Origin of the sequence: Streptomyces sp. NPDC085596, assembly GCF_044541565.1 — a bacterium.
Lineage (GTDB): Bacteria > Actinomycetota > Actinomycetes > Streptomycetales > Streptomycetaceae > Streptomyces.
This window is the reverse complement of record NZ_JBITTC010000002.1, coordinates 676,436-1,004,996: the sequence shown is the minus strand read 5'-3', so window position 1 is coordinate 1,004,996 and position 328,561 is coordinate 676,436. Positions and strand designations below refer to the sequence as shown.

259 protein-coding genes, 3 tRNA genes, 1 rRNA gene, 5 pseudogenes, 2 CRISPR repeat arrays and 1 riboswitch (1 of these 271 only partly in view) are annotated in these 328,561 nt (G+C 71.3%); of the genes and pseudogenes, 179 read left to right on the top strand and 89 right to left on the bottom strand.

All coding sequences use genetic code 11. The features are described from left to right. The 3 genes from rrf to ACIGA3_RS09975 all read left to right on the top strand — a co-directional run. Positions 1–88, top strand: a 5S ribosomal RNA gene (rrf, locus tag ACIGA3_RS09985); the annotation flags it as partial. Positions 89–205: 117 nt separating this feature from the next. Further along, positions 206–871: a DegT/DnrJ/EryC1/StrS family aminotransferase gene (locus ACIGA3_RS09980; protein ID WP_399712543.1), complete on the top strand. Its 666-nt coding sequence runs from the start codon at positions 206–208 to the stop codon at positions 869–871. A gap of 85 nt (positions 872–956) precedes the next feature. Beyond that, a tRNA-Thr gene (locus ACIGA3_RS09975) sits at positions 957–1,029 on the top strand. Positions 1,030–1,122: 93 nt separating this feature from the next. Here the strand turns inward: ACIGA3_RS09975 and ACIGA3_RS09970 are convergent. Further along, complete coding sequence (locus tag ACIGA3_RS09970; protein ID WP_399712415.1) at positions 1,123–3,879, bottom strand: SpoIIE family protein phosphatase; 2,757 nt, start codon at positions 3,877–3,879, stop codon at positions 1,123–1,125. A 342-nt stretch (positions 3,880–4,221) separates the two neighbouring features. Here ACIGA3_RS09970 and ACIGA3_RS09965 point away from each other — a divergent pair, with 342 nt between their 5' ends. The 9 genes from ACIGA3_RS09965 (at position 4,222) to ACIGA3_RS09925 (ending at position 18,586) form a co-directional block, all read left to right on the top strand. After that, positions 4,222–9,681, top strand: coding sequence for a HAMP domain-containing protein (locus ACIGA3_RS09965; protein ID WP_399712412.1), 5,460 nt, complete (start codon positions 4,222–4,224; stop codon positions 9,679–9,681). 241 nt (positions 9,682–9,922) lie between these two features. Continuing rightward, the gene (locus ACIGA3_RS09960; RefSeq protein ID WP_399712409.1) at positions 9,923–10,600 is read left to right on the top strand and encodes a two-component system response regulator; all 678 of its coding nucleotides are present in this window, start codon (positions 9,923–9,925) and stop codon (positions 10,598–10,600) included. A gap of 125 nt (positions 10,601–10,725) precedes the next feature. Next, entirely contained in the window at positions 10,726–13,446 is a 2,721-nt protein-coding gene (locus ACIGA3_RS09955) for a DNA translocase FtsK (protein WP_399712407.1), read from the top strand. A gap of 282 nt (positions 13,447–13,728) precedes the next feature. Next, entirely contained in the window at positions 13,729–14,574 is an 846-nt protein-coding gene (locus ACIGA3_RS09950) for a helix-turn-helix domain-containing protein (protein WP_399712404.1), read from the top strand. A 103-nt stretch (positions 14,575–14,677) separates the two neighbouring features. After that, on the top strand, positions 14,678–16,150 hold the full coding sequence (rimO, locus tag ACIGA3_RS09945) for a 30S ribosomal protein S12 methylthiotransferase RimO (RefSeq protein ID WP_399712401.1): 1,473 nt from the start codon (positions 14,678–14,680) through the stop codon (positions 16,148–16,150). After that, on the top strand, positions 16,147–16,890 hold the full coding sequence (pgsA, locus tag ACIGA3_RS09940; protein ID WP_399712398.1) for a CDP-diacylglycerol--glycerol-3-phosphate 3-phosphatidyltransferase: 744 nt from the start codon (positions 16,147–16,149) through the stop codon (positions 16,888–16,890). Before rimO ends, pgsA begins: the two co-directional genes overlap by 4 nt. Further along, a complete protein-coding gene (locus ACIGA3_RS09935; protein WP_399712394.1) occupies positions 16,887–17,432 on the top strand; it encodes a CinA family protein in 546 nt (181 codons plus the stop codon). The genes pgsA and ACIGA3_RS09935 overlap by 4 nt, the downstream gene beginning before the upstream one ends. Before the next feature lie 109 nt (positions 17,433–17,541). Continuing rightward, positions 17,542–17,916, top strand: a complete 375-nt coding sequence (locus tag ACIGA3_RS09930; protein WP_399712391.1) for a helix-turn-helix domain-containing protein — start codon at positions 17,542–17,544, stop codon at positions 17,914–17,916. A 199-nt stretch (positions 17,917–18,115) separates the two neighbouring features. Further along, positions 18,116–18,586 carry a Dps family protein gene (locus ACIGA3_RS09925; RefSeq protein ID WP_399712388.1) on the top strand — a complete coding sequence of 157 codons (471 nt, stop codon included), beginning with the start codon at positions 18,116–18,118 and terminating at the stop codon, positions 18,584–18,586. Positions 18,587–19,073: 487 nt separating this feature from the next. Here ACIGA3_RS09925 and ACIGA3_RS09920 read toward each other — a convergent pair whose 3' ends face one another. After that, entirely contained in the window at positions 19,074–19,919 is an 846-nt protein-coding gene (locus tag ACIGA3_RS09920) for an Fpg/Nei family DNA glycosylase (protein ID WP_399712385.1), read from the bottom strand. 61 nt (positions 19,920–19,980) lie between these two features. Further along, the gene (locus tag ACIGA3_RS09915) at positions 19,981–24,927 is read right to left on the bottom strand and encodes an ATP-dependent helicase (RefSeq protein WP_399712382.1); all 4,947 of its coding nucleotides are present in this window, start codon (positions 24,925–24,927) and stop codon (positions 19,981–19,983) included. A gap of 100 nt (positions 24,928–25,027) precedes the next feature. Here ACIGA3_RS09915 and ACIGA3_RS09910 point away from each other — a divergent pair, with 100 nt between their 5' ends. Genes ACIGA3_RS09910 through ACIGA3_RS09900 form a run of 3 tightly spaced genes read left to right on the top strand, consistent with a single transcriptional unit; the run spans position 25,028 to position 26,975 of the window. Continuing rightward, on the top strand, positions 25,028–26,020 hold the full coding sequence (locus tag ACIGA3_RS09910; RefSeq protein WP_399712379.1) for an AraC family transcriptional regulator: 993 nt from the start codon (positions 25,028–25,030) through the stop codon (positions 26,018–26,020). Next, positions 25,918–26,670 (top strand): AzlC family ABC transporter permease, encoded by a 753-nt coding sequence (locus ACIGA3_RS09905; RefSeq protein WP_399712376.1) that lies wholly within the window; start codon positions 25,918–25,920, stop codon positions 26,668–26,670. The genes ACIGA3_RS09910 and ACIGA3_RS09905 overlap by 103 nt, the downstream gene beginning before the upstream one ends. Beyond that, the gene (locus tag ACIGA3_RS09900; protein ID WP_399712373.1) at positions 26,667–26,975 is read left to right on the top strand and encodes an AzlD domain-containing protein; all 309 of its coding nucleotides are present in this window, start codon (positions 26,667–26,669) and stop codon (positions 26,973–26,975) included. Before ACIGA3_RS09905 ends, ACIGA3_RS09900 begins: the two co-directional genes overlap by 4 nt. Before the next feature lie 8 nt (positions 26,976–26,983). On the opposite strand, the gene ACIGA3_RS09895 is transcribed toward ACIGA3_RS09900, so the two are convergent. After that, positions 26,984–27,928, bottom strand: a complete 945-nt coding sequence (locus tag ACIGA3_RS09895) for a hypothetical protein (RefSeq protein ID WP_399712370.1) — start codon at positions 27,926–27,928, stop codon at positions 26,984–26,986. A 593-nt stretch (positions 27,929–28,521) separates the two neighbouring features. Between ACIGA3_RS09895 and ACIGA3_RS09890 the strand changes: the two genes are divergently transcribed. From ACIGA3_RS09890 to ACIGA3_RS09860, 7 genes and pseudogenes are all read left to right on the top strand, one after another. Continuing rightward, entirely contained in the window at positions 28,522–28,683 is a 162-nt protein-coding gene (locus ACIGA3_RS09890; RefSeq protein ID WP_399712367.1) for a hypothetical protein, read from the top strand. 490 nt (positions 28,684–29,173) lie between these two features. Continuing rightward, positions 29,174–29,416, top strand: a complete 243-nt coding sequence (locus ACIGA3_RS09885; protein WP_399712364.1) for a hypothetical protein — start codon at positions 29,174–29,176, stop codon at positions 29,414–29,416. A 297-nt stretch (positions 29,417–29,713) separates the two neighbouring features. Then, positions 29,714–30,253, top strand: coding sequence for a winged helix-turn-helix domain-containing protein (locus tag ACIGA3_RS09880; protein WP_399712361.1), 540 nt, complete (start codon positions 29,714–29,716; stop codon positions 30,251–30,253). A 46-nt stretch (positions 30,254–30,299) separates the two neighbouring features. Beyond that, complete coding sequence (locus ACIGA3_RS09875) at positions 30,300–30,863, top strand: transposase (protein ID WP_399712358.1); 564 nt, start codon at positions 30,300–30,302, stop codon at positions 30,861–30,863. A 5-nt stretch (positions 30,864–30,868) separates the two neighbouring features. Then, a complete protein-coding gene (locus tag ACIGA3_RS09870; RefSeq protein WP_399712355.1) occupies positions 30,869–31,129 on the top strand; it encodes a hypothetical protein in 261 nt (86 codons plus the stop codon). Between the two features lie 106 nt (positions 31,130–31,235). Further along, positions 31,236–31,406 carry a DUF6233 domain-containing protein gene (locus tag ACIGA3_RS09865; RefSeq protein WP_399712540.1) on the top strand — a complete coding sequence of 57 codons (171 nt, stop codon included), beginning with the start codon at positions 31,236–31,238 and terminating at the stop codon, positions 31,404–31,406. 198 nt (positions 31,407–31,604) lie between these two features. Further along, a pseudogene (locus tag ACIGA3_RS09860) lies at positions 31,605–32,104 on the top strand (ATP-binding protein); the annotation flags it as partial. A 19-nt stretch (positions 32,105–32,123) separates the two neighbouring features. Here ACIGA3_RS09860 and ACIGA3_RS09855 read toward each other — a convergent pair. After that, the gene (locus ACIGA3_RS09855; protein WP_399712351.1) at positions 32,124–32,609 is read right to left on the bottom strand and encodes a 2'-5' RNA ligase family protein; all 486 of its coding nucleotides are present in this window, start codon (positions 32,607–32,609) and stop codon (positions 32,124–32,126) included. A 414-nt stretch (positions 32,610–33,023) separates the two neighbouring features. After that, a CRISPR array of direct repeats spans positions 33,024–36,895; the repeat unit is 29 nt; unit sequence CGGTTCACCCCCGCTCGCGCGGGGACCAC. 257 nt (positions 36,896–37,152) lie between these two features. On the opposite strand from ACIGA3_RS09855, the gene cas3 reads away from it, so the two are divergent. The 11 genes and pseudogenes from cas3 to ACIGA3_RS09800 all read left to right on the top strand — a co-directional run bounded on the left by cas3 (position 37,153) and on the right by ACIGA3_RS09800 (position 54,690). Next, the gene (cas3, locus tag ACIGA3_RS09850; protein ID WP_399712348.1) at positions 37,153–40,095 is read left to right on the top strand and encodes a CRISPR-associated helicase Cas3'; all 2,943 of its coding nucleotides are present in this window, start codon (positions 37,153–37,155) and stop codon (positions 40,093–40,095) included. A gap of 298 nt (positions 40,096–40,393) precedes the next feature. Further along, positions 40,394–41,983 (top strand): type I-E CRISPR-associated protein Cse1/CasA, encoded by a 1,590-nt coding sequence (gene casA, locus ACIGA3_RS09845; RefSeq protein WP_399712345.1) that lies wholly within the window; start codon positions 40,394–40,396, stop codon positions 41,981–41,983. Next, entirely contained in the window at positions 41,886–42,812 is a 927-nt protein-coding gene (gene casB, locus ACIGA3_RS09840) for a type I-E CRISPR-associated protein Cse2/CasB (RefSeq protein ID WP_399712342.1), read from the top strand. The genes casA and casB overlap by 98 nt, the downstream gene beginning before the upstream one ends. A gap of 69 nt (positions 42,813–42,881) precedes the next feature. Then, on the top strand, positions 42,882–44,045 hold the full coding sequence (gene cas7e, locus ACIGA3_RS09835) for a type I-E CRISPR-associated protein Cas7/Cse4/CasC (RefSeq protein ID WP_399712339.1): 1,164 nt from the start codon (positions 42,882–42,884) through the stop codon (positions 44,043–44,045). A gap of 11 nt (positions 44,046–44,056) precedes the next feature. Then, positions 44,057–44,884, top strand: coding sequence for a type I-E CRISPR-associated protein Cas5/CasD (gene cas5e, locus ACIGA3_RS09830; protein WP_399712538.1), 828 nt, complete (start codon positions 44,057–44,059; stop codon positions 44,882–44,884). Then, positions 44,881–45,621, top strand: coding sequence for a type I-E CRISPR-associated protein Cas6/Cse3/CasE (cas6e, locus tag ACIGA3_RS09825; RefSeq protein ID WP_399712336.1), 741 nt, complete (start codon positions 44,881–44,883; stop codon positions 45,619–45,621). Before cas5e ends, cas6e begins: the two co-directional genes overlap by 4 nt. Positions 45,622–45,633: 12 nt before the next feature. Beyond that, positions 45,634–46,674 carry a type I-E CRISPR-associated endonuclease Cas1e gene (gene cas1e / locus ACIGA3_RS09820; protein WP_399712333.1) on the top strand — a complete coding sequence of 347 codons (1,041 nt, stop codon included), beginning with the start codon at positions 45,634–45,636 and terminating at the stop codon, positions 46,672–46,674. 32 nt (positions 46,675–46,706) lie between these two features. Then, the gene (gene cas2e / locus ACIGA3_RS09815; RefSeq protein ID WP_399712330.1) at positions 46,707–47,078 is read left to right on the top strand and encodes a type I-E CRISPR-associated endoribonuclease Cas2e; all 372 of its coding nucleotides are present in this window, start codon (positions 46,707–46,709) and stop codon (positions 47,076–47,078) included. Positions 47,079–47,202: 124 nt separating this feature from the next. Further along, positions 47,203–51,201: a CRISPR direct-repeat array (repeat unit 29 nt; unit sequence CGGTTCACCCCCGCTCGCGCGGGGACCAC). Between the two features lie 122 nt (positions 51,202–51,323). Continuing rightward, a pseudogene (locus ACIGA3_RS09810) lies at positions 51,324–51,847 on the top strand (IS5 family transposase); the annotation flags it as partial. A gap of 1,204 nt (positions 51,848–53,051) precedes the next feature. After that, the gene (locus ACIGA3_RS09805) at positions 53,052–53,246 is read left to right on the top strand and encodes a DUF3046 domain-containing protein (RefSeq protein ID WP_399712327.1); all 195 of its coding nucleotides are present in this window, start codon (positions 53,052–53,054) and stop codon (positions 53,244–53,246) included. A 301-nt stretch (positions 53,247–53,547) separates the two neighbouring features. Further along, complete coding sequence (locus ACIGA3_RS09800) at positions 53,548–54,690, top strand: AI-2E family transporter (RefSeq protein ID WP_399712535.1); 1,143 nt, start codon at positions 53,548–53,550, stop codon at positions 54,688–54,690. Here the strand turns inward: ACIGA3_RS09800 and ACIGA3_RS09795 are convergent. Beyond that, a complete protein-coding gene (locus ACIGA3_RS09795; protein ID WP_399712324.1) occupies positions 54,687–55,274 on the bottom strand; it encodes a CGNR zinc finger domain-containing protein in 588 nt (195 codons plus the stop codon). The two genes, ACIGA3_RS09800 and ACIGA3_RS09795, sit on opposite strands and share 4 nt — an antisense overlap. Positions 55,275–55,312: 38 nt before the next feature. Between ACIGA3_RS09795 and ACIGA3_RS09790 the strand changes: the two genes are divergently transcribed. Then, positions 55,313–56,500 carry an MFS transporter gene (locus ACIGA3_RS09790; RefSeq protein ID WP_399712321.1) on the top strand — a complete coding sequence of 396 codons (1,188 nt, stop codon included), beginning with the start codon at positions 55,313–55,315 and terminating at the stop codon, positions 56,498–56,500. Here ACIGA3_RS09790 and ACIGA3_RS09785 read toward each other — a convergent pair. Next, on the bottom strand, positions 56,436–58,568 hold the full coding sequence (locus ACIGA3_RS09785; RefSeq protein WP_399712318.1) for a hypothetical protein: 2,133 nt from the start codon (positions 58,566–58,568) through the stop codon (positions 56,436–56,438). The two genes, ACIGA3_RS09790 and ACIGA3_RS09785, sit on opposite strands and share 65 nt — an antisense overlap. A 281-nt stretch (positions 58,569–58,849) precedes the next feature. Here ACIGA3_RS09785 and recA point away from each other — a divergent pair, with 281 nt between their 5' ends. Further along, positions 58,850–59,986, top strand: a complete 1,137-nt coding sequence (gene recA, locus ACIGA3_RS09780; RefSeq protein ID WP_399712315.1) for a recombinase RecA — start codon at positions 58,850–58,852, stop codon at positions 59,984–59,986. Positions 59,987–59,989: 3 nt separating this feature from the next. Continuing rightward, positions 59,990–60,790, top strand: a complete 801-nt coding sequence (gene recX, locus ACIGA3_RS09775; RefSeq protein ID WP_399712312.1) for a recombination regulator RecX — start codon at positions 59,990–59,992, stop codon at positions 60,788–60,790. 53 nt (positions 60,791–60,843) lie between these two features. On the opposite strand, the gene ACIGA3_RS09770 is transcribed toward recX, so the two are convergent. From ACIGA3_RS09770 to ACIGA3_RS09735, 8 genes are all read right to left on the bottom strand, one after another. Beyond that, complete coding sequence (locus ACIGA3_RS09770; protein WP_399712308.1) at positions 60,844–61,251, bottom strand: rhodanese-like domain-containing protein; 408 nt, start codon at positions 61,249–61,251, stop codon at positions 60,844–60,846. Then, positions 61,248–61,778, bottom strand: a complete 531-nt coding sequence (locus tag ACIGA3_RS09765; protein ID WP_399712305.1) for a cysteine dioxygenase — start codon at positions 61,776–61,778, stop codon at positions 61,248–61,250. Before ACIGA3_RS09765 ends, ACIGA3_RS09770 begins: the two co-directional genes overlap by 4 nt. A 67-nt stretch (positions 61,779–61,845) precedes the next feature. Then, positions 61,846–61,932: a putative leader peptide gene (locus ACIGA3_RS09760; protein ID WP_343235428.1), complete on the bottom strand. Its 87-nt coding sequence runs from the start codon at positions 61,930–61,932 to the stop codon at positions 61,846–61,848. A gap of 77 nt (positions 61,933–62,009) precedes the next feature. Beyond that, positions 62,010–63,629, bottom strand: a complete 1,620-nt coding sequence (locus tag ACIGA3_RS09755; protein ID WP_399712531.1) for an FAD-dependent monooxygenase — start codon at positions 63,627–63,629, stop codon at positions 62,010–62,012. A gap of 234 nt (positions 63,630–63,863) precedes the next feature. Next, positions 63,864–64,766: an amino acid ABC transporter permease gene (locus tag ACIGA3_RS09750; RefSeq protein WP_399712302.1), complete on the bottom strand. Its 903-nt coding sequence runs from the start codon at positions 64,764–64,766 to the stop codon at positions 63,864–63,866. Further along, positions 64,763–65,428 (bottom strand): amino acid ABC transporter permease, encoded by a 666-nt coding sequence (locus ACIGA3_RS09745; protein ID WP_399712299.1) that lies wholly within the window; start codon positions 65,426–65,428, stop codon positions 64,763–64,765. Before ACIGA3_RS09745 ends, ACIGA3_RS09750 begins: the two co-directional genes overlap by 4 nt. Before the next feature lie 130 nt (positions 65,429–65,558). Then, complete coding sequence (locus ACIGA3_RS09740; RefSeq protein WP_399712295.1) at positions 65,559–66,392, bottom strand: glutamate ABC transporter substrate-binding protein; 834 nt, start codon at positions 66,390–66,392, stop codon at positions 65,559–65,561. Positions 66,393–66,539: 147 nt separating this feature from the next. Further along, positions 66,540–67,316, bottom strand: coding sequence for an amino acid ABC transporter ATP-binding protein (locus ACIGA3_RS09735; protein WP_399712292.1), 777 nt, complete (start codon positions 67,314–67,316; stop codon positions 66,540–66,542). A gap of 292 nt (positions 67,317–67,608) precedes the next feature. Between ACIGA3_RS09735 and ACIGA3_RS09730 the strand changes: the two genes are divergently transcribed. Continuing rightward, positions 67,609–68,298, top strand: a complete 690-nt coding sequence (locus tag ACIGA3_RS09730; protein ID WP_399712289.1) for a response regulator transcription factor — start codon at positions 67,609–67,611, stop codon at positions 68,296–68,298. A 9-nt stretch (positions 68,299–68,307) separates the two neighbouring features. Further along, positions 68,308–69,741, top strand: coding sequence for an ATP-binding protein (locus tag ACIGA3_RS09725; protein ID WP_399712286.1), 1,434 nt, complete (start codon positions 68,308–68,310; stop codon positions 69,739–69,741). Here ACIGA3_RS09725 and ACIGA3_RS09720 read toward each other — a convergent pair. Beyond that, positions 69,720–70,736, bottom strand: coding sequence for a TAXI family TRAP transporter solute-binding subunit (locus ACIGA3_RS09720; RefSeq protein ID WP_399712283.1), 1,017 nt, complete (start codon positions 70,734–70,736; stop codon positions 69,720–69,722). The genes ACIGA3_RS09725 and ACIGA3_RS09720 overlap by 22 nt on opposite strands. Positions 70,737–70,857: 121 nt before the next feature. Here ACIGA3_RS09720 and ACIGA3_RS09715 point away from each other — a divergent pair, with 121 nt between their 5' ends. From ACIGA3_RS09715 to ACIGA3_RS09705, 3 genes are all read left to right on the top strand, one after another. After that, positions 70,858–71,262, top strand: a complete 405-nt coding sequence (locus ACIGA3_RS09715) for a MazG nucleotide pyrophosphohydrolase domain-containing protein (RefSeq protein ID WP_399712280.1) — start codon at positions 70,858–70,860, stop codon at positions 71,260–71,262. A gap of 77 nt (positions 71,263–71,339) precedes the next feature. Continuing rightward, entirely contained in the window at positions 71,340–72,866 is a 1,527-nt protein-coding gene (miaB, locus tag ACIGA3_RS09710) for a tRNA (N6-isopentenyl adenosine(37)-C2)-methylthiotransferase MiaB (protein ID WP_399712276.1), read from the top strand. Between the two features lie 70 nt (positions 72,867–72,936). Further along, positions 72,937–73,638 (top strand): class III extradiol dioxygenase subunit B-like domain-containing protein, encoded by a 702-nt coding sequence (locus tag ACIGA3_RS09705; RefSeq protein ID WP_399712273.1) that lies wholly within the window; start codon positions 72,937–72,939, stop codon positions 73,636–73,638. On the opposite strand, the gene ACIGA3_RS09700 is transcribed toward ACIGA3_RS09705, so the two are convergent. Continuing rightward, complete coding sequence (locus tag ACIGA3_RS09700) at positions 73,635–73,901, bottom strand: antitoxin (protein WP_399712270.1); 267 nt, start codon at positions 73,899–73,901, stop codon at positions 73,635–73,637. The genes ACIGA3_RS09705 and ACIGA3_RS09700 overlap by 4 nt on opposite strands. Positions 73,902–74,083: 182 nt before the next feature. On the opposite strand from ACIGA3_RS09700, the gene miaA reads away from it, so the two are divergent. From miaA to hflX, 6 genes are all read left to right on the top strand, one after another. Further along, positions 74,084–75,022 (top strand): tRNA (adenosine(37)-N6)-dimethylallyltransferase MiaA, encoded by a 939-nt coding sequence (gene miaA / locus ACIGA3_RS09695; RefSeq protein WP_399712266.1) that lies wholly within the window; start codon positions 74,084–74,086, stop codon positions 75,020–75,022. 107 nt (positions 75,023–75,129) lie between these two features. After that, positions 75,130–75,627 carry a hypothetical protein gene (locus ACIGA3_RS09690; RefSeq protein ID WP_399712264.1) on the top strand — a complete coding sequence of 166 codons (498 nt, stop codon included), beginning with the start codon at positions 75,130–75,132 and terminating at the stop codon, positions 75,625–75,627. 53 nt (positions 75,628–75,680) lie between these two features. After that, positions 75,681–76,571: a diaminopimelate epimerase gene (gene dapF / locus ACIGA3_RS09685; RefSeq protein ID WP_399712261.1), complete on the top strand. Its 891-nt coding sequence runs from the start codon at positions 75,681–75,683 to the stop codon at positions 76,569–76,571. 284 nt (positions 76,572–76,855) lie between these two features. Further along, on the top strand, positions 76,856–78,982 hold the full coding sequence (locus ACIGA3_RS09680) for a RelA/SpoT family protein (RefSeq protein ID WP_399712258.1): 2,127 nt from the start codon (positions 76,856–76,858) through the stop codon (positions 78,980–78,982). 105 nt (positions 78,983–79,087) lie between these two features. Then, positions 79,088–80,599 carry a M1 family metallopeptidase gene (locus ACIGA3_RS09675; protein ID WP_399712256.1) on the top strand — a complete coding sequence of 504 codons (1,512 nt, stop codon included), beginning with the start codon at positions 79,088–79,090 and terminating at the stop codon, positions 80,597–80,599. Positions 80,600–80,820: 221 nt separating this feature from the next. Further along, on the top strand, positions 80,821–82,314 hold the full coding sequence (gene hflX, locus ACIGA3_RS09670) for a GTPase HflX (RefSeq protein WP_399712254.1): 1,494 nt from the start codon (positions 80,821–80,823) through the stop codon (positions 82,312–82,314). An 82-nt stretch (positions 82,315–82,396) separates the two neighbouring features. Here hflX and ACIGA3_RS09665 read toward each other — a convergent pair whose 3' ends face one another. Beyond that, on the bottom strand, positions 82,397–83,620 hold the full coding sequence (locus tag ACIGA3_RS09665; protein WP_399712252.1) for a trypsin-like serine peptidase: 1,224 nt from the start codon (positions 83,618–83,620) through the stop codon (positions 82,397–82,399). A 286-nt stretch (positions 83,621–83,906) separates the two neighbouring features. Here ACIGA3_RS09665 and ACIGA3_RS09660 point away from each other — a divergent pair, with 286 nt between their 5' ends. The 4 genes from ACIGA3_RS09660 (at position 83,907) to ACIGA3_RS09645 (ending at position 90,521) form a co-directional block, all read left to right on the top strand. Further along, a complete protein-coding gene (locus ACIGA3_RS09660; protein WP_399712250.1) occupies positions 83,907–85,328 on the top strand; it encodes a diaminobutyrate--2-oxoglutarate transaminase family protein in 1,422 nt (473 codons plus the stop codon). Positions 85,329–85,627: 299 nt separating this feature from the next. Continuing rightward, complete coding sequence (locus ACIGA3_RS09655; RefSeq protein ID WP_399712248.1) at positions 85,628–87,565, top strand: IucA/IucC family protein; 1,938 nt, start codon at positions 85,628–85,630, stop codon at positions 87,563–87,565. A 35-nt stretch (positions 87,566–87,600) separates the two neighbouring features. Beyond that, positions 87,601–88,383, top strand: coding sequence for a GNAT family N-acetyltransferase (locus ACIGA3_RS09650; RefSeq protein ID WP_399712246.1), 783 nt, complete (start codon positions 87,601–87,603; stop codon positions 88,381–88,383). Between the two features lie 161 nt (positions 88,384–88,544). Beyond that, positions 88,545–90,521 (top strand): ATP-dependent DNA helicase, encoded by a 1,977-nt coding sequence (locus ACIGA3_RS09645; protein ID WP_399712243.1) that lies wholly within the window; start codon positions 88,545–88,547, stop codon positions 90,519–90,521. A 133-nt stretch (positions 90,522–90,654) separates the two neighbouring features. Here ACIGA3_RS09645 and lexA read toward each other — a convergent pair whose 3' ends face one another. Then, positions 90,655–91,431 carry a transcriptional repressor LexA gene (gene lexA, locus ACIGA3_RS09640; RefSeq protein ID WP_399712241.1) on the bottom strand — a complete coding sequence of 259 codons (777 nt, stop codon included), beginning with the start codon at positions 91,429–91,431 and terminating at the stop codon, positions 90,655–90,657. A 583-nt stretch (positions 91,432–92,014) separates the two neighbouring features. Here lexA and nrdR point away from each other — a divergent pair. After that, on the top strand, positions 92,015–92,584 hold the full coding sequence (gene nrdR, locus ACIGA3_RS09635) for a transcriptional regulator NrdR (RefSeq protein ID WP_399712238.1): 570 nt from the start codon (positions 92,015–92,017) through the stop codon (positions 92,582–92,584). 165 nt (positions 92,585–92,749) lie between these two features. Next, on the top strand, positions 92,750–95,650 hold the full coding sequence (locus ACIGA3_RS09630) for a vitamin B12-dependent ribonucleotide reductase (RefSeq protein WP_399712235.1): 2,901 nt from the start codon (positions 92,750–92,752) through the stop codon (positions 95,648–95,650). A gap of 131 nt (positions 95,651–95,781) precedes the next feature. Here ACIGA3_RS09630 and ACIGA3_RS09625 read toward each other — a convergent pair whose 3' ends face one another. After that, positions 95,782–96,135, bottom strand: a complete 354-nt coding sequence (locus ACIGA3_RS09625) for a MerR family transcriptional regulator (RefSeq protein WP_399712232.1) — start codon at positions 96,133–96,135, stop codon at positions 95,782–95,784. A gap of 95 nt (positions 96,136–96,230) precedes the next feature. Here ACIGA3_RS09625 and ACIGA3_RS09620 point away from each other — a divergent pair, with 95 nt between their 5' ends. Continuing rightward, on the top strand, positions 96,231–97,016 hold the full coding sequence (locus ACIGA3_RS09620; protein ID WP_399712229.1) for an amidohydrolase family protein: 786 nt from the start codon (positions 96,231–96,233) through the stop codon (positions 97,014–97,016). 27 nt (positions 97,017–97,043) lie between these two features. On the opposite strand, the gene ACIGA3_RS09615 is transcribed toward ACIGA3_RS09620, so the two are convergent. Then, a complete protein-coding gene (locus ACIGA3_RS09615; protein ID WP_399712226.1) occupies positions 97,044–97,559 on the bottom strand; it encodes a hypothetical protein in 516 nt (171 codons plus the stop codon). Positions 97,560–97,781: 222 nt separating this feature from the next. Beyond that, positions 97,782–98,315, bottom strand: coding sequence for a TerD family protein (locus ACIGA3_RS09610; protein ID WP_399712223.1), 534 nt, complete (start codon positions 98,313–98,315; stop codon positions 97,782–97,784). A gap of 151 nt (positions 98,316–98,466) precedes the next feature. Between ACIGA3_RS09610 and ACIGA3_RS09605 the strand changes: the two genes are divergently transcribed. The 5 genes from ACIGA3_RS09605 to ACIGA3_RS09585 all read left to right on the top strand — a co-directional run bounded on the left by ACIGA3_RS09605 (position 98,467) and on the right by ACIGA3_RS09585 (position 102,224). Next, a complete protein-coding gene (locus tag ACIGA3_RS09605) occupies positions 98,467–99,072 on the top strand; it encodes a YdbC family protein (protein ID WP_399712220.1) in 606 nt (201 codons plus the stop codon). 81 nt (positions 99,073–99,153) lie between these two features. Further along, positions 99,154–99,813, top strand: coding sequence for a histidine phosphatase family protein (locus ACIGA3_RS09600; RefSeq protein ID WP_399712218.1), 660 nt, complete (start codon positions 99,154–99,156; stop codon positions 99,811–99,813). Between the two features lie 12 nt (positions 99,814–99,825). After that, on the top strand, positions 99,826–100,737 hold the full coding sequence (locus ACIGA3_RS09595; RefSeq protein WP_399712216.1) for an ADP-ribosylglycohydrolase family protein: 912 nt from the start codon (positions 99,826–99,828) through the stop codon (positions 100,735–100,737). Between the two features lie 84 nt (positions 100,738–100,821). Then, complete coding sequence (locus ACIGA3_RS09590; protein ID WP_399712213.1) at positions 100,822–101,523, top strand: ribonuclease HII; 702 nt, start codon at positions 100,822–100,824, stop codon at positions 101,521–101,523. A 68-nt stretch (positions 101,524–101,591) separates the two neighbouring features. Continuing rightward, positions 101,592–102,224, top strand: coding sequence for a hypothetical protein (locus tag ACIGA3_RS09585; protein WP_399712210.1), 633 nt, complete (start codon positions 101,592–101,594; stop codon positions 102,222–102,224). A 172-nt stretch (positions 102,225–102,396) separates the two neighbouring features. On the opposite strand, the gene ACIGA3_RS09580 is transcribed toward ACIGA3_RS09585, so the two are convergent. Next, positions 102,397–103,017, bottom strand: coding sequence for a hypothetical protein (locus ACIGA3_RS09580; RefSeq protein ID WP_399712208.1), 621 nt, complete (start codon positions 103,015–103,017; stop codon positions 102,397–102,399). Between the two features lie 249 nt (positions 103,018–103,266). Then, positions 103,267–103,971, bottom strand: a complete 705-nt coding sequence (locus tag ACIGA3_RS09575) for a ScbR family autoregulator-binding transcription factor (RefSeq protein WP_399712206.1) — start codon at positions 103,969–103,971, stop codon at positions 103,267–103,269. Positions 103,972–104,161: 190 nt separating this feature from the next. Here ACIGA3_RS09575 and ACIGA3_RS09570 point away from each other — a divergent pair, with 190 nt between their 5' ends. From ACIGA3_RS09570 to ACIGA3_RS09525, 10 genes are all read left to right on the top strand, one after another. After that, on the top strand, positions 104,162–105,148 hold the full coding sequence (locus ACIGA3_RS09570) for a ScbA/BarX family gamma-butyrolactone biosynthesis protein (RefSeq protein ID WP_399712203.1): 987 nt from the start codon (positions 104,162–104,164) through the stop codon (positions 105,146–105,148). Further along, a complete protein-coding gene (locus ACIGA3_RS09565; protein WP_399712200.1) occupies positions 105,145–106,131 on the top strand; it encodes an NAD-dependent epimerase/dehydratase family protein in 987 nt (328 codons plus the stop codon). Before ACIGA3_RS09570 ends, ACIGA3_RS09565 begins: the two co-directional genes overlap by 4 nt. A 105-nt stretch (positions 106,132–106,236) precedes the next feature. Then, entirely contained in the window at positions 106,237–107,511 is a 1,275-nt protein-coding gene (locus tag ACIGA3_RS09560; protein WP_399712199.1) for an MFS transporter, read from the top strand. A 51-nt stretch (positions 107,512–107,562) separates the two neighbouring features. Then, the gene (locus ACIGA3_RS09555) at positions 107,563–109,725 is read left to right on the top strand and encodes a RecQ family ATP-dependent DNA helicase (RefSeq protein ID WP_399712196.1); all 2,163 of its coding nucleotides are present in this window, start codon (positions 107,563–107,565) and stop codon (positions 109,723–109,725) included. Between the two features lie 129 nt (positions 109,726–109,854). After that, entirely contained in the window at positions 109,855–111,315 is a 1,461-nt protein-coding gene (locus tag ACIGA3_RS09550; protein ID WP_399712194.1) for a DUF4192 domain-containing protein, read from the top strand. A 105-nt stretch (positions 111,316–111,420) separates the two neighbouring features. After that, on the top strand, positions 111,421–112,179 hold the full coding sequence (locus ACIGA3_RS09545) for an NUDIX domain-containing protein (RefSeq protein ID WP_393911921.1): 759 nt from the start codon (positions 111,421–111,423) through the stop codon (positions 112,177–112,179). A 160-nt stretch (positions 112,180–112,339) separates the two neighbouring features. Continuing rightward, on the top strand, positions 112,340–114,124 hold the full coding sequence (locus ACIGA3_RS09540; RefSeq protein ID WP_399712191.1) for an ATP-binding cassette domain-containing protein: 1,785 nt from the start codon (positions 112,340–112,342) through the stop codon (positions 114,122–114,124). A gap of 162 nt (positions 114,125–114,286) precedes the next feature. Then, on the top strand, positions 114,287–115,174 hold the full coding sequence (locus tag ACIGA3_RS09535) for a FadR/GntR family transcriptional regulator (protein WP_399712189.1): 888 nt from the start codon (positions 114,287–114,289) through the stop codon (positions 115,172–115,174). Between the two features lie 436 nt (positions 115,175–115,610). Further along, positions 115,611–117,137 (top strand): RNA polymerase sigma factor, encoded by a 1,527-nt coding sequence (locus ACIGA3_RS09530; RefSeq protein ID WP_399712186.1) that lies wholly within the window; start codon positions 115,611–115,613, stop codon positions 117,135–117,137. Between the two features lie 122 nt (positions 117,138–117,259). Further along, positions 117,260–118,120 carry a serine protease gene (locus tag ACIGA3_RS09525; protein ID WP_399712183.1) on the top strand — a complete coding sequence of 287 codons (861 nt, stop codon included), beginning with the start codon at positions 117,260–117,262 and terminating at the stop codon, positions 118,118–118,120. 112 nt (positions 118,121–118,232) lie between these two features. On the opposite strand, the gene ACIGA3_RS09520 is transcribed toward ACIGA3_RS09525, so the two are convergent. Continuing rightward, positions 118,233–118,463 (bottom strand): hypothetical protein, encoded by a 231-nt coding sequence (locus tag ACIGA3_RS09520; RefSeq protein WP_399712180.1) that lies wholly within the window; start codon positions 118,461–118,463, stop codon positions 118,233–118,235. Between the two features lie 440 nt (positions 118,464–118,903). Between ACIGA3_RS09520 and ACIGA3_RS09515 the strand changes: the two genes are divergently transcribed. The 6 genes from ACIGA3_RS09515 to ACIGA3_RS09490 all read left to right on the top strand — a co-directional run bounded on the left by ACIGA3_RS09515 (position 118,904) and on the right by ACIGA3_RS09490 (position 125,994). After that, positions 118,904–121,027, top strand: coding sequence for a type IIA DNA topoisomerase subunit B (locus tag ACIGA3_RS09515; protein WP_399712177.1), 2,124 nt, complete (start codon positions 118,904–118,906; stop codon positions 121,025–121,027). A 383-nt stretch (positions 121,028–121,410) separates the two neighbouring features. Further along, entirely contained in the window at positions 121,411–121,950 is a 540-nt protein-coding gene (locus ACIGA3_RS09510) for a DUF1453 domain-containing protein (RefSeq protein WP_399712174.1), read from the top strand. After that, positions 121,947–123,098, top strand: coding sequence for a sensor histidine kinase (locus ACIGA3_RS09505; RefSeq protein ID WP_399712171.1), 1,152 nt, complete (start codon positions 121,947–121,949; stop codon positions 123,096–123,098). Before ACIGA3_RS09510 ends, ACIGA3_RS09505 begins: the two co-directional genes overlap by 4 nt. Further along, positions 123,095–123,781: a response regulator gene (locus ACIGA3_RS09500; protein ID WP_399712168.1), complete on the top strand. Its 687-nt coding sequence runs from the start codon at positions 123,095–123,097 to the stop codon at positions 123,779–123,781. Before ACIGA3_RS09505 ends, ACIGA3_RS09500 begins: the two co-directional genes overlap by 4 nt. 69 nt (positions 123,782–123,850) lie before the next feature. Further along, on the top strand, positions 123,851–124,405 hold the full coding sequence (locus ACIGA3_RS09495) for a DUF485 domain-containing protein (protein ID WP_399712165.1): 555 nt from the start codon (positions 123,851–123,853) through the stop codon (positions 124,403–124,405). Beyond that, positions 124,402–125,994 carry a cation acetate symporter gene (locus ACIGA3_RS09490; RefSeq protein ID WP_399712162.1) on the top strand — a complete coding sequence of 531 codons (1,593 nt, stop codon included), beginning with the start codon at positions 124,402–124,404 and terminating at the stop codon, positions 125,992–125,994. The genes ACIGA3_RS09495 and ACIGA3_RS09490 overlap by 4 nt, the downstream gene beginning before the upstream one ends. Before the next feature lie 40 nt (positions 125,995–126,034). Here ACIGA3_RS09490 and ACIGA3_RS09485 read toward each other — a convergent pair whose 3' ends face one another. Then, positions 126,035–126,727, bottom strand: a complete 693-nt coding sequence (locus ACIGA3_RS09485; protein ID WP_399712159.1) for a response regulator — start codon at positions 126,725–126,727, stop codon at positions 126,035–126,037. Between the two features lie 157 nt (positions 126,728–126,884). Here ACIGA3_RS09485 and ACIGA3_RS09480 point away from each other — a divergent pair, with 157 nt between their 5' ends. Genes ACIGA3_RS09480 through ACIGA3_RS09470 form a run of 3 tightly spaced genes read left to right on the top strand, consistent with a single transcriptional unit; the run spans position 126,885 to position 129,662 of the window. Beyond that, positions 126,885–127,700, top strand: a complete 816-nt coding sequence (locus ACIGA3_RS09480; protein WP_399712157.1) for an ABC transporter ATP-binding protein — start codon at positions 126,885–126,887, stop codon at positions 127,698–127,700. After that, on the top strand, positions 127,690–128,553 hold the full coding sequence (locus ACIGA3_RS09475) for an ABC transporter permease (protein WP_399712155.1): 864 nt from the start codon (positions 127,690–127,692) through the stop codon (positions 128,551–128,553). The genes ACIGA3_RS09480 and ACIGA3_RS09475 overlap by 11 nt, the downstream gene beginning before the upstream one ends. A 59-nt stretch (positions 128,554–128,612) precedes the next feature. Beyond that, a complete protein-coding gene (locus tag ACIGA3_RS09470; protein ID WP_399712152.1) occupies positions 128,613–129,662 on the top strand; it encodes an ABC transporter substrate-binding protein in 1,050 nt (349 codons plus the stop codon). A gap of 21 nt (positions 129,663–129,683) precedes the next feature. Here ACIGA3_RS09470 and ACIGA3_RS09465 read toward each other — a convergent pair whose 3' ends face one another. The 3 genes from ACIGA3_RS09465 to ACIGA3_RS09455 all read right to left on the bottom strand — a co-directional run bounded on the left by ACIGA3_RS09465 (position 129,684) and on the right by ACIGA3_RS09455 (position 133,654). Continuing rightward, the gene (locus ACIGA3_RS09465) at positions 129,684–131,330 is read right to left on the bottom strand and encodes an ATP-binding protein (protein ID WP_399712150.1); all 1,647 of its coding nucleotides are present in this window, start codon (positions 131,328–131,330) and stop codon (positions 129,684–129,686) included. Positions 131,331–131,376: 46 nt separating this feature from the next. Then, positions 131,377–132,318 (bottom strand): sucrase ferredoxin, encoded by a 942-nt coding sequence (locus ACIGA3_RS09460; RefSeq protein ID WP_399712147.1) that lies wholly within the window; start codon positions 132,316–132,318, stop codon positions 131,377–131,379. Between the two features lie 76 nt (positions 132,319–132,394). Next, complete coding sequence (locus tag ACIGA3_RS09455) at positions 132,395–133,654, bottom strand: citrate synthase (RefSeq protein WP_399712144.1); 1,260 nt, start codon at positions 133,652–133,654, stop codon at positions 132,395–132,397. Between the two features lie 112 nt (positions 133,655–133,766). On the opposite strand from ACIGA3_RS09455, the gene ACIGA3_RS09450 reads away from it, so the two are divergent. Beyond that, positions 133,767–134,942, top strand: a complete 1,176-nt coding sequence (locus ACIGA3_RS09450) for a citrate synthase (protein WP_399712142.1) — start codon at positions 133,767–133,769, stop codon at positions 134,940–134,942. A 129-nt stretch (positions 134,943–135,071) separates the two neighbouring features. Beyond that, the gene (locus ACIGA3_RS09445) at positions 135,072–136,151 is read left to right on the top strand and encodes a CobW family GTP-binding protein (RefSeq protein WP_399712139.1); all 1,080 of its coding nucleotides are present in this window, start codon (positions 135,072–135,074) and stop codon (positions 136,149–136,151) included. Between the two features lie 7 nt (positions 136,152–136,158). Here ACIGA3_RS09445 and ACIGA3_RS09440 read toward each other — a convergent pair whose 3' ends face one another. After that, the gene (locus ACIGA3_RS09440; RefSeq protein ID WP_399712136.1) at positions 136,159–138,612 is read right to left on the bottom strand and encodes a DNA topoisomerase (ATP-hydrolyzing) subunit A; all 2,454 of its coding nucleotides are present in this window, start codon (positions 138,610–138,612) and stop codon (positions 136,159–136,161) included. A gap of 312 nt (positions 138,613–138,924) precedes the next feature. Here ACIGA3_RS09440 and ACIGA3_RS09435 point away from each other — a divergent pair, with 312 nt between their 5' ends. From ACIGA3_RS09435 to ACIGA3_RS09420, 4 genes are all read left to right on the top strand, one after another. Continuing rightward, positions 138,925–140,319 carry a M16 family metallopeptidase gene (locus ACIGA3_RS09435; RefSeq protein WP_399712134.1) on the top strand — a complete coding sequence of 465 codons (1,395 nt, stop codon included), beginning with the start codon at positions 138,925–138,927 and terminating at the stop codon, positions 140,317–140,319. Then, entirely contained in the window at positions 140,316–141,704 is a 1,389-nt protein-coding gene (locus ACIGA3_RS09430; RefSeq protein WP_399712132.1) for a M16 family metallopeptidase, read from the top strand. The genes ACIGA3_RS09435 and ACIGA3_RS09430 overlap by 4 nt, the downstream gene beginning before the upstream one ends. Before the next feature lie 231 nt (positions 141,705–141,935). Beyond that, a riboswitch (cyclic di-AMP (ydaO/yuaA leader) is annotated at positions 141,936–142,089 on the top strand. Positions 142,090–142,101: 12 nt separating this feature from the next. Beyond that, entirely contained in the window at positions 142,102–142,845 is a 744-nt protein-coding gene (locus ACIGA3_RS09425; protein ID WP_399712130.1) for a M23 family metallopeptidase, read from the top strand. Positions 142,846–143,035: 190 nt separating this feature from the next. Beyond that, on the top strand, positions 143,036–143,716 hold the full coding sequence (locus ACIGA3_RS09420; protein ID WP_399712128.1) for a GntR family transcriptional regulator: 681 nt from the start codon (positions 143,036–143,038) through the stop codon (positions 143,714–143,716). Positions 143,717–143,908: 192 nt separating this feature from the next. Here ACIGA3_RS09420 and ACIGA3_RS09415 read toward each other — a convergent pair whose 3' ends face one another. After that, positions 143,909–144,190, bottom strand: a complete 282-nt coding sequence (locus tag ACIGA3_RS09415; RefSeq protein WP_389006204.1) for an HPr family phosphocarrier protein — start codon at positions 144,188–144,190, stop codon at positions 143,909–143,911. Positions 144,191–144,377: 187 nt separating this feature from the next. Between ACIGA3_RS09415 and ACIGA3_RS09410 the strand changes: the two genes are divergently transcribed. The 4 genes from ACIGA3_RS09410 to ACIGA3_RS09395 all read left to right on the top strand — a co-directional run bounded on the left by ACIGA3_RS09410 (position 144,378) and on the right by ACIGA3_RS09395 (position 149,819). Further along, a complete protein-coding gene (locus ACIGA3_RS09410; RefSeq protein WP_399712126.1) occupies positions 144,378–147,179 on the top strand; it encodes a GNAT family N-acetyltransferase in 2,802 nt (933 codons plus the stop codon). A 157-nt stretch (positions 147,180–147,336) separates the two neighbouring features. Beyond that, positions 147,337–147,933, top strand: coding sequence for a DUF5998 family protein (locus ACIGA3_RS09405; protein WP_399712123.1), 597 nt, complete (start codon positions 147,337–147,339; stop codon positions 147,931–147,933). Continuing rightward, positions 147,933–149,123, top strand: coding sequence for an alkaline phosphatase family protein (locus ACIGA3_RS09400; protein WP_399712120.1), 1,191 nt, complete (start codon positions 147,933–147,935; stop codon positions 149,121–149,123). The genes ACIGA3_RS09405 and ACIGA3_RS09400 overlap by 1 nt, the downstream gene beginning before the upstream one ends. A 45-nt stretch (positions 149,124–149,168) precedes the next feature. Next, complete coding sequence (locus ACIGA3_RS09395; RefSeq protein ID WP_399712117.1) at positions 149,169–149,819, top strand: thymidine kinase; 651 nt, start codon at positions 149,169–149,171, stop codon at positions 149,817–149,819. Between the two features lie 27 nt (positions 149,820–149,846). On the opposite strand, the gene ACIGA3_RS09390 is transcribed toward ACIGA3_RS09395, so the two are convergent. After that, on the bottom strand, positions 149,847–150,647 hold the full coding sequence (locus ACIGA3_RS09390) for a VOC family protein (protein WP_399712115.1): 801 nt from the start codon (positions 150,645–150,647) through the stop codon (positions 149,847–149,849). A gap of 286 nt (positions 150,648–150,933) precedes the next feature. Here ACIGA3_RS09390 and ACIGA3_RS09385 point away from each other — a divergent pair, with 286 nt between their 5' ends. After that, the gene (locus ACIGA3_RS09385) at positions 150,934–151,776 is read left to right on the top strand and encodes a sulfurtransferase (protein ID WP_399712113.1); all 843 of its coding nucleotides are present in this window, start codon (positions 150,934–150,936) and stop codon (positions 151,774–151,776) included. 57 nt (positions 151,777–151,833) lie between these two features. On the opposite strand, the gene sepH is transcribed toward ACIGA3_RS09385, so the two are convergent. Next, entirely contained in the window at positions 151,834–152,874 is a 1,041-nt protein-coding gene (gene sepH / locus ACIGA3_RS09380; protein ID WP_399712110.1) for a septation protein SepH, read from the bottom strand. 481 nt (positions 152,875–153,355) lie between these two features. Here sepH and ACIGA3_RS09375 point away from each other — a divergent pair, with 481 nt between their 5' ends. Beyond that, a complete protein-coding gene (locus ACIGA3_RS09375) occupies positions 153,356–154,114 on the top strand; it encodes a hypothetical protein (RefSeq protein WP_399712107.1) in 759 nt (252 codons plus the stop codon). On the opposite strand, the gene ACIGA3_RS09370 is transcribed toward ACIGA3_RS09375, so the two are convergent. Beyond that, positions 154,038–155,357, bottom strand: a complete 1,320-nt coding sequence (locus ACIGA3_RS09370; protein ID WP_399712104.1) for a D-arabinono-1,4-lactone oxidase — start codon at positions 155,355–155,357, stop codon at positions 154,038–154,040. The genes ACIGA3_RS09375 and ACIGA3_RS09370 overlap by 77 nt on opposite strands. Beyond that, entirely contained in the window at positions 155,317–156,555 is a 1,239-nt protein-coding gene (locus tag ACIGA3_RS09365; RefSeq protein ID WP_399712102.1) for an MFS transporter, read from the bottom strand. Before ACIGA3_RS09365 ends, ACIGA3_RS09370 begins: the two co-directional genes overlap by 41 nt. Before the next feature lie 175 nt (positions 156,556–156,730). Between ACIGA3_RS09365 and ACIGA3_RS09360 the strand changes: the two genes are divergently transcribed. Together ACIGA3_RS09360 and ACIGA3_RS09355 are read left to right on the top strand one after the other, a co-directional pair. Continuing rightward, the gene (locus ACIGA3_RS09360; RefSeq protein ID WP_399712099.1) at positions 156,731–157,858 is read left to right on the top strand and encodes a ferrochelatase; all 1,128 of its coding nucleotides are present in this window, start codon (positions 156,731–156,733) and stop codon (positions 157,856–157,858) included. A gap of 8 nt (positions 157,859–157,866) precedes the next feature. Further along, complete coding sequence (locus ACIGA3_RS09355) at positions 157,867–158,682, top strand: inositol monophosphatase family protein (protein ID WP_399712097.1); 816 nt, start codon at positions 157,867–157,869, stop codon at positions 158,680–158,682. A 107-nt stretch (positions 158,683–158,789) separates the two neighbouring features. On the opposite strand, the gene ACIGA3_RS09350 is transcribed toward ACIGA3_RS09355, so the two are convergent. Further along, the gene (locus ACIGA3_RS09350) at positions 158,790–158,963 is read right to left on the bottom strand and encodes a hypothetical protein (RefSeq protein ID WP_389006231.1); all 174 of its coding nucleotides are present in this window, start codon (positions 158,961–158,963) and stop codon (positions 158,790–158,792) included. Positions 158,964–159,376: 413 nt separating this feature from the next. Here ACIGA3_RS09350 and ACIGA3_RS09345 point away from each other — a divergent pair, with 413 nt between their 5' ends. The 4 genes from ACIGA3_RS09345 (at position 159,377) to ACIGA3_RS09330 (ending at position 162,972) form a co-directional block, all read left to right on the top strand. Beyond that, positions 159,377–160,030 carry a response regulator transcription factor gene (locus ACIGA3_RS09345; RefSeq protein ID WP_007387794.1) on the top strand — a complete coding sequence of 218 codons (654 nt, stop codon included), beginning with the start codon at positions 159,377–159,379 and terminating at the stop codon, positions 160,028–160,030. Between the two features lie 6 nt (positions 160,031–160,036). Then, on the top strand, positions 160,037–161,326 hold the full coding sequence (locus ACIGA3_RS09340) for a sensor histidine kinase (protein WP_399712093.1): 1,290 nt from the start codon (positions 160,037–160,039) through the stop codon (positions 161,324–161,326). 406 nt (positions 161,327–161,732) lie between these two features. Further along, a complete protein-coding gene (locus ACIGA3_RS09335; RefSeq protein WP_005481602.1) occupies positions 161,733–162,029 on the top strand; it encodes a DUF4193 domain-containing protein in 297 nt (98 codons plus the stop codon). A 13-nt stretch (positions 162,030–162,042) separates the two neighbouring features. Then, positions 162,043–162,972, top strand: coding sequence for a hypothetical protein (locus ACIGA3_RS09330; RefSeq protein ID WP_399712091.1), 930 nt, complete (start codon positions 162,043–162,045; stop codon positions 162,970–162,972). Positions 162,973–162,995: 23 nt separating this feature from the next. Here the strand turns inward: ACIGA3_RS09330 and ACIGA3_RS09325 are convergent, their stop codons facing one another. Then, positions 162,996–163,454, bottom strand: coding sequence for a DUF3093 domain-containing protein (locus tag ACIGA3_RS09325; RefSeq protein WP_399712089.1), 459 nt, complete (start codon positions 163,452–163,454; stop codon positions 162,996–162,998). 90 nt (positions 163,455–163,544) lie between these two features. Between ACIGA3_RS09325 and ACIGA3_RS09320 the strand changes: the two genes are divergently transcribed. The 7 genes and pseudogenes from ACIGA3_RS09320 to ACIGA3_RS09290 all read left to right on the top strand — a co-directional run bounded on the left by ACIGA3_RS09320 (position 163,545) and on the right by ACIGA3_RS09290 (position 170,146). After that, complete coding sequence (locus tag ACIGA3_RS09320) at positions 163,545–164,123, top strand: PaaI family thioesterase (protein WP_399712087.1); 579 nt, start codon at positions 163,545–163,547, stop codon at positions 164,121–164,123. After that, a pseudogene (dut, locus tag ACIGA3_RS09315) lies at positions 164,120–164,668 on the top strand (dUTP diphosphatase). The gene ACIGA3_RS09320 and the pseudogene dut overlap by 4 nt, the downstream one beginning before the upstream one ends. Position 164,669: 1 nt before the next feature. After that, positions 164,670–165,422 carry a DUF3710 domain-containing protein gene (locus tag ACIGA3_RS09310; RefSeq protein ID WP_399712084.1) on the top strand — a complete coding sequence of 251 codons (753 nt, stop codon included), beginning with the start codon at positions 164,670–164,672 and terminating at the stop codon, positions 165,420–165,422. Between the two features lie 192 nt (positions 165,423–165,614). Further along, positions 165,615–168,170 (top strand): ATP-binding protein, encoded by a 2,556-nt coding sequence (locus ACIGA3_RS09305; RefSeq protein ID WP_399712082.1) that lies wholly within the window; start codon positions 165,615–165,617, stop codon positions 168,168–168,170. Beyond that, the gene (locus ACIGA3_RS09300) at positions 168,167–168,847 is read left to right on the top strand and encodes a response regulator (RefSeq protein WP_399712080.1); all 681 of its coding nucleotides are present in this window, start codon (positions 168,167–168,169) and stop codon (positions 168,845–168,847) included. Before ACIGA3_RS09305 ends, ACIGA3_RS09300 begins: the two co-directional genes overlap by 4 nt. A gap of 66 nt (positions 168,848–168,913) precedes the next feature. Beyond that, positions 168,914–169,312 carry an OB-fold nucleic acid binding domain-containing protein gene (locus tag ACIGA3_RS09295; RefSeq protein WP_161145734.1) on the top strand — a complete coding sequence of 133 codons (399 nt, stop codon included), beginning with the start codon at positions 168,914–168,916 and terminating at the stop codon, positions 169,310–169,312. A gap of 3 nt (positions 169,313–169,315) precedes the next feature. Further along, entirely contained in the window at positions 169,316–170,146 is an 831-nt protein-coding gene (locus ACIGA3_RS09290; protein WP_399712078.1) for a DUF3159 domain-containing protein, read from the top strand. 63 nt (positions 170,147–170,209) lie between these two features. Here the strand turns inward: ACIGA3_RS09290 and ACIGA3_RS09285 are convergent, their stop codons facing one another. The 3 genes from ACIGA3_RS09285 to ACIGA3_RS09275 form a co-directional block, all read right to left on the bottom strand. Next, a complete protein-coding gene (locus tag ACIGA3_RS09285; protein WP_399712076.1) occupies positions 170,210–170,881 on the bottom strand; it encodes a potassium channel family protein in 672 nt (223 codons plus the stop codon). Then, positions 170,881–171,552 carry a TrkA family potassium uptake protein gene (locus tag ACIGA3_RS09280; protein WP_217464924.1) on the bottom strand — a complete coding sequence of 224 codons (672 nt, stop codon included), beginning with the start codon at positions 171,550–171,552 and terminating at the stop codon, positions 170,881–170,883. Before ACIGA3_RS09280 ends, ACIGA3_RS09285 begins: the two co-directional genes overlap by 1 nt. A gap of 112 nt (positions 171,553–171,664) precedes the next feature. After that, complete coding sequence (locus ACIGA3_RS09275) at positions 171,665–171,799, bottom strand: hypothetical protein (RefSeq protein ID WP_399712074.1); 135 nt, start codon at positions 171,797–171,799, stop codon at positions 171,665–171,667. A gap of 160 nt (positions 171,800–171,959) precedes the next feature. On the opposite strand from ACIGA3_RS09275, the gene ACIGA3_RS09270 reads away from it, so the two are divergent. Next, positions 171,960–174,008 (top strand): APC family permease, encoded by a 2,049-nt coding sequence (locus tag ACIGA3_RS09270; protein ID WP_399712072.1) that lies wholly within the window; start codon positions 171,960–171,962, stop codon positions 174,006–174,008. Between the two features lie 101 nt (positions 174,009–174,109). Further along, positions 174,110–175,438 (top strand): class I SAM-dependent RNA methyltransferase, encoded by a 1,329-nt coding sequence (locus ACIGA3_RS09265; protein ID WP_399712070.1) that lies wholly within the window; start codon positions 174,110–174,112, stop codon positions 175,436–175,438. A gap of 391 nt (positions 175,439–175,829) precedes the next feature. Here ACIGA3_RS09265 and ACIGA3_RS09260 read toward each other — a convergent pair whose 3' ends face one another. The 5 genes from ACIGA3_RS09260 to ACIGA3_RS09240 all read right to left on the bottom strand — a co-directional run bounded on the left by ACIGA3_RS09260 (position 175,830) and on the right by ACIGA3_RS09240 (position 185,374). After that, the gene (locus tag ACIGA3_RS09260; protein ID WP_399712068.1) at positions 175,830–177,080 is read right to left on the bottom strand and encodes a hypothetical protein; all 1,251 of its coding nucleotides are present in this window, start codon (positions 177,078–177,080) and stop codon (positions 175,830–175,832) included. Positions 177,081–177,224: 144 nt separating this feature from the next. Beyond that, entirely contained in the window at positions 177,225–180,497 is a 3,273-nt protein-coding gene (locus tag ACIGA3_RS09255; RefSeq protein WP_399712066.1) for a type I restriction endonuclease subunit R, read from the bottom strand. Continuing rightward, positions 180,494–181,693 carry a restriction endonuclease subunit S gene (locus ACIGA3_RS09250; protein WP_237518020.1) on the bottom strand — a complete coding sequence of 400 codons (1,200 nt, stop codon included), beginning with the start codon at positions 181,691–181,693 and terminating at the stop codon, positions 180,494–180,496. The genes ACIGA3_RS09255 and ACIGA3_RS09250 overlap by 4 nt, the downstream gene beginning before the upstream one ends. Beyond that, positions 181,686–183,308 carry a type I restriction-modification system subunit M gene (locus ACIGA3_RS09245; RefSeq protein ID WP_399712064.1) on the bottom strand — a complete coding sequence of 541 codons (1,623 nt, stop codon included), beginning with the start codon at positions 183,306–183,308 and terminating at the stop codon, positions 181,686–181,688. Before ACIGA3_RS09245 ends, ACIGA3_RS09250 begins: the two co-directional genes overlap by 8 nt. Positions 183,309–183,325: 17 nt before the next feature. Further along, a complete protein-coding gene (locus tag ACIGA3_RS09240; RefSeq protein WP_399712062.1) occupies positions 183,326–185,374 on the bottom strand; it encodes a hypothetical protein in 2,049 nt (682 codons plus the stop codon). Between the two features lie 328 nt (positions 185,375–185,702). On the opposite strand from ACIGA3_RS09240, the gene ACIGA3_RS09235 reads away from it, so the two are divergent. The 5 genes from ACIGA3_RS09235 to ACIGA3_RS09215 all read left to right on the top strand — a co-directional run bounded on the left by ACIGA3_RS09235 (position 185,703) and on the right by ACIGA3_RS09215 (position 193,665). Then, positions 185,703–186,335 (top strand): hypothetical protein, encoded by a 633-nt coding sequence (locus ACIGA3_RS09235; protein WP_399712060.1) that lies wholly within the window; start codon positions 185,703–185,705, stop codon positions 186,333–186,335. 174 nt (positions 186,336–186,509) lie between these two features. Then, positions 186,510–187,139, top strand: a complete 630-nt coding sequence (locus tag ACIGA3_RS09230) for a hypothetical protein (protein WP_399712059.1) — start codon at positions 186,510–186,512, stop codon at positions 187,137–187,139. A 198-nt stretch (positions 187,140–187,337) separates the two neighbouring features. Beyond that, entirely contained in the window at positions 187,338–189,797 is a 2,460-nt protein-coding gene (locus ACIGA3_RS09225; RefSeq protein ID WP_399712057.1) for an AAA family ATPase, read from the top strand. Further along, on the top strand, positions 189,794–190,168 hold the full coding sequence (locus ACIGA3_RS09220; protein ID WP_399712055.1) for a hypothetical protein: 375 nt from the start codon (positions 189,794–189,796) through the stop codon (positions 190,166–190,168). The genes ACIGA3_RS09225 and ACIGA3_RS09220 overlap by 4 nt, the downstream gene beginning before the upstream one ends. Positions 190,169–190,275: 107 nt before the next feature. Continuing rightward, entirely contained in the window at positions 190,276–193,665 is a 3,390-nt protein-coding gene (locus tag ACIGA3_RS09215; protein WP_399712053.1) for a HelD family protein, read from the top strand. Positions 193,666–193,949: 284 nt separating this feature from the next. Here the strand turns inward: ACIGA3_RS09215 and ACIGA3_RS09210 are convergent, their stop codons facing one another. The 5 genes from ACIGA3_RS09210 to ACIGA3_RS09190 all read right to left on the bottom strand — a co-directional run bounded on the left by ACIGA3_RS09210 (position 193,950) and on the right by ACIGA3_RS09190 (position 201,387). After that, positions 193,950–197,432 carry a type ISP restriction/modification enzyme gene (locus ACIGA3_RS09210; protein ID WP_399712051.1) on the bottom strand — a complete coding sequence of 1,161 codons (3,483 nt, stop codon included), beginning with the start codon at positions 197,430–197,432 and terminating at the stop codon, positions 193,950–193,952. A gap of 1,016 nt (positions 197,433–198,448) precedes the next feature. Further along, positions 198,449–198,907: an alpha/beta fold hydrolase gene (locus tag ACIGA3_RS09205; RefSeq protein ID WP_399712049.1), complete on the bottom strand. Its 459-nt coding sequence runs from the start codon at positions 198,905–198,907 to the stop codon at positions 198,449–198,451. A gap of 124 nt (positions 198,908–199,031) precedes the next feature. Beyond that, a complete protein-coding gene (locus ACIGA3_RS09200; protein WP_399712047.1) occupies positions 199,032–200,036 on the bottom strand; it encodes an NADP-dependent oxidoreductase in 1,005 nt (334 codons plus the stop codon). A gap of 128 nt (positions 200,037–200,164) precedes the next feature. Further along, the gene (locus ACIGA3_RS09195; protein ID WP_399712045.1) at positions 200,165–200,671 is read right to left on the bottom strand and encodes an aldo/keto reductase; all 507 of its coding nucleotides are present in this window, start codon (positions 200,669–200,671) and stop codon (positions 200,165–200,167) included. A 23-nt stretch (positions 200,672–200,694) separates the two neighbouring features. Beyond that, positions 200,695–201,387: an SDR family oxidoreductase gene (locus tag ACIGA3_RS09190; protein ID WP_399712043.1), complete on the bottom strand. Its 693-nt coding sequence runs from the start codon at positions 201,385–201,387 to the stop codon at positions 200,695–200,697. A 117-nt stretch (positions 201,388–201,504) separates the two neighbouring features. Here ACIGA3_RS09190 and ACIGA3_RS09185 point away from each other — a divergent pair, with 117 nt between their 5' ends. Beyond that, a complete protein-coding gene (locus ACIGA3_RS09185; protein WP_244336626.1) occupies positions 201,505–202,065 on the top strand; it encodes a TetR/AcrR family transcriptional regulator in 561 nt (186 codons plus the stop codon). A 381-nt stretch (positions 202,066–202,446) separates the two neighbouring features. On the opposite strand, the gene ACIGA3_RS09180 is transcribed toward ACIGA3_RS09185, so the two are convergent. Next, the gene (locus ACIGA3_RS09180; protein ID WP_399712041.1) at positions 202,447–204,171 is read right to left on the bottom strand and encodes a styrene monooxygenase/indole monooxygenase family protein; all 1,725 of its coding nucleotides are present in this window, start codon (positions 204,169–204,171) and stop codon (positions 202,447–202,449) included. A gap of 71 nt (positions 204,172–204,242) precedes the next feature. Then, the gene (locus ACIGA3_RS09175; RefSeq protein ID WP_399712039.1) at positions 204,243–205,463 is read right to left on the bottom strand and encodes a styrene monooxygenase/indole monooxygenase family protein; all 1,221 of its coding nucleotides are present in this window, start codon (positions 205,461–205,463) and stop codon (positions 204,243–204,245) included. A gap of 322 nt (positions 205,464–205,785) precedes the next feature. Here ACIGA3_RS09175 and ACIGA3_RS09170 point away from each other — a divergent pair, with 322 nt between their 5' ends. Then, positions 205,786–206,766 carry an AraC family transcriptional regulator gene (locus tag ACIGA3_RS09170; RefSeq protein ID WP_399712037.1) on the top strand — a complete coding sequence of 327 codons (981 nt, stop codon included), beginning with the start codon at positions 205,786–205,788 and terminating at the stop codon, positions 206,764–206,766. A gap of 48 nt (positions 206,767–206,814) precedes the next feature. Here the strand turns inward: ACIGA3_RS09170 and ACIGA3_RS09165 are convergent, their stop codons facing one another. Beyond that, positions 206,815–207,546, bottom strand: a complete 732-nt coding sequence (locus ACIGA3_RS09165) for a spermidine synthase (protein ID WP_399712035.1) — start codon at positions 207,544–207,546, stop codon at positions 206,815–206,817. Positions 207,547–207,819: 273 nt separating this feature from the next. Between ACIGA3_RS09165 and ACIGA3_RS09160 the strand changes: the two genes are divergently transcribed. The 5 genes and pseudogenes from ACIGA3_RS09160 (at position 207,820) to ACIGA3_RS09140 (ending at position 211,871) form a co-directional block, all read left to right on the top strand. Further along, on the top strand, positions 207,820–208,080 hold the full coding sequence (locus ACIGA3_RS09160) for a CopG family transcriptional regulator (protein WP_244336619.1): 261 nt from the start codon (positions 207,820–207,822) through the stop codon (positions 208,078–208,080). Continuing rightward, complete coding sequence (locus ACIGA3_RS09155; protein WP_399712033.1) at positions 208,077–208,520, top strand: PIN domain-containing protein; 444 nt, start codon at positions 208,077–208,079, stop codon at positions 208,518–208,520. The genes ACIGA3_RS09160 and ACIGA3_RS09155 overlap by 4 nt, the downstream gene beginning before the upstream one ends. A gap of 211 nt (positions 208,521–208,731) precedes the next feature. Further along, positions 208,732–208,950: pseudogene (locus ACIGA3_RS09150) on the top strand (IS3 family transposase); the annotation flags it as partial. Positions 208,951–209,391: 441 nt separating this feature from the next. Then, positions 209,392–211,128, top strand: a complete 1,737-nt coding sequence (locus ACIGA3_RS09145; protein ID WP_399712031.1) for a fatty acyl-AMP ligase — start codon at positions 209,392–209,394, stop codon at positions 211,126–211,128. Between the two features lie 134 nt (positions 211,129–211,262). Further along, positions 211,263–211,871, top strand: coding sequence for a DNA-binding response regulator (locus tag ACIGA3_RS09140; RefSeq protein ID WP_399712030.1), 609 nt, complete (start codon positions 211,263–211,265; stop codon positions 211,869–211,871). 34 nt (positions 211,872–211,905) lie between these two features. On the opposite strand, the gene ACIGA3_RS09135 is transcribed toward ACIGA3_RS09140, so the two are convergent. After that, complete coding sequence (locus tag ACIGA3_RS09135; protein ID WP_399712028.1) at positions 211,906–213,363, bottom strand: sensor histidine kinase; 1,458 nt, start codon at positions 213,361–213,363, stop codon at positions 211,906–211,908. 403 nt (positions 213,364–213,766) lie between these two features. Here ACIGA3_RS09135 and ACIGA3_RS09130 point away from each other — a divergent pair, with 403 nt between their 5' ends. Beyond that, the gene (locus ACIGA3_RS09130; RefSeq protein ID WP_399712026.1) at positions 213,767–214,648 is read left to right on the top strand and encodes a BTAD domain-containing putative transcriptional regulator; all 882 of its coding nucleotides are present in this window, start codon (positions 213,767–213,769) and stop codon (positions 214,646–214,648) included. 66 nt (positions 214,649–214,714) lie between these two features. Here ACIGA3_RS09130 and ACIGA3_RS09125 read toward each other — a convergent pair whose 3' ends face one another. Beyond that, on the bottom strand, positions 214,715–214,885 hold the full coding sequence (locus ACIGA3_RS09125; protein WP_381273594.1) for a hypothetical protein: 171 nt from the start codon (positions 214,883–214,885) through the stop codon (positions 214,715–214,717). Positions 214,886–214,931: 46 nt separating this feature from the next. Beyond that, entirely contained in the window at positions 214,932–215,936 is a 1,005-nt protein-coding gene (locus ACIGA3_RS09120) for a bifunctional lysylphosphatidylglycerol flippase/synthetase MprF (protein WP_399712024.1), read from the bottom strand. A 175-nt stretch (positions 215,937–216,111) separates the two neighbouring features. Here ACIGA3_RS09120 and ACIGA3_RS09115 point away from each other — a divergent pair. The 7 genes from ACIGA3_RS09115 (at position 216,112) to ACIGA3_RS09085 (ending at position 226,219) form a co-directional block, all read left to right on the top strand. After that, positions 216,112–216,195 (top strand) — tRNA-Gln (locus tag ACIGA3_RS09115). Positions 216,196–216,205: 10 nt separating this feature from the next. Next, positions 216,206–216,289: transfer RNA gene (locus tag ACIGA3_RS09110), tRNA-Gln, on the top strand. 207 nt (positions 216,290–216,496) lie between these two features. After that, entirely contained in the window at positions 216,497–216,805 is a 309-nt protein-coding gene (locus ACIGA3_RS09105) for an acyl carrier protein (protein ID WP_381273597.1), read from the top strand. Between the two features lie 34 nt (positions 216,806–216,839). Beyond that, positions 216,840–223,208: an SDR family NAD(P)-dependent oxidoreductase gene (locus ACIGA3_RS09100; RefSeq protein ID WP_399712021.1), complete on the top strand. Its 6,369-nt coding sequence runs from the start codon at positions 216,840–216,842 to the stop codon at positions 223,206–223,208. 87 nt (positions 223,209–223,295) lie between these two features. Continuing rightward, the gene (locus ACIGA3_RS09095; protein ID WP_399712019.1) at positions 223,296–224,852 is read left to right on the top strand and encodes a long-chain-fatty-acid--CoA ligase; all 1,557 of its coding nucleotides are present in this window, start codon (positions 223,296–223,298) and stop codon (positions 224,850–224,852) included. Positions 224,853–224,960: 108 nt separating this feature from the next. Then, positions 224,961–225,743 carry a thioesterase II family protein gene (locus ACIGA3_RS09090; protein ID WP_399712018.1) on the top strand — a complete coding sequence of 261 codons (783 nt, stop codon included), beginning with the start codon at positions 224,961–224,963 and terminating at the stop codon, positions 225,741–225,743. 68 nt (positions 225,744–225,811) lie between these two features. Next, positions 225,812–226,219 (top strand): nuclear transport factor 2 family protein, encoded by a 408-nt coding sequence (locus ACIGA3_RS09085; RefSeq protein WP_399712016.1) that lies wholly within the window; start codon positions 225,812–225,814, stop codon positions 226,217–226,219. A 16-nt stretch (positions 226,220–226,235) separates the two neighbouring features. Here the strand turns inward: ACIGA3_RS09085 and ACIGA3_RS09080 are convergent, their stop codons facing one another. The 3 genes from ACIGA3_RS09080 to ACIGA3_RS09070 all read right to left on the bottom strand — a co-directional run bounded on the left by ACIGA3_RS09080 (position 226,236) and on the right by ACIGA3_RS09070 (position 229,414). Further along, entirely contained in the window at positions 226,236–227,054 is an 819-nt protein-coding gene (locus tag ACIGA3_RS09080) for a helix-turn-helix domain-containing protein (RefSeq protein ID WP_399712014.1), read from the bottom strand. Between the two features lie 115 nt (positions 227,055–227,169). After that, positions 227,170–227,868 (bottom strand): hypothetical protein, encoded by a 699-nt coding sequence (locus ACIGA3_RS09075; RefSeq protein ID WP_399712012.1) that lies wholly within the window; start codon positions 227,866–227,868, stop codon positions 227,170–227,172. An 82-nt stretch (positions 227,869–227,950) separates the two neighbouring features. Then, complete coding sequence (locus ACIGA3_RS09070; protein WP_399712010.1) at positions 227,951–229,414, bottom strand: MFS transporter; 1,464 nt, start codon at positions 229,412–229,414, stop codon at positions 227,951–227,953. A gap of 268 nt (positions 229,415–229,682) precedes the next feature. Here ACIGA3_RS09070 and ACIGA3_RS09065 point away from each other — a divergent pair, with 268 nt between their 5' ends. The 12 genes from ACIGA3_RS09065 to serS all read left to right on the top strand — a co-directional run bounded on the left by ACIGA3_RS09065 (position 229,683) and on the right by serS (position 242,045). Then, a complete protein-coding gene (locus ACIGA3_RS09065; protein WP_399712008.1) occupies positions 229,683–231,284 on the top strand; it encodes an aldehyde dehydrogenase family protein in 1,602 nt (533 codons plus the stop codon). A gap of 55 nt (positions 231,285–231,339) precedes the next feature. Beyond that, complete coding sequence (locus tag ACIGA3_RS09060) at positions 231,340–232,479, top strand: acyl-CoA dehydrogenase (protein WP_399712006.1); 1,140 nt, start codon at positions 231,340–231,342, stop codon at positions 232,477–232,479. Positions 232,480–232,532: 53 nt separating this feature from the next. Further along, the gene (locus ACIGA3_RS09055) at positions 232,533–233,816 is read left to right on the top strand and encodes an aspartate aminotransferase family protein (RefSeq protein ID WP_399712004.1); all 1,284 of its coding nucleotides are present in this window, start codon (positions 232,533–232,535) and stop codon (positions 233,814–233,816) included. A 2-nt stretch (positions 233,817–233,818) separates the two neighbouring features. Next, positions 233,819–234,307, top strand: coding sequence for a type II toxin-antitoxin system RatA family toxin (locus ACIGA3_RS09050; protein ID WP_399712002.1), 489 nt, complete (start codon positions 233,819–233,821; stop codon positions 234,305–234,307). A 68-nt stretch (positions 234,308–234,375) separates the two neighbouring features. Next, positions 234,376–234,930 (top strand): hypothetical protein, encoded by a 555-nt coding sequence (locus tag ACIGA3_RS09045; RefSeq protein ID WP_399712001.1) that lies wholly within the window; start codon positions 234,376–234,378, stop codon positions 234,928–234,930. Continuing rightward, complete coding sequence (locus ACIGA3_RS09040) at positions 234,927–235,535, top strand: flavin reductase family protein (protein WP_399711999.1); 609 nt, start codon at positions 234,927–234,929, stop codon at positions 235,533–235,535. The genes ACIGA3_RS09045 and ACIGA3_RS09040 overlap by 4 nt, the downstream gene beginning before the upstream one ends. Continuing rightward, positions 235,532–236,512, top strand: coding sequence for a VlmB-like protein (locus ACIGA3_RS09035; RefSeq protein WP_399711997.1), 981 nt, complete (start codon positions 235,532–235,534; stop codon positions 236,510–236,512). The genes ACIGA3_RS09040 and ACIGA3_RS09035 overlap by 4 nt, the downstream gene beginning before the upstream one ends. Next, a complete protein-coding gene (locus ACIGA3_RS09030; protein ID WP_399711995.1) occupies positions 236,509–237,603 on the top strand; it encodes a beta-ketoacyl-ACP synthase III in 1,095 nt (364 codons plus the stop codon). The genes ACIGA3_RS09035 and ACIGA3_RS09030 overlap by 4 nt, the downstream gene beginning before the upstream one ends. 29 nt (positions 237,604–237,632) lie before the next feature. Further along, positions 237,633–237,863: an acyl carrier protein gene (locus ACIGA3_RS09025; RefSeq protein ID WP_399711993.1), complete on the top strand. Its 231-nt coding sequence runs from the start codon at positions 237,633–237,635 to the stop codon at positions 237,861–237,863. After that, positions 237,863–239,080, top strand: a complete 1,218-nt coding sequence (locus ACIGA3_RS09020; protein ID WP_399711991.1) for a beta-ketoacyl-[acyl-carrier-protein] synthase family protein — start codon at positions 237,863–237,865, stop codon at positions 239,078–239,080. Before ACIGA3_RS09025 ends, ACIGA3_RS09020 begins: the two co-directional genes overlap by 1 nt. A 123-nt stretch (positions 239,081–239,203) precedes the next feature. Beyond that, positions 239,204–240,700, top strand: a complete 1,497-nt coding sequence (locus tag ACIGA3_RS09015) for an APC family permease (RefSeq protein WP_399711989.1) — start codon at positions 239,204–239,206, stop codon at positions 240,698–240,700. A 46-nt stretch (positions 240,701–240,746) separates the two neighbouring features. Next, positions 240,747–242,045 carry a serine--tRNA ligase gene (serS, locus tag ACIGA3_RS09010; RefSeq protein ID WP_399711987.1) on the top strand — a complete coding sequence of 433 codons (1,299 nt, stop codon included), beginning with the start codon at positions 240,747–240,749 and terminating at the stop codon, positions 242,043–242,045. A gap of 45 nt (positions 242,046–242,090) precedes the next feature. Here serS and ACIGA3_RS09005 read toward each other — a convergent pair whose 3' ends face one another. Beyond that, on the bottom strand, positions 242,091–242,858 hold the full coding sequence (locus ACIGA3_RS09005; RefSeq protein ID WP_399711986.1) for a BTAD domain-containing putative transcriptional regulator: 768 nt from the start codon (positions 242,856–242,858) through the stop codon (positions 242,091–242,093). Between the two features lie 1,160 nt (positions 242,859–244,018). On the opposite strand from ACIGA3_RS09005, the gene ACIGA3_RS09000 reads away from it, so the two are divergent. The 5 genes and pseudogenes from ACIGA3_RS09000 to ACIGA3_RS08980 all read left to right on the top strand — a co-directional run. Then, entirely contained in the window at positions 244,019–244,447 is a 429-nt protein-coding gene (locus ACIGA3_RS09000) for a hypothetical protein (protein WP_399711984.1), read from the top strand. Positions 244,448–244,467: 20 nt separating this feature from the next. Beyond that, positions 244,468–246,828 carry a hypothetical protein gene (locus tag ACIGA3_RS08995; protein WP_399711982.1) on the top strand — a complete coding sequence of 787 codons (2,361 nt, stop codon included), beginning with the start codon at positions 244,468–244,470 and terminating at the stop codon, positions 246,826–246,828. Between the two features lie 83 nt (positions 246,829–246,911). After that, positions 246,912–247,550 carry a hypothetical protein gene (locus ACIGA3_RS08990; RefSeq protein WP_399711980.1) on the top strand — a complete coding sequence of 213 codons (639 nt, stop codon included), beginning with the start codon at positions 246,912–246,914 and terminating at the stop codon, positions 247,548–247,550. A 155-nt stretch (positions 247,551–247,705) separates the two neighbouring features. Continuing rightward, complete coding sequence (locus ACIGA3_RS08985) at positions 247,706–248,341, top strand: hypothetical protein (RefSeq protein WP_399711978.1); 636 nt, start codon at positions 247,706–247,708, stop codon at positions 248,339–248,341. A gap of 59 nt (positions 248,342–248,400) precedes the next feature. Next, positions 248,401–248,858 (top strand): annotated as a pseudogene (locus ACIGA3_RS08980) (Tn3 family transposase); the annotation flags it as partial. Between the two features lie 19 nt (positions 248,859–248,877). On the opposite strand, the gene ACIGA3_RS08975 reads toward ACIGA3_RS08980, so the two are convergent. Then, a complete protein-coding gene (locus tag ACIGA3_RS08975) occupies positions 248,878–249,603 on the bottom strand; it encodes a dienelactone hydrolase family protein (protein ID WP_399711976.1) in 726 nt (241 codons plus the stop codon). Between the two features lie 295 nt (positions 249,604–249,898). After that, positions 249,899–250,966, bottom strand: a complete 1,068-nt coding sequence (locus ACIGA3_RS08970) for a hypothetical protein (protein WP_399711974.1) — start codon at positions 250,964–250,966, stop codon at positions 249,899–249,901. A 474-nt stretch (positions 250,967–251,440) separates the two neighbouring features. Here ACIGA3_RS08970 and ACIGA3_RS08965 point away from each other — a divergent pair, with 474 nt between their 5' ends. Together ACIGA3_RS08965 and ACIGA3_RS08960 are read left to right on the top strand one after the other, a co-directional pair. Further along, positions 251,441–251,722, top strand: a complete 282-nt coding sequence (locus tag ACIGA3_RS08965) for a DUF485 domain-containing protein (protein WP_399711972.1) — start codon at positions 251,441–251,443, stop codon at positions 251,720–251,722. Further along, positions 251,719–253,332, top strand: coding sequence for a cation acetate symporter (locus ACIGA3_RS08960; RefSeq protein WP_399711970.1), 1,614 nt, complete (start codon positions 251,719–251,721; stop codon positions 253,330–253,332). The genes ACIGA3_RS08965 and ACIGA3_RS08960 overlap by 4 nt, the downstream gene beginning before the upstream one ends. A 49-nt stretch (positions 253,333–253,381) precedes the next feature. Here ACIGA3_RS08960 and ACIGA3_RS08955 read toward each other — a convergent pair whose 3' ends face one another. From ACIGA3_RS08955 to ACIGA3_RS08945, 3 genes are all read right to left on the bottom strand, one after another. Then, on the bottom strand, positions 253,382–253,735 hold the full coding sequence (locus ACIGA3_RS08955; RefSeq protein ID WP_399711968.1) for a VOC family protein: 354 nt from the start codon (positions 253,733–253,735) through the stop codon (positions 253,382–253,384). Positions 253,736–253,794: 59 nt separating this feature from the next. Continuing rightward, positions 253,795–255,717, bottom strand: a complete 1,923-nt coding sequence (gene uvrB / locus ACIGA3_RS08950) for an excinuclease ABC subunit UvrB (RefSeq protein ID WP_399711967.1) — start codon at positions 255,715–255,717, stop codon at positions 253,795–253,797. Positions 255,718–255,848: 131 nt separating this feature from the next. Continuing rightward, complete coding sequence (locus tag ACIGA3_RS08945; RefSeq protein WP_399711965.1) at positions 255,849–256,427, bottom strand: TetR/AcrR family transcriptional regulator; 579 nt, start codon at positions 256,425–256,427, stop codon at positions 255,849–255,851. 90 nt (positions 256,428–256,517) lie between these two features. Between ACIGA3_RS08945 and ACIGA3_RS08940 the strand changes: the two genes are divergently transcribed. Continuing rightward, positions 256,518–256,964, top strand: a complete 447-nt coding sequence (locus tag ACIGA3_RS08940; RefSeq protein WP_399711963.1) for an anthrone oxygenase family protein — start codon at positions 256,518–256,520, stop codon at positions 256,962–256,964. 260 nt (positions 256,965–257,224) lie between these two features. Next, complete coding sequence (locus ACIGA3_RS08935) at positions 257,225–258,259, top strand: tetratricopeptide repeat protein (RefSeq protein ID WP_399711961.1); 1,035 nt, start codon at positions 257,225–257,227, stop codon at positions 258,257–258,259. Positions 258,260–258,300: 41 nt separating this feature from the next. On the opposite strand, the gene ACIGA3_RS08930 is transcribed toward ACIGA3_RS08935, so the two are convergent. Next, on the bottom strand, positions 258,301–259,194 hold the full coding sequence (locus ACIGA3_RS08930) for a LysR family transcriptional regulator (RefSeq protein WP_399711959.1): 894 nt from the start codon (positions 259,192–259,194) through the stop codon (positions 258,301–258,303). After that, the gene (locus tag ACIGA3_RS08925) at positions 259,191–259,748 is read right to left on the bottom strand and encodes a PadR family transcriptional regulator (RefSeq protein WP_399711957.1); all 558 of its coding nucleotides are present in this window, start codon (positions 259,746–259,748) and stop codon (positions 259,191–259,193) included. The genes ACIGA3_RS08930 and ACIGA3_RS08925 overlap by 4 nt, the downstream gene beginning before the upstream one ends. A 54-nt stretch (positions 259,749–259,802) precedes the next feature. Between ACIGA3_RS08925 and ACIGA3_RS08920 the strand changes: the two genes are divergently transcribed. Beyond that, positions 259,803–260,195 carry a nuclear transport factor 2 family protein gene (locus ACIGA3_RS08920; RefSeq protein ID WP_399711955.1) on the top strand — a complete coding sequence of 131 codons (393 nt, stop codon included), beginning with the start codon at positions 259,803–259,805 and terminating at the stop codon, positions 260,193–260,195. Between the two features lie 21 nt (positions 260,196–260,216). Here the strand turns inward: ACIGA3_RS08920 and ACIGA3_RS08915 are convergent, their stop codons facing one another. Together ACIGA3_RS08915 and ACIGA3_RS08910 are read right to left on the bottom strand one after the other, a co-directional pair. Then, complete coding sequence (locus ACIGA3_RS08915; RefSeq protein WP_399711953.1) at positions 260,217–260,912, bottom strand: type 1 glutamine amidotransferase domain-containing protein; 696 nt, start codon at positions 260,910–260,912, stop codon at positions 260,217–260,219. Positions 260,913–261,071: 159 nt separating this feature from the next. After that, positions 261,072–262,025, bottom strand: a complete 954-nt coding sequence (locus tag ACIGA3_RS08910) for a GlxA family transcriptional regulator (RefSeq protein ID WP_399711951.1) — start codon at positions 262,023–262,025, stop codon at positions 261,072–261,074. Positions 262,026–262,112: 87 nt separating this feature from the next. On the opposite strand from ACIGA3_RS08910, the gene ACIGA3_RS08905 reads away from it, so the two are divergent. Further along, a complete protein-coding gene (locus ACIGA3_RS08905) occupies positions 262,113–263,048 on the top strand; it encodes an NADP-dependent oxidoreductase (RefSeq protein WP_399712528.1) in 936 nt (311 codons plus the stop codon). Between the two features lie 77 nt (positions 263,049–263,125). Here the strand turns inward: ACIGA3_RS08905 and ACIGA3_RS08900 are convergent, their stop codons facing one another. Together ACIGA3_RS08900 and ACIGA3_RS08895 are read right to left on the bottom strand one after the other, a co-directional pair. Then, positions 263,126–263,371, bottom strand: coding sequence for a DUF397 domain-containing protein (locus ACIGA3_RS08900; RefSeq protein ID WP_399711949.1), 246 nt, complete (start codon positions 263,369–263,371; stop codon positions 263,126–263,128). Continuing rightward, the gene (locus tag ACIGA3_RS08895; protein WP_399711947.1) at positions 263,368–264,234 is read right to left on the bottom strand and encodes a helix-turn-helix domain-containing protein; all 867 of its coding nucleotides are present in this window, start codon (positions 264,232–264,234) and stop codon (positions 263,368–263,370) included. The genes ACIGA3_RS08900 and ACIGA3_RS08895 overlap by 4 nt, the downstream gene beginning before the upstream one ends. Before the next feature lie 148 nt (positions 264,235–264,382). Between ACIGA3_RS08895 and ACIGA3_RS08890 the strand changes: the two genes are divergently transcribed. The 3 genes from ACIGA3_RS08890 (at position 264,383) to ACIGA3_RS08880 (ending at position 267,604) form a co-directional block, all read left to right on the top strand. Continuing rightward, on the top strand, positions 264,383–264,853 hold the full coding sequence (locus ACIGA3_RS08890; RefSeq protein WP_399711946.1) for an ATP-binding protein: 471 nt from the start codon (positions 264,383–264,385) through the stop codon (positions 264,851–264,853). A 160-nt stretch (positions 264,854–265,013) separates the two neighbouring features. Further along, positions 265,014–266,036, top strand: coding sequence for an NAD-dependent epimerase/dehydratase family protein (locus ACIGA3_RS08885; protein WP_399711944.1), 1,023 nt, complete (start codon positions 265,014–265,016; stop codon positions 266,034–266,036). Continuing rightward, positions 266,033–267,604 (top strand): amino acid adenylation domain-containing protein, encoded by a 1,572-nt coding sequence (locus ACIGA3_RS08880; protein WP_399711942.1) that lies wholly within the window; start codon positions 266,033–266,035, stop codon positions 267,602–267,604. The genes ACIGA3_RS08885 and ACIGA3_RS08880 overlap by 4 nt, the downstream gene beginning before the upstream one ends. A 73-nt stretch (positions 267,605–267,677) precedes the next feature. Here the strand turns inward: ACIGA3_RS08880 and ACIGA3_RS08875 are convergent, their stop codons facing one another. Together ACIGA3_RS08875 and ACIGA3_RS08870 are read right to left on the bottom strand one after the other, a co-directional pair. Beyond that, positions 267,678–268,382, bottom strand: coding sequence for a thioesterase II family protein (locus ACIGA3_RS08875; RefSeq protein WP_399711940.1), 705 nt, complete (start codon positions 268,380–268,382; stop codon positions 267,678–267,680). A 43-nt stretch (positions 268,383–268,425) separates the two neighbouring features. After that, on the bottom strand, positions 268,426–271,572 hold the full coding sequence (locus ACIGA3_RS08870) for an amino acid adenylation domain-containing protein (RefSeq protein ID WP_399711938.1): 3,147 nt from the start codon (positions 271,570–271,572) through the stop codon (positions 268,426–268,428). 304 nt (positions 271,573–271,876) lie between these two features. On the opposite strand from ACIGA3_RS08870, the gene ACIGA3_RS08865 reads away from it, so the two are divergent. The 12 genes from ACIGA3_RS08865 to ACIGA3_RS08810 all read left to right on the top strand — a co-directional run bounded on the left by ACIGA3_RS08865 (position 271,877) and on the right by ACIGA3_RS08810 (position 291,141). Next, positions 271,877–272,188, top strand: a complete 312-nt coding sequence (locus ACIGA3_RS08865; protein WP_399711937.1) for a phosphopantetheine-binding protein — start codon at positions 271,877–271,879, stop codon at positions 272,186–272,188. Between the two features lie 10 nt (positions 272,189–272,198). Continuing rightward, entirely contained in the window at positions 272,199–275,309 is a 3,111-nt protein-coding gene (locus ACIGA3_RS08860; RefSeq protein ID WP_399711935.1) for an amino acid adenylation domain-containing protein, read from the top strand. Beyond that, the gene (locus tag ACIGA3_RS08855; protein WP_399711933.1) at positions 275,306–278,353 is read left to right on the top strand and encodes a type I polyketide synthase; all 3,048 of its coding nucleotides are present in this window, start codon (positions 275,306–275,308) and stop codon (positions 278,351–278,353) included. Before ACIGA3_RS08860 ends, ACIGA3_RS08855 begins: the two co-directional genes overlap by 4 nt. Beyond that, positions 278,346–279,467: a MupA/Atu3671 family FMN-dependent luciferase-like monooxygenase gene (locus ACIGA3_RS08850; RefSeq protein ID WP_399711932.1), complete on the top strand. Its 1,122-nt coding sequence runs from the start codon at positions 278,346–278,348 to the stop codon at positions 279,465–279,467. The genes ACIGA3_RS08855 and ACIGA3_RS08850 overlap by 8 nt, the downstream gene beginning before the upstream one ends. Beyond that, positions 279,464–282,577 (top strand): condensation domain-containing protein, encoded by a 3,114-nt coding sequence (locus ACIGA3_RS08845; protein ID WP_399711930.1) that lies wholly within the window; start codon positions 279,464–279,466, stop codon positions 282,575–282,577. Before ACIGA3_RS08850 ends, ACIGA3_RS08845 begins: the two co-directional genes overlap by 4 nt. Continuing rightward, the gene (locus tag ACIGA3_RS08840; protein ID WP_399711928.1) at positions 282,574–283,899 is read left to right on the top strand and encodes an MFS transporter; all 1,326 of its coding nucleotides are present in this window, start codon (positions 282,574–282,576) and stop codon (positions 283,897–283,899) included. Before ACIGA3_RS08845 ends, ACIGA3_RS08840 begins: the two co-directional genes overlap by 4 nt. Beyond that, positions 283,896–284,744, top strand: coding sequence for an SDR family oxidoreductase (locus ACIGA3_RS08835; RefSeq protein ID WP_399711926.1), 849 nt, complete (start codon positions 283,896–283,898; stop codon positions 284,742–284,744). The genes ACIGA3_RS08840 and ACIGA3_RS08835 overlap by 4 nt, the downstream gene beginning before the upstream one ends. 5 nt (positions 284,745–284,749) lie before the next feature. Then, a complete protein-coding gene (locus ACIGA3_RS08830) occupies positions 284,750–286,027 on the top strand; it encodes a condensation domain-containing protein (protein ID WP_399711924.1) in 1,278 nt (425 codons plus the stop codon). Next, on the top strand, positions 286,024–286,716 hold the full coding sequence (locus ACIGA3_RS08825) for a thioesterase II family protein (RefSeq protein WP_399711922.1): 693 nt from the start codon (positions 286,024–286,026) through the stop codon (positions 286,714–286,716). Before ACIGA3_RS08830 ends, ACIGA3_RS08825 begins: the two co-directional genes overlap by 4 nt. Then, positions 286,713–288,128, top strand: coding sequence for a serine hydroxymethyltransferase (glyA, locus tag ACIGA3_RS08820; protein WP_399711921.1), 1,416 nt, complete (start codon positions 286,713–286,715; stop codon positions 288,126–288,128). Before ACIGA3_RS08825 ends, glyA begins: the two co-directional genes overlap by 4 nt. Then, positions 288,125–290,554 carry an amino acid adenylation domain-containing protein gene (locus ACIGA3_RS08815; RefSeq protein ID WP_399711919.1) on the top strand — a complete coding sequence of 810 codons (2,430 nt, stop codon included), beginning with the start codon at positions 288,125–288,127 and terminating at the stop codon, positions 290,552–290,554. The genes glyA and ACIGA3_RS08815 overlap by 4 nt, the downstream gene beginning before the upstream one ends. Positions 290,555–290,634: 80 nt before the next feature. Next, positions 290,635–291,141 (top strand): flavin reductase family protein, encoded by a 507-nt coding sequence (locus ACIGA3_RS08810; protein WP_399711917.1) that lies wholly within the window; start codon positions 290,635–290,637, stop codon positions 291,139–291,141. A gap of 11 nt (positions 291,142–291,152) precedes the next feature. Here ACIGA3_RS08810 and ACIGA3_RS08805 read toward each other — a convergent pair whose 3' ends face one another. After that, positions 291,153–291,854, bottom strand: a complete 702-nt coding sequence (locus tag ACIGA3_RS08805; protein WP_399711915.1) for an SDR family NAD(P)-dependent oxidoreductase — start codon at positions 291,852–291,854, stop codon at positions 291,153–291,155. Between the two features lie 102 nt (positions 291,855–291,956). Between ACIGA3_RS08805 and ACIGA3_RS08800 the strand changes: the two genes are divergently transcribed. Together ACIGA3_RS08800 and ACIGA3_RS08795 are read left to right on the top strand one after the other, a co-directional pair. Then, positions 291,957–292,814: a helix-turn-helix transcriptional regulator gene (locus ACIGA3_RS08800; protein ID WP_399711913.1), complete on the top strand. Its 858-nt coding sequence runs from the start codon at positions 291,957–291,959 to the stop codon at positions 292,812–292,814. A 56-nt stretch (positions 292,815–292,870) separates the two neighbouring features. Further along, the gene (locus ACIGA3_RS08795; protein ID WP_399711911.1) at positions 292,871–293,014 is read left to right on the top strand and encodes a hypothetical protein; all 144 of its coding nucleotides are present in this window, start codon (positions 292,871–292,873) and stop codon (positions 293,012–293,014) included. On the opposite strand, the gene ACIGA3_RS08790 is transcribed toward ACIGA3_RS08795, so the two are convergent. The 5 genes from ACIGA3_RS08790 to ACIGA3_RS08770 form a co-directional block, all read right to left on the bottom strand. Beyond that, entirely contained in the window at positions 293,011–293,487 is a 477-nt protein-coding gene (locus ACIGA3_RS08790; RefSeq protein ID WP_399711909.1) for an NUDIX hydrolase, read from the bottom strand. The two genes, ACIGA3_RS08795 and ACIGA3_RS08790, sit on opposite strands and share 4 nt — an antisense overlap. 32 nt (positions 293,488–293,519) lie before the next feature. Further along, positions 293,520–294,497 carry a DUF4232 domain-containing protein gene (locus ACIGA3_RS08785; RefSeq protein WP_399711907.1) on the bottom strand — a complete coding sequence of 326 codons (978 nt, stop codon included), beginning with the start codon at positions 294,495–294,497 and terminating at the stop codon, positions 293,520–293,522. A 67-nt stretch (positions 294,498–294,564) separates the two neighbouring features. Then, positions 294,565–295,560, bottom strand: coding sequence for a methylmalonyl Co-A mutase-associated GTPase MeaB (gene meaB, locus ACIGA3_RS08780; protein ID WP_399711905.1), 996 nt, complete (start codon positions 295,558–295,560; stop codon positions 294,565–294,567). A 7-nt stretch (positions 295,561–295,567) separates the two neighbouring features. After that, positions 295,568–297,742: a methylmalonyl-CoA mutase gene (scpA, locus tag ACIGA3_RS08775; protein ID WP_399711904.1), complete on the bottom strand. Its 2,175-nt coding sequence runs from the start codon at positions 297,740–297,742 to the stop codon at positions 295,568–295,570. Further along, on the bottom strand, positions 297,742–299,547 hold the full coding sequence (locus tag ACIGA3_RS08770) for a methylmalonyl-CoA mutase family protein (RefSeq protein WP_399711902.1): 1,806 nt from the start codon (positions 299,545–299,547) through the stop codon (positions 297,742–297,744). Before ACIGA3_RS08770 ends, scpA begins: the two co-directional genes overlap by 1 nt. A 239-nt stretch (positions 299,548–299,786) precedes the next feature. Here ACIGA3_RS08770 and ACIGA3_RS08765 point away from each other — a divergent pair, with 239 nt between their 5' ends. The 7 genes from ACIGA3_RS08765 (at position 299,787) to ACIGA3_RS08735 (ending at position 307,612) form a co-directional block, all read left to right on the top strand. Beyond that, a complete protein-coding gene (locus ACIGA3_RS08765; RefSeq protein WP_399711900.1) occupies positions 299,787–300,170 on the top strand; it encodes a cell division protein SepF in 384 nt (127 codons plus the stop codon). A gap of 150 nt (positions 300,171–300,320) precedes the next feature. After that, positions 300,321–301,490 (top strand): ATP-binding protein, encoded by a 1,170-nt coding sequence (locus ACIGA3_RS08760; RefSeq protein WP_399711898.1) that lies wholly within the window; start codon positions 300,321–300,323, stop codon positions 301,488–301,490. Beyond that, complete coding sequence (locus tag ACIGA3_RS08755; protein WP_399711896.1) at positions 301,487–301,831, top strand: nucleotide pyrophosphohydrolase; 345 nt, start codon at positions 301,487–301,489, stop codon at positions 301,829–301,831. Before ACIGA3_RS08760 ends, ACIGA3_RS08755 begins: the two co-directional genes overlap by 4 nt. Before the next feature lie 174 nt (positions 301,832–302,005). Continuing rightward, positions 302,006–302,476 carry a DUF6099 family protein gene (locus ACIGA3_RS08750; RefSeq protein ID WP_399711894.1) on the top strand — a complete coding sequence of 157 codons (471 nt, stop codon included), beginning with the start codon at positions 302,006–302,008 and terminating at the stop codon, positions 302,474–302,476. A gap of 85 nt (positions 302,477–302,561) precedes the next feature. Further along, positions 302,562–303,485 carry an LLM class F420-dependent oxidoreductase gene (locus ACIGA3_RS08745; RefSeq protein ID WP_399711892.1) on the top strand — a complete coding sequence of 308 codons (924 nt, stop codon included), beginning with the start codon at positions 302,562–302,564 and terminating at the stop codon, positions 303,483–303,485. A 111-nt stretch (positions 303,486–303,596) separates the two neighbouring features. Further along, positions 303,597–305,072 (top strand): 3' terminal RNA ribose 2'-O-methyltransferase Hen1, encoded by a 1,476-nt coding sequence (locus ACIGA3_RS08740; protein ID WP_399711890.1) that lies wholly within the window; start codon positions 303,597–303,599, stop codon positions 305,070–305,072. Next, positions 305,069–307,612, top strand: a complete 2,544-nt coding sequence (locus ACIGA3_RS08735; RefSeq protein WP_399711888.1) for a polynucleotide kinase-phosphatase — start codon at positions 305,069–305,071, stop codon at positions 307,610–307,612. Before ACIGA3_RS08740 ends, ACIGA3_RS08735 begins: the two co-directional genes overlap by 4 nt. Positions 307,613–307,638: 26 nt before the next feature. Here the strand turns inward: ACIGA3_RS08735 and ACIGA3_RS08730 are convergent, their stop codons facing one another. Further along, a complete protein-coding gene (locus ACIGA3_RS08730; protein WP_399711886.1) occupies positions 307,639–309,006 on the bottom strand; it encodes an alkaline phosphatase PhoX in 1,368 nt (455 codons plus the stop codon). Between the two features lie 215 nt (positions 309,007–309,221). Between ACIGA3_RS08730 and ACIGA3_RS08725 the strand changes: the two genes are divergently transcribed. From ACIGA3_RS08725 to ACIGA3_RS08715, 3 genes are all read left to right on the top strand, one after another. Next, entirely contained in the window at positions 309,222–310,445 is a 1,224-nt protein-coding gene (locus ACIGA3_RS08725; protein WP_399711884.1) for an arginine deiminase, read from the top strand. Between the two features lie 110 nt (positions 310,446–310,555). Then, positions 310,556–311,584 (top strand): ornithine carbamoyltransferase, encoded by a 1,029-nt coding sequence (argF, locus tag ACIGA3_RS08720; protein WP_399711882.1) that lies wholly within the window; start codon positions 310,556–310,558, stop codon positions 311,582–311,584. 112 nt (positions 311,585–311,696) lie between these two features. Beyond that, the gene (locus ACIGA3_RS08715; RefSeq protein ID WP_399711881.1) at positions 311,697–313,142 is read left to right on the top strand and encodes an amino acid permease; all 1,446 of its coding nucleotides are present in this window, start codon (positions 311,697–311,699) and stop codon (positions 313,140–313,142) included. Here the strand turns inward: ACIGA3_RS08715 and ACIGA3_RS08710 are convergent. Both ACIGA3_RS08710 and ACIGA3_RS08705 read right to left on the bottom strand, forming a co-directional pair. Continuing rightward, positions 313,105–313,554, bottom strand: coding sequence for an ATP-binding protein (locus tag ACIGA3_RS08710; RefSeq protein ID WP_399711879.1), 450 nt, complete (start codon positions 313,552–313,554; stop codon positions 313,105–313,107). The genes ACIGA3_RS08715 and ACIGA3_RS08710 overlap by 38 nt on opposite strands. A gap of 298 nt (positions 313,555–313,852) precedes the next feature. Continuing rightward, entirely contained in the window at positions 313,853–314,665 is an 813-nt protein-coding gene (locus ACIGA3_RS08705) for a PaaX family transcriptional regulator C-terminal domain-containing protein (protein ID WP_399711877.1), read from the bottom strand. A gap of 176 nt (positions 314,666–314,841) precedes the next feature. On the opposite strand from ACIGA3_RS08705, the gene ACIGA3_RS08700 reads away from it, so the two are divergent. Next, positions 314,842–315,270: a DUF6299 family protein gene (locus ACIGA3_RS08700; protein WP_399711875.1), complete on the top strand. Its 429-nt coding sequence runs from the start codon at positions 314,842–314,844 to the stop codon at positions 315,268–315,270. Positions 315,271–315,307: 37 nt separating this feature from the next. On the opposite strand, the gene ACIGA3_RS08695 is transcribed toward ACIGA3_RS08700, so the two are convergent. Further along, entirely contained in the window at positions 315,308–316,090 is a 783-nt protein-coding gene (locus tag ACIGA3_RS08695; protein ID WP_399711873.1) for a hypothetical protein, read from the bottom strand. 163 nt (positions 316,091–316,253) lie between these two features. Continuing rightward, positions 316,254–317,225 carry an LLM class F420-dependent oxidoreductase gene (locus ACIGA3_RS08690; RefSeq protein WP_399711871.1) on the bottom strand — a complete coding sequence of 324 codons (972 nt, stop codon included), beginning with the start codon at positions 317,223–317,225 and terminating at the stop codon, positions 316,254–316,256. 244 nt (positions 317,226–317,469) lie between these two features. On the opposite strand from ACIGA3_RS08690, the gene ACIGA3_RS08685 reads away from it, so the two are divergent. After that, positions 317,470–318,219: a BTAD domain-containing putative transcriptional regulator gene (locus ACIGA3_RS08685; RefSeq protein WP_399711869.1), complete on the top strand. Its 750-nt coding sequence runs from the start codon at positions 317,470–317,472 to the stop codon at positions 318,217–318,219. A gap of 4 nt (positions 318,220–318,223) precedes the next feature. Here the strand turns inward: ACIGA3_RS08685 and ACIGA3_RS08680 are convergent, their stop codons facing one another. Beyond that, positions 318,224–319,435: an HTTM domain-containing protein gene (locus tag ACIGA3_RS08680; protein ID WP_399711868.1), complete on the bottom strand. Its 1,212-nt coding sequence runs from the start codon at positions 319,433–319,435 to the stop codon at positions 318,224–318,226. Further along, positions 319,432–320,142: a DUF5819 family protein gene (locus ACIGA3_RS08675; protein WP_399711866.1), complete on the bottom strand. Its 711-nt coding sequence runs from the start codon at positions 320,140–320,142 to the stop codon at positions 319,432–319,434. Before ACIGA3_RS08675 ends, ACIGA3_RS08680 begins: the two co-directional genes overlap by 4 nt. 243 nt (positions 320,143–320,385) lie before the next feature. Here ACIGA3_RS08675 and ACIGA3_RS08670 point away from each other — a divergent pair, with 243 nt between their 5' ends. Next, complete coding sequence (locus tag ACIGA3_RS08670; protein ID WP_399711864.1) at positions 320,386–321,192, top strand: hypothetical protein; 807 nt, start codon at positions 320,386–320,388, stop codon at positions 321,190–321,192. 105 nt (positions 321,193–321,297) lie between these two features. Here ACIGA3_RS08670 and ACIGA3_RS08665 read toward each other — a convergent pair whose 3' ends face one another. After that, positions 321,298–323,601 (bottom strand): tetratricopeptide repeat protein, encoded by a 2,304-nt coding sequence (locus ACIGA3_RS08665; RefSeq protein ID WP_399711862.1) that lies wholly within the window; start codon positions 323,599–323,601, stop codon positions 321,298–321,300. A 268-nt stretch (positions 323,602–323,869) separates the two neighbouring features. Here ACIGA3_RS08665 and lanKC point away from each other — a divergent pair, with 268 nt between their 5' ends. After that, a complete protein-coding gene (lanKC, locus tag ACIGA3_RS08660; protein ID WP_399711860.1) occupies positions 323,870–326,452 on the top strand; it encodes a class III lanthionine synthetase LanKC in 2,583 nt (860 codons plus the stop codon). A 326-nt stretch (positions 326,453–326,778) separates the two neighbouring features. Here lanKC and ACIGA3_RS08655 read toward each other — a convergent pair whose 3' ends face one another. Continuing rightward, on the bottom strand, positions 326,779–328,308 hold the full coding sequence (locus ACIGA3_RS08655) for a UDP-N-acetylglucosamine 1-carboxyvinyltransferase (protein ID WP_030802796.1): 1,530 nt from the start codon (positions 328,306–328,308) through the stop codon (positions 326,779–326,781). Positions 328,309–328,372: 64 nt separating this feature from the next. Beyond that, positions 328,373–328,561, bottom strand: the 3' portion of a protein-coding gene (locus ACIGA3_RS08650; RefSeq protein ID WP_030802793.1) for a DUF4236 domain-containing protein. The gene runs 9 nt beyond the window's last position; 189 of the gene's 198 nt are visible here — the last part of the coding sequence; the start codon falls outside the window, past its right edge; the stop codon is at positions 328,373–328,375.

Here is a 328,561-nt window from a genome sequence, read left to right as displayed (position 1 = left end):
CGGTTACATATCGAACCCGGAAGCTAAGCCTCACAGCGCCGATGGTACTGCAGGGGGGACCCTGTGGGAGAGTAGGACGCCGCCGAACAAATTTTGATAAAAGGGTTGGTCCCTGAACTTCGGTTCAGGGACCAACCCTTTTTTGTTTTCCGTAACTTGGCGTTCACGTCGCCCCCCGAGCATCTCCTTCATGGGTACCGCAGCAATGCTCAGGGCCGCCGGCGTGGGAGCCGGGGACGAAGTCGTCGTACCTGCCTTCGGCAATGCCGAAGTCGCCGAGGCGGCGGCCCTGGTGGGCGCGCTGCCGGTGTTCGCCGACATAGACCCGGCCACCTACTGCCTGGACGCGGCCTCCGTCGCGGCAGCCGTGACGCCCCGTACCGCGGCCGTCGTCGTGGTCCACCGGTTCGGCCGGCGGGCCGACGTCAGGCCGTTGCGTGAACTGGGGCACTGGCACGGTCTGTTGGTGCTGGAGCGGGGGGAAGCCGACGCCCCCGATGAGGAGTTGGTGCGGCGGCGCGAGCGGGCGGCCTATCTGGACGCCCGCCTCAAGGGAGTTCGGACGCCGGACAGCGGTGACGGACACACCTACCAGCAATACGTGGTCCGGGTACCGGGGAACGGACGGCCCGACCGGGACGCGTTCGCCCGCGCCCTGCGGGCCAGGGGAGTTGCCTGCCGGATTCCCGTGCAGACACCCGCCCACCGGCTGCCCCGGTTCCGGCACCTCGCCTGGACGCTGCCGGAGACGGAACGGGCCGCGGACGAGACGCTCGCTCTCCCCGTCGATCCCGCTCTGACGAAGCGGGAGATGCAGCGGATCGTCTCCGCCTGCAATGCCCTTGGCGGGCTGCTCCAGCCCGCCTTCTGAACGGGCGGCGAACGGATTTGGGAAGCCGAGCCCGTTCGGGGTACGATCTTCTTGTTGCCGCGAGGGAAACCTCGAAAGCGACAAGGCCCCCATAGCTCAGTCGGCAGAGCGTCTCCATGGTAAGGAGAAGGTCAACGGTTCGATTCCGTTTGGGGGCTCAGCAATAAAGGCCCCACCCATATCGGGTGGGGCCTTTTGCATGCCCGCACGCAGGTCCGCGCGCATGCCCGCCCGGCGGCGGGCCGGGGGCCTCAGTCCTGCTGAAGCCCCGGGACCCGCATCGCCAGGATCGCCATGTCGTCGGACGGGGCGTCGGAGGCGAACCGCTCCACCGCGCGCAGGACGCGCGCCGCGACCGCGCCCGCCGTGAGCCCCGTACAGGTCGTCAGGACGTCCGCGAGGCCGTCGTCGCCCAGCATGCGGGTGCCCTCGCGGCGTTCGGTGACGCCGTCCGTGACGCACAGCAGTACGTCGCCGGGGTCGAGGGTGACCGTCTCCTCGTACAGCTCCAGGTCCTCGATCACGCCGAGCAGGGGCTGCGGTTCGGCCGCCGCGGTGACCGTGCCGTCCTGACGCAGGCGCAGCGGGAGCGGGTGGCCGGCGCAGACCACCTTCAGCTCGGCGCCGCCGTTCTCCTGCGGGCGCAACTCGCCGTACAGCAGGGTCAGGAAGCGGCTGCGGTCGCCCTCGTCGAGGATCGCGGAGTTCAGCCGCTCCAGCACCGCCGGACCGCTGAGGCCCTCGCGGGCCAGCAGGCGCAGGGCGTGCCGGGCCAGACCGGTGACGGCGGCCGCGTTCGGGCCGGTGCCGCAGACATCGCCGATGGCGAAGCCGTACGCGCCGTCGCCGATGGGGAAGAGGTCGTAGAAGTCGCCGCCGACCTCGTTGCCCTCGCCCGCCGCGCGGTAGATGACATCGACCTCCACGCCGTCGATGGGCGGCAGGCCGGGGGGCAGGAGGCTGCGCTGGAGGGCCTGGCTGATGGCCGTGCGCTCCGAGTACAGGCGGGCGTTGTCCAGGGCCAGGGCGGCCCGGCGGGACAGGTCCTCGGCCAGCTCCAGGATCTCCTGGCGGAAATGGTCGTCGGTGGGCTTGCCGAGGATCAGCATGCCGATGACGCGGTTGCGGGCCACCAGCGGCAGCACGACCGTCTCGCCGCCGACCGCCGAGGCCGTCGCCAGGGTCGGGCCGATGCTGGAGGCGAGCTGCTGGGTGGGTCCGCCGGACAGACCCAGGCTGCGCATGGAGCTGCGCAGGGCGGCCTGGTGAGCGACCTCGCCGGGCAGCGACCAGACACGGGCGCCCGGCGTCAGTACCGGGTCGGGCGGCGGGATCTTCGACAGCAGCGACTTGATGCCGTCGATGAACTCCTCGTCCTCGTGCAGGACGTACGACAGATACGGGTCCGCGGACTGCTCGCTGATCGTGTAGACCGCGCACCAGGTGGCCAGGGTCGGCACCGTCATCTGTGCCATCAGGGCGAGGGTCTGGTCGCGGTCCAGGGTGCCGGCGAGCAGGTCGGACGCCTCGACCAGGAAGCTGAGCGAGCCCCGGCGCAGCCGCTCCAGCTCGCCGAGGCGGGCGGACTCCACGGCCAGGGCGATGCGGTCGGCGGCGAACTGGAGGCGCAGCGCCTCCTCGTTGGAGTACCGGCCCGGTGCCTCCGCGGCGACGCCGAGGGAGCCGGTGAGGCGGCCCTCGACCTTGAGGGGCACCGTGACCACCGAGCGCATGCCGGTGCCGGCCAGGAGAGGTACGGCGGCGCTGGGGATGACGCTCAGGTCCTCGTGGACGGCGGGCATGCGGGCCGAGCCGTAGCGGCCGGGGCCCGCCTCGACGGGGACGCGGGCGAAGCGCTGGCGGGTGGAGGGCAGGCCGGTGGAGGCGCGGACCTCGAGTTCCGTCTCGTCGTCGGTGGCCAGCAGCAGGAAGGCGGAGTCGCCGTCGAGCATGTCGCGGGCGCGCTCGACGGTGCGCTGGAGGAGTCCGTCGAGGTCGTCGGGGGCGGGGGAGCCGATGAAGACCTCGAAGGGGTCGGCGCTCTGGCCGTCGGAGCCGCCCTGGTCGCCCGCGGGGAGGCGGGAGGGGGTCTGGAGGACGGCGCGCTCGTGGTCACGGACCAGGAGGCAGACCGTGGAGGGCTCGCCGCCGGTGTCGCGGACCCGGAGGTGAGAGGCGTAGACGGAGGAGACGCGGCCGTCGGCGCCCCGGACGCCGTAGCTGCCCTCCCAGCGGGAGAGCTGGAGCGCCTCGGCGATGCCGGTGCCGGTGCCGGGGGTGTGCGGCCAGGCGGCGAGGTCGGTGAGGGGCTTGCCGATGACCTCGTTCGCCGGATAGCCGAAGAGTTCCTCGGCGTCCTCGTTCCAGGCGCTGATACAGCCCTTGCGGTCGATTTGGAGGACGGCCACGCGGACCCGGCTGTCGGCCAGGGGGAGGAGGTCGGGCGGCAGGACCGGTCCGGCGGCGCGGGTGCCGACCTGGCGCTCGGGCAGGTCGAGCTGGAACCAGACGTTCTTGTGCGTGGGGGTGTACTCGACGCCCCAGCGGGTGGCGAGGGCCGCGCAGAGTTGCAGGCCGCGGCCGCCCTCGCGGTCGGGGCTGCCCATGACGGCGTGCGCGCTCTGGAGCGGGACCTCGCGCTCGGGGTAGCGGTCGGAGACCTCGACGCGTGCGCCGTGCTCGGTGCGCAGGCACAGGACCTCCGCCTCGGTGCCCGCGTGGACCACGGCGTTGGTGACCAGCTCGCTGGTGAGCACCACGGCGTCGTCGACGATGTCGGCGAACCCCCAGCCCTGGAGGGTGTCGCGGACGAAGGCGCGGGCGGTCGCGACCGAACGCCCGACGGGCTCGAAGCTGGCGGCCGCGCGGGCGGTGATCACGGAACTCCTTGCTCTGTCGTCGACGTGCGGGGCCGGCGGGCCGGCCGGCTCGGACCGCTGCTGCGGGGTCCGCTCGCCCTTCGGGCGTGGCTCCGGGGGAGGTCCCCCCGAGATCAGTCCGGTGGTCATCCTCTGCGGCCCCTCCGATGCCCGTGTCCTTCTCGTGCCGCCGCCCAGGCCGGTCGGGCCGGTGCGGCTGGACAGCCGGATGCAAGGTTACTTACCTTCGCCGTCGCGGTGGATGCCGGTCGCCGGTGATTACCCCCCACGGTGTGCGAACCGTGTGCGAAGCTGCCGAACTGTTATGGCCTGGTTCGGCAGGGGTGAAACACTGGGCAGGATTTTGATGAAGGTCCGCTCGGGCTGCGTGTGTTCCGTGCACGACGGGCAGCAGCCCCTGGATGCCGCCGGATCACCGGTCCGACGCGGTCGGGCACGGCAGTGACGGTCTACCCCTCCGGGAGGGACACAGTGGAGTCTGGCGCAGCGACGCGGGGCAATAAGACGCGCGCGAAAGGCGGACCGTCCCCGCGCAGGAGCGGCGGAGTCACCGAGGTGGACACCGCTGCCCTGAACCGGTTGCTCGCCGCGCTGGAATCCATGCGCGACGGGAACTTCCGCAAGCGGCTCACGGTGTCCGGCGACGGCGTGATGTCGGAGATCGCGGCGGTCTTCAACGAGGTGGCCGACCGCAATCTGCATCTGACCGGTGAGCTTGCGCGGGTGCGGCGCACGGTCGGGCGCGAGGGGAAGCTCACGGAGCGGCTGGAGACGGGTGCCTGCGAGGGTTCCTGGGCGGCCGCCGTGGAGAACTCCAACGCGCTGGTCGACGATCTGGTGTGGCCGGTGTCCGAGGTCAGCCGGGTGCTGACGGCGGTCGCGGAGGGCGATCTGTCGCCACGCATGGACCTGCGTACCGAGGCGCCGGACGGGACCGGGCATCCGCTGCGGGGCGAGTTCCTGAAGGTCGGCCGGACCGTCAACAACCTGGTCGACCAGCTGTCCACGTTCACCGACGAGGTCACGCGCGTGGCCATCGAGGTCGGCACCGACGGCAAGCTCGGCGGGCAGGCGAAGGTGCGGGGCATGTCGGGTTCCTGGAAGGACCTGACGGAGTCCGTCAACACGATGGCGAACCGGCTGACCGCGCAGGTGCGGGACATCGCGCTGGTCACCACGGCGGTCGCCGGCGGTGATCTGTCGCGCAAGGTCACCGTGCAGGTGGCCGGCGAGATGCTGGAGCTGAAGAACACCGTCAACACGATGGTGGAGCAGCTGTCCTCGTTCTCGTCCGAGGTGACGCGTGTGGCCCGCGAGGTGGGCACCGAGGGCATCCTCGGCGGGCAGGCGCAGGTGCCGGGCGTGGCCGGGGTGTGGAAGGAGCTGACCGACTCCGTCAACACGATGGCCGGGAACCTGACCGCGCAGGTGCGCGGGATCTCCCAGGTGACGACTGCCGTGGCCAGTGGTGATCTGTCGCAGAAGGTGACCGTGCCCGCGCGGGGCGAGGTGGCGCAGCTCGCCGAGACGATCAACCAGATGACCGAGACGCTGCGGATCTTCGCGGACGAGGTCACGCGCGTGGCCAACGAGGTCGGTGCCGAGGGCCGGCTCGGCGGCCAGGCGAACGTGCCGGGTGCGGCGGGGACGTGGAAGGACCTGACGGACTCCGTGAACACGGTGTTCCGGAATCTCACCACCCAGGTGCGGGACATCGCCGCCGTGACGACCGCCGTGGCCAGCGGTGACCTGTCGCAGAAGGTCACCGTGGACGTGGCCGGCGAGATGCTGGAGCTGAAGAACACCGTCAACGGGATGGTGGACCAGCTGTCGGCGTTCGGTGCCGAGGTGACACGGGTCGCGCGGGAGATCGGTGTCGAGGGCGAGCTGGGCGGCCAGGCGCAGGTGTCGGGCGCGGCCGGTACCTGGAAGGACCTGACGGACTCCGTCAACACCGCCTTCCGCAACCTCACCGGCCAGGTGCGCAACATCGCCCAGGTGACGACGGCGGTGGCCAACGGCGACCTGTCGCAGAAGGTCACCGTGGACGTGTCCGGCGAGATGCTCCAGCTGAAGAACACCGTGAACACGATGGTGGACCAGCTCTCCAGCTTCGCCGACCAGGTGACGCGGATGGCCCGTGACGTGGGCACCGAGGGGCGCCTGGGCGGTCAGGCACGGGTGGACGGGGTGTCCGGCACCTGGAAGGAGCTGACGGACTCCGTCAACTTCATGGCCGGGAACCTCACCTCCCAGGTGCGCAACATCGCCCAGGTGACGACGGCGGTGGCCAACGGCGACCTGTCGCAGAAGATCGACGTGGACGCGCGCGGGGAGATCCTGGAGCTGAAGAACACCATCAACACGATGGTGGACCAGCTCTCCGCCTTCGCCGACCAGGTGACCCGCGTGGCCCGTGACGTGGGCACCGAGGGGCGCCTCGGCGGTCAGGCGCAGGTGCCGGGCGTGGCCGGTGTGTGGCGGGACCTCACCGATTCGGTGAACGGTATGGCGGGGAACCTCACCGCCCAGGTCCGCAACATCGCCCAGGTGGCCACCGCGGTCGCGCGAGGTGACCTCTCCCAGAAGATCACCGTGGACGCGCGCGGGGAGATCCTGGAGCTGAAGAACACCCTGAACACGATGGTGGACCAGCTGTCGTCGTTCGCCCAGGAGGTCACTCGGGTGGCCCGTGAGGTGGGTACGGAGGGCATGCTCGGCGGTCAGGCCGAGGTGCAGGGTGTCTCCGGCACCTGGAAGGACCTCACGCAGTCCGTGAACTTCATGGCGAACAACCTGACGATCCAGGTGCGCAACATCGCCGAGGTCACGACGGCCGTGGCCAAGGGTGACCTGTCGAAGAAGATCACCGTCGACGCCAAGGGCGAGATCCTCGAACTGGTCACCACGGTCAACACGATGGTCGACCAGCTGTCCAGCTTCGCCGAGCAGGTGACGCGGGTGGCGCGCGAGGTGGGCACCGAGGGCATCCTGGGCGGGCAGGCGCACGTACCGGGTGTCACGGGCATCTGGAAGGACCTGAGCAACAACGTCAACCTGATGGCCAACAACCTGACCATGCAGGTGCGGAACATCTCCCAGGTGGCCTCCGCGGTGGCCAACGGTGACCTGACGCGCCAGGTCACCATCGAGGCGCGCGGTGAGGTGGCGCAGCTCGCCGACACCATCAACACGATGGTGAAGACGCTGAGTTCGTTCGCCGACCAGGTCACCAAGGTGGCCCGCGAGGTGGGTACGGACGGCATCCTGGGCGGGCAGGCCCATGTGCCCGGTGTGGCGGGGACGTGGAAGGACCTCACCGAGTCGGTGAACGGGATGGCGTCCAACCTGACCGGCCAGGTGCGCAACATCGCCATGGTCACGACGGCGATCGCCAAGGGCGACCTGACCAAGAAGATCGACATCGACGCGCGGGGCGAGATCCTCGAGCTGAAGACGACGATCAACACGATGGTCGACCAGCTGTCCAGCTTCGCCGAGGAGGTCACCCGGGTCGCCCGCGAGGTGGGCACCGAGGGCCAGCTCGGCGGCCAGGCACGCGTGCTGGACGTGGACGGCACCTGGCGGGACCTGACCGAGTCGGTGAACGAGATGGCCGGGAACCTGACCCGGCAGGTGCGTGCCATCGCCAAGGTGGCGACCGCGGTGACCCGCGGTGACCTGAACCTGAAGATCGACGTGGACGCGTCCGGGGAGATCCAGGAACTCCAGGACTACATCAACAAGATGATCGCCAACCTGCGCGACACCACGATCGCCAACAAGGAGCAGGACTGGCTCAAGGGCAACCTCGCCCGTATCTCCGCCCTGATGCAGGGCCGCCGGGACCTGGCGGACGTGGCCTCGCTGATCATGAGCGAGCTGACCCCGGTGGTCTCCGCGCAGCACGGCGCGTTCTTCCTGACCATGCCGACGGTCGACGGCCAGGACCCCGCCGGGGACGGCGAGGAGCGCTACGAGCTGCGCATGCTCGGCTCCTACGGCTGTTCCACGGGCGCCATGCCGACCTCGTTCCGGCCCGGTGAGGGGCTGATCGGGACGGCCGCGCAGGAGAAGCGGACGATCCTGGTCAGGGACGTGCCCAGCGGCTACCTGAAGATCTCCTCCGGGCTCGGGGAGGCTCCGCCGGCCCAGGTCATCGTGCTGCCGGTGGTGTTCGAGGGCAATGTGCTCGGCGTGATCGAGCTGGCGTCGTTCACGCCGTTCACGCACATCCAGCGGGACTTCCTCAACCAGATCGCGGAGATGATCGCCACCAGCGTCAACACGATCTCGGTCAACACCAAGACCGAGCAACTGCTGAAGCAGTCCCAGGAGCTGACCGAGCAGCTCCGGGAGCGCTCGGAGGAGCTGGAGAACCGGCAGAAGGCGCTCCAGTCCTCCAACGCCGAACTGGAGGAGAAGGCCGAGCTGCTGGCCCGGCAGAACCGGGACATCGAGGTGAAGAACACCGAGATCGAGGAGGCCCGCCAGGTCCTGGAGGAGCGTGCCGAGCAGCTCGCGGTGTCGATGCGGTACAAGAGCGAGTTCCTCGCCAACATGTCGCACGAGCTGCGTACCCCGCTCAACTCGCTGCTGATCCTGGCCAAGCTGCTCGCCGACAACGCGGAGAGCAATCTGTCCCCGAAGCAGGTCGAGTTCGCCGAGACCATCCACGGCGCCGGGTCCGACCTGCTCCAGCTGATCAACGACATCCTGGACCTGTCGAAGGTCGAGGCCGGCAAGATGGACGTCTCCCCGACCCGGATCGCGCTGGTCCAGCTCGTGGACTACGTGGAGGCGACCTTCCGGCCGCTGACCGCCGAGAAGGGCCTGGATCTGTCGGTGCGGGTCTCCCCGGAGCTGCCCGCGACCCTGCACACCGACGAGCAGCGCCTGCTCCAGGTGCTGCGCAACCTGCTGTCCAACGCGGTGAAGTTCACCGACTCCGGCTCCGTGGAGCTGGTGATCCGGCCCGCCGGGACGGACGTTCCGCAGATCATCCGGGAGCAGTTGCTGGAGGCGGGTGCGCTCACCGACCCGGACGCCGCGCTGATCGCGTTCTCGGTGACCGACACCGGCATCGGTATCGCGGCCAGCAAGATGCGGGTGATCTTCGAGGCGTTCAAGCAGGCGGACGGCACGACCAGCCGCAAGTACGGCGGTACCGGCCTCGGTCTGTCGATCTCGCGGGAGATCGCCCAGCTGCTCGGCGGTGAGATCTACGCCCAGAGCGAGCCGGGCCGCGGCTCCACGTTCACGCTGTATCTGCCGCTGCACCCGAGTGAGCTGCCGCCGCAGGGCTACCAGCAGTCCGTGCCCCCGCTGGAGGCCGGAGAGCTGGTCGCCTCCGAGGCGCATCTGTCCGCCAGGCTGACGGCCCCCCAGGTCGAGACGCCGGCCGAGGTGAAGTCGTACCGGGAGACGCAGAACGGGCCCGCCGCGCTCTTCCGGCGCCGCCGCCGGAGCCTGACCTCGGCGGAGCAGCGGCCGGAGCAGTCGATCACCATCGAGCAGCCGGAGAACGCCGAGCGGCCGGTGCGCACGGTGCGGTTCGGCGGCGAGAAGGTGCTCATCGTCGACGACGACATCCGCAACGTGTTCGCGCTCACCAGCGTGCTGGAGCAGCAGGGGCTCTCGGTGCTGTACGCCGAGAACGGCCGCGAGGGCATCGAGGTGCTGGAGCAGCACGACGACGTGGCGGTGGTGCTGATGGACATCATGATGCCCGAGATGGACGGCTACGCGACCACGACCGCGATCCGCAGGATGCCGCAGTTCGCGGGCCTGCCGATCGTCGCCCTGACCGCGAAGGCGATGAAGGGCGACCGGGAGAAGGCGCTCCAGTCGGGCGCCTCCGACTACGTCACCAAGCCGGTCGACCCCGATCATCTGCTGGGTGTCATGCGACAGTGGATGCGGCCGGAGTGACGGCACGACAGGACCGGTCACGGGGGCGCGGTTCAGTACGCGGGCCAGGTGTGGGAACCTCGGATTCCGGGAACCTTCCAGGCTCTGCCCGCGTTTGAGCCGTGTGCACCGTGACATCGCGGTGACAGGGTGTGGCGACGGGCGGGGTGCGGCTACGATGACCGGCACAAGGACGGGCGGCGAAAGGGAGTCGTCCTCTGGGGCGGCGCCCGGTGTACCGCCGGGGCGAGGAGGGCGGGCCATGGTGCAGAAGGCCAAGATCCTCCTGGTCGATGACCGGCCGGAGAATCTGCTGGCGCTGGAGGCCATCCTCTCTGCGCTCGATCAGACGCTGGTGCGGGCATCGTCCGGGGAGGAAGCGCTCAAAGCACTGCTCACGGACGATTTCGCGGTCATCCTGCTGGATGTCCAGATGCCGGGCATGGACGGCTTCGAGACGGCCGCGCACATCAAGCGGCGGGAGCGGACGCGGGACATCCCGATCATCTTCCTCACCGCGATCAACCACGGCCCGCACCACACCTTCCGGGGTTATGCGGCGGGGGCGGTCGACTACATCTCCAAGCCGTTCGACCCGTGGGTGCTGCGCGCCAAGGTCTCGGTGTTCGTCGAGCTGTACATGAAGAACTGCCAGCTGCGCGAGCAGGCGGCGCTGCTGCGGCTCCAGTTGGAGGGCGGCGGCAAGGACACGGTCGACAGCAAGGAGCCCGCCGGGCTGCTCGCGGAGCTGTCCGCGCGGCTCGCGGCCGTCGAGGAGCAGGCCGAAGCGCTCTCCAAGCAGCTGGACGAAGAGTCCGCCGACGCCGCGGCGGTGGCCACGGCCGCACACCTGGAGCGCAAACTCACCGGGCTGCGCCGGGCGCTGGACGCCCTGGAGCCGGGTGCCGACGGCTCGGCCCCGCTGCCTCCGCAGAGTTGACGTCCCGCCGGGTGCCCGGCATCCCGTGAGCGGGCGTCAATTTCGCGTCCTGACAAGGGCGACACGAACGGGTGAAGCTGTGGGCACACGTGTCCGCTGTCGTCTCCCCCGGTAACCTCACACCCATGGCCTCACGTCCCTCCGCAGCCAAGAAGCCGCCCGCCAAGAAGGCGGCCGCTCCCGCGAAGGCTCCGGCGAGGAAGGCGGCCGCCAAGAAGGCCCCGGCCAAGAAGGCGCCGCCCCGCAAGGCTCCCGTGCGCAAGGTGCCGCCCAAGCCCGCGCCCAGCCCCACCGGGGGCGTGTACCGGCTCGTGCGCGCCCTCTGGCTGGGCCTGGCGCACGCGGTCGGCGCCGTCTTCCGGGGCATAGGGCAGGGCGCGAAGAACCTCGACCCGGCCCACCGCAAGGACGGCGTCGCGCTGCTGCTGTTCGCCGTCGCGCTGATCGTCGCCGCCGGAACCTGGGCCGACCTGAGCGGACCCGTCGGCGACCTGGTGGAGATCCTGGTCACCGGCGCCTTCGGCCGCCTCGACCTGCTGGTGCCGATCCTGGTCGCGGTCATCGCCGTACGGTTCATCCGGCACCCGGAGCAGCCGGAGGCCAACGGCCGGATCGTCATCGGTCTGTCCGCGCTCGTCATCGGGGTGCTCGGCCAGGTCCACATCGCCTGCGGCTCACCCGCGCGGGACGACGGCATGCGGGCCATAAGGGACGCCGGCGGCCTCATCGGCTGGGCCGCCGCCACCCCGCTGACGTACACGATGAGCGAGGTGCTCGCCGTACCGCTGCTGGTGCTGCTCACCGTGTTCGGGCTGCTCGTGGTCACCGCCACGCCGGTCAACCACATCCCGCGGCGCCTGCGCGCCCTCGGCATCCGCCTGGGCGTGCTGCACGACTACGCGGCCGACCTGGACGACGACGAGGGCTACGGCTACGGCTACGACGAGCAGTGGCGCGACGAGCCGCCCGCGCGCCCCCGAGGCGGCCGTGGCGCCCCCCAGGGCCACGACCCCGACGGCGCCGAGGACGAGGCGCTCACCCGGCGCCGCCGCCCCCGGCGGTCCGCCGTGCCGCAGCCCGACCCGCGCGGGATGGACGCGGTCGACGTGGCCTCGGCGGCCGCCGCCGCGCTCGACGGCGCCGTGCAGCACGGCATGCCGCCGTCCCCGGTCGTCGCCGACCTCACCCAGGGGGTGAGCGTGGGGGACCGCGAGGAGACCACTCCGGTCCCCGTGCCCTCCCCGGCACCGGCCGCGCGGCCCACACCGGGCAAGAAGGCCACGGACGGCAGCGTCCCCGACTTCACCAAGGCCGCCCCCGACGCACCCCGCGAGATGCCCGCCCGCGCGGAGCAGCTCCAGCTCTCCGGGGACATCACCTACTCGCTGCCCTCGCTGGACCTCCTGACCCGCGGCGGCCCCGGCAAGGTGCGCAGCGCGGCCAACGACGCCGTCGTGGCCTCCCTGCGCACGGTGTTCACCGAGTTCAAGGTGGACGCCGACGTCACCGGCTTCACCCGGGGCCCGACCGTCACCCGCTACGAGGTGCAGCTCGGCCCGGCCGTGAAGGTCGAGCGGATCACCGCGCTCACCAAGAACATCGCCTACGCGGTCGCCAGTCCGGACGTGCGGATCATCAGCCCCATCCCCGGCAAGTCGGCCGTCGGCATCGAGATCCCCAACACCGACCGGGAGATGGTCAATCTCGGCGACGTGCTGCGGCTCGCGGAGTCCGCCGAGGACGACGACCCGATGCTGGTCGCCTTCGGCAAGGACGTCGAGGGCGGCTATGTGATGCACTCGCTGGCGAAGATGCCGCACGTCCTGGTGGCCGGTGCCACCGGCTCCGGCAAGTCGTCCTGCATCAACTGCCTGATCACCTCGATCATGATGCGGGCGACCCCGGAGGACGTCCGGATGATCCTGGTCGACCCCAAGCGCGTCGAGCTGACCGCCTACGAGGGCATCCCGCACCTGATCACGCCGATCATCACCAACCCCAAGCGGGCCGCCGAGGCCCTCCAGTGGGTCGTGCGCGAGATGGACCTGCGCTACGACGACCTCGCCGCCTACGGCTTCCGGCACATCGACGACTTCAACCGGGCCGTGCGCGAGGGCAAGGTCACCCCTCCGCTCGGCAGCGAGCGCGAGCTCCAGCCCTATCCGTACCTGCTGGTGATCGTGGACGAGCTGGCCGACCTGATGATGGTCGCCCCGCGCGACGTCGAGGACTCGATCGTCCGCATCACCCAGCTCGCCCGCGCCGCCGGCATCCACCTGGTGCTGGCCACCCAGCGCCCCTCGGTGGACGTGGTCACCGGTCTCATCAAGGCCAACGTGCCCTCCCGGCTTGCCTTCGCCACCTCCTCGCTGGCCGACTCCCGCGTCATCCTCGACCAGCCCGGCGCCGAGAAGCTCATCGGCAAGGGCGACGGCCTGTTCCTGCCCATGGGCGCCAACAAGCCGACCCGTATGCAGGGCGCCTTCGTCACCGAGGCCGAGGTCGCGGTGGTCGTCCAGCACTGCAAGGACCAGATGGCGCCGGTCTTCCGGGACGACGTCACCGTGGGCACCAAGCAGAAGAAGGAGATCGACGAGGACATCGGCGACGACCTCGACCTGCTCTGCCAGGCCGCCGAGCTGGTGGTCTCCACCCAGTTCGGGTCGACGTCCATGCTCCAGCGCAAGCTGCGGGTCGGCTTCGCCAAGGCGGGCCGGCTGATGGACCTCATGGAGTCCCGGAACATCGTCGGACCCAGCGAGGGTTCCAAGGCTCGTGACGTTCTTGTGAAGCCTGACGAACTGGACGGCGTGCTCGCGGTGATTCGCGGGGAGTCTGACGGGTAGGGCTTCGGGCCACCCGGCGTGTCGGGACTGCGCCGGGTGGCGGCACCGCCGTGATCCACCCGTTAAACATCGGCGGGCAACCGTTTCCCTTCGCAGTACGTCAAGTTGAGCGAGAGCAGGGGTACAGGTACCGGCCTGGGCCTCCCGCTCCCGTCCCGCCGTCGGGCTGACCGGCCATTCCGATGGCGTACAAAGTCCGTTCGCCCGCTTGCCCCACCCTTTCGTACCCCGCCTAGACTGAACGCTCAGCACAGGTGGCTCATACGCTCGAAAGGCGCCCCCGTGTCCATCGGCAGCAACTCCCCCGAAGACGAGCCCCCGTTCCCCGACGTCCCCGAGCACGACGGCCCTTCCGTCGGCACCGCCCTGCGCCAGGCCCGCGTCGCGGCCGGGCTGAGCGCGGGTGACGTCAGCGACGCCACCCGTATCCGCCTCGCCATCGTGCACGCCATCGAGGAGGACGACTTCTCCTCCTGCGGCGGCGACGTGTACGCGCGCGGCCACATCCGCAACCTGGCCAAGGCCGTCCACCTCGACCCCGCCCCGCTCATCGCGCGGTTCGACGCCGAGCACGGCGGCCGGCCCGCGCCCACCCCGGCGGCCCCCCTGTTCGAGGCGGAGCGCATCCGCCCCGAGCGCCGGGGCCCCAACTGGACCGCGGCCATGGTCGCGGCGATCGTCGTCGTCATCGGCTTCGTCGGCTTCACCGCGATCAAGTCCGAGACCGGCGGCGACACGGACAACCAGGCCGTCGAGGGCAACGCCTCGCCGACCGCCACCAAGTCCGCCGCGCCCACGCCGAAGACGGAGCAGTCCGCCACGCCGAAGTCCGATCCGTCCGACAGCGCCATCGCGGCCGCCCCGCAGGACAAGGTGACCGTCCGGGTCACCGCGCCCGACGGGCGGAGCTGGATCTCGGCCAAGGACCACAACGGCCGCATGCTGTTCGACGGCCTGCTGAACAAGGGCGAGTCCAAGACCTTCCAGGACAGCACCAAGATCAACCTGATCCTCGGTGACGCCGGCGCGATCGAGCTGTACGTCAACGGCAAGAAGATCGACGACGACTTCCGGCCCGGCGCCGTGGAACGGCTCACGTACACCAAGGGCGACCCCGAGGTCGGGTGACGCCCTTCCGGGCGCCTGGAGCGAGCGGACTGTGACGGGGTTGGCCAAGAACGGCCAACCCCGTCGACATGGGGTGCGGGACAGACAAAGTAGTCTTGAGCCCATGCCTGAACGCCGTACCGTCGCACTAGTCACTCTCGGCTGCGCCCGTAACGAGGTGGACTCGGAGGAGCTCGCAGGCCGTTTGGAGGCGGACGGCTGGCAGCTTGTCGAGGACGCCGGGGACGCCGATGTCGCCGTCGTCAACACCTGTGGCTTCGTCGAAGCCGCCAAGAAGGACTCCGTCGACGCCCTCCTGGAGGCCAACGACCTCAAGGACCACGGCAGAACCCAGGCCGTCGTGGCGGTGGGCTGCATGGCCGAGCGGTACGGCAAGGAACTGGCCCAGGCGCTGCCCGAGGCCGACGGCGTGCTCGGCTTCGACGACTACGCCGACATCTCCGACCGCCTCCAGACCATCCTGTCCGGCGGCGTCCACGCCGCCCACACCCCCCGCGACCGCCGCAAGCTGCTGCCGATCAGCCCGGCCGAGCGCCAGGAGTCCGCAGCCGCCGTCGCCCTGCCCGGCCACGGCCCGACCGACCTCCCGGACGGCCTCGCGCCCGCCTCAGGACCGCGCTCGCCCCTGCGCCGCCGCCTGGACGGCTCCCCGGTCGCCTCGGTCAAGCTGGCCTCCGGCTGCGACCGGCGCTGCTCCTTCTGCGCCATCCCGTCCTTCCGCGGCTCCTTCATCTCCCGCCGCCCCAGCGATGTGCTCAACGAGACCCGCTGGCTGGCCGAGCAGGGTGTGAAGGAGGTCATGCTCGTCTCCGAGAACAACACCTCCTACGGCAAGGACCTGGGCGACATCCGCCTGCTGGAGTCCCTGCTGCCCGAGCTGGCCGAGGTCGACGGCATCGAGCGGGTGCGCGTCAGCTACCTCCAGCCGGCCGAGATGCGGCCCGGCCTGATCGACGTGCTGACCTCCACCCCGAAGGTCGTGCCCTACTTCGACCTGTCCTTCCAGCACTCCGCGCCGAACGTGCTGCGCGCCATGCGCCGCTTCGGTGACACCGACCGCTTCCTGGAGCTGCTGGACACCATCCGCGGCAAGGCCCCCGAGGCCGGCGTCCGCTCCAACTTCATCGTCGGCTTCCCCGGCGAGACCGAGGCCGACCTCGCCGAGCTGGAGCGCTTCCTGACCGGCGCCCGCCTGGACGCCATCGGTGTCTTCGGCTACTCCGACGAGGAGGGCACGGAGGCGGCCACCTACGACACCAAGCTCGACGAGGACGTGGTCGCCGAGCGCCTCGCCCACATCTCCCGGCTTGCCGAGGAACTCGTCTCGCAGCGCGCCGAGGAGCGCCTCGGGGAAACCGTGCGCGTCCTCGTGGAGTCCGTCGACGGCGAGGACGGGGTGTGCGGCCGCGCCGCGCACCAGGCCCCGGAGACGGACGGCCAGGTGCTGCTCACGAGCGGCGAGGGCCTGAGCGTGGGACGTATGGTCGAGGCCAAGGTGGTCGGCACCGAGGGGGTCGACCTGGTGGCCGAGCCGCTTCCGGGCTCGTCGGTGTGTAGCGAGGAGGCGGCCAGATGACCGGAGTCCCGGCATCCGCCTCGGGCAGCTCCTCCGGCGCGCGCAGCGCACCGGACCAGGCCGCCGACGGTGCTCCGGAAGTCTCCGGCTCGGCCGCCGCGCTGGAGGCGCGGCACCCGCGCGGTGGCAAGCTGGCCGCGGCGGCCGTCAACCAGGCCAGCGTCTGGAACGTCGCCAACCTGCTCACCATGCTCCGACTGGTCCTCGTGCCGGGCTTCGTGGCGTTGCTGCTGGCCGACGGCGGCTACGACCCGGCCTGGCGCGCGTTCGCCTGGGCGGCCTTCGCCGTCGCCATGATCACCGACCTGTTCGACGGGCATCTGGCGCGCACCTACAACCTGGTCACCGACTTCGGGAAGATCGCCGACCCGATAGCGGACAAGGCGATCATGGGCGCGGCGCTCATCTGCCTGTCCTCCCTGGGTGACCTGCCCTGGTGGGTGACGGTGGTCATCCTGGGCCGGGAACTCGGCATCACCCTGCTGCGTTTCGTGGTCATCCGCTACGGCGTGATCCCGGCCAGCCGGGGCGGCAAGCTGAAGACGCTCACCCAGGGTGTGGCGGTCGGCATGTACGTACTGGCGCTGACCGGCTGGCTGGCCACCTTGCGGTGGTGGGTGATGGCCGCGGCGGTCGTCCTCACGGTCGTCACCGGTCTCGACTATGTGAGACAGGCCATGGTGCTGCGCCGCCGGGGAATCGCGGAGCGGGCGGCGGCGTTGGAAGAGCGAGAAGCGTGAACCCCACGGCCACCGAGCTGGTGCGGCTACTGAAAGTGAACGGCGAGACCGTCGCCGTCGCCGAATCGCTCACCGGCGGTCTGGTCGCCGCCGAGATCACCTCGGTCCCCGGCGCCTCCCAGGTGTTCCGGGGTTCGGTCACCGCCTACGCCACCGAGCTGAAGCACCGGCTCCTCGGCGTCGACGCCGGGCTGCTGGCCCGGTCCGGCGCGGTGGACCCGCAGGTCGCGGCCCAGATGGCGGCCGGTGTCCGCGAGGCCCTCGGCGCCGACTGGGGCATTGCCACCACCGGGGTGGCCGGCCCCGATCCGCAGGACGGCCAGCCGGTCGGCACGGTCTACGTGGCCGTCGACGGACCCTTCCGGCAAGGCTCGCTTTCCGCCCCCGGCGGAAAAGTGGAGGCCCTGCGGTTGAACGGCGGCCGTGCGGAAATTCGTATGGAGAGTGTACGGAGCGTACTCGCACTGCTTCTGCGGGAGCTTGTGGGCGAACAGACCGGAAATGAGCGGGCACAGGATACGGAACGGAACGGGGGGTTTTGATGTTTGCAGCCCTGAGTGAACACGACATCGCTCCCCGCACGGCCGCGGCGCGAGGCGGTACGGTGGGGCGAGAAGGATGCGGCTACGCGGTCCGAGGAGGGAGCCACCGATGATTCTGCTCCGTCGCCTGCTGGGTGACGTGCTGCGTCGGCAGCGCCAGCGCCAGGGCCGTACTCTGCGCGAAGTCTCCTCGTCCGCCCGGGTCTCACTTGGCTATCTCTCCGAGGTGGAGCGGGGGCAGAAGGAGGCTTCCTCCGAACTGCTCTCCGCGATCTGCGACGCGCTGGACGTACGGATGTCGGTGCTCATGCGTGAGGTGAGTGACGAACTGGCACTCGCCGAGCTGGCCCAGTCCGCCGCGGCCAACGACGGCGTACCGGCGCCGGTCCGGCCGATGCTGGGTTCCGTGTCGGTGGCCGGTGTGCCACCGGAACGGGTGACCATCAAGGCACCCGCCGAAGCGGTGGACGTGGTCGCCGCGTGACCTGCGCGCACGCGGCCTAGCGCCCGATAGATGTGAGCCCCGGCCGGGCCTCCCTGGACTTTCCCTGGTGAGGCCCGGCCGGGGCTTTCTCATGCTCCGGGCCGGGTGCCGTCCGCCGGTTTGCTCCGTTTGCCGGGGTCGGGCGGGTCGGTCATGGTGGGAGGGACGTGAAGCCCCGCCGGAGCCCTAAGGACAGCGGATGTACGTGGTGAAGAGCTCTCTTCCCGAGGATGATCTGAAGACCGTCTCCGAGGCCCTGCAAGGGGCGCTCGTGGATCTGGTGGACCTCTCCCTGGTCGCCAAGCAGATCCACTGGAACGTCGTCGGGCCACGCTTCCGGTCCATTCACCTCCAGCTGGACGAGGTGGTCGCTTCCGCCCGCCTCCATTCCGACGCGGTGGCCGAGCGCGCATCGGCGTTGGGTGTTTCGCCGGACGGACGCGCGGCAACGGTCGCTTCCGGCACCGGCATCAAGGTCCCTCCGGCGGGCTGGATCAAGGACACGGACGCGGTCTCCGGGATGGTCGCCGCCCTCGGCGCGGTCATCGGCCGGATGCGGGAGCGGGTGAGCGCGACCGGCGACGCCGACCCGGTGTCCGAGGACCTGTTCATCCAGATCACGGGAGATCTCGAGAAGCACCATTGGATGTTTCAGGCCGAGAGCGCTTAGAAGAGGCGGGTTCCCGGAACCGGTGGTCGGGCTGTCTGCCCGGCGCTGCTCCGGTGAGCCCTTCGGTGCGCCTCCCGCAGGTGGCAGGCGGTGTTCTAGCTTCCGGCTGGAGGTGACGGTCCATAGTGGGGCGAATAGTGCGGTGGGGGGCAGGGCTCGGGCTCGGCGCGGTGTGGTGGTGGGCGGTGCTGCGGCTGACCCTGGGAGACGGCGCGGGGGTGCTGGAGGGGTCCGTGGTGCTCGGCGGGTGGGGACTGGGGGTGCTGCCGGTGCACTGTGTGGCCAAGGAACGGGCCGAGGGGGCCGTGCGGACGGGGCGGTGGCGCGAGGCTTGGCGGAGTACCGGGGCGGGTGGGGGTGCGGGAGCGGGGGCTGGGGTCCCTCGTTCGGGTGAGGCGGGGGCAGGGTGAGCGTGGGCTGCTTCGGGTGAGCCAAGGGCTTGGTTTTGCTTTCGCGGCTTTCGGCTTTCGGCTCTCGGCGTGCGGGGTCAGCGTGCGGGGCGCGGGTAGTGCTCCCGCCGGCGCTGGGCGGTGCCCGGCGCTGGGGCGGGGCCGCTCTGGCAGGTGGGGCACCAGTAGGTCGGGCGGTCCTGGGAGCCGTCGCCCTGGTCGGCCACGCGGACCGGGGTGCGGCAGCGCAGGCAGGGGCGGGCGGCGCGGCCGTAGACGTAGAGGTCGTTCCGGTGCAGTCCGGTGGTCTGGCGGACCGGGCGGGCCCGGTTGACCTCCAGTAGGCGCTGGGCGACGCCGGGGAGCTGGGCGGCGCGGTCGGGAGGGAGCGAGCCGACGGGGAGCCAGGGGGTCACACCGAGCAGGAAGCACAGCTCGCTCTTGTAGACGTTGCCGATCCCGGCGAGATTGCGCTGGTCGAGCAGGGCCTCGCCGAGGGGGCGGTCGGGGTCGGCGTGCAGGTTGGCGAGGGCGCGCTCCGGGTCCCAGTCCGGGCCGAGGAGATCGGGGCCCAGATGGCCCACGACGCGTTCCTCGTCCTCGGTGCGCAGCAGCTCCAGCACCGACAGGCGGTAGCCCACGGCCATGCGGTCGTCGGCGCCCAGGACGATGCGGATCTGGTGTCCGGCGCCGCCCCGCCAGCGTTCGCCCCTGCCGTACACCTTCCAGGCGCCCTCCATCCGCAGATGCGTGTGGAGGGTCAGTCCGCCCTCGAAACGGGTGAGCAGGTGTTTGCCGCGCGGGGCGGTGTTCAGCACGGTGCGGCCGGTCAGGTCGACCGTCGCGTACTGCGGCACTCGGAAGTCGCTGTGGGTCAGCACCCTGCCCGCGAGCGCGTCGTGCAGGCGCTTCGCGGCCTGCCACACCGTGTCACCTTCGGGCATGCGTCCAGGGTGCCACGGCGGGAGTCGGGACAGCCGGTCTCAGCGGCCCGGTGCGGCGGCCTCAGGCGCGCAGGCGCAGACCGCGCGGGGTCGCTATGAAGCCGGCGCCTTCCAGCAGCGTGCCCAGGGGGGAGGTCAGCGCCGCGGTGCCGTTGATCCGCTCGACGGTGACCGTGCCCAGGGAGCCCGCGCGGGCGGCCGCCGCCAGGGCCTCCGCGGCGGCGCGCAGGCGTGGGTCGTCGGTCGCGGTGCCGTCCGGGTCGGCGGGCCAGGCCAGCAGGGACTTGCCGCCGCGCTCCATGTAGAGGGTCAGCTCGCCCTCCACCAGGACGACCAGAGAGCCCGCCTTGCGGCCCGGCTTGTGTCCGGCGCCGGTGGGCGACTCCGGCCAGGGCAGGGCGGCGCCGTACGCGTTGGCGGGGTCAGCCGCGGCGAGGACCACCGCACGCGAGTCGGGGGCCGTGTCCCGCGCGCGGGGGCCGTAACCGCGGCTCGCGGGGGAGCCGTAGCCCGAGCCGCCGCGTGGGCCGCCCTGGCCGGGGGAGGCGTACGGGTCGGTGATGCCGGCCGGGCCCAAGGGGCGGGGGAGACCGCCGTCGTCCCGGTCCTGGGGCGGCCAGGCGAAGTCGCCGTCGAGGCTCGGGTGGCCGAAGCCGCCGGAGGACGGGTCGAACGCGTCGGACGCGGCGTGGCCGTCGCCGGGGAACGGCGGGAGGCTGCCGCCGCCGTCGCCTGCCGGGCTGGGCGCGGGCACCACGCGCTCGCCCCGGTCGCGGGCGTTGGACACCGCGCGGAGCCGGTCCACGGCGCCGTCCATGGCGAACTGCGCGGCGCCCAGCCCCTCGACCACATAGCCGCGCCGGGCCTGGCCGCTCTCCTCGAACACGGACAGCACCCGGTACACCGCCGAGAAGCCGCCCTCCACGCCCTCCGCGCCCACGGCGCCCCGGGTCACCACGCCGTGCCGGTCCAGTAGGGCGCGCGCCCGCGCGTGAGCGCGCACGGTGGCGTCCGGCTCGGGCGCCGGGAGGAGCGACCAGCGGCCGCCGACGGTCGGCGGGCCGGACCGGGACGCGGCGCGGGCGGCGGCGGTCAGGGAGCCGTAACGCCCGCGCGGGACATTGCGTTTGGCGCGATGGGCCGTCGCGCCGGCCGTACGGCCCGAACCCAGCAGGGCGCGCATCGGCGCCAGGGTGTCGTTGGTGAGCCGGCCCGACCAGGCCAGGTCCCACAGGGCGTCGGCCAAGTGCGCGTCGCTCGCCTCGGGGTGCGTGGTGGCGCGGACCTGGTCGGCGATCTGGCGGAAGAACAGGCCGTACCCGCCGGAGAGCGTGTCCAGGATCGACTGGTGGAGCGGGCTCAGCTCCAGGGGGTGCGGGGGCGGCAGGAGGAGCGGGGCCGTGTCCGCCAAGTACAGCGAGACCCAGCCGTCCTTGCCGGGCAGGGAGCCCGCCCCGGCCCATACGACCTCGCCCGCGGCGGTGAGTTCGTCCAGCATCGACGGCTTGTAGTCCGCCACGCGGGAGGGCAGGACCAGCTTCTCCAGCGCGGAGGCGGGCACCGACGCGCCCTGCAACTGCTCGATGGCGCGCACCAGTCCATCGGTGCCGCGCAACGCGTGACCCTTGCCGATGTGCTGCCACTGCGGCAGGAACTGCGCCAGCGCGGCGGGCGGCACCGGTTCCACCTCGTGCCGCAGCGCGGCGAGCGAACGGCGGCGCAGCCGGCGCAGCACCGTCGCGTCGCACCACTCCTGGCCGATGCCCGCTGGATGGAACTCGCCCTGCACGACCCGGCCGCTGCCGGCCAGCCGCTGAAGGGCGCCCTCGGTGACCGCCACGCCCAGACCGAAGCGGGCGGCGGCGGTCGTCGAGGTGAAGGGGCCGTGGGTGCGGGCGAAGCGCGCGAGGAGGTCGCCGAGCGGGTCCTTGACCGGTTCGGTGAACGCCTCGGGGACGCCCACCGGCAGCGCGGTGCCGAGCGCGTCGCGCAGGCGGCCCGCGTCCTCGATGGCCGCCCAGTGCTCCTCGCCCCCGACACGGACCTTGATGACGCGCCGGGCTGCCGCCAGCTCCCGCGCCCACTCCGGCTCGGCGCCCCGCTCGGCCAGCTCGGCGTCGGTCAGCGGGCCCAGCAGCCGGAGCAGGTCCGCGACGCTCTCCACGTCCTTGGCGCGGCGGTCCTCGGTGAGCCACTGGAGTTCGCGCTCCAGCTCGGTCAGCACCTCGGCGTCGAGCAGTTCCCGCAGCTCCGCCTGGCCCAGCAGCTCGGCCAGCAGCCGGGAGTCCAGGGAGAGCGCGGCGGCACGGCGCTCGGCGAGCGGGGAATCGCCCTCGTAGAGGAACTGGGCGACGTAACCGAACAGCAGGGAGCGGGCGAACGGGGAGGGTTCGGGTGTGGTGACCTCGACCAGGCGGACCTTGCGGGACTCGATGTCGCCCATCAGCTCGACCAGGCCGGGCACGTCGAACACGTCCTGGAGGCATTCACGGATCGCCTCCAGGACGATCGGGAACGACCCGAACTCGCTCGCCACCTCCAGCAGTTGCGCCGCGCGCTGGCGCTGCTGCCACAGCGGGGTGCGCTTGCCGGGGGTGCGGCGCGGCAGCAGGAGCGCGCGGGCGGCGCACTCCCGGAACCGCGCGGTGAACAGAGCGGAGCCGCCCACCTGGTCGGTGACGACCTGGTCGACATCGCCCTTGTCGAAGGCGACGTCGGCGGCGCCGACCGGGGCCTGTTCGCCGTCGTACTCCGCACCGGCCTTGGCGGGGCTCGGGTCCAGCAGGTCCAGGCCCATCAGATCGGCGTCGGGCAGGCGCAGCACGATGCCGTCGTCGGCGTGCATGACCTGCGCGTCCATGCCGTACCGCTCGGAGAGGCGGGCGCCGAGCGCGAGCGCCCACGGGGCGTGCACCTGGGCGCCGAAGGGGGAGTGGATCACGACCCGCCAGTCGCCCAGCTCGTCGCGGAAACGCTCCACGACGATGGTGCGGTCGTCCGGGACGTGCCCGCACGCCTCGCGCTGCTCGTCCAGGTAGGACAGGACGTTGTCCGCCGCCCACGCGTCCAGGCCCGCGGTGAGCAGGCGCAGCCGGGCGTCCTCCTTGGACAGCGAACCGACCTCGCGCAGGAACGCACCGACCGCGCGGCCCAGTTCGAGCGGGCGGCCCAGCTGGTCGCCCTTCCAGAACGGCAGCCGGCCCGGCACGCCCGGCGCGGGGGAGACCAGGACCCGGTCGCGGGTGATGTCCTCGATGCGCCAGGAACTCGTGCCCAGCGTGAAGACATCGCCCACGCGGGACTCGTACACCATCTCCTCGTCCAGCTCGCCGACCCGGCCGCCGCCCTTCTTCGGGTCGGACCCGGCGAGGAACACCCCGAACAGGCCCCGGTCGGGGATCGTGCCGCCGGAGGTGACGGCGAGCCGCTGGGCGCCCGGCCGGCCGCTGATGGTGCCGGCCACGCGGTCCCACACCACGCGGGGGCGCAGTTCCGCGAACGCGTCCGACGGGTAGCGGCCGGCCAGCATGTCCAGGGTGGCGGTGAACGCGGACTCGGGGAGCGAGGCGAAGGGCGCCGCGCGGCGCACCGTGGCCAGCAGGTCGTCGAACTGCCAGGTGTCCAGCGCCGTCATGGCGACGAGCTGCTGCGCCAGGACGTCCAGCGGGTTGGACGGCACCCGCAGCGACTCGATCCCGCCCGAGCGCATCCGCTCGGTGACCACGGCCGCCTGCACCAGGTCGCCCCGGTACTTGGGGAAGACCACACCGGTGGAGACGGCCCCCACCTGGTGTCCCGCACGGCCCACGCGCTGGAGGCCGGAGGCGACCGAGGGCGGGGACTCGACCTGGACGACCAGGTCGACGGCGCCCATGTCGATGCCCAGCTCCAGGCTGGAGGTGGCCACCACGGCGGGCAGCCGCCCGGCCTTCAGGTCCTCCTCGACCAGCGCGCGCTGCTCCTTGGAGACCGAGCCGTGGTGCGCGCGGGCGATCACCTGGGGGGCGCCCTGGGCCGCGCCCGAGCCGCCCATCAGCTGGGCCGGGGAGTGGTGCTCGTCCAGGGGCTCGCCGGTGGCGCGCTCGTAGGCGATCTCGTTGAGCCGGTTGCACAGCCGCTCCGCCAGGCGCCGGGAGTTGGCGAACACGATGGTCGAGCGGTGCGACTGGACCAGGTCGGCGATCTTCTCCTCGACATGCGGCCAGATCGAGGGCCGTTCCGCCTTGTCGTCGCCGTCCGCCGCCGGAGAGCCGCCCAGCTCGCCCATGTCCTCGACGGGCACGACCACCGACAGGTCGAACTCCTTGCCCGACTCCGGCTGGACGATCTCCACCTTGCCCCGGGGCGAGAGATAGCGGGCCACCTCGTCCACCGGCCGCACGGTCGCCGACAGGCCGATCCGGCGCGCGGGCTTCGGCAGCAGCTCGTCCAGCCGCTCCAGGGACAGCGCGAGATGCGCGCCGCGCTTGGTGCCCGCGACCGCGTGCACCTCGTCCAGGATCACGGTCTCGATGCCCGTGAGCGCGTCACGCGCGGACGAGGTCAGCATCAGGAACAGCGACTCGGGGGTGGTGATCAGGATGTCCGGCGGGCGCGTGACCAGCGCGCGCCGCTCGGCGGGCGGGGTGTCGCCGGAGCGGATGCCCACCTTCACCTCGGGCTCGGGCAGGCCCAGGCGCACCGACTCCTGGCGGATGCCGGTCAGCGGGCTGCGCAGATTGCGCTCGACATCGACCGCGAGCGCCTTCAGCGGGGACACGTACAGCACCCGGCAGCGCTTCTTCGGGTCGGCCGGAGGAGGGGTGGAGGCCAGCTGGTCCAGGGCGGCGAGGAAGGCGGCCAGCGTCTTGCCGGAACCGGTCGGCGCCACCACCAGCGCGTCCGAACCCTCGTTGATGGCCTGCCACGCGCCCGCCTGGGCCTCGGTGGGCGCGTGGAACGCCCCCGTGAACCATTCGCGGGTCGCGGGGGAGAAGCCTTCGAGGGCCGGGTGGGCGGGACTGACCATGTCTCCATCCTGCACCCGCCCACTGACAATCGGGCTGACCTGGGCAAACGGGACGGATCAGGGTGTGCGGCGGCCGGTGGGCGTGGCCGACAATGGGCGTATGGCGGGTTCAGGGGAGCGGGCACGGCACTGGCGGTACGCGGAACTGCCCGGAGTCGACCTGCTCCGCGCCCGCTACATCCGCAAGACCTTCGCCCGCCACACCCACGAGAACTTCGTGATAGCGGCCATAGCTGACGGCGTCGAGGTCTTCCACCACCAGGGCGCCGACGTGTCGGTGGGCGCGGGCGCCCTCGCGCTGGTCAACCCGGACACCCCGCACACCGGCCGCGCGGGCGTCCCCGAGGGCTGGCGGTACGGCGCGGTGTACCCCTCGCCCGAGGTGGTGGCCCGGATAGCGGCCGAGACCAGCACGATCCGGGGGACGCCCGGCTTCGCCGCCCCGACGGTGGACGACCCGTACACCGTCCGCCTCGTCCACCAGGTGCTGCGCGCCGCCGAGGAGGGCAACGCGCTGGCCGCCGACACCCTGCTGAGCGTCGCGGTGACCCGGCTGCTGCGGCTCAACGGCGGCACGCTGCCCGAGCGCCGGACCCGCTCGGCCGGCACCGGGATCGCCGCACGCGCGCGTGCCGTGCTGGAGGAGCGGATGGCGGCACCGCCCAGCCTGGAGCGCCTCGCCACCGACCTCGGCACCAGCCGCTTCGCCCTGCTGCGGGCCTTCCGGGACGCCTACGGCATGCCCCCGCACACCTGGCTCACCGACACGCGCGTGCGCCGCGCCCGGCTCCTGCTGGACGCGGGCACCTCGCCCGCGGAGGCCGCCGCCCTGGTCGGCTTCACCGACCAGCCCCACCTCAACCGTCACTTCACCCGGATCGTCGGCGTGCCTCCGGGGGCCTACCAGCGCGAACGCGAGAACCGCGAGAACGTGGCCGGGCGCAACAACGTACAAGACCCCGCCGGGCGGACGGCCGTAGCGTCCGGGGCGTGGCACATCGACAGACAGCACTCGCGGACAGGGCCGCCGAGGACGTGGGAAAGCCGGACAGCGCCGTCGTACGGGACGCCCTCGGGGTCGGCGTCGCCGTAGGGCTCTCCGGCTTCGCCTTCGGCGTCACCTCGGCCGGCAGCGGACTCGGACTCCTCCAGACCTGCGCGCTCAGTCTCCTGGTCTTCACGGGCGCCTCCCAGTTCGCTCTCGTAGGGGCGCTCGCGGCCGGCGGCAATCCGTTCACGGCCGCGGCGGGCGCGTTCTTCCTGGGCGTGCGCAACGCGTTCTACGGGCTGCGGCTCTCGCAGCTGCTCGCCCTCCCGCGCGCGTGGCGGCCGTTCGCCGCCCAATGGGTGATCGACGAGACCACCGCCGTCACCGTGGCCCAGCCGGACCGGCGCTCCGCGCGGCTCGGCTTCACCGTCACCGGGCTCAGCCTCTACGTGCTGTGGAACCTCACCACCCTGCTCGGCGCGCTCGGCGCGCAGGCCCTCGGGGACACCGACGCCTGGGGGCTGGACGCGGCCGGACCCGCCGTCTTCCTGGCGCTGCTCGCCCCCATGCTGACCACCTTCACCGAACGCGCGGTCGCGGCCCTCGCGGTCGTCCTGGGCCTCGGCCTGCTGCCGGTGCTGCCCGCCGGTGCGCCCGTACTGGTGGCGGCCCTGGCGGCGCCGCTCGCGTTGCTCGTACAAGGTCTGCGCGCCCGCGCCGCCCAGAAGCCGGACACCCCGGAGGAGGACCGATGAACACCTGGCTCGCCATCGGCGTCACCGCGCTCGGCTGCTACGCCGTCAAGCTCGCCGGACTCCTCGTCCCCGCGAGCGCCGTGGAGCGGCCCGTCGTCAAGAAGCTCGCCGCGCTGCTGCCGGTCGCCCTGCTGGCCGCGCTCACCGCCCAGCAGACCTTCGCCGACGGCCACGCCCTCGTCCTGGACGCGCGGGCCGCGGGCGTCGCCGCGGCGGCCGTCGCCCTTCTGCTGCGCGCGCCGTTCCTGCTGGTCGTCGCGGTGGCCGTGGTGGTGACGGCGGGGGTGCGCGCCCTCACCGGCTGAGCGCCGGGTCAGCCGATGTAGCGGCCGTACGCCCTGAGGGTGCGCAGCGCCTCGATGGTCACCCCGGCCCGCGCCTCCAGGGCCGGAGCCGGTGCCCACCGGCGCCAGCGGACCGGCCAGCCGCCGTCCTCCTCCTGCTCGGCGGCGAGGAAGTCCAGCGAGCGCTCCATCTCCTCGTCCGTGAACCACGCACGCGCCAGCGAGTCGGGGTTTCGGGCGAAGTCGTGCGCGAAGTGGTGTTCGCCGGGCGCGTAGCCGGGGGAGACCGGATACGCGTCGAGACGGTCCGGGTCCAGGGCCGCGAGCCGCCGCTCGCGCACCAGGCGGCCGAGCCGGTCGGCGGCCGCCTCCGCGCGGGCGCGGTCGGGGGCGGCGTCGAGGAATGCCACGGCGGCCTCGACCTCGTACGGATGCGACGACTCCAGGGCGTCCACGGCCTGCCAGCAGAAGTCGGTGGCCCGGAACAGCCACGCGTGCCACACCTCGTTGCGGTGCAGCAGGCCCACCACCGGTCCCGTCGCCAGCAGCTCGCTGGGCGGGTCGTCCACCACCGGCACGAAGGGCGCCAACGGATAGCCGCGCTGGCTCGGACAGACCGCGGGCAGGGCGCCGTCCACGGTGGACACCGAGGTCAGATAACGGCACACCCGCTCCACCCGCTGCCCGCCGCACCGCCCGACCGCGTCCAGCACGCGCAGCGCGCGAGCGGTGTGCAGCGGCTGGCTCACCGGACCGCGCAGATCGGGCTCCAGGGCGTGACCGTAGCCGCCGTCCTCGTTGCGGTAGGCGTCCAGGGCCCTCTCCACCGGGTCCGCGCCGCCGTTCAGGAAGTGGTGTGCGAAGAGCCGCTGCTCCAGCACGCGCGCGGTGAGCCAGACGAAGCGCTCCGCGCGGAAGAGGGGGGAGTGCGCCGGGGGCACGGAGGGGAGTGAGGGAGCACCTGATTCGGCCATGGACCAGACCGTAGGGCCACCGGCGGCCCCCGAGAACAGTCCCGGGCACTCCCGCCCCCCGAGGCGGGATACTTGAGGCATGCGGTTGACGGTCTTCTGGCAGCGGATGGCCCATCGACCTGCGCAGATTTCGTGAGCTAGGGCTATGACCAGCACTGTTGTGCGAAATCGGCAGTCCTCGCCGTCCCGGCCCGTCCCGCGTTGAGACTCCCTGGAAACCCCCTAGGGTGAGGGTGCGGCCGGGGAGTTTCGGGCTGCTGGTCTGACCAGGTGAGGACAACTCTCTGTGACTGTCTAGGTGGTTCACCGGCTGGTGCCAACTTGCGGATCGCATCAGCCGGAAGATCATTAGGCTGCCTGGCGGTGACCTTGCCTGGGAGGTATTTGGACATACCCGAGGTGGTCGTGGCTCACGTGGGCCGAGGTGGAAGCCTCGCAAGCCGAGGCGATCGTCGCGAGCATGAGTAACGTGCGACGCTTGAACAACCACTCCCGCAAGAATTAGATCTACAGGGTCTTCCGCGAGGTCGGCCGCGCCGTCCGGACGACCGTTCTGCTCCGCTACCGTCGATATGACCGGCACACCGCGTCAGATGGCTGCCCAGGGTTGGGAGCTGAGCCCCGACGACATCGCCGCGCTCAGCCCGCACCGTAGGGACAACGTGCTGCGCTTCGGCGACTACAACACCGCCAACCTCCACATCCCGGCCAGCCTGTATGACAGCGCGCTTCGCTTTCCCGCGGACGGCTTCTGACAGTGCTCCCCAGATCCATGGGAGTCGGTGAAGAACGCGCAGGTATTTAGCCACCGTCCGCTTTCCGAACGTGATCGTTTGGTTCTGACTGGGTGGGCATGAGTGCCGACTCGCGCCGGGAGAGATGGGCGTGTTCGTCCGCTCCCCTCGGTTGTGGAGATGGCTGGTGCCGTCGGCGATCGGTCTGTTGGATGCCCGAGAGAAGAAGGCCAAGGTTTTTTGAGGAGTCAGGAACTTCGCGCCGATGCCCCGGTCTCGTGGGCCGCCAGTGTCAGAGTGAGGGTCCCTCAGGTCCATTGGCCTCTTTTTCGGGCTCCACTTATTGCGTCGGCTGTTTTCTCCAGCGATGTCAACTTCGCGTAGGCGCTATCGATCGTGTGGCGTGTCACGGCATCTACCGCCTCCTTTAGTTTCCTGCAAGCGGATGGTCCGGGTGCCGGATGTGCCGTATATTGGATTGGTTCTCCGTCCGGGTGATCAGGGGGGTCCGATGTACGAGGCTACTTCCGAGGTGAATGGTGCCCTGTTGTGGCTCAGATTGGCAGGTTTCATCCTGTGCGGAATCGGGGGAATTGCTCTGGTTCTCGCTGCCGCATCCTTTTTTACCATTCGTGACCTCAAGCGAAAGGGTGATCTGGAGGATGTGTCGACACTCCGCCGGAATGGTATTATTTCAGGCATTCTCGGGTCTTTGCTGGTGGGCTCTTTCTTTGTCGTGATGATGATTCAATGACTTTGTCCAGCGATACCGTGTGGGAGCCCACGCCGCGCGGCGCCATGCCATTGCGTTTCGATGTACGGGATGCGGACGGGGTCGCCTCCCCGGGTCGCAGGTGAGGCCGAGGCTGTGCTCCATGCCGATCTCGGCGAGGCGGAGGTGTGGGTCGGCATCGTTCCCCGGCAGGCTCGGTTTCGCGCCTGCCGAGCAGAGTCGGCTCGGGGGGGCAGCCTGCGGTGCTACTGAACTTGATTGAGTGATGTCGGTGCCGTTCGCCTGACAGCTGGGTGTCGGTACCGGTAGCCCTGGGATGTGAGGTACGCGCAGGGCGGCGGGCTGACCGATGCCGAGAGGACCACGCGGGAGCGGTTACGGCTCCAGGCCGTGGGCTGCCTCGAGGGTGGGCAGAAGACCGCGGAGATTGCCGTTGCCCTGCGGATCAGCGTGCGGTCGGTCGAGCGGTGGCGCCGAGCCTGGCGCGAGAGTGGAGAAGTCGGGGTTCTGTCGAAGGGGTCGCCGGGAAGGCCTCGGCTCAGTGAGGCCCAGATCGCGAGGCTGGAGCGGGAGTTGGAGCGCGGTCCGCTGGCCCACGGGTGGGCGGACCAGCGGTGGACGCTGGGGCGGATCAAGACGTTGATCGGTCGGCTGTTCCATGTCTCCTACACGGTCGAGGACACCTGGCGGCTGCTGAAGCGGCACGGATGGAGCTGGCAGCAGCCCACCCGGCGGGCGATCGAGCGCGACGACGACGCGGTCGAGGTGTGGAAGAAGGAGACCTGGCCGCGGGTAAGACCGTCGCGGCGGAGCGCGGGGCCTGGATCGTCTTCGAGGACGAGGCCGGGCAGTCGGTGACTCCGCCGCGCGCCAGACCTGGGGCCGGATCGGCCAGACCCCGGTCGTGAAGGTGAGAGGCCGTGGCTCCGGGCGGGTGTCGATGGCGGGCATGGCCTGCTACAAGCCTGGCGAGCGGTCGCGGCTGATCTACGCGATCCGCGAGTATCGGGGGCGCAAGGACGAGCCGAAGGGCTTCGGTTGGCGGGACTTCCGCAACCTGGTCATCCGTGCCCGCCTCCCGCTCGGCGGTCCGATCGTGCTGGTCTGGGACAACGTCCGTCTGCACCTGACAGCGGGCATGCGGGAGTTCATCGACGCTAACGCCGAGTGGCTCACCGTGTTCCAACTGCCCACCTATGCCCCCGAGCTCAATCCGACCGAGGGGATCTGGTCGCTGGTCAAGCGCGACATCGGCAATCTTGCTGCGGCCGACCTCGGCCAGATCACCCGAACCGTGAAGCGCCGACTGAAGCAGATCCAATACCGGCCGCAGGTGGTCGACGGCTGCCTTGCTGGCACGGGTATGGCCCTCGGCATGGACGAACCGGAGAGCCTCTGCGAGCCGAAGCCCTGGCCTCCCGTCGATCCGCGCGCCACTGGTAGCGATCAGGTTGCTGCGCTTGTATAGGCGCAGTGAGCCGAGAACTCACCTTCGAAGATGTAGTCAATCCAACGCCTGAGGAGATGACCGCCTGGGCCTATGCGCCTGAAGCGCAACCCCCGGTCTCCCAGGACTGGGACATCATCGCCACACGCCCAGCCTTCGGCTCCCTGTTCCTGACCCTCACCGCGGACAGGAAGTGCCCCCACCGCCGTTTCTTCCTTTGCTGCCTCTACCTCCTGGCCGGCGACGCCGTGCGCACGCGCTTCCAGACCATGCCTGAGGCAAGCTGAACGGGCTGACCGACGAGGCGATGGCGACCGGAGAAGCGTGGGTCAGCACTTGGGCGGCACGCAGCGGCGGCGCAGCGAGCAGGCGCGGCCCGCGCCGCCCGACTGGATGGTGCAGCGGGGCGCGACCCCCGCCGTGCACTGCGGTGACTGCCCGATGGCGGTGAAGAACGCCCGGTGCCCCCCTGCATCGCGGGAGCAGGCCCTCGACGCCCTCCGGCAGGGGCCTCTGCCTGTCCGCATTGCCGCCCGGAGTCGCTTCTCGGCTTCCTTGAAGTAGGCAACCGCGCGCACGGGTGCGGCGAGGGCCGGGACGGGAAGTCGCCGGTCAGGCGGTGAGGGTGGCGTCTGCTGCGGGGTGAGGTCGTCACGCACCCGTACGAAGCGGACTGGGTGGCGGTAGCGGCCTGCGCTGATCGAGGTGTCGGCGATGAACTCGGCGACCAGGTCTGGCTGGACAGGGTGGTACTCCAGCTCGCCGCGGGCTCCCCAAACCCTGGCCTCGTGCGACTGGTCCGCAAAGGGCTGCCGCTGTGTCTGATCGGCGACAGCGGCACCGGCAAGTCACACCTGCTGATCGCGCTGGGCACCGAGGCCGCGATGGCCGGCTTCCGGGTCAAGTACGTCCTGGCCACCAAACTCGTCAACGAGCTCGTCGAGGCCGCCGACGAGAAGCTGCTGACCAAGACCATCGCCCGCTGCGGACGCGTCGATCTTCTCTGCATCGACGAGCTGGGCTATATGGAGCTGGACCGGCCCGGCGTCGAGCTGCTGTTCCAGGTTCTGACCGAGCGCGAGGAGAAGAACAGCATGGCCAGCGCCTCCAACGAGTCGTTCTCTTCGTGGACCAAGACGTTCACCGATCCCCGGCTCTGCGCGGCCATCGCGGACCGCCTCACCTTCGGCGGCAACATCATCGAAACCGGCAGCGACTCCTACCGTCTCACGCACGCCAAGGCCCAGCTGGGCGGCGGCTGACCGATGGCCAACAGAGGGATCACCGGAGCGCGAACGACGCTCGCTGCTGCCACCTTGTTCCGTCGTGGACCATCAGATCGACCGACGACACGCGGGCAGTGACGGGAAGCCGGCTGCGAAGGTCAGCCTCGGTCTCCTCCAGCACGGCATCGTTTTGCCCCTGGGCGATGGTCAGATGCGGGACGACCTCGTCGAATTGCCCGCCGAACGGCGGGGCCTCCGGCCACCGGTCCGCGATCGCCTCGGTGAGCCGGCGGAACGGGATGTCCGGTTCGGGGACGAGATGCAAGATCCCCGGGAATCGACCGCAGTGTTCGAACCGGGCCTCGAAGAGCCGGTGACGCCCGATCACTTCTCCGATGGCAGCGCAAGCACCGCTGTTAATGCGGCTCTCGTCGAGGAACGGGAAGAGGACGGTGACATGGGCCGGAACACCTGCACGGGCTGAGGGGTCCAGCCGCTCACGCCATGTTCGAACAGCAGGTTCTGCCTCGGGGACCCTCACGATGAGTCCCCGACTGCCCTGCCTGAAACTCACCGGAGTCGTCGCTTGCCATCGCACATATGTATCAGCGAGCCCAGAACGGCAGCGACCCGATTGCGAACGCGGGCGGTTGAACTCGCGGTCGACACCCAACGCGACCCTCACTCAGGTGGGGCCAATCAACTCGTTCACGACGAGCACCCAAGATCGCTAATCGGGGCCAGCGGACTCGTTCCCCTGAGGCCAATCGACTCGTTCGAAGCCAAGCCCCAGTTCGGCAGCGCCGAACATCTCTACCCGCTCGGCGGTCCCGGCTATGTCGAGGAAGTTGCGGCGAACGTCCAGCTGGTGTCCGTCCCCCGGGCAGGACTGGATGAGCACGTGCCCGGCGCGCAGGGACCACCACAGCGTCAGGCGCCGCGAGTACCGGGCCGCCGGATCACCCCCGCTCGCGCGGGGACCACGAAGAGAAGAAGCCCAAGAAGAAGTGGTCCACCGGATCATCCCCGCTCGCGCGGGGACCACACCTGCACAGTCCGGCCCTGCAAACCGTTGATCGGTTCACCCCCGCTCGCGCGGGGACCACGCCACCCTGCTGGGCGCGATCGTCTCCGGCCGCGGTTCACCCCCGCTCGCGCGGGGACCACCTGATCAAACCCCCGTCGGCACGAGTCGGTGACGGTTCACCCCCGCTCGCGCGGGGACCACGACCACGGGGGTGCGTAGCGAGTAGCGGAACCCGGTTCACCCCCGCTCGCGCGGGGACCACCGCCCGGGCAGGGCGGAGAACTGCGCAGTGTACGGTTCACCCCCGCTCGCGCGGGGACCACTCCGTCCTACGTGGTTCTCGTACATGCTCACGCGGTTCACCCCCGCTCGCGCGGGGACCACATGCAGCACTCGGAGTGAAACGAGGAATCAGACGGTTCACCCCCGCTCGCGCGGGGACCACGCAGCAACGGCAGTGGGGGCCGTGCTGATCGGCGGTTCACCCCCGCTCGCGCGGGGACCACGGACCAGGCGTACGTGCCGGGTGGCTACGGGACGGTTCACCCCCGCTCGCGCGGGGACCACGGGCTCGTCGGGGAGTCGGACGGGGCCTCGGTCGGTTCACCCCCGCTCGCGCGGGGACCACGACACCGCTGGCGGGCTCCCCGCCGTGATGTCCGGTTCACCCCCGCTCGCGCGGGGACCACGGCTGCATGGACGCAACGACTCTGTCCGCGAACGGTTCACCCCCGCTCGCGCGGGGACCACGCCCTCGCCCAGGACAATGCCAGCACGACCGTCGGTTCACCCCCGCTCGCGCGGGGACCACGACGACGCCGGCAACGTGACCAAGACGGGAGGCGGTTCACCCCCGCTCGCGCGGGGACCACGCGCCCAGAGCCCGCAGCCGATCGAGCGACCCGGTTCACCCCCGCTCGCGCGGGGACCACGGAGCAGTACCCGCTCCCCACCCGGACCGCCTTGGTTCACCCCCGCTCGCGCGGGGACCACGCCCCGGAGCACATCCGTGCCGGGCTGGCGAACGGTTCACCCCCGCTCGCGCGGGGACCACTATCCGTGGGCGATCGACCGGGTGGCGACGGACGGTTCACCCCCGCTCGCGCGGGGACCACCTGGTAGAGCTGGAGTGAGCCCGGTTGCGAGGCGGTTCACCCCCGCTCGCGCGGGGACCACAACGCCGCATGCAGGGCCTCGATGGCCAGCGTCGGTTCACCCCCGCTCGCGCGGGGACCACACCGGCCGTCTCCTGGACGCCGCCGACATCGCCGGTTCACCCCCGCTCGCGCGGGGACCACGTCACCGGAACCGGCTACAGCAACCTGACCAGCGGTTCACCCCCGCTCGCGCGGGGACCACGAGTCGCGTGGCAGCGGCCAACGCCACCAGCTCGGTTCACCCCCGCTCGCGCGGGGACCACCTTCCAGGTCAGCCGGTCGGCGTGGCCCGACTTCGGTTCACCCCCGCTCGCGCGGGGACCACTGCTGCCAGGTGAGCGAGCGGCCCAGCGCTTCCGGTTCACCCCCGCTCGCGCGGGGACCACTCAGCGCGCACGCTGGGCCGAGTACGCCGCCGCGGTTCACCCCCGCTCGCGCGGGGACCACGCGATGGCCCTGATCTCGAGCAAGGGCGGGAACGGTTCACCCCCGCTCGCGCGGGGACCACGCCGCCGGTCAGCGAGCCGGGAGGTCAGGCGGCGGTTCACCCCCGCTCGCGCGGGGACCACGCTCACGGCCGCTTTAGCCTCTGAGACTTTAGCGGTTCACCCCCGCTCGCGCGGGGACCACATCCCAGGATGAGTGGTGACACCCGCGCCTGGCGGTTCACCCCCGCTCGCGCGGGGACCACGTCATTGAGGACGCGCACAAGGGCGGCGGCCTCGGTTCACCCCCGCTCGCGCGGGGACCACCGTGGCGGTCGCCGGATCGGTGAGGCTGGTCTTGGTTCACCCCCGCTCGCGCGGGGACCACCCATACTTTCGGCGCAGAGCGCGGTCGCGCTGCGGTTCACCCCCGCTCGCGCGGGGACCACGTCGGTCACTTCGCGCCCTTGGCCGCCGGCTCCGGTTCACCCCCGCTCGCGCGGGGACCACGAACGCGGGGAGATCCCGGCGGCCTCGGCGGCCGGTTCACCCCCGCTCGCGCGGGGACCACTCGACGAGCATGCCCTTCAGGCCGCCCACCATCGGTTCACCCCCGCTCGCGCGGGGACCACATCGTCAGTGCAACTCCGGCTCCGCCCGCCATCGGTTCACCCCCGCTCGCGCGGGGACCACGAGCCGGCGGTCAGGGTGTAGACCCCGTTCCCCGGTTCACCCCCGCTCGCGCGGGGACCACGTGAGGCGGGTGTGGTCGGGCTGGTCGACTGCCGGTTCACCCCCGCTCGCGCGGGGACCACGTGGCTCCTCGGTCGGTGTCTGGCGGGAAGGGCGGTTCACCCCCGCTCGCGCGGGGACCACCGGACAGCGGTGGGGATCATCAGAGCGTTTCTCGGTTCACCCCCGCTCGCGCGGGGACCACTCTCCGGCGTGGCGTTCATGATCTGTGCCTCTCGGTTCACCCCCGCTCGCGCGGGGACCACTCCGCGAGCTGCTGCACCTCGCGCTGCTGCCACGGTTCACCCCCGCTCGCGCGGGGACCACTTCCCACCAACTCTGGTCGCACCATGACGCCCCGGTTCACCCCCGCTCGCGCGGGGACCACCACGCGGCTGACGCGGTGGCGGTATACGACCACGGTTCACCCCCGCTCGCGCGGGGACCACCAAGCAGGCCGGCCGCTGGATCATCGACCAGACGGTTCACCCCCGCTCGCGCGGGGACCACCGTCTGGGCGCGGGCGGCGTCCCAGGTTCCCCCGGTTCACCCCCGCTCGCGCGGGGACCACCGTCTCTGGGTGGATCACAAGGGCCGCCGCGTCGGTTCACCCCCGCTCGCGCGGGGACCACACCTCGGCGTCAGTGCCGGTGCAGCCCGCGGTCGGTTCACCCCCGCTCGCGCGGGGACCACCCGCGCTGGACGGGCTGGACGACCTCCCCGACAGGTTCACCCCCGCTCGCGCGGGGACCACCATGGCGCGGAGGAGTGGGTGCCGCTGGGCACCGGTTCACCCCCGCTCGCGCGGGGACCACTCGGGCGCTTAGCGCAGGCCGCCGATGGTGATCGGTTCACCCCCGCTCGCGCGGGGACCACTGAGCGGCGGCGATGTAGCGGGTGCCGGACTCCGGTTCACCCCCGCTCGCGCGGGGACCACGTACCAGTCCAGGAACGCCGGGGTGCCGGGGGTGGTTCACCCCCGCTCGCGCGGGGACCACGTGGACGGGTCGATCTTCCCGCGCTGCCACTCCGGTTCACCCCCGCTCGCGCGGGGACCACGGGTGGTACCAGCACATCGCAGACATGCTGTACGGTTCACCCCCGCTCGCGCGGGGACCACGTCGCCCTGCCGCCCATCTACGCCGCCCGCCTCGGTTCACCCCCGCTCGCGCGGGGACCACAACTGGGCCTGCGTGTGGGCGGCGTCGCCCACCGGTTCACCCCCGCTCGCGCGGGGACCACCCCACCGACCGGAAGGAGCCACGCACATGGCCCGGTTCACCCCCGCTCGCGCGGGGACCACCGCACGGCCGGACTCGCCCTCGGGTTCTACCACGGTTCACCCCCGCTCGCGCGGGGACCACTTGGCGACGGCGTCGTGCGCCTCGCGCAACAGCGGTTCACCCCCGCTCGCGCGGGGACCACACGGGTGGCCTCGGCGAGCAGGGCCTGCACGGCGGTTCACCCCCGCTCGCGCGGGGACCACACTTCATGAGCTGGGCGTTCAGACGCCCTTTGCAGTCTCTTTACCGATCCGCTCGTTCATCGCCATCATCGCCATCATCGTGGCACAAGGCAGTAGCAGTTGGCCGTGGAGCCACGCACAACCGGGCACGTAGGCTGCCATGGCGCACGCCCTGCGGGTGGGGACTCGTCCCTGAAAGGTGCTCTGAGCAGCTTCTTCCTCTCAATGTCAGTGCCATGTGGTGCACTTTCGACCACAAGCCAGATGGGGAGAGTGCCGTGGTCGATACGCGGATTCAGGGCAAGGCAGCTGGGTTGGTCGATCCGTATCCGGCGGTGGGTCATCTTCTGGACAGCGCCATGGTCGGAGGGGCGGTCTGGGATCACTGCTTGAGTCGACGGCAGCAACAACGCATCGCGAAGTCCTTAGAGTTGAGCGAGGCGGATGCCCGACGGACGGTGATGTTCTGGACTGGACTGCATGACCTTGGGAAGATCACTCCGCAATTTCAGGACATGATCCTGAGGAAGCGCCCAGATCTTGCCGCTTTCCTTAATGAGCCGGCCTACGGGCACGACCGTTCGGGCGACAGCAAGACGCAGCGCATGAGACACGAGTACGCCACCCACGCGGCTTTGCCCTCGCTGTTGGTTGCCCTCGGCTATCCACAAACGGGCTTGCCCATGTCGTGGTTGCTGACGCAGATCGCGCAGGTGCTCGGTGGTCACCATGGCCGTTACCCGCGTGACAATGACCGGTCACACCTGCGTGATCCCTTGCAGTCGCTGCCTGAACTGGGGGCGGGGGAGTGGGCCGAGCAGCGGCGGAAGCATGTTCAGGCGCTCTACGAGGTGCTCGGCCTTTCGTCGGTTCCCCAGTCTCGGGCGCTGCCGGCAACCGATGCGGTCGTCATCGCCGGAATGGTGATCGTCGCGGACTGGATCGCAAGCCAGGAACACGTCATCATCCGCCAGCAGCGATATGACCGCGGAGCCGATGGCTTGGACACGTTGACGGGACTGAAGGCGCACGCGCAGCGAATGGAGGCCATGGCACCGAGGCTGCTGGACGAAGCCGGCCTGGGACGGGCCGCGTTCAAGCAGGGAAGCTTCCGCGACCTGTTCCCGGCCATTACGACGCCCCATTCGCTCCAGCTCAGCGTCGAAGCAGGACTGGCCCGGGCCCGGCTGACCGGACCAGGAATTCTCCTGGTCACCGCCCCCACCGGCGAGGGCAAGACCGAGACCGCACTGTACGCCGCAACGCTGATGGGGCACGCCAGCGGCACCAGCGGCATTTTCTTCGCGTTGCCCACACAGGCCACGGCCAATCAGATGCACGGTCGCCTGACCCGTTTCGCCCGCGAGAACCTGTTGCACTCGACGCAGTTGACTCTCCTGCACGACATGGCGGACCTCTACGCCCCCTATACCGATCCACAACCCGGGCATGCAGACAAAAGGCAGGCGTCCGGCGACATCGAGCCACGCGTGCTGTCCGACCACGCTCCGAATGCCGACTCGGCGGACGGGGTATCGGTAGAAGCTGGGCGTTGGCTGCGCACCCGGGGGCGCGGCATCCTGGCCCCCTTGGCTGTCGGGACCATCGACCAAGCCCTGATGGGCATTCTCCCGCTCAAGCGGAATGCTTTGCGGCACTTCGGGCTTGCGGGCAAGACGGTCATCATCGACGAGGCACACGCGTATGACGCGTACACCCACTTGCTGATGCTGCGCCTGCTGCAGTGGCTCGGTGCCTTGCGAGTGCCTGTGGTGCTACTCTCCGCCACGCTGACCGGGGACATTGCCAGTGGAATGGTCCGCGCGTACCTCTCCGGAGTCAGCAAGGCCGCTGCCGAACGCGAGCTGCCTGCTCCCGCCTACCCCGGATGGATCTACGCCCCAGCGGACGAGGGTCCCCTCCTGAAGCCCGCCGAAGCGCTCGTCAGCGAACAGCGCCGCAGCCTCCAGATCGAGATCCGTCGCGTCACCCACACCTACGATCCCGCCACGGCGGACGGACGGCATGCCGCACTGCTGGAGGCGCTGCACGATGTCGCCGCACAGGGGGGCTGTGCGGCAGTGATCTGTACGACGGTTGCCGAAGCGCAGCAAACCTTCGAGGCCCTACGTACCCACTTCAGAGCCACGTTCGGCGACGGCTATCTGGGATGGGACGACCGGGTGGACGGCGAGGCAGAGTGTCATGAGGCGGCCGCCGGCCCACACCTACGGCTGCTGCACTCGCGATTCGCGGCCGGCAGACGGGCAGCCCTCACCGCTGAAGCCGAGTCATGGTTCGGACGAATCGACAAGCCCGGAACCAAGCGGCCGGACGGGGCCAGGGGAGCGATCCTGGTCGCCACGCAGGTGATCGAGCAGTCCCTCGACCTGGACTTCGACCTGGTCGTGTCGGACCTGGCTCCCATGGCAATGCTCCTGCAGCGAGCCGGCCGCCTCTGGCGTCATCGAACTCCCGCGCCGTCACGCCCCGACTGGGCACGCGAGCCCAAGCTCCTCGTCCTCGCTCCCGTCAACAACAAGGGCGAGTTGGCGGTTCCGTCATCATGGGGGGAGGTCTACGCGCCGTCGCTGCTGCAGCGCACTCTGGAACTCCTGGAGCAACGTGACGGGGCGGCGGTGAAGGTCCCGGACGATGTGCAACAACTCGTAGACGGTGTGTACGCCGAAGAGTTTCCTTCGGCTGCTCCGGAGAAACTGATGGAGCGCGACTTTCGACGTCTGGCCGAGGACATGGCACGATCCGGCCTGGCCGACATGGTCGCCGTCCCCCCTCCTGGCAAAGTGCGCTCCCTGTACGTCCTCACGACCAGTGAGGCGGATGAAAACTTGGTCCGCACCCGCCTGGGGGTCGATGCCGTCCAGGTCTTGCCCGTTTTCGAAGATGACCACGGGCAGTGGCTGGACGAAGCGTGCACGGTTTCGCTGCCGATCTCGGGTAGTGGGCCGGACGGCCGCTTCACCGTTCGAGAGGTCCGTGAACTACTCCTCTACGTGGCGCCGTTGGCGCACGGGCCTTGGCGTGCAGCCTGCGGGCCGGCACAAGATCCACCCGCCGGGTGGGCCAAGGAGCCCCGACTTGCTCCCTTGGTCCTCCTTCGGCACCGGAGCAAGGGTGGGGGAAGTCGGCAGGGTGTGATCGTGGGGGACCTGTCCATCACGTACGACCGGACACTCGGGGTGATCACCGAACGCCTGTGACGACGCAAGTACTCATCTTCTGCGTTCGGCTGCGGAGACTACCGAGGAAGGTCTACGGTCTCTTCGTGGCCACGGTCGCGGCGTCCGAACCCCGGCATCCAGTCGGGCGGGCGTCCCGACCACCCCCGCTCGCGCGGGGAGCGATGAGTCGGGCTGATCTCCCGCCCCAAGTGCCCATCGGTTCACCTCCGCCTGCGCGGAGTCTCTCCGCCGTCTGCGGAGGTTCTCAGACTACGTCTCTGTCGTAGCCCTATCCCACTTCCTCGTCACCCTCTTGTCGATTGAGGTGCCGTGCACCATGCCTGAAGCCGCGGGTCCGGATGCCCGCTATCCGCTCGACCTGATGCCCTGGGTGCCTGTGCTCACTCGGGAGGGCCTCACCCGGAGAGTAGGGCTGCGCGATCTGTTCCTGCAGGCGCGGGAGTTCTCACAGCTAGCCGTCGCATCACCTCCCGCTGCCGCCGCGTTGCTGCGCGTGCTGTGTGCGATCGCGGCTCGTCTGGTGGGCCTCGATCGCACGGACGATCCGACCGATGACGACTGGTGGTACCGCCGTTACGACCTGTTGGACTCCGGTTCAGGATTCTCAGAAGACCGCGTACACGCTTACTTCGACCGGCACGCGGCCGGGCTCCGTCTCTACGACGAGGATCGCCCGTTCCTGCAGGACAGTCGTCTCGCTCGAGAATGCACTTCGACATCCGGCGTCAACAAGCTCGTACTGGGCCGGCCATCGGGGAACAACCAGGTTTTCTTCGGCCACTTCACCGATGACACGGCGGTGCCCCTGCCGTCCGAGGAGGCCGTTCTCCATCTCCTCGCCCAGATGTATTACGGAGCGTCGGGGCAGTGCACGCCTCGCACGGTCGAAGGTCAGCGCTTCGGCAACACGATGGCCGGACCGTTGCGGCGGGTGCTTTCATGCCACCCGTTGGGCCGGAACCTCTACGAGACGCTACTCCTGGGCATCCCGGCCCCTGACAACTGGCCGGATCAAGCTACAGAAGAGTTCGACGCCTGTCCCTGGGAGGAAGAGCACAGGCCCCCGGACGCCCTGAAGCCGCCGAAGCCTGCGGCCGGGCCGATGCAGATGCTCACCGCACGCCACCAGCACGCCGTTCTGCTGAAGCCGTCCGATGACGGGACGAGCGCTGTGGACGCAACGATCACCTGGGCGCTGCGTGGTCTTCGGCCGCCCTGCCGCGACCCGTACCTCATCTGGGACGAGAGCAAGGAAGGCACGCTGTATGCGCGCCGCGCGGATGCGAAGCGGGCACTGTGGCGGGATCTGGACGCCTTGATCTTGCAGGACCGAGGCGGGCAGAGTCGGAGGCCGCTGATCTTCGACGGCTTGACCGACCTGCAGTTGCCTGCGGAGGTGTTTCAGTACCTGCGTGTCGTCGCCCACGGGTTCGATCAGGACGGCCAGACGCGGGACCGCTGTCACTTCACTGCGGCCACCCCCCCGCTGTGCGCGCTACTGGCGTCCTCGGATCGCAGGTCGGACTCGGAGCTCGCACGCGGTGTGAAGGACGGACGCGAGGCAGCCGAGCTTGTGGCATGGCGGCTGGAGACCGCTCTGAGCAAGGCGTGGAGGACCTACACACTGCCGTTCAGCGATGACAAGCCGAGGCGGAGCTCGCAAAAGGGCAAGGACCGCGGACCGTGGCCGGAAGCGGCGCTGTCAGCGTACTGGCCGGCCGCCGAGGAGTGCTTCTGGGAGCTCGTTGACAACGAGGACTTCAGCAGTGCCCTTCCCGCCTTCGGCCGGATCGCCCTGCGCATCTTCGATGGCACCACATCTGCCGTCGCATCACAGCCGCGAGGCGCGAAAGCCCGGGAAGGTGCCCGCGGCCTGGTGCGCAGCCTTCTCGACAGCCGTACTTGACCACCAGCGGTTGATTTCTCGTGCACGACTTTCCTGCCGGCAAGCACATCGCCCCGTCCAGAGAGAAGGACCGATGACCGACGTCGCCGACACAGCCAGCCCCTCGGCTTCGGACCCAGCCGCACAACCCGCTCCCCGGCACGAGAAGCTCAGCGGCTACGACACCTTCGTCACACAGGTGCAGCAAGCGTGCCTGAGTCCGGGGGTGCAGCAGGCACTTCGGGCCGGCCTGGGCCGTCCGCTACACGAAATCCCTGCTCGGACGTTCGCCGCGTTGCTCCGCCGTGGTCTCGTCCCTGATCACGTGTATCCCGCGGACAAACGGGCGTACTACGCGGTGGCTTCTCTGATCGCCGCCCGTCCTCGTGCTGCACGACGAGCGGACGCCCCCGCGCGAGGCGATACGCAGCTCGATGAGCACAGCGATGTGTCGGCGCCCGCTGTTCCTCCGGTCGAGATGACGCTGACCTCCAAGAGCACCGCACCTGAGAAGGCTTCCTGGGGAACGAGCCTGGGCGAGAGCCTCGCAGGAGTGAGCGCCCGGCGGGTGAGCGCCGCTGAGCCGACGCACGCAGTAAGCACGTCAGCCGATCCGCACAAGGTGAGTGGCGTCGAACAGCGGCTGCACCTGCTGGTCCGGCAGGACATCGACGGCCTCCACCGCATGATGCCCGGTGTCGTACGCCAGCTGAACTCCGCCGGCATCCCGGTGGACTACGGCCGACTCCTTCACGACATCCTGCGCTGGCCCCGTTGGCGGGACGAGACGACCCTGCGCTGGCTGGAGGACTACTACCGCACCCGGCGCCGCACCGAGCGACCCGCCTGACCGCGGGGGCGCTCTGACCCGTACCCCGTATGCCCGTGCACTCCTGTGCCCAGAACAGAGGAAGGCGACATGACCGCACCGCACACCCCTGCCATCGACACCCGCAGCCCCCGCTATCTCGACGTACACATCCTTCAAACGCTGCCGTTCAGCAACGTCAACCGAGATGATCTCGGTTCACCGAAGACGGTCACGTTCGGGGGGACGACGCGGACCAGGGTGTCCAGCCAGGCATGGAAGCGGCCCACCCGGCTCGCGGTCGAGGCCAGGATCGGGCAGAAGGCCCGACGCACCAGGAGGGTGCCGCTGCAGGTCGCCAAGATCCTTGCCGAGAACCGGGGCTGGCCCGAGGATCTCGCCGAACTCGCCGGTGTCCAGATCATTAAGTCGACCGAGACGAAACTCGACCTGGAGGACAACGACACCACCGCGTCACTGCTGTTCCTCCCGGACGAAGCAGCCGGGGCGCTGGCAGACATCGCCGAGAAGCACCGGGACAAGCTCGAAAAGGTACTGGGTTCCAAGAACGCCACGAAGCCGCAGCTCCCCAAGGAGGCGATCCACGACATCCTCCGGTCCCGCAACGGCTCGATCGCCCTCTTCGGCAGGATGCTCGCTGAGATCCCCGGCGCGGGCGTGGACGGGGCGGTCCAGGTCGCCCACGCGTTCACCACGCACAGCACCTCCGTCCAGGCGGACTTCTTCACCGCCGTGGACGAGGTCGACACCTGGGCCTCCGACGCGGGCAGCGCCCACATGAACACGGGCGAGTACAGCAGCGGGGTCTTCTACCGCTACGCGACCCTCGACCTCCACGACCTGACCCGTAACGTCCCCGACCAGGAGATGGCTCACGAACTGGCTGCGGCCTTCCTGACCGAGTTCATCCAGAGCCTGCCCTCCGCGAAGAAGAACTCCACCGCCCCCCACAGCATCCCCGACCTGGTGCACGTGGCGGTCCGGTCCGATCGCCCCGTGTCGCTCGCCGCGGCCTTCGAACAGCCTGTGCAGGCCGGACGGACCGGCTGGGCCCAAGCCTCGCGCACGGCCCTGACGACCTACGCCGCCAAGGTCAACACTCTCCTCGGTGACACCGGACGCGTTCACAGCGCCTACGCCGGAGTGGACGACGCCGGGTCTCAGGCTCTCGGCGGGCGCGCCGAGTCCTTCCCCGCGCTCGTCGTCGCCGGCCTCGCCGCCGCCTTCGCCCGATCGGGAGGCGCGCAGGCGTGACCGGCTTCATCATGCAGGTCGGTGGCCCCCTCCAGTCCTGGGGCGAGCACAGTACGTTCACCGACCGGGACACTGTCGCGCATCCCACCCGCTCCGGTCTCATCGGCATGATCGCCTCAGCGCTCGGCATACCCCGAGAGCAAGCCGTGGCCGGTCCAGGACCAGACGGCAGCCCAAGCCTGTTCGGGCAGCTAGGCCGACTGAGGTTCACTGTGCGCCATGACCGGTCCGGTACGCGCCTGAGGGACTTTCACACCGTGGGCGGCGGGCTTCCCGTTCATCGCACCGTCCCCACCGCGAAGGGCGGCCGACGCGGACCCGGCCAGACCACCATCGTCTCCGAACGGCACTACCTGGCCGACGCGGTCTTCACCATCGCCGTCACCGCCCCCGACGCCCCGGACCCCGCCGAGCTCACCGAGCGGTGCGCGGCTGCCCTCGCCGCACCTCACTGGCCCCTGCACCTCGGTCGGCGCTCCTGCCCACCCGGTGCGCTACTCGTCACCGCCGTCCGGCAGTCCGACCCAGTCGCGGAGCTCCTGACCGGTATGCCGATCGCTCGTCCACGCCCGTCCGGTCCGAGTGTCCGCGTGCGCTTCACCGCAGACAGTCCCTTCCCCGCGGAATTCCCGGCCACCGCGTCCTCCCGGGCGACTGTCACCTCCCTCAACGACGAGCCGGTCCGCCTCCAGGCGTACGACCGCGTGTACCGCAGCCGCCCGTCCTACGCCACGACCTGCGAACTTCCCGCCGACCTCTGCCACGGCTACGGCCACACCTACCTCGACGCCCTCATCGCCTACCTCAAGCCGGCCACACCGCGGGAGGACACCACATGACCGCCGCCTCCACGACAGCTCGCTCTCTCGCTCCCGAGGCCGCCACGGCGGACGCTTGCGGCACCACGACCGTCTGGCTCACCAGGCTGCGTCTCAACTCCGCCGCCAGAACCGTTCAGCGCGACCTGCGGGACGCAGCCGCCCTGCACCGCCGGATCATGACTCTGGTCCCAGACGGGCTCGGTGACAACCCGCGAGCCCGCGCCGGCATCCTCTTCCGACTCGACGACGACGGCACGGGCGCGCCCACTCTCCTCGTGCAAAGCCGCATGCCTCCCGACACTCAGCGACTCCCCAAGGACTACGCCGACGCACAGACCCGAGACCTGACACCACTGCTCAGCGTGCTCCGCTCCGGCCTGACGGTCCGCTACCGACTACTCGGCAACGCGGTGAAGCGCTGTGGCCGCAACAGCACCGAAGGACGCTGGAAGCAGGCCATAGCTCTCCGCGGGCCCGACGCCGAACAGTGGTGGACCACCCAAGCCGACAAAGCCGGGCTCACCCTGCACACCCTGCTCTCCGACAATGCGGAATCCCTCACCGCGTGGCACGGCGGAGCCCCCGACAACGGCAGCGACAAGGTCGCCGTCCACCACAAGGGCACGCGCTTCGACGGCACCGCGACCATCCGGGACGCCGACGCGCTGCGCCACGCCGTCCTGAACGGCATCGGCCGCAGCAAGACATACGGATGCGGCCTCCTCAGTCTCGCCCCTGCCACCGCCGACGGCTGAGGAGCCACCTCCATGACCGGTACTTCAGCGCCTCGCGCACAGAACTCCGCACGCCGGCGCCTGGCCGCGCCCACGCTGGCGATGCTGCCGCGCATCGGAGACTCCCTGTCCTTCCTCTACGCGGACGTCGTCCGCATCGTCCAGGACGACACCGGTGTCAGCGCCGAGACGACTGACGCCGAGGGGCGCACCACGCGCGTGTACCTCCCCACCGCGGCCCTGAGCTGCGTGCTCCTCGGACCAGGTACCTCGATCACCCAGCCTGCCCTGGCCACCTTCGCCCGTCATGGCACCACCGTCGTGTGCAGCGGTTCAGGCGGCGTGCGCTGCTACTCATGTACGACATCCGACGCATTGACGACCCGGTGGCTCGAAGCCCAGGTCCACCAATGGAGCGACCCGGAACGGCGACTGGCCACCGCGCAGCGGATGTACCTCAAGCGCTTCAATATCGCCGTGCCTGCCGACACCCCGCTGAACAAGCTTCGGGGGCTGGAAGGGCAACGGGTCAAAGCGCTCTACAAGATCCTCGCTCAGCAGCACCGCATCGGCCGCTTCCGGCGTAACTACGACCCCGCCGCATGGGACGACCAGGACCCCGTCAACCTCGCCCTGTCCTCGGCCAACACCTGCCTGTACGGCATCGTCCACGCAGCCATCGTCGCGCTCGGCTGCTCACCTGCTCTCGGCTTCGTCCACCAGGGCAAACAACACGCCCTCGTCTACGACATCGCCGACCTCTACAAGGCCGAGCTGACCATTCCGCTCGCCTTCTCCCTCCACGACTCATCCAACCCGGAGGCCATGGCCCGGCGAAGCTTCCGCGAGGAACTACGTCTCTACAAGCTGCTGCCGCGGATCGTGGCGGACCTCCAGTCCTTGCTGGCACCGGACGAAGCGATGCCCCTGCCCGAGGGGGACGCCGTAGAACTGGTCAATCTGTGGGACCCGGAGGCCGGGTCCGTACCCGCAGGCCTCAACTACGCATCGACCGTCAACGACGGGACTTCACCAGCGCCCGCCCTCGTGGAGCCAGACGGCCACGAGTCCTGATCCGTGAAGAACAAGGGAAAGGCGGTCGAGCCTTGCCGTCACTGACCGTTCTCAACACCACTGCTGTCCCGGACCGTGTCCGAGGAGCACTCAGCCGTTGGATGATCGAGACGACCCCCGGCCTCTACGTCGGCACGTTGTCGGCACGCGTACGAGACGAACTCTGGCGCGCCGTCAGCGAGAGCGTGGGACCAGGCGCGGCAGTGCTCGTGTATCCGGACGCCAATGAACAAGGCTTCACCCTCCGAACCGCGGGCGAGCGACGCCGCACACCCATCGACTTCGACGGTCTTACGCTTATTGCACTTCGTCCAGACGAGAACACCGTGAATGCCGGTACGCCCGTCATGCATACGGGAGCAACGGACAGGATGGTCGATCCCGAGGCACGGCGGCCGGAGTAGTTGGCGCTCGTCGGCCGGTCGCTCGTTGGCGTCTGGGTTCGGGCGCCGCCCTCGCGTGGACCGGTGATACCTCTGACTCGCGCGGAGATCACACGTCAGTGACGCTCACCTAGGTAGATGTCACCGGTTCACCCCCGCTCGCGCGGGGACCACTGTTCCGAATCACCGTCAATTCCCGCCGAGGACGGTTCACCCCCGCTCGCGCGGGGACCACCGCCACCGGGCGCTCATCGGCCGCATGACCGGGTACGACGGTTCACCCCCGCTCGCGCGGGGACCACGTACTCGCGGATGAACGAGGCAAGCATCTGAGCGGTTCACCCCCGCTCGCGCGGGGACCACCGCGGCGAGTTGGTCCACGAGCGGCGAATGCGAGGTTCACCCCCGCTCGCGCGGGGACCACTTGGGGTTCACGTAGGACTCGCCCTCGGTGGCCGGTTCACCCCCGCTCGCGCGGGGACCACGTCTCGGTGGTGGCCTCGGCGGCCTCGGCGGGCGGTTCACCCCCGCTCGCGCGGGGACCACACGAACGGCCGCGCGGCCAGTACCTGCTGGTCCGGTTCACCCCCGCTCGCGCGGGGACCACTCACCGAAGCCGTCCAGGTCCTGGCCGAACGACGGTTCACCCCCGCTCGCGCGGGGACCACGCGGCCATGACTTACCCCCGTCCCTGGGTGGCCGGTTCACCCCCGCTCGCGCGGGGACCACTCCTCCCCCTCGGTCGTGCGGAAAATGAGCGCCGGTTCACCCCCGCTCGCGCGGGGACCACCGCACCTCGTCCAGGAACGCCTCGGCCGCCTTCGGTTCACCCCCGCTCGCGCGGGGACCACTCCACCTCGGCCAGGCGGGCAAGCCCCTTGGCCGGTTCACCCCCGCTCGCGCGGGGACCACCATGCCGCGCTGCGCCAGCGCTGGGGCACCGACGGTTCACCCCCGCTCGCGCGGGGACCACGCATGCGCCTCGGCCGCAGTCCAGGCCCGAGCCGGTTCACCCCCGCTCGCGCGGGGACCACGCGCAGGCCGCCGAGAAGTCCGCGGCCCGGCTCGGTTCACCCCCGCTCGCGCGGGGACCACTCGATCCACAGGTCCGCGAGGAAGCCGTTGGTCGGTTCACCCCCGCTCGCGCGGGGACCACGAGGTGTTCGGCTGGAGGCCGCGCCCCTGCCACGGTTCACCCCCGCTCGCGCGGGGACCACAACCCCCTCCCCGGAGTAGCCGTGATCAGCGACGGTTAACCCCCGCTCGCGCGGGGACCACCGCTCAGCCACCCTTCATGCTCGGCACAGGGCGGTTCACCCCCGCTCGCGCGGGGACCACATCACCGGGACACCGAACGCCTGGTCCATGTTCGGTTCACCCCCGCTCGCGCGGGGACCACACGTAGTTGCACCAGACGTACGGCGAGACGTACGGTTCACCCCCGCTCGCGCGGGGACCACAGCTTGGTCGAGGTGACCGCCGCGTCGCCGATCGGTTCACCCCCGCTCGCGCGGGGACCACAACTGCACCGACCACAGCCTCGTCACGTCGATCGGTTCACCCCCGCTCGCGCGGGGACCACAGCGACGCGTCTCCGACGTCCAGGTCTCCGAACGGTTCACCCCCGCTCGCGCGGGGACCACTCGAAGGTCCCGCCGCTCACCCGCTGGGAGCGCGGTTCACCCCCGCTCGCGCGGGGACCACTGTTCCCTGCCCCTGCCGATACCGCTCCTGCCCGGTTCACCCCCGCTCGCGCGGGGACCACGCGTCCGTCCATCCGGCGGCCGTGGGCAGGTCCGGTTCACCCCCGCTCGCGCGGGGACCACAGGAGCGACACCGTGTGGTGCCCCTGCCCCGCCGGTTCACCCCCGCTCGCGCGGGGACCACGCCGCGCGCAGCGCACCCGGTGGTGGTGGCGTCGGTTCACCCCCGCTCGCGCGGGGACCACATCAGCCATTCGGCGGCCCGCACGGCGGTGCGCGGTTCACCCCCGCTCGCGCGGGGACCACGCGGCGGTGCGCACCCTCGCGGAAGCGAAGCACGGTTCACCCCCGCTCGCGCGGGGACCACGCTCAAGTGCACCATCGGCACGCTGACTTCGGTGGTTCACCCCCGCTCGCGCGGGGACCACGGTGATCAGAGTCGTCGGAGTCATGGCAGTCCCGGTTCACCCCCGCTCGCGCGGGGACCACCTGCAGCCGCCCGACTCCCTGCCCAGGGTTCTCGGTTCACCCCCGCTCGCGCGGGGACCACCCAAGCGCGGCCGACGCGTCGGGGTGCTCGACCGGTTCACCCCCGCTCGCGCGGGGACCACCACGCGGCGCTGCCCGAGTATTACCAGGTCATCGGTTCACCCCCGCTCGCGCGGGGACCACTGGGTCACCCACTACGACCACCTGGCCGTGCCCGGTTCACCCCCGCTCGCGCGGGGACCACAGCTTCCAGCCGTCCAGGGGGCCCAGCACCTGCGGTTCACCCCCGCTCGCGCGGGGACCACGACGTGACCGCCCTGATGATCATGTCGCCGGTCGGTTCACCCCCGCTCGCGCGGGGACCACTTTTCCCAGGTCAGAGGCGAGCGGCTGTACATCGGTTCACCCCCGCTCGCGCGGGGACCACTCGACCTGGGCACGGGGCTTGGCGCCGACCATCGGTTCACCCCCGCTCGCGCGGGGACCACCCCGGAGGCGTAATCCCGATGTCCAGCAGCGCCGGTTCACCCCCGCTCGCGCGGGGACCACGTGCGGGCCAGGCCGACCTTCTCCAGGAGGCCCGGTTCACCCCCGCTCGCGCGGGGACCACAGTGCGGGCAGGCCCCAGAGATCGCCCCTTGAAGGTTCACCCCCGCTCGCGCGGGGACCACCAGATGTTCATGGTGAGCCCCCTGAACGACGCCGGTTCACCCCCGCTCGCGCGGGGACCACGCGCGGGCGCACTACGGGTTCGAGACCTCGTACGGTTCACCCCCGCTCGCGCGGGGACCACGGGGTCTCGTTGCCCGCGTACCGCCACGCCTGCGGTTCACCCCCGCTCGCGCGGGGACCACGCACGCCCGGCCCCGGCCGCCGCCGGCGCCTGCGGTTCACCCCCGCTCGCGCGGGGACCACCAGTCCAGGAACTCCTGATGCGCCCGGAGCTGCGGTTCACCCCCGCTCGCGCGGGGACCACCCGGGACATCAAGCCCGCCAATGTGCTGCTGGAGGTTCACCCCCGCTCGCGCGGGGACCACTACTTCTTCGTCGGCTTGCTCGGCGTCGGCCTCGGTTCACCCCCGCTCGCGCGGGGACCACAGCTGACGCACCGTCGCCCCTCCCTCGTACTCCGGTTCACCCCCGCTCGCGCGGGGACCACGTTGGACGTGACCCTCAGCTCCACCGCCGCCCTGGTTCACCCCCGCTCGCGCGGGGACCACGGGTCCGCCAAACGCATTCCACTGTCGTACAGCGGTTCACCCCCGCTCGCGCGGGGACCACATGGACGCGCCGGGACCGAGCGCATCAGCGATCGGTTCACCCCCGCTCGCGCGGGGACCACTTCTGGGTTCCGGTCAGTCGTCCCGGGGACTGCGGTTCACCCCCGCTCGCGCGGGGACCACTCCGGCGGGTACAGCGCGAGTTCGCCCTGCGTCGGTTCACCCCCGCTCGCGCGGGGACCACCTCGACTTCGAGGCCGCGGTGGCGTCCCGCCGCGGTTCACCCCCGCTCGCGCGGGGACCACCACGGTCACCCTTCAGCCCGAGTCTTTCCGGACGGTTCACCCCCGCTCGCGCGGGGACCACGTTTCCCAGGTCAGCGGGCTGCGGCTGTACATCGGTTCACCCCCGCTCGCGCGGGGACCACAACGGGCGGGCCGCCACCACCTGCTGCGCCGCCGGTTCACCCCCGCTCGCGCGGGGACCACCCGCCCTTCCGGCGCGGCTCGAACGCCATCAGCGGTTCACCCCCGCTCGCGCGGGGACCACCCCGGCGGCCGGTGCCCAGGGCCGGGCCCGCACGGTTCACCCCCGCTCGCGCGGGGACCACCAGTGGGCGGGGCGTTCAGCGGGCATGGCGGACGGTTCACCCCCGCTCGCGCGGGGACCACAGGCTGTGCGCTCATGGCGCGGGCCTCCCTTTCGGTTCACCCCCGCTCGCGCGGGGACCACTCTTCCTGAGCTGGTCGTTCAAGGGCGCTTTGCCTTTTGTTTACTAAGGGAAAGTCGCTGCAGCATGCTAAATGATTGCAGCTAAGACGGGGTCTTGATTGGTGGTTGCTCGTTGTCTCGGCATGGGGATAGTTGAGCGGCTGGTGCCGGACGGTCTGTGGGAGATCTTCCAGGATGCGGCACCGGAGCCGCCGGTGCGGGCACAGGGCGGTGGACGACGGAGATGTGATGACCGTGCCGTGCTGGCCGCGATCGTCTTCGTTGCGACTTCGGGCTGCACCTGGCGGCAGTTGCCGCCGGTCTTCGGCGCCTCCTGGCAGACCGTGCACCGACGTTTCACGGATTGGTCCCAGGCCCGCGTATGGGCGAAGCTGCATCGGGTTGTGCTGGACCGGCTCGGCGTGAATGGTGGGCTGGACTGGTCGCGGTGTGCCATCGACTCGGTCAGCATCCGGGCGGTCAAAGGGGGCCTTTGACCGGACCGAATCCGACCGATCGTGGCAAGCTCGGGTCGAAGATCCATGTCATCTGTGACCGCAACGGGCTGCCGCTCTCCATCGGCATTTCCGGCGCCAACTTGCACGACAGCCAGGCGCTGGTACCGCTGATGCACAAAGTCGCCGGCATCCCCGGTGTCCGTGCTCGCAGCTTCACCAAGTTCACTGACGCCAAGCAATGGCTCGCCCATGCTCAAACCGACGTGACGCGGCAGGAGTTCGTTGACCCGCGTGAAGGAACAATCCTGCGGCGCGCGTATGTAGAGGAACGGTGGTGGCCGCACCAGCGGTATGCCGCCACCACCCGAGATGCGGCGCGGCGGCGAATATGGGGACATGTTCTCCTGACGCTCGGGCCGCTTTCCCTGAATGCCATCACCGCGCCAGCCCTCCGGGAATGGGTTGCCCTGTTGGAGGAGACTCTGTCACCCGGGACGATCCGTACCATTGGGGGCATCTCTCTACGATCCTTCAGGCTGCTGTCGAGGACGGCAGGCTCGTGAAGCACCCGATGAAGGGGAGTCGCACCGCTCGGCCGCCGGCCAAACCTGCGCAGAAGGGCGCGGGCGTGGTCGCGCGAGCAGGCGATGCGGGTACGTGCTGGACTCCCCGAGCAATACCGTCTCGCAGTCGACTTGAGGGTGGGGCTCGGACTCCGCCAGGGCGAGGTGTTCGGACTGTCCCCGGAAGACCTCGACGCCGAGAACGGAGTCGTGCATGTCCGGCGGCAGGTCTGCATGATCGACGGCCATCTCTTCTTTGCGCTCCCTAAGGGCGGCAAGACGCGTCAAGTCGATGTGGCACCCGGCGTCCTGGCCGGCATGGAACAGCACTCGAAGCGCTGGCAGCCTGTCGTGGTGGAACTCTCCCCTGGGAGAGCCCCTATGAGCCTCAGAACGACCGGCAGCGCGTCGACTGGGCTCCTCGCGCCTACCCACTTCTCCTGGCCACCCGACAGCAGCGCGCATGTAACCGCGACACGTGGAACACGCGCCTCTGGAAGCCCGCGCTCGCCTCAGCGGGACTTATCGGCAGAGCGGACCCCGATTCCGGCAGGGGAAAGTGGCAGCCGTCACGCGAGCTCGGCTTCCATGCCCTTCGCCACACCTACGCCAGCGTCCAGCTCGAAGCCGGCGAGTCGGTCGTCTCCCTCGCCCGCTGGCTCGGGCACGCCGACCCCGGCTTTACTCTGCGTACATACACGCCTTCATGCCCGACGCTGGCATGCGAGGTCGCGCTGCCATGGATGCTTGGTTCCGTGGAGAAGCGAACTCCCTGGAAACCCCCTGACGGTCATGCTCGGGTGCGAGGGGTGGGAAACATACAGGTCATAGCGGCTGTGGAGTGGTATTCATGCGGTTGACGGTCTTCTGGCAGCGGATGGCGGCACACTTCGGTTCGGGGTACGCCGACTTTTTCGCGCGCGATCACATCATGTCCGAGCTGGGCGGACGGACGGTGCACCAGGCACTGGACGCCGGATGGGACGCCAAGGACGTGTGGCGCGTGGTGTGCACCGTGATGGACGTGCCGGGGGACAAGCGCTGAGTGACGGTCGTCGCGGGGTAGCGGGCGAGGTCGGCCGAAAGACGGGGGCGAAATACGCGGATCGCCGGTCCCCCGGTCGACGGATGAGCCGCCGGGTGTGTTGACGGCCACATACCGAGTCGGTCACCAAGGCCCTCAGACGGTCCGGGCTGTCGGTGGCGTGGGCCAGACTTGGCCCGTGGCACGCATCGACGACATCGAGCCGACCGACCCGCAGACGGCACCCCCGGCCGGGTCCGCGGCCTCCGCCGCCGGCCCGCCGCCGCGCGAGCCCGCGGCCGGCGCCGTCACGGGTGCCCGGATGCCGCGCTGGCTGCCGCGCGCCATGGTGCTCGCGCTCGCGCTGGTCGCCCTGTTCCAGCTGGGCAGCTGGGCCTTCCACCAGTTGATCGGGCTCCTCGTCAACATCCTGATCGCGTTCTTCCTGGCCCTCGCCATCGAACCCGCCGTCAGCCGCATGTCCGCGCGCGGGATGCGCCGGGGACTCGCCACCTTCCTGGTCGTCCTCGGCCTGGCCGTCGTCACCGCGGGCTTCTTCACCCTGCTCGGCTCGATGCTCGCGGGCCAGATCATCAAGATGATCGAGGGATTCCCCGAGTACCTCGACTCGGTCATCAACTGGGTCAACCAGACCTTCCGCCTGGAGGTGCGCCGGGTCGACGTCCAGGAGGGCCTGCTTCACTCCGACTGGCTGCGCAAGTACGCGCAGAACAGCGCGGCAGGCGTCCTCGACGTGTCCGCCCAAGTGCTCGGCGGGCTCTTCCAGCTCCTCACCGTCGGCCTGTTCTCGTTCTACTTCGCCGCGGACGGCCCCCGGCTGCGACGGGCCCTGTGCTCGGTGCTGCCGCCCGCGCGGCAGGCCGAGGTGCTGCGCGCCTGGGAGATCGCCGTCGACAAGACCGGCGGCTACATCTACTCGCGCGGCCTGATGGCGCTCATCTCCGGCGTCGCGCACTACATCCTGCTCCAGGCCCTCGGCGTGCCGTACGCGCCCGTGCTCGGCGTCTGGGTGGGCCTCGTCTCACAGTTCATCCCGACCATCGGCACCTACCTCGCGGGCGCGCTGCCGATGCTGATCGCGTTCACCGTGGCGCCCTGGTACGCGGTGTGGGTGCTGATCTTCGTCGTGATCTACCAGCAGTTCGAGAACTACATGCTCCAGCCGAAGCTGACGTCCAAGACCGTCGACATCCACCCGGCCGTCGCCTTCGGCTCGGTGATCGTGGGCACCGCCCTGCTCGGCGCGGTGGGCGCCCTGATCGCCATCCCGGCGGTGGCCACACTCCAGGCGTTCCTGGGGGCGTACGTCAAGCGGTACACCGTCACGGACGACCCGCGCGTACACGGCCACCGCCTGCGCCGGCAGGGCCGCCCCGACACCTTCGTCCGCCTCCGCCTGGGGCGGCCGCGCGCTCCTGAGCCGGACTCCGAAGGCTCGGCCTAGCCCGGTTCCCGCGCGGCGCGGGCGCGGCGATGGGCCGCTACGCGCTGCCGGGTGGCGCAGCGGCGGGAGCAGTAGCGGCGGGGCGGGCCGCTGCCCTGGGTGACGTAGACGTTGTCGCAGCTCGGGGAGTCGCACGTGCCGCCCGGCGGGCGTTGGCGGTCCCAGACGAGGACGGTCAGCGCCATGCACGACGAGGCGAGAAACCACTCGGCCCAGGGGGCGTCGTCGGCGCGGTCGAGGTGGGGGTGCCAGGGGGTGGTGCCGTCGTGCGAGGACAGCCGGAGCGGGCCCGTGTGGTCGCGCAGCAGGCGGTTGAGGGCCGACGCGGCGGCATCGGTGTCCTCGGCGGCGAACACCTCCCGCAGCCGGGCTGCGGCCGCACGCATCTCGGTCACGTCGCGTGCGGAGAGGTCGATGGGGTCCGTCTCGCCGTACGCGCGGAGCACGGCGGCTACGTCGGCCGGGTCGGGGTGGTCGTCGACGAGGGCGTTGACCAGATCGGCAGTGCGCTGGGCCGTCGTCAGCACCGAGTGCCGGGTGGACCAGTCTTCGGGAGTGGAGGACACGGGCGGAATGTAACGCATATTGCGGAGTTTTGAGTTACCTCCGTAACGTCATCACGGTGACGAGGCGTTACGCGCTTGCTTCCTATCTCGCTGGTGCGCTGGCCGCCCGTACCGGGGACGAGATGTCCGGGCCGGCCCTGATGCTGGCCGGGTTCGCCCTCACCGGCTCGGCCACTGCCGCCTCCGCTCTGCTCGCGGGGGTCACCGTCTCTGCCGTGGTGGGCGGCTTGGTGCTCGGCGCCATCCTCGACCGGGCGCAACGGCCGGGGCACCTGCTCGCCGGGGCACTCGCCCTGTACGGCGGAGGACTGGGGCTGATCCTGCTCGGGCTCGGCCGAGTGCCCTTCACCGCGACGCTCGCGCTCGCCGTGGCGACCGGGCTGCTGGGGCCTGCCCTCGCGGGAGGCTGGACCGCGCAGCTGCCTCGGGTGGTGCCCGGCGGGCCGCCGGGGCGGGCGAACACCCTCGACGCGATGACGTTCGGCGCGGCGAGCCTTGCCGGCCCGGCACTGGCCGGGGGTGTGGCGGAGATGCTGGGCGCGCCGACTGCTGTGGTTGTCGCCGGGCTGCTCATCGGGTCGGCGGTGCCGGCGGCCTGGCGGTTGCCCAGGGTGCCCGGTCGGGAGGCGAGTGCGATGGTCGGTGACCTCGCCACTGGAGCGCGGTTCGTCCTGGGGAATCCGGCGCTGGCGCGGGCGACCTTCACCTCGGTCGGCTCCTGCACGGCCCAGGGCATGCTGACGGCCTGCGTCCCGTTGCTGGGCGAGCGGGCGCTGGACGGGGCGGCCAGGGGAGCGGTGCTGCTCTCCTGTGTGGCGGCATCCGGCCTGGTGGCCAACGCCGCGCTCGCGCGCAGGATGATCATGACCCCCGACGCCCTCATCCGGACAGGAGCCATGGTCCAGGCGGTCGCACTGGCTCTGGCGGCGTTGGGCCGGCCGGTCGCGCTCGTCGTGGCCGCGCTGCTGGCCGGCGCCGGTGAGGGACCGCAACTGACGGCCCTGTTCGCCGTCCGCCACCGGGAGTCCCCGGAACACCTGCGCGGCCAGATCTTCACCACTGGCGCCAGCTTGAAGATCACGGGCTTCGCCGTGGGCGCCGGCGTTGCCGGACCGCTCGCGGCGCAGTCCCTGTCGGGTGCCTTGCTGCTGGCGTCGGGGGTTGCCGTGGTGGCCTGCGTCAGTGTTCCGGCGGGGGTGCCAGTGCCCGGAGGCGGTTCCGGAGGGCTTCGTCCTCGCGGATGATGCCGGTTTCGACTCCCGAGCGGGTCACGCGGGCGTCTCCGTCGGCTAGGGCGGCCAGTCTGCGCAGATGCTCGCCGGTCATGTCGGTCGCACCGAGAGCTTCCAGGGCGTCGCAGGCGCCCACTGCATCGGCATCTGATTCGGCCGACCGCAAGGCGGCCTCGGTGAGTGCGGCGCGGTCCAGCGAGGCGGGTTCCGCCACGGCCAGGAGGGCCAGTACGGCGGCCGGTGCCTGCGCAGGATGGTCGAGAACTGCTGTCAGCCGGGGGACGAGCGGGTGCCCCGCAGGACCGAGGAGCGCCGCCGCGCGGGCGGCCCGCACAACCGACCACCGGGACCAGGTGTTGTGTTCGGCGCGGGTGAAGACCGAGTCAAGAACGGCGATCACCTCGTCCGCTTTCCCCGTGACGCGCCAGAGAGCCTCGGCGAGAGCCGTGTCCGCGTCCAGCGCGGGTGTGGTGTCGCCGGAGGAGCCGCTGAGCGCCGCGCGCAGGGCCGGCACCAGCGGCGCTCCCTGATGGCCGAGTACGCCGGCTGCCGCGGCGGCGTCCCTGAGCCCACGGACACCGCCCCGGAGTGCCTCTTCGAGGCAGCCCAGCAGGAGTGCGGGCTCGCCGCCGAGGTCGTACAGCGCCTGCGCCGCCGGGAGGGCCCCCTGCTCGGCCGCCGCCCGCAACGAAGTGACAGCCCGGCCGCGTTCCCCCGGTGCGCAGTCGGCGGCAATGGTGGCTATCGTCCGGGCCGCTTCGGGGAAGCGGGGGAGCGCCGCGCACAGCTCGGGCAGTACCGGTGCCGCGTCGGCGCCCCAGTCCCTCAGCAGGGTCATGAGCTGCCACGGTTCGTTACCGCTCAGGCTTTCGGGCTGGGAGAGGCGGTCCCGCACTGCGTCGAGGAGGCCGTTGTCGTACGGGAGGACGAAGTCGGCCGGTCTGCGGATACCGGCGGCCGCGTCGAGGGCCCAGGGGCGGCGCCCGAGGCCGGCGGCCAGGAACGGTACCGCCTTGACCGGCGCGACGAGCACGAGCGCGGCCAGGGCCCGGTCCGCGTGGTCGTCGACCCGGTCCGAGTTCCTCCGGGCGAGCGGGACGAGGACGTCGGCGACCGGTGTCGCCACGCTGCCCAGTCGGCCGAGGAGGGACGCCACGCGGATCACCGAGTCCTCGTCGACGGCCGCCTCGCGCAGGCTCCGTATCAGCCGTGGTGGGGCGCTGCGGGAGAGCATGCAGGCGCAGTCGGCCGCCCGCAGCCCTTCGGTCCTCACGTCGGCCTGGTCGTTCCGCAGAGCCGCTTCGACCAAGGCGAACGCTGCCTCGCGCTCCGGTCCATGGCCTCTGCTCAAGAGGGCCTTCACGACGGCGACCAGCGGTTCGCCGCGCTCGTGGTCGAGGTCGGAGCGCAGAGCGTCGGCGGGCAGCAGGGACAGCATCGCCGTGTGCATGGCCCGGGTCCATGGAGCGCCCGCGTCGAGACGGGCGAAGAGGGCGGCCATGCGCACCTCGGCGGGCTGGGACGGCTCCAGGGCGGTGGCGGCCACCGCCGTGCCGGCCTGCGGGTCGAGCCGGGCGAGCGCGGACAGGACCTCCGCACGGACGGCCGGTACGGACTCCTCCGCCCAGCGTGTGCGCAGCGCGGGCAGCGCGATCCCGGCCGTGCGGGTGTGGGAGACGGCCCAGGCGGCTGTCCGGCGGACGTCCGGCTCGGCCGCGGCCAGCGACGGCAGGAGCAGCGGAAGCTGTGCGGCCACAGTCGCCCGGACCGTGCCCGGCGGCACGCCGTGCTCGTCCTCGCTCTCGGCCAGGCCGCCGAGCAGCACCATGACATCGGCCGTGCGGTGGCCGGCCGCCGCGATCCTGGCGAGGAACGGCGCCGCCTCCGCGCTCGCGGCGTAGACCGTCCCCTGGTGCAGCACGCTGCCGTACAGCTCCGACAGGGCTTCGTCCGCCGCGTCCTGGTCGGGGCCGCACAGCGCCCGCAGCAGGCCGGGGACATCCTCCGCGCTCCCGTAGGCATGGGAGGAAGCGGGCCAGGGGTGGTCATCCAGGCCGTCGAGCGGGTGTGCGAGATCCATGCGGCGCATCGTGTCAGGCAGGTCCGACAGTGCCGCCGACAGTGAGGGCGAGTGCCTGGCTGCGTCTGCCCCGCCGCGGCCTCGGAGGTGCTTGACACAAAAATCGAACATCCATTCTCATGGAAGCTCAGGCGAAGCCGGCGGCGGGGATTTCGATGCGGTTCAGGTAGGAATGTCCCTCGGTTATCCACAGGCCAGGCCGACGTCGGGGCGCATTGTCAGTGGCAGGCGTTAGCGTCTTTGACGTGAAGCGATCGACTCAAGCAAACCGGGTGGAACCCATGGTAGGAACCGACCGCGAGAAGGCGCTCGACGCCGCGCTCGCACAGATTGAACGACAATTCGGCAAGGGCGCCGTGATGCGCATGGGCGATCGGTCGATGGAGCCCATCGAGGTCATCCCGACCGGCTCGACCGCCCTCGACGTGGCTCTCGGCGTCGGCGGTCTGCCGCGCGGCCGCGTCGTGGAGGTCTACGGCCCGGAGTCCTCCGGCAAGACGACCCTCACCCTGCACGCCGTGGCCAACGCGCAGAAGGCCGGCGGCCAGGTCGCCTTCGTGGACGCGGAGCACGCCCTCGACCCCGAGTACGCGAAGAAGCTCGGCGTCGACATCGACAACCTGATCCTCTCCCAGCCGGACAACGGCGAGCAGGCGCTGGAGATCGTGGACATGCTGGTCCGCTCCGGCGCGCTCGACCTCATCGTCATCGACTCCGTCGCCGCGCTCGTCCCGCGCGCGGAGATCGAGGGCGAGATGGGCGACAGTCACGTGGGTCTCCAGGCCCGTCTGATGAGCCAGGCCCTGCGGAAGATCACCAGCGCGCTCAACCAGTCCAAGACGACCGCGATCTTCATCAACCAGCTCCGCGAGAAGATCGGCGTCATGTTCGGCTCGCCGGAGACCACGACCGGTGGCCGCGCGCTGAAGTTCTACGCCTCGGTGCGCATCGACATCCGCCGTATCGAGACCCTGAAGGACGGCACGGACGCGGTCGGCAACCGCACCCGCTGCAAGGTCGTCAAGAACAAGGTCGCCCCGCCCTTCAAGCAGGCCGAGTTCGACATCCTCTATGGCCACGGCATCAGCCGCGAGGGCGGTCTGATCGACATGGGCGTGGAGCACGGCTTCGTCCGCAAGGCCGGTGCCTGGTACACGTACGAGGGCGACCAGCTCGGCCAGGGCAAGGAGAACGCCCGCAACTTCCTCAAGGACAACCCCGACCTCGCCAACGAGATCGAGAAGAAGATCAAGGAGAAGCTGGGCGTCGGCGTTCGTCCCGAGAAGCCCACCGCCGAGCCGGGCACGGATGCCGCCGCGGTCACCGCCCCGGGCGCCGACGCCAAGGCCACGGACGCCAAGGCAGCCCCCGCCCCGGCCAAGGCCACCAAGCCCAAGGCCGCCACAGCCAAGAGCTGACCCGTGACGCGACGAACCGACTGGGCCGAGTACGACGACTCCGCGACCGGTGCCCCACGGGGGAGGGGCATCGGGCGCGACCCGGCCACCGCCGCGCCCGGTGACGACGCGGACGGACACGAGGACGGCCACCCGGCGCGACGCCGGTCCGGGTGGGACGGCACACGCTCGGAGGAGTCCCACGGGGGCGGCTCCTCCCGGCGCGGCCGTCGGCGGCGCGGCTTCGGGGAGCCGGCCGGCATGGACGAGGACACCCTCAGCTCGTCGAGGGCCGAGTCAGGGGTGTCCTCCATGGACCCGGACACGGACCCGGCCGAGAAGGCGCGGAACATCTGTCTGCGCCTGCTCACCGGAACCCCGCGCACCCGCAGGCAGCTCGCGGACGCCCTGCGCAAGCGGGAGATCCCGGACGAGGTGGCCGAGGAGGTGCTGTCGCGGTTCGAGGAGGTCGGGCTCATCAACGACAGTGCCTTCGCGGACGCCTGGGTGGAGTCACGGCACCACGGCCGGGGGCTGGCCCGCCGCGCCCTCGCCCGCGAACTGCGTACCAAGGGTGTCGACTCGGCGCTGATCGACGAGGCCGTGGGCCGGCTCGACTCCGAGCAGGAGGAGACCACCGCCCGCGAGCTGGTGGACCGCAAGCTGAGAGCCACCCGCGGGCTCGACCGCGACAAACGGCTCCGCCGCCTCGCCGGGATGCTCGCCCGTAAGGGTTATCCCGAGGGGATGGCCCTCCGCGTCGTCCGCCAGGCGCTGGAGGAAGAGGGCGAGGACACGGAGTTCCTGACGGAAGACGGTTTCTGAGGGGCGGACAGGAAGGTCCGCTCAGGGCGCCGAGCCCCGGGCGGACGTACTCCTCACGCCACCGGCTCCACCGGCAGCCCCGCCGCGCGCCACGCCTGGAAGCCGCCCACCAGGTCGGTGGCGCGGCGCAGGCCCAGCTGGTGCAGGGAGGCCGCCGCCAGGCTGGACGCGTAGCCCTCGTTGCAGATGATCACGACCCGCAGATCGTGCCCGGTGGCCTCCGGTACCCGGTGGCTGCCCTGTGGATCGAGCCGCCACTCCAGCTCGTTGCGCTCGATCACCAGGGCGCCGGGGATCAGCCCGTCCCGCTCACGCAGGGCCGCGTACCGGATGTCGACCAGCAGGGCGTCCCCGTCGCCCGCCGCCTCGTGCGCCGCCCGCGCCTCGATGCGCCGGTAGCCGGAGCGGACCCGGTCCAGCAGTTCGTCGATCCCGACCGGGCGCAGCGCGTCGCCGCTCACTGCCAGTCCTCCGGCCGCTCGACCTGCTCCAGCCGGAGCACCTGGCCGCTGCGGCTGTAGCGGCGGATGCGCGGCAGCGGCGGGTAGTAGGCGTGGACGGAGACGGCGTGCCGGTCGGGGGAGTCGTTGTACACCTCGTGCACATGGTGCCGGCCGAACGCGCGGCCCTGGCCGGCGGGGAGACGGCGTTCGCGGTCGATGTCCTCGGTGAGTTCGAGGGTCCGCCAGCCGTCCGTGGGCAGCCGGGCTGCCAGCGAGTTCTCGCGCAGCTCGCCGGAGGCGGTGAGGAAGGCGCCGACCGAGTCGGCGTGGTCGTGCCAGCCCGTGCCGGTACCGGGCGGCCAGCCGATCAGCCACGCCTCGCTGCCGCCCGGCCCCTCCAGCCGGAGCCAGGTGCGGCCCTCGGGGTCGAGCGGGAGGGAGGTGATCAGTTCCGTGTCGGCGGCGGCGCGCCGGACGAAGTCGAGCAGTTCGGCCTGGCTGGGGGCCGACGCGGCGGTGGGGGAGGTGAGGGGGGAGACAGACACGTGCACCGTCCTGAAGAGGGTTCGCCGAACGGGCGCACGGCGGCGCCCGGAAAAGGGGGATGCGAATTCAGCAGGACGGGCGACACACGCAGCCCGCGTAGCGGAGCAGGTCCATATGGACCCTCCGCCACAGGCGTACATGGGTGTCGGTCACGATCCGGAGTACAGCATGCCGCCGTACTCCGGTCAATCGGTCGTCATCATGTGGACAGCGAGGGGCCGGACCCGAGGTCAGCGTGCCCCCGAACCGGCCTCCGCCTCCTCCTTCAGGGCGTCCTCCAGCGGCACCGCGCCGCCGAGCGCGGCCTCCGCCGCCGCGTACAGATCGGCGGGCCGGACCCCGCTGAGCGCGGTGACCAGATGACCGTCCGGACGCACGAGCAGCACGCTGTGGGCCGGGGCGCCCGGATAGCTCTCCGCGACCAGCAGCTCCGCCCGGTGCGGCAGCGCGGTCACCGCGGCCGCCAGCCGGGGCATGACCCCGGCGGACATCCAGTGCTTGCGGTCCCACACCCCCGTACCCGGCGCGATCAGGACGACGAGCAGCGCGCCCCGGCCCAGCCGGTCGCGCAGCCGGACGAAGGAGCCGTCCTCAGCGGTGACCCGTACGTCGGCGACCGGGGCGCCCGGCTCGGTGTCGACCGGGATCTCGCCCTCCAGGTACCGGGGCGCGAGCGGTGAGCCCGCGTACGCCCCCGGCTCGCCGAGCGCCCCGCGCCCCAGGTGACCGTCCGTCATCAGCGTGTCCTGGTTCCGGGCCGAGCCGGGCACGTAGCCGCGCAGCCCGCCCGTGCCGCGCAGTACCGGCAACAGCTGGTCGGCGGCGCGCAGCCGGGCGGCGACCACCGCGCGCCGTTCGGCCTGGTAGCTGTCGAGCAGCGCCTCGTGCGGGCCGTGGTGCCAGACGACGGCCAGCTTCCAGGCGAGGTTGTCGGCGTCCCGCAGCCCCTCGTCCAGCCCCTGCGTGCCGAGCGCGCCCAGCAGATGGGCGGCGTCCCCGGCGAGGAACACCCGGCCGGAGCGCCAGCGGCGGGCCAGGCGGTGGTGGACGGAGTGCACGCCGGTGTCGAGGAGGTCGTAGGCCGGGACCGCCCCGCCGGTCCAGCCCGTGAGGGTCTTGCGGACGTTGCCGACCAGGAACTCGGGTGTGATCAGGTCCTTGCCGGGCGGCATCAGCCAGTCCAGGCGCCAGGTGCTGTCCGGGAGCGGACGGGCACCGACCTCGCTGGAGGGATGCCCGGACGACCGCCACGGCGGCATCCGGTGCAGCAACGCCCTTCCCTCCCAGGGGAGTTCGACGCGCAGGGTGGCGACCGCGTGCCGTTCCACCGCGGTCCGGCCGGGGAAGCGGATGTCCAGGAGCTTGCGGACCGTGGAGCGGGGGCCGTCGCAGCCGACCAGATGGCTGCCCCGCCACCAGGTGCCCTGCGGGCCGCGCGTGTGCGCGGTGACGCCGGAGCGCTCCTGCTCGACGGCGTCGAGACGGCTGTCCAGGGCGATGTCGACGAGCGGTTCGGCGTCGGCGGCTCCGCGCAGGGCGGCGGTGAGGACGTGCTGTTCGATGTGGAGCGGCGCGGGGTCGTCCGCCGCGAAGGCGATCTCGCTCACCACCTGCCTGCGCCGCAGCGACCGCCAGCCGGTCCAGCGCAGCCCCAGGTCACCGGCGTGGATCGCGGTCAGCCGCTCCAGAAGCGCCGCGGTGTCCTCGCGCAGGACGACGGTGCGCGCGGGCCGGGGCTCGCCCTTGCCGCCGGTCTCGTCGAGGACGACGGACGGCACCTCCTGGCGGGCCAGTGCCAGGGCGAGCGTGAGCCCGACGGGCCCCGCTCCGACGATGATCACCGGGTCCACGGTGTGGCGCCCCCTGCCCATGACGATGCCTCGACGAACACGCGGGAACAGGAAGGTGAAGCGGGGTGCACGATCACAGAACGTATGCAACCCATTGGCAGAGTATGCGTCAAGTGACCGAGGCCCGTGGCGATCACCCCTCCAGGATCGGGCACGGAGCCCAGGACCGCAATGGGGGGCCGAGAGGGCGCGTGCACGCCATCTCGGCCCCCCAGGGGCTGCTCTGAGCGGGTGTCAGCCGGTTTTCCCGGCGGGGGCCGGCCCGCCGACCTCGCCCGCGTTGAGGTCCTCGACCGGGCCGGCCCCGAGGACCGCTCCGGTGCCGCGCGTGCTGCGGCGTAGCCGGCCCTCCAGCCAGGAGGCGAAGGAGGTGAGCAGGAAGTTCAGCACGATGTAGAGGACCGCCACCACGAAGAAGCTCTGGATGACGTTGGCGTAGTTGGCCGCCAGGGTGCTGCGGGCGTTGAGCAGGTCGGTGAACTGGAGCATGACGCCGCCCAGCGCCGTGTCCTTCACGATCACCACGAGCTGGCTGACGATGGCCGGGAGCATCACGGTGACGGCCTGCGGCAGCAGGATGCCCGCCATCGTCTGGCCCTTGCGCAGACCGATGGCGTACGCGGCCTCCGTCTGCCCCTTCGGCAGCGAGAGGATGCCCGCCCGGACGACCTCGGCGAGCACCGAGGCGTTGTACAGCACCAGGCCGGTGACGACGGCGTACAGCGGCCGCGCGTCGCTGGGGATGTCGGTGGAGCGGACGTAGAACTCGCCGGCGAACAGCATCAGCAGCAGCACCGGGATGGCGCGGAAGAACTCCACGACCACGCCCGCCGGTACGCGCACCCAGCGGTGGTCGGACATCCGGGCTATGCCGAATATCGCGCCCAGGGGCAGCGCGATGACCATGGCCAGCGCCGCCGCCTTCAGGGTGTTGCCGAGGCCGGGCAGCAGATACGTGGTCCATGCCTGGCCCGTGGTGAAGGGCTTCCACAGGTCCCACGCCAGCTGGCCCTTGTCGTCCAGCTTCATCACGGCCCACCACAGCACCAGGCCGAACAGGGCGAAGAAGACGACCGAGAGGACGACGTTGCGCGTCCGGGCGCGGGGGCCCGGTGTGTCGTAGAGGACGGAACTCATCGCTTCACCGCCAGTCGCTTGCCGAGCCAGCCCAGGAGGAGGCCGGTCGGCAGGGTCAGTACCACGAAGCCGAGGGCGAAGACGACGCCGATGGCCAGGGTCTGGGCCTCGTTCTCGATCATCGTCTTCATCAGGGTGGCGGCTTCGGCCACGCCGATGGCGGCCGCCACCGTGGTGTTCTTGGTCAGGGCGATCAGGACGTTGGCCAGCGGGCTGATGACCGCGCGGAACGCCTGCGGCAGCACGATCAGCCGCAGCGTCTGGGAGAAGCTCAGCCCGATGGCGCGGGCCGCCTCGGCCTGTCCGAGCGGCACCGTGTTGATGCCGGAGCGGATTGCCTCGCACACGAACGCCGCCGTGTAGGCGATCAGTCCGAGCACCGCGAGCCGGAAGCCCTGGATCTTGAAGTCCTCGGCGCCCATGGTGACGCCGAAGATGTCGGCGAGGCCGAGCGAGGTGAACAGGATGATGATCGTCAGCGGGATGTTCCGGACGATGTTGACGTAGGCGGTGCCGAACCCGCGCATCAGCGGGACAGGGCTGACCCGCATGCCGGCCAGCAGGGTGCCCCAGACGAGGGAGCCGACGCCGGAGAGGACGGTGAGCTGCACCGTCGTCCAGAACGCCCCCAGGACGTCGTAGCCTTCAAGAAAGTCGAACACGTTCTCCCGCGCTTCCGGGTGTGTGGCCTACGGGGTGGTCGGGGCGCGCCGCCGTCCGGGAAGCGGTGGACGGCGGCGCGGGCCGTGGACCGTGCGGTGCCCGCCAGGTCCTCGCGTCGTGGCGCCGGGACTACTTGACGATGTCGCCGATCTTCGGGGCGGGCTCGTTCTTGTAGCCGGCGGGGCCGAAGTTCGTCTTGACGGCCTTGTCCCAGGACTTGTCGGAGACCATCTGCTCCAGCGCCTTGTTGATCTTGCCGACGGTCGCGGAGTCGCCCTTCTTGACGCCGATGCCGTAGTTCTCGTTGCTGAGCTTCAGGCCCGCGAGCTTGAACTGACCCTTGTACTTGTCCTGTGCGGCGAAGCCCGCGAGGATCGAGTCGTCCGTGGTCAGCGCGTCCACGGAGCCGCTCTGGAGACCGGCGACGCACTCCGAGTAGCCGGAGTAGTTGCGCAGGTTGGCCTTGCGGGCGATCGTCTTCTGGATGTTCTGCGCCGAGGTCGAACCGGTCACGGAACACAGCTTCTTGCCGTTGAGGTCCGTGCCCTTGGTGATGTCGGCGTCCTTCTTCACCAGCAGGTCCTGGTGGGCCAGCAGGTACGGGCCGGCGAAGTCCACCTTCTGCTTGCGCTCGTCGGTGATGGAGTAGGTGGCCGCGATGAACTTGACGTCGCCGCGCTGGAGCGCGTTCTCGCGGTCGGCGCTCTTGGTCTCCACCCACTCGATCTGGTTCGGCTGGTAGCCGAGCTGCTTGGCGACGTAGGTGGCGACGTCCACGTCGAAGCCGGAGAAGGAGCCGTCGGGCTGCTTCAGACCGAGACCCGGCTGGTCGAACTTGATGCCGATCTTGATCTTCTTGCCGCCGCCCGAGGCGTCGTCCTTCTTGTCGCCGCCGCACGCGGTGACGGACACGGCGAGGGCGAGCACGACGGCGGAGGCTGCGGTGACCTTGCGGAGCTTCATGGTGGACATCCTTTGCGTGATGCGTGACGGAGCGAAGTCGAGAAAGGGCGCGAGGGCGCCCGCCCCACGGACGGCTCCGGGCCGCCCGGAAACCCGGACGGCGCGGTCAGAACGGTCGGTGCGGTCGGCGCGAGCCCGGCCCGCGGCTCAGTGGTGCAGGATCTTGGACAGGAAGTCCTTGGCCCGGTCGCTGCGCGGATTGCTGAAGAACTGCTCGGGGGCGGCCTGTTCGATGATCCGGCCGTCCGCCATGAAGACCACGCGGTTCGCGGCCGAGCGGGCGAAGCCCATCTCGTGGGTGACGACGACCATCGTCATGCCCTCGCGGGCCAGCTGCTGCATGACCTCCAGGACCTCGTTGATCATCTCGGGGTCGAGGGCCGACGTGGGCTCGTCGAAGAGCATCACCTTCGGACCCATCGCCAGCGCCCGCGCGATGGCGACGCGCTGCTGCTGACCGCCGGACAGCTGTGCCGGGTACTTGTCGGCCTGGCTGCCGACGCCGACCCGGTCGAGCAGGGCGCGCGCCTGCTCCTCGGCCTTCTTCTTGTCCGTCCTGCGGACCTTGAGCTGGCCCAGCATCACGTTCTCGAGCACGGTCTTGTGCGCGAAGAGGTTGAAGGACTGGAACACCATCCCGACGTCCGCCCGCAGCTTGGCCAGCGCCTTGCCCTCCTGGGGCAGCGGCTTGCCGTCGATGGTGATGCTGCCGGAGTCGATCGTCTCCAGACGGTTGATGGTGCGGCACAGGGTCGACTTGCCGGACCCGGACGGCCCGATGACCACGACGACCTCACCGCGGCCGATCGTCAGGTCGATCTCCTGGAGCACATGCAACGCGCCGAAGTGCTTGTTGACGCTCTTCAGGACGACCAGGTCGTCGGACGCGGCCACGTCTTCCTTGGCCACCGCTACTTCGGTCATCGCTCTCGGGCTCCGTCCTCCTCGGTTTCGGAGGACAGTAGTGACGACCCCCCGTCGGCGTCACCACATCTGAGGTGAATCTGAGCATCACGATCCGATAGCAATCGGACACGTGTCGTAGCACTTGCCTTCTGTGCGCGTATCGGCCGGATAACGGAAGTCACGGGCAACCGGAACGCTCTTGACGGCGTCGTCCTTCGTCGGCGTCACTGCATGGTGCACACGCGCGCACCATCGGTACGCGTCCGAGAAGAACCCGGACCGTACGACCGCTGAACCGAAGGGGGCCGGAATGAGACTGCTGCTCGTCGAGGACGACAACCACGTCGCCGCGGCCCTCTCCGCGGTCCTCGCCCGGCACGGCTTCGACGTCACCCACGCCCGCAGCGGCGAGGAGGCCCTCCAGGCGCTCGTCCCCGAGGGCCCCGGCTTCGGCGTGATCCTGCTCGACCTCGGCCTGCCCGACCAGGACGGCTACGAGGTCTGCGGCAAGATCCGCAAGCGCACCGGCACACCGGTCATCATGGTCACCGCCCGCTCCGACATCCGCTCCCGCATCCACGGGCTCAACCTGGGCGCCGACGACTACGTGGTGAAGCCGTACGACACCGGCGAACTCCTGGCCCGGATACACGCCGTCAGCCGCCGCACCGTCCCCGAGGACGCCGTGACCGGCGACGACAGCGCCGCCCTGCTGCTCGGCACGGTCCGCATCGAACTGCCCACCCGGCAGGTCAGCGTGGCCGGGGCCACCGTCCCGCTGACCCGCAAGGAGTTCGACCTGCTCGCGCTGCTCGCCCAGCGACCCGGTGTGGTCTTCCGGCGGGAACAGATCATCAGCGAGGTGTGGCGCACCAGCTGGGAAGGGACCGGGCGCACCCTGGAGGTGCATGTGGCGTCGCTGCGCGCCAAGCTGCGCATGCCCGCGCTGATCGAGACCGTGCGCGGGGTCGGCTACCGGCTCGTCGCCCCGGCCGGATAGCGGGGCCGGGTGCGCACTCGGCTGCTGCCGCTGCTCATCGTCCTGATGGCGGCCGTGCTCCTCGCGCTCGGCGTACCGCTCGCCGTCAGCGTGGCCGCCGCTCAGCAGCAGCGCGTCATCGTGGACCGGATAGACGACACCGCGCGCTTCGCCGCGCTCGCCCAGTTCGTCACCGACACCCCGAGCGGCGGCCGTTCCACCGCCCCGGACGAGCGCCTCCAGACCCTCCACCGCGAGCTGGAGAGCTACCACGACGTCTACGGCATTCGTTCCGGTGTCTTCTACAGCGACCGCTCCGCCATGGTCAACGCCCCCGGCGACTGGTTCGTACCGCAGGAAGGGGTGGTCCGGGCGGCCTTCGAGGAGGCGCTGCTCAGCCGTCGCAGTCACGACCCCGGCCAGGTGTGGCCCTGGCAGCGGTCCCGGCTCGTGGTCGCCTCGCCCGTGATCCGGGACGGTGACGTGGTCGCGGTCGTCGTCACCGACTCGCCCACCGAGCAGATGCGGTGGCGCGTCCTGCGCGGCTGGGCGCTGATCGCGGCCGGTGAGATCACCGCGATGCTGCTCGCGGTGGGCGCGGCCCTCCGGCTGACCGGCTGGGTGCTGCGGCCGGTCCGCATCCTGGACGCCACCACCCACGACATCGCCACCGGACGCCTGAAGTCCCGCGTCGCGGTGGGTGGTGGCCCTCCCGAACTCCGGCGGCTGGCAAGGTCGTTCAACGAGATGGCGGACAACGTCGAGGAGGTGCTGGAGCAGCAGCGGGCCTTTGTCGCGGACGCCTCCCATCAGTTGCGCAACCCCCTCTCGGCGCTGTTGCTGCGGATCGAACTGCTCTCCCTCGAACTGCCCGAGGGCAACGCGGAGATCGCCTCGGTACGCACCGAGGGCAAGCGGCTGGCCCAGGTGCTGGACGATCTGCTCGACCTGGCGCTGGCCGAGCACGCCGAGACCGAGGCCCGGCTGACCGACATCGGCGCGCTCGCGGAGGAGCGGGTCGCCGCCTGGACGCCGACCGCCGACGCCAAGGGCGTGCGGCTGGTGGGCGACTGCCCGCCCACGACCGCCTGGGCCGACGCGATCTACCTGTCCAGCGCGCTGGACGCGGTGATCGACAACGCCGTCAAGTTCACCCCCGAGCACGGCACGGTCGAGGTCGGCGTCTTCGCGGGCGGTGACACCACCACGGTCCAGGTCACCGACACCGGGCCGGGCCTGACCGACGACGAACTCGAGCGCGTGGGCGACCGGTTCTGGCGCAGCGGACGCCATCAGAACATCAAGGGCTCAGGGCTGGGCCTGTCCATCACCCGCGCCCTGCTCGCCGCGACGGACTGCTCGATCGCCTACGGCCACCACGAGCCCGAGGGACTGCGGGTCACGGTCACCCTGCCCCGGCACGCCCCCGCGCCCGACCCGCGTCAGGGCTTGACCGAGCGGTAGTAGCGCCGGGCCCCGGTGTGCAGGGGGAGCGGGTCGGTGTAGATGGCGGTGCGCAGATCCACGCGCTGCGCGGAGTGCACATGCTTGCCTATCTCGTCCCGGCTCTTGATCACGATGCGGGTTATCCACTCCGTGAGCCTCGGGTCCAGGTCGGCGCGGGTCATCAGCAGGTTGGACACCGCGATGGTGGCCACCGTGGAGCCGCGCTGTACCCGTGGATACGCGGACTCGGGCATGTTGGTGGGCCGGTAGTAGCGCGCCGCCTCTCCCTCGGCGTGCAACTCGGAGACGAGCTTCCCCTCTATCGGTATGAACCGGAACCCCGACTTGTCCGCCAGCTCGGTGAGCCCGCCGGTGGGCAGGCCGCCGGACCAGAAGAAGGCGTCGATGTCGTGGTGCGCCAGCATGTCCGGACCGGTGTCGATTCCCGCGGACACCGGGACGACGTCCTTCTCCGGATCGATCCCGGCCGCCTTCAGCACGCCGTTCGCTATCAGCCGCACACCGGAGTTGGGCAGTCCCGTGGCGACCCGCTTGTCACGGAGGTCGGCGACGCTGTCGATGCCGGAGCCGGGCGCCACGATGAGCTGCACATAGTCGTCGTAGAGCCGGGCCACCCCGCGCAGCCGGTGTTCGGCGGGGTGCGCCTGCTCGTACGTCTGCACCGCGTCGGCCGCCGCGATGGTGAAGTCCGCCTCCCCGGCCGCCACCCGCTGCACGTTCTCCTGCGAACCGGCGCTGCTCGTGAGCTTCACCGTCAGACCGGGCATGTCCTTCGCCAACTCGTTGCGCAGACGCCGGCCGTACTCCTCGTACACCCCGCGGGTGCCGCCCGTGCTGAACACGATTGTCCCGCTCGGCGGCTTCTCACCGAGCGGCGCCAGCCACCACAGCAGCAGGCCGAGCACCACGACTCCCGCGCTCGACGCCCACAGCAAGCGGCGCCGGCCGGGCAGCCGGGCGGAGATCTCGGCGAACGGGAACACCTTGGACATGCGGGCGATCCTGCCAGGCCGGAAGCGGTGCGACCAGGTCTGTGGACAACCGGGCGGCCGGGCCCCCTGCCGCCTGTGGACAACCGACGAGGCTGTCGGAGGCGGCCGTTAGAGTCGCCGCATGAGCACTTCTCCCGGCCGCCTCGTCAGCGAGTTCCACCGCGCCTTCGGTCTCGACGCCCGCGCCATACCCACCGAGATCAGTCCCGAACTCGCCGCGCACCGAGGGGAACTGCTCGCCGAGGAGGCCGCGGAGGTGGCCGAGGTCTCGGTCACCGGCCCGCTCGACCACCTCGCGCAGGAACTGGCGGACGTGGTGTACGTGGCCTACGGCACCGCCCTGGTCCACGGCATCGACCTCGACGAGGTCATCGCCGAGATCCACCGCGCCAACATGAGCAAGGTCGGTCCGGACGGCGAGATCAGCCGCCGCGAGGACGGCAAGGTGCTGAAGGGCGACCACTACCGGGCGCCCGACGTGTCGGCGGTCCTGCGCCGCCAGGGATGGACCCCGGCCGAGGGCTGACGACCCGGCTGTGTCCCCGGTCACGGGCCTCCGGGAGCGGGGACGGAGGGCCTCCGGGGACCGCCTACCCTTGACCCATGACCATCAGCAGCGACCGGAGCCCGGCAGTGGACGTTCGAGCAGCCAAGACGTACGAGGTGCGCACCTACGGGTGCCAGATGAACGTCCACGACTCCGAGCGATTGTCCGGGCTGCTCGAGGACGCCGGGTATGTGCGGGCGCCCGAGGGGGCGGACGGCGATGCCGATGTGGTCGTGTTCAACACCTGCGCGGTCCGGGAGAACGCCGACAACCGTCTCTACGGCAACCTCGGCCGTCTCGCGCCCCGGAAGGCGTCCCGCCCCGGTATGCAGATCGCGGTCGGCGGCTGCCTCGCGCAGAAGGACCGCGACACCATCGTGAAGCGGGCGCCCTGGGTGGACGTCGTCTTCGGCACGCACAACATCGGCAAGCTGCCCGTGCTGCTGGAGCGCGCCCGCGTCCAGGAAGAGGCGCAGGTCGAGATCGCGGAGTCGCTGGAGGCGTTCCCCTCCACCCTGCCGACCCGGCGCGAGAGCGCGTACGCGGCCTGGGTGTCGATCTCCGTCGGCTGCAACAACACCTGCACCTTCTGCATCGTCCCGGCGCTGCGCGGCAAGGAGAAGGACCGCAGGACCGGAGACATCCTCGCCGAGATCGAGGCGCTGGTCGCGGAGGGCGTCAGCGAGATCACCCTGCTCGGGCAGAACGTCAACGCCTACGGCTCCGACATCGGCGACCGCGAGGCGTTCAGCAAGCTGCTGCGGGCCTGCGGGAAGATCGAGGGCCTGGAGCGCGTCCGCTTCACCTCGCCGCACCCGCGCGACTTCACCGACGACGTGATCGCCGCCATGGCCGAGACGCCGAACGCGATGCCGCAGCTGCACATGCCGCTCCAGTCCGGCTCGGACACCGTCCTGAAGGCGATGCGCCGGTCCTACCGGCAGGAGCGCTACCTCGGCATCATCGAGAAGGTCCGCGCCGCCATCCCGCACGCGGCCATCACCACCGACATCATCGTGGGCTTCCCCGGCGAGACCGAGGAGGACTTCGAGCAGACCATGCACGTGGTCCGCGAGGCCCGGTTCGCCCAGGCGTTCACCTTCCAGTACTCCAAGCGCCCCGGCACCCCGGCCGCGACCATGGACGACCAGATCCCCAAGGAGGTCGTGCAGGCCCGCTACGAGCGCCTCGTCGCCCTCCAGGACGAGATCTCCTGGGAGGAGAACAAGAAGCAGGTCGGCCGCACCCTGGATCTGATGGTCGCCGAGGGCGAGGGCCGCAAGGACGGCGCCACCCACCGCCTCTCCGGCCGCGCCCCCGACAACCGCCTGGTCCACTTCACCAAGCCGGACGAGGAGGTGCGGCCCGGAGACGTGGTCACCGTCGAGGTCACCTACGCCGCCCCGCACCACCTGCTCGCCGAGGGCCCCGTCCTCGCCGTGCGCCGCACGCGCGCGGGCGACGCCTGGGAGAAGCGCAACGCCGCCGAGGCCGTCGAGAAGGCCGGCGTCATGCTCGGCCTGCCGAAGATCGGCGTCCCCGCGCCCCTGCCGGCCGCCACGAGCGGCTGCGGCTGCGACTGACCCGTCCCGCGCCTCACCGGTGGCCCACGGCATGCCCGGGCCACCGGTGAGGCGGGTTACGCTGCCGATCATGCTTGTCGCGGTCGCCGTCTGCCCCTGCCCCCCGCTGCTCGTCCCCGAGGTCGCCTCGGGCGCCGCGCCCGAACTGGACGCCGCCCGAGCCGCCTGCGCGGACGCGCTCGGCGTGCTCGCAGCCGCCCGCCCCGACCGTCTGGTGGTCATCGGCCCGGCCGAGCACGGCGGGCGCCACCCGCAGGGCGCGCCGGGCTCCTTCCGGGGCTTCGGCGTCGATCTCGACGTGACGCTCGGCCCTGGGGCCGCGCCCGGCACAGAGTTGCCCGCCTCCCTCGCAGTCGCCGCATGGCTGCTGGAGCGGAGCGACTGGGCGGATGTGCCGGTCGAGGGCGTGGCCGTGGATGCGGCGCTCTCCGCCGATCAGTGCGCCCGGCTCGGCGCGGATCTCGGCGGCGGGAACGACCGGGTCGCACTGCTGGTGATGGGCGACGGCAGCGCCTGCCGCACGCTCAAGGCCCCCGGCTACCTGGACGAACGTGCGGCCCCCTTCGACGCCGAGGCCGCACGCGCCCTGGGCACCGCCGACCTGGCGGCCCTCGCCGCACTCGACGCCGGACTCGCCCGCGAACTCCAGGCGTCCGGCCGCGCCCCCTGGCAGGTCCTCGCTGCGGCGGCCGAGGGCGCGGGCCTCGACGGCACCCTCCTGTACGACGAGGCGCCGTACGGGGTCGGGTACCTGGTCGCCGCCTGGAGCTAGCTCTGCGGCGGGGTCTGAGGCGGCGTCTGCGGGCCGCCCTCGCCGGGCTTCCGGCCCTCCTGGCCGAGGCGGTCCACCGCTTCCTTCGCCTTGTCCGTGCCGGCGTGGATCTTGTCGGTGTACTTGCCCTTGGTCCGCTCGTCGACCACGTGGGCGGCCTTGTCGATCCCGCCCTGCACCTTGTCACCGTGCTGCCGGGCCAGGTCCGTCACCTTGTCCTTGGCCGGGCCGAGCGCGGCCTTCACATTGTCGAACAGACCCATGATCCACCTTCCGGAACAACCCAAATGCGCGCGATGCGCTGCTTGTGGGGGGACGCTACCCTTCCCCGATGGGCGTCACACCACGCGCTCACCCGGACCGCACCCGTAACCCCTGCCCGCCCGGTAGCCCGGCATTCCCCGTCGGTCACCGACGGAGCCGGAACGTTTGCGAGACTGGTGCGGTGAGCAGTGCATCCCCCGCCCCCCGTGTCATCGCCGTCGTCGGCCCCACCGCTGCCGGAAAGTCCGACCTCGGCGTCTTCCTGGCCCAGCAGCTGGGCGGCGAAGTCATCAACGCCGACTCGATGCAGCTCTACCGGGGAATGGACATCGGCACCGCCAAGCTCACCCCCGAGGAACGCGGTGGTGTCCCGCACCATCTGCTGGACATCTGGGACGTGACGGTCGCCGCCTCCGTCGCCGAGTACCAGAAGCTGGCCCGCGCCCGCATCGACGCCCTGCTCGCGGAGGGCCGCTGGCCGATCCTGGTCGGCGGCTCCGGACTGTATGTGCGCGGCGCCGTCGACAACCTGGAGTTCCCCGGCACCGACCCCGAGGTCAGGGCCCGCCTGGAGGACGAGCTGGCCCTGCGCGGCCCCGGCGCCCTGCACGCGCGTCTGGCCGCCGCCGACCCCGACGCCGCCCGTGCCATCCTGCCCAGCAACGGGCGCCGCATCGTCCGCGCCCTGGAGGTCATCGAGATCACCGGCCGGCCCTTCACCGCCAACCTCCCCGGCCACGACTCGGTCTACGACACCCTGCAGATCGGCGTCGACGTGGCCCGTCCCGAGCTCGACGAGCGCATCGCGCGCCGCGTCGACCGCATGTGGGAGGCCGGACTGATGGACGAGGTGCGCGCGCTGGAGGCCCAGGGGCTGCGCGAGGGCCGTACCGCGTCCCGCGCGCTCGGCTATCAGCAGGTGCTCACCGCGCTCGCCGGGGAGTGCACCGAGGACGAGGCGCGCGCGGAGACCGTGCGCTCCACCAAGCGCTTCGCGCGCCGCCAGGACACCTGGTTCCGGCGCGACCCCAGGGTCCACTGGCTCAGCGGGGCCGTGGCGGACCGGGGGGAACTTCCGGGGCTGGCGCTGGCGTTGGTCGAACGACCGGTCACAGCCTGATCACGTCCTGGCATCGGGATGCGCCACGGGTCAACCCGGCCTCCGGCGCCGTGCCATCATCGAGCTTCGATCGACCAGTGAAGTCCTAGTTGGGAGGGCGTGTGGCAATGGAGGCCAGCCCTCGTGACACCGCAGCAGGCACCGAGCACATCACCACCGACGGTGACGACCCCGGCGTCGAGGACCGCCTGACCGACGACGGTCCGGACGACCTCCCGGTCGTGGTCGCCGACGGACCGACGCCCGAGGAGATGTTCGCGGGCGGCCCCGAGGTCGAGGTCGAACTGCGCCCCCAGCGGAGGATGCGCATCTGGCAGCTGGCGCCCATCGTGGGCCTGGCCGCGCTCGGCTCGCTGATGTTCGCCTTCCCGCTCGCCTTCGACTTCGGTGACAGCGGCGCGGTCATCGCCATGCTGGGCCTGCTGATCTGCTCCTGCGCCGCCGGCTGGGGCATGACGGCCGCCCGCCGCGTCGGCTACACCTGGCCGGGCCTGCCCCCGCGCGGCTCCGGCCGCCGCACCGACTGGCGGGTCGCGCTCACCTACGCCCTGCTCGTGGGGGTCGTCGTCGTGCTCGCCGTATGGCGGGTCGCCCGCCTCCGCTAGCCGCGCTACGGCCGTCCCCGGACGGTGTCGGAGTCACCCCGTACGATCGAGGGATGAGCACGCGGATCGCATTCCTCAAGGGACACGGCACCGAGAACGACTTCGTGATCGTGCCCGACCCCGAGAACGCCCTCGACCTGACGCCCGCCGCCGTCGCCGCGCTCTGCGACCGCCGTGCCGGCATCGGAGGCGACGGGGTCCTGCACGTGGTGCGCTCCGCCGCGCACCCCGAGGCCCGGGACATGGCCGGCGAAGCCGAGTGGTTCATGGACTACCGCAACGGGGACGGCTCGGTCGCCGAGATGTGCGGTAACGGAGTGCGTGTGTTCGCGCGCTACCTCCAGCACGCCGGACATGTGGGCGCAGGTGACCTCACCATCGCCACACGCGGGGGCGTGAAGCGGGTCCACATCGCCAAGACCTCCGAGGACGGTTCCGGAGAGGGAGACGTCACCGTGGGCATGGGCCGGGCCCGTCTCCCCGAGGGAGAGGTCACGGTGAGCGTCGGGGACCGCGGCTGGCCCGCGCGGAACGTGAACATGGGCAACCCGCACGCCGTGGCCTTCGTGGACGACCTCGCCCACGCCGGTGACCTCTACACCGCACCGCCGGTCGGGCCGGAGGGTGCCTACCCGGACGGCGTCAACGTCGAGTTCGTCGTCGACCGCGCCCCCGGACACGTCGCCATGCGCGTGCACGAGCGCGGTTCCGGCGAGACCCGTTCGTGCGGCACCGGCGCGTGCGCCGTCGCCGTGGCCGCCGCCCGGCGCGACGACGCCGACCCGGCCGTCACCGGCACCCCGGCGACGTACGTCGTGGACGTGCCCGGCGGACGCCTGGTCATCACCGAGCGTCCGGACGGTGAGATCGAGATGACCGGCCCCGCCGTGATCGTCGCCGAGGGCGAGATCGACGGCGAGTGGCTGGAAAAGGCGGCCCGCTGACCTGGACGGACCGTACCCCGGTGGCCCCGGACGCCGGGGACCAGCCGTTCTGTGACAGCGAGGCCGTTCGAAACCGCGGCCGACTGGAGGGCACGTGGCGCAAACTCTAAACCTCCAAGCCGTCGCTCGAATGGGTGATCCGTTTCACGCTCGCCGAGAGGCGGTCGGTCGCACGTGATGGGCTCGATAGCATCAAGCACCGGCACGGACGGGGGAACGTCGCCAACCCTGAGCCGCGTATGCCCTTCGGGCCCCGTCCGCCGGTCCACGAGCCGGAGGTGCCCATGAGTGCGGAGGCCACGAACCCTGCGACCCCAGGCCCGGTAGCGCCCACGGCGCCCACGGTGGCCCGCAGGAAGTCCCGGCCGCGGATCGACCTGCGCAGGCTCGGCCGGGCCGCGCTGCTCGGCCCCGCCGTCCGGAGCAAGCTGCCCGACGCCATCGGGCATGTGGCCGAGGCCCACCGCGCCCACCACCCCGACGCCGACCTCGACCCCCTGCGCCGCGCCTACCTCCTGGCCGAGTCCTCCCACCGGGGCCAGATGCGCAAGAGCGGCGAGCCGTACATCACCCACCCCCTCGCCGTGACCCTGATCCTCGCCGAACTGGGCGCCGAGACCACCACCCTGACCGCCTCCCTCCTCCACGACACCGTCGAGGACACCGAGGTGACGCTCGACCAGGTCAGGGAGGAGTTCGGGGAGGAGGTCCGCTATCTCGTCGACGGCGTCACCAAGCTGGAGAAGGTCGACTACGGCGCCGCCGCCGAGCCGGAGACCTTCCGCAAGATGCTCGTCGCCACCGGCAACGACGTACGCGTGATGTCGATCAAACTCGCCGACCGCCTGCACAACATGCGCACCCTCGGCGTGATGCGCCCCGAGAAACAGGCGCGGATCGCCAAGGTCACCCACGACGTCCTCATCCCGCTCGCCGAACGCCTCGGTGTGCAGGCCCTGAAGACCGAGCTGGAGGACCTCGTCTTCGCCATCCTCCTCCCCGAGGAGTACGCCCGCACCAGCGAACTCATCGCCGAGAACGCCGCCGGTGAGGACCCCCTCGCCGAGGTCGCCGACGAGGTGCGGGCCGTGCTGCGCGAGGCCGACATCCCAGCCGAAGTCCTCATCCGGCCCCGCCACTTCGTCTCCGTCCACCGCGTCTCCCGCAAACGCGGCCCGCTGCGCGGCACCGACTTCGGCCGCCTGCTGGTGCTCGTGAACGAGGACGCGGACTGCTACGCCGTCCTCGGTGAGCTGCACACCTGCCTCACGCCGGTCGTCTCGGAGTTCAAGGACTTCATCGCCGTACCGAAGTTCAACCTCTACCAGTCGCTGCACACCGCCGTGGCCCGCCCGGACGGCCAGGTCGTCGAAGTCCTCATCCGTACCCACCACATGCACCAGGCCGCCGAGGCCGGCGTGATCGCACTCGGCAACCCGTACACCCCGCCCGCCGAGGAGCAGACCGCCGGCCCCGACGGCGAACGCGCCGACCCCACCCGCCCCGGCTGGCTCTCCCGTCTCCTCGACTGGCAGCGTGGCGCCCCCGACCCCGACACCTTCTGGTCCACCCTGCGCGACGACCTCGCCCAGGACCGGGAGATCACCGTGGTCCGGCCCGACGGCGGCACCCTGGGCCTGCCCGAGGGCGCCACCTGCGTGGACGCCGCCTACGCGCAGTACGGGGAGGACGCCCACGCCTGCATCGGCGCCCGCGTCAACGGCCGCCTGGCCACCCTCAGCACCGTCCTGCGCGACGGCGACACCGTCCAGCTGCTCATGGGCCAGGACCCGGCCTCCGAACCCTCCCGCGAATGGCTGGAGCACGCCCACACCCCGGCCGCGCGCATCGCCATCCAGCGCTGGCTGACAGCGCATCCCGGCGCCGATGCCCGCCCCTCGGACACCAACGAAGGCCCCGGTGGGACCCGCCCCACCAGCAGCGCCCCCGCCGCGCGCCCCCGGGGCGCCGATGTCCTGCTGGACGAGCCCGGCGGCCCGGTGCGCCTCGCCGGCTGCTGTACACCGGTGCCGCCCGACGACATCGTCGGCTTCGCCGTGCGCGGGGGAGCGGTGACCGTGCACCGGGTGGAGTGCTCCATGGTCGACGACATGAAGAACCGGGGGCGCGCGGAGATCGCCGTGCGCTGGGGGGACACCGCCGCGTGCCGGGTCACCCTGGTCGCCGAATCGTTCAGCCGCCCCCATCTGCTCGCCGACCTCACCGAGGCGATCGCGCTGGAGGGCGCCGAGATCGTCTCCGCCACCGTGGAGTCCCCCAACCAGCAGCGGGTCCGCCACACCTACACCCTCCAGCTCCCCGACGCCGCCGAACTGCCCGCCCTGATGCGCGCGATGCGCGACGTACCGGGCGTGTACGACGTGAGCCGGGTCCAGGCGCCGGCCGCCTGACCATCGGCACGTGACGCGGCGCCGGTCGCCGCCGGACCGACTCGATCGGGTGGGCCCGTCGCGCGCCGTCACCGCCGGGCGGCGACGCGCTGGTAGCGGTGGGGCATGCTGCTCACTCGCCCCACGCGCCCCCACCCCGCACGCCGGTTCCTCCGGCGCCCGAAGGCGGCCCTGCTCGCCTCGGCCGTCACGGTCTGCCTCGTCGCCGCCGGAGCCCCCGCCGAACCCCTGGGCGTCGGCGACCGGATCTTCCCGGACCTGGGCAACCCCGGCTACGACGTGGCCGCGTACGACCTCGCCTTCACCTACCCCGGCAGCAACGACAAGCCGCTCAGCGCCGTCACCACCATCGACGCCCGGCTCACCGGCTCCCTGAAGCGGATCAACCTCGACTTCGCGCACGGCACCGTCGAGTCCGTCGAGGTCGACGGCCGCAAGGCCGCCTTCACCAGCGCCGGCGAGGACCTCGTCGTCACCCCGGACCACGCGCTTCCGCTCGGCAGCCTGACCCGGATCACCGTGCGGCACACCAGCGACCCCGTCGCCGCCGCCGATCAGGACGGCGGCTGGGTGCGGACCACCGACGGCCTCGCCATGGCCAACCAGGCCGACGCCGCGCACCTGGTCTTCCCGTGCAACGACCACCCCTCCGACAAGGCGATGTTCACTTTCCACGTCACCGCCCCGAACGGCTACACCGCTGTCGCCAACGGCCTGCCGGCCGGCGAGGTCAAGGCCGGCGGCTCCACCACCTGGAGCTACCGCTCCCAGCACCCCATGGCCACCGAACTCGCCCAGGTGTCCATCGGCCACTCCGCCGTCGTCCACCGCAAGGGCCCGCACGGACTGCCGCTGCGCGACGTGGTGCCCGCCGCCGACAAGGAGACGCTGGAACCCTGGCTCGCCAAGACGCCGGACCATATCTCCTGGATGGAGAAGAAGATCGGCCCCTACCCGTTCGAGACCTACGGCGTGCTGATGGCGCAGGCCAGCACCGGTTTCGAGCTGGAGACGCAGACCCTGTCGCTGTTCGAGAAGGACATCTTCACCGAGCCCGCCTACCCCAAGTGGTACATCGAGTCGGTCATGGTCCACGAGTTGTCCCACCAGTGGTTCGGCGACAGCGTCAGCCCCCGCACCTGGTCCGACGTCTGGCTGAACGAAGGACACGCCACCTGGTACGAGGCCCTCTACGCCGAGGAGAAGGCGGACCGCCCCCTTCAGGACCGCATGAAGGCCGCCTATGGCGCCTCCGACCGCTGGCGCGCCGCCGGTGGACCGCCCGCGAAGCCCAAGCCGCCCGCCCCCGGCCAGAAGATCGGCATCTTCCGCCCCAACATCTACGACGGCGCCGCCCTGGTGCTCTTCGCTCTGCGCCAGGAGATCGGCAAGGCCGCCTTCGAGCGGCTGGAGAAGGTGTGGGTCCAGGAGAACCGGGACACCAGCGTCGGCACCGCCGACTTCGTCCGACTCGCCTCCGCCATCGGCGGCCGCGACCTTGCCGGCTTCTTCCAGGACTGGCTGTACGGCGAGAAGACCCCGCCCATGCCCGGCCACCCGGACTGGAAGCAGGTCCCGCCCCCGGCGCCCTCGGACTCGGCCAAGAGGAAGAGCTGACCCTCCGGCGCCGCCCGCGTGGTGCCGCGACGGCCCCCGCGCCACGCCGATAACACGATGACGCAGCGGTCCGCGCCGTGCGACCATCTTCCGGTCGGCGCGGCGCGGCGCACGGGAATCTCTCGGGACACCCGCGCGTTGTCCTTGATGAACACCGGTCTCTTGCCGACCCCCCGGTCGTCCGACCGCCGGACCGGTCCCTCCCTCGACGTAAGGAACCAATGACCTCCTCCTCTTCTTCCCCTTCACAGGACGCCAAGCGCCTTGCGCACGCCCACCCCGAAGGTCTTCGGGCCGATGCCCTGATGGAAGAGGACGTCGCCTGGAAGCACGACATCGACGGCGAGCGTGACGGCGACCAGTTCGACCGCTCCGAGCGCGCGGCCCTGCGCCGTGTGGCGGGGCTGTCCACCGAGCTGGAGGACGTCACCGAGGTCGAGTACCGCCAGCTCCGCCTGGAGCGGGTCGTACTCGTCGGAGTGTGGACCACCGGCACCGCGCGGGACGCGGACAACTCCCTCGCGGAGCTGGCCGCCCTCGCGGAGACGGCGGGCGCCATGGTGCTCGACGGCGTGATCCAGCGCCGCGACAAGCCCGACGCGGCCACCTACATCGGCTCCGGCAAGGCCCTGGAGCTGCGCGACGTGGTGCAGGAGACCGGCGCGGACACCGTCATCTGCGACGGTGAGCTGAGCCCCGGCCAGCTGATCCAGCTCGAGGACGTCGTCAAGGTCAAGGTCATCGACCGTACGGCCCTGATCCTCGACATCTTCGCCCAGCACGCCAAGTCCCGGGAGGGCAAGGCGCAGGTCGCGCTCGCGCAGATGCAGTACATGCTGCCGAGGCTGCGTGGCTGGGGCCAGTCGCTGTCCCGGCAGATGGGTGGCGGCCGCGGTGGCCTGGCCACGCGTGGTCCCGGTGAGACCAAGATCGAGACGGACCGGCGCCGTATCCGCGAGAAGATGGCGAAGATGCGCCGGGAGATCGCGGAGATGAAGACCGGCCGCGAGATCAAGCGCCAGGAGCGCCGCCGCAACAAGGTGCCCTCCGTCGCCATCGCCGGCTACACCAACGCCGGCAAGTCCTCCCTGCTCAACCGCCTCACGGGCGCGGGCGTCCTGGTGGAGAACGCCCTGTTCGCCACCCTCGACCCCACCGTCCGCCGCGCGGAGACCCCGAGCGGCCGGCTGTACACGCTGGCCGACACCGTCGGCTTCGTCCGGCACCTGCCGCACCACCTGGTCGAGGCGTTCCGCTCCACCATGGAGGAGGTCGGTGACTCCGACCTCATCCTGCACGTGGTGGACGGATCGCACCCCGTCCCGGAGGAGCAGCTCGCCGCCGTGCGCGAGGTGATCCGGGAGGTCGGCGCGACCGACGTGCCCGAGATCGTCGTGATCAACAAGGCGGACGCGGCCGACCCGCTGGTCCTCCAGCGGCTGCTGCGGGTCGAGAAGCGGTCCATCGCCATCTCGGCACGCACCGGCCTGGGACTGGAAGAGCTGCTCACCCTGATCGACGACGAGCTGCCCCGCCCCGCGGTCGAGGTCGAGGCGCTCGTCCCGTACACGCAGGGCAAGCTCGTCGCCCGCGCTCACACCGAGGGTGAGGTGCTCTCCGAGGAGCACACCGCCGAGGGCACCCTGATCAAGGTCCGGGTGCACGCGGAGCTGGCGGCCGACCTGGCCCCGTACACACCGGCTGCGACCGCCTGACCAGCGGTTTCACCGGAGCACGAAGAGGCCCGCCGTCCCCTTGAGGGGGCGGCGGGCCTTCGTCATGTGTGCAGGGGAGCGGCTATCGGTCGGCGAACTTCGCGCTCACCGAGTCGTACACGCCCTTGGCCACCTCACCGAGCCGGGGTCCGGCCAGCCAGCCCGAGGAGGCGGGGCCGATCGAGGTGTTGGAGACCAGCGTGGGCTCGCCGTTCGCGCCCTTCTCCACCCAGCCACCGCCGGAGGAACCGCCGGTCATGGTGCAGCCGATGCGGTACATCGTCGGGTCCGCCTTGGCGATCGACAGCCGTCCCGGCTTGTCCTGGCACTGGTACAGCAACTGGCCGTTGTACGGCTTCGCCGCCGGGTAGCCGGTCGCGGTGACCGCGCTCACCTCGGTCGCGGCGGGAGCGGCGAAGTCCACCGGCAGCGCCCCGCCGACCGTCTCCTCCAGCGACTTGCCCCCGTTGCCCTGCTCCGGCGTCACATGGATCACCGCGAAGTCGTACGAGGCACCGTTGCCGCCCGTCTCGCCGCCCCCGTCGATCCACTGCTGCGAGGTCTTGGCGGCGTCCGCCCACCAGACGCCGTAGGGCGCGACCTTCTCGCGGGAGGCGCCCTCCATCTCCGAGGAGGACAGGCTCTGGTTGTTGTACGACGGCGCGAAGGCGATGTTGCGGTACCAGCCGCCCTTCTTGCCCGCGTGCACGCAGTGGCCGGCCGTCCAGATCAGATTGGACTTACCCGGATGCGCCGGGTCCTCGACGACCGTGGCCGAGCAGACCATGGTGCCCTTGGGGGAGTCGAAGAACACCTTGCCCGAGGTGGCCGCGTTGGTGTGGTACGGCGGCCGGACCGCCTTGGCCTGCACCGGCTCCGGCGTCGGGTCGGTCACGCCCTGGTCGCCGGAGAGGTCGTCGTCGCCGACGCGCTTGGCCGGGTCGTCGGCGTCCCGCATCCGGTCCTTGTCCCACAGACCGCTGATGATCGGGTTGATGAAGTCGTTGGCCTCGCGCAGCCAGTCGTCCCGGTCCCAGTTCTTCCAGGCGCCGTTCTTCCACTTGTCCATGTCGATGCCGTGCTGGCGGAGCTTGTCCTGGAGGTCCTGCGGGACCCGGACCTTCCCGTCCGAGCCCCGCGCGGCCGAGGACGGGCTGCCGCCGGCGTTGTCGTCACCGTCTCCGTCGCACGCGGTGGCGGTCAGCGCCAGCGCGGAGGCGAGGGCGACGGCCGCCAGCACGCGGGAGGTTCTGCGGGGCGCACCCCTTCCTCGGCGAGCGGTGGACGACGGCCGTATGGATCGCATGGTGGTGACTCTCCCTGTTGTGACGGAACTTGGCGCTTCGGCCCGGTACCGGCGACCAACTCGCTTCGAATCGGGACCGGTTCCCCGGCCTTCCGGGAACGGGACCACACACTATGCGCTCGCTGTACGGGACATCTGACGGAACCGCAACGGTTACGTCACGGCAAGGATCTTGACGCAACCCGTAACCAGGCGGCCGGTCGGCGGTTGGTAGCCGTGGGGGACTGCTGCCTGCGCCCGTCCCTGTCGAGCAACTCGCCTCTGGACAGCGGGAGGACAGCGAGCCGTGGCCGTGACCGAGTCGGAGGCCGACAGCACCTACCGGGGAACTCCGGCCGTGCACGAGGGGATTCTCAGGCGCCAGTCGGCGCGCGAGTCCGCCGCGCGTACCTATGCCCGAGCCCTGCCCATCGTGCCCGTGCGGGCGCGGGGCCTCACCATCGAGGGCGCGGACGGCCGTCGTTACCTCGACTGCCTCTCCGGCGCCGGGGCGCTGGCCCTCGGCCACAACCACCCCGTCGTGCTGGAGGCCATCCGCAAGGTCCTCGACTCCGGCGCACCCCTCTCCGTGCTGGACCTGGCGACCCCGGTCAAGGACGCCTTCATCACCGAGCTGTTCCGCACCCTGCCGGCCGGGTTCGCCGACCGGGCCCGGGTCCAGTTCTGCGGCCCGGCCGGGACCGACGCGGTGGAGGCCGCCCTCAAGCTGGTCCGGGCCGCGACGGGCCGCACCGGCATCCTCGCCTTCACCGGCGCCTACCACGGCATGACCGCGGGTGCCCTGGCCGCCTCCGGCGGCGCCACCGACCTCCAGGTCGGCCGCCTGCCCTACCCGCAGGACTACCGCTGCCCCTTCGGCGTCGGCGGCCCACGCGGCGCCGAACTCGCCGCCCGCTGGACCGAGTCCGTCCTCGACGACCCCAAGTCGGGCGTTGCCCAGCCGGCCGGGATGATCCTCGAACCCGTCCAGGGCGAGGGCGGGGTGATCCCGGCACCGGACGACTGGCTGCGCCGGATGCGGCGGCTGACCGCCGACCGGTCCATCCCGCTGATCGCGGACGAGGTCCAGACCGGCGTCGGCCGCACCGGTGCCTTCTGGGCCGTCGACCACAGCGGAATCACCCCCGACGTGATGGTCCTGTCCAAGGCCATCGGCGGCAGCCTCCCGCTGGCCGTCGTCGTCTACCGCGAGGAACTCGACGTCTGGCCGCCCGGTGCCCACGCGGGTACCTTCCGGGGCAACCAGCTCGCCATGGCCGCGGGCACCGCCACCCTCACCCACGTCCGCGAGAACGGCCTCGCCGAACGAGCCGCCACCCTCGGTGCCCGCATGCTGGACCAACTCCGGCAGCTCCAGAGCGCGTTCGCCTGCGTGGGAGATGTGCGGGGGCGCGGGCTGATGATCGGGGTGGAGCTGGTGAACCCGGCGGCCGCGCCGGTGGGAGGGCCCGTGCCGGAGGCCCGCGGCTCCGGGGCGGACGGCTGGGACTCGGCGACGGCACCCCACCCCGCCGACCCCGAACTCGCCGCGACCGTCCAGCGCGAGTGCCTCGACCGGGGGCTGATCGTGGAACTCGGTGGCCGGCACAACAGTGTCGTACGGCTTCTCCCGCCGCTGACCATCAGCGACGAGCAGGCGTCGGCCGTACTGGACCGCCTCGCCGACGCGGTGACCGCCGCGAACCGCAGCCACCAGCGCACGGGCTAGCCGCCCCGGCCGGGCCGCCCCACCGCCGACGCGCACCCTCCGCGCGCGTCGGTGGACACCTACGGGCCCACCCCGGCCGCCTCTCACCAGCGCCACACCTCCGTCCAGGCGGCCGAACCGCCGCCGACACCCCGACCGCGCCCGATGCGCATCGGCACCCCCAGCTCTCGTCCCCGCCCGCCTCTCAACCCGCCCCACCTCTCAACCCGCCCCACCTCGCGATCCGCCCCGCCTCTCATCCGCCATGCGGAGCCCCTCCGCGATCGCCCCCGCACCCGCATCACCCCCGAGGAGCCGTCATGAACGCCACCCCCGCACCGGACGGCCGTTCCGAGACCCCCGAAGAACCGGCGGACCCCGGCAGCCCCGGCGCCCCCGTGCCGCTCGCCGACGCGGTGCCGCACCAGAAGCGGCGCACGCCGGGCGCCGGACGGGCGGGCGAGCCCGACGCCGACCCACTGGAGGCCCCCGATCCGCACATCGCGGCCCAGGCGGCGGCGGTGGAGAACCTGCTGCGCTGCTGGGTACGCGAGACCGGTCCCACCGCCCCCGACACCGGCGTCCTGCACATCCCGCTGCCCGCCAGCGGCACCGCCCTCATCACCCCCGTACGTCACTGGTCCCCGACCGGCTGGCACCGCTTCGGCCCACCCCGGCTCTCCGGCACCCCCCCACACGCCCCCTCGGTAGACGCCGTCACCCTCGCCGCCCTGCTCACCCGCGAGACCCCCGGCACCGGCCAGGCAGGCACCACCGAGCCCCACGGCACCGCTCCCGCGGACGGCGCCGACCTCGTCGCCCGCGTCGCCGACTCACAACGTCACACCGCCACCTTCCTGCGCGACCGCCACGCCCACCCCGAGGACGGACCGGACCTCTTCCTCAACGCCGAACAGGCCCTGCTCCTCGGCCACCCCCTGCACCCCACTCCGAAGAGCCGCGAAGGGCTCACCGAAACCGAAGCCCGGCAGTACGCGCCGGAGTCACGCGGCTCCTTCCCCCTGCACTGGATGGCTGTCGCCCCCTCCCTGCTCGCCTCCGACTCGGCCTGGACCGAGCGCGGCCGTCCCGTCCCCGCCGACCGGCTCATCGAGCAACTCGCCGGAACCGCCCTTCCCTTGCCCGACGGCTACGGCGCCCTTCCCCTGCACCCCTGGCAGGCCCGCGACGCACGGCACCGCGCGCCGGTCGCCGCCCTGCTGGACGCCGGCCTCCTGCGCGACCTCGGCCCCCTCGGCTCACCCTGGCACCCCACCTCCTCCGTACGAACCGTCCACCGCTCGGGCTCCCCGGCGATGCTCAAACTGTCGCTCGGCCTGCGCATCACCAACTCCCGCCGGGAGAACCTGCGCAAGGAACTCCACCGGGGCGTCGAGGTGCACCGCCTGCTGCGCACCGGACTGGCGAAGCGGTGGCAGGCCGCCCACCCCGGCTTCGACATCGTCCGCGACCCCGCCTGGCTCGCCGTCGACGACCCGGACGGACTGCCCGTGCCCGGCCTCGACGTGATGATCAGGCACGCCCCGTTCGCTCCCACCGACGACATCGGCTGCGTCGCCGGACTCGTCTCGCCGCGCCCGGCCTTCGAACAGAGCCCGACGGCAGACCCCGGACTCCTCCGCTCCCGGCTGGCCCAACTCGTCGCGCGGCTCGCCGCCCGCACCGGCCGGCCCGTGGGCGCCGTCGCAGCCGAGTGGTTCCTGCGCTACCTCGAACAGGTCGTCCGGCCCGTCCTCTGGCTCGACGGCGAGGCGGGAATCGCTCTGGAGGCGCACCAGCAGAACACGCTGCTCCGCCTCGACCAGGACGGCTGGCCGGCCGGCGGCCGCTACCGCGACAACCAGGGCTACTACTTCCGCGAGTCCCGCCGTGCCGAACTCGACGCCCGGCTGCCCGGTATCGGCGAGCTCAGCGACACCTTCGTCTCCGACGAGGTCACCGACGAACGCTTCGCGTACTACCTCGCCATCAACAACGTGTTCGGCCTCATCGGCGCCTTCGGCTCCCAGCGCCTGGCCGACGAACACCTCCTCCTCGCCGCGTTCCGCCGCTTCCTCACCGCCGCCGCCTCCGGTCCCGCCGCCCTGCGCAGCTCCCTGCCGGGCAACCTGCTCGACTCACCCGTACTGCGCTGCAAGGCCAACCTGCTGACCCGGCTGCACGGCCTGGACGAACTCGTCGGACCCGTCGACACCCAGTCGGTCTACGTGACCATCGCCAACCCCCTTCATTCCTGAACCCGTTCCGTGTTCACGGCCCTTCGCCCGCCCCTATGAGAGGAGCGCACGTGTCCCTCACCGACACCGGCGCCGAAACCCTTCCCGGCCCCCTCGCCCCCGATCGCACAGGCCCGCGAGGCAGCGCGGACACCGGGGCGAGCGCGCTCCTCTGGGACAGCGAAGAGACACTGGACCTGCGTCTGCCCGCCGAATTCATCGCGCGCCGAGCCGAGTTGCCCGACCAGGCCGCTTCATCCCGCGATGCGGACCTGCTGGACGGCATCCACGCCTGGGGCCCGACCTCCACTCCTGTGGGCGTCTTCGAGCTGGTCCCGGTCCGCGTGGACCGCGATCTCCCCCTCATCCACGGCTGGATGAACGACCCCGCGGTCGCCGCGTTCTGGGAGCTGGCCGGAACCCGGGACCGGACGGAGCGCCACCTTCGCGCCCAACTCGACGGCGACGGGAGCAGCGTGCCCTGCCTGGGCATGCTCGACGGCACCGCGCTGAGTTACTGGGAGATCTACCGGGCGGACCTCGATCCGCTGGCCCGCCTCTACCCGGCGCGCCCGAACGACACGGGTATCCACCTGCTCATCGGGGAGGCCGCGCACCGGGGGCGAGGGGTCGGCTCGGCTCTGCTCACGGCTGTGGCCGAGCTGATCATGGAACGCCGCCGCGCCTGCACGCGCGTCGTCGCGGAACCTGACATCCGCAACACCCCCTCGGTGACCGCTTTCCTCCAGGCCGGGTTCCGGTGCTCGGCGGAGGTCGACCTGCCCGGCAAGCGGGCCGCCCTCATGATCCGGGACCGGGTCCGGCATGAACTCTCGTAGCACCACGTGACCGGATGCTCACTTGTTGTACGTGCGGCGGTTCCGTCGAGTTCCCGCTTCCGCGGAAAAAAGTTCAGGAGTTCGGAAGTGACCGCATACCGCTCCGCCCGCCTCGGCGGCCGGGCGCGATTGTCAGTGCGGGGCCGTAGGGTGGTCGGGCTATGACGAAGCCCTCACTCCCCGAACTCCTCCACGCCGCTGTCTCCGCCGTCGGCGGCATGGAGCGCCCTGGCCAGGTGACCATGGCCGAAGCGGTCGCCGAGGCGATCGACGACACATCCCATCTGCTGGTCCAGGCCGGTACCGGCACCGGAAAGTCGCTCGGTTATCTCGTGCCCGCGCTCGCGCACGGGGAGCGTGTCGTCGTCGCCACCGCCACACTGGCGCTCCAGCGCCAGCTCGTGGAGCGCGATCTGCCGCGTACGGTCGACGCCCTGCACCCGCTGCTGCGGCGCCGCCCGGAGTTCGCCATGCTCAAGGGCCGGTCGAACTACCTGTGTCTGCACCGGCTGCACGAGGGCATGCCGCAGGACGAGGAGGACGGACTCTTCGACCAGTTCGAGGCGGCCGCGCCCACCAGCAAGCTGGGCCAGGACCTGCTCAGGCTGCGCGACTGGTCCGACGAGACGGAGAACGGCGACCGGGACGACCTCACGCCGGGCGTCTCCGACCGCGCCTGGGCCCAGGTGTCGGTCTCGTCGCGGGAGTGCCTCGGCGCCTCGAAGTGTGCCTACGGCGCCGAGTGCTTCGCCGAGATGGCCCGGGAACGCGCCAAGCTCGCGGACGTCGTGGTGACCAACCACGCGCTGCTGGCGATCGACGCCATCGAGGGCGCCCCGGTGCTGCCCCAGCACGAGGTGCTGATCGTGGACGAGGCGCACGAACTCGTCTCGCGTGTCACCGGCGCAGCCACCGGCGAACTCACCCCCGGCCAGGTCAACCGGGCGGTCCGCCGCTCCGCGAAGCTCGTCAACGAGAAGGCGGCCGACCAGCTCCTGACCGCCGCCGAGGGCTTCGAGCGGCTGATGGAGCTGGCCCTGCCGGGCCGCTTGGAGGAGATCCCGGAGGACCTCGCCTACGCCCTGGCCGCCCTGCGCGACGCGTCCCGCACGGTGATCACCGCGCTCGGCTCGACGCGCGACAAGTCCGTGCAGGACGAGGACGCCGTGCGCAAGCAGGCGCTGGCCTCGGTGGAGACGGTGTACTCCGTGGCGGAGCGGGTGCTGAACGGCTCGGAGTGGGACGTCGTCTGGTACGAGCGCCACGACCGCTTCGGGGCCTCGCTGCGGGTCGCCCCGATGTCGGTGTCCGGGCTGCTCAGGGAGAAGCTCTTCACCGACCGCAGTGTCGTCCTCACCTCGGCGACCCTGAAGCTCGGCGGTGACTTCAACGGCGTCGGCGCCTCCCTGGGGCTCGCTCCGGAGGGGACCGAGGGCGACGACCTGCCGCAGTGGAAGGGCATCGACGTCGGCTCGCCCTTCGACTACCGCAAGCAGGGCATCCTCTACATCGCCAAGCACCTCGCCCGCCCCGCGAGGGACGGCGACCGTGGCGACATGCTGGATGAGCTGACCGAACTGATCCAGGCCGCCGGCGGCCGCACGCTCGGCCTGTTCTCCTCCATGCGGGCCGCGCAGCTCGCGGCGGAGGAGCTGCGGGTACGCATCCCCGAGTTCCCCATCCTGCTCCAGGGCGAGGAGACGCTGGGTGAGCTGATCAAGAACTTCGCGGCCGACCCCCGCACCTGTCTCTTCGGCACGCTGTCGTTGTGGCAGGGCGTGGACGTGCCCGGCCCCAGCTGTCAGCTGGTGGTCATGGACAAGATCCCGTTCCCGCGCCCCGACGACCCGCTGATGAGCGCTCGCCAGAAGGCGGTGGAGGACGCGGGAGGCAATGGCTTCATGGCGGTCGCGGCCACCCACGCGGCGCTGCTCATGGCACAGGGCGCCGGCCGGCTCGTCCGCGCCACCGGGGACCGAGGTGTGGTCGCCGTACTGGACCAGCGGCTGGCGACCGCCCGGTACGGGTCGTATCTGAAGGCGTCACTGCCCGACTTCTGGTCCACGACGGACCGGAATCAGGTGCGCAAGTCGCTCGCGGCGATCGACGCGATGGCCAGGGAGGCCGAGGAGGAGTGAGCCGGAGGCGCGGGCGGCTCGATGTATCGGCCCGCCCTCGCTGCTGATGGCAATGGCAGGGCCCCGGAACCGGCGCAGGGGTTCCGGGGCCCGGTGTGGGGGGACGAGCCGGGCGGCTCGTCCGGTGCGGGCGTCACACGCGGCGCAGTACCGCGACGACCTTGCCGAGGATCGTGGCGTCGTCGCCGGGGATCGGCTCGTAGGCCGCGTTGTGCGGGAGGAGCCAGACATGGCCGTCCTCGCGCTTGAAGCGCTTGACCGTGGCTTCGCCGTCGAGCATGGCGGCCACGATGTCGCCGTTCTCCGCGACCGGCTGGCGGCGGACCGTGACCCAGTCGCCGTCACAGATCGCGGCCTCGATCATGGAGTCGCCGACGACCTTGAGGACGAACAGCTCGCCGTCGCCCACGAGCTGCCGGGGGAGGGGGAAGACATCCTCGACGGACTCCTCGGCGAGGATCGGGCCACCGGCCGCGATACGGCCGACCAGCGGGACGTACGACGCGGCGGGCTTCCCGGCGGTGTCCGTGGGCTGGACGCTGACCGCCTGGTCGGAGCCGCGTACCTCGTACGCGCGGGGGCGGTGCGGGTCGCGGCGCAGGAAGCCCTTGCGCTCGAGCGCCATCAGCTGGTGCGCTACGGACGAGGTGCTGGAGAGGCCGACGGCCTGGCCGATCTCCCGCATGGACGGCGGGTAGCCACGACGCTGCACGGAGTCCCGGATGACCTCGATCACCCGGCGCTGGCGGTCGGTGAGTCCCGAGCTGTCCGCGCGGATGCCTGGAGGTCGGCCCGGCAGGGAGCGCTTGTGTCCTTCGGGCGCGGCTTCGTTCATCGCGTGCACCGGCTCCGCCCGGCCCTGGGAGCGGTCCTGGGCGGTGATGGCGGCACTGTCTGCGGTCGTGGTCACGTCGGCCCCTCTCGATGGTCTCCCTGCTGCACAACGGTAGTTGCTTTCGAAAGGTTGCGCCAAACACACGTTCGAGTGAAAAAGTGCGATTCGCGTGACGCGATCAAGTGTCCGGGTGTATGGCTTACGTGACGTCCGGCGGGCAAAAGTGCCCATTGTTGTACTCTTCACCGCCGGGGCGGACGGCCTCGCGGCCGCCGTCAGTGTGCCATTCGAACCCCGGCCGGCCGTTGTCCGGGTCCGCCCGCGGTGTGATCCCCGCCGGAATTCCCCGAGGGCTCCGCGCGGTGTTCACGGTATCCCCGTGACCCCGTCCGGCGGAGCGGGACGCCTGCGCGTGTCGCCCCGGCGGGCTCTCGGTCCGCTCCGGGCGCCCCCTTCCGCGGCGACACGCGTGTTTGCCTCGGCATCTGACCCCATCCCCACATGTAGTGGTTGGATGGCTACAGAGGCCCACAAGTTGTGGTTGTTCTCGGCCCCTGGGTCTTCGGGGCCTCCGCGATCGCCTATGCTGGGGGCTGCTTCGTGAGGCCCTTGAGGCCCGGCGGGGCCATCGAGTCTGCTGTGAGGAGGGTTGGAGAGCATGCACTGCCCCTTCTGCAGGCACCCCGACAGCCGTGTGGTCGACAGCCGTACGACCGACGACGGCACGTCGATCCGCCGACGCCGCCAGTGCCCCGACTGTTCCCGTCGTTTCACGACCGTGGAGACGTGTTCGCTCATGGTGGTGAAGCGGTCCGGCGTCACCGAGCCGTTCAGCCGCACCAAGGTCATCAACGGTGTGCGCAAGGCGTGCCAGGGGCGCCCTGTGACCGAGGACGCGCTCGCCCAGCTCGGCCAGCGGGTCGAGGAGGCGGTGCGGGCCACCGGGAGTGCCGAGCTGACCACCCACGACGTGGGGCTGGCCATACTCGGCCCGTTGCAGGAGCTCGACCTCGTCGCCTATCTGCGGTTCGCCTCGGTCTACCGGGCGTTCAACTCGCTGGAGGACTTCGAGGCCGCCATCACCGAACTGCGCGAAGCGACGCCGGACCCCGCCGCGGACGACGAGAACGTCAAGGGCGACGAGGGCGCTGTCGCGGGGAGCCAGGAAGACCAGAGCGGGCCGGGACGGACCACGCAGGTCCCCGTGCCCGCACGCGCCGCCGACTGACCGGCGGGCCGGACCTGGGGTCCAGTCCCCGGTCCGGCCGGCAGGCGGCGAACCAAAGACCTGTCGCGGGTCGCAGTTGAGGGTGCCCGCGACACCAGACAGAACACCGTGCCCTGGGAACATCGGGGCATTTCGGGGCGTTTTCGCCCGTACATGGGAGGCGGCATGACAGAGACGGCGAGCGGTCCGGCACGAGGTTCCCGCGCCAAGGGAACCAAGGCCGGCAAGGGGCTGCGCGTCGAGCGCGTCCACACCACCCCCGGCGTACACCCGTACGACGAGGTGGCGTGGGAGCCCCGTGACGTCGTCATGACCAACTGGCGCGACGGCTCGATCAACTTCGAGCAGCGTGGCGTCGAGTTCCCCGACTTCTGGTCGGTGAACGCGGTCAACATCGTCACCAGCAAGTACTTCCGGGGTGCCGTGGGCACCCCGCAGCGCGAGACCGGCCTCAAGCAGCTGATCGACCGCATCGTGAAGACGTACCGCAAGGCCGGCGAGGACCACGGTTACTTCGCGTCGCCCGCCGACGCCGAGATCTTCGAGCACGAGCTGGCCTACGCCCTGCTGCACCAGATCTTCAGCTTCAACAGCCCGGTCTGGTTCAACGTCGGCACGCCGCAGCCCCAGCAGGTCTCCGCCTGCTTCATCCTGTCCGTCGACGACTCCATGGAGTCGATCCTCGACTGGTACAAGGAAGAGGGCATGATCTTCAAGGGCGGTTCGGGCGCCGGTCTGAACCTGTCCCGCATCCGCTCCTCCAAGGAGCTGCTCTCCTCCGGCGGCAACGCCTCCGGCCCCGTCTCCTTCATGCGGGGCGCCGACGCCTCCGCCGGAACCATCAAGTCCGGTGGCGCCACCCGCCGCGCGGCCAAGATGGTCGTCCTCGACGTCGACCACCCCGACATCGAGGACTTCATCCAGACGAAGGTCAGCGAGGAGGAGAAGATCCGCGTCCTGCGCGACGCGGGCTTCGACATGGACCTGGGCGGCGACGACATCGCCTCCGTCCAGTACCAGAACGCCAACAACTCGGTCCGCGTGAACGACGAGTTCATGACCGCGGTCGAGAAGGGCACCGACTTCGGCCTGCGCGCCCGTATGACCGGTGAGGTCATCGAGGAGGTCGACGCCAAGGCGCTCTTCCGCAAGATCGCCGAGGCGGCCTGGGCCTGTGCCGATCCGGGCATCCAGTACGACGACATGATCAACAACTGGCACACCTGCCCCGAGTCCGGCCGGATCACCGCGTCGAACCCGTGCAGCGAGTACATGCACCTGGACAACACGTCCTGCAACCTTGCCTCGCTGAACCTGATGAAGTTCCTGAAGGACGACGGCAAGGGCAACCAGTCCTTCGAGACCGAGCGCTTCCAGAAGGTCGTCGAGCTGGTCATCACCGCGATGGACATCTCGATCTGCTTCGCGGACTTCCCGACCCAGAAGATCGGCGAGAACACCCGCGCCTTCCGCCAGCTCGGCATCGGCTACGCCAACCTCGGCGCCCTGCTGATGGCCACCGGCCACGCGTACGACTCCCAGGGCGGCCGCGCCCTCGCCGGTGCCATCACCTCCCTGATGACCGGCACGGCCTACCGCCGCTCCGCCGAACTGGCCGCGATCGTCGGCCCGTACGACGGCTACGCCCGTAACGCCGACGCCCACAAGCGCGTCATGAAGCAGCACTCCGACGCCAACGCCACGGCCGTCCACATGGACGACCTGGACAACCCGGTCTGGGCCGCTGCCACCGAGGCGTGGCAGGACGTGGTCCGCCTCGGCGAGAAGAACGGTTTCCGTAACTCCCAGGCGTCCGTCCTCGCGCCGACCGGCACCATCGGTCTGGCGATGTCCTGCGACACCACCGGTGTCGAGCCGGACCTCGCGCTGGTGAAGTTCAAGAAGCTCGTCGGCGGCGGCTCGATGCAGATCGTCAACGGCACCGTGCCGCAGGCCCTGCGCCGCCTGGGCTACCAGGAGGAGCAGATCGAGGCGGTCGTCGCCCACATCGCCGAGAACGGCAATGTGATCGACGCCCCCGGTCTCAAGCCCGAGCACTACGAGGTGTTCGACTGCGCCATGGGCGAGCGTGCCATCTCCCCGATGGGCCACGTCCGCATGATGGCCGCGATCCAGCCGTGGATCTCCGGCGCCATCTCCAAGACGGTCAACATGCCGGAGACGGCGACCGTCGAGGAGGTCGAGGAGATCTACTACGAGGCGTGGAAGCTGGGCGTCAAGGCGCTCGCCATCTACCGCGACAACTGCAAGGTCGGTCAGCCGCTCTCCGCCAAGACGAAGGAGACGGAGAAGGCCGAGGTCACCGAGAAGGCCGAAGCCGCCATCCGCGAGGCCGTCGAGAAGGTCGTCGAGTACCGCCCGGTCCGCAGGCGTCTGCCCAAGGGCCGTCCCGGCATCACCACGTCCTTCACGGTCGGCGGCGCCGAGGGCTACATGACCGCCAACTCCTACCCGGACGACGGTCTCGGCGAGGTCTTCCTGAAGATGTCCAAGCAGGGTTCGACTCTCGCGGGCATGATGGACGCCTTCTCCATCGCCGTGTCGGTGGGCCTCCAGTACGGCGTGCCGCTGGAGACCTACGTCTCGAAGTTCACCAACATGCGCTTCGAGCCGGCCGGTATGACCGACGACCCGGACGTGCGGATGGCGCAGTCGATCGTCGACTACATCTTCCGCCGCCTGGCGCTGGACTTCCTGCCCTTCGAGACCCGGTCCGCGCTCGGCATCCACTCCGCCGAGGAGCGCCAGCGTCACCTGGACACCGGTTCGTACGAGCAGTCCATGGATGACGACGAGGTCGACGTCGAGGGTCTGGCCCAGTCCGCCCCGCGTCACACCGAGCTGACGGCCGTCGCCACGCCGAAGGCCGAGGCGGAGTCCGCCAAGCCGGCCCCTAAGCAGGCCCACACCAGCGCCGAGCTGGTGGAGATGCAGCTGGGCATCCAGGCGGACGCCCCGCTCTGCTTCTCCTGCGGCACCAAGATGCAGCGCGCCGGCTCCTGCTACATCTGCGAGGGCTGCGGCTCGACCAGCGGGTGCAGCTGACCGTGAGCCCCCTGTGGGCTTGAGCTAGCTGTTCAGGTGGGGTGCCGGCGGTTACGCCGGCACCCCACCTGCGCGTTTTGCAGAACGCGGCCGCTCGCCCTCGGTGCGACCTCGCCGGGAGAAGGGTGCGACTACTCGCCGCGTTCGGCTGCCGCGATGGCCTGTTGCAGGGCCTGGCGAGCTTGGGCCAATTCCTCCGCACGCCGGTCGAGGCGGGCGAGTTGGGCGTGGAGCCTGCTCAGCACTCCCGGGCACGGGCGCAGCGAGCCGTCCGCGAGGGCGCAAGGCATCACCTGGCGGATCAACTTGGTGGACAGCCCGGCCGCCAGCAGGGCACGGATCTGCCTGACCGTCTGCTCGGCGGCATCGTCGTAATCGCGGTACCCATTGGCCTGACGGGTCGAGGTGAGAAGGCCGACACGTTCGTAGTACCGGAGCAGGCGCTCACTGGTCTCGGTTCTCCTGGCCAACTGCCCGATCAGCATTGCTTCTCCACGGAGCTTGACCTTGCCATGGTGTCAATCTTCAACGATGGGGTCGGCGGCAGCATTCCGTCACCGGCCCTGACCAGGAGAACCCGTTGATCATCGACGCGCACAGCCATGTCCACGATCCCGTGCACCGTCACATCGCCCTGCTGGACGAGGCAGGAGTCGACCGCGCCGTGCTCTTCAGCACCCGTCCGCATCCCGAGCGGGCCACCGATCTGACCTCGTTCCGGCGTGAGATGAGCGTGCTGGACGAGACGATCGGCGGAGGGTCCAGCGGTCCGGACAACTACCGGGCCGCAAGGCAGGAACTGGACTCGGCATGCGCGGCGTACCCCGATCGTTTCATCGGCTTCGGCAAGGTCCGCCTGGAACTGCCGGCCCAGCGGATCGCGGCAGAAGTCGAGCGGGAGATCGTCGCCCGGGGCTTTCGGGGCATCGGTGAGCTGACCCCGCCACCGGACGGGGCCGGACGGATCGAGCCGGTTCTGCGGGCTGCCGCCGATCACGGTGGGCTGCCTGTCGTCGTACACGGTTTCGCGCCGACCACGGCGGGAGACCTGGTGACTCTGGCCCGCCTCGCGCGCCGTCACCCGACCGTCCCCCTGGTGATCAGCCAACTCGGTGGACTGAACTGGCTGACGGCGATCGAGTTGGCCCGGGACACCCCGAACCTGTACCTGGAGCTGTCGACGGCGAACATCATCTTCGCTGTGCGGCTGGCCATCGACGAACTGCCGGACCGCACCCTGTTCGGCTCGGACGCGCCCTACGGTGACCCGCTCCTCGCCCGCGCCACCGTCGAACGCGTCACCGCGCCGGGTGCGCTGCGCGATCGCGTCCTGGGCGGAACCCTCGCGGAGCTGCTCGATCTCTGACCATCAGGAACGGGTGCCTGAGCCCCTTCACTGTCCGGGGCAGGGGTGCACGGGGTGGCCGAGGGCGCGGACGTGCTTGGCCATGATCTCGAAGTTTCCCGTCGGGGAGAGACCGGCGGCCGTGCGGCGGGTCAGCGGAGCGCCGGTCATGAGGTCGCGCACGGCCTCGATGCCGACGGTGCGGCCCCAGTATTCCTCGGCGTACCTCACGTACGCCTCCGGGCTGCCGTCTGCGAGGAGGTCGAAGAGCCATTCGGTGCCGTCCGACTCGTCGGCGGCGAACTTCACCGGCCCGCACTGCCAGGCGTCCGCGCCCGTCTCGCGCCATACGCAGACCGTGGCGTCGAAGAAGCCCTCGAACTGGAACTCCGGCGCCGTCGCGTAGTGCGCGAGCGAGGCGGGCAGGCCGTCGAGCAGCCCCGGCCAGTGCACACGCTCGTCCTCACGCCAGGGCGTGGCGTCGCATTCGTGGTCGAAGCCGTGGAGGAAGACCCCGGCCGGGTCGAACACGATGCTCCACCGGTCCCCGGAGCAGTTGTCCATCCGCGCCAGGGCGACCCCGTCGCGCCAGCCGGGCTGGTCACGTGCATGGGTGCCGCCGGGTCGAGGACGGTGTCCAGCACCGCGAAGGCTCGGCAACGGGCCGCCAGGACGGCCGGGTCGGGCAGCCGGGGCAGCAGGTCGTGGACGTTCATGACGGTCATTCAACAGCGCACCACTGACAACGCCCCGGCCGGCGGACGAGCGGCCGGGGCGCGGCAGGGCTCAAGTGCGACGTCTGGTTCCCATGACCCGGGTGAAGGCCGCCGGGTCCTCGTCGAAGCCGTGGATGCCCGCGTGGAAGGTCCATTCGCCCGAGGCGTCCCGCGCGAACTCGGCGACCACGGCCGCCGTGGCGTCCGCGGCGGTGCTGAAGTCGGCCTCGGAGAGGGTCGTGTAGCCCTCGCTGACGCGGACGGCCGGGTTCAGGACCGAGGCGAACGTGGCGCGGGTGTCGTTCTGCCGGATGACGACGCCGACCACCACGCGCGCGTAGCGGCCGTCCAGGCGCTGGAGTTCGAGGTTCATGACCTCGTCCCAGCCGAACCCCTTGCCGTCGGGGCTGTCCCGGTCGAGGAAGATCGTGCCGTCCGGGGAACGGCTGTCGAAGTGCACCAGATAGGCCGGTTCCCCGTAAGCGTCGTCCGCCGTGAACGTCGCGGCGACGATGTCCAGGTCGGAGGGCGGCCGTCCCGCCGGACTGGGGTCCCACTTGAGCGCGACCTCGACCTCGCGGATTCCCTTGCTGAACCCGGTCACCAGGCTTCCCCTTCCCCCTGAAGCGCCATCATTCCCAACTCCCTTGCCGTCAGGACTCCTTGCCCATCGTGTCACGCATACGGCACGGGTGCGCGGGTGATCTCCGCCAGAGCGTGACCGACGCCACCCCCACTGGCCTTACGATGGCGCGGTGCTGGTCAAGTGGATGCGCTGCACCTTGGTGGACCGCCGCGGCTTCGAGCGCGGGCAGCGGAAATGGGCGGGGCTTCTGGGGGAGCCGGGGTTTCGGGGACAGGGCGGAGGCTGGAGCCGGCAGCGGCCGGGAGTGGCGCACATCTTCACCTTCTGGGAGAGCAGGGCGTTCTACGACTCCTTCATGGCCCGCTCGCACGACCGGCTGGCCGCGTCCCAGTCCGGCACGTTCAAGGACGCCCAGGTCAAGCTGTTCGAGTACCGCTTCGACGTGAAGACCGGCTTCGAACCCCGGTTCACCGACGCCGACCTGGTCCGGGTGGCCCTCAGCCGGGTGCGCGAGGAGCGCGTCGAGCACTTCACGCTGATGCAGGAGAAGGTCTGGAACCCGGCGATGGCCGGCTCGCCCGGCATGATCCGGGGCATGTTCGGCGAGGGACCCGAAAACGACTTCCTGGTCCTGTCGATGTGGCGTTCCGCGGCCGAACACGGAAAGTACCGGACCGAACGCGTGGAGCGGCTGGCACTGCGCGCCCAGACCGAGGCCGACATCGCCTCCCTCACCGGCGACATCGTGGAACTGGAGCCCTCCTGGACGGTCTGAGGCGCCCGGGCGATGTGACCTACGCCGTATGAAGGCCGCATGAGTGCCCGGCCCCGCTCCGCTCCCCGTAGGGTTTCCGGCATGGCACGACCACGGCGCATCGTCCTTGTCCGGCACGGAGAGTCAGTGGGCAACGTCGATGACTCCGTGTACGAGCGCGAGCCCGACCACGCCCTCGCGCTGACCGACCGCGGCCGCCGGCAGGCCGAGGAGACCGGCAGGCACCTGAGGGAACTCTTCGGCCAGGAACGCGTGAGCGTCTACGTCTCCCCGTACCGCCGCACCCACGAGACCCTGGACACCTTCCGCCTCGACCCCGACTTCATACGCGTGCGCGAGGAACCCCGGCTGCGCGAGCAGGACTGGGGCAACTGGCAGGAACGCGACGACGTACGGCTGCAGAAGGCGTACCGGGACGCGTACGGGCACTTCTTCTTCCGGTTCCCGCAGGGCGAGTCCGGCGCCGATGTGTACGACCGCGTCGGCGGCTTCCTGGAGAGCCTGTTCCGCAGCTTCGAGGAGCCCGACCACCCGCCGAACGTCCTCCTGGTGACGCACGGGCTGGCCATGCGGCTGTTCTGCATGCGGTGGTTCCACTGGACGGTGGCGGACTTCGAGTCCCTGTCGAATCCTGGGAACGCGGAGGTGCGCATGCTCGTTCTCGGGGAGGACGGCAAGTACGCCCTGGACCGGCCCTTCGAGCGCTGGCGGGACCCGGTGCCGCACTGGATCGACGGATAGAGTGGCGGGAAGATGATCCCTGATTCCTCCTCCGGCTCCGCCCGGCGCCTGGAGCGCGCCCTGTCCAGCCTGCGCGGCCTCGCGGTGGGCGACGCGCTCGGCTCCCAGTTCTTCGTCCCGGTGAACCACCCGCTGCTGGGGCGCCGTGAGCTGCCCGCCGGCCTCTGGCAGTGGACCGACGACACGGAGATGGCCTGCTCCGTCGTATCGGTTCTCGCCGCTCACCAGATGGTCCACCAGGACGAACTCGCCCGCTCCTTCGCCGATCACCACGACTTCGACCGGGGCTACGGCCCCGCCGTGAACCGGCTGCTCCGGCTCGTCCGCGAGGGCGCCGACTGGCGCGAACTGGCCGCCCAGCTCTTCGAGGGCCGGGGCTCCTGGGGCAACGGCGCCGCGATGCGCATCGCGCCCCTGGGCGCCTGGTACGCGGACGACCCCGAGCAGGCGACGCACCAGGCCGAGATCTCCGCCTACACCACCCATCAGCACCGTGAGGCGGTGGCCGGGGCCATGGCCGTGGCCGCTGCCGCCGCCCTGGCCGCCGCTCCGGGCGGGCCGCCGAGCCCCGAGGACCTGCTGGACGGCGTGATCGCCCTGGTCCCCAGGAGCGCCGTGGGCGCCGGGCTGCGCCGCGCGCGGGACATGCTCGACTACGGGGACGCGGCGACCGTCGCGGCGGTCCTCGGCTGCGGGCGCCGGACCAGCGCGCACGACACCGTCCCGTTCGCCCTGTGGTCGGCCGCGCGGGCCCTCGGTGACTTCGAGCACGCCTTCTGGACGACCGCCCAGGTGGGCGGCGACGTGGACACGACCTGCGCGATCGTCGGCGGCATCCTGGCGTCCGGCAAGGCGGGAGCACCGCCCGCGGCCTGGGTGGAGCGGACCGAGTCGCTGCCCGAGTGGGTGCCGGTCCGCGTCTGAGGAACGGGCCGCTGCTGTGATGTTTCCGGCTAGGAGGGGCCGGGGTGTCGAGGCGGTGGCAGGGCGGCGTAGTCTAAGTGCGCCATGCCGTACGAACCACCCACTCATACCGTCGAGCGCTCCCTCCGCGCCACGACCGGGGCGAAGGTCATTGCCGGCGTCGACGAAGTGGGGCGGGGTGCCTGGGCCGGACCCGTCACCGTCTGCGCGGCGATCACCGGACTGCGCCGCCCGCCCGAGGGCTTGACCGACTCCAAACTGCTGACGGTCAAGCGGCGTGCGGAACTGGACGGGATACTGCGGTCATGGGTGACGGCCTTCGCCCTCGGTCACGCCTCTCCGGAGGAGATCGACGACCTGGGCATGACCGCCGCGCTGCGGCTGGCCGCCGTCCGTGCCCTGGAAGCCCTGCCGGTCCGGCCCGAGGCCGTCATCCTCGACGGCAAGCACGACTACCTCGGCGCGCCCTGGCGGGTGCGCACGGTGATCAAGGGCGACCAGTCCTGCGTGGCCGTCGCGGCGGCCTCGGTGATCGCCAAGGTGTACCGCGACAAAATGATGGCCGAACTCGGTGCCGGCCATGCAGACTTCGCCTTCGCGGACAATGCCGGGTATCCGTCGCCCGTGCACAAGGCCGCACTGGCGGAGCGGGGCCCCACCCCGTACCACCGTCTGTCGTGGGCGTATCTTGATGCGCTGCCCCGGTGGCGGCACCTCAAGAAGGTCCGCAGCCTGGCGGACGGCGGCGTCCCGGTGATCGAGGGCCAGCTCGGCTTCGATTTCTGACGCTTCCGCCCGCGCCGATGTGCCGCCCGGCCATCGGTGTCGTACTAACGTTTGATAAAAATCAGCTCATGCCTCTCCTTCCCGAGGAGCCTCAGATTCACGAGAGTGCCCAGGGTCCCGTTGCGACTCCGGCCAGCAGCCGCGTCGCACCGACCCCTCGTCCCGTACCCGGCCCCCGCCCAGCGGCTTCGGCCCGCCCCGGTCGTCCCGGCCCCCCGCGGCCCGCGCCGCCGGCGCAGCGCGCGCCGCGTGACGTGGCTCCGGCCAAGCCGAGCCCGTCGGGCCCGGCCGCTCCCTCCGCGCCCGCGGCCAGTCCCCAGATCCAGCTGATCCCGGCCTCGGCCGAGGGTGCGCTCGACGCCGCCGAGGAGGCGCTGGACCTGCTGCTGGACAACGGCCGCGCCCCCGGCGAGGTGCTGGTGCTCACCACCGGTGCCCGGCACCCGTGGGCCGAGCACGAACTGTCCTTCGGCGAAGCGCCCTACTGGGCGCAGTACGACGCCGGTGACGACGTCTTCTACGCCGACGGCGCCGTGGCCGCCCGTGCCGCCTCCCGGCCCGTGGTCGTCGTGGCCGTCAACGGAGGCTCCGCCGACGCCGTGGCCACGGTCCTTCCGCTGGCCCACGCGCGGGCCGGAACCCTGTTGATCGTCTGCGGCGACCCGCAGCAGATCAACTCGGTGCTGGGCGCCGGGGTCTGACCCCTACCGCGTGACTGACGGCGCCGCGCGCGCCGGACAGCCGCTCTGCCGAGACGAGGCAGCAGGCGGCTGCTCGGCCCGCACGGCGCCGCAGTGTCGTCCAGGGGCCGACGAGGGCCCGTCCAGGGCCCGCCTAGGGCCCGAAGTGTCCGGCGCCGCTGCCGAGTTCGGCTCAGCGGGCAGCGACCCGGCGCATGACCTCCGAGACCGGGCCGCCGGTGCGCGGCACCAGGGGTGGTGACTCCGACAGGGCGAAGGGCTCCGGAGCGGAGTGCGCGTTCGGATGGCGTCCGCCGCGTCCCTCGCCGAGTACCTGCCAGCCGTCGTGCGTCAGCGTGATGTAGGCGCCGCAGCGCAGCCCGTGCAGCGTGCAGGCGTCACGCAGCCCCCACATCCAGGCGCCGTCCTCCTCCGTCCAACGCGCGTCGCCCTCGCGGCAGTACAGCAGCACGGCGGTGCGCACCGGGGTGCGGCGGCGCAGGTCGTGGGGGATGATCCGGCGCAACTGGTCCAGCAGCGCGTTGCGGAACATCCAGCCGTCCGCCGGGGCGGAACGCCGGGTGAACGAGGCGCTGGCGTGCAGCCGTTCGTCCGCGTCCAGGACGGCCACGATCGCGGTGGACGGCTTGGGGCGGTGGCGGACGTGCAGGCCGCTGACGACCTCGCGCGGGTTGCGCAGCAGGGGGATTCCGGCGGCGGCCCACTCGGCGGGTTCGAGCAGACGGCTGACGGAAGCGGCGGACGCGGACGTCGACAACGAGGCCGCCGAGGACGAGGCGAATCCGAAGGTCACGTTCCTCCCTTCGGCTACGCGCCCACACTGCGGGCGAGGTCGGATTCGGGGGAGCGCGCACCGCAGTAAAGCCCAACCGGGACACGGGGAGCCGTGCGGGGAGCGGACTTCAATTCTTCCTGTCGAACTTGGATGCGGCAACGAGCAATTGAGGCTGCCGACGCTTATCTGGTGGTCCGGGGCTTATATCCCTACCCGCAGAGGCCGTTGATGACGCCTGGGGCAGCTTGGTGTGCGGAGATGGGCGCCTCAGGCGCTGATGCGAGCGGAGTCGTCACCCTCGTCGTCCGCGCTCTCCTCCACTTCCACGGGCCGCTGGGCCAGCAGGCGTTCGGCGCGGTCGGGGGCGAGGTCCAGGGTGGGCATCAGCTGGGGGAGGGTGATGCTGGGCAGGAGGTGCCGCAGCAGGACCGTCACCCGCTCGCTGAGGTCCGCGCGCTCGCACAGGATCTGCGACATCCACTGGATGCCGGTGAAGGCGCCGGCCAGCATGTCCGCGGTCTCCGCCGGATCGACGTGCGGCAGCAACTCCCCGCGCTCCCGCGCCTCCATGAGCAGCTGGGTGAGCCGGTTCGCCCAGGACTGGAACGGCGTGCCGTGGAACGGGTTGCTCCGCTCCGGCCCCTCTCCCCACTGGTCCATCGCCAGTCCGACACTGGCCCGCGTCAACGGGTCGTACCGCAGCTGGTGCGCGAACAGCAGCCCTTGGTCGATGAGTTCCTGCACCTTGGTGCGCTGCGGGGGCAGCGGGCCCACTTCCAGCTGGGCCGCGATCACCCCGAGGGCCAGCTCTTCCTTGGAGGCGAAGTGGAAGTAGAGGCCACCCTTCGTGACCCCGGCGCGCGCGAGGATCTCGGTGATCGTGGCGGCGCTGTAGCCGCGTTCGTCGAAGACGGCCGCCGCCGCCAGCAGGATCGTCTTGCGGGTCTGGATCGCGCGTGCTTGGCGTGCCATGGGCTGTCGCCCCTGTTTCTATGTCAGAGCTTGATCAGGTTCGCACACGAAGAGAACCGGACTGTCAGTATTTTGTCGAGGGGGAACGAGCTTTGATCGCACCGGACTCAAAGGGCAATCCATGTCTGAAGGCATTAGCTTCATAGCCGATCGCGCCGTCGTCGGCACCTCATCGGCCGGACGGACGGTCATGACGCAAGCCCCGGACCCCGCCGTACCGCCCGAGGAACAGACCGACCCGCTGGTTCTTGTACCGGACTCCGAGGACACCGGTCAACCTCTCGCGCGCGGCGGCCGGGCCACCGGCGAACTCGTCCACCGGCCGGACGCCGACGACGCCTTCCCCGTGGAGTGGAAGCGGCTGGCCGAACACCGCTACCTGGTCGCGGCCGACTGGCCCGCCGCCCATCGCTTCTTCGCCCCGCTCCCCGGTGGCGTCCAGGACCCCCTGCTGGTCGCGGAGACCATGCGGCAGACCGCGATGATGCTGGCCCACGCCGAGTACGGCGTCCCGGCCGACCATCACTTCGTCATGTGGGACATGGAATACGCCCTCGCCACCGCCGACTTCGGCCTCACCGGCGCCTCGGGCCGGATCGACGTCGTCGTGCGGTGCTCCGAGGTCCAGATGCGGGCCAGGAGCCTGGCCGGGATGAAGGTCCAGCTCCGCTTCCAGCGCGGCGGCCGTCTGCTGGCCACCAGTTCGGGAAGCCTCAGCTGCACCTCGGACCGGGCCTACCGCAGGCTGCGCGGCGACCGGCTGGCCGCCGCCGGCGACCCCGTACCGCTGCTGGACGCCGTACCGCCCGAGCGGGTCGGCCGGCGCGATGCCGGGGACGTCGTGCTCGCGCCGCCCGAGCAGGGGTCCGGCTGGCGGCTGCGGCTCGACACCGCCCATCCCACGCTCTTCGCGCGGGCCAACGACCACGTCCCCGGCATGGTGCTGCTGGAGGCCGCCCGGCAGGCCGCCGTCGCGCTTGCTCCCGAGGGCCGCTTCCTGCCCGCCTCGCTGGCGATCGCCTTCCACCGGTACGCCGAACTGGCCGAGCCGTGTCTTGTCCGCGCCCGGCGCGAAACCTCTCCCGAGGGTGATGTCTCGGTCCACGTGGAGGGTGTCCAGAGCGGCGAGGCCGTCTTCACGGCCACCCTCGGCGGCACCCCGGAGGTGGCCCGATGACCCGGCGCGTCCTCATCACCGGATCGAGCGGTTTCATCGGCGGGCACGTCCTGAGCGTCGCCCGCGCCGCCGAGGACGTACGGCTCCGGCTTCTCGTCCGCACGCCACCGGCCACGCCCGACCCCGCCGTCGAGTACGTGCACGGCGACCTCACCGACCCCGCCTCGCTGCGCGGCGCCTGCGCGGACGTGGACGCCGTCGTGCACTGCGCCGGGCGGATCGGCGGCGACGCGGAGCTGTTGCGCCAGGCCAACGACCTCGGCACCCGCGCCCTGGCGGAAGAGGTGCGGCGGGCCGGAGTCGCGCGGTTCGTGTACCTCGGTACGGCCGCCGTACACGGACGCGGGCCCTTCCACGAGATCCGGCCCGGCGAGGTGCCCCTCGCCCCGGCCTCCGACACCAGCCGCACCCGCGCGGCCGCCGAGGAGCACGTCCTCGCGGCGGGCGGAACGGTTCTGCGCCCCCACCTCGTCCACGGCAGGGGGGACCGCTGGGTGATCCCCGGCATCCTGGCTCTGCTGCGCACCCTGGGCGGCCTGCCGGACGGCTGGGCCGGGCTCCAGTCGATGATCGACGTGGACACCCTGGGGCGCATCGCGTTCGCCGCGGCCACGACGGGCCCCGCGGACGGTGTGGGACGCGTCCACTACGTCAGCCATCCGGACCCCGTGCCGGGGGAGTCGCTGCTGTCCACCGTGGCCGAGACGTTCGGGCTCTTCGCCCGCGACGCCCCGCGCGTCCCGGCCGAGACCGCCCGGCAACGGGTCCACGACCACCCCGCCGCCCGGCATCACCTCGGCATGCTCGCCGCCGACCACTGGTTCACCGACGAACTGCTCTGGAGCGGGCTCGGCATCGAGCCGGGCGCCGGATTCGCCTCGCGCTTCCCCAAGTACGCCGACTGGTATCGCGGCCAGGCCGGGTTGCCGCCGCTGGAATCCGGGCGTCGACCGGTGACGGCGGGGTTTGAGGGGACGCGGTGAGTTAAGGCGGCGTTTTCAGATCCCGGCCACGCGCACGTGGCCGGGATCTGTGTCGCGCGCGGCGCGGCTCGGCCCACATCCGGACGCCCCTGGTAGGACCGGATCATGACGCCAGGAACCGGCCGCCACCTGCTCGCCACCAGTCTGTGCTCCCTCAAGGTGCGCAACTTCCGGCTCTTCGCGGCCGGCCAGGTCGCCTCGGCCACCGGCACCTGGATGATGGCGGTCGCCCAGGACTGGCTCGTACTGGAGCTGACCGGCAACTCCGGCGCGGCCCTCGCCACCGTCACCGCCCTCCAGTTCACCCCGGTCCTCCTGCTGACCCTGTATGGCGGCCGGCTCGCCGACCGGTACGACAAACGCGCCCTGTTGACCGGCGCCAACATCGCCTCCGGCGTCTTCGCGCTGGCCCTCGGCCTGCTGGTGACCGCCGACGCGGCGCGGCTGTGGCACGTCTACGTCGCGGCCGCCGCGCTCGGCGTGGCCAACGCCGTGGAGGTACCGGCCCGGCTGTCCTTCATCACCGAACTCGTGGGCCCCGAACTGCTCCCCAACGCCTCCGCGCTCAGCGGCGCCTACTTCAACATCGCGCGCGTACTGGGCCCTTCGCTGGCCGGGCTGCTCATCCAGTGGTCGGGCACCGGCACCGCCATGCTCCTCAACGCCGCCAGCTACACGGCCACGGTCGCCGGACTGCGCGCCATGCGCCCGGCGGAGCTGCACCGCGCGCCCCGCCCGGCCACGCCCGCCCGCGTCACCGAGGGCCTGGCCCATCTGCGTACCCGGCCCGACCTGCTCACGACGCTCGCGCTGGTCGCTGCGGTCGCGCTCTTCGGCCTCAACCTGCCGTTGACACTGCCGCTCATGGCACGTGTCGTGTTCCACACCGAAGCCGCCTCCTTCGGGCTTCTCACCGCAGCGCTCGCCGGGGGCTCCCTGCTGGCCGCACTGGTCGGCACCCTGCGCCGGAGCCGCCCCTCGGCGCGGCTGGTGGCGGTCTGGGGATGCGCGTTCGGCGCGCTGGAGCTGATCACGGGGTGGGCGCCGAACCTGCCGGTCGCGCTGGTGCTGCTGGTGCCGACCGGATTCGCCTCGCTCTACTTCGTCCAGGCGGCGAACCACCGCATCCAACTGGGCGGCGACCCGGCCCACCGAGGCCGCGTGATGGCCCTCTACACCGTGATCCTGCAAGGCAGCACCCCGCTCGGCGCCCTCTTCGTCGGCGCCGCCACCCACACGCTCGGTGCGCGTTCGGGACTGTGGGCCGGCGGTCTGATCGCGCTGACCGCCGCCCTCGTGGCTCTGGCCACGGCCCATGACGACGCCCCCGTATCGGCGACCCGGCAGCCACAGGCCCGGCCGACCGGCAGTCGCCCGTGAGGGGCGGCCGGCGAGTGGCCGGATGTCGGTGCGGTGCGGTTGCATGGGGGCATGAACGACCTGGAGCAGCTGCGTACCGAAGCCGACACCGTCCTCGCCGAGCTGGTCGGCGCCCCGGAGGGGTCGGCGCGGCTGCGGGAGGACCAGTGGGAGGCGGTCAAGGCCCTGGTCGTGGACCGCCGTCGGGCCCTGGTCGTGCAGCGCACCGGCTGGGGCAAGTCGGCCGTGTACTTCGTGGCCACCGCCCTGCTCCGCCGTCGTGGCTCGGGTCCCACGGTGATCGTCTCGCCGCTGCTGGCGCTGATGCGCAACCAGGTCGAGTCGGCCGCGCGGGCCGGTATCCAGGCCCGCACCATCAACTCGGCCAACCCCGAGGAGTGGGACGTGATCCACGAGGAGGTGGAGCGCGGCGAGGTCGACGTGCTGCTGGTGAGTCCGGAACGGCTCAACTCCGTCGACTTCCGCGACCGCATGCTGCCCAAGCTGGCGGCCACCACCGGCCTGCTGGTCGTGGACGAGGCGCACTGCATCTCCGACTGGGGCCATGACTTCCGCCCCGACTACCGCAGGCTGCGCACCATGCTCCAGGAGCTGGCGCCGGGCGTGCCCGTGCTCGCCACCACCGCCACCGCCAACGCGCGCGTGACGGCTGACGTGGCCGAGCAGCTGGGCACCGGCGCGGGCGAGGCGCTGGTGCTGCGGGGGCGGCTGGACCGGGAGAGCCTGCGGCTCGGCGTGGTCCGGCTGCCGGACGCCGCGCACCGGCTGGCGTGGCTGGCGGAGCACCTCAACGATCTGCCGGGCTCCGGGATCATCTACACGCTGACCGTCTCGGCCGCCGAGGAGGTCACCGCCTACCTCCGCGCACGCGGCTTCGCCGTCGCCTCGTACACCGGCCGCACGGAGAACGCCGACCGCCAGCAGGCCGAGGCCGACCTGCAGGACAACCGCGTCAAGGCCCTGGTGGCGACCTCCGCGCTGGGCATGGGCTTCGACAAGCCGGACCTGGGCTTCGTGGTCCACCTCGGCTCGCCGTCCTCACCGATCTCCTACTACCAGCAGGTGGGCCGCGCGGGCCGAGGCGTCGAGCACGCCGACGTGCTGCTGCTGCCGGGCAAGGAGGACGAGGCGATCTGGCGGTACTTCGCCGAAGTCGCCTTCCCGCCCGAGGCACAGGTCCGCCAGACCCTGGCCGCCCTCGCCGACGCGGGCCGCCCCCTGTCCGTGCCCGCGCTGGAATCGCTGGTGGACCTGCGGCGCACCCGGCTGGAACTGATGCTGAAGGTGCTGGACGTGGACGGCGCCGTCCACCGTGTGAAGGGCGGCTGGACGGCCACCGGCGCTGACTGGGTCTACGACGCCGAACGCTACGCATGGGTCGCCCGCCAGCGCGCAGCCGAGCAGCAGGCCATGCGGGACTACGTCGGCACGGGCGAGTGCCGGATGGCGTTCCTGCGCCGCCAGCTGGACGACGTGGAGGTGACCCCGTGCGGGCGCTGCGACAACTGTGCGGGCGCCTGGGTCGACACGGCCGTCTCCGGCGAGGCGTTGTCGGCCGCCGCCGGTGAACTGGACCGGCCGGGCGTGGAGATCGAGCCGCGCCGCATGTGGCCCACCGGGATGCCCGCGCTGGGCATCGACCTCAAGGGCCGCATCCCGGCGAAGGAGCAGTGCGCCACCGGACGTGCTCTCGGGCGGCTCTCGGACATCGGCTGGGGCAACCGTCTGCGGCCGCTGCTGGCCGAGCAGACACCCGACGGTGCCGTCCCGGAGGACGTGCTGAAGGCCGTGGTGGAGGTCCTCGCCGACTGGGCGCGCTCGCCGGGCGGCTGGGCGTCGAGCACCCCGGACGCCATGGCCCGCCCGGTCGGCGTCGTCGCCATGCCCTCGCTGAACCGGCCCCAGCTCGTCGCGTCCCTCGCGGAACGGGTGGCCGCGATCGGACACCTGCCGTTCCTGGGGGCGCTCGCGTACACGGGGGAGGGCGGCGCACATCAGGCGCACCGCAGCAACTCCGCCCAGCGGCTCCAGGCGCTGGCCTCCGCGTTCACCGTGCCGGGGGATCTGGGGGCCGCTCTGGCCGCTGCTCCCGGCCCGGTGCTGCTCGTGGACGACCGGACCGAGTCCGGGTGGACCCTGGCGGTCGCGGCGCGGCTGCTGCGAAGGGCGGGGGCGGCGGAGGTTCTGCCGCTGGTGCTGGCCGCGGCTGGGTGAGGGGGCGGGGCGGGAACGGGATGGCGCCGGTCGAAGGGGCGGTGCGGGCCGGGGGCTGGTTGTCGTGTTCCTGATGCGACTTATCCACAGGCTCAAGCGGGATTTCGATATCCGCGGGATCGTCGGCGCATGACGAATCACGGCGAAACGACCGGACCCCTCGAAAACGGTGACATCACGGCGGGAGTGTCCTTCGATGGGCAAATCACGCCCGACACCCCGATCGCCCTGCGCACCCCGGCCGAGCTGGCCGACGCGCTGCCCTACCTTCTGGGGTACCGCCCGGAGGACAGCATGGTGCTGGTCAGCCTGCTCGACCGCGGCAACTTCGGTGGCCGTGCCCGCCTGGGCATTCCGGCCGGCGACGAGGACTGGCCGGCCGCGGCGCGGCAGATCGCCAGAGGGCTGGTGATCGGCGCCCGACGGCGCGGCACCCGGCCCGAGCGGATCGTGGCCTACGTCTGCCAGGAGCCACGACCAGGCGAGTCGGGACGGGACGTGATGCTCCGGCTCGCCCCGCTCGCCCAGTTGCTGCGCACGGAGTGCGGCGGTCTCGACGTACCGGTGATCGAGGCGCTGTGTGTCTCGGACACCCGCTTCTGGTCCTACGTCTGCCCGGTCGAGAGCTGCTGCCCGCCCGAGGGCACGCCGATGGGCATGCCGGGCACCTCGGCGATGGCGGCCGCGGCCACCTACGCCGGCATCCAGGTGCGCGGCTCGCTACGGGAGCTGCGCGCGAGGATGCAGCCCTGGGAGACCTCGGCCGCGCTGGAGCAGGAGGTCGCGCTGGACACCGCCGGCATGGCCCTGGTGCCCCGCATCCTGGACGACGCGAGCCGCGCCGAGGTGGCCGAGGAGACGCTGGACCTGGCCGAACGGATCATCCGCCGGTTCGCCGAGGCCGCGCCGGTGTCGGGCATCCACCCGGCGGACGTCCGCGACGACGCCCTCCTCGGGCACGACGAGGCGGCGACCCTCATCCTCGGCCTCCAGGACCGCACGACCCGCGACCGGGCGGCCGCTTGGATGGAGGGCGACGAAGGGCCTCCCGCCCTGCGGCTCTGGCGGGCGCTGGCCCGCCGCTGCGTCGGCCCGTACCGCGAGCACGCGGCGGCTCCGCTGACCCTGGCCGGGTGGGTCGCCTGGTCGACCGGCGACGAACTGGAGGCCCGCGAGGCCCTGGCCATGGCCCTCGGCGCGGACCCGGAGTACCTCTTCGCCCAACTCCTGCACCGGGCGTGCAACGAGGGCCTGGACCCGGAATCCATCCGCCGGTGCCTGCGCGTGGAGCGGGAAGGGCGGACGCCGGGGGAGGGGCTGCCGTCGACGGGGGCGAACCTTCCTGAGCAGAAGACCAGCTCCCAGCTCCCTCCGGGCGCGGCGCCCACCGCAAAAGAGGGTCTGGAGACGGACCCGGCCACCCCCGCCCGCCGAAAGCGCCGCCCCCGCTCCACGGGTCCCGGTGACACCGTCCCTGGCAACACCGGCCCTCGCACCCAGCGGCCGCAAGCCCGAAACCGACGCCCTACCCGCTCACACCCCGCCCCCTCCGGAGCCGGCAGGACGTGCCGCGACAGGGAGGACGGCTGAGCGGTCGCCCCGAACTGTCTGGTCCCTGCAATCGGTCCCTGCGGATTCACCGATCCTCCCAGCGAACGGAGTGTTTATCGTCAGGAAGACGACTATGATCGCGGCATGCCCTACGACCCGTCAGCGTTCCCGCCCTTCGCCGTCACCGTGGACCTGGTCGTGCTGACCGTGCGCCGCCACGCCCTGTGTGCGCTGGCGGTACGCCGGGGCGAGCCTCCTTTCCAGGGGCGGTGGGCCCTGCCCGGCGGTTTCGTGCGGGACGACGAGGACCTGTCCCAGGCGGCGGCGCGCGAGCTGACCGAGGAGACCGGGCTCTGCGCCCACGATCCGGCGACCCCGGCGCAGGACAACGGCGCCCACCTCGAACAGCTCGCCACGTACGGCGACCCGAAGCGGGACCCCCGTATGCGCGTGGTCAGCGTCGCCCACCTCGCCCTCGCGCCCGACCTCCCCGCCCCGCGCGCGGGCGGCGACGCGAGCAACGCGCGCTGGGCGCCGGTGGAGGAACTGCTCCAGCAAGGGGGCTACGCCCGCGACGGCGAACCGATGGCGCCCCTGGCCTTCGACCACGCCCAGATCCTCTCCGACGGAGTGGAACGCGCCCGCTCCAAGATCGAGTACTCGTCACTGGCCACCGCCTTCTGCCCGCCGGAGTTCACGGTCGGCGAGCTGCGCCGCGTCTACGAGGCGGTCTGGGGTGTGGCGCTCGACCCGCGCAACTTCCACCGCAAGGTCACCGGCACCCCCGGATTCCTCGTCCCCACGGGCGGCACCACCACGCGCCAGGGCGGCAGGCCCGCCCAGCTCTTCAGGGCGGGCGGCGCCACCCTGCTCAACCCCCCGATGCTCCGCCCCGAGGTCTGAGGCCGGGCGTCGAGCCGCGGCCGGAACGGCAGTTGGGCGGGGGTGCGAGCCGGGCGCTCATCGGGCAAGTGAGCCATGCAGGTTGACCCTCCGCCGAACAACTGCCGGACAGAAGGGGTGATACCCGAAAAACAGGACATAGGGCGCTATCTTGCGTCAGGTGATCCAGGCTGTCGGACTGACCAGTGATTCTCCCAAAGCCCAGCCACCCGCCGTCGAAGGCGTCTCCTTCGAAGCGCGCTCCGGCCATGTGACCGCCCTCCTCGGAGCAGCGGGAGCGGGCAAGACGACGGTGCTCAGGCTGATGCTCGAACTCCAGCGTGGGCGCGGCATCACCTACTTCAGAGGGCGCCCCCTGCACTGCATCGCCCACCCCTCGCGCGAGGTCGGCGTACTCCTCGGCGATGTGCCCGGACACCCCTCCCGTACCGTCCGGGGCCACCTGCGCATGCTCTGCGCGGCGGCCGGTGTCCCGGCCCGGCGGGCCGACGAAGTCCTCGAGGAGGTCGGCCTCGTCAGCCTCCGCGAGGAACGGCTCGGCACGCTGTCCCTCGGCATGGACCGCCGGCTCGGCCTGGCCTGCGCCCTGCTCCCCGACCCGCACACCCTCGTGCTGGACGAACCCGCCGCCGGACTCTCCACCCCCGAGGAGCACTGGCTGCACACCACGCTGCGGGAGTACGCCGATCAAGGCGGTGCCGTACTCCTCACGACCGCCGATGCCAAGGAGGCCGCCCGCAACGCCGATCATGTCCTCACCCTCGAAGCGGGCCGGATCGTCGCCGACCTGGACGCGGAGGAGTTCGCCCGCACCCGGCTCCGCCCCCGCGTCGCCGTCCGCAGCCCCCACGCCGCACGCCTGGCGAACCTGCTCACCAAGGAGGCCCGCACCGAACGGCGTTCCGTGGAAGTCGTCCGCGAGGAGGGCAACCGCCTCTCCGTGTACGGCAGCACCACCGCGGACATCGGAGAGACGGCCTTCCGCAACGGCATCCTCATCCACCAACTCGCCGATGAAGTCGGTGACATGCGGCCGGAGGGCGAGGAGGAGCCGGTGAGCGACGCCGAACCGGCCGGAGAGACGGACACCGCACTGCCGGAGTCCGCCGCTCCGGAGGAGGCCGAGACCGGTGAGGCCCCCGACCCCCTGCCGCTCCCCATCGCCGTCCGCTCCGTACGCAGCCCGCTCCGCCCCCTGCGTTATGAACTCAGGCGCGCCACCGGGATCAGCACCGGGTTCGTCGTCTGCGGGGTCGCCCTCGTGGTGTCCGCCGTCACCGCCGTGGTGCTGGCCCGTATCGGGCACACCCCGCAGGCGCGCCTGTTCGCCGCCTGGCCGCGTGAACTGCCACTGCCGCCCGTCGCGCTCGCGGCGGGGCTGCTAGGTGCGCTCGCCTTCGGGGACGAGTTCCGCCACCCCGCGCTGGCGGCGGATCGCGGCACCGTCCCGCGCCGGCTGGGGCTGCTCACCGCGAAGCTCGTCGTCTCCGGAATCACCGCCGGAATGCTGGCCTTTCTGGCTCTCGGCTGTGACGCCGAACTTCTCTATCTCGTCTATGGCCGGGAATTGGTCCAGGTGCCCGGCGACTGGCTGCCGTTGTGCGCGAGTTGGCTGGCGCTCGTGGTCGGCTGCGCGTGGTCCGGTGTGCTGGCGGCGGGGGTGTTCCGGTCGACCGCGGCGGGGCTCGCCGCCGTCCTCGCGGTGCCGGTGGCCGTCGTACCACTCGTGCACCGGATGTTCGAAGGTTCATATGTGCGAGCCGCAGCCGGAATGCACCTGCGGATGCGGGAGGTCCTCCTGCTCCAGTGGCCCTTCGGGGGCGAGCGCTATCTGCTCGGTCTGGCGCGTGTGATCGTTCAACCCGTAGGTGGCGCAATGACGTTGTCGCTCGCCGCGCTGCTGTGCGCGTACCTGATCACGACACTGCGTGCCCGGGCGAGATGACGCCCTGAGGTGCGGTTTCAGCGCCGCCGTGCACACAACTCCCCACAGAAAGCCCGTTTATTTCCGATAAGGCGTCAATTGCGACGGGGTGAGCGATCACCCTTTCGTGTGCTTTTCACCAAAGCCCTCAAGGCAGTTGGAGGCAGCGCCGACAAATGATGCGTGAGTACCCTTGCGCACACCATGATGACCGCCGCCCGCTCCGCCGACTCCGGCCTCGCCGGACCGGGCGAACTCGACCGCTACCCCTACGCCGAGGCCCCCATGGCCGACCGCGTGGTGGCGCCCGCCTGGGAGGGCGCCGATTCCGACCTGGGCCGCATGGGCCGGCGCGCCGCGGGCAGCCGCGGGCGTGGACTGCACGGCCAGCTCGTTCAGCAGCTGGGTCAGATGATCGTCTCCGGAGATCTGGGAGCCGACCGCCCGCTGGTGCCGGAGGAGATCGGCCAGCGTTTCGAGGTCTCCCGCACCGTCGTGCGTGAGTCCCTCCGCGTCCTGGAGGCCAAGGGCCTCGTCAGCGCCCGGCCGAACGTGGGTACCCGCGTGCGCCCGGTGAGCGACTGGAACCTGCTCGACCCGGACATCATCGAATGGCGCGCCTTCGGCCCGCAGCGCGACGACCAGCGCCGCGAGCTGAACGAGCTGCGCTGGACGATCGAGCCGCTCGCCGCCCGCCTCGCCGCCGGACACGGCCGGGAAGACGTGCAGCAGCGCCTCGTCGACCTGGTCGAGATCATGAGCCACGCCCTCGCCCAGGGTGACGCGCTGACCTTCTCGCGCGCCGACGCCGAATTCCACGCGTTGCTCATCCAGGTCGCGGCCAACCGGATGCTGGAGCACCTGTCCGGGATCGTCTCCGCCGCCCTCCAGGTCTCCGGCGGTCCCGCCACGGGATGCGAGCGGCCGACCGAGGCGTCCGTCGCACAGCACGCGCGGATCGTGGACGGGCTCGGCAGCGGCGACGGCGCCGTGGCCGAGGGGGCCATGCGGCAGCTGCTCGTGGTCCAGCCCGAGGTGGAGCGCGTGGTTCCCGCTCCGCGTGAGCACTGACGGCGAACGCGGACGGCGCGCCCGCCCGCGCGGCGCGCCCCAGTGATCGAGATGGCGGCACCGCGACCGGGGTCCCGCCGTCGCCGGACTCGGCCGGACTGTCACAATTCCGGCCGAGTCCGGCGGTGTGACGGGCCGCCCGGACCCGGCGAAGTGATCAAGACGGACTTGGCAGCGGACCGCTTCATTCACATCTGATCGCATTTGCCTGTTGACAGGGTGTGACTCGGGCCACGCGGATTGGGCGTAACGCTCCCGGAAACAGCGCGATGACCTAAGAGGTGAACAGCCGCGGAGGGAATACGGACGCCGTGCCAGGCGCTGTGTCTCTTCCCGGCCCCGCCCGCGCCGTCGGCCCATCCCCAGGCCGGTGGTCGGCTCCTGTCCATGCTGGACGGGGCCGAAAGCCGCTTTCCAACGTTCCGAGAGGTTGTTCGTGTCGGCCAGCACATCCCGTACGCTCCCGCCGGAGATCGCCGAGTCCGTCTCTGTCATGGCGCTCATTGAGCGGGGAAAGGCTGAGGGGCAGATCGCCGGCGACGATGTGCGTCGGGCCTTCGAAGCTGACCAGATTCCGGCCACTCAGTGGAAGAACGTACTGCGCAGCCTCAACCAGATTCTTGAGGAAGAGGGTGTGACGCTGATGGTCAGTGCCGCAGAGCCCAAGCGCACCCGCAAGAGCGTCGCAGCGAAGAGTCCGGCCAAGCGCACCGCCACCAAGACGGTCGCGGCGAAGACGGTGACCACCCGGAAGGCCACGGCCGCCCCGGCCACGTCCGCCGCCGCGGGTGACGACTCCGACGAAGCCGCCTCCGCCACGAAGGCCGCTGCCAAGAAGACCACGGCCAAGAAGACGGCCGCGAAGAAGACCACGGCCAAGAAGACGGCGGCCAAGAAGACCGGCGCCAAGAAGGACGACGCCGAGCTTCTCGAGGACGAGGCCGTCGAGGAGACCAAGTCCACCGACGAGCCCGAGGGCACCGAGGCCGCGGGCTTCGTGCTGTCGGACGAGGACGAGGACGACGCGCCCGCGCAGCAGGTCGCCGCGGCCGGCGCCACCGCCGACCCGGTCAAGGACTACCTGAAGCAGATCGGCAAGGTCCCCCTCCTCAACGCCGAGCAGGAAGTCGAGCTGGCCAAGCGCATCGAGGCCGGTCTGTTCGCCGAGGACAAGCTCGCCAATTCCGACAAGCTCGCCCCGAAGCTCAAGCGCGAGCTGGAGATCATCGCCGAGGACGGCCGCCGCGCCAAGAACCACCTGCTGGAGGCCAACCTCCGCCTGGTGGTCTCCCTGGCCAAGCGCTACACCGGCCGCGGCATGCTCTTCCTGGACCTCATCCAGGAGGGCAACCTCGGTCTGATCCGCGCGGTCGAGAAGTTCGACTACACCAAGGGCTACAAGTTCTCCACGTACGCCACCTGGTGGATTCGTCAGGCGATCACCCGCGCGATGGCCGACCAGGCGCGCACCATCCGTATCCCGGTGCACATGGTCGAGGTCATCAACAAGCTCGCGCGCGTGCAGCGCCAGATGCTCCAGGACCTGGGCCGCGAGCCCACCCCGGAGGAGCTGGCCAAGGAACTCGACATGACCCCGGAGAAGGTCGTCGAGGTCCAGAAGTACGGCCGCGAGCCCATCTCCCTGCACACCCCGCTGGGCGAGGACGGCGACAGCGAGTTCGGTGACCTCATCGAGGACTCCGAGGCCGTCGTACCCGCCGACGCCGTCAGCTTCACGCTCCTCCAGGAGCAGCTGCACTCGGTCCTCGACACCCTGTCCGAGCGCGAGGCCGGCGTCGTCTCGATGCGCTTCGGCCTCACCGACGGTCAGCCGAAGACGCTCGACGAGATCGGCAAGGTCTACGGCGTGACGCGTGAGCGCATCCGCCAGATCGAGTCGAAGACCATGTCCAAGCTGCGCCACCCCTCACGATCCCAGGTGCTGCGGGACTACCTCGACTAGACCGCGCCGGTTCGAACGCCGAAGGCCCGTCTCCCCTCGTGGGAGCCGGGCCTTCGTGCTGCGGGCCACCGTGTGCTGGATGACTCTGGGTGTTCCGGAACCACCCTGAGTGAGGAGTCCGCATGCGCCGTTCCGTTGTCCGGGCACTGATCCGGCCGCTCGCCCTGGCGGCCACGCTGACCGCGATACCCCTGATCGGTGCTGCTTCGGCCGCCGCCGACAGTGTCGTGGTCGGCGGCTTTCCGATAGATGTCTCCCAGGCCCCGTGGACGGTGGCGGTCTCTAGCCGTGACCGGTTCGGGGGTAGCCGGGCGGGCCAGTTCTGCGGCGGGGTGGCGATCGCGCCGACCACCGTCCTCACCGCCGCCCACTGTGTCGCCGACGACGTCCTGGGCGCGCCCCCGAACCGGGTGCGCGACCTGAAGATCATCGCCGGGCGTACCGACCTGCTGGCGGCAGACGGCCAGGAGACAGCCGTGCGGGAGGTGAAGGTCAACCCGGAGTACGACCCCGTCACCAACGCGGGGGACTACGCCGTCCTCACACTCGCCGAGCCGGTGCCGCAGAGCGCCGTCGTGTCCATGGCGGCGGCCGGCGACGCGGCGTACGCGCCCGGCACCGAAGCCCTGGTCTCGGGCTGGGGTGACACGAGCGGCGGGGGCGCGTACACGAACCGTCTGCGCGCCGCGCGCGTCCATGTGCTGGCCGACGACCTCTGCGCCCGCGCCTATCCGGGCGGACGGAACGGCACCTACAGCCCCGCCTCCATGCTCTGCGCGGGAGAGGCCGCCGGAGGACCGGACGCCTGCCAGGGCGACAGCGGCGGTCCGCTGGTCGCCGGGGGACGGCTGATCGGGCTGGTGTCCTGGGGGAGCGGGTGCGGACAGCCGGGGAGCCCCGGCGTCTACACCCGCGTGTCAGAGGTCGTGCGCACGCTGGAGCCGGCCGCGGAAGGGTCCCAGGAGGCCCCCAGGCGCCCCTGAGAGGGCCTGCGGCCCCCTTTCGGGTACGAGTACGGGCGGCTGCTCCTTCGGGGAAGCAGCCGCCCGTTCACCGGCCTGATGCCGGGGCTGGCTCGTCGGTTGGGTGCGAGATTCAGCGCTCTTCGGTGGCAGAGGTGCTGGGAACGGCAACCAGCCGTTCCGTCTCGTCCTGTATCTCAGCGGCGATCTTCTTGAGTTCCGGCTCGAACTTGCGCCCGTGGTGGGCACAGAAGAGCAGTTCTCCGCCGCTCAGCAGGACGACGCGCAGGTATGCCTGGGCGCCGCAGCGGTCGCAGCGATCGGCGGCCGTCAGCGGGCTCGCGGGGGTCAGAACAGTAGTCACGTCGCCTCTTCTCTAGCTCGACGAGCTGTCGTACCAGGGTCAACATCCAACCAGGCCGAAATCGTTCCCGCTCGTGGCTTTCCGTCGAAAATTTCTTTCCGGATGGCTGGCTGTTGCCGGTTGGCGGCGAATGTGCCGTAGCGCGTGGTCTGGTGCTTACGGTTTCGCGCGGTCTTCGGGGGTCGGTCCTCCCGGCTGGGTTGCCGGTTGTTGATGAGGACGTGCCCGGAGCCTAAATGGTTCATGCCTCGAAGGGAACGTGATGTGTGCTTCACTCCATCGAGGGATCGAACGCCCGTGCGACCCTCGGCTAGTCTGAGTTTCCCGATGAGGGTGGCGTTACACCGGCTCTACCAGGCATCGGTACCCTCTGAGCGGCTACCGAAGCCGGCTCCTTACCCACAAGGGGCCCATCTGAAATTCAGCGAGGAGCGAACCGCGTGACCGCCGATACGTCCGTGCCGTCCACAGCGCTGCTGGCAGGAGCTGACCGGGACGGTTCCAATTACACCGCGCGGCACCTGCTCGTCCTTGAGGGCCTCGAAGCCGTGCGCAAACGCCCGGGCATGTACATCGGCTCGACCGACAGCCGCGGCCTGATGCACTGTCTCTGGGAGATCATCGACAACTCCGTGGACGAGGCCCTCGGCGGTTACTGCGACCGCATCGAGGTGATCCTCCACGACGACGGCTCCGTCGAGGTGCGGGACAACGGCCGCGGCATCCCCGTGGACGTCGAGCCCAAGACCGGCCTGTCCGGCGTCGAGGTCGTCATGACCAAGCTGCACGCCGGCGGCAAGTTCGGCGGCGGCTCCTACGCGGCCTCCGGCGGCCTGCACGGCGTCGGCGCCTCCGTGGTGAACGCGCTCTCCTCCCGGCTCGACGTCGAGGTGGACCGTGGCGGGAACACCCACGCCATCAGCTTCCGCCGCGGTGTTCCGGGCGCCTTCGCCAAGGGCGGCGCGGAGGCCAAGTTCGAGGCCGGGACCGGCCTGGTCAAGACCAAGAAGATCCCGAAGAACCGCACCGGCACGCGCGTGCGCTACTGGGCCGACCGGCAGATCTTCCTCAAGGACGCCAAGCTCTCCCTGGAGAACCTGCACCAGCGGGCGAGGCAGACCGCGTTCCTGGTGCCCGGCCTCACCATCGTCGTGCGCGACGAGATGGGCCTCGGCGACGGCGGCAGCAAGGGCGAGGAGTCCTTCCGCTTCGACGGCGGTATCAGCGAGTTCTGCGAGTACCTGGCCACCGACAAGCCGGTCTGCGACACACTCCGCTTCTCCGGCCAGGGCACCTTCAAGGAGACCGTCCCGGTCCTCGACGAGCACGGCCAGATGACGCCCACCGAGGTCACCCGCGAACTGGGCGTCGACGTGGCGCTGCGCTGGGGCACGGGCTACGACACCAATCTGAAGTCCTTCGTCAACATCATCGCCACCCCCAAGGGCGGCACGCACATGGCCGGCTTCGAGCAGGCGGTCACCAAGACGATGAACGAGGTGCTGCGCGCCAAGAAGCTGCTGCGCGTCGCCGAGGACGACGTCGTCAAGGACGACGCCCTGGAGGGCCTGACCGCGGTCGTCACGGTCCGCCTGGCCGAGCCGCAGTTCGAGGGCCAGACCAAGGAGGTGCTCGGCACCTCGGCGGCCCGCCGCATCGTCTCCACCGTGATCGCCAAGGAACTCAAGGCGTTCCTGACCTCCACCAAGCGTGACGACGCCGCACAGGCCCGCACGGTCATGGAAAAGGTGGTCGCCGCCGCCCGCACCCGTGTGGCCGCCCGCCAGCACAAGGACGCCCAGCGGCGCAAGACCGCCCTGGAATCCTCGTCCCTGCCCGCCAAGCTCGCCGACTGCCGCAGCGACGACGTCGACCGCAGCGAGCTGTTCATCGTCGAGGGCGATTCCGCGCTCGGTACGGCCAAGCTGGCCCGGAACTCCGAGTTCCAGGCGCTGCTGCCCATCCGGGGCAAGATCCTCAACGTGCAGCGCTCGTCCGTGACCGACATGCTCAAGAACACCGAGTGCGGCGCGATCATCCAGGTCATAGGAGCGGGCTCGGGCCGCACCTTCGACATCGACGCCGCCCGCTACGGCAAGATCATCATGATGACCGACGCGGATGTCGACGGCTCCCACATCCGCTGCCTGCTGCTCACGCTCTTCCAGCGGTACATGCGGCCCATGGTCGAGGCGGGCCGCGTGTTCGCCGCCGTGCCCCCGCTGCACCGCATCGAGCTGGTCCAGCCGAAGAAGGGCCAGGACAAGTACGTCTACACGTACTCGGACCGTGAGCTGCGGGACACGCTCATGGAGTTCCAGCGCAAGGGCGTCCGGTACAAGGACTCCATCCAGCGCTACAAGGGCCTCGGTGAGATGGACGCCGACCAGCTGGCAGAGACCACGATGGACCCGCGCCACCGCACCCTGCGCCGGATCAACCTCGCCGACCTCGAGGCCGCCGAGCAGGTCTTCGACCTGCTGATGGGCAATGACGTGGCGCCGCGCAAGGAGTTCATCTCCAGCTCGGCGGCGACGCTGGACCGCTCGCGGATCGACGCGTAGCCGTGTGCACTCGGCTTTGACCGGGTGCACGCGGGGTGACGGGAGTACTGGCCTCGGCCGGTGCTCCCGTTTTCGTTGCCCGTGCCGGGCCCGGAGGGCTTGGTCCCTCGGGTCAGGAGGTCCGGGCAGCCCCGGGAGATCCGAGAGATCCGAGAGATCCGGGAGGTCCGAGAGGTCCGGGAGGTCCGGGCAGCCCGGGAGGTCCGGGAGGTCTGGCTCAGGGTTCACCCCGACATCGCTCCACCCGTGGGTGGAGAAGTCCGGCCTGTGGAGATCCACCCGTGATCCACCCCGGCTCCGATCCCTTGGCCTGCGGATTTCCGTAATTTCGAGGGTGTCGGGAGCGACCGCCTCCGACACCCCTCTCGTACACGGAGGCTCGGATGTCCGGGTTCGCCGACGCGTTGGTGATCGTGGCCGTCGCCGTTCTGGTGATCGCAAGGCAGTTCCGCACCCACGCCATCGACGCCGAGCGCCGCTGGTGGCCGGCGCCCGCGATCCTCACGGTCATGGCGCTGCGCGAGCCCGGCATACTCGACGCCCACCACCGCATCGAGTCCCTCGGACTGCTCGTCGCGGAAGTGGCGGTCGGCCTGGCCACTGGAGCGGGCTGGGCGTGGACCACCCGGATCTGGAGGGCGCCTGACGGAGTCGTGTGGAGCCGCAGCACCAAAGCCTGCGCCCGCGTCTGGGTCGGCGGGATAGCGCTGCGCGGCGGTCTCTTCGGCCTCGGGTACGCGATCGGCGTCCGGCAGGACAGCGCCGCCCTGATGCTGGGCCTCGCCGCGACCCTGCTGGTTCGTGGCGGCATCACCGCCTGGCGGGCGCGACTGCTGGTCTCCTCGCCCGGCCCCGCACCGACGTACGGCGGCGGAACGCCGGTGGCCCCGGCGGCACGATCGGCGCGGAAGGAGCGGGTGTGAACGAGAACTCCTGGACACGCTGGCCCTCGCGCGAGGCGCTCAGCCGGGAGGGCATCAGCCGCCCCAGGCGTCTGCTGGCCCAGGCCATCAGGGTGGTGCTGCTCGGGCTGCTGCTGTGGGCCGCCCTCAGACAGGACGACGTCCCCGCGTGGGGAGAAGCCGCCGCCGTGGCAGGCGTGCTGCTGGCCTCCGGCGCGGCGTGGGGCTACTTTCGCACCACCTACGCGCACCGGCTGCTGCCGTCCCTGGCACTCATCGGTGTGCTGCCGGTCCTGGCCATCGCCGCGCAGACCACGGGCTTCCGGGGACCCGCCCTGGTGCTCTGGTGCGGCTGCGGCATCCTCGCCCTGGAGCGGCTGCCCCTCGCGGCGGCGGTGCCGGTGACATCGGTCGCCCTGGCCTCGTACGCGGTCTTCAACAACGACATGTGGCTCACCACCGCCGCCACCGTGGCCGGGCTGGCGCTCGCCGGATACGTGACGCGGCTGGACGCGGAGGCGCGGGGCAACGCACAGCGGCTGCTCGCTCAGGAACGGGCCGCGCGAGAGGCCGAGGCGAGGTCGGCGGCGCTGACCGAGCGGGCGCGGATAGCGCGGGAGATCCACGACGTGCTGGCCCACAGCCTCTCGGCGCAGATGGTGCACCTGGAGGCGGCCCGGCTGCTGTTGGAGCGCGACGCGAGCCGTGAACAGGTGCTGGAGCGGGTGGTGGCAGCGCGGGGAATGGCCCGCCACGGCCTCGCCGAGACCCGACAGGCCCTGTCCGCGCTGCGCGGTGAACTGACGCCGCTGGAGGAGTTCCTGACGGACCTCGTCAGCGTGGCGGACGGCGGCGAGGTCACCGTCACGGGTGAGCGCAGGGCCCTGCCGGCCGAGGCGTCCCAGGCTGTGCGCCGGGTGGCGCAGGAAGCGATGACGAACGTCCACAAGCACGCTCAGGGCGCGAAGGTGCGCGTCCGGCTCGACTACAGCGAGCATCAAGTGACCCTCGATGTCCGGGACAAGGGCGGGCGTCCGGGCGAACTGGCGGCCTCCGGCGGCGGGTACGGTCTGCTGGGCATGCGGGAGCGGGCCGAACTGCTGGGCGGCTCGCTGGACGCGGGGCCGGACGAGGAGGGGTTCGTGGTGACGTTGAAGGTGCCGGTATGACGGCGCCGGAGGGGGAGCGGAAGCCCGCGCGGGTGGTGGTCGCCGACGACCAGACAGTGGTGCGGGAAGGCATCGTGATGCTGCTCGGGCTGTTGCCCGGCCTCAAGGTGGTCGGCGCGGCGGGGGACGGTGAGGAAGCGGTGCGCCTGGTCCGCGAACTGGCCCCGGACGTGGTGCTGATGGACCTGCGGATGCCCCGTTGTGACGGGGTGGAGGCCACCCGCCGTATCCGGACCGGGTATCCGGGCACCCAGGTGGTGGTGCTGACGACGTTCGCGGACGACGAGTCCCTGTTCGCCGCGCTGCGCGCCGGAGCGCGGGGATACCTGACCAAGGACGCGGGCGGGGAAGAGATCGTGCGCGCGGTGCAGAGCGTGCTGTCGGGGGAGGCGGGGCTGGCGCCCGGTATCCAACTCCGGCTGCTGGAAAGGCTGTCCGAGGCCGAGGTGCGGACGACGGCACCGCCGGAGCCTCCCGACGGACTGACCGCCCGCGAGAGCGAGGTGCTGGTGCTGATCGGCGAGGGGCTCAGCAACCAGGAGATCGCCCGCAAGTTGCACGTCTCCACCGCGACCGTGAAGACGCACATCAACAACCTCTTCGCCAAGACGGGCCTCAAGGACCGTGCGCAGGCGGTGCGTTACGCGTATGCGAAGGGCATCGTGCGGCCGAGGGTGGAGTGACTCACCTAATGGGGTGAAGTGGTACGGGAAGATGTGTCGGGGATCTTCCCGATCTGTCCATCCTTGGGTATGCAGTCAAGCAACGGCCGACACTTCGGTACCGGGGACGGTCCGGGAAGTTCGGCCGACAACGAGGAAGAGCAGGGCGTGACTTCCCGCGATGTGCGGCATGAGGACCCTTGGCACGACACGCTGGCCGCCGGCTGGAGCGAACTGGACGGGGCGGGGATGCCCGCGCCGGCCGTGCCGCACCCGCGCGGTGAGGGCGAGCGGGAGATCGCGGCGGCTCGTGCGCGCGACGTGTATCTCGCGGTGCAGCAGAGCGAGGCGTTCCAGGAGGTGCGCAGCCGGTACCGGAGGTTCGTGGTTCCCGGAGTCGCCGCCTTCCTCTTCTGGTACGTGGGGTACGTGGTCACCGCGACGGCAGCGCCGGGCCTGATGGCGCGGCCCGTCATAGGGGCGGTGAACGTGGGGATGCTCGCCGGGCTGGGGCAGTTCCTCAGCACCTTCCTGCTCACCTGGGCCTACGCACGGCACGCACGGCTGCGGCGTGACCGGCCCGCGCTGGAACTGCGCTGGGACACCCAGGAGCTGACCCGTGGCATCCAGGGAGGCACTTCGTGACCGGCCACCACCAGCTGCTGGCGCTGGTTCTGTTCAGCGTGTTCGTGGCCGTGACACTGGGCATCACCACCTGGGTGAGCCGTCGCAGACATGGGTCCGCGGAGGAGTTCTACGCCGGTGGGCGCCTGTTCACCCCGCTGGAAAATGGGTTCGCCATCTCCGGCGACTATCTCTCGGCCGCCTCCTTCCTCGGCGTGACCGGCCTCATCGCGCTGTACGGCTACGACGGGCTCCTGTACGGCGTCGGGTTCCTCGTGGCCTGGCTGGTCGTGCTGTTTCTCGCGGCCGAACTGGTCCGGAACTGCGGCCGGTTCACCCTCGCCGACGTGGTCGCCGCGCGGATGAGCGAGCGGCCGGTGCGGATCGCCACCGGCGCCTCCTCGGTCACCGTGTCCGTGATGTACCTGGTCGCGCAGATGGTGGGTGCCGGAAGCCTGGTGGCGCTGCTGCTCGGGGGCTCCGGCGGGGCCGCGCAGGCGTGGACGGTCATCGGGGTCGGCGCGCTCATGGTGATCTATGTGTCGCTGGGCGGGATGCGGGCGACGACCTGGATCCAGATCGTGAAGGCCGTCCTGATGCTGGTCGGGACGATCGTGATGACCGTGCTGGTCCTGGTGCGGTTCCACGGGGACATCAACCAGTTGCTGCTGACGGCGGCCGAGCGCAGTGGGCACGGGGCGTCGTTCCTGGCGCCGGGGCTCAAGTACGGCGGTGACTGGACCGCCCGGATGGACTTCATCAGCCTGGGTCTGGCGCTGGTGCTGGGCACCGCGGGACTGCCGCACATCCTGTCCCGCTTCTACACCGTGCCGACCGCGCGGGCCGCCCGGCGTTCCACGGTGTGGTCGATCGGGCTCATCGGCAGCTTCTACCTGATGACGATCGTCCTCGGTTTCGGGGCGACCGCCGTTGTGGGCGCCGATGCGCTGCGCCGGTCCAACGCGGCCGGGAACACGGCGATCCCGCTGCTGGCGCTCGACCTGGGCGGCGGTGCCTCCTCCACCGGGGGCACCGTGCTGTTCGCGGTCGTGGCCGCCGTCGCCTTCGCCACGATCCTCGCGGTGGTCGCCGGGATCACGCTCGCCTCCTCGGCGTCCGTGGCCCATGACCTGTACGCGTCCCTCCGGCGTACGCCCAGCACCCCACGCGGTGAGGTGGCGGTGGCGCGGGTCGCGGCGGCCGCCATCGGGATCGTGGCGATCGCGCTCGGACTGCTGGCCCGCGATCTCAACGTGGCCTTCCTGGTCGGACTGGCCTTCGCCGTGGCCGCCTCGGCGAACCTCCCGACGCTGCTGTACTCACTGTTCTGGCGGAACTTCACCACACGCGGTGCGGTCTGGGCCGTGTACGGCGGGCTGATCCCCGCGGTGATCCTGGTGCTGCTGTCGCCGGTGGTGTCGGGGAGCCCCGGCTCGCTGTTCCCCGGCGTCGACTTCCAGTACTTCCCGCTCCAGAATCCGGGCATCGTCTCCATCCCGCTCGGCTTCCTCTCGGGCTGGCTGGGCACCGTCACCTCGGACGAGGTGCCGGACGAGGCCAAGTTCGCGGAGACCGAGGTGCGTTCGCTGACCGGCGCCGGAGCCGTATAAGGCCGGCGCCGGCCCTGGGTGACGTCAGAGCGTCATGGCGTCACGGCGTCACCCAGGCGTACCGGTGCTCAGGGCGGCCGGTGTCGCCGTATCTGAGGGACAGGCGCAGTCGGCCCGCCTGTTCCAGATGGCGCAGATAGCGCTGGGCGGTGGAGCGGCTCAGCCCCGTGCGGGACGCCACCTCGTGGGCCGACAGGGGCTGCTCCGCGCCGTGCAGGACACCGCAGATCAGGTCGGAGGTCGGCTCCGTATGGCCGCTCGGCAGCCCTGGAGCGGACGGCGCGGTGGCCGTGCGCAGGGCGCCGAAGATGCGGTCGACCTGCTCCTGGCCGGTCACCCCGCCCCCGCCCACCCGGTCGACGGTGCGGCGCAGGGCGGCGTAGGAATCGAGGCGGCCGCGCAGCGCGTTGAAGGTGAACGGCTTCACCAGGTAGTGCAGGGCGCCGAGCCGCATCGCCTGTTGCACGGTCGTCACATCGCCGGCCGCCGTGATCATGATGACGTCGGTGCCGTGGCCCTGCTGGCGCATGTGGTGGACGAGTTCGAGGCCGGTCCGGTCCGGCAGATAGTGGTCCAGCAGCACCAGGTCGACGGCCCCGCGTTCGATGGCGGCCAGCGCCTGGGCGGCGTTGTGGGCGCGGGCGGCCACCCGGAATCCGGGAACCTTTGCCACATACCTGGCGTTGATCTCGGCGACACGGAAATCGTCATCCACGACCAGCACGTCAATCATCGGGCCCTTCCTTCAAGGCCGGCGAGCGTTAAGCCCGTGTTTCGGCTCCGCAGTTGTAGCGCGAGCAAAACGAGCACAACAGGCTCTTGCGAGCAAAAGAAGGGGTTGCGCGCACAAGACTGCTGCCGGAGCGGCCCCACGCCTACCGTCCCGGTGCATGAGCGCAGACACCAGCCCCGCCATCGAGCTGAGGGGCGCGAGCAAGATCTTCAGAACCCCTTCCGGTGATCCGCACACCGCGGTGCGCGGCCTGGACCTCACCGTGGAGCGCGGCGAGTTCGTCGCCGTCGTAGGTCCCACCGGCTGCGGCAAGTCCACCACGCTGACCCTGGTCAGCGGGCTGGAGGAGCCGACCGAGGGCGAGGTGCTGGTGGCCGGGCAGCCGGTCGACGGCGTCGGCGACCGGGTCGGCTTCGTCTTCCAGCAGGACGCCACGTTCCCCTGGCGCACGGTGCTGTCCAATGTGATGGCCGGCCCCCGCTTCCGGGGCGTGCCCAAGGCGGAGGCCAGGCAGAAGGCCCGCGAGTGGCTGGACCGGGTCGGACTCGCCGCGTTCGAGGACCGCTATCCGCACCAGCTCTCCGGCGGCCAGCGCAAGCGGGTCGCCCTCGCCGCGACCTTCGTCAACGACCCCGAGATCCTGCTGATGGACGAGCCGTTCTCCGCGCTCGACGTGCAGACACGGGCCCTGATGTCGGACGAGCTGCTGGAGCTGTGGGAGGGCACCGGGGCCTCCGTCGTCTTCGTCACCCACGACCTGGAGGAGTCGATCGCGCTGGCCGACAAGGTCGTCGTGATGACCGCCGGGCCCGCGACGGTCAAGCAGGTGTTCACCATCGACCTGCCCCGGCCGCGCAAGGTGGAGTCGGTGCGGCTGGAGCCGAAGTTCATCGAGATCTACCGCGAGATCTGGGAGTCCCTCGGTGAAGAGGTCCGCATCACCCGTGAGCGAGGTGCCACCGATGTCGCCTGAGACCGTGACCGCGCTGCCCGTCGACACCGCCAAGCGGCAGGCACCGGCCCGTTCGCGGGCGCAGGCCGCCCGCAGGCGCCGGGTGATCGTGATGGTGGCCCGTGTGCTGCTGCTGGTGGTCGTGCTCGGTCTGTGGGAGGTGCTGTCCCGCGCCGAGGTCATCGACCCGTTCAACTTCTCGATGCCCTCCGAGATCTGGGACCAGATCACGTCCTGGGTGCTGCACGGCACCGCCCTCGGTTCCCTCGGCGAACAGATCTGGTACACGCTCTACGAGGCACTCCTCGGCTGGGTCATCGGGGTCGTGGCCGGTGTCGTCCTCGGGATCGCGCTCGGCCGGGTCGCCTTCCTCGCCGACCTGTTCGGCCCCTACATCAAGGTGCTGAACTCCATCCCGAGGATCGTGCTCGCCCCGATCTTCCTGATCTGGTTCGGGCTGGGACCCGCCTCCAAGGTCGCCTCGGCCGTGGTCCTGGTGTTCTTCCCGGTGTTCTTCAACGCCTTCCAGGGCGCGCGGGAGGTCAACCGCGACCTGGTCGCCAACGCCCGCATCCTCGGCGCCACCGACCGTCAGGTCACCCTCCAGGTCGTCATCCCCTCGGCCACCTCCTGGATCTTCACCAGCCTGCACGTCAGCTTCGGCTTCGCGCTCATCGGCGCCATCGTGGGGGAGTACATCGGCGCCACCCGAGGCATCGGCCTGCTCGTCGCCCAGTCGCAGGGCACCCTGAACTCCGCTGGTGTATACGCCGCGATGGTGATCCTCGCGGTCGTGGCGCTCCTCGCCGAGGGGCTGCTGACCTTCGCCGAGCGCCGCGTCTTCCGCTGGAAGTCCTCCGACTCCGAGCACTGAACCCCCGCTCCGCGCGCCGAACTCCCCACACCCGCACAGCCCCAAGGACGTGACCCGTCATGCGCAAGCGCACCAGAATCGCCACGCTCACCACCGCCTGTCTGCTCTCCCTCACCTCGCTCACGGCCTGCGCCAACGAGGTGGCCAGCCACGGGGGTTCCGGCGGTGACGGCAAGGGCACCAAGGTCAAGATCATGGTCGGTGGCCTCGACAAGGTCATCTACCTCCCCGCGATGCTCACCCAGCGGCTCGGCTACTTCGACGCCGAGGGCCTGGACGTGGAACTCCTCACCGAGCCCGCCGGAGCCCAGGCGGAGACCGCGCTCGTCTCCGGCCAGGTCCAGGGCGCCGTCGGCTTCTACGACCACACCCTCGACCTCCAGGTGAAGGGCAAGTCGGTGGAGTCCGTCGTGCAGTTCTCGCACGCGCCCGGTGAGGTGGAGGTGGTGTCCGCGAAGAAGACGGGCGACATCCACTCGCCCGCCGACTTCAAGGGCCGCAAGCTCGGTGTCACCGGGCTCGGTTCGTCGACCGACTTCCTCACCAAGTACCTCGCGGTCAAACACGGCGTCCAGGTGGACCAGTTCAGCCCGGTCGCCGTGGGAGCCGGGCCGACGTTCATCGCGGCCCTCCAGAAGGGTTCCATCGACGCGGGCATGACCACCGACCCGACCGTCGCCACGATCCTGGCCAAGAAGGCGGGCCGCGTCCTCGTCGACATGCGCACCCCCGAGGGCTCGCAGAAGGCGCTCGGCGGCCCGTACCCCTCGTCCAGCCTGTACATGAACACGGACTGGGTCAACGGTCACAAGGACACCGTCCAGAAGCTCGTCAACGCGTTCGTCAAGACGCTCAACTGGATGTCCACCCACAGCGCCGACGAGATCGCGGCCAAGATGCCCGCCGACTACTCCCAGGGCGACCGGAAGCTCTACGCCGCCGCGATCAAGAGCACCCTGCCGATGTTCACCAAGGACGGGATCATGCCCGCGCGGGGCCCGGAGACCGTCGAGAAGGTCCTCAAGGCGTTCAGCCCCAACATCAAGAACGCCGACGTCGACCTCGACAAGACGTACACCACCGAGTTCGCGGAGAAGGCCGCCAAGTAGCCGCTCGGGGGCGCGGGGTGCTCAATGCCCCCGCGCCTCTTCGGTTCCCGAGGGCACCGGCTCGCCCAGCGCGTCCGGCAGCACCACCGTGAACTCGGCGCCCCCGCCCTCCGCCGCGCCCACCGAGGCCGAGCCGCCCTGCCGCTCGGCCAGGCGCCGCACCAGCGACAGGCCGATACCGCGCTTGCCGTGCGCGGGCGGCTCCTTGGTGGACCAGCCCTCCGTGAAGACCGACTCCCGCTGCTCCTTGGGCACCCCCGGCCCGGTGTCCCGTACCCGGAGCACCACGGTGCGGCCCTCGGCGCGCAACTCGGCCTCCACGCGCGCGTGCGGGGCGCCCGCGACCGCGTCCAGGGCGTTGTCCACGAGGTTGCCCACCACCGTGACCAGACCACGCGGGTCGATCAGCCGGTCCGGCAGCCAGGTCTCCTCCGACAGCCTCAGCGCCACCCCGCGCTCGGCGGCGACGGTCGCCTTGCCCACCAGCAGCGCGGCCAGCAACGGGTCCTCGATCCGCTCCGTCACCTGCTCGGCCGTCGCCCGGTGCTCCCCGACCAGCTCCCCGATGAACTCGGCCGCCTCGTCGTACATCTCCAGCTCCAGCAGGCCGAGCAGGGTGTGCATGCGGTTGGCGTGCTCGTGGTCCTGGGCGCGCAGGGCGTCGATCAGGCCGTGTGTGGAGTCGAGTTCACGGCCGAGGCGCTCCAGCTCGGTGCGGTCGCGCAGGGTGGCCACGGCGCCGCCGTCCTCGGTGGGCATCCGGTTGGCGACCAGGACACGCGGGCCGCGCACGGTCAGCAGATCGGTGCCGGTCACCCGTCCGGCCAGCACGTCCGTCGTACGGCCCGCGCCGAGCGCCTCGTCCGGCGACCGTCCGACCGACTCGTCCCCGATGCCGAGCAACCGGCCCGCCTCGTCGTTGAGCAGCCGTATCCGGCCGCTCCGGTCCAGGGCGACCACGCCCTCCCGGATGCCGTGCAGCATCGCCTCCCGCTCCGCGAGCAGCGCCGAGATGTCGGAGAAGGCCAGGTCACGGGTCTGCCGGTGCACCCGGCGGGAGATCAGCCAGGCGGCCAGCGCCCCCACCGCCAGCGCGCCCCCGGCGTACGCCAGCAGCCCGGGGATCGCGCCGAGCAGCCCGGCGCGCACACTGTCGTACGCGATGCCCACCGAGACCGCGCCGACGATCCGGTGCCCGGCGTCGTACAGCGGCACCTTGCCGCGCGCGGAGCGGCCCAGCGTGCCCCGGTCGATCTCCATCACCTGGCGGCCGGCCAGCGCGCTGCTGGGGTCGGTGGAGACGCGGCGGCCGATCTCCCCGGCGGTCGGGTGGGACCAGCGCACCCCCCGCGCGTCCATCACGACGATGTACTCGGCGTGCGTGGCCCGCCTGATCCGCTCGGCCTCCCGCTGCACCGGCCCGTCGGCGGTGGGCCGCGTGCTCCGGACGCCCTCGGCGATCGCCGGGTCCTGCGCGGTGGTCTGCGCGATGACCAGCGCGCGGCGCATCGCCTCCTGGTCCAGCTGTGCACTGAGTGGCGCCAGGAAGAGCCCGGTCGCCAGGACCGCGACCCCCGCCGCGATCGTCACCTGGGTGAGCAGGACCTGCGCGAACGCCCGCCTGGGCAGACCGAGTCGCGGACGGCGGGCGGGGGGAGTGGGAGGCATGCGGAGACGGTACGCGGGACCGTCCGTGTCTCCCAGGGCGAGGGTGTCAGCCCGCCAGGGCCGCTGTGCGCAGGGCCCGGATGCCCACGACGTCCATCCGCGCGGGGGTGCCCAGCACGTCCACCCCGCAGCTCTCCGGACGCGGTGGCAGGGCGGCTGTCTGGGCCACGGTGACCCGCCAGCCCCGGCCGTCGGCATGGGCGACGGTGACCTCCCAGCGGGGCGCGGCGCCCTCGGTGCGGACGACGTGCAGCGCGTCGGCGGTGTACTCGGCCGTCGCCGACCGTACGGCCAGTTCGGCGGCCTGGCCGGGGCGGTCCCAGGCGGAGCGGCCGCGGCAGTCCTCCAGCAGCACCTGTCCGTCCTGGGCGCGGTACAGGGCCTCCTTGACCGTGTGCGCCTCGGCTCGGGCGTACGCGTAGCCGTACGGCAGCACGAGCACCGTGGGGGCGAAGCGATGACCACCCAGATGGGTGACCTCCCAGACGCCGGGTACGTCCGACGCGGTCAGTTCGGCGGCGAGCGGGCGGCCCAGCAGGGCGCAGCAGCGGTCGCGCTTGCCGTTGGTGCACACCAGCGCGAGAGGGGCACCGGTCTCCGGGCGCCCGCCGAGCACCGATGCGAAGGACCGGGGGTCGCCAGCGCCCAGGGCGGCGAAGTCCAGGCCGAGCAACTGGCGCGGATCGCGCGTGGTGGTGCCGTACAGCCACACGTTTCCGGGAACTGTGCGGGCGACATACACCTGCCGTACGGGCGGTGTGCCGGGGTCGGCGTGCCTGCCGGGGCGCCGGATCAGCGCCACCCGCACACCAGTGTCCTTGGCGGCGGCCTCCAGGGCGCGGCCCAGCGCGGGGTCCAGATGGCTCGCGGTCAGCGCTTTCGCGCCCCAGGGGCCCGGCTGTTCCAGCAGCAGCCACGTCGTCGCCGTGGCCGCCGTGCCGGAAACGGGCTCGTCGAGGTTCCGGGAGACGGTCGCACACCTACTCACGTAGGTGAGCCTAACCTGACTTTCCGGTGGGTGATTCCCCGGCCGGGGCGTGTTCGACTCCGGGGGTGGGTACGGATCAGGGTTCGGGCAGGGGCTGCGGGGGCCGCGGGCCGACATAGTGGCCGCTCGGACGCATGCGCAGCGGGCGTTCGCCGTACTCCTCCAGGGCGTGCGCGATCCAGCCGGCGGTCCGGGCTACGGCGAAGAGCGTCTCGCCCGCGGTGTCGGGCATGCCGAAGGAGGCGGTGAAGACCGCCAGGGCGAGGTCCACGTTGGCGTGCAGTGGGGTGTGCCGGGCCGTGGTGGCGACGATGTCGCGGGCCGCGAGCAGGGCGGGTTCCGCGCGCGGGATCTGCTCCAGCAGCCCGAACAGCGCCTGTGCGCGCGGGTCCTCGCCGGGGTAGAGCCGGTGGCCGAGGCCGGGGACGCGGCGGCCGGCACGGAGTTCGGCGGCGATCACGGGGCCCGCGGTGCCCTGGTCGAGGACGTCGAGCAGCATTCGGTGGGCCAGGCCGCTGGCGGCGCCGTGCAGCGGGCCCTCCAGGGCACCCAGCCCGGCCGAGACGGCCGCGTAGGCGTGCGCGCGGGCCGAGGCGGCGACCCGGACCGCCAGGGTGGAGGCGGCCAGGTCGTGGTCGGCGAGCAGACCGAGGGCGGTGTCCAGGACCCGCACGGAGGCGTCGTCGGCGGGTCGGCCGGTCAGTCTGCCCCACAGGCGGCGGGCCAAGGGACCGTCGTCGCGGTGGTCGAGTCCGGCCGGGGGGAGTGCGCCGACGAGCGTGGGAATGAGGACGCGTCCCGCGCCGAGCACGGACTCCTCGGACAGGTCGAAGCGCAGCGGGTCCTCGGCCGACGCGGCGATCGCCGCCGCGCGCAGCCGGTCGGTGGGGGAGGTGTGTTCGGGCAGGGCGTTCACGGCGCGGCGGGCGGCGTCGACCGTCGCCTCGGGAGCGGTGAAGGAGGCGCCGGAGACGAGGCGACCGGTCCACAGCCACTCCGCGACCTCCTCGAAGGAGTGGCGCGCGGCCAGTTCCGTGGCGTCGACGCCACGGAAGTAGTACCGGTCCTCCTCGATCAGTGTGAGGCCGGTCCGTACGGACAGGTCGACGCCGGAGGCCGAAGGCGCGGCCGCCTCGCGCCTGTTGCGCCGGGCGAGGGCCGTCACCTCCTGCGCGTCGAAGGTGCTGGTGCGGCTGCCGGGCTCACGTCTGCTGCCGAGCAGCCCCCGACTCACGTAGGCGTACACCGTCTCCGGCTTCACGCCGAGGAGTTCGGCGGTCTCCTTGGTGGTCAGCCGTCCCTCGGGGCGGCCTGGGGCGAGTTCGTGAGCGCGCATGAGGGTCACCGTAGCCCTCTCTGGATAGGTAGATGGCAGACATTGATTCAATCAATATTGACACCGCTTTGGTCAAGCATGGACAGTCGGATCAAGTTCAGGGAGGAACATGATGTCCAGCAACAGGACCGCACCCCTCGTCGACGTACCGCGTGGGCTCGCCGGCGTCGTCGTCACCGACACCGAGATCGGCGACGTCCGGGGAGTCGAGGGCTTCTACCACTACCGCCAGTACTCCGCCGTCGAACTCGCGCGCACCCGGAGCTTCGAGGACGTCTGGTACCTCCTGGTGCACGGCGCACTCCCCGGCCCCGAGCAGCGGGCCGCCTTCACCGCCGAGGTCGCCGAACTGCGGCGACTGCCCGCGGAGGTCCGTGACGCGCTGCCCGCCGTCGCCGCCGCGAGCCGCGTCGCCGGTCCGCTCGCCGGGCTCCGCACGGCACTGTCCCTGCTCGGCGCGGCCCGTCGCTTCCGGCCCGTGTACGACATCGACGCCGACCGGCGCCGCGCGGACACCCTCGCCGCCTGCGCCGCCGTACCCACATTGCTCACCGCGCTGTACCGGCTCGGGCAGGGCCTTGAGCCGGTCGAGCCCCGCATTGATCTGCCGTACGCCGCCAACTACCTGTACATGCTCAACGGCGAGGAACCCGAGGCTCGACAGGCCCGTGCGGTCGAGCAATATCTCATCTCAACCATTGACCACGGATTCAACGCGTCAACCTTCACCGCACGGGTCATCGCCTCCACGGGCGCCGACGTGGCGGCCTGCCTGGTGGGCGCCCTCGGGGCGCTCTCCGGCCCCCTCCACGGCGGAGCGCCCAGCCGCGCCCTCGACACCCTCGACGCGATCGGCACCCCCGACCGGATCGACCCGTGGGTCCGCGAACGCGTGCTCGCCGGTGACCGGATCATGGGCTTCGGCCATGCCGTCTACCGCACCGAGGACCCCCGCTCCCGCATGCTGCGCGAGATCGCCCTCGGCTTCGGCAGCCCGCGCGTCGACTTCGCCGTGGAGGTCGAACGGCACGTCGAGGCGATCCTCGCCGAACTCAAGCCAGGCCGTGAACTGCACACCAACGTCGAGTTCTACGCCGGAGTGGTCATGGAACTGTGCGGTCTGCCAAGGGAGATGTTCACCCCCACCTTCGCCGCGGGACGTGTCGTCGGCTGGAGCGCCAACATCCTGGAGCAGGCGGCCGACCCGAAGATCATCCGCCCGGTGGCCCGCTATGTCGGCCTCCAGCCCCCGGTGCCGGTGCCGATGCCCGCGCCCGCCGGTATCTGAGCCGGGGCCCCCGCGCGCCACGGGCCGCCGAACCCTTCCTCGTATCCTGGTCGGACAGTCCGTCCTCCGGGCGCCGCGCCCCCGCGCCGGGTGCGGCACCCGGCGAGAACCGTGGGAAGGGTGCCCCCGTTGGCGAACAGCCGCAGTCCGCAGATTCCGGTCGTCGTGCTGGCCGGGTTCCTGGGGTCCGGGAAGACGACGTTGCTCAATCATCTGCTGCATCGCAGCGAGGGCAGCCGGATCGGGGCGCTGGTCAATGACTTCGGGTCCATCGAGATCGACGCGATGGCTGTCGCGGGCGCGCTCGGGGACTCGACCGTGTCGCTCGGCAACGGCTGCCTGTGCTGTGCGGTCGACGCGAGTGAACTCGACACCTATCTGGCCAAGCTCGCCGCACCCGCCGCCGGGATCGACGTCATCGTCATCGAGGCCAGCGGGCTCGCCGAGCCGCAGGAGCTGGTGCGGATGGTGCTGGCCAGTGAGCAGCCGGAGATCATGTACGGCGGGCTCGTCGAGGTCGTGGACGCCGCCGAGTTCGACGACACCCGCGCCCGGCACCCCGAGATCGACCGGCATCTCGCCCTCGCCGACCTCGTCGTGGTCAACAAGCTCGACCGGGCACCCGACGCCGACCGCGTCCTCGCCCTGGTGGGCTCGCTCACCGAGGGCGCCGCCGTACTGCCCGCCACCTACGGCCGTATCGACCCGGAGTTCCTCTTCGACTGCCGCCCCAGTGAAGAGCGCGTCGGTCAGCTCTCCTTCGACGACCTGCACGAACACGGCGAACACGGCGACCACGACCACCACGACGGGCAGGCCGCGCACCCCGGGCATCTGCACTCCGGCTACGACACCCTGTCCTTCGTCTCCGACCTGCCCATGGAGCCCCGCGCCCTGATGGGCTTCCTGGACAGCAGGCCGGAGGGGCTGTACCGGATCAAGGGATACGTGGACTTCGGCGCCCACGACCCCGGCAACCGGTACGCCGTACACGCGGTGGGCCGCTTCCTGCGCTTCCGGCCCGAGCCCTGGCCGCCCGGAGCCGAACGTCTCACCCAGCTCGTCCTGATCGGCACCGGCATCGACGCCGACGCCCTCGGCAAGGAACTGGACGCGTGCCGGGGCGGCGGCGCCGGAGACGACGAGCAGGCCATGTGGGGCGTCCTGCGTTATGTGCCGGGCTCCGAGGACGAGCCCGGCACACCATAGGGACCCGCTAGAACACCGGTCCCGCCACCACCGACACCGTCTTCGCCAGCGAGGTGCCCGAACCGTCGCGGCGCGGGTCCGGCTCCGGCAGCTCCACCGGCAGGCCGGTCTTCTGCGCCGCCCGCGCCGGTACGGGGCCCGCCCAGGCCAGCGCGAGGCAGTCCTCGCCCTTCAGGAAGCGCTGGCAGCGCACGCCGCCCGTGGCCCGGCCCTTGCGCGGGAACTGGTCGAACGGGGTCAGCTTGGCCGTCGTCTGCACCGAGTCGTCCAGCGTGCCCCGCGAGCCCGCCACCGTGAACACCACCGCGTCGACGGCCGGATCGACCGCCGTGAACGAGATCACCTTCGCGCCCTCGGTGAGCTTGATGCCCGCCACACCGCCCGCCGGACGGCCCTGCTGGCGCACCTGGCCCGCCTGATAGCGCAGGAGTTGGGCGTCGTCGGTGATGAACACCAGGTCCTCCTCGCCGGTGCGCAGCTCCACCGCGCCGACGATCCGGTCACCCTCTCTGAGGGTGATGACCTCCAACTCGTCCTTGTTGGAAGGGTAGTCGGGCAACACGCGCTTGACCACGCCCTGCGCGGTGCCGATCGCCAGGCCGGGCGAGGACTCGTCCAGCGTGGTCAGACCGACCACGGTCTCGTCGTCCTCCAGGGACACGAACTCCGCGAGCGGCGCCCCTCCGGAGAGGTTCGGCGCGGTCGCCGTGTCCGGCAGATGGGGCAGGTCGACCACATTGATCCGCAACAGGCGTCCGCTCGACGTCACCGCGCCGATCTCACCGCGCGCGGTCGCCGGGACCGAGGAGACGATCACGTCGTGCTTGGCACGCCCGCCGTCCTGCGGGACGGGCTCGGCGCCGGTCGTACGGGCCAGCAGGGCGGTCGAGGACAGCAGTACCCGGCACGGGTCGTCGGCCACCTGGAGCGGCACCGCGGCCACCTGGGAGGCCGCCGACTCCAGCAGGACCGTACGCCGGTCGGAGCCGAACTTCTTGGCCACATCGGCCAGTTCGCCGGAGACCAGCTTGCGCAGCTCCGCGTCCGAATCCAGGATGCGGGTCAGCTCCTCGATCTCCTGGTTGAGCCGGTCCTTCTCCGCCTCCAGCTCGATCCGGTCGTACTTGGTGAGGCGGCGCAGCGGCGTGTCGAGGATGTACTGCGTCTGGATGTCGCTCAGGCCGTAGCGCTCCATCAGGCGTTCCTTGGCCTGCGCGGAGTTCTCGCTGGACCGGATCACCCGGATGACCTCGTCGATGTCGACCAACGCGGTCAGCAGGCCCTCGACCAGGTGCAGCCGGTCGCGGCGCTTGGTCCGGCGGAACTCGCTGCGCCGCCGCACGACCTCGAAGCGGTGGTCGAGATAGACCTCCAGCAGCTCCTTCAGGCCCAGCGTGAGCGGCTGGCCGTCCACCAGGGCCACGTTGTTGATGCCGAAGGACTCCTCCATGGGGGTCAGCTTGTAGAGCTGCTCCAGGATGGCCTCCGGCACGAAGCCGTTCTTGATCTCGATGACCAGGCGCAGGCCGTGCTCGCGGTCGGTGAGGTCCTTGACGTCCGCGATGCCCTGGATCTTCTTGGCGTTGACCAGGTCCTTGATCTTGGCGATGACCTTCTCCGGGCCGACCGCGAAGGGCAGTTCGGTGACGACCAGCCCCTTGCGGCGGGCGGTCACCGCCTCGATGGCGACCGTCGCGCGCATCTTGAAGGAGCCCCGGCCGTTCGCGTACGCGTCCCGGATGCCGTCCAGGCCGACGATCCGGCCGCCGGTGGGCAGGTCGGGGCCCGGGACGTGCCGCATCAGGGCGTCCAGGTCCGCGTTCGGGTGCCTGATCAGGTGGCGGGCGGCCGCGATGACCTCGCGCAGGTTGTGCGGCGGCATGTTCGTCGCCATGCCGACCGCGATGCCGGAGGAGCCGTTGACCAGCAGGTTCGGGAAGGCGGCGGGGAGCGCGACCGGCTCCTGCTCCTGACCGTCGTAGTTCGGCGCGAAGTCGACCGTGTCCTCGTCGATCGACTCGGTCATCAGGCTCGCCGCCGCGGCCATCCGGCACTCGGTGTACCGCATGGCGGCCGGCGGGTCGTCGTTGCCCAGCGAGCCGAAGTTGCCGTGGCCGTCGACCAGCGGGACGCGCATCGAGAAGGGCTGCGCCATGCGCACCAGCGCGTCGTAGATCGACGCGTCGCCGTGCGGGTGGAGCTTGCCCATGACCTCGCCGACCACGCGCGCGCACTTCACGTAGGCGCGCTCGGGCCGCAGGCCCATCTCGTTCATCTGGTAGACGATGCGGCGGTGCACCGGCTTCAGTCCGTCACGGGCGTCCGGCAGGGCGCGCGAGTAGATGACCGAGTACGCGTATTCGAGGTAGGAGCCACGCATCTCGTCCACGACGTCGATGTCGAGGATCTTCTCCTCGTACGCGTCGTCGGGCGGCGGGGTCTTCGTGCTGCGGCGGGCCATCGCTGCCGGCTCCTTGCTGAAGGCGTGGGACGGATCGGACGCGGACCATTGTGGACCGGGGCACTGACAACGAGGGCCGCGACCCGGTCCGTACGGGTCCGCTCCCGGTGCTCGGCGGTCCCGCGTTCCACCGCCGTACGCCGGCCGGGGACCGCGCTCGCCATGAGCACGCCTGACGCAGGCTAGTCGATCCGCTGTGGGCGTACGTCGGGCGGGAACTCCGCCGGGCCCTCGCACGCTTTGCATACAGTGGCAGGAACGGCAGGAAAACCGCGGTTTCTTTCGACCGCCACCGCTTGCGAAGGGACGTACATGCCCATGGGTCACACGACCACAGCCCAGGCAGGCTCCGGGGGCCTGACAGCGACCGAGCACCGCCTGGCCAACGGTCTGCGCGTGGTGCTCTCCGAGGACCACCTGACCCCGGTGGCCGCGGTCTGCCTCTGGTACGACGTCGGCTCCCGCCACGAGGTCGCGGGCCGCACCGGCCTCGCGCACCTCTTCGAGCACCTGATGTTCCAGGGCTCGGGCCAGGTCAAGGGCAACGGCCACTTCGAGCTGGTCCAGGGCGCCGGCGGCTCGCTCAACGGCACCACCAGCTTCGAACGCACCAACTACTTCGAGACGATGCCCACCCATCAGCTCGAACTCGCCCTGTGGCTCGAGGCCGACCGCATGGGCTCCCTGCTGGCCGCGCTGGACGACGAGTCGATGGAGAACCAGCGCGACGTCGTCAAGAACGAGCGCCGCCAGCGCTACGACAACGTCCCCTACGGCACCGCCTTCGAGAAGCTGACCGCCCTGGTCTACCCCGAGGGCCACCCCTACCACCACACGCCGATCGGCTCCATGGCCGACCTGGACGCGGCCACGCTGGAGGACGCCCGCGCGTTCTTCCGCACCTACTACGCGCCCAACAACGCGGTGCTCTCCGTGGTCGGCGACATCGACCCCGAGCAGACGCTGGCCTGGATCGAGAAGTACTTCGGCTCCATCCCCGGTCACGACGGCAAGCCCGCCCCGCGCGACGGCGCCCTGCCCGAGGTCATCGGGGACGAGCTGCGCGAGGTCGTCGTCGAGGAGGTCCCGGCGCGCGCCCTGATGGCCGCCTACCGGCTCCCGGAGGACGGCACGCGCGCGTCCGACGCGGCCGACCTCGCCCTCACCGTCCTCGGCGGCGGCGAGTCCTCCCGCCTCTACAACCGCCTGGTGCGCCGCGACCGCACCGCCGTCGCCGCCGGGTTCGGGCTGCTCCGCCTGGCCGGAGCGCCCTCGCTGGGCTGGCTGGACGTGAAGACCTCCGGCGACGTCGAGGTGCCGGTCATCGAGACCGCCATCGACGAGGAGCTGGCCCGCTTCGCGGAGGAGGGCCCGACCCCGGAGGAAATGGAGCGCGCCCAGGCCCAGTTGGAGCGCGAATGGCTGGACCGGCTCGGCACGGTCGCGGGCCGCGCCGACGAACTGTGCCGGTACGCCGTCCTGTTCGGCGACCCGCAGCTCGCCCTCAACGCCGTACAGCGCGTCCTGGAGGTGACCCCGGAGGAGGTCCGCGAGGTCGCCAAGGCCCGCCTGCGCCCGGACAACCGCGCCGTGCTCGTCTACGAGCCGAAGTCCCCGGAGGCGGTCGAGGACACCGACCTGCCCGACGACCCGGAGCACGAAGCCACCGTAGAGGCCGGCAACGACGACGAGGAGACGGCCAAGTGACCGAGCTCGCCCCCATGGAGTTCCACCCCCAGCCGCAGGCCGGCGAGGCCAGGCCGTGGGCGTTCCCGGCCCCCGAGCGAGGCACGCTGGACAACGGCCTGACCGTGCTGCGCTGCCATCGCCCCGGCCAGCAGGTCGTCGCCGTCGAGGTACTGCTCGACGCCCCCCTGGACGCCGAACCGGCCGGTCTCGACGGCGTCGCCACCATCATGGCGCGAGCCTTCTCCGAGGGCACCGACAAGGACTCCGCCGAGGAGTTCGCCGCCGAACTGGAGCGCGCCGGCGCCACCCTGGACGCGCACGCCGACCACCCCGGGGTCCGGCTCAGCCTGGAGGTGCCCGCCTCCCGCCTGGAGAAGGGCCTCAATCTGCTCGCGGACGCCCTGCGCGCCCCCGCCTTCGCGGAGAGCGAGATCGAGCGCCTGGTCCGCAACCGCCTGGACGAGATCCCGCACGAGCTGGCCAGCCCGGCCCGGCGCGCCGCCAAGGAGCTGTCCAAGGAGCTGTTCCCGGCCTCCGCGCGCATGTCCCGGCCGCGCCAGGGCACCGAGGAGACCGTCGAGAAGATCGACGCGGGCGCCGTCCGCGCCTTCTACGACCGCCATGTGCGCCCCGCCACCGCCACCGCGGTGGTCGTGGGCGACCTCGACGGCATCGACCTCGACGCGCTGCTCGCCGACACCCTGGGCGCCTGGACGGGTACGCCCGGCCAGGCCCGCCCCGTGCCGCCGGTGACCGCCGACGACACCGGCCGCGTGGTCATCGTGGACCGGCCCGGCGCCGTGCAGACCCAGCTGCTCATCGGCCGGATCGGCTCCGACCGGCACGACCGCGTGTGGCCCGCCCAGGTGCTCGGCACGTACTGCCTCGGCGGCACCCTCACCTCCCGCCTGGACCGCGTCCTGCGCGAGGAGAAGGGCTACACCTACGGCGTGCGCTCCTTCGGCCAGGTGCTGCGCTCCGCCCCGGACGGCACCGGCGCCTCGATGCTCGCCATCAGCGGCTCCGTGGACACCCCGAACACGGGCCCCGCGCTCGCGGACCTGTGGACGGTGCTGCACACCCTGGCCGCCGAGGGCCTGACCGACGCCGAGCGGGACGTGGCCGTGCAGAACCTCGTCGGCGTGGCCCCGCTGAAGTACGAGACGGCCGCCGCCGTCGCCGGCACCCTCGCGGACCAGGTCGAGCAGCATCTGCCGGACGACTTCCAGGCTGAGCTGTACCGCACGCTCGCCGCCACCGGCACCGTGGAGGCCACGGCCGCCGTGGTGAACGCCTTCCCGGCCGACCGGCTGGTCACGGTCCTGGTCGGCGACGCCGCCCAGATCAAGGAGCCCGTCGAGGCGCTCGGCATCGGCGAGGTCAAGGTGGTCTCGGCCGAGTAGCCGAGCAGGCACACGCGAGTGGGCCCTGATGGCACATGAGTCGTCAGGGCCCACACGTGTGTTCGAGAGTGTGCTCGAACACCGGCCCCCAAATGTCCGGATTGGGGCAGAGGTTCCCCCTCGGGCGTGTGGGATGCGCTACAAAAGTCGGGACTCGTTTGAAGATCCGCTCCCGTCCCCTTTAGCTTCTTCCGGGCTGTTCGTCAGGCAGTGCGCCGCGTCCGCGGCACCGGACAGTCATCGCCGAGTCCCCCGTAGGGGGAGCCGGGGACCCACCGCAGTCCCTGGGGTGAATCGGGCGCCCGCGCGGATGCGAGGGCGGCCGTAGGAGACCTTCCTGCTCCGAACCCGTCAGCTAACCCGGTAGGCGAGAGGGAAGGAAAGGACCAGCCAGCTCATGGCGTTCATGTGCGCCGCCGGGAAGCACCGCAAGCCCGGCCGGGTCAAGCGCACCACCGCAACTGCGGCCGGTGTCGCGGCCCTCGCCACCGGTGTCGTCGGCACCCTCGCGGCCTCCCCGGCACTCGCCGCGGACAACTCCGTCGAGAACACCGGCCTCACCCCCGTCATCACCGTCAGCGACACCCTCGCCGACGAGATCGCCGCGCAGGCCACCGCCCAGAAGGCGGCCGCCGAGCGCAAGGCCGCCGAGGAGGCCGCGGAGCGCGCCGCCGCCGAGCGGGCCCGCGAGGCCAAGGAGCGCGCCGCCCGCAAGGCCGAGCGCGAGCGCCTCAACTCCTTCGTCATGCCGGTCACCGGCTCCTATGTCTCCACCGCCTACAAGTCCGGCGGCACCCTGTGGTCGTCCGGTTCGCACACCGGTATCGACTTCCACGCCGCCAGCGGCACCGCGGTCCACGCGGCCGGCGCCGGGACCGTGGTCTCCACCGGCTGGGGCGGGGCGTACGGCAACGAGATCGTGATCAGGATGGCCGACGGCATGTACACCCAGTACGGCCACCTGTCGTCCATCGGCGTCGGCGTGGGCCAGCGGGTCGTCCCCGGCCAGCAGATCGCCCTGTCCGGCGCCACCGGCAACGTCACCGGCCCGCATCTGCACTTCGAGGCCCGTACCGGCCCCGAGTACGGGTCCGACATCGACCCCGTCGCCTACCTCCGCAAGCACGGCGTGAACGTCTGACCCCGATCTTTTCGAAAGCCCCGGCCCACCAGGCCGGGGCTTTCGCCGTTTCCGGAGCTCTTTCCCCGGCCGCTGTCCAAAAAATAGCCATGGATTCCGGTCCGCCATCGGAAATCGCCGCGCATTGCCATAGAGTCACGGAACAGACGCGGTCATCGGCGTTTCGCGGGGATTAAGGCGGAGGTGGGTCATGCGTATTCCGGCGCACACGGTGTGCACGGCGATCCGGGACGACATCGTCGCCGGGGTCCACGAGCGCGGCGGCCGGCTCACCGAAGAGGTCCTCGCCCGTCGCTACGGAGTCTCCCGTGTCCCCGTCCGCGAGGCGCTGCGAACCCTGGAGGCCGAGGGCTTCGTCGTGACCCGGCGGCACGCGGGCGCCTGCGTGGCCGAGCCCACCGAGCAGGAGGCCGCCGACCTGCTGGAGATGCGTCTGCTGCTGGAGCCGCTCGGTGCCGCGCGGGCCGCCCAGCGGCGCACCGAGGCCCATCTGAAGGTGCTGCGCGGCCTGGTCAGACTGGGGCAGGAGCGGGCGCGGCTCGGCAACAGCGACGACCTGCGCGCGCTGGACGGCTGGTTCCACGAGACGCTCGCCCAGGCGTGCGGCAGCCATGCGCTGACCTCGGCGCTCACCCAGCTCCGCCACAAGATCGCCTGGATGTACACAGTGGACGGGCCGGCGAGCCTCCCGGAGACCTGGGCGGAGCACGGCGCGATCGTGGACGCGGTGGCGCGCGGCGACGGCGAGCGCGCGCGGGCGGTCACGGCGCTGCACACCGAGCGCGCGACGCTCGCGCACCGGCTGCGGACCGCCGCCGACCGTGTCCGGCACACGCAACACGCTGTAAACACAGCGGGACTCCGGAATTAACACGGGCGCTGTATACAAAGAGGGATATTCGCGTACCGGGCAATTGTGCTGCCCTTTTCCGGCGTGCCGCCAATTGCCGACGGCGCGCTTTTCGTGGTGCCTGAATTCCCTGCACCGAAAGCGCCAAAAGTGCGGAAAACGCAGAAGCCGCGCCGCCCGCAAAGGGGTGACGCGGCTTCCGCCGAGGATCGGTCAGACCGTCTCGGGCAGCTCGTCCAGGCCCTCGGCGACCAGCTTGGCCAGCCGGTCCAGCGCGATGTCCGCGCCGTCGGCGTCGGAGGCGAGGACGATCTCCTCGCCACCCTGGGCGCCCAGGCCCAGGACGGCCAGCATCGAGCCCGCGTTGACCGGGGTACCGCCGGACTTGGCGATCGTGACCGGGACGCCTGTGGCCGTGGCGGCTCGGACGAAGATGGAAGCGGGGCGGGCGTGGAGGCCCTCGGCCCAGCCGACGTTGACGCGGCGCTCAGCCATGTGATGCTGCCCTTCAGTCTCTCAGGTTGTCTAGACCAGTTTCCCATACCGGAAACCGTGCCCGGAGCGGCACTTCACCTCTCCGGAGCCTCTCCGTACCGGTCGTCGGACCGCGGCCTCGGCCCGACTTCCGTGTCCCACCCGCCGCCTCGCGCCGTCCGTCCGCGTGAGCCGTACCCTGGGGCCCATGCAGACCCCGGCGGACCGGCAGGACCGGCACGAGTACCCCGCCCACTGGGAGGCGGACGTGGTGCTGCGCGACGGCGGGACCGCGCGCATCCGGCCCATCACCGCCGACGACGCCGACCGGCTGGTCAGCTTCTACGAGCAGGTGTCCGACGAGTCGAAGTACTACCGCTTCTTCGCGCCGTACCCCAGGCTCTCCGCCAAGGACGTGCACCGCTTCACGCACCACGACTTCGTGGACCGGGTGGGGCTCGCCGCCACCGTCGGCGGCGAGTTCATCGCCACCGTACGCTACGACCGCATCGGCGCCGATGGCATGGCCGCCTCCGCCCCCGCCGACGAGGCGGAGGTCGCCTTCCTGGTGCAGGACGCCCATCAGGGCCGGGGTGTCGCCTCCGCGCTCCTGGAGCACATCGCGGCCGTCGCCCGCGAGCGCGGCATCCGGCGCTTCGCCGCCGAGGTGCTGCCCGCCAACAGCAAGATGATCAAGGTGTTCACCGACGCCGGGTACACCCAGAAGCGCAGCTTCGAGGACGGCGTCGTCCGGCTGGAGTTCGGCCTCGAACCCACCGACCGCTCGATGGCCGTGCAGCGCGCGCGGGAGCAGCGCGCCGAAGCCCACTCCGTGCGGCGGCTGCTGGCACCCGGCTCCGTCGCCGTCATCGGCGTCGGCCGCGCGCCCGGCGGCGTCGGCCGCAGCGTCCTCGGCAACATCGGGGACGCCGGCTACCAGGGCCCGCTGTACGCGGTGAACAACGCCTTCCCGGACGGCTTCCACGAGGTCGACGGGGTGCCCGCCCACCGCTCGGTCCGGGAGATCGAGGGCCCGGTGGACGTCGCCGTGGTCGCCGTACCGGCCGACGCGGTGCCCGCCGTGGTCACCGAGTGCGGCGAACACGGGGTGCAGGGACTCGTCGTGCTGTCCGCCGGGTACGCCGAGAGCGGCCCCGAGGGGCGCGAGCGGCAGCGGGCGCTGGTCCGGCAGGCGCGCGCCTACGGCATGCGGATCATCGGCCCGAACGCCTTCGGCGTCATCAACACCGCCGAGGATGTACGGCTCAACGCCTCCCTCGCCCCCGAGATGCCCCGGCCGGGCCGCATCGGGATGTTCGCCCAGTCCGGCGCCATCGGCATAGCCCTCCTCTCCCGGCTGCACCGGCGCGGGGGAGGGGTCACCGGGGTCACGGGCGTCTCCACCTTCGTCTCCTCCGGCAACCGCGCCGACCTCTCCGGCAACGACCTCCTCCAGTACTGGTTCGACGACCCCGACACCGATGTCGTCCTCATGTACCTGGAGTCCATCGGCAACCCCCGCAAGTTCACCCGGCTCGCCCGGCGCACCGCCGCCGCCAAGCCGCTCGTCGTGGTGCAGGGCGCGGGCTCCGCCCCGCAGGGCCACGCGGTACGGGCCACCCAGCTGCCCCACGCCACCGTGTCCGCGCTGCTGCGGCAGGCCGGGGTCATCCGGGTGGACACCATCACCGAACTCGTCGACGCCGGTCTGCTCCTGGCCCGCCAGCCGCTCCCCGCCGGCCCGCGCGTCTCCATCCTCGGCAACTCCGAGTCCCTCGGCATCCTCACCTACGACCGCTGCCTCGCCGAGGGGCTGCGGCCCTCCCGCCCGCTGGACCTGACCACCGGCGCCACCGCAGGCGACTTCCACCGGGCGCTGGCCCACGCCCTCGCGGACGACACCTGCGACGCCGTCGTGGTCACCGCCATCCCCGCCATCGGGGAGGGCTCGCCGGACGACGCCGAGCTGGCGGAGGCGCTGCGCTCGGCGGCAGCCGCGGTGCCGGGCAAACCGGTGCTGGTCGTGCACGTCGAGCTGGGCGGCCTGGCCGAGGCCCTGTCCGCCGCCACCAGCACCGCCCCGCGGGCGGGCGCGCCCGTACTGCCACCCGTACCGGTGCCGGACGGCGCCGCCGAGGAGGACGGCCCGCGCCTGATCCCGGCCTACCCCGCCGCCGAGCGCGCCGTCCGCGCACTGGCCGAGGCCGTCCGGTACGGCCAGTGGCGCCGGGAGGCCGCCGACCCCGGCAAGGTGCCCGAGTACGACGACATCGACGAGCGCAAGGCCGCCGAGATCATCGCCGGGCTGCTGGAGCGCGGCGAAGGGCTCGCCGTCGGCCCCGAGGACACCCGCGAACTGCTCGCCACCTACGGCATCCACGTCCGCCCCGCGCTCCCCGCGCCCACCCCGGACGTGGCCGCGTCCGCCGCGCGCTGTCTCGGCTACCCGGTCGTCCTCAAGGCCACCGCCCCCCACCTTCGGCACCGTGCCGACCTCGGCGGGGTCCGGCTCGACCTCGCCGACGAGGAGCAACTGCGCCGCGCGTACGCAGAGTTGACCGAGCTGTTCGGGCCGCCCGAGCAACTGCGGCCGGTGGTGCAGGCCATGGCGCCCAGGGGCGTGGACACCGTCGTACGCGCGGTCATCGACCCGGCGGCCGGTGCGGTGCTGTCCTTCGGGCTCGCCGGGGCCGCCTCCCAGCTCCTCGATGACATGGCGCACCGGCTGGTCCCCGTCACCGACCGGGACGCCACCTCCCTGATCCGCTCCATCCGCACGGCCCCGCTGCTCTTCGGCTGGCGCGGCTCCACCCCCGTGGACACCCCCGCCCTGGAGCAGCTGCTGCTCCGGGTCTCCCGCCTGGTCGACGACCACCCCGAGGTGGTGGCCATCACCCTGGAACCGGTCGTGGTCGCCCAGCACGGCCTCACGGTCCTCGACGCCACCATCCGCCTCGCACCCCCACCGGCCCGCGACGACCTGGGGCCGCGCACCTTGCCGACGTACTGAGCAGCTACCGCTGTGCTGAACGGAGGGGGTGTCATGCAAGGTGTCGTCCAGCTCACCTCTCGCACGCGGCGCCCCCTCTTCCGGTTGGTGGGACGGGTCCGGCGAGGGGCCGCGGGTCGTCCTGACTGGCCCGGAGTGCCCCTGCCCACGGATTAGGATGGACGTCATGGCCAAGACCAGTACGACGACCCAGGGGCTTCGCGCGGCGATCGAGCGCAGCGGCTACTACCCGGCCCTCGTGGCCGAGGCGGTGGAGGCCGCTGTCGGCGGCGAGCCCGTCCGGTCGTACCTGGTCCACCAGGAGACCACGTTCGACCAGAACGAGGTCCGCCGCCATGTGACCGTCCTCGTGCTCACCGCCAACCGCTTCATCGTCAGCCACACCGACGAGCAGGCCGCCGACGGCACCTCCCCGACGCCGTACGCCACCACGTCGACCGAGTCCGTGAAGATCGGCCGGATCTCCTCCGTCGTGGTCAGCCGGGTCGTGGCCAACCCCGAGCAGTACACGCCGGGCACCCCGCCCCGCGAGGTCGTCCTCACCATCGGCTGGGGCGCGGTCAGCCGCCTCGACCTGGAGCCCGCCGCCTGCGGCGACCCGAACTGCGAGGCCGACCACGGCTACACCGGCAGTTCCACCGCCGACGACCTCAGCCTGCGCGTGAGCGAGGCCGGCGACGGCCCGGAGACCGTGCGCCAGGCGCTCGCCTTCGCGCAGGCCATCTCCGAGGCGACCGCGGACGTCACCCGCTGATGTCGCAGTTCTCGCCCTGGGACGCCCTGGAACCGCTCGCCCTGGCCTCCGCGCCGCTGCCCGAGTACGGCAGCGGCTCCCTCGCCGACCTGCTGCCGACCCTGGCCGCCGGCCTGGGCGTCCCCGGCATGACACCCACCATCGCCGAGCTGACCCCGGCCGACCGGGTCTGCGTCTTCCTCGTCGACGGGCTCGGCTGGGAGCAGCTGCGCGCCCACCCCGACGAGGCGCCGTTCCTGAACTCGCTGCTCGCCGGCTCGCGCGGCGGCACCGGCCGCCCCCTCACCGCCGGTTACCCGGCGACCACCGCGACCTCGCTGGGCTCCGTCGGCACCGGTCTGCCGCCCGGCGCGCACGGCCTGCCCGGCTACACGGTGCGCGACCCCGACACCGGCCGGTTGATGAACCAGCTCCGCTGGCAGCCCTGGACCCCGCCGCACGCCTGGCAGCCGTACCCGACCGTCTTCGAGCTGGCCGACCGCGCCGGGGTGCACGCCGCCCAGGTGTCGTCGCCCCACTTCCAGAACACCCCGCTGACCAAGGTCGCGCTGAGTGGCGGCACCTTCGTCGGAAGCCTCGCCGGTGAGGAGCGCATGGACCTCGCGGCCCAGCAGCTCGCCGCCGGGGACCGCTCGCTGGTCTACACGTACTACGCCGAACTCGACGGCGCCGGACACCGCTACGGCGTCGCCTCCGACACCTGGCGCGGCCAGCTGATGTACGTCGACCGGCTCGCCCAGCGCCTGGCCGAGCAGCTCCCGCCGCGCAGCGCGCTCTACGTCACCGCCGACCACGGCATGGTCGACATCCCCTTCGACGAGGAGCACCGCATCGACTTCGACGAGGACTGGGAGCTGCGCGCCGGCGTCTCCCTCCTCGGCGGCGAGGGCCGCGCCCGGCACGTCTACGCGGTGCCCGGTGCCGAGAACGACGTGCTGACCTGCTGGCGCGAGGTGCTCAGCGACCGCTTCTGGATCGCCTCGCGCGACGAGGCGATCCAGGCGGGCTGGTTCGGGCCGCACGTGGACGAGCGTGTGTACCCGAGGATCGGTGACGTGGTCGCCGCCGCGCACGACGACGTGCTGATCACCGCCTCCGAGCGCGAGCCCAAGGAGTCGCTGATGGTCGGCAACCACGGCTCGATGACCCCGGCCGAGCAGCTGATCCCCCTCCTCGAAGTCCGCTCCTGACCCTCCCCCCACCGTGTCAACTCGCCGAAAGGTGCTCAACCCCTCATGCCCGAGCTGGTGTTCTTCTCCGGAACGATGGACTGCGGGAAGTCGACCCTGGCTCTGCAGATCGAGCACAACCGCTCGGCGCGAGGACTCCAGGGCCTGATCTTCACGCGGGACGACCGCGCCGGCCAGGGCAAGCTGTCCTCCCGCCTCGGCCTGGTCACGGACGCGGTCGAGGCGATGCCGGGCATGGACCTGTACGGCCATGTCGTGGCCCTGATGTCGCGCGGCGGCAGGGTCGACTACGTGATCGTGGACGAGGCCCAGTTCCTCGGCCCCGAGCAGATCGACCAGCTGGCCCGCGTCGTGGACGACCTGGACCTGGACGTCTTCGCCTTCGGTATCACCACCGACTTCCGCACCAAGCTCTTCCCCGGCTCCCAGCGCCTGATCGAACTCGCGGACCGGATAGAGACGCTCCAGGTGGAGGCGATGTGCTGGTGCGGCGCCCGCGCCACGCACAACGCCCGCACGGTCGGCGGCGAGATGGTCGTGGAGGGCGAGCAGGTGGTGATCGGCGACGTGAACCGCCCCGCCACCGCCATCGGCTACGAGGTCCTGTGCCGCCGTCACCACCGCCGCCGCATGACGGCCGCCTCCACCCAGGCCGGTGCCCTCTCCCCGGACGTCCTGCCGGTGACCTCCGGCTGACCTGCCTATGACCTGCCTCCGGCTGACCTATCTGCGCGGCCGGGGCAGCGTCCCCACCCTGCGCACCACGCCGAACCGCGCCCCCTGCGGGTCCGCCACCGTGGCGACCCGCCCGTACGGGCTGTCGTAGGCCGGTTCCAGCAGGCGGCCGCCGAGCTCCAGCACCCGCCGGACCGTGGCGTCGGTGTCCGTCACCTCGAAGTGGGGCAGCCAGTGCGCGCCCAGGGCGCGGGGGAGGGCCTGGCCCATGCCGCGCAGGGCCACCACCGGGCGGCCACCGCTGCGCAGGGTGATGTGGTCCGGGGCCGACGGAGGCTCCGCCTCGTAGCCGAACACCCGGGCGTAGAACGTCGTCACGCGTACCGCCGACACGGTCCGCAGCTCGTTCCACGCGGGCAGGCCCGGCCCGCCGCCGCTCACCGGGGCGGGGTGGGCCCAGGCGGTGCAGAAGCCGAAGACCGCGCCGGCCGGGTCGGCGGCGATGGCCACCCGGCCGTTCTCGCCCGCGTCCAGCGGGCCCACCGCCACCGTGCCGCCGGACAGCCGCACCCGCTCGGCCGTGAGGTCCACGTCGTCCGAGGCGAGGTAGGGCGTCCAGGCCGCCGACAGCCCGGCGTCCGGGGGCAGTTGACCGATGACCGCCACCTCCCGGCCGCCCAGCGACGCCCGCACCGGGCGGCCGAGCGGGCCGGGCCGGAACTCCCAGCCGAACAGGGCCCCGTAGAACTCCTCGGCGGCAGCCGCCGCCCGCGTCATCAGGCTCACCCAGCACGGTGTGCCGGGCGCGTGCGGCGCTCGTGGGCCGGCCGACTCCGGTGCCTCGGTCATCGCTCACTCTCTCTCCGGCCCCTCATGGGGGCCGTGTCGCATCCGCTCCCCGCGGGCGGGGCCGGTCGGCCGGCGCCCGCGTGCCCGTGCCGCTATGGGTACGGGGCGGCACGCGGTCCGGCGGAAGGTCCGGCCGGCCGCCGTTCGCCGCGCGGGCGATGACCGGCGAGTGCCGCCGAACGCACACTGTGTGCCCGATACCGTACGCCGTGTGATCGGGGCTGTCCGGCCGAGCAGAGTAGTAGGGGACGGGCGTGGCGGCCACCCTGTGCGCGAGGATGGCGCCATGACAGTCATCATCACCGCCCCCGAACTCGCCCAGGAGCTGGCCGGGCCGACCCCGCCGACGCTGCTGGACCTGCGCTGGCAGCTGAGCGCGCCGGGCGCCCCCGCCTTCGACGCCCGCGCCGCCTACGAGGCCGGGCACCTCCCCGGCGCGGTCTTCGTCGACCTGGACCGGGAGCTGGCGTCGCCCCCCGGCCCGCGCGGCCGCCATCCCCTGCCGGACATCGCCGAGTTCGGCGCCGCCATGCGCCGCGCGGGCGTGTCCGCCGGGACTCCGGTCGTCGTGTACGACGGCGGACAGGGCTGGGCGGCCGCCCGCGCCTGGTGGCTGCTGCACGCGACGGGTCACCCGGACGTGAGGGTGCTCGACGGCGGGTTGACGGCATGGGAGGGCCCGCTGTCCGCGGAGGTACCGGCCCCGGCCGAGGGCGACTTCGAGCCGCTGCCGGAGGCGACCGGGGTGCTCGACGCGGACAGCGCGGCCGAACTGGCGGGCTCGGGCGTCCTGCTGGACGCACGCGCGGGGGAGCGGTACCGGGGTGAGGTGGAGCCCATCGACCGGGTCGGCGGGCACATTCCGGGCGCGCTGTCGGCGCCGACCATGGAGAACGTGGGCCCCGACGGCCGCTTCCTGCCCGCCGCCGACCTGCGCGACCGCTTCAAGGCGCTCGGCGTCTCCGGCGACGCCCCGGTCGGTGTCTACTGCGGCTCCGGCGTCTCCGCCGCCCACGAGGTACTGGCCCTCGCGGTCGCGGGCATCCCATCCGCGCTGTACGTGGGTTCCTGGTCGGAGTGGTCCGCCGACCCGTCCCGCCCGATCGCGGTGGGCCCGGACCCGAGTTAGCAGAGACATCAAGGGTGGAGCGCACCAGCGCACCAGCGCTCCACCCCGACGGCCCCGCTACTCCTGCTTCTTGCGCCGGGTCCCGAACACGATCTCGTCCCAGCTCGGGACGGCGGCCCGGCGGCCGGGGCGCACCCCGTCGGCCTCGGCCTGACGGTCCGTCGCGCCGGTCAGCCGGTCGCGGTGGCTGGAGACGGCACGGGGCATCAGTACGTCCGCGTAGGCGGAACCGGCCGACGCGGCGGGCGCCGGGGGCTCCTCCTCCAGGACTTCCTCGGCCGGCTCCTCCGGGGGCTCCGGCGGCCGTTCCGGCACCACCAGATCGCCCCGGAAGCTCGGCACGGCCTCCAACAGGCTGGTCAGGGAGTCGCGTTCGCTCGTGCTCTCCTCGGCGGGCTCGGACGGCTGCGCGGGCAGGCTGGGCCGCTCGCGGTCGACCCGGTCGAGGGCGCGGTCCATGCCGCGGTCGCGCGGCAGCCGCGCGATGCGCGGGACGAACGGGAAGCTGGGCTCCGCCACCGAGAGGTCGTCGGACTCGCCGATCAGCGAGCGCGCCTCGTCGTCGACGGCCTGGACGAGCCGCCGGGGCGGGTCGTACGTCCAGCTCGCCGAGTGTGGTTCGCCCGCGACCAGATAGACGAGCAGGACCTCCCAGGTGCCGTCGTCGCGGCGCCAGGAGTCCCACTGCACGGTGTCCTTCTCGGCCCCGCGCAGCAACAGCCGCTCCTGCACGGCCTCGCCGAGCGGCGGGCCGGAGTTCTCACCGGGGCGGCGGACGGGGGTCTTGCGGGCGCGCTCGGCCATGAAGGCGCGCTCGGCGAGCACGGGCCCCTCGAAGCGGCGGACCCGGTCGACGGGGATGCCGGCGAGCGTGGCGACCTCTTCCGCGGTGGCACCTGCTCGTATCCGCGCCTGGATGTCCCGGGGGCGGAGGTGGCTCTCCACCTCGATCTCGATCTGGCCGAGGCGGGGGCGGTCACCGCGCACGGCGGCGCGCAGCCGCTCGTCGATCGGAAGGGTGTACTCCGTCGCGTCGGCAGCCTTGAGCACCAGCCGTGTGCCGTCATTCGAGACGGCCACGACACGCAGTTCGGGCATGGGGACCTCCCGGATGGTGCCTGCCGACGTCACGTGCGTCGCTGCTTCCGCTAGTCGAGTGTGGCCTGCCCGAGCGCAACCTGCCACAACCTTGCCGAGTTGCCCGGCGTGTCGGGCGCGAGCCCAGCACCGCCGTTATGGCACGGTTACTTGTTGGCAACGGTGAGTGACGAACTTCATCACCCTGTGCAACTTTCCCCCTCCTGGCGGCCCTGCGGGGCTCCGGACATCCCGATGGGACACCCGTGCCCAGGGCTCGCAACAGTACTCCATTCGGGCCATCCGCGTGGTTCGGCGCGCCGCTCAACTTCAGTCGGGGGGTGCGACTTGGCCGCCCGTGGGCGGGTTCCGGCGCTCACGAACGTGGCGAAGTTCACGCAATCCGGCGAAACGGAACTAATGGTTTCGTTCGCACGTCCCTCACTCGTCACATGTCGACACTTGTCGACGCCGAGCAAGGGAAAGGCAGCGGGTTCCGGGTATGCGTGAAACGCCCGATGCGGGTCGAAAGCGGTTCGACCTGAACGTCCCCCAGGTCGCGGGCAGTGCGCTCGCGGCGGTCGTGGCGGCCAAGATGGCCTCCTACTTCGGGGTGTACGGCACGATCCTGGGCGCCGGGGTGGTGAGCATCGTCGCCACGTGCGGCGGCTCGGTCTTCCAGCAGCTCTTCCGGAGCACGGGGGAGCAGCTCCGCGAGGCCAGGGACACCCCCCGGCCCCGGACAGGGACCGTCGCCGGTCATCCCGAGCCGGTCCCGGGCGAGTTCACCGAGGGCACGGTCTACCGCGCGCGGATCAAGAGCTGGAAGCGTCCGCTCCTCGCCGCGGCCCTGGTCTTCGGCGTCACCATGGGCGGCATCACCGCCTACGAGGCGGCGTCCGGCAACAGCTTCAGCGGTGGCTCGGGCACCACCGTCAGCGACGCGGTCGGCGGCCGGAACTCCTCCCACCACCACCGCAGGGACGACGACCCCGCCCCCGCCACCACCCCGTCCGGGACGACGGCCCCCACCGAGGAGACCCCGTCCGGGGGCGGCAGCGCCACGACGCGTCCGACGTCGCCCGAGACCACCCGGTCCCCGAGCGACGGACCGAGCACCACGCCCGGCCGGGACGCGACCACCCCGGCCCCCACACCCAGCGAGGGCGCGACCGGGACGACGCCTACTGCCCCAGAACCCTCCGCAAGTAGTCGTTCTGGAACAGCCGTTCCGGGTCCAGCCGGTTCCGCAACGCCGTGAACTCGGTGAAGCGCGGATACACCCCTTCGAGGTACCCCGCGTCCCGCGTGTGCACCTTCCCCCAGTGCGGCCGCCCCTCGTGCGCGGTGAACACGCGCTCCGCCGCGCTGAAGTACGCCTGGTACGGGGTGCCCCGGAACATGTGGACCGCGATGTAGGCGCTGTCCCGGCCCGAGGCGGTGGACAGCGTGATGTCGTCGGCCGGGGCGGTGCGCACCTCGACCGGGAAGCCGACCCGCAGCCCGGACCGCTCGACCACCGCCTTCAGCTCGCGCAGCGTCCCGGCCAGGGCCGCGCGCGGCACCGCGTACTCCATCTCCACGAACCGCACCCGGCGCGGCGAGGTGAACACCCGGTACGGGATGTCGGTGTACGACCGCGCGGACAGGGCCCGGCTGGAGACCTGGGCGATGGCCGGGACGGAGACGGGGGCGGCGCGCCCCACCCACTGGGCCACCTGGAAGACGCCGTTGGACAGGAACTCGTCCTCGAACCAGCCGGCCGCCCGCCCCACCGGCTGCGCGGGGCCCTCGCTGCGGTTGTTGCGCTTGGTGTTGGTGCTGCCGGTGTGCGGGAACCAGTAGAACTCGAAGTGCTCGTTCTCCGCCCAGAGTTGATCGAACTCCGCCAGCACCCGGTCGAGCGGCATCGGCTCCTCGCGGGCGGTGAGCAGGAACAGCGGCTCGACGGCGAGGGTCAGCGCGCTGACCACGCCCAGCGCGCCGAGGCCGATCCGGGCGGCCGCGAACACCTCGGGGTTCCGCTCCGCGGAGCAGGTGAGCACCGAGCCGTCGGCGGTGACGAGTTCGAGCCCCGTGATCTGTGCGGCCATCGAGCCGGACTCCCGGCCGGTGCCGTGGGTCCCGGTGCTGGTGGCCCCGGCGACGGTCTGCTCCATGATGTCGCCCATGTTGGTGAGCGACAGACCCTCGCGCGCCAGGGCCGCGTTGAGCCGCTTCAGCGGGGTGCCCGCCTCGACCGTGACGGTCATGGCGGTGCGGTCGACGGCGCGGATGCCGGTCAGCAGGTCGGGGCGGATCAGCACCCCGTCCGTGGCCGCGACGGAGGTGAAGGAGTGCCCGGTGCCCACCGCCTTCACCCGCAGCCCCCGCTCGGCGGCCTCGCGCACCTCGGCGGCCAGCTCCTCGACCGAGGCCGGAGTCACCTGCCGGGCGGGCCGGGCGGTCACATTGCCGCCCCAGTTACGCCACGTTCCGTGCTTCCCGTTCGCCGTGCTGCTCAACGGTGCCTCCCCGCCCCGTGACCGGCCTGTGCAGCCGGCGGTACCCGAGGAAACCGACCACGACCGCGGCGGCCCCGGCGACCACCGGGACCCCGTACCCGGCGCGCGCGCCGGCCGCGTCGATCACCCAGCCCGCCATGGCGGAGCCGAGCGCGACTCCGACCGCCAGACCGGTGCCCACCCAGGTCATGCCCTCGGTGAGGTTCGCGCGAGGTACGTGCTTCTCGATGAGGGACATCGTCGTGATCATCGTCGGTGCGATGGACAGCCCCGCAACGAACAGTGCCGCGGCCAGAAGTGCCAGGTTTCCGACCAGTAGGAGTGGGATCATACTCATGGCCATCGCGCCCACGCCCAGCAGCCACCGGCGCTGCGGCGGACCGGAGAAGCGCAGCAGGCCGAAGACCAGGCCCGCGGCGCACGACCCGGCCGCGTAGAGCGCGAGGACCACGCTCGCCGCGCCCTTGTGGCCGCGCTCGTCGGCGAAGGCGACGGTGACCACGTCGATCGCGCCGAAGATCGTGCCCGTGGCCACGAAGGTCGCCACCAGTACCTGGAGTCCGGGGGAGCGCAGAGCGCTGCCCGCGCCGTGGTGCTCGCGCGGGTGCGGCACCGGCTCGGTGGCGCGCTGGGCGGTCAGCCAGAAGACGCCGACGGCCAGGCAGCAGGCCGCGAGCAGGGGGCCCGCCTCCGGGAACCAGGCCGTGGACAGGCCGATGGAGAGGATCGGCCCGATGATGAAGCAGACCTCGTCGACGACCGACTCGAACGAGTAGGCGGTGTGCAGTCTCGGGTCGCCGCCGTACAGCGCGGCCCAGCGGGACCGGATCATCGCGCCCAGGCTGGGCACCGCGCCGACCCCGGCCGCGAAGGCGAACAGTGTCCAGTCGGGCCAGCCGAAGTGGGCGGCGAGCAGTAGTCCGGCGCCCGCGGCGAGCGCCACCAGGGTCGCGGGGCGCAGCACCCGGCGCTGGCCGTGCCGGTCCACCAGGCGGGAGATCTGCGGTCCGAGCACGGCGGCGGACAGCGCCATGGTGGCCGAGAGCGCGCCGGCGAGCCCGTAGCGCCCGGTGAGCTGGGAGATCATCGTGACCACGCCGATGCCCATCATCGACAGCGGCATCCGCCCGACGAGGCCCGCGGCGGAGAAGCTCTTGGTGCCCGGTTCGGTGAACAGGGCTCGGTAGGGGCTGGGCACGCGGGACTCCGTCTGGACTGCTCAGTAAGGCGCGAAGAGGGTGGATACAGCTTACGAGTTAGGTGACCCTAATGCAGCCGCTCATCGTGCCGGGCAAACCACTGCGAAGCCCCGCTTTTCCGGCGCACCCCCGTGCCGTTTCACCCCTGTCAGTGGCGGGTGGCAGGATCGAGTCATGCCAGACGCGCTCGATGTGACCCCCTACGACGCCCTCCTCCTGCTCTCCTTCGGCGGTCCCGAGGGGCCGGACGACGTGGTCCCGTTCCTGGAGAACGTCACGCGCGGCCGCGGCATCCCCAAGGAGCGCCTCAAGGAGGTCGGGCAGCACTACTTCCTGTTCGGCGGGGTCAGTCCGATCAACGAACAGAACCGTGCCCTGCTGGACGCCCTGCGCAAGGACTTCGCCGACCACGGGCTGGACCTCCCGGTCTACTGGGGCAACCGCAACTGGCAGCCGTACCTCACCGACACCCTGCGGGAGATGACCGCCGACGGCCGCCGCCGCGTCCTGGTCCTCGCCACCAGCGCCTACGCCTCGTACTCGGGCTGCCGCCAGTACCGGGAGAACCTGGCCGACGCGCTCGCCACGCTGGAGGCCGAGGGGCTGACGCCCCCGAAGATCGACAAGCTGCGGCACTACTTCAACCACCCCGGCTTCGTCGAGCCCATGATCGACGGCGTGCTGCGCTCGCTCGCCGACCTCCCCGACGAGGTCCGCGACGGCGCCCACATCGCCTTCACCACCCACTCCATCCCGATCGCCGCCGCCGACACCTCCGGCCCCGTGGCGGACCACGGCGACGGCGGCGCCTATGTCGCCCAGCACCTCGACGTGGCCCGGCTGATCGCCGACGCCGTCCGCGAGCGCACCGGTGTGGACCACCCCTGGCAGCTCGTCTACCAGTCCCGTTCCGGCGCCCCGCACATCCCCTGGCTGGAGCCGGACATCTGCGACCACCTTCAGGAGCGGCACGCCGCCGGGATCCCGGCCGTGGTCATGGCCCCCATCGGCTTCGTCTCCGACCACATGGAGGTCCTCTACGACCTCGACACCGAGGCCACGGCCAAGGCGGCGGAGCTGGGCCTGCCGGTCGGCCGCTCGGCCACCGTGGGCGCCGACCCCCGCTTCGCCGCCGCCGTCCGCGAACTGGTCCTGGAGCGGTCCCTGACGGAGCGCGGCCGGGAGAGCACGCCGTGCGCCCTGGGCGCCCTCGGCGCCGGCCACGACGTGTGCCCGGTCGGCTGCTGCCCCGCGCGGACCCCCCGCCCGGCCGCCGCGGGCGCCGACAGCCCCTACGCGTGAGGAGACCCGTGACCGACCCCCTCCACTCCGAACTGCTCCGGCTCGCCCAGGAGGCCGCCCGCCACGCGGGCGCGCTGCTGCGCGACGGCCGGCCGGCCGACCTCGCGGTGGCCGCGACCAAGTCCAGCCCGGTCGACGTCGTCACCGAGATGGACCTCGCCGCCGAGAAGCTGATCGTCGACCTGATCTCCGGCCGCCGCCCCGACGACGGGTTCCTCGGCGAGGAGGGCGCCAGCGCCGAGGGCACCAGCGGTGTCCGCTGGGTGATCGACCCGCTCGACGGCACGGTCAACTACCTGTACGGGCTGCCGACCTGGGCCGTGTCCATCGCGGCCGAGGTGGACGGGGAGACCGTCGCCGGCGTGGTCGCGGCCCCGATGCGCGGCGAGACCTACCAGGCCGTGCTCGGCGGCGGGGCCTGGGCCACCGGCGCCTGGGAGGGCGAGCGCCCGCTGGCCTGCCGTCCGCCGGCCCCGCTGGACCAGGCACTGGTCTCCACCGGCTTCAACTACGTCACCGAGGTCCGCGCCCGCCAGGCGGAGATCGCGGCCCGGCTGATCCCGCTGGTCCGGGACATCCGGCGCGGCGGCTCGGCGGCGATCGACCTGTGCGACCTGGCCTGCGGCCGGCTCGACGGCTACTACGAGCGCGGGCTCAACCCGTGGGACGTGGCGGCCGGGGACCTCATCGCGCGGGAGGCGGGCGCCAGGACCGGTGGGCGGCCCGGAGAGCGCCCGTCGGGCGAGCTGACGCTCGCGGGCACGCCGAGCGTCTTCGAGCCCCTCCAGCGGCTGCTGGGGGACTTCGGCGCCTGGCGGGACTGACCGGTCGCGGCACACCGACGACCGCCCCGCGACGGAGCGCGGGTGGGGCGGGAAGCGGGACCCGGGGCACTGGACGTGCCGGGGTCCCGCGGGTGTTCTCGGGCCGGTCAGGCGTGGGTGACGCCGACCTCCACGCCGTGCTCGGCGGCGAGGCGGCGCAGGTCGTCCAGCTCGCCCTGCTCCACCTCGACGAGGAAGTCGTCCCCCTCGTCACGAGCCCGCGTCAGGTCGGACTCGGTCGTCTTTATGCGCTGCAGAAGTCCCGTGGTGAAAGCGTCCATGCTGCGCCCCCTCGTCCTGGGTCGTGGGCCGGTGGCACGGGGTGTGCCAGGTTAAGGAAGGGGCGATCATCGCCGCGGGTGCCCAGCGCTGCCCTGCTGGGCGGCGGCGGTGCCGGACACCCGCGCCCGCTCCGCGGAGTGATCGCGGAGTACCGCATGGTGCTGCGGCACATGCAGAGCGTGATCGCGGGGTGTAAAGCCGTCCTCCCCGTCCTCCTTTGCGCGGAAACCTCGCTGACGGGAGAAATTCCGGCATTCTCGTCCCGCCACCCCCGACCCTGCGGCCCCGCACCCGGCTTACAGCCGACTTACGGCCGAAAAGGGCAGGATGGAGGCCACGATCCCACGGACGGCTCCACCCGCCCGCGCCCCGGCGCGGCTCACGCGGGTGGACTTCAGGAAGGACTAGCGACGTGCGTGTACTCGTCGTCGAGGACGAGCAGTTGCTCGCCGATGCGGTGGCCACCGGACTGCGCCGGGAGGCCATGGCCGTCGACGTCGTGTACGACGGTGCGGCCGCCCTGGAGCGCATCGGCGTCAACGACTACGACGTGGTCGTCCTCGACCGCGACCTCCCGCTCGTGCACGGAGACGACGTCTGCCGCCGCATCGTGGAGCTGGGTATGCCCACGCGCGTGCTCATGCTCACCGCCTCCGGCGACGTCAGCGACCGCGTCGAGGGTCTTGAGATCGGCGCGGACGACTACCTGCCCAAGCCGTTCGCCTTCAGTGAGCTGATCGCGCGCGTGCGCGCGCTCGGCCGCCGCACCAGCGTGCCCCTGCCCCCGGTCCTGGAGCGGGCCGGCATCAAGCTCGACCCCAACCGCCGCGAGGTATTCCGCGACGGCAAGGAGGTCCAGCTCGCGCCCAAGGAGTTCGCGGTGCTGGAGGTGCTGATGCGCAGCGAGGGCGCGGTCGTCTCGGCCGAACAGCTGCTGGAGAAGGCGTGGGACGAGAACACCGACCCCTTCACCAACGTGGTGCGGGTGACGGTGATGACGCTGCGCCGCAAACTCGGCGAACCCCCGGTGATCGTGACCGTCCCCGGCTCGGGCTACCGGATCTGATCCCCCGTGGCCGCCACCCCCGCGCCGCCCCAGGCGCCCCCGAAACCCACCTGGGACCCCCGCCCCCAGCCGCCCTTCCCCTGGCTGCGCCCGACCATCCGGATACGGCTCACCCTGCTGTACGGCGGCATGTTCCTGATCGCGGGCATCCTGCTGCTGTCGATCATCTATCTGCTGGCCGCGCAGGCGATCAGTACCGGCAACCAGCCGCTGTTCAAGATCGTCGGTTATCAGGACCTCCGGGTCTCCAGCAGTAACTGCCCGGCGATCAACAACACCACCAGCCTGTCGCTCCAGGACTTCAACACCGCGATCAGCCAGTGCGTCGACCACCAGCGCCAGGTGGCCCTGGACAACCTGCTCAGCCGCTCGCTGCTGGCCCTGCTGGGCCTCGCGGTGATCGCCTTCGCGTTCGGCTACGCGATGGCGGGCCGGGTGCTCTCCCCGCTGGGCCGGATCACCCGCACCGCCCGCCAGGTGGCCGGGTCCGACCTGTCCCGCCGGATCGAGCTGGACGGCCCGGACGACGAGCTGAAGGAGCTGGCGGACACCTTCGACGACATGCTGGAGCGGCTCCAGCGGGCCTTCACCGCCCAGCAGCGCTTCGTCGGCAACGCCTCCCACGAGCTGCGCACCCCGCTGGCGATCAACCGCACCCTGCTGGAGGTGCACCTCTCGGACCCGAACGCCCCGGTGGAGCTCCAGCAGCTCGGCAAGACGCTGCTGGCCACCAACGAGCGCAGCGAGCAACTGGTGGAGGGCCTGCTGCTGCTCGCCCGCAGCGACAACCAGATCGTCGAGCGGGGCCCCGTGGACCTGGCCGAGGTGGCCGGGCAGGCCATCGACCAGGTGCGTACCGAGGCCGAGGCCAGGAGCGTGGAGATCCGCAGCGAGCTGGAGCCCGCCGTGGTGCGGGGCAACGGCGTCCTGCTGGAGCGCATCGCGCTCAACCTGGTGCAGAACGCGGTGCGCTACAACGTGGCCCCCGAGGAGGGGCTCGCCGGCAAGGACGACGGCGAGGGGCCGGAGAGCGGCTGGGTGGAGGTCACCACGGCGGTCCAGCACGGCCGCGCGGTGCTGACCGTCTCCAACACCGGACCCGTGGTGCCCGCCTACGAGATCGACAACCTCTTCGAGCCCTTCCGGCGGCTGCGCACGGAGCGTACGGGCAGCGACAAGGGGGTCGGGCTCGGCCTGTCCATCGTCCGGTCCGTGGCCCGCGCGCACGGCGGCCACATCTCGGCCGTGCCGCGCGAGGGCGGCGGTCTGGTGATGCGCGTGACACTGCCGTTGTGACCTTGCTTGTCACAGATCCGGACACTCGCGGAGGATGTTCGCTTCGCGCGGAATTTTCCGACCACCGAAAGAGGTTTTCCCTGTGTGATCAATCACATGGGCGGATTTCCAGCCATGCACTCACTGTGATCATGGAGGGGGCCGTAAAGCCGGGAAAATCCGGGTTTTCAAGGCTCCTGATCACGGGAAGTACACGATGAGGCGCCTTTGAGGTGCGGCATCCGAACCGTGTACGGTCCTCACCGCCATCCAAGCCGATCACTCACGAGGGGCCGGGTTGGGTGTCGATTGAGTAACAGACCTTGATGTGAGGCAAAATCTCCGCCTCAGGTCGGGCACAAGTCCGGCCTCTCACGCGTTACGTGCGCTGAAGACACCGCAGATACCCAGAGGGGGAGAGTGACACATGGCTACCGATTACGACACTCCACGCAAGACCGATGACGACGTCGACTCGGACAGTCTCGAGGAGCTGAAGGCTCGCCGGAACGACAAGTCCACCTCCGCGGTGGACGTCGACGAGTTCGAGGCCGCAGAGGGCCTCGAACTGCCGGGCGCCGACCTCTCCAACGAGGAACTGGCCGTCCGCGTGCTGCCCAAGCAGCAGGACGAGTTCACCTGCATGAGCTGCTTCCTGGTCCACCACCGCAGCCAGCTGGCCCGTGAGAAGAACGGCCAGCCGATCTGCCGCGACTGCGACTGAGGACGGGTCGGCCGTGACTGGCTCGACCCCTCCGCGGAAGCGCCGCTTCCATCTGCCGGGAGCGGACAAAGGGCCCGTGAAGGGCTCGCACGGCACGCGTGACGACGACGAGCGGGGCCCCGCCGCACCGGGGGCCTCGCTCGAACCGGCGTCCGGGTCCGCCGCGGCCCGGACGGGGGAGTCCCCCGGCCGCGCGGAACCGCGACCGCCGGGCAGGGCGGCCGCGATCCGTACCCGGGCCCGGCTGCTGGCCCGCGAGGGTGCCCGCCGGGGCGGCACCCATGCCCGCGCGGGAATCGGCTACCTCGCCGACCGGGTCATCGAGCTCGCCCCGCGCGTCTCCGTACGCGACCTGGCGACGCTGCGCCGGCAGTTCCCGGGCCTCGGGCCCGAGCAGCTCGCCGACAAACTGGTGGCCGGAGCGGCCGCCGGCACCTCCGCGGTCGGCGCCGGGATCGGCGCGGCCGCCATGCTCCCCGTACCGCCCGCCATGCCCACCGAGCTGGCCGCCGAGATCACCGGGGTCGCCGCGATCGAGCTGAAGCTCATCGCCGAGCTCCACGAGGTCTACGGCCTGCGCCCGCCGGGGAATCTCAGGACCCGTAGCACCGCGTATCTGTCCTCCTGGTCGGGGGAGCGCGGGATCGACGTGATGAAACCGGCGACCATCGACGTCGCCCTCGGCGGCCGGATGAAACGCGAACTGCGTCAGCAGATCATGAAGCGCATGGTCCGCAATCTGCCCAACCTCATGCCGTTCATGGTCGGCGCCGCCGTCGGCGCGGTCATGAACCGCCGGGACACCAGAAAGCTCGCCGAGCGCGTGCGGACCGACCTGCGCAAGAGCCAGGTCCCCTGGGGCGAGCTGCCCGATCTGCCGCCGCTGGAGGAGCCCGAGGACCCGCTGCGGATCACCGGATACCCGGAGGGCACGGGCAGCTGACGCCTCCCGCGCCCGAAGGCGCCTTAAGCGCTCTTGGCGCCCGCGATCGCCGCCGCCAGCCGCTCCGGCTCACGCGTCGACAGGTACAGGTACGGCGTCGGGTCCTCGGGGTCGGTCACCTCGACCCGCAGCGCCGTCGGGATGTAGGAGCGCAGCAGCAGGAACGCGCGCGTGTCGGCCTTGTGGGTGCGCCAGGCACGGGCCTCCTCCGCGTCCAGCACCTCGGCCGCGCCGAGCGCCGACACCGGGATACGGGCCTCGCCCGCGAGCAGCGCGTCGCCCACCACGCGGATGCGCGGGGAGCCGTACGCGCTGGCCATCACCGCCGCGACAGCCGTGCCGCCGACCAGGCCACCGAGCAGCGGCAGCGTGCCGAAGGGCAGCAGGATCAGGGCGAAGGAGACGCCCACGAGCACGCTGATCAGCCACCACGAGCGCGGGGCGGTCAGGCGTTCTTCGAAGGGGGCGGCGGAGAGCTGCATGAATCAAGCTTGGCACGGTGGACGGACATCCCGGACGCCGGGGCGGCGGCGTGGTGGCGGCCACAGGGCGGACCGGTAAGGTCTGCGCCTGTGAGTTCAGCAAGCCTTCAGCCCCCCGCCGACGCGAAGCCGCCCGTCCGGCACCCCGACGCCCCCGAGCCCGGCGAGCTTCTCGGTGCCCACTACGAACACTGCTTCGGCTGCGGCCCCGGCCAGCCGCACGGGCTGCACCTGGAGGCACGCGCGGGCGACGGCGTCTCGCTGACCGCCGAGTTCACCGTCCAGCCCGCCCACCAGGGCGCCCCCGGCCTCGCGCACGGCGGAGTGCTGGCCACCGCCCTGGACGAGACCCTCGGCTCGCTGAACTGGCTGCTGCGCACCATCGCCGTCACCGGACGGCTGGAGACCGACTTCGTGCGCCCCGTGCCGGTCGGCACCGTGCTGCACCTGGAGGCCGAGGTCACCGCCGTCGCCGGACGCAAGATCTACTCCCGCGCGACCGGCCGCATCGGCGGCCCCGAGGGCCCGGTCGCCGTACGCGCGGAGGCGCTGTTCGTCGAGGTGAAGGTCGACCACTTCACCGACCACGGCCGCGAGCAGGAGATCCAGGCCGCCATGAGCGACCCGGACCAGATCCGGCGCTCCCGCGCCTTCGAGGTGAACCCGTGACCACACCGCTGGACGTGCGGCTCAGGCGCATCGACCCCGACGTACCGCTTCCGGCGTACGAGCACCCCGGGGACGCCGGGGCCGATCTGCGCACCACCGAGCGTTGCGAACTGAAGCCCGGTGAGCGGGCCGTGCTGCCCACGGGCGTGGCCATCGCGCTCCCCGAGGGGTACGCGGCCTTCGTGCACCCCCGCTCGGGCCTGGCGGCCCGCTGCGGAGTAGCGCTTGTGAACGCCCCGGGGACGGTTGATGCCGGGTACCGTGGAGAGATCAAGGTGATCGTGGTGAATCTCGATCCGCGCGAGACGGTGCGGTTCGAGCGCTTCGACCGGATTGCCCAACTGGTCGTCCAGCAGGTCGAGAGGGTCCGCTTCCAGGAGGTCGCGGAACTTCCCGGTTCGGTGAGGGCCGAGGGGGGCTTCGGGTCCACCGGAGGCCATGCCTCGGTGGACGGCTAGCGCGGCACGACGGGTCCGGCCGCCGCAGGTGGCCGGGCGGGTGGGAATCGATACGCTTCGGTCGTATCCGACCGGGAAGGACAGTGACGTGTTCGGACGTCGCAACAAGAAGGGTGCCGCCGAGGGCGCGGCCGGCGAGGCCGAGCAGGTCGTCGACAGCGTCGGCACCGAGGCGGAAGAGCAGACGCGGGTACGGCTCGAGCCCGAGCCGCGGCCCGACGGACCCTGGGACTCCACCGAGGTGCGCGACCCGGCCGAGGGCCGCGTGGACCTCGGCGGTCTGTTCGTACCGGGGGTCGACGGCATGGAGCTGCGGGTCGAGGTCGCCGGTGACGCGATCGTCGCCGCGACCGTCGTACTGCGCGACAGCGCCGTCCAGCTCCAGGCGTTCGCCGCCCCCAAGCGCGAGGGCATCTGGGGCGAGGTCCGCGACGAGATCGCGGGCGGCATCACCCAGCAGGGCGGCATCGTCGACGAGGTCGAGGGCCCCCTCGGCTGGGAGCTGCGGGCCCAGGTGCCGGTGCAGCTGCCGGACGGCACGGGCGGCTTCCAGGTCGTGCGGTTCATCGGCGTGGACGGCCCCCGCTGGTTCCTGCGCGGTGTGATCTCCGGCCAGGGCGCGGTGCAGCCGCAGGCGGCCGGGCTGCTGGAGCAGATCTTCCGGGACACGGTCGTGGTGCGCGGCGAGGGCCCGATGGCGCCCCGCGACCCGATCGTCCTCAAGCTGCCCAACGACGCCCAGATGGTCCCCGAGGGCGTCCAGCAGGAGGAGGAGGGCTCCCGCTTCTCCGGCGGCATGGGCCAGCTCCAGCGCGGCCCGGAGATCACCGAGGTCCGCTGAGGCGAGAGCCGGGCAGACAACACCGACGAAGGGCCGTACCCAGGGGGTGCGGCCCTTCGCGTGCTCCTGGCGTCCGAGGCGTCAGGGTTGCGTCAAAGCGTCCCGCGGCGCGGCCCCCCGCCCGCTTTGTCCGCACCGCCCGCCGTAAGGTCGACGCTGCGTAGGCGGCAGTCACCGGAAGACAATGGGGCCATGGCACGCGGCAAGCTTCGGATCTACCTCGGCGCGGCACCGGGCGTGGGCAAGACCTACGCCATGCTCGCCGAGGCGCACCGCCGCGTGGAGCGGGGCACCGACTGCGTGGTGGCGTACGTCGAACACCACGGCAGGCGCCGCACCGAGGTCCTGCTGCACGGCCTGGAGCAGGTCCCGCGCGGGCGGCTGGAGCACCGGGGCGCCGGGTTCGAGGAGATGGACGTCGACGCCGTACTGCGCCGCGCGCCCGCCGTCGCCCTGGTGGACGAACTCGCGCACACCAACGTCCCCGGCTCCCGCAACACCAAGCGCTGGCAGGACGTGGAGGAACTCCTCGCCGCCGGGATCGACGTCGTCTCCACCGTCAACATCCAGCACCTGGAGTCCCTCGGCGACGTGGTCGAGTCGATCACCGGGGTGCGTCAGCGCGAGACGGTGCCCGACGAGGTGGTCCGCAGGGCCGACCAGATCGAGCTGGTCGACATGTCCCCGCAGTCCCTGCGCCGCCGCATGGCGCACGGCAACGTCTACCAGCCGGACAAGGTCGACGCGGCGCTGTCCAACTACTTCCGCCCCGGCAACCTCACCGCCCTGCGCGAGCTGGCCCTGCTGTGGGTGGCCGACCGGGTCGACGAGCATCTGAACGCCTACCGCAGCGAGCACCGGGTCTCCCGGATCTGGGGCTCCCGCGAGCGCATCGTGGTCGGCCTGACCGGCGGACCCGAGGGGCGCACCCTGATCCGCCGCGCGGCCCGGCTCGCCGAGAAGGGCGCCGGCGGCGAGGTGCTGGCGGTCTACATAGCCCGCAGCGACGGCCTCACCGCGGCCTCCCCGAAGGAACTCGCCCTCCAGCGCACCCTGGCTGAGGACCTGGGCGGCACCTTCCACCATGTGGTCGGCGACGACATACCGGCCGCCCTGCTGGCCTTCGCGCGCGGCGTCAACGCCACCCAGATCGTGCTCGGCTCCTCGCGCCGCAAGGCATGGCAGTACGTCTTCGGACCCGGCGTAGGCGCCACCGTGGCACGCGAGTCCGGACCCGACCTCGACGTGCACATCGTCACCCACGAGGCGGTCGCCAAGGGGCGCGGACTGCCCGTCGCCCGCGGCTCCCGGCTGGGCCGGGGCCGGATCATCGCCGGCTGGGTGGCCGCCCTCGCGGGCCCGGCCGTACTGGCACTGCTGCTCAACGCCGTCGACCTCGGCCTCGCCAACGACATGCTGCTGTTCCTGGCCGTCACGGTCGCGGCGGCCCTGCTCGGCGGGCTGCTGCCCGCGCTCGCCTCGGCCGCGCTCGGCTCCCTGCTGCTGAACTTCTTCTACACCCCGCCCCTGCACCGGCTGTCCGTGGCCGACCCGAGGAACATCGTCGCCATCGCCATCTTCTTCGGCGTCGGCATGGCGGTCGCCTCCGTGGTCGACCTCGCCGCCCGCCGCACCCACCAGGCGGCCCGGCTGCGGGCCGAGTCGGAGATCCTCTCCTTCCTCGCCGGCAACGTCCTGCGCGGCGAGACCAGCCTGGAGGCGCTGCTGGAACGCGTCCGGGAGACCTTCGCGATGGAGTCGGCCGCCCTGCTGGAACGGGCGGGCGACCTGGAGCCCTGGACCTGCGCCGGCCGCGCCGGACTCGGACCCCCGCTGGAGCGGCCCGAGGACGCCGACGTGGACATGCCGGTCGGCGACCACATGGCGCTCGCGCTCACCGGCCGGGTGCTGCCCGCCGAGGACCGCCGGGTACTGGCCGCCTTCGCCGCCCAGGCCGCCGTCGTCCTCGACCGACGCCGCCTGAAGGCCGAGGCCGACCGGGCCGGCGCGCTCGCCGAGGGCAACCGCATCCGCACCGCCCTGCTCGCCGCCGTCAGCCACGACCTGCGCACCCCGCTCGCCGGGATCAAGGCCGCCGTCTCCTCCCTGCGCTCCGACGACGTGGCCTGGTCCGAGGAGGACCGGGCCGAGCTGCTGGAGGGCATCGAGGAGGGCGCCGACCGGCTCGACCACCTCGTGGGCAACCTGCTCGACATGTCCCGCCTCCAGACCGGCACCGTCACCCCGCTGATCCGCGAGATCGACGTGGACGAGGTGGTGCCGATGGCGCTGGTCGGCGTACCCGAGGACAGCGTCGGCCTGGACGTGCCCGAGACGCTGCCCATGGTCGCCGTCGACCCCGGACTGCTGGAGCGCTCGGTCGCCAACCTGGTGGAGAACGCCGTCAAGTACAGCCCGCCCGGCCAGCGCGTCACCGTGTCCGCCAGTGCCCTGGTGGACCGGGTCGAGGTGCGCGTCGTGGACCGGGGGCCCGGTGTGCCGGACGACGCGAAGGATCGTATCTTCGAGCCGTTCCAGCGGTACGGCGACGCCCCGCGCGGCGCCGGGGTCGGGCTCGGCCTCGCGGTGGCCCGCGGCTTCGCCGAGGCCATGGACGGCACCCTGACCGCCGAGGACACCCCCGGCGGCGGACTCACCATGGTGCTCAGCCTCCGGGCCGCCCGGCCCCGCCCCGAGCCCCCGCGCGCGGGGCAGGACACCGCAGAACAGGAAAGGCAGCCGCAATGACCAGGGTGCTGGTGGTCGACGACGAACCGCAGATCGTGCGGGCCCTCGTGATCAACCTCAAGGCGCGCTCGTACGACGTCGACTCGGCCCACGACGGCCGCACCGCCCTCCAGCTCGCCGCCTCCCGCCACCCCGACGTGATCGTCCTCGACCTGGGCCTGCCCGACATGGACGGCGTCGAGGTGATCCGGGGCCTGCGCGGCTGGACCCGGGTGCCCATCCTCGTGCTGTCCGCCCGCCACTCCTCCGACGAGAAGGTGGAGGCACTGGACGCGGGCGCCGACGACTACGTCACCAAGCCCTTCGGCATGGACGAACTGCTGGCCCGGCTGCGGGCCGCCGTACGCCGGGCCGAGCCGGTCGGCGAGGACGACGTGACCACCGTGGAGACGGCCGAATTCACCGTCGACCTGGCCGCCAAGAAGGTCGACCGCGCGGGCAGGGACGTACGGCTCACCCCGACCGAGTGGCACCTGCTGGAGGTGCTGGTCCGCAACACCGGCCGCCTGGTCGGCCAGAAACAGCTGCTGCGGGAGGTCTGGGGGCCCTCCTACGGCACCGAGACCAACTACCTGCGGGTCTACATGGCCCAGCTGCGCCGCAAGCTGGAGGCCGACCCCGCGCACCCCCGGCACTTCATCACCGAACCCGGCATGGGCTACCGCTTCGAGAAGTGAGCCGGTGTACGGCCGGGAGCCCCTCTGGAGTACGGCCTCATGGGCACACCCCGGTACGCTTCAGATATGAGTGGCGTTCCTCGTTCCGAAAAGCCGGCAGGCCGGTTCCGCCGCATGCTGGACCGGCTCTCCACCTCCCAGGAGGACCTGGAGTCGGAGGAGCTGCGGGAGGACACCGAGACCGCCGGATGCACCCGGATCGGCGACTGCCAGGACCGGCAGATCGTCACCGTAACTGGTACCTTGCGCACGGTCACCCTGCGGCCGCGGGCCGGTGTCCCGGCGCTGGAGGCGGAGCTGTTCGACGGCACCGCCGCGCTGGACGTGGTGTGGCTCGGCAGGCGCTCCATCACGGGCATAGAACCGGGACGCAAGCTGATCGCATCGGGCCGGATCTCGATGAGCCGGGGCCGCCGCGTGCTGTTCAACCCGAAATACGAACTGCGACCCCTCGGACGGGAGTAGCCGGTGACGTCCCTCGACAAGCCGACCCAAGACGCCGGTCAGAGCCCGCCGGACGGCGGCCGCGAGGCCGACCAGGTCCATGACTCCCGGACGGTCACCGAGGCCGCGCTGTTCGAGGCGTTCGGCGGCATCCGCGGCATGGTCGAGACGGTGCTGCCCGGCCTGCTCTTCGTCACGATCTTCACGATCAACAAGGACCTGCATCTCTCCGCGATCGCCGCGCTCGGCGTCGCCGTGGTGATGCTCGTGGTCCGGCTGCTGCGCAAGGACACCGTCAAGCACGCCTTCAGCGGTGTCTTCGGTGTGGCCTTCGGTGTCGTGTTCGCCATGTTCACGGGCAACGCCAAGGACTTCTACCTGCCCGGCATGCTCTACACCCTGGGCCTGGCGCTCGCGTACATCATCACGACCCTCGCCGGGGTGCCGCTGATCGGCCTGATGCTGGGCCCGGTGTTCAAGGAGAACCTCTCCTGGCGCACCCGCAACCCCGGCCGCAAGAAGGCGTACACCAAGGCCAGTTGGGCCTGGGGCCTGATCCTGCTCGCCAAGTGCGCGATCCTCTTCCCGCTCTACTGGTGGGCCGACACCACGCAGCTCGGCTGGATCCTGGTCATCCTGAAGATCCCGCCCTTCCTGCTGGCGGTCTACCTCACCTGGGTCTTCCTGGCCAAGGCGCCGCCGCCGATCGACGTGTTCGCCGAGATGGAGGCCGCCGAGAAGGCGGAGGAGGCCGAGAAGGCGGAGAAGGCGGAGAAGGCGGAGAAGGCGGAGCGTGAGCACGCCGCCGCCGAGACCGGCGAGTCCACGGCGGGACGGCACCGCAGGGGCGCGTAGGCGCTGAGCACGCGAAGAGAGGACCTACGGACATCCGTAGGTCCTCTCTTCGCGTGTCCGGGCTCAGGCGGTGTCGCGGCGGACCGACAGCAGGTCCTCCAGCTGCTCCTCGCGGGCCTGCGCGGCCACGAAGAGGAGCTCGTCGCCCGCCTCCAGGGAGTCCTCCTTGGACGGCGTCAGCACGCGGGTGCCGCGGATGATGGTGACCAGGCTGGTGTCCTCGGGCCACTCCACGTCCCCGACCTGGATGCCGGCCAGCGCCGACTCCTCGGGCAGGGTCAGCTCCACCAGGTTGGCGTCGCCGTGGCTGAAGCGCAGCAGCCGGACCAGATCACCGACGCTCACCGCCTCCTCGACCAGGGCGGACATCAGACGCGGCGTGGAGACGGCCACGTCCACACCCCACGACTCGTTGAACAGCCACTCGTTCTTGGGGTTGTTCACCCGGGCGACGACGCGCGGGACGCCGTACTCCGTCTTGGCGAGCAGCGAGACGACCAGGTTGACCTTGTCGTCGCCGGTCGCGGCGATCACGACGTTGCAGCGCTGGAGCGCGGCCTCGTCCAGGGCCGTGATCTCACAGGCGTCGGCCAGCAGCCACTCCGCCTGCGGCACCCGCTCCACCGAGATGGCGGTCGGCGCCTTGTCGATCAGCAGGACCTCGTGCCCGTTCTCCAGCAGTTCCGCCGCGATCGAGCGGCCGACCGCCCCGGCTCCGGCAATGGCGACCCTCATCAGTGACCGCCCTCCTCTTCGGGACCCTCGGCGAACGCCGCCTCGACCTTCTCGACCTCGTCCGTCCGCATCATCACGTGCACCAGGTCGCCTTCCTGGAGGACCGTCTGCGAGGTGGGCAGCACGGCCTCGCCCAGCCGGGTCAGGAACGCCACGCGGACGCCCGTCTCCTCCTGGAGTTTGCTGATCTTGTGGCCGACCCACTTCGCGGAGGCGTGCACCTCGGCGAGCTGCACCCCACCGGTGGGATCGCGCCACAGCGGCTCAGCGCCCGAGGGCAGCAGCCGGCGCAGCATCTGGTCGGCGGTCCAGCGGACCGTGGCGACGGTCGGGATGCCCAGGCGCTGGTACACCTCGGCACGGCGGGGGTCGTAGATCCGGGCGGCCACGTTCTCCACGCCGAACATCTCGCGGGCCACCCGGGCGGAGATGATGTTGGAGTTGTCACCGCTGGAGACCGCGGCGAAGGCGCCGGCCTCCTCGATGCCCGCCTCGCGCAGAGTGTCCTGGTCGAAGCCGACACCGGTGACCCGGCGGCCGCCGAATCCCGGCCCCAGCCTGCGGAAGGCGGTGGGGTCCCGGTCGATCACCGCGACCGTGTGGCCCTGTTGCTCCAGGGTCTGGGCGAGAGCGGAACCCACTCTGCCGCAGCCCATGATGACGATGTGCACGACCGTCCTTCCGGTGTCCAAAAGTTGCTGCTCAGCATCAGGGTCTCAGACCGGCGCCCAAAGCTGCACACGCGTGCTCACCGCACCCGGCGTCAACCCACCGTGACGGCGTTCATCTGCGCTGTTCCGTGACCGCGGTCACCCCCGGAGCCCGGCGCCGAGTGATGCTGCGCACGCTGTAGCAGGTGAGGACGGCGAGGCCGGCCAGGGCGAGCACGGCCCCGAGCAGCTCAGCGGCGGCGGGCATGGGACCTCCGAAGTGCGATGACGGGCCGGGGCTGACATCTAGGCACGGGGGCGCGCACACCCGGCACACCCCACTTCCGCACGCCCCCGATTTCACTCGTGAGGCAGAACGTGACCGCCGGGTGGGCGGCTGCCTGTTCGAAGCCTTACGATCCTCTCTCGTGTCCAAACTGACCGACGTGCCCAAACGGATCCTGATCGGGCGCGCACTGCGCAGCGATCGGCTGGGCGAGACGCTCCTGCCGAAGCGCATCGCCCTCCCCGTCTTCGCCTCCGACCCGCTGTCCTCCGTCGCCTACGCGCCGGGGGAGGTTCTGCTGGTCCTGTCCATCGCGGGTGTGTCGGCCTACCACTTCAGCCCCTGGATCGCGGTCGCGGTCGTCGTGCTGATGTTCACGGTGGTCGCCTCCTACCGGCAGAACGTGCACGCCTACCCCAGTGGTGGCGGCGACTACGAGGTGGCGAACACCAACCTCGGTCCCAGGGCCGGGCTCACCGTCGCCAGCGCCCTGCTGGTCGACTACGTGCTGACCGTCGCCGTCTCCATCACCTCGGGCATCGAGAACCTGGGCTCCGCGGTCCCGTTCGTGGTCGAGCACAAGGTGCTGTGCGCGTCGGCCGTGATCATCCTGCTGACGCTGATGAACCTGCGCGGCATGAAGGAGTCCGGCAAGCTCTTCGCCATCCCGACCTACGTGTTCGTCGGCGGCGTCTTCATCATGATCGCGTGGGGTGCCTTCCGGGGGCTGGTCCTCGGGGACTCGATGCGCGCCCCGACGGCCGACTTCCACATCAGGGCCGAGCACCAGGGCCTCGCGGGCTTCGCGCTGGTCTTCCTGCTGCTGCGGGCGTTCTCCTCCGGCTGTGCCGCGCTCACCGGCGTGGAGGCCATCTCCAACGGCGTCCCCGCCTTCCGCAAGCCCAAGTCGAAGAACGCGGCGACCACGCTCGCCATGATGGGCCTGCTGGCCGTCACCATGTTCTGCGGCATCATCGCCCTGGCCATGACCACCAAGGTCCGCATGGCCGAGTTCCCCGCGACCGACCTGCTGCGCGACGGCGTGCCCATCGGCTCCGGCTACGTCCAGAACCCGGTGATCTCCCAGGTCGCCGAGGCGGTGTTCGGCAAGGGCAGCATCCTGTTCGTCGTCCTCGCGGCGGCGACGGCCCTGGTCCTCTTCCTCGCGGCGAACACGGCGTACAACGGCTTCCCGCTGCTCGGCTCGATCCTGGCGCAGGACCGCTACCTGCCCCGCCAGCTGCACACCCGGGGCGACCGCCTGGCGTTCTCCAACGGCATCGTGCTGCTCTCCGGCACGGCCATGCTGCTGGTGGTCATCTACGGGGCCGACTCGACGCGGCTGATCCAGCTGTACATCGTCGGCGTGTTCGTGTCCTTCACCCTCAGCCAGACCGGCATGGTCCGGCACTGGAACCGGCACCTCGCCAAGGAGAAGGACCCGGCCAAGCGCAGCCGGATGATCCGCGCCCGCGCGATCAACACCTTCGGCGCCTTCTTCACCGGCCTGGTACTGGTCGTCGTGCTGGTCACCAAGTTCACCCACGGCGCCTGGGTCGCCCTGCTGGGCATGTGCATCTTCTACGCGACGATGACCGCGATCCGTAAGCACTACGACCGGGTCGCCGACGAGATCGCCGCCGCCGACGGCCCCACCGACGACAGCGTGCGCCCCTCGCGGGTGCACTCCCTGGTCCTGGTCTCCAAGATCCACCGCCCGACCCTGCGGGCCCTGGCCTACGCCAAGCTGATGCGTTCCGACACCCTGGAGGCGCTCACCGTCAACGTCGACCCGGCGGAGACGAAGGCGCTGCGCGCGGAGTGGGAGCGGCGCGGCATCGACGTACCGCTGAAGGTGCTGGACTCGCCGTACCGCGAGATCACGCGGCCGATCATCGAGTACGTCAAGAACCTGCGCAAGGAGTCCCCGCGCGACGCGGTGTCGGTGATCATCCCGGAGTACGTGGTGGGTCACTGGTACGAGCATCTGCTGCACAACCAGAGCGCGCTGCGGCTCAAGGGCCGGCTGCTGTTTACGCCCGGCGTGATGGTGACCTCGGTGCCGTACCAGCTGGAGTCCTCGCAGGTGGCCCGCGACCGGGCCCGCAGGCGGCAGAACTGGAGCGCGCCGGGCGCGGTGCGGCGGGGGCCCGCCGAGCGGCCCAAGGACGGGGCCGGGGCGAAGGAGTGACCGAGGGGGTGCCTGGGACCCCGTAGACTGGTCGGCTGTTGTCCTCGCGGGCCGGTGTCCGGCCGCCGCCCCTCCCTCCCCGATCTTGGAGTCACCCCACCATGCAGGCAGAACAGAAGAAGTCTCTGGTGGGCGAGGAGTACGAGGTCGAGATCGGCCCCGTCGCCCACGGCGGCCACTGCATCGCCCGTACCGCCGAGGGCCAGGTGCTGTTCGTCCGGCACACGCTGCCGGGCGAGCGGGTCGTGGCCCGGGTGACCGAGGGCGAGGAGGGCGCGCGCTTCCTGCGGGCCGACGCGGTGGAGATCCTGGACGCGTCCAAGGACCGCGTCGAGGCGCCGTGTCCCTTCGCGGGCCCCGGCCGCTGCGGCGGCTGCGACTGGCAGCACGCCAAGCCGGGCGCGCAGCGCCGCCTGAAGGGCGAGGTCATCGCGGAGCAGCTCCAGCGGCTCGCGGGCCTCACCCCGGAGGAGGCGGGCTGGGACGGCACGGTCATGCCGGCCGAGGGCGACAAGCTGCCCGCGGGCCAGGTCCCGCAGTGGCGCACGCGCGTGCAGTACGCGGTCGACGCGGACGGCAACGCCGGCCTGCGCCGCCACCGCTCGCACGAGGTCGAGCCGATCGACCACTGCATGATCGCCGCCGAGGGCGTCAGCGAGCTGGGCATCGAGGACCGGGACTGGTCCGGCATGGCCTCCGTCGACGCGATCGCCGCGACGGGCTCGCAGGACCGCATGGTCATCCTGGAGCCCCGCCCCGGTGCCCGGCTGCCGCTCGTCGAGCTGGACAAGCCGGTCTCGGTCATGCGCGTGGACGAGAAGGACGGCGGCGTCCACCGTGTCCACGGCCGGGCGTTCGTCCGCGAGCGGGCCGACGACCACACGTACCGTGTCGGCAGCGGCGGCTTCTGGCAGGTCCACCCGAAGGCGGCCGACACGCTGGTCAAGGCGGTCATGCAGGGCCTCCTCCCGCGCAAGGGCGAGATGGCCCTGGACCTCTACTGCGGCGTGGGCCTCTTCGCCGGCGCCCTCGCCGACCGCCTGGGCGAGAAGGGCGCGGTGCTGGGCATCGAGTCCGGCAAGCGAGCGGTGGAGGACGCGCGGCACAACCTCGCGGACTTCCCCCGGGTGCGTATCGAGCAGGGCAAGGTGGAGTCGGTCCTGCCCCGGACGGGGATCACCGAGGTCGACCTCATCGTCCTGGACCCGCCGCGGGCGGGGGCGGGCAAGAAGACGGTCGAGCACATCACCACGCTGGGCGCCCGTCGCGTCGCGTACGTCGCCTGCGATCCCGCGGCGCTGGCCCGTGACCTGGGGTACTTCCGGGAGGGCGGGTACCGTGTACGGACGCTGCGGGCGTTCGATCTGTTCCCGATGACGCATCATGTGGAGTGCGTGGCGATTCTGGAGCCGGTGAAGAAGGACGCCTGACCTGCGGTTTTGCGGTGTTCGTCGGCTACTCGACCTGCTTCCGCTCGTCCAAGGGATGAACGATGGCGATTGTCTGTGAAGGCCGCCTGACCTGCGGATTCAGGCGGTTCTGGCGGCAGCGGTGCAGGTCGTGTCCGTGCGTTCTTTGGGTTTCTGACGCTCACATGACGCTCGTTCTGACGGGGTGTCATGCAGTCTGCGAGGGAGGTTGCGCGCTTCGTGAGGCGCCTGCCCGGCATGCGGAACGTCGCGTCGTCGATGAAGGGCGGTTGGTGCGGACGAGGGCGGGTTGATCAGCCCGATACAGAGGGCTGTCGTCGAGCTGCGCGGGCTGGAGCTGTTCTTCGCAGTTGAGGCCATCGTCACCAGCGCACGTGGCTGACGGTCGCGCTCAGCCTTTCTCGCGTTCCTCTTCGTCCCCGAGCAAACGGCGCGCTCGCTCGGCAATGCCGCTGGAGAGCCTGCTCCTCACCGAGTTGGCCCGGTCGAGGGTCTCGTTGCCGAGGCTTCGGGCAACGTCAACGCCCTTGGCCCCTGTTTCCAGAGCCCTGTCCCTCACCTCCAGGGCAGCCTCCGTCCATCGCCTCGTCTCGGATGAGTCGCCACCGGACTCGATCCCCAGCCGCACGTGAAAGTCATGCACGCCGAGCGTGACCTGGTTGCTCGACCGGACCACAGATGGGGACGCGGCCGGGTGCAGCAGTACCTTGGCGTTAGCCACGCCGGCCGCGGCGTTCATCCTGGACAGCAGACTTTCGGTGCTCCGCGAGATGTGATCCAGCCGGCCCTGACGGGCGGCCTTCAGGCCGAGGCGGTGCCCGTTCAGCTCCTCCGGTGACGCGTCCAGTACCCGGTCGAGTTCGAGCACGGCGATCGCGTCCTGCAACTGGAAGCAACGGGCCAGGACGGCGAGCCATTCCCGAACAGTGACCTCGGCCTCCTTGGTCGCTGTGGCGAGATCGCCGATCTTGGTCTGTCGCTCCATGTTCTCGGCGAGTGCGTCGAGTTGACGCAGGGCGTATGCCTGCGTATCGGCGATCGTCGCCGGCGCGGCGTGCACCCGCGACCAGATGACCTCGTCGACTCTGCCCCGCGCCTCTCGGATGGTCATGGCCTCCTCGATCACGAACCCCAGTCCGATCATGCGAGCCAGCACAGCGTCCTTCTGGGCACGCAGTACGTCGTCGATCTTCTTGTCGATCGCGGCGAGATAGTCAGTGATCTCGTCCATGGTCTGTTGCATCGCAACCTGTGCCATGAACTTCCCGGCGTTGGCGAGATTCGCCGGGTTGGACAGGAACGATCGGGGCGAGTGCGCGAACTCGAGAAACCCCTTGATCTGGCCCTTCTGCCCCTTCAGAACCCCCGTGCTGAGACCCGTCTTCGCGCTCTCCCTCAGGCCGTACTTCTTGACGAGCAGCGCCGACTTCGGGGTCAGCTTCACCCAGTAAGCGGAGTTGGCGGCGATCTCCGAGCCTGCCTCGGCGACTGCAGCCCCCACAGCGAAGACCGACTTGTACCATCGCGGTCCGAGGTTCTTGGATGGCAGGCCCTCGGAAGCGAGGAAGTTCTCAACATCCTGCGCGCTCCCGATGACTGTCAGCCCCTCCCCGTCGCTGATCAGCTGAATCTCGTTGTCCATCCCTGTCTCCCCCTGAAGTGGGCACTTCGATTACAAGTTGTCGCGGTCCCGCGGCGATCGCCGGTCAGGGGCCGAGGTCTACCGAATGCAGAGACCTCGGCCCCGTGTGAGTGCACCGCTCACACGCCGACGTGCCGTGCGGGCTCAGCTGTCCGGCATACCGGTGGTCGCCCACTCGTCGGCGAAGTGCTCCATCTGTTTCAGGACCAGCTTCACCGCCTCCGCACGACGGTCCGGCGGGTAGCCGTGGCGGGCCAGCAGGCGCTTGATGGCGCTGCGGAGACCGGCGCGGACCGGTTCGCGGGCGATCCAGTCCGGCTTGAGCTTCTTCTGGACCTCCGCCACGAGGTCGCGGGCGATGCTCGCCAGGATCTCGTCACCCATGAGCTCCTGAGCCGTGCCGTGTTCGGCCACGGCGTCGTAGAAGGCGAGCTCGCGCCAGTTCAGCGGCGGTTCGAACTTCTCGCCGCGCCTGGCGTCCTCGACCACCTCTTTGGCCATCTCCACGAGTTTGGCGATGAGTTCGGCACTCGTGTACTGCTGCCGCGTATACCGGATCATGAGGTCCTGCAAGCGGTCGGAGAAGGCCGTGCGGCGGACGATGTTGTGACGCGTGACCTCGCGCATCTTCTGCTCGATGAGTCGCCTCAGCGCCTCCGCCGCGAGGTGCGGGGTGTCGCTGCCCTGGAGTTTGGCGACGAGCGCGTCGTTGAGGTGTGTGAGGTCGGCGGTCTCCAGGCCGGCCTCAGCGAACAGGTCGGATATCCCGCCGGTCTCGACCACGGACGAGGTCAGCTGGGCGAGGTACAGCTCGACGTCGCGGGCGACGGGCAGGCCGCGCGCCTCGCGCTCCGCCGCGTCGAGCTTGGCCATGTAGGCGCGGACCTCGACGAAGAACTGGATGTCCCGGCGCCAGGCCGGGTGGTCCGGGAAACGCTCGCCGATGTTCGTGGCACTGGCGGACAGCGCGTAGAAGCGCTCCAGGCGGTGGGAGTGCTCGCGGAAGCGCCGTCCGAGGGTCTGGCGGGGGTCGTCGAGCTTCTCCGGGTCGTTGCCGGGGGTACGCGGGTTCCGGAGGTACTCGGCGGCCCCGCCGGCGGCGTTGACGAACGCCTTCGCTGTCGGCTGTTCGAGACGCGCACGCCAGTTGGAGCCGCGCAGGATGTCGCTGAGGATGTCGTACTCGTTGCGCAGCTCGTCCAGCGCGCGGTCCAGGTCCTGGCCGAGAGTGCGGTCCTCCTGGTCGGCGTCCGTGTACTCGGCGATCGCCTTCTGCAGGTTCTCCGTCAGCGGCGCGTAGCCGACAAGGAGACCGTCCTCCTTGCCGCGGAAGCGGCGGTTGACCCGGGCGAGGGCCTGCATCAGGTTGGCGCCCTTGAGCGGACGGTCCAGGTACATGGTGTGGACCGGCGGGGCGTCGAAGCCAGTCAGCAGCATGTTGTTGACGACAAGCAGCTCCAGCTCGTCGTCGGGGTCCTTGGCCCGGTTGATGACCGCCTTGCGCTGGCCGTCGGGCAGCGCGTGGACGAGTAGGTGGTCCTCGTCCTTGCGGGAGTTCGAGGAGAAAACGATCTTCATCGCGCCCTTGGCGGGCTCGTCGCTGTGCCACTCCGGCCGCAGCTCGCGCAGGGCGTCGTAAACCTTGACGCAGATCTCACGGGTCGCGCAGACCACCATCGCCTTGCCGGCCGCCCCGCCCTTCTCGGAGACCCCGACGAACGGCCGCATCCGCTCGCGCCGCTCCTCCCAGTGCGCCACCAGGTCCTTGGCGAGATCCCTGACACGCGCCGGCGCGCCGTACATGGCGTTCATCGTGGCGACGGCCTGCTCGACCCGGCGGCGCTCGGTGTCGTCGAGGCCGTCGGTGATGCGGTCGGCCTCCTCGTCGATCTTCGTCGGGTCGACGTCCTTGCCGAGGACGAGCTTGATGACCCGGCCCTCGTGGAAGACCTTGACCGTCGCGCCGTCGTCGGCGGCCCTCTTGAGGTCGTAGATGTCGATGTAACCGCCGAAGACCTGGCGGGTGTTGCGGTCGGCCTCCGAGATCGGCGTTCCGGTGAAGGCGAGGAGCGTGGCGTGCGGGAGGGCGTCGCGGAGGTGGCGGGCGTAGCCGTCGAGGTTGTCGTAGTGGCTGCGGTGGGCTTCATCGACGACGACCACGATGTTGCGCCGGTCGGAGAGCAGCGGGTGGTCGGCCCCCGACTCCTTCTCCTCCTTGGTTCTGCCGAACTTCTGCAGGGTGGTGAAGAGGATGCCGCCGGTCCGCTTGGCCGCGAGCTCCTCCCGTAGCTTGGCCCGGGTCGCGACCTGAAGAGGTGCACCCGGGAGGATCTCGCTCTCCAGGAAGGTGGAGTACAGCTGGTCGTCGAGGTCGTTGCGGTCGGTGATGACGACGACGGTCGGGTTCAGCAGGGCCGGGTCGCCCATCACCATCGCCGTGGTGAGCACCATCTCCTCGGACTTGCCCGAGCCCTGCGTATGCCAGACGACACCGGCCTTCCCATTCCCGGCCGCCGCCTCCCGTACCTTCTGCGCGGCCCGGGTCACCGCGAAGTACTGGTGCGGCTTCGCGATGCGCTTCATCCGCTTGGACGGCACGAAGTTGATGAAGGACTGGCAGAGGGAGAGGAAGCGGGGCTGGGTGAACAGCCCGTTCAGCGCCAGGTTCTGGCCCGATTCGGCCACCCCGTCGCCTTCCACGGTGAACGGGTCGATACGGGCCCCGGTCTCGTCCGTGTTCCACGGTGCGAAGTGCTCGTACGGGGTGAAGGGTGTGCCGTACTTCGCCGTGATGCCGTCGGAGACCAGCACCACCGCGTTGTAGCGGAAGGCGGTCGGGAACTCCTTCACGTACCGGGCAACCTGGGAGTGCGCGTCCTGGAGCGTGGCGTACTCGTCGCCGGCGCGCTTCAACTCCAGCACGGCGAGGGGGAGTCCGTTGACGTACAGGACGATGTCGAAGCGGCGCCGCTTCTCGCCGTCGACGACGGTGACCTGGTTAAGCGCGCGGTACGTGTTCCCGTCCGGGGCGGTCAGGTCGACGAGGCGGATGGTCGGGTTGTGCTCGGCGCCGAAGGCGTCGGTGTAGACGACGGAGCGGATGCCGGTAGTCAGGTAACCGTGGGCGGTGCGGTTCTCCTCGTACGTGTCCTGCGACTCCGGGGTCGCCGCGGCGGCGATGGCGTCGCGTACGGCGTCCGGGGGCAGCTCGGGGTTGAGCCGCTCGATCGCCTCGCGGAGGTCGGGGTAGAGGATCAGGTCGTCCCACGACTTACGGTGCCCGGAGCCGGGCGCGAACTCATTGCCGGAGGCGGGCAGCCAGGCCAGCTCGGCGAGTTCGTCGAGGGCGAGCAGCTCCCAGTCGGCTTCCAGGGGGCGGTGGTTCTGGCTTCTATCGCTTTCGTCGTCGTGCGTCATGCGTGGTCCTCGACAATCTTCTCGGCGTCCTTGACGCGCAGCCGACCGGACATGAGCTGAGGGAGGAGGGTGTCGCGGAGGGTGGTGAGTGTCTGGGATTCCTGCCGCTTGGTCGCAGCCAGGCAATCGAGGTTGCGAACCTGAGCGACTGTTGGATCACTGGGATCGTTCGGAACCCGGATCTCAAGAGCAGAGATCAAGTCGGTCGAAAGGCGGCCAGCTCCAATGCTGGTCTCATCAACCATTTCGAGAATGGACGTCGTCTGACTGCGGATACTGTGAAATAGGGCATGTGAATCGATACCGCCGCGCGCGATCAGAGCCTTACAGTCCTGACCGAATGCGACCTCACATTGCGTGATACCAATCCGGAATTCCTCTTTGAGGCTTGATCCGCGCACCACGAAAAGCACCGTGTCCGCAGGAACAAGACGCGTCCCAGATGCGGCGCCGAGTTCCGTAACGTTCCTGTCCGACCTATCGATCCAGGGAGATTTAAGACTCAAGGCGGAAATCCAGGGGATCGCGCCTCCCCAATACGACGGTTCGCTAGTCTTAGGCGTACCGCCAGACATCCAGCGCGCAGCATCTCCGAGCTTCACCGATTGCCAAACGGATGAATCGGCTGCCTGAACGTACAAAGCCTCGGCCAAATTTAGAGCCGTGGTCGCGATGTGCTCGTTGACGGCGATCTTGTCATCCAGCGCCCCAATTACGGAGATAATACCTTCACGCTCTTGACCCGACGGAAGGGGTACCGGGAGTACACGTACATCTTTGAGGTTGAGCGTGGCCTGCACTGTTGTGTTCAGGTGTTCCCGGATGTACTGCTGAGCATCCTCGGATTCGATAAAATATTGCAGCCATCGAGGAGAAATATCCGAGATGGGCCGCAGTACTCCGATTGCCCTAGCTACGTTCCACCCGGCGAGCCGATCTGAAGCGATTGCCACCTGCCCCGTAGTCCCAACCAGGGTCAAAAGGACCTCACCGCCTTGTAGGCGGGTTCTCGAATATTTGACCTCGACGTCAGGAGATACGCGCAGGGGATCACTTGTATCGATTCTTCCGTTGCGCACGTCCTTGACACGTACGATCGGCACCCCGGTCGCCTCCGCCGATCCCGGCTGCACAATTCCGTACGAGACCCCACTCTGCAACAAGGATTCGAGTGGGACCCTGTTCCACTCAGACATCGACCCTCCCCAACTGCACCCGAACCGTCTTCTCCAGCTCCGCCGACCTGTCGAACAGCTCGTACAACTCCTCCGTCAGCGCAGCGATCCGCTCCGCCACCGCCTCTGCCCCCTCTTCCTCCGCCTCAACAGCCCCCACATACCGCCCCGGCGTCAGCACATACCCGTGCCCCCGCACCGTCTCCAGGTCGGCCGAGAAACAGAAGCCGGGCTCGTCCCTGTACGTCAGCCCCGCCTCACGGGCCGACGCCGTACCCCGCCATGCGTGATACGTCCCGGCGATCTTCGCGAGGTCAGCCTCCGTCAGCAGACGCTCCGTACGGTCGGCCATCTCGCCCATGTTCCGGGCGTCGATGAACAGGATCTCGCCGCGCCGGTCGTCCAGGCGCTTCGCGCCCTGCGGGGTCTTGTCCTTGGACAGGAACCACAGGCAGGCCGGGATCTGGGTCGTGCGGAAGAGCTGGGACGGCAGCGCGACCATGCACGCCACCAGGTCGGCCTCCACCAGCGCCTGGCGGATCTCGCCCTCGCCGCTCTGCTGGGAGCTCATGGAGCCGTTGGCCAGGACGATGCCGGCGGTGCCCCGTTCGCCCAGCTTGGAGATCATGTGCTGGAGCCAGGCGTAGTTGGCGTTGCTCTTCGGCGGTACCCCGTACCTCCACCTCGGGTCGCCCTCGTCCCTCGCCCAGTCCTTGATGTTGAACGGGGGGTTGGCCATGACGAAGTCGGCCTTGAGGTCGGGGTGTTTGTCGTCGGCGAAGGTGTCGCCCCAGCGGGGGGCGAGGTTGCCGTCGATGCCGTGGATGGCGAGGTTCATCTTGCCCAGGCGCCAGGTGCGCTCGTTGAGCTCCTGGCCGAAGACCGAGATGTCGGCCTTGTGGGCGCGTCCGGCGTGGGCCTCGATGAACTTGGCCGCCTGGACGAACATGCCGCCCGAGCCGCACGCGGGGTCGTAGACCCGCCCCTCGTACGGCTCCAGGATCTCCACGATCAGCCGGACGACGGACTGCGGGGTGTAGAACTCACCGCCCCGCTTGCCCTCAGCGCGCGCGAAGTTGCCGAGGAAGTACTCGTACACCTCGCCCAGCACGTCCTGCGCGGGCTTGTCACCGCTCCCGCCGAAGCGGGCGTCGCTGATGAGGTCGACGAGTTCGCCGAGGCGCTTCTGGTCGACGTTGTCGCGATTGAAGATCTTCGGCAGGACGCCCGTGAGCGACGCGTTCTCACGCATGACGGCGTCCATCGCGTCGTCGAGGAGTTTGCCGACGCCCTGGCTCTTGGCATGGGTGGCGATCCATGTCCAACGGGCGGTCTCCGGAACCCAGAAGACGTGGGCGCCGGTGTACTCGTCCCGGTCCTCCAGGAAGTCGTCCATCCGGTCCTCGGTGATGCCGTCATCGGCGAGTTCCGCGGCGAGCTGGCCCCGGCGCTCGTCGAAGGCGTCGGAGACGTACTTCAGGAAGATCAGGCCGAGGACGAACTCCTTGTACTGCGCGGCGTCGATGGAGCCGCGCAGCTTGTCCGCCGTCTTCCAGAGGATGTCCTGGATCTCCTTGGCGGTGGAGGCACTGAACAGCGATGCCTGGTCGGCAGCGGTCCTTTTGCGGGGTGGCATGGGACGGAACGTCTCCTTCAGTCGTCGGTTCCGGGCAGGTTCTGGAGGGTGAGCGTGCCGTCGGCGATACCGGCGGCGGTGAGACGGGCCAGGTCGTCGAGAGCGGCGGACTGCTCCCGCAACAGGTGCGCGCGGGCCTCGATCTCCGCGAGTACGGCGTCGAAGCGCTCGGCCTCGCGCCTACTCAGGTCGGGGATGAGGAGGTCTTCGATGCCGCGCGAGGCCCGCACCGCGCCGCTGGTGCGCGCGTACTCGGCGGCGGCCGCCCGCAGCAGTGCCGCGAGCACCCGTGGCAGCACGAGCGGGTCGGCGTCGGGGTGGACGCGGAGGATACGGGCCGGGGCTGCCACCAAGGACAGGCCCGCCTCGTCGACGTAGGTGCCGAAGCGGGGGCTCGTGGTGACGACGATGTCACCCGGCTCGGTGAACAGCGCGTGTTCGTAGCCGGTGAGGAGCACTCCGCGGTCGATGCGGCGTCCGCCCGGGCGTGCGATGCCGAGGACCTCGTCGGGGGTGAGCACCGTGTAGTGACCGTCTGCCGTGAGGTGTTCGTCGGCGAAACGGTGCCCGGGCCGTCGGCGCAGGCGCCGGTCGTCGAGGAGCCGACGGACGGTGGTTCGCCGTACCGGCTGGTCGTCGGGGCGCAGTACGGCCCGGGTGCTCAGTGCCGTGCGCAGGTCGGCGCGCTGCCGCGCCTGCTCGTGCAGCTCCGTCAGGCGCTGCTCCAGTGCGCTGATGCGGACCGGACGCTCGATGACGCCCCGCGTGTAGCGGGCCATGGGCGGGCGGTGCTGGGTGGTGAAGGCGGCGCCCGGCCGGTCGTCGAGGTCCTTCGCGGGGACGATCACTGCGTGGCGGGGTTCGTGGCGGCGGTCTCCGCGCCAAGGGGCGGCGCGCCAGATGGCGATGTCCTCGGAGAGCGCGTCAAGGACCGTTTCGGTGAGCGGCTGCGCGGAGTAGTCGGCGAGGAGGACCAGGCCCGTGCGGTGTTCCGCCGAGGTGCGGGCCAGTACCCAGAGGGCGGTGCGGTAGCCGGGACGGTAGGGGAACGCGCCGTCGGGGAGGCTCACCGCGGCCTTGAGTAAACCGTTCCGGAGGAAGGACCGGCGCAGGCGGTCGGCCTCGCTGTGCCGGGGGAACGGGCGGACGAGCACGTCGGCGGGGCCGAGGACTACGGCTGTCGAGCCTTCGTCGAGGTAGTCGGTCAGTGCCTGCACCTGCTCCAGCACGGCCTGTGGGCTGCGCTTCTCCCCCGGCTCGTAGGGGAGGACAGAGACCAGTAGCTGGGGGTATCCCCAGTCGTCGACAGGCAGATCCTCCTCATCGGCGACGCCGAGGTCGAACTCGTTCACGCCCCGGACGAGCATTCGGCGGCGGACCAGGCGGGCCCGCACCGGATCGGGGTCGGCGGCGAGGTAGGTGTGTCCGGAGTCCTCTGCGGCCCGGGCGTGCAGGGCGGCGAGCAGGTCGCCGGAGCAGGCATGCGGGGTGGCCACGACGGAGCCCTCGTCGAGAGTGTCGACGCCGGACAGGGCCGCGAGGGCGCGTGCCACCGCCGGGGTGGGCTCGTCGGCGGCCAAGTCGTGGGAGCCGAGGCGGCGGCGGGCCTCCAGGACCCAGTCGAAAGCCTCGGCGGGGGTGTAGGCGGCCTCGGTCAGCTCGTCGGCCAACGCGGCCAGCTCGGGGCCGATGCGGTCCGGCTCCGGTACGGCCTTCAACTCGGCGTGCAGGTAGGTGTCTTCGGGGTCGAGCTCGTCGGCGTGGGTGAGGATCGCGTACCAACTCTGGCCCGAGATTGGGGCGTCGAGTTGTCGGCGCAGGCAGATCAGCGCGGTGAGCGCCCCCACCAGGACGGGGGCGGAAAGGGCCGGCGTCCGCCAGGCGGCCAGGGTGTACAGGGCCAGTTCGGCCCGCAGGTGGCGGGGATCGGCGTTGCCTCGCCCCGTTCTCGTCAGCCAGTCGACGACCGCACGGGCGTCGAACAGGGGTCGCCCCTCCTCGTGGGCGACGGGAGCGGGGAAGTCGGGGTGCCTGCGGCTCCAAGTGGTGGGGACGGGCCGACGCACCTGGGCAAGGGTGGCGATTTCCGCATACGTGATCCGCCAGGCCGACGGCTCGGGCACGATAGGCGACACGGCCTCTTCGCGTGTGCTGGTCACTCGCCTCGCCCTCTCTGTGCCGGCGCCGACAGGGCGTTCATGGCCCCGGAAGCCCTCGGTGGGCTCGCGGCAGACAGAACCCTACAGCGAGGTGAAGAAGGTGTGGAGGGAGAAGCTGATAACCCCGGTTATCAGCTTCTCCAAAGGGTTTTGGAGCCTTTCGGTCCCACTCTGGTGCTCGTTCGACGCACCGACATCCGGTGCTCGCCGCAGTCACCGATCCGGAGGTCTCCCCATGACTGACATGCCCTCGACTCCGCCCACCCACCAACCGTCGGGAGGCCTGGGTGGAGGCGCCGGCTGGGGGACGGTTCCTCCGCAGCCGACGCCGCACCCGTTCGCCCAGCTGCCCCACTCGGGCCAGCCGCCCACTGGTCGTACGCCCTCGCGGCGCAAGGTCTGGCTCACCCACGGTGCGACGGCGCTGGTCGCGCTGATCGTCGGTGCCGCGATCGGAGGCGGCGGCGAGTCCGGTGGTACGGCGAACACCTCGGGCGCCTCGCCGGCCGCCACGGTCACCAAGACCGCCGCGGCCAAGCCTCAGCCGGCGGTGACCGTCACCGAGACGGTCAAGGCGACGGTCACCACCAAGCCGAAGCCGAAGAAGAAGGCCGGGCCCCCGAGCAGCTTCTCGGGCGAAGGCCAGTACCTCGTCGGCGAGGACGTCCAGGCGGGGACCTACCGGACCGGTGGCCCGGAGGAGGACAGCATCATCCCGAACTGCTACTGGGCACGGCTGAAGAACGCCTCCGGCGAGTTCGACGCGATCATCGCCAACGACAACCTCCAGGGGCAGGGCCGCGTGACCCTCAACAAGGGCGAGTACTTCAAGACCAGCGGCTGCCAGGACTGGAAGAAGGTCGGCTGACACCGAGGAGTCTTCTTCCCCGGTTGCCCGACCAACGCCTCAGGGCTGCACGCCCACCTGGACAGACCCGTTATCCGGCCACTGCTCGCCGGACAGTCTCTCCGGCACCCGCGGCCGGTTCCGCCGCGCACCGCTCCGTTCCGCTCCCGATCACTCACGAGGGGAAGCATCGCCATGTCCGAGTCCGAGCAGTCCGCCGAGGTTTCCGTTCAGGACCCGTTCCCGCCCAGCGGCCAGGTTCCGCCCATGCCCGAGTCCGCGCCGTCGAGTGATCCGGTGGAAATCCCCAGGCCGGCGCGCGGTTACCGTTGGGCCCGCCTCTCGCGGACCGCCGTGCTGTTTCTCGGCGTCGGCACCGGATCCGCTGCCGTGGGCATCTGCTGGGCATCGCTGTCCCTGCTCGGTCCCGACGCGGCCCCGGCGAAGAGCGGCGACGGCCGGCCGGCAGTCGCCGCGACCGGAGCGACCCGGGCGCCGGGCCCGTTCGCAACCGACGGCACGCTCACGCTCGCCGAAGTCGGCGCGGGACTCGAGGCCGGAGAGGTGTGCTCCGGGACCGGCGGCTACTCCGACATCGACCTCGGAACTCAGGTCAACGTTACCGACGCGGACGGAACCCTGGTCGCCACCGGCTCGCTCGGACTGGGCGAGAAGACCGAGGACGGGTGCGTCTTTTCCTTCACGGTCGACGACATCACCCCGGGCTCGAAGTTCTACACCGTGGAGGTGTCCCACCGCGGCGGCCTCACTCAGACGGAAGCCGCCTTGCGGGCAGGCGGGCTCGAGTTCACCCTCGGCGGCTGACCGCCCGGACAGCGAGCGACGTCCCATAGGCGCCCGCATCGCGTACACCTCACCGCCGGCTGGCCGGACCCCGCCGTCCGACCACGTCGAGTCCGAAGCCCCGGCCCGTCGACAACCAGCGCGGTCGAAGACCCACGTCTACAGCGTCCACCGCTGCCCCGTACCCCCGAACCGGCACCAACTCCAGGAAGGCCCCCCATGACCAGTTCAGAGCAGAACCAGCCGAACGCACACCCTTCCACGGACCCGGCCCCGCAGGCCCCGGCAGCCGAGTCCATGCCGCTCGCCGAGCTGGTGGAGGCACGTCTGACCGCGGCAACCCTCGGCGAACCCGTGAAGGCGCTCCTGACCGAGGCACTCGGCAGCGCCCAGCCCCCGGGGAACTCCCCCACGGGCCGGATCTACCTCGACTCCGTCTCTGTGGAGGGGTTCCGCGGCATCGGCCCCCGGGCCTGGCTGAACCTCAGCCCCCGTCCGGGTGTCACGCTCGTCGTGGGCCGCAACGGCTCGGGCAAGTCGAGCATCGCCGAGGCCATCGAGACGGCGTTCACGGGCACGAACATGCGTTGGCTGGGACAGGACGCGACGCGCATCAGCAACTGGCGCAACCTCCATGACGGAGCCAAGACGGAGATCGAGGTCAAGCTCGCCGTCGAGGGCGACTCCGGCCGGAGCACGCTCAGCCGCACCTGGACCGGCCACGGGGTCAACGACTGCGCGGGCACGTTCCGGCGCCCCGGACACGGCACGGTGCCCCTCGACCAGGCTTCCTGGAAGCAGGCCCTGACGGACTACCGTCCCTTCCTGTCGTACGTCGACCTCGGCCGCATGATCAGCGGCAAGCCCTCCCAGATGTACGACTCCATCGCCACGATCCTCGGACTGGGGCACCTCAGCGCCGCATACAACCACCTCGGACTGCAGGAGAAGGGGCTGGGCGACGCCGTCAAGGCGGCGAAGAACGAACTGCCGGAGATCAAGGAAGCGCTGTACGCGCTGCAGGACGACGAGCGGGCGGTCCAGGCGCTCGTGGCCATCGAGACGAAGGGCCGGCCGGACTTCGCGACCCTCGAAGGGCTGGTGGCGGGGCTGCCCGCCACCGACGACGGCGTCCTCGCCGAGCTGCGCGCCGAGGTCGAGGTGCGGGGCCCGGATCTGGAACAGGTCGGGGCCGCGGTGGACCGGCTGCGCGAGGCGCTCGCCGGAGTCGAGGACGTGCGCCTGACCGGTGCCGAGGACGCTCTGCAGCGTGCCGAGCTCTTGGAGAAGGCCCTGGCCCACAACAACCGCCACCCCGACGAGGAGTCCTGCCCGGTCTGCGGCATGGAGCAGGTCCTCGACTCGGCGTGGGCCGCCGGCGCCGGCGCTCAGATCGCCCTCCTTCGCCAGGAGGCGAAGACCGCCGAGGACGCGCGCGGCGAACTGCGGTCTGCGGCACGGGCGGCCCAGAACCTCATGGAGAGGCCCCACCGGATCCCCGCCTCCCTCGCGGATCCGTGGAACGCGTGGCTCGCCTGCCGGGCGGTCACCGACCCGAGGGAGCTCGTCCAGCGCATCCACGACACCGCCCTGACCCTGGCCGACGCCTGCGCCGCCGTGAAGGACAACGCGGCCAGGGAACTGGAGAAGCGGGACGAACGGTGGCGTCAGCTCGTCACCCGCCTGGCGAGCTGGACCGAGAAGGCGCGCGCCGCGGCGGACGCCGAGCCCCGGCTCAGCCATGTCAGGAAGGCCCGCGCCTGGGTAAAGACCCTCACCGCCGAGCTGAGGGAGCGGCGCATGGAGGCCTTCACCGGCCACTCCCAGCGGATCTGGGAGAAGCTTCGCCAGGAGAGCGACATCGACCTCCAGTCGGTGAGCCTCCAGGGCAGCGAGAAGGCCAACGTCCGCAAGCTCGTCATGGACGTCACCGTTGACGGGGAGGAGGCTTCGGCGCTGAGCGTCATGAGCCAGGGAGAACAGCACTCTCTCGCGCTGTCCTTGTTCCTGCCCCGGGCCGCAACCGCGGACAGCCCGTTCGGTTTCATCGTCATCGACGACCCCGTGCAGTCCATGGACCCGGCCAAGGTCAACGGACTCGCCCAGGTCCTGCACGAGCTCGGCGAGCACCGGCAGGTGGTCGTGTTCACCCACGACACCCGGCTCCAGCGCGCCTTCACGACCCAGGAGCTGCCGGTCACGGTGTTCGAGGTCGAGCGGGGCAGGGCGTCCAAGGTGAACGTCAAGGCCGTGACCGACCCGGTCAGCCAGGCGATCGCGGACGCCCGGGCTCTCGCCAGCACCAAGAACCTGCCGGAAGCGGCACGCACTCACGTGCTGCCCAGTCTCTGCCGGATCGCTCTGGAGAACGCCTTCGTCGAAGCGGCTTGGATCCAGCACCACCGCTCCGGGGGCTCCGAGCTCGATCTGCAGTCCGCCGTGGCCGATGCGGACAAGCTCATGAAGATGGCCGCGCTGGCTTTCTTCGGCGACATCGGACGCACCGGCTATGTCTACCGGGAGCTCCGCACTCGCTGCGGACCGCATGCGGTGGACCTCCTCAAGCAGTGCCAGAGCGGCGCCCACGCTACGGGAGCCCATATCGCCGACGCGCACCGCTTCGTGACCGAGATCAACGACCTCGCGCAGAAGGTGCGCAAGGCGGAGGTGGACAAGTGACCAGCGTCGTAAGTACGTCGATCGAGGAACTGCTGCTGACGGCCGACCAGCTGCTTTCCGACCCCAGCGTCGAAGCATCGATGGCCGGCCGGCACCGTGGAGCCTCCCTCGCCCTGCGGACCGCCCTGGAGATCGCGGTCGACCACACGCTCGACGCCGCGATGCCGGGACTGGCCGACATCACCATGCGGGCGAAGATGCTCTGCCTGCGCTGCTACACCGCCGCGACGACCGCCCGCCGGGCCAACGCCGTCTGGTCGCACCTCTGCCTCGGGTGCCACTACCACCAGTACGAGATCGGACCCACCAAGAACCAGGTCCATGCATGGCGCGCGGAAGTCGGTGAACTGGTACGGGAATTGCCCCGTTGACCAGATATTCACAGCACGACCATGTGTCTGATAAGTCTTTTGCCGGGGGCCGGGCATATGCCCGGCGCGCGGCGTCTCTCGGGGCGTCGCAGGGGGAGGGGACGTACATGAGCACCACCATGCGCGACGACATCATCGCCGTAGAGCAGAAGGCGGTAGACCGCGCCTACGATTGCTACGAGAAACGGCTGGCCGAACTGAGTGGCGACTCGGTCGCCTCGGCATCCGCCAGCGGCAAGGACAGCATCGCCAACCAGCAGGACACTGAAGCGAAGGCCGCGGAATACGGCGGTCTCGGGGAGGCGTCGCTGATCGTCAGCCGCGTCGATGTCCAGCCCGGCGGAGAGTCGGACACGTTCTACGTCGGCCGCCGTGCCGTCTCCGACGTGGAGACCCGCGAGACCGTCGTAGTGCTGTGGACCGCCCCGGTGGCGGAGAAGTGGGCGAAGGCCCTGCCCGAGGCACCTGGTGAAGTGCTCCTGCGGAGACAGTTGCGCTGCACGAAGAACGTCGTCGAAGAGTACGTCGACGAGATCTCCGTCGCTGCCTCCGCCGCCGCGCCGCCTGTCGCCGAGGGCACGGATCCCGAAGCCGGTGCGCAGGACACCTCCGGGGCCGCGGTGTCCGAGAGACCGACGCTCCGGCCGGTTCCCACCCCGTCCGATGTCGCCCAGATCCATCGGCAGAGGCAACAGCCGCTCGACGACTTCCTCCTGCGAGAGCTCCAGCGTTCCCGCAGTGGCACCATGCGGGACATCGTCGAGACCATCCGCCGCGATCAGATGGACCTCGTCACCGGTTCGCCCGCTGACATCCTTGTCGTACAGGGCGGCCCGGGGACCGGAAAGTCCGCGGTCGGCCTGCACCGCGTGACGTGGCTCGTCAACAACAACCACTTCAACGCGCAGGACATCCTTGTCATCGGCCCCCATGAGCGTTTTCTCGACTACGTAGGCCAAGTCCTCCCGACGCTCGGTACCCAGAACATCAACGCTGTCCAGATGAACCGCCTCTGGGACGGCGAGGTACTCGGTACGGACACTCCACGCGCACGACTGGTCAAGTCCGACGACCGCATGGCCGCCGTCCTGCGTCGGCGCATCGAACACGAATGCCGCCCCGGCGCGATCGACGAGTTCACCAGCACCCCCACATACAAGGACGCCAAGCCCGAACTCGCGGTCACCGCCGGCAGCACCACCCTGCGTATCCCGCGTTCCGAGGTTTTCGTCCTGCTCCAGGAAGCACGCGAGGGCGACGGTTCCTACCGGGAGCGCCGTAACCGCTTCCGCAGTCTGCTCGTGGACCGCCTGCTGCAGGAACTCGTCGCTCTGGCCCCGCGCCGCAGCCAAGGAGAAACGATCCGCCGCGACCTGGAACGCAACCGCCAGGTCGAGCGGCTGATCGAACGCGTCTGGCCGTCACCGGGTGCCCGGGAAGCTCTCCGAAACCTCTACGACTCTCTCGAACTCCTGCGCACCTGTGCCGACGGCATCCTCGATCCCGAGGAGCAGGCAGCTCTTCACCGTCCGAGGTCAGCCACGGCGGACGCCGACCCCTGGACCCTTGACGACCGCGTCTGCCTGGAAGAGCTGCGCTACCTCATCGTCGGGGAGACCCCACAACGCTACGGGCACATCGTCATCGACGAGGCCCAGGACCTGACCCCCATGCAAGCGCGCTCACTGCGCCGCCGCATCGCGGTCAACGGTTCCATGACCGTACTTGGCGATCTCGCCCAGGCCACGGGCCCGCACGCCTACACCGACTGGGACCGCCTCGGCACTCTGCTGTCCGACCATGGGGACTGGCACGTCGCCGAATTGAACACCAGCTACCGCGTGCCGGCGGAGATCATGGAGTTCGTCGCGCCTCTGGCTCGCACGATCGCCCCCGCGCTCCCCTATCCGCGGGCGGTACGCCAAGCGGGCGCCGACAGCGTCCGGACCCTGGCAGCCGAACCATGGACACTGCTCGACGAGACCGTCACCCAGACGACCCGGCTCATCGGCACCAGCGACGGACACACCCTGCGCCGCGTCGCCGTCATCGTCCCCGACGACTCCGGCTGGCTCGACGAGATCAACCGGCATCTCGACCAGACCGCCGGCCTCACCGAAGAGCACCGTGCCACCGTGTCCGTGCTCGCCGCCGCCCACGCGAAGGGCATGGAGTACGACCACGTCCTCGTCGTCGAACCCGCCACCATCGCCGACCGCGGATCGGCCGGGTTGCGCCAGCTCTGCGTCGCCCTCACCCGAAGCACCCAGAGCCTGACCGTCCTGCACACCTCTCCGCTCCCGGACGCCCTCACGAACGCCACCGGCACCTCCACCGGACCGGAATCCCCCGACACCGAACCGGCGATGGCGCATGACGACGTCCCCGAGATCGGCACCGACATCCGTGTCCGCGTCCTCGACCGGGGTACCGGCGGCCGTTACAAGGTCAGGGCGCTTTCACCGGCAGTCAAGGTTCCCTTGATCCTGACCGTTCGCCACGGATCGACTCCTCCTCACCCTGGCGAGAGGCTGGACTGCTGGGTCTTCTCGCAGGAGAGGAACCACTGCCTGCTCACAACGGACCAGCGTGGGCGCCAGCCCATCTCGCCGAAGATGGCCGAGCGCTACCTGGCCGCACTCGGCGTGTTCGCCGAGCTGACCGGCGACGGCGTCGCCGTACCTGAGAACGTGCGCGAACGCCTCTCCGAACTCAAGGGCATGGCCAACCGCGTACTCCGCCGCGACCAAGCGGACTGGGTGGACGTACGTAGGGTGCTGGGATCCCCCGACAGGCAGCATCTGAATCTCTTGCGTGACCTCGCCGCCGAAACCAATCGCGCGATCAAGGACGGCAGCCTGGACGTCAGCCGTCTCCAAGACGCCCTGGCGCGCACGGGCTGGTCCCATTCCCTCGCCCAGGCCCGGCAGACGCTCCAGCACCGCATGACCGCCTCGACCGAACCGGCACCCGAGACCGCACCCAGATCGGCACCGGCACCCGCCGCACCGCAGCCCGAGCAGGAAGCAGCCGAGCCCATGGCATCCGCCGAGGACACCGCCGCAACGACACCTTCCACGACGAATCTTCTGCACGCGCTGGAGACCACCGCAGCCGCCGACCGCACGTGCAGGAAGCACGAATCGGTGCGCCACGCCCTGATGTCGGCCCTGTTCGAGGCCGACGTACAAGCAACGTCATCCCAGGTCATCGATGTCAGCCGCACAGCCGAGGACGGCCACTTCCTGTACGAGATCCTCGGCGCCGGCCAATCCGCCTACACCGACCTCCGCTCGGGTGCCGCCCGCCTCCTGGAGATAAACCACACCCTGCCCACCCCCGCCGACCGCCTCTACCTGGTTCTCACCGAGCCACCGGCCGAGGACTGGTCGGCCGAAACGCTGTTCGACGTCTACGGCGTCCACCTCCTCTGGCGCGCCAACGACGGTTGGGGCGGCCGGGACAGGGATGCCGCCCTGGGCTCGGGCAGGCCGTAGGCCCTGTCATCCACCAGCAACGCGACGAGGCCAAACGCTCTTTCTGAAGCTCCGTCACATCTGCAAGTGGCGTTCGACGCGGCTGTGCGGTCCTTTCAGCGCGGCCGCGTTGGTAGCCGACTGGAGCCGGCTCCAGTCGGCCGTGGGGCGCGACCAAGAGCGATGTGATTCGGCCCGGAGAGCTCGACATCGTGGTCAAGGTATCTGACACAGAGCGTCCCATCGTCTTTATCGCAAGCGCTTCATTTGCCAGCGCGCGGGAGCGACGCGACCCCGCAGGGGTGTCAGTTCGGGAAGTCGAGGCTCTCCTGACCAGGTCCAGGAGTGCGCCGGGACTTCCGCGGCGGCTTCGGCTCCTTGGTGGCGTGGGCCGGCACGGGCAGGATGCCCTCGCCCCGGAGGTCGTCGGTGGTGATGAGCGGGCCACTGCTCACGGCGTCCAAGAGCTGAGCCTGTCGGGGTTCGAGGGCTACGAGGAGCCCGAGTGCGTTGATGAGGTCCAGCAGGTCGATGGTCCACCGAGAAGGCCAGGTCGAAGGCAGGATGTCGTTCAACGGGGTCTGTCGCTCCACGTCCGGTTTGCGTTTGCGGAAGCTGAACCACTTGCGGATCACCTGCACCCCGCCGATCCGGTAGTCCCAGACTTCCGGCGCCACCGGACGTATGCAGCCCGTACCCACCGTGAGGGTTCGCGTGGGAGCGTCGTAGGAGATGTCCTCCGGTAGCCCGTCGTCCTCCCCGATCGCGACGACGGGTTCCGGTTGCTCCTCCGGGGGAAGCCTCGGAGTCGATCCAGCCGGACTGTCATGCTGGTGAGAAGCCAAGCGCTGGCCATACGTGTGGATCCACACCGTGCGCCTGCCCACTTCCACCACCTCCGCCCACAGGGCCGGGTCGCGCGTCAGGGGGATACGGGCGCCGCGCGCGGCGAGGTTCGCGGAGAAGCGTCGGGTGTAGCCGCTGTGGCCGGCTATCCCCGCGATGTATGCGAAGAGGTCTTCGGCGGTGACCGTCACTCCGTGCATCTTGGTGAGCGACTGCAGCAGGCCGGGGGTCACATTCGGTGCTGCCTGGTGAGGGTGGCGGTAGAGGGGGGCGACGCGGCCGCCTTCGGTGCCTTTGAAGTGATGAACGTCGGGCAGAAGGGCGGTGAAGCTCACCGCCGGGCCTGGACGGCCTGCTTCTGTGTGGAGTTCGGACAGGTAGATCTGACGTTGGTCGTTGTGGGCGAACCACAAAGCCGGCCGCGGCCGGTCGATCACTCTCCGGTCCGCGATGATGTACTGCCGGTCGAAGGTCATCCGTCCGTACTGGACGATGACCGGAACCGTCTCCTTCTCCGCGGCGAGACTGCCCTTCTCCTGCTGGCCAGGCAGGGGTGGTTCCAGCTTGTCTGGACGGCGGTCTCCGGTGCTCTTCATCAGCGCCGCTTTGGCGTCTGCCGGAGCCTGGACGAGCCTGCGCCAGCGCCTTTCCAGAACTCTCCGGCTGGGGGATACGGGCCAGCTGCGGTTGTTGGTGTTGCCAGTGATCGTCCACGGCAACAAGGCGTCCACCGGTGGCATGGCTGACCACTCGGAGTCGGACGTGGCGTGAAAAGGCGCGGTCCATTGTGTGGGGCAGAGCTCCCAGGAAGTCCCGTTCCGGTGGCCCTCGACGCCGAGGCCGTTCAGCCAGTCGAACTTCTCCTCGCGCGTACCCGCGGGGACGTCAAGTCGCCATACTCGCGCCGGGTTCCTCGCGTCCGGGGAACCTCGGCGGACGAAGACGGCGATGCAGACCTCGCGCTTCACGTCCTGGAAGACACGGGTGCGCGCGTCGGAGTAGGGACCTTCGGGGGAGAGGCCGATGATCCAGCCCTCGTCGGCGGCCTCGCGCAGGTAGTGGCGCATGCCGGCCGCGCCCTCGCTGTCCAGATAACCGGAGTTGGTGATGAGGGCGACGATCCCGCTGGGGGCCTTCGGTGCTCCCGAGGCAGCCACCTGGTCGAAGACCTTCCAGGTGGACCACGCCCAGAAGTAGACGTAGAGGTTGTCGAGGGCGTACCCGATGCGCCCGTTGTCCTCGGGGTGGAAGCGGGCGAGGATCGGGCCCTGGCCGTTCGGGTTGCCCTCGGTGATCCAGCGTCCGACGCCCGACTGCCTCGCCCCCCGAAGGTAGGGCGGATTGCCGATGACCACCATGACCTTCTCGTCCGCCTTGACCCTGTTTGCCATGCGGCGGTGGCGGGCGATCGCCTCGTACATGAAGCCCAAGTGGTGCTCGACGGCGGGATCGTCGAGTGTGTCGGCCACCAGAAGCCTCGGCGGGCGGCGCGTGACATCGGCGTCGTGGGACTGGAAGGCGTGGTGCACACGGAGTTCGGCGACCGAGTACGGCCCGGTCTGTTTCTCCAACCCCACCAGTCGCCCGGAGAGTTCCCGGAGAAGCCCGGACTTGAGCGCCTTGCCGTACTTCAGTGACAGGGACTTGGCGACGTGATCGATGATGTTGATGAGGAAGGTCCCGGTACCCATGGCGGGGTCGACCACGGTGACGTCCTCGCTTCCGTACCCGTCCGCCTGGCCGAGCCGGTCGCGCAGTACTTCGTCGGTGAACTCGACCATGAAGCGGACGACCTCGCCGGGCGTGTAGTACGTCCCCGTCCGCCGCCGCAGTTCCGGGTCGTAGGCGCTCAGAAAGCCCTCGTACAGGTGGAGGTAGGCGTCTCCGGTCTCGTCCTTGAACATCTCGGGGTCGACGGCCGATATGACGTCGATCAGAGGGTCGGTGATCCCTCGCAGATCGTCGAGGGCCTCGTCGGTCAGCACCGCCAGCGCCTTGCCCATCAGGGAGTGTCGTTTGCCTAATCGGATCGCGACATCGGGGAGGGAGAGCCGGTCGAGGTCGATGCGCTCAAGGCGCGCCAGCAGAATGGCGAAGGTCAATGTCTGGCTGTAATGGTCCGCGAACTCCTCCGGACGGACGTCGGGAAAGAGCAGGTCCTTCCAGTTGCCGGCCAGGATCGAGAACGCCGCGTCGGCCTCCCCGTGCTCCTCGCGGGTGAGACGTTCGGTGACCTCGTCGCGCAGCAGGGCGCAGATTCCCGCGATGCGCCTGACCAGTTCGTCGATGCTGCCGTGGACGATGGGCGCCGGCAGGAAGAAGTGCGTGAGGGCGCGCTCGAACCCGGTGTCCCGGGCGATGAGTTGTCGGCTACCGGTTTCCAGGTCTCCGACCAGGATTCCGGTCGGGCCGACCTGCACGCCGAAACGGTAGACCGCCCACTGGTATCCGTCGGTGTACAGCACGTTGTGGAGTGCCTTGATCTTCTCCCACTGCTTCCGGTCATGGGACTTCACCGACCACTTCTCCGGATCGGCCCCTGAACCCGGCTGTTTCAGCTCGACGTGCCCTATGGTCCTGCCGCCGCAGGCGATGGCGAAGTCCGGCCGGATCCCGAGTTCCTTGACACGGCTCTGACCGTGGGCGATGAGGTTGAGGCGTTGCCGCGAGGCCATGCCGCGCAGCAGTTGCTCCACCGGTGCCGTGAGGGTGTCCTCCTTACTGCTGACGGCCCCTGCGGGACCTCGCAGCTTGGCCCTGACCTCCTCGCCGAACCGGGCTACGAGGTCCGCTACCGATCCGGTCGTGCCCTTCCCCGCCCAGACGTCCCCTCTTGCCATCGGCCCCCCAAGGTTGCACCCACGCCGACGATCAGACCAATACAGAATGCCCATGACATGCCAAGCAGCAAACGCCGGTAGATGTAGGTTGATTGGCGGCATGTATTGAAAACCCCGCGTACAGAGGGCGTGTCACCACGCGCGAGCTCGGTCGTGAAGCGGCCCTCAGTGCGGTCGGCGACATCCGCCGTTGGGCGCGACGAGGCCATGTCGTTCTGCCCGAGATCACGGAGGATCACCTGAGTGTCGACCAGTCGGTGCGCGCCCGTTATCGCGACTTGGCTCTGAACCGCGCGGACGTGGTGAACCTGGCCCTTGCCGCTGAGTGCGACACCGAGGCTGTGCTCACGCTCGACGGTCGCGGTCTCTGGGCTGTGCGCCCTTGGGGGCGGGCATAAGGTGTTCCGGGTACTGCGCGACGACCTTCCGATCTGATTCGGATGGCGCCTCGTTGTGTCGTCGGATTCCGTCGGTCGTGACGCTCGTATGACGCTCGCGGCCCTCACGGACTCCCCGGTGGGGCGGGAACCCTACCTGACCTGCAGTTTCTCGGATGCGGTTCCGGCCGACGTTTTCCGATGACTCACCATGTTGAGTGTGTCGCCATCCTCGAACCGGCCGCAAAGGGCTCCTGACCTTTCCGTCACGTGTCTCACCTGCGGCTTCGCAGTGGGGCGGGGGTCGAGAACACTCTGCCTCAACGCCGTCAGGGACGGGTTCGGGAAGTGTCTTGACGCTCGTTCGACGCTGTTTCAGACGGCGCGTGAGGTGGTCGTTCTGGATCAACTAGCGTGGGTCAATCGACTTGTCGGGCTTGACCCGTCGAGCAGCGCGTCGGCCTCGAAGTTCCATGACGGCCCGTCGGCGGAGTCGGTGGACCGCTTTCCGTGGGTTGAGGGTGAGCCGGTCGGGGGCTGGGGTGATGTGACCGGTCCAGGGCCAGTGCCGGTGAGGCGGAGGATTCACCGACGGCCGGTGGTGAGGAACTGTCCGGCTGTGGTCAGCAGGCGAGCCGCAGTCGGCGGCCCCCCAGAGTGGTGGCGATGTGTGAGGACGGATTTCCTGGTGCCGGTCTCGCTGAGTGCGGGGCAGGGGCCATGGACCTCTCCGGCGGCTGGCTACCGTTCCAGGAATTCGGGGGCGATGGTGTTGACGCTGGGGACCATGCGATCGCTCTCGCCATTGGCTACCAGGACCGGTTGGTGGATGCGCGACAGATCGGCCGGTGCCTGGCGGCCCCAGTGGTGGATGGCCTTCGGCTGGGCGCGGAATGATGAGAGCGAGATGGCTTTGTCGCGGTCGTTCGTGCGTTTCTTCAGCCGGTCCAGGAAGGCGTGGGTCGCCCCGTTCCGCCAGGGTGTGGAACCGCCGGACGCGGCGACGCCGCGGTGGTCGAATGTGATCACAGGGCGTCGGGCGGCCAGTCCGACGACGACGTGGGGCTCCCAGTTGTCCAGGACTGCGGACAGGTGGTTGAGGAGGATCAGGGGTACGCCGCCGTCCGGGCCGAGCCGCCGGTAGGCGAAGGTCACGCCACGCACAGACATGGAGCGGTCCGGCGTGTTCTTGTACGACATCGGGGCGGGTGAACTGGACGGTGTGCTCGTGGCCGGTGCCTGAGGTGGTGTGGCGGGTATGGGGCGGGCGTGCAGGGTCTTGTTGCTGTTGGAGGTGACTGGCGCCTGGGACGCGTTTTGACCCTTACGTCATCGCGACGACGACTTTGCCGACCTTTGCCCGTCCCCTCTCGACGTATTCCATGGCCTGGAGGGTTTCTTCGAACGGGAAGACGCGGTCGACGACGGGGCGGATCTTCCCGGTGTCGATGAGGGGGGTCAGTTCGCGCAGTTGGTCGCCGCTGGCCTTCATGAAGAGGAACGAGTACGTCACACCGTGGCGCCTGGCGTTGTGCCGGGTTCTGAAGCTGAGCGCGGTCATGGCCACGCGGAGGACCGGGTTCGCACCCAGCTCGCGGGCGAAGGCCGGGTCGGGCGGGCCCGCGACGCTGATGACCATGCCGCCGGGCTTGAGAACGCGCAGTGACTTGGCGAGGTTCTCGCCGCCGAGGCTGTCGAGGACGACGTCGTAGCCGTCGAGGACCTCTTCGAAGTCCTGGGTGCGGTAGTCGATGACGACGTCCGCGCCGAGGTCCTTGACCAGGTCGACCTTGGCGGTGCTCACGGTGGTGGCCACGTGCGCGCCCAGCGCCTTGGCCAGCTGGACGGCGATGGAGCCGAGGCCACCGGCGCCCGCGTGGATGAGGACCTTCTGACCCGGTTGCACGTGTGCCCGCTCGACCAGTGCCTGCCATGCGGTGAGGGCGACCAAGGGGAGGGAAGCAGCCTCGGTCATCGTGAGGGTGGCCGGTTTGGGCGCCAGGTCGTCCTGGTGGACGGCGATGAGTTCGGCGAAGGTACCGATGCGGTCCTTGTCGGGCCGGGCGTAGACCTCGTCTCCCACCGCGAAGCGGGTGACCGACCGGCCGACCCGGACGACCGTACCGGCGAGGTCGTTGCCGAGAATGAGCGGGAGGCGGTACGGCATGAATGCCTTGAAGTCCCCGTTGCGGATCCTGAGGTCCAGCGGGTTCACGCCCGCCGCGTGGATCTTGACCAGGACGTCGTCGGCACCCACCTGGGGGTCGGGTGCTTCGGTGGCGCGCACCCCGGCCTGGTCGCCGTACTTCTCGACCATGAAAGCCTTCATGGTTGTCTCCTTTCCGCTTCCCGTCCGTGAAAAGTCGGGGTCTCCGCTCGCCCCGGGCTTCTCCCAGTACGAGACAGCTGTGTTGCTCTCCTGGCTCCGGCGCGGGAGCACCGCGTCCTCAGCCGCGTTCACCCATCAGGTCCCCGGCACGACCGGGGGACGTCGAGGGCGCCGAGGTAGCTGTCGAGCTGGGAGAGACTGCGCGGGCCGATGATCGGGACGAGCGTGGCAACGGAGCGGGCGGCGCGCTCGCGCACCCAGGCCACCGCCACCTGGGCGGGCGTCACGCCGGTCTCCTCGGCGATCGCCAGGGCGGTGTCGACGACGGCGGTCTTCTGGCCGGTGCTCTCGGTGTGGATGACCATGCCCCGGTCGCTCAGGCGCCCCTCGGCGGAGCGGCGGTACTTGCCGGTGAGCAGTCCGCCGCCGAGCGGGGACCACAGGGCGGCGCCGAGCCCGAGGCTCTCGGCCATGGGCAGCAGTTCGCGGTCGGCGGTGCGCTCGACGAGGCTGTACTCGTGCTGGATGCCCACGATCGGGGCCCAGTTCTTCAGGTCCGCGAGGGTTACCGCGCGCGAGACGCGCCAGGCCGGGAAGTTGGACAGTGCGGCGTGGTGGATCTTGCCGGCGCTCACCAGGTCGTCGTGGAGGGTGAGCGTCAGCCCGCGTTCGGCTGGGGTGCCGCGGCCAGGCTCTGCTTGACGTACCGGCTTGTGTCGTCGGCGAGGATCTCGGGCAGGCCCGTCTCGATGCCGTACAGGGCCTGGGCCGCGACGTCGGCGGCGGCGACCTTCTGGTCGGCGGGCACGCCGGCGGCCATGTCGGTGTCCATGTAGCCGACGTGCAGCGCCGAGACGGCGATGCCCCGGGGCGCCAGCTCTTCGCGAGTCGCGTCACTCAGCGCCCAGGCGGCGGCCTTGGACGCGGCGTAGGAGCCGAGGGCGGCCGGGTGGAACCAGGACAGGGCGGACAGGACGTTGAGTACGGCGCCGCCGCCGTTGCCCTCGATGACGGGGGCGAAGGCGCGGGTCACGGCGAGCGGGCCGTAGAAGTTGGTCTCCATCTCCCGACGCACCTCATCGGTGTCGCCTCCGATGAGCGTCGCGCCGGTGGAGATGCCCGCGTTGTTGATCAGTAGGGTCGCATCCGACGCGATGCGGGCGGCCTCCCGTACCGATGCCTCGTCCGTCACGTCGAGGCGCAGCGGGACGGAGCCCGGCACATCGACGGTCCCGGGGCGGCGGGCCGCCGCGTACACCTTCGCGCCGCGCTCCACGAGCTGGGCGGCCAAGTGCCGCCCGAGGCCCCGGTTGGCGCCGGTGACGACCGCGACCGCGTTCTTCAGTTCCATGCCCACTCCTGGTCCACGGCGGGTGCCATCGGGTCACCCGCACGATTTAGATTACGTAATCAATCTAAACACGGGTCTACGATAGATGCCAGTCGACATCCAAATGGGAGGGTGATCATGGGCCGCGTGTCGCAGGCGCAGGCGGAGGAGAACCGCAGGCGGGTGGTGGACACCGCCTCGCGGCTGTTCCGGGAACAGGGCACTCAGGTGAGCGTCGCCGACCTGATGAAGGCGGCCGGCCTGACCCACGGCGCCTTCTACAAGCAGTTCGCTTCCAAGGAAGCGCTCGTCGACGAGGCCACCGCTCACGCCTTCGACGAGCTCGCCCGGGGTAACACCGCCGGGCTCGCGCAGTACGAAGGGCGGCGCGACGCCGCTCAGCGAGCGCTGATCGACGCCTACCTCTCCGTCGAACACCGCGACGACCCGGCGGACGGCTGCCCGGTCGCCGCGCTCGCCACGGACATCGCACGCGAAGGCGGGGGTCGAGAGGCCCGTCGTGTCTACACCCAGGGGGTGGCCGACTTCGCCGACTTCCTCGGCGGTGACGACCAGGACGGCATCGTCCGCCTCTGCACCCTGTTCGGTGCGCTGCTCCTGTCCCGGGCCACCAAGGGCTCCCCGCTCTCCGGGGAGATCCTCGCCGCCGCGCACGCGGCCTTGACCGAAGCAGGCTGATCACGGGCGCGGTGGCCGCGTCGTGGCAGCCGTCCGGTCCCCGGGGAAGTGGCGAGCCGGTCGTCATGACGCTCGTTCTGAAGCCCTCACGTAGGTAGTCGGCTGTGCCGCTCTGCCACCAGGTCGTGCCGGCAACTGGTGGAACCATCGCGGATAGTTGCTGTTGTGGCGCCGGCTCGGCGGTGCTCCTCGCGTCAGGTGGATGAGTGCAACGCGCGTTGGAGGTCCACCCAGGAGCGGGAGTCGATCGCGCGACGGTGCTGCTATCTACCAGGGCGTTTACCGCATTGTCAGCCCAACCGCCCTGTCTGTGGGGCAGGTTGGAGGGTACTCACGTGTTTGCCCGCCCTCCCGGTCAACATCCGTTCACGGCCGAGAAGGTCACAGATCCGGATGCTTCGTCGCCACGTGGTAGTACCCCGAGTGGAACACCAGAGGGGCGCCGCCGTCGGCCTCGTACTCTTCGACCTCGCCGAGGAAGATGATGTGGTCGCCGGCGTCGACGCGTTGGACGGTGCGGCACTGGAAGCGGGCGACCGCGCCGTCCAGGAGGGGAGTGCCGGCGATTCCGGGGGTGGTGGGGGTGCCGCGGAACTTGTCGTCGGCCGGGGTGGCGAACTGGCGGGAGAGGTGGTGCTGGTCGGCGGCCAGCACGTGGACGGCGAAGTGCGAGGCGTCGGTGAAGTCCGGGAGGCTCGGGCTGTTCTTGCCGGGGCACCACAGGACGAGGGGCGGGTCCAGGGAGACGGAGGTGAAGGAGTTCGCGGTCATGCCGACGTTGCGGCCGTCGGGGGCGCGGGCCGTCACCACGGTCACGCCGGTGGCGTACTGGCCCAGCGCGCGGCGCAGTTCGCGGCCGTCGAAGCGGACGGCGTGCTGGACGCGTCTCTCGGCGAGGAAGCGGTGTGCCTCTGCCTCCTCGAACCACCAGCGGTAGAGCGTGCGCGGGTCGTCGAATCCGGCGGCGAGGGCGCCTGCGACCGAGGGGATTTCGGCCGCCGCCGTGAGGATGTCGCGGTGGTGGGGACTCAGGTCCGTGAGAAGGGAGTTGGTCCAGCCGACGGCCCATTGAGCCCAGCCGCGCCAGAAGTTGTCGAAGGTGCGCTGCATCCACTGCGGTGTGAACTCGGCCGTGCCGTGGCGGAGGATGCTTGCGAGGTAGTGGGTCGCGGCCTGGGCCGCGTTGTTCGAACCCTGGCCGGTGATGGGGTCGTTGAGGACGACGGCGTCGGCCATGCCGAGGACGTGCCGGCCGGAGGCCAGACGCGCGACGGGGTGCCGGACGGTCGGCGTGAGCCTGCCGCGCAGAACGCCACCCTCGTCGGTGAGTCGGGCGTGCCGACAGCGGTCGTACTCGTCGGGGAAGAACCGGTGGAGGATTTCCAGTGAGCGGGTGAGGTGCCCTTCGGGTGTACGGATGTCGTCCCAGCAGTCCATCGGACCGCCGGGGACACCTTCGAAGACCATGATCTCGCAGGGTCCGGTGGTGGTGAGGGCGGGGAAGGTGAAGTACTCGCCGACGCCGGGGACCATGCGGTAGTGGACGGCGGCCTCCCCCTCCCGTGGTGCCGTTCCCGTGACGTACGTCAGAGCCAGCGCACGGCGCGGCCGGTCGTACGGGGAGAGCTCGGCGTCGCGCGGGAAGAGCCGGCTCAGCTCGCCCTTGCCCGTGGAGACCACGACGAGATCGTGCGTACGGGCGTACCACTCGAGGTCCTCGACGCCCGCCTCGTGCAGCACGATCTCGCCGTGGCCACCGGCCGCGAACTGCTCTATCCACGCTGCACACTTGACCCGCTGGTCCACGGAGTGGGCGGGCCCTTCCAGCGGCGCGCGCCAGGAGACGTCCGGAGTGCCGTGCGGAGAGATGAGAGAGAACGCGATGCCGGAGATCTCCGGGGCCCGCTCCTCCCAGTGGTGCAGGCCGAGTTCGCGCTCGCTCCGCATCGCGGTGTCGAACATGCACTGGCTGGACATGACCGGGCCGCGACGTATCTCGTCGGGGCCGCGGTCGGTGACCAGGGTGACGTCATAGCCGTGCACCTGGAGTCCCAGGGCGAGTTGAGCACCCGCCTGCCCGGCACCGATCACCGCGATCCTTCTCATGTCCTGCCGTCCCGCTCTCGTTCCGTACGTCTCGCTGACGCGCCGCGTCTGTGACTAACCCCGGCGGCCGCTCAGTCGCTGACCGCCGCCAGGTAGTTCTTCGCGGCGACCGGGTCCATGAACCAGTGGAAGAAGTCCCGCGGGTCGTCGAAGCCGTTCACGAAGCGGGCGGCGATACGGGAGTTGACGCTGGCCGCGCCGAAGAGCTCCAGAACGTGCTGCGGCGGGGCACCGAGCATCGCGTTGGTCCAGGTCGTGGCGTACTGGGCGTTGTCCCAGAAACGGCCGAAGGCCATCTCCATGAACGCGGCGTCGTACGGGCGGTCGCCGTGGTCCAGGATGGCGGCGAGGTAGGAGGCCGCGCACTTCGAGGCGTTGTTAGAACCCTGGCCGGTGATCGGGTCGTTGAGGACGACGACGTCGGCGAGGCCGAGCACCTGCGCGCCGGACGGCAGCGTGGCGACGGCCCCCCGGACGGTCGGCGCGAAGCGGCCCGCGAGGGTGCCGCCCGCGTCGGTGAGCGCGATGTCGGTGCACCGCTCGGCCTCCCACGGGACGTACGCCCGCAGCAGTTCCTGGAACTTCGCCAGCACCTGGTCGGGGGTGAGCCCGTCGAAGCAGTCGAGCGGGCCGCCCGGGATGCCCTCGAAGAACATGATGTCGCAGGGGCCGCTGGTGGTGAGGCTGGGCATGGTGAAGTACTCGCCCACACCGGGGATGACGTTGAAGCTGACGCCGGGGCGGTCGGGCAGCGGCGCCATGCCGGTGACGTACGCCAGGGCCAGCGCGCGCTGCGGAGCGTCGTGCGGGGAACGCCGGTCGTCCCGCTGGAACAGTCCGGCGATCTCGCCCTTGCCGGCCGCGACGATCACCAGGTCGGACTCGGCGGCGTAGCGCTCCAGGTCCTCGACGCCGGCCTCGTGGATGTCCAGACGGCCGCCGCGGCGCGCGAACTCACCCATCCAGATCGGCATCTTGACGCGCTGGTCGACCGAGCGGGCGGTGGCGTCGAGGCGGGCGCCGAAGGAGAGCGCCCGGCCGCCCTGGCCGTCGGCGATGTTCACACCGATCCCGGCGATCGGCGGGCAGGCGTCGCCCCAGAAGTCGAGGCCGAGGTCGCGCTCGTGGGCCAGCGCGGTGCCGAACATGGCCTGGCTGGACATGACCCGGCCCTCGCGGATCTGGTCTCCGGTGCGGTTGGACACGATCGTGACGTCGTAACCGTGGCCGAGCAGACCGATACCGAGCTGGAGGCCGGCCTGGCCGGCTCCGACGATGGTGATCTTGCGCATGAGGGGGGACCTCCGGGGGTAGGGGTTGTGCGGCTTCGAGCCGTGCCGTGCGGTGCCGTCGGGTCACCTGTGGGACCGGGGGATGGGGCCCGGGTCACCCGGCCTGCTGAAGGGGGCGGGTCCGGCCGACTCGGTGGGGCGGGGCGGCAGGGGCAAGGCGCGGCGACGTACGGGGGTACGGCCCGGCACTCCCTGCATCGTTGATCCCCTGGTTCTTCCTCCGAGGCGGTCGGGCATCAACCTTGGTATGGAAAGATCATCTTTGCTATCCGGATCACGCGGGTTGCTGTCCTGATCGCGCGTCTCGGCGGTGGAGGTTCACATGTCCGCTGAAGAGCTCCCCCTCGCAAACCATGAGCGGTTCCATACGGCCGACATCTGGGAGGCGCGGGCAGAGGTCGGCCGCGCCTTCTGTCCGCATGAGCTGCGCATCACGCAGCGCTCGGCGACGCTCGACGCCCGACTGCACGGCGCGCCCTTCGACCAGACGGGCCTGTACTACCTCGATTACGGGACGGAAGTCCGGATCACGCCGGGCGACCTGGAGAGCTTCTTCCTGGTCCAGATCCCGCTCGCCGGTCACGCCGAAATCACCTGCGGCCGCGAGGAGATCATCTCCACGCCCGAACTCGCTTCCGTCCCCTCTCCGACCGGAAAGCTGGACATGCGCTGGAGCGGGGGCAATCCGCAGTTGATCGTGTGGTTCGACCGGTCGTCCCTGGAATCGCACCTGGGAAGTCTGCTCGGGCGCACCGTGCGCCGCCCGATCTCCTTCTCGCTCGGCATGGACCTCACCACATCGGGCTCGCGCTCCTGGCTCAACATCGTCGACCTCATGCGCCGGGAGGCGGAGGGGTCCGGCGGCATGACGAGCCAGCCCATCGTGACGAAACAGCTTGAATCACTGCTCATGACCCAGTTGTTGATGGCCCAGCCCCACACCTACACGCCGGCGCTGCTCGGCGAGCAGCCGCGTGTCGCCCCGCCCGCGGTCCGCCGCGCCATGGAGATCATCGAGGGGCACGCCGCCGAGCCGCTCACGGTCGCCGAGATCGCGGAATGCGTCGGCGTCGGTGTACGGGCCCTCCAGGAAGGCTTCCGCCGGCACCTCGACACGACACCGCTCGCGTACCTGCGCGAGGTCCGCCTGGACCGTGTACGCAAGGAACTCCTGGCCTCCGACCCGGGTACCACGACCGTCACCACCGTCGCGTCCCGCTGGGGCTTCCTGCACCCGGGCCGCTTCTCCCTCGCGTACCGCCGGCAGTTCGGGGAGCCGCCTTCGAAGACGTTGCGGTCGTAGGGGGCATGCGTGTAGCTGGGGCCAGGCTGACGGCTACGGGTGACGACCTCATGGAAGTCGGTGGGTACGGGCGAGGTAGACAGTGTTGGCCGCCTCGCGTTCCTGCAGTGGATTGTCGAAGGCGATGACCTCGGCCCGCGCCTCGGCGAAGGCCTGGGTGAGCGCCGCGAGGAACTCCTCGTCGGGCCGGTCGTTGGACCAGAGTGCGAACACCCCGCCCGGGTGCAGGTGTTCGCTGAGGCGCCGCAGGCCGTCGAGCTGGTAGAAGCCGGCGTTGTCAGGGTGCAGCAGGTGGCGCGGCGAGTGGTCGATGTCGACGATGACCGCGTGGAACCGGCGCCCGGGGGCGAGGGGGTCAAGGCCCGTTGTGGACTGGGCCATTGAGAAGAAATCACCGTGCACCAGCCGGCACCGCGGGTCCGCCGCGAGTCCGCCGGGGATCAGCCCGCGCTCATGCCAGTCGATCACTGCGTCGAGCATGTCGATGACGACGAGCGAGCCCACGTCCGGGTTCTTCAGCACCGCCTCGGCGGTGTAGCCGAGGCCCAGGCCGCCCACGGCCACGTCGAGTTCGGGGGTGGATGGGCAGGTGGTGAGTTCCGCCAGGGCGAGGTCGGCCAACTTCACCTCGGCGACCGTGAAGAGGCTGGACATCAGGAACTCGTCGTTGAGCTTGATCTCGTAGACCGGTTCGGCGACACCGGGGTAGCTGCGCCGCCGGAGGGCGAGCTCGCCCAACGGCGTTTCCCGCCAGTCGAGTTCTTCGAAGCGTGCGCTCACCGGAGCACTCCCCGTCTTTTGGTTCGAGACATGCGATTGCGGAATCCGCGGGCTTCTTCGGCTTCCCGTCGGCCCGCTGTGCTCGTCCGAGAGATGACACCGTGCACTTCACGGCTGCGCCGGCGACGGACGGGCGGTCGCCGGCGCAGTGTATACATCCCATCCTCGGCCGAACGGGTACGCCACGGCCGCCCCGCGCTGCCTGCACCTGAGAGGGAAACTCTGGCCGGCTCCAGCCATACATCAATCTGGTACATACGCTACTCTAAGTACATGTCCATGAAGCGAACCAACGTGTACGCCGACCCGGAAGACCTCGCGATCATCAAAGAGGCCGCGAAGCGGCGCGGTATCAGCGAGGCAGAGATCATCCGCCAGGGCATCCACCTCGCGGCCATGGCCAACCGGGTCTGGGACGAGCCCCTCTTCTCGCGCACCTTCGAGGGGCGCGGTCGCACCCCGGGCAAGCGCGACGTGCGTGACACCGTTGCCGACGCGGTACGCCGCGAGAGCGGGAGTGGAACCGCCGCGTGATCATCGTCATCGCGGATACCTCCGGGCTCCTCGCGGCGCTCGACTCCGCCCATCCAGAACACCGGGCGTCGAACGAAGCGATCATGACTGCGGGGCTCCTGGTGATGTCCCCGCTGCTGCTTGCTGAGATCGACCACGTCGCCACGCGTGAACTCGGTCGTGATGCGGCGCTCAGCGCGGTCGATGACATTCGGCACTGGATGCGTCGAGGCCGTATCGCCGTGCCCGAGATCACGGAAGATCACCTCGGGGCCGCCCAGTTCGTGCGCGCCCGCTACCGCGATCTCGACTTGGATCTGGCGGACGCGGTGAATGTGGCCCTCGCCGCCGACTACGACACTGACGCCGTCCTCACCCTCGATCGTCGCGACTTCCGCGCAGTGTGTCCGCTCGGTCGGCACAAGGCGTTCCGGGTGCTGCCCGACGATCTTCCGCTCTGATGTCGCGGGGTCCGGTCGTGTCGTGGTTTCTGTCGGTCGTGACGCTCGTCTGACGCTCAAGGGTCCCGCGGGGCGCCAGCTGGCCAAGGAAAACCTCGTTGACCTGCGGTTTCCTGGATGCGACTCCGGCTGACGTGTTCTCGATGACGCATCATGTGGAGTGCGTCGCGATCCTTGAGCCCAACGGAAAGGGACTCTGACCTGCCCATTCCTCCACTCCGAACACGGAGTGCAGTTCGGGTCCTGGGCGTTCACCCAGCGCGCGAGGGCCTCCGGCGTGCTGCCCTCGATGGGCTCCATCGGGGACTGTGTGGACAACGCGATGATGGAGTCATTCTGGGCCCCGGTCCAGGTCGAACTGCTCAACCGCAGACGGTGGCGGACCCGGCTGGAGCTGTCCACAGCACTCTTCGAGTACCCAGATACGTTCCGTGACTGATCGGTCGGCCAGTTGGGTGGGTGTCTCGCTCAGTCGTCCTTCCCCTCGGTGGGTGGTCTGGGGCAGATCACCGAGTGCCACGCCGTGAGGAGGCGGCCGGAGCGGTGGAGTGATGGAGCAGTGGGTGCGCGGCCGTGACGCTCATTTGCCGCTCGTGTCGCGTCCCGTATCGGCTAGCGGGGTCGGCGCTTTGGGGGTGCGGGGCCCCGGGATTACGTCGAGTCCCGTGTGTTCCTTGAGCAGGTGCACCGGATTGGCGCCGTGCAGTAGCCGACCTTCCTCATAGACCCTGGAGCGGGAGAGAGAGCTCTTCTTGGAGCTGCCGCTCTCGAGGGGCTTCGGGGGCGGAGCGCGTGTTCAAGTCGGGGTCGAGGGGGGACCGGCAAGCTGGGTGTCCACACGCACGGCGGACGCACCATGGGGGATGAACAAGTGAACACCGTACGCACCCTGCCCGACCTCATGATCCAGCGGGCCGAGCGGGAGCCGGACGGGGTGGCGTACTCCCTGCTCGGCTGGGTGCCCGGGGAGGACGGCGGGGAGCGGACGCGGGTCCGGCGGATCACGTACGGGGAGCTGGACCGGGCCGCCCGGCGGCTGGCCGGCTGGCTGCTCGACCGCCGGCTCGGCGGCGAGCGGGTGCTCGTCCTCCAGCAGCGGCCCGAACTCTTCATCGTCTCGCTCTTCGGCTGCCTCTACGCCGGTGCCATCCCCACCCCCTGCCCCGTCCCGGAAGGCCGGCGCAGCGCCGACGAGCGGGTCCTCAGCATCGTGCAGGACGCGCAGGTCTCCCTGCTCCTCACCGACCGGAAGCGAGTCGTCGACGTTTCCCGCCTGGTCTCGGCGGTAGGCCGCGCCGACCTCCCCTGCCTGGCGCTCGACGACACTGCGGCGCTGCCCTCCGCGACGGACTGGCGGCCGCCCGCGGCGGACCCGGACGCGGTCGCCGTGCTCCAGTACACCTCGGGCTCGACGCGGGAACCGCGCGGCGCCCGCCTCACCCACCGCAACCTCCTCGCCAACCAGGAGGAACTTCAGGCGCTGCTCGGCACCGGACCCCACGCGCGCGTCGGCGGCTGGCTGCCCTTCCACCACGACATGGGGCTGTCCGGGCAGCTGCTCCACCCGCTGTGGCTCGGCACCACCGGCGTGCTCATGTCCGCCAGCGACTTCGCTCACAGCCCTGGCCGGTGGCTCCGGGCGGTCAGCGAGTGCGGGGTGACCGTCAGCGGCGGCCCCGACATCGCGTACGAGCTGTGCACCCGCAAGGTCACCGAGGAGGAGCTCGCCCGGCTCGACCTCTCGGGCTGGCAGGTCGCCGTCAACGGCTCGGAGCCGGTCCGGGCCGAGACCATGGAAGCCTTCGCCGAGCGGTTCGGGCCCGCCGGCTTCCGGCCGAGCGCCTTCGTCCCCGCGTACGGCCTGGCCGAGAGCACCCTGCTTACGGCCGGGCGCCGGGCCGGTTCCGACGGGCCGCCCCGGCCCTTCCCCGTGGACATCGGCCGGCTGGAACTCGGACGGCTGGTCCCGGCCGCCCCCGGCCGGCCCGCCCGAGCCCTGATCGGCAGCGGCACCCCCGTGGTGCCCCACAACGATCTGCGGATCGTGGACCCCGGCACCCTGCGGATGCTGCCCGAGGATGAGATCGGGGAGATCTGGATCCGCGGCCGGAGCGTCGCCGACGGCTACTGGAAGCGGCCGCTGGAGACCCGAGAGACCTTCGGCGTGACCACCGCCGACGGCGAGACCGGCTTCCTGCGCACCGGCGACCTCGGCGCGCTGCACGACGGGCAGCTGTACGTCACCGGCCGGATCAAGGACATGATGGTGCTGGCCGGGCGGAACGTGTATCCCCAGGACATCGAGCACCGCGTGCAGCAGCTCGGGGAGGTGTACGGCGCCTCCGCGGTGTTCACCGCTGAACCGGACGGGGACGAGCTGGTCGTGGTGCAGGAGGTGCGGATCGGGCGCCGCTACGAGCTGGACCCGGCCGAGCTGGAGCGGGAGGTGCGCGCCTGCGTGGCACGGGAGTTCGACGTGGCCGCCGTGCGCGTGGTGCTGGTCAGACCGGGCACGGTGCGCCGGACCTCCAGCGGCAAACTCCAACGGCACACCATGCGCCGGCTGTTCCGGTGCGGGCGGCTGCTGCCGCTCAACGTGCCCGGCTGACTCTCCGGGGCCGCTCAACCGGCCCAAAGAACCTGTTCAACAAGAATATGAGCTTTTAAGATTGTTGGCCGAGAAGATATGATTGCGAATCGCCGGGGGGTAACGGGGGCTCGGCATCTGGCCGAAGGGGACGCATGATCCGCGTGCTGCTCGCCGAGGACATGCACATGGTGCGCGGCGCACTGGTCGCCCTGCTGCAGCTGGAGCCGGACATCACGGTGGTGGCCGAGGTCGACGACGGTGACCAGGTGGTTCCGGCGGCGCTGGAGCACCGGCCCAACATCGCCGTCCTCGACGTCAACCTGCCCGGTACGGACGGTCTGACCGCCGCTGGCGTGCTCCATGAACTCCTGCCGTCGTGCGGCACGCTCATGCTCACCAGTCTCGGCAAGCCCGGCATGCTCAAGCGGGCCCTCCTCATGAGAGTGTCCGGATTCCTGCTGAAGGACGCTCCGCCGGACCAACTCGCGGGTGCCATCCGGAAGGTGGCAGCGGGGGAGCGGGTCGTCGACCCCGAACTGGTGCTCTCGGCCTGGGACCACACGCAGAGCCCGCTGACGGCCCGCGAGATGGAAGTGCTGCAACTCGCCGCGCAGGGCGCGCAGGTGAGCGAGGTCGCCCGGGCCCTGTCCCTCTCCGGCGGGACCGTCCGCAACTACCTGACGGCGATCGTCAGCAAACTCAACGCGCGTAACCGCGTCGACGCCATCCGCATCGCGCAGGAGGCGGGCTGGCTCCTCTGAGCCGTCCGCGCGACGGTCCCCGCCGTAGCGTCTGTCACTGCTCGGCCGGCGAGGTCCGGGATGCCGGGACCCAGCCCGGGTTCTCCCGACCGCAGGGCCGGTCGCACGGCGCCGCAGCACTGGCCGGCGCTCGCCCGGGCTCGCCCCGCTGCACCTCCTGCTCCGGCCGCCGCCACCGTCCGTCGTCCCCCCCGGCCCGCCGCGCTCCCCGCCGCCCGTCCCCGGCACGGAGTTCACCGGCCCGCCCGTCCGGCGCGGGCTCCCCTCCGCCCCGCCCGCCCAGGGCATGACCGTTCCGGGTGATCCGGTCGTTCCCCGGCAGGCTGTCCGGGGTCCGGCCGCGCCCCGTCCAGCCCTCGCCGCCGTCGGCGTGGGCCGGGCGGTCGTCGGGGGCGTCCGGGATCTCGGCCGTCACCTCGAAGCGGCCGCCGGCACCGCGGACGGCGGTGAGGACGCCGCCGACGGCGGACAGCCGGGCCTCCAGATTCGCCAGGCCGCAGCCGCCCGGGGCGTCCGCCGCCGGGAGGGCGGAGTCGTCCGGGTCCACGCCGTCGTTGACGATCCGCAGCCGTACGCGGCGGTCCGCACGCTCCAGGTCGATCGCGCAGTGCCGCACCTTGCTGTGCTGGAGCATGTTGGTCACCGCCTCACGCAGCACGATGGAGAGGACGGTGCCGGCCCGGCCCTCCGGTGGCGCCGTTGAGGCGCGCAGGTCCACCTTGAGCGAGGCGGACCGGAGCGTGTCCACGCATAACTCCAGTTCGACGGCGAGCGACAGCGACTGGTAGCCGTACGCCGTGCGCCGCACGTCGGCGAGGGCGCTGCGGGAGGTCGCGAGGATCGACGTCAGCTCCTCGTGGATCCTCTCGTGCCGGAGCGGGGCGTGCCGCAGCGCCACCTCGGTCTTGAGGGTGATCGCCGAGAGGCTGTGACCGAGCAGGTCGTGCAGGTCCCGGGCGAACCGCCGGCGCTCTTGGAAGACCGCGCTGTCCAGCCGCGCCCGCGCCCGGCGGAGTTCGGACGTCAGCCAGGTCATCCGGCTGACGGCGTAGAGCGCGAGGCTGGTGACGAGCGCCGTCGAGGCGGTGGAGGCCACGAGCAGGGGACCGCCGTGCCGGGCGCCCACGATCAGCAGGTTGCCCGTCAGTACCGCCGAGAAGGCGTGCCATTTCAGCCGCGAGGGCAGCAGGAGGAGGACCGAGACGCCGAGGAAGTCGCCGGCCGTCTCCCAGGGGTTTCCCAGCCAGGGCAGCGGCACGTAGGTGAGCAGGACCTGCGCGGACAGCGTGACGGTCCGGGACCGCCATCTGCCGTCGCTCGGTCGCGGCCGCGCGTGCAGGACCTGCAGCGCACAGAGCAGGGTGAAACACAGGACGCACAGCGCCAGTTGGACCGGGCGGGCCCCGGATTTCCAGGCTCCGAGCGCCACTTGGGCGAGGGATCCGGCCAGTACCGCGTACAGGAGGTAGGTGGCCAGGCGGGGTGACGGCACTCTCTCGCCGGGTTCGGAACCGGCCGTCCCCGTGTGCAGGTCATCGCTCGTGGACTTTCCCGTACCGCCCATCGTAACCCCCGTCACAATGCGAACAGATGATCGCGGACAGCATACGTACGCCTCCGCACACCAGAGAGAGGCTTCTTTTCGACAGGGCATTTTTCGGCCTGCCCCGGGGGCGGGCCGGGAAGGGAATCCGTCACGGGCCGGACGTGTGTTCCTCACGTTTTCCGGAGGTGATTCTCCCGCCCGAGTGAAGACGCCCTCACTGGTGTGAAACGGCGGCGCCTTCCAGGCTGGACGTGCTGTGTCCGGTGCCGCGATCTCCCTGAGCCGCGGTCCACCACGGCCCGGGTAACCCGCCAGGCGTGACCAGTCAACGGAGGGAGGCGGATCAGCGGTGCAGGTCAAGCTCCTCGGTCCGTTCGTCGCACAGGAACACCACGGGTCCATAGTCCCCAGCGCTGCCAAGCCGCGGCAGATCCTCGCCCTGCTCGCGCTGCGCGCGGGCGGCATCGTCACCACGGCGACGCTGATGGAGGAGGTCTGGGGGGACCGGCCGCCGCGCAGCGCGCCGACCACGCTCCAGACGTACATCCTGAAATTGCGGCGACTGCTGGAGCAGGCGCTGACCGCGCCGGACGACCCCCTGCTCATCGGCGCGGCCGCCCGGCCCGTCGCGGCCGACCAGCTGCACGCGAAGGAGGTGCTCGTCACCCGCCACGGCGGATACCAGCTGGACATCGAGCCCGGCACGGTCGACACCCAGGAGTTCGAACGGCTTCAGGAAATCGGCCAGGCGGCCTTCACCGCCGGGGACTTCGCCGCAGCCTCCACCCTTCTGGGGCAGGCGCTCGCCCTGTGGCGGGGCCCGGCCCTGGTCGACGTCCGGACCGGTCTGGAACTGGAGATCGAGGTGTTGCGGCTGGAGGAGGCGCGGATGACCGCGCTGGAGAGCCGCATCGCCGCCGACCTGCGGCTGGGGCGGCACGGCAGGGTGCTCAGCGAGCTGGCCGCGCTCTCGGCGCAGCACCCCCTGCACGAGGGGCTGCACGCGCAGTACATGGCGGCGCAGTACGCCTCGGGCCGGGTCTGGCAGGCCCTCCAGACCTACCAGCGGCTGCGGCACACGCTGGACGTGGAACTCGGCATCGAGCCGAGCGCCCCCGTCCGGCGGCTGTACGAGTCGATGGTCGCGGCCGACGTGCTCCTGGACGCGCCGTCCGGCCTCCTTCCCAGCGTGCCGCTGCGGGCCGGGCGGGCCCTGCCCTCGGCGGTCTGAGCCGGCCGCCGGTACGCACGACGGGGCCGCGGCCCCGTCGTGCGTACCGGCCGCGACCACCCGCGGTCAGCGGGGACCTGCCTCGTCGGCCAGCCGCCCGTCGAGGGTGCGCAGGGTGGCGGCGGCCGTCTCGGCCGTGGGCACGTCGTCGGGGGCACCGATCATCGCCATCAGCGACTCCACCAGCGCCTTCCTGAGTTCGTCGGTGGAACGGGGGTCACGGGCGGCGATCGTCATGTGGTCCTCCTCGGTCGTCGTTTTCGGCGGGTTTGCCGATGGAGCGTCAGAACGCGTTGCAGGCACGGAAGATGTGGGCGAAGCCGGCGAGGGACGCGGGTCCGTCGAAGGCCACGTACTCGGGCAGCGTCGCGTGCGGGGCCCACTTCTCCTTGTAGTCCAGCTGGGTCTGGGCCGGGTACAGCGCGGCGCCCTCGGCCCACAGGAAGTGCATGAGCCACTGGAACGACGGACTGTGACCGGGGAGCTCGTTCTCCTCGGCGAGGCCGGTGAACGGGGTGAAGCCGAAGTGCAGCCACTCCACGCCCTCGCCGACGAAGGTCTCGATGGCCGCGGCGTTGATGGCCTCCATCAGCCCGGGCGAGCCGCCCGGCACCCGGCGGCTGAGATCGTGCATCCAGCCGCTCCGGCCGCCGTAGACGGGCGAGTACGAGATGTAGCTCACCGGCTCGCCGTCGATGCTGCCGACGAAGAGCCGGCGCAGCTCCTGCGCGGGGCCGCCCACCTGGCCCACCAGGAACTCCAGAGGCCGTGCGTGCTCGCCTTTCGACCCCAGCCAGGCCCGGTCGATCGTGCTCAGTGCCTCCTCGCACTCGGACGCGGGCACCTCCTTGACGACCAGGCCGCTGCGCAGCGCGCGCGAGATCTTGTTGCGCAGCTGCATGAAGCGGGTGCCCCGCAGGGTGAACTCGGGCAGGTGTACCGCCCAGGAGGCGCCGATCTGGTTGACCGTGAAGCCGGCCTCCCGGTACAGCTCGGCGTCGGCCCGCTGGAGCTGCACGGCCACCAGCTCCAGCTTCTCCTCGCGGGCGTGCGCCCGGAGGCCGGCGAGCAGCTCGCCGTAGGCGTCGGGGGCGGCGAACGGGCCGCCGAACTGCACCAGGTGCCGCCCGGTCCGGCGGTGGACGGCCACACCGTCGACGCCGGGGAGCGTGAAGACGTCGTTCCCGGTGTTGAGCGCCAGGAACGAGCTTGGATTGTCGGCCTGAGCGTGTGTCTTGATGGCCCGCAGGACGGGATTGTCCAGACTCGATGCGCTTGTCGTCGACACAGTGGTCCTTCCTAGGTGACGCGGCTTGTCCCGGGGAAGTAGAGCACCGCCGAATAGAGCGCCGGTAGAGCGGAATGAAATCCGGAGAACGGTGTCAGGGAAGCGTCAGTGTGATGTCAGCGGGGCCTGGCACAGTTATTCCTGTGAGCGGGACGGGGAACCGGAACGAACACAGGGAGAGGTGCCCGGAGTGGTTTATCGGGGGCCGTCTGACGGTCGGGTCTTCGGGCCCGCGCAGGTTCGAATCCTGCCCTCTCCGCGTAGTTCTTGGAGAGGTGCCCGGAGTGGTTTATCGGGGGCCGTCTGACGGTCGGGTCTTCGGGCCCGCGCAGGTTCGAATCCTGCCCTCTCCGCGCAGTGGCATGCCCCCCGACCGGGCCGGGCGGGCCGGCACCCCGGGCGGATCGGGGAGAGGCCGGCCCGCCCGGCCCGGTCGTGTGCGCGGATCCGGCCGGTATCAGCCACCGGTCAGGAAGGCGTCAGGGCGGGCTGATTCGATCGTCCCGTCCAGCCTCCCAACTGCCCTTTCCTGCCCGCCTTTCCGTACTACGGAGCATGCGATGAGCGAACAGGCCCCGGCGGTGGAGCAACTCTCCTCGCTTCCCCGGTCCGAGCGGTCAGAATTCCTCGAGAACATTGTCGTCGCGGAGTTCAGGGACGTCCTTCTCATGGGCGGCGACGAAATGTTCCCCACCGATCAGAGCTACTTCTCCCTGGGCTTCACCTCCCTGCGGCTCATGGAGGTGAAGGCCCGGCTGGAGAAGGTGCTCGGATGCACCTTGAATACGAACGTCCTGTTCAACAGGCCGACCATCGAAGACCTCATCGAGTACCTGACGGACGAGGTGCTCGACGACCTCATGCCGTGACCGCTGTGGGCCACCGAGAAGAGGGAAGACCGTCATGTCGAAAACGTCGAGCACTGCGGCGTCCGAGAACAGTGGGCCCGGCGCGGTGGCGACCGCCGGCCCGCAGCACGAACCGATCGCGCTCGTCGGCATGGGTTTCCGCCTGCCGGGCGGCAACGAGTCGCCCGAGGACTTCACCGAGTTCCTGCGGGCGGGGGGCAACGGCATCCGCCCCGTGCCCGAGGACCGCTGGAACGTGTCCGCGCTCACCCCGCGCCCGGACGAGGCCGACACCGGCCCGGACGGCGAGCGGGAACGGGGCAAGGTCAGGACGACCGGCGCCGGATTCCTCGACCGGATAGACCAGTTCGACGCTCAGTTCTTCAACATCTCGCCCAAGGAGGCCGCCTTCGTCGACCCCCAGCAGCGGCTGCTGCTGGAGACGGCCTGGCAGGCCCTGGAACAGGCCAACATCAACCCGGCCACCCTGCGGCACGGCAACGGCGGCGTCTACATCGGCGCCAGCTCCATCGACTACGCCCTGGAGATGGAGGGCCTGCCCTACGAGGAGCTGGACGGCCACCTCGCAGCCGGCATCACGCTCTTCCCGCTCTCCGGGCGGCTCTCGTACTTCTTCGGGCTGCGCGGCCCGAGCCTCACCGTGGACACCGCGTGCGCCTCCTCGCTCACCGCGACCCACCTGGCCGTGGAGGGGCTGCGCAGCGGCGCCTGCGACATCGCGCTGGCCGGTGCGGTGAACTGCCTCCACCACCCGCGCATCTTCGTGATGTTCTCGCACGCCAACATGCTGGCGCCGGACGGGCGCTGCAAGACCTTCGACGAGGACGCCGACGGTTACGTGCGCGCCGAGGGCTGCGCCGTCCTGGTGCTCAAGCGGCTGTCGGACGCCCAGCGCGACGGCGACCGGATCCTCGCCCTCATCCGCGGCACTGCCATCGGCGAGGACGGCGAGAGCGCCGGCCTGACTGTGCCCAACGGCACCGCCCAGGAGACCGTGATCCGTGCCGCGCTCCGCAACGGCAGCCTCACCCCCTCCGACATCCAGTACGTCGAGGCGCACGGCACCGGCACCCCGCTCGGCGACCCGATCGAGATGGGCGCCATCAGCGACGTCTTCGCCGACTCGCACACCGGGGAGCGGCCGGTCACGGTCGCCTCGGTGAAGACCAACATCGGCCACACGGAGCCGGTCGCCGGCATCGCGGGCGTGATCAAGACAGTCCTCCAGCTCCAGGACGGCACGATCTTCCCCCACGTCAACTTCAGCACCCCCTCCGGGCGCATCCCGTGGGACAACATCCCGGTCACGGTGCCGACCGAGCCCCGCCCCTGGAAGGCCGACGGCACCCGGCGGGCCGTCGTCAACAGCTTCGGCTTCGCCGGCAGCATCGCCGCTGCCGTCATCGAGGAACCGCCCGCCGCCCCCGGCGCCGAGCCGCGGGACGGCTCCGGCGCGGACACCGCCGACGAGGGCGGGCACGTCTTCACCCTGTCCGCCAAGTCGCGCCGCTCGCTCGCCCTCCAGATCGAGCGCTACCAGCAGCACCTGGCGAACGACCCGGAGCTCGACCTCGGCGACCTCTGCTACACCGCCAACGTCGGCCGCAGCCACTTCCCCCACCGGATCGGCGGCGTCGTCACCGACCACGCCTCGCTGACCGCCCTGCTGGCCCGGCACGCCGAGACCGCCGAAGCGGCCGGCCGCCGCGACGCCGTGCGCAAGACCGCGTTCCTCTTCGCCGGCCAGGGCTCGCAGTACACCGGCATGGGCGCCGCGTTCTACCGCCAGTTCCCGGTCTTCGCCGCCCACGTCGACGCCTGCGACGAGCTGTTCACGGCCAAGCTGGGCCGCTCGGTGCGCGAGCTGGTGTTCGCCACCGGGGAGCGGGCCGCCGAGGAGCTGAACCGGACCCTCTACGCGCAGCCCGCCCTCTTCACCCTCGAATACGCCCTGGCCAAACTGTGGATGTCCTGGGGGCTGCGGCCCAACGTCCTGATCGGCCACAGCATCGGCGAGGTCACCGCCGCCGCCGTCGCCGGCCTCTTCGACCTGGAGGACGCGACCACCCTGGTGGCCGCCCGCGCCCGGCTGATGCAGTCCGTCACCGCACCGGGCGGCATGGCCGCCGTCGGCGCGCCCGTGGACGAGGTCGCCCCGCTCCTGGAGAAGTACCCGGATCTGGCCGTCGCGGGCGTCAACTCGCCCGAGCAGACGGTGATATCCGGCGGCGAGGAGTCGCTGCGCGAGGCCGTCGACGCCTTCGCCGGCCGCGGCCTGCGCGTCAAGCGGCTGACCGTGTCGCATGCCTTCCACTCCCCGCTGATGGAGGAGGTGTACGAGGCATTCCGCGCCGAGATCGCGGACATCACCTTCCGCGACCCCGAGCTCACCCTGATCTCCAACGTCACCGGCGAGATCGCCCGCTTCCGCGACATCGGCACCCCCGACTACTGGGTGCGGCACATCGGCGCCCCCGTCGAGTTCGCCAAGGGCATGCGCACGGTGGAGCGCCGCGGCCGGCACGTCATGGTCGAGATCGGCCCCTCGCTGGGCCTGAGCGCCCCCGCCAAGCAGTGCGTCACGGCCCAGGACCACCTGTGGGTGGCCAGCCTGCACCCGCAGGACACCGACGGCCGGACCGTCCGCAACGCCGTGGCCCAGCTCTACACGGCCAACTTCTCCCTCTCCTGGACCGGCTTCCACTCCGGCCGTGAGCGCCGCACTGTCTCCCTGCCCGGCTACGCCTTCGACCGCAAGCGGTACTGGCTGCCGACCGGCCCCAACCGGCACGGCCTGGGCGCCCGTGTCGCCGACACCAGCGGCGTCCACCACCCGCTGCTCGGCGCTGAGACGAGCACCGACGAACAGCGCGCCGCCGGCGTGCGCGAGTTCTCCACCGCGATCGCCGCCGACCGGCCGGGCTACCTCGCCGACCACGTGGCGATGGGCAAGGTCGTCTTCCCCGGCACCGGCTACCTCGAGATCGTCCTCGCCCTCCAGGACGCCGTGCTCGGCCACACCCGCCGGGCCGTCCGGGACGTCGCCCTCCGCGAGGCGCTGCTGCTCGACGAGGGCGCCCCGACCCGGCTGCGCACCCGGCTGCTCCCCGCCGGGGACGGCACCTCGGTCGTCGAGGTGGTCAGCGTCACCGGCAGCGGCGCCGACGAGGTCGAGCGGCTCCACGCCACGGCCGTCCTCCCGGCCGCCGACGAGGCGCAGGACGGCCCCAGCGAGGCCGCCCGCGACCTGGTCGGCCTCGCCGGCCGGGACGAGCGGCCCGAGGACCACCTGCGCGCCGACGACGTGTACGCCGCCTACGCCGGCGCCGGTCTCGACTACGGCCCCGCGTTCCGGCTGATGCGTTCCGTCACCCGCTTCCCGAGCGGGCTGACCGTCGGCGACCTGGGCGGCGTGACCGCCGGACCGCTGGAGCACGTCCCGCCGGCCCTCCTCGACGCGGCCATGCACAACATGGGCGCCCTCGCCGACGATGGCAACTCCTACCTGCCGGTCCGCTTCGGCCGCTTCACCCTCTTCCGGAAGCCGCGCGCCGCCTCGCTGCGCACCCTGCTGCGGCTCGTCCCGGCCGACTCACCGGACGTCGACGTCTGCGCCGACGTCCTGGTGCTGGAGGGGGACGAGCCGGTCATGGAGCTGCGCGGCCTCGGCCTCAAGCAGCTCGCCGAGACGCCGGGCGCGTCCCGGCGGAGCTTCTTCCATCAGCTGCGCTGGACCAAGCGCTCGGCGGCCGGCCCCGACGGCACCACCGACCGCCGCGTCCTGCTGGTGGGACGGACCGCCGAGGGCTTCCAGCAGGCCGCGGCCCGGATCGCCGCGGACGGCGGCCGGCTGCTCTTCGCCGACGACGCCGCCGAGGCCGGCGCCGTGCTCGCCCAGGAGCGGATCACCGATGTCTGCTGGTTCTGGCATTCAGGCCCGGACACCGGCGGCGCCGACGCCCTGCGGGCGGAGGCGGAGCGGAACTACGGCCGCCTGCTGGCCCTGCTCGCCGTGCTCGACCGGCAGGGCTTCGGCCGCGACCAGCGGCTGTGGCTGGTCACCGAGGAGTCCCAGGTGCTGCGCGGGGACGACCCGGTCCGGGTCCGGCTCGGCGGCAGCTCGCTGTGGGGCTTCGGAGCGGTGATGCTCAACGAGTACCCCTCCTACCGGACCACCCTCGTCGACCTGCCCGCCGACGGCACCGGTCCGGACGCGCTCGTCACGGAGCTGACCTCGCGCGAGACCGGCGACTTCCAGGTGGCGTACCGGGGCGGACACCGCCACGTGCGGCGGCTGGTCGCCGACGACGCCCGGGCCCGCCGGGACAACGCGTTCGGGCTCGCCGTCAAGGAGTACGGCACCTTCTCCGGCATCCGGCCCGAGCGGGTCGAGGAGACCGCGCCCACCGGCGACGAGATCCAGGTCCAGGTGGCGGCCGTCGGCCTCAACTTCAAGGACGTACTCAACGCCCTCGGCATGATGAAGGAGTTCGGCGAGCAGCCGCTCGGCTTCGAGTGCTCCGGCACGGTCGTCGCGGCCGGCCCGGACGCCGCCTTCGCCCCCGGTGACGAGGTGATCGTCAACTACCTCGGCCTGATGCGCCGACGGGTCACCGTGCCCTCGGCGGTCGCCGTGCGCAAGCCCGCCGGGCTGGACGCCGCCCAGGCCGCCGGCCTCGTCTCGGTGTACGTCACCGCCTACTACGCCCTGCACCGGCTGGCCGGCATGAAGGCCGGCGACCGCGTCCTCGTGCATGCGGCGGCCGGCGGCGTCGGCCAGGCGGCCACCCACCTCGCCCGGCTCGCCGGGGCGGAGGTCTTCGCCACCGCCAGCCCCCACAAGTGGCCGCTCCTGCGCGAGCAGGGCGTCGAGCACGTGATGAACTCCCGCACGCTGGACTTCGCCGACGAGATCGCGCGGATCACCGGCGGGCAGGGCGTCGACATCGTCCTCAACAGCCTCAACAAGGACTTCATCCCCGCCGGGATGAAGTCCCTCGGCCGGGACGGCCGGTTCGTCGAGCTGGGCAAGGTCGGCGCCTGGACCCCGGAGCAGGTCGCCGCCGAGCGGCCCGACGTGTCGTACTTCAACTTCGACCTCAGCGAACTCCCGCAGGACCGCCTGATCCCGCTCAACCAGGAGATCATGCGGGTGATCGTGGAGCTGGTGGAGAAGGGCGACCTGCCGCCGCTGCCCGTCACCGCCTACACCCTCGACGAGGTCGAGGAGGCGTTCGGCGTCCTCAGCCGCGGCGCCAACATCGGCAAGCTGGTCATCGAGTTCGACGACCCGTCGGCCGCCGAGCCGCGCACCATCGACATCCGGTCCGACCACGTCTACCTGATCACCGGCGGCCTCGGCGGCCTCGGACTGATCGCGGGGGAGAAGCTGGTCGACCTCGGCGCCCGCAAGCTGGCCCTGGTCGGGCGGCACGCCGAACCTGCTCCCGACGTCGCCCACCTGCTGGAACGGCTGCGGGAACGGGCCGAGGTCACCGTCATGACCGGCGACGTCTCCGACCCGGCGGACGTCGGCCGCATCACCGCCGAACTGCTCCGCTCCGACACCCCGGTCGGCGGCATCGTCCACGCGGCGGGCACCACCGCCGACCAGCCCGTCGCAGACCAGACCTGGCAGACCCTGGACACCGTCTTCCGGGCGAAGGTCTACGGCTCCTGGCTGCTGCACGAGGCGGCCGTGGCCTTCCCGGAGCTGGAGTTCTTCGTCGGCTTCTCGTCGGCTGCCCCGGTGGTCGGCGCCCCCGGCCAGTCCAACTACGCCGCCGCCAACTCCTTCCTGGACACGCTGATGGCCTGGCGGTCGGCCCAGGGCCTGCCCGCCCTGTCGGTCAACTGGGGCCCGTGGGCCGAGGTCGGCATGTCGGCCCGGCTGGGCGAGGCGCTGATCCGCCGCTGGGAGGACGAAGGCATCAAGCTCTTCTCGCCCGGCCGCGGCGCCCGCGCCCTCGCTTCGGTGCTCGGTCGCCCGCTGAGCCAGATCGTGGTCGGCGAGGCGGACTGGGACCGGTTCACCGCCGCCAAGCCGGTGCGCAACGCGCTCTACGAGCGGCTCGTCCAGCCCGGCGGCGGGGCGTCGCTCACCCTCGACCTGGACGTCCTGCGCCGGCAGCCCCAGGCCGAACGGCTCGCCGCGCTCGACGAGTTCGTCCGGGTGAAGACGGCCGACGTGCTCCACCTGGACGACCCCGACTCCATCGACTCCTATGCCGAGTTCGTCAATCTGGGGCTGGACTCCCTGGTGGCGGTGGAGCTGAAGAACACGCTGGAGGCGGCGCTGCGGCTGCCGCTCCCGCCCCAGCTGGCCTTCGAGCACCCGTCGCCGGCCCAGCTCGCGGCCTTCCTGGAGCAGCAGCTCACGGGAACCGCCGAGGCCGCGACCTGACCAGCGGCGTGCCCGGGCCCGTCGCGGCCCGGGCGTGCCGCTCGTCCCGTACCCCCCTGACCCCGGCACACCGAAAAGGAGACCTCCGTGGCCGGACCGAGCACGGACACCATCGGCGCCCGCTCCTCGCTGCACGCGGCCCGCCGGCCGGACCATCCGGCGATCATCTGCAACGGCCGGCACGTCACGTACGCCGCACTGCACCGGGCGAGCAACCGCACCGCCCACGCCCTCATCGCCGCCGGCCTCACCCGCGGCGACCGCGTCGCCTACCTGGGCCGGGAGGACGAGCACTACTACGACCTCGTCCTGGGCTGCGCCAAGACCGGCGTGGTGCTGGTCCCCATCAACTGGCGGCTGACCGCCGACGAGGTGGACCACATCCTGCGCGACTCCGGCGCCCGCGCGGTCTTCGCCCAGGGCGAGTTCCTGCCCGCCGTCGAGCGGGTCCGCGACGGGCTGCCGCAGCTGCGCGACGTCCTCCGCTTCGACGGCGACAACCACCCCGCCGAGGGCTTCCTCGCCTGGAAGGGCGAGGCCCCGGAGACCGACGTCACCGCGGCGACCGCCCCCGACGACCCGATGGTGCAGATGTACACCAGCGGCACCAGCGGCCTGCCCAAGGGCGTGGTTCTCGCCCACCGCACCTTCTTCACCTTCATCGAGAACATGCGGCAGGCCGACTGCGACTGGATCGACTGGCGGCCCGAGGACCGGACGCTGATCTGCTTCCCCGGCCTGCACTCGGCCGGCATGGCCTGGTTCATGCACGCCTTCAACGTCGGCGCCACCTCGGTGATCATGAGCGTGTTCATGGCCGACGACGCCGTCCGGCTCGTCCCCGAGCACCGCGTCACCACCGTCTGGGCCGCTCCCGCCATGCTCGACATGATGATGGCAGAGCCCGGGGCCGGCCCCGGGACGTTCGCCTCGCTCCGCAAGGTCGTCTACGGCGGCGCGCCCATCTCGCCCTCCCAGCTGGAGCGCTGCCTCACCGTGTTCGGCTGCGAGCTGGCCCAGATGTACGCCGCCGCCGAGACCGGCAGCGTCGTCACCTGCCTCACTCCGGCCGACCACGCGCGAGACAACGCGCGGCTGACCTCCGCCGGCCGGGTCTGCCCCGGCAACGAGGTCCGGATCCTCGACGAAGACGGCAAGGAACTGCCCGCCGGGAGCATCGGCCAGGTCACCGTCCGGACGCCGGCCCACTTCGTCGAGTACTTCCGCCAGCCGGAGGCCACCGCCCGCACCCTGGAGGACGGCTGGCTCAGGCTCGGCGACGCCGGCTACCTCGACGAGGACGGCTACCTCTTCCTCTGCGACCGGATCAACGACACGATCATCGTCGCCGGCCAGAACATCTACCCGGTCGAGGTGGAGAACGCCCTGCGCGCCCACCCCGCCGTCGCCGACGTGGCCGTGGTGGGGGTCCCCGACGCCCGCTGGGGCGAGACCGTGCGGGCCTGCGTGGTCCTCGCGCCCGGCACCGAGACGAGCGGCCGCCTTCTGATGCTCTTCCTGCGCGGCCGGCTCGCCGACTTCAAGATCCCCACCAGCTACGAGTTCCTGGACGTCCTGCCCCGCAACCCCACCGGCAAGGTGCTGCGCCGCGAGCTGCGCCAGCGGTACGCCGCCGCGGGCTGACCGGGCCGTCCCGCCCCGCCCCGCACGCCGGCCGCCGCCGGGCGGCCCCTCCCGGGGGTCCCGCCGACGGCGGCCGGACCCCCGGTTCCCACCACCTGAAGGAGCACGATGACCGAGCCGGTCGCCGCCCTCGCGGACCGCTGGTTCCTGCCGGAGAGCGCACCCGACGCCGGAACCCGGATCTTTCTGCTGCACTACGCGGGCAGCGGCGCGTCCATCTACCACGACTGGCCGGTGCAGATCCCCGCCGACGTCTCCGTCCAGTGCGTCCAGCTGCCGGGTCGTCAGGAACGTTACGGCGAGCAGATGTTCACCGACATCGAACCGCTGGTGCAGACCCTCGCCGACGCCTTCGCCGCCGAACTCGACGACCGCCCGTACGCGGTCTTCGGCCACTGCATGGGCGCCCTCGTCGGCTACCGCGTGACCGTCGAGCTGCACGAGCGCGGGGAGCGGCCGCCGGTGCTGCTGGGAGCCTCCGCGTGGGCCCCGAAGGGCTTCCGCACCCCGCCCCCCGAACAGCTCCGGGTGCCGCAGAGCGAGCTCGTCGACTGGGCCCGCGGCTTGGGCTCGCTGCCCGAGGCCGTCCTCAACGACTCCGAGGCCCTCGGCATGATGATGCCCGCCATGCGCGCCGACCTGGAGGTCTGCGCCAGCTACCGGGACGACGACGCGGAGGTGCCCTGTCCCATCGTCACCTACAGCGCCGACAAGGACCCGCTGGTCGACCCCGAGTCCATGGCCTCCTGGGTGCCGCGGACCCGGTCGTACCTCGGCAACCGCCTATTCCGGGGCGGCCACTTCTTCGTCCACGAGCAGACCACTTCGATCACCGCCGACTTCGTCCGCCTGCTGCTCGGCCGGGCCGCCGCGACCCGGCCGGCCCACTGACCCCGCCCGAACGCCCGTACTACCGGCCCACTGACCCCGCCCGAACGCCCGTACTGAAGGAGCCTCGCGTGTCCAGGACCGAACCCAACGCCTTCGCCGACCGCTACGTCGCGGTCTGGACCGAGACCGACCCGGCCGCCCGGCGCAAGGCCGTCGAGGAGCTGTGGGCGCCCGACGGCGTCTACGCCAACGCCGTCGCCGTCGTCACCGGCCACGAGGCCATCGCCACCCAGGTGGGGTACGCGCACGACGCCTACGCCACCGGCGGCTTCACCTTCCGCTCCTGCGGGAACGCCCGCGGGCAGCACGACACCCTGCGGTTCAACTGGGTGATGGTCTCCGGGGCCACCGGCGCCCTGGAGGCCGTCGGCTTCGACTTCGTCACGCTCGACGAGCAGGGCCGGATCCTCTCCGACCACCAGTACTTCGACACCCCGCCGACCTACGTCGTGCCGGCCCCCGGCGGGACGGACTGACCGTCCCGCCCGCGTCCTACGCCGCTCCCGCCGGGTCCTGCCCGGCGGGAGCGGCGGCGTGCAGGCCCTTGAGCAGCTCGCCGGTGACCCCGTCCGCCGGCAGGAACGCCTCCACGGCCAACTCCGCGACGGTCACGTCCAGCGGCATGCCGAAGGTGGCGATGGTGCAGATCAGCGAGAGCTCCGCGTCCCGGTACCGCAGTCGCAGCGGCAATGTGAGGTCGGTGTGGTCGGTGCGGGGCCGGGGGGCCGGCTCGCTGCCGCCCGAATAGCCGAGCAGCTCCCGGTACAGCTCGGTCAGCCCCGGCTCGGCGGTCAGTTCGACGCGCCGCTGGAGCCGCTGGAGCAACTGGTCACGCCACTCGGGGAAGTTGATGATCCTCGGCTGCATGCCCTTGGGGTGCAGGGCCAGCCGGAGCGCGTTGACCGGGGGGTGCAGCAGCTCGGGCGCGGCACCTTCGGCGAAGAGCCGGAAGCCGCTGTTGCTGAGCACGACGTTCCAGTTGCGGTCCACCACGAGCGCGGGGAAGGGCTCGTGGCCCGTCAGGATCTGGCGGAGCGCCTCACGCACAGGAAGCATATCGGCAATGTCCAGAGGGGAGTCCGTGTAGGCGGGCGCGTAGCCGGCCGCCAGCAGTAGCTGGTTCTGCTCGCGCAACGCCAGGTCGAGGTGGCGGCCCAGCCGCAGCACCATGTCCCGGCTGGGCCTGGACCGCCCGGTCTCCAGGAAGCTGAGATGACGGGCGGAGATCTCGGCCCGGCTCGCCAGGGCGAGCTGGCTGTAGCCCCGCTGTTCCCGCCACCGGCGCACCAGTTCGCCCACCGGACGGGACACTTGCAGACTTTCCTGCACCTCGGTCATCTCATCACCCTGCATCATCCTCGGCGTCAGGCACAACCGTGGACACCCGGCCCGCCGCGTCTTTGCCACGCCGCGGGCCGGGGGGTTCTCAGGCCCGCCCGCCCGCGCCGGGGAAGCGGTAGTGGGCGCGGACCAGGCCCTGGGTGTCGCGGAGCAGCAGGTCCACACCGGTCTCGCCCGACTCCGCGCGCCACGGGTGGCGGAAGGCGTCGTGCTGTGCCGAGGCGCTGCCCGCCCGATGCCGCACTCCGCCGGCCTCCAGCGCCGCGGCCACGGCCTTCACGCCCTCGTGCACGCCGTCCTCGTCGACCAGGAGCGCGCCGGGCAGGTAGAGGTCGGCGACCTCCTTGCGCAGCACCTCGCCCCCGGCCGCCACCGCGGCCAGGTACCGGTCGGCCTGGGCGTCGAGCCCGGCGTCCGCGGCCGGCGGCTCGTTGAACTGGTAGTCGGTGGTGATCCGGCCGTCCTCGTCCAGCAGCACCACGTCGAAGCCGACGGCGAGCACGTTCTCGCTGTCGCCCGGCGTCATCACCCAGTTGAAGGCCAGCGCGCCGTGGTGACCGACCGGCTCGCCGCCGGCCCGGAAGCGCAGCCCCTGGCCGGCCACGAACTGGTCGTGGGCCTCGGTCACTCGGGCCACCAGGTCCTCGGTGCCCTGGAAGCGGCGGGTCTGCGTGTGGTGCAGCCCGTCCGGCGTCCACAGCGCGGCGACCGCGGCTCGCCGGACGGCGGGGTCGGGCTCGTTCCAGACGGCGACGTAACGGTCCAGCAGTTCCTTGGCACTCACGTGCGCACACTCTCTCTCGCTAGCGGAAGACCCTGGGGCGGCGCGGGGGATTCGCCGCCCCAGGGGGTTCACCGGGGGTGGTTCACTTGCCGTCGTTCGTCTTGGGCAGCGCCTGGACCAGGAGGGCCAGGACAGCGGCGACCGCGACGAGGAAGACGATCCCCATGTCGAACGCGTGGGCGTAGGCCGACGTGTCGGGCGCGTCACCCAGCGCGTTGTAGAAGATCACGCCGATCACCGCGACGCCGATCGAGTTGCCGATCTGCAGACCGGTGGTGAGCACGCCGGAGGCCGAGCCCGCGTACTGCGGGTTGACTCGGGCGAGCACCGTGGAGGCGAGCGGGGCGACCGCCAGACCCATGCCGGCGCCGTCGATGACCAGGCCGGGGATGAGCCAGGCGATGCTGCCGCCGTCGCCGAGCCGGGCGACCGTGATCCCGAGGATCACCAGGCCCACGGCCATCAGCAGGGCACCGACGGCCAGCACCTGGCGTCCGAGCTTCGCGGCGAACTTGGTGGCGTTCATCGAGGTGTACATGTAGCCCGCGCCGATGGCGGCGAAGAGCAGACCCGCCTCCAGCGCGGTCAGCCCCCGGCCGGCCTGCATGTACAGGGCGAGCACCAGGAAGAAGGACGCCTGGCCCATCCAGAACACCAGCTGGCAGGCGAGACCGACGACGAAGGCGCGGTCGCCGAACATGGCGATGTTCACCAACGGGGAACCGCCCTTCCCGGCGATCGCCCGCTCGATGCTCACGAACACGGCGACCAGCACGACGAACGCGCCCAGGGACAGCCAGGTCCACAGCGGCCAGCCGGCCTCACGGCCTTCGATCAACGGCAGGACCAGGGCGACCAGGGCCAGGGTGACCACGACGACGCCGAGGAGGTCCAGCTTGGGCCGTCCCTCGGCCCGCGCCTCGGGCACCACCTTCACCGTCAGCGCCATGATGATCAGGCAGAGCGGCAGGTTCACCAGGAAGCAGGAGCGCCAGCCCCAGCCGGCGATGTCGGCCTCGATCAGCAGACCGCCGATGAGCTGGCCGAACACGGCCGCGAGTCCCATGGCCAGGCCGTAGCCGGCGAAGACCTTGAGCCGTGCCGCACCGGTGAAGATCGTGCCCAGCAGGGCCAGCACCTGGGGCGCGAGCAACGCGGCCGCGAGGCCCTGGAGCACCCGCGAGAAGACCAGGAAGCCGCCCGACTCGGCGATGCCGCAGAGCAGCGAGGCGACGGTGAACAGCCCCAGGCCCAGCAGGAACATCTTGCGGCGGCCGTACAGGTCGCCCAGACGGCCGCCGGTGATCAGGCCCACGCCGTAGGCCAGGCCGAATCCGGCGACCACCCATTCGATGGCGGACGCGGTCGCCTTCAGGTCGGTCTGCAACGAGGGAATGGCGACGTTGACGATGAAGAAGTCGAGGGTGGTGATGAAGACGCCGGCCAGCACGGTCGGCAGGATCAGCCGGTGCGGTACGGCCGGACTCCCGCCCGCCGGTGCGGGCGGTGGCGGCGCGGCGGGGCTGCGGTTGGTCTCGGTGGTCATTCTTCGTACTCCCGATCGATCACAGGATGTGTGAAACCCGGCTCGCCCGCGGCCGGGCAGACAGGTGTCCGAGTGCCCGTCCAGAATCTCGTCCGGTGATCAGAGGGGTCAATTACCTACCAGGTAATCACCGCGGCCGGCCCGGCACTCCAGCGGTTGTCCAGGCGGGATCAGCAGTGCGTCAGGGCCCGGTCAGAGCGGACTGCAATCATCACATCCGATTTGGCCCCCCAAAATGTTTCGATTGCCTTTCCGAAGGGTCCGCAAGATGAATCCCGGAAAAAACTTCCACAGCTATGGGCTGTTTATTGCGGGGAAAGACGTCGAGGGCGACGGCTGGGTCTACACCGTGAGCGCGAAGTCGCTCCTCGAAGACGTCTTCACCAGTGTCAGTCTCAAGCGCACCCTCGAAAAGGACGCGGACTCACCCGCCGCGGAACACCCTTACGTCATCGGCCGCTGCGCCGTCGCCGACGACGCGGCCATCGACCTCGCCAGTGAGGCCGCCGCCGCGGCCGCCCCCGGCTGGGCCGCGGTCCCGCTGGAGCGCCGGCTCCGTCTCGGCACCCTCTTCCGTGAGGAACTGCTGCGCCGCGAGGACGAGTTCGTCGACATGCTGGTCGCCGAGTCCCACCCGGTGAAGCTGGCCCGCTGGGAACTGAGCTGCCTGCTCCAGATCTACAGCGAGGAGAGCATCGGCTGGTACGCCCGCCAGATGCACACCGAGTTCGAGCAGGGCGACCGCCGGCTGATCGTCCGTCGTCAGCCTGACGGCGTGGTCGCCTTCAACCCGCCGCAGAACGCGCCGGCGCCCAGCGCGGCCCTCGCCGTCCTCGCCGTGATGGCCGGGAACGCGGTCGTGGTCCGCGCCCCGCGCAGCATCGCCCTCTCCACCCTGTGGGTCCTCCGCGACGTGGCCGCACCGCTCCTGGACGAGGTGGGCGCCCCGCCCGGCACCCTCAACGTCGTCTGCTCCAACCCGAAGCAGACCCTGGACCGCTGGATCACCAGCCCGCTGATCGACGACATCTTCTACATCGGTGGCAGCAAGGAGGGCCTGCGCTTCCAGGAACAGTGCGTCGCCCACGGCAAGAAGCCGATCCTGGAACTCGCCGGCAATGACGGGATCATCGTCTGGAAGGACGCCGACCTCAACTACGCCGCGGAGGCGATCACCGAGTCGTTCTACGGCTCCGGCCAGATCTGCATGGTCCCCAACTACGTCCTCGTCCACCCCGACGTCGCCGACGACCTCATCGCCGAGGTCCGGCGGCACGTCGCCGGCGTGCGGCCCGGCTACCCCGACGAGGAGGACGTCCTGCTCTCCCCGGTGCGCCGCACCGAACGCTTCTTCGGCCTGCTCGACCGGGCCCTGGAACAGGGCGCGGAGCTGGTCACCGGCGGCAAGCGCACCGAACTGGACGGCACCCCCTCCGAGACGGGCGTCTTCCTCCAGCCGACCGTGCTCCGCGTCGACGGCCTGGCCGCTGCCCGCGAGCACGACGTGGTGCGACACGAGACCTTCTTCCCGCTGCTGCCGATCGTGGTCGCCGAGCCGGACGACGACGAGGCCCTCCTCGACCGCTTCCTCGACTTCGTCAACACCAACGAGTACGGGCTGCGCAACTCCCTGTGGGCCAAGGACGAGAACGTCGTCGACACCTTCGTCCAGCGGGTGGTCAACGGCGGCCTGCTCAAGGTCAACGACTCCCACATCGGCTTCCTGCCCTACCTGCCCAGCCACGGCGGCACCGGCCTGACCGGCGGGGTCTTCGGCGAGGCCAACTACCCGATGCTCAAGACCTCCCACGTCCAGGGCGTCAGCATCGCGCGGGACGTCAGCCCGCACCGGACCGTCTTCGGCGACTGACCGGCTCCCGCCGCCCCGATCCCATCCGAGACCGACGCTGAACGAGGTGACACCCGTGAGATCTCTCGACGCCGCACGCGACACCTGCGAGCGTTTCCACCCCGGCCTGGTGAAGGCGCTGTCCGACCTGAGCTTCGACGAGCGGGAGGCGGCCGACAGCCCGGTCGTGGACCTCTTCCGGGCCGCCTTTGGGGTCGGACTGCTCGTCCCCACCGAGTACGGCGGACTGGGTGCCGACCCGGTCGACGCCGTCCACGTCCAGCGGGCCGTCGGCTCGCTCTCTCCGTCGCTCGCCGTGGCCTCGACCATGCACCACTTCACCGCCGCGATGCTCTACGCGCTCGCCGACGGCCCCGGCCGCCTCACCCCCGCCCAGACCGCGCTGCTCCACACGGTCGTCCCCGAGCAGCGGCTCATGGCCTCCGGCTGGGCCGAGGGCCGCACCCAGCAGAACATCCTCACCCCGGCCGTCACCGCCACCCCGGTCGACGGCGGTTACCTCCTCAACGGCTCCAAGAAGCCGTGCAGCCTCTCCCGTTCGATGAGCCTGCTCACCGCGAGCATCGCGGTCCCCGGCGCCGACGGCGCCCCCGAGCTGGCCCTCGCGCTCGTCGACGCCGACGCCCCCGGCCTCACCCGGCACCCCTTCTGGGGCACCGACGTGCTCGCCGCCGCCCAGAGCGACGAGGTCCGCCTCACCGACGTCCTCGTCCCCGAGGACCGGGTCGTCCGCACCACCGCGGACGACCCCGGCCGCATCGACGACCTCCAGAACGCCGGCTTCGTCTGGTTCGAGATGCTGGTCTCGGCCGGCTACGCGGGCGCCGCCGCCGGCCTGGCCGAGGAGGTGCTCGCCCGGCGACGCGGCGGCGCCGGCGAGCGCGGCACCCTGCTCGTCCGTACCGAGTCCGCCTTCCACCTGCTGCTGGGGGTCGCCCGCGCGGTGCGCGACGGCGTCGGCGGCGAGGAGGCCGTCTCCCAGGTGCTGATCGCCCGGTTCGCCGCGCAGGAGGCCCTGTCGCTCGCCACCCAGCAGGCCCTTGAACTCCTCGGCGGCATCGACTTCATCCGCTCCTCCGAGCACCTGCGGACGGCCGCCTCGGTGCGCCCGCTCGCCTTCCATCCCCCGTCCCAGGGGTCCACGGTCGAGCCGCTGCTCGCCTACGCCGCCGGCGGCCCGCTCGACCTGTCCTGACCCCGGAGCAGGGCCCCGCACCGCCCCACGGACCGAAAGCGAGACAGACACCGATGACCACGAGCGCCGGCGCCCCGGTCGACCAGGAGGCGGAGATCCTCCGGCTCTACCGGGCCCACCTGAGCAAGGGCCGGGCCACCCTGGCCGAGCTCTTCGGAACTCACATGGAGGTCGAGTCGCAGGGCGCCTGGCTGACCACCTCCGACGGCGAACGCTTCCTCAACGCGGGCGGCTACGGCGTCTTCATCATGGGCGCCCGCCACCCGATCGTCATGGAAGCGGTGCGCCGGCAGCTGGAGACCCACCCCGTCGCCACCCGCATCCTCCTGGAGCCCACCGTCGCCCGCGCCGCCGAGGCCCTGGTCTCCATCGCCCCCGAGGGCCTCGACCGCGTCCACTTCGCCCTCTCCGGGGCCGAGGCGGTCGAGACCGGCCTCAAGCTGGCCCGCGCCAACGGCCGCAAGCGGACCGTGTCGATGAGGGGCGGCTACCACGGCAAGACCCTCGGCGCCCTGTCGGCCACCGCCAAGGACGTCTACCAGGCGCCCTTCCGGCCCCTCATCCCCGACTTCGTCCACCTCCCCTTCGGCGACATCGACGCCCTGCGCGCCGAACTCTCCCAGCACCCCGGCGAGGTCTGCGTGATCCTCGAACCGGTGCAGGGCGAGGGCGGCGTCATCATCCCGCCCAAGGGCTACCTCAAGCAGGTCGAGGAGGCCGTCAGGGAGTTCGACGGCTTCCTCGTCCTCGACGAGGTGCAGTCCGGCTTCGGCCGGCTCGGCGAGTGGTGGGGCCTCGACACCGAGGGCGTCCGCCCCGACGTCCTGCTCGCGGGCAAGGCGCTCGGCGGCGGCGTGGTCCCCGTCTCCGCGGCCCTCGCCACCCGCGAGGCGTTCCGGCCCTTCGACAAGGACCCGTACGTCCACACCGCCACCTTCTCCGGCCAGCCCCTGCTGATGGCCGCGGTCCAGGGCTCCGTCCGCGCCCTCGGGGAGGAGGAACTGGTGCCCCGCGCCCGCGAACTCGGCGCCCGGCTCCTCCCGCGGATCACCGAGATCGCCCGCCGCAACATCCCCGACCAGCTCGTCGAGGTGCGCGGCCAGGGCCTCCTGATCGGCGTCGAGCTGATCGAGCCGGGACTCGCCGGCGAACTGCTCATCGAGCTGTTCAACCACGGAGTGGTCGCCAACCACTCGATGAACGGCTCCTCCGTGGTGCGGTTCACCCCGCCCGCGATCCTCACCGACCGGGACGTCGAATTCCTGCTCGACTCCTTCGACAAGGCCACCGTCGACCTCGTACGGCGTTCGGCCACGATGCCCGAAGGCGGCAACTGACCATGCGACACGTCGAACTCCACGCCCTGGTGCGCCTCGCCTCCGCCGAGGAGGTCTTCCGGACCGTCCCGCAGTGGGAGCGCTACCCGGAACTCGCCCCCCACGTGCGCTCCACCGAGGTGCACGCGACCCTCCCCGAGCCCGTCGGCAGCTCCAGCTGGGAACTGCACTTCCGCAGCGGCCTGTTGCGCTGGACGGAGGAGGACACCTTCCTCCCCGACCGGCTGGAGATCCGGTTCGAGCAGACCGACGGCGACTTCGACAGCTTCGAGGGCGTCTGGGCGCTGCGCCAGGAGGGCCCGGACGTCTCCGTCGTCTTCACGGCGGACTTCGACTTCGGCATCCCGAGCCTCGCCAGCATCCTCGACCCGATCGCCGAGCGCGTGATCCGCGAAACCGTCGCCTGGGCCCTCACCGGCTTCTTCCCCGGCACGACGATCCTCGACACGGATATCACCCTCGACGCCGCGGCCGCCCCGAGCGCGGGTTGAGCCACCGCCGGCGGCGGACCCCCGGCCCGCCGCCCGCCCCGTAACCCCTCCCGTCAGGAGTTCACCCCGTGGACCAGGCAAACCCCTTCGAGACGCCGAAGACCTTCTCGCTCCACCGCGCCGAGTACCTGGTCGGCCTCGCGGTGACGACCGGTCTCCTCATCTGGCACTTCGACGAGATCCGCTGGCTGCCCGCCATCGGGCTCTTCCTCTACATCGACCTCATCGGCTACATCCCCGGTGCCCTCGCCTTCCGCCGGGCCGGCGGCCGCCCCATCCACAAGGGCTACTACGTCGCTTACAACATCATGCACAGCCTGATCACCCAGGGCGCCGTCGCCGCCCTGTGGTGCTGGCTGGTCCGCCCCGAGTGGGCGCTGCTGGTGCTCCCCTTCCACCTCTTCGGCGACCGGGGCCTGTTCGGCAACTTCATGAAGCCGTTCGCCCTGCCCTTCGAGCCCGTCCGCCAGCCCGGCTACCTGCGCCTCCTGGACGACCTCGGCCTCCCGCACCCCAAGCCGGCCGGCCACGCCGAGACCCCGGCCCCCGTGGGACACGTCCCCGGCGCCCCGGCCGGCCCGCGCGAGGAGACCGTCCCGACCGGCGGGGGAGTGGCCCGATGAGCAGGATCACGCTGCGCGACCGCTGGACCACCCACGACCGGGTCCTGCGCCGGCTCGCCACCCCGGTGTCGGTGCTCACCGCCGAACACGAGGGCCACCGCCACGGCACCACCGTCAGCACCGTCGTCCGGATCTCCCGCCGCCCGCAGGTCCTGGGCGTGTGCCTCAAGCCGGACTCGGTCCTGGCCAAACTCGCCACCGCCGAGGGCCGCTTCGCGGTCAACATGCTCAGCAGCGGACAGGACCACCTGGCCCGTCATTTCGCCGGCAGCTCCCGGCCCGACGGCGCTGCCCAGTTCCACGGCATCGACTGGGACCCCGCCGCCTACTCCAAGGCGCCGCTCTTCCGTGGCGCGCTCGCCCACCTCGACTGCCGGGTGGTCGGCCGCTTCCAGGTCGGCGACCACGAGCTGCTGCTCGGTGCCGTCGTCCACGCCGCCACCGCCGAGGGAGACCCGCTGGTCAGCAGCGCGGGGGAGCTCTTCGCCGGGAAGCTCATCCCGGTCGCGGAGGCCGGGGAGGGCGTCCTGGCCGACGTCGGCCAGGCACTGGTCCCGACCGGCCCGCGACCCACCCCGTCCGCCAAGGAGAACGTGCCCTCATGAACACGCCCACCGCCAAGGAAGCCGACTGGGACACCGCCCCCGGCCTGCTCGACGGCGCCAAGGAACTGACCCTCGGCCCGGACCACTGCGACCTGGCCTACTGGTTCACCGAGGTCGCCCAGGGCACGCTCCGCGACCGCGGTGCCACCGGCCACCACGAGAAGGCCGGTGTCCCGGACTTCCTCCGCCGGCCGGGCCCGCTCCGCGAGGCGCTCGTCCTGGAGTTCGGCTTCCGCGGCCTCTCCGAGGAGATCGCCACCCGCCTGCTGGGCCACTACGTCTCCCGCGCCCCCTCCGTCCCGGAGATGGAGTTCTACGCCACCCAGCTCATGGACGAGGCCCGGCACGCGCGGGTCTTCCGCAACCACCTGGTCGAACTCGGCCTGCCGCAGCGCACGCTGCTCGCCGACATCGACGCGATGGCCGCCGACTACCGACGCGAGGTGCTCCAGCCCGTCGAGGACTTCACCCTGGAGATCATCCGCGATCAGAACGACTTCTACGGCGGTGTGGCCGTCTTCGCCATCGTCATCGAGGGCGTCCTCGCCCCCGCCGCCGAACTGAGCGAGCGCAAGTGGACTCCGCTGTCCGAGGCCACCCAGGAGATCTCGCGCGGCACCGCCATCGACGAGATCCGGCACCTCACCGTCGCCAGCACCATCCTGCGCGACCACCTGCACAGCCACCCCGAGTACCTGCCCCGCCTCCGCGAGATCCTCGCCGCCGGCACCGAACTGTGGGACCGCGTGCCCGACCGGCCGTACGTCCTCCACCGCGAGGAGCTCTTCCAGCAGGGCATGGCCGAACAGGCCGAGGTCATCGGCGACTATGAGGTCTGGCCCGGCGTACGGATGCTCGACACCACCCCCGAGCAGCGGTACGACATGGCCGAGCGGTGGACCGACGAGATGGCCGCGAGCCGCATGGCCTACATGGGCCTGCCCGTGGACGCGACCGTACGGAGTGAGCGTCCGTGAGCGGCGCCGACCTCCCGGCCGGCCCCGGACCCCGTGCCGGCCGCGTCTTCACCGCCCCCGCCGGGCGGGCGGCCGTCCTTGCCGGCATCGGCAGCCACGTGCCGCCCACGGTCGTCACCAACGACGACCTGGTTGCCCGGCTGGACACCTCCGACGCCTGGATACGCACCCGGACCGGCATCGCCGCCCGGCACGTAGTCACTCCCGGCACCGCCACCTCCGACCTCGCCGTCGAGGCCGGCCTGCAGGCCCTCAAGTCGTCCCACGACTCCCAGGTCGACGCGGTGGTCCTGGCGACCACCACACCCGACCACCCCTGCCCGGCGACCGCCCCGGCGGTCGCCGCCCGGCTCGGGCTCGGCGGCGTCCCCGCCTTCGACGTCGCGGCCGTCTGCGCCGGTTTCCTCTACGCCCTCGCGACCGGCGCCGGCCACATCGCCACCGGCCTCGCCGACCGCGTCCTGGTCATCGCCGCGGACGCCTTCACCACGATCATCGACCCCGACGACCGCGGCACCGCCGTGATCTTCGCCGACGGCGCCGGAGCCGTGGTGCTCCGTGCCGGCACCGCCGACGAACCGGGCGCCCTCGGCTCCCTCGTCCTCGGCAGCGACGGCGAACTGAGCGACCTCATCACCGTGTCGGCCGGCGGCTCCCGCCAGCGCTCTTCCGGCCTTGCCCCCCAGCCGGGCGAGGAGTACTTCCGGATGGCCGGCCGGGCCACGTACCGGCACGCGGTGGAACGGATGACCGCGGCCTCCCTGCACGCGCTCGCCGACGCAGACTGGCGGCCCGAGGACGTCGACCGTTTCGCCGCCCACCAGGCCAACGCGCGCATCCTCACCGCCGTCTCCGACCGGCTCGGCATCGAGCCCGCACGGCAGCTCTCCAACATCGAGCACGTCGGCAACACCGGCGGCGCCTCGATCCCGCTCCTCCTGGACCACAGTGCCGCCGACGGCAGCCTGAAGGCCGGCGACCGGCTGCTCCTGACCGCCTTCGGCGGCGGTCTCTCCTGGGGCGCGGCGACCCTCACCTGGCCCGAGCTCCAGGCCGGGCCGGGGCCGCGCCCCACCCCCCGCACCATCTGACATCCACTCACCAGAGAGGCAGACGAGCCATGTTCGAACAGCTGAAGGAAATCCTGGTCAACAAGCTCAAGGTCACCCCCGAGCAGATCACCCTGGACGCCACCCGCGAGGACATCGAACTCGACTCGCTCGCCGTCGTCGAGCTCTCCCTCGTCCTGGAGACCGAGCTGGGCGTCTCCGTCTCGGACGACGAACTCCTGGAGGCCGAGACCGTCGGCGACATGCTGGCACTGATCGAGCAGGGAAGCGCGCGGGTGTGATGACCGGCACCGACATCGCCGTCACCGGTCTCGGCCTGGTCACCCCGGCCGGGATCGGCACCACCGCGAGCTGGGCCGGCGTCCGCGCCGGGCGCCCCGCCGCGGCGGCCGACCCCACCCTCGACGGTCACCCGGTCTCCATCTCCTGCCGGGTGCCGGGATGGGACGCGGACGCCCTGCTCGGCGCCCGCCGGGCCCACCGGCTCGACCGCTTCACCCAGTTCGCGCTGGTCGCCGCGGCCGAGGCGATCGCCGATGCCGGCCTCGACCCGGCCACCTGGGACGGCGCCCGCGTCGGCGTGATCCTCGGCTGCGCCGACGGCGGACCCGGCACCGTGGAGGAGCAGCACCGGGTGCTGGTCGAACGCTCCCCGCGCCATGTCTCCCCGCTGCTCCTGCCCATGCAGCTGCCGAACATGCTCGCCGGCCAGACGGCCATGGAGTTCGGCGCCACCGGCCCCAACCTGGTGGTCGCCACCGCCTGCGCCTCGGGCACCACGGCCATCGGTACCGCCCGCGACCTGCTCCTCCTCGACCGGTGCGACCTCGTCCTCACCGGCGGCAGCGAAGCCATGATCACGCCCCTGGTGATGGCCGGCTTCGCCCGCATGGGCACGCTCTCGTGCCGCACCGACGACCCGGCCGCCGCCTCCCGCCCGTTCGAGACGGACCGCGACGGCTTCGTGGCGGGGGAGGGGGCCGGGGTACTGATCCTCGAACGCGCCGCCGACGCCCGCGCCCGCGGCGCCCGGCTCCGCGCCCGAGTCGCCGGGTACGGCGCCTCCGCCGACGCCCACCACCTCACCTCGCCGCACCCGGAGGGCATCGGCCTGGAGGCGGCGATGCGCGCCGCGCTCGCCGACGCCGGCTGCCGTCCGTCCGACGTCGGCCACGTCAACGCACATGGCACCGCCACCCGCCTCAACGACCTCACCGAGGCCAAGGTGGTGCGCCGCGTGCTCGGCGACCCGCTCGTCACCTCCACCAAGGGCGTCACCGGCCACCTCCTCGGCGCGGCCGGCGCGATCGAGGCCGCGTTCACCGTCCTCGGCCTGGAGGAGCAGGTGGTGCCCCCCACCGCCAACCTCGACGTCCCCGACCCCGACTGCGACCTCAAACTCACCACCACGGCCACCACGACCCGCTACGACCTGGCCCTGAGCAACTCCCTTGGCTTCGGCGGCCAGAACGCGGTCCTGGCCCTCACTCGGGCCTGAGCCCCAGCCGGTCCGTCGTTCGTGCGGCGCCACGGCCCCACAGCCGTGGCCGTCCCCCCGCCCTCTCCCCACCGCGCTCCCCGCCCGCCGGACGGGACGCGGCCCAGACCCCAGGAGCCCTTCATGACGACGAACGCGCAACAGGCCCCGCCCGCGGGGCGGGGGTCCCTCACCACCAGCCACATTGTCTTCATGATCGTCGCCGCCGCTGCGCCGCTCTCCGCCATGGTCGGCACCGTCCCACTGGCGTTCGCGATCGGCACCGCCGAAGGCGTCCCCGCCGCGTTCCTCTTCGCCGGCGCCACCCTGCTCTGCTTCTCCGTCGGGTACGCGGTCAGCGCCCGCCGAACCGGCGGTTCCGGCGGCTTCTACGCCTCCATCGCCGACGGCCTCGGCCGGCCGGTGGCGGTCGGCAGCGGCTGGACGGCGGTCGTCGCCTACAACAGCGCCACCATCGGCCTGGTCGGCGCGTCCGGCTACTTCACCAGCCTGGTGCTGGCGGGCCACGGCATCCACCTGTCGTGGGAGTGGTGCGCCGCGATCGTCCTGGTGCTCATCGCGGTCCTCGGGTACCGGGACATCGCCATCAGCGCCCGCGTGCTGGCCGTCCTGATGATCGCCGAGATCGGCGTCCTGGCCGCCCTGGACGTCGCCGTACTGGCCCGGCACGGCGTGCGGGCACTGCCGGCCGCCTCGTTCTCCTGGCGCGCGGCCACCGGCCCCGGCCTCGGCGTCTCGCTGATGTTCGCCTTCGTGTCGTACATCGGCTTCGAGTCGGCCGCCCTGTACGGAAAGGAGGCGCGCGACCCGCGCCGCAGCGTCCCGCGGGCCACGTACATCGCCGCCCTCCTGATCTCCGGCTTCTACGCCCTGACCAGCTGGGCCGCGGTCGGCGCGATCGGACCCGGCCAGGTCCGGGAGACCGCGGGGAACAGTCTCGGGGACCTCTTCTTCGACCTGGGCCGCGACTACCTCGGCACCGCCGGCAGTACCGCTCTGGAGATCATGCTCTGCACCAGCCTGTTCGCTGCGACGCTGGCGCTGCACAGCGCCGCCAACCGGTACGCGCAGGTGATGGCCGACGACGGCCTGCTGCCCCGCCCGCTGGGCCGGCTGCACCCGAGGTTCGGCTCGCCGCACCTGGCCGGTCTCGTCCAGGTGGCGGTCTGCGCCGTGGTCGCCGCCGTCTTCGCCATCGGCGGCCTGGACCCGTACGCGAACATGACGACCAGCATGCTCGGCCTCGGCACCCTCGGCATCGTCGCCCTCCAGGCGCTGTCGGCGCTCTCGGCCATGGCCCTGCGCCGCAAGGACACCAGAGCCGGCCTCTGGCGGGGGGTCGTGGCGCCGCTGCTGGGCTTCGCCGGCCTGGCCGCCACGGTGTGGCTGGTGGTCGGCAACTTCGACGTACTGACCGGCGCGACCGGCGGGGTCGTCGCACACCTTCCCTGGGTGATCGTCCTGGTCACCGCGGCGGGCGTGCTGTGGGCACTGCGGCTGCGCGCGGCCGCCCCGGAACGCTACCGCGCGCTGGCCACCGCACACCTGCCCCCCGAGGCGGCCCAGGCGGACACGGCGGCGGAGCCCGGTACCTCCGCCCCTGTCTCGGAACCGGCCTGAGCCGCCCCCCTGTCCATCCCCGTCCATCCGCCCCGGAGGGAACGACGTGCACGACGTACGCGAGCTGATCGACAGCGGTCCGGAGACCGAGCGCCGTCTGGCCCGGCGCGGCCATCCGTTCGACCTCGACGGGCTCCGGGCCGCCCAGCGGCGCCGGGTCACCGCGCTGGAGGCGGTGAACGGCCTGCGGGCGGAGCTGAAACAGGCGTCTCGCAGAGGCCGCCCGGCGGACTCGTCCGCCCCGACGGCCCCGACCGAGGAGGACCTGCGCGAACGCAACCGCCGCCTCCGGGACCGGGTGCAGGCCGCCGAGGCCGAGGCGAGGGAGGCCGAAGGGGATCTGGAACGGCTCCTGCTGACGGTGCCGAACCTGCCGGCCGACGACCTTCCCGACGGCTTCGACGAGAAGGACGCCGTGGAGGTCCGCCGCGTCGGCCCGCGCCGCGGCTCGGGCCCCGGCCTCGGCCGGCACCACGCCGACCTCGGCGAGAGCCTCGGCATCCTGGACACGGCCGCGGCGGGGAAGCTGTCCGGTGCCCGGTTCAGCGTCGCCGTCGGGCCGGGCGCCCTGCTGGAACGCGCGCTGGGCTCCCTGCTCCTGGACCTGCACGGCCGGGAGCACGGGTACACCGAGTACGCGGTGCCGCACCTGGTCAGCCGCGAGACGATGACCGGTACGGGCCAGCTTCCCAAGTTCGAGGACGACCTCTTCGCCACCTCGGTGGGCGGCCGGGAACTGTTCCTGATCCCCACCGCCGAGGTGCCGCTGACCAACCTGCTCGCGCGGGAGACCCTCGACGAGCGCCGACTGCCGCTGGCGATGACCGCGCGCACCCCGTGCTACCGGGCCGAGGCGGGCTCCTACGGCCGCGACACCCGCGGCCTGCTCCGCCTGCACCAGTTCGAGAAGGTGGAACTGGTCCGCGTCTGCAGGGAGGAGGACGCGGAGGCGCAGCTGGAACTGATGCTGACGCATGTGGAGGCGTGTCTGCGGCGTCTGGAGCTGTCGTACCGCGTGGTCCTGCTGCCGGCCGGCGACATCGGGTTCTCCGCGCGGAAGACGTACGACGTCGAGGTGTGGCTGCCGGGCAGCGACACCTACCGTGAGATCTCCTCGGTCTCGGACTGCGGCACCTTCCAGGGCCGCCGGGCCGGCCTCCGCTACCGCGCGGGCGGCTCCCGGCGGCCCGCGGCGACGCTCAACGGCTCCGGCCTGCCGATCGGAAGGACCGTCGCCGCCCTCCTGGAGCAGGGGCAGCGGGAGGACGGCTCCGTGGTGCTGCCGGAGGCGCTGGCCAGGTACACCGGCTTCCACCGGCTGCTCCCCGGCGGCGGCTCGGAGTGACGGCCCATCGGCCCCACGGTGACCACCGTGGGGCCGGCGCCGTCCTCACGCGCTCGCGCGCAGCAGGGCGGTGGACCCGTGCAGTCCCGGGTCCTGGTTGAGCATCTGGCGGAACAGCTGCCGCAGCTTCGGCGAGGGCTCCATGCCCAGCTCGTCGGCGAGCCGCAGCCGGGCCGCGTTGTACACGCCGACGGCCTCGGCCTGCCGGCCGCTCTGGTAGAGCGCCACCATGAGCAGCTCCGTGGTTCGCTCCCGCCACGGGTGGGCGACGCTCATCCGCTTCAGCTCACCGACGACCCGCATCGCCTCGCCTGCGCGCAGCCGCAGCCAGAAGGCGTCCTCGCGGGCGGAGAGGTACTCCTCCTCCCACTCCGTGGCCGCGCTCGCGCAGAGCGGCCCGGCGGCGGCGTCCCCCAGCGGCGCCCCGCGCCACATCCCGAGCGCCCGCTCCAGCGACTCCAGCGCGCCGGTCGGGTCGTCCGCCTCCATGGCCCGGTGGGACCGGCGTATGAGCCCCCGGAACTGATGGACGTCGATGTCCTCCGGCGCCACCTGGATGCTGTACCCGGACCCCCGCGTCCGTACCAGGTCCGCCGCCGGGTCCCCCACCAGCTGCACGAGCGTGCGCCGTAACCGCGACACGTGCGCCTGGAGCGCGTTCTCCACGGTCGCCGGCGGATTCTCCCCCCACAACTCGTCGTACAGCGTCGGGACGGGCACCACCGCGGGCGCGTGAATGAGCAGACTCGCCAGTAGGCACCGCTGCCGAAGCCCGGGAACGGCATGGGCCGCGCCTCCGACGCCGACTGCCACTGTGCCCAAGATCCGGAACTGCAAGAGAGCCTCCCCCTAGGTCGCGGCCCGGGCTTTCACACCGCCCGTGCCGTCCGTTGCCGCCGTGCTGCGCATTGTGAAGCCCCGACCTAGAGCCCGACTGGACACCCCGACCGCCCCGTCGCCCGGTGCCGAGACCCCCTCCGGAAGAATTCCCTCCCTCGACGCGCTCGGGGAAAGCCGCCCCAGAGTCGGTGGAACAGGGCGCCCGACCTGCGGTTCTACGGGTGTGCACGAGGTGCGGCGCGGGCGTTATGGGCGACATCCCGAGGCCGGCGCCGGCCTTGTGGAAGGGAGTCCCGATCCAGCGGCGGGGACCGCGAGGTGGAGCGGGCTCAGGACGTTCCGGGCGGAGCCGCTGACATGGCTCCGGGGGCCTGTCGGCGAACGATTCCGGCCAAGGGCAGGCCAGTGGCCGTCAGGTGCCCCGCCCCGCGGCGGCGGAGCCACGCACAGTCTTCGGTTCGTAGAAGGTGCCGTCGCGGAGCATCGCGAACAGCACGTCGGCTCGGCGTCGGGCAAGGCAGAGGAGGGCCTGAGTGTGATGTTTTCGCTGACGGGAGTTGTTTGAGCGCGCATCTGAGGGGATGGGGCGTGGCTCGACCATCCTCGCGTTCGACCAACGGGCATGCCAGTCACGGAACTGGCAGCTGCGCGACATCAGGCGCATAGATGTGCAGGCGTGGGTTCGCCAGCTCGCCGACGAAGGGGTGGCGGCGTCCGCTGTCAAACGGTCCTACCGCCTGACGTCGTCGCGTCGGCAACCGGTGGAGTCGGCGCCTCTCGGCGGTGGGGGCACGGCCAAGATCGATGTGATCCGGACTCGACTCCTGCCAGTTGCAGGTGCGGCCCGGGGTGGTCGGCAATGGACATGGCCTCCGCAGCCCACGAGCCAGACCGGCGAGTACAGGCCGTCCTCCCGCCTCACTGCCCCAGGCGGGCTGGTATGCCCGGTGAATGCGGCGTCGTCGCTCGGACGAGGTGATCGCGACGTGGAGGTCGAGAGGGTCGCAGTGAACAACTTCGGCTGACCGACTACCGGCCGCTCCGTGGGCGGGTGATTGTACAAGAAGGGTGATCAGGTCGGGGGCCGCGTGGATATGGTGGAGTGGCCTTGCCGGATGGACCTAGGGGAATTCGTGACGTTCGAGCAAGAATGGGCCGAAACGCGCGCGGCGGCGGCCAAGCGGACTGCCATGCGGATCAACAGCGTTCCGGCCGACGGTGGCGGAGGTGGTGGTGGGTACGACCTGGTGGTCAATCGGGACGATCTCGGCGCCATCGGAAATGACGCGTATGACCTGCTGGGCCGGCTGGGGAAGGAGGGCGATATCGCCCGTTCCTCCACGTTCGACGCGGCGACGGCGCTGACCAACGGGAACTTTGCGAGCGGTTCGGCGGTGCTCAAGGTGCATGACTTCTGGCAGACGCATATGAAGACGCTGCTGGACGCCTGCGCGCAGATTTCCAATCACCTCGATTACAGCAAGGCCCGGCACGCCAAGGACGAGGCGAAGATCGTGGGAGACCTGACGCAGATTTCCGTGCTTACGGAATACCTGAAATAGGGCTCGGGGGAGCGCGCGACATGCTGACGTACGAGGACATCATCCAGGCCCCGGTGGCGAAGCTGAAGGCCGCTGCCGACGACTGGTCGGAGATGGTGGGGAAGCTGGACAAGCTCGCCGCCGACGCCGCCGACGGGATGAAGGCGAAGGCGGCCAAGGCCGACTGGGAGGGCGTCAACGCGGGGGTCACCAAGGCGTTCATCGGTAAGACGGTCAAGGAGTTCGAGGACGCCGCGGCCGAGGCCAAGGGTGTGAAGCTGATCCTGGAAGAGGGTCACGCGGCCATCAAGAAGGCCAGGGACGACCTCGTCAACATCCGGGACCACGAGGGGCCCGCGGCCGGCATCCGGGTGGACGGCAAGGGCAAGGTCACGGCACGGAAGCCGGTGTCCGAGATGCCCGCGGCGCGGCACGACCCCGACTACGGCAAGTTTCTGCGGGAAGAGAAGCAGAACATCGAGTCGTGGCAGAAGAGGATCGACCTCATCGTCGACAACTGCAACGACACCGACGTCGCCCTCAAGAACGCCCTTGAAACCAACGTCACCGACCGCAAGGACTTCAGCGCTCCGACGTACACGAAGCTGGACCAGGAGGAGGCCGCCCGCGCCGCCGCTCTGGCGGCCAAGGGCCGGGACCTCACGCACGCCGAACTGCAGCAGCTCAACGAGCTTCTGAAGGACAACAGTTCGTCGGTGGAGTTCTCCAAGGACTTCTACGGGAAGCTCGGCCCCCAGAAGTCGCTCGCGTTCTTCGGCCAGCTCTCCATGGACACGTACGAATACGGAAAGGTCGACGCGGAGCGCCTCAAGGACGTCCAGGAGCTCCAGAAGAACCTCGGCCTCAACCTGGCCACCGCCTCCCACGACAAGGAATTCACCGACAAGTGGGGTCCGGAACTCCGCAAGTTGGGTACGGAGCGCATTCCGCTGGCCAAGCACGATTACGGCGGCCCGTTCGGATACCAGCTCCTCGGCGGGATCATGCGGTACGGGAACTACGACGCCAAGTTCCTCAACCCCATCGCCGAACACGTGGCGCAGGTGCACGCCAAGGACCCGGACAAGTTCGCCGAGAACAAGGTGGTGAACAGTTGGTTCAAGAACCCGTTCAACCCCTCCGGTGTGAACGGAGCCGGCTACGACCCGGCCACCGCCATGCTGGAGGCGCTCGGCAACAGTCCGGAAGCGGCGAAGAAGTTCTTCACCGACGCTCCGACCGCCTACAACGAGGACGGCACGGTCAACCACGGCGCCACGGCCGACCTCGGGAAGAACAAGGACGGCGGGAAGATCGACAACTACTTCGACTTCTTCACCAACGAGAAGTGGGAGTCCTTCCCCGACGTCAACTCGACTGACCCGAAGGAGAACAAGGCGTCACTCGACCAGATGCCCGACGCCCTCGGCCACGCCCTGGAGGCGGCGACCCTGGGCTACCCGGCCGGGCACCCGGACGCCCACGTGGTGCGGGACGCGGACAACGCCGCGATCATGGAGAAGGTCATGGAGACGTACTCCTCGGACCCGGGTCTGCTCAAGGAGCACCACGAGGCGATGGCCGACAGCCTGGGGGTCATGGGCGCCGGCTACATCGACGACATCAACTGGGCCTTGGACAAGAACGATCCGGACAGCGTGTTCGCGCCGGGCAAGAACCCGGACGCGCACCTCGACTTCGCGGACACCGTGGATGGGAACGGGCGGAGCGTCGTGCGGGGCTTCCTCAGCACCATGGGCCAGCATCCGGACGCCTACGCGACGCTCTCGACCGCTGAGCAGGTCTACACCCGCAGCGCTCTGGAAGAGACAGTGGGCCCGGACGGAAAGATCACCGACCAGAGCGCTGCCATGGCCAGGGCGACCGTGCGCACGGGCGCCGAGGTACAGGGCATGCTCGATCAGTCCCGGGCCGACCAGGTGGAGGCGACGAACCTCAAGACCCACGAGGACTACGAGAAGGCGGTCGCCAAGCGGGCGGGCTGGGTCGAGTTCGGGGCCACGGCGGGCATCGCGGCGGGCGTCGCCTTCCTGCCCGCGACCGCGGCCGTGGGCGCCGCCGCGGTGCTCATCCCGCTGGCGACCGATACCGCCAGTGGTGCTGCCGAACAGGTCATCAGCCAGGTGGTCGGTGACGTCGCCGACAATTCGGTGGATGAGCACAAGGAGAAGCTGGAGGACCTCACCGACCAGGAGAAGAACAAGATCTACTCTGCCGGTGAGGGCATGGCCGAGGCCCCGATGCAGGAGTTCCTGGAGCGTCACGTTGTGGATCCCGACAAAAGCCAGTTCGCGCAGGACCTGCGCGAATCGATGCTGCTCGGCTACGGGGTCGGCAACGACCGGGAGAACCAGCAGGGCAACGATCCGGAGGCCGGCTGATGCCGATGGACTGCCGAGGACACGTGAGGATGCGGACAGTGATCAGTCGTAGGTCAGTACGTGGGGGACTGGTTTCCGCGGCCGTGGCCGGCTCGTTGTTTCTCGGGGCCACGGGTTGTGGGGGTGACGGGGACAAGGACGGCCTTCCGAAGGACTACAAGGTCGTTGCGGGGACACAACTCTGCGGTGGCAATGCCATTTCCACCGATGCGTCCAAGGCGCTGAAGGTGATCACGGGGGCGTCGCGCTTCGAGGCGTCGTCGAAGGGTTACACCGTCGCGGAGGCTGCGGCGAATCTTGCCTTGGCAACGCCGGGCCTTACCGCCGGTCGAGAGGACGCCTGCCGTGTCTTCAAACCCATCGGCACGCGGCAATTCCAGCTCAGAATCACCTGGAGGTTGGCTGACAATGCCCCGACGGACGACCCTGCGGCCTCGAAGTTCACCGTGCTGAAGATGGGGGACGAAACCCTGGCAGCGGCGGACATGGCCTACGTCTATTTCACCTGTCGGAGTGACAAGTTGGTCGGCTCGGGAGGAGAGGCTCACATCGTGATCGGCGTGGAGTACTGGGGCATGCCGAAGGATCCCCAGGACAACGTAGAGGCGTTGAAGGACGCCTACGCGACCGTGGCCCACTCCTTCTCGCTGGCCATGGCCAAGGAACTGCGCTGCGAGAAGAACGGCGGGCTCCCCGCGAAGCCCGTGCTGGATCCGGCGTAGCCGCCGGCGTCCGAGACTCATGCGCTGCGAGTGAAATTAGGGGCCTCCAGCTGGCGGCCACCCGGCACATCGCCGACCTCCGGGGAGTGGGGCGGGTGAGGATGCGGACAGTGATCAGTCGTAGGTCAGTGCGTGGGGGACTGGTTTCCGCGGCCGTGGCCGGCTCGTTGTTTCTCGGGGCCACGGGTTGTGGGGGTGACGGGGACAAGGACGGCCTTCCGAAGGACTACAAGGTTGTTGCGGGGACACAACTCTGCGGTGGCAATGCCATTTCCACCGATGCGTCCAAGGCGCTGAAGGTGATCACGGGGGTGTCGCGGTTCGAGGCGTCGTCGAAGGGTTACACCGTCGCGGAGGCTGCGGCGAATCTTGCCTTGGCAACGCCGGGCCTTACCGCCGGTCGAGAGGACGCCTGCCGTGTCTTCACCCCCATCGGCACACCGCATTTCAATCTCAGAATCACCTGGAGTCTGGCCGACGGCGCCCCCACGGGTACCCCGTCCCCGAAATTCACCGTGCTGAAGATGGGAGAGGAAACCCTGGCAGGGACGGAGAAGGCGTACGTCTTTTTCGCTTGCCGGAGTGACAAGTTGATCGGCTCGTCGGGAGAGGCTCACATCGTGATCGGCGTGGAGCGTGGAGGTATGCCGAGGGACCCCCAGGACAACGTAGAGGCGTTGAAGGACGCCTACGCGACCGTGGCCCACTCCTTCTCGCTGGCCATGGCCAAGGAGCTGCGCTGCGAGAAGAACGGCGGGCTCCCCGCGAAGCCTGTGCTGGATCCCGCGTAGCGTAGCGGCTCACCCAGGAAGACACCGTGGCGGACGATCAGGACCCCGTTGGGCGCCGCGTCCCGGAGTACGGGCGGATCGCCAGGACCGAACACCTGCTGCGCGAGGTCGACCCGGTCGACGACACCTGCCGGAGGCAGATGAACCGGCAGCTCACCGTGCAAAAGTCCCGCCACAAGCTGGCCCGGGACGTGTGTCACGGCAAGCGCGGCACCATCCACCAGGCATACCGGGATGGGATGGAGGACCAGCTCGGCGCGCTCGGCCTGGTCCTCAGCGCCATCGTGCTGTGGACCACGAAGTACATCGACGCCGCCGTCGCCCAGCTTCACGCCGAAGGCCACGAGATCCGGGACGAGGACATCGCCCGCCTGTCGCCGCTCAAGCACCGCAACCTGAATCTGCTCGGCCGCTACGGCTTCACCGCCTCCCCCCCCCGGCCGCCGGCGCCCTGCGCCCGCTGCGCGACCCGGCCGCCCCAGAACTGGACGAAGACGACGGCGGCGGGCAGGAGTGAGTATCAGGAGCCGATCGGATCAATCCGTGACGGGCAGGCACTCGGCGAGCAGGGCGACGATGTCACGCCAGGCTCGCTGTGCGTGCCGTGGGTGGTAGCCGACGCCGGGAGGCGTGGTGTGGTCGACCGGTGGGTGGTGGAAGGCGTGAAGGGCTCCTCCGTAGACCACGAGGCGCCAGTCGATGCCTGCGGCCTGCATCTCTGCGGTGAACGCCTCCCGTTGGGCGGGCGGCATGATCGGGTCTTCCGACCCGACCCCGGCCCATACCGGGCAGCGAATGCGTGCCGCCTCGCCCGGTCGGCCGGTGGTCAGTGCGTTGACTGTCCCGATCGCGCGCAGGTCGACGCCATCGCGACCGAGTTCCAGTGCGACCGCGCCCCCGGTGCCGTAGCCGACGGCGGCGGTCCGGTCGGGGTCGGCCCGTGGTTCGGCACGCAACACGTCGAGCGCGGCGTGACCGATTCCTCGCATGCGGTCGGGATCGGCGAGCAGCGGCATGCAACGGGCGAGCATTTCCTCCGGGTCTTCCAAATAGCGTCCGCCGTGGAGGTCGAAGGCCAGCGTCACATACCCCAGCTCGGCCAGAGCCTCGGCCCGCCGGCGTTCGACATCGCTGAGCCCCATCCCCTCGGGTCCGATCAGGACTGCGGGCCGGCGCTCGGCACCGTCCGGGAGCGCGAGGTATCCGATCATCGTCAGGTTGTCGGCCGGGTATTCGACCGTACGGGTTGTGACCGTCGTCATGCGACTGGACGGTAATGACCGTTGCGCCCGCTCGGGGTGGTGTTCACCGATGGCAGACAGCAGTCTGTCCCCGACCACATCACCTGGACGCGTCGTCCGTCTGTCGTCACCACCGGGACGGACGGTTTCGGTGAGCCGGTCACCGTCACGCTGAACGCCGCTCAGAGCAGGACACCCACCGCCGTGGTCGGTGCCGCTTCAACGGTGAGCATGCGTATGCGCTGAAGTAGGGCGTCCGACCTGCGAGTTCAGCCGGATATCGCGACAGCGGTGCAAGCCGCGTCCGAGCGGCAGCTCACTGGATCAGGTCGGTGTGCGGATGCTCCGGAGATGCCGGGCAGACATAGAGCTGCATGTTGTCCGTGCTGCCGACTTGGACCGCGGTCGGCTGCGTGGGGCTCTGGCCGGCGCCGCGGCCGGCGGACGCGGTGGCTTGGTCCTCGTACGGTATCCAGCTGCCCGAACCCCCGTCCCATTCGAAGGAGGCGATGGTCAGTAGGGGGACCATGCGGGCGTCGCAGATCGCGCAGAAGCGGGGAATCGGGTCGGTGCGGCCCCATGGGGGCCAGCCGCCGACCTTCCAGCCGGGAGCGTCGGCCAGCGCACTGTCGTAGAACTCCTGCGGATAATCCGCGCACAAGCCGTCCACACCGACTTCAGTCGCCTGCCATCTGCTCCAGTCCCCGACCAGTTGCCTCAATTCCGCGCTCAGGTCCAAGGAGTTGGGGTACTCGGTGATCTGTTCCGGTGCCAGCAGACACGGCTCCGGCACATAGCAGCCTCCCCAGTCCGCCTCATACGGTTGCGGCGGCACGGCCAGGACATCGCCGACCTCCGCTTCGCACCGCCAGAACAGTGCGGTCGAAGGCTTGGCATCCGGTTCATGGTCGTATGGGCACCACAACACCTGGAGCACGTCGGCCTGTCCGGGCGGCCGCAACAGCGGTACGTCGCGCACAAAAAGCTGAGCCACGGGCAGCATGGGTACCGGGCACTCCGCAGGCGGAGGGTCGGCGTGGAGTCGTTCCTCGAGCGCCGCGTCGTTGCGCTCATTGATCGCTGACTCCTCAGGCGTGTACGCCGGTCCACCAGGATCACGGCGCAGCCGGGCCAGCCTGCGTCTTTCGAGTCGGACTGCTGCCGGGTACTCGCGGAAGCCGGTGTCCTGGTGTTGTGCGCTCTCGCAGTGCGGCCACGACTCTTCCGCGGGCCACAGCAACGGCCCCCCGACCGAGCTGTCCCGCACCGAGGGCATCCCGGCGCGCGGGTGCAGCCGTATCGCGGCTCGCGCCAGCGGAGCCAGTTCCGGAAAGACCGCGGTGACATCGAACGGCCGCGGCGGAGTTGCGCGTTCGAAAGCCATGACGACGATCGTGCCACCCGCCACCGACAGTCCCCTCGCGCCCTCTGACCGAGAACGACTCCCGCAGGAAACATGTCGACATAGCGTCAGGGGTAGGTGTCCCTGTCAGCCGACATATTCACAGCCGCCGTCAACTCGACCTGAACCGCGTGCGATTGGCCCGCGACTGCACCCCGAACCCGGCACGGCCACATCGATCCGCGACGAACAGCACGCACGCGCACCCCGAGCCGCCACCCGCGCACGCGGTCCGTCTCTTTCCGGGCCCAGTCCCCGCCAGGAGATTTCGAAATGTCCTACGACAGCTCCGAGTTATTCTCCGGCCGACCGCCGTCCGACCACCCCCGTCCCGCCGGCACGCCCCACCCCCGTCCCGCCGGCACGGCCCACCGCCGACCCGGTTGGTCGACCGGGCACGGATCGTCCCCACCGGAGCCGCCGGGCCGGCGCTCCGGTCCGCACCGGAACCTGCGCATGCTGCGCCGCTCCTACCGCTGGCAGCGGCGCGTGGCGTCCCTCACCGCGCTCGGCTACTTCGCCGTATTCCTCGCACTGACGGTCAAGGCCCCCTGGCTCATGACCCGTTCAGGTCCCGGCGGCCTGCCCGTCGGTCTCGTACTGGCCCTCGCGCAGATCCCCGTCACCTGGCTGGCCGTCCTGCTCTACGAAGTCACCGCGCACCGCCTGGTCGACCCGCTGGCCCGCCGCGCCCGCCAGTCGTACCCGGCGCCCGCGCACCGGGAAGGAGGCCGGTGACGGAGTTCAGCGGTCCCGCGCAGTCCTGGTCCCTGGCCGCCTTCTGCTCCGTCGTCGCGCTGACCCTGCTGCTCTGCGTACTCACCGGCCCGGACGCGGACGACCTGGCCGAGTTCTACACCGGCTACCGATCCCTCTCGCCCCTGCGCAACGGACTCGCCATCGCCGGGGACTACATCTCCGCCGCCACCGTGCTCACCATCGGCGGCATCATCGCGCTGTGCGGCTACGACGGGGTGGTCCTCGCCCTCAGTGCCGTACTGTCCCTGCTCCTGCTGATGTTCCTGCTCGCCGAGCCGCTCCACAACACCGGCCGCTACACCATGGGCGACGTCCTCGGCCACCGCCATCCCGCACGGAGCGTCCGCATCGCGGCCTGCGCCGTCACCCTCGTCGCGCTCGTCCCGATGATGGTCGTCCAGCTCGCCGGGGTGGGTGAACTCCTCGCCTACGTCATGGGGTTCACCGAACCCGCCATGAAGAACGGCTGCGTGGTCGGAGCCGGGATACTCATGATCAGCTACGCGGCTCTCGGCGGGATGCGTGGCACCGCACTCGTCCAGATCTTCAAGACGGTGATGCTCCTCGCCTCCGGTCTCGTCGTCAGCGGACTGATCCTGCACACCTTCGGCTGGAGCACCGGGGCCCTGTTCCGCACCGCGGCGCGCGAGAGCGGAGCCGGCCCGGGCTACCTGCGCTGGGGATTGCAGTACTCCAGCAGCCCGCACCCCGCCCTCGACATGGCGAGCACCCAGTGCGCCATCGTGCTGGGCGCCGCCTGCCTGCCGCACGTCACCATGCGCATGTACACCGCGGGAACGCCGCGCCAGGTCCGCCGGGCCATGTCCTGGGCGGTCTCCTCGGTCACCCTGTTCATCCTGATGCTCGTGGTGATCTGCACCGGTGCCACCGCCCTTCTCGGACGCGCACGCATCGCCGGAGCCGACCCGCACGGCACCACCGCCTACCTGCTCGGCGCCCGCGCCGCCTTCGGCACCGGCCTCTCCCGCCCCGAGAGCCTGCTCTTCGCCACCGTCACCACCGCCGTCTTCCTCACCCTCCTCGCCTCCGTGGCGAGCATGACGCTCGCCTGCGCCAACGCCCTCGCCCACGACCTGACGGCCTCCCGCCCCACCCCGCCGGCACCGGCGCGCGAACTCACCCTCGCCCGCTCGTGCGCCCTGCTGGTGGGCATCCCCGTCATCCTGGTGGCGGCCCTCGCCCAGCACCGCAGCCTCCAGCCCCTGGCGACGCTCTCCTTCACGCTCGGCGCCTCGGCCATCGCGCCCGCGCTCCTCTACACCCTCTTCTGGCGCCGCTACACCCGGGCGGGCCTGCTCGCCACGCTCATCGTGGGCTCCCTCACCGTCCTGGCCCTGACCCCGGGCACCACCCTCGTCTCCGGAAGCCCCCTGTCCGCCTTCCCCGAGGCCGACTTCGACTGGTTCCCGTACAACACGCCCGCCCTCGCCTCCATCCCCGCGGGCTTCCTCGCCGGCTGGCTCGTCACCCTGCTCGCCGGCAAGAACACCGCCGACCGGGAACGCAGCCGCTACGAATCCGCCGAACACCAGCTTCTGACGGGGCCGCCGGCACGCGACCGAACGTGACGCTCGGGCCCGCCCCCCGCCAGCCGGAGGCGCGAGCCCCCGCGCGCGGTCAGGCGGGCTGCCACAGTTCGACCCGGTTGCCCTCGGGATCGGTGACCCAGCCGAACCGGCCGACGCCCTCCATGCTCTGGATGTCCTCGGACACCTCCGCTCCCTTGGCACGCAGCTGCGCGAGCATCGCGTCCAGGTCGCGGACCCGGAAGTTGAGCATGCTCTGCTGAGAGCGGGACCCGAAGTAGTCGGTCTCGTACTCGAACGTCGCGAACACCGTCGGCCCGGCTGCCTGACGCCACAAGCCGTGCTCGTCGGCGTCCAGACCCAGGCAGTCGCGGTACCAGGCGTTCAGGGCCGCCGGGTCGGCAGCCCGCATGAAGTAGCCGCCAATTCCAAGTACGCGTTCCATGCGGTCATCCTGTCAGGACGGCGACCGGGTGGGCCCGGCACCACATCACCCGCTTCCGTTCACGCCGCCATCCTGCGGTTGTAGGAGGTGCCGGTGGTCGGGTGCTGTGCCTGGGGGTACTGAGAGGCCACCGTGTGCTTGATCTTCTTGCGCAGGGCGGTCGGGCGTATCCCGTGTGTCTGGTTGTGGGCCGCCTGCAGCGTCCGGCGCCGGTTGGTCTCGTCGATGGCGCGCAGCATCGAGGGCGTCATACGGTCCGCGTACATGTGTACCTCGCCGCTGACGTTGCGCGCCGCGCGGCCGATCATCTGGATCAGCGCGGTGTCGGAGCGGAAGATTCCGTCCTTGTCGGCGTCGAGGATCGCGACCAGTGAGACCTCCGGCAGGTCGAGTCCCTCACGCAGGAGGTTGATGCCGATCAGCACGTCGTACTCACCGCGGCGCAGGTCGGCCAGCAGTTCCACGCGGCGCATGGTGGTCACGCCGGAGTGCAGGTAGCGGACGCGTACTCCCTGCGAGTCGAAGTAGTCGGTCAGCTCCTCCGACATCCGCTTGGTCAAGGTCGTCACCAGGGTCCGCTCGCCACGGGCGGACCGCTCGCGGATCTCCTCGAGCAGGTCCTCCATCTGGCCGGCGGTCGGCTTGACCGTCACCTGCGGATCGAGCAGCCCGGTCGGCCGGATGACCTGCTCGACGACCGCGCCCCGCGCGGCGGTCAGCTCGAACCGGCCCGGGGTCGCGGACAGGTAGACCCGCTGCGGGCATCGCGCGGCGAACTCCGACCACGTCAGAGGACGGTTGTCCAGCGCGGAAGGCAGCCGGAAGCCGTGCTCGACCAGGGTGTTCTTGCGCGCGGCGTCGCCGTGGCTCATGCCGGACAGCTGCGGCACCGTCACGTGCGACTCGTCGATGACGACGAGCATGTCCTCGGGGAAGTAGTCCAGCAGCGTGGACGGCGGCGCGCCGGGGGCGCGCCCGTCCAGGTGCCGGGAGTAGTTCTCCATCCCGGAGGCGACCTGTGTGTGCCGGATCAGCTCTATGTCGTACTCCGTCCGCGTCTGCAGGCGCTCGGCCTCGAGCAGCCTGCCGCCACGGCGCAGCTCCGCGACCCGCTGCGTGAGCTCGGCCTGGATCGAGTCGGCTGCCGCGCGCATCCGCTCGGGGCCGGCGAAGTAGTGGGTGGCGGGGAAGACGCGGGTCCGGTCGATGACCTCGCGCACCTCGCCGGTCTCCGGATCGGCGACGGTCAGCCGTTCGACCGTGTCGCCGAACATCTCCACCCGCAGCATCGTGTGCTCGTAGGCGGGGTGGATGTCGATGGTGTCGCCGCGGACGCGGAACCGGCCCGCGGTCGGCTCGGCGTCGGTGCGCGTGTACTGGATGTCGACCAGCGCCGCGAGCAGCTCCTCCCGGTCGAGGGTGTCGCCCACCGCCAGCTGGAACGAACGGTCGAGGTAGGACTGAGGCGTGCCGAGGCCGTAGATGCACGACACGGACGCCACGACGATCACGTCGCGGCGGCTGAGCAGCGACCAGGTCGCCGAGTGCCGCAGCCGGTCGACCTCCTTGTTGGAGACCGACTCCTTGGCGAAGTAGGTGTCGGTGCTCGGGGCGTACGACTCGGGCCGGTAGTGGTCGTAGAAGGAGACGAAGTACTCCACCGCGTTGTGCGGGAACAGCTCACGCAGCTCGTTGGCGAGCTGGCCGGCGAGCGTCTTGTTCGGGGCGAGTACGAGGGTGGGCCGCTGCAGCTTCTCGATGAGCCAGGCGGTCGTCGCGGACTTGCCGGTGCCCGTGGCGCCCAGGAGGACCACGTCGCTCTCCCCGGCGCGGACGTGCTTCTCCAGCCCGGCGATGGCCTGCGGCTGGTCTCCGGACGGGGTGTGGCGGGACACCACCTGGAACGGCCGGCCGGCCCGTATGACCTGGTCGGCGGTGTGCTCGGCGAGTGTGATGCGCCGGTTCTCGGACGGGAATGCCATGGGGTTCGCTCCTGAACTCGATGTAACCGCACAGAAGCGGACAAAAGCTATTTAGAGGCTGTCCAGTTTGCGTGTAACGTCCAATCTTGTCAATGTCTAATATCTTGATGGCCGACCTGTGCGGCGGCGCGTCAGAGCATGGCGAGCCGGTCCACCAGTAGCTCCACCCTTCGCCCGGTGTCCTCCGGCGGCAGCCGGCCCGCGCGGGTCAGGGTGGTCAGCCCGTGCAGGGCCGCCCAGAACACCTCGGTGAACAGTGCCGGGTGGACGCCGTCCCCGGCGACCTCGCCGAGGCTTTCCAGCAGGGCGGCGAAGGCGTCCTTCAGTGGCTCGGGGGTGTCCTCGTGCGCGAACGCCAGGCCGCCGTCGAGCCGGAACATGGCGTCGTACACCGCCGGGTTGCGCTCGGCGAAGTCGAGATAGGCGCGGGCGAGGGCGGTGACCCGGGTACGGGGGCCGTCCGCGGCGGAGGTCGCGGCCCGCAGCGCCGCGGCCATCTCGGCGGCGCCTTCGAGGGCGACGGCGCCGATGATCTCGCGCTTGCCGCGGAAATGGCTGTAGAGGACGGGCTGGCTGTACTCGATGCGCTCGGCGAGCCGGCGGGTGGTGACCGCGTCCCAGCCCTGTTGCTCGGCGAGTTCACGGGCCGTCGCCACGATGAGGCGCTCGCGGACCGCCCGTTCGCGTTCCTTGCGTTCCTGTACCGACATGATTCGATGCTAGCACCGCTAGACAATCGAGCGATGGCAGTACTAGCGTTGCCTCACTATCTAGCAGTGCTAGATCCCAGGAGGGTCATCATGCTCAACGCACTCGAGGTCTTCACCACCGTGGTCGTCGGCCTGATGGTGGGGGTGGAGTTCTCCGTCGCCTTCGTCATCAACCCGATCCTCAACGGACTCCCCGGCGACAACGGCCTGCGCGGCCGCACCCACGGGGCCCGGATGCTCGGCGCCGTGATGCCGTTCTGGTACATCGGCTCGCTCGTCCTGAGCGCGGTCTGGGCCATCGCCGGATGGCATCACCAGGGCGCCGGCCTCGTCGTCATCGCCGCCGCGCTGCTGATCGTGAGCGTGATCATGTCGGTCGTGCTGCTCGTCCCGATCAACAACCGGAGCAAGACGTGGACGACCGAGAACCTGCCCGAGGACTGGAAGGAGCAGATGAGCCGCTGGGACGGCTTCCACTACGTCCGCATCGCCGTCATCATCACCGCCTTCGCCCTGCTGGTCTCCGCCCTCGCCTGAGCCCCCCGGGGCGCTGACCTGGAGCTCTTCTCTCCGGCTCGGTGACGGGGTGCCCTGGTGGCGGGTGGTCCGCGCGGACGGGGTGCCCGCCGCTTGCCACGAGGGGCGGGCGCCGGAGTTGCTGCGGGGCGAAGGGGTGCCGATGGTGGGTGCGCGGGTGGACATGGGGCGTGGCCGGCATCGGTGGGCGTCCTGAGGGCGGAGCCGTTCGCCCTGGGGTGCTGGTGAACGTCCGTTCGTCAGTTCGAGAAGATGTCCCCATGACAGAAAGCAACCTGGCCGCCGAAGCCGAACAGCGCCTCGCGGCCGGTGACCCCGCCGCCGCTCTCACCCTCTACCTGCGGGCCTGGAACCGCCCGGACGACGAGGTGGCGGAGCGGGTCTTCGACCTCATCTCCGAGTGGGCGGACATCGGCGCCGCGCTCAAGACCATCGAGGCCGCCGCCAGTGCGGGCAACGCCGCGGCCTACGAGGCCCTGGCCGAACTGCTCGTCGAACTCGAACGGCCCAAGGAGGCGCTGGCGGCGCTCCGGGCGGCTGCCGACGGCGGTCGTGACGTCACCCTGATGATCGCCTCGGTCCTGGCCGACGAGCTGGGCGACCGGGAGCAGGCCGAGGAGTACTACCGGCGGGCGCTCACCGACGACAACCCCCGCGCGCTCAACGACTACGGCGCCTTCCTCAGCGAGGACGACGAACGGCTGGACGAGGCAGTCGACTTGCTGAGCCTGGCGATCGAGCGGGGCGACAACATGGCCGCCGGCAACCTCGGCCGGCTTCTCGCCGACGAGGAGAGGTACGAGGAAGCGCTGCCCTGGCTGAAGCAGGCGCTGGACGCCGGGCACCGCTCCGTGCTGGCCGTACTCGGCGAGACCGAACACGCCCTCGGTGACCTGGAGTCGGCCGGCACCCACCTCCGCGAGGCCCTGGCCGAGGAGATCACCGGCGCCCACTTCGCCTACGCCCTCCACCTCGCCGAATCCGGTTCCCCCGAGGAGGCCGTACGTCACTACGAGGCCGCCGCCAAGGAGGACGGCGAGACCAACGCCCACCTCAACCTCGCCCTGCTCCACGAGGAGTTGGAGCAGTGGACCCAGGCCGACCGCCACTACCGAGAAGCCCTCGCCCACCAGGACGAGACCGCCTACGTCTACTACGCCCAGTTCCTCGCGGACCAGAACCGGGGCGACGAGATCAGCGCCCTCCTCAAGTCGGCGACTCAACTCGACCTGGACGAGGACGACATGGCTGAACTGCGGGCCCTCGCCGACGAGAGCCGTTCCGACAAGTCCTGACCACCTCGCCATACCGGCCTGGACGGGAGCGTGGGACGACCTCACCACCCACGCCCCGCCTCCAGCAGCACCTCCCGCACCCTGACCACGTCCAAGTTGGCCGGGTGACCGGGGCGTTGGACCAGGTAGCCGGTGTTCAGAGGCGGGTCTTCCGGGGTGTGCAGCGCGACCAAGGCGCCCGAAGTCAGTTCCGGTTCGCACAAGTAGCGGGGGAGGACCGAGAAGCCGGCGCCGGACACCACCGCCGACTTCACCGCTCGTAGGTCCGGGACTGTGACCGCTGCCGGGCAGTTGAGGCGGGTGTGGAAGACGTGGCGCCAGTACCGGCGGGCGATGGGGAGGTCTTCGGCGTAGGTGATCAGGGGGACGGGGTGGAGGGCCGATGGGCCTTCCTTCGCCAGGCGTTCGGTGAGCCCGGCCGCCCAGGCCGGGGACGCCACCAGGACGAACTCCTCGTCCATCAGGGGTACCGCAGTGAGCGTCCGTCCGCGTGGGCGGTACGTGGCGATCACCAAGTCGTGGCGGCCGGAGCGGAGTTCGTCCAGGAGGGGGTCCGTCAGGCCCGGGGTGACCCGTAGGCGTACGCCCGCCGCCAGCAGAGGAGCCAGGGCGGGCAGGACTCGCGCCGAGAGGAGTTCGGCCGGGCCCGCCAGGTGGACGGGGGCCGGCCGGTCGGCGGGCGCCGCACCCGTCGTCGTCGCGAGCGCGTCCAGCGGGGCCGCCACGCGGGACGCCAAGTCGTGGGCCACCGAGGTCGGCGCGACCCCGCGCGGCAGGCGCTCGAAGAGGGCGCGCCCCATCTCCCGTTCCAGCGAGCGGATCTGTGTCGTCACCGTGGACTGGGAGAGGCCCAGCAGACCCGCCGCCGCCGTGAAGGACCCGGAGCGGTACACCGCGAGGAACGTCCGCAACAGGTTCAGGTCGGGGGAGTTCACGAGGAGCGCGCCTCAAGTACACGCAGCGCCGTCTCCCCCCACCGCAGGTTCTCCTCCTCGAAGGAGATGCCCCGCAGGAGGGTGAGGTACGGGCCCACTCGCTCCGCCCCGGCCAGGTACTCGTCCTCCGTACGCCCGCCCAACAGCCGTTCGCGCAGGCGCTCGTAGCCGGTGAGCTTGGCGCGGGCCCAGTCCATGCGGTCGGCGATGTCGGCGCGCACGGCGGTGAGTTCGCCGATGTCGGCGCACTGAACCTTGACCAGGAGGCCGTCGCGGATGGCGGTGGGGCGGCCGATGGGGTCGGCGATGTAGGCGCGCAGGGCGTCCAGGCCGGCGTCGGTGAGGGAGAAGAGGCGCTTGTCGGGGCGGCGGTCCTGGCGGATCACCCGCGCGGTGACGAGGCCCTCGCGCTCCATCCGGTCCAGCTCGCGGTAGAGCTGCTGGGGTGTGGCCGTCCAGAAGTTGGCCACCGAGGCGTTGAAGCCCTTGGCCAGGTCGTAGCCGGACGCCTCGCCCTCCAGGAGGGTGGCCATCACCGCATTGCGCAGGGTCACCTCCTCACTCTACTCTCCAACACACCTATTCAACTTGTTGAGTAAGGAGCACTCGTGCATCCCTTCCGTACCGCCGTGGAGAACCGCGACGCCGCCGCCATCGAGGCACTCCTCGCGGAGGACGTCGTCTTCACCAGCCCCGTCGCCTTCAAGCCGTACGCGGGCAAGGCGATCACCGCCGCGATCCTGCGCGGTGTGCTGCGGGTGTTCGAGGACTTCCGGTACGTCCGGGAGATCGCCAACCCGGACGGGCGGGACCACGCCTTCGTCTTCACGGCCACCGTCGACGGCCGGGAGATCCAGGGCTGCGACTTCCTGCACTTCGACGAGGAGGGCCGGATCGACGACTTCACCGTCATGGTCCGCCCGCTCTCGGCGGCCCAGGCGCTGTCCGAGGCCATGGGCGCGCAGTTCGACCGCATCAGCCGCGAGGCGGCCGGCGCCTGAGAAAGGCGCCGGCTCGGCGCCTCAGCCCAGCCGCTTGAGAACCTCCTCCGCCAGCGGAGCGGAGGACGCCGGGTTCTGCCCCGTGATCAGGTTCCGGTCGATCACGACCTTCGGCGCCCACGCCTCGCCCACCTGTACGTCGACGCCCGCCTCGCCGAGCCGCGTCTCCAGCAGCCACTTGGCCTTGTCGGCGAAACCGGCCTGGGTCTCCTCGGCGTTGGAGAAGGCGGTGACCTGGTAGCCGGAGAACGCGTTGCTGCCGTCCGGCCGGGTCGCCGCGAGGAGCGCCGCCGGGGCGTGGCAGACGACGGCGAGCGGCTTGCCGGAGTCGAGGGCGTCGACCAGCAGCCGGCCGGAGGTGGCGTCCACGGCGAGGTCCTCCATGGGGCCGTGGCCGCCGGGGTAGAAGACGGCGTCGTAGTCGTCGAGGTCCACGTCCTCCAGCCGGACCGGGTGCTTGAACTCGGGCGCGGCCTCCAGCGCGGCGGCGATCCGGTCGGCGCCCTCCTGGCCGCCGTTGACCTCCGGCGCGAGGCTGCCCTTGTCCACGGTCGGGACGACACCGCCCGGCGTGGCCACGACGACCTCGTCACCGGCCTTCTTGAACGCCTCGTACGGCGCCACGGCCTCCTCCGCCCAGAAGCCGGTCGGGTGCTGGGTGCCGTCGGCCAGCGTCCAGTGGTCGGCGCCGGTCACCACGAAAAGGATCTTCGACATGAGGTCTCTCCAAGCAGTCTGAGGTCCGGGGAGCACCGGCTCCCCACTTGACCGTAGACCGGTGCCCGGAGCGGCACCAATGAAGCGGCCGATGTCCGGTATCGACAGGTCGATGGGTCGTACGGGAATACCCTGCGCGCTCCTGACCTGCGGCGACGCCTACTCCACCCCGGCTCCCCGGAACGTCCGCCGGTACGCCAGCGGGGTCACCCCGATCGCCGCGTGCAGGTGCTCGCGCAGCGAGGTCCCGGTGGCGAAGCCGACCTGTGCGGCGAGGTCGTCCACGGCCAGGTCGGTGGTCTCCAGGAGGTGCCGCGCGCGGGCGATCCGCTGCTGGATCAGCCAGCGTCCCGGACTCGTACCGACCTCCTCGCTGAACCGCCGCGCGAAGGTGCGCAGGCTCATCCGGGCGTGCCCGGCCAGCTCCGTCAGCGACAGCGGCTCGTGCAGGCGCTCCAGCGCCCACTGACGGGTGGCCGAGGTGCCGTTGGCCGGCTCCTCGGGCACCGGGTGCTGGATGTACTGCGCCTGCCCGCCGTCCCGCCACGGCGGTACGACACAGGCGCGGGCCACGTCGTTGGCGACGGCGGCGCCGTGGTCCTGGCGTACGACGTGCAGGCACACGTCGACCCCGGAGGCCGCGCCCGCCGAGGTGAGGAGGTCGCCGTCGTCCACGAACAGCACGTCCGGATCGAGGTCCACCGCCGGGAACCAGGCGCGGAAGGTGTCCGCGAGGGCCCAGTGGGTGGTGGCGCGGCGGCCGTCGAGCCGTCCGGCGGCGGCCAGGACGAAGGCGCCGGTGCAGATCGAGACGATCCGGGTGCCGGGCGGTACGGCCGCGAGCGCCGCTTCGAGCTTCGGGGGCAGGCCGCGGCGGACCAGGGAGACGTCGAACGGCGGCAGTACGACGGTGTCCGCCGTCGACAGCGCCTCGGGCCCGTGCCCGACCGTGACCGAGAAGTCGGAGTTGGTGGCGACGGGTCCGCCGTCGGCCGAGCAGGTCAGCACCTCGTAGCGGCCCCCGGCCGAACCGAAGACCCGGCTGGGAATGCCCAGCTCGAAGGGGTAAACACCGTCCAGGGCGAGGACGACGACACGGTGCGGAGCGGTCATGGCACGATCCCGTTGAAAGATGGCATTCATGCCATGGTACGCGGGCGCCGCTCGGGTGAACCTGGACGTATGACGAACCACGCCACCATGCGCGCCATCAGCCAGGACGAGTACGGCACCCCCGACGTCCTCAAGGAGACCGAGCTGCCGCGCCCGAAGCCGGGCCCGAGCGAGATCCTGGTCTCCGTCCGCGCCGCCGGACTCAACCCGACCGACTGGAAGCACCGCGCCGGGGGCCTCTTCCTCGACCGGCTCCCGCTCGTCCTCGGCTGGGACGTCTCCGGCGTCGTCGAGGCGGTCGGCTACGGCGTGACCCTCTTCAAGCCCGGCGACGAGGTCTTCGGCATGCTGCCCTACCCGCACGGCGTCGGCGCCCACGCGGAGTACGTGACCGGCCCCGCCCGCGCCTTCACCCACAAGCCGGACTCGATCGACCACGTCCAGGCGGGCGCGCTGCCGCTCGCCGCGCTCACGGCGTACCAGGCGCTGGTGGACACGGCCCAAGTGCAGCCGGGGCAGCGGGTGTTGGTGCATGCTGCCGCCGGAGGTGTCGGTCACCTCGCTGTGCAGATCGCCAAGTCGCTTGGTGCGTACGTCATCGGGACGGCGAGCGAGCCGAAGCACGAGTTCCTGCGGTCACTTGGGGCGGACGAAGTGATCGACTATCGGTCCGTCGACTTCCGGGACGTCGTGGGGGACGTGGACGTGGTGCTGGACACCATCTCCGGTGATACGCGGGTGCGTTCGCTGGAGGTGCTGCGGCCTGGTGGCGTGCTGGTCTCGCTGCTGCCCGGTACCGATCCGGAGGAGTCGGCGAAGGCGGAGGCGCGTGGTGTGCGGGTGGAGACGCTGCTCGTGGAGGCGGACCAGGCGGGGATGAAGGCGGTTGCCGAGCTGGCGGCTTCGGGTGCGCTGCGGGCGCATGTCGAGGCGGTGTTTCCGCTTGAGGAGGCGGCCAAGGCGCATGCGGTGGGGGAGACGGGGCGGGTAACGGGCAAGCTGGTGCTGGCAGTTGGGTCCTGAAGCGGGATGTGGGGGAGCCCTGTCGCTCGTTGGGGACGGGCAGGGCTCTCTGGCGCGTACAGCTGTGAGATGTACGGCTACGCGGGTGTGTGTGTGAGGAAGTTCGTCCAAGCGGCGGGGGAGAGCTTGAGGGTGGGGCCGGCTGAGGCTTTGGAATCGCGGATGTGCACGGTGTTGGGGGCTACGGCGACTTCTACGCAGTTGCCGCCCTCGGGCCCGCTGTAGCTGCTCCTGAACCAGTCGAGAGAGACCTCCACGCAGTCACCGCCCTGGGTACCGCTGTGGCTGCTCTTGAACCAGGTGAGGGACTCAGTGTTGTTCATAGCTCTTCCAGCAACCTCTCGATGAACTCCTGCGACTTTCGCGGAGTGAGAGCCTGTGCACGGATGATCCCATAGCGCGCGGAGGCGAGACTTGTCTGCTCGGGGTCGGTCTCCAACGTGCTGATCACCTGGGCCTCCACGTAGAGGAAGCGCTTACTGTCCCTACGGGTGACGACGGTGAAGGGCCCGCCCAGGCCCGCGTTGTCCTCGCAGTCCCCCGGCATGACCTGGAGCTCGACGTTGTCCCGCTGACCGGTCAGGATCAGGTGCTCCAACTGGCCGCGCATCACCTGTTTGCCGCCATACCGGTGCCGTAGCACCGCCTCGGTCATGACGAAACTCAGCAGTGGTGCGGGTCGCCTGTCGAAGATGTCCTGTCGAGCGAGCCGGGCGGCCACGCGCTGCTCGACCGTATCTCTGTCGAGGGCTGGACGGCGCATGGCGAACAGCGCCCGGGTGTACTCCTCTGTCTGGAGAAGTCCGTTGATGAAGATGGCGTCGTACTCCAGCAGCTCCAATGCCTGCTTCTCCAATTGGGCCATGCCCTGGAAGAAGACGGGGTACTGCGCCTTCTCCACCTCCTCCGTCCAGAGCTTCAACAGGCCACCCGCGTCCAGTGCGTCGTCGGCCCGGTCGATCACCCGAGCCGAGGGAATGCGGCGCCCCTGCTCGAAGGAGGCGATGGTGGCGGCCGAGTAGCCCAACCGCCTACCGAGTTCCTCGCGTTCCATCCCGGCCCTCAAGCGCAGGGTCTTCATGGTCTGTCCGAACGCCGTGACCACGCCCTGCCCGGACTTGTCTGCCGTACGCGGACCGCTGCCATAGGCGTCGTCGTTCTTGGGGTTCATCTCGTTCTTCGTCATCACACCACCGCCTCCCCGGATCAACGCCCGTAGAGGGGGCGCCGTCACGCCGTGCTGCTCGTACCGGCGTCGGCACCGCGCGTACAACGGGGTCGCGTCAGTGCGTCACCGCTGGTCACGCTACGCCACCGGGAGGACCGTGGTGCCCATGATGAGCAACCTCGGTAGTCCCACGGATCACTTGGCGACCGACTTCGCCATGCGCTTCACGTCCACGCCTCGCGGAGCCCGCCTGGCTCGACGGCTGGTCGGGCTCCGCCTCCACGAGTGGGGCATCCCGTACGGCACCGACGCCCACGACGACATCGTCCTGGTCACGGCCGAGCTGGCCGCCAACGCGGTACGGCACGGGCATGTGGCTGGGCGCGACTTCCACGTCCGGCTGTCCCTGGTGGGTTCACCCTCGCGTACGGCGCGGATCGAGGTCTCCGACACGCGCGGGGAGCGGGTGCCGCCCCGGCCCGGGGAGTTGGGGGAGCCTGGGCTGGGGGACGGAGGGAGGGGGCTGGTGCTGGTGTCCCGGCTGGCGGCGGCCTGGGACTGGCATGTGAGGGGGGAGGGGCCGGGGAAGACGGTTTGGGCGGAGTGTGGGGTGGGGCCGGCGAAAGGCGCCGGATAGGAGTCCATCCGGGGCATCGAGGGCCTGAAAAGCTCCGCTATGTCGTTGAGCGGAGAACAATATTCGCGCCGTGCCGGGTTATGCGCCGCAAGCCGACGGCGGGCGGTGGCCGGAACCCTGATTCCTTGTCAACCGGCGGCAGTTGCGTGATCATGTCGCAATGAGGATTCTCGTCATTGGCGGCTCGGTGTTCCTGGGACAAGCCTTTGCGCAGGAGGCAATCGGCCGCGGCCATACCTTAACCGTCTTCAACCGGGGAAAGTCCGGACCGGACATCCAGGGAGCGGAGAACCTCCGTGGCGACCGGGAGAATTCCGCTGATCTGGAAGCCCTGGCCGCAGCGGGACCCTGGGACGCGGTCATCGACACCAGCGGTTTCCATCCCCGTACCGTCGGGCAATCCGCTCGCGCGCTGAGCGGTCACGCGGAAACGTACCTCTTCGTTTCGTCCTTCCACGCTTACTCCGACTGGCCCGGCGGACCCGTCAGCGAGGATTCGGTACGCCACACCTGTCCGCCGGACGCGGCCGTGGACGACGTGCCGGGCAACGCCCTGAAGGCAGGGTGCGAGCGGGCCGTCGAGAAGTACTTCGAGGGTGATGTCCTCATCCTCAACCCCGGTCTGATCGTGGGCCCGCGCGAGACTCCCGGCCGGCTGCTCTGGTGGCTGGAGCGCATGGCACGCGGCGGTGAGGTCCTCGCGCCGGGGGCGGCCGGCCAGAAGATCCAGCTCATCGACGCCCGGGACATCGCGGTGTTCGCGCTGGACCTGCTGGAGGAAGGTTCCGCCGGGCACTACCTGGTCACCGGCCCCAAGGACACGACGACCCTCGGGGAACTGCTGGAGCTGTGTGCCCAGGTCACCGAGGCCGGGGCCCAACCGGTCTGGATCGACGAGGAGTTCCTCGCCGAGCACGAGGTGGGCGCCTGGACCGAGCTGCCGTTCTGGGCGACGGAACAGCCTGCCATGGCCGGCGCCTGGGCCGCTTCCCCCGACCGGGCCGTCGCCGCGGGACTGCGCTGCCGCCCGCTGAGCGAGACGGTCACGGACACCTGGGCGTGGCTGCGCGAGCGCGGCCCGTCCGACACGCCCTACCGGCAGGGCGACATCCCGCTCGGTATCGACCCGGAGAAGGAGCGCGGCGTGCTCCGCGCCTGGCAGGCGAAGGCGGGCACCCGATGACCGGACGAGAGCACGGCACGCCGCGTGAACTGCACGACTGGTTCGCCGCGTCGGCACGGGAGCACGGCGACCTCGTCGCCCTGGAGGTCGGCGGGGAGCGGCTGACCTACCGGGAACTGGACGACCTGGCCACGGCCCTGGCCGCGGAGATCCTCACCGAGCGCGGCGGGCGTGCCCCGCGCCGGGTGGGCCTGACGACCGCGTCGAGCGTGCTGACGTACGCGGCGGCCCTGGCGGTGCTGCGTCTGGGCGCGGCCGTCGTCCCGCTCAACACGGCCTTCCCCCCGGCCCGGCTGGCCACCATCGCGCGCACCGCCGGCCTGGAACTGCACCTGACCGACCGCGCCCCGGCACCCGAGGGCCCGGAGATACCGGCCCTGCTCCTGTCCAAGGACCTCCTGGCCCGGCTGCGCGACGGCCACGCGGCCCCGGACCCGCTGCCCCCGGCCGAGGTGTCGCCGGGGGACATCGCGTACGTGCTGTTCACCTCGGGCTCCACCGGCACCCCCAAGGGCGTACCGATCGCGCACCGCAGCATGGACGCCTTCCTGCGGTACGTCATCGACCGCTACGCGCTCGGGCCCGGCTGCCGGATGGCCCAGAACAGCGGCCTGGCCTTCGACGCGTCCGTCCTGGAGATGTTCGGCGCCTGGGGCTCGGGTGCCACGCTGGTCGTGCCGCCACGGGCCGAACTCCCCAAGCCCGCCCGGTTCGTGGCCCGCGAGGGGATCACGCACTGGTTCTCGGTACCGTCCGTGATCACGATGGCCGACCTGACCGGAGGACTCGCCCCCGGTTCGATGCCGTCGTTGCGCTGGACTCTCTTCGGCGGCGAGCAGCTCACGGTGCAGCAGGCGAGAGCCTGGCGTACGGCCGCACCGCACAGCGTCATCGAGAACGTGTACGGGCCGACCGAGCTGACCATTCTCTCGTCGCAGTACCGGCTGCCGGAACGGACGGAGGACTGGCCGGACACGTCCAACGGCACTCTTCCCATCGGTGAGGTCTACCCCCACCTCGACCATCAGGTGGTGGACGAGGAGGGCCGGCTCGCCGACGTGGGCGAGCTGCGGCTGCGCGGCGTACAGCGGTTCGCCGGTTACCTCGACGAGAAGGACAACCGGGGGCGGTTCCTGGACGCCTCGGGGCGTCCCGTGGAGACCGCCGGTCCCTATGTGCCGGACGAGAAGCACTGGTACCGGACCGGTGACCTGGTCCAGGTGCTGGAGGGCGGGACCCTGGTGCACCTCGGGCGGCTCGACCAGCAGGTCAAGATCATGGGCCAGCGGGTGGAGATCGGCGAGACCGAGGCGGTGCTGCGGGAACAGGACGCCATCGGCCAGGTGGCGGTCGTGGCCCTGCGCGACGAGGACGGGCAGACCCGGCTGGAGGCCGCGTACACCGGTACCGCCCGGCCGGCCGCCGAGCTGCGGCAGGCGCTCTCGGCACGCCTGCCGCGGTACATGGTGCCGCACCGGTTCACGCACCGGCCCGAACTGCCGCTGAACCACAACGGCAAGCTGGACCGCCGGGTCCTGGCGGAACAACTGGCGGCGATCCGGAACTGATCCGGACGGAACGGCGAAAGGGCCGATGGGACCCGGTCGGGAACCCATCGGCCCTGTCGGCCGTCGCGGACCGTCAGTCGCGGGCGGCCAGCAGCGTGCCGAGCGTCTTCCAGAGCAGCGGCCAGTCCTCGGTGAAGTACATGTGTCCGCCCGGCATGTCCACCACCTTCGCCCCGGCGGAGGCGTGCTCCGCCCAGCGGGCCGCGTCCTCGTACCGGACCAAGTCGTCCTCGGTGCCGCGCAGGACGCTCAGCGGCATGGCCAACGGAGGTCCGGGAGACGGGACGTAGGCGTCCTGGACCGCCAGGTCGGCGCGGAGTGCGGGCAGCAGCAGCTCGCGCAACTCCGGCTCGTGCCACGCCTCGTGGTCGTATCCGACCAGGCCGCGCAGCCGGGCGACGAACGCGTCGTCGTCCAGCTGGGCGCCGTCCATCCTGGGGCGGTCGATGTGCGGCGCCGCCGCCCCGCTGACCAGCAGGCGTTCCGGCAGTGGCGCTGCCTCGGAGGCGAGCAACCGGACCGTCTCGTACGCGAGCAGTGCGCCGAAGCTGTGCCCGAAGACGGCGTACGGACCGGTTCCCGCGGCTTCGCGGATCTGGTCGGCGCAGACGCGCGCGGCGTCCGCCATGGTGGTGCAGGGTTCCTGGACGAACCATTCGTCCCGTCCCGGAAGCTGTACCGGGACGACGCGGAACGGCAGGTCGGGCTGGTTCTGCCAGGGACGGAAGACTCCCGCCCCGCCTCCGGCGTAGGGCAGGCACATGAGGGAGAGCGTCATCGTGGACTCCAGGGGCGCGCGGAGACGGAGAAGGGGGCGGGGGTCACCGGCGGGCCCAGCGGCCGAGGGCCTGGGCGCGGCGCGCACCACGCTTCGTACCGGTCGGCACCTCGGCCGGGACCTGGCCTGCACCGGCGGGCACCAGGACGTCGTCCGGGCCGGCCTCGTCGAGGGTGTCCAGGAACGCGGCGAGCGTGCGCACGGTGGTGTGCCGGAACAGGTCGGCCGCGTGCAGCCGGGGGTGGCGGGCCCGCAGCAGGGTCAGCACCCGCAGGATGCCCGAGGACGTGCCGCCGAGTTCGAAGAAGGTGGCGCCGAGATCGGTGACCGGTTCGCCCAGGACGCGCTCCCACACCTCCACGACCGCACCGGCGGCCGTCCCCGGCAGCGAGACCGTGGCGGACTCCGCCGCCTCGGCGCTCGCGGCGGCCCAGTCGGCGAGAGCCCGGCGGTCGAGCTTGCCGTTGGGGGAGCGGGGCAGGTCGGCCACCCCGAGCCAGGCGGTCGGCAGCATGGCCCCGGTGAGCCAGTCGGCCGCGCCGCGCCGCAGTTCCGCGGCGACGGCGGCGGGGAGCGGGTGGGGACGCGGGCCCGCCGCGGGGTCGTCCTCCCGTACGAGGAAGGCGACGACGCCGGTGAGGTCCGGCAATGGTGCGACGGCCGCGTCCTGGATGCCGGGGCGCCGGCGCAGCGTGGTCTCGATCTCCCCGGCCTCGATGCGCTGGCCGAGCACCTTGACCTGTTCGTCGGCCCGGTGCAGGAACTTGAGCCCGACGCCGGGGGTGAAGGACACCACGTCGCCGCTGCGGTACCCGGTGATGCCGCCGGTCCGGGGCAGCGCGGGGAAGCGCTCGGTGGTCAGGGCCGGGCGCCGCCAGTAGCCGTCGCCCACGCCGGTGCCGGAGATCAGCAGATCGCCGGGGCAGCCCGGCGGCAGGTCGCGGCCGTGCGCGTCCACGACGTGGCAGCGCACGCCCGGCAGCGGCAGGCCGATGTGCACGGGAGCACCCGGTGTGACCCGCCACAGGGTGGTGTACACAGTGGCCTCGGTCGGCCCGTACCCGTTCAGGACCGGACCGGGGACGAGACCGGCCAGGTCGTCGGCGAGGTCGGAGGCGAGGGGCTCGCCCCCGACCAGGAGAGCGCCGAGCCGGCCGAGGAACGCGCGGCCCTCATGTGAGGCGGTGTGCAGCTTGGCGGCGGACGGGGTGCACTGGTAGAACGCGCCGTCGGGATCGGGTACGTCCTGGAGCACCGTGCGGTGGCCGGTCAGGTGCAGGGTGCGGCCGCTGGTCAGGGGCCATACCAGCTCGATGAGACTGATGTCGAAGGACGAGCTGGTGCCCGCGAGGACGACGGCGGGACCCTGGGCGAACTCCGCGTCGAAGGCCGCGAACAGGGCGCACAGGTTGTCGTGCCGGATGACGGCGCCCTTGGGATGACCGGTCGAGCCAGAGGTGTACATGACGTACGCCGGGTCGTCGGTGGCGACCTCCGGCCAGCTCGCCGGTGCCGGTGCGGAGGAGTCCGGGGCCAGCGTCGGCAGGTCCGGCAGCAGGGGGGCCCGCGCGATCAACGCGGCGGGCTCGGCGTCCCGCAGGACATAGCGCAGCCGCTCGGCCGGGTGGTCGGGGTCGAGCGGCACGTAGGCGGCGCCCGCCCACCAGGTGGCCAGGACGGCGGTGACCAGGTCCGGTGACCGGTCCAGGTGGATGGCGACACGGTCTCCCGGACCCACGCCCGACGCGAGGAGCGCAGCCGCCAGGTCCCGGGCGCGGGCGGTCACGGTGGCGTAGTCCAGCTCGGCACCGGCGGCGCGGACGGCCGGGGCCGCCGGGTGCCGGTCCGCCCGGTTCTGGATGACGCGGTGCACCGGCTCGGCGGCGACACCGACCGCGGGGCCGGTGAGCGCCGCGAGTTCGGCGCGCTCGCCCGCGCCCAGGAGATCGCAGGTGGTCAGGGGTCGGGCATCCGGTGCGGTCAGCGCGTCCAGGGCGGCGACGAGATGGCCGAGGAAGCGTTCCGCGGTCCCGGTGTCGAGGGCGGCGCGGGGGTGGGCCACGACCAGGTGCTCACCGCCGTCGGGAGCGTGCAGCAGGGTGACGCTCAGGTCGTACTCGACCTGCTCGGAGCCGGGCGGGTCCATCCGCCAGCGCAGACCCGACGCGTCGACCGTCTCGGTGAACAACTCGCCCTGCGTGCACATCAGTTGAGTGAAGGGCTTGCGGTCGGGGTGCCGCGGCGCGCCGGTCACGGCCAGGATCTCCTCCAGCGGCAGTTCCGCGTGCTCGACCGCGTCGAGGAGGGCTTCCAGGGTCCGGTCGAGCAGGCTCTCGGTGGTGGCGCCGGCCAGGTCGATCCGGACCGGGATGGTGTTCTGCAGACAGCCGACGGCCGAGATGCCCCGGGTGTCGCGCTCGGCTCCGCTGACCGTGGCGACCACCATGTCGTCGGTGCCGCCGTACCACCCCGCGACCCAGGCCAGGGCGCTCATCACCTGGGTGAAGGGGCTCGCCCCGGTCTCCGCCGTGCGTCCGCGCATCCGGTCCACGAGGGCCTCGGGCAGCCGCGCGGTGACCGATGCGCGGGCCCGGTCCGCGCCGGGCGCCAGTTGCGGGAGGGAGCAGTTCTCGGGGGCCTGGTCGAGCGTGGTGGCCCAGAACTTCCGCAATATGTCCTCTCGTTCGGGGGACCGGGCACCCTGCGGCGGCTCGGCGTCGGCGAGGCTGTCCGGGCCTGATCCGTGGGCGGTGGTCAGCGAGGCGAGCAGGGCCGGGGCGGAGCCGTCGTCGAAAACACCGTGGTGCACGGAGAAGAGCAGGTGCGCCCGGTCGGCGCGGTGCAGGACGGTGATACGGCACAGCGGTGCGCCGGCGTGGTCGAAGGGAGCGCCGAGCGCGGCCAGGTGGTGGTCGAGAACCTGGCGCGCCTCCTCCTCGTCCGCCGGCAGCGCGCGCACGTCGACCGGCACCTCGGACACCGGGTGGAGGTGCTGGACCAGACCCTCGGGCTCCATGCGCAGGGAGACGCGCAGTGCGGGCTGGGCGCGCAGCACGGCACGCACCGTCGCGAGCAGCCGGTCGATGTCCACCGTCCCGGAAGCGGTCAGGCGATGCACGATGGCCGGCCGGGGCTGCTGCATGTCGAGTACGAAGAAACGGAGCTGGCCGGGAGTCGCAGGATTCTGCATTCGGCGTCCTTATTCGGTCGACTGCGAGAATTTCCGGATCGTAAGTGGGTCTGCGTGAAGTCGTCAAGATCCATCAGCGGTTAATCAGGTGAATGGAATGGCGCATACCTCATCGGCGTACTTCGCGGATCGGCTTTACGAGAATGCCAAAAGATACGGGCGGACTCTGCGGGAATGTTCAACTTTCGCCCGATTTGGACTCGTTACCCTGCCGGGCCGTCAAAAACACCTGTGCAAATTCGGACGGTGGCTGGTTTTCACCGTCCTGTTCCTCGAAGTTTTTGGTTGACAGTTCCCTTCCGATATGGCGATGATCTTCCCCGTTCTCGCGGCCCGTCGGGCTGCAGTCACCGTCGAAGTCATTGGTAGGTGGTGTTCTGTGTCACGAGAAGTGGTATTCACGGAAGAGCTCGCCGCACTCTGGAAAGAAATGCTCGGCGATGAAGCCGATCTGAACACCGGGTTTATAGCCAATGGCGGGGACTCGTTGAAGGCGGTGTTGTTCGCCGACCGGGTATTCAGACTCACCGGACGCGAGCTCGACTACCTGGAAATCCTGGAAGCCCCGGACGCGGCCACTCTCGCGGCTGCCGTCCTCGCCGGTGACCGTGAGTAGAGGGCCGGCGGTGCTGCCCCTCACGCCGGGACAGTGCGACCTCTACGCGGCCGACCGCGGCGCCGAGGACCCCGCCACGTACAACTCCGCGCTGTTCCTGCGGGTCGACGGCACTCTCGACGAGGACGCCCTCCACGCCAGGTTCGCCGCGCTGCTCGCCGCCCACCCGTTACTGGGCTCACGGGTGACGGAGGACCAGGGCAAGCTGGTGTTCGCTCCGGCCCGCCGGCCCCCGAAGCTGTTCGTCACCGACGCACCCGTCGACCCGGACGGACCACTCGTCCAGGCCCGCCTGCGCCGGGAAGCGCTGCGCCCGTTCGACCTCGACGACGGCCCCCTGCTGCGGGTCGTCCTGGTCCGCCACAGCTCCCGGACGGCGCACCTCTGCCTGACGGCCCACCACCTGATCGTGGACGAGACGTCCATGGCGGTGCTCGCCCAGTGGCTCCTCGGTGACGCGCCCGGCCTCCCGGCCGAATCCTTCGCGCAGTGGTCCCTCAGCAGGCATGAACTGCCGCCCGAGCGGCGGGAGCGGGCCGCCGAGCTCGCCCGCCGACTCGCGCCCGGCGTGTCCGCCGCCCTGGAATGGGGCCGCACCTCGGGGCCCGACCCCGCTGGACCTTCCGGCGCGGTGCCCCTGCTGATCCGGGACGCGGTGTGGGACGCCGCGGGTAAACTGGCGGCCGAACTGGGGATCACCCAGCACTCTTTGATACTCGCCGCCGCCGGGCTGGTCCTGGGCCGGAACGGCGCCACCGCCCGCCCCGTGCTCGGCACCACGGTCTCCCGCCGCACGCCGCGCCACGCGAGCGCCATCGGCTACTTCAGCGCCACGGTGCCGGTGCCGCTGGAGGCCGCCGGCGACCAGACCGTGGCCGACTATCTGCGCGGCTCCCACCGGCGGGCCATGACCGCCTACCGGGACGCCGACCTGCCGCTGTCGACGGTACTGCCGGCCTCGGACCGCGCCGGCCTCTCCCTGGTCGTCGTCCCCTGCCGCACCGTGCCCGACATCGTCACCCCCGAGCTGACGGCGACTTCGCTGCCCGACCCCGGCTTCGGCCCCGCCCAGTTCCCCCTCGCCCTCTACGTCCGGCAGGACCTCGGCGCTGAGCGGCGCGGCCTGCTGCGCCACCGGGCGGCCGAGGTGGACACCGCCGCGGCCACCCGCTTCTGCCGCCAACTGGAGACCACCCTCGCAGCCATGGTCGAGAACCCGAGCGCCCCCCTCGCACGCCTCTCCACCGTCCCCGCGACCGAACCGGCCGACTCCGTCGAGGCGTTGGACGCCGACACCACGGAGGCCGGTGCCGACCTCGCCTCGCTCTTCGCCGAGCAGGCCGCCCGCCTCCCCGGTCATGTCGCCCTCAGCTGCGAGCAGCAGCGCCTGACCTATCGCGAGCTCGACGAACGCGCCACCGCGCTCGCCCGCTCGCTGGCCGAAGCCGGGGTGCGCGCGGGGGACCGGGTCGGCGTCTGCCTGCACCGCGGCACGGACCTGGTCGTCGCCCTGCTCGCGGTGCTCAAGGCCGGCGCCGCCTACGTACCCCTCAACCCGGACTACCCGCGCGAACGGCTCGCCTTCGTCGCCGAGGACACCGGCCTCACCACGGCCGTGACCGACTGCGACCCGGAACTGCTGCCGCCGCACCTGGCGCTGATCCCGGCCGACGCCACGCCCGAGCGGGCCGACACCCCGCTGCCCGGCCCGGACCCGGAGCGGGTGGCCTACGTCATCCACACCTCCGGCTCGACCGGCACCCCCAAGGGAGTCCTGGTACGGCACCGCAATGTCGCCGCCCTGCTGGCCGCGACGGCCGGCCCGGAAGGGTTCGGGTTCGGCGAGGAGGACGTCTGGTCGCTCTTCCACTCCTTCGCCTTCGACTTCTCCGTCTGGGAGATCTGGGGCTGTCTGCTGACCGGCGGCCACCTGGTCGTCGTACCGCACTGGACCGCCCGCGACCCGGAAGGCTTCCACGCCCTCCTCGCCGCCGAACGCGTCACCGTGCTCAACCAGACCCCGTCCGCCTTCGCCCAGCTCCTGGCCGCCGACGCGGCCTCGCCGGACCCCCTCTCCGTCCGGCTGCTGATCTTCGGCGGTGAACCGCTCGACCCCCGGATGCTGCTGCCCTGGATGGACCGCTACCCGGAGCGGAAGTGCCGGGTGGTCAACATGTACGGCATCACCGAGACCACCGTGCACTGCACGTGGCGCGACCTGACCCGGGCGGACGCCCTCACCGGGACGCGCTCGGTGGGACCCGGTCTGCCCGGGTGGCGGCTGTACGTGCTGGACGAGGAGGGCCGCCCGGTGGCTCCCGGCGTTCCCGGCGAGATCCACGTCGCGGGCAGCGGCGTCAGCGCCGGGTACCTCAACCGGCCCGAGCTGACCGCCGAACGCTTCGTACCCGGCAGCACCGCCGGGCTCCCGGAAGAGGTCCTCTACCGGTCCGGTGACCGGGGCCGACTCCTGCCGGACGGACAACTGGAGCACCTCGGACGGCTCGACGACCAGGTCAAGATCCGGGGCCACCGCATCGAGCTCGGCGAGATCAGCGGCGCGCTCCTCGCGCACCCCGCCGTCACCGGAGCAGCGGCGGTCGTCCGGGACGCCCACGACGCGGCCACCGCGCGCATCGACGCCTACCTCGTCGGTGCCGACACCGGGCCGGACCTCGCCGAGCTGCGCCAGTGGCTCGCCGCCAGGCTGCCCTCGCACATGCTGCCCGCGACCCTCACCCCGGTGCCGTCGCTGCCGCTGACCGTCAACGGGAAGCTCGACACGGCCCGGCTGCCCGAACCGGCGCGCGGCAACGACACCGCCGCACCGGAGGAGGCCACCGGCAGCGGTCGGCCGACCGCTGCGGACGAGCCCGCGGCCGCCGCCGACCAGCTCGCGCGGGTGTGGCAGGAACTCCTCGGTGTTCCGGTGGGAGTCGACGACAACTTCTTCGAGCTGGGCGGCAATTCACTGCTCGCGGTCCGGCTCAACACCCTCCAGCGCACGACCGGATTCCCGGGCTCCCAGCTCAAGCACCTATTCCGCAACCCGACCCCGCGCCGCCTCGCGGCGATCATCGGTCCGCCCGCCGGCGGGCGGACCACCCAGGAGGAAGCGTGAGCGAGTACAGCCAGGACCACGACCCCAGTACGGGCGCCGAGGAGACGGATGCCGTCGCCGTCGTCGGCATGTCCCTCCGGGTGCCCGGCAGCGCCGATCCCGGCAGTTTCTGGAAGTCGATCACCGACGGTGTCGTCTCCCTGCGGGCCGCCGCGTCCGACGGTGGCCTCCGCGCGGGACAGATCGACCGGTTCGACCGGTTCGACGCCGACCTGTTCGGCATCCTGCCCGCCCAGGCGGCCGCGACCGACCCCCAGCACCGCGTCCTCACCGAAGTGGCCTGGCAGGCCCTGGAGGACGCCGGCGTCGACCCCGAGCGGGCCACGGGCCGCATCGGCGTGTTCGTGGGCTGCGGCAGCGAGACGTACTACCGCGAGCACGTGCTCAAGGACGAGAAGACGGTACGCGTCCTCGGCACCGAGCAGCTCGCCCTGGGCAACTCCCGTGACTTCCTCGCCACGGGCCTGGCCTACCGGCTCGGCCTGACCGGCCCCGCCATCACGGTCCAGACCGCCTGCTCCACCTCCCTCGTCGCCGTCCACCAGGCCATCCGCAGCCTGCTCACCTACGAGTGCGACATCGCGATCGCGGGCGGAGCCACCGTGCACCTCGACGAGGAGCCGGGCTACGCCTTCACCGAGGGCGGCATCACCTCGCCCGACGGCCGGTGCCGCGCCTTCACCGAGGGCACGGCCGGCACGGTGCCCTCCAGCGGCGCCGGGGTCGTGGTGCTGCGCCGGGTCTCCGACCTGCCCGGAACCGGGGAGAACGCCCGCGCCCACCTGCTGGGCAGTGCCGTCAACAACGACGGCGCCGCCCGCATGAGCCCCACCGCGCCCAGCCCGCAGGGCCAGGCCGACGTCCTGCGCGAGGCCCTGGCCGTCGCGGGGCTGGCCCCCGCCGACGTCGGCTACGTCGAGACGCACGGCACCGGCACGACCCTGGGTGACCAGGTCGAACTCGCCGCGCTGGCCGAGGTGTACGGCCGTCGGCCCGCGGACTCCGGGCTCGCCCTGGGCGCGGTGAAGCCGAACATCGGGCACTGCGACTCGGCGGCCGGTGTCATCGGCCTGATCAAGGCGGTCCTCGCGGTCGAGGCGGGCGTGGTGCCGCCCACCCCGTCCCAGCCCGGCGACGGCCCCGACGTGGAGCTGGGCTCCGCGTCCTTCGAGCTCCCCCGCGTCTGCGGGCCCTGGCCCGCCGACCGGCCCCGTACGGCGGGCGTCAGCTCGTTCGGGCTCGGCGGCACCAACTGCCACGTACTGCTGACCGCCGCACCCCGCCCCACCGACTCGGCCGGGCCCGCGCCGTCGACGCGGCGGGAGCCCCACCTCGCCGTGCTGTCCGCGGCCACTCCTGAAGCCCTCCAGCGCAAGGCCCGCGACTTGGCGGCCTGGCTGGAGGACGGCGGCGCCGAGGTGCCCGTGGGCGAGCTCACCGGAACCCTGTGGCACCACCGCCGGGCGCTGCCCGAGCGGTGGGCGACCGCTCTGCCCGCCGACTCCGCCGAAGCCCGCGAACGCCTCGTGGCCGCACTGACCGTACTGACCGGGAACGGCGGCCGCCGCGCCCTGACCGCGCCACGGCTCGCCGCCGTGCTGCCCGGCCAGGGCGTGCCCCTCGCCGGTGCGGGAGCGGGGCTCGCCGCCGTGGACGACCGCTTCGCGGCCGACCTGGCCGAACTCGCCGCCGAGGTGAGCCGGGCCGGCGGCCCCGACCTCGCCGACGCCCGGAACTGGCCGGCCGACGACCCGCGCCTGCTCGACACCGCCGTGGTCCAGCCCCTGCTGCTGATCCTCGGCCTGGCGGGCCTACGCCACGCCGAACGGCACGGCCTCACACCGGGGTTGCTGCTCGGACACAGCGTCGGAGAGCTGACCGCGGCCGCCCACGCGGGCGTCTTCTCCGTGGCCGACGCGGTGGCCGCCGCCGTACGGCGCGGGAAGCTGATGGCCTCGGCCGAGCCCGGCACGATGACCGCCGTGCGCGCCGGGGAGGAGACCGCCGTACGGCTCGCGGCCGGCCTGGAGGTCGACGTCTGCGTGCTCAACGGGCCGGAGAACACCGTCTGTGGCGGGCCCGAAGCGGCGCTGGCCGCCTTCGAGGAACGCTGCGCCGAGGCCGGTATCCGGACCACGCGCCTGCCGGTCACCCGCGCCGGCCACTCGCGCGCCATGGCCGGCGCCGCCAAGGAGTTCCAGGCGTTCGTCGCCACCCTGATGCTCTCGGCACCCACCGTGCCCATCGTCTCCGGGCTCACCGGTGAACTGCTCACCGACGCCCAGGCAGTCGATCCGGCCTACTGGGGAAGCCAGTTGAGCAACCCGGTCCGCTTCACGGACGCGGTCGCCACCCTGCTCGAAGCCGCCCCGGACACCGTCCTCGGCCTGCACCGGTCGCACGCGGCCACCGCGGAGATCCGCCGGGCGGCGCTCGCCGCGCGGCGCGACCTCCTCATCGTCGACGCGGCGGACCGCGCCGGCGCCGACGAGGCCGCCGACTGGTACGGCGCCCTGGCGGCACTGTGGACGGCGGGTCACACGCCGACCGGCCCGGCACGGCCCGCCCGCGTGGTGGCGGTTCCCGCCTACCCCTTCGCCGACCAGCGTCACTGGGTGGCGGCCCCGGGGCCCCAGCCCCTCGAAGTCCGCCGCCCGGCCGACGCGCCCGCGCCCGCGCCGGACCCGGTCCTCGCGGCCGAGGGCGTCGGTTCCGTCACGGCGGCCGTCGAAGAACAGTCCGAGGACGTGTCGACGGCGGACGCCGTCCGGGCGCTCTGGCAGGACACCTTCGGCATCGCCGAACTGCGACCCGAGGACAACTTCTTCGACCTCGGCGGCACCTCCCTGCACGCCGCCCACCTGGTCAGCGTCGTCAACGACGCCCTCTTGGTGGAGATCCGGCTCCAGGACCTGTACGAGAACTCCTCCCTCGCCGGCTTCATCGCCCGGACCGAGGAACTCGCGGCCGAACGCGACGACGTCGCCCTGCTGCGGCTGCTGGAGGAGATCGAGAGCGAGGAGGGGCAGAACAGCCATGAGTGATCTCTCCGCGCGCCTCGACGCGCTGACCCCGGAACAACGGCGCCAACTGAGCGCGGGCCTGCGCGCCCGACGCGCCGAACAGCAGCACGGCCCGGTGGAACTCTCCGGGAAGCTGCGTCGCAGTCTCTACTTCTTCGCCAGCGCCGACCACGCCGACGCCGCCAGTTACTACGCGTTCGTCCTGGAAGCCGCGGCCGCCGCCGACGCGGCGGGCCAGCACGCCGTGTGGTTCCCGGAGCGCCACTTCGTCGAGTTCGGCGGCTTCTCACCGAACCCGTCGGTGCTGGCCGCCGCGGTCGCCGCCCGCACCAGCACCATCCGTATCCGCGCCGGCAGCGTGGCCGCCCCGCTGCACCACGCGGCCCGCGTGGCCGAGGAGTGGGCGGTCGTGGACGGCCTCTCCGGCGGCCGTGTCGGCCTCTCCTTCGGCAGCGGCTGGCACCCGGACGACTTCGCCCTGGCCCGCGCGGACTACCAGGACCGGCGCGAGGTCACCGGCCGCACCATCGAGGACATCCGCGCGCTCTGGCGCGGCGAGACCCTGCCGTACCCGTCCACCGCGGGCACCACGACCCAGGTCCTGACCCGCCCCCGGCCCGTCCAGCCGGAGCTGCCGGTATGGCTCACCGCCACCGGCACCCCGCAGACGTTCGTCACCGCCGCCCAGGCCGGATACGGGGTGGCGACCGCGCTCCTCGGGCAGACGATGCCCGCCCTGCGCGAGAACATCGCCCGCTACCGGCAGGCATGGAAGGACGCCGGCCACCCCGGCGAGGGCGACGTCGTGGTCATGGCGCACGCGTATGTCAGCGACCGGCCGGACCTGGAGGACTTCCTCCGCCCGGCCATGCACTCCTACCTGAGGTCCTTCCGCAACCAGACGGGGAGCAGCGACGAACTCGTGCTGCTGGAGAGCGCCTACCTGGACTTCCTGACCGGCCCCTCGCTCCTCGGCAGCCCGGCCAAGGCCCGGTCCGTGCTGGCCGACCTGGCCGAAGCGGGCGCCGACGAGGTGGGCTGCCTGATCGACTTCGGGCTGCCGGCCTCCGACGTCCTCGAGGCGCTGCCCGCCCTCTTCAACCTTGGTGTCCCGGCCGTCGAGAGGACCGCATGAGCACCCCCGCAGACCAGCGGCTGACGGCCCGGCTCGCCCGGCTCAGCCCCGCCCAGCGCGCCGCGCTCACCAGCCGGCTCGCCGCCCGCAACGGCCCGGTGCTGCGCCCCAGGCCAGGGCCGCGGGACCGGTTCCCGCTCGGCATGGACCAGGAACGCCTGTGGATTCTCGACCAGCTCGAGCCGGGGACCACCACCTACACGCTCGGCTACGGGCTCCGCGTGCGCGGGGCCTTCGACCGGGAGCTCTTCCAGCGCGCGGCGGACAGCCTGGTGAGCCGCCACGAACTGCTGCGCTCCGGCGCCGAGTCCGAGGACGGCCGCCCCTTCCTGCGAGTGCACCCCGACCGACGGGCGGACCTCACCTACACCGACCTGACGCGTGACGACACCACTGAGGTGTCGGCCGACGCGATCGAGGCGCGCCGGACGGAGTTCATCGCCGAGCAGGTGCGCCGCCCCTTCGACCTGGCCACCGACCCGGTGCTGCGTCTCGCGGTCGCCAAGGTGGCCGAGGACGACCACCAGATCGTCGAGACGATGCCGCACTCGTTCGTCGACCAGTGGTCGTACGTACGCCTCAACGAGGAACTCCTCGAGCACTACCGGGCGCTGGCCGAGGGACGTCCGCCGCGCGTGGCCGAGATGCCGGTCCAGTTCGGTGACTGGGCGCACTGGCAACGGGAGCGTTTCGCCGGCCCGCACGGTGCCGGCCACCGGGCGTTCTGGCGGACCTTCCTGGACGGCGTCCCCCAGCGCCTCGCGCTGCCCTACGACCACAGCCCCGACACCACCGACCACGACGGCGAGCACTACAACTTCACTCTCGACGGCACGGTCGCGGAGGCGTTCTTCCGGCACGCGCGGGAGGCACGCACCACCCCCGCCACCGCGATGACCGCCGTCTACGCCGCGCTGCTGTACGAGCTCACCGGCCAGCGCGACCTGATCATCGGCATCCCCACCTCCACCCGGAACGAGCCGGAGGCGGAGCCGCTGATCGGGTTCCTGCTGACCAGTGTCCCCCTGCGGATCAGGCTGCCGGAGAACCCGGCGCCCAAGGACGTGCTCGCGGCCGTCGCGGCCTCCGCCGCGGCCGTGGCCGACCACCGGGAAGTGCCCTTCGGGGAGATCGTCGAGGCCGCCGCCCCGGAGCGGGCCACCAACCAGTACCCGTTGCTCCAGACCATGCTGGTGCAGCTCGACCTCGACGACTCGCGGACCCTGGAACTGCCCGGCGCCGAGGTGTACGCCAACGCCGTGCCCGAGGGCATCTCCACCATGGACCTGACGACGGCCTGGTGGCGGGTCGGGACGACCGTCTACGGACGCATCGAGTACCGGACGGCGCTGTTCGAGCACGCCACCGTCGCCGCCATGGCCGACCGTCTGCTCCAGCTCATCGAGCAGTTCACCCGGCACCCCGACGAGCCGCTGCGGCGCCCCGTCCCGGCCCTGCCCGCGCCGCCCGCCCCGCTGCTCGGCGGCGCCGCCGCGCCCGGCGCCGCCGCGACCGGACCGGTCGCCGCCGAGACCCTCGCCCGGGTCACCGCGGCCTGGCGCGAGGTCCTCGGCGCCGAACCGGCGGGCCCTGAGGCGGTGTTCTTCACCAGCGGCGGCACCTCGCTGCTCGCCGTCCGGCTCGCCCACACCCTGCGCGCCGACGGCTTCACCGTCACGCTGAAGGACGTCTTCACCCACCCCACCCCGGCCGGGCTCGCCCAGGCCCTCGCCGCCCGCCGCGACGCCCCGGCGGACCACGCGCCGGTCCCGCCCGTCGGGCCGCTCGGTCCCGAGCAGGAGATGCTCCTCAGCCGCGGCCTGTCCCGCGTCGAGGACCTCTCGCACAGCCATGTGCTCACCGCGGACGGCCCGCTGGACGCCGAGCGGCTGCGCCGGGCGGCCGAGGACGTGGTCCGCGCCCACCCGGCGCTGACCACCGCCGTGCGCCCCGACGACACCCTCGGCGCCCGGCTCGTGCCCGGCGCGGACTGGCACTGGTCGGCGGAGGCCGCCGGAACCGACCCGCGCCAGGTGGTGGACGCCCAGCGGGCCCGCTTCGACCGTGCCGCCGGCCCGCTGTTCGCCGTCAGCCACCTGCCCGGTGGTGCCGGCGAGGCCGACCGCGTCGTCATCAGCGCCAGCCACCTCGTCATCGACGGCATGTCCTGGGGCATCGTCATCGCCGACCTGGCCGCCGCCTACCGGGGCGAGCCCCTGTCCGCCGAGCGGGCCGGCCACGCCGAACACGCCGCCGTCGTACGGGCGCTGGACCCGGCACCGCACGCCGGGTACTGGCGGGCGCAGTCGGGCGGCGCCGGCCCGTACCACTGGCGTCTGGACGGCCCCAACACCTACGCCGGTGAGCGCTCGTTCGAGGTGTCGCTGCCGCTGCCCCCGGACGGACACGGCACGCTGCAGGCCGCGGCCCTCACCGCCGTCGCCCGCGCGCTGCGCCCCTGGGCGCCCCACGACCAGCCGTCGGTGTGGCTCATCGGCCTGGGCCGCGACCCGCTGGCCGCGCTGCCCGACTGGGACCCGGACCGCGCCGTCGGGTTCTACTCGGCCGCCCACCCCTTCCGGGTGCCGCTCACCGGCGGACCGGCCGAGGACGACCTGCGCGCCACGGTCACCGCGCTGCGCGGCATCCCCGACTCCGGCAAGACGTTCGGGCTCCTGGGATGCGCCGCCGAACCCGCTCTGCGCGCGGAATTCGCGGCGCTGGAACAGCCCCGGGTCATCGTCAACCACCTCGGTGAGCTGACGGACCCGGTCGACGGTTCGGCCGGCCCCTTCACCGCGTCCGCGCAGACCGCCGCCACCGGCAACGGCGAGGTGGAGCGGGAGGTGGACGTGGACATCGCGGTCCAGGTGCGCGACGGCCACGTCGTCCTGCGCTGGCTGTACAACCCCGACGCGGTGGACGCCACCGCCGTGCACGAGGCCGCCGAGGCCACGGTCCGCGAACTGCGCGACCTGCTCGCGGGGGAGTCGCACGCCCCGCTCCCGGACGGCCTTCCCGGTGTGACCGGAGTGACCGAGGAAAGCATGGAACGTCTCTTCGCGCGGCTCAACCGGGAGCGACGCGACCGGCAGGGGGAACAGGCATGACCGAGTCCGCCGCAACGGCTGCCCCACGCCGCAGCCCCCTCGTGGCCCTGCTGACGGCCCAGTACCTGTCGGCCTTCGGCAACGCCATCACCGTCGTGACGGTCCCGCTGTACGTCCTGCACACCACCGGCTCGACCGCCACCACCGGTCTCGCGGGATTCATCGGCGCGCTGCCGCTGATCTTCGCGGGCGCCGTCGGCGGTGTCCTGGTCGACCGGTTCGGCGGACGCAGGCTGAGCGTGCTGTCCGATTTCGCCGCCGGAGTCCTGGTCCTGCTGGTACCGCTGCTGGACGCCACCGTCGGGCTGCCCATTCCGCTGCTGCTCGCCCTGCTGTTCGCCCGCACGGTCGTGGCGACCCCCGCCACCGCCGCCCGGATGGCGCTGCTCAAGCCCGTCATCGAGGGCGCCGGGGCGCGGCTGGAGAGCGTCAACTCGTGGTACCAGGCGGCCCCCCGGCTCGGCCTGGTGGCCGGCGCTCCCCTGGCCGGCGTGCTGATCGCGGCGACCGGCTCGGCCGTCGGCATGTACGTCGACGCCGCGACCTTCCTCGTCGCCGCCGCGCTCGTCGCCTTCGCGGTGCCGGTCGCCGAGCCCAAGAGGCCGCGCGGTGACGCGGCGGCCGGGCCCGGCTTCCTCGGCCAGCTCCGCGAAGGCGCGGCACTGGTGAGGACGATGCCGGTGATCGGAGCGATGACTGCCTTCGTCGTCGTCACCAACTTCCTCGACGACGCCTTCACCCCGCTCTTCCTGCCGGTGTACGCCCAGGACGTGCTGCACAGCAGCGCGGCCATGGGATGGTTCCTCGGCGCGGTCGGCATCGGCGCCATCGTCGGTACCTTCCTGTACGGCCCGGCCAGCCGGACCATCCTGTCCAACCGCCGCTACACGCTGTTCGGCTGCTTCGCGGTGGTCGCCGTGCTGCGCATGATGCTCTACCTCGAGCCCGGTGCCATCGGCGTGACGGTGATCTGCTTCCTGGTCGGCGTGGCCGGCGGCCCGCTCAACCCGATGCTCTCGACCGTCATGCTCGAACGGGTCCCCGAGGACCTGCGCGGCCGGGTCTTCGGCCTCACCGGTGCCATGGCCCTCACGTCCGCCCCGCTCGGCGTGCTGACCGCCGGATGGCTGGTGGACCTGGCCGGCCTGCGCGTCCCGATGCTCTGCTTCTCCCTCGTCTACCTCGTCCTGATCGCCGTCAGCTGGCGATGGCCCGCGCTGCGCGCCATGGACGAGCGGCCCAGCGCCGACGACGCGGGGGACGAGGCCGCGCCCGGCGTGGACCCTGGGCCCCGGCTGGACGAGGAGGCGAGCGCCCGATGACCGCGGCACACCCGGCCGACGGCACCCTCGAAGGGCGCACGGCCGTGATCACGGGCGCCGCGCGCGGCGCCGGGCGGTCCTGCGCGCTCGCCTTCGCTGCCCAGGGCGCGGACCTGGTCCTGCTCGATGTGGCCGCCGGGATTCCCGGCGTCCCCTACCCGATGGGCTCCGAGAGCCAGCTCGCCCACACCGCCGACGCCTGCCGCCGCCAGGGTGCCGACGTGCTCACCGCCGCCGTCGACGTCCGGGACCTCGCGGCCCTGACCGAGCTGCGCGAGCGGACGCACGACCGCTTCGGCGCGCCGCACGTACTCGTCAACAACGCGGGCGTCGTGGCGCCTTCGGGACGGCCGGTGCACGAGACGGCGGAGGAGGACTGGCAGCTCATGGTGGACATCGACCTCGGGGGTGCCTGGCGCGCCACCAAGGTGTTCGCCCCCGCCATGGTCGAACGCCGCTCCGGTTCGATCGTCAACATCGCCTCCACCGCGGGCCTGGTGGGCTACCGCAACTTCGCCGGGTACGTCGCGGCCAAGCACGGACTGGTCGGCCTGACCAAGGCCAGCGCCCTCGACTACGCCTCGTACGGAGTGCGGGTCAACGCGGTGTGCCCCGGCAACATCCGGGACGAACCCGCGATGGACGGCCGGATGCTCTCCGAGGTGGCCCGCGCGCTCGACGTACCGGCGGCCGAGCACGAGGAACTGTTCACCGCCGACCAGCCGATGAACACCCTGGTCGACCCGGCCGACGTGGCGGCCGCCGCGCTCTGGCTCGCCGGTGACGGCTCCCGCCGCGTCACCGGTACCACCTTGACCGTCGACGCCGGCTACTCGGCCCGGTGACGCCCATGGACACCACCGCCGTGCTCGCCGCCGAACGGCGCGCCGCCACCGCGACCGAACGCCAATTCTGGTTCGCCGAGCGGATCGCACCGGGTTCACCCGCCTGGCGCGTGCTCAGCACCGTACGCATCGACGGCGCTCCGGACCGGAAGGCACTCGCCGCCGCGGCGGCGCGGGTGGTCGCCCGGCACCCCGCGCTGCGGTCGGTCTTCGCCCCCGTGGACGGGGAACTGTGGTGCGCGACGGTGCCGCCCGTCGACCCGCCGCTGCTCGAACTCCCGCCGGGCACCGCCTTCGAGACGGCCGCCCGCGAGCTGGCCCGCACCGGGCTCCTCGACCCCGGCACCGGCCGCCACGTCGTGCTCGCGCTCACCGAGGACCCGGGCGACGCCCCCGGCGCCACCCTGTACGTCCTCACCCACCACCTCGTGTACGACGGGCTGTCCCACGAGGTGTTCACCGCCGACCTCGCGCGGGCCCACGCCCGCGTCGTCGACGGGGAGCCCGAACCCGCCCCGCTCGCCCACCCCGTGCCACGGCCGCCGGACGCCGAACGGCGCGCCGAACTCTCCGCCTACTGGCGGACGGCGCTGGAAGGCACGCCTGATCTGCCGGGTGCCGCCGACGGTCCGACCCAGCGGGAGCTCGCCCGGACCGAGCCGCACGGCCACGTCGTCCGGTTCCCCGACCAGGCGGGCGCCACGGTGCGGGAAGCGGCCCGGCGCCTGGCCTGCCCGCCGTTCGCCGTGCTGCTCACCGCGTACGCCCAGGCCCTGTACGACCTGTGCGGGGCCGAGGACTTCTGCGTCGGCACCCCGGTGTCCACCCGGACCCCGGACCTCGAGGACGCGATCGGCTGCCTGCTGACCACCCTGCCGGTGCGGATACGGCGGCCCGCCGAGGCCGGTGCCTGCGAGCGCACCTGGACGACCTTCACCGACGGTCTGTTCCACATGGACCTCCCGCAGGACGACCTGGTCCGTGCCGTGCGCACCCGTCCCGGCCGCCGCATGCCCCTCTACCAGGCCCTGTTCGCGTACGAGAGCTGGCCGCGCCCCGTCCACGACGCGGGCACGGTCCGGATGCGCACCGAGCCCGTGACCCCGCTCGGCACCCAGGCCGAGGTCCTGTTCCAGTTGAACGAGCTGCCCGGCCACCGCATCGAGGGGATGCTCCAGGCCCCCGCCGGCGGGCTCTGGGCGGGACGCCTGGCGAAGCTGTCGGACGCCGTCCGGCACCGGCTCGCCCTGCTCACGACCACCACCGAGGAGATCGCCAGATGACACTAGTGATGTGTCTGCCGTACGCGGGAGCCGGTGCCGGCGTCTACCGCTCCTGGAAGACCATGGCCACCGACCGCGCTCGCGCCGTACCGATCCAACTCCCAGGAAGGGAGGAGGAGTTCTCCCGACCTCGCTACACCTCATTCCCCGAGTGCGTCGCCGACGTCACCCGCCGCATCACGCAGGCCGCGGCCGGCGAGCCCTTCGCCGTCTTCGGCCACAGCTTCGGCGGACTGATCGCCTACGAGGTCACGCGCCATCTCTGCGAGACCGGGGGACCGATACCCGAGCGGCTGATCGTCAGCGGCACGCGCAGCCCCCGCTACCGCGGCTACACCGGTCTCAGCGACGATGACGACGAGGCCGTCAACAGACTGATGAAGGACAGCGCGCGCGGTTTCGAGGCCCTGAACAACCCCGAACTACGCGCCATCCTGCTGCCGACGCTCCGCTCCGACGCCCGGCTCCTGGAGCAGTACGGCGACTACCGGCCCGAGGAGTGCGACCCCCTGCCGGTCCCGCTCACCGCGCTGCGCGGGGTGTCGGACACGCTGGCCACCTCCGAGGGCGTCGCCGACTGGAAGACCTTCACCACGAAGGACTACGCCGAGTACGAGATGCCCGGCGGCCACCTCTACCTGCTGGACTCCATGCCGGAACTGTGGCGCGTCATCGAGGAGCAGCTATGACCGTGGCCCCCCTCCCCCCGCTCCCGGCCGAGGCGGAATACGGCCAGGCCGGCCTCGCCCGGGCGGGACTGACCGAACTGCGCCGGGAAGACCCGGAACTCGCGGACCTCCTCGACGCGGAGGTCCGCGACCAGGACACCACCCTGGCGATGATCGCGTCCGCCAGCATCGCCGCCCCCTCCGTACTCGCCGCCGGGGGGTCCGCGCTGTCCAACGTCACCGCCGAGGGCTACCCCGGCGCCCGCTACCACCCCGGAGCGGCCAACTTCGACGAGGTCGAACGGCTCGCCGTGAGCCGTGCCAAGGCCCTGTTCGGGGCGCGGTACGCCAACGTCCAGCCGCACTCGTGCTCCTCCGCCAACCTCGCCGTGCTGGCCGCCCTCGTGCCGCCCGGCGGCACCCTGCTGGGCCTCGGCCTGGACGCCGGCGGCCACCTCACGCACGGCTCCCCGGCCTCGGTCACCGGACGGCACTACCGGGCCGTGCACTACGGTCTCGACACGCACGGCCTGATCGACTACGGGCAGGTCGCCGCACTCGCCGTCGAACACCGGCCCACCGTGCTGATCGCGGGTGCCAGCGCCTACCCCCGGACCCTGGACTTCGCCCGCTTCCGGGAGATCGCCGACTCGGTCGGCGCCTACCTCCTGGCCGACATCTCGCACATCGCGGGTCTGGTCGCCGCCGGGGAGCACCGCAGCCCCGTCGATCACGCGCACATCACCACGACCAGCACCTACAAGCAGCTCGGCGGGCCGCGGGGCGGACTCATCCTCAGCGGCCGCGACCACCGGGCCCCCGGCCCCGACGGGCGCACCCCGCTGGACCGGCTGATGCAGCGGGCCGTCTTCCCGCAGAACCAGGGCACTCCCGCCCCCGCGGCGATCGCCGCCAAGGCCCGTGCCTTCGCGCTCGCCGCCGAACCCCGGTTCGCCCGCACCGCGCGGCTGACCGTCTCCGGTGCCCGCGCGCTCGCCGCCGAACTGGCGCGCCTGGGACACCGGGTGCTCACCGGCGGGACCGACAACCACATGGTCCTGATCGACCTCCGCGACAGCCGGCTCACCGGTGTCGTCGCGGAACGGGCCCTGGAGGAGTGCGGCATCCTCGTCAACCGCAACCGCATACCGGGCGACACCCGGTCCCCCCTGGTCACGAGCGGCGTCAGGCTGGGCTGCAACATTCTCGCCCAGCGCGGTATGGGTCCGGAGCACATGCGGGAGTGCGCGGAACTCATGCACGCGGTCCTGTCCGCCACCACACCGCTGAGCGACACCGAGTACCGCGTCGACCCCCACGAGCGCGTCCAGCTGCGTGAGCGGGTACGGGCGTTGTGCGCCCGCCACCCCCTGCCGCACGCGACCGCCCGGGCCGACGACCCCGGTGCCCTCCGAACAGGAGCCTCCCTGTGAGCCCCGACACCGTGACCGTCGATGCCCCTGCGGCCTGGCCCGCCGTACTCGTCCCCGCCGACCGGCCGCGCCGCGCCGGTGCCGACCCGCGCGCGACCGGTGTGGTCCGGGGTGCGTTGGCCGGGCCCGTGCCGGGAGACGGTACGGCGGCGGGCGACCTGCTCCTCGCCTGCTTCGCGGCACTGCTGCACCGCCTCACCGGCCAGGACCTGATCGCGCTCGCCACTGCCGACGGCATCACCGGATACACCGTCGCCGAGGACTCCACCACGGCCGACCTCGTGACCGGCGGCACGTCCGTGACGCCCACCGCCGACGCGGGCACACCCCCGGTGGCGGCCGTCCACGGCGCCGGACCGCAGGACGTCCCGCCGTACGAACTGCACCTCGCCCTGGACCGGCAGGATGACGGGTGGAGGGCCGAACTGCGCTACGACGAGCGGCTGTTCACCGCCGATTCGGCCCGCCGTGTCCTCTCCCACCTGCGCACCCTGACGGCGAACGCCCTCCAGGACCCGCACACACCGGTGTCCCGGCTCGCCCTGCTCACCGCCGAGGAGACGCACCGCGTCCTCACCGAGTGGAACGACACGGCGGCCGACCTGCCGCACGGCACCTGCCTGCACACGGCGTTCGAGGAGCGGGCCGCGGCCGACCCCGGTGCGCCCGCCGTCGTCCACGAGGCCCGCATCTGGTCCTACGGGGAGATCAACGCCGCCGCCAACCGGCTGGCCCACCGTCTCCAGGAGGCGGGCGTGGGCCCCGACGTACGCGTCGGACTGTGCCTCGAGCGCTCCGCCACCCTGCTCGCCGCCGTACTGGGAATCCTCAAGGCCGGCGGCGCCTACGTACCCCTCGACCCGGACTACCCCACCCAGCGGCTGACCACCATGCTGGAGGGCACCTCCTGCGCCGTCGTCGTCACCGACCGGCTCCGGGCCACGGTGCTGCCCGCTCCGTCACCCGGCACCGAACGGCTGGTCGTCCTGGCCGACAGACTCCTCGACGGCACGGCGCCGGAACTCGCCGACCAGCCGGAGACCGACCCCGGCCGCACCGCGGGCCCGGACGACCTGTGCTACGTCATCCACACCTCCGGCTCGACGGGCCTGCCCAAGCCCATCGCGCTGCGCCACCGCGGTGTCGTGAACAACCTGGCGGACCTCAACTCCCGTTACACCGTGAGCCCCCGGGACCGGGTCCTCGCCCTGTCCTCGCCGAGCTTCGACATGTCGGTCTACGAATTCCTCGGCATCACCGCCGCCGGCGGCACCGTCGTGGTGCCAGACGCGGACCGCGCCAAGGATGTGGCGTACTGGGCCCAGCTCTTCGCCCAGCACGACGTCACCGTCTGGAACTCCGCCCCGGCCCTGCTGGAACTGCTCACGGAGCACCTGGAGCACACCGGGAGCGCGGCCCTGGGACGGCTGCGGCTGGTCATGCTCGGCGGCGACTGGGTCCCGGTGTCCCTGCCCGACCGGGTCCGGGCGCTCGCCCCCGACGTCCGCTTCATCGTCCTCGGCGGCGCCACCGAGGCGTCGATCCACTCCACCCTCTACGAAGTCGTGGAGACCGACCCGACCTGGACGAGCATCCCCTACGGCCGGCCCATGGCCAACCAGCGGGCGTACGTCCTGGACGACGCGGCGCAGCCGATTCCGCCCGGTGTCGTCGGCGAACTCCACCTCGCCGGTACCGGGCTGGCCCGCGGCTACCTGGAACGCCCGGACCTGACGGCCGAACGCTTCCTGGAGTGGTCGCACGGTGATGTGCGTGACCGGCTCTACCGGACCGGGGACCTCGCCCGCTGGCGTCCGGACGGTGTCCTGGAACTCCTCGGCCGCAAGGACTTCCAGGTCAAGCTGCACGGACTGCGCGTCGAACTGGGCGAGATAGAAGCCGTGCTGCGCGCCCACCCCGCCGTGCGGGAGGCCGTCGTCACGGCGAGGGAGGACGCCGCCGGCGGCCGGCACCTGGTCGGCCACGCCGTCGCTCATCCCGGGACGGCACCGCGCCCCGACGAACTGCGCGCGCACCTGGCCAAGGCGCTGCCCTCGTACATGGTGCCCAGCGCGGTCCTCGTCCTGGACGAGCTGCCCCTCAACGTCAACGGCAAGCTCGACCGCAAGGCTGTCGGCGCCCTCGCCGTGACATCGGACGAACCGGGTGCCGGCCAGGCGCCCACCGAGGCTCCGGTCGGCGCCTGGGAGGAGTACATAGCCGCGGTCTGGCAGGACATCCTGCGCATCGAGTCGGTCGGCCGCGACGACGACTTCTTCGCGCTCGGCGGTGACTCCATGTCCGCTCTGCGCTGCCTGACCCGCATCGGCAACGGCCTGCGCTGGCCCGACCTGTTCCGCCACCCGACGGTCCGTGGGCTCGCCGCCCACCTCACCGCCGCCGGATGCACGCCGCCGCACGCCTGACGCGTGACCGGCCCGGTTCCCGCCCGGTGAACCGGGCCGGTCACGCCCGCGTCCACGCACACGCCCATGGAGGAGAAACCGTGACGGTTCACACCGACACCGACGCGCTGCCGCTCACCGCCGAGGCGTTCCGATCAGTCTTCCGTCACCACGCGGCGGGTGTCGCCGTGGTGACCGCGCACGTCGGCAGGCCGGCCGGTTTCACCGCCACCTCGCTCTCCTCCGTGGCCGCGGTCCCGCCCACCGTCTCGTTCTCCATGAGCACGACCTCATCGAGCTGGCCCGTCTTCCGGGACGCGTCCCACGTCGGGGTGCACATCCTCTCGGAGAGCCAACGCGACCTCGCGGCGACCTTCGCCGCCAGTGGACCGGACCGCTTCGCCGCGCCGACCCGCTGGCGGCGAGGCCCGCACGGCGTCCCGGTGCTGGACGACGTGCTGGCATGGCTGGTGTGCCGGGTCGAGGCGACCGTCCCCGCGGGTGAACACCGGCTGATCGTCGCCCGTGCCCTCACGGCGGAGCCCTGTTCCGGCGGGCGCCCGCTGCTGTACCACGACCGCGTGTACGCCCGGCTGAGCGAGGCGTGACCGTCCAGGGACTACCAGGGCACCACCCCCGCCCCCTCCTGGAACGTCCTGGTGACCCCCTCCGCGCACGCCAACCGCACGATCACCTCCGCCCCCTCTTCCACACTCTGCGTCCCCGTGTTGTGGTTCAGGTCCGTCGCGGTGAAGCCGGGGTCCGCCGCGTTGACGCGCAGCGTCGGGAACGCCTTCGCGTACTGCACGGTCAGCATGTTCAGCGCGGCCTTGGAGGCGGGGTACGCGAGGTCCGGGTAGAAGTGCTCCGGCGCGGCCGGGTCGGACAGGGCGCGGGTGAGGGCGAGGCCGCTGCTGACGTTCACCACGACCGGCGCGGGGGAGCGCAGCAGGAGGGGGAGGAAGGCTTGCAGGACCCGTACCGGGCCGAACACGTTCGTCTCGAAGACCGCCCGCACATCGTCCGCCGTGACCGCCGCCGGGTCGACGAAGCCGCCGTCCGGGCGGCGCGGCTCGATCCCGGCGTTGTTGACCAGCACGTCCAGGCCGCCCGCCGCCTCCAGCGTGCGGACCGCGGCCAGCACGGACTCGTCGTCGGTCACGTCCAGCTGGACGAACGTCGCGCCCAGCTCCTCCGCGGCGCGCCTGCCCCGCTCGGGGTCGCGGGCGCCTATGTACACGGTGTGGCCCTCGGCCAGCAGGCGGCGGGCGGTCTCGAAACCGAGACCCTTGTTCGCTCCGGTGATCAGTGTGTTCGTCATGGTTCCAGCGTCCGCCGGGAGCTCGCCGGCAGCCAGAGGACCCGTTTTCCTGGGACTGGCGGTACCAGGCGGGCGGGAGCCCCGCGCGGCACACTGGACCGTATGGCGAGCGCGGAACTCGGGACGGCGATCCACCGCTGGCGGGACCGGCTCCCGCCCGGTGAAGCGGGGCTGCCCCTGGGGGGCCGCAGGCGGACCTCGGGGCTGCGGCGGGAGGAGCTGGCCCAGCTCGCCGGGATCTCCGTCGACTATGTGACCCGGCTGGAGCAGGGCCGGGCCACCAACCCCTCCTCCCAGGTCGTGGAGGCGCTCACACGGGCGCTGCGGCTGTCGGCGGCCGAGCGCGACCATCTGTACCGGCTCGCCGGGCTCGCCCCGCCCGCCCAGACGGCCGTGCCCTCCTTCATCCCGCCCAGCGTGCACCGGCTGCTGGACCGGCTCGGCCGGACCCCGGTCGCGGTCTACGACGCCACCTGGACCCTGCTGACCGCGAACCCGCCCTACGCCGCCCTCATGGGCGACTCCACCCGCTGGAAGGGCCGCCAACTCAACGGTGTCTGGCGGCACTTCGCCGGACCTGGACCTGGACCTGGACACGGCTCCGGCGTACGGCACACTCCCGAGTCGCTGGCCGCGTTCGAGTCCGCCCTCGTCGCCGACCTGCGTACGGCGGCCGGGCGGTACCCCGGCGACCGTGCCCTGGGTGAGCTGATCGCCGAACTGCTTGCGAAGGGCGGCCGGTTCAAAGAGCTGTGGGACAGCGGCACGGTCGGCGTCCACGACGCGGCGCGCAAGACCATCGACCATCCGGTGGTCGGACCGCTGACGCTGGACTGCGACATCCTGTCCGTCGCCGGCAGCGATCTGCGGATCATGGTCTACACGGCCGAACCCGGCACCGAGGACGCCGAACGGCTCGCCCTTCTCATGGTGTTGGGGACACAGGAGGTGACCGTCTGAGTCCCCGCCCTCCTGGGTACCCGTACCCCCACCCCGCCGAACGGAAGGGAAAGCGCATGGCACCCACAACACGGCCCCGTTCGCGCCGACTTCGGGCCTGGCTGTCCCTCGCCACCGACAACTGGCTCTCGCGCGGCTACCTCGTGGTGGCCGGGTCCGGGCTCGCCGTACGCGCGTTCCGCACCCGGTCAGCGGCCTAGAAGCCCCCCACCGGGTACCGGTGCACCGGCGGCAACCCCATGAGCAGACCTGGCCACACCGTGTCGATGACATGCGCGCTCGGCGTGAACAGCGGCCGGGGCAGCGCCGCCGGATCGTGCCACTCCCAGCGGTCGATCAACTCCGGTTCACGCACGCTCGGTTCACCCTTGTACGCGGTCACCCGCACCGCCGCCGTCACGCGCGGGATGCCGTGCGCGGAGTCCATCAGCAGCGCCAGCAGCCGCGCGTCCGCCGCGTCGGCCCGCAGCCCCGTCTCCTCCGCCAACTCCCGTACGGCCGCCTCGGCGAAGCCCTCCCCGGCGTCGTTCTTCCCGCCCGGCAGCTCCCACACCCCGCGCTTTCTCGACCAGCCCAGCAGCACCCGGCCCGCCGCGTCGGTCACGGCGACCCCGGCACCGGTGAGCGCGTGCGGCGAGGGCCGCCCCTTGTCGGCGTAGGCGATGTCCTCCACGGCTTCCCCTTCTTGTCGGGCGGAAGGTCCCGTCACTCCTCCTTCCGCCATGCCTCGACCCCCAGTCTGCCCGTCGTGCCGAGGTCCAGTTCCGGGGTCACCATCACCGGCGCGGCGCCCGCCTTGGCGCGGACGCGGAGGTAGGGGGCGTTCACGGCGCCGCCGAAGGCTTCCACCGTGTTGCGCCAGACGATGCCCGACAGGGCGCGCTCGCCGGGGCGCAGGGTGAGGGACCGGACCACGTCCGGCGGACCGCCGAGCTGGGCGACCTGGGCGGAGGGCAGCACCTGAATCCCGCCGACCGGCTTGTGATCGGCGTCGATGATCTCCAACTCGGGCCGGCCGTCCAGCGTGTACGGCTCCTTGCCGCAGTTCTCCAGGTGCAGCCCCACCATGCGCAGCCCCATCGCCGCGTCCCCCTGATCGGCGTACACCCGCACCCCGGTCGCGGGGCAGGGGCCGCCGGGGGCGGGGGCCTCCGCGCTGGGGATGCTGCGGACGGACACGATCGACACGTCGGTGCCGCCCGCGATGTCCCCGTAGCTCCGGCCCATCGCCACCCTGCCGCGCACGGTCTTGCCGGGCCCCACCGGGCCCACGACCCGGCTCGCGCCGGTGTACCCCGTGGAGTCGAGGACGACCGTGTACGTCATGTCGCGCGGGGCCGGGTTGGTCACCTCGAACTCCACCGTCAGCGAACCCGGCCGGCAGGCCCCGTCCTCGTCGATCGCACCGGCGTACAGCCGGGTGATCCGCACCCCGTCCTGCGCGGTCCCCGTGGTGGACGGCACCGGGCTGGGCGAACCCGGCGGGCGCGGGGCGTCGGCCGTGGCCGTGGCACGAGTGAGCGGAACCTCGCCGTAGGGCGGGGCCTTCGAGGCGCACAGCGGCTCCGCGCTCACCCCGCCCGCACTCGCCCCGCCCGCACCCAGCGGGCCGGACTGGGCGGTGCCGCACCCGGCGAGGGTCAGCGCGGCGAGCGTCCACACACCTGCAAATGATCTGCGCATCAGGCGAGTTGAGCAGGACCGGCCTCCTCCGGCTGTGGCGGAGGCCACTCCTCCGGTCACAGGGCTGTCACAACGCCCCGCCCCGCTCCTCGAACGCCCGCAGAATCCGGTCCGCCGCCCGCGTCGCCGTCAACGACCCGTCCCTCACCTCCTGTTCGAGACCGGGTGTCAACCGTCTGACCTCGGGGTCCGCGTGCAGCCGGCCCAGCAGCTCGTCGCGCACCATCGACCAGGTCCAACGCACCTGCTGATCACGGCGCTTGGCGGCCAGCCGGGCCGTGGAGTCCAACAGGGTGCGATGCTGCTCCAGGCGTTCCCACACCGTGTCCAGGCCGCTCGTCTCACGGGCGCTGCAGTGCAGCACGGGCGGGGTCCAGAAGGCGTCCTTGCCGTGCATCAGCCTGAGCGCGCCCGCCAGTTCACGGGCCGCTGCCCGCGCGTCCCGCTCGTGCGGACCGTCCGCCTTGTTGACGGCGATCACGTCGGCCAACTCCAGCACGCCCTTCTTGATGCCCTGGAGCTGGTCGCCGGTGCGGGCCAGGGTGAGCAGCAGGAAGGAGTCCACCATGTCGGCGACCGCGGTCTCCGACTGGCCGACGCCGACCGTCTCCACCAGGACCACGTCGTACCCGGCCGCCTCCATGACCACCATGGACTCGCGCGTCGCCTTCGCCACCCCGCCCAGCGTGCCCGCGCTGGGGGAGGGGCGGACGAACGCGTGCGGGTCCACCGCGAGGCGCTCCATCCGGGTCTTGTCGCCCAGGATCGAGCCACCGGTGCGCGTCGAGGACGGGTCCACCGCGAGCACCGCCACCCGGTGCCCCTGCCCGGTCAGCATGGTGCCGAACGCGTCGATGAACGTGGACTTGCCCACGCCCGGCACCCCGCTCACCCCGATCCGCCGCGCCCGCCCGCTGTGCGGCAGCAGCTCGGTGAGCAACTCCTGCGCGAGAGCACGGTGTTGCGGTCGGGTGGACTCGACCAGGGTGATGGCGCGGGCCACCAGGGCGCGCTTCCCGTCGAGCACGCCCTTCACATAGGTGTCGAGATCGATCGCGGCCATGCCGGGCTCAGAGGTCGTGGCCGAGGTCGGCCGCGAGCCGCTTCACCAGGTCGTGCGCCGCGTCCGGGATGACCGTGCCCGGCGGGAACACCGCCGTCGCGCCCATCTCCAGCAGCGTCGGCACGTCCTGCGGCGGGATCACCCCGCCCACCACGACCATGATGTCCTCGCGCCCCTCCTCGGCCAGCTTCTCGCGCAGCGCCGGGACGAGCGTGAGGTGACCCGCGGCCAGCGAGGACACCCCGACCACGTGCACATCCGCCTCCACCGCCTGCCGGGCGACCTCCTCCGGCGTCTGGAACAGCGGGCCGACGTCGACGTCGAAGCCGAGGTCGGCGAAGGCGGTGGCGATCACCTTCTGGCCCCGGTCGTGCCCGTCCTGGCCCATCTTGGCGACCAGGATGCGCGGCCGGCGCCCCTCGGCCTCCTCGAAGGCGTCCACCAGGGCACGGGTGCGGTCCACCGACGGGGACTCGCCTGCTTCGTTGCGGTACACCCCGGAGATGGTACGGATCTGGCTCGCGTGCCGGCCGTACACCTTCTCCAGCGCGTCCGAGATCTCGCCCACCGTCGCCATGGCGCGGGCCGCGTTCACCGCCAGCTCCAGCAGGTTGCCCTCGCCGTCCGCCGCGCGGGTCAGCGCGTCCAGCGCGTCCCGGCAGGCCACCTCGTCCCGCTCCGCGCGCAGCCGCCGCAGCTTCTCGATCTGCTGGGCGCGCACCGAGGAGTTGTCGACCTTGAGCACGTCGATCTGCTCGTCGGTGTCCACGCGGTACTTGTTGACGCCGATCACCGGCTGCCGCCCGGAGTCGATACGGGCCTGGGTACGCGCCGCCGCCTCCTCGACACGCAGCTTCGGGATGCCCGCGTCGATGGCCTGCGCCATACCGCCCGCCGCCTCGACCTCCTGGATGTGCTGCCACGCCTTGCGCGCGAGGTCGTACGTCAGCCGCTCCACATAGGCGCTGCCGCCCCATGGGTCGATGACCCGGGTGGTGCCCGACTCCTGCTGGATCAGCAGCTGGGTGTTACGGGCGATCCGCGCCGAGAAGTCGGTGGGCAACGCCAGTGCCTCGTCCAGGGCGTTGGTGTGCAGCGACTGGGTGTGGCCCTGGGTCGCCGCCATCGCCTCCACACACGTACGCGTGACGTTGTTGAACACGTCCTGCGCGGTCAGCGACCAGCCCGAGGTCTGCGAATGGGTGCGCAGAGAAAGGGACTTGGCGTTCTTCGGGTCGAACTGCTGGACCAGCTTGGCCCACAGCAGCCGGGCCGCGCGCAACTTGGCGACCTCCATGAAGAAGTTCATGCCGATCGCCCAGAAGAACGACAGCCGGGGCGCGAACGCGTCCACGTCCAGCCCCGCCTCCCGGCCCGCCCGGATGTACTCCACGCCGTCCGCGAGCGTGTACGCCAGCTCCAGGTCGGCTGTCGCGCCCGCCTCTTGGATGTGGTAGCCGGAGATGGAGATGGAGTTGTAGCGCGGCATCCGCTGCGAGGTGTACGCGAAGATGTCGGAGATGATCCGCATCGACGGCTTCGGCGGATAGATGTAGGTGTTGCGGACCATGAACTCCTTGAGGATGTCGTTCTGAATGGTCCCGGCCAGCTTCTCGGGCGGTACGCCCTGTTCCTCGGCCGCCACGATGTAGAGCGCCAGCACCGGCAGCACGGCGCCGTTCATCGTCATCGACACGGTCATCCTGTCCAGCGGGATGCCGTCGAAGAGCTGCCGCATGTCGAGGATCGAGTCGATGGCCACGCCCGCCATGCCGACGTCGCCCGTCACACGCGGGTGGTCGCTGTCGTAACCCCGGTGCGTGGGCAGGTCGAAGGCGACCGAAAGGCCCTTCTGGCCGGCCGCGAGGTTGCGCCGGTAGAACGCGTTGGACTCCTGGGCCGTGGAGAAGCCCGCGTACTGGCGGATCGTCCAGGGCTGGTTGACGTACATCGTCGGGTAGGGGCCGCGCAGATACGGCGCCATGCCCGGATACGTGTCCAGGAAGTCCAGGCCCTCCAGGTCACGGCCGGTGTAGAGCGGCTTGACCTCGATGCCCTCGGGGGTCTCCCACAGCGGCTCGGCGCCCCCGGTGTCCCGCTTGACGGCGGCACGCCACTCCTCGGGGCCACCGTCGACGGCCGGGGTGCCCAGCTCGATGCCGGAGAAGTCGGGGATTCCCATCAGGACACTCCGATTCGGTCCAAGGTCGCGGACAGTACGGCGACGGCGTCGCAGCCCGCGAAGACGTAACTGTCGACGCCCGTGTACTCGGCGGGACGGCCCGCCAGGTGCACCTGCCGGGCGCCGGCCGCGCGGAGCGCTTCGGCGGCCTGCCCGGCCTCCTCGGCGTAGCGGGCGTCGCTGGAGCAGAGCACGGCCTCGGTGGCGCCGCTCTCCTCGAAGTTCCCGGTGACGACCGGCTCGATGCCGCCCGCCTGGAAGAGGTTGGCGGCGAAGGAGGCGCGGGCGGTGTGCTCGGCGGCCGGGCCGAGCGTGGCGAGGAAGATCCGGGGTCGGGCGCCCGTCGCGGCCAGGTGGGCGTCGGAGCGGGCCCGCAGCGCTTCGTACGCCTCGTCCCTGCGCACGCGCGGCAGCCCGCCGGCCGGGGGTTCGGGCGCGGGCTCGCGGCGTACCGGCTTCTCGTCCAGGAAGGGGAACTCGCTGACCCCGGTGATGGGTTCGCGGCGCTTGGCGAGCTTGGCGGACCGCTCCTCCCAGGTGCGCGCGAGGTCCGCGCGGAGCCTTCCCGAGCGCAACACGGCCGCCTGGCCGCCGTCCTGCTCGATCGACCGGAAGAACTCCCAGGCGGCATGCGCCAGTTCGTCGGTCAGCCGCTCCACGTACCAGGAGCCGCCCGCCGGGTCGACGACCCGCGCCAGATGCGACTCCTCCACCAGGATCGTGGAGGTGTTGCGGGCGATACGGCGGGCGAACGCGTCCGGCAGGCCCAGCGCGTGGTCGAACGGCAGCACCGTCACGGAGTCGGCGCCGCCCACCCCGGCGGCCAGCGTGGCGACCGTCGTGCGCAGCATGTTCACCCACGGGTCGTGCCGGGACATCATCACCGGCGAGGTCACCGCGTGCTGCACCTGCGCGCCCGCGCCCGGCGCCCCGCACACCTCGGCGACCCGCGCCCACAGCCGGCGCGCCGCGCGGAGCTTGGCGATGGTGAGGAACTGGTCGGCGGTCGCCGCGTACCGGAACTCGATCTGGGCGGCGGCCTGTTCGGCGCTCAGCCCGGCCTCGGTCAGCTCCCGCAGATACGCCACCGCGGTGGCCAGCGAGGCCCCGAGCTCCTGCGCGGCCGAGCCGCCCGCCTCGTGGTACGGCAGCGCGTCCACGGTCAGGGTGCGCAGCGCCGGGTACGACGCGGCGCGGGCCGCGAGCGCGGCCACCGGGGCGAAGCCGAGCGGGGTGCCGGTGCGGGCCTCGTGGCCCAGCGGGTCGGCGCCCAGATTGCCGCGTACGTCCTCGGGGGCGACGCCCCGCTCCTCGTACAGCTTCAGCAGCATGTCTGCGGCGGCCTCGGTGTCGGCGCCCGCGTCCAGGACGATGGGTGCGAGGTCCAGGTAGACGCCGTCGAGCGCCCGGCCGAGGTCCGCGACCGGGATGCCGCCCTCGCCGAGCACCAGCCAGAGCGAGGTGACGCCGTTCTCCAGGTCGGCCAGCACCGAGCCGTCGAAGAGCGCCGCGTGCCGCTGCCGTACGTCCCACCCGCCGGGGGTGTTGCCCACCGGGCGGCCGCCGCGCGTGAACGGCGCGAAGCCGGGCAGGCCGGGGTCGGGCGCGGCGTCGCGCGCGGTGTACAGCGGCCGGGTGCGCAGCCCGTCCTCCAGCGTCGTGGACAGGGCGTCCTCAGCTGCCGCGCCGGAGACTTCCTTGCCGGACTTGCGCAGTACACCCTCGACCAGGCGTTGCCACTGCTCGTGCGTCGCGTCAGGGAACTCGGCGGCCAGTGGGAGCCCGTCGTCAGGCAGGACCGTCATGCTCGGATGTTAGGACAGGGTGCTCAGGTGACAGCAGAACGATGGCCTGTGACGTTCCCCTCGTTGCGGTTGTGATCCGGGCCTCCCGCAGGGCCTTTGGGCGTCGTGCGCACGGCAGATGGGCCGGGCGCCGGATCAGGGCTGTGTCGCGCAGTGTGTCGTTGTTGGGCTGAACGGGTGACTTGGCGTAAGAATTGGCTGGTGCAGGCATCGAAAGCGAGTCAGGTCAGGGGGAGCCGGTGAGCCGTTATGACGTCACCGATGAACAGTGGGAAGGGCTCGCCCAGGTCGTGCCGCTGCGGGGCCGGGACGCGTGGCCGTCCGCGGTCGGCCACCGGACGCTCCCGGACGCGGACACCGAGACGCGCCGCCGGTTCGTCGTCCTGCGGGTCAGCATCTTCGCGGACGCGCGCGACGTCGCCGAGACCCTGATGTCGGGGGTGCCGGTGCTGCTGGACCTGTCCAGCGCGGAGGGCGATGTCGCCAAGCGCGTCCTGGACTTCAGCACCGGCGTGGTGTTCGGACTGGGCAGCGGGATGCACCGGGTGGACCGCAATGTCTTCCTGCTGACGCCGCCCGGGACCGAGGTCAGCGGGCTGATGGACATGGAGGCGTCCGGCTGAGGGCCGCCGCCCGGGACCCCCGGCGCTCGTAGGCTCGTAGGACGGTTCGGCCGAGCGGGTGGCGCGCCGGGGGCCGGGGCGGTCGCCCGATCGTAGGAAGGTCCGGGGAGAAAACGGTTCGTCCGGCGGCGGCGGTCCTACGGTCCGCTCATGTCGGTCTCCTCCCTCTCCTCCCTCTCCGCTCCGGTCCCGTTCCCCGACGCGTACGACGTGCGCGCCCGGATCACCGAGCTGCGGCTGTCCGCGTTCGCCGGGCACCGCCGGGCCTCGTTCCCGCTGGGCGCCGTCACCCTGTTCGCCGGGCCGAGCGGCTCCGGCAAGTCGACCGCGCTCGCCGCCTACGAGGCACTCGCCCGGCTCGGCGGCGGGGCCGCGCTCGGCGAGGTGTTCCCGGACCCGACGGCCTGGGTGCCCGACCGGGCCCGGCCGGACGCCGAGGGGCGGCGCGGCTTCCGGATCGGCTGCACGGCGGACGGCGTCGAGGGCCCGGTCCGGCTGGACGTGGCCGTGCAGGCCGAACCCCGGCTGCGCATCGTGGGCGAGCGGCTCGGCGCGGGCGGGGTCGTCCTGCTGGAGACCGCCCTGCGCGACCCGGAACGGCGGACCGTGCAGGCCGCCTGGCACACCGCGGGCGCCGCCCCGGTGACCCGCGCCCCGCTCCCCGACGATGTGCTGGGCACGCCCCTGCTGCCGCTGCGGGTGGCCGGGAAGACGGACGGGCAGCGCCGGGTGCTGGCCGCCGCCGAGCAGATGGTCGTCGCGCTGCGCTCCGTCTTCCCCTGCGACCCCGCGCCCGCCCGCATGCGGGTCCCGGTGCCCACCGGCTCGGGGCGGCTGCTGCCGGGCTGCGACAACCTCGCCGACGTCCTGAGCCGTACGCGGGCCGAGTGCGGGCGCCGGCACGCCCAGCTGGTCGAGGTGGTGCGCGCCGGGTGCGCGGGCCCGGTGGCCGACCTGGCCGCCGAACGGCTGCGGGACGGCACGGTACGGGCGCTGCTCGACCGGGGCGACGGCCACCTCACCGAGCTGGCCCGGCTGGGCGACGGCGAGCTGCGCTATGTCGCGCTGGTCCTGGTCCTGCTGACCGGGCCGGGGGTGCTGGACGTGGACGCGCCGGGGGAGGTGCCGGACGCGCTGCGCACGCTCACCGTGCTCGCCGACGGCTTCGACCGCTGCCTCGACCCCGGCCAGCGGGGCCAACTCCTCGCCACGGCGGCCCGGATGGGGGAGCGCGGCCACATCCGCTGCGTGGGCGCGGTGAGCGACGCGGCCTGGGCCGCGGGGACACCGGGCGTCACGGTGGTACACCTGGAGCCGTGACCGAACACCCCGATCTGGCCGGACTCCAGCGCAGGCTGGCCGAGTTCGCCGCCGCCCGCGACTGGCAGCAGTACCACACCCCGAAGAACCTCGTCTCCGCGCTCAGCGTGGAGGCCGCCGAACTGGTCGAGATCTTCCAGTGGTTGACCCCGGAGGAGTCGGCCGGCGTCATGGACGACCCCGGCACCGCGCACCGCGTCACCGACGAGGTGGCCGACGTCCTCGCCTACCTCCTTCAGCTGTGTGAGGTGCTGGGCGTCGACCCGCTGGCGGCACTCGCGGCCAAGATCGAGCGGAACGAGGGGCGGTTCCCGGTGCCGGGAGCAGGGGACGAGTCCTGACCCGACGGGCGGACCGACGTGCTCCACTATCACTCTATGGAGTCAATTTCCCTGCCGATTCCGAATTGTTGTCCACAGATTTCCGTCTTCCTCTGGCTTTTCGCCCCAAGTGCCATCACTCTGGGTAGTGAAGACGGGTGTGCGGCGAACGGACGGACGGGGACGGGGCGGCGGATGGACGCGTTACGGCTCATCGAGATCAGCAGAGAGGCGTTGGTGGCGGGTGCCGACGCGCCGGGGACGCTGAGGGAGGTGTGGCAGGCACAGGCCCTGTCGCAGGCGATCGGCAGCCGGCTGGCGGTGTCCGGGCCGCCCGAGCTGCGGGGGGAGGCGCTGGGGCTGATGGAGCTGGCGGGCCGGGGCTGCGGCGTGCTGGACCGTCCCGAGCTGGACACCGGGGACCTGCTCGCCGCCCGGCTCACCGAGCTGGCCGACCCGCGCCGGACCCTGCTGTCCCTGTGCGGGCTGCTCGGCGAGGTGGGCATGGCCCTGGTCGGCATAGCCAGCGGCGCCTCCGACGAGGCGGTGTACTGGCAGTGCATGGAGGCCATCGACGCGGCGGACGAGTCCCGCGACCGGGTCCTGGAGATGCTGCGCAAGCTGGCGGCCAGGGAGGAGCTGCTGCCGGAGCGGGAGCCGGGCTGAAGGTGCCGGGGCGTCCTCGCCGGGGCCGGTCCGCGCGGTGGTGCCGATGCGGTCCGGCGGGCCGATGACGTGCAGGATGGAGGTCATGGACCTTCGTATCTTCACCGAGCCCCAGCAGGGGGCCACCTACGACACCTTGCTCACCGTGGCGAAGGCCACCGAGGATCTCGGGTTCGACGCATTTTTCCGCTCGGACCACTACCTCCGCATGGGCAGCGTGAGCGGTCTGCCCGGACCCACCGACGCCTGGATCACGCTCGCCGGACTCGCCCGCGAGACCAGCCGCATCCGGCTCGGCACCCTCATGACCGCCGGCACGTTCCGGCTGCCCGGCGTGCTTGCCATCCAGGTCGCGCAGGTCGACCAGATGTCCGGCGGCCGGGTCGAACTCGGCCTCGGCGCGGGCTGGTTCGAGGAGGAGCACAAGGCGTACGGCATCCCCTTCCCGAAGGAGAAGTTCGCCCGCCTGGAGGAGCAGCTGGAGGTCGTCACCGGCCTGTGGGCCACCGAGGCCGGCAAGACCTACGACTTCCACGGCACCTACTACGACCTCACCGAGTCGCCCGCGCTGCCCAAGCCCGCCCAGGGCAGGGTCCCGGTGATCATCGGCGGTCACGGCGCCAAGCGCACCCCGCGCCTCGCCGCCCGCTACGCCGACGAGTTCAACATCCCCTTCGCGTCCCTCGAGGACACCGAGCGCCAGTTCGGCCGGGTCCGCGCCGCCGCCGAGGAGGCCGGCCGCGCCCCCGGCTCCCTCGTCTACTCCAACGCCCTCGTCGCCTGCGTCGGCCGGGACGACGCGGAGGTGGCCCGCCGCGCCGCCGTCATCGGCCGCGAGGTCGACGAGCTGAAGGCCAACGGTCTGGCCGGCACCCCGGCCGAGGTGGTCGAGAAGATCGGCCGGTACGAGGCGGCCGGCTCCGAGCGGATCTATCTCCAGATGCTCGACCTCGACGACCTCGACCAGTTGGAGCTGATCTCCGCCGAGGTCATGCCCCAGCTGTCCTGACGAGCATCCGCGGGGCCCGCCGCCACCCGCGCGGTAGGCCCCGCGGATTCGGTGCACCAACTCCGGAAAACCGGTGGTCAACGCGCCCCCCGCACCGCGAGACTCGGTCATGTGTTCCTGACGATCTCCACGAGCGGCACCGCCGCCACCCCCGCCACCGACCTCGGGTTCCTGCTGCACAAGAACCCCGGCAACGCGCAGACGTTCAGCACGTCCCACGGGACCGCGCACGTCTTCTACCCCGAGGCGGAGGTCGAGCGCTGCACGGCCGCGCTGCTGCTGGAGGTCGATCCCATCGCGCTGATCCGGCGCGGCAAGGGCAAGGGCCGCGGCGGCGCCCCCGACGCCGCCCTCGGCCAGTACGTCAACGACCGCCCCTACGCGGCCTCCTCGCTCCTCGCCGTCGCGCTCAGCGCCGTCTTCTCCACCGCCCTGCGCGGTGTGTGCAAGGCCCGCCCGGAGCGCGCCGCCGCCCCGCTGCCGCTGCGCATCGAGGTGCCCGCCGTCGCCGCGAAGGGCGGCCCGGACCTGGTGCGCGCCCTGTTCGCACCGCTCGGCTGGGACGTCACCGCCGAACCGGTCGCCCTGGACACCGAGTTCCCCGACTGGGGCGACTCCCGCTACGTCCGCCTGGTGCTGGAGTCGGAGAAGCTCACCCTCGCCGAGGCGCTGCGCCACCTCTATGTCCTGCTGCCGGTGCTGGACGACGCCAAGCACTACTGGGTCTCCCCCGACGAGGTCGACAAGCTGCTGCGCGCCGGTGAGGGCTGGCTGCCCGGCCACCCCGAGCACCGGCTCATCACCAACCGCTACCTCTCCCGCCGCTGGTCGCTGACCCGGCAGGCGATGGAGCGTCTTGAGCTGGTGCGCCTCGCCGAGACCGACGACAGCGAGGTCGAGGACATCGACAACGCCGTCGAGGCGGAGGCCGAGGCCGAACCCCGGCCCACCCCGCTCGCGGTCCAGCGCCGGGAGGCGATCCTCGCCGGGCTGCGCGAGGCGGGCGCCGCGCGGGTGCTCGACCTCGGCTGCGGCGAGGGCCACCTCGTGCGCGAGCTGCTGCGGGACGTGCGGTTCACCGAGATCACCGGCGTCGACGTGTCCGCACGCGCCCTCGCCATCGCCGCCCGCCGCCTCAAGCTGGACCGCATGGGCGAGCGGCAGGCGTCCCGCGTCCAGCTGCTCCAGGGCTCGCTCACCTACACCGACAAGCGGCTCACCGGCTACGACGCGGCCGTGCTCAGCGAGGTGATCGAACACCTCGACCTGCCCCGGCTGCCCGCGCTGGAGTACGCCGTGTTCGGCGCGGCCCGCCCGCGCACCGTCCTCGTGACCACGCCGAACGTCGAGTACAACGTCCGCTGGGAGACCCTGCCCGCCGGGCATGTGCGGCACGGCGACCACCGCTTCGAGTGGACCCGCGAGGAGTTCGGCGCCTGGGCGGCCGCCGTCGCCGAACGGTACGGCTACAGCGTCGACTTCCGCCCCGTCGGACCCGACGACCCCGAGGTCGGACCCCCCACCCAACTGGCCGTGTTCCACCGCGACACCACCGAGCAGGACAAGAAGGAGGCGAAGGCCGCATGACCGGGACCAGCACAGGGCGGGCGCTGCCCGTCACCGACCTCTCCCTCGTCGTCCTCGTCGGCGCCACCGGCTCCGGCAAGTCGACCTTCGCCCGCAGGCACTTCGCGCCCACCGAGGTGATCTCCTCCGACTTCTGCCGGGGCCTGGTCGCCGACGACGAGAACGACCAGAGCGCGACCAGGGACGCCTTCGAGGTCCTGCACTACATTGCGGGCAAGCGGCTCGCCGCCGGACGCCGCACCGTCGTCGACGCCACCAGCGTCCAGCCGGACGCCCGGAAGCAGTTGATCGACCTCGCCAGGAAGTACGACGTGCTGCCCATCGCCATCGTGCTGGACGTGCCCGAGGAGGTGTGCGCCGAGCGCAACGCGGGCCGCCCCGACCGCGCGGGCATGCCCCGCCGGGTGGTCCAGCGGCACACCCGCGAACTCCGCCGTTCCATAAGGCACTTGGAGCGCGAGGGCTTCCGCAAGGTGCATGTGCTGCGCGGGGTGGCCGAGATCGAGGGCGCCACGATCGTCACCGAGAAGCGGTACAACGACCTCACCCACCTCACCGGTCCCTTCGACATCATCGGCGACATCCACGGCTGCTCCGCCGAACTGGAGTCGCTGCTCGCCAAGCTGGGCTACACCGACGGCGTGCACCCCGAGGGCCGCACCGCCGTGTTCGTCGGCGACCTGGTCGACCGGGGCCCGGACAGCCCCGCCGTGCTGCGGCGCGTGATGGGCATGGTCGCGGCCGGGACCGCGCTGTGCGTGCCGGGCAACCATGAGAACAAGTTCGGCCGCTACCTCAAGGGCCGCACGGTCCAGCACACCCACGGCCTCGCCGAGACCGTCGCCCAGATGGACGGCGAGAGCGAGGAGTTCAAGGACGAGGTACGCCGCTTCCTGGACGGGCTGGTCAGCCACTACGTACTCGACGGCGGCCGGCTCGTGGTCTGCCACGCCGGCCTGCCGGAGAAGTACCACGGCCGCACCTCCGGCCGGGTCCGCTCGCACGCCCTGTACGGCGAGACCACCGGCGAGACCGACGAGTTCGGGCTGCCCGTGCGCTACCCGTGGGCCGAGGACTACCGGGGCCACGCCGCCGTGGTCTACGGCCACACCCCGGTCCCGGAAGCCACCTGGCTCAACAACACCATCTGTCTGGACACCGGCGCCGTCTTCGGCGGCAAGCTGACCGCGCTGCGCTGGCCGGAGCGGGAGGTCGTGGACGTCCCCGCCGAGCGGACCTGGTACGAGCCGGTCCGGCCGCTGCGCGTCGACGCGCCCGGCGGCCACGACGGACGGCCGCTGGACCTGGCCGACGTCACCGGCCGCGGCGGCGTCGAGACCCGGTACCTGGGCCGGGTGGCGGTCCGCGAGGAGAACGCGGCCGCCGCCTTGGAGGTGATGAGCCGTTTCGCCGTCGACCCGCGCCTGCTGCCGTACCTGCCGCCCACCATGGCGCCGACGCCCACCTCCCAGGAGGACGGCTACCTGGAGCACCCGGCCGAGGCGTTCGCGCAGTACGCGCGGGACGGGGTCGAGCGGGTGGTGTGCGAGGAGAAGCACATGGGCTCGCGGGCCGTGGTCCTGGTGTGCCGGGACGCGGAGACCGCCGCCAAGCGGTTCGGTGTGCCGGAGGGGCCCACGGGCGCGCTGTACACCCGTACCGGACGGCCGTTCTTCGACGACGACGCGGTGACCGAGGAGATCCTCGGCCGGCTCCGCGCGGCGGTCACCGAGGCCGGGCTGTGGGACCGGCTCGACACCGACTGGCTGCTCCTGGACGCCGAGTTGATGCCGTGGTCGCTGAAGTCGCAGGGGCTGCTGCGCCGCCAGTACGCCGCCGTGGGCGCGGCCTCCGGCGCCGTGTTCCCGCCCGCGCTCGCCGCGCTGGAGGCGGCCGGAGCCCGGGGCGCCGACGTGTCCGCGCTCCTGACCCGGCAGCGTGAACGCGCCGCCGACGCGGCCGCGTTCACCGACGCCTACCGTCGCTACTGCTGGACCACCGACGGCCTGGACGGCGTCCGCCTCGCCCCCTTCCAGCTGCTCGCGGTGCGCGGCCGCAGCCTCGCCGGGCTCTCGCACGACGAGCAACTCGCCCTGCTGGACCGCCTGGTGGAGCACGACGCCGCCGGCCTGCTCCAGACCACCCGACGCCTGTACGTCGACACCGGCGACCCGGAGTCGGTGCGGGCGGGCATCGACTGGTGGCTGGAGATGACCGGCCGGGGCGGCGAGGGCATGGTCGTCAAGCCGCTCGGCGCGCTCGTCCGCGACGGGCAGGGCCGGCCGGTGCAGCCGGGCATCAAGTGCCGGGGCCGCGAGTACCTGCGGATCATCTACGGACCCGAGTACACGCGCCCGGACAACCTGGCCAAGCTGCGCCGCCGGTTCCTGGGCCACAAGCGGTCGCTGGCGCTGCGCGAGTACGCCCTCGGCCTGGAGGCCCTGGACCGGCTCGCCGACGGGGAACCGCTGTGGCGGGTGCACGAGGCGGTGTTCGGCGTACTCGCGCTGGAGTCGGAGCCGGTGGACCCGCGTCTGTGATCCACCGGCAAGCCCTGGCGGGGGGTCTACCTCCGCCAGGGCCCGGTCACCGCGAAAGTGGTGCCCGGCGTATAGCAGTTGACGTACATCGTGCCGCCGTCGGGCGAGAAGGTGACGCCGGCGAACTCGCCCCACTCCGGCTTCTCCGGCGTGCCGGTGTTCTGCCGGCCGCGCGCCATCGCGTACACCTCGCCGCCGCGGGTCACCCCGAAGACGTGCTGGGCGCCGTTGCCGTCCTCGCACACCATCAGGCCGCCGCTGGGGGCGAGGCAGATGTTGTCCGGGGATTCGCCGGGCAGCTGGACGTCGGTGTCCGGGCCGAAGACGATCACCAGAGTGAGGCGGCGGCGCCGCGGGTCGTACCGCCAGATCTGGCCGAAGTGGTCGGCGGCGGAGCCCTCCGCGCTGTGGGCGAAGGACGACACGAAGTACACGCAGGCGCCGCCCCAGTAGCAGCCCTCCAGCTTCTGGGCGTGGGTGATGCCGCGCGGGCCGTAGTCCTGGAGGCGGGCCGGGGTGGTGGCGGCCAGCGGGTCGGGGACGTCCACCCACTCGACGCCGTCGAAGGACGCCCCCGTCTCCTGGACCGTGGACAGGTCCGGCACGCCCGGCACCCGCATCGCCTGGAGACGGCCGCCCGCGCGGAGCGAACCGACACCGCCGAGCGGTTTCTCGGGCAGGAACCGGTAGAAGAGGCCGAACGGCTTGAGGAAGGCGTCCTCGGTCTCGTAGACCACACCGCGCCCAGGGTCGATGGCGATGGCCTCGTGCTGGAAGCGGCCCATCGCGGTCAGCGGGACGGCGCCGGTGCGGTGCGGGTCGGTGGGGTGGACCTCGAAGATGAAGCCGTGGTCCTTGGTGTGGCCGTTGTCGCCCGCCCGGTCCTCGGTCTCCTCGCAGGTCAGCCAGGTACCCCAAGGGGTCGGCCCGCCCGCGCAGTTGACGGCGGTACCGGCGATGGCGACCCGCTCGGCAAGGACGCGGCCGCGGGAGTCCAGCGTCAGCGCCGTACAGCCGCCGTGCCCCTCCGGGTCGTAGGTCAGGCCCTCCACGGCCGGGACGCGGATCTTGGCGGTGGGGCGGTTCTCATGGTTGCGGACGAGGTGGGTACGGCCGTCCCGGCCCGCGAAGGCGGCCATGCCGTCGTGGTTGGACGGCACCGGACCCTCACCGGAGCGCAAGGGGTCGCCCTCGCGGGAGAGCACCCGGTAGCGGAACCCCTTCGGCAGATCGAGCAGGCCGTCCGGGTCGGGGACGAGCGGGCCGTAACCGGTGCGGCCCAGCGGCTGCGCGGCGGCGGTGCCCGCGAACAGCTCGGACAACGCTCCGGTGAAGGCGATACCCGCCCCCACCGCGCTCGCGGAGGCAAGAACCTGACGTCGTGTAGCGGACATGGGGGAGCAACCTTCCTGCTGGCGGACAGGAACACGTGCACCCGCTGTATCTACCACCAGGTACGGACCACGGGAACCACGCGTGCGTCACCGGTCACTCCCCGAGCACGGGCCACGGAAGACCGCCCCCGCTTCTCGTCGTCACGACGAAAACAGGGGGCGCGGAAACGGTCGAGAAGCGCGTGAACACGGTCGCGGACGGCCAGGATGAAGGCATGGCATTCCACGTCGACTCCGAGGCCGGGCGGCTGCGCCGGGTGATCCTGCACCGGCCCGACCTCGAACTCAAGCGCCTCACCCCCAGCAACAAGGACGCCCTCCTCTTCGACGACGTGCTGTGGGTGCGCCGGGCGCGCGCCGAGCACGACGGGTTCGCCGACGTCCTGCGTGACCGGGGAGTCGCCGTGCACCTCTTCGGTGACCTGCTCACCGAGACCCTGGCCGTCCCCGAGGCCAGGACCCTGGTCCTGGACCGCGTCTTCGACGAGAAGGAGTACGGCCCCCTCGCCACCGACCACCTGCGCACCGCCTTCGACGCGATGGCCCCCGCCGAGCTGGCCGAGGCCCTGGTCGGCGGCATGACCAAGCGGGAGTTCCTGACCGGCCACCCCGAGCCGGCGTCGGTCCGCTTCCACGTCATGGAGCTGGACGACTTCCTGCTCGGCCCGCTGCCCAACCACCTCTTCACCCGCGACACCTCGGCGTGGATCTACGACGGCGTCTCCATCAACGCCATGCGCTGGCCCGCCCGGCAGCGCGAGACCGTGCACTTCGAGGCGATCTACCGGCACCACCCGCTCTTCAGGAAGGAGGGCTTCAACATCTGGTCGCGCGGCCAGGCCGACTACCCCTCCACCATCGAGGGCGGCGACGTACTGGTGATCGGCAACGGCGCCGTACTGATCGGGATGAGCGAGCGGACCACGCCCCAGGCCGTGGAGATGCTCGCGCACAAGCTGTTCGCGGCGGGCTCCGCGCAGACCATCGTGGCGCTGGACATGCCCAAGCGGCGCGCCTTCATGCACCTCGACACCGTGATGACCATGGTCGACGGCGACACCTTCACCCAGTACGCCGGGCTCGGCATGCTGCGCTCGTACACCATCGAGCCCGGTGTCGGCGAGCGCGAGCTGAAGGTCACCGACCATCCGCCGGAGCACATGCACCGCGCCATCGCCGCCGCCCTCGGCCTCGGTGAGATCCGGGTGCTCACCGCCACCCAGGACGTGCACGCCGCCGAGCGCGAGCAGTGGGACGACGGCTGCAACGTCCTCGCCGTCGAGCCCGGAGTCGTCGTCGCCTACGAGCGCAACGCCACCACCAACACGCATCTGCGCAAGCAGGGCATCGAGGTGATCGAGATTCCGGGCAGCGAGCTGGGCCGGGGGAGAGGCGGGCCGCGCTGCATGAGCTGCCCGGTGGAGCGGGACGCGGTGTGAGCGGGGAGCCGTGTGAGTCTGCGCATAATCATGCCGCAGGCTGAATAGAAATGCCGGGGCTCGTATAGAATTACCGGAGTCAGTGCACCGCGTACCCCTGGAGCGCCCCCATGGCGACAGTCCCGACCGCCCTCACCGGCCGCCACTTCCTCAAGGAGCTGGACTTCACGGCCGAGGAGTTCCGCGGGCTGCTCGCGCTGGCCGCCGAGCTGAAGGCGGCCAAGCGGGCCGGAACCGAGACGCGGTACCTGACCGGCCGCAACATCGCCCTGATCTTCGAGAAGACCTCGACCCGCACCCGCTGCGCCTTCGAGGTCGCCGCCGCCGACCAGGGCGCCCACACCACCTACCTCGACCCCTCCGGCTCCCAGATCGGGCACAAGGAGTCCGTCAAGGACACCGCCCGCGTGCTGGGCCGGATGTACGACGCCATCGAGTACCGGGGGCACGGCCAGGGCGTCGTCGAGGAACTGGCCGCGCACGCGGGCGTCCCCGTCTACAACGGGCTCACCGACGAGTGGCACCCCACCCAGATGCTCGCCGACCTGCTCACCATGACCGAGCACAGCGACAAGCCGCTGGAGAACACCGCCTTCGCCTACCTCGGCGACGCCCGGTACAACATGGGCAACTCCTACCTGGTCACCGGCGCCCTGCTCGGCATGGACGTGCGTATCGTCGCGCCCCGGCTGCTCTGGCCCGACGAGACCATCGTCGCGCTGGCCCGCCGCCTCGCCGACGTCTCCGGCGCCCGCGTCACCCTCACCGAGGACGTGAAGCAGGGCGTGCGCGGCGCCGACTTCGTCGCCACCGACGTCTGGGTGTCGATGGGGGAGCCCAAGCAGGTCTGGGACGAGCGCATCGCCCTGCTCGGCCCCTACGCCGTGACCATGGACGTGCTGCGCGCCACCGGCAACCCCGACGTGCGCTTCCTGCACTGCCTGCCCGCCTTCCACGACCTCGGCACCGCCGTCGGCCGCGAGATCCACGAACGGTACGGACTGACCGAGCTGGAGGTCAGCGACGAGGTCTTCGAGTCCGAGCACTCGGTGGTCTTCGACGAGGCGGAGAACCGGATGCACACCATCAAGGCCGTGCTCGTCGCCACCCTCGGGGATACGTCACAAACCCTTGCGTGACCCGCCTCACCTGGCCTTATCCTGACCGACGGCCTGGCCGCCATCCCCCGTGCCGCGCCGACGCAGCGGCCCGATCGGGCCGTCCGCACCACCAGAAACGAGCACCACCCGCATGCCCGCTCCCCGCATCAAGTCCCCGCACCTGCTCGTCGCCGAATCCGGCGCCGACCGCGAGGGCCATGGTCTGAAGCGCACCATGGGCCTCTTCCAGCTCATCTGCTTCGGTGTCGGCGCCATCGTCGGTACCGGAATCTTCGTCGGTCTCTCCGACTCCGTCGCACAGGCCGGACCCGCCGTGGTCGTCTCCTTCGTCCTCGCCGCGATCACCTGTGTGTTCACCGCCCTCTCCTTCGCCGAGCTGGGCGGCGCGATACCGGTCTCCGGCTCCTCGTACTCCTTCGCCTACGCCGGTCTCGGCGAGTCCACCGCCTTCCTGGTCGGCTGGTGCCTGCTGCTGGAGTACGGCATCTCCATCTCGGCCGTCGCGGTCGGCTGGAGCCAGTACGTCAACGAACTCCTGCACAGCCTCACCGGCTGGCAGCTGCCCGCCGCGCTGTCCGCCGGACCGGGCGACGGCGGTGTGGTCAACCTGCCCGCCGTGATCGTCATCGCCATGGCCGCCGTACTGCTGATGCGCGGTGTGCGCGAGAGCGCGCGGGCCACCGCCGCCATGGCCGCCGTGAAGCTCGTCATCCTGCTCGCGTTCTGCGCCGTCGGCTACAGCGCGTTCAAGGACGGCAACCTCACCCCGTTCTCCCCGGCGGGCCTGGGCGGCATCGGCGCGGGCACCACCGCGGCCTTCTTCTCGTACATCGGCTTCGACGCGATCACCACCGCCGGCGAGGAGGCGAAGAACCCGCGCCGGGACATCCCGGTGGCGATCCTCGTCTGCATGGGCCTGGTGACCCTGCTGTACTGCGCCGTCGCGGTCGCCGCCATCGGTGCCATCGGCGCCCACCAGGTCGGCGGACGCCCCGCCGCGCTGTCCTACGTCGTCAACATGGTCACCGGCTCCACCATCGGCGGCGGCGTCATCGCCTTCGGCGCGGTCGTCGCCATCGCCTCGGTCGTGCTCGCCGTGATGTACGGCCAGACCCGCATCCTGCTGTCGATGTCCCGCGACGGACTGATCCCGCGCGTCTTCGAGAAGGTGTCCCCGAAGACCTCCACCCCGGTGGCGGGCACGTTCATCGTCGCGGCCGTCTTCGCGGTCCCGGCGGCCTTCGCCTCGCTCGACTCCGTGGTGAACCTGTGCACCATCGGCACGCTCGCCATCATGGCCGTCGTCAACATCGTGGTGATCGCCCTGCGCCGCCGCGAGCCCGGCCTCCAGCGCAGCTTCCGGGTCCCGCTGTACCCGGTGGCCCCGCTGCTCGGCGTCGCCTTCTGCCTCTACCTGATGTACGAGACGGGCTGGCGGACCTGGGTGCAGTTCGCGGTGTTCCTCGCGGTGGGCCTCGGCGTGTACTACGCCTACGGGCGCCGGCACTCCACGCTGGGCCGCGCCGAGGCGGCCGGGGTCACGCCGAACGCTGAGCGGGAACGACAGGCAGTCTGAACCACACCGCCTTGCCCGACGAGGTCGGGCGGTGACCACAGGACGAACTGAGGGCGCGGATCAGCAGCAGACCGCGCCCTCCCTCCTGCCAGGGGTCGGGCTCCTCGATCACCGGACGGGTCAGATGGCCGGGCGGCGCCGGGTCCGGGTCATGCACCTCGACCTGGCAGCCGGTCGGCCGCAGCTCCACCACCAGCTCGATCGGACCGCTTCCCGCGGTGTGCTCCACCGCGTTCGCCACCAGCTCGGCGGTCAGCAGCTCCGCCGTGTCGCAGTCGGCGATGTGCTCCACCTCGGCGAGGGCCGAACGCACCAGAGCGCGCGCGACCGGCACCGCCGCGGCGGTGTGCGGCAGCGCGATGCGCCAGGAGGCCGATTCGGTGGGGCGTTCGTGCAAGGCGAGTCCGTTCATGGAGCAGGCTGTCCTGCCTTCGACTGTAGGAAATGGTACGGGTCCGGCCATCGAAACCGTCGGCGGGCACCCGCCCGGACCATGGGTCCCGATACCCATCCGCGCTCCTCGTCGAACACCCCACCACCCCCTCCCGTGCCTGCTGTTACGTCCCTGTCGATCACCGGTGACACCGGTGACGGAACGGCCCCGCGCACAGGGCGGCCACCCCCGTCGAGTGACCACAGTCACAGCCCGAGGGCGTCCGTTCCAGCCGCGCGATTCCGCGGAGCGAGCACCCGGTCACCGGGCGCCGCGCTCACACCCCCACGAACGCCGCGCCCGCGTCCCGCAGCCGCTCGTGCAGCGCCCGGAACACCCGCGCCGAGTGCGCCCCCGGCCAGTCGGCCGGCAGCAGCCGGGCGGGCAGGCCGGGGTCGGCGCCGGGCAGCCGGCGCCAGGAGTCCAGCGCCAGCAGATAGTCCCGGTAGGCGTCCTCGGCCGGAGTGTCCGTCCGCCCCTCCCAGGCACGCAGCACCGGCGCGTGCGCCGCGATGAACCGCTCGTGCTCCCCGGCGATGGCCGGCAGGTCCCACCAGCGGCCGACCGCCTCGGCCGTGGGGGCGAACCCCAGATGATCGCCCCGGAACAGATCCACGTAGATGTCGAGGCCCAGCAGGCCCAGGGCGTGCCGGGCCTCCTCGTGCAGCCGGGCCGGGGCTATCCACACCCCGGGGGCCGCCGCGCCGAAGCCCAGCGCGGCCAGCCGCGAGCGCAGCACATGCCGCTTCTGCCGCTCCGACTCGGGCACCGAGAACACCGCGAGCACCCAGCCCGCGTCCTCGGCCGGGCCGCTGGCGTGGATACGGCGGTCGTCCGCGCTCAGGGACCGGTGCGCCTCCGCCGACAGCTCGTACCCCGCCGCGCCCCCGGCGGTGCGGGCCGGCAGCAGCAGACCGCGCCGCTTCAGCCGCGACACCGAGGAGCGCACGGAGGGCGCGTCCACCCCGACCGCGGCCAGCAGCCGGATCAGCTCGGCGACGGGCACCGGGCCCGGTACGGAACGGCCGTACGCCCCGTAGAGGGTGACGATGAGGGACCTGGGGGCGTGCTGCTCGGACACGTTGATCATTTTAGGTCTTCGGCATACCTGCTGGTCACCATCGGTGCGCAGGCCCGGGGCGCTGGATGCGGGGGACGACTGCGCCCGGCCCATTGACGCGCCACCGATGGGGTGACGGTCGCGTCCGGCGCGGGGCCCCGCCGGTACCTGTTGGAGCCCCCACACCCCACTTCGGGAGGCATCCGATGCCCGTACATCCCGTCCTCGCCGCCACGCTCGGCGCGGCCGCCCTGCTGTGCGCGCTCGCCGCCCCGGCCGCCTCCGCGGCCCCGGGCGAGAGCGTCACCGTGGACTCCACCGCCCGCCTCGCGGCCGACGGCACCGTCACCCTCTCCGGCACCTACCGCTGCCTGCCCGGCACCGGCCCCGTCTTCGTCAGCTCCTCGATCGGCCAGGCCGACCCGCGCGTCCGGCACGGCATCGGCGGCGGCGCCGCCCGCTGCGACGGTGCCGCGCACCGGTGGGAGAACTCCGGGAAGATCTCTTCGGAGAAGCTCAAGGCGGGCGCCGCGCACGTCCAGGCCAACGTCATGGAGCTGCGGCCCAGCGGATTCGTCCCGCTGCCCGTGTTCCACGCCACCCAGGACCGGGACATCACCCTCGTCCGGAGCTGAACCCCTTCAGGCACCGGGGGGATGCCCCCGCCGCGCGCTACGGCGGGGGCATCCGCCCGGTGTGCCGCCGCCACTCCAGCCGAGCGGCCTCCAGCTCGGCGCGGGCCTCGGTGAGACGGGGGCTGTCCTTGTTGCGGGCCCGGATCTCGGCGAGCCGCTTCCGTGCCCGCTCCACGGCCTCGGTGTCCCGCTCCAGGAGGTCGCGGTCCCGCTGGGCCTGCTTCAGCTGCTCCGGCAGGGTCGCGCGGAAGTCGTTCTCCCTGGCCACGGCGCTCTGCACCGCGTCGCAGAAGTCCCGCACCCGGTCCTCGGTGTACCCCTTCGCCTCCTCGCCCTCGCCCGTGCGGCGCGGGTAGTTGGTCCGGTCGGGGGTGCCGTCGGCCTTCAGTACGTAGAGGTAGTAACAGCTGTCGCCGGACTCGAACCTGACCCGGAGATCGGCCAGTTGCAGGGTGCGCACGGCCCCGGTCGGAGGCTGCTTCACCAACGTGTGCTCGTACAGGGTGAGTTCGCCCAGCGCGCCGAGCCGCCTGCCGCGGCCCGGCTTCTCCAGCGAGGCGATCCGCTGCTCCGCCGCGCGCAGGTCCCGCTCCCGGCTCTCCTCCAGCGCCGCCACCTCGGTCCGCGCGGTGGACTCCTCCGAGCGGGCCGTCTGCTCCAGGGTCCGCACGTTCGCCCGCGTCTGGGCCAGCGGGCGCCGGTCCTCGGTGTGCCTCGGCAGGACCGCGCGGGCGAGGCTGCCCGGAAACCTGCGCGCCTGGGCGAGGACCGCCCAGCCCGCCAACGCCGCCGCGAACAGCACCACGATCACGTACGCCATGCGCCCCCCTGAGGCTGCCGTCAGGCCCCCGCCGCCCGGCCGTGAGACCGCGCTGTCCGTTACCGCTCGTCTGTTACCGCTCGTCTGTTACTGCTCAACAAGCGATGGCGGCAAACGGACGTACGGCGCAAGGGGGTTGACGCCGGACGGATCGAGCCGCCGCTCAGCCGAACGCCTTCCGCAGCGCGGGCAGCAGCGTCTGCTTCGACCAGTCGATGTAGGCCGGCTGGGTGCCGCCGCCGATCTGGACCAGCGCCACCTCGGTGAAACCGGCCTCGACATACGGCCGTACCGCCGCCACGAAGTCCTCCGGGTCGTCACCGCACGGGATCGACGCGGCCACGTCCTCCTCGGTCACGAACTGGGTCGCCGATGCGAAGGAATCCGGGTGCGGCAGCTCGGAGTTGACCTTCCAGCCCAGGCCGAACCAGCGGAACTGGTCGTGCGCGCGCCGGATCGCCGCGTCCCGGTCGGGGCCGTGACTGACCGGGAGCTGGCCCACACTGGGCCTGCCGGTGCCGCCGTGCCGGTCGAACGCCTCCAGCAGTTCCTTCTTCGGCTCGGTGGCGATGACCAGGTCGGCGAGATGTCCGGCCAGCGCGCAGGACTCCTCGCCCGAGACGGCGATGCCCAAGGGCGGCCGACGGTCGGGCAGATCCCACAACTTGGCCGACTCCACGTCGTAGTGCTTGCCGTGGTAGGTGACATGCCCGCCCTCGAACAGCGCGTGGATGATCTCCACCGCCTCTTCCAGCATCTCGTGCCGCACGTCCACCGCGGGCCAGCCCTGGCCCACCACATGCTCGTTGAGGTTCTCCCCGGAGCCCAGGCCCAGCCGGAAGCGGTCCTCGGAGAGCAGTTGCAGGGTCGCCGCCTTCTGTGCCACCACCGCCGGGTGATAGCGGAAGGTCGGGCAGGTCACGTACGTCATCAGCGGTATCCGCGACGTGGCCTGCGCGGCCGCGCCGAGGACACTCCACGCGTACGGGGCGTGGCCCTGCGAACGCAGCCAGGGGAAGTAGTGGTCCGAGGTCACGGAGAAGTCGAACCCCGCCTCCTCGGCACGGACGACATGGTCGACCAGCTCACGCGGCCCGGCCTGCTCGGTCATCATCGTGTATCCGATTCGCACCATGAGCCACGAGTCCCCGCTCTGCCGGGCGGAAAACGGTGCGCCGGGACGCGTGACACAAAGGGGCGATCACCCGCAATTGGACAAACCCAAGTGGTCACAGCAAGCTGGTTCCACAGCGAGTTTTGCGGGTCGTAAGCCCCTCTGAGCAGCGACCGCACGGCCGAGGCACGCGTGTCGCGGCTGATCCCTCTACGCGCTGAGGCGAGTTATGACCGCAGGTGATCAAGCCATCTCGTCCAGAGTCATGCAGATCAAACCCTCCGTGCGCATCTCTCTCCTAGGCGGCTTCGATCTCGCCGTCAACGACGAACCGGTGACAGCCCCGGTGGGCTCCAGACGACTCCTGGCGTTCGTAGCACTCAATTACCGCGCCCCCGTCCCCCGCGCCCTGATCGCGGGCAGCCTCTGGCCCGGTGTCGCCGAGCACTGTGCGTACACGAATCTGCGGGCGGCCCTGTGCCGGCTGCGCGGGCTCGGCGTCAACGCGCTCGACATCTCCCCGACGGACGTGCGCCTCGCCCCCGACGTCACGGTGGACCTCCGCGACGCCCGGCGGCTGGCCCAGCACCTCCTCGACCCCTGTGTGCCGCCCGTCGCGCTCCACCTGAGCACGGCGACCGTGGACCAGCTCTCCGCCGACCTGCTGCCCGGCTGGTACGACGAGTGGGCCCTCCTGGAGGCCGATCACTGGCGGCAGTTGCGGCTCCACGCGCTGGAGTCCCTGACCGAGACCTTCATCGACGCCACCGAGTACGCGGGCGCGGTGGTCGCCGCCCAGGCGGCAGTTCACGCCGACCCGCTGCGCGAGAGCAGCCAAGCCTCACTGATCCGGGCCTACTTGGCGGAGGGCAACCCGTCGGAGGCCGTGCACCACTTCGAGCGGTACGTACGGCGGCTGCGCGACGAGCTGGGCCTGTGCCCCACCCAGCGGCTGCACCAGCTGGTGGCCCGGGTGCACTATGCCGGGGACGGGGACGCGGCTCTGCGCCGGTGAGCCCTCACGCCTCGGCGGTCCGTCTGCCGCGCACCCGCTCCAGCAGGCGGTGCGCCGTGCCCGACACCCAGGAGCCGAGCCAGCGCAGGAAGCTCGTCGGCAGGAACACCGCGTCGGCGAACACCATCGCCATCGAGAAGAACGGCAGCCCGCAGAGCACCGCGATGGAGGCGTGTTCGGCCATCAGGATCGGCAGCAGCACGTTCTTCACCCGGCGGTTGAGCAGGGTGAAGGGGAAGGCCACCTGGAGGATCACCGTTCCGTAGGTGATCACGGTGACCAGCACGGCACTGCGGTCGACGGTCCGGGACAGCGGGCCCCAGGGACTGAAGTAGGCCAGATGCAGGGGGTAGTGGACCGCCGTGCCGTCCTGCCAGCGCGGCCCCTGGATCTTGTACAGCCCGGCCGTCGCGTACAGGATGCAGACCTGGGCGGCGATCACCAGCAGCGCCGCGTTGTGCACGACGTTGGCCGTGGCGTCCATGACGGCCCGCAACTCGGTGTGTTCGCTGCGCTCCACCCAGAACCACAGCGCCTGGATGAGCCACATCCCCCACAGGAACAGGGCCCAGCCCCAGGAGAGTTCCGCGAATCCGGTGAGCTGGGCGAGCGCGAGGAAGAGGCCGAGGACCGCCCAGAGCGCGATGCGGGCCGGCACGCCGTCGTCCCCGTGGGAATCGTCCTCCGCCGCGCGCCGTCTCCGCCTCGCGTCCAGCGACCAGACCTGGCCGCAGCGGGTGAGCACCAGATACCCGGCGACCAGGTGGATGAGGGTGTCGCCGCCGTCACCCAGGAGGACGTTGCGGTTCAGCAGCGCCAGCACGCCCACCATGAACAGCAGCGACATCGTGCGGGTGTGCCACCCCAGCAGCAGCCCCAGACTCGCGGCGATCGCCACGAGGTAGACCACCTCGAACCACCAGCCGCTGTCCGACCACATCAGGATGGAGAACGCGCCGTTCGACGCGATCAGCCGCTGCGCGAGATCGAACGACCACGGGCTGGCGGAGCCGTACAGCTCCTGCCGGTTCGGGAACTCCCGCAGCAGATAGAGCAGGAACGTCAGCGAGAACCCGATCCGGACGATCGCCGCCTGGTACGGGAAGAGCGCCCGGCCCGTGATGTCGTTCAGGCACCGGATGATCCTGGCGTCGATCCGTCTGCTCATGCCCTTGAAGGGGGAGGGCGCCGGGGCGCGGTCCGTGTCGGCGGTCACCGGAAGTCCTCCTTCGAGACCGGCCACCAGGTCAGCGTCTGGTAGGTGACCGGCTCGTCGTCGTTCTCGTCGCTCCATTTCGGCGGGGCGATCGGGCGGTACGTGGAACGCAGCTGGACCTTGACCACCTGGCCGCCCAGCAGACTCGGCCCGAGCCGGCCCGCCGCGATCCGGCGTACGTACACCTCGGCGAGCTGGCCCTGCAGGCCGATGGGCAGACCCTTGGTGTCATGGGTCCGGGTGTAGAAGTCCCACGCCTGGCGCAGCAGGTTCTGGTCGGCGTGGCTGGGGGCGGGGTTGTCCCGGATGCTCCTGATGTCCTGCTCGGTGAGGGAAACCCAGCCCGAGGTGCGCAGGGAGCCGTCGGGCAGCTGCACTTCGGCGCGTGCGTCGACGTAGATGTTGGCCTGGAGCGGGTTCGGGGCGAACAGCTTCCAGTTCTGGTCGAATTCCGGATAGACGTAGCTGTTCACGAGTTCGCGGTGCTGTTTGCTGATGGCGTTGGCGGGCGCCAGATAGAGGAAGAGCAGCAGCAGGTGAATGGTGACCGCCATCGCCGTCACCACGATCACCGTGGCGAGCCAGAGCCGCGCGGGCCTGGACCACGAGCCGTTCAGCCTGGGGGGCAGCACACCGCTCGCGGCGGGCTCCCTGGGTGCCGTGTCCCTCGGGACGGCCTCACCCACGCCCTCGTGTCGCTCCACCATGCTCCCCCGATCTGGGGTTCCCGGACATTGGAAAAAGCGCAGGTGAAACACCTGGCCGCTTAAGCCGATCATGTGAGATCAGCATAAGGAGGCGGGCGCGAGGAGGGGCTTTCTGTTCGGCCGAATGGTTGTCGGTGCCGCTTCCGGACCGGTGTCACGGCACCGTCACGCTGGACCAACGCCCCGGTCATGGCCGATGCCTCAGGTTGGAGAAGTATCTGGCCCATCCCTGAGGGAGGCATCATGGCGGCGCGCAAGTGGAGGAACATACCCAAGGCGGTCGGCGCCACCTACCTGGCAGTGGCACTCGTCGGAACAGGCGGCGTCATGGCCGTCGGAGCGCCCGCACACACAGCGAAGGCGCCGACGTCGTCGGCGGCCGCACCGAACATCGCCTGCAAGCTCGTCCTGCGGAACGGCCAGATCATCGCCGTGAACGCGAAGACCGGCGTCCGCGTGGACCCGAGGCTCTGCAACCGCGGCGGCGGTGGCACCGGCGCCACGACCACCGGAGCGACCACAGGCGGTGGCGGCGGCACAGGGGCCACCACCACGGGCGCCACCACCACGACGACCGGAGCCACGAGCAGCACCGGAGCCACCACGACCGGAGCCACCACCACCACGACAGGCGGCACCACCGGAGCCACGACCACCGGCGCGACGACCGGCGGCGGCGGAGGCACGGGAGCCACGACCACCGGCGCGACCATTGGCGGCGGCGGAGGCACAGGCGCCACGACGACCGGCGCGACCATTGGCGGCGGCGGAGGCACAGGCGCCACGACGACCGGAGCCACGATCGGTGGCGGCGGCGGTACCGGAGCGACGACAACCGGTGCGACGACCGGCGGTGGCGGCGGAGGTACGGGCGCCACGACGACCGGCGCGACGACTGGCGGCGGCGGAGGCGGTACCGGAGCCACGACCACCGGTGCGACGACCGGTGGCGGCGGCGGTACCGGCGCCACGACGACCGGAGCCACCACCGGTGGCGGCGGTGGCGGCGGCACCGGCGCGACCACCACTGGTGCGACCACCGGAGGCTGAACACCCAGGACCTGACTGCCGGGGCCGAGACCGAACCGTCCCCGGCGGTCAGACCTGCGTACTCACCTCGGACGAGGTGCCGTCGGGCAGCGCCGGCTCACCCCTTCACGGCGTCCGCGCCTCCAGTTCGCGCAGTTCGGCCGTGGCCTCCGCCTGCCGGGGGCTGTTGAGCCCGCGGAGCGCCTCGTACGCGGTGAGCAGGGTCTGGCGAGCCTCGTCGTGACGGGACAGGCGGCGCAGCACGATACCGAGGTCGAGGCGGGTGGTCTCGACCCAGGCGGCCATATTCATGGTCTCGAAGATGTCCAGCGCCTGCCGGAGCGGTCGCTCGGCCTCCGCCCAGCGCCCCAGCGCCGCGAGGTCGTTGCCTATCTGCTGCCGGACCGCCCCGAGGTACACGGTGATCAGCTCGGTGGGCCGTCCGGGCTCCTCCGCCCGGCAGATCGTCTCGCTGCGCCGGTGGATGGCCAGAGCCTCCTCGGCGCTGCCCGACTGGCGCAGGTAGCCGCCCAGGGTGTTCAGGGCGGTGAGTTCGGCCAGGCGGCCCTGCACGGAGGTCTGGTCGGCGAGACAGTCGACGGCGTCGCGCAGCCGGGCCATGGATTCCTCGACCCGGCCGAGGCGGTGCAGCGCCGATGCCCCGTAGCCCAGCGCCCAGCCCATCTGGAGCCGGTCCCCGATGTCACGGGCCACCTCCAGCGCGGCGTCGGCGGTGACGAACGCGGCGCCGGGGTCGTGGACGCAGTTGTTGTAGGCCCAGGCCAGGAAGTTGAGGTGGACGGCCTCGTCCTGCCTGCTGCCCAGCGCGCGGGCCGCGTCGGCGCCGCACCGGAAGACCTCCACCCACAGCTCCCAGTGCTGGTTGAGGTCGGAGAACCAGTGCATGGCCCTGGCCGCGTCGATCACCTGCTGATGCCACCCCGTGTCCTTCGCCCGGTGCAGGGCCGCGAGCCATTGGGCGCGCTCCGCCTCCAGCCAGGCGCGCGCTTCATCGCGGTCCGCGGGAGCACCGGCGGGATCGGGATCGCCGTACGGGAAGTCCTGGTCGGGGTCGGCGTCGAAGCGCAGCGCGGCGGCCGTGGCCCGGCGCAGCATCCACCGCGCGGTCCGGTCCAGTGCGGCTCCGGACGCCTCGTCGCCGTCCTCGACACCCACCTGTTCGGTGGCGAAGAGCTTCAGGAGGTCGTGGAAGTGGTAACGCTCGGCGACGGCGTCGGGCTGCAGCAATCCGGCGTCCGTCAGTTCCTCGGCACACCGGGCCGCCTCGTCGGCCGGCAGACCGGCCAGGAGAGAGACGGTCTCCGGGCTGAAGTCGCCTCCGGCGGCCAGGGAGGCCCGGCGCAGCACGGTTCTGGCGGCCGGGCCCAACTGCCGGTAGGAGAGGGCGAAAGCGGCCCGCACCTGGAGGTCGCCCGCCCGGAGCGTGTCCAGGCGGCGGCTCTCCTGGGCCAGTTGGGCGGCCAGCTTGCCGATACGCTCGTGTGGCCGGCCGGCGAGGCGCTGTCCGGCGATCCGTACGGCCAGGGGCAGGAGTCCGCACAGATCCGCGAGGTCGCGGGCGGCCTGGGCTTCCCGCCGTACCCGCTCGGGACCGATGATGCGGCTCAGCAGCTCGACCGCCTCCTCCCGGCGAAGCAGCGCGAGGTCCGTCCGGTGGACCGATTCGAGACCTGCCAGGGCGTGGCGGCTGGTGATGATCGTCAGGCAGCGCCCGGCGCCGGGAAGCAGGGGACGGACCTGGTCCTCGCCGGCCGCGTTGTCCAGCACCAGCAGCAGCCGCCGGTCGCGGAGCACCGACCGCAGGAGTCCTGACCGGTCGTCGGTCGCGGCCGGGATCGCGCGCTCGGCCACGCCCACCGCCCGCAGCAGCGACGCGAGGGCGTCGCGCGCGCTGGTCGGCTCCGGGTCCATGCCGTGCAGGTCGAGGACGAGCTGCCCGTCCGGGAAGTGCGGCGCGAGGTGGTACGCGGCGTGCACCGCGAAGGCGGTCTTGCCGAGGCCGGGCTGGCCCGACACCACGCTGATCGCGCAGCGGCCGGTGTCGGTGCGCTCGGCCAGGGCGAGCAGCCCGGCCAGCGCCGGACCGCGGGCGACGAAGTCGCTGACGTCACGGGGCAGGGCCAGCGGGCTGTGGGCGTGCGGCTCCGCGGCCGGACGCGGGCGGGGCCGTCCCCGGCCGGCGGCCCGCTCCAGCTCGGCGGCGGTCTCGTCGTCCAGGCCCAGCCCGGCGGCCAGGGCCTGCACGGTGCGCTGCTGCGGCCCTCGGGAGCGACCGCGCTCCAGATCCGCCAGCGCGCGCACGCTCACCCCTGCGGCATGCGACAGCCGCTCCTGACTGAGCCCGGCGCGCGTGCGCAGGGTCAGCAGCAGCCGCCCGAACTCCTCCGCGACCGGTGCGGCAGTGCCCACGTCGAATACCCCCTGCTCAGCGCTGTCCAGCCTCGAACACCAGCTCCCCGGCAGAAGTATGACGGCCCGTAATCCTGCCGGATGAACTGCCTGGTGCCCCCTGTCGCCCGGCTGATCAACTTGACCCGTTCGCACAAGAAGGCCGGCCCCGCGGAATCCCGGCACGGTCCGGGCGCGGCGGCTTCGGCGGCGCGAGCCCGGCGGGTTGGACACCGGGGCGGCGTGATGCGGATCACGCCGTCGGTGTCCCCTTGAAGGAGAGAGTCTCGTGGAAAGAGCCAACCACCTCGCCTACTGCCGGGCCGGCGTGCGGTTCTACGACCACCCCGCCGCTTCGCGGGCCGGTACGCCGTTCCCCGCCACCGGGCGCCCGGCCCCGGCCGGCTGGCACCGCGTGGAGAACGGCTCCTGGGTGTACTTGAGCCCCGAGAACCTCCAACTCCCCGGCCAGGGCTGGAAGATCCATGTCTCGGCCACGGCCGACGACGCGGCCGAGGTCATCGACACGGTGTGGGAGTACTGCCTGTCCCGCTGCCTGTCCTTCAAGTTCCTCCCGAACTCGAAGGTCCACCAGTCCACGAACAGCAAGTACGCGCCTCGCGGCAGCAGCGGCAAGCTGATCACCCTCTACCCGGTCGACGACGCCGAACTGAAGGACGTCCTCGAGGAACTGGGCCCCCTCCTCGCCGAGTACACGGGCCCGTACATCCTCAGTGACCTGAGGTGGCGACAGGGGCCGCTCTACCTGCGCTACGGAGGCTTCGCCCGCCGCGAGTGCCTGTCCGCGAACGGCGACCGGACCGCGGCCGTCGCCCGTCCCGACGGGGTGCTCGTCCCCGACGAGCGGGCCCCCGTCTTCCAGATCCCCGACTGGGCGCCGGTGCCCGGGTTCATCGCCGAGCAGATCGCCGCCGGTCACGCGTCGGGGGACGAACCGGCCTTCCCGTACACCATGGAGAAGGCCCTGCACTACTCCAACGGGGGCGGCATCTACCTCGCCACCGACAACGCCACCGGCCGCCGGGTGGTGCTGCGGGAGGCCCGGCCGCTGGCCGGTCTGGACGGCGCGGGCGACGACGCGGTGACCCGGCTGCACCGGGAGGCAGCGACGCTGCGCCGCCTCGCCCATCTGGACAGCGTCCCCGCGCTGCTGGGCACCTTCACCGCGTGGGAGCACCACTTCCTGGTGCAGGAGTACATCGAGGGCCAGACCCTCCAGCAGTTCACGGCCACCGCCAACCCGCTGAACCGGCCGGGCCGGGACGCGCGGGAGCGCCAGGAATACGTGGACACCGTGCTGGACATCCTGGACCAGCTCGAACGCGTCCTGGAGGCCGTCCACGCCACCGGAACCGTGTTCGGTGACCTCAGTCCCAGCAACGTGATGCTCCGCCCCGACGGACGCGTCGCGCTCATCGACTTCGAGATCGCCTACCGGCCCGGCACCGACGACGCCGAGCCCAGCATCGCCACCCCCGGCTTCGTCGCCGGACACGCCGTCGGCTTCGACCGGGACCGCTACGCGCTGGACAGTCTGCGGCTGGCGCTGTTCCTGCCGCTGACCACGACGCTGGACATCGACCCGGCCCGAGCCGCCCAGCTCGTGGAGGCGGCGTCCGGACTCTTCCCCCTGCCCGTCACGCTGACCGACCGCGTACGCGACGCACTCACCCCGCCCGACATCACGACCCGCACCGACCGGGCGATACCCGATCTGTTCGCCGCCGCCGCCAACGCTCCCGGCTCGGCCCCGGCCCGCGAGCTGGAGCGGGCGCTGGTCACCGCGATCCGGGCCAGCGCCACCCCCGAGCGCACCGACCGGCTCTTCCCCGGTGAGCCCACCGCACTGCACGACGGCGGCCACACCCTCGCCCACGGCGCCGCGGGTGTCCTGTACGCGCTGACCGTCACCGGACACGAGACCGACCCCGGACACCACGAGTGGCTGTGGCGGGCCGCCCAGCGCGACGAACAGCCGCGCCCAGGTCTGTACGACGGTCTGCACGGCGTCGCCCACACCCTGCACCTGCTCGGCAGGCCGGACCAGGCCCTCGACGTGCTGGACCGGGCGATCGGCCTCACCACCGAGGCGACACCGAGCGGGCTGCACGACGGCTTGGCGGGCATCGGACTGAACCTGCGTCATCTCGCCCAGGCCCTGGACATGCCCGGCCTGCACACCCAGGCCCTGCGGACGGGCGAGCGCCTGGCCGCCCGGCTGACCGGTGTCACCCCGACCCCCGCCGGCCGCGCCGGACTCATGCGCGGCTGGAGCGGACCGGCCCTGCTCTTCCTCGGCCTGTACGAGGACACCGGCGAGATCCGCTGGCTGGACCTCGCCCGCCGGGCGATCCACCTCGATCTGGCCCACTGCCGCCGCGTGGGCACGGCACTCGCCCTCAGCGACGGAACCCGGCCACTGCCCACCCTCGGAAGCGGCACCGCGGGCATCGCCGCGGCCCTGGCCGCCTACCTCGGGCACCGCCCCGAGGAGGAGCTGACCGGCACCCTGGACGCGCTGCACGCAGCCCTGGACCTGGACTTCACCGTCCACAGCGGGCTCATCGGCGGGCGGGCCGGTCTCGCGGCCGCCCTCGCCCACAATCGGGCGGCCGACCACGACCCGAGCCTGGCCCCCGCTCTCGCGGGCCACATCCGGGACCTCGCCTGGCACGCGCTGTCCCACGAAGGCGGTATCGCCGTCATCGGCGCCCAGAACATGCGCCTGTCCATGGACCTGGCCACCGGTACGGCGGGCATCCTCCACGCCCTGCACACCGTCTCCGACGGTCTGCCCGTCCTGCCCCTGCTGCCTCGACCTGTCCGGAACGAACGAGAGGACCGACCGTGACCCTCATACCCGCGCCCAGGACCGCCGGGAAGGCGGACCGGCGAAGACCGGGCACACAGGTCCGGGGCAAGTGGCCGTGATCAGTCCCGGGTGCCGAGCAGTCCTGAACGGCTGCTGATCCCTGTTCACGACATCAGAAGCAAACAAGGAGAATTCACCATGAACGCGATCCTCGACCTCCAGATCCTCACCCCGCAGCCCGAGTCGGAGGAGCTGGACGGCGCCATCGGCCAGAGCAGCACCATCTGGTACTGCCACGTCGACGTGAACTAAGCGGGACAAGCCGAACAGGGGCGGGCCAATGGCCCGCCCCTGTTCGCCGTTTCTCAGATGTCCCGGAAGATCTCGATCTGCGCCCCGATCGAGTTCAGTCGCTCAGCCAGATCCTCGTACCCCCGGTTGATGACGTACACGTTGCGCAGGACCGACGTCCCCTCGGCCGCCATCATCGCCAACAGGACGACGACCGCGGGCCGCAACGCCGGCGGGCACATCATCTCGGCCGCGCGCCAGCGGGTCGGTCCCTCGACCAGCACGCGGTGGGGGTCGAGGAGTTGGAGGCGGCCGCCGAGGCGGTTGAGGTCCGTGAGGTAGATGGCGCGGTTGTCGTAGACCCAGTCGTGGATCAGGGTCTGGCCCTGGGCGACGGCCGCGATGGCCGCGAAGAAGGGGACGTTGTCGATGTTCAGGCCGGGGAACGGCATGGGGTGGATCTTGTCGATCGGCGCTTCCAGCTTGGAGGGGCGGACCGTGAGGTCGACCAGGCGGGTGCGGCCGTTGTCGGCGAAGTACTCGCGGCTGCGGTCGTGGTCGAGGCCCATCTCCTCCAGGACCGCCAGCTCGATCTCCAGGAACTCGATCGGCACCCGGCGCACCGTCAGCTCCGACTCGGTCACCACGGCCGCGGCGACCAGGCTCATCGCCTCGACCGGGTCCTCGGAGGGGGAGTAGTCGACATCGATGTCGATGTTCGGGACGCCGTGCACGGTGAGGGTGGTGGTGCCGATGCCCTCGACGCGTACGCCCAGGGCCTCCAGGAAGAAGCAGAGGTCCTGGACCATGTAGTTGGAGGAGGCGTTGCGGATGACCGTCACGCCGTCGTGGCGGGCCGCCGCCAGCAGCGCGTTCTCCGTCACCGTGTCCCCGCGCTCGGTCAGCACGATCGGCCGGTCCGGGCGGACCGTGCGGTCCACCACGGCGTGGTACTGGCCCTCGGTCGCCGCGACGTCCAGACCGAACCGGCGCAGCGCGATCATGTGCGGCTCGATGGTGCGGGTGCCGAGGTCGCAGCCGCCCGCGTACGGCAGCATGAAGCGGTCCATACGGTGCAGCAGCGGGCCGAGGAACATGATGATCGAGCGGGTGCGGACGGCCGCCTCCGCGTCGATCGCGTCCATCTCCAGCTCGGCCGGCGGGACCAGTTCCAGGTCGACGCCGTCGTTGATCCAGCGGGTGCGCACACCGATGGAGTTCAGGACCTCCAGCAGGCGGTACACCTCCTCGATCCGGGCCACCCGGCGCAGCACCGTACGGCCCTTGTTCAGCAGGGACGCGCACAGCAGCGCCACACACGCGTTCTTGCTCGTCTTGACGTCGATGGCGCCGGACAGACGGCGGCCGCCGACGACCCGCAGGTGCATCGGACCCGCGTAGCCCAGCGACACGATCTCGCTGTCCAGGGCTTCACCGATCCGGGCGATCATCTCAAGGCTGATGTTCTGGTTGCCGCGCTCGATGCGGTTGACCGCGCTCTGGCTGGTGCCGAGCGCGTCCGCGAGCTGCGCCTGTGTCCAGCCACGGTGCTGCCGGGCGTCACGGATGAGCTTGCCGATGCGTACGAGGTAGTCGTCTGACATGAGGTTGAGGCTATCTCAGATATGAGATGGCGCCTCCTGGGGGGTCCGTTCGGGTGATGCCGGGTCAGCGGCGCTTGGTCGTGGTCTTGCGCCAGCCGAACGGGCCGGGCAGATCCATCGAGGTCGTACGGCGTCCGGTGCTGCTGTGGGTGTGACGGGGACCGTGCTTGCCGCCGCCGGTCGTGATGGACCAGGAGTGGCGGTTGATGTTCAGCCGCACGCCGGGAAGGATGCGGAAGCTCTTGCGGAACGT

Bases quoted from the DNA above. Each gene is read 5' to 3' on its own strand.
- ACIGA3_RS09980 (WP_399712543.1), top strand. From the start codon at position 206: ATGCTCAGGGCCGCCGGCGTGGGAGCCGGGGACGAAGTCGTCGTACCT.
- ACIGA3_RS09970 (WP_399712415.1), bottom strand. From the start codon at position 3,879: ATGACCACCGGACTGATCTCGGGGGGACCTCCCCCGGAGCCACGCCCG.
- ACIGA3_RS09960 (WP_399712409.1), top strand. From the start codon at position 9,923: ATGGTGCAGAAGGCCAAGATCCTCCTGGTCGATGACCGGCCGGAGAAT.
- ACIGA3_RS09955 (WP_399712407.1), top strand. From the start codon at position 10,726: ATGGCCTCACGTCCCTCCGCAGCCAAGAAGCCGCCCGCCAAGAAGGCG.
- rimO (WP_399712401.1), top strand. From the start codon at position 14,678: ATGCCTGAACGCCGTACCGTCGCACTAGTCACTCTCGGCTGCGCCCGT.
- pgsA (WP_399712398.1), top strand. From the start codon at position 16,147: ATGACCGGAGTCCCGGCATCCGCCTCGGGCAGCTCCTCCGGCGCGCGC.
- ACIGA3_RS09930 (WP_399712391.1), top strand. From the start codon at position 17,542: ATGATTCTGCTCCGTCGCCTGCTGGGTGACGTGCTGCGTCGGCAGCGC.
- ACIGA3_RS09925 (WP_399712388.1), top strand. From the start codon at position 18,116: ATGTACGTGGTGAAGAGCTCTCTTCCCGAGGATGATCTGAAGACCGTC.
- ACIGA3_RS09920 (WP_399712385.1), bottom strand. From the start codon at position 19,919: ATGCCCGAAGGTGACACGGTGTGGCAGGCCGCGAAGCGCCTGCACGAC.
- ACIGA3_RS09915 (WP_399712382.1), bottom strand. From the start codon at position 24,927: ATGGTCAGTCCCGCCCACCCGGCCCTCGAAGGCTTCTCCCCCGCGACC.
- ACIGA3_RS09910 (WP_399712379.1), top strand. From the start codon at position 25,028: ATGGCGGGTTCAGGGGAGCGGGCACGGCACTGGCGGTACGCGGAACTG.
- ACIGA3_RS09900 (WP_399712373.1), top strand. From the start codon at position 26,667: ATGAACACCTGGCTCGCCATCGGCGTCACCGCGCTCGGCTGCTACGCC.
- ACIGA3_RS09895 (WP_399712370.1), bottom strand. From the start codon at position 27,928: ATGGCCGAATCAGGTGCTCCCTCACTCCCCTCCGTGCCCCCGGCGCAC.
- ACIGA3_RS09890 (WP_399712367.1), top strand. From the start codon at position 28,522: ATGGCTGCCCAGGGTTGGGAGCTGAGCCCCGACGACATCGCCGCGCTC.
- ACIGA3_RS09885 (WP_399712364.1), top strand. From the start codon at position 29,174: ATGTACGAGGCTACTTCCGAGGTGAATGGTGCCCTGTTGTGGCTCAGA.
- ACIGA3_RS09865 (WP_399712540.1), top strand. From the start codon at position 31,236: ATGGTGCAGCGGGGCGCGACCCCCGCCGTGCACTGCGGTGACTGCCCG.
- casA (WP_399712345.1), top strand. From the start codon at position 40,394: ATGCCTGAAGCCGCGGGTCCGGATGCCCGCTATCCGCTCGACCTGATG.
- casB (WP_399712342.1), top strand. From the start codon at position 41,886: ATGGCACCACATCTGCCGTCGCATCACAGCCGCGAGGCGCGAAAGCCC.
- cas7e (WP_399712339.1), top strand. From the start codon at position 42,882: ATGACCGCACCGCACACCCCTGCCATCGACACCCGCAGCCCCCGCTAT.
- cas5e (WP_399712538.1), top strand. From the start codon at position 44,057: ATGCAGGTCGGTGGCCCCCTCCAGTCCTGGGGCGAGCACAGTACGTTC.
- cas6e (WP_399712336.1), top strand. From the start codon at position 44,881: ATGACCGCCGCCTCCACGACAGCTCGCTCTCTCGCTCCCGAGGCCGCC.
- cas1e (WP_399712333.1), top strand. From the start codon at position 45,634: ATGACCGGTACTTCAGCGCCTCGCGCACAGAACTCCGCACGCCGGCGC.
- ACIGA3_RS09805 (WP_399712327.1), top strand. From the start codon at position 53,052: ATGCGGTTGACGGTCTTCTGGCAGCGGATGGCGGCACACTTCGGTTCG.
- ACIGA3_RS09800 (WP_399712535.1), top strand. From the start codon at position 53,548: ATGCCGCGCTGGCTGCCGCGCGCCATGGTGCTCGCGCTCGCGCTGGTC.
- ACIGA3_RS09795 (WP_399712324.1), bottom strand. From the start codon at position 55,274: ATGCGTTACATTCCGCCCGTGTCCTCCACTCCCGAAGACTGGTCCACC.
- ACIGA3_RS09785 (WP_399712318.1), bottom strand. From the start codon at position 58,568: ATGGATCTCGCACACCCGCTCGACGGCCTGGATGACCACCCCTGGCCC.
- recA (WP_399712315.1), top strand. From the start codon at position 58,850: ATGGTAGGAACCGACCGCGAGAAGGCGCTCGACGCCGCGCTCGCACAG.
- ACIGA3_RS09750 (WP_399712302.1), bottom strand. From the start codon at position 64,766: ATGAGTTCCGTCCTCTACGACACACCGGGCCCCCGCGCCCGGACGCGC.
- ACIGA3_RS09740 (WP_399712295.1), bottom strand. From the start codon at position 66,392: ATGAAGCTCCGCAAGGTCACCGCAGCCTCCGCCGTCGTGCTCGCCCTC.
- ACIGA3_RS09735 (WP_399712292.1), bottom strand. From the start codon at position 67,316: ATGACCGAAGTAGCGGTGGCCAAGGAAGACGTGGCCGCGTCCGACGAC.
- ACIGA3_RS09730 (WP_399712289.1), top strand. From the start codon at position 67,609: ATGAGACTGCTGCTCGTCGAGGACGACAACCACGTCGCCGCGGCCCTC.
- ACIGA3_RS09720 (WP_399712283.1), bottom strand. From the start codon at position 70,736: ATGTCCAAGGTGTTCCCGTTCGCCGAGATCTCCGCCCGGCTGCCCGGC.
- ACIGA3_RS09715 (WP_399712280.1), top strand. From the start codon at position 70,858: ATGAGCACTTCTCCCGGCCGCCTCGTCAGCGAGTTCCACCGCGCCTTC.
- miaB (WP_399712276.1), top strand. From the start codon at position 71,340: ATGACCATCAGCAGCGACCGGAGCCCGGCAGTGGACGTTCGAGCAGCC.
- ACIGA3_RS09705 (WP_399712273.1), top strand. From the start codon at position 72,937: ATGCTTGTCGCGGTCGCCGTCTGCCCCTGCCCCCCGCTGCTCGTCCCC.
- ACIGA3_RS09700 (WP_399712270.1), bottom strand. From the start codon at position 73,901: ATGGGTCTGTTCGACAATGTGAAGGCCGCGCTCGGCCCGGCCAAGGAC.
- ACIGA3_RS09690 (WP_399712264.1), top strand. From the start codon at position 75,130: ATGGAGGCCAGCCCTCGTGACACCGCAGCAGGCACCGAGCACATCACC.
- dapF (WP_399712261.1), top strand. From the start codon at position 75,681: ATGAGCACGCGGATCGCATTCCTCAAGGGACACGGCACCGAGAACGAC.
- ACIGA3_RS09680 (WP_399712258.1), top strand. From the start codon at position 76,856: ATGAGTGCGGAGGCCACGAACCCTGCGACCCCAGGCCCGGTAGCGCCC.
- ACIGA3_RS09675 (WP_399712256.1), top strand. From the start codon at position 79,088: ATGCTGCTCACTCGCCCCACGCGCCCCCACCCCGCACGCCGGTTCCTC.
- hflX (WP_399712254.1), top strand. From the start codon at position 80,821: ATGACCTCCTCCTCTTCTTCCCCTTCACAGGACGCCAAGCGCCTTGCG.
- ACIGA3_RS09665 (WP_399712252.1), bottom strand. From the start codon at position 83,620: ATGCGATCCATACGGCCGTCGTCCACCGCTCGCCGAGGAAGGGGTGCG.
- ACIGA3_RS09655 (WP_399712248.1), top strand. From the start codon at position 85,628: ATGAACGCCACCCCCGCACCGGACGGCCGTTCCGAGACCCCCGAAGAA.
- ACIGA3_RS09650 (WP_399712246.1), top strand. From the start codon at position 87,601: ATGAGAGGAGCGCACGTGTCCCTCACCGACACCGGCGCCGAAACCCTT.
- ACIGA3_RS09645 (WP_399712243.1), top strand. From the start codon at position 88,545: ATGACGAAGCCCTCACTCCCCGAACTCCTCCACGCCGCTGTCTCCGCC.
- nrdR (WP_399712238.1), top strand. From the start codon at position 92,015: ATGCACTGCCCCTTCTGCAGGCACCCCGACAGCCGTGTGGTCGACAGC.
- ACIGA3_RS09630 (WP_399712235.1), top strand. From the start codon at position 92,750: ATGACAGAGACGGCGAGCGGTCCGGCACGAGGTTCCCGCGCCAAGGGA.
- ACIGA3_RS09625 (WP_399712232.1), bottom strand. From the start codon at position 96,135: ATGCTGATCGGGCAGTTGGCCAGGAGAACCGAGACCAGTGAGCGCCTG.
- ACIGA3_RS09615 (WP_399712226.1), bottom strand. From the start codon at position 97,559: ATGGACAACTGCTCCGGGGACCGGTGGAGCATCGTGTTCGACCCGGCC.
- ACIGA3_RS09600 (WP_399712218.1), top strand. From the start codon at position 99,154: ATGGCACGACCACGGCGCATCGTCCTTGTCCGGCACGGAGAGTCAGTG.
- ACIGA3_RS09595 (WP_399712216.1), top strand. From the start codon at position 99,826: ATGATCCCTGATTCCTCCTCCGGCTCCGCCCGGCGCCTGGAGCGCGCC.
- ACIGA3_RS09590 (WP_399712213.1), top strand. From the start codon at position 100,822: ATGCCGTACGAACCACCCACTCATACCGTCGAGCGCTCCCTCCGCGCC.
- ACIGA3_RS09585 (WP_399712210.1), top strand. From the start codon at position 101,592: ATGCCTCTCCTTCCCGAGGAGCCTCAGATTCACGAGAGTGCCCAGGGT.
- ACIGA3_RS09575 (WP_399712206.1), bottom strand. From the start codon at position 103,971: ATGGCACGCCAAGCACGCGCGATCCAGACCCGCAAGACGATCCTGCTG.
- ACIGA3_RS09570 (WP_399712203.1), top strand. From the start codon at position 104,162: ATGACGCAAGCCCCGGACCCCGCCGTACCGCCCGAGGAACAGACCGAC.
- ACIGA3_RS09565 (WP_399712200.1), top strand. From the start codon at position 105,145: ATGACCCGGCGCGTCCTCATCACCGGATCGAGCGGTTTCATCGGCGGG.
- ACIGA3_RS09560 (WP_399712199.1), top strand. From the start codon at position 106,237: ATGACGCCAGGAACCGGCCGCCACCTGCTCGCCACCAGTCTGTGCTCC.
- ACIGA3_RS09555 (WP_399712196.1), top strand. From the start codon at position 107,563: ATGAACGACCTGGAGCAGCTGCGTACCGAAGCCGACACCGTCCTCGCC.
- ACIGA3_RS09550 (WP_399712194.1), top strand. From the start codon at position 109,855: ATGACGAATCACGGCGAAACGACCGGACCCCTCGAAAACGGTGACATC.
- ACIGA3_RS09545 (WP_393911921.1), top strand. From the start codon at position 111,421: ATGCCCTACGACCCGTCAGCGTTCCCGCCCTTCGCCGTCACCGTGGAC.
- ACIGA3_RS09525 (WP_399712183.1), top strand. From the start codon at position 117,260: ATGCGCCGTTCCGTTGTCCGGGCACTGATCCGGCCGCTCGCCCTGGCG.
- ACIGA3_RS09510 (WP_399712174.1), top strand. From the start codon at position 121,411: ATGTCCGGGTTCGCCGACGCGTTGGTGATCGTGGCCGTCGCCGTTCTG.
- ACIGA3_RS09500 (WP_399712168.1), top strand. From the start codon at position 123,095: ATGACGGCGCCGGAGGGGGAGCGGAAGCCCGCGCGGGTGGTGGTCGCC.
- ACIGA3_RS09495 (WP_399712165.1), top strand. From the start codon at position 123,851: ATGCAGTCAAGCAACGGCCGACACTTCGGTACCGGGGACGGTCCGGGA.
- ACIGA3_RS09485 (WP_399712159.1), bottom strand. From the start codon at position 126,727: ATGATTGACGTGCTGGTCGTGGATGACGATTTCCGTGTCGCCGAGATC.
- ACIGA3_RS09480 (WP_399712157.1), top strand. From the start codon at position 126,885: ATGAGCGCAGACACCAGCCCCGCCATCGAGCTGAGGGGCGCGAGCAAG.
- ACIGA3_RS09475 (WP_399712155.1), top strand. From the start codon at position 127,690: ATGTCGCCTGAGACCGTGACCGCGCTGCCCGTCGACACCGCCAAGCGG.
- ACIGA3_RS09470 (WP_399712152.1), top strand. From the start codon at position 128,613: ATGCGCAAGCGCACCAGAATCGCCACGCTCACCACCGCCTGTCTGCTC.
- ACIGA3_RS09465 (WP_399712150.1), bottom strand. From the start codon at position 131,330: ATGCCTCCCACTCCCCCCGCCCGCCGTCCGCGACTCGGTCTGCCCAGG.
- ACIGA3_RS09455 (WP_399712144.1), bottom strand. From the start codon at position 133,654: ATGCGCGCTCACGAACTCGCCCCAGGCCGCCCCGAGGGACGGCTGACC.
- ACIGA3_RS09450 (WP_399712142.1), top strand. From the start codon at position 133,767: ATGTCCAGCAACAGGACCGCACCCCTCGTCGACGTACCGCGTGGGCTC.
- ACIGA3_RS09440 (WP_399712136.1), bottom strand. From the start codon at position 138,612: ATGGCCCGCCGCAGCACGAAGACCCCGCCGCCCGACGACGCGTACGAG.
- ACIGA3_RS09435 (WP_399712134.1), top strand. From the start codon at position 138,925: ATGCCCATGGGTCACACGACCACAGCCCAGGCAGGCTCCGGGGGCCTG.
- ACIGA3_RS09425 (WP_399712130.1), top strand. From the start codon at position 142,102: ATGGCGTTCATGTGCGCCGCCGGGAAGCACCGCAAGCCCGGCCGGGTC.
- ACIGA3_RS09420 (WP_399712128.1), top strand. From the start codon at position 143,036: ATGCGTATTCCGGCGCACACGGTGTGCACGGCGATCCGGGACGACATC.
- ACIGA3_RS09415 (WP_389006204.1), bottom strand. From the start codon at position 144,190: ATGGCTGAGCGCCGCGTCAACGTCGGCTGGGCCGAGGGCCTCCACGCC.
- ACIGA3_RS09410 (WP_399712126.1), top strand. From the start codon at position 144,378: ATGCAGACCCCGGCGGACCGGCAGGACCGGCACGAGTACCCCGCCCAC.
- ACIGA3_RS09405 (WP_399712123.1), top strand. From the start codon at position 147,337: ATGGACGTCATGGCCAAGACCAGTACGACGACCCAGGGGCTTCGCGCG.
- ACIGA3_RS09400 (WP_399712120.1), top strand. From the start codon at position 147,933: ATGTCGCAGTTCTCGCCCTGGGACGCCCTGGAACCGCTCGCCCTGGCC.
- ACIGA3_RS09395 (WP_399712117.1), top strand. From the start codon at position 149,169: ATGCCCGAGCTGGTGTTCTTCTCCGGAACGATGGACTGCGGGAAGTCG.
- ACIGA3_RS09390 (WP_399712115.1), bottom strand. From the start codon at position 150,647: ATGACCGAGGCACCGGAGTCGGCCGGCCCACGAGCGCCGCACGCGCCC.
- ACIGA3_RS09385 (WP_399712113.1), top strand. From the start codon at position 150,934: ATGACAGTCATCATCACCGCCCCCGAACTCGCCCAGGAGCTGGCCGGG.
- sepH (WP_399712110.1), bottom strand. From the start codon at position 152,874: ATGCCCGAACTGCGTGTCGTGGCCGTCTCGAATGACGGCACACGGCTG.
- ACIGA3_RS09375 (WP_399712107.1), top strand. From the start codon at position 153,356: ATGCGTGAAACGCCCGATGCGGGTCGAAAGCGGTTCGACCTGAACGTC.
- ACIGA3_RS09360 (WP_399712099.1), top strand. From the start codon at position 156,731: ATGCCAGACGCGCTCGATGTGACCCCCTACGACGCCCTCCTCCTGCTC.
- ACIGA3_RS09350 (WP_389006231.1), bottom strand. From the start codon at position 158,963: ATGGACGCTTTCACCACGGGACTTCTGCAGCGCATAAAGACGACCGAG.
- ACIGA3_RS09335 (WP_005481602.1), top strand. From the start codon at position 161,733: ATGGCTACCGATTACGACACTCCACGCAAGACCGATGACGACGTCGAC.
- ACIGA3_RS09325 (WP_399712089.1), bottom strand. From the start codon at position 163,454: ATGCAGCTCTCCGCCGCCCCCTTCGAAGAACGCCTGACCGCCCCGCGC.
- ACIGA3_RS09305 (WP_399712082.1), top strand. From the start codon at position 165,615: ATGGCACGCGGCAAGCTTCGGATCTACCTCGGCGCGGCACCGGGCGTG.
- ACIGA3_RS09300 (WP_399712080.1), top strand. From the start codon at position 168,167: ATGACCAGGGTGCTGGTGGTCGACGACGAACCGCAGATCGTGCGGGCC.
- ACIGA3_RS09295 (WP_161145734.1), top strand. From the start codon at position 168,914: ATGAGTGGCGTTCCTCGTTCCGAAAAGCCGGCAGGCCGGTTCCGCCGC.
- ACIGA3_RS09285 (WP_399712076.1), bottom strand. From the start codon at position 170,881: ATGAGGGTCGCCATTGCCGGAGCCGGGGCGGTCGGCCGCTCGATCGCG.
- ACIGA3_RS09275 (WP_399712074.1), bottom strand. From the start codon at position 171,799: ATGCCCGCCGCCGCTGAGCTGCTCGGGGCCGTGCTCGCCCTGGCCGGC.
- ACIGA3_RS09265 (WP_399712070.1), top strand. From the start codon at position 174,110: ATGCAGGCAGAACAGAAGAAGTCTCTGGTGGGCGAGGAGTACGAGGTC.
- ACIGA3_RS09260 (WP_399712068.1), bottom strand. From the start codon at position 177,080: ATGGACAACGAGATTCAGCTGATCAGCGACGGGGAGGGGCTGACAGTC.
- ACIGA3_RS09255 (WP_399712066.1), bottom strand. From the start codon at position 180,497: ATGACGCACGACGACGAAAGCGATAGAAGCCAGAACCACCGCCCCCTG.
- ACIGA3_RS09250 (WP_237518020.1), bottom strand. From the start codon at position 181,693: ATGTCTGAGTGGAACAGGGTCCCACTCGAATCCTTGTTGCAGAGTGGG.
- ACIGA3_RS09245 (WP_399712064.1), bottom strand. From the start codon at position 183,308: ATGCCACCCCGCAAAAGGACCGCTGCCGACCAGGCATCGCTGTTCAGT.
- ACIGA3_RS09235 (WP_399712060.1), top strand. From the start codon at position 185,703: ATGACTGACATGCCCTCGACTCCGCCCACCCACCAACCGTCGGGAGGC.
- ACIGA3_RS09230 (WP_399712059.1), top strand. From the start codon at position 186,510: ATGTCCGAGTCCGAGCAGTCCGCCGAGGTTTCCGTTCAGGACCCGTTC.
- ACIGA3_RS09225 (WP_399712057.1), top strand. From the start codon at position 187,338: ATGACCAGTTCAGAGCAGAACCAGCCGAACGCACACCCTTCCACGGAC.
- ACIGA3_RS09215 (WP_399712053.1), top strand. From the start codon at position 190,276: ATGAGCACCACCATGCGCGACGACATCATCGCCGTAGAGCAGAAGGCG.
- ACIGA3_RS09210 (WP_399712051.1), bottom strand. From the start codon at position 197,432: ATGCCGCCAATCAACCTACATCTACCGGCGTTTGCTGCTTGGCATGTC.
- ACIGA3_RS09205 (WP_399712049.1), bottom strand. From the start codon at position 198,907: ATGTCGTACAAGAACACGCCGGACCGCTCCATGTCTGTGCGTGGCGTG.
- ACIGA3_RS09200 (WP_399712047.1), bottom strand. From the start codon at position 200,036: ATGAAGGCTTTCATGGTCGAGAAGTACGGCGACCAGGCCGGGGTGCGC.
- ACIGA3_RS09190 (WP_399712043.1), bottom strand. From the start codon at position 201,387: ATGGAACTGAAGAACGCGGTCGCGGTCGTCACCGGCGCCAACCGGGGC.
- ACIGA3_RS09185 (WP_244336626.1), top strand. From the start codon at position 201,505: ATGGGCCGCGTGTCGCAGGCGCAGGCGGAGGAGAACCGCAGGCGGGTG.
- ACIGA3_RS09180 (WP_399712041.1), bottom strand. From the start codon at position 204,171: ATGAGAAGGATCGCGGTGATCGGTGCCGGGCAGGCGGGTGCTCAACTC.
- ACIGA3_RS09175 (WP_399712039.1), bottom strand. From the start codon at position 205,463: ATGCGCAAGATCACCATCGTCGGAGCCGGCCAGGCCGGCCTCCAGCTC.
- ACIGA3_RS09170 (WP_399712037.1), top strand. From the start codon at position 205,786: ATGTCCGCTGAAGAGCTCCCCCTCGCAAACCATGAGCGGTTCCATACG.
- ACIGA3_RS09160 (WP_244336619.1), top strand. From the start codon at position 207,820: ATGTCCATGAAGCGAACCAACGTGTACGCCGACCCGGAAGACCTCGCG.
- ACIGA3_RS09140 (WP_399712030.1), top strand. From the start codon at position 211,263: ATGATCCGCGTGCTGCTCGCCGAGGACATGCACATGGTGCGCGGCGCA.
- ACIGA3_RS09125 (WP_381273594.1), bottom strand. From the start codon at position 214,885: ATGACGATCGCCGCCCGTGACCCCCGTTCCACCGACGAACTCAGGAAG.
- ACIGA3_RS09105 (WP_381273597.1), top strand. From the start codon at position 216,497: ATGAGCGAACAGGCCCCGGCGGTGGAGCAACTCTCCTCGCTTCCCCGG.
- ACIGA3_RS09100 (WP_399712021.1), top strand. From the start codon at position 216,840: ATGTCGAAAACGTCGAGCACTGCGGCGTCCGAGAACAGTGGGCCCGGC.
- ACIGA3_RS09090 (WP_399712018.1), top strand. From the start codon at position 224,961: ATGACCGAGCCGGTCGCCGCCCTCGCGGACCGCTGGTTCCTGCCGGAG.
- ACIGA3_RS09070 (WP_399712010.1), bottom strand. From the start codon at position 229,414: ATGACCACCGAGACCAACCGCAGCCCCGCCGCGCCGCCACCGCCCGCA.
- ACIGA3_RS09065 (WP_399712008.1), top strand. From the start codon at position 229,683: ATGAATCCCGGAAAAAACTTCCACAGCTATGGGCTGTTTATTGCGGGG.
- ACIGA3_RS09055 (WP_399712004.1), top strand. From the start codon at position 232,533: ATGACCACGAGCGCCGGCGCCCCGGTCGACCAGGAGGCGGAGATCCTC.
- ACIGA3_RS09050 (WP_399712002.1), top strand. From the start codon at position 233,819: ATGCGACACGTCGAACTCCACGCCCTGGTGCGCCTCGCCTCCGCCGAG.
- ACIGA3_RS09040 (WP_399711999.1), top strand. From the start codon at position 234,927: ATGAGCAGGATCACGCTGCGCGACCGCTGGACCACCCACGACCGGGTC.
- ACIGA3_RS09035 (WP_399711997.1), top strand. From the start codon at position 235,532: ATGAACACGCCCACCGCCAAGGAAGCCGACTGGGACACCGCCCCCGGC.
- ACIGA3_RS09025 (WP_399711993.1), top strand. From the start codon at position 237,633: ATGTTCGAACAGCTGAAGGAAATCCTGGTCAACAAGCTCAAGGTCACC.
- ACIGA3_RS09020 (WP_399711991.1), top strand. From the start codon at position 237,863: ATGACCGGCACCGACATCGCCGTCACCGGTCTCGGCCTGGTCACCCCG.
- ACIGA3_RS09015 (WP_399711989.1), top strand. From the start codon at position 239,204: ATGACGACGAACGCGCAACAGGCCCCGCCCGCGGGGCGGGGGTCCCTC.
- ACIGA3_RS08995 (WP_399711982.1), top strand. From the start codon at position 244,468: ATGCTGACGTACGAGGACATCATCCAGGCCCCGGTGGCGAAGCTGAAG.
- ACIGA3_RS08975 (WP_399711976.1), bottom strand. From the start codon at position 249,603: ATGACGACGGTCACAACCCGTACGGTCGAATACCCGGCCGACAACCTG.
- ACIGA3_RS08970 (WP_399711974.1), bottom strand. From the start codon at position 250,966: ATGGCTTTCGAACGCGCAACTCCGCCGCGGCCGTTCGATGTCACCGCG.
- ACIGA3_RS08965 (WP_399711972.1), top strand. From the start codon at position 251,441: ATGCTGCGCCGCTCCTACCGCTGGCAGCGGCGCGTGGCGTCCCTCACC.
- ACIGA3_RS08955 (WP_399711968.1), bottom strand. From the start codon at position 253,735: ATGGAACGCGTACTTGGAATTGGCGGCTACTTCATGCGGGCTGCCGAC.
- uvrB (WP_399711967.1), bottom strand. From the start codon at position 255,717: ATGGCATTCCCGTCCGAGAACCGGCGCATCACACTCGCCGAGCACACC.
- ACIGA3_RS08945 (WP_399711965.1), bottom strand. From the start codon at position 256,427: ATGTCGGTACAGGAACGCAAGGAACGCGAACGGGCGGTCCGCGAGCGC.
- ACIGA3_RS08940 (WP_399711963.1), top strand. From the start codon at position 256,518: ATGCTCAACGCACTCGAGGTCTTCACCACCGTGGTCGTCGGCCTGATG.
- ACIGA3_RS08935 (WP_399711961.1), top strand. From the start codon at position 257,225: ATGACAGAAAGCAACCTGGCCGCCGAAGCCGAACAGCGCCTCGCGGCC.
- ACIGA3_RS08915 (WP_399711953.1), bottom strand. From the start codon at position 260,912: ATGTCGAAGATCCTTTTCGTGGTGACCGGCGCCGACCACTGGACGCTG.
- ACIGA3_RS08910 (WP_399711951.1), bottom strand. From the start codon at position 262,025: ATGACCGCTCCGCACCGTGTCGTCGTCCTCGCCCTGGACGGTGTTTAC.
- ACIGA3_RS08905 (WP_399712528.1), top strand. From the start codon at position 262,113: ATGCGCGCCATCAGCCAGGACGAGTACGGCACCCCCGACGTCCTCAAG.
- ACIGA3_RS08900 (WP_399711949.1), bottom strand. From the start codon at position 263,371: ATGAACAACACTGAGTCCCTCACCTGGTTCAAGAGCAGCCACAGCGGT.
- ACIGA3_RS08895 (WP_399711947.1), bottom strand. From the start codon at position 264,234: ATGACGAAGAACGAGATGAACCCCAAGAACGACGACGCCTATGGCAGC.
- ACIGA3_RS08890 (WP_399711946.1), top strand. From the start codon at position 264,383: ATGATGAGCAACCTCGGTAGTCCCACGGATCACTTGGCGACCGACTTC.
- ACIGA3_RS08885 (WP_399711944.1), top strand. From the start codon at position 265,014: ATGAGGATTCTCGTCATTGGCGGCTCGGTGTTCCTGGGACAAGCCTTT.
- ACIGA3_RS08880 (WP_399711942.1), top strand. From the start codon at position 266,033: ATGACCGGACGAGAGCACGGCACGCCGCGTGAACTGCACGACTGGTTC.
- ACIGA3_RS08875 (WP_399711940.1), bottom strand. From the start codon at position 268,382: ATGACGCTCTCCCTCATGTGCCTGCCCTACGCCGGAGGCGGGGCGGGA.
- ACIGA3_RS08870 (WP_399711938.1), bottom strand. From the start codon at position 271,572: ATGCAGAATCCTGCGACTCCCGGCCAGCTCCGTTTCTTCGTACTCGAC.
- ACIGA3_RS08865 (WP_399711937.1), top strand. From the start codon at position 271,877: ATGGCGATGATCTTCCCCGTTCTCGCGGCCCGTCGGGCTGCAGTCACC.
- ACIGA3_RS08850 (WP_399711932.1), top strand. From the start codon at position 278,346: ATGAGTGATCTCTCCGCGCGCCTCGACGCGCTGACCCCGGAACAACGG.
- ACIGA3_RS08845 (WP_399711930.1), top strand. From the start codon at position 279,464: ATGAGCACCCCCGCAGACCAGCGGCTGACGGCCCGGCTCGCCCGGCTC.
- ACIGA3_RS08840 (WP_399711928.1), top strand. From the start codon at position 282,574: ATGACCGAGTCCGCCGCAACGGCTGCCCCACGCCGCAGCCCCCTCGTG.
- ACIGA3_RS08835 (WP_399711926.1), top strand. From the start codon at position 283,896: ATGACCGCGGCACACCCGGCCGACGGCACCCTCGAAGGGCGCACGGCC.
- ACIGA3_RS08830 (WP_399711924.1), top strand. From the start codon at position 284,750: ATGGACACCACCGCCGTGCTCGCCGCCGAACGGCGCGCCGCCACCGCG.
- ACIGA3_RS08825 (WP_399711922.1), top strand. From the start codon at position 286,024: ATGACACTAGTGATGTGTCTGCCGTACGCGGGAGCCGGTGCCGGCGTC.
- glyA (WP_399711921.1), top strand. From the start codon at position 286,713: ATGACCGTGGCCCCCCTCCCCCCGCTCCCGGCCGAGGCGGAATACGGC.
- ACIGA3_RS08805 (WP_399711915.1), bottom strand. From the start codon at position 291,854: ATGACGAACACACTGATCACCGGAGCGAACAAGGGTCTCGGTTTCGAG.
- ACIGA3_RS08800 (WP_399711913.1), top strand. From the start codon at position 291,957: ATGGCGAGCGCGGAACTCGGGACGGCGATCCACCGCTGGCGGGACCGG.
- ACIGA3_RS08795 (WP_399711911.1), top strand. From the start codon at position 292,871: ATGGCACCCACAACACGGCCCCGTTCGCGCCGACTTCGGGCCTGGCTG.
- ACIGA3_RS08785 (WP_399711907.1), bottom strand. From the start codon at position 294,497: ATGCGCAGATCATTTGCAGGTGTGTGGACGCTCGCCGCGCTGACCCTC.
- meaB (WP_399711905.1), bottom strand. From the start codon at position 295,560: ATGGCCGCGATCGATCTCGACACCTATGTGAAGGGCGTGCTCGACGGG.
- scpA (WP_399711904.1), bottom strand. From the start codon at position 297,742: ATGGGAATCCCCGACTTCTCCGGCATCGAGCTGGGCACCCCGGCCGTC.
- ACIGA3_RS08770 (WP_399711902.1), bottom strand. From the start codon at position 299,547: ATGACGGTCCTGCCTGACGACGGGCTCCCACTGGCCGCCGAGTTCCCT.
- ACIGA3_RS08760 (WP_399711898.1), top strand. From the start codon at position 300,321: ATGTCGGTCTCCTCCCTCTCCTCCCTCTCCGCTCCGGTCCCGTTCCCC.
- ACIGA3_RS08750 (WP_399711894.1), top strand. From the start codon at position 302,006: ATGGACGCGTTACGGCTCATCGAGATCAGCAGAGAGGCGTTGGTGGCG.
- ACIGA3_RS08745 (WP_399711892.1), top strand. From the start codon at position 302,562: ATGGACCTTCGTATCTTCACCGAGCCCCAGCAGGGGGCCACCTACGAC.
- ACIGA3_RS08735 (WP_399711888.1), top strand. From the start codon at position 305,069: ATGACCGGGACCAGCACAGGGCGGGCGCTGCCCGTCACCGACCTCTCC.
- ACIGA3_RS08730 (WP_399711886.1), bottom strand. From the start codon at position 309,006: ATGTCCGCTACACGACGTCAGGTTCTTGCCTCCGCGAGCGCGGTGGGG.
- ACIGA3_RS08725 (WP_399711884.1), top strand. From the start codon at position 309,222: ATGGCATTCCACGTCGACTCCGAGGCCGGGCGGCTGCGCCGGGTGATC.
- argF (WP_399711882.1), top strand. From the start codon at position 310,556: ATGGCGACAGTCCCGACCGCCCTCACCGGCCGCCACTTCCTCAAGGAG.
- ACIGA3_RS08715 (WP_399711881.1), top strand. From the start codon at position 311,697: ATGCCCGCTCCCCGCATCAAGTCCCCGCACCTGCTCGTCGCCGAATCC.
- ACIGA3_RS08710 (WP_399711879.1), bottom strand. From the start codon at position 313,554: ATGAACGGACTCGCCTTGCACGAACGCCCCACCGAATCGGCCTCCTGG.
- ACIGA3_RS08705 (WP_399711877.1), bottom strand. From the start codon at position 314,665: ATGATCAACGTGTCCGAGCAGCACGCCCCCAGGTCCCTCATCGTCACC.
- ACIGA3_RS08700 (WP_399711875.1), top strand. From the start codon at position 314,842: ATGCCCGTACATCCCGTCCTCGCCGCCACGCTCGGCGCGGCCGCCCTG.
- ACIGA3_RS08695 (WP_399711873.1), bottom strand. From the start codon at position 316,090: ATGGCGTACGTGATCGTGGTGCTGTTCGCGGCGGCGTTGGCGGGCTGG.
- ACIGA3_RS08690 (WP_399711871.1), bottom strand. From the start codon at position 317,225: ATGGTGCGAATCGGATACACGATGATGACCGAGCAGGCCGGGCCGCGT.
- ACIGA3_RS08685 (WP_399711869.1), top strand. From the start codon at position 317,470: ATGCAGATCAAACCCTCCGTGCGCATCTCTCTCCTAGGCGGCTTCGAT.
- ACIGA3_RS08675 (WP_399711866.1), bottom strand. From the start codon at position 320,142: ATGGTGGAGCGACACGAGGGCGTGGGTGAGGCCGTCCCGAGGGACACG.
- ACIGA3_RS08670 (WP_399711864.1), top strand. From the start codon at position 320,386: ATGGCGGCGCGCAAGTGGAGGAACATACCCAAGGCGGTCGGCGCCACC.
- ACIGA3_RS08655 (WP_030802796.1), bottom strand. From the start codon at position 328,308: ATGTCAGACGACTACCTCGTACGCATCGGCAAGCTCATCCGTGACGCC.